Origin of the sequence: Microbispora sp. CA-102843 (assembly GCF_050936215.1) — a bacterium.
Lineage (GTDB): Bacteria > Actinomycetota > Actinomycetes > Streptosporangiales > Streptosporangiaceae > Microbispora.
On the sequence record NZ_JBNJNF010000001.1, the window covers coordinates 5,076,407 to 5,530,242 of the forward strand.

General features: G+C 71.1%; 403 protein-coding genes, 1 tRNA gene and 11 pseudogenes (2 of these 415 running past the window's edge). 175 read left to right on the plus strand and 240 right to left on the minus strand.

The window, feature by feature from the left end; translation table 11 throughout:
* A protein-coding gene (locus ACQEVJ_RS23655) for an SDR family NAD(P)-dependent oxidoreductase (RefSeq protein ID WP_433104435.1) crosses the window boundary here: on the plus strand, window positions 1–225 show its 3' end. 444 nt of this gene lie to the left of the window's left edge; 225 of the gene's 669 nt are visible here — the last part of the coding sequence; the start codon falls outside the window, past its left edge; the stop codon is at window positions 223–225.
* A 135-nt stretch (window positions 226–360) separates the two neighbouring features.
* On the opposite strand, the gene ACQEVJ_RS23660 is transcribed toward ACQEVJ_RS23655, so the two are convergent.
* The 4 genes from ACQEVJ_RS23660 to ACQEVJ_RS23675 all read right to left on the minus strand — a co-directional run bounded on the left by ACQEVJ_RS23660 (window position 361) and on the right by ACQEVJ_RS23675 (window position 5,507).
* Entirely contained in the window at window positions 361–1,143 is a 783-nt protein-coding gene (locus tag ACQEVJ_RS23660) for an ABC transporter permease (protein ID WP_433104437.1), read from the minus strand.
* Window positions 1,140–2,030 (minus strand): ABC transporter ATP-binding protein, encoded by an 891-nt coding sequence (locus ACQEVJ_RS23665; protein ID WP_433104439.1) that lies wholly within the window; start codon window positions 2,028–2,030, stop codon window positions 1,140–1,142. Before ACQEVJ_RS23665 ends, ACQEVJ_RS23660 begins: the two co-directional genes overlap by 4 nt.
* Window positions 2,031–2,110: 80 nt before the next feature.
* Window positions 2,111–3,289, minus strand: coding sequence for an amidohydrolase family protein (locus ACQEVJ_RS23670; protein WP_433104441.1), 1,179 nt, complete (start codon window positions 3,287–3,289; stop codon window positions 2,111–2,113).
* 82 nt (window positions 3,290–3,371) lie between these two features.
* A complete protein-coding gene (locus ACQEVJ_RS23675; protein WP_433104443.1) occupies window positions 3,372–5,507 on the minus strand; it encodes an anthranilate synthase component I in 2,136 nt (711 codons plus the stop codon).
* A 363-nt stretch (window positions 5,508–5,870) separates the two neighbouring features.
* On the opposite strand from ACQEVJ_RS23675, the gene ACQEVJ_RS23680 reads away from it, so the two are divergent.
* Window positions 5,871–7,421, plus strand: coding sequence for a CocE/NonD family hydrolase (locus ACQEVJ_RS23680; protein ID WP_433104445.1), 1,551 nt, complete (start codon window positions 5,871–5,873; stop codon window positions 7,419–7,421).
* A gap of 33 nt (window positions 7,422–7,454) precedes the next feature.
* Here ACQEVJ_RS23680 and ACQEVJ_RS23685 read toward each other — a convergent pair whose 3' ends face one another.
* Window positions 7,455–7,889, minus strand: coding sequence for a DUF3592 domain-containing protein (locus ACQEVJ_RS23685; RefSeq protein ID WP_433104447.1), 435 nt, complete (start codon window positions 7,887–7,889; stop codon window positions 7,455–7,457).
* A gap of 286 nt (window positions 7,890–8,175) precedes the next feature.
* Here ACQEVJ_RS23685 and ACQEVJ_RS23690 point away from each other — a divergent pair, with 286 nt between their 5' ends.
* The 3 genes from ACQEVJ_RS23690 to ACQEVJ_RS23700 all read left to right on the plus strand — a co-directional run bounded on the left by ACQEVJ_RS23690 (window position 8,176) and on the right by ACQEVJ_RS23700 (window position 10,476).
* Entirely contained in the window at window positions 8,176–8,397 is a 222-nt protein-coding gene (locus ACQEVJ_RS23690; RefSeq protein WP_363399532.1) for a DUF3311 domain-containing protein, read from the plus strand.
* Window positions 8,394–9,986, plus strand: coding sequence for a monocarboxylate uptake permease MctP (mctP, locus tag ACQEVJ_RS23695; RefSeq protein ID WP_433104449.1), 1,593 nt, complete (start codon window positions 8,394–8,396; stop codon window positions 9,984–9,986). The genes ACQEVJ_RS23690 and mctP overlap by 4 nt, the downstream gene beginning before the upstream one ends.
* Window positions 9,987–10,206: 220 nt before the next feature.
* On the plus strand, window positions 10,207–10,476 hold the full coding sequence (locus ACQEVJ_RS23700; protein ID WP_433104451.1) for a hypothetical protein: 270 nt from the start codon (window positions 10,207–10,209) through the stop codon (window positions 10,474–10,476).
* Window positions 10,477–10,638: 162 nt separating this feature from the next.
* Here ACQEVJ_RS23700 and ACQEVJ_RS23705 read toward each other — a convergent pair whose 3' ends face one another.
* Window positions 10,639–11,931 carry an alpha/beta fold hydrolase gene (locus ACQEVJ_RS23705; protein WP_433104453.1) on the minus strand — a complete coding sequence of 431 codons (1,293 nt, stop codon included), beginning with the start codon at window positions 11,929–11,931 and terminating at the stop codon, window positions 10,639–10,641.
* Window positions 11,932–12,295: 364 nt separating this feature from the next.
* On the opposite strand from ACQEVJ_RS23705, the gene ACQEVJ_RS23710 reads away from it, so the two are divergent.
* The 4 genes from ACQEVJ_RS23710 (at window position 12,296) to ACQEVJ_RS23725 (ending at window position 16,768) form a co-directional block, all read left to right on the plus strand.
* Complete coding sequence (locus tag ACQEVJ_RS23710) at window positions 12,296–15,433, plus strand: BTAD domain-containing putative transcriptional regulator (RefSeq protein WP_433104455.1); 3,138 nt, start codon at window positions 12,296–12,298, stop codon at window positions 15,431–15,433.
* On the plus strand, window positions 15,421–15,612 hold the full coding sequence (locus ACQEVJ_RS23715; protein ID WP_433104457.1) for a hypothetical protein: 192 nt from the start codon (window positions 15,421–15,423) through the stop codon (window positions 15,610–15,612). The genes ACQEVJ_RS23710 and ACQEVJ_RS23715 overlap by 13 nt, the downstream gene beginning before the upstream one ends.
* A gap of 91 nt (window positions 15,613–15,703) precedes the next feature.
* The gene (locus ACQEVJ_RS23720; protein WP_433104459.1) at window positions 15,704–16,333 is read left to right on the plus strand and encodes a hemerythrin domain-containing protein; all 630 of its coding nucleotides are present in this window, start codon (window positions 15,704–15,706) and stop codon (window positions 16,331–16,333) included.
* Between the two features lie 6 nt (window positions 16,334–16,339).
* Window positions 16,340–16,768 carry a nitroreductase/quinone reductase family protein gene (locus tag ACQEVJ_RS23725; RefSeq protein ID WP_433104461.1) on the plus strand — a complete coding sequence of 143 codons (429 nt, stop codon included), beginning with the start codon at window positions 16,340–16,342 and terminating at the stop codon, window positions 16,766–16,768.
* A gap of 27 nt (window positions 16,769–16,795) precedes the next feature.
* Here the strand turns inward: ACQEVJ_RS23725 and ACQEVJ_RS23730 are convergent, their stop codons facing one another.
* Window positions 16,796–18,625 carry an MFS transporter gene (locus ACQEVJ_RS23730; protein ID WP_433104463.1) on the minus strand — a complete coding sequence of 610 codons (1,830 nt, stop codon included), beginning with the start codon at window positions 18,623–18,625 and terminating at the stop codon, window positions 16,796–16,798.
* A 206-nt stretch (window positions 18,626–18,831) separates the two neighbouring features.
* Window positions 18,832–19,470 carry a TetR family transcriptional regulator gene (locus ACQEVJ_RS23735; RefSeq protein ID WP_433104465.1) on the minus strand — a complete coding sequence of 213 codons (639 nt, stop codon included), beginning with the start codon at window positions 19,468–19,470 and terminating at the stop codon, window positions 18,832–18,834.
* 157 nt (window positions 19,471–19,627) lie between these two features.
* On the opposite strand from ACQEVJ_RS23735, the gene ACQEVJ_RS23740 reads away from it, so the two are divergent.
* The gene (locus ACQEVJ_RS23740) at window positions 19,628–20,965 is read left to right on the plus strand and encodes a protein kinase domain-containing protein (protein ID WP_433104467.1); all 1,338 of its coding nucleotides are present in this window, start codon (window positions 19,628–19,630) and stop codon (window positions 20,963–20,965) included.
* Window positions 20,966–21,019: 54 nt separating this feature from the next.
* Here ACQEVJ_RS23740 and ACQEVJ_RS23745 read toward each other — a convergent pair whose 3' ends face one another.
* From ACQEVJ_RS23745 to ACQEVJ_RS23760, 4 genes are all read right to left on the minus strand, one after another.
* Complete coding sequence (locus ACQEVJ_RS23745) at window positions 21,020–22,639, minus strand: WS/DGAT/MGAT family O-acyltransferase (protein ID WP_433104469.1); 1,620 nt, start codon at window positions 22,637–22,639, stop codon at window positions 21,020–21,022.
* A 71-nt stretch (window positions 22,640–22,710) separates the two neighbouring features.
* Window positions 22,711–23,640 carry a peptidylprolyl isomerase gene (locus ACQEVJ_RS23750; RefSeq protein WP_433104471.1) on the minus strand — a complete coding sequence of 310 codons (930 nt, stop codon included), beginning with the start codon at window positions 23,638–23,640 and terminating at the stop codon, window positions 22,711–22,713.
* A complete protein-coding gene (locus ACQEVJ_RS23755; RefSeq protein ID WP_433104473.1) occupies window positions 23,637–27,929 on the minus strand; it encodes an NEW3 domain-containing protein in 4,293 nt (1,430 codons plus the stop codon). The genes ACQEVJ_RS23750 and ACQEVJ_RS23755 overlap by 4 nt, the downstream gene beginning before the upstream one ends.
* 202 nt (window positions 27,930–28,131) lie before the next feature.
* Window positions 28,132–28,848, minus strand: a complete 717-nt coding sequence (locus tag ACQEVJ_RS23760) for an MBL fold metallo-hydrolase (RefSeq protein ID WP_433104475.1) — start codon at window positions 28,846–28,848, stop codon at window positions 28,132–28,134.
* 351 nt (window positions 28,849–29,199) lie between these two features.
* Here ACQEVJ_RS23760 and ACQEVJ_RS23765 point away from each other — a divergent pair, with 351 nt between their 5' ends.
* Entirely contained in the window at window positions 29,200–31,485 is a 2,286-nt protein-coding gene (locus ACQEVJ_RS23765; protein ID WP_433104477.1) for a glycoside hydrolase family 3 N-terminal domain-containing protein, read from the plus strand.
* Window positions 31,486–31,579: 94 nt separating this feature from the next.
* Here ACQEVJ_RS23765 and ACQEVJ_RS23770 read toward each other — a convergent pair whose 3' ends face one another.
* The 4 genes from ACQEVJ_RS23770 to ACQEVJ_RS23785 form a co-directional block, all read right to left on the minus strand.
* On the minus strand, window positions 31,580–31,996 hold the full coding sequence (locus tag ACQEVJ_RS23770) for a DUF3592 domain-containing protein (protein ID WP_433104479.1): 417 nt from the start codon (window positions 31,994–31,996) through the stop codon (window positions 31,580–31,582).
* Between the two features lie 72 nt (window positions 31,997–32,068).
* Window positions 32,069–32,482, minus strand: a complete 414-nt coding sequence (locus ACQEVJ_RS23775; protein WP_433104481.1) for a PH domain-containing protein — start codon at window positions 32,480–32,482, stop codon at window positions 32,069–32,071.
* A 95-nt stretch (window positions 32,483–32,577) separates the two neighbouring features.
* Complete coding sequence (locus ACQEVJ_RS23780) at window positions 32,578–33,012, minus strand: DUF5709 domain-containing protein (protein ID WP_433104483.1); 435 nt, start codon at window positions 33,010–33,012, stop codon at window positions 32,578–32,580.
* A gap of 37 nt (window positions 33,013–33,049) precedes the next feature.
* The gene (locus tag ACQEVJ_RS23785) at window positions 33,050–33,541 is read right to left on the minus strand and encodes a metallophosphoesterase family protein (protein WP_433104485.1); all 492 of its coding nucleotides are present in this window, start codon (window positions 33,539–33,541) and stop codon (window positions 33,050–33,052) included.
* Window positions 33,542–33,672: 131 nt separating this feature from the next.
* On the opposite strand from ACQEVJ_RS23785, the gene ACQEVJ_RS23790 reads away from it, so the two are divergent.
* Window positions 33,673–33,813, plus strand: coding sequence for a hypothetical protein (locus ACQEVJ_RS23790; RefSeq protein ID WP_433104487.1), 141 nt, complete (start codon window positions 33,673–33,675; stop codon window positions 33,811–33,813).
* A 91-nt stretch (window positions 33,814–33,904) separates the two neighbouring features.
* On the opposite strand, the gene ACQEVJ_RS23795 is transcribed toward ACQEVJ_RS23790, so the two are convergent.
* Together ACQEVJ_RS23795 and ACQEVJ_RS23800 are read right to left on the minus strand one after the other, a co-directional pair.
* Window positions 33,905–34,255: a hypothetical protein gene (locus ACQEVJ_RS23795; protein WP_433104489.1), complete on the minus strand. Its 351-nt coding sequence runs from the start codon at window positions 34,253–34,255 to the stop codon at window positions 33,905–33,907.
* Between the two features lie 126 nt (window positions 34,256–34,381).
* Complete coding sequence (locus tag ACQEVJ_RS23800) at window positions 34,382–35,335, minus strand: Ppx/GppA family phosphatase (RefSeq protein WP_433104491.1); 954 nt, start codon at window positions 35,333–35,335, stop codon at window positions 34,382–34,384.
* Between the two features lie 180 nt (window positions 35,336–35,515).
* On the opposite strand from ACQEVJ_RS23800, the gene ACQEVJ_RS23805 reads away from it, so the two are divergent.
* From ACQEVJ_RS23805 to ACQEVJ_RS23815, 3 genes are all read left to right on the plus strand, one after another.
* A complete protein-coding gene (locus tag ACQEVJ_RS23805; RefSeq protein ID WP_433104493.1) occupies window positions 35,516–37,264 on the plus strand; it encodes a RecQ family ATP-dependent DNA helicase in 1,749 nt (582 codons plus the stop codon).
* Between the two features lie 125 nt (window positions 37,265–37,389).
* A complete protein-coding gene (locus ACQEVJ_RS23810) occupies window positions 37,390–37,770 on the plus strand; it encodes a hypothetical protein (protein WP_433104495.1) in 381 nt (126 codons plus the stop codon).
* 451 nt (window positions 37,771–38,221) lie between these two features.
* Window positions 38,222–40,651, plus strand: a complete 2,430-nt coding sequence (locus tag ACQEVJ_RS23815) for a Tex family protein (RefSeq protein WP_433104497.1) — start codon at window positions 38,222–38,224, stop codon at window positions 40,649–40,651.
* Between the two features lie 141 nt (window positions 40,652–40,792).
* Here the strand turns inward: ACQEVJ_RS23815 and ACQEVJ_RS23820 are convergent, their stop codons facing one another.
* The 4 genes from ACQEVJ_RS23820 to ACQEVJ_RS23835 all read right to left on the minus strand — a co-directional run bounded on the left by ACQEVJ_RS23820 (window position 40,793) and on the right by ACQEVJ_RS23835 (window position 45,664).
* On the minus strand, window positions 40,793–41,152 hold the full coding sequence (locus ACQEVJ_RS23820; RefSeq protein ID WP_433104498.1) for a hypothetical protein: 360 nt from the start codon (window positions 41,150–41,152) through the stop codon (window positions 40,793–40,795).
* 267 nt (window positions 41,153–41,419) lie between these two features.
* On the minus strand, window positions 41,420–42,667 hold the full coding sequence (locus tag ACQEVJ_RS23825; protein ID WP_433104500.1) for an allantoate amidohydrolase: 1,248 nt from the start codon (window positions 42,665–42,667) through the stop codon (window positions 41,420–41,422).
* Window positions 42,660–44,324 (minus strand): urocanate hydratase, encoded by a 1,665-nt coding sequence (gene hutU, locus ACQEVJ_RS23830; RefSeq protein WP_433112934.1) that lies wholly within the window; start codon window positions 44,322–44,324, stop codon window positions 42,660–42,662. Before hutU ends, ACQEVJ_RS23825 begins: the two co-directional genes overlap by 8 nt.
* Window positions 44,325–44,488: 164 nt before the next feature.
* Window positions 44,489–45,664 carry a MurR/RpiR family transcriptional regulator gene (locus tag ACQEVJ_RS23835; RefSeq protein ID WP_433104502.1) on the minus strand — a complete coding sequence of 392 codons (1,176 nt, stop codon included), beginning with the start codon at window positions 45,662–45,664 and terminating at the stop codon, window positions 44,489–44,491.
* A 177-nt stretch (window positions 45,665–45,841) separates the two neighbouring features.
* Here ACQEVJ_RS23835 and ACQEVJ_RS23840 point away from each other — a divergent pair, with 177 nt between their 5' ends.
* Window positions 45,842–46,948, plus strand: a complete 1,107-nt coding sequence (locus ACQEVJ_RS23840) for an MBL fold metallo-hydrolase (RefSeq protein WP_433104504.1) — start codon at window positions 45,842–45,844, stop codon at window positions 46,946–46,948.
* Window positions 46,949–46,971: 23 nt separating this feature from the next.
* On the opposite strand, the gene ACQEVJ_RS23845 is transcribed toward ACQEVJ_RS23840, so the two are convergent.
* Window positions 46,972–47,346, minus strand: coding sequence for an STAS domain-containing protein (locus ACQEVJ_RS23845; RefSeq protein ID WP_433104506.1), 375 nt, complete (start codon window positions 47,344–47,346; stop codon window positions 46,972–46,974).
* A gap of 144 nt (window positions 47,347–47,490) precedes the next feature.
* On the opposite strand from ACQEVJ_RS23845, the gene ACQEVJ_RS23850 reads away from it, so the two are divergent.
* The 3 genes from ACQEVJ_RS23850 (at window position 47,491) to ACQEVJ_RS23860 (ending at window position 49,943) form a co-directional block, all read left to right on the plus strand.
* Window positions 47,491–47,862 carry a hypothetical protein gene (locus tag ACQEVJ_RS23850; RefSeq protein ID WP_433104508.1) on the plus strand — a complete coding sequence of 124 codons (372 nt, stop codon included), beginning with the start codon at window positions 47,491–47,493 and terminating at the stop codon, window positions 47,860–47,862.
* A 95-nt stretch (window positions 47,863–47,957) separates the two neighbouring features.
* Window positions 47,958–48,632, plus strand: a complete 675-nt coding sequence (locus tag ACQEVJ_RS23855; protein ID WP_433104509.1) for a DUF6766 family protein — start codon at window positions 47,958–47,960, stop codon at window positions 48,630–48,632.
* A gap of 111 nt (window positions 48,633–48,743) precedes the next feature.
* Entirely contained in the window at window positions 48,744–49,943 is a 1,200-nt protein-coding gene (locus ACQEVJ_RS23860) for a hypothetical protein (protein WP_433104511.1), read from the plus strand.
* A gap of 59 nt (window positions 49,944–50,002) precedes the next feature.
* Here the strand turns inward: ACQEVJ_RS23860 and ACQEVJ_RS23865 are convergent, their stop codons facing one another.
* Together ACQEVJ_RS23865 and ACQEVJ_RS23870 are read right to left on the minus strand one after the other, a co-directional pair.
* Window positions 50,003–50,584, minus strand: a complete 582-nt coding sequence (locus ACQEVJ_RS23865) for a hemerythrin domain-containing protein (RefSeq protein ID WP_433104513.1) — start codon at window positions 50,582–50,584, stop codon at window positions 50,003–50,005.
* A 126-nt stretch (window positions 50,585–50,710) separates the two neighbouring features.
* Window positions 50,711–52,009 carry a cellulose-binding domain-containing protein gene (locus ACQEVJ_RS23870; RefSeq protein WP_433104515.1) on the minus strand — a complete coding sequence of 433 codons (1,299 nt, stop codon included), beginning with the start codon at window positions 52,007–52,009 and terminating at the stop codon, window positions 50,711–50,713.
* 454 nt (window positions 52,010–52,463) lie between these two features.
* Here ACQEVJ_RS23870 and ACQEVJ_RS23875 point away from each other — a divergent pair, with 454 nt between their 5' ends.
* Both ACQEVJ_RS23875 and ACQEVJ_RS23880 read left to right on the plus strand, forming a co-directional pair.
* Entirely contained in the window at window positions 52,464–53,492 is a 1,029-nt protein-coding gene (locus ACQEVJ_RS23875) for an ROK family protein (protein ID WP_433104517.1), read from the plus strand.
* A gap of 127 nt (window positions 53,493–53,619) precedes the next feature.
* A complete protein-coding gene (locus ACQEVJ_RS23880) occupies window positions 53,620–53,970 on the plus strand; it encodes a hypothetical protein (RefSeq protein WP_433104519.1) in 351 nt (116 codons plus the stop codon).
* 10 nt (window positions 53,971–53,980) lie between these two features.
* On the opposite strand, the gene ACQEVJ_RS23885 is transcribed toward ACQEVJ_RS23880, so the two are convergent.
* Window positions 53,981–54,640 (minus strand): Lrp/AsnC family transcriptional regulator, encoded by a 660-nt coding sequence (locus ACQEVJ_RS23885; protein ID WP_433112937.1) that lies wholly within the window; start codon window positions 54,638–54,640, stop codon window positions 53,981–53,983.
* Between the two features lie 139 nt (window positions 54,641–54,779).
* Between ACQEVJ_RS23885 and ACQEVJ_RS23890 the strand changes: the two genes are divergently transcribed.
* The 8 genes from ACQEVJ_RS23890 to ACQEVJ_RS23925 all read left to right on the plus strand — a co-directional run bounded on the left by ACQEVJ_RS23890 (window position 54,780) and on the right by ACQEVJ_RS23925 (window position 62,703).
* Window positions 54,780–56,375 carry an ABC transporter substrate-binding protein gene (locus ACQEVJ_RS23890; protein WP_433104521.1) on the plus strand — a complete coding sequence of 532 codons (1,596 nt, stop codon included), beginning with the start codon at window positions 54,780–54,782 and terminating at the stop codon, window positions 56,373–56,375.
* 22 nt (window positions 56,376–56,397) lie between these two features.
* A complete protein-coding gene (locus tag ACQEVJ_RS23895) occupies window positions 56,398–57,423 on the plus strand; it encodes an ABC transporter permease (RefSeq protein ID WP_433104523.1) in 1,026 nt (341 codons plus the stop codon).
* Window positions 57,420–58,295 carry an ABC transporter permease gene (locus ACQEVJ_RS23900; protein ID WP_433104525.1) on the plus strand — a complete coding sequence of 292 codons (876 nt, stop codon included), beginning with the start codon at window positions 57,420–57,422 and terminating at the stop codon, window positions 58,293–58,295. Before ACQEVJ_RS23895 ends, ACQEVJ_RS23900 begins: the two co-directional genes overlap by 4 nt.
* Window positions 58,292–59,095 (plus strand): ABC transporter ATP-binding protein, encoded by an 804-nt coding sequence (locus ACQEVJ_RS23905; protein ID WP_433104527.1) that lies wholly within the window; start codon window positions 58,292–58,294, stop codon window positions 59,093–59,095. Before ACQEVJ_RS23900 ends, ACQEVJ_RS23905 begins: the two co-directional genes overlap by 4 nt.
* Window positions 59,092–60,039 (plus strand): ABC transporter ATP-binding protein, encoded by a 948-nt coding sequence (locus ACQEVJ_RS23910; RefSeq protein WP_433104529.1) that lies wholly within the window; start codon window positions 59,092–59,094, stop codon window positions 60,037–60,039. The genes ACQEVJ_RS23905 and ACQEVJ_RS23910 overlap by 4 nt, the downstream gene beginning before the upstream one ends.
* Window positions 60,036–61,049, plus strand: coding sequence for a M24 family metallopeptidase (locus tag ACQEVJ_RS23915; RefSeq protein WP_433104531.1), 1,014 nt, complete (start codon window positions 60,036–60,038; stop codon window positions 61,047–61,049). The genes ACQEVJ_RS23910 and ACQEVJ_RS23915 overlap by 4 nt, the downstream gene beginning before the upstream one ends.
* A 266-nt stretch (window positions 61,050–61,315) precedes the next feature.
* A complete protein-coding gene (locus tag ACQEVJ_RS23920) occupies window positions 61,316–61,972 on the plus strand; it encodes a hypothetical protein (RefSeq protein WP_433104533.1) in 657 nt (218 codons plus the stop codon).
* A 605-nt stretch (window positions 61,973–62,577) separates the two neighbouring features.
* On the plus strand, window positions 62,578–62,703 hold the full coding sequence (locus tag ACQEVJ_RS23925; RefSeq protein ID WP_433104535.1) for a hypothetical protein: 126 nt from the start codon (window positions 62,578–62,580) through the stop codon (window positions 62,701–62,703).
* A 316-nt stretch (window positions 62,704–63,019) separates the two neighbouring features.
* Here the strand turns inward: ACQEVJ_RS23925 and ACQEVJ_RS23930 are convergent, their stop codons facing one another.
* Window positions 63,020–63,214 (minus strand): CsbD family protein, encoded by a 195-nt coding sequence (locus ACQEVJ_RS23930; RefSeq protein WP_433104537.1) that lies wholly within the window; start codon window positions 63,212–63,214, stop codon window positions 63,020–63,022.
* Between the two features lie 190 nt (window positions 63,215–63,404).
* On the opposite strand from ACQEVJ_RS23930, the gene ACQEVJ_RS23935 reads away from it, so the two are divergent.
* Both ACQEVJ_RS23935 and ACQEVJ_RS23940 read left to right on the plus strand, forming a co-directional pair.
* A complete protein-coding gene (locus tag ACQEVJ_RS23935) occupies window positions 63,405–63,881 on the plus strand; it encodes an SPW repeat protein (protein WP_433104539.1) in 477 nt (158 codons plus the stop codon).
* A gap of 158 nt (window positions 63,882–64,039) precedes the next feature.
* The gene (locus ACQEVJ_RS23940; RefSeq protein WP_433104541.1) at window positions 64,040–65,002 is read left to right on the plus strand and encodes a glutathione S-transferase family protein; all 963 of its coding nucleotides are present in this window, start codon (window positions 64,040–64,042) and stop codon (window positions 65,000–65,002) included.
* Here the strand turns inward: ACQEVJ_RS23940 and ACQEVJ_RS23945 are convergent, their stop codons facing one another.
* Window positions 65,003–66,175: an aminotransferase class V-fold PLP-dependent enzyme gene (locus tag ACQEVJ_RS23945; RefSeq protein ID WP_433104543.1), complete on the minus strand. Its 1,173-nt coding sequence runs from the start codon at window positions 66,173–66,175 to the stop codon at window positions 65,003–65,005.
* A 124-nt stretch (window positions 66,176–66,299) separates the two neighbouring features.
* On the opposite strand from ACQEVJ_RS23945, the gene ACQEVJ_RS23950 reads away from it, so the two are divergent.
* Window positions 66,300–66,608: a helix-turn-helix transcriptional regulator gene (locus ACQEVJ_RS23950; RefSeq protein WP_433104545.1), complete on the plus strand. Its 309-nt coding sequence runs from the start codon at window positions 66,300–66,302 to the stop codon at window positions 66,606–66,608.
* Between the two features lie 166 nt (window positions 66,609–66,774).
* Window positions 66,775–67,767 carry a TerC family protein gene (locus ACQEVJ_RS23955; protein ID WP_433104547.1) on the plus strand — a complete coding sequence of 331 codons (993 nt, stop codon included), beginning with the start codon at window positions 66,775–66,777 and terminating at the stop codon, window positions 67,765–67,767.
* Between the two features lie 7 nt (window positions 67,768–67,774).
* Here the strand turns inward: ACQEVJ_RS23955 and ACQEVJ_RS23960 are convergent, their stop codons facing one another.
* The 3 genes from ACQEVJ_RS23960 to ACQEVJ_RS23970 all read right to left on the minus strand — a co-directional run bounded on the left by ACQEVJ_RS23960 (window position 67,775) and on the right by ACQEVJ_RS23970 (window position 72,713).
* Entirely contained in the window at window positions 67,775–71,533 is a 3,759-nt protein-coding gene (locus ACQEVJ_RS23960; RefSeq protein ID WP_433104549.1) for an FHA domain-containing protein, read from the minus strand.
* A 49-nt stretch (window positions 71,534–71,582) separates the two neighbouring features.
* A complete protein-coding gene (locus ACQEVJ_RS23965; RefSeq protein WP_433104551.1) occupies window positions 71,583–72,026 on the minus strand; it encodes a CBS domain-containing protein in 444 nt (147 codons plus the stop codon).
* A 288-nt stretch (window positions 72,027–72,314) separates the two neighbouring features.
* Window positions 72,315–72,713, minus strand: a complete 399-nt coding sequence (locus ACQEVJ_RS23970; RefSeq protein ID WP_433104553.1) for a DUF4240 domain-containing protein — start codon at window positions 72,711–72,713, stop codon at window positions 72,315–72,317.
* A gap of 311 nt (window positions 72,714–73,024) precedes the next feature.
* Between ACQEVJ_RS23970 and ACQEVJ_RS23975 the strand changes: the two genes are divergently transcribed.
* Window positions 73,025–73,150 (plus strand): hypothetical protein, encoded by a 126-nt coding sequence (locus ACQEVJ_RS23975; protein WP_433104555.1) that lies wholly within the window; start codon window positions 73,025–73,027, stop codon window positions 73,148–73,150.
* The gene (locus tag ACQEVJ_RS23980; RefSeq protein ID WP_433104557.1) at window positions 73,147–73,794 is read left to right on the plus strand and encodes a 4'-phosphopantetheinyl transferase family protein; all 648 of its coding nucleotides are present in this window, start codon (window positions 73,147–73,149) and stop codon (window positions 73,792–73,794) included. Before ACQEVJ_RS23975 ends, ACQEVJ_RS23980 begins: the two co-directional genes overlap by 4 nt.
* Window positions 73,795–73,835: 41 nt before the next feature.
* Here ACQEVJ_RS23980 and ACQEVJ_RS23985 read toward each other — a convergent pair whose 3' ends face one another.
* Window positions 73,836–74,762: an SDR family oxidoreductase gene (locus tag ACQEVJ_RS23985; protein WP_433104559.1), complete on the minus strand. Its 927-nt coding sequence runs from the start codon at window positions 74,760–74,762 to the stop codon at window positions 73,836–73,838.
* Window positions 74,763–74,883: 121 nt separating this feature from the next.
* On the opposite strand from ACQEVJ_RS23985, the gene ACQEVJ_RS23990 reads away from it, so the two are divergent.
* A complete protein-coding gene (locus tag ACQEVJ_RS23990; RefSeq protein WP_433104561.1) occupies window positions 74,884–75,456 on the plus strand; it encodes a TetR/AcrR family transcriptional regulator in 573 nt (190 codons plus the stop codon).
* A gap of 49 nt (window positions 75,457–75,505) precedes the next feature.
* Here the strand turns inward: ACQEVJ_RS23990 and ACQEVJ_RS23995 are convergent, their stop codons facing one another.
* Entirely contained in the window at window positions 75,506–77,221 is a 1,716-nt protein-coding gene (locus ACQEVJ_RS23995) for an IlvD/Edd family dehydratase (protein WP_433104563.1), read from the minus strand.
* Window positions 77,222–77,426: 205 nt separating this feature from the next.
* Between ACQEVJ_RS23995 and ACQEVJ_RS24000 the strand changes: the two genes are divergently transcribed.
* The 6 genes from ACQEVJ_RS24000 to ACQEVJ_RS24025 all read left to right on the plus strand — a co-directional run bounded on the left by ACQEVJ_RS24000 (window position 77,427) and on the right by ACQEVJ_RS24025 (window position 85,410).
* Complete coding sequence (locus ACQEVJ_RS24000; RefSeq protein WP_433104565.1) at window positions 77,427–78,311, plus strand: SMP-30/gluconolactonase/LRE family protein; 885 nt, start codon at window positions 77,427–77,429, stop codon at window positions 78,309–78,311.
* Between the two features lie 79 nt (window positions 78,312–78,390).
* A complete protein-coding gene (locus ACQEVJ_RS24005) occupies window positions 78,391–79,404 on the plus strand; it encodes a zinc-dependent alcohol dehydrogenase (protein ID WP_433104567.1) in 1,014 nt (337 codons plus the stop codon).
* 37 nt (window positions 79,405–79,441) lie between these two features.
* Window positions 79,442–82,294 carry an FAD-binding and (Fe-S)-binding domain-containing protein gene (locus ACQEVJ_RS24010; protein WP_433104569.1) on the plus strand — a complete coding sequence of 951 codons (2,853 nt, stop codon included), beginning with the start codon at window positions 79,442–79,444 and terminating at the stop codon, window positions 82,292–82,294.
* Between the two features lie 173 nt (window positions 82,295–82,467).
* Complete coding sequence (ureA, locus tag ACQEVJ_RS24015; protein ID WP_433104572.1) at window positions 82,468–83,160, plus strand: urease subunit gamma; 693 nt, start codon at window positions 82,468–82,470, stop codon at window positions 83,158–83,160.
* Window positions 83,157–84,902, plus strand: coding sequence for an urease subunit alpha (locus tag ACQEVJ_RS24020; protein WP_433104574.1), 1,746 nt, complete (start codon window positions 83,157–83,159; stop codon window positions 84,900–84,902). Before ureA ends, ACQEVJ_RS24020 begins: the two co-directional genes overlap by 4 nt.
* 82 nt (window positions 84,903–84,984) lie before the next feature.
* Window positions 84,985–85,410, plus strand: a complete 426-nt coding sequence (locus ACQEVJ_RS24025) for a hypothetical protein (RefSeq protein WP_433104576.1) — start codon at window positions 84,985–84,987, stop codon at window positions 85,408–85,410.
* Between the two features lie 55 nt (window positions 85,411–85,465).
* On the opposite strand, the gene ACQEVJ_RS24030 is transcribed toward ACQEVJ_RS24025, so the two are convergent.
* Window positions 85,466–85,666 (minus strand): hypothetical protein, encoded by a 201-nt coding sequence (locus ACQEVJ_RS24030; RefSeq protein ID WP_433104578.1) that lies wholly within the window; start codon window positions 85,664–85,666, stop codon window positions 85,466–85,468.
* A 99-nt stretch (window positions 85,667–85,765) separates the two neighbouring features.
* Window positions 85,766–86,308, minus strand: a complete 543-nt coding sequence (locus tag ACQEVJ_RS24035) for a MarR family winged helix-turn-helix transcriptional regulator (protein ID WP_433104580.1) — start codon at window positions 86,306–86,308, stop codon at window positions 85,766–85,768.
* A gap of 78 nt (window positions 86,309–86,386) precedes the next feature.
* Here ACQEVJ_RS24035 and ACQEVJ_RS24040 point away from each other — a divergent pair, with 78 nt between their 5' ends.
* From ACQEVJ_RS24040 to ACQEVJ_RS24055, 4 genes are all read left to right on the plus strand, one after another.
* Window positions 86,387–87,568 (plus strand): flavin-dependent oxidoreductase, encoded by a 1,182-nt coding sequence (locus ACQEVJ_RS24040; RefSeq protein WP_433104582.1) that lies wholly within the window; start codon window positions 86,387–86,389, stop codon window positions 87,566–87,568.
* An 11-nt stretch (window positions 87,569–87,579) separates the two neighbouring features.
* The gene (locus ACQEVJ_RS24045) at window positions 87,580–88,044 is read left to right on the plus strand and encodes a DUF3237 domain-containing protein (RefSeq protein ID WP_433104584.1); all 465 of its coding nucleotides are present in this window, start codon (window positions 87,580–87,582) and stop codon (window positions 88,042–88,044) included.
* Window positions 88,045–88,053: 9 nt separating this feature from the next.
* Complete coding sequence (locus ACQEVJ_RS24050) at window positions 88,054–89,646, plus strand: CocE/NonD family hydrolase (RefSeq protein WP_433104586.1); 1,593 nt, start codon at window positions 88,054–88,056, stop codon at window positions 89,644–89,646.
* A gap of 207 nt (window positions 89,647–89,853) precedes the next feature.
* Entirely contained in the window at window positions 89,854–90,174 is a 321-nt protein-coding gene (locus ACQEVJ_RS24055; protein WP_433104588.1) for a hypothetical protein, read from the plus strand.
* 216 nt (window positions 90,175–90,390) lie between these two features.
* On the opposite strand, the gene ACQEVJ_RS24060 is transcribed toward ACQEVJ_RS24055, so the two are convergent.
* Both ACQEVJ_RS24060 and ACQEVJ_RS24065 read right to left on the minus strand, forming a co-directional pair.
* A complete protein-coding gene (locus ACQEVJ_RS24060) occupies window positions 90,391–90,834 on the minus strand; it encodes a hypothetical protein (RefSeq protein ID WP_433104590.1) in 444 nt (147 codons plus the stop codon).
* A 489-nt stretch (window positions 90,835–91,323) separates the two neighbouring features.
* Window positions 91,324–93,420, minus strand: coding sequence for a hypothetical protein (locus ACQEVJ_RS24065; protein ID WP_433104592.1), 2,097 nt, complete (start codon window positions 93,418–93,420; stop codon window positions 91,324–91,326).
* A 93-nt stretch (window positions 93,421–93,513) separates the two neighbouring features.
* Between ACQEVJ_RS24065 and ACQEVJ_RS24070 the strand changes: the two genes are divergently transcribed.
* From ACQEVJ_RS24070 to ACQEVJ_RS24080, 3 genes are all read left to right on the plus strand, one after another.
* Window positions 93,514–94,404 carry a phosphorothioated DNA-binding restriction endonuclease gene (locus ACQEVJ_RS24070; protein ID WP_433104594.1) on the plus strand — a complete coding sequence of 297 codons (891 nt, stop codon included), beginning with the start codon at window positions 93,514–93,516 and terminating at the stop codon, window positions 94,402–94,404.
* 19 nt (window positions 94,405–94,423) lie between these two features.
* Window positions 94,424–95,164, plus strand: coding sequence for a helix-turn-helix domain-containing protein (locus ACQEVJ_RS24075; protein WP_433104597.1), 741 nt, complete (start codon window positions 94,424–94,426; stop codon window positions 95,162–95,164).
* A gap of 74 nt (window positions 95,165–95,238) precedes the next feature.
* Window positions 95,239–96,027, plus strand: coding sequence for an IclR family transcriptional regulator (locus tag ACQEVJ_RS24080; RefSeq protein ID WP_433104599.1), 789 nt, complete (start codon window positions 95,239–95,241; stop codon window positions 96,025–96,027).
* A gap of 82 nt (window positions 96,028–96,109) precedes the next feature.
* Here ACQEVJ_RS24080 and ACQEVJ_RS24085 read toward each other — a convergent pair whose 3' ends face one another.
* From ACQEVJ_RS24085 to ACQEVJ_RS24100, 4 genes are read right to left on the minus strand one after another with little or no spacing between them, the layout of a single operon-like run.
* On the minus strand, window positions 96,110–96,706 hold the full coding sequence (locus ACQEVJ_RS24085) for a response regulator (RefSeq protein WP_433104601.1): 597 nt from the start codon (window positions 96,704–96,706) through the stop codon (window positions 96,110–96,112).
* A complete protein-coding gene (locus tag ACQEVJ_RS24090) occupies window positions 96,706–97,791 on the minus strand; it encodes a sensor histidine kinase (RefSeq protein ID WP_433104603.1) in 1,086 nt (361 codons plus the stop codon). Before ACQEVJ_RS24090 ends, ACQEVJ_RS24085 begins: the two co-directional genes overlap by 1 nt.
* A 4-nt stretch (window positions 97,792–97,795) precedes the next feature.
* Window positions 97,796–98,485, minus strand: a complete 690-nt coding sequence (locus tag ACQEVJ_RS24095; RefSeq protein ID WP_433104605.1) for an ABC transporter permease — start codon at window positions 98,483–98,485, stop codon at window positions 97,796–97,798.
* Window positions 98,482–99,195, minus strand: a complete 714-nt coding sequence (locus ACQEVJ_RS24100; protein ID WP_433104607.1) for an ABC transporter ATP-binding protein — start codon at window positions 99,193–99,195, stop codon at window positions 98,482–98,484. The genes ACQEVJ_RS24095 and ACQEVJ_RS24100 overlap by 4 nt, the downstream gene beginning before the upstream one ends.
* Before the next feature lie 204 nt (window positions 99,196–99,399).
* On the opposite strand from ACQEVJ_RS24100, the gene ACQEVJ_RS24105 reads away from it, so the two are divergent.
* From ACQEVJ_RS24105 to ACQEVJ_RS24145, 9 genes are all read left to right on the plus strand, one after another.
* Window positions 99,400–99,960: a quercetin 2,3-dioxygenase gene (locus tag ACQEVJ_RS24105; protein WP_433104609.1), complete on the plus strand. Its 561-nt coding sequence runs from the start codon at window positions 99,400–99,402 to the stop codon at window positions 99,958–99,960.
* Window positions 99,961–99,962: 2 nt separating this feature from the next.
* Window positions 99,963–100,886 carry an alpha/beta hydrolase fold domain-containing protein gene (locus ACQEVJ_RS24110; RefSeq protein ID WP_433104611.1) on the plus strand — a complete coding sequence of 308 codons (924 nt, stop codon included), beginning with the start codon at window positions 99,963–99,965 and terminating at the stop codon, window positions 100,884–100,886.
* A 54-nt stretch (window positions 100,887–100,940) separates the two neighbouring features.
* The gene (locus ACQEVJ_RS24115; RefSeq protein WP_433104613.1) at window positions 100,941–101,825 is read left to right on the plus strand and encodes a dioxygenase; all 885 of its coding nucleotides are present in this window, start codon (window positions 100,941–100,943) and stop codon (window positions 101,823–101,825) included.
* The gene (locus tag ACQEVJ_RS24120; RefSeq protein WP_433104615.1) at window positions 101,822–102,655 is read left to right on the plus strand and encodes a fumarylacetoacetate hydrolase family protein; all 834 of its coding nucleotides are present in this window, start codon (window positions 101,822–101,824) and stop codon (window positions 102,653–102,655) included. Before ACQEVJ_RS24115 ends, ACQEVJ_RS24120 begins: the two co-directional genes overlap by 4 nt.
* Window positions 102,652–104,253: an FAD-dependent monooxygenase gene (locus tag ACQEVJ_RS24125; protein WP_433104617.1), complete on the plus strand. Its 1,602-nt coding sequence runs from the start codon at window positions 102,652–102,654 to the stop codon at window positions 104,251–104,253. The genes ACQEVJ_RS24120 and ACQEVJ_RS24125 overlap by 4 nt, the downstream gene beginning before the upstream one ends.
* Before the next feature lie 119 nt (window positions 104,254–104,372).
* Entirely contained in the window at window positions 104,373–104,648 is a 276-nt protein-coding gene (locus ACQEVJ_RS24130; RefSeq protein ID WP_433104619.1) for a StsA-related sactipeptide RiPP, read from the plus strand.
* 87 nt (window positions 104,649–104,735) lie between these two features.
* Window positions 104,736–106,196: a StsB family radical SAM/SPASM domain sactipeptide maturase gene (gene stsB / locus ACQEVJ_RS24135; protein ID WP_433112940.1), complete on the plus strand. Its 1,461-nt coding sequence runs from the start codon at window positions 104,736–104,738 to the stop codon at window positions 106,194–106,196.
* A gap of 11 nt (window positions 106,197–106,207) precedes the next feature.
* On the plus strand, window positions 106,208–106,519 hold the full coding sequence (locus tag ACQEVJ_RS24140) for a PqqD family protein (RefSeq protein WP_433104621.1): 312 nt from the start codon (window positions 106,208–106,210) through the stop codon (window positions 106,517–106,519).
* 22 nt (window positions 106,520–106,541) lie between these two features.
* Complete coding sequence (locus tag ACQEVJ_RS24145; protein ID WP_433104623.1) at window positions 106,542–107,963, plus strand: NAD(P)/FAD-dependent oxidoreductase; 1,422 nt, start codon at window positions 106,542–106,544, stop codon at window positions 107,961–107,963.
* Between the two features lie 223 nt (window positions 107,964–108,186).
* On the opposite strand, the gene ACQEVJ_RS24150 is transcribed toward ACQEVJ_RS24145, so the two are convergent.
* The 8 genes and pseudogenes from ACQEVJ_RS24150 to ACQEVJ_RS24185 form a co-directional block, all read right to left on the minus strand.
* A complete protein-coding gene (locus ACQEVJ_RS24150) occupies window positions 108,187–108,699 on the minus strand; it encodes a methyltransferase (protein WP_433112943.1) in 513 nt (170 codons plus the stop codon).
* Window positions 108,581–108,931: pseudogene (locus ACQEVJ_RS24155) on the minus strand (methyltransferase); the annotation flags it as partial. The gene ACQEVJ_RS24150 and the pseudogene ACQEVJ_RS24155, both read right to left, overlap by 119 nt.
* Window positions 108,932–108,972: 41 nt before the next feature.
* The gene (locus tag ACQEVJ_RS24160) at window positions 108,973–109,221 is read right to left on the minus strand and encodes a methyltransferase family protein (RefSeq protein ID WP_433104625.1); all 249 of its coding nucleotides are present in this window, start codon (window positions 109,219–109,221) and stop codon (window positions 108,973–108,975) included.
* Window positions 109,214–110,479, minus strand: coding sequence for a cytochrome P450 family protein (locus ACQEVJ_RS24165; RefSeq protein WP_433104627.1), 1,266 nt, complete (start codon window positions 110,477–110,479; stop codon window positions 109,214–109,216). The genes ACQEVJ_RS24160 and ACQEVJ_RS24165 overlap by 8 nt, the downstream gene beginning before the upstream one ends.
* Before the next feature lie 162 nt (window positions 110,480–110,641).
* On the minus strand, window positions 110,642–111,973 hold the full coding sequence (locus ACQEVJ_RS24170; RefSeq protein WP_433104629.1) for a TfuA-like protein: 1,332 nt from the start codon (window positions 111,971–111,973) through the stop codon (window positions 110,642–110,644).
* A complete protein-coding gene (locus ACQEVJ_RS24175) occupies window positions 111,973–113,136 on the minus strand; it encodes a YcaO-like family protein (protein ID WP_433104631.1) in 1,164 nt (387 codons plus the stop codon). Before ACQEVJ_RS24175 ends, ACQEVJ_RS24170 begins: the two co-directional genes overlap by 1 nt.
* 88 nt (window positions 113,137–113,224) lie before the next feature.
* Window positions 113,225–114,037: an ABC transporter permease gene (locus tag ACQEVJ_RS24180; protein WP_433104633.1), complete on the minus strand. Its 813-nt coding sequence runs from the start codon at window positions 114,035–114,037 to the stop codon at window positions 113,225–113,227.
* A 2-nt stretch (window positions 114,038–114,039) separates the two neighbouring features.
* Window positions 114,040–114,957 carry an ABC transporter ATP-binding protein gene (locus ACQEVJ_RS24185; RefSeq protein WP_433104635.1) on the minus strand — a complete coding sequence of 306 codons (918 nt, stop codon included), beginning with the start codon at window positions 114,955–114,957 and terminating at the stop codon, window positions 114,040–114,042.
* A 306-nt stretch (window positions 114,958–115,263) separates the two neighbouring features.
* Between ACQEVJ_RS24185 and ACQEVJ_RS24190 the strand changes: the two genes are divergently transcribed.
* Window positions 115,264–115,515, plus strand: a complete 252-nt coding sequence (locus ACQEVJ_RS24190) for a LuxR C-terminal-related transcriptional regulator (RefSeq protein ID WP_433104637.1) — start codon at window positions 115,264–115,266, stop codon at window positions 115,513–115,515.
* A 140-nt stretch (window positions 115,516–115,655) separates the two neighbouring features.
* Window positions 115,656–116,051, plus strand: a complete 396-nt coding sequence (locus tag ACQEVJ_RS24195; RefSeq protein WP_433104639.1) for a hypothetical protein — start codon at window positions 115,656–115,658, stop codon at window positions 116,049–116,051.
* 26 nt (window positions 116,052–116,077) lie between these two features.
* Here ACQEVJ_RS24195 and ACQEVJ_RS24200 read toward each other — a convergent pair whose 3' ends face one another.
* Window positions 116,078–116,929, minus strand: coding sequence for a siderophore-interacting protein (locus tag ACQEVJ_RS24200; protein ID WP_433104641.1), 852 nt, complete (start codon window positions 116,927–116,929; stop codon window positions 116,078–116,080).
* 108 nt (window positions 116,930–117,037) lie between these two features.
* On the minus strand, window positions 117,038–118,120 hold the full coding sequence (locus tag ACQEVJ_RS24205) for a ricin-type beta-trefoil lectin domain protein (protein WP_433104643.1): 1,083 nt from the start codon (window positions 118,118–118,120) through the stop codon (window positions 117,038–117,040).
* 186 nt (window positions 118,121–118,306) lie between these two features.
* Here ACQEVJ_RS24205 and ACQEVJ_RS24210 point away from each other — a divergent pair, with 186 nt between their 5' ends.
* The 3 genes from ACQEVJ_RS24210 (at window position 118,307) to ACQEVJ_RS24220 (ending at window position 121,885) form a co-directional block, all read left to right on the plus strand.
* Window positions 118,307–118,972 carry a GntR family transcriptional regulator gene (locus tag ACQEVJ_RS24210; RefSeq protein ID WP_433104645.1) on the plus strand — a complete coding sequence of 222 codons (666 nt, stop codon included), beginning with the start codon at window positions 118,307–118,309 and terminating at the stop codon, window positions 118,970–118,972.
* A 45-nt stretch (window positions 118,973–119,017) separates the two neighbouring features.
* A complete protein-coding gene (locus tag ACQEVJ_RS24215; RefSeq protein WP_433104647.1) occupies window positions 119,018–120,316 on the plus strand; it encodes an MFS transporter in 1,299 nt (432 codons plus the stop codon).
* A 234-nt stretch (window positions 120,317–120,550) separates the two neighbouring features.
* Window positions 120,551–121,885, plus strand: coding sequence for a glycoside hydrolase family 6 protein (locus ACQEVJ_RS24220; RefSeq protein ID WP_433104649.1), 1,335 nt, complete (start codon window positions 120,551–120,553; stop codon window positions 121,883–121,885).
* A gap of 8 nt (window positions 121,886–121,893) precedes the next feature.
* Here the strand turns inward: ACQEVJ_RS24220 and ACQEVJ_RS24225 are convergent, their stop codons facing one another.
* From ACQEVJ_RS24225 to ACQEVJ_RS24250, 6 genes are all read right to left on the minus strand, one after another.
* Window positions 121,894–122,259: an MmcQ/YjbR family DNA-binding protein gene (locus ACQEVJ_RS24225; protein ID WP_433104651.1), complete on the minus strand. Its 366-nt coding sequence runs from the start codon at window positions 122,257–122,259 to the stop codon at window positions 121,894–121,896.
* Between the two features lie 24 nt (window positions 122,260–122,283).
* Window positions 122,284–123,699: an MFS transporter gene (locus ACQEVJ_RS24230; RefSeq protein WP_433104653.1), complete on the minus strand. Its 1,416-nt coding sequence runs from the start codon at window positions 123,697–123,699 to the stop codon at window positions 122,284–122,286.
* Window positions 123,700–123,795: 96 nt separating this feature from the next.
* Window positions 123,796–124,809, minus strand: coding sequence for a cytochrome d ubiquinol oxidase subunit II (locus tag ACQEVJ_RS24235; RefSeq protein ID WP_433104655.1), 1,014 nt, complete (start codon window positions 124,807–124,809; stop codon window positions 123,796–123,798).
* Window positions 124,809–126,176 (minus strand): cytochrome ubiquinol oxidase subunit I, encoded by a 1,368-nt coding sequence (locus ACQEVJ_RS24240; RefSeq protein WP_433104657.1) that lies wholly within the window; start codon window positions 126,174–126,176, stop codon window positions 124,809–124,811. Before ACQEVJ_RS24240 ends, ACQEVJ_RS24235 begins: the two co-directional genes overlap by 1 nt.
* 39 nt (window positions 126,177–126,215) lie before the next feature.
* Window positions 126,216–126,518 (minus strand): hypothetical protein, encoded by a 303-nt coding sequence (locus ACQEVJ_RS24245; protein ID WP_433104659.1) that lies wholly within the window; start codon window positions 126,516–126,518, stop codon window positions 126,216–126,218.
* Window positions 126,519–126,656: 138 nt separating this feature from the next.
* On the minus strand, window positions 126,657–127,127 hold the full coding sequence (locus ACQEVJ_RS24250; protein WP_433104661.1) for a hemerythrin domain-containing protein: 471 nt from the start codon (window positions 127,125–127,127) through the stop codon (window positions 126,657–126,659).
* A 225-nt stretch (window positions 127,128–127,352) separates the two neighbouring features.
* On the opposite strand from ACQEVJ_RS24250, the gene ACQEVJ_RS24255 reads away from it, so the two are divergent.
* Both ACQEVJ_RS24255 and katG read left to right on the plus strand, forming a co-directional pair.
* The gene (locus ACQEVJ_RS24255; protein ID WP_433104663.1) at window positions 127,353–127,790 is read left to right on the plus strand and encodes a Fur family transcriptional regulator; all 438 of its coding nucleotides are present in this window, start codon (window positions 127,353–127,355) and stop codon (window positions 127,788–127,790) included.
* Between the two features lie 32 nt (window positions 127,791–127,822).
* Window positions 127,823–130,054, plus strand: coding sequence for a catalase/peroxidase HPI (gene katG / locus ACQEVJ_RS24260; RefSeq protein ID WP_433104665.1), 2,232 nt, complete (start codon window positions 127,823–127,825; stop codon window positions 130,052–130,054).
* A gap of 80 nt (window positions 130,055–130,134) precedes the next feature.
* Here the strand turns inward: katG and ACQEVJ_RS24265 are convergent, their stop codons facing one another.
* Both ACQEVJ_RS24265 and ACQEVJ_RS24270 read right to left on the minus strand, forming a co-directional pair.
* Window positions 130,135–131,121 (minus strand): alpha/beta fold hydrolase, encoded by a 987-nt coding sequence (locus tag ACQEVJ_RS24265; protein WP_433104667.1) that lies wholly within the window; start codon window positions 131,119–131,121, stop codon window positions 130,135–130,137.
* Window positions 131,122–131,368: 247 nt separating this feature from the next.
* A complete protein-coding gene (locus tag ACQEVJ_RS24270) occupies window positions 131,369–132,184 on the minus strand; it encodes an SDR family NAD(P)-dependent oxidoreductase (protein ID WP_433104669.1) in 816 nt (271 codons plus the stop codon).
* A 113-nt stretch (window positions 132,185–132,297) separates the two neighbouring features.
* Here ACQEVJ_RS24270 and ACQEVJ_RS24275 point away from each other — a divergent pair, with 113 nt between their 5' ends.
* A complete protein-coding gene (locus ACQEVJ_RS24275; protein WP_433104671.1) occupies window positions 132,298–132,957 on the plus strand; it encodes a TetR/AcrR family transcriptional regulator in 660 nt (219 codons plus the stop codon).
* 228 nt (window positions 132,958–133,185) lie between these two features.
* Here the strand turns inward: ACQEVJ_RS24275 and ACQEVJ_RS24280 are convergent, their stop codons facing one another.
* The 7 genes from ACQEVJ_RS24280 to dnaK form a co-directional block, all read right to left on the minus strand.
* Window positions 133,186–135,186, minus strand: a complete 2,001-nt coding sequence (locus ACQEVJ_RS24280) for an erythromycin esterase family protein (RefSeq protein ID WP_433104673.1) — start codon at window positions 135,184–135,186, stop codon at window positions 133,186–133,188.
* Window positions 135,187–135,244: 58 nt separating this feature from the next.
* Complete coding sequence (locus ACQEVJ_RS24285) at window positions 135,245–137,212, minus strand: amino acid transporter (protein WP_433104675.1); 1,968 nt, start codon at window positions 137,210–137,212, stop codon at window positions 135,245–135,247.
* A gap of 63 nt (window positions 137,213–137,275) precedes the next feature.
* Window positions 137,276–139,894, minus strand: a complete 2,619-nt coding sequence (clpB, locus tag ACQEVJ_RS24290) for an ATP-dependent chaperone ClpB (protein ID WP_433104677.1) — start codon at window positions 139,892–139,894, stop codon at window positions 137,276–137,278.
* On the minus strand, window positions 139,885–140,196 hold the full coding sequence (locus ACQEVJ_RS24295) for a chaperone modulator CbpM (protein ID WP_433104679.1): 312 nt from the start codon (window positions 140,194–140,196) through the stop codon (window positions 139,885–139,887). Before ACQEVJ_RS24295 ends, clpB begins: the two co-directional genes overlap by 10 nt.
* Window positions 140,193–141,206: a DnaJ C-terminal domain-containing protein gene (locus ACQEVJ_RS24300; RefSeq protein WP_433104681.1), complete on the minus strand. Its 1,014-nt coding sequence runs from the start codon at window positions 141,204–141,206 to the stop codon at window positions 140,193–140,195. Before ACQEVJ_RS24300 ends, ACQEVJ_RS24295 begins: the two co-directional genes overlap by 4 nt.
* A 13-nt stretch (window positions 141,207–141,219) precedes the next feature.
* Window positions 141,220–141,714 (minus strand): nucleotide exchange factor GrpE, encoded by a 495-nt coding sequence (locus ACQEVJ_RS24305; protein ID WP_433104683.1) that lies wholly within the window; start codon window positions 141,712–141,714, stop codon window positions 141,220–141,222.
* 18 nt (window positions 141,715–141,732) lie between these two features.
* Window positions 141,733–143,637 carry a molecular chaperone DnaK gene (gene dnaK / locus ACQEVJ_RS24310; RefSeq protein ID WP_433104685.1) on the minus strand — a complete coding sequence of 635 codons (1,905 nt, stop codon included), beginning with the start codon at window positions 143,635–143,637 and terminating at the stop codon, window positions 141,733–141,735.
* Window positions 143,638–143,945: 308 nt separating this feature from the next.
* On the opposite strand from dnaK, the gene ACQEVJ_RS24315 reads away from it, so the two are divergent.
* Both ACQEVJ_RS24315 and ACQEVJ_RS24320 read left to right on the plus strand, forming a co-directional pair.
* Window positions 143,946–144,683, plus strand: a complete 738-nt coding sequence (locus ACQEVJ_RS24315) for an SRPBCC family protein (protein ID WP_433104687.1) — start codon at window positions 143,946–143,948, stop codon at window positions 144,681–144,683.
* Between the two features lie 9 nt (window positions 144,684–144,692).
* Window positions 144,693–145,862, plus strand: a complete 1,170-nt coding sequence (locus ACQEVJ_RS24320; RefSeq protein ID WP_433104689.1) for a zinc-dependent alcohol dehydrogenase — start codon at window positions 144,693–144,695, stop codon at window positions 145,860–145,862.
* A gap of 68 nt (window positions 145,863–145,930) precedes the next feature.
* Here the strand turns inward: ACQEVJ_RS24320 and ACQEVJ_RS24325 are convergent, their stop codons facing one another.
* Window positions 145,931–146,533 (minus strand): hypothetical protein, encoded by a 603-nt coding sequence (locus ACQEVJ_RS24325; protein WP_433104691.1) that lies wholly within the window; start codon window positions 146,531–146,533, stop codon window positions 145,931–145,933.
* A 62-nt stretch (window positions 146,534–146,595) separates the two neighbouring features.
* Complete coding sequence (locus ACQEVJ_RS24330; RefSeq protein WP_433104693.1) at window positions 146,596–148,152, minus strand: serine/threonine protein kinase; 1,557 nt, start codon at window positions 148,150–148,152, stop codon at window positions 146,596–146,598.
* Window positions 148,153–148,426: 274 nt separating this feature from the next.
* Here ACQEVJ_RS24330 and ACQEVJ_RS24335 point away from each other — a divergent pair, with 274 nt between their 5' ends.
* Window positions 148,427–149,572: an SRPBCC family protein gene (locus ACQEVJ_RS24335; RefSeq protein ID WP_433104695.1), complete on the plus strand. Its 1,146-nt coding sequence runs from the start codon at window positions 148,427–148,429 to the stop codon at window positions 149,570–149,572.
* A gap of 90 nt (window positions 149,573–149,662) precedes the next feature.
* Here ACQEVJ_RS24335 and ACQEVJ_RS24340 read toward each other — a convergent pair whose 3' ends face one another.
* Window positions 149,663–150,085, minus strand: coding sequence for a CBS domain-containing protein (locus tag ACQEVJ_RS24340; protein ID WP_433104697.1), 423 nt, complete (start codon window positions 150,083–150,085; stop codon window positions 149,663–149,665).
* 649 nt (window positions 150,086–150,734) lie between these two features.
* Between ACQEVJ_RS24340 and ACQEVJ_RS24345 the strand changes: the two genes are divergently transcribed.
* A complete protein-coding gene (locus tag ACQEVJ_RS24345) occupies window positions 150,735–152,255 on the plus strand; it encodes a ricin-type beta-trefoil lectin domain protein (protein WP_433104699.1) in 1,521 nt (506 codons plus the stop codon).
* Between the two features lie 5 nt (window positions 152,256–152,260).
* Window positions 152,261–155,026, plus strand: a complete 2,766-nt coding sequence (locus tag ACQEVJ_RS24350; RefSeq protein ID WP_433104701.1) for an AbfB domain-containing protein — start codon at window positions 152,261–152,263, stop codon at window positions 155,024–155,026.
* A gap of 84 nt (window positions 155,027–155,110) precedes the next feature.
* On the opposite strand, the gene ACQEVJ_RS24355 is transcribed toward ACQEVJ_RS24350, so the two are convergent.
* Window positions 155,111–155,911: a helix-turn-helix transcriptional regulator gene (locus ACQEVJ_RS24355; RefSeq protein WP_433104703.1), complete on the minus strand. Its 801-nt coding sequence runs from the start codon at window positions 155,909–155,911 to the stop codon at window positions 155,111–155,113.
* Between the two features lie 85 nt (window positions 155,912–155,996).
* Between ACQEVJ_RS24355 and ilvD the strand changes: the two genes are divergently transcribed.
* Window positions 155,997–157,838, plus strand: coding sequence for a dihydroxy-acid dehydratase (gene ilvD / locus ACQEVJ_RS24360; RefSeq protein ID WP_433104705.1), 1,842 nt, complete (start codon window positions 155,997–155,999; stop codon window positions 157,836–157,838).
* A gap of 211 nt (window positions 157,839–158,049) precedes the next feature.
* Window positions 158,050–158,844, plus strand: a complete 795-nt coding sequence (locus tag ACQEVJ_RS24365; RefSeq protein ID WP_433104707.1) for a Dyp-type peroxidase — start codon at window positions 158,050–158,052, stop codon at window positions 158,842–158,844.
* Between the two features lie 49 nt (window positions 158,845–158,893).
* Here the strand turns inward: ACQEVJ_RS24365 and ACQEVJ_RS24370 are convergent, their stop codons facing one another.
* On the minus strand, window positions 158,894–159,631 hold the full coding sequence (locus ACQEVJ_RS24370; protein ID WP_433104709.1) for an ABC transporter permease: 738 nt from the start codon (window positions 159,629–159,631) through the stop codon (window positions 158,894–158,896).
* 118 nt (window positions 159,632–159,749) lie between these two features.
* Complete coding sequence (locus ACQEVJ_RS24375) at window positions 159,750–162,122, minus strand: extracellular catalytic domain type 1 short-chain-length polyhydroxyalkanoate depolymerase (RefSeq protein WP_433104711.1); 2,373 nt, start codon at window positions 162,120–162,122, stop codon at window positions 159,750–159,752.
* A gap of 393 nt (window positions 162,123–162,515) precedes the next feature.
* On the opposite strand from ACQEVJ_RS24375, the gene ACQEVJ_RS24380 reads away from it, so the two are divergent.
* Together ACQEVJ_RS24380 and ACQEVJ_RS24385 are read left to right on the plus strand one after the other, a co-directional pair.
* Complete coding sequence (locus ACQEVJ_RS24380; protein ID WP_433104713.1) at window positions 162,516–163,223, plus strand: sulfotransferase family protein; 708 nt, start codon at window positions 162,516–162,518, stop codon at window positions 163,221–163,223.
* A gap of 133 nt (window positions 163,224–163,356) precedes the next feature.
* Window positions 163,357–164,748: a cytochrome gene (locus ACQEVJ_RS24385; protein WP_433104715.1), complete on the plus strand. Its 1,392-nt coding sequence runs from the start codon at window positions 163,357–163,359 to the stop codon at window positions 164,746–164,748.
* Window positions 164,749–164,795: 47 nt separating this feature from the next.
* Here the strand turns inward: ACQEVJ_RS24385 and ACQEVJ_RS24390 are convergent, their stop codons facing one another.
* The 3 genes from ACQEVJ_RS24390 to ACQEVJ_RS24400 form a co-directional block, all read right to left on the minus strand.
* Complete coding sequence (locus tag ACQEVJ_RS24390; RefSeq protein WP_433104717.1) at window positions 164,796–165,167, minus strand: cupin domain-containing protein; 372 nt, start codon at window positions 165,165–165,167, stop codon at window positions 164,796–164,798.
* A gap of 125 nt (window positions 165,168–165,292) precedes the next feature.
* On the minus strand, window positions 165,293–165,499 hold the full coding sequence (locus ACQEVJ_RS24395; protein ID WP_433104719.1) for a DUF4287 domain-containing protein: 207 nt from the start codon (window positions 165,497–165,499) through the stop codon (window positions 165,293–165,295).
* A 31-nt stretch (window positions 165,500–165,530) separates the two neighbouring features.
* Window positions 165,531–165,803, minus strand: coding sequence for a hypothetical protein (locus tag ACQEVJ_RS24400; protein ID WP_433104721.1), 273 nt, complete (start codon window positions 165,801–165,803; stop codon window positions 165,531–165,533).
* A 107-nt stretch (window positions 165,804–165,910) separates the two neighbouring features.
* On the opposite strand from ACQEVJ_RS24400, the gene ACQEVJ_RS24405 reads away from it, so the two are divergent.
* On the plus strand, window positions 165,911–166,135 hold the full coding sequence (locus ACQEVJ_RS24405) for an SCP2 sterol-binding domain-containing protein (protein ID WP_433104723.1): 225 nt from the start codon (window positions 165,911–165,913) through the stop codon (window positions 166,133–166,135).
* A gap of 26 nt (window positions 166,136–166,161) precedes the next feature.
* Here ACQEVJ_RS24405 and ACQEVJ_RS24410 read toward each other — a convergent pair whose 3' ends face one another.
* The 3 genes from ACQEVJ_RS24410 to ACQEVJ_RS24420 form a co-directional block, all read right to left on the minus strand.
* Window positions 166,162–166,998 (minus strand): ABC transporter permease subunit, encoded by an 837-nt coding sequence (locus ACQEVJ_RS24410; protein ID WP_433104725.1) that lies wholly within the window; start codon window positions 166,996–166,998, stop codon window positions 166,162–166,164.
* Entirely contained in the window at window positions 166,995–167,936 is a 942-nt protein-coding gene (locus tag ACQEVJ_RS24415) for an ATP-binding cassette domain-containing protein (RefSeq protein ID WP_433104727.1), read from the minus strand. Before ACQEVJ_RS24415 ends, ACQEVJ_RS24410 begins: the two co-directional genes overlap by 4 nt.
* A gap of 200 nt (window positions 167,937–168,136) precedes the next feature.
* On the minus strand, window positions 168,137–170,236 hold the full coding sequence (locus tag ACQEVJ_RS24420) for a S8 family peptidase (protein WP_433104729.1): 2,100 nt from the start codon (window positions 170,234–170,236) through the stop codon (window positions 168,137–168,139).
* A gap of 577 nt (window positions 170,237–170,813) precedes the next feature.
* Here ACQEVJ_RS24420 and ACQEVJ_RS24425 point away from each other — a divergent pair.
* A complete protein-coding gene (locus tag ACQEVJ_RS24425; protein WP_433104730.1) occupies window positions 170,814–171,101 on the plus strand; it encodes a hypothetical protein in 288 nt (95 codons plus the stop codon).
* Between the two features lie 119 nt (window positions 171,102–171,220).
* Here ACQEVJ_RS24425 and ACQEVJ_RS24430 read toward each other — a convergent pair whose 3' ends face one another.
* The 7 genes from ACQEVJ_RS24430 to ACQEVJ_RS24460 all read right to left on the minus strand — a co-directional run bounded on the left by ACQEVJ_RS24430 (window position 171,221) and on the right by ACQEVJ_RS24460 (window position 179,507).
* Window positions 171,221–173,299 (minus strand): bifunctional aldolase/short-chain dehydrogenase, encoded by a 2,079-nt coding sequence (locus tag ACQEVJ_RS24430; protein WP_433104732.1) that lies wholly within the window; start codon window positions 173,297–173,299, stop codon window positions 171,221–171,223.
* Window positions 173,300–173,506: 207 nt separating this feature from the next.
* The gene (gene rhaI, locus ACQEVJ_RS24435) at window positions 173,507–174,661 is read right to left on the minus strand and encodes an L-rhamnose isomerase (protein ID WP_433104734.1); all 1,155 of its coding nucleotides are present in this window, start codon (window positions 174,659–174,661) and stop codon (window positions 173,507–173,509) included.
* Window positions 174,662–174,673: 12 nt separating this feature from the next.
* Window positions 174,674–174,808, minus strand: coding sequence for an L-rhamnose mutarotase (locus ACQEVJ_RS24440; protein WP_433104736.1), 135 nt, complete (start codon window positions 174,806–174,808; stop codon window positions 174,674–174,676).
* Between the two features lie 24 nt (window positions 174,809–174,832).
* On the minus strand, window positions 174,833–175,939 hold the full coding sequence (gene rhaS / locus ACQEVJ_RS24445) for a rhamnose ABC transporter substrate-binding protein (protein ID WP_433104738.1): 1,107 nt from the start codon (window positions 175,937–175,939) through the stop codon (window positions 174,833–174,835).
* Window positions 175,940–175,950: 11 nt separating this feature from the next.
* The gene (locus ACQEVJ_RS24450; RefSeq protein ID WP_433104740.1) at window positions 175,951–176,988 is read right to left on the minus strand and encodes an ABC transporter permease; all 1,038 of its coding nucleotides are present in this window, start codon (window positions 176,986–176,988) and stop codon (window positions 175,951–175,953) included.
* On the minus strand, window positions 176,978–177,997 hold the full coding sequence (locus ACQEVJ_RS24455; RefSeq protein ID WP_433104742.1) for an ABC transporter permease: 1,020 nt from the start codon (window positions 177,995–177,997) through the stop codon (window positions 176,978–176,980). Before ACQEVJ_RS24455 ends, ACQEVJ_RS24450 begins: the two co-directional genes overlap by 11 nt.
* Before the next feature lie 37 nt (window positions 177,998–178,034).
* Complete coding sequence (locus tag ACQEVJ_RS24460; RefSeq protein WP_433112946.1) at window positions 178,035–179,507, minus strand: sugar ABC transporter ATP-binding protein; 1,473 nt, start codon at window positions 179,505–179,507, stop codon at window positions 178,035–178,037.
* Window positions 179,508–179,816: 309 nt separating this feature from the next.
* Here ACQEVJ_RS24460 and ACQEVJ_RS24465 point away from each other — a divergent pair, with 309 nt between their 5' ends.
* Together ACQEVJ_RS24465 and ACQEVJ_RS24470 are read left to right on the plus strand one after the other, a co-directional pair.
* Window positions 179,817–180,854 (plus strand): LacI family DNA-binding transcriptional regulator, encoded by a 1,038-nt coding sequence (locus ACQEVJ_RS24465; RefSeq protein WP_433104744.1) that lies wholly within the window; start codon window positions 179,817–179,819, stop codon window positions 180,852–180,854.
* Window positions 180,851–182,272, plus strand: coding sequence for a rhamnulokinase (locus tag ACQEVJ_RS24470; protein ID WP_433104746.1), 1,422 nt, complete (start codon window positions 180,851–180,853; stop codon window positions 182,270–182,272). Before ACQEVJ_RS24465 ends, ACQEVJ_RS24470 begins: the two co-directional genes overlap by 4 nt.
* A 22-nt stretch (window positions 182,273–182,294) precedes the next feature.
* On the opposite strand, the gene ACQEVJ_RS24475 is transcribed toward ACQEVJ_RS24470, so the two are convergent.
* Window positions 182,295–183,101, minus strand: a complete 807-nt coding sequence (locus tag ACQEVJ_RS24475; protein WP_433104748.1) for an SAM-dependent methyltransferase — start codon at window positions 183,099–183,101, stop codon at window positions 182,295–182,297.
* 808 nt (window positions 183,102–183,909) lie between these two features.
* On the opposite strand from ACQEVJ_RS24475, the gene ACQEVJ_RS24480 reads away from it, so the two are divergent.
* The 4 genes from ACQEVJ_RS24480 (at window position 183,910) to ACQEVJ_RS24495 (ending at window position 191,367) form a co-directional block, all read left to right on the plus strand.
* The gene (locus ACQEVJ_RS24480) at window positions 183,910–186,858 is read left to right on the plus strand and encodes a family 43 glycosylhydrolase (protein WP_433104750.1); all 2,949 of its coding nucleotides are present in this window, start codon (window positions 183,910–183,912) and stop codon (window positions 186,856–186,858) included.
* 248 nt (window positions 186,859–187,106) lie between these two features.
* Window positions 187,107–189,500, plus strand: a complete 2,394-nt coding sequence (locus ACQEVJ_RS24485; RefSeq protein WP_433104752.1) for a family 43 glycosylhydrolase — start codon at window positions 187,107–187,109, stop codon at window positions 189,498–189,500.
* Window positions 189,501–189,624: 124 nt separating this feature from the next.
* On the plus strand, window positions 189,625–190,260 hold the full coding sequence (locus tag ACQEVJ_RS24490; RefSeq protein WP_433104754.1) for a hypothetical protein: 636 nt from the start codon (window positions 189,625–189,627) through the stop codon (window positions 190,258–190,260).
* Window positions 190,261–190,812: 552 nt separating this feature from the next.
* Window positions 190,813–191,367 (plus strand): hypothetical protein, encoded by a 555-nt coding sequence (locus ACQEVJ_RS24495; protein ID WP_433104756.1) that lies wholly within the window; start codon window positions 190,813–190,815, stop codon window positions 191,365–191,367.
* On the opposite strand, the gene ACQEVJ_RS24500 is transcribed toward ACQEVJ_RS24495, so the two are convergent.
* On the minus strand, window positions 191,345–192,799 hold the full coding sequence (locus ACQEVJ_RS24500) for an arabinofuranosidase catalytic domain-containing protein (RefSeq protein WP_433104758.1): 1,455 nt from the start codon (window positions 192,797–192,799) through the stop codon (window positions 191,345–191,347). The two genes, ACQEVJ_RS24495 and ACQEVJ_RS24500, sit on opposite strands and share 23 nt — an antisense overlap.
* Window positions 192,800–193,676: 877 nt before the next feature.
* Between ACQEVJ_RS24500 and ACQEVJ_RS24505 the strand changes: the two genes are divergently transcribed.
* The 3 genes from ACQEVJ_RS24505 (at window position 193,677) to ACQEVJ_RS24515 (ending at window position 197,989) form a co-directional block, all read left to right on the plus strand.
* Window positions 193,677–195,746 carry a pectate lyase gene (locus ACQEVJ_RS24505; RefSeq protein ID WP_433104760.1) on the plus strand — a complete coding sequence of 690 codons (2,070 nt, stop codon included), beginning with the start codon at window positions 193,677–193,679 and terminating at the stop codon, window positions 195,744–195,746.
* 100 nt (window positions 195,747–195,846) lie between these two features.
* On the plus strand, window positions 195,847–197,268 hold the full coding sequence (locus ACQEVJ_RS24510; protein ID WP_433104762.1) for an arabinofuranosidase catalytic domain-containing protein: 1,422 nt from the start codon (window positions 195,847–195,849) through the stop codon (window positions 197,266–197,268).
* Window positions 197,269–197,836: 568 nt separating this feature from the next.
* On the plus strand, window positions 197,837–197,989 hold the full coding sequence (locus ACQEVJ_RS24515; RefSeq protein ID WP_433104764.1) for a hypothetical protein: 153 nt from the start codon (window positions 197,837–197,839) through the stop codon (window positions 197,987–197,989).
* Between the two features lie 18 nt (window positions 197,990–198,007).
* On the opposite strand, the gene ACQEVJ_RS24520 is transcribed toward ACQEVJ_RS24515, so the two are convergent.
* Window positions 198,008–200,752: a beta-L-arabinofuranosidase domain-containing protein gene (locus tag ACQEVJ_RS24520; protein ID WP_433104766.1), complete on the minus strand. Its 2,745-nt coding sequence runs from the start codon at window positions 200,750–200,752 to the stop codon at window positions 198,008–198,010.
* 563 nt (window positions 200,753–201,315) lie between these two features.
* Here ACQEVJ_RS24520 and ACQEVJ_RS24525 point away from each other — a divergent pair.
* From ACQEVJ_RS24525 to ACQEVJ_RS24535, 3 genes are all read left to right on the plus strand, one after another.
* Entirely contained in the window at window positions 201,316–202,914 is a 1,599-nt protein-coding gene (locus tag ACQEVJ_RS24525; protein ID WP_433104768.1) for a lectin, read from the plus strand.
* Window positions 202,915–203,230: 316 nt separating this feature from the next.
* Window positions 203,231–203,902 carry a FadR/GntR family transcriptional regulator gene (locus ACQEVJ_RS24530; protein WP_433104770.1) on the plus strand — a complete coding sequence of 224 codons (672 nt, stop codon included), beginning with the start codon at window positions 203,231–203,233 and terminating at the stop codon, window positions 203,900–203,902.
* Window positions 203,903–204,223: 321 nt separating this feature from the next.
* Complete coding sequence (locus tag ACQEVJ_RS24535; RefSeq protein ID WP_433104772.1) at window positions 204,224–207,868, plus strand: CARDB domain-containing protein; 3,645 nt, start codon at window positions 204,224–204,226, stop codon at window positions 207,866–207,868.
* 85 nt (window positions 207,869–207,953) lie between these two features.
* Here ACQEVJ_RS24535 and ACQEVJ_RS24540 read toward each other — a convergent pair whose 3' ends face one another.
* Genes ACQEVJ_RS24540 through ACQEVJ_RS24555 form a run of 4 tightly spaced genes read right to left on the minus strand, consistent with a single transcriptional unit; the run spans window position 207,954 to window position 212,895 of the window.
* A complete protein-coding gene (locus tag ACQEVJ_RS24540) occupies window positions 207,954–208,952 on the minus strand; it encodes an ABC transporter permease (RefSeq protein ID WP_433104774.1) in 999 nt (332 codons plus the stop codon).
* Complete coding sequence (locus ACQEVJ_RS24545) at window positions 208,949–210,436, minus strand: sugar ABC transporter ATP-binding protein (protein WP_433104776.1); 1,488 nt, start codon at window positions 210,434–210,436, stop codon at window positions 208,949–208,951. Before ACQEVJ_RS24545 ends, ACQEVJ_RS24540 begins: the two co-directional genes overlap by 4 nt.
* 25 nt (window positions 210,437–210,461) lie before the next feature.
* Complete coding sequence (locus ACQEVJ_RS24550) at window positions 210,462–211,526, minus strand: sugar ABC transporter substrate-binding protein (RefSeq protein ID WP_433104778.1); 1,065 nt, start codon at window positions 211,524–211,526, stop codon at window positions 210,462–210,464.
* 49 nt (window positions 211,527–211,575) lie between these two features.
* Window positions 211,576–212,895, minus strand: coding sequence for an L-fuconate dehydratase (locus ACQEVJ_RS24555; protein ID WP_433104780.1), 1,320 nt, complete (start codon window positions 212,893–212,895; stop codon window positions 211,576–211,578).
* A 326-nt stretch (window positions 212,896–213,221) separates the two neighbouring features.
* On the opposite strand from ACQEVJ_RS24555, the gene ACQEVJ_RS24560 reads away from it, so the two are divergent.
* Window positions 213,222–216,560: a glycosyl hydrolase family 95 catalytic domain-containing protein gene (locus ACQEVJ_RS24560; protein WP_433104782.1), complete on the plus strand. Its 3,339-nt coding sequence runs from the start codon at window positions 213,222–213,224 to the stop codon at window positions 216,558–216,560.
* 88 nt (window positions 216,561–216,648) lie between these two features.
* Here the strand turns inward: ACQEVJ_RS24560 and ACQEVJ_RS24565 are convergent, their stop codons facing one another.
* A complete protein-coding gene (locus tag ACQEVJ_RS24565) occupies window positions 216,649–217,644 on the minus strand; it encodes a galactose-binding domain-containing protein (RefSeq protein WP_433104784.1) in 996 nt (331 codons plus the stop codon).
* Window positions 217,645–218,014: 370 nt separating this feature from the next.
* Between ACQEVJ_RS24565 and ACQEVJ_RS24570 the strand changes: the two genes are divergently transcribed.
* The 3 genes from ACQEVJ_RS24570 (at window position 218,015) to ACQEVJ_RS24580 (ending at window position 220,411) form a co-directional block, all read left to right on the plus strand.
* Window positions 218,015–219,235: an FAD-dependent monooxygenase gene (locus ACQEVJ_RS24570; protein WP_433104786.1), complete on the plus strand. Its 1,221-nt coding sequence runs from the start codon at window positions 218,015–218,017 to the stop codon at window positions 219,233–219,235.
* A gap of 56 nt (window positions 219,236–219,291) precedes the next feature.
* Window positions 219,292–220,011 (plus strand): TetR/AcrR family transcriptional regulator, encoded by a 720-nt coding sequence (locus tag ACQEVJ_RS24575; protein ID WP_433104788.1) that lies wholly within the window; start codon window positions 219,292–219,294, stop codon window positions 220,009–220,011.
* Window positions 220,012–220,189: 178 nt separating this feature from the next.
* Window positions 220,190–220,411, plus strand: a complete 222-nt coding sequence (locus ACQEVJ_RS24580; RefSeq protein WP_433104790.1) for a hypothetical protein — start codon at window positions 220,190–220,192, stop codon at window positions 220,409–220,411.
* Between the two features lie 234 nt (window positions 220,412–220,645).
* On the opposite strand, the gene ACQEVJ_RS24585 is transcribed toward ACQEVJ_RS24580, so the two are convergent.
* The 6 genes from ACQEVJ_RS24585 to ACQEVJ_RS24610 all read right to left on the minus strand — a co-directional run bounded on the left by ACQEVJ_RS24585 (window position 220,646) and on the right by ACQEVJ_RS24610 (window position 226,704).
* Window positions 220,646–221,020 (minus strand): hypothetical protein, encoded by a 375-nt coding sequence (locus ACQEVJ_RS24585; RefSeq protein ID WP_433104792.1) that lies wholly within the window; start codon window positions 221,018–221,020, stop codon window positions 220,646–220,648.
* A gap of 17 nt (window positions 221,021–221,037) precedes the next feature.
* Window positions 221,038–222,351 (minus strand): hypothetical protein, encoded by a 1,314-nt coding sequence (locus ACQEVJ_RS24590; protein ID WP_433104794.1) that lies wholly within the window; start codon window positions 222,349–222,351, stop codon window positions 221,038–221,040.
* Window positions 222,348–223,478 carry a hypothetical protein gene (locus ACQEVJ_RS24595; RefSeq protein WP_433104796.1) on the minus strand — a complete coding sequence of 377 codons (1,131 nt, stop codon included), beginning with the start codon at window positions 223,476–223,478 and terminating at the stop codon, window positions 222,348–222,350. The genes ACQEVJ_RS24590 and ACQEVJ_RS24595 overlap by 4 nt, the downstream gene beginning before the upstream one ends.
* Window positions 223,479–223,637: 159 nt before the next feature.
* Window positions 223,638–225,428 carry an FtsX-like permease family protein gene (locus ACQEVJ_RS24600; RefSeq protein ID WP_433104798.1) on the minus strand — a complete coding sequence of 597 codons (1,791 nt, stop codon included), beginning with the start codon at window positions 225,426–225,428 and terminating at the stop codon, window positions 223,638–223,640.
* A 5-nt stretch (window positions 225,429–225,433) separates the two neighbouring features.
* Window positions 225,434–226,174 (minus strand): ABC transporter ATP-binding protein, encoded by a 741-nt coding sequence (locus tag ACQEVJ_RS24605; RefSeq protein WP_433104800.1) that lies wholly within the window; start codon window positions 226,172–226,174, stop codon window positions 225,434–225,436.
* Window positions 226,171–226,704, minus strand: coding sequence for a PadR family transcriptional regulator (locus ACQEVJ_RS24610; protein ID WP_433104802.1), 534 nt, complete (start codon window positions 226,702–226,704; stop codon window positions 226,171–226,173). The genes ACQEVJ_RS24605 and ACQEVJ_RS24610 overlap by 4 nt, the downstream gene beginning before the upstream one ends.
* 122 nt (window positions 226,705–226,826) lie before the next feature.
* Here ACQEVJ_RS24610 and ACQEVJ_RS24615 point away from each other — a divergent pair, with 122 nt between their 5' ends.
* Complete coding sequence (locus ACQEVJ_RS24615; protein ID WP_433104804.1) at window positions 226,827–227,021, plus strand: hypothetical protein; 195 nt, start codon at window positions 226,827–226,829, stop codon at window positions 227,019–227,021.
* A 17-nt stretch (window positions 227,022–227,038) separates the two neighbouring features.
* Here the strand turns inward: ACQEVJ_RS24615 and ACQEVJ_RS24620 are convergent, their stop codons facing one another.
* The 3 genes from ACQEVJ_RS24620 to ACQEVJ_RS24630 form a co-directional block, all read right to left on the minus strand.
* Window positions 227,039–227,548, minus strand: a complete 510-nt coding sequence (locus ACQEVJ_RS24620; protein ID WP_433104806.1) for a hypothetical protein — start codon at window positions 227,546–227,548, stop codon at window positions 227,039–227,041.
* Window positions 227,549–227,738: 190 nt separating this feature from the next.
* A complete protein-coding gene (locus ACQEVJ_RS24625) occupies window positions 227,739–228,164 on the minus strand; it encodes a hypothetical protein (RefSeq protein WP_433104808.1) in 426 nt (141 codons plus the stop codon).
* A 128-nt stretch (window positions 228,165–228,292) separates the two neighbouring features.
* Window positions 228,293–229,549, minus strand: a complete 1,257-nt coding sequence (locus tag ACQEVJ_RS24630) for a serine hydrolase domain-containing protein (RefSeq protein WP_433104810.1) — start codon at window positions 229,547–229,549, stop codon at window positions 228,293–228,295.
* 121 nt (window positions 229,550–229,670) lie between these two features.
* Between ACQEVJ_RS24630 and ACQEVJ_RS24635 the strand changes: the two genes are divergently transcribed.
* Window positions 229,671–229,835 carry a hypothetical protein gene (locus ACQEVJ_RS24635; RefSeq protein WP_433104812.1) on the plus strand — a complete coding sequence of 55 codons (165 nt, stop codon included), beginning with the start codon at window positions 229,671–229,673 and terminating at the stop codon, window positions 229,833–229,835.
* Window positions 229,836–229,884: 49 nt separating this feature from the next.
* Here ACQEVJ_RS24635 and ACQEVJ_RS24640 read toward each other — a convergent pair whose 3' ends face one another.
* Window positions 229,885–230,034 carry a hypothetical protein gene (locus ACQEVJ_RS24640; RefSeq protein ID WP_433104814.1) on the minus strand — a complete coding sequence of 50 codons (150 nt, stop codon included), beginning with the start codon at window positions 230,032–230,034 and terminating at the stop codon, window positions 229,885–229,887.
* 172 nt (window positions 230,035–230,206) lie between these two features.
* Between ACQEVJ_RS24640 and ACQEVJ_RS24645 the strand changes: the two genes are divergently transcribed.
* The gene (locus tag ACQEVJ_RS24645) at window positions 230,207–231,109 is read left to right on the plus strand and encodes an IS5 family transposase (RefSeq protein ID WP_433104816.1); all 903 of its coding nucleotides are present in this window, start codon (window positions 230,207–230,209) and stop codon (window positions 231,107–231,109) included.
* Between the two features lie 294 nt (window positions 231,110–231,403).
* Here ACQEVJ_RS24645 and ACQEVJ_RS24650 read toward each other — a convergent pair whose 3' ends face one another.
* From ACQEVJ_RS24650 to ACQEVJ_RS24685, 8 genes and pseudogenes are all read right to left on the minus strand, one after another.
* Entirely contained in the window at window positions 231,404–232,510 is a 1,107-nt protein-coding gene (locus ACQEVJ_RS24650) for a sensor histidine kinase (RefSeq protein ID WP_433104818.1), read from the minus strand.
* Entirely contained in the window at window positions 232,503–233,198 is a 696-nt protein-coding gene (locus tag ACQEVJ_RS24655) for a response regulator transcription factor (protein ID WP_433104820.1), read from the minus strand. The genes ACQEVJ_RS24650 and ACQEVJ_RS24655 overlap by 8 nt, the downstream gene beginning before the upstream one ends.
* Before the next feature lie 67 nt (window positions 233,199–233,265).
* The gene (locus tag ACQEVJ_RS24660; RefSeq protein WP_433104822.1) at window positions 233,266–233,565 is read right to left on the minus strand and encodes a hypothetical protein; all 300 of its coding nucleotides are present in this window, start codon (window positions 233,563–233,565) and stop codon (window positions 233,266–233,268) included.
* A gap of 256 nt (window positions 233,566–233,821) precedes the next feature.
* Window positions 233,822–234,010: pseudogene (locus ACQEVJ_RS24665) on the minus strand (integrase core domain-containing protein); the annotation flags it as partial.
* Window positions 234,011–234,155: 145 nt separating this feature from the next.
* Complete coding sequence (locus tag ACQEVJ_RS24670; RefSeq protein WP_433104824.1) at window positions 234,156–235,256, minus strand: hypothetical protein; 1,101 nt, start codon at window positions 235,254–235,256, stop codon at window positions 234,156–234,158.
* 41 nt (window positions 235,257–235,297) lie between these two features.
* Window positions 235,298–236,404: an SPFH domain-containing protein gene (locus tag ACQEVJ_RS24675; RefSeq protein WP_433104826.1), complete on the minus strand. Its 1,107-nt coding sequence runs from the start codon at window positions 236,402–236,404 to the stop codon at window positions 235,298–235,300.
* A gap of 432 nt (window positions 236,405–236,836) precedes the next feature.
* Window positions 236,837–236,998, minus strand: coding sequence for a hypothetical protein (locus ACQEVJ_RS24680; protein WP_433104828.1), 162 nt, complete (start codon window positions 236,996–236,998; stop codon window positions 236,837–236,839).
* Between the two features lie 384 nt (window positions 236,999–237,382).
* The gene (locus ACQEVJ_RS24685; protein ID WP_433104829.1) at window positions 237,383–237,820 is read right to left on the minus strand and encodes a hypothetical protein; all 438 of its coding nucleotides are present in this window, start codon (window positions 237,818–237,820) and stop codon (window positions 237,383–237,385) included.
* 695 nt (window positions 237,821–238,515) lie between these two features.
* On the opposite strand from ACQEVJ_RS24685, the gene ACQEVJ_RS24690 reads away from it, so the two are divergent.
* Window positions 238,516–238,851, plus strand: coding sequence for a hypothetical protein (locus ACQEVJ_RS24690; protein WP_433104831.1), 336 nt, complete (start codon window positions 238,516–238,518; stop codon window positions 238,849–238,851).
* Here ACQEVJ_RS24690 and ACQEVJ_RS24695 read toward each other — a convergent pair.
* Window positions 238,845–239,147 (minus strand): RyR domain-containing protein, encoded by a 303-nt coding sequence (locus ACQEVJ_RS24695; protein WP_433104833.1) that lies wholly within the window; start codon window positions 239,145–239,147, stop codon window positions 238,845–238,847. The genes ACQEVJ_RS24690 and ACQEVJ_RS24695 overlap by 7 nt on opposite strands.
* A gap of 424 nt (window positions 239,148–239,571) precedes the next feature.
* Here ACQEVJ_RS24695 and ACQEVJ_RS24700 point away from each other — a divergent pair, with 424 nt between their 5' ends.
* Window positions 239,572–240,096 carry a hypothetical protein gene (locus ACQEVJ_RS24700; protein ID WP_433104835.1) on the plus strand — a complete coding sequence of 175 codons (525 nt, stop codon included), beginning with the start codon at window positions 239,572–239,574 and terminating at the stop codon, window positions 240,094–240,096.
* Here ACQEVJ_RS24700 and ACQEVJ_RS24705 read toward each other — a convergent pair.
* Both ACQEVJ_RS24705 and ACQEVJ_RS24710 read right to left on the minus strand, forming a co-directional pair.
* Complete coding sequence (locus ACQEVJ_RS24705; RefSeq protein WP_433104837.1) at window positions 240,056–241,675, minus strand: TROVE domain-containing protein; 1,620 nt, start codon at window positions 241,673–241,675, stop codon at window positions 240,056–240,058. The genes ACQEVJ_RS24700 and ACQEVJ_RS24705 overlap by 41 nt on opposite strands.
* Window positions 241,676–241,782: 107 nt before the next feature.
* A tRNA-Ser gene (locus ACQEVJ_RS24710) sits at window positions 241,783–241,853 on the minus strand.
* 629 nt (window positions 241,854–242,482) lie between these two features.
* Here ACQEVJ_RS24710 and ACQEVJ_RS24715 point away from each other — a divergent pair.
* Complete coding sequence (locus ACQEVJ_RS24715; protein WP_433104839.1) at window positions 242,483–244,561, plus strand: glycoside hydrolase family 44 protein; 2,079 nt, start codon at window positions 242,483–242,485, stop codon at window positions 244,559–244,561.
* A gap of 46 nt (window positions 244,562–244,607) precedes the next feature.
* On the opposite strand, the gene ACQEVJ_RS24720 is transcribed toward ACQEVJ_RS24715, so the two are convergent.
* Window positions 244,608–245,096: a hypothetical protein gene (locus ACQEVJ_RS24720; protein WP_433104841.1), complete on the minus strand. Its 489-nt coding sequence runs from the start codon at window positions 245,094–245,096 to the stop codon at window positions 244,608–244,610.
* Window positions 245,097–245,315: 219 nt separating this feature from the next.
* On the opposite strand from ACQEVJ_RS24720, the gene ACQEVJ_RS24725 reads away from it, so the two are divergent.
* Together ACQEVJ_RS24725 and ACQEVJ_RS24730 are read left to right on the plus strand one after the other, a co-directional pair.
* Complete coding sequence (locus ACQEVJ_RS24725; RefSeq protein WP_433104843.1) at window positions 245,316–246,656, plus strand: M1 family metallopeptidase; 1,341 nt, start codon at window positions 245,316–245,318, stop codon at window positions 246,654–246,656.
* A 134-nt stretch (window positions 246,657–246,790) separates the two neighbouring features.
* Window positions 246,791–247,312: a YbhB/YbcL family Raf kinase inhibitor-like protein gene (locus ACQEVJ_RS24730; RefSeq protein ID WP_433104845.1), complete on the plus strand. Its 522-nt coding sequence runs from the start codon at window positions 246,791–246,793 to the stop codon at window positions 247,310–247,312.
* A gap of 116 nt (window positions 247,313–247,428) precedes the next feature.
* Here ACQEVJ_RS24730 and ACQEVJ_RS24735 read toward each other — a convergent pair whose 3' ends face one another.
* The 7 genes from ACQEVJ_RS24735 to ACQEVJ_RS24765 form a co-directional block, all read right to left on the minus strand.
* Window positions 247,429–247,872: a hypothetical protein gene (locus ACQEVJ_RS24735; RefSeq protein WP_433104847.1), complete on the minus strand. Its 444-nt coding sequence runs from the start codon at window positions 247,870–247,872 to the stop codon at window positions 247,429–247,431.
* Between the two features lie 146 nt (window positions 247,873–248,018).
* Window positions 248,019–250,481 (minus strand): ATP-binding protein, encoded by a 2,463-nt coding sequence (locus ACQEVJ_RS24740; RefSeq protein ID WP_433104849.1) that lies wholly within the window; start codon window positions 250,479–250,481, stop codon window positions 248,019–248,021.
* 49 nt (window positions 250,482–250,530) lie between these two features.
* Window positions 250,531–251,526, minus strand: a complete 996-nt coding sequence (locus ACQEVJ_RS24745; protein ID WP_433104851.1) for a PDR/VanB family oxidoreductase — start codon at window positions 251,524–251,526, stop codon at window positions 250,531–250,533.
* Window positions 251,527–251,561: 35 nt separating this feature from the next.
* The gene (locus ACQEVJ_RS24750; protein ID WP_433104853.1) at window positions 251,562–251,783 is read right to left on the minus strand and encodes a hypothetical protein; all 222 of its coding nucleotides are present in this window, start codon (window positions 251,781–251,783) and stop codon (window positions 251,562–251,564) included.
* A complete protein-coding gene (locus ACQEVJ_RS24755) occupies window positions 251,780–252,847 on the minus strand; it encodes a Rieske 2Fe-2S domain-containing protein (protein WP_433104855.1) in 1,068 nt (355 codons plus the stop codon). The genes ACQEVJ_RS24750 and ACQEVJ_RS24755 overlap by 4 nt, the downstream gene beginning before the upstream one ends.
* Window positions 252,848–252,850: 3 nt before the next feature.
* Window positions 252,851–254,395, minus strand: a complete 1,545-nt coding sequence (locus tag ACQEVJ_RS24760; RefSeq protein WP_433104857.1) for an acyl-CoA synthetase — start codon at window positions 254,393–254,395, stop codon at window positions 252,851–252,853.
* Between the two features lie 15 nt (window positions 254,396–254,410).
* Window positions 254,411–255,760, minus strand: coding sequence for an MFS transporter (locus ACQEVJ_RS24765; RefSeq protein WP_433104859.1), 1,350 nt, complete (start codon window positions 255,758–255,760; stop codon window positions 254,411–254,413).
* Between the two features lie 93 nt (window positions 255,761–255,853).
* On the opposite strand from ACQEVJ_RS24765, the pseudogene ACQEVJ_RS24770 reads away from it, so the two are divergent.
* A pseudogene (locus tag ACQEVJ_RS24770) lies at window positions 255,854–256,063 on the plus strand (SDR family NAD(P)-dependent oxidoreductase); the annotation flags it as partial.
* 126 nt (window positions 256,064–256,189) lie between these two features.
* On the opposite strand, the gene ACQEVJ_RS24775 reads toward ACQEVJ_RS24770, so the two are convergent.
* The 8 genes from ACQEVJ_RS24775 to ACQEVJ_RS24810 form a co-directional block, all read right to left on the minus strand.
* A complete protein-coding gene (locus tag ACQEVJ_RS24775; protein WP_433104861.1) occupies window positions 256,190–258,739 on the minus strand; it encodes a CehA/McbA family metallohydrolase in 2,550 nt (849 codons plus the stop codon).
* Complete coding sequence (locus tag ACQEVJ_RS24780; RefSeq protein ID WP_433104863.1) at window positions 258,732–260,222, minus strand: APC family permease; 1,491 nt, start codon at window positions 260,220–260,222, stop codon at window positions 258,732–258,734. Before ACQEVJ_RS24780 ends, ACQEVJ_RS24775 begins: the two co-directional genes overlap by 8 nt.
* A 73-nt stretch (window positions 260,223–260,295) precedes the next feature.
* The gene (locus ACQEVJ_RS24785; RefSeq protein ID WP_433104865.1) at window positions 260,296–260,676 is read right to left on the minus strand and encodes a cupin domain-containing protein; all 381 of its coding nucleotides are present in this window, start codon (window positions 260,674–260,676) and stop codon (window positions 260,296–260,298) included.
* A complete protein-coding gene (locus ACQEVJ_RS24790; protein ID WP_433104867.1) occupies window positions 260,673–262,328 on the minus strand; it encodes a N,N-dimethylformamidase beta subunit family domain-containing protein in 1,656 nt (551 codons plus the stop codon). Before ACQEVJ_RS24790 ends, ACQEVJ_RS24785 begins: the two co-directional genes overlap by 4 nt.
* Window positions 262,325–263,272 carry an agmatinase gene (speB, locus tag ACQEVJ_RS24795; protein ID WP_433104869.1) on the minus strand — a complete coding sequence of 316 codons (948 nt, stop codon included), beginning with the start codon at window positions 263,270–263,272 and terminating at the stop codon, window positions 262,325–262,327. Before speB ends, ACQEVJ_RS24790 begins: the two co-directional genes overlap by 4 nt.
* Before the next feature lie 183 nt (window positions 263,273–263,455).
* Complete coding sequence (locus ACQEVJ_RS24800) at window positions 263,456–263,914, minus strand: MaoC family dehydratase (RefSeq protein WP_433104871.1); 459 nt, start codon at window positions 263,912–263,914, stop codon at window positions 263,456–263,458.
* Window positions 263,911–264,795, minus strand: coding sequence for an amidohydrolase family protein (locus ACQEVJ_RS24805; protein WP_433104873.1), 885 nt, complete (start codon window positions 264,793–264,795; stop codon window positions 263,911–263,913). The genes ACQEVJ_RS24800 and ACQEVJ_RS24805 overlap by 4 nt, the downstream gene beginning before the upstream one ends.
* On the minus strand, window positions 264,792–265,730 hold the full coding sequence (locus tag ACQEVJ_RS24810; RefSeq protein ID WP_433104875.1) for an SDR family oxidoreductase: 939 nt from the start codon (window positions 265,728–265,730) through the stop codon (window positions 264,792–264,794). Before ACQEVJ_RS24810 ends, ACQEVJ_RS24805 begins: the two co-directional genes overlap by 4 nt.
* Before the next feature lie 103 nt (window positions 265,731–265,833).
* Between ACQEVJ_RS24810 and ACQEVJ_RS24815 the strand changes: the two genes are divergently transcribed.
* On the plus strand, window positions 265,834–266,667 hold the full coding sequence (locus tag ACQEVJ_RS24815; protein ID WP_433104877.1) for a PaaX family transcriptional regulator: 834 nt from the start codon (window positions 265,834–265,836) through the stop codon (window positions 266,665–266,667).
* Between the two features lie 76 nt (window positions 266,668–266,743).
* Here ACQEVJ_RS24815 and ACQEVJ_RS24820 read toward each other — a convergent pair whose 3' ends face one another.
* Entirely contained in the window at window positions 266,744–268,114 is a 1,371-nt protein-coding gene (locus ACQEVJ_RS24820; RefSeq protein WP_433104879.1) for an extracellular catalytic domain type 1 short-chain-length polyhydroxyalkanoate depolymerase, read from the minus strand.
* A 256-nt stretch (window positions 268,115–268,370) separates the two neighbouring features.
* Between ACQEVJ_RS24820 and ACQEVJ_RS24825 the strand changes: the two genes are divergently transcribed.
* Window positions 268,371–268,838, plus strand: coding sequence for a MarR family winged helix-turn-helix transcriptional regulator (locus ACQEVJ_RS24825; RefSeq protein WP_433104881.1), 468 nt, complete (start codon window positions 268,371–268,373; stop codon window positions 268,836–268,838).
* Window positions 268,839–268,846: 8 nt separating this feature from the next.
* Here the strand turns inward: ACQEVJ_RS24825 and ACQEVJ_RS24830 are convergent, their stop codons facing one another.
* The 8 genes from ACQEVJ_RS24830 to ACQEVJ_RS24865 form a co-directional block, all read right to left on the minus strand.
* Window positions 268,847–269,302: a GNAT family N-acetyltransferase gene (locus tag ACQEVJ_RS24830; RefSeq protein WP_433104883.1), complete on the minus strand. Its 456-nt coding sequence runs from the start codon at window positions 269,300–269,302 to the stop codon at window positions 268,847–268,849.
* Between the two features lie 96 nt (window positions 269,303–269,398).
* On the minus strand, window positions 269,399–270,637 hold the full coding sequence (locus ACQEVJ_RS24835; protein WP_433104885.1) for an SGNH/GDSL hydrolase family protein: 1,239 nt from the start codon (window positions 270,635–270,637) through the stop codon (window positions 269,399–269,401).
* A complete protein-coding gene (locus ACQEVJ_RS24840) occupies window positions 270,634–272,661 on the minus strand; it encodes an alpha-glucuronidase family glycosyl hydrolase (RefSeq protein ID WP_433104887.1) in 2,028 nt (675 codons plus the stop codon). Before ACQEVJ_RS24840 ends, ACQEVJ_RS24835 begins: the two co-directional genes overlap by 4 nt.
* Window positions 272,648–273,367, minus strand: a complete 720-nt coding sequence (locus ACQEVJ_RS24845) for a hypothetical protein (RefSeq protein WP_433104889.1) — start codon at window positions 273,365–273,367, stop codon at window positions 272,648–272,650. The genes ACQEVJ_RS24840 and ACQEVJ_RS24845 overlap by 14 nt, the downstream gene beginning before the upstream one ends.
* Complete coding sequence (locus tag ACQEVJ_RS24850) at window positions 273,364–274,911, minus strand: GH39 family glycosyl hydrolase (protein ID WP_433104891.1); 1,548 nt, start codon at window positions 274,909–274,911, stop codon at window positions 273,364–273,366. Before ACQEVJ_RS24850 ends, ACQEVJ_RS24845 begins: the two co-directional genes overlap by 4 nt.
* 67 nt (window positions 274,912–274,978) lie before the next feature.
* The gene (locus ACQEVJ_RS24855) at window positions 274,979–276,640 is read right to left on the minus strand and encodes an ABC transporter substrate-binding protein (protein ID WP_433104893.1); all 1,662 of its coding nucleotides are present in this window, start codon (window positions 276,638–276,640) and stop codon (window positions 274,979–274,981) included.
* Window positions 276,641–276,704: 64 nt separating this feature from the next.
* A complete protein-coding gene (locus ACQEVJ_RS24860; RefSeq protein WP_433104895.1) occupies window positions 276,705–277,577 on the minus strand; it encodes a carbohydrate ABC transporter permease in 873 nt (290 codons plus the stop codon).
* Window positions 277,574–278,566, minus strand: a complete 993-nt coding sequence (locus tag ACQEVJ_RS24865) for an ABC transporter permease (RefSeq protein ID WP_433104897.1) — start codon at window positions 278,564–278,566, stop codon at window positions 277,574–277,576. Before ACQEVJ_RS24865 ends, ACQEVJ_RS24860 begins: the two co-directional genes overlap by 4 nt.
* A gap of 279 nt (window positions 278,567–278,845) precedes the next feature.
* Here ACQEVJ_RS24865 and ACQEVJ_RS24870 point away from each other — a divergent pair, with 279 nt between their 5' ends.
* The gene (locus tag ACQEVJ_RS24870) at window positions 278,846–279,949 is read left to right on the plus strand and encodes a LacI family DNA-binding transcriptional regulator (RefSeq protein ID WP_433104899.1); all 1,104 of its coding nucleotides are present in this window, start codon (window positions 278,846–278,848) and stop codon (window positions 279,947–279,949) included.
* On the opposite strand, the gene ACQEVJ_RS24875 is transcribed toward ACQEVJ_RS24870, so the two are convergent.
* The 5 genes from ACQEVJ_RS24875 to ACQEVJ_RS24895 form a co-directional block, all read right to left on the minus strand.
* Complete coding sequence (locus ACQEVJ_RS24875; protein WP_433104901.1) at window positions 279,897–281,927, minus strand: beta-galactosidase; 2,031 nt, start codon at window positions 281,925–281,927, stop codon at window positions 279,897–279,899. The two genes, ACQEVJ_RS24870 and ACQEVJ_RS24875, sit on opposite strands and share 53 nt — an antisense overlap.
* A 56-nt stretch (window positions 281,928–281,983) precedes the next feature.
* Window positions 281,984–283,084 carry a cellulose binding domain-containing protein gene (locus ACQEVJ_RS24880; protein ID WP_433104903.1) on the minus strand — a complete coding sequence of 367 codons (1,101 nt, stop codon included), beginning with the start codon at window positions 283,082–283,084 and terminating at the stop codon, window positions 281,984–281,986.
* A gap of 273 nt (window positions 283,085–283,357) precedes the next feature.
* Entirely contained in the window at window positions 283,358–284,659 is a 1,302-nt protein-coding gene (locus tag ACQEVJ_RS24885; RefSeq protein WP_433104905.1) for an MFS transporter, read from the minus strand.
* Window positions 284,656–285,552, minus strand: coding sequence for a polysaccharide deacetylase family protein (locus ACQEVJ_RS24890; protein WP_433104907.1), 897 nt, complete (start codon window positions 285,550–285,552; stop codon window positions 284,656–284,658). Before ACQEVJ_RS24890 ends, ACQEVJ_RS24885 begins: the two co-directional genes overlap by 4 nt.
* Window positions 285,549–286,775 (minus strand): ROK family protein, encoded by a 1,227-nt coding sequence (locus tag ACQEVJ_RS24895; RefSeq protein ID WP_433104909.1) that lies wholly within the window; start codon window positions 286,773–286,775, stop codon window positions 285,549–285,551. The genes ACQEVJ_RS24890 and ACQEVJ_RS24895 overlap by 4 nt, the downstream gene beginning before the upstream one ends.
* A gap of 125 nt (window positions 286,776–286,900) precedes the next feature.
* On the opposite strand from ACQEVJ_RS24895, the gene ACQEVJ_RS24900 reads away from it, so the two are divergent.
* The 4 genes and pseudogenes from ACQEVJ_RS24900 to ACQEVJ_RS24915 all read left to right on the plus strand — a co-directional run bounded on the left by ACQEVJ_RS24900 (window position 286,901) and on the right by ACQEVJ_RS24915 (window position 290,022).
* Window positions 286,901–287,995: an ADP-ribosylglycohydrolase family protein gene (locus ACQEVJ_RS24900; protein ID WP_433104911.1), complete on the plus strand. Its 1,095-nt coding sequence runs from the start codon at window positions 286,901–286,903 to the stop codon at window positions 287,993–287,995.
* A gap of 112 nt (window positions 287,996–288,107) precedes the next feature.
* Window positions 288,108–288,341: pseudogene (locus ACQEVJ_RS24905) on the plus strand (DNA/RNA helicase domain-containing protein); the annotation flags it as partial.
* Window positions 288,342–288,515: 174 nt separating this feature from the next.
* Complete coding sequence (locus tag ACQEVJ_RS24910) at window positions 288,516–289,199, plus strand: hypothetical protein (protein WP_433104913.1); 684 nt, start codon at window positions 288,516–288,518, stop codon at window positions 289,197–289,199.
* A gap of 148 nt (window positions 289,200–289,347) precedes the next feature.
* On the plus strand, window positions 289,348–290,022 hold the full coding sequence (locus tag ACQEVJ_RS24915; RefSeq protein WP_433104915.1) for a phosphotransferase: 675 nt from the start codon (window positions 289,348–289,350) through the stop codon (window positions 290,020–290,022).
* 18 nt (window positions 290,023–290,040) lie between these two features.
* Here ACQEVJ_RS24915 and ACQEVJ_RS24920 read toward each other — a convergent pair whose 3' ends face one another.
* Window positions 290,041–290,460, minus strand: coding sequence for a MarR family winged helix-turn-helix transcriptional regulator (locus ACQEVJ_RS24920; protein ID WP_433104917.1), 420 nt, complete (start codon window positions 290,458–290,460; stop codon window positions 290,041–290,043).
* 106 nt (window positions 290,461–290,566) lie between these two features.
* On the opposite strand from ACQEVJ_RS24920, the gene ACQEVJ_RS24925 reads away from it, so the two are divergent.
* Window positions 290,567–292,012 (plus strand): MFS transporter, encoded by a 1,446-nt coding sequence (locus ACQEVJ_RS24925; protein ID WP_433104919.1) that lies wholly within the window; start codon window positions 290,567–290,569, stop codon window positions 292,010–292,012.
* A gap of 34 nt (window positions 292,013–292,046) precedes the next feature.
* Here ACQEVJ_RS24925 and ACQEVJ_RS24930 read toward each other — a convergent pair whose 3' ends face one another.
* The 3 genes from ACQEVJ_RS24930 to ACQEVJ_RS24940 all read right to left on the minus strand — a co-directional run bounded on the left by ACQEVJ_RS24930 (window position 292,047) and on the right by ACQEVJ_RS24940 (window position 293,795).
* Window positions 292,047–292,670, minus strand: a complete 624-nt coding sequence (locus tag ACQEVJ_RS24930; RefSeq protein ID WP_433104921.1) for an O-methyltransferase — start codon at window positions 292,668–292,670, stop codon at window positions 292,047–292,049.
* A 32-nt stretch (window positions 292,671–292,702) separates the two neighbouring features.
* A complete protein-coding gene (locus ACQEVJ_RS24935) occupies window positions 292,703–293,053 on the minus strand; it encodes a hypothetical protein (protein ID WP_433104923.1) in 351 nt (116 codons plus the stop codon).
* A gap of 202 nt (window positions 293,054–293,255) precedes the next feature.
* Window positions 293,256–293,795 carry a PadR family transcriptional regulator gene (locus ACQEVJ_RS24940; protein ID WP_433104925.1) on the minus strand — a complete coding sequence of 180 codons (540 nt, stop codon included), beginning with the start codon at window positions 293,793–293,795 and terminating at the stop codon, window positions 293,256–293,258.
* A gap of 113 nt (window positions 293,796–293,908) precedes the next feature.
* Here ACQEVJ_RS24940 and ACQEVJ_RS24945 point away from each other — a divergent pair, with 113 nt between their 5' ends.
* From ACQEVJ_RS24945 to ACQEVJ_RS24960, 4 genes are all read left to right on the plus strand, one after another.
* The gene (locus ACQEVJ_RS24945; protein WP_433104927.1) at window positions 293,909–294,673 is read left to right on the plus strand and encodes an alpha/beta fold hydrolase; all 765 of its coding nucleotides are present in this window, start codon (window positions 293,909–293,911) and stop codon (window positions 294,671–294,673) included.
* Between the two features lie 124 nt (window positions 294,674–294,797).
* Window positions 294,798–295,985 (plus strand): thiolase family protein, encoded by a 1,188-nt coding sequence (locus tag ACQEVJ_RS24950; RefSeq protein ID WP_433112949.1) that lies wholly within the window; start codon window positions 294,798–294,800, stop codon window positions 295,983–295,985.
* Window positions 295,982–296,659, plus strand: a complete 678-nt coding sequence (locus ACQEVJ_RS24955) for a 3-oxoacid CoA-transferase subunit A (protein WP_433104929.1) — start codon at window positions 295,982–295,984, stop codon at window positions 296,657–296,659. The genes ACQEVJ_RS24950 and ACQEVJ_RS24955 overlap by 4 nt, the downstream gene beginning before the upstream one ends.
* Complete coding sequence (locus tag ACQEVJ_RS24960) at window positions 296,656–297,330, plus strand: 3-oxoacid CoA-transferase subunit B (RefSeq protein WP_433104931.1); 675 nt, start codon at window positions 296,656–296,658, stop codon at window positions 297,328–297,330. Before ACQEVJ_RS24955 ends, ACQEVJ_RS24960 begins: the two co-directional genes overlap by 4 nt.
* Here the strand turns inward: ACQEVJ_RS24960 and ACQEVJ_RS24965 are convergent.
* A complete protein-coding gene (locus ACQEVJ_RS24965; RefSeq protein WP_433104933.1) occupies window positions 297,315–298,691 on the minus strand; it encodes a sensor histidine kinase in 1,377 nt (458 codons plus the stop codon). The two genes, ACQEVJ_RS24960 and ACQEVJ_RS24965, sit on opposite strands and share 16 nt — an antisense overlap.
* 341 nt (window positions 298,692–299,032) lie before the next feature.
* Between ACQEVJ_RS24965 and ACQEVJ_RS24970 the strand changes: the two genes are divergently transcribed.
* Window positions 299,033–299,779 (plus strand): SDR family NAD(P)-dependent oxidoreductase, encoded by a 747-nt coding sequence (locus tag ACQEVJ_RS24970; protein WP_433104935.1) that lies wholly within the window; start codon window positions 299,033–299,035, stop codon window positions 299,777–299,779.
* A 9-nt stretch (window positions 299,780–299,788) separates the two neighbouring features.
* On the opposite strand, the gene ACQEVJ_RS24975 is transcribed toward ACQEVJ_RS24970, so the two are convergent.
* Window positions 299,789–300,208 (minus strand): hypothetical protein, encoded by a 420-nt coding sequence (locus ACQEVJ_RS24975; RefSeq protein WP_433104937.1) that lies wholly within the window; start codon window positions 300,206–300,208, stop codon window positions 299,789–299,791.
* A gap of 109 nt (window positions 300,209–300,317) precedes the next feature.
* On the opposite strand from ACQEVJ_RS24975, the gene ACQEVJ_RS24980 reads away from it, so the two are divergent.
* The gene (locus tag ACQEVJ_RS24980; RefSeq protein ID WP_433104939.1) at window positions 300,318–300,881 is read left to right on the plus strand and encodes a hemerythrin domain-containing protein; all 564 of its coding nucleotides are present in this window, start codon (window positions 300,318–300,320) and stop codon (window positions 300,879–300,881) included.
* Window positions 300,882–301,056: 175 nt separating this feature from the next.
* Here the strand turns inward: ACQEVJ_RS24980 and ACQEVJ_RS24985 are convergent, their stop codons facing one another.
* The 4 genes from ACQEVJ_RS24985 to ACQEVJ_RS25000 all read right to left on the minus strand — a co-directional run bounded on the left by ACQEVJ_RS24985 (window position 301,057) and on the right by ACQEVJ_RS25000 (window position 306,005).
* Window positions 301,057–304,056: a M48 family metalloprotease gene (locus ACQEVJ_RS24985; RefSeq protein ID WP_433104941.1), complete on the minus strand. Its 3,000-nt coding sequence runs from the start codon at window positions 304,054–304,056 to the stop codon at window positions 301,057–301,059.
* Window positions 304,053–304,529 (minus strand): hypothetical protein, encoded by a 477-nt coding sequence (locus tag ACQEVJ_RS24990; RefSeq protein WP_433104943.1) that lies wholly within the window; start codon window positions 304,527–304,529, stop codon window positions 304,053–304,055. The genes ACQEVJ_RS24985 and ACQEVJ_RS24990 overlap by 4 nt, the downstream gene beginning before the upstream one ends.
* Window positions 304,530–304,717: 188 nt before the next feature.
* Entirely contained in the window at window positions 304,718–305,347 is a 630-nt protein-coding gene (locus tag ACQEVJ_RS24995; protein WP_433104945.1) for a DedA family protein, read from the minus strand.
* 103 nt (window positions 305,348–305,450) lie between these two features.
* On the minus strand, window positions 305,451–306,005 hold the full coding sequence (locus ACQEVJ_RS25000) for a TetR/AcrR family transcriptional regulator (RefSeq protein WP_433104947.1): 555 nt from the start codon (window positions 306,003–306,005) through the stop codon (window positions 305,451–305,453).
* Between the two features lie 213 nt (window positions 306,006–306,218).
* Between ACQEVJ_RS25000 and ACQEVJ_RS25005 the strand changes: the two genes are divergently transcribed.
* The 3 genes from ACQEVJ_RS25005 (at window position 306,219) to ACQEVJ_RS25015 (ending at window position 309,043) form a co-directional block, all read left to right on the plus strand.
* The gene (locus ACQEVJ_RS25005) at window positions 306,219–307,424 is read left to right on the plus strand and encodes an NAD(P)/FAD-dependent oxidoreductase (RefSeq protein ID WP_433104949.1); all 1,206 of its coding nucleotides are present in this window, start codon (window positions 306,219–306,221) and stop codon (window positions 307,422–307,424) included.
* A gap of 166 nt (window positions 307,425–307,590) precedes the next feature.
* Complete coding sequence (locus tag ACQEVJ_RS25010) at window positions 307,591–308,802, plus strand: cytochrome P450 (RefSeq protein ID WP_433104951.1); 1,212 nt, start codon at window positions 307,591–307,593, stop codon at window positions 308,800–308,802.
* A 40-nt stretch (window positions 308,803–308,842) separates the two neighbouring features.
* Window positions 308,843–309,043: a ferredoxin gene (locus ACQEVJ_RS25015; RefSeq protein ID WP_433112952.1), complete on the plus strand. Its 201-nt coding sequence runs from the start codon at window positions 308,843–308,845 to the stop codon at window positions 309,041–309,043.
* 731 nt (window positions 309,044–309,774) lie between these two features.
* Here ACQEVJ_RS25015 and ACQEVJ_RS25020 read toward each other — a convergent pair.
* On the minus strand, window positions 309,775–311,034 hold the full coding sequence (locus tag ACQEVJ_RS25020; RefSeq protein ID WP_433104953.1) for a YncE family protein: 1,260 nt from the start codon (window positions 311,032–311,034) through the stop codon (window positions 309,775–309,777).
* 81 nt (window positions 311,035–311,115) lie between these two features.
* Here ACQEVJ_RS25020 and ACQEVJ_RS25025 point away from each other — a divergent pair, with 81 nt between their 5' ends.
* The gene (locus ACQEVJ_RS25025) at window positions 311,116–311,805 is read left to right on the plus strand and encodes a TetR/AcrR family transcriptional regulator (RefSeq protein WP_433104955.1); all 690 of its coding nucleotides are present in this window, start codon (window positions 311,116–311,118) and stop codon (window positions 311,803–311,805) included.
* 92 nt (window positions 311,806–311,897) lie between these two features.
* The gene (locus ACQEVJ_RS25030) at window positions 311,898–312,701 is read left to right on the plus strand and encodes a tRNA(His) guanylyltransferase Thg1 family protein (protein WP_433104957.1); all 804 of its coding nucleotides are present in this window, start codon (window positions 311,898–311,900) and stop codon (window positions 312,699–312,701) included.
* Between the two features lie 54 nt (window positions 312,702–312,755).
* Here ACQEVJ_RS25030 and ACQEVJ_RS25035 read toward each other — a convergent pair whose 3' ends face one another.
* Window positions 312,756–313,853 carry a LacI family DNA-binding transcriptional regulator gene (locus ACQEVJ_RS25035; RefSeq protein WP_433104959.1) on the minus strand — a complete coding sequence of 366 codons (1,098 nt, stop codon included), beginning with the start codon at window positions 313,851–313,853 and terminating at the stop codon, window positions 312,756–312,758.
* A 277-nt stretch (window positions 313,854–314,130) separates the two neighbouring features.
* Between ACQEVJ_RS25035 and ACQEVJ_RS25040 the strand changes: the two genes are divergently transcribed.
* The 6 genes from ACQEVJ_RS25040 (at window position 314,131) to ACQEVJ_RS25065 (ending at window position 322,819) form a co-directional block, all read left to right on the plus strand.
* Window positions 314,131–315,039, plus strand: coding sequence for a carbohydrate ABC transporter permease (locus ACQEVJ_RS25040; protein ID WP_433104961.1), 909 nt, complete (start codon window positions 314,131–314,133; stop codon window positions 315,037–315,039).
* Window positions 315,040–315,042: 3 nt separating this feature from the next.
* Complete coding sequence (locus ACQEVJ_RS25045) at window positions 315,043–315,978, plus strand: carbohydrate ABC transporter permease (RefSeq protein ID WP_433104963.1); 936 nt, start codon at window positions 315,043–315,045, stop codon at window positions 315,976–315,978.
* 80 nt (window positions 315,979–316,058) lie between these two features.
* On the plus strand, window positions 316,059–317,420 hold the full coding sequence (locus tag ACQEVJ_RS25050) for an ABC transporter substrate-binding protein (protein ID WP_433104965.1): 1,362 nt from the start codon (window positions 316,059–316,061) through the stop codon (window positions 317,418–317,420).
* A 281-nt stretch (window positions 317,421–317,701) separates the two neighbouring features.
* Window positions 317,702–319,123 carry a ricin-type beta-trefoil lectin domain protein gene (locus tag ACQEVJ_RS25055; RefSeq protein WP_433104967.1) on the plus strand — a complete coding sequence of 474 codons (1,422 nt, stop codon included), beginning with the start codon at window positions 317,702–317,704 and terminating at the stop codon, window positions 319,121–319,123.
* A gap of 21 nt (window positions 319,124–319,144) precedes the next feature.
* Complete coding sequence (locus tag ACQEVJ_RS25060; protein ID WP_433104969.1) at window positions 319,145–321,184, plus strand: beta-galactosidase; 2,040 nt, start codon at window positions 319,145–319,147, stop codon at window positions 321,182–321,184.
* Window positions 321,185–321,199: 15 nt separating this feature from the next.
* Window positions 321,200–322,819: an FAD-dependent monooxygenase gene (locus tag ACQEVJ_RS25065; protein WP_433112960.1), complete on the plus strand. Its 1,620-nt coding sequence runs from the start codon at window positions 321,200–321,202 to the stop codon at window positions 322,817–322,819.
* Between the two features lie 152 nt (window positions 322,820–322,971).
* Here the strand turns inward: ACQEVJ_RS25065 and ACQEVJ_RS25070 are convergent, their stop codons facing one another.
* The 4 genes and pseudogenes from ACQEVJ_RS25070 to ACQEVJ_RS25085 form a co-directional block, all read right to left on the minus strand.
* A complete protein-coding gene (locus tag ACQEVJ_RS25070) occupies window positions 322,972–323,646 on the minus strand; it encodes a maltokinase N-terminal cap-like domain-containing protein (protein WP_433104971.1) in 675 nt (224 codons plus the stop codon).
* Between the two features lie 174 nt (window positions 323,647–323,820).
* On the minus strand, window positions 323,821–324,801 hold the full coding sequence (locus ACQEVJ_RS25075; RefSeq protein WP_433104973.1) for a threonine ammonia-lyase: 981 nt from the start codon (window positions 324,799–324,801) through the stop codon (window positions 323,821–323,823).
* 67 nt (window positions 324,802–324,868) lie between these two features.
* Entirely contained in the window at window positions 324,869–325,804 is a 936-nt protein-coding gene (locus tag ACQEVJ_RS25080) for a DUF2332 domain-containing protein (protein WP_433104975.1), read from the minus strand.
* Window positions 325,801–326,641, minus strand: a pseudogene (locus tag ACQEVJ_RS25085) (RNA polymerase sigma-70 factor). The gene ACQEVJ_RS25080 and the pseudogene ACQEVJ_RS25085 overlap by 4 nt, the downstream one beginning before the upstream one ends.
* Window positions 326,642–327,252: 611 nt before the next feature.
* Between ACQEVJ_RS25085 and ACQEVJ_RS25090 the strand changes: the two are divergent.
* Window positions 327,253–327,834, plus strand: a complete 582-nt coding sequence (locus ACQEVJ_RS25090) for a hypothetical protein (protein WP_433104977.1) — start codon at window positions 327,253–327,255, stop codon at window positions 327,832–327,834.
* A 230-nt stretch (window positions 327,835–328,064) separates the two neighbouring features.
* Here ACQEVJ_RS25090 and ACQEVJ_RS25095 read toward each other — a convergent pair whose 3' ends face one another.
* Both ACQEVJ_RS25095 and ACQEVJ_RS25100 read right to left on the minus strand, forming a co-directional pair.
* Window positions 328,065–328,946 carry a GNAT family N-acetyltransferase gene (locus ACQEVJ_RS25095; RefSeq protein ID WP_433104979.1) on the minus strand — a complete coding sequence of 294 codons (882 nt, stop codon included), beginning with the start codon at window positions 328,944–328,946 and terminating at the stop codon, window positions 328,065–328,067.
* Between the two features lie 83 nt (window positions 328,947–329,029).
* Window positions 329,030–329,584, minus strand: a complete 555-nt coding sequence (locus ACQEVJ_RS25100) for a TetR/AcrR family transcriptional regulator (RefSeq protein WP_433104981.1) — start codon at window positions 329,582–329,584, stop codon at window positions 329,030–329,032.
* A 71-nt stretch (window positions 329,585–329,655) separates the two neighbouring features.
* Between ACQEVJ_RS25100 and ACQEVJ_RS25105 the strand changes: the two genes are divergently transcribed.
* Window positions 329,656–330,465, plus strand: a complete 810-nt coding sequence (locus tag ACQEVJ_RS25105) for an SDR family NAD(P)-dependent oxidoreductase (protein WP_433104983.1) — start codon at window positions 329,656–329,658, stop codon at window positions 330,463–330,465.
* 382 nt (window positions 330,466–330,847) lie between these two features.
* Here the strand turns inward: ACQEVJ_RS25105 and ACQEVJ_RS25110 are convergent, their stop codons facing one another.
* Window positions 330,848–331,477 (minus strand): TetR/AcrR family transcriptional regulator, encoded by a 630-nt coding sequence (locus tag ACQEVJ_RS25110; protein WP_433104985.1) that lies wholly within the window; start codon window positions 331,475–331,477, stop codon window positions 330,848–330,850.
* 230 nt (window positions 331,478–331,707) lie between these two features.
* On the opposite strand from ACQEVJ_RS25110, the gene ACQEVJ_RS25115 reads away from it, so the two are divergent.
* Window positions 331,708–332,157, plus strand: coding sequence for a hypothetical protein (locus tag ACQEVJ_RS25115; RefSeq protein ID WP_433104987.1), 450 nt, complete (start codon window positions 331,708–331,710; stop codon window positions 332,155–332,157).
* A complete protein-coding gene (locus ACQEVJ_RS25120; protein ID WP_433104989.1) occupies window positions 332,154–332,690 on the plus strand; it encodes a nitroreductase/quinone reductase family protein in 537 nt (178 codons plus the stop codon). Before ACQEVJ_RS25115 ends, ACQEVJ_RS25120 begins: the two co-directional genes overlap by 4 nt.
* A gap of 131 nt (window positions 332,691–332,821) precedes the next feature.
* Here ACQEVJ_RS25120 and ACQEVJ_RS25125 read toward each other — a convergent pair whose 3' ends face one another.
* The 11 genes from ACQEVJ_RS25125 to ACQEVJ_RS25175 all read right to left on the minus strand — a co-directional run bounded on the left by ACQEVJ_RS25125 (window position 332,822) and on the right by ACQEVJ_RS25175 (window position 344,933).
* Window positions 332,822–334,192 (minus strand): hypothetical protein, encoded by a 1,371-nt coding sequence (locus ACQEVJ_RS25125; protein ID WP_433104991.1) that lies wholly within the window; start codon window positions 334,190–334,192, stop codon window positions 332,822–332,824.
* A 97-nt stretch (window positions 334,193–334,289) separates the two neighbouring features.
* Entirely contained in the window at window positions 334,290–334,919 is a 630-nt protein-coding gene (locus ACQEVJ_RS25130) for a TetR/AcrR family transcriptional regulator (RefSeq protein ID WP_433104993.1), read from the minus strand.
* Window positions 334,920–335,214: 295 nt separating this feature from the next.
* Entirely contained in the window at window positions 335,215–336,678 is a 1,464-nt protein-coding gene (locus ACQEVJ_RS25135; protein WP_433104995.1) for a benzaldehyde dehydrogenase, read from the minus strand.
* A 25-nt stretch (window positions 336,679–336,703) separates the two neighbouring features.
* Window positions 336,704–337,819 (minus strand): NAD(P)-dependent alcohol dehydrogenase, encoded by a 1,116-nt coding sequence (locus ACQEVJ_RS25140; protein WP_433104997.1) that lies wholly within the window; start codon window positions 337,817–337,819, stop codon window positions 336,704–336,706.
* Window positions 337,816–339,186, minus strand: a complete 1,371-nt coding sequence (locus ACQEVJ_RS25145; protein ID WP_433104999.1) for an amidase — start codon at window positions 339,184–339,186, stop codon at window positions 337,816–337,818. Before ACQEVJ_RS25145 ends, ACQEVJ_RS25140 begins: the two co-directional genes overlap by 4 nt.
* Window positions 339,170–340,210 carry a branched-chain amino acid ABC transporter permease gene (locus tag ACQEVJ_RS25150; RefSeq protein ID WP_433105001.1) on the minus strand — a complete coding sequence of 347 codons (1,041 nt, stop codon included), beginning with the start codon at window positions 340,208–340,210 and terminating at the stop codon, window positions 339,170–339,172. Before ACQEVJ_RS25150 ends, ACQEVJ_RS25145 begins: the two co-directional genes overlap by 17 nt.
* Window positions 340,207–341,073, minus strand: coding sequence for a branched-chain amino acid ABC transporter permease (locus ACQEVJ_RS25155; protein ID WP_433105003.1), 867 nt, complete (start codon window positions 341,071–341,073; stop codon window positions 340,207–340,209). The genes ACQEVJ_RS25150 and ACQEVJ_RS25155 overlap by 4 nt, the downstream gene beginning before the upstream one ends.
* 1 nt (window position 341,074) lies before the next feature.
* Entirely contained in the window at window positions 341,075–341,815 is a 741-nt protein-coding gene (locus ACQEVJ_RS25160; RefSeq protein WP_433105005.1) for an ABC transporter ATP-binding protein, read from the minus strand.
* Window positions 341,812–342,567 (minus strand): ABC transporter ATP-binding protein, encoded by a 756-nt coding sequence (locus tag ACQEVJ_RS25165; RefSeq protein WP_433105007.1) that lies wholly within the window; start codon window positions 342,565–342,567, stop codon window positions 341,812–341,814. Before ACQEVJ_RS25165 ends, ACQEVJ_RS25160 begins: the two co-directional genes overlap by 4 nt.
* Window positions 342,564–343,874 carry an ABC transporter substrate-binding protein gene (locus ACQEVJ_RS25170; RefSeq protein ID WP_433105009.1) on the minus strand — a complete coding sequence of 437 codons (1,311 nt, stop codon included), beginning with the start codon at window positions 343,872–343,874 and terminating at the stop codon, window positions 342,564–342,566. Before ACQEVJ_RS25170 ends, ACQEVJ_RS25165 begins: the two co-directional genes overlap by 4 nt.
* A 219-nt stretch (window positions 343,875–344,093) precedes the next feature.
* Window positions 344,094–344,933, minus strand: coding sequence for an IclR family transcriptional regulator (locus ACQEVJ_RS25175; protein ID WP_433105011.1), 840 nt, complete (start codon window positions 344,931–344,933; stop codon window positions 344,094–344,096).
* A 115-nt stretch (window positions 344,934–345,048) separates the two neighbouring features.
* On the opposite strand from ACQEVJ_RS25175, the gene ACQEVJ_RS25180 reads away from it, so the two are divergent.
* Window positions 345,049–346,539: an aldehyde dehydrogenase family protein gene (locus tag ACQEVJ_RS25180; RefSeq protein WP_433105013.1), complete on the plus strand. Its 1,491-nt coding sequence runs from the start codon at window positions 345,049–345,051 to the stop codon at window positions 346,537–346,539.
* Between the two features lie 321 nt (window positions 346,540–346,860).
* Here the strand turns inward: ACQEVJ_RS25180 and ACQEVJ_RS25185 are convergent, their stop codons facing one another.
* The 3 genes and pseudogenes from ACQEVJ_RS25185 to ACQEVJ_RS25195 all read right to left on the minus strand — a co-directional run bounded on the left by ACQEVJ_RS25185 (window position 346,861) and on the right by ACQEVJ_RS25195 (window position 348,098).
* A complete protein-coding gene (locus tag ACQEVJ_RS25185; RefSeq protein WP_433105015.1) occupies window positions 346,861–347,262 on the minus strand; it encodes an NUDIX hydrolase in 402 nt (133 codons plus the stop codon).
* Window positions 347,263–347,297: 35 nt separating this feature from the next.
* Window positions 347,298–347,447, minus strand: a pseudogene (locus tag ACQEVJ_RS25190) (IS256 family transposase); the annotation flags it as partial.
* 204 nt (window positions 347,448–347,651) lie between these two features.
* On the minus strand, window positions 347,652–348,098 hold the full coding sequence (locus ACQEVJ_RS25195; RefSeq protein WP_433105017.1) for a winged helix-turn-helix transcriptional regulator: 447 nt from the start codon (window positions 348,096–348,098) through the stop codon (window positions 347,652–347,654).
* An 84-nt stretch (window positions 348,099–348,182) separates the two neighbouring features.
* On the opposite strand from ACQEVJ_RS25195, the gene ACQEVJ_RS25200 reads away from it, so the two are divergent.
* Both ACQEVJ_RS25200 and ACQEVJ_RS25205 read left to right on the plus strand, forming a co-directional pair.
* Complete coding sequence (locus ACQEVJ_RS25200; RefSeq protein ID WP_433105019.1) at window positions 348,183–348,608, plus strand: hypothetical protein; 426 nt, start codon at window positions 348,183–348,185, stop codon at window positions 348,606–348,608.
* A complete protein-coding gene (locus ACQEVJ_RS25205; protein ID WP_433105021.1) occupies window positions 348,605–349,057 on the plus strand; it encodes a PPOX class F420-dependent oxidoreductase in 453 nt (150 codons plus the stop codon). Before ACQEVJ_RS25200 ends, ACQEVJ_RS25205 begins: the two co-directional genes overlap by 4 nt.
* Window positions 349,058–349,102: 45 nt before the next feature.
* Here the strand turns inward: ACQEVJ_RS25205 and ACQEVJ_RS25210 are convergent, their stop codons facing one another.
* Complete coding sequence (locus tag ACQEVJ_RS25210) at window positions 349,103–349,714, minus strand: YdeI/OmpD-associated family protein (protein WP_433105023.1); 612 nt, start codon at window positions 349,712–349,714, stop codon at window positions 349,103–349,105.
* Window positions 349,715–349,814: 100 nt separating this feature from the next.
* Here ACQEVJ_RS25210 and ACQEVJ_RS25215 point away from each other — a divergent pair, with 100 nt between their 5' ends.
* Window positions 349,815–350,765, plus strand: a complete 951-nt coding sequence (locus ACQEVJ_RS25215) for a helix-turn-helix transcriptional regulator (protein ID WP_433105025.1) — start codon at window positions 349,815–349,817, stop codon at window positions 350,763–350,765.
* A gap of 261 nt (window positions 350,766–351,026) precedes the next feature.
* A complete protein-coding gene (locus tag ACQEVJ_RS25220) occupies window positions 351,027–351,995 on the plus strand; it encodes a hypothetical protein (RefSeq protein WP_433105027.1) in 969 nt (322 codons plus the stop codon).
* A 125-nt stretch (window positions 351,996–352,120) separates the two neighbouring features.
* Here ACQEVJ_RS25220 and ACQEVJ_RS25225 read toward each other — a convergent pair whose 3' ends face one another.
* From ACQEVJ_RS25225 to ACQEVJ_RS25235, 3 genes are all read right to left on the minus strand, one after another.
* Window positions 352,121–352,957 carry an SDR family oxidoreductase gene (locus ACQEVJ_RS25225; protein WP_433105029.1) on the minus strand — a complete coding sequence of 279 codons (837 nt, stop codon included), beginning with the start codon at window positions 352,955–352,957 and terminating at the stop codon, window positions 352,121–352,123.
* 61 nt (window positions 352,958–353,018) lie between these two features.
* Window positions 353,019–353,267, minus strand: a complete 249-nt coding sequence (locus ACQEVJ_RS25230; RefSeq protein WP_433105031.1) for a hypothetical protein — start codon at window positions 353,265–353,267, stop codon at window positions 353,019–353,021.
* Window positions 353,240–354,172 carry an MFS transporter gene (locus ACQEVJ_RS25235; RefSeq protein ID WP_433105033.1) on the minus strand — a complete coding sequence of 311 codons (933 nt, stop codon included), beginning with the start codon at window positions 354,170–354,172 and terminating at the stop codon, window positions 353,240–353,242. Before ACQEVJ_RS25235 ends, ACQEVJ_RS25230 begins: the two co-directional genes overlap by 28 nt.
* A gap of 556 nt (window positions 354,173–354,728) precedes the next feature.
* Here ACQEVJ_RS25235 and ACQEVJ_RS25240 point away from each other — a divergent pair.
* The 8 genes from ACQEVJ_RS25240 to ACQEVJ_RS25275 all read left to right on the plus strand — a co-directional run bounded on the left by ACQEVJ_RS25240 (window position 354,729) and on the right by ACQEVJ_RS25275 (window position 369,437).
* The gene (locus tag ACQEVJ_RS25240; protein WP_433105035.1) at window positions 354,729–355,028 is read left to right on the plus strand and encodes a hypothetical protein; all 300 of its coding nucleotides are present in this window, start codon (window positions 354,729–354,731) and stop codon (window positions 355,026–355,028) included.
* Between the two features lie 367 nt (window positions 355,029–355,395).
* Window positions 355,396–359,097, plus strand: a complete 3,702-nt coding sequence (locus ACQEVJ_RS25245) for a LamG domain-containing protein (protein WP_433105037.1) — start codon at window positions 355,396–355,398, stop codon at window positions 359,095–359,097.
* A gap of 98 nt (window positions 359,098–359,195) precedes the next feature.
* The gene (locus ACQEVJ_RS25250) at window positions 359,196–365,567 is read left to right on the plus strand and encodes an RHS repeat-associated core domain-containing protein (RefSeq protein ID WP_433105039.1); all 6,372 of its coding nucleotides are present in this window, start codon (window positions 359,196–359,198) and stop codon (window positions 365,565–365,567) included.
* Between the two features lie 31 nt (window positions 365,568–365,598).
* Entirely contained in the window at window positions 365,599–366,123 is a 525-nt protein-coding gene (locus ACQEVJ_RS25255; RefSeq protein ID WP_433105041.1) for a hypothetical protein, read from the plus strand.
* A gap of 261 nt (window positions 366,124–366,384) precedes the next feature.
* Window positions 366,385–367,851 (plus strand): MFS transporter, encoded by a 1,467-nt coding sequence (locus tag ACQEVJ_RS25260; protein WP_433105043.1) that lies wholly within the window; start codon window positions 366,385–366,387, stop codon window positions 367,849–367,851.
* Window positions 367,848–368,000: a hypothetical protein gene (locus ACQEVJ_RS25265; protein ID WP_433105045.1), complete on the plus strand. Its 153-nt coding sequence runs from the start codon at window positions 367,848–367,850 to the stop codon at window positions 367,998–368,000. The genes ACQEVJ_RS25260 and ACQEVJ_RS25265 overlap by 4 nt, the downstream gene beginning before the upstream one ends.
* Before the next feature lie 90 nt (window positions 368,001–368,090).
* Window positions 368,091–368,561 carry a GbsR/MarR family transcriptional regulator gene (locus ACQEVJ_RS25270; RefSeq protein WP_433105047.1) on the plus strand — a complete coding sequence of 157 codons (471 nt, stop codon included), beginning with the start codon at window positions 368,091–368,093 and terminating at the stop codon, window positions 368,559–368,561.
* A gap of 3 nt (window positions 368,562–368,564) precedes the next feature.
* Window positions 368,565–369,437 (plus strand): SAM-dependent methyltransferase, encoded by an 873-nt coding sequence (locus tag ACQEVJ_RS25275; RefSeq protein WP_433105049.1) that lies wholly within the window; start codon window positions 368,565–368,567, stop codon window positions 369,435–369,437.
* A 25-nt stretch (window positions 369,438–369,462) separates the two neighbouring features.
* On the opposite strand, the pseudogene ACQEVJ_RS25280 reads toward ACQEVJ_RS25275, so the two are convergent.
* A pseudogene (locus tag ACQEVJ_RS25280) lies at window positions 369,463–369,840 on the minus strand (glutathione S-transferase C-terminal domain-containing protein); the annotation flags it as partial.
* A gap of 393 nt (window positions 369,841–370,233) precedes the next feature.
* On the opposite strand from ACQEVJ_RS25280, the pseudogene ACQEVJ_RS25285 reads away from it, so the two are divergent.
* Window positions 370,234–370,442, plus strand: a pseudogene (locus ACQEVJ_RS25285) (helix-turn-helix domain-containing protein).
* A gap of 9 nt (window positions 370,443–370,451) precedes the next feature.
* Here ACQEVJ_RS25285 and ACQEVJ_RS25290 read toward each other — a convergent pair.
* Window positions 370,452–370,715, minus strand: a complete 264-nt coding sequence (locus tag ACQEVJ_RS25290; RefSeq protein ID WP_433105051.1) for a hypothetical protein — start codon at window positions 370,713–370,715, stop codon at window positions 370,452–370,454.
* A gap of 180 nt (window positions 370,716–370,895) precedes the next feature.
* Here ACQEVJ_RS25290 and ACQEVJ_RS25295 point away from each other — a divergent pair, with 180 nt between their 5' ends.
* Window positions 370,896–372,062, plus strand: a complete 1,167-nt coding sequence (locus tag ACQEVJ_RS25295) for a helix-turn-helix domain-containing protein (protein WP_433105053.1) — start codon at window positions 370,896–370,898, stop codon at window positions 372,060–372,062.
* 115 nt (window positions 372,063–372,177) lie between these two features.
* On the opposite strand, the gene ACQEVJ_RS25300 is transcribed toward ACQEVJ_RS25295, so the two are convergent.
* Window positions 372,178–374,004 carry a DNRLRE domain-containing protein gene (locus ACQEVJ_RS25300; RefSeq protein ID WP_433105055.1) on the minus strand — a complete coding sequence of 609 codons (1,827 nt, stop codon included), beginning with the start codon at window positions 374,002–374,004 and terminating at the stop codon, window positions 372,178–372,180.
* A 211-nt stretch (window positions 374,005–374,215) separates the two neighbouring features.
* Here ACQEVJ_RS25300 and ACQEVJ_RS25305 point away from each other — a divergent pair, with 211 nt between their 5' ends.
* A complete protein-coding gene (locus tag ACQEVJ_RS25305) occupies window positions 374,216–374,758 on the plus strand; it encodes a hypothetical protein (protein ID WP_433105056.1) in 543 nt (180 codons plus the stop codon).
* Window positions 374,759–374,880: 122 nt separating this feature from the next.
* On the plus strand, window positions 374,881–375,168 hold the full coding sequence (locus tag ACQEVJ_RS25310; RefSeq protein ID WP_433105058.1) for a hypothetical protein: 288 nt from the start codon (window positions 374,881–374,883) through the stop codon (window positions 375,166–375,168).
* Window positions 375,169–375,724: 556 nt separating this feature from the next.
* Here the strand turns inward: ACQEVJ_RS25310 and ACQEVJ_RS25315 are convergent.
* On the minus strand, window positions 375,725–376,678 hold the full coding sequence (locus ACQEVJ_RS25315) for an NAD(P)-dependent alcohol dehydrogenase (RefSeq protein ID WP_433105060.1): 954 nt from the start codon (window positions 376,676–376,678) through the stop codon (window positions 375,725–375,727).
* 102 nt (window positions 376,679–376,780) lie between these two features.
* Between ACQEVJ_RS25315 and ACQEVJ_RS25320 the strand changes: the two genes are divergently transcribed.
* The 3 genes from ACQEVJ_RS25320 to ACQEVJ_RS25330 all read left to right on the plus strand — a co-directional run bounded on the left by ACQEVJ_RS25320 (window position 376,781) and on the right by ACQEVJ_RS25330 (window position 378,726).
* Window positions 376,781–377,365 carry a TetR/AcrR family transcriptional regulator gene (locus ACQEVJ_RS25320; RefSeq protein WP_433105062.1) on the plus strand — a complete coding sequence of 195 codons (585 nt, stop codon included), beginning with the start codon at window positions 376,781–376,783 and terminating at the stop codon, window positions 377,363–377,365.
* Window positions 377,366–377,486: 121 nt separating this feature from the next.
* Entirely contained in the window at window positions 377,487–377,837 is a 351-nt protein-coding gene (locus tag ACQEVJ_RS25325; protein WP_433105064.1) for a hypothetical protein, read from the plus strand.
* A gap of 214 nt (window positions 377,838–378,051) precedes the next feature.
* Complete coding sequence (locus tag ACQEVJ_RS25330) at window positions 378,052–378,726, plus strand: TetR/AcrR family transcriptional regulator (RefSeq protein WP_433105066.1); 675 nt, start codon at window positions 378,052–378,054, stop codon at window positions 378,724–378,726.
* Here ACQEVJ_RS25330 and ACQEVJ_RS25335 read toward each other — a convergent pair.
* Window positions 378,692–378,877, minus strand: a complete 186-nt coding sequence (locus tag ACQEVJ_RS25335) for a hypothetical protein (RefSeq protein ID WP_433105068.1) — start codon at window positions 378,875–378,877, stop codon at window positions 378,692–378,694. The genes ACQEVJ_RS25330 and ACQEVJ_RS25335 overlap by 35 nt on opposite strands.
* Before the next feature lie 3 nt (window positions 378,878–378,880).
* On the opposite strand from ACQEVJ_RS25335, the gene ACQEVJ_RS25340 reads away from it, so the two are divergent.
* Window positions 378,881–379,030 carry a hypothetical protein gene (locus ACQEVJ_RS25340; protein ID WP_433105070.1) on the plus strand — a complete coding sequence of 50 codons (150 nt, stop codon included), beginning with the start codon at window positions 378,881–378,883 and terminating at the stop codon, window positions 379,028–379,030.
* Window positions 379,031–379,250: 220 nt separating this feature from the next.
* On the opposite strand, the gene ACQEVJ_RS25345 is transcribed toward ACQEVJ_RS25340, so the two are convergent.
* Complete coding sequence (locus tag ACQEVJ_RS25345; protein WP_433105072.1) at window positions 379,251–379,958, minus strand: SDR family oxidoreductase; 708 nt, start codon at window positions 379,956–379,958, stop codon at window positions 379,251–379,253.
* Window positions 379,959–380,023: 65 nt separating this feature from the next.
* Here ACQEVJ_RS25345 and ACQEVJ_RS25350 point away from each other — a divergent pair, with 65 nt between their 5' ends.
* Window positions 380,024–380,830, plus strand: a complete 807-nt coding sequence (locus tag ACQEVJ_RS25350; protein ID WP_433105074.1) for a helix-turn-helix transcriptional regulator — start codon at window positions 380,024–380,026, stop codon at window positions 380,828–380,830.
* A gap of 490 nt (window positions 380,831–381,320) precedes the next feature.
* On the opposite strand, the gene ACQEVJ_RS25355 is transcribed toward ACQEVJ_RS25350, so the two are convergent.
* Window positions 381,321–382,028 (minus strand): SDR family oxidoreductase, encoded by a 708-nt coding sequence (locus ACQEVJ_RS25355; protein ID WP_433105076.1) that lies wholly within the window; start codon window positions 382,026–382,028, stop codon window positions 381,321–381,323.
* Between the two features lie 47 nt (window positions 382,029–382,075).
* Here ACQEVJ_RS25355 and ACQEVJ_RS25360 point away from each other — a divergent pair, with 47 nt between their 5' ends.
* Entirely contained in the window at window positions 382,076–382,216 is a 141-nt protein-coding gene (locus ACQEVJ_RS25360) for a MerR family DNA-binding transcriptional regulator (protein WP_433105078.1), read from the plus strand.
* Here the strand turns inward: ACQEVJ_RS25360 and ACQEVJ_RS25365 are convergent.
* Window positions 382,206–382,889, minus strand: a pseudogene (locus ACQEVJ_RS25365) (IS256 family transposase); the annotation flags it as partial. The gene ACQEVJ_RS25360 and the pseudogene ACQEVJ_RS25365 overlap by 11 nt on opposite strands.
* 46 nt (window positions 382,890–382,935) lie before the next feature.
* Here ACQEVJ_RS25365 and ACQEVJ_RS25370 point away from each other — a divergent pair.
* The 9 genes and pseudogenes from ACQEVJ_RS25370 (at window position 382,936) to ACQEVJ_RS25410 (ending at window position 390,110) form a co-directional block, all read left to right on the plus strand.
* On the plus strand, window positions 382,936–383,871 hold the full coding sequence (locus ACQEVJ_RS25370) for an aldo/keto reductase (protein ID WP_433105080.1): 936 nt from the start codon (window positions 382,936–382,938) through the stop codon (window positions 383,869–383,871).
* Window positions 383,853–384,089 carry a hypothetical protein gene (locus tag ACQEVJ_RS25375; protein ID WP_433105082.1) on the plus strand — a complete coding sequence of 79 codons (237 nt, stop codon included), beginning with the start codon at window positions 383,853–383,855 and terminating at the stop codon, window positions 384,087–384,089. The genes ACQEVJ_RS25370 and ACQEVJ_RS25375 overlap by 19 nt, the downstream gene beginning before the upstream one ends.
* A gap of 11 nt (window positions 384,090–384,100) precedes the next feature.
* Window positions 384,101–384,757 (plus strand): annotated as a pseudogene (locus tag ACQEVJ_RS25380) (Tn3 family transposase); the annotation flags it as partial.
* A gap of 31 nt (window positions 384,758–384,788) precedes the next feature.
* Window positions 384,789–385,367: a TetR/AcrR family transcriptional regulator gene (locus tag ACQEVJ_RS25385; RefSeq protein ID WP_433105084.1), complete on the plus strand. Its 579-nt coding sequence runs from the start codon at window positions 384,789–384,791 to the stop codon at window positions 385,365–385,367.
* Window positions 385,368–385,542: 175 nt separating this feature from the next.
* A complete protein-coding gene (locus ACQEVJ_RS25390) occupies window positions 385,543–386,424 on the plus strand; it encodes an alpha/beta fold hydrolase (RefSeq protein ID WP_433105086.1) in 882 nt (293 codons plus the stop codon).
* 99 nt (window positions 386,425–386,523) lie between these two features.
* Window positions 386,524–387,501 carry an MFS transporter gene (locus ACQEVJ_RS25395; protein WP_433105088.1) on the plus strand — a complete coding sequence of 326 codons (978 nt, stop codon included), beginning with the start codon at window positions 386,524–386,526 and terminating at the stop codon, window positions 387,499–387,501.
* A complete protein-coding gene (locus ACQEVJ_RS25400) occupies window positions 387,462–387,704 on the plus strand; it encodes a hypothetical protein (RefSeq protein ID WP_433105090.1) in 243 nt (80 codons plus the stop codon). Before ACQEVJ_RS25395 ends, ACQEVJ_RS25400 begins: the two co-directional genes overlap by 40 nt.
* Window positions 387,705–387,993: 289 nt before the next feature.
* Window positions 387,994–389,094: a transposase gene (locus ACQEVJ_RS25405; RefSeq protein WP_433112963.1), complete on the plus strand. Its 1,101-nt coding sequence runs from the start codon at window positions 387,994–387,996 to the stop codon at window positions 389,092–389,094.
* Between the two features lie 428 nt (window positions 389,095–389,522).
* Window positions 389,523–390,110: an isochorismatase family protein gene (locus ACQEVJ_RS25410; protein WP_433105092.1), complete on the plus strand. Its 588-nt coding sequence runs from the start codon at window positions 389,523–389,525 to the stop codon at window positions 390,108–390,110.
* A gap of 332 nt (window positions 390,111–390,442) precedes the next feature.
* Here the strand turns inward: ACQEVJ_RS25410 and ACQEVJ_RS25415 are convergent, their stop codons facing one another.
* From ACQEVJ_RS25415 to ACQEVJ_RS25435, 5 genes are all read right to left on the minus strand, one after another.
* A complete protein-coding gene (locus ACQEVJ_RS25415) occupies window positions 390,443–391,051 on the minus strand; it encodes a hypothetical protein (RefSeq protein WP_433105094.1) in 609 nt (202 codons plus the stop codon).
* Window positions 391,052–391,260: 209 nt separating this feature from the next.
* Window positions 391,261–391,353, minus strand: coding sequence for an RICIN domain-containing protein (locus tag ACQEVJ_RS25420; RefSeq protein ID WP_433112966.1), 93 nt, complete (start codon window positions 391,351–391,353; stop codon window positions 391,261–391,263).
* A 3-nt stretch (window positions 391,354–391,356) separates the two neighbouring features.
* The gene (locus ACQEVJ_RS25425; protein ID WP_433105096.1) at window positions 391,357–391,479 is read right to left on the minus strand and encodes a hypothetical protein; all 123 of its coding nucleotides are present in this window, start codon (window positions 391,477–391,479) and stop codon (window positions 391,357–391,359) included.
* Window positions 391,480–391,815: 336 nt separating this feature from the next.
* Entirely contained in the window at window positions 391,816–391,938 is a 123-nt protein-coding gene (locus tag ACQEVJ_RS25430; protein WP_433105098.1) for a hypothetical protein, read from the minus strand.
* Between the two features lie 79 nt (window positions 391,939–392,017).
* Window positions 392,018–392,515, minus strand: a complete 498-nt coding sequence (locus tag ACQEVJ_RS25435) for a hypothetical protein (RefSeq protein ID WP_433105099.1) — start codon at window positions 392,513–392,515, stop codon at window positions 392,018–392,020.
* A gap of 935 nt (window positions 392,516–393,450) precedes the next feature.
* On the opposite strand from ACQEVJ_RS25435, the gene ACQEVJ_RS25440 reads away from it, so the two are divergent.
* The 3 genes from ACQEVJ_RS25440 to ACQEVJ_RS25450 all read left to right on the plus strand — a co-directional run bounded on the left by ACQEVJ_RS25440 (window position 393,451) and on the right by ACQEVJ_RS25450 (window position 395,165).
* On the plus strand, window positions 393,451–393,735 hold the full coding sequence (locus ACQEVJ_RS25440) for a hypothetical protein (protein ID WP_433105101.1): 285 nt from the start codon (window positions 393,451–393,453) through the stop codon (window positions 393,733–393,735).
* 360 nt (window positions 393,736–394,095) lie between these two features.
* Window positions 394,096–394,863 (plus strand): IS110 family transposase, encoded by a 768-nt coding sequence (locus ACQEVJ_RS25445; protein ID WP_433105103.1) that lies wholly within the window; start codon window positions 394,096–394,098, stop codon window positions 394,861–394,863.
* Complete coding sequence (locus tag ACQEVJ_RS25450; RefSeq protein ID WP_433112969.1) at window positions 394,833–395,165, plus strand: transposase; 333 nt, start codon at window positions 394,833–394,835, stop codon at window positions 395,163–395,165. The genes ACQEVJ_RS25445 and ACQEVJ_RS25450 overlap by 31 nt, the downstream gene beginning before the upstream one ends.
* 259 nt (window positions 395,166–395,424) lie before the next feature.
* On the opposite strand, the gene ACQEVJ_RS25455 is transcribed toward ACQEVJ_RS25450, so the two are convergent.
* The 4 genes from ACQEVJ_RS25455 to ACQEVJ_RS25470 form a co-directional block, all read right to left on the minus strand.
* Complete coding sequence (locus tag ACQEVJ_RS25455; protein WP_433105105.1) at window positions 395,425–395,949, minus strand: NADPH-dependent FMN reductase; 525 nt, start codon at window positions 395,947–395,949, stop codon at window positions 395,425–395,427.
* A gap of 141 nt (window positions 395,950–396,090) precedes the next feature.
* Window positions 396,091–396,597 carry a flavin reductase family protein gene (locus tag ACQEVJ_RS25460; protein ID WP_433105107.1) on the minus strand — a complete coding sequence of 169 codons (507 nt, stop codon included), beginning with the start codon at window positions 396,595–396,597 and terminating at the stop codon, window positions 396,091–396,093.
* Between the two features lie 331 nt (window positions 396,598–396,928).
* A complete protein-coding gene (locus tag ACQEVJ_RS25465; protein WP_433105109.1) occupies window positions 396,929–398,065 on the minus strand; it encodes a sulfite oxidase in 1,137 nt (378 codons plus the stop codon).
* Between the two features lie 21 nt (window positions 398,066–398,086).
* A complete protein-coding gene (locus ACQEVJ_RS25470; RefSeq protein WP_433105111.1) occupies window positions 398,087–399,403 on the minus strand; it encodes a lanthionine synthetase LanC family protein in 1,317 nt (438 codons plus the stop codon).
* Window positions 399,404–399,546: 143 nt separating this feature from the next.
* Here ACQEVJ_RS25470 and ACQEVJ_RS25475 point away from each other — a divergent pair, with 143 nt between their 5' ends.
* Together ACQEVJ_RS25475 and ACQEVJ_RS25480 are read left to right on the plus strand one after the other, a co-directional pair.
* Window positions 399,547–399,684 carry a hypothetical protein gene (locus ACQEVJ_RS25475; RefSeq protein ID WP_433105113.1) on the plus strand — a complete coding sequence of 46 codons (138 nt, stop codon included), beginning with the start codon at window positions 399,547–399,549 and terminating at the stop codon, window positions 399,682–399,684.
* Window positions 399,684–400,790, plus strand: coding sequence for a YeiH family protein (locus ACQEVJ_RS25480; RefSeq protein ID WP_433105115.1), 1,107 nt, complete (start codon window positions 399,684–399,686; stop codon window positions 400,788–400,790). The genes ACQEVJ_RS25475 and ACQEVJ_RS25480 overlap by 1 nt, the downstream gene beginning before the upstream one ends.
* 12 nt (window positions 400,791–400,802) lie before the next feature.
* Here ACQEVJ_RS25480 and ACQEVJ_RS25485 read toward each other — a convergent pair whose 3' ends face one another.
* The 6 genes from ACQEVJ_RS25485 to ACQEVJ_RS25510 are packed head-to-tail and all read right to left on the minus strand — an operon-like array spanning window position 400,803 to window position 407,629.
* Window positions 400,803–403,595 carry a fumarate reductase/succinate dehydrogenase flavoprotein subunit gene (locus tag ACQEVJ_RS25485; RefSeq protein WP_433105117.1) on the minus strand — a complete coding sequence of 931 codons (2,793 nt, stop codon included), beginning with the start codon at window positions 403,593–403,595 and terminating at the stop codon, window positions 400,803–400,805.
* On the minus strand, window positions 403,596–404,339 hold the full coding sequence (locus tag ACQEVJ_RS25490) for an ABC transporter ATP-binding protein (protein WP_433105119.1): 744 nt from the start codon (window positions 404,337–404,339) through the stop codon (window positions 403,596–403,598).
* A complete protein-coding gene (locus ACQEVJ_RS25495; RefSeq protein ID WP_433105121.1) occupies window positions 404,336–405,247 on the minus strand; it encodes an ABC transporter permease in 912 nt (303 codons plus the stop codon). Before ACQEVJ_RS25495 ends, ACQEVJ_RS25490 begins: the two co-directional genes overlap by 4 nt.
* A complete protein-coding gene (locus ACQEVJ_RS25500) occupies window positions 405,244–406,656 on the minus strand; it encodes an ABC transporter substrate-binding protein (RefSeq protein WP_433105123.1) in 1,413 nt (470 codons plus the stop codon). The genes ACQEVJ_RS25495 and ACQEVJ_RS25500 overlap by 4 nt, the downstream gene beginning before the upstream one ends.
* A gap of 12 nt (window positions 406,657–406,668) precedes the next feature.
* A complete protein-coding gene (locus ACQEVJ_RS25505) occupies window positions 406,669–406,896 on the minus strand; it encodes an indolepyruvate ferredoxin oxidoreductase subunit alpha (RefSeq protein WP_433105125.1) in 228 nt (75 codons plus the stop codon).
* The gene (locus ACQEVJ_RS25510) at window positions 406,880–407,629 is read right to left on the minus strand and encodes a GntR family transcriptional regulator (protein ID WP_433105127.1); all 750 of its coding nucleotides are present in this window, start codon (window positions 407,627–407,629) and stop codon (window positions 406,880–406,882) included. Before ACQEVJ_RS25510 ends, ACQEVJ_RS25505 begins: the two co-directional genes overlap by 17 nt.
* Before the next feature lie 410 nt (window positions 407,630–408,039).
* Between ACQEVJ_RS25510 and ACQEVJ_RS25515 the strand changes: the two genes are divergently transcribed.
* Together ACQEVJ_RS25515 and ACQEVJ_RS25520 are read left to right on the plus strand one after the other, a co-directional pair.
* Window positions 408,040–409,590 (plus strand): cellulose binding domain-containing protein, encoded by a 1,551-nt coding sequence (locus ACQEVJ_RS25515; protein ID WP_433105129.1) that lies wholly within the window; start codon window positions 408,040–408,042, stop codon window positions 409,588–409,590.
* Window positions 409,591–409,660: 70 nt separating this feature from the next.
* On the plus strand, window positions 409,661–410,890 hold the full coding sequence (locus ACQEVJ_RS25520; protein WP_433105131.1) for a cellulose binding domain-containing protein: 1,230 nt from the start codon (window positions 409,661–409,663) through the stop codon (window positions 410,888–410,890).
* Window positions 410,891–411,013: 123 nt separating this feature from the next.
* On the opposite strand, the gene ACQEVJ_RS25525 is transcribed toward ACQEVJ_RS25520, so the two are convergent.
* Window positions 411,014–411,862, minus strand: a complete 849-nt coding sequence (locus ACQEVJ_RS25525) for a hypothetical protein (protein WP_433105133.1) — start codon at window positions 411,860–411,862, stop codon at window positions 411,014–411,016.
* Between the two features lie 216 nt (window positions 411,863–412,078).
* On the opposite strand from ACQEVJ_RS25525, the gene ACQEVJ_RS25530 reads away from it, so the two are divergent.
* Together ACQEVJ_RS25530 and ACQEVJ_RS25535 are read left to right on the plus strand one after the other, a co-directional pair.
* Window positions 412,079–412,636, plus strand: a complete 558-nt coding sequence (locus ACQEVJ_RS25530; protein WP_433105135.1) for a dihydrofolate reductase family protein — start codon at window positions 412,079–412,081, stop codon at window positions 412,634–412,636.
* A 37-nt stretch (window positions 412,637–412,673) separates the two neighbouring features.
* On the plus strand, window positions 412,674–412,952 hold the full coding sequence (locus tag ACQEVJ_RS25535; RefSeq protein ID WP_433105137.1) for a hypothetical protein: 279 nt from the start codon (window positions 412,674–412,676) through the stop codon (window positions 412,950–412,952).
* Window positions 412,953–413,022: 70 nt separating this feature from the next.
* Here the strand turns inward: ACQEVJ_RS25535 and ACQEVJ_RS25540 are convergent, their stop codons facing one another.
* From ACQEVJ_RS25540 to ACQEVJ_RS25590, 11 genes are all read right to left on the minus strand, one after another.
* A complete protein-coding gene (locus tag ACQEVJ_RS25540; protein WP_433105138.1) occupies window positions 413,023–414,375 on the minus strand; it encodes a family 43 glycosylhydrolase in 1,353 nt (450 codons plus the stop codon).
* A gap of 287 nt (window positions 414,376–414,662) precedes the next feature.
* Complete coding sequence (locus tag ACQEVJ_RS25545) at window positions 414,663–414,821, minus strand: hypothetical protein (RefSeq protein ID WP_433113367.1); 159 nt, start codon at window positions 414,819–414,821, stop codon at window positions 414,663–414,665.
* Window positions 414,818–415,168, minus strand: coding sequence for a cupin domain-containing protein (locus tag ACQEVJ_RS25550; RefSeq protein WP_433105140.1), 351 nt, complete (start codon window positions 415,166–415,168; stop codon window positions 414,818–414,820). Before ACQEVJ_RS25550 ends, ACQEVJ_RS25545 begins: the two co-directional genes overlap by 4 nt.
* A gap of 38 nt (window positions 415,169–415,206) precedes the next feature.
* Window positions 415,207–416,583 (minus strand): NAD(P)/FAD-dependent oxidoreductase, encoded by a 1,377-nt coding sequence (locus ACQEVJ_RS25555; RefSeq protein ID WP_433105142.1) that lies wholly within the window; start codon window positions 416,581–416,583, stop codon window positions 415,207–415,209.
* On the minus strand, window positions 416,580–417,713 hold the full coding sequence (locus tag ACQEVJ_RS25560; protein ID WP_433105144.1) for an ABC transporter ATP-binding protein: 1,134 nt from the start codon (window positions 417,711–417,713) through the stop codon (window positions 416,580–416,582). The genes ACQEVJ_RS25555 and ACQEVJ_RS25560 overlap by 4 nt, the downstream gene beginning before the upstream one ends.
* Window positions 417,703–418,497, minus strand: a complete 795-nt coding sequence (locus ACQEVJ_RS25565; protein ID WP_433105146.1) for an ABC transporter permease — start codon at window positions 418,495–418,497, stop codon at window positions 417,703–417,705. The genes ACQEVJ_RS25560 and ACQEVJ_RS25565 overlap by 11 nt, the downstream gene beginning before the upstream one ends.
* The gene (locus tag ACQEVJ_RS25570) at window positions 418,494–419,405 is read right to left on the minus strand and encodes an ABC transporter permease (RefSeq protein ID WP_433105148.1); all 912 of its coding nucleotides are present in this window, start codon (window positions 419,403–419,405) and stop codon (window positions 418,494–418,496) included. The genes ACQEVJ_RS25565 and ACQEVJ_RS25570 overlap by 4 nt, the downstream gene beginning before the upstream one ends.
* The gene (locus ACQEVJ_RS25575; protein WP_433105150.1) at window positions 419,390–420,481 is read right to left on the minus strand and encodes an ABC transporter substrate-binding protein; all 1,092 of its coding nucleotides are present in this window, start codon (window positions 420,479–420,481) and stop codon (window positions 419,390–419,392) included. Before ACQEVJ_RS25575 ends, ACQEVJ_RS25570 begins: the two co-directional genes overlap by 16 nt.
* Window positions 420,474–421,991 (minus strand): FAD-dependent oxidoreductase, encoded by a 1,518-nt coding sequence (locus ACQEVJ_RS25580; protein ID WP_433105152.1) that lies wholly within the window; start codon window positions 421,989–421,991, stop codon window positions 420,474–420,476. The genes ACQEVJ_RS25575 and ACQEVJ_RS25580 overlap by 8 nt, the downstream gene beginning before the upstream one ends.
* Window positions 421,988–423,184: an FAD-dependent oxidoreductase gene (locus tag ACQEVJ_RS25585; RefSeq protein WP_433105154.1), complete on the minus strand. Its 1,197-nt coding sequence runs from the start codon at window positions 423,182–423,184 to the stop codon at window positions 421,988–421,990. Before ACQEVJ_RS25585 ends, ACQEVJ_RS25580 begins: the two co-directional genes overlap by 4 nt.
* Window positions 423,185–423,186: 2 nt before the next feature.
* Window positions 423,187–423,513 carry a (2Fe-2S)-binding protein gene (locus tag ACQEVJ_RS25590; RefSeq protein ID WP_433105156.1) on the minus strand — a complete coding sequence of 109 codons (327 nt, stop codon included), beginning with the start codon at window positions 423,511–423,513 and terminating at the stop codon, window positions 423,187–423,189.
* A gap of 194 nt (window positions 423,514–423,707) precedes the next feature.
* Between ACQEVJ_RS25590 and ACQEVJ_RS25595 the strand changes: the two genes are divergently transcribed.
* Window positions 423,708–424,343 carry a TetR/AcrR family transcriptional regulator gene (locus ACQEVJ_RS25595; protein WP_433105158.1) on the plus strand — a complete coding sequence of 212 codons (636 nt, stop codon included), beginning with the start codon at window positions 423,708–423,710 and terminating at the stop codon, window positions 424,341–424,343.
* Between the two features lie 77 nt (window positions 424,344–424,420).
* Window positions 424,421–425,317 (plus strand): aminoglycoside phosphotransferase family protein, encoded by an 897-nt coding sequence (locus tag ACQEVJ_RS25600; protein ID WP_433112972.1) that lies wholly within the window; start codon window positions 424,421–424,423, stop codon window positions 425,315–425,317.
* 100 nt (window positions 425,318–425,417) lie between these two features.
* Here the strand turns inward: ACQEVJ_RS25600 and ACQEVJ_RS25605 are convergent, their stop codons facing one another.
* From ACQEVJ_RS25605 to ACQEVJ_RS25700, 20 genes are all read right to left on the minus strand, one after another.
* A complete protein-coding gene (locus ACQEVJ_RS25605) occupies window positions 425,418–425,768 on the minus strand; it encodes a hypothetical protein (protein ID WP_433105160.1) in 351 nt (116 codons plus the stop codon).
* A gap of 90 nt (window positions 425,769–425,858) precedes the next feature.
* Window positions 425,859–427,079, minus strand: coding sequence for a GNAT family N-acetyltransferase (locus ACQEVJ_RS25610; protein WP_433105162.1), 1,221 nt, complete (start codon window positions 427,077–427,079; stop codon window positions 425,859–425,861).
* A gap of 18 nt (window positions 427,080–427,097) precedes the next feature.
* On the minus strand, window positions 427,098–428,087 hold the full coding sequence (locus ACQEVJ_RS25615; RefSeq protein ID WP_433105164.1) for an ABC transporter permease: 990 nt from the start codon (window positions 428,085–428,087) through the stop codon (window positions 427,098–427,100).
* A 6-nt stretch (window positions 428,088–428,093) separates the two neighbouring features.
* Entirely contained in the window at window positions 428,094–429,026 is a 933-nt protein-coding gene (locus ACQEVJ_RS25620) for an ABC transporter permease (RefSeq protein ID WP_433105166.1), read from the minus strand.
* Complete coding sequence (locus ACQEVJ_RS25625; protein WP_433105168.1) at window positions 429,019–430,626, minus strand: dipeptide ABC transporter ATP-binding protein; 1,608 nt, start codon at window positions 430,624–430,626, stop codon at window positions 429,019–429,021. The genes ACQEVJ_RS25620 and ACQEVJ_RS25625 overlap by 8 nt, the downstream gene beginning before the upstream one ends.
* A gap of 9 nt (window positions 430,627–430,635) precedes the next feature.
* On the minus strand, window positions 430,636–432,456 hold the full coding sequence (locus tag ACQEVJ_RS25630) for an ABC transporter substrate-binding protein (RefSeq protein ID WP_433105170.1): 1,821 nt from the start codon (window positions 432,454–432,456) through the stop codon (window positions 430,636–430,638).
* 41 nt (window positions 432,457–432,497) lie between these two features.
* Entirely contained in the window at window positions 432,498–433,661 is a 1,164-nt protein-coding gene (locus ACQEVJ_RS25635; protein WP_433105172.1) for an LLM class flavin-dependent oxidoreductase, read from the minus strand.
* 26 nt (window positions 433,662–433,687) lie between these two features.
* On the minus strand, window positions 433,688–434,926 hold the full coding sequence (locus ACQEVJ_RS25640) for an acyl-CoA dehydrogenase family protein (RefSeq protein ID WP_433105174.1): 1,239 nt from the start codon (window positions 434,924–434,926) through the stop codon (window positions 433,688–433,690).
* A gap of 391 nt (window positions 434,927–435,317) precedes the next feature.
* Window positions 435,318–435,824 carry a flavin reductase family protein gene (locus tag ACQEVJ_RS25645; protein WP_433105176.1) on the minus strand — a complete coding sequence of 169 codons (507 nt, stop codon included), beginning with the start codon at window positions 435,822–435,824 and terminating at the stop codon, window positions 435,318–435,320.
* Window positions 435,821–437,587 (minus strand): dipeptide ABC transporter ATP-binding protein, encoded by a 1,767-nt coding sequence (locus ACQEVJ_RS25650; RefSeq protein WP_433105178.1) that lies wholly within the window; start codon window positions 437,585–437,587, stop codon window positions 435,821–435,823. Before ACQEVJ_RS25650 ends, ACQEVJ_RS25645 begins: the two co-directional genes overlap by 4 nt.
* A complete protein-coding gene (locus ACQEVJ_RS25655) occupies window positions 437,584–438,486 on the minus strand; it encodes an ABC transporter permease (RefSeq protein WP_433105180.1) in 903 nt (300 codons plus the stop codon). Before ACQEVJ_RS25655 ends, ACQEVJ_RS25650 begins: the two co-directional genes overlap by 4 nt.
* A 7-nt stretch (window positions 438,487–438,493) precedes the next feature.
* Window positions 438,494–439,444, minus strand: coding sequence for an ABC transporter permease (locus ACQEVJ_RS25660; protein WP_433105182.1), 951 nt, complete (start codon window positions 439,442–439,444; stop codon window positions 438,494–438,496).
* 15 nt (window positions 439,445–439,459) lie between these two features.
* The gene (locus ACQEVJ_RS25665; protein WP_433105184.1) at window positions 439,460–441,076 is read right to left on the minus strand and encodes an ABC transporter substrate-binding protein; all 1,617 of its coding nucleotides are present in this window, start codon (window positions 441,074–441,076) and stop codon (window positions 439,460–439,462) included.
* A 33-nt stretch (window positions 441,077–441,109) separates the two neighbouring features.
* Window positions 441,110–442,159, minus strand: coding sequence for an LLM class flavin-dependent oxidoreductase (locus ACQEVJ_RS25670; RefSeq protein WP_433105186.1), 1,050 nt, complete (start codon window positions 442,157–442,159; stop codon window positions 441,110–441,112).
* A gap of 49 nt (window positions 442,160–442,208) precedes the next feature.
* Window positions 442,209–443,486, minus strand: a complete 1,278-nt coding sequence (locus ACQEVJ_RS25675) for an NtaA/DmoA family FMN-dependent monooxygenase (protein WP_433105188.1) — start codon at window positions 443,484–443,486, stop codon at window positions 442,209–442,211.
* A 15-nt stretch (window positions 443,487–443,501) separates the two neighbouring features.
* Window positions 443,502–444,731 carry an acyl-CoA dehydrogenase family protein gene (locus ACQEVJ_RS25680; protein ID WP_433105190.1) on the minus strand — a complete coding sequence of 410 codons (1,230 nt, stop codon included), beginning with the start codon at window positions 444,729–444,731 and terminating at the stop codon, window positions 443,502–443,504.
* A 503-nt stretch (window positions 444,732–445,234) separates the two neighbouring features.
* On the minus strand, window positions 445,235–446,182 hold the full coding sequence (locus tag ACQEVJ_RS25685) for an LLM class flavin-dependent oxidoreductase (RefSeq protein ID WP_433105192.1): 948 nt from the start codon (window positions 446,180–446,182) through the stop codon (window positions 445,235–445,237).
* On the minus strand, window positions 446,179–447,051 hold the full coding sequence (locus tag ACQEVJ_RS25690; protein WP_433105194.1) for a sulfurtransferase: 873 nt from the start codon (window positions 447,049–447,051) through the stop codon (window positions 446,179–446,181). The genes ACQEVJ_RS25685 and ACQEVJ_RS25690 overlap by 4 nt, the downstream gene beginning before the upstream one ends.
* Window positions 447,052–447,054: 3 nt before the next feature.
* Window positions 447,055–447,441, minus strand: a complete 387-nt coding sequence (locus ACQEVJ_RS25695) for a TIGR03618 family F420-dependent PPOX class oxidoreductase (protein ID WP_433105196.1) — start codon at window positions 447,439–447,441, stop codon at window positions 447,055–447,057.
* Window positions 447,434–448,462: an LLM class flavin-dependent oxidoreductase gene (locus ACQEVJ_RS25700; RefSeq protein WP_433105198.1), complete on the minus strand. Its 1,029-nt coding sequence runs from the start codon at window positions 448,460–448,462 to the stop codon at window positions 447,434–447,436. The genes ACQEVJ_RS25695 and ACQEVJ_RS25700 overlap by 8 nt, the downstream gene beginning before the upstream one ends.
* Before the next feature lie 201 nt (window positions 448,463–448,663).
* Between ACQEVJ_RS25700 and ACQEVJ_RS25705 the strand changes: the two are divergent.
* Window positions 448,664–449,614: pseudogene (locus ACQEVJ_RS25705) on the plus strand (RNA-guided endonuclease InsQ/TnpB family protein); the annotation flags it as partial.
* A 32-nt stretch (window positions 449,615–449,646) separates the two neighbouring features.
* Here ACQEVJ_RS25705 and ACQEVJ_RS25710 read toward each other — a convergent pair.
* The 4 genes in view from ACQEVJ_RS25710 to ACQEVJ_RS25725 are tightly spaced (at most 34 nt apart) and all read right to left on the minus strand, a layout consistent with a single transcriptional unit that may run on beyond the window.
* Window positions 449,647–451,287: a dipeptide ABC transporter ATP-binding protein gene (locus ACQEVJ_RS25710; protein ID WP_433105200.1), complete on the minus strand. Its 1,641-nt coding sequence runs from the start codon at window positions 451,285–451,287 to the stop codon at window positions 449,647–449,649.
* The gene (locus ACQEVJ_RS25715) at window positions 451,284–452,105 is read right to left on the minus strand and encodes an ABC transporter permease (RefSeq protein ID WP_433105202.1); all 822 of its coding nucleotides are present in this window, start codon (window positions 452,103–452,105) and stop codon (window positions 451,284–451,286) included. The genes ACQEVJ_RS25710 and ACQEVJ_RS25715 overlap by 4 nt, the downstream gene beginning before the upstream one ends.
* Window positions 452,102–453,055, minus strand: coding sequence for an ABC transporter permease (locus ACQEVJ_RS25720; RefSeq protein WP_433105204.1), 954 nt, complete (start codon window positions 453,053–453,055; stop codon window positions 452,102–452,104). The genes ACQEVJ_RS25715 and ACQEVJ_RS25720 overlap by 4 nt, the downstream gene beginning before the upstream one ends.
* A 34-nt stretch (window positions 453,056–453,089) precedes the next feature.
* A protein-coding gene (locus tag ACQEVJ_RS25725; RefSeq protein WP_433105206.1) for an ABC transporter substrate-binding protein crosses the window boundary here: on the minus strand, window positions 453,090–453,836 show its final stretch. Its footprint extends 825 nt past the window's final position; the window shows 747 of its 1,572 coding nt (coding positions 826–1,572); its start codon lies beyond the right edge, outside the window — the gene reads right to left on this strand; it ends in the stop codon at window positions 453,090–453,092.

The window sequence follows — 453,836 nt, forward strand, 5'->3', positions numbered from 1 at the left end:
GCCACCATCAACATCGCCCAGGCCGGTCAGCGCAACTGGGCCCTCAACCTCCACAAGGCCCTCGCCGACCAGGGAATCTACGCCGCCAATGTCGCGATCAACCTCATGATCGCCGACGCCGGGCAGGCCCCCGAGGGTGTCCCGTACCGCGCCCCGGACCACATCGCGCAGGACTACTGGGAGCTGTACACCCGCCGCGAGGCGGCCGAGCACTTGATCGGCTGAGAGCAGCAGGGACGGGGTGACCGCCCCGGCTCCGTCCGCATCACCGCTCCGGTGGGAGGAGTGGGCGGCTCCGGCCCCCGGCGCCCGGGGCCAGGACATTGCGGGGGTTCGGGGGTCGTCGCCCGGTGTGGCCGGTCAGGTGATGTCGCGGCGGACCGTGGTGGCGGTGGCGACGGCCGCGAACAGCAGGCCGTAACCGACCAGGACGGCGGCGCCCGCCCAGGCGGGCAGCCATTCGGGCCTGCCCAGGCCGGTGTCCACGTCGATGCTCATCAGCGCCTGCGCGGCCCCGCCCGGCAGCCACTTGCCCACGGAGTGCAGGGCCGGGATCCCGGTGAAGATGTTCTCGATCACGTATGCCCAGACGACCGCCGCGACGATCCCGGCGATCTGGTTGCGGACGAGCGCCCCCAGCCCGATGCCGAACACCGCGTACAGCGCCAGCGTCACCAGGATGCCGAGGCTCATCTGCGGGACGCGCGAGGCGGACAGTGAGAACTCGCCCCCGGAGAGCGTCACGGCCGGGATGACCGTGACCGCCTGGAAGACCAGCACGGCCAGGCCGAACAACGCGCCCACGAGCAGCCCGGTCACCAGCTTGGCGACGATCACCAGGCCCCGCCGGGGAGTGGCGAGGAAGGTGCCGGTGATCGTCTGGTAGCGATACTCGGAGGTCATCATGACGACGCCGAGGATCATCGCGAAGATCGCGCCGCTGGACCCGCTCGACCAGGCGATCTCGGCCCACTCCGCGGTGTCCCGCGCGGGCAGCGCCGCGCTGCCGTTCTGCTCCACCCCCGCGAACCCGATGAGGAAGCCGAGGCCCACCCCGACCAGCACCAGCATGACCAGCAGCATGATCCACCACAGCCGGGTGGTGAACAGCTTGCGCAACTCCGCCCTGACGAGACCGGTCATCGCCCCTCCGTCAGATCGAGGAAGACCTTGTGCAGCCCGGATCGCTCCTGCGCCACCTCGGTGAGCACGATCCGCCGGTCCAGGGCGACCCGGCCGACGGCCTCCGCGTCCAGCCCGCGCACGCGCAGCAGGCCGTCCTCGACGCGTTCGACCACCCCGCCCGCCGCTTCGAGCGCGGGGGCGAGGTCGGCGGCCTGGGTGGCGCGCACCCGGACCGCGTCCGCGCCGTCGCTGGTGAGCTCGGCCAGGCTTCCCTGGCGCACCAGGCGGCCCCTGGCGATGATCACGACGTCGTCGACGGTCTGCTCGACCTCGGCCAGGACGTGGCTGGAGACGAGCACCGCCGCGCCCTGGTCATGGGCGAGGTGGCGCAGGAACCCGCGCAGCCACTCGATGCCCGACGGGTCGAGTCCGTTGGCCGGTTCGTCGAGGATGTACACCCGGGGCCGGCCGAGCAGGGCGGAGGCGAGCGCGAGCCGCTGCCGCATGCCCAGCGAGAAGCCCCCGACGCGCTTGCCGGCGGCGTCCGCGAGGCCGACCTGCTCCAGCGCCTCGTCGGCGCGGGCGTCGGGCAGCCCGGCGGCCGTGCACAGGACGCGCAGGTGGTTGCGGGCGGTGCGGCCGGGGTGGAAGCTCGTGGCCTCGAGCACGGCACCGATCTCGGCCGCCGGATTGGAGAGCGTGACATAACGCTCGCCGTTCACCAGCGCCTCACCCGAGTCTGGCGTGACGAGGCCGAGCAGGCAGCGGAGCGTGGTCGTCTTGCCGGCTCCGTTGGGGCCGAGATATCCGGTGACGGATCCGGCCTCCACGCTGAACGAGACGCCGTCCACGGCCTTCACCGGCCCGAACGACTTCATCAGATTGCGGATCTCAATAGCAGCCATCGGGCGCGATTATTCCGCGCGATAAATCGGAAATCATCCTCACAAAGGAGGATCGTTTCGGCTCGGACAAATCCAGAATTTCAGAGGCGGTAAACGCGGCGGGCGTTACCCGAGCCGATCATGTGAGCGATCCGGGCGGCGTCGGCCGGGCTCCACTCGCCCTCGGCGATCCGGTCGGCGAGCACGCGGGCCAGTCCGCGGCGATGGCAGAGTGCGGCCAGGAAACACAGCTCGGCGGCGCCGTGGCAGCCGGAGCCGTACATCTGTTTGTGGAACGGGACGAGTTCGAGCAGCTCGCGCAGGACGTGGGCGGAGCCTGCGGCGGTGTGGGCGACGGCGGGCCCGGCGTCCACGTACACGTGCGGGAAGACGCCCGCAAGGTAGGCCGCCTGGCGGTGGTAGGGGTAGCAGTGCAGCAGGACGACCGGCACCCCGAGCGGAGCGAGGGCCCGGACGAACCCGGTCAGCAGCGCGGGATCGCCTAGATGTCCGGCGACCCCGGTGTCACCCGGGCCCATACCGGACAGACCACAGTGGAACTGCAGCGGCAGGCCCCGTTCCCTGGCGACGTCGACCGCCGCCCAGAGCAGGTGCCGTACGAGGACGGGGTCGTCCAGGCGGGACTTGGGATCGGCGAGCCTGCGGCCGGCCGCCGCGATCACGCTGCCGCGCGAGGGCCTGGAGGGGTCGAAGCCGAGGCCACAGCGGTGCGCCGCGACCGACTTGAGCGCGGCGGCGCGGGCCGCGCGGACCGCCAGCTCGTCCCGCAGCGTCCCGGCGTAGTCGGCGGCGGGCAGCCCGGCCTCGGCGACGTCCTGCTCGACCTGCTCCAGCCGGACGATCTCGTCGGCGGCGGCCGCGCCGAGACGCCCCATCTCGGCGGGCGAGAGCACCATGGGGACGTCGAGCCCGGTGTCGACCAGGAAGGCCGACACCGCGGCGCCGCGCAGCAGCCGCCGGTTGACCTCGGCCGCGCCGAGTTCGGCGCGGCGCGACAGGTAGACGGTGGCCGAGGCGTGCGGCTCCAGGCTGAGGACCGGCGCGCACCAGCGGCGGATGGCGGCGCCCGCCGGGGTGTCGAAGTGCGTGGTGCCGGGCGGCGCGGGCGTGCCGCCTTCGCCGATGAGCTGCTCGAACCCCGATCTGGTGGTGTCGTCGCGGCGCACGCCGTGGCAGTGCTGGTCGACCATGGGCGCCAGCAGGGCCGCCCGCACCGTGTCGGGAAGGGTCACGGGCAACGGGTCTACGGGAAGCAGCATGTCGTCAGGTCTCGGCTCCGGCACGGCAGTGGACTCTACGGCTCCCCCACCGTGCCGGCGCCGCCTTGGACGGCCTCTTTACTCAGCCATGACGTGCGCAAAGCCGCAGGACGTTGGCGATGATCCGCGCCCCGGCTCCGCCCTGCGTGGTCAGGATCGACTCGGGGTGGAACTGGACGCCGAAGCGCAGGTTCTCGGCGTCCTCGATCGCCATGGCCGCGCCGTCCGGCGTGTACGCGGTGACCCGGAAGCCCTTGACTCCCTGCTCCTTGGCGTGCACCGAGTGGTAGCGGGCCGCGACGAACTCGCCGGGCAGCCCGTCGAGCAACGCGCTGTCGCCCTCGCGGCGGACCCGGCCGCGCTTGCCGTGCTCCGGGTAGGGCAGCAGTTCGAGCGTGCCGCCCGCCTGCTCGACCATGGCCTGCAGGCCCAGGCACACCCCGAACACCGGCAGCCTCCGGGCGTACAGCGCCTCGACCAGCGCCGAGCAGCCGAAGTCGGACGGCCAGCCGGGGCCGGGCGACAGCACGACGAGCGTGGGCGCGATCTCGTCCAGCTTCTCCAGCGGGAAGCCGTGGCGCAGCGTAACCACCGACGCGCCCTGCTGCCGGAAGTAGTCGGCGAGCGTGTTGACGAAGGAATCCTCGTGGTCCACGAGCAGCACGCGGTGGCCCTCGCCCGGCAGGTCGGCCCGGGGCTCCGCCCGCGCCTCCTCCCGGGGGCGGGCGGACGCGGCGAGCGCGCCGAGGAGGGCGCTGGCCTTGAGCTCGGTCTCCCGCTCCTCGGACTCGGGGTCGGAGTCGTACAGCAGCGTGGCCCCGGCGCGCACGGTGGCGACGCCGTCGCGGATCTGCGCGGTGCGCAGAGTCAGGCCGGTGTTCATGGAGCCGTCGAAGCCGATGAAGCCGACGGCGCCGCCGTACCAGCGCCGGGTGGTCTCCTCGTGGTCCTCGATGAACTGCATGGCCCACGCCTTGGGGGCGCCGGTGACGGTGACGGCCCACATGTGGGTGAGGAACGCGTCGAGGGCGTCGAACTCGGGGCGCAGGCGGCCCTCGATGTGGTCGACGGTGTGGATCAGCCGGGAGTACATCTCGATCTGGCGGCGGCCGATCACCCGCACGCTGCCCGGGACGCAGATCCGCGACTTGTCGTTGCGGTCCACGTCCGTGCACATGGTCAGCTCCGACTCCTCCTTCACGCTGGACAGGAGCGTGCGGATCGCCTCGGCGTCCTCGACCGGGTTGGCCCCGCGGGCGATGGTGCCGGAGATCGGGCAGGTCTCGACCCGGTCGCCGGCCACCCGGACGTACATCTCCGGCGAGGCGCCGACCAGATGCTCGCCGTCGCCGAGGTTGAGCAGGAACTCGTACGGCGCGGGGTTCTCGGTGCGCAGCGAGCGGTAGAAGGCGGAGGGGTCGGCGCAGGCGCCGTGGAAGACCTGGCCGGGGACGACCTCGAACAGGTCGCCGCGCTGGAACTTCTCCTTGGCCTTGGCGACGACCTCGGCGTAGGTCCCCCGCACCGGGTTCGGCGGGATCTCGCGGGGCGCGACCGCGGGGATCGTCTCTCCGGAGCGCTCCAGGCCGCTGGTGGAGACGCCGTCCACGGTGAACTCGTAACAGTGCTCGATGCTGGTCTCGCGGACCCGGTCGATCACGACGAGCCGGTCGGGCAGGTGCAGCACCAGGTCACGCTGGTCGCCGGGGCGGGTCAGGCGGTAGCGGATCGGCTCGAACTGGAAGGCCAGGTCGTAGCCGAAGGCGCCGTACAGGCCGAGGTGCGGGTCGTCGGACCGGAAGGCCGCGATGATCTCGCGGATCGCGGTGAAGACGGTGGGCCTGCGGCTGCGCATCTCCTCGGGCAGCAGGTCCTCGGACTCGGGGACGTGCACCTCGACGTAGCCGTGGGCCGGCTCGGACACCGGCTTGCCGGCCGCCAGCAGGCAGGAGGCGACGACGGGCAGCACGACCTGGCCCCGCTCGTTGAGCGCGCGGGCGGAGATGCGCCGTCCCCGCGCCACGATCTCCAGGCAGGGATCGACGTAGCCGAACGCCCACCTGCTGTAACGGCCCGGGTAGTCCATGCCGGACGAGAAGGCCCCGCCGCGCCGCTCCCCCAGCGACGTGACGATCTCCTCCAGCGCCTCCTCGGACACCTCGCGCACCCGGCGCTCGACCGCGATGCCGCCGGCCGTGGTATATCCGCTGATCTCCACTGTCCACGCCCCTTTTTTCGTATGCCCCTGGGGCGGACATACAGAAGGCCGCCACTCACGGGGCGGCCAGTCGATTCGACGCGAATGCGAAAACGCCGCCTGCTAGCGGCGCCACCACTGGGAGGGTGCATGAGTTCGCATGCGCCAAGGGTAGCGGCGGGAACCGCGATCATGCAACGCGGCACGACTGGAACGGCGAACAGCGGATAGATATTCTGTTACTGGTCGGGAAACCTCACTCTCGGCGCGGGCGATCGGCCCGAGGCCGGGGAAGGAGGGGGCATGGTCCGCGTGCCGGTGCATCACCGCCACCCAGTCGGACCGGGTGGCTCTCAAGGCCACCGAGTCCGGGTCCGCCGCGACATGCCCGTGCCGATGGCCGACGGCGTGACCCTCCTGGCCGATCACTACGCCCCCGTCGGCGCCGACCGGGCGCCGACGATCCTGATCCGCACGCCGTACGGCAGGGGCGGGGTGGTCGGCTGGATGTACGGCTGGACCTTCGCCCGGCACGGGTTCCAGGTGCTGCTGCAGAGCTGCCGGGGCGGCTTCGGCTCCGGCGGACGGCTCGATCCCCTGGTCCACGAGCAGGAGGACGGCCTGGCGACGGTCGAGTGGATGCGGGCGCAGTCGTGGTATGGCGGCAGCTTCGCCATGCACGGGCCCTCCTACCTCGGCTACACGCAGTGGGCGATCGCGGCGGAGACCCCCGACCTGCGGGCGATGGCCATCCAGGTGACCGCCTCGTGCTTCCGGGACGCGGCGTACGTCGGGGGGTCGTTCGCGCTGGAGTCGACGCTGATCTGGACGACGCTCACCGCGCACCTGGAGGGCAGGCTGGGCGGCGTGGCCGCGTTCACCGCGCCCCGGCGCACGCGGCGGGCCGTGCTGTCGGGCCGCCCGCTGTCCGAGCTCGACCTGCTGTCGGCGGGCAGGCAGCTGCCGTTCTTCCAGGAACTGCTGGCCCACCACGGCGAGGCCCTCTGCACGTACTGGGACAAGAGGGACTTCTCCGCGTCGGTGGGGCAGGTCGGCGCGGAGATCACGATGACCGGCGGCTGGTACGACGTGTTCCTGCCGTGGCAGCTCAAGGACTACGCGGCGCTGCGGGCGGCGGGGCGGCAGCCCTACCTGACGATCGGGCCGTGGTATCACGCCGACATCCGCCACGGGCGGGCCGCCAACGCCGACGCCCTGGCGTGGTTCCGCGCCCACCTGCTCGGCGACCCGTCGGGGCTGCGCCCCTCCCCCGTCCGGCTGTACATCACCGGCGCGGGCGAGTGGCGGGACGAGCCCGACTGGCCGCCGCCCGGGATGCGGCGCGAGCGCTGGCACCTGCAGCCGGGCCTCGCCCTGTCGCGGGACAACCCGGCGGGCGGCGAGCCGGACCGCTACCGGTACGACCCCGCGCATCCCACGCCGGTGCTCGGCGGGCCGGTGCTGATCGGCAACTCCGAACCGAGGGACAACCGGCGCCTGGAGGCCCGGCGCGACGTGCTCGTCTACACCTCGGACGCCCTCGACCGGGACACCGACATGATCGGCCCGGTGAGCGCCGAGCTGTTCGTGCGCACCGGCAGGGAGCACACCGACTTCGTCGTACGGGTGTGCGACGTGCATCCCGACGGCACGTCGATGAACGTCTGCGAGGGCGTGCGCCGCCTGACCCCGGCGGACCGCGGCGACGAGGACGGCGTGCGCCGGGTGGAGATCGACCTGTGGCCGATGGGCCACAGGTTCCGCCGCGGCCACCGCGTCCGCGTGCAGGTGGCGAGCGGGGCCTACCCGCGCATCGCTCGCAATCCGGGCACCGGCGCACCGCTGACGGCGGGCACCCCGATGGTCGCCTCCGACCAGGAGATCCTGCACGACCCCCGGCATCCCTCCGCCGTGATCCTCCCCACGCTGCCCTGACACGACTCCAGCCGGACGCCGCCCGCGGGACCCTCAGTACCCCCTGAAAAGGCCCCAGTGCAGGGCCAGGCCGTACAAGGGCACGAACGACAGGAGGCCCAACGGCACGCAGAACAGGAGCCGTACGTACACCGGCCCCCATGTGTCGGGGCCCGCGATGGTGGCCCGCTTGTGCGGGCGCGCGGGGTCGTAGCAGACCCGGACCGACGCGCCTTCCTCGTACCCGAAGGCGCCCGGCCGGTCCTTGAACTCGACCGACTCGCCGTCAGGGGTGCGGAAGGCGAAGGTGAACTCAGGGTGGCTGTAGCTCCTGCCGTCCCGGTGGTAGGTGCGCCGCGCGCACCACCCCTGGGTCCGCTCACCACGCAACACCAGCCGGATCACGACCAGCGCCCGGCTGACGCTCAGCACGCAGCCTGTCAGGCAGGCCAGGCCGAAGACCAGGAAGACGCCTTCGAGCGCCGTCACACCGCCACCCCTACTTCTTCTCGGTGCCCATAAGCGCGATGATCTCGACGATATCCGAGATATCCCGTTTGGAACGGCATACCCTCCCTGGAGACCTTCGGCCTCGTCGCCGCATCAACCGCCGATCGTCGCTGGGCGCGCCAACACGACCGTTCGGCGATCGGTGATCTCCCTGTTACCCGTGGGTCCTTACGCTGCCGCCGAGTAACCGTCCCGCTGGTCCGCGCGACGGCCCCGTCACGCGGATCTGCCGGGCACGCCTGGTCCGTGTCCGATTGGAGAACGTGTGACGACCCCCCGCGCCGACCGCGGCCGAAACCCCGACCGGAGCCCGCTGAACTGGCTGCTCCTGCTGCCGATCGCGATCCCGCTCATCCCGCCCCTGTTCAACGCCGACGAACCGCGACTGTTCGGCATTCCGATGTTCTACTGGCTGCAGCTCGCCTTCATCATCCTCGGCGTCACCTCGACCACCCTCGTCTACCGCGCGACGAGGAGGAGCCGGTGAAGACCACCGAGATCGTCATCTTCACGCTCCTGTTCCTGCTCGTCAGCGGCCTGGGATTCGTGGCCGCCCGCTGGCGCCGTCCCGGCGACCTCGCCACCCTCGACGAGTGGGGCCTCGGCGGGCGCAGCTTCGGCTCCTGGATCACCTGGTTCCTGGTGGGCGGCGACCTCTACACGGCCTACACGTTCGTGGCCGTGCCCGCCCTGATCTTCGGCGCCGGCGCCATGGGCTTCTACGCCGTGCCGTACACGGTGGTCGTCTACCCGATGGTGATGCTCGTGCTGGTCCGGCTGTGGTCGGTCTCGCACGTGCACAACCTCGTCACGCCGGCCGACTTCGTCCGCGTGCGCTTCGGCTCCCCCACGCTGGCGCTGCTCGTCGCGATCACCGGCATCGTCGCGACCATGCCGTACATCGCGCTGCAGCTCGTCGGCATCGAGGCGGTGCTGAAGACGATGGGGCTGACGGGCGACCTGCCGCTGATCATCGCGTTCGCGATCCTCGCGGCCTACACCTACCAGTCGGGGCTGCGCGCCCCGGCGCTGATCGCGTTCGTCAAGGACTCGCTGATCTACCTGGTGATCCTGGTCGCGATCATCTACATCCCGGCCAAGCTCGGCGGCTGGGGGTCGATCATCGACGCCGCGAAGGCGAAGTTCGACGCGACCCCCGCACCCGGCGACGGCATCACGCTGAACGCCAACAACCAGCTCCAGTACGTCACGCTCGCGTTCGGCTCGGCGCTGGCGCTGTTCCTCTACCCGCACAGCGTCACCGGCATCCTGGCCTCGCGGAACCGCAACGTGATCAAGCGGAACATGTCGGCCCTGCCGGCCTACAGCCTGCTGCTCGGCCTGATCGCGCTGCTCGGCTACATGGCGATCGCGGCCGGGGTCAAGCCGATCGGCAAGGACAGCAACACGATCGTGCCGCAGCTGTTCGACAGCGTGTTCCCCGACTGGTTCGCGGGGGTCGCCTTCGCCGCCGTCGGCATCGGCGCGCTGGTGCCGGCCGCGATCATGTCGATCGCGGCGGCCAACCTGTTCGCCCGCAACATCTACCGGGAGTACATCAAGCGGGACGCCACCGCCGCCCAGGAGGCCACGGTCAGCAAGATCGCGTCGCTGGTCGTGAAGATCGGCGCGGTGCTGGTCATCCTGCTCATCGACCCGCAGTTCTCGATCGACCTCCAGCTCATCGGCGGCGTGATCATCCTGCAGACGCTCCCGTCGGTGGGCCTCGGCCTCTACACCCGGTGGTTCCACCGGGGCGGCCTGATCGCGGGCTGGGCCGCGGGCATGGCGGCCGGAATGCTGCTGCTGTACAACATCGCCAACCCGGTCACCAACCACGCCCACTTCGGCGGCTCGGCCTTCCCGCTGTCGCAGCTCGGGTTCGACACCAAGATCACGGTGTACGCCGGGTTCCTCGCGCTGATCGTCAACCTGGTCGTCGCCGTGCTCGGGACCTTCGTGGCCCGTGCGCTCAAGAGCGCCGACGGCCCGGACAGCACCCGGCCGGAGGACTACTTCGCCGACCAGGGCGACCAGAGCGTCCACGAACTGGAGACCACAGCGCCCACCGCCTGATCGGGATCCGTACGGACTTGTGGCCGGCTTGACGCGGCGGCGCGCGCCGCGTGGAGTCGGCCACAAGCATGCGGTGGGACAAAGAGGCATCACCTCGAACAACGAAGGAGCGAAGGATGCCTCTCAGCAACGACCTGATCCTCACCGGCGGCCACGTGCTCAGCATGGACCCGACGGTGCCGACGGCCCGGCCGACGTCGTCGTCCGCGACGGCGTGATCGTGTCGGTCGGCCCCGCCGCCGAGGCGTCCCCGGGGGCGGACGTCGTGGACGCCTCGGGCTGCGTGGTGATGCCGGGACTGGTCGACACCCACCGCCACACCTGGCAGTCCGCGCTGCGCCACATCGGGCTGGTCCGCACGGTCGTCTGCGACGGCGTGGTCGTCAAGCGGGACGGCGTGCTCGCCGGGCCGGTCGGGCGGGCCATGGACGCCGCCGCGGCGAGCCTCGCCCACCTGCGCGAAGCCGTGCCCGGGGCGCTCTGCGCCTGAGAGCGGAGTGCTCTGCGCCTGAGAGCGGAGTGCTCTGCGCCTGAGAGCGGAGTGCTCTGTGCCTGAGGACTCAATCTCGCCCGATGATCGTGGCACAATCCCGGCATGGCGGTCATGTTGTCTCCGCCACGACGGTGCGGAGGCCGCGCCCGGGGAGCCCGGTCAGTCGCCGGGAAGGCACACGGTGCCGGGCGGGGGCGGCGTCAGGTCCGTGAGATACCGCGTGGCGTGCCCGATCGCGCACCGGTTGCCGGAGAGATAGAGGACGTGGCCCGGTCCCTCGTACTGAACCGTGGCCGAGCCGGGGACCCGCCGGACCAGGCTGTCGGTCCAGGCGAAGTCGCCCCAGGCGCCCGCGCCGAGCAGCGGCGGCAGGCCGCGGGCCGGCAGGGGGCGGGACGGGTTCGCGACCGGCAGCGGCCACCCGGCGCAGCCGAGCTGGTCGAACATCGCGCCGCCGAGGTTCGGGGAGATCCTGCGCGCCTCGCGGCGGACCCTGACGTACTCCTCGTAGCCGTCGTAGCCCCGGTCGTCGGCGCATGTCATGCCGAGTATGAGGGGCATCGTCCAGACGCGGGCGTTGCCCAGGGCGGCGTCGGTGAAACCCGAGCCGTCGCCGTGCCGGGCCTTGTCCACCGCCTCCGCGAAGGTCAGCCATCGGGAGTTCCCGGGCCCGGGGTCGGCGGCGAACCCGAACCACCGCAGGTAGGAGCCGGTCAGCTTCCCCCGGCCGAACTGCTCCGAGGTGACCGGTATCGGCGTCCTGTCGGCCCGTGCGGTGAGGTCGCGCCAGACCTTCCCGGCGTCCTCGCCGTGCAGGGCGCAGGCGGCGGTCTCCGCGCACCAGGCGGTGAAGCGGCCGAACATCCGCTCCAGATCCCGGTAGGCCAGCAGGTGCTGGTTCGCCCAGCCGGCGGGCTGGTTGATCACGCCGTCGAGGTACATCGCGCGGACGTGTTCCGGGAACAGCCGGAGGTAGGCCTCGGCCGGCACCCCTCCGGCGGACTCGGCCATGAAGCTGAGCCGCCGCTCGCCCAGGGCCACGCGGATCGCCTCCATGTCGCGGGCCACCGACACCGAGTCGAGCCTGCCGTACAGCCCGCTGCGGTCCTCGGCGCGGCACCTGCGGATGGCCGCGGCGATCGCCCCGGCCTGGGCGTCGTACTCGGCCCGGTCGCGGGGCTCGATCAGGGCCGGCACCGCCGGCTGTGCGCAGGACTCGGGCAGCTTGGCGGCGAGCCCGGTGTTGCGCGGATCGTAGGCGACGAGGTCGAAACGCTCCCTGATCCCGGCCAGGTCGCCCGCCGCCAGCTTGATGTCCTCGATCCCGCTGTTGCCGGGGCCGCCGGGGATGTGCAGCACGCTGCCGATCCGGTGGGCGGGATCGGTGGCCGGCAGCCGCGCGAGGCGCAGGGTCGTCGTCCTCCCATTCGGATGCGCCCAATCAAGCGGCACGTCGAGCGTGCCGCACCGCGTTCCCGCCGGGAACCCGTCCTCGGAGCAGGCCGTTCACTCGATCGCCGGCCGGTCCCCCGCGGCCCGGGCCTGCGACGGGACGAGCCCGGCCGTCATCGCCGCCGTCGCGAGCCCGGCGGCCACGAGTCGTGTTCTGCCACGCATGCGTCATGTCCTCCTTCGCGTTGTGCCGCTCTCTTTCACGCTCGTCGAGACGCACGCCGGGCGAAATCCGAAGGGCCCTCCGATCGGGCGTAGGGATATCCCCCCGCCGCGCCCGGTCCTGGGCCGGAGCAGGCCGCGAGTCGATCGGCGAGTGCGGATCTATGCCGGGCAGGGGAACGGTCCCTATGCTCTCCTCGAAATGGTGCGTTTATGGGTTCTCGGCCAGTTACGGGCCGAGGTCGGAGGGCGGCCGGTCGATCTGGGGCCGCCACTGCAGCGAGCGGTGATGGCGCGGCTGGTCTGCGCCGGCGGGCACGTGGTCTCCACCGACCGGTTCATCGACGACCTGTGGCAGGGCCAGCCCCCGCCGAAGGCGCTGGGCGCGCTGCAGGTCTACGTCTCCAACCTGCGCCGCCTACTCGAACCGGGCCGCGCGCCGCGGACCCCGGCGGAGATCCTGGTGACCGCCCCACCCGGATACGTGCTGCACCTCGACGCCGACGCCGTCGACGCGTGGCGCTTCCCCACGCTCATGAACACGGCGTCGGCCCTCCTCGCCGAGGGAGATCCGCCAGGGGCGCTGCGCGTGATCGACGAGGCCCTGGCGCTGTGGAAGGGACACGCCTTCGCCGAGTTCGGCGACGAGGACTGGGCGATCCCGGAGGCGGCGCGGCTGGAGGAGCTGCGCGTCCTGGCCGCCGAGTATCGCGCGGAGGCGAAACTCGCGCTCGCCCGGCATGCCGAGGTCGTGCCGGAGCTGGAGCGGCACGTCGCCGACCACCCGCTGCGCGAGGACGCCGTACGGCTCCTGGCCCTCGCCTACTACCGCTCCGGACGGCAGGCCGACGCCCTGGCGGCGCTGCACAGGACCCGGGCCAGGCTCGCGGAAGAGCTGGGCATGGACCCGGGCCCCGCCCTCCGGGCCCTCGAGGCCGGCATCCTCACGCACAGCGAGGCCCTCGACGCGCCGAAGACCGTCACGGTGCCCGCGCCTCTCGCCCCACCACCGGCCGCCCAATCACCGGCCACACAGCCACGGGGCGCACAGTCACCGGCCGCGCCGCCGCCCCGGATGATCGGCCGTACGGCGGAGCTCGCCCGCCTGGTCTCCGCCGCCGAGGAAGCCGGGCACGGGTTCCGTGTGGCCTGGGTCGGCGGGGATCCCGGCGCGGGCAAGAGCACGCTGGCCGACGCCCTGCTCCGCCGCCTCGGCGACGAGGGCTGGCGGGTCGCGGTCGGCCGCTGCCCCGAGACGCTCGGCGGGGTGCCGCCCGCGTGGGCGTGGAGCGAGGTCCTGCGGACCCTGTGCGCCGCCCATCCCCCGGACCCCGCGACGGAGGCGCGGCTCGCGCCCTTGCTGAGGGAGGACTCCCCAGGCGCCGGCCAGTTCTGGCTGGCCCAGGCGGTGGGCGACTACCTGGAGAGCGTGCCGGGGCCGCTGCTGCTCGTACTCGAGGACGTGCACCGCGCCGACGACGTGACCCTCGAGTTGCTCCGCCATCTGGCGGCCAGGCTGGCGGACACCCCGGTCCTGGTGGTCCCGACCCACCGGCCGTCCGAGGCGGGCGACGACCTGACGGCGGCCGGGGCCGCCCTGGCCGTGCAGACGGCCGAGAACGTGACCCTGCACGGGCTCGGCGAGGACGACGTCCGCCGCCTGCTGGTGGAACGGTCCGGCATGGAGGTGGACGCCGGCACGGCCCGGACCATCGCCGAGCGCACCGGAGGCAATCCGCTGTTCGTGGCCGAGACCGCCCGGTTGCTGGCGACCGAGGGCGCGTCGGCGGCGCACTCGCTGCCGCCCGGGGTCCGCGATCTCATCCGCAGGCGGATCGCCCGCCTCCCGGCGGCGGCTCAGACGACCCTGCGCAACGCCGCCGTCATGGGCAGGGACGCCGACGTCGACGTGCTGGTCGACGTCCAGGACGCCGACGAGGAGACCGTGCTCGACGGCCTGGAGGCGGGGGTGCTCGCCGGGCTGCTCACCGAGCCGGCCCCCGGCCGCGTCCGGTTCACGCACGTCCTGGTCCGCGAAACGCTTTACGAGGGCATCCCCCGGCTGCGCCGTACGCGGCTGCACGCGAGGGTGCTCACCGCGCTGGAGCGGGTGCACCCCGGCGACGTCGGCGCGCTCGGCTACCACGCGCTGGCCGCCGCCACGGCGGCCACGGCGCGCGCCGCAGCGGAGTACGCGCGGAGGGCGGCCGCGCAGGCGTCCGGCGTGTACGCCCACAGGGAGGCGGCGACCCTGCTCGAAGGCGCACTCGAGGCCCTGGATCTCGCGACCGAGCCCGCGGACGAGTTCCGGCTGGATCTGCTGTGCCGCCTGGTCTCCGCGCAGGCGAGCGCGGGCGATCTCGTACGGGCGACGGCCACGCGCAAGCGTGCCCTGGCGGTGGCGCGGCGGCTCGGCGACCCCCTCGCCGTCGCCCGCGCCGCGGTCGCCAACGACGCGCCCATGATCTGGAAGAACGACCCCACCGCCGACCCGGACCTCGTGGACGCCATCCGTGCCTGTCTGCCGGTCGCGACCGGCGAGCTGCGCTGCCGGCTGCTCGCCGCCCTGGCCTACGAGATAGGCGGCCATGACGAAGAGCTCCTCGAGGCCGCGAGCGCCGAGGCCGTCGAGATCGCCCGCGGCCTCGGCGATCCCCCGGTGCTGTGCCTGGCGCTCGGGGCGCGTTACTGGGCGACGTTCGTGCCCGGCCGCCGCGACGAGCTGGAGGCGCTTGGGCACGAGCTGCTGGAGATCTCCGCCCGGGGCGGGCTGCTCGGCTACCAGACCCTCGGCCACCACGCGCTGAGCATGGTCGCGCTGGGGCGCAACGACTGGGCCGCGGCCGAGCGGCACGCCGGGCGGGCGGTGGAATACTCCACCAGCGGCCAGCTGGGCCTCGTCCTGGCCATCATCGCGTTCCTCGACGCCCTTCGCCTCCTGGTGAAGGGAGAGTTCGAGCAGGCCGAGGCGGCCTACACGGTGCTGTCCGACCGGATGGGAGAGGCGGGGGCCAGAACGACGTGGTCTTCGGGAGCCTGGCCCGGTTCACGGTACGCCTCGCCTGCGGCCGTGCGCACGAGTCGGTGGCCGAACTCGCCGCCGCCCGCGAGGCCATCCCCGATGAGATCGACGAGTTCTACGTCAGCGCGCTGGTCTCGGCCGGGCGTCTTGAGGAGGCCAGGTCCGCCTGGCCGGGCGACCGCTGGCCGACCCGATGGGTCTATCACACCGTCAACGTGGGGCTCCGCGCCGGCACCGCGATGGCACTCGGCGCCCGGGAGGTGGCCGAGGAGTGCTACCGGCTTCTCCTCCCGTTCCGGGGAGAGATGGCCGGCCTGAACACCGGGGCGATCACGCTCGGCCCCGCCGCTCTCGTGCTCGGGCGGCTGGCGGAGTTCCTGGGCGACCGCGCCGCCGCGGCGGAGCACTACGCCACGGCCGCCGGTGTCGCCGGACAGCTCGGCTCGCCGCACTGGCGTGAGGAGGCGACGCGGGCGCTCGACACGCTGAAATCGTGAGGACAGCACCGCCAAGTGGCCGCCAAACAGGCGTTTAGCGGGCGGGGCCACCGTGGTTCCGAGACCGATTCGGACATCATGGAGGCTCACCTTGGACACGCCCGACCTCACCGGGATCCGCATCATCCACCGCGCCATGCGCGGCGACCTGCACCGGCTCCACGCGCTCGCCGAGAACCTCGACGCGGGACGCCTGCGGGCGGACTCCGCCCGCGCCGCCGCCATCGCCCGCTACGCGGAGGACGTCTGTGCGGCGATCCATCACCACCACAGCAGGGAGGACGAGGTCGTCTGGCCGGTGATCGAACGGCCGGCGGGCGCCGCCGTGGACCTCGCCGACCTCTCCGACGACCACTCCGAACTCGACCCCCTGCTCGACCGGGTCCGCGCGACGGCACGTGCCTTCGCGAGCGGCCGGGGCGTCCGCGACCTGGCGACCGCGCTGCGCACGCTGTCGGAGCTCATCGACGAGCACATCGAGGAGGAGGAGCGCAGGATCTTCCCGGTCATCGAGAAGTACGTGCCGGCGGCCGACTGGAAGGAGATGGAGAAATCGCTCAGGGGCGGCGACCCGCGTTTCGAGCTCGCCTGGGTCGACCGGTACGCGAGCCCGGACGAGATGGCGCACATCCGCAAGCTCGCCGGGCCGATCCTCAGCCTGCTGCTGATACTGCTCCGCCCCGGCCACCGCCGCCGCCAGCGGATCGTCTTCGGGAGCTGAGCGGACATGGCACGACGCTCCCGCCTGTTCAACCTGGCGATCAAGTGCATCTGCGACTGGCAGGTGCGCACCTACCGCAGGACCGGCGGGCGCAGGCCCGCCACCATGCGCGGCATCCCCGTCCTGCTCCTCACGACCCGGGGCCGCGGGACCGGCCTGCCCAGGACCCGGCCGGTCGGGTACGGCAGGGACGGCCGGCGCTTCGTCGTGATCGCCTCGAACGGAGGCGACGACGCCACTCCCGCCTGGTGGCTCAACCTCAGGACCCCGTCGCCGAGATCGAGGTGGGCGGCGCCGGCGGGCTCACCGTGCTCAAGGTGCGCGCCGTCGACGCCACGGGCGAGGAGTACGAGCGCCTGTGGCGGGCGGAACCCGCCTGCCGGTGCGCCAGGGCGACGGCCGGCCGAGGACCGGCACGACCCCGCCCCCTCCTGAGGACGGGGCGGGAACGCTGTGGAGCCGTCAGGGCGTGGTCGTGTCCGGCGCGGCGCGCCGGGCGTCGAACTCCTCGTCCGGGATGACCAGCTCGTTGCCGGCCAGGCCGGCCTCGCCGGAGACCGCGGCGAGCTCGGAGCCGAGCGACTCGTGGGCGGCGGCGCGGTGCCTGCGGCCGACGCGGTCGGTCAGCAGCGACGACAGGGCGGCCACCAGGCACGCGGCCACGGCGAACCAGAAGGCGATGACCAGGCCCTGGTGGAAGGGGCCCGCGATGAGGTGCGGGAAGAACTCCTTGCTCGTCAGATGGGCGCCGCCGTCGGGCAGCCGGTCCAGGATGCCGCCGAGGAGCTGCCGGAACGGGTTGTATCCGAGGAACGCCGCGAACAGCACGGCGATCGGCGGCAGCTGGGCGATGCCCTCGGCCTGCGCGGCGGGCACGCCCTGGGCCACCAGCTCGTCGTGCATCGTGTGCGGCAGCGACTGCGACAGGCCCGCGATCATCAGGCTGAAGAACACGCCGATGGACAGGACCATCGAGGAGTTCTGGAAGGTGGCGGTCATGCCCGCGCCGACGCCGCGGGACTCCGCCGGGACCGAGTTCATGATCTCCGCTCGGTTGGGCGAGGAGAACAGGCCGGACCCGACGCCGTTGATCAGGATGAGCAGCGCGAAGACGCCGTAGCCGAAGTCCGTCGGCAGGGTCATCAGGGCGTAGAAGCTCGCGGCGGTGACCAGGGCGCCGCCGACCGTGAACATCCGCGGCCCGAAGCGGTCCGACAGCCAGCCGGAGACCGGCGCCGACAGCAGGAAGCCCACGGTCAGCGGGATCATGTAGATGCCCGCCCACAGGGGCGTCTCCTCGAAGCTGTAGCCGTGCAGCGGCAGCCAGATGCCCTGCAGCCAGATGATCAGCATGAACTGCAGGCCGCCGCGTCCGAGGGCGGTCAGCAGGCTGGCGACGTTGCCGGCGAGGAACGCGCGGTTGCGGAACAGCGTGAGCCGGAACAGCGGCTCGTCCACCCTGGTCTCGATCCAGGCGAACAGCGCGAGCAGCAGGACGCCCCCGCCGAGCGCGGCGATCACCCAGGGGTTGCCCCAGCCCATCACGCCGGTCCCGTACGGCTGGATGCCGTAGGTGATGCCGACCAGCAGCGCGATGAGGCCGACGGCGAAGGTCGCGTTGCCCCACCAGTCCATCCGCGCCCGGCGCCGCACGCCGTTGTCCTTGAGCTTGACGTACGCCCAGATCGTGCCGAAGACGCCGAACGGCACGGAGACCAGGAAGATCGCCTTCCAGTCGACCGGGGCCAGGACCCCGCCGACGACCAGGCCGAGGAAGGAGCCGGCGATGGCGGCGATCGAGTTGATGCCGAGCGCGGTGCCGCGCTGGCGCACCGGGAAGGCGTCGGTCAGGATCGCGGTGGAGTTGGCGAACAGCAGCGCGCCGCCGATGCCCTGCACGATCCGCCAGCCGATCAGCCACATCGCCCCGGCGTCGCCGTCCATCCAGGTCAGCGACAGCATGATCGAGCACAGGCTGAAGACCGCGAACCCGAGGTTGTACATGCGAACCCGGCCGAACATGTCGCCCAGGCGGCCGAACATCACCACCAGCACGGCCGTGACGACCATGAAGCCCATCATCATCCACAGCAGGTAGCCCGTGTTGCCGGGATCCAGCGGGTTCAGGTGGATGCCGCGGAAGACGTCCGGAAGGGCGATCAGCACGATGGACTGGTTGATCGTCACCATCAGGACGCCGAGGGTGGTGTTGGACAGTGCGATCCATTTGTACCGCGAGGACGGCGCCGACTGCGGCGACGCCCCCGCCAGGGACTGGTTCGCTACGGCCACGGAGTGGTTCCCCTCCTCTTGGTCCGCACAGCGCACGGCCTGTTTCCGCGCAGCGCGCGACGGACGGACAGTTAGTTAGCGCAACTAAATTACCCGACCGGGCGACATCGATGTTTCACGGGCATGCGCAACGAAGGCCCCTATGGGGCCCTTAAACGGATTTGAGTGTTATCTGACCTGATTTAGGGCCACGGCGGGAGACGGCGTCAAGACGTGAGCGCCCCGGCGATCGCGTCGGCAAGGCTGTCCACCACCGTGTCGCGGTCGAGCCCGGGGTTCTCCAGCCACCAGTCGCCGATCGCCTGCACCATCCCGACGAACGCGTGGCCGAGCACCCGGGCGCGTACCGGGTCGGCGACGCCCTCCTCCGCGAGCACCGCGCCCAGTTCCTCGCCGACGCTGCGCACGATGGCGGCCATCTGCGTGCGGGTGCGGCTGTCCTCCGCGCTGGCCCGGTGGAACAGGAAGCGGTAGAGGTTGGGGTTGGCCGAGATGGTCTCCAGGTAGGCCTCGATGGCGCCCCGGGCGCGAACCCGGGGGTCGGCCATGGCCCTGGCGAACTCCGGGCGCAGCAGATCGATCACGACGCGCGTGTGGCGTTCCGCGAGCGCCTGGTAGAGGCCGCTCTTGTCGCCGAAGTGACGGTAGAGGATCGGCTTGGTGATCCCCGCCTCCGCCGCGATCGCGGCCATCGACGCCTGCGGGCCCTCCCTGCGGATCACCCGGTCGGCCGCGTCGAGCAGGTCCCTGCGCCGCTCGGGGCTCCGGCCGCGCTCCCCTGTGCCGCCCGTGGTGCCGCCCGTGGTGCCTCCCGTCGTGGCGCGTCCCGTCGTGAGCCCCGTCATGAGCACAGCATAGGTGCCGGTTCCGCGTCGCCTGGATCAAGACCGGGCCCTATGGGCGATCACTCCGGTAATGTGCCGGACGCGGGATTTCTGGTCCGGGATTTCTGGCCCGGGACTCTCTGGCGAACGGTTCCGCCGGGTCCTCTGGAGGTGCGGGGTGGGCGAGGCGGGCGGGCCGCTGGTGCCGGGCTACGAGGTGCTCGGGATCCTGGGCCAGGGAGGCTTCGGGGTCGTGTACCGGGCCAGGCAGCTCGCGGTGGGCCGTGAGGTCGCGCTCAAGGTCGACAACCGCGTGCTCGTCTCCGACCGCGACCGGCGCAGGTTCATGCGCGAGGTGACCTCCGCCGGCGCCCTGTCCGGCCACCCGCACGTGGCCGACGTCTACGACGCGGGCGTGCTGCCCGACGGCCGGCCGTACATGGTGCTGGAGCTGTGCCCGAACGGCTCGCTGGCCGACCGGCTGCGCGACGGCGGCCCGCTCGGCCCCCGCGAGGTGCGCGACATCGGCATCAAGATCGCCGACGCGCTGGCCGCCGCCCACGCCGTGGGGGTCCTCCACCGCGACGTCAAGCCCGCCAACATCCTGGTCAACTCGTACGGCATGGTCGCCCTGTCGGACTTCGGGCTGGCCACGATGCCGGGGCAGGGCGGCGCGGCGCCGGGCGAGGTGTCGGTCACGCGCGAGTCGCTCACGCCCGCCTACGCCCCGCCGGAGGCGTTCGACCTCACCGAGCCCACGGCCGCCGGGGACGTGTACGCGCTCTCGGCCACGTTGTACGCCCTGCTCCAGGGCAGGCCGCCGCGCTTCCCGGACAGCGGCGTGGTGAACATCGCGGCCATCATGGCGCTGCACCGGCTGCCGATCCCCGACATCCCCGGCGTGCCCGCCGCGCTCACCGCCGTCCTGCGCCACGGCATGGCGAGCGACCCGGCCCAGCGGATCCGGACGGCCGCCGGGCTGCGGGACGCGCTCGCCGCCCTGGCGCCCGACGGCTCCGCCTCCGGGGATCCCGCGCATTCGGGCGCGCCCGGGGGCCCGGGGTGGGGTGCTCCGTCCCCCTCCGGGCCCGACGCGGCGCCCAGCCGGCACCTCGGGGAGCGGCGGCCTGCCGGGACTCGCGCCCCCGCCGCGCCGGGGCACTCGCTCACCGGCCCGGCCGGAGGCGTTCCCGCGAGCGGCCAGGACCTGCGCCGCGCGGCGACCGCGCCGAACGCGGCGCCGAGCCCCCGGCCACCCGGTCACCGGCCGCAGAGCCCCCGGCAGGGGTCCGCTCCCCCGCCCCCGCCGCGCACCGGCATGTCCCGGCAGTCCATCGTGTTCGCCGTGATCGCCGCCGTCTTCGCGCTGCTGCTCACCGCCGGGATCGCGGCGCTCGCCTTCGGCGACGACCGGGGGACATGGCCTGGGACACGGCCGCCCTCCGTCCCCGGCTCCACGTCCGGCCTCGGCGCGGACCACACCGGACCGCACACCACGGGCGGCGCCCTCTCCTGACCGCCGTCCGGCGCGGCCCGGACGGCCGTGGTGTGAGCCGGCCCGGCGAAGGCGTCAGGCGGGCGGCTGCGGAGGCTTGCGCGTCCGCCTCGGCTTCGGCGCCGTGCCCTGCTCCTGCCGGGGCCCCTCGGCCGCCCGCGCGCCGCGTGCCGCCGCCACGCCCGCCTTCGCCGTCCTTCGCGGCTTCGCGCCCTTCGTCGGCTTCCCGGGCTCCGCCGTGCCCGGCTCGGGGGCCGCCAGAGCGCCGTACTCGTCCAGCGAGTCCCGCAGGTAGTCGATGAGGTCCCACACGTCGGGCACCATGTCGCGGTCGGTGACGATCCCGAACCCGAGCCTGCCCTCGTAGGAGAACACCGTGATGTTGATCCCCCCGCTGACGTCCGTGATCACCGACATCGGGTAGAGCGCGGTGACCCGTGCCCCGCACACGTAGAGCGGCGTCTGGGGTCCCGGCACATTGGAGACCAGCAGGTTCATGGCGGGAGCCGCGCGCGAGGCGATCCGGAAGGCGGACCTGGCCGCCAGCGCGCTCAGCGCGGCCGGCATCGCCTGGCTGAACTCCAGGAGCCAGGCCGCCGGCGCCGCGGCGAGCCGTTCCTTGAGCAGGCCCATCGAGCGGTTCACCGACACCAGCCGGTCGCGCGGGTCGGCCATGTCCGTCGGCAGGGTGGTCATGGTCAGCATGACCTCGTTGGCTGCCGTGCCGTTCGCGGCCTGTCCCCGGGTGGAGACCGGGATCCCCGCGACAAGCGGCTGACGGGGCAGCTCGTCGCGCTTGGCCAGCCAGCGCCGCAGCGCCGTGGCGCACATCGCCATGACGACGTCGTTCACGGTGACGCCGAAGGCGTTCTTGATCCGCTTGACCTCGTCCAGGGGCAACTGGCCGAACGCGAATCGGCGGTGCCGCGAGATCGGCCCGGAGAACGGCGTGCGCGGCACCACCGTGCGGGGCAACTCGGGCAGCGGCTCGGCGTCCCCGCCGCCGATGCCGCGGACGAACCGCGAGACCAGTCCCGCCCCCGGGAGCTGCGCCACGAACGGCACCTCGTCCAGCCGTGGCACCGCCTCGGCGATGAAGCGCAGCAGCGCGAGCGGATTGTCCAGCACCCGCGCGACACCCCTGATCACCATCTCCACGGCGTCGGGGGCACTCTGCGGCTCGGCCTCGGGGGCGGGAACGTCGGCGGGCTCGGGCTCGAAGTCCATCACGGCGGCCAGCACCTCGGCCCCGGTGACGCCGTCGACGGCGGCGTGGTGGACCTTCGTGTAGATCGCCACCCGGCCCCCGGCCAGCCCGTGGATCAGGTAGATCTCCCACAACGGCCGCCCCCGGTCGAGCCGTGCCGCGTGCAGCCGGGCGACCTGCTCGGCGAGCTTGTGGTCGTCGCCGGGAGGAGGCAGCGCCAGATCCCGTACGTGGTAGTCGAAGTCGACCTCGCGGTCCTCCGCCCAGTAGGGGTGGTCGAGCCCGAAGGGCACCTCGACCAGCCGCCTGCGCAGCGGCGGCGCGAGATGGAGCCGCCGCTTGAGCAGCGCGATCAGGTCCTCGCGGGTCAGCGCGCCGCCGGGCCTGCCGGAGGGGTCGAGAATCGTGAGCGCCGCGATGTGCGCGAGGTTGGTGCCCGTCTCGAAGTTGAGGAACTGCGCGTCGAAGGCGCTGACTTGCTGTGCCATGCCTACTCACGTGCCCCGAAACACCGGGGTCGGACCGCCCGCGCCGCCCCGGAACCGGGTATTCCGCATCGTCAGTGCCGGTGGTCCGCGTCGGGCTGGGCCGGGTCGGCCGGATGCTCGTGCCCCGGCATGAGCACCACCGCGTCGGCGTGCCGCGCGTCGAGCCACCGGGCGAAGGTCCGCTCCCCGCTCTCCTTCGCCAGCTCCTCGCGGATCCGCTCCCGCACTGCCGCGTACGGCTCCCGCCGCGCCGCCTCGATCCGCTCGACCACCAGGGTCCAGGGGCCGCCGGGGCCCTCCACGGGCCCGACCGTCTCACCTTCCCTGGCGGCGAAGACCGCGTCCTCGATCGGCCCGGCCATCTGCCCACGCCTGACCGGACCGAACGGACGGACCCAGCGCGTCTCCGGCGTGGTGAACCGGTCGAGGTTGCGCCGATAGTAGTCGCGCACCTCGTCCTCGGACGGCTCATGGCCCGCGGCGAGCGCCCGGCAAAGCGCTCGCGCCGCCGGTGACGCCGCCAGCACCGCCGCCGCGACTCCTCCGGTGCGCAGCGCGCCCGCCAGTGTGAGCACGGCCTCGGGCGCGGCGGCCGTCCCGCCAGACGCCCTGGCCGAGTCGTCCGCCGCGTCCGGCCGCGCCGGACGGCTGGACGGCGGGCAGGGCGGCGGGCAGGGCTCCGGCGGTGGGAGGGGCTTCTGCGGGCCGACGTGCTCGGGCGCCAGGCCGAGGCGGGCCGCCTCCTGCTCGGCCAGCGTCTCGGCCACCATGACCTGCACCAGCCAGCGGCGCAGGTTGCGGCCCTCGGCGGTCTCCGGGCGCGGCAGCCGGGCCGCGAGCGGGCCGCTGCGCATCAGGCGTAGCCGCCGGTCCACCTCGGCGACCGTGATCACCAGGTCCCCCACCGTCGCCGCGGCCCTCGGACCCGGGCGTGGGCGACCGTCCTGTTCGCGGGACGCCGGTGCGGCGTCGCCGGTCCGGGGAGCGTCTGGGCCGTTCACGCCTCGACCTCGACCTCGATCGTGTCGGTGTAGTGCAGCCACCCGGCGCAGGCGATCTTCACGAGCGCCCACCAGCGGCCCGGGCGAGCGCCCGGCGGCACGCGTACCGGGAAACGCACCTCCGCCTCCCCCTCGGGCGGCACGACGACCCCGGTGTTCCATTCGGGGAACATCTCGAACGTCTGCCACGGGCTGACGAGCTGCGCCTGCGCGGAGACCGGCGACCGCGCCTCGGACCGCAGCCGGACCACGATCTCCGCCCGGCCGCCGGGCGTCACCCGCAGGTGTGGCGGGTGGCCGAGACCCTCCAGCGACACCTCCAGCCCCGGCGACCGCCGCCCGCCCTCGCCCGGCCGGAACACGTGCAGCCGGGTCACGTCCTCGTACGCCTGGCCGCCGAACTCGGTGCGCGCGGTGAGCAGGTAGAGGCCGCCCTCGGCGCCGGGCGGCGGCGTGAGCCGCACCGGCACAGCGGCGTGGCCCCCCGGCGGCAGCACGTACGGCCGGACGGCGGGCGCCACCGACCAGCCGTCGGGGGCGGTCAGCGTGACCACGCCCTCCGCCCGGTCCTCCGTGAGGCCGGAGGCGATGGTCAGGGTCAGGTCCACCGGCCCCGCGACGTCCAGGTCGGGTGGGGACAGGTGCACGGCGACCGGCAGGTCGCCCATCGGCGCGGGCCCGGTGTTGTTCAGCCAGTAACGCGTGTGGACCGGCTGGTGCGGCTCGGTCTCCGGCACCGCGGGCGCACTCCCACAGGCCACCGTCCGGCCGCCCGCCGCCACGCCGTCCACCCCCGGGGGTCCGGAACGGAGCGGGGCGACCAGCGTGACGATCTCCATGCCGTCGAGCGCGCCGGGGGCGTCCCCTACGGCGTTCTCCAGGAGGTCGGCCCGCCCCCACGATCCCAGGGGCAGTGTCGTGGCGATCGACAGCGGGACGGTCCGGCCGCCGGCCTCGTACACGCGGGCGGTCAGCGCGGCCACCGCACCGGGCGTCCGGCCCGAGGCGATCGGGTTCCCCGCCGCCTTGAGCGCGGTGAGGACCAGGCCGGGCCCCGTCTCCAGGAACGACCGCGACCGGCCCGCCGGCCCGTCCTCTCCAACGGTCGCCGCCAGCGGGTGGTTGACGTCGTGGCCGAGCCGCACGAGGTCGGCCGCGCGCCAGTCGCCCGGGGCGGCCACCAGCGAGCACTCGAACGTGTGGGTCCAGTGCTGGAGCTGGAAGCCGGAGCCGTCGGGCGCGGTGCGGCGCGGCGGGTCGATCCATACGCCGGACGGCCAGCCGGTGCACGACCGCATCAGCGACACGTGCAACGCCCCCGACGGGTCGACCGCGAAGCCCGGAATGCCGCGGTTCACCAGCCCGATCGTGTAGTCGTCCGTGTCGTCGCGGATGACGGCCTCGGCCGGTTCGGCGTCCGTCACCACCTCCACGGCCGCGTCGGCGAGATCCGCGACCAGTTCCTCGACCGCGCCCTCGCCGCAGACCACGAGCACCGGAAGGTCGCGGGGGCCGGTGAGGTCCGCGCCCGGCACCCAGACCTTCTCCAGCGGCTCGTCGGCAGGCACCCACAGGCGGGCCCGGCCCTCGGCGTCGAGTCGCGCGCGTAGCTCCGCGACCTCCGCGTCGTCCAGCAGCGCCGCGACGAACGGGTTCTCCTCGGGCGTGCCGACCGCGATGCGCACGTCGGGCAGGTTGGAGTCCACGGCGAGGTTCCCGTACCGGGGGCCGGGCCCGGTGGAGCACGTCGAGGTCACGCCCTGGCGTACGAGCGCCACGGCGAGGTCTTTCAGCTCGCCGGCGGCCGCGTCCAGCGGCGCGATGATCTCGGCGACGCCGACCGCCCGCGCGCCGAGGGGGCGTCCCGCCGGCGAGCGCAGCACGACGCGGGCGGTGGACGACAGCGCGAACCAGTTGTGCGCCGGGTTGTCCAGCGTCCACGGGTGCTCCGCGGAGTCGACGTCGATCAGGCCGAACCCGCGGCCGACGACGGCGCCGGCGACCTCGCTGACCGGCAGCGCCCCCGGCACCCGCACCGGCCAGCGCAGCCGGAGCAGCACGTCGGAGCCGTGGAACTCGTCCACGTGGGTGGTGAGGTCCACCCGCGGCAGCCCGTCCCAGAGCGTGATCTCCTGCGTGTAGGCGACCGGGCCGACCCGGCCGCCGACGATGATCCGCCGCCCCACCGGACACTCGGCGACGGCGACCTCCGCGGGAGCCTCGGCCGAGCCGCTCACCCCGCCGCTCGGCACCAGGTGCCAGGGGCCCTCGCCGAAGCGGGGATGCGCCGGGTGCTCGTCGTAGACGAGCAGCTCGTTGCCCACCCGGTCCTGCTGCAGCAGCTCGCGGCCCTCGACCGTCAGGCTCGACACCGTCCCGCCGCGCTCGGGGTCGACCTCCACCGCGTGGGTGGCGTTCTCGATCCGGGTCCCCTCGCGCAGGGCCCAGCCGATCGGGGCGGGCGCGGCGGTGGGCACCAGCCGGAACGTCCGATATCCGAGCGCGGGCACGTCGCCGGCGACGAAGACCGCGTCCACGGCCGCGATGCTGCCGTCGGGGTGCCGCTCGGGATGCTCCAGCAGCAGCCCGCGCACGGGCGGGTCGAGCGCGACGCCGTACGCCCCCGGCTCGGGCAGCGTCAGCCGTACGCGGACGAGGTCGGTCCTGGGCCAGGAGGAGGGGTTCCAGACGGCGACTCCGGTCAGCCCCGCGCCGAGGCGGCGCAGCGACGCGTCGAGGACTCGCCCGCCCAGGTCGTACGCCTCCCGCCAGCCCGTCATCAGGTCCAGGTAGACCTGGTCGGACTCCGATCCGGTGATGCCGTCGTGGTGCGCGCCGTACGCGATCTGACGCCAGGCCTTGTCGAGGGCGGCGTGCGGGTAGGGCGCGCCAAGGGTCGCCGTGGCGACGGCGGCGAACTTCTCGGCGTCGGCGAGCCGCGTCTCGGCGTGCCGCTGCGCCTGCTTGGTGTCGATGTACGACACGTCCTTGCCGGTGTAGATCGGGTTCATGTCCCGCGTCTGCGGCGTCAGGCGGACGCCCTCGTCCCGCACGGCGGCGAAGAACTCCCTCGGCAGCCCGCAGACGAACCGGGGCGAGACGTAGCGCCGGTTCCAGTCGCGCTGGATCTCCATGACCCACTTGTTGGGCGGGGTGTAGTCGGTGCCGACGGGCAGCAGCACGTTGCGGGTCGCGGCGACCTTCTTGAGCAGCGTGAACAGCTCGTAGACGGCGGCCTCGGCCTGCTCCAGGGTCGGCGCGGAGTCCATCCACCACCCGGCGCTGTAGTGGGCCGGCATGTAGTGGGTCGTGACCCCGCGCCCCGACGGCGACAGCCACTCGAACTCCGACGGGAACTGCATGGCCGACGGGTCGCCCCAGCCGCCGTCGGCGAGCATCGGGCCCCACTGGTGGTAGGGCCCGCGCGCCCACGAACTGGAGGTCAGCCCGGCCTCGGCGATCAGCCCGGGAAACCGGGGGTCGTGCCCGAACGCGTCGAGCTGCCAGGCCGTCGCCGGATCGCCGCCGAGCACGTCGCGCTGGAAGCCGATCCCGTGGACGATGTTGCGGATCGTCGCCTCGGGGCCCGTCAGGTTGGTGTTCGGCTCGTTGTACGTGCCGCCCATGATCTCCAGCCGGCCCTCCGCGAGCAGGCGGCGCAGGTACGCCCGGTCCTCGGGGTGGGCGTTCCAGTACGGCTTGAGGTAGTCGACCTCGGCGAGCACGAACTTGTAGCCGGGCTCCCTCCTGGCGGTGTCCAGGTGGAGCCGGACGAGGTCGAACCCCGCGTGCTGGAACTCCTGCCGGTTCGCCTGCGCCAGGCCGCCCGCGTGGTCCCAGGTGGCCGTGTAGGCGGCCTGGGTGTTCCACCAGACCGGGTCGTAGTGGAAATGGGGGATCATCCAGACCGTCCACCCCGGCTCGGCCACGAGCAGTTCGCCCTCGGCCGTGCACCGTTCCCGGCCCGCGGCGGCCCGCACGGTGATCGGGACGCGCGCACCCGGGACCGCGGCGGGCGCGGCGGCCTCCACCGCCACCTCGACCACCACAGGCACCTCGACCACCACGGGCGCCTCCACCACCACCGGCACCACCCGCGCCTCGCTCGCCGCACCCGGGGGCCGCCCGTCCGACGGGTGCTCGCCCCGCACCCCGGGGCCGGTGACCTCGACCACCGGGGACGCGTCCTCCGGCACCTCGTCGAGGACGACCCGGACCACCTGGCGCGGGCTCTCGTCCACGGCCATGCGGACGAACAGCTCGGTGGATTCGACGGCGGTGATGCGCATGGCGCGCCCCTCTGGTCGCGGCCGGCATCCGGCACGGACGGTCAGGCTCGGACGGTCAGGCTCGGACGGTCAGGCTCGGACGGTCAGGCTCGGACGGTCAGGCTCGGGGACAGGCGGGCTTCGACGAGTCGGCTCTAAGAGCCGACTTCAGCGGGCGTGTGGGGACGGGACCGGCAAGGTTCATGCCCCTGCGGCGGCCCGTTCACTCGGGATCCGGTGACATCCTCCGGGCGGCGGCGCGAAGGAGGCCGGACGCCCCCTCAGTGACGGGTTCCCCGTGGCCGAAACAGGCGATCTCGACGTCGAGGGCCGCCTGCCGTACGAACGAGGCGACGGCCGCGGGCGGGTCGGCGTTGAACACGCCGAGGATGACCTGCCCGTCGGGGCCGCGCGCGATGGTGTCGCCGGTGAACAGCACGCCCGGCTCGGGCAGGTGCAGCGCGAGGCTGCCGGGGGTGTGGCCGGGCACGGCCAGCACCCGCGCCCCTCCGCCGAAGTCCAGGGCGTCGCCGTCGCCCAGTTCGCGGTCCACGCGTACGGGCGGCGCGGGCACCTGCGGCATCCCCGCGTGGACCCGGTCCCACAGCTCCCGCTCCCATCCGGACAGGACCGGCGGGGGTCCGGCCGCCTCGCCCCGGACGAAGGGCGCGTCGTCGCGGTGGGCGTACACGGTGACGTCACCCCAGGACGCGATGTCGGCGGCCGAGCCGGTGTGGTCCTCGTGGAAGTGCGTCAGCACGAGGCGCCGTACGTCGGACGGCGAGTGCCCGAGCGAGCGGACGGCGTCCTCGATGAGCGGCGCGGAGCCGGGGACCCCCGAGTCGATCAGCGTGAGCCCGTCCGGGTCGCGCCACAGGTAGACGTGCCCGACGGGAAACCGCAGGAAATACAGGCTGGGCAGAAGCTCGACGACGTCCATGCGGCGACGCTAGAACCGCCGGGACGGCCCTCGGCGGGATCTTCGCGCAGAGCGATTCCGCCCTGGGCCGAACCGTGCTCTCACATCCCTGCTCTCAAGTCCCTGCTCTCAAGTCCCTGCCCGCGAACCGGCACCCGGCGAGAAGCCGGGGACACGAGACCGCGACACGGCCCCTCCGGGCTGACGGTCCCCCGTCACGAGCCGCCGCGCCGTGCGCCCGACGACCGGCGGCCGGCCTGCGGGCGTGAAAGTTTCGTCCTGCGCGGCTGGTGGCGAGTGTCCGGGAGTCACATCGTTTGACCCGAAATTCCGGCGATTCCTACGGTCGGCGGGAACATCGAGGAGGACCTGATGACATCCCGGCTGAGGCCCGTCTGGGTCACCGCGCTCGTGGCGCTGCTCGCCGCGGCGCTGAGCGCCGTCTTCGCCGCCGACCACAGGGTCGCGCGGGCGGCGGACGCCCCCTACAAGGATCCGAGCCTTCCGGTGACGGCGCGGGTGGACGACCTGCTGTCCAGGATGTCGCTGGACGAGAAGGTCGGGCAGATGACCCAGGCCGACCGGTCGGTCCTGACGACGACCTCAGACGTGGCGACGTACCGGCTGGGCTCGATCCTGTCCGGCGGCGGCTCGGCGCCCTCGCCGAACACCCCGTCGTCCTGGGCCGACATGTACGACAACTTCCAGCGGCAGGCGCTGTCCACCCCGCTCGGCATCCCGATGATCTACGGGATCGACGCCGTGCACGGGAACAACAACGTCGTGGGAGCCACGATCTTCCCCCACAACATCGGGCTGGGGGCGACCCGCGACCCCGACCTGGTGGAGCGGGTCGGGCGGGCGACGGCCGAGGAGGTGTCGGGCACCGGCATCGACTGGACCTTCGCGCCCTGCCTGTGCGTGGCCCGCAACGACCGCTGGGGCCGCACGTACGAGTCCTTCAGTGAGGACCCGCAGCTCGTCACCCAGATGACGACGATCGTGGACGGCTTCCAGAAGGCCGGGAACGCCTCCATCCTCGCCACCGCCAAGCACTACGTCGGCGACGGCGGCACCACGGGCGGCAAGGACCAGGGCAACACCGAGCTCAGCGAGGCCGACCTGCGGGCCATCCACCTCGCGCCGTTCAAGGCCGCCGTGCAGCGTGGCGTGGGCTCCGTCATGGTGTCCTACAGCTCGTGGAACGGCGTCAAGATGCACGGCAACAAGTACCTGCTCACCGACGTGCTGAAGGGCGAGCTGGGCTTCACGGGCTTCGTGGTCACCGACTGGGCCGGCATCGACCAGCTCGACGGCCAGACCGGCTTCACCGCGAACGAGATCACCACGGCGGTCAACGCGGGCGTCGACATGGTGATGGTGCCCACCGACTACAAGAAGTTCGTCTCGCTGCTGAAGTCGGAGGTCCAGGCGGGCCGGATCGCGATGTCGCGGATCGACGACGCCAACCGGCGCATCCTGACCAAGAAGTTCGAGCTGGGGCTGTTCGAGAGGCCGCTGACCGACCGGTCCTACACGTCCACCGTGGGCGGCGCGGCACACCGCGCGATCGCCCGCGAGGCCGTGCGCAAGTCGCTGGTCCTGCTGAAGAACGCGGGCAACGTGCTCCCGCTCGGCAAGAGCGGTGGCAAGATCTTCGTGGCCGGCAAGAGCGCCGACGACATCGGCAACCAGAGCGGCGGCTGGACGATCAGCTGGCAGGGCTCGTCCGGCAACATCACGCAGGGCACCACGATCCTGCAGGGCATCCGCGACGCCGTCGGTTCCGGCACGCAGGTCACCTACAACCGCGACGGAAGCGGCATCGACTCCTCCTACCGCGCGGCGATCGCCGTCGTGGGCGAGACGCCGTACGCGGAGGGCCAGGGCGACCGCACCGGGTCGATGGGCCTCGACTCCACCGACCTGGCCACGCTGCAGCGGCTCAAGGCGGCCGGCGTGCCGCTGGTCGTGGTGCTCGTCTCCGGCCGACCGCTGGACATCGCCGGCCAGATCGACCAGTGGAACGCGCTGGTGGCGGCCTGGCTGCCGGGCACCGAGGGGCGCGGCGTGGCCGACGTGCTGTTCGGCGACTACGCCCCCACCGCGAAGCTGCCGATGACCTGGATGCGCAGCGCCGACCAGCAGCCGATCAACGCCGGGGACGGCAAGCAGGCGCTGTTCGAGTACGGCTTCGGGCTGACCTACACGGGCTCCAGCCCGTCCCCCTCCCCCTCCTCTTCACCGTCCCCGTCTCCCTCTCCCTCTCCCTCGCCGTCGCCTTCTCCGTCCCCCAGCCCCTCGCCCAGCGCCAGCCCGTCGCCGTCGTCGTCCCCCGGCGGGTGCGTGGTGACGTACAAGGTGAACGACTGGGGCAGCGGGTTCACCGCCGACGTGACGATCACCAACAGGTCGTCGAGCCCGGTCAACGGCTGGCGGCTCCAGTGGACCTACGCCGGCGACCAGAAGGTCACCGGTTACTGGAACTCGACGGTCACCCAGTCGGGCCGGCAGGTCACCGCGTCGAACGCCACCTGGAACGGAACCATCGGCGCGAGCGGCGGCACGGCGAACTTCGGCTTCCAGGGGTCCTACAGCGGCGCCAACCCCGCCCCCACCGCTTTCACTTTGAACGGGACGGCCTGCGCGACCGGATGACCATGCGCCGGAGGGGGCGGGGACGCCCAGAGGCTCAAGATGTCTGTGCTCACAACGGCTGTGCTCAGAATGTCTGGGCTCACAACGTCTGGGCTCAGAACGTCTGGGCCAGCGCCACCCCCGCCCCCGCGGTGAACAGGACGATGCCGACCGCGAGGAAGATGCCGCCGAGGAGCGTGCCGTTCCCCGCCGCGCTGTCGATGCGGATCCGCGTCGGCCTGGCCGGGTCGTACAGCACCGTGACCTCCTCACCCGGCCGGGCGGGCGGCGGGTTGCTCCCGTAGGTGGTCTCGGCCTCGACCTGCTGGCCGTACATCGTGGTGAAACGGATGGTCGGGTAGTACGAGGTCCCGTCGTCGGACCGGCTCGCCCGCAGTCCTACGACCAGGCCACGGGTGCGCTGGGCCCGGCGGCGGAACTCCCGGGCGTTCATGGTGATGCCGCCGCCGATGAGGCCGAAGACGAGTCCGAGACCCGCCAGGATCAGTGTGATGAGAGCGGTTTGTGACACGAGCGGACCTTAGGGCCCCGCGCTTGCGATCGGCTTGCACCGTTCCCGAAGCGCGGCGCGCGCGTACGGATATCAGGGGCGCAGCCGCATGAGCGTCTCGGCCACGTCGACGACCGGCTCGCCGAGGTCGAAACGGCTGAACAGGTGGATCTGCTCGCCGGCGTCGATCTCCAGCAGCTCGGTCGTCAGGCCGTAGCGGCGGTAGGCGTCCACCCGGATGCGGTCCACGTCGTTCCAGGAGATGCGTTCCCGGCCGGCGAGCCCGGTGACGACCAACCCGTCCTCCCCCGCCGCGAGCCGCACCGGCGCCACCAGGTCGCGGCCGGTCAGCAGGCCGAAGCCCAAGGCGGCCACGCCGGCGAGGAAGAGCTGCGCGCCGTCGCCGGCGACCGCCAGCACACCGCACAGCACCGTGCCGACGGCCTTCAGCGCAACGATCCCGCGCGGCACCCGCCATTCGTGCCGCAGCTCCTCAACTCCCGCCATCGAGGCAGCGTAACGAATGCGAGGTCCTCTCGCGGCTCCTTCCCGGCCCCTCACGCCACGCGGCGGCCCGGCCGACCGGCCGCCGCCCTGTCCCCCTACGGCGTCTCGTCCTCCACGCGCATCGCCTGCTCCTCCGGCGCGTAGCCGCCGAAGTCCGGCCCCACGTCCTCGGCGATCATGTCCTTCTCGGTGTCCACGCCCATGCCGCCGTCCGGATCGACGAGCCGGCCGGCCCGGCCGGTCTCATCGGCCTTCTCCTCAAGACGGCCACCCGTCGTATCAGGCTCCGTGCCGAACCGGACGTCCGCATCGGGGACCTCACGGGACAGGCGACGGCCGAGGGACTCGCCCTCGCGCATCTCGTTGGGCGTGGTGCCGTACTCATCGAGGCCCAGGGGCCGGTCGCCGGGCAGCGGCATCTCCTGCGGATCCTCGGCCCACTGCCGCTCGGGCGTGCCCTCCTGCAGGTCGGGAATGCCTTCGTCCTCGAACCGCGAACGCGGGTCGGGCTGTGGTCTGTTCTCTCTCATACCGGCCCCATGCCCCGGCGTACGGCCCTTAGGCAGGTCAGGTGACGGGGACGATCTCGGCCCGCCGCAGCACGCCGCCCTCGACGTCGAGCAATCCGATGGTGCCGTGCGGCTGCCGGCGGCGGTCGGTGGGCGAGCCGGGGTTGAACACCCGCACCCCGTCGCCGGTCAGGTCCATGGGGATGTGCGAGTGGCCGAAGACGACCAGGTCGGCCTCGGGGAACCGGCGCCGCATCCGTGCGGTCCGCCCGGCGGCCTGCCCGCTGTCGTGGATCATCGCCACCCGGAGCCCGCCGAGGTCGAGTTCGAGCGTCTCGGGGGCGCCCCACGCCGCGACGTCCGGGCCGTCGTTGTTGCCGAGCACCGCGTGAACCGGGGCGTACGCAGACAGCTCCACGAGGACGTCGGCGGTGCAGACGTCGCCCGCGTGCAGGATCAGGTCCGCCCCCCGCAGGTGCTCCGCGACCGTGGGCGGACAGGACTTCCAGCGCCGGGGAGCGTGGGTGTCCGCGAGCACGACGACCTTCACTGTTCCATCTTCCCCGCAAAGAAGAGGTGCCAAATCACATATTCGGGGAATAGGGACTCAGGACCCGCACGACCCTCATGCCCTGCACCCCTACACCGGTCTCCCCCGGCCGGTCCCGTTCGGGAGGAACGATGAGCAGGCAGATCGCCGACGGCTACCAGGCCCCCACCCTGTCCCAGCTCGAGGCACGCGTACGCGGGCTGGAGACCCAGGTCGCCCACCTCACCGAGCTGGTCAAGACGCTGTCCGGCCAGAGCCGGGAGAGCCGCTGACGACGGACCCGTCCGGGTGCGAGACGCGCCGGACGACGACGTCCCCGCCAGGGAAGCCCTGACGGGGACGCTGACGCCGGCCTGGGTCTCGCTATGCGCGACGCGCGGAGGCGGCGACGGCCCGGACCTGCCGGTCCGCGCCCCGGCCCGCGGCGCGTCCGTTCACGTGTCCGTTGCCGGACGCGTTCACGGGCGCTTTGCCGGACCCGTTCGCGGGTGCTTTGCCGGACCCGTTCACGAGCCCGATCGCGGGTGTCTTGCCGGACCCGTCCGTGCCCGTGCCCGCCGGGACGGGTGTCGCCCGTCCGTGGGGCTCGCGCCCGGTGCTCACCGCCATCGCACCCAGCCATACGAGGGTCGCGATCGCGATCACCACCACAGCGCCGAACACCAGCACCGCCACCGCCGCCAGGGAGACCACGGCTCCCAGCAGCTCCACCATTTAGATTCCTCCAGAGGTCGACCCCGATTACGGCACTCCGGTGGCCGGTGGAAGACCACCCGCCACGTAGAGGAACGGAAATTGCCGGTTATTGGTGCCTTGCCCCGTTTGGATGACCCTCATACCTTACTGATCGGCCAGCGGGGGGCGACCCATGGGCAGGCCGTCGAGCCTGCGCAGGATCACGCCCTCCCGCAGCGCCCACGGGCAGATCTCCAGCACCGGCAGCTCGAACAGGTCCATCGCGGCGTCCGCGACGACCGCGCCGGCGAGAAGCTGCGCGGCCCGCCCCGCGGACACGCCGGGAAGCTCCGCCCGGCGGCCCGCGGGCATCGTGGCCAGCCGGGCCGTCCACTCGACCAGGTCACCGTGCGTCAGCGTCCGCCTGACGTACGCGCCCTCCCCGGACGACGCCGCCCCCGCGATGCGCGCGAGCTGGCGGAAGGTCTTGGACGTGGCGACCGCGTGGTCCGGCCTGCCATACCTGGCGACCGTCCCGACCTTCCGCGCGATCTCGGTGCGTACGTGCCGCCGCAGCGCGCGGACCTCCTCGGGATCGGGCGGGTCGGCGGTGAACCAGTCGCGGGTGAGCCGTCCCGCGCCGAGCGGGAGGGAGACGGTGACGTCGGGCTCCTCGTCGATGCCGGAGGCGATCTCCAAGGAGCCGCCCCCGATGTCGGTCACGAGCAGCCGCCCGGAGGACCAGCCGAACCAGCGGCGCACGGCCAGGAACGTCAGCCTGGCCTCGTCGTCCCCCGACAGCACCCGGATGTCCACCCGGGTGTCGGCCTTGATCTGGGCCAGCACGTCCTCGCCGTTGACCGCGTCGCGGACCGCCGAGGTGGCGAAGGCGACCAGGTCCTCCACGCCCTTGTCCTCGGCGATGCGGGCCGCCTCGCGCACGAAGGCCCCAAGCCGCGCCGCGCCCTCCTCGCTGAGCCTGTCGCCGTCGATCAGGTGCTCGGCCAGCCGCAGCTCCTCCTTGTGGGAGAACGCGGGCAGGGGCCGGGCACCCTGATGCGCGTCCATCACCAGCAGGTGCACCGTGTTGGAACCGACGTCCAGGACTCCGAGTCGCATGCCCCGACGCTACCGCTCGCAGGGGAAAGATCCACCGTCTCTCCCGGCCCTCGTGCACCGGTCCCGGAACACACGATCGCTCTCAGACCGGCTCCAAGCCGCCGGGTCCACGGCGCTGTTCCGGTTCGGCCCTCGCCGCTCGGGTAGTTGCAGGCCGATCAGGCGAGGGGGTGCGGCGGAATGAGCGTCAGGCAGAGGTACGGAGGCCTGTCCGGCGGAAGGCCCGGCGACAGGCTCGGCGGCACGGGGGGCGGCTGGTCGAGGGACTGGTCGGGAAGCTGGGCCAGGGGCTGGGCGGGGGGCCGCTTCGGCCGGCATTTCGGACGCAGGGGCAGGCGCCTGCGGGCCACGGCCAGAGAGGCGTTCGGCTGGCAGCAGCTGCGCCCGGGCCAGCAGGAGGCGATGGAGCACCTGCTCGCCGGGCGCGACGTGCTGCTGGTGATGCCGACCGGCGGCGGCAAGTCGGCCGTCTACCAGGTGCCCGGGCTGCTCCTGGAAGGCCCGACGATCATCGTCTCGCCGCTCATCGCCCTGCAGCGCGACCAGGTCATGGGCCTGCTCAAGGCGGGGGCCGCGGGCGCGGTGGCGGTCAACTCGGCCGGCTCGGTCGAGGCGGGGCTCGACCAGGTCACGGCGGGCGACGCCGAATACGTGTTCCTGTCGCCGGAGCAGCTCGCCAAGCCCGAGGTGGTCGAGCGGCTGGCCCAGGCCCGGCCCTCGCTGATCGCCGTGGACGAGGCGCACTGCGTGTCCGCCTGGGGCCACGACTTCCGGCCGGAATACCTGCGGCTCGGCAAGGTCATCGAGCGTCTGGGCCATCCCCCGGTGATCGCCATGACGGCCACGGCCGCGCCGACCGTGCGCGAGGAGATCGTCGAGTCGCTCGGCCTGATCGGGGCGCAGCAGATCGTGCGGGGGTTCGACCGGCCCAACCTCCATCTCGAAGTCCACCGGTTCACGAGCGACGACGACAAGCGCAGGGCCCTGGCCGACCACGCCGCCGGGCTGGACGGCGTCGGGCTGGTCTATGTGGCGACGCGACGCCAGGCCGAGGAGTACGCGGAGGTGCTGAAGGAGCGGGGCCGCCGGGCCGAGGCGTACCACGCGGGGATGAAGACGAAGGAGCGCCGGACCATCCACGAGCGGTTCCAGGACGACGACCTCGACACCGTCGTGGCGACCTCGGCGTTCGGGATGGGCATCGACAAGCACGACGTGCGCTACGTGCTGCACGCCGCGCCCCCCGAGTCGCTCGACGCGTACTACCAGGAGATCGGCCGGGCGGGCCGGGACGGCAACCCGGCCGACGCCGTGCTGTTCTACCGCCCAGAGGACCTGGGGCTGCGCAGGTTCTTCGCCGCGGGCCGCGCGGACGAGGCCCTGATGCGACGCGTCGCGACGCTGGTCCACGAGCACGGCGGGGAGGTGGCCGCCGCCGACCTGCGCGAGCTCCTCGACATCGGGGCCGCCCGGCTGACCTCGCACGTCAACCTGCTGGAACGGGCGGGCGCGGTCGAGGTCACCCACGGCGGCGCCCTGCGCTACGCGCCGGACGGCCCGCCGCCGGACGAGGCCGCCGCACGCGCGGTGGAGATCGACGACCTCCGGCACCGGATGGAGGACTCCCGGCTGGAGATGATGCGCGGCTACGCGGAGACGACGGGCTGCCGGCGCCGCTTCCTGCTGGAGTACTTCGGCGAGCCGTACGAGCGGTCGTGCGGCGACTGCGACACCTGCCGCTCGGGGACGGCGACCCCGCCGGAGACCGGCGACGGGCGGTTCCCCATGCACGCGGACGTACGGCACGCCGAGTGGGGGCACGGGATCGTGATGAGCCGCGAGCAGGACCGGATCACGGTGCTGTTCGACTCCGTGGGCTACAAGACACTGGCGCTCGGCCTGGTCGACGAGCTGCTCGAAGTGGTCTGACGGATCACGAGAAGCAGCAGCCCGGCTGGGCAATCATTACCGATCGTGGCCTTGGCACCACTTGCAGTGGTTTCACCCTGTGTTGAGACTCGTAGGCGGAGGTCGTGAGTTCGGGGGTGGTACCGGTGCGGGAGGGAATCAGCACCAGGGAGGCATGGCCGTTCGAGTGCCTGCACTGCATGCTGGTCTGGGAGGAGGAGTACGTCGTCCTCCGCACGTGCGACGAACTCGGCGGCGACGTCGTGGTGTGGACCCGGGACGACGTGACCGTCGAGCCGCCCTGGTCGGGGATGACCTGCCCCGGATGCGGCTGCGGGACCGTGACCACGTTCCCCACCGGCTACCTGGCCCATCATCCGGAGTTCACACTGGGCCGGCCCGCGCTGGAGACCCCGGCCGGCGAGAGGCCCGCCCGGGGCGCGCCGTTCGCGTCGCACGGGCTGCTCACCCTCGCGCTCCTGCTGCTGACCGGCGCCGGCCTGTACGAGCGGCTCCACGCCCACTGAGTACGCGCCGGGGCCGCGGCGGTCTCCAATGGAGGTCGTCAGGTGTCCGGAAATCGGCGCGCGCAGAAGCCCATGGGCCTCTCAGCGATCCCACCTGGATATACGTGGGGCCGCCCGTCGGGGCCGGAGTCGCGCGATTCCCACTGCATCACGGGCCGGAATCGCCTCGGGTCCGCGTCGAGCGACGCGCCTGAATCCCTATGCACGACAAGGGCGATAGGCCCGTCGCCCTTTCCCTCCAATGGCCAGGTGAAGGATTTTCCGCGCGGCAATCGGTTTCCAGCGGGAACCGCCGCGGTCCGCGGTCTTCCGCCGCGTGGACGTCGTCACGGGGGCGGCCGACGTAGCGGCCCCGCACGGGTTGTCCACAGGTGGGGCGAGGGGGCCCGGCGGATCCGGCAGAATGAGAGCCGCCGGAGAGGGCCGACCCGGAAGAAGGCGGATAAGGATCGTGACGACGTCCATTCAGCAGCGGATCGCCGAAGAGCTCGGCGTGCGCGAGAGTCAGGTCACCGCGGCCGTCGACCTGCTCGACGGCGGGGCGACGGTGCCGTTCATCGCCCGCTACCGCAAGGAGGCCACGGGCACGCTCGACGACGCCCAGCTGCGCACACTGGAGGAGCGGCTGCGCTACCTGCGCGAGCTGGAGGAGCGGCGGGCCGCCATCCTCGACTCGATCCGCTCCCAGGGCAAGCTCGACGAGGCCCTGGAAGCCCGGATCATGGAGGCCGACTCGAAGGCCCGGCTGGAGGACATCTACCTGCCCTTCAAGCCCAAGCGCCGCACCAAGGCGCAGATCGCCAGGGAGCTGGGGCTGGAGCCGCTGGCCGACGCGCTGCTCGCCGACCCGTCGCTGGACCCCCAGGCGACCGCGGAGGAATACGTGCGCGAGGGCGTGGCCGACGCCGCCGCCGCGCTGGAGGGCGCCAGGGCCATCCTGGTCGAGCGCTTCGCCGAGGACGCCGACCTCATCGGCGACCTGCGGGAGCGGATGTGGTCCCGCGGCCGGCTGGTCTCCCAGGTGCGGGAGGACAAGCAGGAGGCCGGGGCCAAGTTCTCCGACTACTTCGACTTCTCCGAGCCCTTCACCCGGCTGCCCTCGCACCGCATCCTCGCGATGTTCCGGGGCGAGAAGGAGGAGGTGCTCACGCTCACCCTCGACCCGGAGGCCGAGGAGCCGAACGACTACGAGGCGCGGATCGCCCGGCGCTTCGGCATCGCCGGCCTCGGCCGTCCGGCCGACAAGTGGCTGCTCGACACCGTGCGCTGGGCCTGGCGGACCCGCGTCCTCGTGCACCTGGGCATCGACCTGCGCACCCGGCTGTGGCAGGCGGCCGAGGAGGAGGCCGTGCGCGTGTTCGCGGCCAACCTGCGCGATCTGCTGCTGGCCGCCCCCGCCGGGACGAGGCCGACCATGGGCCTCGACCCGGGGCTGCGCACCGGTGTGAAGGTCGCGGTCGTGGACGGCACCGGCAAGGTCGTGGCCACTGAGACGATCTACCCGCACGAGCCGAAGCGGCAGTGGGACCAGTCGCTCGCGGTGCTGGCCCGGCTGGCGACCGAGCACAAGGTGGAGCTGATCGCCATCGGCAACGGCACCGCGTCGCGGGAGACCGACAAGCTCGCCGGTGAGCTGGTCAAGCACATGCCGCAGCTCACCAAGATCGTGGTTTCGGAGGCCGGGGCCTCGGTGTATTCGGCCTCGGCCTACGCCTCGCAGGAGCTGCCCGGCCTGGACGTCTCGCTGCGCGGCGCGGTGTCGATCGCGCGGCGGCTACAGGACCCGCTGGCCGAGCTGGTCAAGATCGACCCCAAGTCCATCGGCGTCGGCCAGTATCAGCACGACGTGTCCGAGGTGCAGCTGTCGCGCTCGCTCGACGCGGTGGTGGAGGACTGCGTGAACGCGGTGGGCGTGGACGTCAACACCGCGTCCGCCCCGCTGCTGACCCGCGTCTCCGGCATCAGCTCCGGACTGGCGGAGAACATCGTCGCGCACCGGGACGCCAACGGGCCGTTCCGCTCGCGGACCGGGCTGAAGGATGTGTCGCGGCTCGGCCCGAAGGCGTTCGAGCAGTGCGCGGGCTTCCTGCGCATCCCGGGCGGCGACGACCCGCTCGACGTCTCCAGCGTGCACCCGGAGGCATACCCGGTGGTGCGCCGCATCCTCGACTTCAGCAAGAGCGACCTGCGCACGCTGATCGGCAACACCTCGGCGCTCCGCTCGCTGAAGCCGTCGGACTTCGTCGACGACACCTTCGGCCTGCCGACCGTCACCGACATCCTCAAGGAACTGGAGAAGCCGGGCCGCGACCCTCGCCCGGCGTTCAAGACCGCCACCTTCAAGGAGGGCGTCGAGAAGCCGTCCGACCTGTCCCCCGGCATGATCCTGGAGGGCGTCGTCACCAACGTCGCCGCGTTCGGGGCGTTCGTCGACATCGGCGTGCACCAGGACGGCCTGGTCCACGTGTCCGCGATGTCCAACTCGTTTGTGAAGGACCCGCGCGAGGTGGTCAAGCCCGGCGACATCGTCCGGGTCAAGGTGCTCGACGTGGACCTCCAGCGCAAGCGCATCTCGCTCACCCTGCGCCTGGAGGACGAGACGGCGGGCAACGGCCGCAGGGGCGGGCCGAACGGCGAGGCCCGCGACGACCGGCAGGGCGGCCGGCGCGGTCAGCAGCGCCAGAACCAGTCCCGCCAGAGCCAGTCCCCCCAGAACCAGGGCGGCCAGAACCAGGGCGGCCAGAACCAGGGCAGCAGGGGCGGGTCAGGCCGTGGCAACGGCCGGGGCTCGGGCGGCGCGCCGCTCGGCGGGGCCATGGCCGAGGCCCTGCGCCGGGCCGGTCTTGCCGACCCCGGCTCCGGCGACCGCCGCTCCCGCTGACGCGCCCCACCCGATCCGCCGGCCTCTCGCGCCCGGCGCCCGCCTTCGGTGCGCCGGGACCGCGTTCTGCGACGGAAAATGCCCCGCGAGGCAACGGACGCGGGGCACAGGGTTGATCAGGCACGATGGACGGTCATTCGGTCACTGCTGCTGTTGCTGCTGTTGCTGCTGCTGACCACCGCGGCCCTGCTGTTGCTGCTGCTGTTGCTGTTGCTGTTGCCGCGGTAGATGCTCCCGATGGTGGCGGTAGTGACGGTGGTGACGGTAGTGCCTGCCGCGGCATCTGCCTCCCGGGCAGTCCCCCGTGGTCGACGGCCGGATGACCTGTTCGGTCGTGCCGGCGGCGTTGGCGGGCTGCGTCTGCATCGTGACAGGGACGACGAGGGCCGAAGCCGTCACGACGGCAGCAGCCAATGCTTCTTTGAACATGGGTATCCCTTCGTCGACTCCGCGATGAGAAAGCGGACGACGTCCGAATTCACGGAGCTCGAATCGCTCCATCGAACCTTGGATCTGGACCCTGTTTCTCACGCTAGAGGCAGCAAACGCCTGAGTCGCCCATCTGGGAGCAAATAAGCATTTTTGGCATCAAAAAGCGCACAGGCGGGAAGCAACGGGATATCTGCCCAAACCCGAACGGGTCCGCGATTGCGGCTTTGCCAAGGTCCGGGGGGAATTCCCCCTGATTTGGGATTCCGATTGTTGCTTCCATGGCCTCGAAGGTCCTCACGACGGCCCCGGCATAGATCTGCCGGGGCCGTCCCGCGCTCAGCGAGCCGCGCCAGGACCGTCGGCGGGGGTCTGGAGCAGGTCCTCCAGAACGGTGGCGAGGGCGGCGACCCCGGCGAGGCAGTCGGCCTCCTCCGCGTGCTCGTACGGCGAGTGCGAGACCCCCGTGGGGTTGCGCACGAACAGCATGGCCGCCGGGACCTCGCCGGCGAGGATGCCCGCGTCGTGCCCCGCCCCCGTGGGCAGCACCGGCGCGCCGCCGAGGACACCCGCGACGCGGTCACGCAGGGGCACGTCGAAGTTCACGACCGCCGTGTAGGACTCCCGGGTCACCTCGGCCTCCTCGGCCGCCCGGGCCGTCTCCTCGACGATCCTGTCCAGCAGGGCGGCGTCCGGCGCCCGGCAGTCGAGCCAGGCGCTGACCAGCGACGCGATGGCGTTGGTGCCGTTGGGCTCGACCCTGATCCTGCCGAAGGTCGCCAGGGCCCCCAGACGCTCGGCGTTCGCCCGCGCGGCCAGCACCGCCGCCGCGTACGCCGGCATGGGATCGCGCCGGTCCTCCAGCCGGGTGGTCCCGGCGTGGTTGGCCTCCCCGCGGAAGTCGAAGCGCCAGCGGCCGTGCGGCCAGATCGCGGAGGCGACCCCGACCGGGTGCGGCGTGGCGGCGAGGTGGCGGCCCTGCTCCACGTGCAGTTCCACGAACGCGCCGATCCGCGCGAGGCGCTCGGCGTCACGCCCGGCGGCCCCCGGGTCGCGTCCCGCCCGTTCCATCGCCGCCGTCAGGGTGACGCCGTCCGCGTCGCGCAGCGCCCCTGCCGTCTCGGGACGGACGGCGCCGGTCATCAGCCGCGATCCCAGGCAGGCCAGGCCGAATCTGGCGCCCTCCTCCTCGGTGAAGTTCACCACCGCCAGCGGCCGCTCCGGCCGGAGCCCGCGCGCCCGCAGGGCGTCGAGCGCGGCGAACGCCCCCACCACGCCCAGCGGGCCGTCGTACGCCCCGCCGTCGGGCACCGAGTCCAGGTGGGAGCCGGTCACCACGGCGTCACCTGCCGTGGGATCGCCCAGCCAGGCCCACTGGTTGCCGTTGCGGTCGGTCTCGTACGTCAGGCCACGCTCCCGGGCCTGCCCGGCGAACCAGGCCCGGCATTCCGCGTCCGCCGCCGTCCAGGCGTGCCGGCGGTAACCGCCCGTCGCGTCGCACCGGCCCACCGGGAGCAGGTCGCGCCACATCCGCCGGAAGCCGTCCGACACCTCCTCCGGCAGGACCCGCGCCGCCCCCTCAGACATCGGCGTCGGAGCCGGCCGGCTCCGCCCCGGCCATCGGAACGCGTACGCCGCGCTCCCCGGCGACCTCGGCCGCCCTGTCGTATCCGGCGTCCACGTGCCGGATCACGCCCATGCCGGGGTCGTTGGTCAGCACCCGGCGGATCTTCTCCCCGGCCAGCGGCGTGCCGTCGGCGACCGTGACCTGTCCGGCGTGGATGGAACGGCCGATGCCGACCCCGCCGCCGTGGTGGATCGACACCCAGGACGCGCCGGAGGCGACGTTCACCATGGCGTTGAGCAGCGGCCAGTCGGCGATCGCGTCGGAGCCGTCCAGCATGCCCTCCGTCTCGCGGTAGGGCGAGGCGACCGAGCCGCAGTCGAGGTGGTCGCGCCCGATCACGACGGGCGCGGAGATCTCCCCTGAGGCCACGAGGTCGTTGAACCGCTCGCCCGCCCGGTCGCGCTCGCCGTACCCCAGCCAGCAGATCCGCGCGGGCAGGCCCTGGAACCGCACCCGCTCCCCCGCCATCCGGATCCACCGGGCCAGCGGCTCGTTGTCGGGGAAGAGATCGAGGATCGCGCGGTCGGTCGTCGCGATGTCGGCCGGGTCGCCGGACAGCGCCGCCCACCGGAACGGGCCCTTCCCCTCGCAGAACAGCGGCCGGATGTAGGCCGGCACGAACCCGGGGAAGTCGAACGCCCGCGCGTACCCGGCGAGGCTCGCCTCACCCCTGATCGAGTTGCCGTAGTCGAACACCTCCGCGCCCGCGTCCTGGAAGCCGACCATCGCCTCGACGTGGCGGGCCATCGACTCGCGGGCCCGTTGGGTGAACCCCTCGGGGTCCTTGCGCGCCAGCGCGGCCATGTCCTCGAACGCGACGCCGAGCGGCAGGTAGGCCAGCGGGTCGTGCGCGCTCGTCTGGTCGGTCACCACGTCGATCTCCGCGCCCCCGGCCAGCAGGGCGGGCACGGCCTCGGCCGCGTTGGCCACGACCCCGATCGACAGCGGCCGGCGCGCGTCCCTGGCCTCGTACGCCAGGCGCAGCGCCTCGTCCAGGTTCTCGGCGCGTACGTCGAGGTAGCGGTGGCCGATGCGGCGCTCGACGCTGCGCGGGTCGCAGTCGACGCAGATCGCCACGCCGCCGTTCATCGTGACCGCGAGCGGCTGCGCGCCGCCCATGCCGCCGAGCCCGGCGGTGAGCGTGATCGTCCCGGCGAGACTGCCGCCGAACCGCTTGGCCGCGACCGCCGCGAACGTCTCGTACGTCCCCTGCAGGATGCCCTGGGTGCCGATGTAGATCCACGAACCGGCCGTCATCTGGCCGTACATCGTGAGCCCGAGCCGCTCCAGCCGCCGGAACTCCGGCCACGTCGCCCAGTCGCCGACGAGGTTGGAGTTGGCGATGAGCACCCGGGGGGCCCACTCGTGGGTGGTCATCACGCCGACCGGCCGGCCCGACTGCACCAGCAGCGTCTCGTCGGCCCGCAGGGTGGTGAGCTCGCGCACGATGGCGTCGTACGACGGCCAGTCGCGGGCCGCCTTGCCGCTGCCGCCGTAGACGACGAGCCGCTCCGGGTGCTCGGCGACCTCGGGGTCGAGGTTGTTCATCAGCATGCGCAGGGCGGCCTCCTGCTGCCAGCCGCGCGTGTTCAGCGTGCCGCCGCGCGGAGCCCGGATGGGAGCCCGGTCGCCGGAAGCCCGGTCATGGGGAGCCCGGTCCGTGGGAGCCCGGTCCTTGGGAGCGCTGCCGCCGTCGTCAGCCACGAGTCCTCCTTCCACCCGCGCCCGCGGCGCATGGTCCCATTCAGTAGGTCCCACCTATCGTGGGTGAATGAATAGATTCAGTCAATGAGGAACACCCCACGGGCGGCGGCCGACGCCTCGAACGCCTCCAGACGGGCCTGCGCCCCGGGCAGTTCGTCGCACATCGCCTCGAGCAGCACCCGGCCGAGCATCATCGGCGCGCACGCCGTGTCGAACACCAGGTGGGTGCCCACGGCGGCGGTGAGCAGAACATGCGACAGGCCGGTGAGGGACGGCACCCGCCGGTCCGCGACCGTGACGACGGCCAGCCCGGCCGCGCGGGCCGCCCGGAGGGCGTCCACCAGTTCCGCCGGGTAGCGGGGCAGGGCGAAGCACAGCAGGGCCGTCGCCCCGGCCGCCGCCGCCTGCTCGATACGGTCGGCCAGGAGGGACCCCGCCTCGTGCAGGGGCCGTACGTCGGGGTGGACCTTCGCCGCGAAGTAGGCGAACCCGGCGGCCTGCGCCGCGGCGGCCCGCAGGCCCAGCACGGGCAGCGGCCGCGAGGCGGCCAGCAGGCGGGCGGCCGTGGCGACGGGTCCGGGGTCGTCCAGCGACCGGGCGAGGGCGCGCAGGTTCTCGATCTCCGCCAGCACGGCCCGCCGGTATTCGCCCCCGGGGCCCGTCGCCCGATCCAGGCCGGGACCGGGATCCGCTGGCGCGGGACTCTCGGGCACGGGACTCTCGGGCACGGGACTCTCGGGTGCACCGGGTCGCGACGACGGGCGATGCGAGCCCTCCGCCGTCTCATGAAGCGTCTCCGCATGCCCCCGCCCCCTGCCCCCGGCCCGTTCGGCCGCGCCGCCGCCGGAGAGCCGGGTGGCAACCGCGTGCCCGGAAGCGCCGGCATCCGGCCCGGTGTCTTCCCCGTTCCGGCCGCCGTCCCGTCCCCCGCCGGGCCGTGCGCCCAGCTCGCGGAACCTGCGCCGGAGGCCGGGGTATCCGGCGTAACCCAGCGCCATCGCGAAGCGGGTCACCGACGGCTGGCTGACCCCGGCCAGCTCGGCCACCTCGATGCTCGACAGGAACGGCGCCTCCGCGGCGTGCTGCGCGAGGCAGTGGGCGATCCTGCGCTGCACGGGCGTCAGCCGGTGCCCCTCGAACAGCCGCAGCAGGCGGGACGCGGCGTCGCCGTCGAAGTCACCGAGGACGTCGCGGTCGCCGAGATCGTCGCGGTGGCCGGCCGGGCTGTCGTCCGCGTCGTAGCCGGTGTTCATCGTCCCCCCCGCCTCGCCTGCCCGCGCAGGGCCGGTCGGTCTGCATGGTTTCATTCATCACGCAGTCTCCAGGGAAGGTTGTCCACAGGCAAGGCGCCTTCGGCGCGCACCTGCGCGGAGATTGCCTAGTCTGATCGGCAGAACCCAGCAAGGAGATTGCCGTTGAAGACCGGTGGATTGAGAAATGGTGACCTGGGCCGTCGCGTGGGGCTCGTCGCGGGAGCGGCCGCCCTGGCGGCGGCGGTGTGGGCGATACGGAACGTCCCCGCCGCGCTGGGGGCGCGGCCGTCGGGCGAGCGGGCGCTGCGGGTGCGGCGCTCCAGACAGTTCCGCGACGGCGCGTTCCGCAACACGACGCCGAGTCCCGTCCTCCCGCCGGGGACCGGGCGGCAGGTCGCCCGCGAGTTCCTCCGCCGGACGCAGCGCAAGCCCCGCCTGCCCGTGCCCCTGATGACTCCCGGCCCGTCCCGGGGCGGCGACCTCGACGCCGTCTGGTACGGCCACTCCTCGGCGCTGATCGAGATCGAGGGGCGGCGGGTGCTGCTCGACCCGGTGTGGAGCGAGCGTTGCTCCCCGGCGTCGTTCACCGGGCCGCGTCGTCTGCACCCTCCGCCGGTGCCGCTGTACGAGCTGCCCGAGCTCGACGCGATCGTCATCTCGCACGACCACTACGACCACCTCGACATGGACACGGTGCGTCTGCTGGCCCGCACGCAGTCCGCGCCGTTCCTGGTGCCGCTCGGGGTCGGCGCCCATCTCGAACGGTGGCGGGTGCCCGCGTCCAGGATCGTCGAGCTCGACTGGAACGAAGAGGCCACGGTGTCCGGTCTCCGGTTCGTGGCGACCCCCGGCCGTCACTTCTCCGGCCGCGGGTTCCGCCGGGACCAGACCCTCTGGGCCTCCTGGGTCGTCGCGGGTGAGCGCAGGCGGGTCTTCTACACCGGCGACTCGGGCTACTTCGATGGGTACGCGGCGATCGGCGAGGCGCACGGGCCGTTCGACCTGTCGGTGATCCAGATCGGTGCCTACAGCAAGGGCTGGCCGGACATCCACATGACGCCCGAGGAGGCGATCCTCACCCACCTCGACGTACGCGCCCGGGTGCTGCTGCCGGTGCACTGGGGCACGTTCTCGCTCGCCCCGCACGCTTGGAACGACCCGATCGACCAGCTGTGGCGGGAGGCCAAGGCACGCGACGTGCGCATCGTGGTGCCGCGACCGGGCGAGCGCGTCACGGTCGACGACCCGCCGCCGGTGGACGGCTGGTGGCAGACGATCTTGTGACGAGCCGGTTCCGCGCCGGCCGGTCAGTTCATCTGGGCCGTGTCAGGGGGCATGGCCTCCGGATGGCGCATCGCGTCGGCGCGGGTCGGATACACGGTGAGCCTCGAGATGAGGCCGAGCAGCGAGAACAGGTGGCGCATCTGCGGGCTCATCCCGCAGACGGCGCCGTCACCGTCCTTCGGCGGGGTGCGGACGCAGGCGTCGATGAGCACCCTCATGCCGGCGCTGTCGATGAACCGCAGCTTCTCCACGTCGAACAGGATGCGCGTCGCGGGACGGGCCAGGAGGGGGGCCACCCGCTCACGCAGCTTGGGGACCGTGATCACATCGAGTTCGCCGCTGAGGGTGACGAGAGTGAAGGGAGGCGACTGCGCCACCGACACCTGGAAGTCGTGCAAGGGTCCCACCTCCGCTGGTGAGACGACCCTATCCGGAACCACTTCCGGCCTCGCCTATATTACGCATGCCGGGTGATTAATCCCATATCACCGGGCGGAAACTCCGTTCAGGTTTCACTTTCGTCTCCCGGGTAGTCGCGGTCCATGGGCATACGAGCAACGGCGGTCGTCTGCCTCGCGCTGGTCGCCGCGGGGTGCGCCTCGGCGGACAACGCCTCGGTCACCGCGACGGCGCAGCGGTTCCTGTCCGCGGCCGGGGAGGGCCGGGGAGGACAGGCGTGCCTCCTCCTTGCCCCCAGGGCCGCACGGTCGCTGGACGACTGCGAGAAGCAGATCGTGTCGGCCGGCCTGCGGGCGGGCGCCGTACGCGGCGTGGAGGTGTGGGGCGACGAGGCACAGGTGCGGGTGGACGGCGACACGCTCTTCCTGCACCGCTTCCCCGACGGCTGGCGCGTGCGGGCCGCGGGCTGCGAACCCCGCACAGAGCAGCCGTACGAATGCGAGGTGGAGGCTTGAACGGTGCGCGCACGCTCTACGCGGTGCTGCTGGTCACGATCGCGCTGGTCCTCACGTACGTGATCGTCGTCGGCCTGGCGGGGAGGTAGCGGCAGGTGAGGCGTCTGGTCAGGGACAACGCGCTCGCGCTGTGCTTCCTGCTGCTGTTCCTGCTGAGCCTGGCCGGGCAGTCGGCGGCGGGCGCGGCGGCGTTCAACGAGGAGCAGGTGGCGAACGGCGGTTTCCCCGTCACGTGGGCCGAGTACGTCACCTCGTCGGCCTTCGCCGTCGACGTGGCCGAGAACTGGCAGTCGGAGTATCTGCAGTTCTTCCTCTACATCCTCGTCACCGTCTGGCTGGTCCAGCGCGGCTCGCCGGAGTCGAAGAAGAGCGGCGAGGAGGGCCTGCAGTCCGACGCCGAGCAGAAGGTCGGCCGGTATGCCGAGCCCGGCTCCCCCGCGTGGGCGGCGGCGGCAGGCTGGCGACGGGCGGTCTTCAGCCACTCGCTGGGCATCGCGATGGGCCTGCTCTTCGTGCTGTCCTGGCTGGCCCAGTCGGTGGCCGGTCTCGCGGCCTACAACCACGAGCAGCTCGCCCAGCTGGAGGACCCGGTCGGCTGGGGCGGCTACGTGACCTCCGCCGACTTCTGGAACCGCACGCTGCAGAACTGGCAGTCGGAGTTCCTGGCGGTCGCCTCGATGGTCCTGCTGGCGATCTTCCTGCGTGAGCGGGGCTCATCCCAGTCGAAGAAGGTCGGCGACCCACATTCCGCGACGGCGTCCAGCGGCTGACGGCCCCCATGCCACCGGATGACAATCCCGGCCAAAGGCTCCGAATGTCCACGTTTGTCGCATTCCACGGTTTGGGTACGCCCAGCGCCAATCGTGGGGAGGAGCACCGAGATGACGTTCAATCCGCTGAAGGAGCGAGGGATTCCGCTGGATCGGCAGCTGCGCAACTGGCGCGAGCTGAATGTGACGCCGATCGATCCCGACCGCGCCGATCCCTACACGCGGTGCCGGATCATCACGATGAACGGCATCGAGATCGAAGCGATCATGTTCAGCCATCATTTCGCCAGGCGCTGCCCTGACCTGGAGGTGCGGCAGCGCCTGGCGGAGGTGCGCTACATCGAGGCCCAGCAGCAGAAGGCGGTCAACTGGCTGCTGCCCGGGCTGGCCTCGGTGCTGGAGACGACCCTCGCCTACGAGCAGGTGGCGGTGGACCTGACCGCCTGGGTGGCCCGGATGGAGCCCGACCCCTACCTCAAGCAGGCCTACCAGTTCGGCGTGCTGGAGGACTTCGACCATCTGTACCGGTACGCCAACCTCTACGAGATGATCGAGCACCGCAAGGCCGAGAAGATCGTAGACCGGCTGACCGAGGTGATGCCCGGCCGGCCGACGAAGATGCATCACCGCCATCCGATCGACAACGTGCGCGAGCACTACGACCGGGAGAAGGCGAAGCCGATCTCGAAGCTGCACGCGTTGACCGTCATGTCCGCCGAGCAGCAGACGATGAACTTCTACATGAACGTCGGCCCGATGTACATGGAGCCGATCGCGCGGCAGCTCTACCAGGAGATCGGGCTGATCGAGGAAGAGCACGTCACGCATTACGAGTCGCTGCTCGATCCGGGTGAGACGTGGTGGGAGCAGTGGCTCAACCACGAGTACAACGAGTGCTACCTGTACCACTCGTTCATGGAGACCGAGTCGGACCCGAGGATCAAGGCGATCTGGGAGCTGCATCTGAACATGGAACTGGAGCACCTGCGGATCGCCGCCGACCTGTTCCGCAAGCACGACGGGCGCGATCCGGAGCAGCTGGTGGCTCCCGCGCTGCCCAAGCCGGTGACGTTCGAGCCCAACAAGGAGTACCTGCGCGAGCTGATCGCCACGCAGATCGACTACACGACTCTGGGCACCGGGTACGTCCAGGAGGCCCACGAGCGGTTCCAGCGCTGGCAGGAGCAGCTCATGGGCGGGGAGGAACCGCCCAGCGAGCGCGTCATCGACGAGAACCGCGCCAGGTCGGGCGACGAGTACCGCCTGGAGACCGAGGGCACCCACCCCCTCTACAGCCTGCGCGCCCACTGAGGGCGGGTCCCGGCCCGGCTCCGCACGTACGCGTACGGACCCGGGCCGGGGATCGGGCCCTACCTGCGCAGCGCCTGGCGGATCAGGTCGCGTGCGCGATCCATGATCGCTGCGGGCGGGCCCAGCAGCAGGTTCCTCGTCATCGACTCCACCCCCGGGTGCGGACGGGTCGGTGCCATCGCCTCGGCGGCCCGGACGCCGAGCGCCATCGCCCGCCGCTCGGCCGCCGTCGTCTCGGCCCGGAGCCTGGTGAACTCGTAACGCTCCTCGGCCCGCGCGTGCGCGAGCACGGCCATCCGCAGTTTGTTCAGCTCGGGCATGAAGCCGGGGTGCTCCGGGCCCATCTCGTCGAGCCTGCTGAGGATCTCCTTGGCCTCGCGCTCCTCCTTGAGCCGGTCGGCCACCACGCCCGCTCCCCCGTCCACCCGCAGCCGCGTGTAGGGGTGGACGATCTCCTCCTCCGCCGTCTCGTGGACGGCCAGCATGCGCACCAGCCGCCGGAACGGCTCGTGGCGCTCGCCTGGCGCGGCGTGCTCCACCTCGTCGAACATGTCCCTGATCAGCGAGTGCTGGTGGACGAGCAGGTCGACGACGTCGCCTTCCTTCATCAGTTCGGGCATCGGGTGCTGCACGTCGGTCATGTCCCTCTCCCCTCGGATGCGGCGCCCGGCCTCCCCCGGGAGGCCGGGCGCCGGACGAAACGGGACCACGGTCGAGCCTGACCGCACATGGCGGACACCCGGCTATCTACCCCTGCCGTGAGGTGATCAGCAGCCGATCGGGCTCGACCCCAGCGCCACGTCGTCGTACCAGAGGGTGTCCGCGTCGCCGCCGTAGCTCTCCCAGCCCAGGCGGAACGTCGTGGGCCGCGGCGCGGTGGAGCGGCGCAGCCACTGGGCGTCCACGTCCTGGGTGGGCGTGCCGTCCACCCGCAGGCCGGTGATCTCCTGGTCGTCCAGGTACGTACGCATGGCCTGCTGGGTGGTGTCGATCTGGAAGCGCAGGCAGACCCAGCGGTTGACCGGCAGCGGGCTGCTGAGCGCGACGCCGGAGGGGCTCTGCTCGGGGAGCGTGGCGTCGTCGGACTCCCGGTTCCACTGAAGGGCGCCGTTCTGGCCGCCGATCCGCAGGTCCTTGCCGCCGTCCCTGGAGTCCGACATCGTGATCATCGAGACGTGGGTCGCCGGGAGAGCGGTCGTGTGCCGCACCCACATGCGCCCGTACACCACGGGCGAGATGGCGGAGACGTTCTTGGTGGTGGCGGCGAAGACGTGGTTGCAGTAACCGCCGCCGCCGTTGATCCGCAGCGACCTGCCGCCGCTGTGCGCGGTCGTCGTGTCGATCGTGGCGGTGCCGGTCCCCTGGCAGTTGGGGGTGGTCACCTGCCACTCACCCGACGGCGTGCCCGACTGGTCCTCGAAGCCGGAGCAGACGACCAGGCCGGTCCCCGAGCAGCCGGACGGCGGGGGCGTCACCGACGGGCTGGGCGAGGGCGAAGGAGACGCCGAGGGGGACGGGGAGGCAGACGGCGAGGCGGACGGCGAGGGAAACCGCGACGGCGACGGCGACGCGTCCACGGTCGGGGACGGCGAAGGCGAAGGCGATGGCGAGGAGGTGCCGCCGCACGGCACGCCGTTCAGCGACCAGTCGGACGGCGGCGTGAGGCTGCCCGACCAGGTGCCCTGGAACCCGAAGTCGGCGGTGCCGCCCGTGGCCAGCGAGCCGTTCCAGTCGACGTTGACCGCGGTCACGGTCGCACCCGACTGGCTGACCTGGGCGTTCCAGGCGTTGGTGATCTGCTGGCCGGTGCCCGCCGTCCAGCGCAGCGTCCATCCGCTGATCGCCGAGCCGAGGTTGGTGAGCCGCACCGACGCGGTGAAGCCGCCCGGCCACTGGTTGGTCGTGTAGTCCACCTTGCAGACGGGAGCCGCGGAGGCGGCGCCGGGCACCAGCACGACCACGAGGCCGGCGACCAGCGCGGCCAGGGCCGCGACCAGGCGCGCCGCCGGAGAGCCCGGCAGGCCGCGGGCGGGGCGAAGCCCTCGGACGGGACGAAACTGCTTCATGCGTACCTCGATTTCTGCGCATCTGCACGTACGGCACGCCGCCCGGCTCGCGCGCCGCGCCCCCGGGACACGCACGGACGGGCGAGGGCAGGCGCTCCCGCTCGGGGCCGCGGCCACTGGGACAGATGGGTCGCGACGCTGCGGCCCCCGGACGCAGATGTTTTCTCCGCGTCGCGGAACCGGTCAACGGACGCCGCCGCTCCCGGACCGGGCCCGCCCGCGCCGCGACGACGCCCGCGCAGCTCACGGGCACGGCGGCGGCCGGAGACGACCTGGCGCGGGCGACGGCGCGAACTGAATCTTTCACCGTGCGCACCCGCGCGCCTTCGCGCCCCAACCCCCGCGCGCCCGCGTGCGGCACGCGCTCCGCCCGTTCCGCCCCGGCCGGTGCCCCCGAGCGCCCGACTCTCGTAGTCTTCGCACTGACACGCGCGAACGCAAAGGACAACCCCCAATGGCAGATGCAGGGTCCTGGGTCGTAGTCGGGCTCGACAACGGCGGCACAAGCAACAACGCGACCGTTCTCGACGCCTCCGGGCGGTTCCTCGTGGACCGGATGGTCGAGACCCCCAGCCTCGTACGGGAGGGTCCTGAGACAGCGGTCGAGCAGCTTCTGCTCGCCCTCGACAACGTGCTGGAGCTGACCGGCACGCCGCGCTCCACCGTACGCGCGGTGGGCCTGGACACCCCCGGCCCGGCCAGCGCCGACGGTGTGATCTCCTCGAAGGGCGCGACCAACTTCGTCGATCCCGGCTGGTTCGGCTTCGACTTCCGCGGGGCCCTGGAGGCCCGGCTGGGGCTGCCGGTCGTCTACAACAACGACGGCAACGCCGCGGCCCTCTACTCCCACCACGTGCGCTTCGGGCCGGACGCCTGGCAGCACTCGTCGGTCTCGGCGATCGTCGGCACCGGCCTCGGCGGCGGCGTCATCCAGTCGGGGCACGTGGTGAAGGGCGCGGCCGGGATGGCCGGCGAGCTCGGGCACGTCCACATCCCCCTGCAGGGCCTGCTGGAGGACGACCAGCCGCTGCCCGAGTGCAACTGCGGCTTCGTCGGGGACGCCGAGAGCGTCGCCTCGCTGACCGGCATCGAGAAGAACCTGCTGCCCTACTGGCTGACCCGCTTCCCCGGCCACGAGCTCCACGGGGTCGAGCCCGTCGGCAAGGCCGCCAAGCTGCTGCGCGCCTACGCCGAGAACGGCGACCCGCTCGCGCTCAAGGTCTTCGAGCAGCAGGCCATGGCCATCGGCAGGCTGTTCACCATCGCGGCCAACTTCACCGACCCGGACGCGTACTTCCTGGGCGGCGGGGTGGTCGAGGCGGCCCCGCACTTCCGCGAGTGGTTCCTGGAGAAGGTCCGCGAGCACACCCTGCTGCGCGAGGAGCAGCGGCGGGTGGCCACCGTGACGCTGGTCGAGGACCTCGACATGGCCGGCGCCCGGGGAGCGGCGCTCGCCGCCCTCGCCGAGATCGTCGGCCGCTGACACCTGTTCACGATCCGGCCCGGCCGGGGCGGGTGATCTGGACGGATCACCCGCCCGGCCGGGGTCCGGTGAACGGAACGTCCAGAGCGGGTTGCGAATCTCGTTCGGTTCGGCACGATGTGGAGTCGTGAACGACACAGACCTGCTCAACGGCCGCCGCTTCGTCATGATCAGCTCCACGGCCAGCGAGGTGGACGCCGACGCGCCCACCGAGTTCGCGTACGAGGAGTCGGGCGGCGTCATCTGGGGGCACTACACGGGCGACACCGTCGTCCACGGCCGGTTCGTCGGCACGCGGGACGCCGACCGCATCGAGCTGTCCTACGTCCACCTGCTGAAGACCGGCGACCGCGCGAGCGGCCGCAGCACCAGCCGCATCGAGATGGGCCAGGACGGCCGGCTGCGCCTGGTGGAGGAGTTCCAGTTCGAGGGCGACGACGCCACCCACGTCAGCGTCTGCGCCGAAGTGATCTCGTGATCCGTCTCCCCTAAGTCGCATCACGCAGCGCCGCGCGGCCCTCGGCCGCACCGACGAACCGCATCTTGCCGAGCGGCAGTCCCTGCCCCTGTCCCTGCTCGGGGTCCGACGAGGGCGAAGGGCCGGGCCGCCGCGGGGCGCCGCGGCCCCGGTCCCGCTCCCGGTCGCTCGGCAGCACGTACGGCCGCCTGAGCACCTCGTCGAGGATGAACACGGTCTCGGTGGCCTTGACGGCCGGGATGTTGGCCAGGCGTTCGGTGACCATCGCGTGCACCTCGGCCACGTCGGCCATCCTGACCTGGATCATGGCGTCGTGCTGCCCGGTGGTGATGGCGCAGTACTCCACCTCCGGCATCTGCGCGAGCTGGGCGCGGAACTGCCGCCACATCTGCTGGCGCACGGTCACGAAGATCAGCGCGACGATGCCGAGGCCGGCCCGCTGGTGGTCGATCTCGGCCGTGAAGCGCCTGATGACGCCGTCGGCGCGCAGCGCCTCGAAGCGCGTGTAGGCGTTGGCGCGGGAGATCCCCACCCGCTCGGCGAGGGCGGACACCGAGACGCGCCCGTTGTCCCTCAGCACCTCCAGGATCTTCAGATGGGTGGCGTCCAACTCCAGGCCGATGCCGATCCGTCCAGTAGGCCCGCCCCCGGACCCCGAGTTGCTTGACATTTCGGTCACTGGTTCATCCTCCACGGGAGATTCGTCTCGGCTTGGCCGCATGAGCTGGACTTTCTGCCGGACAATCCTGGACGATCGGCGACCAAACGTCCACACGGCCACGAGTTGGCCAATTTTCGGAGGACACATAATGACGACCCGTTCGTGGCAGGTGAGGGCCGGCCTGCTCCCGGTTGCACTCACCGGCGCCCTCGCCCTCGCGGCCTGCTCCGGCGGCGGCTCGTCCAGCAGCACCCAGAGCGGCGCCGCGGGCAAGACGCTCGTGATAGACACCTCGTTCGACCTCAAGACGGCGGACCCGGGGCGGACCTACGAGCCGACCGGCCTGATCGTCGACAAGGCGACCTACGACACGCTTCTCACGTTCGAAGGCGCCGACGTCACCAAGCCGGTGCCGTCGCTCGCCGAGTCGTACGAACTGTCGCCCGACGGCAAGGAGCTCACGCTCAAGCTGCGGCAGGGCGCCAAGTTCGCCGACGGCTCCCCGGTGACGGCCGACGACGTGGTGTTCTCCCTCACCCGCGTGCGCGACATGAAGGGCACGCCGTCGTTCCTGCTCGACGGCGTGGAGATCGCCAAGACCGACGACACGACCATCACCCTGACGTCGAAGACCCCCAACCCGGCGCTTCCGTACATCCTGCCGAACCCGGCCCTCGGCATCCTCAACTCGAAGGTGGCCAAGGAGCACGGCGCGACGAACGACCCGAACGACAAGGCCGAGCAGTACCTGAACTCCACCGCGGCCGGCTCGGGGCCGTACACGATCGAGTCGTTCAACGTGAGCAGCCAGGTCGTGCTGAAGGCGAACGCGCAGTACTGGGGCGCGAAGAAGCCGTACTACGACAAGGTCGTCATCCGCAACGTCGAGTCGGCCACGCAGAAGCTCAACGTGCAGCGCGGCGACAGCCAGGTGGCGCTGAACCTGTCCGGCGACCAGGTGACCGGCATCTCCGGCGGCCTGCAGGTCAAGCGGACCGCCTCGGCGTTGGTGTTCTACGTGCTCGCCAACCAGGACCCGGGCGTCAGCAAGGTCACCTCCAACCCCAAGTTCGTCGAGGCCGTGCGCAAGGGCATCGACTACCAGGGCCTGCTGGAGCTGGCCGGCGAGGGCTCGACGCAGGCGTCGGGCATCATCCCGTCGATGTTCCTCGGCGCGCTCCCGGCCGACCAGGCGGCCAAGCGCGACGTCGAGGGCGCCAAGGCGGCGCTGGCGGAGAGCGGCGTGTCCGACCCCACGGTCAAGCTGGAGTACCCCAGCGAGCTGACCGTGAACGGCCTGTCCTTCCAGCCGCTGGCCGAGCGCATCCAGGCCAACCTCAAGGAGGTCGGCATCACGGTCGAGCTGACCCCCGCTCCGGTCACCACCGCTCTGGACAACTACCGCAACGGCAAGGAGGAGCTGGGCCTGTGGTACTGGGGCCCCGACTTCCCCGACCCCAGCAACTACCTGTCGTTCGCCCCGGGCAAGCTGGTCGGCCTGCGGGCCGGATGGAAGACGGGCGCGGACAAGGACGTCGAGACCGCGGCCGACAAGGCTGGCGCCGCGGTGACCGACGACGACCGCAAGCAGGCGTACACCGACTTCCAGCAGAAGCTCAACGCGACCGGTCCGTTCATGCCGCTGATCCAGCCCGGCCAGAACATCGTGACGGCGGCGTCCGTCACCGGTGTGGAGTACCACCCCGTGTGGACGATCAATGTCGCCGACCTCGGCGCCAAGTAGCCGCCGTACGGGGAGCCGGGCGGTGCGCAGCCCGCTCGCCCGGTTCCTGGTCCGGCGGATCATCACGGCGCTGCTGCTGGCGGTGGGCATCACGCTGGTCACCTTCGTGCTGGCCAACCTGGTGCCGGGCGACCCGGTGGCGGCCAACCTCGGTCAGCGGGCGCTCGGCGACCCGGCGATCGTGGCCCAGTGGCGCGCCGACCACGGCCTCGACAGGCCGCTGCCGCAGCAATACCTGATGCACCTCGAAGGACTGCTGCACGGCGACCTCGGGACGAGCCAGCAGAGCCACCGCCCGGTGCTGGACGACCTCGCCGAGTCCGTGCCGGCCACCCTGGAGCTGGCCGGGGCCGCCATCCTCATCTCGCTGATCCTCGGCGTCGGATTCGGGGTGGTCGCGGCGCTGCGCCGGGACCGAATCTCCGACCATGTGCTGCGGGTGCTGAGCCTGGTCGGCATCTCGGTGCCGACGTTCTGGCTCGCGCTGGTGGCGTTCTACGTGTTCTTCTTCCGGCTGCAGATCACCCCGGGCAGCGGCCGCATCGATCCCGGGATGACCCCGCCGCCGCAGTTCACCGGCCTCTACACGGTCGACTCCCTGCTGTCGGGACGCTGGGACGTGTTCTCCTCCGCCGTCGGCCACCTGGCCGCTCCGGCGCTCGTGCTGGCCCTCTACACGATCGGCCTGCTGACGCGGTTCACCCGCTCGGCGGTGCTGGAGGTGCTCGGGCAGGACTACGTACGCGCCGCCCGCGCCAAGGGCCTGCCCGGCCGCGTGGTGCTCTTCCGGTACGTCCTGCGCCCGGCGCTGGTGCCCGTCATCACCGTGGCCGGCCTTGCGTTCGGCAGCCTGCTGTCCGGCACCGTGCTGGTGGAGGCCGTCTTCGCCTGGCCGGGTGTCGGCCAGTACGCCTACAAGAGCGCCACCACCCTCGACCTGCCCGCCGTCATGGGCGTCGGCCTCGTGGTGGGCGTGGTCTACCTCGTCATCAACCTGGTCGTCGACGTGCTGTACGGCGTCATCGACCCGAGAGTGAGGGTCTCGTGAAGCGCGCCGGCCTGTTCGCGCGCACCCGCGTGAGCCGGCTCCCGCAGGCGTGGCGGCGGCCGCTGGCTGTCGTCGGCACCGTCGTCGCAGTGGCCTGGATCGTGGTCGCGCTGGCCGCGCCGGTGCTCGCGCCGCACGACCCGCTGGCGCAGGAGCTGCCCCGGCTCGCGCCGCCCGGCCCCGGCCACTGGCTCGGCACCGACCAGCTCGGCCGCGACATCCTCAGCCGGATCATGTACGGCGCGCGGGTGTCCATCCCGCTCACGCTGCTGCTCGTGGCACTGTCGGTGCTGATCGGCGGCCTGCTCGGCGCCTGCGCCGGATACTTCGGCCGGTGGGTGGACGAGACGATCATGCGCCTGGCCGACCTCGTGTTCGCCTTCCCCACCGTCATCCTCGCGATGGTCGTCGCCGCCGCGCTCGGCGCGAGCCTCGGCAACGCGGTGCTCGCCGTGCTCGTCGTCGCCTGGCCGGCGTACGCGCGGGTGACCCGCGGCCTCGTGCTCGGCGTACGGGAGCGGGAGTTCGTGCTGAGCGGCCGGTTGCTGGGCTTTTCGGCCTGGCGCTCGCTGCGGGTGGACGTGCTGCCCAACGTCACCGGGCCCGTCCTGGTGCTCGCCACCCTCGACATCGGCACCGCGCTGCTGCTGCTGTCGGGCCTGTCGTTCCTCGGGCTCGGCGCCAAGCCGCCGTCGCCCGAGTGGGGCGCGATGGTCGCCGCCGGGGTGGACGTCTTCGACAGCTGGTGGGTCGCGACGTTCCCCGGCCTGGCCATCCTGACGGTCGTTCTCGCGTTCAACTTCCTCGGCGACACGCTGCGCGACGCGCTCGACCCGCGTACCGCCCGGGCGATCAAGGAGCGTGCGCTGTGACGGCGCAATCACGGGCGGCCGCGCTGACGATCGAGGGGCTGCGGGTGTCGATCGGCGGCCACGACGTGCTGCACGGCGTCGACCTGACCCTGGAGGCGGGGCGCGTGCACGGCCTCGCCGGGGAGAGCGGCTCGGGCAAGACCATGACCGGTCTCGCCGTGCTCGGCCTGCTCCCCCACGGCTCCCGCGCGTCGGGGCGGATCGATTTCGGCGGCCGGGACCTGCTGGAGATGCCGGCCCGTGAGCTCAACGAGGTGCGCGGCGCGAAGATCGCCATGGTCTTCCAGGACCCGGCGACCAGCCTGCACCCGATGCTGACGGTCGAGCGGCAGCTCACCGAGCACATGCGCCACCACCTGGGGATCGGCAGGAAGGAAGCGCGGGAGCGGGCCGCCGGCCTGCTCGCCAAGGTGCGCATCCCCGGCCCGCAGGAGGCGCTGAAGCGCTACCCGCACCAGTTCTCCGGCGGCATGCGGCAGCGGATCGCCATCGCCGTCGCGCTGGCCTGCGAGCCCGAGGTGCTCATCGCCGACGAGCCGACGACCGCGCTCGACGTGACCGTGCAGGCCGGGATCCTCCGCCTGCTGCGCGGCCTGTGCGACGACCTCGGCCTCGCCGTCCTCCTCGTCACCCACGACCTCGGCGTGATGTCGGCGGTCGCCGACGAGGTGAGCGTGATGAAGGACGGGCTGGTCGTGGAGACCGGCCCGCGCGCTCAGGTGCTGCGCGAGCCGCGCCACCCCTACACCCGCTCGCTGCTCGACGCCCTGCCCGTGCCTCCTGGGGAGAACTCGCCATGACCGTGCCTCTTACTGGGCCCCTGTTGTCCGTGGAGGACCTGGTCGTGGAGCACCGCACACCGGGCCGCCCGGTCGTGCGGGCCGTGGCCGGGGCCAGCCTGCACGTCGCCGCCGGCGAGGTGGTCGGCCTGGTCGGCGAGTCGGGGTGCGGCAAGTCCACCCTGGCCCGGGCGGTGTGCGGGCTGCACGGCGCGGCCTCCGGACGGATCCGCGTCGGCGGGCACCCGGTGAGCCCCCTCGGGCTGCGCCGCAGGGACCCGGCGCTGACCGGCGTGCAGATGGTGTTCCAGGATCCGTACTCCTCGCTGAACCCGCGCCGCCGCGTCGGCGCGCAGATCGCCGACGGGCTGCGCACGGCGGGGGACACCGCGACCGAACCCGCCGACTTGCTCGAACGGGTCGGGCTGCCACGCGCGTTCGCCGGCCGATACCCGCACGAGTTCTCCGGGGGGCAGCGGCAGCGCGTCGCGATCGCGCGGGCGCTCGCCGCCCGGCCCTCGCTGCTGATCGGGGACGAGCCGATCTCCGCTCTGGACGCCTCGGCACAGGCGCAGGTCGCCCGGCTGATGCGCGACCTCGCCGTGGAGTCCGGCGCGGGCCTGCTGTTCATCAGCCACGACCTGTCCGTCGTACGGCTGATCGCCGACCGGATCGCGGTCATGTACCTCGGAAAGGTCGTGGAGACCGGGCCGACCGCGGAGGTCTGGGCCGACCCCAGGCACCCGTACACGCGGGCGCTGCTCGCCGCGATCCCCTCCCCCGACGGCGCCGGGGTGCTGCCCGCCGAGCTGCCCGGGGACGTGCCCGACCCCGCCGATCCCCCGGCGGGCTGCCGGTTCCACCCCCGCTGCCCGTTCGTCATGGACGTGTGCCGGGAGCGGGAACCGGACTTCGGCCCTGTGGCCTGCTGGCTGCACGAGCCGGAGCCGTCCGCCTCGTCATGATCGACCCGCTCATACTGGAGGACGTACGCGCCGGGATGGCCGGAGCGGGCATCGACGCCCTCGTGCTGCGGCCCTCCCCCGACTTCCGGTATTTACGCGCACGCTCGGCGGGGCTCTCGGAGGCGGGCGTGTGGGAGGCGGGCTACCTCGTGGTGGCGCTCGACGGGCCGCCCGCCCCGGCCGACGACCCCCGGCAGGCGGCGGCTCTCGTGCCGCCGACGGCCCGCCGCGTGGCGGTGGACCCGCAGATGCACGCCGCCGAGCTGTTCGCGCTGCGTCTGGACGCGGAGCTCGTGCTCGCCTCGGCCGTGCTCGCGCCGCTCCGCCTGCGCAAGCGGTCCGACGAGGTGGCCGCGATGCGGCGCGCCGCCGCGGCGGCCGACGCCGTGCTGCTCGCCGCCCGCGAGTTCGCGTGGTTCGGCGCCACCGAACTGGCGATGGCCCGCAGGCTCCGGGCGATGCTCGCCGAGACGGGTTGCGAAGGGGCGCCCTCCGTGCTCGTCGCCGCGGGCGAGCACTCCGCCGACGCGCGGCACCAGCCATGTGAACGGGTGATCAACCCCGGCGACGCGCTGCTCGTCTCGCTCGGCGGACGCTGGAACGGCTACTGCGCCGAGATCGCCCGGGTCTTCGCGGTCGCCGAGCCGCCGGAGGACTTCGACGCCATGTACTCGGTCGTCCTCGCCGCCCAGCGGGCCGCCGTCGACCGCGTACGCCCCGGAGTGGCGTGCGCGGAGGCCGCGACGGCCGCCCGCGAGGTCATCGACGGCAGCGGCTACGGCGACTACGCCGCCGCCCGGGCCGGCCGGGGCATCGGGCTGAGCCCGGCGGAGGCGCCCTGGCTGGCGGCCGGGGAGAAATTCGCGGCCGGGATGACCGTCTGCCTGGAGCCCGCCATCTACCTGCCCGACCTCTTCGGCGCCCGGGTGGCCGACGTGGTCGTGTGCGGCGAGGATGGGCCGGAGTTGCTCAGCACCGGTTCCCGCGCGCTGCACGTCCTCGACCGTTAGGCCGGCGCTCACACGGGCAGTCCCGGACCCACCGCGTCGAGTTCCTCTACCCGGTCGAACAGCAAGATCCCTATGCGTGTCAGGCCCACCATCCTCGCGCAGGGGGCGTACGGAGACGAAACCACCGGCAAAAGTGGGCAAATAGTCGCTATCGGCACCAGCAACCACAGGAGGCTCGATAGAGGATAGAAAGGTCATTTTCCCGAAGCTTCCGTGGGTCGAGCAGAGATCCGCGATCGGGGGGATACGTCATCGGGGGAGGATCCATGACCACGACCGAGGCGACGCCGGGCACGACCACGGCAGGCACGACTGCCGGCACGGCCACGACCGGCACGACGACCGCCCGGGGCCGGACGACCCGTGCCCGGACGACCAGGCCACCCACACCCACGCCCACCCCGTCCACCGGCCCGGGCATGGAGATGAAGGAGGAGCACCGGCCTCAGCTGGACCTGAACCTGCCGTTCCTGCGGCTCCAGCTGCGGGCGCCCGAAATGCACCTGCCGCACGTGGACATGCCGCACATCAGCGGCCGTGACGTCGGGCACGCCATGGACGTCGCCCGGACGTTCCTTCCGCCGCCCGAGCGCATCATGTACTACGGCGGTCTCGGCGCGCTGGCCGTGCTCGGCATCCTCGAATGGCCGGTGGCGGCGGCGATCGGCGCGGGCACGTTGATCGCGCAGCGCGCCAGGTCCCGGGAGCAGCGCTGGTCCCCGCTCGGCGGCCCGCAGAGGGAGGCACGGGGGACGACCGCGCCCACACCGGGGACGGCCGCCGCCGGCGCCGGAGCCAAGCAGGAGCCGGCGGCGCCGGCGGCAGGGCGGACGGCGGGGAGGAGAACCACCACGGCCAAGGGCGAGGCGAAGACCCCCGCCACCGGCACCACCACCCGGCGCACCAGGGCCGGCGCCAAGTAACGCGGGGCGCCTCGCGCGGGTCCGCGAACCGGCGGCACCGCGCGATCGGCGCGCATCACATCACCGGAGCACGGAGGGCGACCGGCGCGCGTCCAGCGCCCGCAGCGCACCGTGTGACGAGCGCGCACCGCGTGACGAAGCGCACCAAGTGACCAGCGCACATCGGGTGACGAACGCGCACGTCGTGACGAAAGCGCACGTCGTGACGAACGCGTACGTCGTGGCGAACGCGCATGTCGTGACGAAAGCGCACCGCGTGACGGTGCAGCAGGCGATCGGGGCGCAACGGGCAACCGGCGCTCAGCAAGGGAAGCCGGCGCGCAGGGGGCGACCGGCGGACGATCGGCGCGCGGCGACCGGCATGGGTCGGTGCGGGGCCGGCGCACGCTCGGCGCCAGACCCGGGCACACTCGGCACGGGACCGGCGCACGCTCGGCCGCGCCGGGGGCAAGTCATGATCGGGGACCCGGCAGGGGACGCATGATCAGGACGCGTATCCGCAACGGTCATCGACCGTTCACCGAACGGTAACCTTAACTACGCCGTTCTGGGAGGTTTATGCGTCACTCTTCCCTAGAAGCCGATTTGTCCTACCGAGGTGTGAAGTGTCTGAGTTCCTCGCCGCCATACTCTCCCGTGCGGCCATCATGGTCCTGGAGGCGCTGCTCGTGCGTCTCATCCAGACTCTCGTGACGTCGACCTTCCGCGTCTCGCTGCCGCACGCGGCCTGACACGGCGAGCGTCCTTCATCTTCGCGGGCCGGCGCCGCCTGCCCGGAACCACCGGCTCTCTCCGCAGCGCCACGGATCCGGAGACGACCGTCCCCACGCGAGCCCGCGTCCAGTGAACAGCGTCCAGTGAACAGCCGGTGAACAGCCCGGTAAACAAGGAAGCCGGCTCCCCACGGAGCCGGCCACTCTCTCCATAACCTCACCGGGGGACGGGAGCGCCGGGAAGTCGTGCCCGGCTCGGCGGCCCCTCGTCCCCCGGCGACGGTCACCGACCCGATCGTCCGGGCCCCTGATGACCTGTCGCCTCCCGCGCGGGTCAGTCCTTGAAGGCGTCCTTCACCTTGTCTGCGGCGTCCTTGACCTTCTCGCCGGCCTGCTTCATGTGACTCTTCGACTGGTCGGCCCGGCCCTCGGCCTCCAGGCTCTCGTCGTCGGTGACCCTGCCGAGCCCCTCCTTGGCCTTGCCGGCGACCTCTTCCGACTTGTTGCGGAACTTGTCCTCGGTGCTCATCCGGACGCTCCTCTCGGTTCCAGAAGCTGACGAACACCCTCTTTCCGCTGGTGAAGGGGCTAAACGCCGCCCGGTGTGTCCCCGCTCACACCTCGCAAACACAATCCCACCAAAACGGGAAAAAGTGACGAATCCGGCGTACGCTAGGAATAAGGACTAAAGCACACACCTCTGAAGGGTGGTGTGACGTATGACACACGGTGCCGACATCGGGACGCATCCCGACATCATGCAGATGCGCGCTCGCTACGAGGCCGCCGCGGCGAATCCCGCGGCACAGCTCGCCGATGGCCTCACGCTCCTGAGCGGCCTGTATCTAGCGCTCTCGCCGTGGATCGTCGGATTCAGCGGCACGCGAACTCCGCTTGCCGTGAACAACCTGATCATCGGCCTCGCCGTGGCGCTCCTGGCGATGGGGTACAGCTCGGCGTTCGGGCGCACCTATGGAATCTCCTGGGTCGCCCCGCTGCTCGGTATCTGGACCATCATCGCCCCCTGGGTGATCCGCGGGGGCATGGCGACCACCTCGACGATCATCAGCAACGTGGTCGTCGGCGCGCTCATCCTGATCTTCGGCCTGGCGACCATGCAGTTCGGGATGATGGAGCGCGGGCGCCCCGGCGGCTTGCGCACCACGGGATCGGCGCACATGGGACCGGCCCACTGACCGGACCCGGCCAACGGCGGGCGGCGCCCCGCCCCGCGCCGGCCACGCGGCGCGCAGGCGCGGCACCGCCGTCCCGGGAATGCCGGCGCCGCCGATGCCACGGCGGTCATGTCACCGGCTCCCGTTACTCTCGTCGGAGACGAGAGGACGGTGGCGGCGTGACGACAACGGCCCCCGTCGCGAGTCCGGTGGACTTCGCGGCCTACGGTGACTACACGATCAAGGCGGCCACCCGGCCGGACGGGTCGTTCGAGCGGCCCCTGTACCGCTTCCGCGACCGCGTGACGGCCGACGGAAGCGGCGGATATCCCGCTGAGTCCGGCCGGTACCACCTGTACGTGTCATTGGCCTGCCCGTGGGCCCACCGTTCGGTCATCGTCCGGGCGCTCCTCGGGCTGGAGGACGTCGTGTCGATGTCCGTCGTCGATCCCGTGCGCGACGGGCGCGGGTGGGCGTTCCGCGAGGGCCCCGGCCACGGCCCCGACGAGCTCAACGGATTCACCCTGCTGCGGGAGGCGTACGAGGCGACCGAGCCCGGCTACGACGGCCACGTGTCGGTGCCCGTGCTGTGGGACCGGCGCACCCGCAGGATCGTCAGCAACAACTTCCCCGACATCAGCCTCGACCTCGGCCAGGCGTTCGGGCGGTGGGCCAGGCCGGAGATCGACCTCTACCCGGAGGACCTGCGGGGCGACATCGACGCGCTCAACGAGCGCGTGTACGCCGACGTCAACAACGGCGTGTACAAGTGCGGCTTCGCCGAGAGCCAGGAGGCGTACGACGCGGCCGTGACGACGCTGTTCGCGGCGCTCGACGAGCTCGAGGAGCGCCTGGCCGGCAACCGCTACCTGTTCGGCGACCGGCTCACCGAGGCCGACGTCCGCCTGTGGGTCACGCTGGCCCGGTTCGACATGGTGTACGTGACCCACTTCAAGGCGAACGTCCGCCGCCTGGCCGACTACCCCAGCCTCTGGCGCTACGCCCGGGACCTCTACGCGAACCCGGCCTTCGGCGGCACGACGAACTTCGACCACATCAAGCGGCACTACTACGGCACCCACCCGAAGATCAACCCGCTGCGCATCGTGCCCTCGGGGCCGGTCGTCGACTGGAGCCTGTAGTCATGCGGAGGGCAGCGCCTCGCACAGCCGGTCCAGTTCGTCCTCGGTGTTGTAGTAGTGCACCGAGGCCCGCACGAGCGAGGGCAGCGCGCGGGCCTCGAAGTCCCACCGGGCGGAGTACGCGGCGGACACCGAGACGTTGACCTTCGCGGCCGACAGCCGGGCGGCCACGTCCCGGCTGTCGTGCCCGTCCACGGCGAACGTCACGATGCCGCACCGCCGCGCGCCCCGGTCGTGCACGGCCACGCCGGGGAGCGCGGCCAGCCGCCCGCGCAGCGCCTCGGCGAGGCCGGTCACGCGCTCCTCGATGGCGTCGAGCCCGAGGCTCAGCGCGTAGTCGGCCGCCACGCCGAGACCGATCTTGCCGGCCACGTAGCCCTCCCAGTTCTCGAACCGCCGGGCGTCGCCGCGCACCTCGTAGGAGTCGGCGGAGGTCCACGTGGCGGCGTGGAGGTCGAGGAACGGCGGCTCCAGGCGGTCGAGCATCCGTCGTGAGCAGTAAAGAAAACCGGTGCCGCGCGGCCCGCGCAGGAACTTGCGGCCGGTCGCCGACAACAGGTCGCAGCCGATCTCACCGACGTCGACCCGCAGCTGCCCGACCGACTGGCAGGCGTCCAGCAGGAACGTCACCCCGGCCTCCCGCGCCACGGCGCCGATCTCGGCCGCCGGGTTGACCAGGCCGCCCTGGGTCGGCACGTGGGTGACGGCGATCAGTTTGACCCGCTCGTCGATCATGTCCCGCAGCGCCTCGACGGACAAGGCGCCCGTCTCGTCGTCGGGCACCACCTCGACCCGTACGTCGTACCGCCGGGCGGTCTGCAGGAAGGCGATCACGTTGCTGGCGTACTCGGCGCGGGACGTCAGGATGCGGTCGCCCGGCTTCCACGGCAGGGAGTAGAAGGCCATGTCCCAGGCGCGGGTGGCGTTCTCGACGAGGGCGATCTCGTCGCGGTCCGCGCCGACGAGCTCGGCCAGCGCGTCGTAGGTCCGCTCGGATCTGTCGAGGGCGGCGGCGGCCGCCTCGTAGCCGCCGACGCGCTCCTCCAGGCGCAGGTGGTCCACCACGGCGTCGGTCACCTGACGCGGCGGCAGCGACGAACCGGCGTTGTTGAGGTGGACGACGTGCTCGCATCCCGGCGTGTCCGCCCGCACCCGTCCGACGTCGATGGTCACCTGAAGCCTCCCAGAAGATCCCGAAAGCCCCATTCTGCCCGCACGGCCTGGGCGGGTCCCGCCGTGGCGGTGCGGCAGGGGTGGTCGACCCTGGTTTCGCGAATCGCCCATCGCATAATGAGGTATGAGCACCTCCTCCCCGGCGGGTGGCTGGGCGTTCCTGACCAACCACGCCCACGTCCTGCTCGCGCTGTCCCGCGATCCCGACGCGCGGCTGCGGGACGTCGCCGAGTCGGTCGGCATCACCGAGCGGGCGGCCCAGGCGATCGTCTCCGACCTGGAGGCGGCCGGCTACCTGCGCCGTGAGCGTGTGGGGCGGCGCAACCATTACACGATCAACCCACTGGCCCCGTTCCGCCACCCGATCGAGCGGCACCGGCACATCGGCGAGCTCCTCGAGCTGTTCGGGGCGCCGGTTGACGCACGAAGCTGATTTCGTGAATACTTGAACACAGTTCGAGGGGGAGTACCCGGCTTCCTCAGCGTCGTCATCACGGCCGCCGTCGTAGGGCGTCCCGGCGCGAGGGTCACCGCTGGCGGTGGCACGGGGAGACCGTCGACCTGCCGAGCCCGCCCATGCGGCGGTGAGGAGGTTGACGATGTCTGTGCCCCTGTGGGTCTGGGCCGCGGTTCTGGCGGTCATCCTTGCCATGCTCGCCGTGGACCTGTTCGCCCATCGCCGCGCCCACGTGGTGGGCGTCCGCGAGGCGCTGGCCTGGTCGGGGGTGTGGATCGCGCTGGGCCTCGGCTTCGGGGTCGTGGTCTGGCTGGCCTGGGGGCCGGGGGCGGGCGGGGAGTACCTGGCCGGTTACCTCATCGAGAAGTCCCTGGCCGTCGACAACGTCTTCGTGATCGCGCTGCTGTTCTCGTTCTTCGCGGTCCCCCGCGAGCTGCAGCATCGCGTGCTGTTCTTCGGCGTGCTCGGCGCGCTGGTCTTCCGCGCGGCGTTCATCGGCGCGGGCGCCGTCCTGCTCGACCGCTTCCACTGGATCCTGTACGTCTTCGGCGCGTTCCTGCTCTACACCGGCGTGAAGATGGCCAGGCATTCGGCGATCGAGGTGCACCCCGACCGCAACCCGGTGCTGCGCGCGATGCGCCGGCTCATCCCCGTCACCGACTCCTACCATGGCCAGAGGTTCCTCGTACGGCAGGACGCGGACCGGCGGGGCGGGCGGCCGGGCGGCGGGTGGGCCGCGACGCCGCTGCTGGCCGTCCTGGTCGCGGTGGAGACCAGCGACATCGTCTTCGCCGTCGACTCGATCCCGGCGATCTTCGCCGTCACCTCCGAGCCGTTCCTCGTCTTCACCTCGAACGCGTTCGCGATCCTGGGGCTGCGGGCGATGTACTTCCTGCTGGCCGGGGCCATGCACCGGTTCGGCTATCTGCGGTACGGCCTGGCGGCGATCCTCGTGTTCGTCGGCGCGAAGATGCTCCTGGCGGACGTGTACAAGATCCCCGTATGGCTGTCGCTCACGGTCATCTGCGCCTTCCTCGTGATCTCCGTCGGCGCGAGCCACTACAGGAACCGCCGCGAGGAGCGCGCGGCAGCCCTCCGGCAGGGGTCAACCGGCACCGCTGATCCCTTGCCGTGATCGAGGGTCAATCGGGAAGCGGTAGCGGACCACCGTGGCCGGGCATGCCCCGGTCGGCCGGGATCGGCTCCTCGACCGAACCGTCGGCGGTGATGCCCTGACCGCGGGTCTGCTCGGCGAGGCGCTGGTAGTAGGCCGAGACCGCGGCGAGCGCCTCCCGTGTCGCGTTCAGCAGCGTGGCTCCCGCCTGCTCGACGACGTCGGCCTCGTGGATCTCGAACGCCCGGATTCCTTCCAGCACGGCGGTTTTCAGGTCGCGCAGCAGTTGGACGTCGGCGTGGGCGTAGACGCGGCACAGCGCAGTGACCCGCCGGAAGTCGTCCCCGGCGAGCAGCAGATCCTTGACGGCGGATACGGAATGCCGGACCAGCCCCACATCCGGCCGCGCGGACATGACGGCGAGATCCGTGTCGAAGGACCGGATGTCCAGGTGCGGGTCGCAGAAGCCTGCGGTGAGTTGCCACAGGGTGCGCAGGTCCTCGTGCACCAGCCCGTCCAGATAACTGACCAGGAACCGCCGGTGCGCCTCGAGGACGTACTGCGCCTTGAAGGGCGTCAACTCCCGGGGATCTTCGCCCAGGGTGGTGACCGACGTGGTGAATCCGTAGTCGCCGGTCAACGCGTTTTCCATGCCGACCAGCAGGTACACGAACCGCACCCAGGTCCGGAACAGTTCTTCCAGCGGCAGCGCGCGCAGACCGTCCTCGGTGAGCACCACGCCCCACCGGGCGCCGAACCGCAGCCTGCGCAGATGGCCGATCTGGTACATCGCGAGTTGGGCGTCGATCTCGGCGTGCACGTGGTGCAGCACTTTCCGATACGCCACGGTCGCGTCGAGCCCGACGTGATTGCGGATGATGTGCGGCCCGCCGATGTGCAGGTGCAGGAATTCGCTGACGTCGTACACCGCGCCGCCGATCGCCATCCAGTAGCCCGCGTCGGGGGTGTTGCGCCGCGCCAGATCCGACACCTCGAAGCGGGGACCCTGCTGCGCGTGGCCCAGATAGGTGGTGAAGACGTCCTGGCCCAGACGTCCGTCGGCCACCAACCGGCGGAGGAATTCGCGGCCGTCGCCGGGCACGATGTCGGTCAACGCCTGGAGTACGGAGGCGGCGAACCGTGCGCTGCCGCACACGTAGACGAATGCGCCGCGGCCGCCGTCGTCGGTGGGCCGCAGCAGCTCCCAGAGTGCGTCCGCCTCGGCGCGGATCACGTCGTCCACCCGGCGGCGCTGTCCGGCTTGGACGACGTGGCGCCGGCCGTCGAATCCGATCGAGGCATCGGCGCGGGAGAACGCGACGGAGAGCTTCAGCCGGCCCGCGGCCGCCGCCGCGTCCAAGTCCGCGTGCTCGACGAACTCCTCCGGCGTCCGGATCCCCAGATAGAGCCGATTCTCGCCCGGCCCCATGTTCTCGCCCGGCCCCATGTTCTCCGCCGGCTCCATGTTCTCCGCCGGCTCCATGCGCGCGGCGACGAATCCCAGGAACGGGGCGATCCCGGAACCGGCCGCGAACATGACGACGGGCCGGGCAGGATCGGCCGGCAGCCGGAACCGGGGCGTGGGGACGATCTGCAGCGACAGCCGGTGCCGGCCCTCGGCGCTCACCCGGCGCAGGAAATGCGATGCCGTACCCTGTCGTTCCCGCGGGTACGACCACGGCGTCTGGGCGGAGGTGTAGCCGAGGCCGGCGACCACCAGCCGCAGCGTGGTGGCCGGTTGGCCGGGCGGCGGCGCCGAGGCGATCGAATACAGCCGGAACGGCTCGGGCGGAATCACCGCGCAGAACGCGTCGTCCTCCTGTGGATCGGCCTTCCACAGCCGGGTGACGTCATATCCGCCCGCGTACAACAGGTTCAGGACGTCCCACAGCTCCCACTGGTCCTCCATGCGGGCGTCCACCACTCGCTGCCACGAGCCCACGGCTGTCAGTTTCACCAGCCGTTTCGCCACCTCCCGTCCGATCGGCCGGAGCCTGGCGAAGCGCAGCAATGTCCGCAGCGGCAGCACGTCGACCTCGCCGTAGCCCGCCCGGCAGGCCACCGCCGCTCGCCACTTCGGGGTGAGCCGCACCAGCTCGTCTCCGGTCGCCTGCAGGGCGGCGACGGTGCGGCGCACCAGCTCGTCGTCGTTCTCGGCCAGTACGCCGACCCGGTCGCCGGGCAAGTGGTGCACGCCCTGCCCGGCGACGTCGACCTCCAGATGACAGGTCCATGCGCCGGACTCTCCGGTGACGACACGGCCCCGGCGGGCGGTCCCGAACACCACCGGCGGACCCACCGGTGGGCGGCGCTCGTCGCGGACGACGGCCAGCTGGTCGTCCACCTTGTCCCAGGTGCGGTCCTTGAACAGTCCGGTGAACCGGGCTCCGGTCGTCACCTGCCGGCCGACCTTGAACGCCACCTCCAGAAAGCCGTACGCCTTGATGCGGTGCAGGCCCATCCAGCCGCGGTCGCCCAGATAGGCGTCGAGCATGGCGTTGTAGACGCCGCGCAAGGTGCTGTTGCGGGTGTCCTCGATGTACTGGCGCACCGACACCTCGCGTAACGCGGCCACCAGTTCCTGCCAGTGCCGAGGGAAGAAACCGGCGAGGTAGACGCTCTGTCGCCCGACCAGCGAGCCGTAGTCTCGGCGCTCGAGAAAAGCGTCCAGCGCGTGGATCTGCGGTTGGGCGGTGCCGCTCGGGCTGGGTGCGCCGTCGAAGATCGGGATGCCCGCGGTGCCGACGGTCTTGGCCCACAGCACCTGATCGAGCGGATGCCGGGCGCGGGGGTTGGGATCGAGTTGCGGATAGATGGCCTGGGTGACGTGCTGCAGCCGGTCGAGGATCACCAGTAGCGCGCTCTCCAGGGCGGCCGGATCGTCCGCGACGACGGCCTCCTGGGCATCCAGCATGGCGCCCAGCACGGGCGTGAGCCCCATCGCGAATTCGGTGGTGACCAGGTAGAACACCTGCTCCGCCGAGTTGTTCCAGGTCGGCACGAGCAGGTCCATGTTGTCCAGCGCCCGTGGCCCGGCGGGATCGCGCAGCCGCCAGTTGTAGAAGAACAGATCGATGTAGGAGACGGCCGGGATCTTCTTGCCCAGTCGGCGCGAGACCGTGGTCCACGGCCGCAGCAGCGACTCGGGCAGAGCGGTCGGCGGATCGATCGCCATGTACTGATAAGCGTGGGCGAAAACGCCGAGCAGAGTCGAGGCGCGCAGCAGGTATCGGTCGGGCAACGCCTCGGGCCGGGCGTCGAGCACCGGCATCGCGTCGAACGCCCGGCGCAGCGACAGCCGGCGGAACAGCTCGGGGAGCTGGTCGGTCATCTCGTCCCAAGCTCGGTGCGATTCCGCGAAGGCCGACAGCGGCGGCTCGTACGGCAGAAATCCGTGCGCCAGCGACAGGAACCCGTCGAGTTCGTGCCCGACCCGCCGATTGTGCGCCTCGGCGGCCTCCACCACGCGCCGTGCGGGGATGCGCGGTGGCGCGACCGGCCGCAGCATGGTCATCTGGCTCGGATCGATGAGGCCCGTCGCTTCCGGGTCGAAGAACGTCCACGTCAGCTCGTATCGGCCGATGCGCATGCGATCCCCGGGGACGAGCACCCGGCGCGTCACCCGCGTGTCGTTCACGTAGGTTCCGTTGGAGCTGCCGAGATCGGTGAGCACCAGGTGGTCGTCGACGATCTCCAGCCGCGCGTGGCGCCGGGAGACCGTGCCGTCGTCCAGCACCACCGCGGCCGCACCGCCGTCCCGGCCGAGAATCGCCGGCAGCGCGCACACCCGCTCGCTGGTCTCTCGGGTGTGCCGATCGGTGAGGGTCAGCCGGAGTTCAGGAATGGTAGATCACCGCCCGGCACAGATCGGCCCGGGACAGCGTGCCCACAAGGGTCCCGTCGTCGACCACGGGAAGCCTTCGGATCCCGCGGTCGATCATCACGATCGCCGCCCGGGCGAGCTCGTCGATCGATCGGACCGTCGCCACGTCGCGCACGACGAGGGGGTCGATGACACGGTCGGCGAGTGCGCGGCCCCGCTCCAGGAAAATCCGGAACGCGTCGGCGAGCGTGCCGCCGGCGGCGGTCACGTCGTCGAAGCCGGGCAGCATGGCGCGCACCAGGTCCTCCTCGGACAGTGACCCGACGAACCGGCCGTCGTGATCCAGGACCATCAACTGGCCGACCTCCGACACGCTGATCATCTCAGCCGCCCGCCGGATGGTCGCGCCGAGCCGTATGTAGGCCGGGAACGCCGTCATGACGTCACTGACCAGCACGCCACCTCCCAGGTCCGCCCCTGCGGCCGTCCCGCACAATCGGTCGCCCTGGCCACTTATCCGAGACAATTATCGGCGAGTATAAATCCACACGAATGCGGTGTACATATACCCGGACGCGGTCTGTACGTACGTCAGGCCGGCCACCCCGACGCCGGTTCGGGGCCGGAGCGCTGAAGGCACCGAGCACGGCTCCGGACGGGGCAAACAGCGCTGGGCCGTCGAACAGGCCATCGCTCTGCTACACGACTCCCGCCGGCACCGCCTCACCTCATTGCGTCAGCAGCGTTACGCGAATGGAAATCCGCTGAATGCGCCGTTGTAGCAGTGCTGAGCGTGGTGACGCATTCGGGAACCGTAGTCCTGATGGGTGACCAGGGTGAGCTCGCAGGTCAGACCGCGCCGTCGGGAAAGCGTGCGGCGAGGCGCGGGTACCGGTCGAGCAGAGGCGTCGGCGGTGCCACCGGCGAGCAGGCAGGCCGCCGCCCACACCTCGGGCCGCCAGGCACGCTCCAGCGTCCGCTCGAAATGGACCGCGAAGTCGACGATCTCCCCCGAAGGCAGTCTGTCCAGATCGTCCCGCCATGCCTGCGCCACGGCGTCGCGAGGAAACTCGTCCTTGTAGTAACCGCATTCCAGCGCGGCGTACGCCTCCTCGATGACGTCCCAGAACCCGGCCTCATCCATGCCGGCCACCGTAACCGGTGGCACCCGCGCATACCGCCGCACTTACGTTCGCGCTGTCTCGGCGAGGTCAGCAGGCAACTCGTCTACAGGTTTACCGTTAGAGCCCGGCAGGCGTGCGCGTAGTACCGCCAATCCGAGCAAGGCCGGACTACCGCGAACCCGGTCATCGCGGTCGTTTCCAGTCACGGCACTAGTTATCGCAGAAAGTACGCAATTGTCTGCGATAACCTCGGTGTCCTCCTGGGAGAACACACCACCGCGGCGAAGGCGACTCCCACCGCTTTTTCCGCGATAGCGCTTCGGAGGGCATCATGGGGACGGTGCACCGGCTCAGCAGCCAGGCCGAGTCGCCCTCGCTCCGGACGAAGGCCATCGACTCTCCGCACATGGCCGCGGCGGTGCAAGGGATGTTCACGCCGCCCGGGACGGCCGCGTGATCGGCGAGATCCTGCCCCCGTGGGTGGCGTCGGCCGAGAAGTTCGGCGACGTGCCGGAGGAGACGCTGTTCCCGGAGGAGAGACCGCTCATCGCGCGGGCCATCGATCGGCGGCGGCGTGAGTTCGTCACCGGACGCCACTGCGCCCGGCTCGCGCTGGCCCGGATCGGCGTGGCGCCGGCGCCGATCCCGCGCGGCGAGCGAGGCGCGCCCGTCTGGCCCGGCGGCACGGTCGGCAGCATCACGCACTGCTCGGGATATCGCGCGGCGGCCGTCGCCTCCACGGACGACGCACGCGCGATCGGCATCGACGCGGAACCGCACGAACCCCTCCCGGAGGAGGTCCTCTCCATGATCGCCTCCCCCGAGGAGATCGCCGGCCTCCGGGCGCTGGGCGACGCGGACGGCGAGGTCTGCTGGGACAGGATCCTGTTCAGTGCCAAGGAGTCGATCTACAAGGTGTGGTTCCCGCTGACCGGCCGCTGGCTCGACTTCTCCGAGGCGGCCGTGGTCATCGAGCCCTCGGGCACGTTCCGCGCACGGCTCCTGGTCAGCGACCCGGCCATGGGCACGCGCGCCCTGTCGGGCCGGTGGCTGGCGAGCGACGGGCACATCGCGACCTCGATCGCCCTCCCCCGGCCCTGACAATCCCGCTCCAGCTCGTCGGCCGGCCGCCGGGTCGCCGGTCATCCTGCGCGGAAGTAGTGGCCCTTGCCGAGGTCGTCGATCAGCCCCGGCTGGGCCGGCTGCCAGCCCAGCAGTTCGCGGGTCAGCGCGCTCGACGCCGGGGCGTCGATCCCGATCATGCCGCCCAGCCAGGAGAAGTGCTCGCTCGCCTCCTCGCGGGGGATCGAGACCACCGGCAGGTCGAGGTGGCGGCCGATCACCTCGGCGACGGCGCGGATCGGCACGCCCTCGTCGGTGACCGCGTGCAGCACCGATCCCGCCGGGGCCTTCTCCAGCCCGAGGCGGAACAGGTGCGCGGCGTCGAGCCGGTGCACGCCCGGCCAGCGGTTGGACCCGTCGCCGACGTAGCCGGAGACACCCCTGTCACGGGCGATCCCGACCAGGCCCGCCATGAAGCCGTGGTCTCCCTCGCCGTACACCGTCGGGGGCAGGCGCAGCACCGACGAGCGGACGCCGTGGGAGGCGAGTGCGAGCGTCCTCAGCGCGGTGGCCTGCCGGGCCCGCGGTCCGTCGTCGTGCGCCGCGTCGGAGCCGGGACCGCGCCCGTCCCGTTCGGTCGCCACCCGCCCCGAGGTGAGCCCGAGGAGCCCGGAGGCGAGGACGAACGGCCGATCGGAGCCCGCGAGCGCCTCGCCGAACGTCTCGACGGCGCGGCGATCCGCCTCGGCGGCGCCCTGGAAGTCGCCGGTGAAGGCGATGTCGTGCTTGAACGCGAGGTGGATCACGCCGTCCGACGCCGCGGCCGCGCTCCGCAGAGTGTCGAGATCGTCGATGGTGCCCCGGCACACCTGCGCCCCGGCCCTGGTGAGGGCGGCGGCCGACGCGTCGGAACGCGCCAGGCCGACGACCTCGTGGCCCGCGCCGATGAGCTCGGGAACGACGGCGGAGCCGATCCAGCCGGACGCGCCGGTGACGAACACGCGCATGACGTACTCCAAGTGGTCGATTGCCCTCCGCTCCGGGGAACACCAGAGGGGAGGCGATGTCAGTTACTGTCATCAACGTAGCACTGATGTCAGCGACTGTCATCAGGGTAGGATCCGGGGCATGGGTCGATGGGAGCCGAACGCGCGCGGCCGTCTCGAGCAGGCGGCGCTCGAGCTCTACATCGAGCGCGGGTACGAGCAGACCACGGTGGCGGAGATCGCCAAGCGGGCGGGGCTGACGGAGCGCACGTTCTTCCGGCACTTCGCCGACAAGCGCGAGGTGCTGTTCTGGGGCTCGGGCGCACTGCGGGAGCACCTCGTGAGCGCCGTCGCCGGCGCGCCGGACTCCGCCACGCCGATCGACGCGGTAGCCGAAGCCCTCGAGGGCGTCGGCGTCGTGTTCCAGGAGCGCCGGGAGAGCGCCCTGCAGCGGCAGGCCGTCATCGTCGCGAACGCGGAACTCCGGGAACGCGAGCTGATCAAGCTCGCGTCGTTGTCCGCGGCGATCGCCGACGCGCTGCGGCGGCGCGGCGTCTCGGACCCGGCCGCGAGCCTGGCCGCAGAGGCGGGGATCGCCGTCTTCAAGATCGCGTTCGAACGCTGGATCGGGGAGCCCGGCGAGCCGGACATGACCCGGCTCGTCCGCGAGTCGTTCGACGAGCTGAAAGCCGTCACCGCGGGCAAGCCTTCGTGAGCCGGGTCACGGAGGATGCGCACGGCCTGCGGGAGGGCGGCCGGACCGGCTAGTGGGAGTCGCGGGACACCCGGTGGCCGCTGGAGCCGGTGAGGAAGCCCAGGTCGGCGCCGGTGTCCGCCTGGCCGACCGTCTCGACGTACAGGCGCTCCCAGCCGCGGCGCGGGGCGGCGAAGGCCCGCACCATGGCCGGTGACGGTTCGCGGGCGGCCAGTTCCTCGGCGGGAACCTCGACGTCGAGCCTGCGGTTTTCGACGTCGAGGATCACGATGTCGCCGGTGCGGACGAGGCCGAGCGGCCCGCCGGCTGCCGCTTCCGGCGCGACGTGCAGCACGACCGTGCCGTAGGCGGTGCCGCTCATCCGCCCGTCGCAGATGCGGACCATGTCCCGTACGCCCTGGGCGAGCAGCTTCGCGGGCAGCGGCATGTTGGCGACCTCCGGCATGCCGGGGTAGCCCTTGGGGCCGCAGCCGCGCAGGATGAGCACCGAGTCGGGGGTGACCTCCAGGTCCGGATCGTCGAGCCGGGCGTGCAGGTCCTCGACGCAGTCGAACACGACGGCGGGGCCGCGGTGACGCAGCAGCTCCGGGGAGGCGGCGGCCGGTTTGATCACCGCGCCGTCGGGGGCGAGGTTGCCGCGGAGCACCGCGATCCCGGCCTCCTCCAGCAGGGGCGTCTCGCGGGGGCGGATGACCTCGGGGTCGTGGATGCGGGCCTCGTCGAGGTAGTCCACCAGCGGACGGCCCGTCACGGTGATCGCCCGCGGGTCCAGCAGGTCGCGCACCTCGCGCAGCACGGCGTGCAGGCCGCCCGCCCGGTAGAGGTCGTCCATGAGGAACCGCCCGGCGGGCAGCAGGTCGACGAGCAGCGGCACGCCCGACCCCGTACGGTCGAAGTCGTCCTGCGTGAGCTCCACCCCCAGCCGCCCGGCGATGGCGAGCAGGTGGACGACGGCGTTCGTGGACCCGCCGAGCGCGGCGAGCGCGACGATGGCGTTGAGGAAGGAGCCGCGGCTGAGCACCCTGCTGGGGCGGCGGTCCGCGGCGACCATCTCGACGGCGAGCGACCCGGTGGCGTGCGCGGCCTCCAGCAGCCGGCTGTCGGCCGCCGGGGTGCCCGCGACGCCCGGCAGGGTCATGCCGAGGACCTCGGCGAGCAGTCCCATGGTGGACGCGGTGCCCATGGTGTTGCAGTGGCCCCTGCTGCGGATCATCGACGACTCCGAGCGCAGGAACTCCGCCTCGGTCAGCGTCCCGGCGCGGACCTCCTCGCTGAGCTTCCACACGTCGGTGCCGCAGCCGAGCGGGACGCCGCGGAAGTGCCCGGTGAGCATCGGCCCGCCCGGCACGACGACCGCGGGCAGGTCCACGGACGCGGCGGCCATCAGCAGCGCGGGGATCGTCTTGTCGCACCCGCCGAGCAGCACGACCCCGTCGATCGGGTTGGCCCGCAGCAGCTCCTCCGTGGCCATCGCGGCCATGTTGCGCCACAGCATGGCCGTGGGGCGCACCTGCGTCTCCCCCAGCGACACCACCGGCAGGTTCAGCGGAACGCCGCCAGCCTCCCAGACGCCGCGCTTGACGTGCTCGGCGACCTCGTCGAGGTGCATGTTGCACGGGGTCAGGTCCGACGCGGTGTTCGCGATCGCGATGTGCGGACGGCCGTCGAAGGCGTGGGAGGGCAGTCCGCGCCTCATCCATGCCCGGTGGATGTACGCGTTGCGGCCGGTCCCGGCGTACCACTCGGCGCTGCGGCTCGTCCCCATTCGGCACCCAATCTGCGGGGAGGCAGAGACTGTGCGAGGTTAACCCACCATTCACCTCGCCCGGAAGATCCGGGCGAGGGCCTTTTCTCCCGTCCGAAATCGGCTCTAGTATCCGGAACATGACCGCGCTTCCGCTCGCTCCGCCGCGGGCGGTTCCCGGCGGCCCGCCGTCCATCGGTGCGATCGCCGCCGGACAGGAGGTCCCATGACCAGGCAGTTCACCGCCGCCCAGGCCTCCGGCGAGGTGTACGTCCTCGGCGAGGGCCCCGTGTGGGATCCCGCCAGGCAGCGCCTGCTGTGGGTGGACATCGACGCGGGGGCGGTGCACGAGGGACGGCTCGATCCCGCGACCGGCGCCGTCACCGCCACCACGGCGCACACCTTCGGCGGCACGGTGGGGGCAGTCGCCGTCTCCGCCGGCGGAGAGTTCGTCGTCGCCGAGCGCGAGGTCCTCACCCGGGTCGACGCCGCCGGCCGTCGCACCGAGCTCGCCCGGGTGCTGCCTCCCGGCGTACGGAGCAGGCTCAACGACGGCGCCGTCGACCCCGCCGGGCGCTTCCTGATCGGCAGCATGGCGCTGGACGACCGGGAGGGCCAGGAGGTGCTGGCCCGCCTCGACGGCACGACCTGCGTCCGCCTCGACGACGACCTGACCCTGTCGAACGGCCTGGCCTGGAGCCCCGCGGGCGACCGCCTGTACAGCATCGACAGCACTCCGCACGTGGTGTGGGAGCGCGACTACGACCCGGCCACCGGGCGGACCGGATCGCGGCGGGAGCTGTTCAGGCTCGCCGACGGCATGCCCGACGGGATGTGCGCCGACGCTGAGGGCAATCTGTGGATCGCGGTCTTCGGCGGCGGCCGGGTGGAGTGCCGCGATGCCGGCGGGCGCCTGCTCGCCACGGTCGAGGTCGGCGCACCCAAGGTCACCTGTCCCGCCTTCGCCGGACCGGATCTCGACGTCCTCGTCATCACCACGTCCACCGAGGGCGTCGATCTGGCCGAACATCCCGGGTCGGGGCACCTGTTCACCGCCCGAGTGGGCGTACGCGGCCTGGCGACGCCCTACTGGGTGCCGCCTCGATCATGAACCCCGATCCCCGTCGAGGAGACACGACCTTGCCCCCCACCCGCATCGGCGCCGTCGCGCCCGTCCCCTTCTCCCGATAGTGCGGGCACTGGTCATCACCGGCCCCGGCACGGCCGAGGTCGTGGACGTCGAGCCACCGGTCGCCGCGCCCGGGCAGGTGGTCGTCGACGTCGAGCGGGTCGGGGTCTGCGGCACCGACGTGGAGTTGTTCACCGGTGGGATGAGCTACCTGCACAGCGGTCACGCACGGTATCCGCTGCGCCCCGGTCACGAGTGGTGCGGCGTCGTCACGGCGCTCGGCGAGGGCGTCGCCCCCGGCTGGCTGGGCCGCCGGGTCACTGCCGACACCATGCTGGGCTGCGGCCACTGCCCCCTGTGCCGCGACGGCCTGCACCACGTGTGCCCCGACCGGGCCGAGATCGGCATCCGCAAGGGCTTCCCGGGGGCGCTGGCGGAACGGCTCGCCGTACCGGCGACGGCACTGCACGCGCTGCCCGAGACGATCGACGCGACGCTGGGCGCGCTGGTCGAACCCGGCGGCAACGCCCTGCGCGCGGTGCGCTGCGCCGCCCTGGAGCCCGGCGGTCGGCTGCTGGTGCTGGGCACGGGCACGATCGGCCTGCTCGTGGCGCTGCTCGCGCGGACGCGGGGCGCGCAGGTGCATCTGATGGGCCGCGATGAACCCACGCTCCGGCTGGCCCGCGACCTCGGCTTCGCGGGCGTCTGGACCCGGGCGTCACTTCCGTCCCTCCCGTGGGACGCCGTGGTCGACGCGTCCACCGCGGCGGACCTTCCGGCGCTCGCGCTCGACCTGGTCAGGCCCGCGGGCCGGGTAGTCTATGTCGGTCTCGCGGGGTCCCCCAGCCGCATCGACACCCGCGACCTCGTGTTCAGGGACGTCACCGCCGTCGGCGTGCTCAGCGGGTCGGCCGGTCTGGCTGGGACCATCGAGGCGTACGCGGACGGATCGGTCGACGCCCGCCCGCTCGTGGCCGCCACCGTCGGCCTGGACGACGCCGCCGGCGTGCTGGCGGGGCGCCGCCCGGCCGGAGCGGGACCGGGCCCGAAGATCCACATCGACCCCCGGCGATAGAGGCGCACCGGTGCCTCTGGACGGAAGCGCTGAGATCATGAGCCTTACTGATGCCGAAGCCCAGGCCGGACCGCGACGGCCGGCGCCGCCGGATCCCGCCGTGCTGGCGGCGGTGGAGGCCGCCGTCCCCGGCATCACCCGGTCCCGGGTGAGTGATCGGCTCGGCATGGCGCACGACGCGTCGCACTATCTGCTGACGCCGCAGGCTGTGCTGGTGCCGGAAAGCGCCGTGCAGGTGGCGGCGCTGATGCGGGCCGGCCTGCCGTTGACGTTCAGGTCCGGCGGCACCAGCCTGTCCGGGCAGGGTGTGAGCGAGCACCTGCTGGTCGACACCCGCAGGCACTTCCGCGCGGTGGAGGTGCTCGACGGCGGGGCTCGGGTCCGGGTGCAGCCCGGGGCCGTGCTGCGGCAGGTCAACGCCCGGCTCGCCGCCTACGGCCGCAGGCTGGGCCCCGACCCGGCCAGTGAGTCGGCGTGCACGATCGGCGGGGTGGTGGCCAACAACTCCAGCGGCATGACGTGCGGCACCCACGCCAACACCTACCAGACGCTGGAGTCGATGACTCTGGTGCTGCCCAGCGGCACTGTGATCGACACCGGCGCGCCTGATGCCGACGCCCGGCTGCGCGCCCTCGAACCCGCCCTGGCCGAGGGCCTGGAACGGCTGCGCGAGCGGATCCGGGGCAACCCTGAATCGGTACGCCGGATCACCGCCCAGTTCGCCATCAAGAACACCATGGGCTACGGGCTCAACAGCTTCCTCGACCACGACACCCCGGCGCGGATCCTGGCCCACCTGGTCGTGGGCAGCGAGGGCACCCTCGGCTTCGTCGCCGAGGCCGTCCTGCTCACCGTGCCGGCGCACCGCCTCGCCGCGACCGGCCTGCTGGTCTTCCCGGCCCTGCGCGAGGCGATGGCGGCGGTGCCGCAGATCGTCGCAGCGGGACCCGCCGCCATCGAGCTGCTCGACGCCGAGTCGCTGCGGGTGGCCCAGCTCGATGCGCACGCCGACGACGTCCTGCGGACGCTTCAGGTGCGCGATCACGCGGCGCTGCTGGTGGAGTGGCAGGAGCCCGACCCGGAGGTGCTCGCCGCACACGAGCGGGAGGCCGGGCGGGTCTTCGCCGGAATGGACCTGGCCGCCCCGGCCCGGCTCAGCGGGGACAGCGCCGGCCGCGCGGCCCTGTGGCGCATCCGCAAGAACCTGTACGCCTCGGTCGCCGGGGCCCGGCCGTCCGGCACCACCGCGTTGCTGGAGGACGTAGCCGTCCCCGTCCCCGCGCTGGCCGACCTGTGCGACGAGTTGGCCGAGCTGTTCGCCAAGCACAGGTATGAGCGCAGCGTGATCTTCGGGCACGCCAAGGACGGCAACCTGCACTTCATGCTGAACGAGCGCTTCGGCACCGACCTGCACCGCTACGCCGACTTCACCGAGGAGATGGTCGAGGCGGTGCTGTCTCGTGGCGGTACGCTCAAGGCCGAGCACGGCACCGGCCGGGTCATGGCCCCCTTCGTCCGCCGCCAGTACGGCGATGAGCTGTATGAGGTGATGCGGGAGGTCAAGCGGCTGTGTGACCCGGCCGGCACGCTCAACCCCGGCGTGCTGCTCACCGACGACCCGCGGGCGCACCTGCGCGACCTCAAGCCGGTCGCCACCGTGGAGCCGGAAGTCGACCGGTGCGTGGAGTGCGGCTACTGCGAGCCGGTCTGCCCGAGCCGTGACCTCACCACCACCCCGCGCCAGCGCATCGTGCTGCGCCGCGAGATCGCCGCGGCCGAGGCGGCCGGTGATCACGCGCTCGCCCGGCAGCTGGAGGAGGAGTACGGCTACGACGCCGTCGACACCTGCGCGGTGGACGGCATGTGCGCCACCGCCTGCCCCGTCCTGATCAACACCGGAGACCTCACCAAGCGCCTGCGCGCCGACCGTCACGGACGCGCGGCGCGTGCGGGCTGGAAGTCCGCCGCGAAGCACTGGGGCGCGGTGACCCGTGCCATGGACCTCGCGATGGACGCGGCCGCCGCGGCCCCGGCCGGGCTCGCCGAGGGGGCCAGCCGGGCGGCCCGCGCCGTCGGCGACCCCGACACCGTTCCCCAGTGGAGCCGCGATCTGCCGCGCGGCGGCACGCCCCGGCGCGCCGCGCCGCGTCACGAGGCCGACGCGGTGTACGTGCCGTCGTGCCTGAACACCATGTTCGCCCCGGCCGACGGCGGTCCGGGCGTCATGGCCGCGGTGCAGCGGCTCGCGGAGCGGGCCGGCCTGCGGCTGCACGTGCCCGAGGACGTCGGGAGCCTGTGCTGCGGCACCCCGTGGTCCTCGAAGGGCTTCGGCGACGGCTACGAGGTGATGCGCCGCCGGGTGCGGGAGGCGCTCCTGACGGCGACCGACGGCGGCCGGCTCCCGGTGGTCAGCGACGCCGCCTCCTGCAGCGAGGGATTCGAACGGCTGACCGCCGCGGGGTCCGAACCGCCCACGGGCCCGGACTCCCCCGCCTTCCGGGTGGTCGATGCGGTGACCTTCGTGGCCGAGCACGTCCTGCCGCGGCTGCCGCAGCCGCAGGAGGACCGCAGGCCGGCCTCGCTCGCCCTGCACCCGACCTGCTCGTCCGTCCGGCTCGGCCTCGACGCCGCCATCGCCAAGATCGCCGCAGTGGTGGCGAAGGAGGTCGTCGTCCCGGAGGGGTGGCAGTGCTGTGCCTTCGCCGGCGACCGGGGGCTGCTGCACCCGGAACTGACCGCCTCCGCCACGCGCGCCGAGGCCGCCTCGGTGGCCGAGGGCGGTTTCGCCGCACACGCGTCGGTCAACCGCACGTGCGAGATCGGCATGACCCGCGCCACCGGAAAGACCTATCACCACCTGCTCGAACTGCTCGAGCAGGTGACCGCCTGAGAGACGCCGCCACCTTGCGTGCCGACCGGTGGAATGCCGGCGTACGCGGGGTGGCGACGGGAGGTGGACGGTCAGGGCGGGTCGGCGGTAGCTTGACCATCCATGCGGGGACATTTCGCCACGAGCCTGCCCAAAGGTGAGCAAATCACGACGCCGATGCCGGGCGGGACCGCGTGCGCCTGACCCCCTCCGAACGGGACCGGCTGCTGATCTTCACCACGGCCGAGCTTGCCCGCGCCCGCCGCGCCCGCGGGCTGCGGCTGAACGTCCCGGAGGCGACCGCGATCATCGCCGACACGGTCTGCGAGGCGGCACGTGACGGCAGGCGGCTGGCCGAGGCGATCCGGGCCGCTCGCGAGGTGCTCGGCCCAGCGGACGTGCTGCCCGGAGTGCCCGACGTGGTCACCGAGGTGCAGGTGGAGGCGGTCTTCGACGACGGCACCCGGCTCGCGGTGGTCACCGACCCCTTCGGCGGCGGAGGATCCCTCGGCGACGACGCCCCCGGAGCGGTCGTGCTCGGGCCCGGCGACGGCTACGACCCGCCCGCCTCCTCCGTACGGCTGCGCGTGCGCAACACCGCGCCCGTGCCGATCTCGGTGACGTCCCACTTCCACTTCTTCGAGGTCAACCCGCGTCTCGCCTTCGACCGGGCCGCGGCGTACGGCATGCGCCTGGCCGTACCCGCCGGGTCGTCCGTACGGTTCGACCCCGGGGCGACGCGGGAGGTCGAAGTGGTGCCGATCGGCGGCGCCCGGGTGGTGATCGGGTTCGCGGGACTGGTCGACGGCCCGCTGGACGCGCCCGGGGCGAAGGAGGCCGCCCTGGCGAAGGCGCGGGCGTGCGGCTACCTCATGGAGGCGACGTGAGCGAGCACGGTTATGGCGAGCACGCTTACAGCGAGCGCGGTTATGTCGCCGCGCACGGTCCGCGGGCGGGCGACCGTGTCCGGCTCGGCGACTCCGGCCTCGTGATCGAGGTCGAGGGCGACGCGCAGCGGCCCGGCGACGAGTTCCTCGCGGGCTTCGGCAAGACCGCGCGGGACGGCCTGCACCTGAAGGCCGCGGCGGTCCGCGATACCTGCGACGTGGTGATCAGCAACGTCGTCGTCATCGACGCGGTGCTGGGCGTGCGCAAGGTGTCGATCGGCATCCGGGCCGGACGGATCGCGGCCGTGGGCCGGGCCGGCAACCCCGACACCCTCGACGGCGTCGACGTCGTGGTCGGCACCGGGACCACCATCGTGTCCGGCGAGGGCCTGATCGCGACCGCCGGGGCCGTGGACACCCACGTCCACCTCCTCTCGCCGCGGATCATGGAGGCCTCGCTCGCCTCCGGCGTCACCACGATCATCGGCCAGGAGTTCGGTCCGGTGTGGGGCGTCGGCGTCAACTCCCCCTGGGCCCTGCGGCACGCCTTCAACGCGTTCGACGCCTGGCCCGTCAACATCGGCTTCCTCGCCCGCGGCTCCTCCTCGGGCGCCGCCCCGCTGACCGAGGCGCTGGCCGAGGGCGGAGCCTGCGGCTTCAAGGTGCACGAGGACATGGGCGCGCACGCCCGCGCGCTCGACACCGCGCTGCGGGTCGCGGAGGAGTACGACGTCCAGGTCGCCCTGCACACCGACGGCCTCAACGAGTGCCTGTCGGTGGAGGACACCCTCGCCGTGCTGGAGGGGCGTACCATCCACGCCTTCCACATCGAGGGCTGCGGCGGCGGCCACGTCCCGGACGTGCTGCGACTGGCGGGGGTGCCGAACGTGATCGGCTCCTCGACGAACCCCACCCTCCCCTTCGGCAGGGACGCCCTCGCCGAGCACTTCGACATGATCGTGTCCTGCCACGGCCTGAAGACGGACCTGCCCGGCGACGCCGCCCTGGCCCGCGACCGCATCCGCGCCGGCACGATGGGCGCCGAGGACGTGCTGCACGACCTTGGGCTCATCGGCATCACCTCGTCCGACGCCCAGGGGATGGGCCGGGCCGGGGAGACCGTGCGGCGGACGTTCGCGATGGCGGCCAAGATGAAGGCGGAGCGCGGCCCGCTGGACGGCGATCCGGCGGGGCACGACAACGCCCGGGTGCTGCGTTACATCGCCAAGCTCACGATCAACCCGGCGATCGCCCACGGCCTGGCGCACGAGATCGGCTCGATCGAGCCCGGCAAGCTCGCCGACATCGTCCTGTGGCGGCCGGAGTTCTTCGGCGCCAAGCCGCAGCTCGTGCTCAAGGCCGGATTCCCCGCGTACGGGGTGGTGGGCGACCCCAACGCCGCCACCGACGCGAGCGAGCCGCTGGTCCTCGGACCCCAGTTCGGGGCCCACGGCGGGACCGCCGCCGACCTGTCGGTGGCCTTCGTCTCCGGCGCGGCGGCGGCCACGGCCACCCCCACGTTCGCGGGGTCGGCGCACCGGCCCGGCGACGGCCTGCCCACCCGCCGGGCCCGGATCGGCGTACGCGGCACCCGGGGCATCGGCCCCGCCGCGATGGTGCGCAACGCCCGCCTCGGCGAGGTGCGCGTCGATCCGGGCACCGGGCAGGTGAGCCTCGACGGCGACCCGCTGAGCTCGCCTCCGGCTCAGTCCGTCTCGCTCAACCGTCTCTACTTCCTCTGAGGGCCCCGGACGTCGGTCGCGCCTGACGAGCGGGTATCCTCGCAGGCCGGACGGCACAGACCGACGTGGACAGGAGTCGCCGATGAAGTTCATGAGGGCACGCGAGGTGCCGGGCCGGGTCGCCACGGGCGCGTACATCCTGCACTCCGGCGTGGAGAAGTGGAACGGTGACGACGAGCGGGCCGCCGGCCTTCACGGCATGGCGGTCAGCGCCTTCCCGTTCCTGAAGTCCGTCCCGCCCCGCCGGTTCCTCAAGCTGCTGTCCGCGGCCGAGATCGCGACGGGCGTGGCGCTCCTGGCGCCGTTCGTGCCGGCCGCGATCGCCGGGGCCGCGCTCACCGGCTTCTCCGGCGGCCTGGTCGCGCTGTACCTGCGCACGCCCGCCCTGCACAAGCCCCGCAGTGTCTGGCCGAGCCCGGCGGGCATCGGTGTCAGCAAGGACGTGTGGATGCTGGGCATCGGGCTCGGGCTCCTCGCCGACGCCGCGACTCAGCGGCGCGACGGCTGACCGACCTCGGGCTGCCGCCCTCGTCCCCTTCACCGAGAGGGGCTTCAGTGCCGCCTCAGTGCCGCCTCAGGGCGCGCCGGAGGCGACTTCCCAGTGTGAGGGGCTCGTCCTCCTCCGGCGCGGCGTCGTCGTCCGGCAGGTCGTACCAGTGAGTGTCGCCCGGGAACGGGTCCGGCGCCGCGCCGCCGGGCCGGTCCTCGGCTGCGGCGTCGGCGTCCGGTGCCGCGAACGGCGGGAACTGCTCGGAAACGGCCACTGGTGCGGTCCTCACGGTGAAGCGGACGCGTCCCGCCGCAGGGACGCCTGCGAGAACTTTACGCGGAGCTTCGGGGCAACTACCCCGGTTTGTCCCGGGTTATGAAAGATCCGCCGGGCGGGCACGGAGGATCCGGGCCAGCAGGGCGGTCATCCGCTCGCGCTCGGCGGAGCCCAGGCAGGCGAACCACTCCCGCTCCCTGCGGGCCTGCTCGGCGAAGGCCTCCCGCACGGCCGCCTCGCCCGCCGCGGTCAGCGTGATCACCACCGCGCGGCCGTCCTCCGGCACCGGCCGGCGTTCGACCAGGCCGCCGCGTTCGAGGGTGTTGACGGCGTTGGTCACCGCGGACCGCGACATGGCGGAGATCTCGGCGAGCCGTACTGGCTGGGTGGGCCCGAGCAGCCAGAGCTTGAACATCAGCCGGAACCCGGGCAGCGTGAGGCCGCGCGGGCGGTGGATGCGGGTCTCCAGGTCGGTGACCAGCAGGTAGGCGAGCTGGAGCAGGTGGTAGGCCAGCGCGAACGCCTCGGCGTCGGCCGGCGGCGGCATGGCCGCCAGGCGCTCGCGCGCGAACGCGGCGTACCGCAGGTCCGGCGGCACGTCCACGCCGAGATCCGGCTCGATGTCGGGCTCGCTGTTCACCGGTCAAGTCTTGCGCAGCCGCAGAGATGTCGTGGATATTGTTATGGCCATAACAATATCTCGCCTCCGGAGGCGCCCGTGCGCATCGTCATCGCCGGAGCGGGCATCGGCGGGCTGACCGCCGCACTCAGCCTGCACGCGGCCGGGTTCGAGGACGTGACCGTGCACGAGGCCGCCCCCGAGATCCGGCCGCTGGGCGTCGGGATCAACCTCCTCCCCCACGCCGTACGGGAGCTGACCGAGCTGGGACTGGCCGACCGGCTGGCGAAGATCGGCGTGGCCACGGCCGAACTGGCCTACTTCAACCGTTACGGCACGCCGATCTGGTCCGAGCCCCGGGGACTGGACGCGGGCTACGCCTGGCCGCAGTACTCCGTCCATCGCGGGAGGCTGCAGACGCTCCTGCTGGAGGCGGTGGTCGAGCGGCTGGGCCCGGACGCCGTACGGACCGGCAGCCGGATCACCCGCCCGGGCACGGAGGACCTGCTGGTCGGCGCGGACGGGATCCACTCGGCCGTGCGCGCCCATCTGTACCCCGGCGAGAGCCCGCCGCCGTGGAACGGCCTGGTCCTGTGGCGGGGCGTCACCTACGGCGAGCCGTTCCTGACCGGCCGATCCATGATCATGGCCGGCGACGGCACGCAGAAGTTCGTCGCCTACCCGATCGAGACCGGCGAGCGCACGCTGATCAACTGGATCGCGGAGCGGCCTCTGGACGGCGACGCCCCGGACCGGGGGAACTGGAACCGCCCGGCCGACCTGGCCGAGATCGGCAGGCACTTCGCCGGCTGGCGCTTCGACTGGCTCGACGTGCCGGGGATCATCGCCGGGGCCGAGACCGCGTACGAGTATCCGATGGTGGACCGCGACCCGCTCCCCCGCTGGACCTTCGGCAACGTCACGCTGCTCGGCGACGCGGCGCACGCGATGTATCCGATCGGCTCCAACGGCGCCTCCCAGGCGATCATCGACGCCCGGGTGCTGGCGTACGCCCTCGCCCGGGGCGACCTGGCGGCGTACGAGGAGACGCGCCGCCCGGCCACGACGGCGCTGCAGCTGTCCAACCGCGAGATGGGCCCGGAGATCGTCATGAAGCTCGCCCACGAACGCGCGCCCGGCGGATTCGACGACATCGAGCAGGTCATCCCCCACACGGAGCGGGCGGAGATCGCCGCCTCCTACAAGCGCACGGCCGGGTTCGACCCCGCCTCGCTCAACGAACGCCCCTCGTGGAGCGTCGATCGGAGTGCGATCTCGTGAACCTGCAACCCGTGAACCTCGAACCCGTGAACCTCGAACCCCTCGCCACGTTCCAGGTGGATCTCGATCCCGTGCTCGACCTCGGCGACTCCCAGTGGGGTCACCGCCGGGTGGTCAACATCGTGGGCGGCACGTTCGACGGTCCCCGCCTGTCGGGCACCGTGCTGCCCGGCGGGGCCGACTGGCAGGTCGTGCACGCCGACGGCATGATCAGCATCGACACCCGCTACACGCTGCGCACGCACGACGACGCCTACGTCTACATCACCACCAGCGGAGTCCGGCACGGCTCCCCCGAGGTGCTCGGCCGGCTCGCGCGGGGCGAGGACGTGGACCCGTCGGAGTACTACTTCCGGCTGTTCTGCCGCTTCGAGACCGGCGACGATCGCTATCTGTGGCTCAACCGCATCCTGGCCGTGGCCTCGGCCGCCCGCGTGGCCACCGCCGTACGCTACGACGCCTATGCCCTGACCTGAGGAGTCCTCATGCCGAAGCTCGACCGCCCCCCGCTCCCGGTCACCGTCGAGCACGACGCCCCGATGCCGATGCGGGACGGCACCGTCCTGCGCGGCTCCGCCCATCGGCCGACCGACGGCGGTCCGTTCCCGGCGCTGCTCATGCGCACGCCGTACGGCGAGGACTCGTTCCGGATGGCGCCGGTGACGCCCGCGCTGCGGGCCGGGTTCGCGGTGGTGCTGCAGCACTGCCGGGGGCGCGGGAGCAGCGACGGCGAGTTCCGGCCGTGGATGGACGAGGGCACCGACGGCTACGACACGATCGCCTGGATCACCGCACAGCCCTGGTCGAACGGCGAGGTCGTGATGAGCGGCATGTCCTACCTCGCCGGATGCGCGCTGCAGGCGGCGGCGACGCGCCCGCCGGGGCTCAAAGCCGTGGTCGCCTCGATGACGCCGCACGACTTCCACGACGGCCTCAAGTATCACGGCGGGGCCTTCGCGCTGGGGTCGGCCCTCAACTGGGGCGCGATGCAGGCGCTGCTCGGGCTGCTGCACGCCGCGCAGGCGGGCGAGGACGTCGGCGCGGGGTTCGCCGCGGTTCTTCCCGTTCTGGGCGACCAGGATGCCGCTGTGCGAACCCTGCCGGTTGGCGACATCCCCGGCATCCCCTGGTGGCGCGACTGGACCTCGCATCCCGAGCGCGACGCCTACTGGGAGGAACTGGCCGAGACCCTGCGCCACGACCGCATCGAGGTGCCGGTCATGCACGTGGCGGGCTGGTTCGACCTGTTCCTCGGCGGCACGCTGGAGAACCACCGCCGGCTGGGCGGGCCCCTGGTGGTCGGCCCCTGGTCGCACCTCGCGCCGGGCGCCGCGGGCACGGGACGGCTGTTCTTCGGGACCGCCGCCTCGGGCCAGGCGATCCAGCTGGAGCAGCGGCAGCTCGCGTTCCTGAAGGGCGAGGACACCGGCCCCGCCGTGAAGATCTTCGTGATGGGCGACGACGTCTGGCGGGACGAGGAGACCTGGCCGCTGGAGCGGGCCGTCGAGACCCCCTACTACCTGCACGCGAACGGCCTGCTCTCTCCCGAGGCTCCCTCGGCGCACGAGCCGGCGACCTTCACCTTCGACCCGTGTGACCCGGTCCCGACGGTCGGCGGCCCGACCCTGCTGCCCGACCCCACCAACGTCGGCCCGCAGGACCAGCGCGACGTGGAGCTGCGGCCCGACGTGCTCTGCTACTCGACCGATGTGCTCACCGGCGATGTCGAGGTGACCGGCCCGGTGTCGGTGACGCTGCATGCGGAGACCTCGGCCGCCTCGACCGACTGGACGGCCAAACTCGTGGACGTGTATCCGGACGGCCGGGCGATGAGCGTGATCGACGGCATTGTCCGCGTTTTCGAGTCCTCCGGGACGTTCGCCATCGATCTGGTCGCCACCAGCCAGGTCTTCAAGGCCGGTCACCGCATCCGGGTGGATATCTCCAGCTCCAACTTCCCCCGCTTCGACCGCAATCCCGGCACCGGCCGGATCGGGGCGACCGAGGCGGACCTGGTCGTCCAGCACCAGAAGGTCTTCCCCGACTCGTACATCACGTTGCCGATCGTCCCCCGCTGAACGACCGTGGCGGCGGCGAGCACGACGGGTGCGCCCTGCACGTAAGCACGCCAGAGGAGTTCCAGGCGATCCGGCAGGTCGGCCGCTGCCTCGGTTCAGCCGATCAGCGGCCCCCGCCCCACGACACGCGAGTCGTGTACCGGTACGGCTCACACCATTCTCCTGTCTGACCAGCGCCCCCCTGAGTACGACGCTGACGGCCAGCCCATGGTCGTGTCCGCTCTGGCGATCACCTCGACGCTCATCGAGGCAAGCAGCGAGGAAGCCGTCGACGCCATGCATGGCCTGGCCACAATGGAACACGTCATGGTCGCGCCCATTTGGGACGCGGAACAGGCCGAGAACCTCGCCCTGGTGGCCGCCGCCACCGGCCTGGACGTCTGCGAGGCGCACACCGCGTCGATCGCCGACGTCTCGGCCTGCCCAATCCTGACGTTCGACGCCGCCCGGTGGAACGAGGCCTCACGGTCCCTGGACAACCACCTGTTCACGATCGAGATCGCCGATAAAGTTTTCCTCGGCGCGTAGGCCGTACGAGGTGGGCTCACATGTGAAGACCGACGTCGATGCGGAGCACCGCCGGAGACGACCTTCACCGCGAAGCCCTCTGCCCGGCGGACTCCGGCAGCGCCGGCAGCGCGGCCGGGGCATCACGAGCTGTCGCCATCGCCGCCGTCGTGATCAGAGGCCGTGCGGTCTCCCCCGGGGCGCCCGGCACGGCGGGGGCGATGTCACGGGGCGACGTCAGGAAATGTCGTTGAGCAGCGCGTCAGAAGAGTCGACCGTTGCGGCTGCTCGGAGCAAGGCAGCCAGCCGGTCGAGGTCGTGACATTTCCGGATCTTTTCGGAGATGTCCTCGGGCACCTCGATGCCCCGGGCCGACAGAACAGTCAGGATCGCCTCGGCCTGTCCCTCCGCCTTGCCCTTGGCGATGTTGTCGCCACGCTGGACTTCCACGATCACAGCCAGGACGGGTTCGGGCTCATCGTCGGGGCTCTTACGACGTAGGGCTACGACCGAGTCGGCGCGACGTTCTGTGGGCGTGACCTCGGTGAGATCGGCCGATTCGAGGCCCGCGTAGTCGTAGTCGGGCAGGTCGACTCTGAGGGACTGGGTGAGCAAGTCGGCGGCGAGGTCGGGTCGTTCGCCAAACAGGCGGACGAGGGCTTCGTGTTCGGCTAGTGCCACTGCGTGACCGTATCCGCGCTGACACAGGCGGCGAGGCTCCATGTCACTTACCGTCATAGATTCGTTACTCTAAGTTCGAGCAACCATGCACCCGCAGCCATTGAGGCCGACCAGGAATGCCGAATGCCGCTCCGCGTACAGCTCGCTCGGATGGTGCTCACCAGCTTCCGAGAGCGGATCGTCAGCCGCAGGCTCAGTTCGCGCAACCCGGTCATGCCGCAGCGGCCGAGGGACGGAATCGAAGACTGCTGCTGCGGGCCGGTTCGCCGACCGGACGGGTGAGGGGGGCTCGGAAGCTAGATATACCAGCAGGCCCATTACGGGCCTACCTGGAATCGAACCAGGTTAGAAGGAAGCCTCCGAATGGCCTCACCCGCCGGAGCGCAAGGAAAGCGGGAAAGCTAGAACCAGACCGGCGCCCGTACGGGCAGACCGGTTCCAAAAAAGGTGAGAAGGAAGCTCTCCCATGGCCTTGCGGTCAGCAAGATATCAGGCCGGGATCAACTCGTGCAGCGTGGCCGGCGTGTAGATCCGCGCCCCTTCCGGGAGGTCGGCAGGTGCCTCAAGCCCGATGTATGTGACGTGCCCGTCCGTGGAGGACTTGGCCCGTAGCAGGTCGGCCAGGTAGCCGACCCGGAGGTAGTCCCGCTCCACGATCGAGCGCACGAGCAGCGACGCGGTGACCCGATTGCCCTCCACCTGGTTGAACGCCGGATGGCCCGACAGGTAGAGATGCAACCACTTCACCCGCCAGCCATCGTCGTCCCCGCGAAGAAAGACGAGTGGGAGCGCGATGCGGCCGGACCCGCGCAGGTCGGACTTCATCCGAACGGTCCGCGGTTCGAACGGCCTGCCCTCCTGTGCGGCGTCCCTGGTCATGTAGCCGAAGAACGCCTCGGCGGCCTCGTCGAACCGCTCCCCGGCATAGATGTTGACCTGAGGGATGATGATGGGCTTGGTGGCGCGGGACAGACCCACGTCGATGAACTCCGAGGCGCCGTCGGGGGCCTCGATGAGGTCGCCCGAGTAGGTCGCGAACTCGTTGGCGTAGGACGTCCACGAGATGTTGGTCGGGTTGTCATAGGTCGGATCGAGCATGAGCGCGGACAGGTCGTAGTCGGTGCGCCGCTCGCGCTGTCGCCAGTGCACGAAGAATCGGAGCAGCTCACCGTCCACGGGCGACAGCGAGCCGCGGGGCAGCATCCCGAGCCCGGGCGCGACCGCCTTGCCCGACAGGGGCAGCGCCACGTCGAGTACGGCGGCATCGACGATCAACTCTCCGGGGTCGGGCAGGCGGCGGCGGATCTCCTCGTCCAGGATGGCGAGCGTCCGGGTGAGGGCCTCCTCGTCGAGTGGCGATCGGGTGTCGGGTGCCGTCCACGCTCTGCCCTGCCGATTGGTGAAGACCCGGTTCACCGGAGCGAGCCGGTTCTGGAGGTGCTCACGCAGGGACAGCAGCACGCGGCCGGAGGCGCGGGCGGCGGACATCTCCGCCGCCTCCAGCACGGCGGAGCCGCCACCCGCGCGCAGCAGGTGGTCGAGGCGGCGCAGCAGTGCGCCGGGCGTGTGCTCCAGCAGCGAGACGGCCTCGTCGGTACGGCCCGCGGCCAGCGCGGCCTCGACCCGGCCGCCGAAGCTCGCCGCCTTGCGCACACCCCTGGCCACGTCGAAGACCTGGGCCGCCCGGGCGAACTGCGGGTACTCGTGCGGGTGCAGCCGCTCGCCGAGCCGCTTCCACTGCTCTCGGTGACGCAACACGTCCCCGTGTTTGGCCGCCGGGATGGCGTCCAGGGCGGCCAGCAGGATGCGGCGTTCGGGCCGGCGGAAGGAGCGCAGGCGGGCGGGGGTGGCCAGGGTGACGTCGCCGCCGGAGCAGAGCGAGGCCAGCCGGAGCACGTCTGTCACGGTGTCGACGAGCAGAGGCTGCCCGGCGGCCAGTCGCACTTCGTTGATGACGGCCCGGTTCTCGCGTACCGGGACGTGCTCGGGCTGGTCATCGGAGCAGAAGGCGGCCAGCGCGCGCAGAGCGGCCAGGTCCTCGGCGGCGAGCGGGACCTCGGATCCGGCCAGCGAGAGGTAGAGCTCCCGCGCTTCGTCTCGCAGGCTTCCGCCCAGCTCCAGCACGGTCACCCGGTCTCGGGCCAGGGGGATCAGCTCGGCGTGCGCGGCCAGCAGGTCGGCGTAGGTGTGCTGGTAGCTGCCATATCGCGGCAGGTCCAGCAGGTTGAGGATGCCTGGCTGGAGCCGGGCGGCGGCGACCGGGTCGAGCATGGCCTCACGCAGCAGCCCCGCCCAGAACTCCAGGGTGTCCGGGACGTTTTCCGGGAAGTCGATGAAGTAGGCGTTGTGTTGGACGTGGTCGCCGACCAGGCGGCGGACCGCGGACAGGACGCGCACGCCGAGATCGATCACCTGCTCGCCGGGCAGCCCGGCCAGGCGGTCGAGCAGCGCCGGCGAGCACGTGAAGCCGACGCTGAGCAGCGCCGCGTCGAGCTGCCGGGCCGCCACCCCACCCCAACCGGACGTGTCGTCCCCCGCGTCGTCGACGGGAACACGCAGACGCCGGGCGATGATGAGATCTTCCACGCAGGAACGATATAGCGGCCATATGCGCGGATCGCCACTGCCGCCCTGCCGTTGAGCCGACCCGTAGCCGAAGATCATCGTATGGTGTCGGGCATGGACTGGGTCGAGCGCGTCGCGGGGATCCGCCGCTGGACGCGGCAGGGCGAACGGGCGCCGCACAAGCCGCTCCTGCTGCTCTACGCCCTCGGCCGCTTCCAGCGCGAGGGCGGCCGGCCGATCCCCTTCAGCTCCGCCGAGGCGGATCTCAAGGTCCTGCTCAAGGAGTTCGGCCCGCCGCGCGACACCAGCCCCGGCTACCCGTTCCACCACCTCACCGGCGACGGCCTCTGGCTCGTCGACACGGTGCACGGGCCGGGCAGTCCCGGCTCCGAACTCGGACGCCTGCGTGCGGCCCAGGCAACCGGCCGGCTTCACCCCGACCTGCTGCGCGCCCTGACCGACGACTCCCACCTCGTCGTACGGCTCGCGCGGCACCTGCTGGACGCCAACTTCGAGCCGTCCCTGCACCCCGACATCTGCCGCTTCGTCGGTCTCGATCTGGACGACCAGGTCGCTTCCACCGAGCAGGTCGCACCGTCCGCGACCCGCCGGGACCCGGCCTTCCGGCAGAACGTGCTCATGGCGTACGAGTACTGCTGCGCCTTCTGCGCCTACGACGGGTGGCTGGACGGCGTCGCGGTCGGACTGGACGCCGCGCACGTCCGCTGGTGGGCCTTCGAGGGACCGGACGACGTCACCAACGGGCTGTGCCTGTGCGCCATCCATCACAAACTGTTCGACAAGGGCGTCCTCGGGCTGACTCCCGACCGGTCGATCGCCGTCTCCCGGAAGTTCGTGGGCCGGAGCCGGGCGGCCGAGCGGATGGTCCTCGCGCTGGCCGGGCAGCCCGTACGCGATCCCCAGACCGGTCTCGACCCCGTTGACGTGAGACACATCGAATGGCACAGCCGCCAGGTCTTCCGCACCCCGGCCCGCCAGGGATAGCCGATAGGCTTCGGACCCTATGGACAGCTCGATCTTGGAGAAGGTCCGCGAGCTCCGCGGACAGGGCAACTCCCCCAAGCAGATCGCCCGCGCTCTCGGCATGTCACCGGCGGCGGTCGCGCCGTACGTCCGGGCGGTGGCCGAGCAGGCGAACAGCACGGAAGCCTCGGAGACCGAGCTCGCCGGGTGCTGGATCAACGTCGGCTGGAGCGAGGGACTGGGCGTCCCGGACACGACCGGCTGGGCGGACGACGTCCGTGGCGAGCAGGAGGCCGCGGGCACGGTCAGCGTGATGGTGGCGCGCAAGCACGGCTGGGACAAGCTCTCGATCTGCGCCTACCTCGTCGACGTCTACTGCCTGGGCGTCAAGCACGCCCTCGGCCCCGACGTGATGAGCGAGGTGGAGCTGCACCGCTTCCTGCCCAAGTACTTCAGGATCTACCCGCACGGCTGGCGGGAGGCGCCGCTCGATCTGGCCCGGCACCTCGTCTTCGGCGCGGTCGACTACGCCCGTGATCTCGGCTTCGAGCCGGTGGCGGACTTCGCCGGGGCGGCCGGTCACCTCGGCGCGTGGGAGGAGAAGTCGGCCGTCACCTTCGGCAAGGACGGCAGGCCGTTCTATCTCGCCGGACCGAACGACGACGTCAGGCACGTGGTGAAGACCCTGGAGCGGAGGGTCGGCCTGCCGCCCAACTTCGACTTCTTCGCCCCGATGCCCGAGTCGCAGATCTCCCTGGGCGGTCACAGGCTCACCCCCTGACGCCGGGGTACAGTGCCAGCAGGCCAGACGAGCGCGGAGACTCCGATGGGTTCGATGAGAGAGCACGCTCACCCATGAACGGTCCGGGGGCGCCGGCGCACCGGGTCAGGGGCAGCCGGCCGCCGCACGGCGAGCCGGTGGTCGACCGGGCGCTGTCCCTGCTCGCGGCCTTCGACTCCGGGCACCGCTCCCTGACGCTCGCCGAGCTGAGCAGGCGCAGCGGCATCCCCGCGAGCACGGCGCTGCGCCTGGCCTCCCGGCTGGTGGCGTGGGGCGCGCTGGAACGGGCGGACGACGGGCGCTTCTCCATCGGGTTGCGCCTGTGGGAGGTCGCCTCGCTCGCGCCGCGAGGCCAGGGGCTGCGGCAGGTCGCGATGCCCTACATGGGCGATCTGGCGGAGGTCACCCGCCAGCACGTGCTGCTCGCCGTACGCGAGGGCGACGAGGCGGTGCTGGTCGAGAGGCTCTCCGCGCACCAGGCGATGCCGGTGCTCTACCGCGTCGGCGGCCGGCTTCCGCTGCACTCCACGGGCGTGGGCCTCGTGCTGCTGGCCTTCGCCGAACCCGGCTTCCAGGAGGAGATCCTCGCCCGGCCGCTCGTGCACGAGCCGGAGCGGACCGCGGTCTCGCCCGCCGAGTTGCGGCGGGCGCTGGCCGAGGTGCGGCGGGAGGGGCTGGCCACGGTCCGCCGCCGCACTCCCGAGCCGCTGGTCACCGTGGCGGCGCCCGTCTTCGCCGCCGGGGGCCGGATCGCGGCCGCGTTGTCCGTGGTCGTGCCGGAGGAGCACGCCGAACCGCGGCTGCTCGGCCCGGCCGTGCGGACCGCGGCGCGCTCGATCTCCCGGGGTCTCGGCGCCCACTGACGGCTCCACTCGCCCCGGCGGATCAGAGCCGGCCGCGGTCGTCGCCGGGGGCACGCGCTTTCCCGCTTCCGGAGGCGCCGGGTCAAATGAGCCCTCGCTCCATGGCCACGACGACCGCCGCGGCCCTGCTGTCCACACCAAGCTTGGCGAAGACGTGCTTCAGATGCGTCTTCACCGTCGTCTCGCTGATCAGCAGGGCCCTGGCGATCTCCTTGTTCGCCGAGCCCCGCGCCACGAGGCGCAGCACCTCCAGCTCGCGCCGGCTCGGCTCCTGGGCCGCGGGCCTGCCGATCAGAGCGGACGCGATCGACGGGGCCAGGACCGCTCCCCCGGCGGCGGCCGTACGGACCGCCCTGTGCAGTTCCTCCCGTGGCGCGTCCTTCAGCAGGTAGCCCGCCACCCCGGCGGCCATGGCCCGCGTCACGTCCGCGTCCGTGTCGTACGTGGTCAGCACGATCACCTTGATCTCCGGGTGGTCCACGCGGAGTCGCTGGATCGCGCCGACGCCGTCCAGGCCGGGCATGCGCAGGTCCATCAGCACCACGTGCGGCCGCGCCCGTCTGGCCATGACCAACGCCTCCAACCCGTCGGACGCCTCTGCCACCACCTCGATGTCCGCCACGTGGTCGAACATGCCGCGCAGCCCGTCGCGGACCACCGGATGGTCATCGACGATCATCAGCTTGAGGGGATGCGCAGGCACAGCGCCGTCCCTTCTCCCGGCGCGGACTCCACCGTCAGCGTGCCCCCCACGCTGCCGGCCCGCTCACGCATGGCCGCCAGCCCGTAACCCGCGCTCCGCACGGCCGGGTCGAAGCCCATCCCGTCGTCGAACACGTCGAGCGTCACCTCGTCGTCCATATAGGTCAGTGTGATCGCCACCCTCCCCGCGCGAGCGTGCTTGGCCGCGTTCGACAGTCCTTCCTGCGCCGAACGCAACAGCGTCGTTCCCACCTCGCCGGACAGCGGCCGGGGCGTGCCCTCCACCGAGACGGTCGCCGTCATTCCCGACGTCCGCGACCACCGCCCGGCCACATCCGCGAGTGCCTCGTCGAGCCGCGCGCCGGCGAGAGGCCCAGGGCGCAGCGCGTCGACCGACCGCCGCGCCTCCTGCAGATTGTCGCGCGCCAGTTCCTTGGCCAGCGCGACCCTCTTCTGTACGGCGCGCAGATCGGGCATCGCCTGCTCGGCCGCCTCCAGTTGGGTGATGATCCCGCTCAGCCCCTGCGCGAGGGTGTCGTGGATCTCCCTGGCCAGCCTCGCCCGCTCTTCCAGGACCCCGACCATTCTGTTCTGCGCACTCTGCCTGGACACGTAGTCGACGAACAATCCGATCGCCACCACCAGGCCGGAACTCCCGATGAGCCGCCAGAAGGCGTTGGGCTCGTCCAGATAGCCTCTGGCGCCGAACGTGCTGAGCACCGTCGCCACCGCCCCCACGTAGGACCACGGGCTGGTCAGCATCAGGTACGGCTGGGGCATCAGCCCGAAGATCACCACGTCGAAGGATCGATTCGACGCCACCAGCGCGACGTAGAGCGCACAGATGACCGCGAGGTGGACCGCCATCGGGCTGAGCCGCCCGAGCAGATGCGGCCGTCGTACGACGAAGAAGCCGTGCCAGCCGGCCGTCAGCGCGGCGATCCCGAGCGTGAGCGGATCGGGGCCCGGGTCCTCGCCGAACGAAAGGACCAGTCCGAGCGCCAGGCAGGCGTAATAGAGCACGTGGAAGGCGCGCAGCCAGCGCGCCTCCCAGACGTTCACGTCCTCACTCCCAACGGAACAGCGCGGTGGCGACAGCCGTGGCCACCACGATTATCGCGGCCAGGATCAGCAGGGGGAAGACCGCGGCGGTGCCGGACCAGGCGTTGCCGAGGGCTTCCACGCCCGGGGTCAGGGGCAGGAAGTCGCCGATCCTGCGCAGCGAGCCGGGCAGTGCCTTCCTGGGCACGGCCGCCCCCGCCAGGAAGATCATCGGAAACATGACCAGCATGCCGACCAGGCTCGCGCCCCTGGTGTTGCGCACGACGGCGGCTATCACGAAGCCGAGCGAGCAGACCATCACCGAGCAGAGCAGGAAGGCCGCGGCCAGCATGAGGACGTTGCCGGGTGCCTGCGCGCCGAACACCGCGACCGCCGCGACCACCAGCAGCACCGAGCCGGCCAGGCCCGCGGCGACCTGCGCCACCAGTTGGGCGCCGAACAACAGGACGGGGGAGATCGGCGTTGTGGCCAGCCGCTTGAGCACCTTGCGCTCGCGGTAGGACGCCACGATGCCCGGCAACGCGCCCATCCCGCCAATGGTGACGATCATCGCGATGTACCCGGGGACCGCGTCGTCGTCGCCGCGCTTGAGCACCAGCAGCATGAGAGGGAAGGCCATCATGAAGAACAAAGAGGCGGGGTCGCGGAACAGCAGCCTGAGCTCGGTGGCCGTCAGAGCGGTGAACGCCTTCATCGGTCTGCTCCCTCCAGGGCGAAGTAGGCCTCTTCCAGCGAGGCGGTTCCGGTCTGGGCGATGATGCCGTCCGGGGTGCCCATCGCCACCACCCGGCCGTGGGCGAGGACGGCGACCCTGTCGCAGAGCGCCTCGGTCTCGTCGAAGTAGTGGCTGACCAGCACGACGGTGGTGCCCGCCGTCTTCAGGCCGTCGACCAGCCGCCAGGTCTCGCGGCGCGCGATCGGGTCCAGGCCCGTGGTCAGCTCGTCGAGCACGACCACCTCGGGGTCGCCGACCAGGGCGAGCGCGAGCATCAGGCGCTGCTTCTGCCCGCCGGACAGGTCTCCGTACGCCTTCCTCGCCAGAGGTTGGAGGCTCCAGCGCTCCATCACCTGCCGCCAGTCGGCCGCCTCGCGGTAGAAGGCGCCGAACATGCGCAGCGCTTCGGCGACCTTGATCCGCTCGGGCAGCGAGCTCTCCTGCAGCTGCGCCCCGATCCGCTGGGCCAGGGCCCGCCGCCTGCGTGCCGGGTCCTCGCCAAGCACCCGCACCGTGCCCGCGTCGGGTCGCCTGAGCCCGATGAGGCACTCGACGGTCGTCGTCTTGCCGGCGCCGTTGTGGCCGACGATGCCGAACGTTTCACCGGCGCGGACCGTGAACGTCACCCCGTCCACGGCGTTCGTGCCGCCGTACGTCTTGCGAAGGCCTGTGACCTCGATGGCTTCCATGGGTCAAGGTTCGTGCCGGGGCGAGTCGCACGGCATCGCCCATCACGCCGTCCGGCATCCCCCATTCGGAGGATGGACGGCCTGCTCTCACAGCACGCGGGAAGTAACGGTGAGAACGCCTGCCGTTCAATGGCAGGCGCCTGGCGACCGGCGGCCGGGGTGGCGCATCATCGGCCAGTCCGCCCACGCCGAGTTGGAGACGCGATGAGCTTCGAATATCTGGCCGACCCCGAGAGCGGCCCGCAGTGGAAGGGAATCCTGCCGGGCGCCCCCGAGGCGTTCTTCCTCCGGCGCGGCGAGGGCGAGCGCGCGATGGTGTTCACCGACCTGTTCACCGTGTTGCTCAGCGGCGACGAGACCGGGGGCCAGTTCGGGATCTTCACGATGGACGCGCCGAAGGGCCGGCTCATCCCGGCGCACACCCACCACGACACCCACGAGACCTTCTACGTCGTGGAGGGCAAGGTGCGCGTCCACGTCCAGGACCGCGACGGGACGAAGACGTCTCGGCTGCTGGCCCCCGGCGACTTCGGCTTCGTCCCGGCCGGGCTGGCGCACGCCTACCAGGTCGAGGAGCAGGCCCGCGTGCTCGGCGTGGCGACCGGCGGCTTCGAGCGGTTCTTCCAGCAGATGGGCACGCCCACCGACCATCCCACGGTGGGCCAGCCGCCGTTCGTGCCCGACTTCCCGCGCATGCAGGCGGCCGCGCGGGCGCACAACATGGACTTCCTGCCCGACCTCGCCTGGCCGGAGCCCGGGGAGTGACCGTGCGGCTTCCCCCGCCCGCCCACGACGCGCCGCTGCCGCCCGCCCGCCCGGGCGCGTACGGCACGCGCGTCCTGCCGGGCGTGCCGTACGCCGCGATCCCCGGGGTGCGGCCGCTCGAACTGGACCTGGTGCTGCCGCCCGAGACGGAGGGGCCCGTTCCCTGCGTCGTCTTCCTGCACGGCGGCGGCTGGCGGGCGGGCAGCCGCCGCTCGATGGGCCCGGCCTTCGAGGGCGCCGCTCCCACACCGTTCGAGCTGGTCGCGTGGGCGGGCGTCGCGGTGGCCGGCGCCGACTACCGGCTCTCGGGCGAGGCCCTGTGGCCCGCGCAGCTGCACGACGTCAAGGCCGCGGTGCGCTGGCTGCGCGCACGCGGCGGCGAGCTGGGGATCGACATCGGCCGGATCGCCGCCTGGGGCGAGTCGGCGGGCGGCCACCTGGCCGCGCTGCTCGGCCTCACCCCCGGCGACCCCACGCTGGAGGGCGGTGTCGGGGTGACGGGGCCGTCCAGCGCGGTGGCCGCCGTCGCCGCGTGGTATGCGCCGAGCGACCTGCGTACGGTCGCGGCCGGCATCGGTGCCGACCCGGCGGACCCCGCGTCGCGGGAGGCCCTGCTGCTCGGGGCCCCCGTGCCGTCCGTTCCGGACGCGGCGGCCCTGGCGAGCCCGGTCACCCACGTCTCCCCCGGCGCGCCGCCGTTCCTGCTGCTGCACGGCCGGTCCGACCGGATGATCGCCTGCGCGCAGAGCGAGCGGCTGCGCGACGAGTTGCGCGCCGCAGGCGCCGAGGTGGACCTGCACGTCTACGACGGCGCGGACCACATGTGGCTCGGCGCCCCCGAGGCGGCCCGCGAGACAGCCCGCGAGACGGCCCGCGACGCACTGGACCGCACGATCGCGTTCCTCCGCGAGCGGCTGCACATTTGAGCCGGGCCTGCCCGGAGCGCGACCTCTACCGCATCCTTTCGACAGGAGACCCGCATGACCGATGAGGACGGCGTCCGGGAGGACCGTCTCGACGCCCTGCTGTCCGCCGTGCTCGGCCAGATCGGCGGAGCCGACCCGCGACTGCGCGAGCTGACGACCTCGCTGGTCCGGCACCTGCACGCGTTCGTGCGGGAGACCCGGCCGACCGAGGACGAGTGGCTGACCGGGATCGACTTCCTCGTGCGCACCGGGCACACCTGCACCGACCTGCGCAACGAGTTCATCCTGCTGTCGGACATGCTCGGCCTCACCTCCGCGGTCGACGAGGTCAACCACGCCGGCCCGGCCGAGGCGACGCCGTCCTCGGTCGAGGGCCCCTTCCACGCCCCCGCTCCCCCACGCGAGAACGGCGCGTGGATCGCCGAGGGCCCCGAGCGCCGCCGGGGGCAGGTCATGGTGGTGCGCGGGCGGGTCACCGACACGGGCGGGACGCCGATCGCCGGGGCCACCGTCGACATCTGGCAGGCCGACGACGCCGGGCACTACGACAGCCAGGACCCGGCGCAGCAACCCGGCAACCTGCGCGGCCTGTTCACCACCGGGGCCGACGGCGCGTACTGGTTCCGCAGCGTTGTCCCGTCCAGCTACCCGGTGCCCACCGACGGCCCGGTCGGCGGGCTGCTGCGCGCGCTCGGCCGCCATCCGATGCGCCCGGCCCACATCCACTACCGCGTGGAGGCGCCGGGGCACCGGCCGGTGACGACGCACGTCTTCGTCGCCGGCGACGAGTACCTGGCTTCCGACGCCGCGTTCGCCGTCAAGGAGGAACTGATCGTGACGCCCGTCATGCGCCGGGAGGGCGAGTCCTACGGGCTGGACGGCCCGTTCGCCGATTTCGTGTTCGACGTGCGGCTCGTTCCGCTGGAGGTGGCTCGGTGAAGCTCGTCGGGATTCGCGAGGGACGGCGGGTGGACGTCGCCGTCCAGATCGGCGACCGGGTCACCCCGATCGCCGACGTCGGCGACTTCTACGCCGACCTCGATCACTGGCTGCCGCAGGCCCGCCGTACGGACACCGGGCTGCTTCCGGTCTCGCACGTCGATCTCGCCCCGCCGGTGCCGCCGTCGGCCCGGGTGGTCTGCATCGGGCTCAACTACCGGGCGCACGCGGCCGAGGGCGGCTTCACGCCGCCCGAGCATCCGACCGTCTTCGGGCGCTGGGCCGCGTCCCTCACGGCGGGCGGGACACCCGCTCCGGTGCCGGCCGGCGAGCCCGGACTGGACTGGGAGGGCGAGGTCGCCGCCGTCGTGGGGCGGCGGCTGACCGACGCCGACGAGACGAGCGCCGCGGCGGCCGTGCTCGGCTACGCCGCCTTCAACGACCTCACCGCCCGCACCGCGCAGAAGCTCACCGCGCAGTGGACGCTGGGCAAGAACGCCGACCGCAGCGGACCCATGGGCCCCCTGGTGACCGCCGACGAGGTCGGCGACCTGGCCGACGGGCTGCGCGTGCGCACCCGGGTCAACGGCGAGACCGTCCAGGACGGGAACACGCGCGACATGATCTTCAGCGTCGGCGAACTCCTGTCGCGGATCAGCCGTACGTTCACCCTCGAACCGGGCGACGTGCTCGCCACCGGCACGCCCGAGGGCGTGGGCTACGTGCGCAAGCCGCCGCGCTTCCTGGGGCCGGGGGACGTGGTCGAGGTGGAGATCGACCGGCTCGGGGTGCTGCGCACGCCCGTCGTCGGCCCCGATCAGCGGCCGTGAACGTCCCCGTCCTCGTCGCGGGCGGCGGGCCGAGCGGCCTGGCCGCCGCCGTCGAACTCGGGCGGCGCGGCGTCGAGGTGCTCGTCGTCGAGCCCCGGGCCACGCCGGACACGCTGCGACCGCGCGCGAAGACCACCAGCGTCCGCACGATGGAGCACCTGCGCCGCTGGGGCCTGGCCGACCGGCTGCGCGCCGCCTGCCCGCTGCCGGTCGCGTACGCGCAGGACGTCGTCTTCTGCACCGGCCTGTTCGGGCACGAGATCACGCGCTTCCGTGAGGCGTTCGGCCTGACCACGTCCCGCCGCGAGGAGTACGCCGAGGCGGGGCAGCAGGCGCCTCAGCCGCTCGTCGAGCGGGTGCTGCGCGAGGCCGCCGCCGAACTGCCGGCCGTACGGCTGCTCATCGGGTGGCGCGTCACCGGGATCGCCGACGGCGACGACGAGGTCAGGGCGGTGATCGAGGGCCCTGGAGGGGAGACCCGGCGCGTCACCGCCGGTTACCTGCTCGGCTGCGACGGCGGCGGCGGCGTCAGCCGCGCCGCGATCGGCGCGAGGTACGAGGGGTCCTCCGGCGCGCTGCCGAACCTGAGCGTCACCTTCCGCAGCCGGGCACTGCGGGAGCGGCCGTTGTGCGCGGTCGGCGTGCACTACTGGGTGATCGGCGCCGAGCGCGGCGGGCTCATGGGCCGCCTCGACCTCGACGGCACCTGGTGGGCGATCATCCAGGGCGTGGACCCGGCCGCCGAGCCGGCCGACCCGGCCCGGCTGGTGCGGGCCCTCGCGGGCGCCGACATCGACGTCGAGGTGCTGGCCACCGACCCCTGGTCGGCCCGCATGCTGCTGGCCGACCGTTATCGCGGGCGGCGGGTCTTCCTGGTCGGCGACGCCGCCCACCTCAACCCGCCGTGGGGCGGGCACGGCTTCAACACCTGCGTCGGGGACGCGGTGAACATCGGCTGGAAGCTCGCCGCCGTGCTGGGGGGCTGGGCGCCGGAGTCGCTGCTCGGCAGCTACGAGCCGGAGCGCCGCCCGGTGGCCGAGCGGACGATCGCGGCAGCCGGCGAGCAGGAGGCGTTCCTCGCGCCGTCGTTCGCCGCAGGGGACCTGCACGACCCGGTCGCGGGCAGGCCGCTGCGCGCCGAACTCGCCCGCCGTCTGGTCGTCAAGGACACCGAGTTCCACAGCCTGGGGCTGGTGCTGGGCTACGACTACCCGGACTCCCCCGTCGTGGTCCCGGACGGCCGGCCGGTGCCCGCGCCGGGGCTTGCGGCCTACACCCCGTCGGCGCATCCCGGCGCCCGGCTGCCGCACACCTGGCTGCCGGACGGCCGTTCGCTCTACGACGCGCTCGGCGACGGGTTCACCCTGCTCCGCCTGACCACGGGCGCGGACACCCGCCCGCTGGCGGACGCCGCCGCCCGGCGGCCGGCGCCGCTGGGGGTGCTCGACCTGTCCGCGCTGCCCGGGCTGGAAGAGCGGTACGGCGCCGCCCTGATGCTGGTGCGGCCCGACCAGCACGTCGCCTGGCGCGGCGACCGCGCCGAGGAGCCGGACACCCTGCTGGCCCGGGTGCTCGGGGACGGCGTCCCCACGGCCTGACGAGCCTCGCCGCCGCACCGGCATCGCGGCTAGCCCACGTTTGTGGGGTTGTCTCACCCACTTCCCACCAGCACATACTCGACATACACCGCATTCCCGTCAGACAGAGAGGTGAAGGCATGGCCTTCGATCCGAGGGAAGCTCTGCGTGAAGCCGGCATCCTGAACAGCCCGCTGGCCGCCGAAGTCGAGGAGGCGTTCGCCACCTTGACCCGCGAGGAAGTCGACCTGCTCATCTCGCTCAAGGACAAGCTTCCCGCCGCGCTGCCCAGCGTGCTGGCGCACGCCGGCGCCGGCGGCGAGTGGTCCCGGCCCGAGGTGGAGGCCCACACCGTGCCAGTCCAGGGCCAGTGCCTGTGCGGGGCCTGGTCGGGCTCCGGGTCCGGAGCGGACTAGTCAGAACGGTTCGCGGGTGCGGCTCCGGCCGCGCGTCGCCCACAGAGTCTGGGGCCGCACCTGCGGCTGAGAGCGTAAAGGGGAATGATGCCTGGGAAACTCGCCCGGAACCGCTCGTTGATCGACGTACCGGCAGACCTGACCTACTTCGTGCACGACGAGAAGTATCTGGTCCTCAACCCGCAGGTGGGCGGCCGGATCGTCCTCGACGCGCGCGAGTTCGCCGTCCTGGCGGCCCTGGCCCGTCCCCGGGCGGGCGCGGAGCCGGCCCCCCTCGGCGAGAACGACGAGACCGATCGGATTCTCGCCAAGCTCATCTTGAACTGCATCGTCTACTACAACGGGAACCGTCCGAAGCTCAGCATCATGGAGCCGGCGCTCCGCCAGGTGTATTACGCGATCACCGACGGCTGCAACCTCCGCTGCCCGTACTGCTACGCCTCCTCCGAGAAGTGCCTCCCCGGGGAGCTCACCACCGCCGAGTCGCTCGATCTGGTCTCCCAGGTCGCCGCCTTCGGCGCCAAGACCATGATCTTCACCGGCGGCGAGCCGATGCTCCGCAAGGACCTGTTCCAGATCGTGGAGCACGCCAACGACAGCGGGCTGAGGTCGAACATCATCACCAACGCCACGATGATCAGGAAGCCCGCGCAGGCCAAGCGGTTCGCCGAGCTGTTCGGCATGGTCACGGTGAGCGTCGACGGCGGCACGGCCGAGACCCACGACCGCACCCGCGGCGCCGGCTCCTTCGCCCGGACCTACCGCGCCCTGCAGCTGCTCAACGACGCCGGTGTGGTGCCGCGGATCAACCACATCGTCACCTCCGACAACGTCGAGGAGCTGGAGGACTTCGCGAGGTTCGCCGAGGGGCTCGAGGTCCACAGCATCCGGCTGATGTACCACAACGACCTGGGCCGGGGCGAGACCGACGAGTACGACTTCGGCTGGGAAGACCACATGCGGATCCAGCAGATCACGTGGACCTCCCCAGCCGCCGGCAAGCTGTTGCCGGACGGCCCGAGGCCGATCACGCCGTGTTCGGTGAAGGCCAACTGCGGGATGGGCGGCAACGAGATCTACATCAACTCGCTCGGCGACGTCTACCCGTGCAAGCTCGTCACCGGACGGTCGCACCACGCGGGCAACGTACGGCGGCAGCCGCTGTCGGAGATCTTCGCGGGACCGCTCCTGCGCGGGATGCGCACCAGCACCGTGCTCGGCGGCGACTACCACGCCGACTGCGCGAAGTGCTACATCAAGGCGTCCTGCGGCGGCGGATGCCGGGCCTCGCACATGGCCGAGTCGGGGGACCTGCGGCGCAACAGCCGCCACCAGTGCCGCATCCTGCGGCACGGCGTCGCCACGCAGCTGTGGATGGAGGCCGGTGTCAGCCGCTCGGAGCTCGCCGCCGACGAGCGCGAGATGACGACACCCCGCCTGGTCGTCAACGACGACGTCCATCCCGTCTTCGACGACTGGAAGACCTATGTTCCCCCCTCGCGCGGCACCGTCAGGGTCGGCGAGTTACTTCCCATCACGCCGGTATAGAGGAGGTCAACGTGTCACTGCGGATCAGCGAGGCCGTGATCTGGCAGGAGACCGGGGAGGGCGTCTCGCTCTACAACACCGAGACGGGCGACTTCCACAGCCTGAACGACACCGGCTCCAGGATATGGAGGCTGGTGGCGAGCGACGGCGAACGGGAGCCGGTCATGTTCAAGCTGTCCCGCGAGTTCGCCGGCAGCAACTCCGCGATGAGCAAGCGCATCGTGGCGGACGTCCAGGAGTTCATCGGCACCATGATCGAGCAGGGCCTCATCGAGGAGATCCCGGCCGAGGAGCCCGCGGTCAAGGAAGAGTCGCTGTCGTGACGCGTCCGCCGGCCGCCCTCCGATGAGCAGGGCGGTCGTCCTCGGCGGTGGCCTCGCGGGTGTGCTCGCCGCCACCGTGCTCGCCGGGCACGCGGACGAGGTGGTCCTGGTCGAAGGCGACCGTTATCCATCCGGTCCGCGCCCCCGGCGGGGGGTGCCGCAGTCGCACCACAGTCACGTGCTCGTGGCCGGCGGCGCGCGGGCGCTGGACGCGTTGCTGCCCGGGACGGTCGACGCCCTCCTCGCGAACGGCGCGCACCTGCGGGGCCTGCCCGGCGACGCCCTCATCTACTCCGCCGACGGCTGGTTCCGCCGTCTCCACACCGACGCCCACCTGATCTCCTGCACCCGCGGGCTGCTGGACCAGGTGGTGCGGCGGCGTGCGCTCGGCGGCGGCGACGTCGAGGTCTGGGAGGACGCGCGGGCGCTCGGGCTCACCGGAGACGCCGCCCGGATCACCGGCGTCTCGGTCAGCCGGCAGGGCGCCCCGCCCGAGACCGTACGCGCGGACCTCGTCGTCGACGCGACGGGACGCAGGTCGAAGTCGCCCCGCTGGCTCGCCGAGCTCGGTGCCGGAGCCATCGAGGAGGTGTCCGTCGCCACCGGGCTGGCCTACGCGACGCGCCTCTACCGGGCGCCCGGCGACCTGGCCGCCGCGATCCCGGCGATCATGCTGCACCCGGGGACGGCGAAGGGGCAGCCTGCTCGGGGGGCGACGTTGTTCCCCGTCGAGGACGGCCGGTGGATCGTCACGCTGACCGGCACCCGGGGCGGCGAGCCGCCGACGGACGAGCAGGGCTTCGCGGCCTTCGCGCGCTCGCTGCGCGACCCGATCGTGGCGGACCTCATGGCGGAGGCCACACCCCTCGGTGTCGTCCGGCCGTACCGCGACACGGTCAACAGGAGGCGCTTCTTCGAACGGGCGCGCCTGCCCGCCGGTTTCGCCGTCGTCGGCGACGCGGCCGTCGCGGTGAACCCCGTCCACTCGCACGGGATGTCGGTCGCCGCGCTCGGCGCGCTCAGGCTGCGCGAGGAGCTGGCACGGCACGGAATCGGGCCGTCCCTGTTCGGCGGGCTCCAGGCCGCTCTCGCGGCGGAGGCGGAGCGGTCCTGGCGGATGGCGATCGAGCAGGACAGTGAGCGGATCACAGAGCGGGCCGGGAAGCAGCCCGGCCGCGACGGTGCGCCGCGACGGGAGCAGAACGCGTTCGAACGCGAGATTCGCACCCGCCTGGCCCAGGCGAAGCTGAGCAGCCAGCGGCTCGCCGCCGAGTTCTTCGGCGTCCAGACGCTGATCTCCGGCGACACCGCGACGGACAGGTCGGAGGTCGCCCGGGTGCTGACCGGGCGGCCGGAGCCCCTCCTCACCAGCGAGGAGGCGATCGGGCAGTACCCGGCCCTGGCCGCGTGGCGGCGCTCGCGGTTCGCCGCCGCGACCAGCTGACCCCCGTGAATCCTGCACGCCCGCCGAAGCCCCGCGCCCGCTCGATGTTCCACAAACGCCGGGTCCCCCGCCGAACGCACCGAGGTCGGTTCGCCGGTGCTCGCGACGGCCGCGCACTCCGGCATGGCGGTCACAAACCTCCTCGGGGCATCTCGAGAACGAGCGGCGCGGACCCAGGTGAATGCGTCGCAGGGCGGCTGACAGCGTGGTCCGGGGGCGGAGCTCAGGCCGGCTTCGCGACGAGGACCCGGACCTCCGAGCCCCCCAGCGGCGGCGTGACCTCGGCCAGTTCGAAGCCGGCCGCGGCGAACAGGTCCCGGAACTCGGTCATGCCGCGTTCCCGGCCGCCGGTGTAGACGAGCATGGCGATGTCGCTCATGACGGCCCCGGCCGCCTCCGGCGTGCCGAGGCTGGACGGCATCACCGGCTCCAGCACGAGCAGACGGCCGTCCGCAGCGATCGACCTGCGGCAACTGCGCAGAAGAGCGGTGCAGCGCCGGTCGTCCCAGTCGTGCAGGACGCCCTTCACCAGCATGACGTCGCCCTCGGGCACGGCCTCGAAGAAGTCGCCGGCCTCGATGGAGCACCGGTCGGACAGTCCGGGCCCGCCGCAACTCCTCGGCGGCGCCCGCGACCCCCTCGGCGGTGTCGAACAGGATTCCCTTGAGGCCCGGGGTGGCGGCCAGCACCGCGGCCAGCAGCGTGCCGTTCCCGCCGCCGACGTCGACCACGGTATGGGCGCCACTGAAGTCGTAGGCCCTGGGGAGCGCGGGCGCGATCTGTTCTGTGCCCTCGCGCATCGCCCTGTTGAACACCGCCGACAGCTCCGGGTGGCGGGCGAGGTGGTCGAACAGCGGCCTGCCGTGCACGTGGTCCCACGCCGCCTCACCGGTCCGCACGCTGTCGGTCAGCGCCCCCCACGCCCGCCACGTGTCGGGGTCGCCGAGCAGCAGGAGGCTGGAGCGCATCGACCACGGGTGGTCGGCACGCAGCGGCTGCCCCTGCTCCGTCAGCGCGAAGCACCCGGGCTCCCCCTCTTCCGCCACGCCCAGCACCTCCAGTGCGCGCAGCAGCCGGCCCACGCGTACGGGTCCGACCCGGTGGACTCCGCGAGCCGCGTGACCGGCACGGCCCCCTCCGCCAGCAGATCCGGCAGGCCGAGCCGGACGGCCGCGTAGAGGATCTGCGAGGACTGGTACCCGAAGGCCATCCGGGACAGGTTCGCGTACCCCGCGAGGCCTCGCCGTCGGTCACTCATGGGCCGGCTCCTTTCTGCGTCTGACAGGTGTCTGGCGAGTGCGCAGCCGCAGGGGCAGGCGGCGTACGCCGTGCAGGAAAAGGTCGGGCGTCCACTCCAGGTCGGCGTGATCGACCGCCAGGGCGATCCCGGGGAAGCGGCGCACCAGCGCGCCGACGGCGGCCGCCGCCTGCATCCGCGCCAGCGCCGCGCCGAGGCAGAAGTGGACGCCGTGGCCGAAGCCCAGATGGCGGTTCGGGCTGCGGCCGATGTCGAAGACGTCCGGCCGGAGAAAGACCGCCGGGTCGCGGTTGGCCGCCAGCAGCACCGGCACCACGATGTCACCGCGAGGGATCACGGTGCCGCCGATCTCGACGTCGGCGAGGGCGTACAGCGGCCGGGAGTGCCCGACCGGGCCGTTGTACCGCAGCGTCTCCTCGACCATCGAGCCGATCAGCTCCGGTCGGGCGCGCAGCCGCTCCAGCTGGCGGGGGTGCCGCAACAGCTCCAGCACCCCGTTCCCGATCAGGTTGACCGTCGTCTCGTCCCCGGCGAGCAGCAGCTGGAACACGCTGGAGATCAGTTCCATGCGGCTGATCCCGCCGGCCCGCTCCGCCTCGGCGAGCCGGGACAGCAGGTCATCCCCCGGGTGCGCCCGCCGCTCGTCGATCCTCTCGTTGGCGTACGCCATGAACTCCACGCCGGCGCGGCGCACCCGGAACGGGTCCCCGCTGCCCACGATCTCGTCGCTCCACCCGCGCAGCAGGGCGCGGTCCTCGGAGGGCAGGCCGAGCAGCTCGGCGACGACCAGGATCGGCAGCGGCAGCGCCAGGTCCCGGTTCAGGTCGGCCTCGCCTCCGGCGGCCGCCATGCCGTCCACCAGTTCGCCGGCGACCCGGTGGACGTGCCGCTCCAGCACGGCCACCGTACGGGCGCCGAAGGCCGGCGCCATCAGTCTGCGTATGCGCGTGTGGTCGGGCGGATCGAGGTGGAACACGTTGCGCCGCAGCATGGCCAGCGGGTCGCGGCTCTCCGCCCGGCGGTGCGGCGCGGCGAGGTCGGGGGGCAGCCGGTCGAGCTGACGCCCGACGTCCGGGTCGAGCAGCGCACGCTGCACGTCGGCGTACCGCGTCAGATACCACAGCACCCGGCCGCTCGCCGGGCTCACGTACCGGTAGACCGGCGCGTGCTCGCGCATGCGGTGGAACAGCGGGTGGGGGTTCGGACGATGCCGCGCGGCCGCCGGGTCGAACGGCTGCTCGGACGTGGTCACGGTCATGACCCTCTCCTCACGGGGCGCTCCGGCGGCCCGGAAGGCGAACCACAGGCGCCGATTCGGCCCACCGCTCCGCTCACTCGTCGGCTCGCCGCTCGGCTCATGGTCGCGCTCTCCTCCTCATTCGCTACGCGGGCGGCCTCGTCCCTCGGCCCACCGCTCCGCTCACTCGTCGGCTCGCCGCTCGGCGGCACGCGCGTTCTGGACGTCGAGGGCGAAGAACCTCCTGACGGTGTGTCCCAGCTCCTGCATGCCGGTGAAGCCCCGCCGGGCCAACTCCACCTCCGCCGAGGTCCCCTTCCTGTGCCAGTGGCGCAGGAAGATCTTCGCGCAGATCTCCGGCGGCGGGATGGCGAGCCTGCCGCGGGTCCGCTCCGCGGTCTCGTCGGCGCGCTCGACGATCTCGGACCACTCCTGCCAGTGGCCCGACTCCCTGACCCGTTCCAGGACGACCGGCCTCCAGTCCTCCGACTGCCAGATCGGCCAGACCCGCACCATGACCAGCCGGAGCTGCTCGGCGACGGGGAGGGCGGCGAGCTCCGTCTCCGTGAGCCACGACGCGAGGACGGGCGGCAGGGCGGCGGGCTCGGCGACCCCGAGCCTGGCGCGGGCGTACGCCTCCAGGCCGAGGCTCCGCGCGCCGGCGAGGTCCGTCAGCAGGCCGGTCAGCGCCTCCTCGTGCAGGCGGGGGTAGTCGTCGCCGAACAGCCGCCCCGCGTTCACGACGTCGAGGTCGGTCATCCACCTGCCCGGCGCGTACTCGCGCCTCGACCGCCATTTGAGCGCCTCGTAGTGGGTGATCCCCGTCAGCGCCGTGTCGGCCGCCCAGGTCGCGGACCTCTCGCCGGGGCGCTCGCCGACCGCCCGCAGCGCCGCCATCGCGTCCAGCCGCTTGACGTCCCACTCGCCCGTGCCGATCAGCCGCTCCAGGGTCGCGAGGCAGGCGCGGTCGTCCCGGTCCACCGCCGCGTCCAGCTCGCGCCAGGTCCGCCGCATGAAGGGCAGCGCCTTCGCGGCCCGCACGATCCGCTCCCCGGCCGCCGCCGGGATCAGGCCCGTCCGCGCCCCTTCGCGACAGCCGTACCGGATGTTGACCAGCGCCACCGTCCCGGCGGGGTACCCCCGGTCGGCCGGTCCGTGCACCACGGCGACCTCGTCGTCCCCGTCGACCTCGCCCGTGGCGTACATGTCGAACACGGTCCCTGCGCCGTTCATGCCGTAGGGGCTCAGCTCCGCCGCGCGCAACGCGCCCATGCTGGCCGCCCCGATGACGTGCACGCCCTCGTCGAGCAGCCAGAGGATCTCCTTGTGGCCCACCGACAGCCGCTCGCGGTAGTAGCCGTCGATGATGACCGCGGTGTCGTCCGGGCTCCAGGTCTCGGAGAGGAGGTCGCCCCGGGCCACGGGCGGCCGTACCCGCGCGTGCGGCACGACGCTCAGGACCTCGTCAGGGGAGATCGTCGGGCCGGCGTAGACGACCACGTTCCGCGAGCTCATCAGAACACCTCCGGGCACACGCGGCTCCCCGGCGCCAGCACCCTGACGACCGGCACTCCGATGTCCTCCCTCGTCAGGTCGACGACGAGGGGCGCGTGGGAGAAGGCGACCGCGGCCCGTTTCACCACGTCCTCCAGGTCGTCGACCAGGCTCTCGTGCGCGTGCATCGGCGATATCGGCGCTCCGGCCTCCACCGCCGGCTCCGGCCTGCGCTTGGCGCTCAGATCGTCCTGGATGTCGGGCCGCAGGTCGTCACGCGCGCCCGAGACATAGCCCAGCCTGGCCTGCGCGGCCTCGGTGAGGGCGCGGCTGAGCGCGATCTCCGAGCTCAGGTGGCAGCCGAAGCCCATGAACGGCGGAGGATAGTCGTCGCAGGTGATCCGGGCGACGAAGCACGGCAGCCCGGTCGGCGAGGTCAGGGACCTCGCTTCCAGGCGGACCCCGGCCCGCTCCATCGTCACGCACAGGTCGTCGACGACCGGCGACCCGAGCGAGGCCGGGTCGATCCGGACGCCCCGGTCGCCGCCGGTGACGAAGGCCGTCACCGCGTCCCGCTCGATCACCTCGTACAACGCGTGCAGGATGGCCTCCGCCTGCGTGTTCCCGCTGGCCAGGCCGTTCGTCGAGGAGAAGAACGCCGGTGGGTTCCAGCCAGTCCTGCGGACGAGGGTGAACTCCACCACGTCCCTCGGGACGAGGGCCCGCGATCCGTCGGCCAGCGACTTGGCGGCGACCCAGTCCACCGGCAGGCCGTCGTGCAGCAGGGTCGGCGTGCACAGCGGGAGAGCGTGGACGTCGTAGCCCAGCTCCCCGGCCACCTCGCGGGGAGAGGCCGTCGTGAGCGGCCGCATGGGCTGTTCCGCGTGCCAGAGCTCGATGGCCTCCATCATGGCCGACAGCTTCGCCAGGTCGGGCGTGACGCCCTTCCCCTGGGAGACCGCGAGGGTCCGGGCCGTGGGCCTTACCGCCTGGAACGTCGGGATGCCGAGAGTGTCGAGCATCGTGATGTCCGCGACCCGGGAGATCCCGGCCCTGCGCGCCGCGTGGCCGGCCATCTCCAACGAGGCGGCGGGGTCCCGGGCGCGGTCCGTCCCCGGCAGCCGGACCTTCGACTGGTCGGAAAGGGAGAGGATCCATGAGTGGGAGGAGGTGTCTGTCCGCATCGTCCCCTTGCCCTGGTCGAGGTGAGGTGCCGAGGTCAGGTGTCGAGATGAGGTGCCGGATCGGGCCGGCCCGGTCGGATGGTGCTGCTCAGATGTTGCCGGCGCGCTTGAGCAGGGCCCGGCCGCCCACGGCGTAGCCGACGACCGCCATGACCGCCAGCACGAGCAGGTCCACCCACGCCTCGCCGACGCCGAAGACCGCGGCGTCCCGCATGCCGTTGATCGCGTACGTCAGCGGGTTGACCACGGAGATCCACTGCAGCACCGTGGGCATGCTCTCGGTGGTGTACATCGACGGGGCGCTGAAGACGAGCACGGGCATCGACACGTTCGACAGCACCATGAAGGCCTGGTAGTCGGTGATCGTGATCGCGGCCGCCAGGTAGAGCCCGTTGAGCGCCAGGGCCGACAGTATGAGCGCCGTCAGCAGCCCGAACCAGTTCTCCAGGCCGAACGGGAGGTCGAAGATGATCGCCGCCACGGCGAGGCCCAGCAGGGTCTGCCCCAGCACCAGGGACACCCCGGCGATCATCTTGCCGAGCAGGAAGCGCGACCTGCGCATGGGGTACGACCAGAGCTGCGTCGCAACCCCGCTCATCTCCTCCTGGAACACCGCCATGGCGGACGTGCCCGCCGCGCTGACGACCGACATCGCCAGCGTCATGGGGAGCAGGAAGACCGCGAACCCCACGTTGACGCCCTTGTAGTCGACGACCCTGACGAGGTTGCTCAGCGAGGTGTTCACCAGCAGCAGGTACACCAGCATCGGCGCCAGGCCGAGGATGAGGTAGACCCGGTTGCGGGCGAGCAGCGCGTACTCCCGGTAGAGCACCGCGGACAGGTCCGCCGTCCTCGCGGTCCTGGCGGGGGGCGCGTTGTGGAATTGCAGCCCGGCGGCCATGGTCACCCCTCGTTCCCGGTCATCCGGAGGAAGACCTCCTCGAGCGAGTCCACGGCGGTCGACACTCCGGTGATCGCGATCGCGTGGTCCTGGCAGTAGCGGGACAGCTCCGGCAGCACGTCCCGCGCCTTCGCGTCGTCGATGCGCACCTCGTTGTCCTCGGCCTTGGCCCGCAGCCCGGCGGACTCCGCCCAGGCGGCCACCAGGCCGCCGGAGGCGGGGTCCTCGACGGTCACCAGCAGGTGGGTGGTGCCGAACTCCTCCACGAGCTCGCGCGGTTTGGCGAAGCGCAGCACCTTCCCCCGGTCGACGACCAGGACGCGCTGGCTGTTGCGCTCCAGTTCGTCGATGTGGTGGCTGGTCCACAGCACGGTCACGCCGTGCTCCTCGCGCAGCCAGGTCACGAAGCGCTCGACCTGACGCCGCCCCGCGACGTCAAGGCCCGCCGAGGGCTCGTCGAGGATGAGCAGCTGCGGGATGGTGAGCAGCGCCCGCACCAGCTGCAACCGCTGCCGCTGACCGCCCGACATCTGGAAGACCAGGCGCTGCATCGCCCCGGTGAGACCGAGGAAGTCCGCCACCTCCAACGCCCACGGCCGCACGTCGCGCCACCGCAGCCCGCGGAACCGGGCGGCGATCCGCAGGTTGTCGAGCGCCGGCAGCATCATGTCGAACGGACCGGTCTGGTGCATCGCCCCGATGCCGCTCTTCGCGAGCACGGGCTGGCGCACCGGATCGGCGTCGAAGACCCGGATCTCACCGGAGGTTGGGGTGGTGACTCCGCAGATCATCTTGATCAGGGTCGTCTTGCCGGCGCCGTTGGGGCCCAGGAGCCCGACGGTCTCCCCCTGGGCGATCTCGAAGGAGACATCGTCCACCGCCGGGCTCTCGCTGCCCCTATAGCGTTTGGTGAGCCCCACGGCCGTCACGACATCTCTCAACACAGCCTGCCCTTCACTTCGCCCTCCCGCTGTCGGTGTGCTCCTGAGCGATGTGAGCGGCTCTCCGCTCGTACCCGGCCTGACCGGAACGCGTCGCAGGTCGAGTATGAACAGGGGACGAGCAGGTAACACAACCCCACAAACGTGGGCTACCGGCGTGGCCAGGAGGGCCGTAACCGGGGCCATGGTCAGGCCATACCGATCGTTAAGCTCCCCTTTCTAGGGTCGCCGCAAAGGGACCCCCACCAGGCTCCCTTCAGTCGAACGGCGATCCCGGGACTGCACATGGACCTTGTTTCCGACGGCCTGATCAATGATCGCGACAGGTGGCTGATCGTCATGCTGGCCAGGGGCTACACGACGACGAGGATCGCCCGCGAGATGCACCTCAGCCGGTACACGGTGGCGGAGCGGATCAGCAAGCTGCTCGTCCAGTTCGCCTGCAGCAACCGCAGTCAGCTCGTGGCCTACTTCTACGTGCACCGGCTCCTGAACGTCGACATCTGGCCGCCCAGCGTCTCCGGCGTCGTCGGGTAGGCCGGGTCGACCGTCCACGCGCGGACAGGAGCAGGCCGGCGCGGCGAACCCCGGCCCGGGCGCGGCGAACCGCGGCCTGTTCGCCCGGTCACCGCCCCGGACCTGGCGTCCGGCCGCGTCAACGGCTGGACGCCGTCGCCTTGGGTGACGCGCCGACGGACGGCGACACGGACGAGGCGGGCGCCGACGGCGGGGCCAAGCTCGTCGCCGCTCCCGTGACCGCTCCTGTGGCCGCTCCTGTGGCCGAGGAGGACGGATGCGGCGAGGCGTTCGCGACGGGCGTCGCCGTGTCCGGCACTCTGGCCGTGATGAAGACCAGCACTCCCGTCGCGACGGCCACCACCGCCACGACGGCGACGGCGGCGTACGTGATCCTTCGCGTCAGCCGCCTGCGCTCCTCGCGCCGCCTGGCCTCCTCGCGCCGCACGGCGGCGCGCACGCGCTTCACCTTCCGCTGTGACATGGGCACTCCCGAGACCGCTCCCCGAGACGTCGTCGGGCGTCACCATAGCCGCGGGCGCATAACGCGGATCTAAAACCGCCCGCGCGAATGGTCGGGGTCTCAGCCGCCGAGGGCCGCGGACTCCTCTTCCTCGATGCGGCTGTTCCACTCACGCTTGGAGGACTGCCAGCCGTCCTCGTCCCGACCCCGCCGCCAGTAGCCGGAGATCGACAACCGCTCCAGCGGCAGGCCGCGCTCCACGCGCAGGTATCGCCGCAGCTCCTTGACGAAGGTCGCCTCTCCGTGGACGAAGGCGTGCACGACGCCCTCGGGGAACTCCAGCTCCCGCACCGCCCGCACCAGGGCCTCGCCCACCGGCGCGCCGCGGCGGTGCAGCCACACGATCTCCGCGTCGCCCGACGTCGGCAGCTTCTGCTCCTCCTCCGAGTCCTCCACCTCCACGAACACCCGGGCGGGCGCCCCGGCGGGGAGCCGCTCCAGGGCCGCGCCGATCGCAGGGAGCGCGCTCTCGTCCCCGGCCAGCAGGTGCCAGTCCGCCTCAGCGCTCGGCGCGTACGCCCCCCCGGGGCCCAAGAAGCGGATCACGTCGCCCGGCCGGGCCCGCAGCGCCCAGGGACCGGCCAGTCCCTCGTCCCCGTGGTAGACGAAGTCGATGACCAGTTCCCGCGCCCTCGGGTCCCAGGACCGGACCGTGTACGTCCGCGTCTTCGGCCACTGGTCGCGCGGCAGCTCGGCACGGATCACCGCCATGTCGAACGGCTCCGGATAGGCCACTCCCGGCAGCGGGAACAGCAGCTTCACGTAGTGGTCGGTGAACTCGCCCGCGCCGAACCCGGCGAGTCCCTCACCACCGAGCACCACCCGGATCATGTGCGGGGTCAGCCGCTCGGTACGCTCCACCACGCCGGTGTTCACCTGGGGTGCGCGCCGGGCCGGTTCGGTCGTCGCCATAAGGGTTCCCTTCGTCAGATGCTTAGGTAAGCCTAACCTCCTCTCAAGGTCCCGCGGATCGTGCCGGGAGAGCACGACCCGCGAGACGAGGACGGACCGGGGAATCGGTCAGAAGCCGGCTGTGATGCGGGTGAAGTCCCAGTTGTTCTGGGACACCCCGCTGCAGGTCTCCTGCACGCCGCCGCCCGGGCACGGCCGGTCGCGGTTGACCGACCAGAACGCCAGGCGCGTGAGGCCCTTCGACAGGGCCCAGTCGCGGATCTGGGTCCAGGTGGCCACGGATGTCTGCTCCTGCTGGTCGGACAGGCCGTTCATGCCCGAGATGCCCATGTGGGCGTACGCCTGGGCGTCGGTCCAGCCCCAGGCGCTCTTGAGGGCGTTCTTCAGGCCCTCGGAGGCGTTCACGGTGCTCTGGTACATGTTCGCGCCGCCGCCGAAGTCGAACGGCATGATCGTGTAGTTGTCGACGTTCACACCCAGCGCCTTCGACTGGTTGATCAGGCGGATGCCGTCGGCGCCGGGGCCGCTCGTGCCGGTCCCGAAGGTGAGCACCACCTTGACGTTCGGGTTGTTCTGCTTGACGATCTTCAGTCCGCCGAGGATGCGGTCCTGCACCGTGTAGTTGGAGAACTCGTCGGTGTTCTCGATGTCGAAGTCGACGACGGCGGGCCCGACGGCGTTGACGACCTGCTGCACCGCGCCCGCGAAGGCGGAGGCCGACGAGCAGTTGGGGCCGAGCTTGTTGCCCGACCAGCCGCCGAAGGAGACCTGCACGCTGCCGCCCGCTGCCTTGACGGCCGAGATCGTCTGCGCGTCCACGCCGCCGGTCAGCGGGCGCGAGCCGTCCCACATCAGCGTGCATCCGCCCCCGGAGAGGATGAACGCCATCGTGAACGACTTGACCCCGGTCGCGCTCATCACCGAGGTGGCGCTGGGCGGGTTGCCCCAGCCCATGTAGAGGTACGGCGCGCCGGGCAGCCTGCCGGGGTTCGGCGGGGGCGTGGTGCCGCCGCCAGGCAGCGTCCACCGCTGGTTGGCGTCGGCGAAGCAGTCCCAGATCTGCAGCGGGGTGCCGTCGGCCGAACTCGGCCCGGTCGCGTCCAGGCACTTGCCCAGCGCCCGGATCGTCCCGTCCGAGCCCACCGTCCACTGCTGAGCGCCGGTCCCGTTACACGTGTACCGCAGGGACATGGCGGGTCTCCAACCGAGGGATGAGTGAAGAGCCGCCCGTACGGTCCTGCCCGACAGCGCACCGGCGTGAGGTAGTGGTAACACGCCCGCGGGTCCGCCGCAACAGGGACAACCGCGAGGTGGCATGGGCTCCTCCTCAACCACCCATAGATACAAGCTTGTATCTATAGCTGCTACGCTCCTCGCATGGCCGATCCCGCGAAGCGTCCGTCCGCCGCCCACACCGCGTACGCGGTGACCAAGGAGCTGATCCTCTCCGGCGAGCTGCCGGGTGGCAGCCTCATCAGCGAGGGTGAGATCGCCGAGCGGGTACGCGTGAGCAGGACGCCCGTCCGGGAGGCGTTCCTGCGCCTGGAGTCGGAGGAACTGCTGGCGCTCCACCCCAAGCGCGGCGCGGTGGTGGTGCCGGTGCCGCCGGGAGAGGCCGCGGACGTCCTGGAGCTGCGGCTGGCCCTCGAGCGGTCCGCCGCGGAGCGCATCGCGCGAACCGGCCTGCGCGGCGATCACCACGAGAAGATGCGGGAACTGCTGCGGCGTCAGCGGGCTCTCGCCGACGCCGCGGACGTCGGCCGGTTCGCCGACGCGGACGAGGCGTTCCACCGGTGCATCGTCGAGGCGTCGGGAAACCGGCTGGCCAGCCGGTTCTACGCCACCCTCGGCGACCGGCAGCGGCGGATGAGCATCTCCGCGCTGCGCCCGCGGCCGGAGCGGCTGTCCCTGCTGGCCGACGAGCACGAGGCCCTCCTCGGCCACCTCCTCGGCGGCGACAGCGCCGCCTTCGCCTCGGCCCTGCTCGGTCATCTCACCGCGACGCACGGCTCGCCGTACGCGACCGGCCGCGACGACCGCTGACCCGCGCCTTTTCACGCACACTCCTCGCGAAGGTCTGACCCTCCCATGCCCGAAACCCAGCGGATGCCGGAACCCCGGCAGGCCGCCCCCTCGCCTGCTGCCACCGCACTCAAGCCGGACTCCTGGCGGACCGTCGCCGCGGCGATGTTCGCCTGTGGCTGGGGCGGCAACCAGTTCACCCCGCTGCTGCTGATGTACCGCCGGCTGGGCGGCTACTCCACGCTCAGCGTCGACGCCTTCCTCGGCGCGTACGTCGTCGGGCTCGTGCCGGGGCTCCTGCTCGCCGGGCCGATCTCCGACCGGCGCGGGCGACGTCCCGTACTGGTGGCCGGCACCGTCGCCTCGGCCGTCGCGAGCCTGGTGCTCTGCTTCGGCGGCCAGAGCGCCTGGCCCATCTACGCGGGCCGGCTGATCACCGGTTTCGCCGTCGGCATCGCCATGTCGGTGGGCAGCAGCTGGGTGAAGGAGCTGTCGAGCGGGGCGGACGGCGGGCTCGCGGCACGCCGCGCCTCACTGTGCCAGACGGCGGGATTCGGCCTCGGCGCGGGTGTCGCGGGCGTGCTGGCCCAGTGGGGGCCGTGGCCCATGGTGACCCCGTACGCCGTCCACCTTCTTCTCACCGCGGCGATCCCCGTGCTGCTCCTGTGGGTGCCGGAGACGCGGCCGCCGCTCGCGCACGCGACGGGTTCGGTCCGGGAACTCCTCACGGCACTGGTGAACGACCTGCGTGTCCCCGCGCCGGCCCGCAGGCGGTTCAGGCTCGTGGTCCTGCCGATGGCGCCGTGGGTGTTCGGCGCGGCCGGACTGGCGTACGCGGTCATGCCCCAGCTGGTCGGCTTCCGCGTCGGGGACTGGGGACTGGCGTACGCGACCGGGCTGACCGTGCTGACCCTGGGCACGGGCGCGGCCGTGCAGCCCGTGGCCAGGTGGTTGCACGGTGATACGGGAAACGGCGAGGCGGGAACCCGTACGGGACGGGCACCGGTGGCGGCGATGGCGGTGATGCTCCTCGGCGCGGCGCTGTGCGCGGCGAACGCGGTGCTGCTGTCGCCGTGGCTCGCGGCCGTCACCGCGGCCGCCCTGGGCGCCGGATACGGCATCGCGGTGGTCTCCGGGCTGCTGGAGATACAGCGCATGGCAGGCCCCGACGACCTGGCCGGCCTGACCGGCGTCTACTACACGCTCGCCTACGCGGGCTTCCTGCTCCCCACCGTGCTGGCCACCCTGTCGTCGTGGCTCTCCTACCCCGTCATGCTGGCGGCGGTGGCGATCGCGGCCCTGGTCTGCCTGGGCCTCGTCATGACCGGCGCCCGCGTCACGGAGCCGGCGGCCCCGGCGCGATGACGACCTCCAAGGCGTCTCGCCTGAAGCTTCAAGGCGGCTGAAGCTTTCAGGGAACGCAGCGTGCGGCGGCATCGGGCGGCATCGGGCGGCGCGGCGTTCGCCGAGATGAGAGCGGGTGACCGCCCCCGGCGCGGCCACGCGTGTGACGCGCGGTGCGATCCGGCGCTGTACGCGCCCGCCAGGCCGGTGAATCGTGCGTGGTGACGAAGGTCCCACGCATCGAGGAGGCACGGCATGGCGGTGCGGCTGGGCACGCGTCTCATGGCGATGGTCGCGGCGGTGATCCTCCTGCCGGTCACGGCGCTCCTCACAAGCGCCCCGGCCGCCGCGGACACCCGCGTCGACAATCCCTACGTGGCCGCCGGGCGCTACGTCGATCCCTGGTGGTCGGCGTCGGCCGCGGCCGAGCCCGGCGGTGCGGCGGTGGCCAACCAGCCGACCGGGGTCTGGCTCGACCGCGTCTCCCTCATCGAGGGCACCGCCTCCTCCCCCGGGCTGCGCGCGCATCTGAACGAGGCCGTCCTGCAGGACGCCTTCGACCCGGCCCCCCTCACGATCCAGATCGTGCTGAACGACCTGCCCGACCGGAACTGCACCCACCTGGTCTCCAACGGGGACTTCAGCGTGACGTCCGACGGCCTGAACCGCTACCAGACCGAGTACGTCGATCCGATCGCCGGGATCCTGGCCGACCCGGCCTACCAGCGGTTGCGCATCGTGGCGATCGTCGAACCCGATTTCCTGCCCGGGCTGCTCCTGCCCGCCGCCACCTCCCGCTGCTCCGCCGTACAGGCGAGCGGCGCCTACCCCGCCGCGGTGCGGTACGCGGTGACCCGGCTGCACGCCATCCCCAACGTGTACGTCTACCTCGACGCCTCCCACCACGGCGTCGTCGGCCATCCGGACAACTTCGGCCGGGCCGCCGGCCTGCTCGCGAGCATCGTGGGCGCGACCGGAGGAGGACCGTCGCTCGTGCACGGCTTCACGGTGAACGTCGCCGGCTACGGCGCCCTCGTCGAGCCGTACTACAACACCCACATGGGCCTGCCGGTGAAGAGCTCGCGGTGGGTGGCCGGAAACGACTACGTGGACGAGCTGTCCTTCGCCCAGGCGTTCCGGCAGCGGCTCATCGCGGCCGGCTTCGGGTCCGACATCGGCATGGTGATCGACACCTCGCGCAGCGGCTGGGGCGGCCCGTATCGCCCGGCCCGCACGAGCACCTCCGGTGACGTGAACCGGTTCGTCGACGAATCCCGGACGGACCGCCGCTACAGCGTCGGCAACTGGTGCAACCAGGCCGGCGCCGGGCTCGGCGCGCGGCCCACGGCCATCCCCGCCGCCGGCATCGACGCGTACGCGTGGATCAAGCCGCCGGGCGTCTCCGACGGCTCGAGCGTGAACGTCACCGCTCCCGACGGCACCCGGCCCGACCCGATGTGCGATCCCACCTACTTCCAGGCGACCAACGGGTACGTGCCCAGCGGGGCACTGCCGTACGCCCCGCCGGCGGGGCAGTGGTTCGGCGCGCAGTTCCAGCAGCTCCTCGCCAACGCCTACCCGCCGCTGTGAGGTGCCGGCTAAGCGGTCGGCCGTTCGTCGAGAAGCCGGACCAGCCGTTTCGGCGCGATCAGCCGGTAGCTGTCCTCGATCAGCCCGGCGATCTCGTCCCAGTCCTGGTCGGCGTCCAGGCGTGCGCCCACCCAGCCGTTGCGGCCGACGTACGGCGGGACGAAGAAGCGCTCCGGGTCCGAGGCCACGAGGGCCTCCTGCGCCCCCGGCCCGGCCTTGAACGTCAGCGACCGCCCGTCCTCACTGGTCATCGCGAACAGCCTGTCGCCGACGCGGTACGAGGGCGCGGTGTGGCCCCCGAACGGCTTCTCCGCGGCCTCCGGCAGGCTCAGGCAGATCTCCCGGAGCCGGGCCGCCGCATTCTCATCGCCCACGTGACCCGCCCCTTCGCACGATCGTCATGACCGACCAGGGTAGGGGCCGTCCCCCGGCCGCACCACCCGGCCCGCAGCGGTGAGGGCGGCCAGCAGCGCCACCGCTGCCAGGACGGCCGGTGCGGCACGGGCGCCCGCCTCGTGGGAGGCCCCTGCGAGGTGCAGGGCCAGGGTCACCGCGGCGATGCCGAGCGCCGTGCCGATGCCGCGTGCCATGTTGACCATGCCGCCGACTGTGGCGGATACCCGTTCGGGGACGGCGGCCATGACGACGGTGTTGTTGGCGGGCACGAACAGGCCGAGACCGGCGCCCGTCAGCGCCAGGCAGGCCCCGGCCCAGCCCTCGCTGACGGGATCCACGACCAGCAGCGCGCAGCCGGCGGCCGCCGCCACCGCACCGGCGACGCACCTGCGCCGGTCGCCCCAGGCGCGGGGCAGCAGGTGGTCGCCCATCAGGGCGCTGGCCGCGAAGCCCCCGGGCAGCGCCGTCAGAACCAGGCCGGCGACCAGTTCGCCGGTCCCGCCGGCCACGAGGATCTGCGGGATCAGCACCAGCGGGCCGAACAGCACGAGGTAGCCGCCCAGCGCTCCGGCGAGGCCCGCCGTGACGACCCGGCTGCGGAGCAGGGCGGTGTCGATGAGCGCGGACGGCACCCGCGCCTCCCACCGCCAGAAGCCGATCGCGGCCCCGGCGGCGACGGCGAGCAGGACGGGGACCGACCAGGACGGCAGGTCCAGGCCGGAGATCACGGAGGCGGCGAGCAGCAGGGCGCTGGTGGAGGCCGCGAGCAGGACCAGTCCTTGCCAGTCGAAGCGGCCGCCCCTCCCCCGTTGCCGCGTGCGCGGCAGCAGGTAACGCCCGGCGATCACGGCCACGCAGCCGACCGGCATGTTGATCCAGAACACCCACCGCCATCCCCCCGTGGCGACCAGCACTCCGCCGAGGGCCGGCCCCAGGGCCAGGCCGAGCGCCTGGGCCGCCGCCTGCATGCCCAGCCCGGTCCGCATCCGCGCCCGGGGGAGGCTCGACACGACCAGGGCCACGCTGTTGGCCTGGAGCATCGCCGCACCCGCCGCCTGCACGAGCCGGCAGGCCACCAGCACCACCAGGGACGGCGCCAGCCCGCAGGCGGCCGAGGCGGCGGTGAACACGACGAAGCCGTAGAGGTAGACGAGCTTGCGGCCCGCCACGTCAGCGAGCCTCCCGGCCCCGGCCAGCAACGCGACCAGCACCAGCAGGTAGCCCAGGGACACCCACTGCACGGCCGCCAGCGAGGCGCCGAACTCCCGTTCCAGCGCAGGGAAGGCCAGGGTGACGATGCTCGCGTCCAGCTGTCCCATGAACGCGCCGATGCACACCGCGCCCACGGCGAACCAGGGGGCGTACGGGTGCTCGCGCACGCGGTGGGGGCGGCGCGACTCCCTCAGCAGATCACGCATCCTCCGACCCCTGCACCAGCCTATCCCCGCAGGTGGGGACGCCCCCATGGCGGCTCAGAGGGCATGACTCAGAGGGCATGACTCAGAGGGCACGGCTCAGCCGGGGGTGCCGCGCTCGAACGGCAGGCGGTGCTGGACGGCGAGCAGCCACGCGATCGACGGCAGCACCAGCAGCGCGCCCGCCCCGGCGACGGCGAGAACCGCCGTGATCACCGCCGGTTCCGCCGCCGCCTGCCGATAGGACATGGCCGGCGGCAGCATGAGCGGATACTGCGCCACCGCCCAGCCCCCCATCACCGCGGCCACGGCCAGGGCGGCGGTGCCGCGTACGAGCAGGTAGCGCCGCAGCCACAGCAGCGCGATGGAGGCGATGCCGAGCACGGCGCTCGCCAGGACGAGCGGCAGCGCGCGGTGGGTGAGGCCGGTGAACAGCCGGGGGGCGTCGGCGTACAGCACCCCGATGCCGCAGAGGGCGACCACACCGGTGACGGCGGCCGCGGACAGCGCCCTGCGCCGCAAGGTCTCCGCCATCCCCGGCAGGCGGGACCGCACAGCGTCGTCGCACAGGTAGACCGCGGCCAGGTAGGCGCAGACGGTCACCGCCAGGACGCCGCCCAGCATCGAGGTGGGGTTGACCCACGCGCCCACCAGGTTTCCCCTGGCCAGGCCGGGCGGCACCCGGCCGGACGCGATGGCCCCGGCCACCGTGCCGAGGAAGAACGGCGTGAGCACCGACGACAGCGCGAAGGCCCCGCCGAACAGGCGCTGCTGCCACAGCTCGGTGCTGCTCTTGCGGAACGCGAACGCGGCCCCCCGGCCGATGATCCCGAACGCGGCCAGCGTGAGCGGGATGTAGAGCGTGGACATCACCGCCGCGAAGACCGGTGGGAAGCCGGTCCACAGCACCACGAGCACGAAGATCAGCCACACGTGGTTGGCCTCCCAGACCGGACCGAGCGAGTGCTCGATGAGCCGCCGCTGGGGCATGCCCGCCCGGCTGCCCCCGGCCAGCAGGTCCCACAGGCCGCCGCCGAAGTCCGCCCCGCCGAGCAGCGCGTACAGGGTCAGGCCGGTCCACATGACCCCGAGCAGGACCTGCGCCGCCTCCATCAGGCCGTCTCCCGTTCCTGCGGCGCGGCCACCGGCCGGGCGCGGACCATGAGCCGCAGCACGTAGACGGTCGACACCGTGAGGACCGTGTAGACGGCGACCAGCAGCAGGAACCCCGCCCACAGATTGGGCGCGGGGTTGACCGCGTCGGCGGTGCGCAGCTTGCCGTACACGACCCACGGCTGACGGCCGAGCTCGGTCACGACCCAGCCCGCCTCGACGGCGAGGACGGCGAGCACGCCGGAGGCGGCCGCCGGCCACAGGAACAGGCGGGAGCGCGGGATCTCGCGCCGCCGCCACCAGTTGAAGGCGAGCCAGGCCGCCAGCAGCAGGAGCAGGACGCCGATGCCGACCATGACGTCGAAGCAGAGGTGGACCGGCGTGACGGGCGGCCAGTCGGCGCGCGGCGTGCGGTCCAGCCCCTGGACGACGGCGCCCGGGCTGTAGCCGACCAGCAGCGACAGTCCGTTGGGGATCTCCAGCGCGTAGCGCAGGCGGCCGTCCACGAAGATCCCGCCGACGCTCAACGGCGCGTGCGGCCCGGTCCTTGGCAGTCCTTCCATGGCGGCGAGCTTGGTGGGCTGGTAATCGGCGAGAAAACGCGCGGCGTAGTCGCCCACCAGGATCTGGATGGGCGCGAGCGCCCCCGCGACGGTGAAGGGCACCAGGAAGCCGAGGCGGTGGTAGCGGTCCCACCGTCCGCGCAGCAGGGCCACGGCATAGACGGAGGCGGTGACGAAGCCCGACACCATGAACGCCGCGATGATCATGTGGATGGTCTGCGGCGGGGTGGCGGGGTTGAACATGGCCGCCCAGGGCGACACGTGGGTGACGCGGCCGCCCTCCAGGCGGAAGCCGCGCGGCTGGTTCATCCACGCGTTGGCCGTGACGACGAAGAACGCCGAGGCCACCCCTGCGATCATCACCGGCACCCCGCTCAGCAGGTGGAGCCGGGGCGAAAGCCGGTCCCACGCGAAGAGGTAGATCCCGATGAAGATCGCCTCAAGGAAGAACGCGATGCCCTCCAGCGCGAACGGCAGCCCGATCACCTGGCCGTACACGCCCATCAGGCCCGGCCACAGCAGGCCCATCTCGAAGCTGAGGATCGTGCCGGAAACGGCCCCGACGGCGAAGAGGACGGCCACCGCCTTCGCCCAGCGCCGGGCGAGGCGAAGGTAGTCGTCGTCGCCCCGGCGCAGCCCCCGCCACTCGGTGAACAGCAGCAGGGCGGGCATGCCCACCCCCAGGCACGCGACGATGATGTGCCACCCGAGCGACAGGGCCATCTGCGTCCGCGCCGCCGCCAGGTCGACCCCGCCCGCCGGGTCGGCCGCGGCGATCAGCGGCGCCGCGAGCGCCGGTCGCATCGTCCGCTCCCCGCCGGGGAGTCCCGGCTGGGGCTGAGGTCAGTGGTCATCCCAGTGACCGTCGTGGTGGACGTGGCGGTGCCCGTCGTGGATGTAGTCGACGTGGTCGCCGTGCGGCACGGCCACGTGCCCGCACCCCGGCCCGTGCTCGTGGTCGTGCGCGTCGTGTACGGCGTGCCCGCCCGCTTCGCACTCGTCGACATGGTTCTCGTGAACCCGGTGCAGGTGGCCGTCGTGGACGTAGTCCACGTGGTCGCGGTGCGGCACCGCGACGTGGCCGCACCCGGCGCCGTGCCGGTGATCGTGCTCCGTGTGCTGATGGTGCTCAGTCATTGTGGTCATGGGGGGATTCCTCTCTCCGAGAACCGCGGACTGGTGCGTAGGTACCCCCGCGCGTACGCCGGAGGCCGCGCCTGGACCGGCTTTTGCGCAAGCCGATGAGAGGCTGTACCCGCGTTTGAGGCACACCGCCGTTCCCGATCACGGCATGACGCCTGGACGCGTGCCGACCCGGGCCCTGACCGCCTCGACGGCCTCCCACTCCTCGGTGCTCAGACCGGTCAACGCCGCCGGAAACACGCCGTCCTGCTCTTTGAGGATGTGGGCGCGCAGCAGGTTCAGGACGTCGAGCAGTCTGAGCGGCCAGCCGGGATCGGCAGGCGTGGCGCCCGCGGCCTCGCCGAGGACGGCCTCGACGCGCCGATGCTCCGCTTCCAGCCCTGCGATCTGCTCGGGGAACTCGTCCGCCAGGGCGGGGAACAGGCCGTGCTCCTCGACCTCGGTGTGCGGGCCGAGCACCTCGGCGATCCGTCTGGCGATCACGGCCATGGTCTCCGTGTCGCCGGCGGTGTGCGCCGTGCGCGCATCGCCGATCAGGTCGACCACCAGATCGTGCTCACGGGTCAGTTCGCCGATCACGGTCACGGCCTGGCAGCCGCAGTACTCGCACATGTGCTCTCGATCCCCGAATAGTGAGGTGACACCGCAGGACTCACCCAACGTTGCCCGGCCGCCGGACCGGCCGGGCAGGGACCTTGGACCTCTCCACAGGGGTCCCGGGTCACCTGCCGGCGCTCGGGCCGGTCCTCCGTGTCGCCGGCATCACCTGAGGCGGCCATATAATTGGGTTGTTCGTTCTCTTGAATTAGTCGTGTTTGGAGCGATAGGTTTAGCGCCATGATCGCGCCCAGGAACCCGACCACCGCCGAGGAACTGCGGGGGGCCGGCCTGCGGGTGACCGCCGCCCGCGTCGCATTGCTCGAGACCGTCCGCGGCGGTGACCACCTCGACGTGGAGGCGATCGCCTCCGGGGTGCGCGATCGCGTGGGTCACGTCTCCCTGCAAGCCGTGTACGAGGCTCTCCACGCGCTCACCGCGGCGGGACTCGTACGCCGCATCGAACCGGCCGGCAGCCCGGCCCGGTTCGAGGGCCGCGTCGGCGACAACCACCACCACATCGTGTGCCGATCGTGTGGTGTCGTCGCCGACGTCGACTGTGCGGTCGGAGAGGCGCCGTGCCTGACCGCGTCCGACAACCACGGCTTCACGATCGACGAGGCCGACGTCATCTACTGGGGACTGTGCCCCGGCTGTTCCACCGCCCGCACTGCCTGAGCCCCATGATCGCCTAGTTCAGAAGGATTGCCTTGACTGAGAACCACGACGCAATCGTTGTAGACCCGAAGACGGAGGGCGAAGGCGGCTGCCCGGTCGCGCACACGCGCGCCCCGCACCCGACCCAGGGCAGCGCCAACCACCAGTGGTGGCCGGAGCGCCTCAACCTGAAGATCCTCGCCAAGAACCCCGCCGTGGCCAACCCCCTCGGTGAGGACTTCGACTACGCCGAGGCGTTCTCGTCCCTCGACCTCGCAGCGGTCAAGCGGGACATCGCGGAGGTGCTGACGACCTCGCAGGACTGGTGGCCGGCCGACTTCGGCCACTACGGCCCGCTCATGATCCGGATGGCGTGGCACAGCGCGGGCACCTACCGGATCAGCGACGGCCGCGGCGGCGCCGGCTCGGGCCAGCAGCGCTTCGCCCCGCTCAACAGCTGGCCGGACAACGGGAACCTCGACAAGGCCCGTCGGCTGCTGTGGCCGGTCAAGAAGAAGTACGGCAAGAACATCTCCTGGGCCGACCTCCTGATCCTCACCGGCAACGTCGCCCTGGAGTCGATGGGCTTCAAGACCTTCGGCTTCGCCGGCGGCCGGGTGGACGCCTGGGAGCCCGACGACGACGTCTACTGGGGCCCGGAGACCACCTGGCTCGGCGACGAGCGCTACAGCGGCGACCGTGAGCTGGAGAACCCGCTCGCCGCGGTCCAGATGGGCCTCATCTACGTCAACCCGGAGGGCCCGAACGGCAACCCGGACCCGATCGCCGCGGCCCGCGACATCCGCGAGACGTTCCGCCGCATGGCGATGAACGACGAGGAGACCGTCGCCCTGATCGCGGGTGGTCACACCTTCGGCAAGACCCACGGCGCGGGCCCGGCCGACAACGTCGGCGCCGACCCCGAGGCCGCCCCCATCGAGCAGCAGGGCCTGGGCTGGAAGAACAGCTACGGCACCGGCAAGGGCGGCGACACGATCACCAGCGGTCTCGAGGTCATCTGGACGCCCACCCCGACCACGTGGGACAACAGCTTCTTCGAGGTCCTCTTCGCCTACGAGTGGGAGCTGTTCAAGAGCCCCGCCGGCGCCAACCAGTGGCGGCCGAAGGACGGCGCCGGGGCGGGCACCGTCCCCGACGCCCACGACCCGTCGAAGCGGCACGCCCCGACGATGCTGACGACCGACCTCTCGCTCCGGTTCGACCCGATCTACGAGCAGATCTCGCGGCGATTCCTGGAGAACCCCGACGAGTTCGCGGACGCCTTCGCCCGCGCGTGGTTCAAGCTGACCCACCGCGACATGGGCCCGGTCGCGCGCTACCTCGGCCCGGAGGTCCCGTCCGAGGTGCTCCTGTGGCAGGACCCGCTCCCGGAGCGGACGTACGAGCTCGTCGACGCCGGCGACATCGCCGCCCTCAAGGGCCAGATCCTCGCCTCGGGCCTGTCGGTCTCCCAGCTCGTGTCCACCGCGTGGGCGTCGGCCGCGTCCTTCCGCGGCAGCGACAAGCGGGGCGGCGCCAACGGCGCGCGCATCCGCCTGGAGCCGCAGAGCGGGTGGGAGGTCAACGACCCCGACCAGCTGGCCACCGTGCTGCGCACCCTGGAGGGCGTCCAGCAGTCCTTCAACGCCGCCCAGACCGGTGGCAAGCAGGTCTCGTTCGCCGACGTGATCGTGCTCGCCGGGTGCGCCGCCGTCGAGAAGGCCGCCAAGGACGCGGGCTTCGACGTGGAGGTCCCCTTCACGCCGGGTCGCGTTGACGCGTCGCAGGAGCAGACGGACGTCGAGTCGTTCGCCGCGCTCGAGCCGACGGTCGACGGCTTCCGCAACTACTACGGGAAGGGCAACCGCCTGCCGGCCGAGTACCTGCTGATCGACCGGGCGAACCTGCTGAACCTCAGCGCCCCCGAGCTGACGGTCCTCATCGGCGGCCTGCGCGTCCTGGGCGCCAACCACCAGCAGTCGAAGCTCGGCGTCTTCACCGAGACCCCCGAGGTCCTGACCAACGACTTCTTCGTCAACCTGCTCGACCTGGGCACGGAGTGGAAGTCGACGTCCGCGGACCAGGCCACGTTCGAGGGGCGCGACGCCGCCACGGGCGAGGTCAAGTGGACCGGCACCCGGGCCGACCTCGTCTTCGGGGCGAACTCCGAGCTGCGCGCGGTCGCGGAGGTCTACGCGAGCGACGACGCCAAGGAGAAGTTCGTGAAGGACTTCATCAGGGCGTGGGACAAGGTGATGAACCTCGACCGGTTCGACCTGGTCTGAGCATGACATGACGTCCGGGCCGGCCCGTGTGGGCCGGCCCGGACGTTCATGCGTTCAGGCGGGCGGTTCAGGTGGGCGGTTCAGGCGGGCAGGGAGGCGAGCCAGCCGGTGAGGATGTCGTTGACCTCGTCTCGGCGTTCCTGCTGGATCCAGTGGCCGCAGCCGTCGAGTACGCGCGAGGAGACCAGGCCCGGCAGGGTGACCGGGTAGGCCGCGACGGCGTCGGCCATCCAGGTGGTGGAGGCGTCCAGCGCGCCGCCGACGAACAGCGACGGCTGCGTGATGGGGGCACCGTCGAAGCCGGCGAGGTCCTCCCAGTCCCGGTCCATGTTCCGGTAGCGGTTCAGCGCCCCGGTCAGGCCGGTCCGTTCGAACTCCGCCGCATAGGCGTCGAGATCGTCCGTACCGAGCCAGGCGGGCAGCCGGCCGGCGGGGAAGCGGTCGCGCAACCTTCCGCCCCTGGACACGAAGTGCGGGTCCGGGGCGCCGGCGGGCGGCATGGTGTCGGCGGACAGGGCGGCGTAGAAGCCGGCGAGCCAGCCGCGGACGTCCGGCTCGATCTCCGCCTCGGCCCGGCCGGGCTCCTGGAAGTAGCCGACGTAGAACTCCTCCTCTCCGCCCATCCGCGCGAACACCTCGCTGGGACGCGGCCCGCCGCGCGGGGCGTACGGCACGCTCAGCAACCCGACCGCTCGGAAGACCTCGGGCCTCACGAGGGCGGAGTTCGCGGCGATGGTCGCGCCCCAGTCGTGGCCCACGATCACCGCGGTCCGCTCGCCCAGGGCGTGCACGACGGCGACGTTGTCCTCGACCAGCTCCAGCATCCGGTACGCGGCCACGTCCCCGGGCTTGGAGGAGCGGCCGTAGCCCCGGACGTCCAGGGCGACGGCCCGGTAGCCGGCCGCGGCCAGCACCGGCAGCTGGTGGCGCCAGGAGTACCAGGACTCGGGGAACCCGTGCACCAGCAGCACCAGCGGCCCTGAGCCCTGCTCCACCACGTGGATGCGACCGGCGGGAGACGAGACCAGACGATGTGTGACCGCCGCGGCGGGAGCGGGCTGCGCCATCGATCCTCCAAAACTCCTGGTGGTTCCTGCGTGGATCATCCACCGGACCGTGACACCGCCGCGAATCGTGTTGCCGGTCCGGCAAATCGCTCCGAGCCTCGGGTGCATGCCGCGCTGCCGGCCCGCTGCCAAGAGGAACGACCGAGCCCCCCACGCCCAAGGTCGATCTCGTAGCCGATCACGTGCGCGCCTGCCCTGGCCGGCGCCGGGTGACCCTCGCCGCCACGCCGTTCGTCCTGCGTGAACGTCATCCGGGCGCCTTGCGGCTGAGGTGCTCCCAGGCGCGATACTTCGCCACACGGTCCTGAAGGTCCTGCTGGACGATGTCGTAGGACGCGGCGCCGACGATGAGCCGCCGCGGCGGCTCCGGCAGGTCCACCAGCTCCATAATCACGGGAGCGGCGGTGTCCGGGGCGGGACCGGCGTCGTCGCCCCACATCTCGATCAACTTTGCGCGCAGCTCCTGGTAGTGCGGGTCGGGTGTCGTCATCGTGGTGCCCGTGGTGAACAGGCCGGTGTCGTAGCCGCCCATCTGGACGATGGTGAGCTTGACGCCGAACTGCTCGGCCTCCATCGCCACGGCCTCGCTCACCGAGTCGAGCGCCGACTTGCCGGCCGCGTACAGGCCGACCATCGGGAAACCCCCGCCGGTGCCCATCGTGGTGACCTGGAGGATGCGCCCGCCGCCCTGGGCCCGCAGGTACGGCAGCACGGCCTGGGTGACCCAGATCGCGCCGAACAGGTTGACGTCGAAGTGGGCTCTGATCCGCTCCTCCGTCGCCTCCTCCAGCATGCCCAGGAGCATGGCGCCGGCGTTGTTGACCACGATGTCGAGCCTGCCGAAGGCCGCGACCGCCCGCTCCGCGGCCGCGAACACGGCCGCGCGGTCGGTGACGTCGAGCGGCAGCCGTACCAGGTCGTCGGGATATTGCCGGGCCAGGTCGGCGAGCGGTTCGACGTTGCGCGCGGCCCCGACCACCCGGTCGCCCGCCTGCAGCGCCGCCTCTGCGAACGCCCGGCCCAGTCCTCGTGACGCGCCCGTGATGAACCACACCCGGGTCATGGGCTCCACCCCCTCTTGCTTGGTCCACTACAACGAGGCAAGACGGTACGTCTCGCTTCGCGGCAATGTCAAGACGGAACGTCTCGTCTTATAACCGTGATACGATCCGGGACATGGCCAAGCAGCCCAATCCCGCCCGCCGCAGTGAGCGCTCCCGGCAGGCCATCCTCACCGCGGCCCGCGAGCTGGTCTCCGAGGTGGGGTACGCCAAGCTGTCCATCGAGGCCATCGCGGCCCGGGCCGGCGTGGGGAAACAGACCATCTACCGCTGGTGGCCCTCGAAGGGCGCGGTGGTCTTGGACGCCTTCCTGGTGCTCAGCGAGGACGGGCCGGAGCGGAGCATGGCGCTGCCCGACACCGGCGATCTGGAGGCCGACCTCAAGATGGTGATGCGGGCGACGGTGGCCGAGTTCGCCGACCCTGCGTTCGAGGCCCCGATCCGCGCGCTCAACACCGAGATCATCAACGACCCCGCCCTGGCCGCCCAGTACCGCGCCAAGCTGGCCGGCCCGGTGGACGAGGCCAAGAAGGCCCGGCTGCGCAGCGCGCAGCGAGCCGGGCAGCTCGCCGCCGATGCCGACCTCGACCTGGCGCTCGAGCTGCTGTACGCGCCCCTCTACCAGCGCTGGCTGTTCCGCTCCGGCCCGCTCACCCCTGAGTATGCCGACGCCCTCGTCGAGTGCTTTCTCAAAGCCATGCGGCCGGACATCGACCAGTTCATGGACGGCAAGGGCTCCGGGGAACCGGATGAGCAGCAACCGAACGGCCGGTGACGTTAGCGAGCCGGGGCAGGGTTACTGCCAACTGGCAGTCGAAGCGAGCGGAGCCTTTGGTCGGGGTCGTGGGAGCCCTGCAGCTCACCGGTGAGGAACTCCAGGCCGATGCCGGCCGTGCGCAGCTGCTCGGCCAGGCTCGGGCCGGGTGGTGGCGCGGGCGTAGCCGATCCGCACGTGCCCGGCCGGTTCGGCGCCGGCCATGGCCGGGCGGGCGCCGTCCGGACCTCAGACCGCCACCGGGTAGGTCTCGGGGACCTCTCCGCGCTCCCAGCGGGCCGTGCGCTCCAGGGGCTCAAGCGCGCCGGTCTCGTCGATGTGGATCACCGCGTCGAACTGGTCGGGCAGGCGGGTCTGGAAGTAGTGGCTCTGCCGCTCGGTGGCCGGACGGTAGACGACGCCGATGGCCCGTTCGAGCAGCGCCCTGCGCAGCAGGTCCGCCGCGTCTGCCGAATGCGTGAAGTCGACCAGGAACTCCTTGTGCCCGACCTCGTGGAACAGCTCCTCGACCGAATCGGGCAGCGCCGGGCGCACGTTCTTCCGCTCGGCCGGGCCGCCCCAGCCGTCGGCCGCCGTGACGGTGCCGGTGTAGGTGGTGAAGCCGATGAGCCGGCAGTCCTCCGGGTTGTGCTCGCGCACCAGCCGGCCGAGGCTGAGCTCGCCGCGCGCGCCCATCTCCGTCGCCCACGCGTCGCCGAGGTGGGAGTTGTGCGCCCACACCACGATCCTCGCCGGCTCGCCGCGCTGCCAGCCGAGGTGCTCGGCCAGCGCGAACAGGGTGTCGGCCATGTGCCGGTCGCGCAGGTTCCACGACGACACCCGGCCGCCGAACATCGTGCGGTAGTACCGCTCCGCGGCCGCCACCACGGCGGCGTTCCGCTCGGCGTGGAAGAACTCGTCCTCACCGAGCAGTCCCTGTGCCCGCTGGTAGCGCAGCGCGTTGCGCTGGAGGTCGACGAGCTGGTCGATCACCCGCCGCTCGCACGACTCCCCCGCGCCGAAGGCGGCGGCGAAGCCGTACGCCTGCCCGTCGTCGCCTTCGCTGTGGTCGAAGCAGGAGTAGCGGTCGCGGGCCCGTTCCGCGGCGCCCGGGTCCACCCTCTCCAGGTACGCGACGACCTCGTCGGCGGACCGGTGCAGGCTATAGAGGTCGAGCCCGTAGAACCCGGCCCGCGCCCGCTCGTCGAGCCGCTCGTTGTGCTCGCGCAGCCACCCGGCGAACTCCAGCACGTCGGCGTTCCGCCACATCCACCCCGGGAAGCGCTGGAAGCCGCGGAGCGCCTCCTCGGCGGTCGCGTCGTCGCCGCGCCCCCGTACGTACCGGTTCACCCGGTACGCGTCGGGCCAGTCGGCCTCCACCGCCACGGCGACGAAGCCCTTCTCCTCGATGAGCCGCCGCGTCATGCGGGCGCGCGCGGCGTAGAACTCGTGGGTGCCGTGCGACGCCTCGCCGATCAGCACGAACCGCGCGTCGCCGACGATGTCGAACAGCACCTCGTCCGAGGGCACGCCGTCCTGTGCGGGCACGAGCTCCGAGCGCAGGATCGCGAGGTCGGTCCGGGCGGGCGGGGTCCAGGCCCGCGCCGAGGCCGCCGCGCGGAGGAGCCTGCGCACCTCCTCGTCGGCGGTCTGGGTGAAGTTCCAGTACGTCTCCCCCACGGAGAAGAAGGGCGTGGGCGTGGTCGCGCAGACGACCTCGTCCACCAGGGTGGACAGCTCCTGGCAGGTGGACTCCGGCGCGGCCGGCACGGCGACCACGATCCGGGCCGGCCCCCGCTGCCGGACGGCGCGTACGGCGGCGCGCATGCTCGCCCCGGTCGCCAGCCCGTCGTCCACCATGATCACGATCTTGCCGCTCAGATCCGTGGCGGGCGTGTCGCCCCGGTAGGCCCGCTCCCGCCTCGCCAGCTCGCGGGCCTCCCGCTCGGCGACCTGCCGGACCGTGTCGGACTGGATGCCGAGCCCCCGGACGACGTCCTCGTCGAGCACGATCACCCCGCCGCCGGCGATCGCCCCCATGGCGAGCTCCTCACGGCCGGGCGTGCCGAGCTTGCGGACCAGGAGCAGGTCGAGCGGGTGGCCCAGGCCGGTCGCCACCTCGTACGCCACCGGCACGCCCCCGCGCGGCAGGGCGAGGACGACGACGTCGGGCAGCCCGCGGTAGTGGCCGAGGAGCCCCGCGAGCACCCGGCCCGCGTCCCGGCGATCCGAAAACAGGCGATCAGTCATGAGCCTCGCCTCCCGGTCGCGCAGCCGAATACCCCTCTCCCAGCAGCGCAAACACGACCTATCCGACGTGGACCCTGGGACGGCGCTCGGGATCGGGCTCGGCCTCCCTGAGCACCTCCCGGGTGAACCACGGGACGTCCCCGACGCCGAACACCAGGTAACGCAGCATGGCGGCGACGGGATTCTCCTCGGCCCAGTGGAAGTAGATGTGCGGCATCCTGCCGAAGCGGTCGCGGATGTAGAGCAGCAGGACGGCCAGCGCGTTGGGGATCGTGGAGCTGTCCAGCCGCAGGACGCGGTGCCCGAACCGCTCCTCGCCCCGGACGTGGAGCTCGCTTTCGAACTCGGAGGCGTCCGGGACCGTGGCCTCGACGAACAGCACCGGTGTGGCGGGGGCCAGCCGGTGGTTGCGCCACTGCTCGCGCACCTTCCCTTCGTACTCGGCCCGGTCGCGCCGCTGCGGATCGTTGGCGATCAGGCGGATCTCGTCGCCGCGCGCCTCGCGAAGGAACCGCTCCGCGAGGGGGTCGAGGACCACGCGGGTGACCCGCAGCTCGGTGGACCTGGTCGCGCGGGAGATCAGCGAGGTGATCACGATGGCGGCGATGAACAACGACGCGATCTTGACACCGTCGGGGCGCTCGAACACGTTGGCCACCAGCGTGTACGCGAGGACGAGGGCGACGACCGCGAACGCCGCGGTCGCCGGGCGCCGGCGGCGCCGGTGGACCGTGAACGTGACCGCGACGGCCGCCGAGAGGATCAGCACGAGGACTCCGGTGGCGTACGCCCCGCCCTGTGCCGTCACGCTCGCGCGGAAGACGACGGTGATGGCGAACGCGACGGCGGTGAAGACCAGGACCAGCGGCCGGACGGCCCGCGTCCAGTCGGGGGCCATCCCGTATCGGGGCAGGTAACGGGGAACGAGATTGAGCAGGCCCGCCATGGCGGACGCGCCGGCGAACCACAGGATCGCGATCGTGCTCACGTCGTAGAGCGTGCCGAACCCGTTCCCCAGGTAGGCATGGGCCAGGTACGCCAGGGCCCGGCCGTTGGCCCTGCCGCCCTCCCGGAACTCCCGCAGCGGGATCAGCATGCTCGTGACGAAGCTGCTGGCGATCAGGAAGACGCTCATGACCAGGGCGACGGTCGTGAGCAGCCATCTGGCGCCACGGATCCGGCCCGGCAGCTCGCCCTTGATCAGCGGCATCACCGCCACACCGGTCTCGAACCCGGACAGGCCGAGGGCGAGCTTGGGCATGACGAGCAGGGACAGGGCGAGCACGGCCGCCGGTCCGCCGTGCATGGTGAGCATGGCCTGCGTCCAGCCGATCGCCGGGGCCGGGTGCCCGGCGAGGTGGAGCACGGCCACCACGACCACCACCGCGTTGAGCGCCAGGTAGGCGGCCACGAGGACGACGGCGAGGCCGATCGCCTCGCTGAACCCCAGCAGGAACACGCCGCCGAGCAGCGCCAGCAGGCCGATCGTCACGGCGATCTGGTGCCCCTGCAGGGCGCGGGGCACGAAGGGGTTCTCCAGGATGTGGGCCGTCGCGTCGGCCGCCGACAGCGTCATCGTGATCACGAAGTCGGTGGCCGCGAACCCGAGCAGGACGAGGACGAACAGCTTGCCCCACCACCTCGGGGCGAGCCGCTCCAGCATCGCGACCGACCCCTGGCCGTACGGGCTCTCGACCGCCACCCGCCTGTAGACGGGCAGCGCGCCGAACAGCGTCAGCAGGACGAGGAACAGGGTGGCGACGGGTGCCAGGAGGCCCGCCGCGAGCACGGCGATCCCGGGCTGATAACCGAGCGTGGAGAAGTAGTCGAGACCGGTGAGGCACATGACCCGCCACCACGGATGCCGCCGGTGCGGCACTTCCGCCGCGTGGGGCCCGGCGGGCAGCACGTCCTCGTGCCGCAGCCCCTCCAGGAGCCACGAGCGGACGCCGTACCCGGCCGCCGTGACGGGCCCCCCGCGTGTGCCTCTGTGCCCCCGGTCGTGCCGGCGCGTGTCCGCGTCCACCTCGGCTGATCAGCCGATCCCCGCCGGGCGCGGGACGATCTTGGACACCTGCGGCGGCACCGGTCAGCCCTCCGGGTTCTCGTACGCGACGACCAGGTCCCCGCCGGACAGTTCCACCCGGATGGTCGCGCCGTCCCTGACGTCGCCGGCGACCAGCGCCCGCGCGATCCGGGTCTCCACCTCGCGGGCGATGTAGCGGCGCAGCGGGCGGGCTCCGTAGATCGGGTCGAACCCGCGCTCGGCGACGCGGCGGACCGCCTCCGGGCTGATCTCCAGCGTCATCCGGCGCTCGGCGAGCCGCGCCCTGATGTCGTCGAACATCAGCTTGACGATCTGCTCGATCTCGACCTCGGTGAGCGGCTTGAACAGCACGATGTCGTCGATGCGGTTGAGGAACTCGGGACGGAACCGGGCGCGCAGCTCCGCCATGACCATCTCGCGCACCTCCGGGTCGATCTCGCCCGACGGCGCCGCCTTCTCGCTGAGGTACTGCGAGCCGATGTTGGACGTCATGATGATCACGGTGTTGCGGAAGTCGACCGTACGCCCCTGGGCGTCGGTGAGCCGCCCGTCGTCCAGCACCTGCAGCAGGGTGTTGAACACGTCCGTGTGCGCCTTCTCGATCTCGTCGAAGAGCACCACGGAGTAGGGCTTGCGCCGCACGGCCTCGGTGAGCTGACCGCCCTCCTCGTAGCCGACGTACCCGGGCGGGGCGCCGACGAGGCGGCTGACGGTGTGGCGCTCCTGGTATTCGCTCATGTCGACGCGGACGATGTTCTCCTCCGTGTCGAACAACGCCTCGGCCAGGGCCTTGGCCAGCTCGGTCTTGCCGACTCCGGTCGGCCCGAGGAAGATGAACGACCCGACAGGGCGGCGGGGGTCCTTGATCCCGGAGCGCGCCCGGATGATGGCGTCGGCCACCGCCCGCACGGCCTCGTCCTGGCCGATCACCCGCTGGTGCAGGATCTCGTCGAGCCGCAGCAGCTTCTCCCGCTCGCCTTCCTGCAGGCGGCTGACCGGGATCCCGGTCCACCGCGACACGATCCCGGCGATCTCCTCCTCGGTCACCACCTCGCGCAGCAGCCGGTGCCCGCCCTGCTTGCTCTCCAGCTGCTCCTCCGCCGCCCGCAGCCTGCGCAGCAGCTCCGGAAGCCTGCCGTGCCGCAGCTCGGCCGCGCGGTTCAGGTCGTACACGCGCTCGGCCTGCTCGGCCTCCCGGCGTACGCTCTCGATCTCCTCGCGCAGCTGCTGCACGCGGCGCAGGGCGTGCCGCTCGGCCTCCCACTGGGCCCGCATGGCGTCCGCCTCGGCCCGCAGGTCGGCCAGCTCCTTGCGCAGCGCCTCCAGCCGCCGCCCGCTCGCGGGGTCGTCCTCCTTGGCCAGCGCCGCCTCCTCGATCTCCAGCCGCGTCACCCGGCGGGTCAGCTCGTCCAGCTCGGCGGGCATCGAGTCGATCTCCGTACGCAGCATGGCGCACGCCTCGTCGACCAGGTCGATCGCCTTGTCGGGGAGGAATCGGTCGGAGATGTAGCGGTGGCTCAGCACCACCGCGGCGACGATCGCGCCGTCCTGGATCTTCACGCCGTGGAAGACCTCGAGCCGCTCGCGCAGCCCGCGCAGGATGGAGATGGAGTCCTCGACCGACGGCTCGTCGACGAAGACGGGCTGGAAGCGGCGCTCCAGCGCGGCGTCCTTCTCGATGTGCTTGCGGTATTCCCCCACGGTCGTCGCGCCGATCATGTGCAGCTCGCCGCGGGCCAGCATCGGCTTCAGCATGTTTCCGGCGTCCATCGCCCCCTCGGCGGCGCCCGCGCCGACCACCGTGTGCACCTCGTCGACGAACAGCAGGATGCGCCCCTCGGACGCCGTCACCTCGGTGAGCACGGCCTTCAGCCGCTCCTCGAACTCGCCGCGATACTTGGCCCCCGCGACGAGCGCGCCCATGTCCAGGCTGAAGATCGTCTTGTCCTTCAGGCCCTCCGGCACGTCGCCGCGCGCGATGCGCTGCGCGAGGCCCTCCACGATCGCCGTCTTGCCCACGCCCGGGTCGCCGATCAGGACCGGGTTGTTCTTGCTCTTGCGGGACAGGATCTGGACGACCCTGCGGATCTCGCCGTCCCGCCCGATGACCGGCTCGAGCTTGTCCGCCCGCGCCGCGGCGACGAGGTCGCGCCCGTACTTCTCCAGCGCCTCGTACGCGACCTCCGGGTTGGCGGAGGTCACCCGCTGGTTCCCGCGCACCTGCGTCAGGACCTGGAGGAAGCGCTCACGGGTCAGCCCGTGCCCCTTGAGCAGCCGGCCCGCCGCGCTCTCGACGCCTTCGTCCAGCAGCGCCGTCAGCAGGTGCTCGACCGACACGTACTCGTCCTTCAGCCGGCCGGCCTCCCGCTCGGCGGCGTCGAGCAGCCGGGACAGCCTCTGGGTGACGTAGACCTGGCCGGGGGCGGCGCCGGGGCCGGTGACGCGGGGCCGCCGCTCCAGCTCGTGCTCCAGTTCGAGCCGGAGCTTGTCCGGGTCGGCGCCCGTGGCGGACAGCAGGCGCGGGACGAGTCCCTCGGGCTGCCGGATCAGCGCCAGCAGCAGGTGCTCCCCGTCGACCTCGGTGTGCCCGAAGCGGGTCGCCGCGGTCTGGGCGTCGTGCAGGGCCTCCTGCGACTTCTGCGTCAGGCGGTTCAGGTCCACGATCTGTCTCCGGTCGTCCTCGTACGGCTGCGCAGAGCCGCCTCCAGCTCCGCGATGCGGTCCAGGAGGTCTGTCACGAGGCCGAGGGAGGCGTAGTTGACGGCGAGCCCCGCGTGCAGGCGCTGAAGGCGGCCCGCCGCGACGACCTGGGCGGGCGGGAAGCACAGACCGCCCGAGGAGTCGGTCCGGGCGTCGATCAGCCCGAGCGCCACCAGGCGGCGCACCAGCTCCGGGTGCAGCCCCGTGGCCCGGGAGAAGGACTCCAGATCGAGGTGGGCGGGCCGGACGAGCGGATACGTCATGACGGGCTCCTCGGGGTGGACGCCGAGATCCTGGCCAATTGCTCGTACAGGCGGCGCTCCTCGTCGCCGAGCGTGGGCGGCACCATGATCCGAACCTCGGCCAGCAGGTCTCCGGGCCTGCCGTGCGGGTTCGGCATGCCCTGTCCGCGCAGGCGCAGGCGGCGCCCGGACGAGGTGCCGGGCGGCACCTTGACCTTCGCCTCCCCGCCGGGCGTGTCGACCGCGACGGTCGCCCCCAGCGCGGCCTCCGACGGCGTCAGCGGGAGGCGGACGTGGATGTCGCGCCCCTCCAGCCGGTAGCGCGGGTGGTCGGCGATCCGCACGATCAGGTACAGGTCGCCCGCCCTGGCGCCGTCGTCGCCCGCGCCGCCCTGGCCCGCGAGCCGGATCCGCTGGCCATCTGTCACCCCCCGGGGGATGTTCACGTTGAGAGTCCGCCCGCCTCCCGGGCCGGGGATCGTGATGCTCCGCCGGCCGCCGCGGTAGGCATCCTCGACCGTGAGCGGCAGCTCGGCCTCCTGGTCGGCGCCGGGCACCGGGCCCCAGCCGCGGCCGGCGGCATGGCCCGCAGTGCGGCCGGCCGTGCGACCGGCCGTCCGGCGTCCCCGCCCGGCGAAGATGCCGCCGAGAAGGTCGTCGAGGTCGATGCCCTCGAAGCCCTCGCCGGTGGTGAAGCGGATCTCCTCCCCGCCGGGTCCGCGGGCCCAGCCGGGTCCGGGACCCGCCGGGCCCGGTCCTGCCCCGGCGTGGGCACGGGCGTACGCCGCCGGGTCCACACCCTCGGGCACGCGGCGGAAGTCCGGCCCGAACGCGTCGTACCGCCGCCGCGTCTCGGGGTCCGACAGCACCTCGTACGCCTCCGAGACCTCCTTGAAGCGGTCCTCGGCGTCCGGCGAGTGGTTGACGTCGGGATGGCAGGCACGGGCCAGCTTCCGGTAGGCCCGCTGGATCTCGTCCTGATCGGCCGTCCTCGGGACGCCCAGGATCTCGTAGAAGTCGCGCTCCGCCATCACTCGCCGGCCATCACTCGTCGGCTTTGGTGGAGACGACGACGGAGGCCGGGCGCAGTTGCAGCCCGCCCTCGCCGTAGCCGGGCCGTACGACCTCGACGACGGTGCCGGGGTCGGCGTCCGGGACGGCGACCGTGCTGACGGCCTCGTGCCTGGCGGGGTCGAACCGCGTGCCCACGTCGTCGCTGCGCGGGAAGCCGAGGCGCGCGAGCACGCCGACCGCCTGGTCGCGGACGGCCCGGACCCCCTCGATCACCGCGTCGGCGTCGGCGCCCGCGTGCTTGAGCGCGAGTTCGAGGTTGTCGATCACCGGCAGCCACTCCGCCGCGACGCGCGTGCGCTCGTCGATCCGCTGCCGGTCCATGTCGCGCGCGACCCGCTTGCGGAGGTTGTCGAGCTCGGCGACGGCGCGCAGCCACCGGTCCTCCAGCTCGGCGAGCTTGTCCACAGCGGACTCCTCGACGGCCTGCTCGGGCTCCGGAGGTGGTGTCTCGTTCGGCTCGGTCATGTCACGTCACGCCAAGGGCTATTCGGGGCTGGTGAACTCGGCGTCGATGACGTCCTCGTCCGAGGGGCCGGCGGCGGACTGCCCGGGCCGGGACCGCGCCTGGTCCTGTCCCTGGGAGTGGCCGGAAGCGGCGGACGCCGCCACGCCGAGGCCGTGGTAGACCTGCTGCAGCTCCGCGGTCAGGCCACGTAGCCGTTCTGCGGGCACCTCCTCCTTGACCGCCCCACGCGCCTCCATGATCAGCTGCTCGGCCCGCGCCTTCTCGTGCACCGGGACCGCCTCGCCCAGCTCGGACAGCCGGCGTTCCACCTGGTAGGCGACCGAGTCCAGCTCGTTGCGGGCGTCGATCGCGGCGCGCAACCGGGCGTCCTCGGTGCGGTGCCGCTCGGCGTCGGCGATCATCCGGTCGATCTCGCTCCTGTCCAGGTTGGAGCTCTCGCTGATCGTGATGCGCTGCTCGGCGCCGGTGTCCTTGTCCTTGGCGGAGACGTTCAGGATGCCGTTGGCGTCGATGTCGGTGGTGACCTCGATCTGCGGCACCCCGCGCGGCGCGGGCCGGATGTTCTCCAGCCGGAACCGGCCGAGCACCCGGTTGTCCGCGGCGCGCTCGCGCTCGCCCTGCAGGATGACGACGTCCACGGCCGACTGGTTGTCGTCCGCCGTGCTGAAGACCTCCGTACGGCGGGCCGGGATCGTGGTGTTCCGCTCGATGATCTTCGTCATCACACCGCCGAGCGTCTCGACGCCAAGCGACAGAGGAGTGACGTCGAGCAGCACGACGTCCTTCAGCTCGCCCTTGATGATGGCCGCCTGAACGGCCGCGCCGACGGCCACGACCTCGTCCGGGTTGACCGTCATGTTCGGTTCCTTGCCGGTCAGCCGCCGCACCAGTCGCTGCACGGCCGGCATACGGGTGGAGCCGCCGACGAGGATCACCTCGTCGAGGTCGTTGGTGGTCAGTTTCGCGTCGGCCATGGCCTGCTCGACGGGGCCCCGGCAGCGTTCGAGCAGGTCATGCGTGATCTGCTCGAACGTCGAGCGCATGAGCGCGGTGTTCAGGTGCTTGGGGCCGGTCGCGTCGGCCGTGATGAACGGCAGGTTGACCTGCGTCTGCGTGACCGCCGACAGCTCCACCTTGGCCTTCTCCGCGGCCTCGAACAGCCGTTGGAGGGCCTGCGGATCGCGCCGCAGGTCGATGCCCTGCTGGTTGTGGAACTCGTCGGCCAGGTGGTCGACGATGCGCCGGTCGAAGTCGTCGCCGCCCAGGTGGGTGTCGCCCGACGTGGCGCGGACCTCGATGACGCCCTCGCCGATGTCGAGGATGCTGACGTCGAACGTGCCCCCGCCCAGGTCGAACACGAGCACGGTCTCGTTGCCCTTCTTGTCCAGGCCGTACGCCAGGGCCGCCGCGGTCGGCTCGTTGATGATCCGCAGGACCTCCAGTCCGGCGATCTTGCCGGCGTCCTTGGTGGCCTGGCGCTGGGCGTCGTTGAAGTAGGCGGGCACCGTGATGACGGCCTCGTTGACCTTCTCCCCCAGGAACTTCCCGGCGTCCGAGGCCAGCTTGCGCAGCACGAAGGCGGCGATCTCCTCCGGCGCGTACGGCTTGTCGCGCACGTCGAACCGCACGGCGCCGTCCGGGCCCGGCACGACGTCGAACGAGACCGCCTTGATCTCGCTCTGCACCTCGTCGAACTTGCGCCCCATGAAGCGCTTGGCCGAATAGATCGTGCCCTTCGGGTTCAGGATCGCCTGGCGTCTGGCCATCTGGCCCACCAGCACCTCACCCTGGTCCGTGAACGCCACCACCGAGGGAGTCGTACGCGACCCCTCGGCGTTCGGGACGACCGTCGGATGCGCGTCCTCGGTGGCCGCGATGACCGAGTTCGTCGTACCGAGGTCGATGCCCACCGCCTTGGCCATGTCTTCATCCCCCTCCCGGCGGGAGGACGCCTGCCGGCCTCGCCACGTTCTCCGCAGGTCTTCTCGCCTGCCGATGGGGCCGGAGCAATCGGAACTCACGGCTCGTCCCCTCGTGCCACACCAATAAACCGGTGGCTACCTCGCCTGAGCCGTCTCAGACCAGGCCGTTGGAACGCCGGACGAGGAGCACCGGGCCGCCGCGCCCCTGGGGTGTCGGGCCGCGAATCGCGGGTACGGTATGACCGCTTCGTCACCGTATATCACTGATCATCACGTACGTTCCAAGCGGGGAGCGAGGCGAAGCCGACATGACCGGAAGACATCAGCGCGCGTCCGAGCGGCTTTCCCGGGCGCTGTCCGGCGCGATGGAGCGGGTGGGTCCCGCCCTCGAACGCGTACGGCTCGCCGCGCCGTCCGCCGTCAGGCGAATCGGCCGCCCGGCGGCGGTGGCGGGAGCGGCCGCCGCCACCGGAGCCGGTGCATACGCGGCGGCGCGGGCATGCGGCAGGCGTCCCGAGGCCGGACCAGGTGAGGGCATGGACCTGCACGCCGCGATCACAGTGAAATGCCCCCGCGACCAGGTGTACCGGTTCTGGCACCGGTTCGAGCAGTTGCCGAGATTCATGACACACGTGGAATCGGTGACGACGGTCGACGGCATCACCCACTGGACGGCCAGGGGCCCCGCCGGGATGGCGGTCGAGTGGGACGCGAAGATCGTCGAGGATCTCCGGGACGAGGTGATCTCCTGGCGCTCGACGAGCACCGCCCTGGTGCCGAACAGCGGAACCGTGCGGTTCTGCGAGGCGCCCGGCGGGCGCGGCACCGAGATTCGGGTCCACCTGCGGTACGACCCGCCCGGAGGCAAGGCCGGCCTCGTCGTCGCCAGGCTGCTGGGCGAGCACCCCGAACAGCAGGTGCGCGACGACCTGCGCCGGTTCAAGCAGGTCATGGAGACCGGCGAGGTCGTCCGGTCGGAGGGCAGCCCGGAAGGCACCCGGGCGCTGCGGCAGTTGAGACGGCGTCCGGCCCAGCCGGTGCGGTGAGGAGTCGCCATGAAGGCCAACTGCTGGATGGGCCGCGGCAACGTCGAGGTTCGCGAGGTGCCCGACCCGCGGATCCTGAACGGCCACGACGCCGTCGTGCGGGTCACCTCGACCGCCATCTGCGGCTCCGACCTGCACCTGTACGACGGGTTCGTCCCCACCATGAAGAAGGGCGACGTCCTCGGCCACGAGTTCATGGGCGAGGTCGTGGAGGTGGGCCCCGACGTGCGGAACCTCCACGTCGGCGACCGCGTGGTCGTCCCCTTCCCGATCGCCTGCGGCCGCTGCGCCGCCTGCGAACTCGGCCTCTACTCGGTGTGCGAGAACTCCAACCCGAACGCCGGCCTGGCGGAGAAGTTCCTGGGTCACTCCCCCGCCGGCGCCTTCGGCTTCTCCCATATGCTGGGCGGCTATCCCGGCGGCCAGGCGGAGTACGCCCGCGTGCCGTTCGCGGACGTCGGCCCGATCAAGATCGAGGACGGGCTGGCGGACGAGCAGGTGCTGTTCCTGTCCGACATCCTGCCCACCGGGTGGATGGGCGCCGAGATGTGCGACATCAAGCCCGGCGACGTCATCGCCGTGTGGGGAGCGGGACCGGTCGGCCAGTTCGCCGTCGCCGGCGCCTACCTCATGGGCGCGGAGCAGGTCGTCTGCATCGACCGCTTCGCCTACCGCCTGCGGATCGCCGAGCGCGCGGGCGCGACGACGCTCGACTACGAGGAGGTCGACGTCAGGGACGCCCTGCTCGACCTGACCGCGGGCCGCGGGCCCGACGCGTGCATCGACGCCGTCGGCATGGAGGCCCACTACGCCAACCCGGCGCTGTACGCCTACGACCGCACCAAGCAGGCGACGCACCTGGAGACCGACCGGCCGTACGCCCTGCGCGAGGCCGTCATGTCCTGCAGGAACGGCGGGATCGTGGCGGTGATCGGGCTCTACGCCGGCTTCGTCGACAAGTTCCCGATGGGCGCGGTCATGAACCGGTCGCTGACGCTGAAGGCCGGCCAGTGCCACGTGCAGCGCTACCTGAAGCCGCTGCTCGCGCGGATCCGCGAGGGCGACATCGACCCGAGTTTCGTGATCACCCACCGTCTGCCGCTCGCCGAGGCCCCGCGCGGCTACCAGATGTTCAGGGACAAGCAGGACGAGTGCAACAAGGTCGTCCTGACGCCGTGAGCCTGCCGGGGATCGCGAGGAGGGTGGCGCTCGCGGCAACCGTCGAGGGCCGGACCGCCATTCAGCGGCTACTCGTCGTCATCGCTCGGGTTCCGAAGCTCCTTGTACATGTCCCTGCACTGCTTCGTACGCATGTCGTCCGGGGCGCACAGCCGCAGGTCCAAGGCGAGGTCGACCGTGCGCTGACGGCCGGCGGAGGTGTAGAAGACGCGAACGCCCCCGGCTCGCGCGGTGGCGTCGCCGGTCTTCCCGTACTGCAGCCCGAGCTCCGTGCGGAGGATGTCGTCTCCGCTCCTTCCGCAGATCGTGGTGACGGCGGGGCTGCGGGCCGGGAAGCCGAGCTCGGTCAGAGGCTGCTCGGCTTCGCCGAGCATGGCACGCGTACGGCTCTGCAGCCGGGAGGAGAACGCCTGCAGGATGATGCCGCCACTCGGGTCGATCAAGTCGATCTTGTCGATGACGACAGAACCGGGCCGATCCAGGCACATCACCCAGCCCCCAAGGGAGTAGGGCCGATCGGCCACGGTGTCGGGCAGCACGACACCGATCGAGGCGGTCTCGCCCGTGTCGGGGTCCTCGTCGAGGAGCAGCCGCGGGCCCTCACCCGCACAGCCGGCCGTCATGACCGCGATGATGACGGCCGGCGCGATCAGGCGAATGAGGGCACGCATCAGCGGATCTCTCCACTTCGATTTCCTCGTCCTCTGCTGGGCGGAGGGGCACGACCCGGCGGTCAGCGGTACGTGTAGCAGTAGTTCGACTTGCCCTTGAACCGGTGGAAGGCCTTCGGGTCGTGGAAGCGCCAGCGGCAGCCCGCGTCGCGCTGACTCTGGGTGAGGTACATGGTGTCGCCCTTCCGCTTGACGCAGTAGGCGCCGGGCGTGGGCGTCTCCCGGTACTCGACCCACTCCCAGCCGAGGCTGACGCAGTACTCGGTGAAGTGCCCGGGGCCCAGCTCCACGAGCCGCCTGGCCGGCGTCGGCGAGGGCTTCGCCGGCTTGGAGGCCGGAGAATCGGCGGGGACCGGCGCGGTCGTCTTCGAGCGGCGGACGGTCGGCCGTGCCGTGACCGTCCTCGTCGGGGCCGGCCGGGTGACGTCCGGCCTGGCCGTGGACCGGCTCACCCGCGGCCGGGGTGAGGAGGCGGGTGACGCGGATGGCGAGGCGGCGGTGGGCGGCGAGGTCTCGGGCGGAGACGAGCCGCCGCCGGTGTCCGCCGAGGAGGCCGGGGCCGTGCCCGCCGCCGCCGCCCGCTCCGTCCCGGAGGCGCCGGTCCCCGCGGACGGCAGATGCAGAGACGGCAGCAGCGCGACGGCGGCGGCCACCGTGGCCGCCACGGCCACGACCACGGCCGCGATGGCGGCCCGGACCCGCCTGCGCCGGCCGCCGCCCGGTACGGTGACCGGCCCGGCGGCCGGCCCTGACGCCGCGGACGGCACAGCGAGCGCGGCGGATACGGCCGGTGGGACCGGTGCGGCCTGCGGGTCGTGGCGCGGGCGTACGAGGCGGTCGAGGATCTCCCGCGCGGTCGGCCGCTGTCCCGGGTCCTTGGCGAGGCAGGCCGCGAGCAGGTCGCGCAGCGGCGCCTCGATCCCCTCCAGGTCGGGCTCCTGGTTGAGGATCCTGTTGATGATGGCGGGGATGGCGTCGGCGCCGAACGGCGGACGGCCGGTGGCGGCGAACGCGATGGTGGACGCCCAGGCGAACACGTCGAGGGCGAAGCCGAGCTCACCGGCCGAGAGCTGCTCGGGCGCCATATAGGCGGGAGTTCCCACGACCTGGCTGGTCATCGTGCTCGTGTTGGCGAGGGCGCGGGCGATCCCGAAGTCGATGACCCGCGGCCCGTCCGGTCCGATCAGCACGTTGTGCGGTTTGAAGTCCCGGTGGACCACCCCGGCGTCGTGCAGGGCGACCAGAGCCGTCGCCGTGCCGATGGCAAGCCGTTCGAGCGCGCCGCCCGACAACGGCCCCCCCGCGGCCACCAGCTGGCTCAGGGGAGGCCCCTGGACGTACTCGCTCACGATGTACGGCCGGCTTCCGTCCATGCCGGACTCCAGCACCTGGGCCGTGCAGAACCTGGCGACCCTGCGGGCGAGCTCCGCCTCGCGGGTGAAGTCGGCGCGGGCCGCGGCGTCCTGGCCGAGCCGCGCGTGGAAGAGCTTGACGGCCACGAGATCGCCGGACTCCGCCTCGCCGAGGTAGACGACGCCCTGCCCTCCCTCGCCGATCCTGCCGGTGATGCGGTAGGAGCCCAGACGTGCGGGATCGCTCGGCTCCAGCGGCTGCGGCATGACTCTCCGGTGGGTCGGGGGCACGTACGGCACCCCAAGTATCCCGCCGAAGATCGCCGACAGGCCCCGGTTCGACGAAGATCAGGCGAGCGGGCCGCCGGGCCTATGCCGGAACGAGCCCGGTTTCCGCCTTTCTCCAGACCTGGTGAGCTTCGCCGTCGACTGGGTAGGGCGGCGGCGAACAGGCGAACAAGGGGGAATCGCCATGGTCGTCACCACTCGTCCAAGGCAGGACCGGTCCCAGAACATCATCGTGGTCCGGCAGGCGCCATCGATGTCCCGTACGATCTCCGCGGCAGGGCTCGGCGCCGTCGGCGGGATGATCACCGAGTATCTGTTCGATCCCGAGCTCGGCCGGACTCGCCGTACTCGGGTCCGCGACAAGGGTGTCCACCTGACGCACGAATTCAGAAACGCCACCAGAGCAGTCGTCTGCGACGGCTTCAACCGGAGCCGGGGCGTCGTCAAGAGCATCCGCTACCGCACCGGCGGGCGGAACGTCGACGACGAGGTTCTCCACGAGCGTGTGCGCGCCGAACTGGGCCGTTACGTCCGCCACCCGCACGCGGTGGAAGTCCGCGTCGAGAGCGGCCGGGTGACCCTCACCGGTGACCTGCTCGAGAAGGAGAGCCGGCGGGCGTGCCGGGCGGTGGCGTCCATACCCGGCGTCAAGACGGTGAACGCGAACTGGACCACCCACCGCGATGCCACGGGAGTGCCCCGGTTGCAGGGAGAAGGCGGGCCGCGGGGACCGGTGCCCGAACTCCTCCAGCAGCGGTGGTCGCCGGCCTCCAGGTTCCTTACCGGCCTGGCCGCCGCACTCGTCTGGTCGCTGTCCGGACGGCTGCCCCGGCCGCTCGGCTACCTGCTGCGCGCCGGTAGTGCCGTACTGGCGCTCCGCGCCGCGACGAACCTGCCGCTGACGCGTCTCACCGGGATCGGAGCAGGGCGTCGCGCGATCGACATCCAGGACGCGATTACGGTGAACGCGCCGGCCCAGGAGGTCTGGCCGCTGCTGAGCGACTACAGCCTTTTCACCCGTTTGATGCCCGACGTGCTGGAGGTACGGCGCTCCGCCGATGGCCTGCGATCCCACTGGTCGGTCGCCGGGCCCGCCGGGGTGCCCATCCGTTTCGAGGCCGTGGAGACGATGCGGGAAGAGGGCCGGAGGATCGCCTGGAAGACCGTCGAAGGGCAACTGATCGCCCATACCGGCACGCTCGACCTGACCCCGGAGAACACCGGCCGGAGCCGTATCCAGGTCCAGCTCACCTACAACCCGGTGTTCGGCGCGGTCGGTCACGCGATGGCGGTGCTCTTCGGCGCCGATCCCGCACACAAGCTGCAGGCGGACCTGCTGCGACTGAAGTCGGTCATCGAGGCGGGCAGGTCACCGGTCAGCGCCGGCCCGCGCGCGTGAGCACCGTGCCTGCAGCCGGCGGTATCCCGTCACGTGGTCGATCATCTCGACACCGCCGCACCGTTCGAGGGCCCGATGGTCATGATGGGCTCAGATGTTGGGCGGTGCGGCGCTGATATCCGAGAGCGCCGAGGATGGATCTCGCTCCAGTGCCAGGTCACCGAGCGAGACGACGCCCACGGGTCGCCCCTCCTCGACCACCGGGATCCGGCGAATCGCCTTGTGGCGCATGAGGTGCAGAGCCTGGGTGGCGTCCTGGTCAGGGGTTACGGTGGCCAGGTCGGAACTGCTGCAACACGCGCCCACGGGCGTTTCGGTCAGGTCGCGGGACTCCGCGACCGCGCGGACCACGATGTCCCGGTCGGTCATCACACCGTAAAGCCGGTCATCTTCTGTGACCAGCACATCCCCGATATTGTGCTCGCGCATGAGCCTGGCCGCTTGCACGACGCTGGCATCTCTGGGGACGGTGACCGGGGCAGGAGTCATGACTTCGCGTACCAGCTGTGACATCTTCCGCCCTCCTGCTCATCGCCTGCCTGCACGCATCGGCCGGTCCTAACCGCCCGACCCAGCCTCTTCAGCCCCTGTGGACCGCCCGGCAGGGCATGCGGCCTCCCCCACCGGTCTCTCACCGGTGAGCCAGGGCGCGGATCTCCTCGCGGCGCCGATCGAGGTCGACCTGGGCGAGTGCGCCGACCAGCCACGCGAAGCGCTCCGACTCCTCGGACTTGGCCAGTTCGGCCAAGTCTTCGACGGTGCGGGCCAGCCCGAGCTTGCGGGACGCGGTCAGCGCCCGCCGATCGGCGAACGGCCCCCCTCAGGCCACACCACCTGCGCCAGCACCTCGGCCCGCTGCCCGTACGGCGAGGCCGCTCTGTGCTACGCCTACCCCGCGCCCCCGCTTCGAACCCGTCACCCGGCCGGGCGGGGGGTTCTTCTGCGGCACGTCTCCTTCGGCCGTATGGAAACGCTCTCCCATTCAGGCCCGCAGCCCGCGATCGGGCGGCGGCCGACGTCCCGCGCCCTTCCACTCCCGTGCAGCGAAGATCAAAGACGGGATGTGTTGGGAAATGTTGGGTCTTGACGGACGGTCATACCACTGTAAAGGTTCTTTTCAGAGAGCGCTCTCACGCCTCGTCCACCCCCCAGAAGGACTGCCGTGAGACTCACCGTGCTGACCGGCGCGGCGGTGTTCGCCGTCGTGCTCGTCCTCCCCTCCGTGTCCGCGCACGCGTCCCCCTCCCCCGTCCCCCGGCCGGATCCCGCCGCCACGACGGCGACGATGCAGCAGGCGCTGCAGCGCGACCTGCACCTGACTCCCGAGCAGGCGCGGGTCCGCCAGACGCACGAAGCCGCGGCGGCGGCCGTCGAACGGCGCGTCCGCGCCGAGCTCGGCGACCGCTTCGCCGGCGCCTGGTACGACCCCGCGCAGCAGCGCCTGGCCGCCGGTGTCCTTGACGCGGGCGACGCCGAGCGCGTGCGCGCGGCGGGCGCCGTGCCCGTCTCCGTGAAGCGCGGCGACAGGCAGTTGAACGCCGTCAAGGCCACGCTCGACCGGGCCGCCGGCAGCGCCGGCACCGGCGTCTACGGCTGGTACGTCGACCCGGCCGCCAACGCGGTCGTCGTGTCGGCCACCGACCAGGCCACGGCGGCGGAATTCGTGCAGGCCGCGTCCGCGGACGCCGCGGCGACGCGGATCGCCGTCGCCCAGGCACCCCGCCTCGTCTACGACATCCGAGGCGGCGACCAGTACGTGATCAACGGCAACGTGCTGTGCTCCGTCGGATTCTCGGTGAACAACGGCGGCTTCGTCACCGCCGGGCACTGCGGGCGCGCCGGCAATCCCACGCTGGGATACAACAACGTCGCCCAGGGCACCTTCGCCGCCTCGTCGTTCCCCGACAACGACTACGCCTGGGTGCGCACCAACGGCGACTGGACCCCGCGCCCCTGGGTCAACAACTACGGCGGCGGCACCGTCTCGGTGGCCGGCTCCCAGGAGGCCCCCGTCGGGGCGTCGATCTGCCGCTCCGGGCGCACCACCGGCTGGCGCTGCGGGGTCGTCCAGGCCAAGAACGTGACCGTGAACTACTCCGGCTCACTGGTCTACGGGCTCACCCAGACCAGCGCCTGCGCCGAGGGGGGCGACTCGGGCGGCGCCTACATGTCCGGCGACCAGGCCCAGGGGGTCACCTCCGGCGCTGCCGGGAACTGCTCCACCGGTGGCACCACCTTCTTCCAGCCGGTCAACGAGATCCTCGGCGCGTACGGCCTGAGCCTGACCACCACGGGCGGCGCCACGAGCGCGCTGATCAGCAGCCTCAACAACAAGTGCATCGACGTGCCCAACTCCAACTTCAGCGACGGCGTCGCGCTGCAGATGTACACCTGCAACGGCACCAATGCCCAAAGGTGGACGTTCACCGGCGGCACGCTGCGCACGCAGAACAACCTGTGCATGGACGTGGCCTGGGGGTCAAGGGACAACGGCGCCGTGATCCAGATCGCCTGGTGCAGCGGCAACCCCGCTCAGCAGTTCGTGCTCAGCGCGGCCGGCGACCTGGTCAATCCGCAGTCCAACAAGTGCGTCGACATCGACGGCTGGAACCCGAACGACGGCGCCCGGCTGATCCAGTGGGAGTGCCACGGCGGCGCCAACCAGAAGTGGCGGCGGGGCTGATGCCGATGATCCGACTTCGCCGGATTCTCGCCGCGGCGACCGCCCTCCTGCTCACGGCGGCCTGCCTGATCCTGACCGCGCCCGCCGCGTCCGCCGCCGTCTGGCAGCCGAAGACGCCGCCCCTGTCCACGCCCTGGACCGCCCAGGTGTCCCCCGCCAACGCCCTGCCCGACTATCCGCGTCCCCAGCTCGTCCGGCCCGACTGGCTCAACCTCAACGGCGTGTGGGAGTTCGCCGGCGCGCCGAACCTCGACTCGCCCCCGATCGGCCGGACGCTGGCGGAGGGCGTGCTCGTGCCGTACCCGATCGAGTCCGCTCTGTCGGGGATCAAGCGCCACGAGGACACCATGTTCTACCGGCGCGCCTTCACCGTCCCGTCCGGCTGGACCGGACGCCGGGTGGTGCTCAACTTCGGGGCGGTCACCTGGGAGACGCGGGTGTGGGTGAACGGCACCCAGGTCGGCCGGCACACCGGCGGCTACGACGCCTTCTCCTTCGACATCACCTCCGCCCTGCGGTCCGGCGACAACGAGCTGATCGTCGGGGTGTCCTCGCCCATCGACGGCAGCACGTTCCCGATCGGCAAGCAGCGCCGCAATCCGAGCGGCATCTGGTACACCGCGTCGTCGGGCATCTGGCAGACGGTGTGGCTCGAACCGGTGAACGCCGCCCACGTCACCCGGCTCGACACCACGCCCGACGTGCCCGCCGGGGTCCTGGACCTCGTCGTGCAGGGCACCGGCGACCAGGCCAGGGCCGAGGTGCTGAGCGGCGGCACGGTCGTCGGGTCGGCCACCGGCGCGGTCGGGTCGCACATCCGCGTGCCCGTCCCCAACGCCCGCCTGTGGTCGCCGGACGACCCGTTCCTGTACGACCTGCGGGTGACGCTGACGGGCGCCGGCGGCGGCGACGTCGTGACCGGCTACTTCGGCATGCGGTCGATCGGCAAGGCGGTCGCGGGCGGTGGGCTGCGCCCGGTGCTGAACGGGAAGTTCGTGTTCCAGCTCGGCACCCTCGACCAGGGCTACTGGCCGGACGGGATCTACACCGCGCCGACGGACGAGGCGCTGCGCTTCGACCTGGAGCGGCAGAAGGCCCTGGGCTTCACGATGGTCCGCAAGCACATCAAGGTCGAACCCGCCCGCTGGTACTACTGGGCCGACAAGCTGGGACTGATGGTCTGGCAGGACATGCCCTCGCTCGACGCGGTGGACGCCACGCCGGAGCGCAGCCACGCCAACTACGAGTCCGAGCTGCGCAGGGTCGTCGAACAGCTCAAGGGCATCACGTCGATCGTGATGTGGATCCCGTTCAACGAGGGCTGGGGCGAGTACGACAACCAGCGCATCGTGGACCTGGTCCGCTCCGTCGACTCGACCAGGCTGATCAACCACGACTCCGGGTCGAACTGCTGCATCTCCGACCCTGAGCCGACCAACGGCGATGTGATCGACGACCACTGGTACCAGGTCCCCGGCGAGACCGACACCCGGCTTCCCTCGGCCACCCGGATCGCCGTGCTCGGCGAGTTCGGCGGCCTCGGCAGGCGCGTCCAGGGCCACGAGTACCAGCCAGGCGCCGGGTTCGCCTACGGCGACCTGTACCCCGACGAGGGGTCGCTGACCAACCGCTACGTCGAGGTCACCAGGCAGGTGGAGCGGCTCGTGCACACCCGCGGGCTGTCCGCCTCGGTCTACACCGAGCCGTACGACGTGGAGAACGAGGTCAACGGGTTCTACACCTACGACCGCCGGGTGCTGAAGATGACCGAGTCGCGCGTGCGGGAGGCCAACCGGCACCTGCTGGCGGTCGCGGCGGGCACCGACGTCCCCCGGGGCGAGCTGGTGTCGCTGCGGGTGACCACGCCCGGCTACACCGGCCGCTACCTGCGCCACCGGGACGGGCTCGCCCGCACCGACGTGATCGACGGCGGGAGCGCCGACCTGGCCAAGCAGGACGCGACGTTCTGGACGCGCCCGGGCCTGGCCGACTCCTCGTGCGTGTCGTTCGAGTCGCGCAACTTCCCGGGCGATTATCTGCGCCACTCGGACTACCGGCTGCGCAAGGACCGGCAGGACGGCACGGCCCTGTTCGCGGCCGACGCCACGTTCTGCCCGCGCGAGGGGCAGGGCGGTACCAGGCTGGAGTCCTACAACCTGCGCGGCTACTACATCCGCCACTACAACGAGCTCGTCTACATCGCGAAACAGGGCGGCGCCAACCCCTGGGACGCCGCGGCGGGCTTCGCCGCCGACACCACGTGGGCGGTGACCGTGCCCCTGTGGCGCAGCGGCGCCGACCTCCCCCTGGACCAGGCCCGCTCGTTCCGGGTCACCACGCCGGGGTTCACCGACCGCTACCTGCGGCACCAGAACAGCCTGGCCCGCACCGACGTGGTCACCAGCGGGAGCGACGCCCTGCTGAAGTCGGACGCCACCTTCGTCGTACGGCGCGGACTGGCCCAGCCGACCTGCTACTCGCTGGAGTCGCGCAACTATCCGGGCCGCTACCTGCGGCATGCCAACTTCCGGGTCCGCCTGGACGCCCCGGACGGCGGCGAACTGTTCCGCCGCGACGCCACCTTCTGCGCGCAGCCCGGCAGCACGCCGGGAAGCGTGCGCCTGGCGTCGCTCAACGAGCTGGGCGCCAACGTCCGGCACTACGCCGAGGAGGTCTGGGTCGCCTCAAGCGGCGGCGCGCATCCCTACGACAACCCCGCCTCGTACGCCGAAGACGTGAGCTGGGCCGCCACCGCCGCCTGGGCTCCATAACAGCAAGGCGAGCCGTCGTGCGGAGGACCCGCACGACGGCTCCCCCGCGGCCGGGCGTCTTCGGGAAAGCGGGTGCCCCGCTTCTCACCCGGCCACGGGGGTGTACACGACCAGGTGTAGATCGGGGTGGTCGGCGGGGGCCAGCCGGTGGTGCTCGAAGCGCACCATGCCCGCGACCGGATGCCTGAAGACCCGCTCGCGGGAGGTGAAGCCCTCGATGTGATGGCTCTGCCAGGCGTCGCGGAACGGTTCGCTGATCCGTAGCAGGCGCTGGATGACCGGCGAGTGGGCCAGGTCGCCGAGGCGCGGCCCGGCCTCGGCACGGAACTCGGCGAGGAACCGGCGGCTGGTGGTCTCCCAGTCGGGCAGCAGGTCGCGGACGTAAGGGTCGGTGAAGACCAGCCACAGCAGGTTGCGCTCGTCCGGTTCGGCCGCGGCCACGTTCGGATACAGCGTCGTGTAGGCGGCGTTCCACCCGCAGATCGTCCAGTCCGGGGCGATGGCGTAGGCCGGGAAGCCGACGAGCGCATCGAGGAGGCGCTGGACGTGAGCGGGAGCGGCGTGCTCGGACGGCCCCGCGGGCCGGCTGGGCTGCGGGGCGTATCCGGCCAGGGAGAGGACATAGGTGTGCTCGGCGGCGGTCAGGCGCAGGGTGCGGGCGAGCGCGTCCAGGACCTGGCGGGAGGGCTGGATGTCGCGGCCCTGCTCCAGCCAGGTGTACCAGGTGGCGCTGACCCCGGAGAGCGTGGCGACCTCCTCGCGGCGCAGGCCGCCCCGGCGACGGGGCCCGGCCGGGGGCAGGCCGACCGCGGTCGGGTCCAGACGCGTGCGCTTCGCGCGCAGGAAGCCGCCCAGTTCCATCCGCCGCTGTGGTGCCGTACCCATGGCAGTCAGGGTAGGTGCTGGTAGTGGAAGTACTAGCAGTGCGGGTGTCTTCGCCCCGCCCTCGTGCGCCGCGAGCATGGGGGGCATGCCACAACTGAGATCACGTACGGTCACCCACGGGCGGAACATGGCCGGAGCGCGTGCCCTGATGCGCGCCTCCGGCGTGCCGAGCCAGGACATCGGTGTCAAACCCGTTGTCGCGGTGGCCAACAGCTTCACCGAGTTCGTCCCCGGCCACACGCACCTGCAGCCGGTGGGCCGCATCGTGTGCGAGGCCGTCGCCGGCGCGGGCGGCATCGCGCGGGAGTTCAACACCATCGCGGTCGACGACGGCATCGCGATGGGACACGCCGGGATGCTGTACTCGCTGCCGTCCCGGGAGCTGATCGCCGACTCCATCGAGTACATGGTCCAGGCCCACTGCGCCGACGCCCTGGTGTGCATCTCGAACTGCGACAAGATAACGCCGGGGATGCTGATGGCCGCGCTGCGGCTGAACATCCCGACCGTGTTCGTCTCCGGCGGCCCCATGGAGGGCGGACGGGCGGTCCTGGCCGACGGCACGGTGCGCACCCGCCTGGATCTGATCACGGCGATGTCCGAGGCGGTCAACCCGGCCGTGTCCGACGCGGACATCGCCCGCATCGAAGAAACGGCGTGCCCCACCTGCGGCTCGTGCGCGGGCATGTTCACCGCCAACTCGATGAACTGCCTGGTGGAGGCGCTCGGCCTGGCCCTGCCCGGCAACGGCTCGACCCTGGCCACCCATACCGCCCGCCGGGCGCTGTACGAGCAGGCCGGACGTACGGTCGTGGAGCTGGCCGCACGCCACTACGGCAAGGACGACGCCTCCGTGCTGCCCCGGGCCATCGCCTCGCGGGCGGCCTTCGACAACGCCATGGCCCTGGATCTGGCCATGGGGGGCTCCACCAACACCGTTCTCCACCTGCTCGCCGCGGCCCAGGAGGCGGAACTCGACTACACCCTGCGCGATATCGAGGCCCGCTCGCGCACCGTGCCGTGCCTGTGCAAGGTCGCCCCCAACGGCCCCTATCTGATGGAGGACGTCCACCGGGCCGGTGGCGTCCCCGCGATTCTGGGCGAGTTGCACCGCGCCGGGCTTCTCCACGAGAACGTGCAGGCCGTCCACGCCGACTCGCTCACCCAATGGCTGGCCACCTGGGACATCCGTGGTTCGGCGCCCGCACGCGAGGCCCTCGATCTCTTCCACGCCGCCCCCGGCGGCGTCCGCTCCGCCACCGCCTTCTCCCAGTCGGCCCGGTGGGAGTCCCTGGACACGGACGCCGCGGGCGGCTGCGTCCGCGACACGGCCCACGCCTACACGCCCGACGGCGGGCTGGCGGTCCTGCGCGGCAACCTCGCCCCCGACGGCGCCGTGATCAAATCCGCCGGTGTCCCCGACGGCATGCACGTCCTCACCGGCCGCGCGGTGGTGACCGAATCACAGGAGGAAGCCGCCGAAGCGGTCCTGTCCGGGCGGGTGACGCCGGGCAGCGTGCTGGTCATCCGCTACGAGGGCCCGCGCGGCGGCCCCGGCATGCAGGAGATGCTCTACCCCACCGCCTACCTCAAGGGCCGCGGTCTCGCCGGCACGTGCGCCGTGGTCACCGACGGCCGCTTCTCCGGCGGCAGTTCCGGCCTGGCGATCGGCCATGTCTCACCCGAGGCCGCGGCGGGCGGTCCCATCGCGCTCGTCGAGGACGGCGACGTCATCACCATCGACGTCACCGCACGCACCCTCCACATCCGGGTGCCCGACTCGGAGCTCGCCGCCCGCCGTGCCCGGCTGGAGCGGAACACCGGCTATCGGCCCCGCGACCGTGAACGGCACGTCTCCGCGGCCCTGCGCGCCTACGCGGCACTGGCGCAGTCCGCCGACACCGGAGCGGTGCGACTGCCCGGGTGATCGGGCCCCATCACATCGAGCCCCGTCACATCGAGCCCCGTCACATCGAGCCCCGTCACATCGAGCGCGGTCAGCCGATGCCAGCACGCGTCCGCCGACAGAAGCAGAGGACTGACCTGCACTAACGCGATCACGTGTACCTGGTGGCAGCGGTCTTACCGACACCCCCGGTCGGCGCGACTATGGGAGGCGGTCTATCGGGTTGTCAGGTGTGGGAGCCGACGCGGTCGGCGATGCGGGCGACGGCGGTGGCGACGCCGTCCTCCGCTGCCACACGACCGGAGAAGGTGCGGGGCAAATCGGCGCCGGCAACGCGGACACCGTCCACCACGCGCTGCGGGACATCACCCGGCACACCCGCGGGGCCCTGCGACCGCGGTACCGCCTGTCCGGCTTCGTCAGCCCGCCCCGGCCCTCCGGGACACCGCGCAACCTCATGGGTTTCAAGGACGGCATCGCCAACCCGACCGAAGCCGACGGTCCCGGCCTCATCCGGGTCGGTGCCGGCCGGGGCGAGCCCGCCTGGACCGCCGGCGGCACCTACCAGGTGGTGCGCCTGATCCGCATGCTCATCGAGTTCTGGGACCGCATCTCGCTCACCGAACAGGAGGGCATCATCGGCCGGCGCCGCGACAGCGGCGCCCCGCTCGACGGCACTGTCGAGTCCGACATCCCCGACTACGGCCGCGACCCGGCCGGCGCGCTCATCCCGCTCGACGCGCACATCCGGCTGGCGAACCCCCGCACCTCGAAGAGCGCGCCCAGCCGGATCCTGCGGCGCGGCTACAACTACGACAGTGGCCTGCTGCCCAACGGCAACCTCGATGCCGGTCTCATCTTCTGCTGCTACCAGCAGGACATCGGCCGGCAGTTCGAGACGGTCCAGAAGAGACTCGCCGACGATCCGCTGAACGACTACATACGTCCGTTCGGCGGGGGGTACTTCTTCGCCCTGCCCGGCGTGACCACCTCCCAGGACTGGTACGGGCGAGCCCTGCTGACGTGATTGCGCGGCGGCGCCGCGAGCGTCGTGAGCACCGCGGTGCAATCACGGGTCAGCGCGAGAAACGACCGCGGGCGGCGAGTTCGATCGTGACCACGACGGCCGCCGACTCGGCGGCCAGCAGGGCGACGAGGACCGCGAGCTGCACGGCCCCCGCGTGCACGGGGTCGGAGCCGGCCAGCATCATGCCGACGAACGCGCCGGGCAGCGTGACCAGGCCCACCGTACGGGTCTGGTCCAGCGCGGGCACGAGCGCCCGCGCGGCGGCCGGGCGGCAGATCTCCAGTGCCGCGTCACGAGGGGACAACCCCAGCGCCAGCGCGGCCTCCACCTCTCCGCGCCGCTGACACAGCTCGTCGAGCGCGCGGCGGCCGGCCAGCGCCGTGGCGGTGAGGCATCCGCCCAGCAGGATGCCGGTCACCGGGATCAGGGTGATCCCGCGCGCCGGCAGGACGCCCGTGACCAGCATCAGGACCACCACCGGCGCCGTGCCCGCCGCGATCGGCACGGCGGCCCACCAGCCGGTCCGCCCCCGCGTGATCCGCCGCCCGGCGGTGCCGCTCGCCACGCCGTACATGACGAGCAGGAACAGCACCACGGCGGGCAGCAGCCCGATCGCCCACCCGATGAACAGGGACACCAGGGCGAGCTGAACGGCGGCCCGCCCCGCGGCGGCCAGGACGGCCACGGCGTGGCCGGACCGGCCCAGGGCGGCGACGGCGGCCCCGGCCAGCGCGAGCAGTGCCATCACGACGCCGAGCATCGGGGTCACCGGGAGCAGCGTGTTCACACTCCGATCGTGCCCCGGACCCATGAAGCGGGGCGCACAAAGCAGGGCACCCCCGCGCGTGGCGGGGGTGCCCCTGGCGCTCCTCCTGGTCAGGAGCGCGTCATCGCGGTTCCACCGGTCAGGAGGCGCTGCACGTCAGGGTCGGCGTGTCGGCGCTGCCGTTGGCGGTGAAGCCGAAGGTTGTCGTGCCGCCTGCGGGGAGGGAGCCGTTCCAGGACTCGTTGCGCACGGAGACCGAGGCACCGGAGCCCGAATTGACGCCGCTCCACAGCTGGGTGATGGACTGCGAGCCGGACCAGCTCCAGTTCACCGTCCAGCCCCTCACCGATGAGCTGCCGGCGCGGACCGTGACCTCGGACTGGAAGCCGCCGGGCCAGGAGTTCACCGTACGGATCGTCGCGCTGCACCCGCCGGGTTGCGGCGAGTCCCCGGGCGACGGGCTGACCGGCGGCGTGGGGCTGGGACTCACCGGCGGGGTCGGGCTGGGGCTGGGGCTCACCGGCGGGGTGGGGCTGGGCGAGGTGTTCGGAACGGCGGCGTTGAGTGCGTCGAGGACGGAGGTGTAGGCGGCCTTCTTGTTGCCGTTGCCGTCGAACAGCAGCGGCGTCTGGCTCGACCGCCAGGAGTCGCTGTCGCGCACGCCCCACACGGTGATGCCGACGCAGCGCGAGACCGCCAGGCAGTCGTTGACGATGTCGGCGTAGGTGCTGGCCGAGGCACCCTCGACGTCCAGCTCGGTGATCGCCACGTCGACGCCCAGAGCCGCGAAGCTCTGCAGCGTGGTGCGGTAGTTGGCGTTGTAGGCGCTGCCGCTGTTGAAGTGGCCCTGGAACCCGACACAGTCGATCGGCACGCCGCGGGACTTGAAGTCCTTGACCATGTTGTAGACGCCCTGCGTCTTGGCCCAGGTCCAGTTGTCGATGTTGTAGTCGTTGTAGCACAGCTTGGCGGCCGGGTCGGCGGCGCGCGCGGTCTTGAACGCGACCTCGATCCAGTCGTTGCCGGTGCGCTGGAGGTTGGAGTCGCGGCGGCCGCCGTTGCTGTCGTCGAAGGCCTCGTTGACCACGTCCCAGTAGGGGATCTTGCCCTTGTAGTGGGCCATCACCCCGTTGATGTGGTTGATCATGGCCTGGCGCAGCGCGGTGCCGCTGAGGGACTGCATCCAGCCGGGCTGCTGGGAGTGCCAGGCCAGCGTGTGCCCGCGCACCTGCTTGCCGTGCGAGGTCGCCCAGTCGAAGACCCGGTCGGCGTTGGTGAAGTTGAACTGGTTCTGGTTGGGCTCGGTCGCGTCGATCTTCATCTCGTTCTCGGCTGTCACCATGTTGAACTCACGGTTGGCGATCGTGGTGTACGCCGAGTCATTGAGCTTGCCCGCGTTGATCGCGGTGCCGAAGTAACGGCCGCTGCGGGCCGCGGCCGCCCCGAGGGTGGTGGCCGGCGGGCCGCCGGTCGGGCCGGACGACGGGCTCGGCGACGGGCTCGGAGACGGGCTGTTCGGCGGCGTCGGCGACGGGCTGGGCGACGGCGTCGGCGACGGGCTGGGCGACGGGGAGCTCGGCGTGGTGCTGTTGAGGCCGAGGAAGTTGATCGCGTAGGAGATCATGCCGTTCAGCGGCAGCGAGTGTCCCTGACCGGAGACGCTGACGCCCTCGACCGGCGGCTGGGTGCCGGTGTTGCCATACCGGGTGCGGGTCCACCCCGACGAGGGGCTGTCGGTGGACGCGGGCGTCTGGCTGACGCCGTTGAGGTTGGTCCACTGCTTGATCTCTTCGCCGAAGTTGTTGTAGTTCAGCGTCGTGTCGGTGGTGCCGTGCCATAGCTGCATGCGCGGGTACGAGCCGCCGTAGCCGGGGTACATCGACCGGGCCAGGTCACCCCACTGCTGGGCGGTCTTGATGCTCTGCCCGCCGGAGCACTGGCTGTTCCAGGTGGAGCCGTCGGTGGTGGCGAAGCAGCCCGCCGGGACGCCCATGAAGGCCGAGCCCGCCTTGAAGACGTCCGGATACTCGGCCGCCAGCACGTTGGTCATCATCGCGCCGGAGGAGACGCCGCTGACGTAGACGCGGCCGGGGTCCACGTTGTAGCGCGACTTGGCGTAGTCGACCATCGACATGATGCCGACCGGGTCGCTGCCGCCGCCCCGCTTCAGCGCCTGGGGCGAGTACACGTCGAAGCACTGCCCGCTACGCGTGGCCTCCGGGAACACGATGACGAACCCGTACTGGTCGGCCGCCGTGACGTAGTCGTGGAAGTACCCGCTGTACAGCGCCGACGCGGTGCCCGTGCAGTAGTGGACGGCGACGAGCAGCGCGGGCCGGGCGGCCACCCGGTCCGGCACGTAGATGTACATGTTCAGGTTGCTCGGGTTGTTGCCGAAGCTGGTCACCCGGGTCAGCGAGGCCGCGGCGGCCGGTTGGGTGGCCAGTAATGTGATCGCCGCGACCACGGGCATCAGCACGGCGGCCAGTAAGGCCACGATGCGTCGTCTCACGTGAGCTGTCCTTCCTCCGGTTGCGCCGACCGGGACGTGTGGCCGTGGCGCCCGGGACCGGGCTCCCCGTACTGCTCGGAGATCGCGGACATCGGCCACGCCCTCACCGGATCGGGCGACGTTAATGTTTCAGCAGCGTCCCTAAAACTTTCTGGCAACTCAAGTCCCAGATCATCGCGAGTTCCGTGCCGCCGGAGAGACGGACGTCAGGGGCACATCAGCCCATCCGAGCACCCGCGATACTTGGAAAGTTTCATGGAGTCTCCGAAATATTGTCAGATCGCGCAGACGGCACCATGCCGCGGGGAGGGCGTGGACGTGCCGTGAGAACGCCCCGCGGGCGGGCATGGTCTACCGCGTCAGCCGGCGAAGGGCGACGACGGGAGCCTGGACATGCTGGAGGTCATCGGCGCGGGACTTCCGCGCACCGGAACGACATCGACGAAGGCGGCCCTGGAGCGGCTCGGCTTCGGGCCCTGCTACCACACCTTCGAGGTCCTGCTCCGCCCGGAGCTCGCCGAGCGGTGGCTGCCGGTCTGCTCGGGCGGGCCGGCCGACTGGGAACGGATCTTCGAAGGCTTCCGGTCCTGCGTGGACTGGCCCGCCAGTTTCTTCTGGCGGGAGTTGGCGCGGGCCTATCCGGACGCCAAGGTCGTCCTCACGGTCCGCGATCCGGACAGCTGGTACGCCAGCTTCCGCGTGCTGGGCTCGCTCAGCCCGCGCGAACCGATGCGGGAGGACGAGGCGCCCGAGGCCGTCCGTCCCGTGGTCGCCGCGATGACGAGCCTCCGGCCGCTCTTCCAGCGGATCAGCGGGTCGGTCTTCGGCGAGGAGTGGCGGCCGGGTCACACACCGGACGAGGAGCGGGCCGTCGCGGCCTACCACCGGCACGTCGCAGCGGTGCGTGCCGCCCTCCCCGCCGAGCGGCTCCTGGTCTTCGACGTGCGCGAGGGATGGGGACCGCTGTGCGCCTTCCTCGGGGTCGCCGCTCCCCCGGGCGCCGCGTTCCCGCACCTCAACGACGCCGCGTCGATTCGCAGGACGTTCGAGCTCATGCGCACCGAGGGCCGCGTCCACGTCCCCTTCCAGCGCGGAGGCTGACGGCGGGCCGCCGCGCGCCCACTCGAGCGTCCCGGGGCCGCTGACAGACCCGGCCGGACACTCTAAGATCGCCGCCCATACCCGGGCGTATGGCTCGACGAACGGCTCGGGTACGAGAGAGGCGGCACTTCCCATGATCCCCGACGCATGGTCCGCGACGGCCGCGGACGACCTGTCATCGTCACCGCTGGAACCCCTGCTCACCCGGGAGTACGACGCCGATCCCGCGGTCGTGCGCGAACGCCTGCGCGGCAGGTACGGCCCGGTGGCCCCGGTCGATCTGCTCGGTGTGCCGGTCTGGTTCGTGCTCGGCTACGACGAGGTGCGATACGTCCTGCAGAACGTGGGCGGCAACTGGAGCAAGCGGCCGGGCAACTGGCGGGCGTACGCCGAAGGCCGGATCCCCGTCGACTGGCCGCTCACCACGCTCTTCCAGGCCGACAACTCGTCGTTCATGGACGGCGACGTTCACCAGGCGTACCGGGGGGCGTGGATCTCGGCACTGCGGCCATACCAGGACCACACCCAGCCGCAGGCCCAGACGCTGGACCGTGCCATGGAGAGGTACTGCGACGACCTGATCGGCCTGGTGACGGAGGGCGGCCCCACCGGCTTGGCCGACCTGGCCGCCCAGTACGCCCGGCCGCTGCCCCTGATGGTCGCCAACCACCTCCTCGGCGTCAGCAGCGCGCACGGCGACGACATGGTGATGGACATCTGGCGCGTGCTCGACGCCGGGCCGGACGCAGCGGCGCACCACCGGCTGCACGCGGCTTTCATGGAGCTGGCGGCCGCCAAGCGGCGCGATCCCGGGCAGGACATCCCCTCCTACCTGCTGCAGGCCAAGCCGGACCTGACCGACGACGAGCTGACCCGCGAGCTGTTCGTCCTGCCGGCCTTCCTCGACTTCACGGCCGGCCTGATCTGCAACGTCATCCTGGAGGTGATCACCGATCCGCGGACGCGGGCCACGCTGTCGATGGGCGCCGCCGAGGAGGCGGTCAACCGCGTCGCCATGGTCAATCCGGTGCTGACCAACCTGGCCTTCCGCTTCGCCAGGACCGACCTGAAGCTCGGCCGCTTCAGGATCGCGGCCGGCGACCCGGTGATGCTGTCCATCGCGGGCGCGCACGCCGACCCGCGGTTCGCCGCCGCGCTCCCCCAGGACGCCCTCCGCGGCACCCGCGCCCACCTGGCGTGGGGCGCGGGCGCCTACGGCTGCCCGAGCCAGCGGCTGGCCACCCGGATCGTCACGATCGCCGTACGCCGGTTGTTCGCCCGGTTCTCGGCGCTCACCCCGGCGCTCCCGCCCGACCAGCTTCCCTGGCGCCCCTCCCTGTTCGTCCGCGCGCTGCGCTCGCTGCCCGTGCGGTATGAGGCCGCCCCGAGCCTCACCCCCACGCCGGCCCCTACCCCCGCGGCGCCGCACGCGGCGCCGCGCCCGACGCCCGATGCCGACGGCGGCTGGCAGCCCTCGCGCTCCGGACTCTGGGCCTTCCTGCGGAAGCTGCGCCGCGGCCAGTGAGCCCCGGCGGTCACGGCCGGGGCCGGCGCCGAGACGTCGTGAGATGGTCAGGGCCGCACCGCGTACACCTTGCGGAGCGTCTCGTGCACCGTCCACACGGTGCGCGCGCCGCCGGGCATGAGGACGACGTCGCCCGGGCCGACGTCGAGCACCGGGCCGCCCTCGACCTCGATCGTCGCGCTGCCGCCGAGCACGACGAAGACCTCGTCCGCCTCGGTGTCCGTGCTCACGCCAGGCCCGTGCTGCCAGACGCCGACCGCCAGGTCCGTGCCCGACGCCAGCTCCAGGTGACGGACCTCAGGGGTTCCGGACACGACCTGGGCGGGGTCGAGCGGGTCGGGATCGAGGTCGGCGTCGGCCAGGGCCGCCGCGCGCACCACGCGCGGGGTGCCGGTGAACGATTTGTCGTGTCGGTTCATCGTCGATCAGGTCCCATCGTCGGAATTCGTACGGCCGGGCCTCGTCATTCTCACGGGGCCTCCGGCCGGGCCTCGCGTCCGCTCTGTCGGCGCGGGACGGGCCGGCGCCCATAGGGCGGACCGGCTCATTTCCTGCCGGCGAGGGTGTGGGCGACCAGTGCGTTGGCGTGGCCGTGCCCGAGACCGTGTTCGGACTTGAGCCAGCTGACGAGTTCCATGTGCTTGGTCAGGGGCGAGGAGTCGATGAGGTCGATCCACTCCTGGACGGGGCGGCCGTACTTCTTCTCGATCGCGGGGAAGTAGCTGGCGGGACCGTTTGCCGGTGTGGTCATGTCCGGGGTCCTTTCTGCTGGTGAAGGGGTGTCAGGCGACAGCCGCGTGGATGATATCGGCGCAGGCGGCGACGTCGAGAGCCAGCCCCTGATGGTCGCCGGGGAAGAGGAGCGGCTCGACGCCGAGCCGCTCGGCCGGCACCCGGGCGGACAGAGCCGGAACACCGTCGCCCGAATCCGCTCCGACGCCGACGGCGACCGGCACGGGACCGGAGCGCAGCGCGGCGATGTCGGGCTCGAAGAGCAGCACGGGCAGCAGCACATGGGCCAGGAAGTGGTCGAGGTTGCCCTGGATGCGGCCCATCGAGGCTGGTGGAGGCGACGAGCTCGCGGATGCCGTTGATCGCGTCGGCCATCTCGCCGGTCTGGTGCGGCCAGACGGCGGCGAACGCCTCGTAGGTGACGCGTCCCATGGGCGACTTCACCCTCCGCCTGCAGATCACCGACGGAGCCCTGACGGTCGGCATCGGCCCGCACCCCGCCCCGGACCTCGTCGTCGAGAGGCAGAACGATCAGGGGATCCACGCTCTGATGACCGGCGCCACGACCCCCGGCCAAGCACTCGCCGACGGCAGCGTGCGGGTGGAAGGCGATCCCGCGCTGCTCCACCGGTTCGTCGAGGCGTTCCGCTTCTGACCCACCAGCGGATCCTCAACCCCCGGTCACGCGTCGCGGCGCTTCAGCAGGACCGCCGCGACGGTGATCGTGGCCGCGGCGTAGCCACAGAAGACCGCGAACCCGGTCCACGGAGCCAGTTCGCCGGGCGCCGGGTGAACGGACATGATCACCTGACCGGCGTTGGACGGCAGGTACGGAACGACATGGCCGGCCCAGTCGGCCGGCAGCACCCCGCCGAGGGTCGGCAGCACCAGCAGCAGTCCGAACAGTGTGGCGACGGCGCCCGCGGTGTTGCGGAGGATGAAGCCGAGCCCCACCCCGAGCAGCCCCACGACGGTCAGGTACAGCCCGGCCCCGGCGACGGCGCGGGCGACGCCGTTCGCCGCGAGCCTGGTGCCCCGCTCGCCCAGGACCGCCTGGCCGCCGAAGAAGGCCGCGAACGACGCCGCGGTCGTCAGGACGGCCGCGACGACGGTGAACACCCCGGCCTTGGCCCACAGAACCGGGAGCCTGCGGGGCACCGCGGACAGCGTGGCGCGGATCATGCCGGTGGAGTACCCAGAGGTGACCAGCAGCACGCCGAGCACGCCGATGGCGAGCTGGGCCAGGGACACCCCGCGCAGGCTGGCGCCGGCCGGGTCGAACAGGGCCTGGTGGGGCAAGCCGGGCAGCGCCGCCTCGCCCGCGAGGAACGCGCAGAGCACGATTCCCGCCCCGACCGTCGTCACGACCGCCGCGACCAGGGTGTACACGGTCGAGCGCAGCGACCGCAGCTTGATCCACTCGGACCGCAGGACCCGGCCGCGCGTGACCCGGTGGCAGTCCACGGCCGCGCCCGGCCCGGCCGTACGGCTCAGCCCGGTGACGTTCGCGGTGCTCATGCCGCGCTCCTTTCCGCACCGGCCGTGCCCTGGCCGGTGACGCCGTGATACTCGACCGCGTCGCGGGTCAGCTCCATGAACGCCTCCTCCAGCGACACGTGCACCGGGGTCAGCTCGTACAGCGTCACGCCGTGCCGCGCGGCGATCCTCCCGACGGCCTCGCCGCCGAGGCCGTGCACCCGCAGGACGCCGGCCCCGTCGGCGGTGACCGTCACGTCCGGGCCGGCCAGCAGGTCGCGCAGCCGGTCGGCCTGCGGAGACCGGACGCGCGTGGTCAGGCGGGAGGAGTCGCGAACGAAGTCCGCCACCGGAACGTCGGCGATCAGCCGCCCGCGGCCGACGATGATCAGCTGCTCCGCGGTCAGGGCCATCTCGCTCATCAGGTGCGACGACACGAAGACCGTGCGTCCCTCGGCCGCGAGCCCCTCGAGCAGGGTGCGGATCCACAGGATGCCCTCAGGGTCGAGTCCGTTGACGGGCTCGTCGAGGATCAGCGTCGCGGGGTCGCCGAGCAGCGCGGACGCGATGCCCAGCCGCTGGCCCATGCCGAGCGAGAACCCGCCGACTCTTCTGCGCGCCACCTCGCCGAGGCCCACCAGATCGATCACCTCGTCGACGCGCCGCCGCGAGATGCCGGTGGTGGCGGCCAGGGCGAGCAGATGGTCGTAGCCCGACCTTCCGGGGTGGACCGCCCTGGCCTCCAGCAGCGCGCCGACCTCGTGGAGCGGTGCCGGGTGCCGGCTGTAGTGGCGGCCGTTGACGGTGACGTGCCCGGCGCCGGGGGCGTCCAGCCCGAGGATCATCCGCATCGTGGTCGACTTGCCGGCGCCGTTCGGGCCGAGGAAGCCGGTGACGACGCCGGGCCTGACGGTGAAACTCAGGTTGTCGACGGCGACCTTGCCGCCGTAGCGCTTGGTCAGCCCATGCGCTTCGATCATGAGGAACCTTCTCGCTGACGAGTGTGCCGGATGCCGCGGCCCCCGCGGGGCCGCCGACCCGACACTCGCGGCCGGCGCTGTCCCCTCGCTGCCCATCCGCCGCCCGTCCACTGACATCCGGCTGTCCGCCCGGCGCGACCCGGGCCCGTGACGCGCGAACGCCCTGCCGGCCACGGCCGGCAGGGCGCTGATGCGGGTGTTTAGAAGGTGGGGTAGATGTCGTAGGTCTGTCCGCCGACGCCGTAGTAGTTGGAGCCGGTCGACCAGAGGCTGTCGTTGACCAGGGGCTTGTAGAAGAACTGCTGCCCCACGGGGACGTTGACCCCGCACTCCCACAGGTCGGCCGCCTTGTTGACGCAGTCCTGGCCGCTGGACCAGCTCAGGGGTGTGTCACCGCGGAGGGCGATCCGGTTGCCCGCGCCCGCGTTGTAGTGGACGCGGACCGTGGTCGTGGTGGCGGCCGTCTCGATGCTCGCGCCGAGAGCGGTGCGCACCGAGACGCCACCGGTCGAGGTGGCGGTCAGCACGCCTCCGTACAGGCTGGTGCTGCTGTTCACCTGGTGCAGGGTGACGGTGACCTGCGCGGTGCCGTTGGCGGGCACCGTCACCTGGTTACCGCTCAGGGTGAACAGGCCGGACGGGGCGGGCGTGCCGCCGGTGGAGTCGGTGGCCGACGCGGCCAGGTTCAACGTGACCGGGGTCGCGGTGTCGTTGGTGTAGGTCACGGTCTGCGTGGCCGTGGGCTGGGCGGCGGTGACCGACAGGGCGGCGCTCGGCGGGTTCGCGGTGACCTGCTGGCTCACCGCGCGGGCCGCGTCGACCCGGCCGGTGCCGTACGTGTAGGGGCTGGACCCGGCTGCCGCCGCGGTGGTGCCCATCAGGACGTCCTTCAGGCGCTGCGCGCCCCAGGCGGGGTGGCGCTGCTTGACGAGCGCGGCCGTCCCGGCGACGTGCGGGGTGGCCATCGAGCAGCCGCTCATCGTGCCGTAGCCGCCGCCGGGCACCGCCGCGGTGATGTCCACGCCCGGCCCGGTCATGTCGGGCTTCAGCCCCTGGGTGCCCACCGGACCGCGGCTGGAGAAGCCCGCCACGGTGTCGGTCAGGTCCACCGCGCCCACGGTCAGCGCCTTGTCGGCGACGCCGATGGAGCTGATGGTGGACGTGCCGGGACCGTAGTTGCCCGAGCAGACCACGAACAGCGCGTCGTACTGCGAGGTCAGCGTGTCGATCGCGGAGGCGACGGGGTGGCCGGAGAAGCCCGGGTCGCTCTGGATGCTCATGCTGACGATCTTCGCGCCCTGCTCGCCGACCGCCCACTCCATCCCCGCGATGATCGCAGAGCTGGTGCCCCAGCTGTCGTCGCCGAGGACCTTGCCGACGACCAGGCTCGCGCCCGGGGCGACCCCCTTGTACAGCCCGCCCGAGGCGGCGCCGGACCCGGCGACGGTCGAGGCGACGTGGGTGCCGTGCGAATTGCCGTCCTCGACGCCGTTCGCGTTGCCGGTGAAGTCGGCGGAGGCGACCACCTTGCCCTGCAGGTCGGGGTGGTCGGTGTCGTATCCGGTGTCCAGCACCGCGACCTTGACGCCGGTTCCGTCGTACCCGCTGGCCCACGCGGTCGGCGCGCCGATGTGCGGGACGCTCTGGTCGAGGCCGGCCGACACCTTGCCGTCCAGCCACAGCTTGGTGACACCGCCGCGCAGGGTGCTCGGCGCGGCCGAGCCGCCGGTCAGGCCGCGCCAGCCGTCACGGGCGGACTTCTTGCCGACGGCGAACGCGCTGACACCCAGGCGGGGGAAGGCGTGCCGGCGCTTGGCCGCCGCACCGAGCGCGGCGTCGGCCCGCTCGGCGTTCTGGCTGGTGGCGCTCTTGGGGTAGGTGGTCATGACCGGGATGGACTGGCTGTGCTCGTCGTCGTAGCCGTCCGCGATCAGCGTGCCCACCTCGAAGAGCTGGGGGTCGAGGCGGTTGGCGCGGATGAGCGGGGCCGCGTCGGAGGGGACCACCGACACCTGGTCGCCGCGGTCGGTGACCGCGAAGGTGATGCCCGTACGTCCCTCACCCGGCTCGACCGACAGGACGCGCAGGTCGTGGTTCTCCAGGCGCGCCTTCACCGTGTCGCCGGTGACGAGGGTGACCGTGTGGTCGCCTTCCGCGGCGGCTCCCGACGCCGCGGAAGGACCGGAGGGAGCCGAGGGGGTAGAGGGGCTTGAGGGGCTGGTCTGCGCCGCGGCGGACACGGCGGGCAGACCGAGGAGAGCGGCCGTCGTGACGACGACGGCCAGGGATGATCTCCGCAAGGGTTGTCTCCCGAGTGGTGGAGTTGATCACTACGCCGACCACGTTAGGCTTTTGCGCGGAGTTCTGACTTTTGCGAGATTCTTTTGTCTGCGAGCTTCGTGATCATGGATCCGCAGCGCGCTTCGCAACAAGAAAGCGGTTTCAGTGGCAGCCGACCCGGTTCGTCCACGAGATCGGCAAATCGTCGCTCACCTGTGGCTTCAATCACATCTGTCGATATTGTTTTCTTCGTTGTCCCTGATGTACAGGGCAACCGGGTGTCATCACAAGGAAACGAAGCGCATTATCCACCGCGAAACAAGTACAGATTTCAACCTGCCGAACAATGCGTGAAAGCGATGTAACAGATTTTTATTTCATGAACTTTCTACTACTTCACGAGCCAGGCGACGAGCGGCGACGAAACGGCGCAACGCGGGTTCGCCGGAACTCCGGCCGGTCTCGCGGCCGGCCCCGCAGAGCGGCGCGCCTCCAGGCTGCGGGCCCCGGCCGTCTACCGGAACCCTGCGGGCGCCCGGGGAGTTCTCAGTGCAGGCACCTCGGAAAACTGCACCGCACGGTACGAGGGGATCGCGGATGTCGGACAGGGACAAGAGGGCCGTCCTGGCCTGGCGGGCCACCATACTCACCGGCTTAACGATCCTGAACGTGTTTCTGATCATCGAGAACACGGCCCTGTGGACCGAGCATCGCTTCGCGATCGTCGTCGTGGCCCTCGGCGCCGTCGTCCACTGGATCGCCGCCATGCGCACCAAGGAGGATCCGGACGAGGCCGCCGAGAGGATCTACCAGGAGACCCGGGTCCAGCGGCCCCTGTCGCCTTCCGACGTACGAGACGAGGTGCGGCTGCGATACCGGATGTGAACCCCGTCCCCGGTTCCGTCGGCGTCGTTCCGGCCGCCGAACTCCGCAAGCTGGACCTCTGCACCTGAACCCATGCGGCCGAACCGGCCGGCACGTCGTGCCGGCCGGGCACGAGCTCGTCAGCGCAGGAACGCGGCGGCCACTCCGGCGTCGACGGGGATGTGCAGGCCGGTGGTGAGGGACAGGTCGCCGCCGGTGACGGCGAAGACGGCGGCGGCGACGTGCTCGGGCAGCACCTCCCGCTTGAGCAGGGTGCGCTGGGCGTAGAACTCGCCCAGCTTCTCCTCCGGCACGCCGTAGACGGCGGCCCGGTTGGCGCCCCAGCCGGAGGCGAAGATGCCGGAGCCGCGGACCACACCGTCGGGGTTGATCCCGTTGACCCGGATGCCGTGCTCGCCGAGCTCGGCCGCGAGCAGGCGCACCTGGTGGGCCTGGTCGGCCTTGGCCGCGCCGTACGCCACGTTGTTCGGCCCGGCGAACACCGCGTTCTTGGAGGCGATGTAGACGATGTCGCCGCCCATGCCCTGCTCGATCATGATGCGGGCCGTCTCGCGGGAGACGAGGAACGAGCCGCGGGCCATCACGTCGTGCTGACGGTCCCAGTCGTCCACGCTGGTCTCCAGCAGGGAACGCGACAGCGACAGCCCGGCGTTGTTGACCACCAGGTCCACCCCGCCGAAGGCGAGAACCGCCTGCCGTACGGCCTCGATGACCTGGGTCTCGTCGGTGACGTCGGCCTGGACGGCCACGGCCGCATCCGCGGGGCGATACGCACGGGCCCCGATCTCGGCGGCCACCTTCTCGGCGGCGGCCAGGTCGCGGTCGGCGACCACCACGCACGCGCCCTCGGCGGCCAGGCGTCGGGCGGTGGCCGCGCCGATGCCCGAACCGCCTCCGGTGACCAGCGCGATCCGGGTGGCCAGCGGCTTGGGCGCCGGCAGGCGGCGTAGCTTGGCCTCCTCCAGCTCCCAGTATTCGATGCGGAACTTCTCCGACTCCTCGATCGGGGCGTAGACCGACAGCGCCTCGGCGCCGCGCATCACGTTGATCGTGTTGAGGAAGAACTCGCCCGCCACGCGAGCCGTCTGCTTGTCCTTGCCGAAGGAGAACATGCCGACGCCCGGCACGAGCACGATGGCCGGGTCGGCGCCGCGAAGCGGCGGCGAGGTGGGGGTGGCGTGCCGCTCGTAGTAGGCGCGGTAGTCCTCACGGTAGGCCGCGTGCAGCTCGCCGAGGCGGGAGACCACGTCCTCCAGGGGCGCGCCGGCGGGCAGGTCCAGCACCATCGGCGCGACCTTGGTGCGCAGGAAGTGGTCGGGGCACGACGTGCCGCGGGCGGCCAGCTCCGCGTGCCGCTCACGCGACAGGAAGTCGAGCACCTCGGGGGTGCCGGTGTAGTGGCCGACCTGCCGCACGTCGGTCGAGCACAGCCCGCGCAGCACCGGGAACAGCGCCGCCGCCCGCTCGTGCCTGGCCGCCTCCGGCAGCGGCTCGTAGCCCGGCTTCACCGGTCCGAACGGCTCGGGCCTGCCGTGCTCGGCGATGTACGCCTCGGCCGTACGGATGATCCACAGTGAGTTGTCCGCGCACTCGGCGGAGGTGTCGCCCCAGGCGGTGATGCCGTGCCCGCCCAGGACGCAGCCGACGGCCTGGGGGTTGGCGTCCTTGATCGCGGCGATGTCCAGGCCGAGCTGGAAGCCGGGCCGCCGCCAGGGCACCCAGACGACCCGGTCGCCGTAGATGCGCCGGGTCAGCTCCTCGCCGTCGGCGGCGGCCGCGATGGCGATCCCCGCGTCGGGGTGGAGGTGGTCGACGTGCGCCGCGTCGACCAGGCCGTGCATCGCGGTGTCGATCGACGGAGCCGCCCCGCGCCGCGTTTGTCCAGGCCCCGCCACCCCGCCCAGTCCGAAGGCGCAGTGGTCGAACGCCGCCACCATCTCGTCCTCGCGCTCGACGCCCGGGTAGACGCCGGTGAGCGCACGCAGCCGGTCGAGCCGGAGCACGGCCAGGCCGGCCTCGGTGAGCGTGCCGAGGTCGCCGCCCGACCCCTTCACCCACATCAGCTCCACGTCGGACCCGGTCACCGGATCCACCGCCGTTCCCTTGGCCGAGGCGTTGCCCCCGGCGAAGTTCGTGTTGCGGGGATCGGCTCCCAGCAGGTGCGCACGTTCGAGCAGCTGCTCAACCGGCGTGGTCATGAAATTTCCCCCTACGAGTGGTTCGGTGTGCGCGGACGAGATGGACTTATAGGACGAACTACGGCAAACCGGGCGACGTGGCCGCTCGGGCAGGCTACAGCGGCGGGCCGAGCAGCCGGAGACCGGCCCCCGGACCCGGCCCCCGGTCGGGGCCGGCGGTGAAGGGCTGTGCGCTGGAGGGAGCGCGGCGGGAGCGGGGGCTAGATGTCAGGCGCCCCAGCCGGCCTGGGTGCCGCCCACGCGTTCGGCCCGGATCTTCTCGAAGTAGCCCGACCGGGCGTAGGCCCGCATGGGATCGGGATCGAGGCCCATCTCCTCGCGGAGCGAGGCCAGCAGCGGCCGCACGTCGGTGTTGTAGGCGTCCATCAGCACGGCGTTCGCGCCGAGCACGTCGCCCGACGCCTGCGCGGCGGCCAGGGCCTCGCCGTCCACGAGCAGCGCCTTGGCGGTGGCCTCCTGCACGTTCATCACCGAGCGGATCTGGCCGGCGATCTTCGGCTCGATGTTGTGGCACTGGTCGAGCATGAACGCGATCTCGGGCCGCAGCCCGCCGCCGCGCACCACCTCGTACATGATCCGGAACAGCTGGAACGGATCGGCCGCGCCCACCATGAGGTCGTCGTCGGCGTAGAAGCGGGAGTTGAAGTCGAAGCCGCCGAGCCTGCCCTCGCGCAGCAGGAACGCCACGATGAACTCGATGTTCGTGCCCGGCGCGTGGTGCCCGGTGTCCACGACGACCTGCGCCTTCGGGCCGAGCTTGACGCAGTGGGCGTAGGCGGTGCCCCAGTCCGGCACGTCGGTCATGTAGAAGGCCGGCTCGAACAGCTTGTACTCCAGCAGGAACCGCTGCCCCTCCCCCAGCCGGTCGTACACGGCGGCCAGCGCCTCGGCGAGCCGGTCCTGGCGGGCGCGGATGTCGTCCTGCCCCGGATAGTTCGTCCCGTCGGAGAACCACAGCTTGAGCGTGTCCGACCCCGTGGCGTCCATGATGTCGACGCACTCCAGCAGGTGGCCGAGCGCCTTGCGCCGCACCGCCGGGTCGGGGTTGGTCACGCTGCCCAGCTTGTAGTCGTCGTCCTGGAACACGTTGGAGTTGACGGCCCCGATGCCGACCCCGAGATCGGCGGCGTGCCGGGCGAGGTCGCCGTAGTCGCCGACCCTGTCCCACGGGATGTGCAGGGCCACCGTCGGCGCGACCCCGGTGAACGCGTGCACCTGCGCGGCGTCGGCGATCTTCTCGTACGGGTCGCGCGGCACGCCCTCCTGGGCGAACACCTTGAACCTGGTGCCGCTGTTGCCATACGCCCACGACGGCGTCTCGATGCGCTGCGCGCGCAACGCCGCCCTGATGTCGTCTCTCATCGCATCCCCGATTCAGTCAAGGTGGAAGACTTCGCGGAGGGCGACCACGCCCTCGTCCGGCATCTCCGGCCACGCCTCGCGGTGCCGCTCCCGGTGCTCCTCCAGCCGGTCCGGCCGGACCCGCGGCACGAAGCAGACACGGCGCATGGTCGCCCTCCTCCCGATACGGCGCTAGAAGTCGAACTCGTCGACGTTGCTTGAGTCGAAGGTGAAGGGCGGGCCGAGGATGACCTCGCCGTCCTTGCCGATGGTGTACTCGCCGAGCCTGCCGGCCGTGAACTTCTCGCCCTCCGCGCCGGTGATCTGGCCGGAGACCAGCGCGGCGGCGGCGTAACCGGCCAGGTAGCCGAGGTCCTTCGGGTTCCACAGCGCGAACTTCTCGACCGTGCCGTTCTTCACGAACTCGCGCATCTGGTTCGGCGTGCCGAGGCCCGTCACCACGACCTTGCCCTTGTACTTCGAGCCGGAGATGTAGCGCGCCGCCGCCGAGATGCCGACCGTGGTGGGCGCGATGATGCCCTTGAGGTCCGGGTACGCCTGCAGCAGGCCCTGCGTCTCCTGGAACGACTTCTGGTCGTCGTCGTCCCCGTACGCGACCTTGACGAGCTTCATGTCCTTGTACTCGGGCTTGGTCAGCTCGTCCTTCATGAACTCGATCCAGGTGTTCTGGTTGGTCGCGTTCGCGGTGGCGGACAGGATCGCGAACTCGCCCTTGCCGCCGATCAGCTCGGACAGCATCTTCACCTGGCTGCGGCCGACCTCCTCCGAGCTCGCCTGGTTGATGAACAGGTCACGGCAGTCCTTGGAGGCGTCGGAGTCGTACGCGACGACCTTGATGCCCTTCGACCTGGCCTGCTGGAGCGGGCCGCAGACCGCGTTGGCGTCGTTGGCCGCGATGAGGATCGCGTCCTGCCGCTGCTGGGTGAGGGTGTTGATGTAGGAGACCTGCGAGGACGCCGAGGCGTCGGAAGGACCGACCTCCTTGGCCTCGCCCTTGTACTCCGCCGCCGCCTCGATGCCCGCCTTGTCGACGATGGTCTCGTACGGGTTGTTGATCTGCTTGGGCAGGAAGGCGATCTTGAGGCCCTCCTTGATCGGCGCATTCGGGTTCGCCGAGGCGGGCGCGGCCGCCGACGCCGGGGCGGCGGCGCTCTGCGAGGCGGCGGTGGAGTCCTTCGTGGTCCCGCCGCAGGCCGTAAGGCCGATCGCGACCAGCCCAATCAAGACCGGGCCGATCAGAGCGGCCGCCGAGGTTGACCTTCGCGAAGAGATGAGCATGCGTGTTTCCCTCAGGAGTTCGGAGGTGGGGGTGCCGGCGACAGGGAGGGGCGCCGTCGTCGCCGGGCCGCGGCGACCAGGCGCGGGGTGATCACGGAGATCACCAGGAGCAGCCCGGTGACGATCGACTGGATCTCGGTCGAGACGTCGTTGAGCATGAGCAGGTTGCGGAGCAGGCCGATCAGCAGGACGCCCGCGATGACGCCCCCGAGCGTCCCCTTGCCGCCGCCGAAGTCCACTCCGCCGAGCAGGACGGCCGCGATGACGGCCAGCTCCAGCCCGGTTCCGTTGTCGGCGCGGGCGCTGCCGTACCGCAGCGTGTAGACGACCCCGGCGAAGGCCGCCACGGTGCCGGAGACCACGAAGAGGATCAGCTTGATCCGCTTCACCCGGATCCCGGCGAAGTGGGCCGCCTCCACCTGGGCCCCGATGGCGAACAGGGACCGGCCGAAGCCGGTCGCGTGCAGCGCCACCCCGGTCACCGCCGCGAGCAGCGCGAACAGCATCACCGGATAGGGGATCGGGGTGCCGGGCACGTCGCCCACCGCCAGCGAGGTGTAGCCGGGCGGGAACTCGGCGACGGCCCGGTCACCCAGCACGACGTACGCGAGCCCGCGGTAGAGGGCCAGCGTGCCGATCGTGACGGCGAGCGAGGGCAGCCCGAGCCGGGTCACCAGGAGGCCGTTGACCAGCCCGCACGCCGCGCCGATCACCACGACGAGCGGGATGATGGTCTCGATCGCCCAGCCGCCGTCCCACATCGCGCCGACGAGCGCGCTGGACAGGCCGAGCACCGAGGCGACCGACAGGTCCACCTCCGCGGCGACCACGAGCAGGGTCATCGCCAGGGCGATCATCGCGATCTCGCCGAGGTCGCCCAGCGCGAACGACAGGTTGTCGACGGTCGCGAACTCCGGCGAGCCCACCGCGCCGCCGATGAAGACGACCACGAGCAGCAGGCCGACCAGCACGTCCCAGCGCAGGAACCGGCCGGGGTTCGCGGCGGTGGCGGGCGCGGCCGCCGTGGCCGCCGTCACGTCAGGAGCCATGCCGGGCGTTCCTCCTCCGCAGGATGCGCGCGACCCGCAGGGCGAGCAGGCGGTCCACGCTGATCGCGAGCAGCAGCAGCGCTCCGGTGATCGCCTGCTGCCAGAACGGGTCGACCCTGAGCACGACCAGCGCGCTGGTGATCGTGGTGAGCAGCAGCGCGCCGAGCGCCGCGCCGTACACCGTGCCGACGCCGCCGGTGATCGCGACCCCGCCGACCACGACGGCGCTGACAACCTGGAGTTCCCACCCGTTCGCGGCGTCGGCGACGACCGTGCCGAACCTGGCCAGCCACAGCACCCCGGCGAGCCCGGCGAGCGCCCCGCTGAGCAGGTAGGCCGCCATCACCCGGCGGCGCACCGGCACCCCGGCCAGCCCCGCCGCCTCGGGGCTCGACCCGATGGCGTAGAAGTCGCGCCCGGAGGGATAGGAGCGCAGGTAGAAGCCGACGGCGAGCATGACCACGACCGCGATCAGCGGCAGGTAGGGCACGCCCAGCACCGAGCCGTTGCCGAGCGACAGCAGCGCGGGCGGCAGGTCGACGGCGTTGATCTGCCGCCCGTGCGCGATGTAGTGGTCGACGCCCTGGATCACGTACAGCGTGCCGAGGGTCACCACGAGAGCGGGCACCCGGCCGAAGCTGACCAGCAGGCCGTTCACGATCCCGCACAGCGCGCCGATCGCGACGCCGAGACCGGCCGCGAGAAGGACGCCGCGCCCGTGGTCGGCGGCGAGGAAGTCGCCGACGGTGAACGCGACCAGCCCGACGACCGAGCCGACCGACAGGTCGATGTTCCGCGTGATGATCACGAAGGTCTGGCCCACGGCGAGCAGCACGAGGATCGCGGCATTGAGGAAGATGTCCTTCAGGCCCTGCGCGGACAGGAAGTTGCCGTTGGCTCCGGCCGTGACCGCGACGAGGACGGCCAGCGCGGCGACGATGCTCGCCTCGCGCGCCCGGAACACCAGGTCGACCACGCCGCGCGTGCTTCTCGCCGTGACGGCGGTCATCGCGCCTCCCCCTGCCGCCGGGGCGCGGCGGGCGGGGTCATGCCGCCCTGCCGGTGGCCGCGGCCATCACGCTCTCCTCGGTGGCCCGGTCGCGGGGGATCTCGGCGGCGAGCCTGCCCTCCTGCATCACGAGCACCCTGTCCGCCATGCCGAGCACCTCCGGGAGGTCCGACGAGATCATCAGTACGGCCATGCCTTCGGCGGCGAGCTCGGACAGCAGGCGGTGCACCTCGGCCTTGGTCCCCACGTCGATGCCGCGGGTGGGCTCGTCCACGATGAGCACCTGCGGGCGGGTGGACAGCCACTTGCCGAGCACGACCTTCTGCTGGTTGCCGCCCGACAGCACGCTCACCGCGTCGGACAGGCGGTTGTACTTGAGCCGCAGCCGGATCGCCCAGTCGCGGGCGCGGTCGCGCTCGGCGGCCCGGGAGATCACCGGGCCCAGCGACGACCGGCGTAGTGACCGCAGGCCGGTCAGGCCGATGTTGCGCTCGATCGACTGGTCCATGACCAGGCCCTGCTGCCGCCGGTCCTCCGGCACCAGGGCGAGCCCGGCCGACATCGCGGCGGTCGGGGAGGCGGGCGGGAGTCGCCTGCCGTCGACCTCGACCCATCCGGCGTCCCAGCGGTCCACCCCGAAGATCGCCCGGGCCACCTCGCTGCGCCCGGCTCCCACGAGCCCGGCGAGCGCCACGATCTCGCCACGCCGCACCTCGAAGGAGACGTCGGTGAATACCCCCTCGCGGGTGAGCCGGTGCACCCTGAGCGCAACCTCGCCGGGGACGGTGTCCAGCTTGGGATACAGGGCGTCGAGGTCCCGCCCGACCATCCGGCGGATGAGGTCGTCGTGGGTGAGCCCGGCGACCGGCTCGCTCGCCACCCAGGCGCCGTCACGCAGCGTCGTCACCCGCTGGCACAGCTCGAAGATCTCGTCGAGGCGGTGGGAGATGAACAGGACGGCGCAGCCCTGCTCCCGCAGCGCCTTGACGACCGCGAACAACCGGGACACCTCCGCGCCGGACAGCGCGGCGGTCGGCTCGTCCATGATCAGTACGCGCGCCTCCCGCGACAGCGCCTTGGCGATCTCGACGAGCTGCTGGTCGGCGATGGACAGGCCGCGCGCCGGCTGCCGCGGATCGAGCGGGACGCCCAGCCGGGCGAACAGTTCGGCGGTGCTCGCGTGCATCCGGTCCCGGTCGATCCGGCCGAGCCGGGCCCTGGGGTGGCGGCCGATGAAGATGTTCTCGGCGACCGACAGGTCGGGGAACAGCGTGGGCTCCTGGTAGATCACGGCCACCCCCGCCGCCTGCGCATCGGCTGGGCTGTGGAACTCCACCGGCCGCCCGTCGAGCAGCACCTGACCGGTGTCCGGCCGGTGGACCCCGGAGAGGGTCTTCACCAGTGTGGACTTGCCCGCGCCGTTCTCTCCGGCCAGCGCGTGCGCCTCGCCGGCGTACAGCTCCAGGGTGACGCCGCGCAACGCCCGGACGGCCCCGAAGGACTTGCTCACGCCGGTCAGCGCCAGCACCGGCACCGCCGCGCCGGTCCGGTCGTCAGGTCCGGTCACCTGCTCACTCCTTCCGTGGGGAGAAAAACGTTTTAGAGCGAGTTGCCCGGGACGGTATGCCGGGGTTCGCGGGGCTGTCAATGGGTCATGAAGAGGCCGTTTCCGAGGCGTTACGGAGCCGCGCGGCGGCCCGCGGACCCATTGCCCGCCGACCCGCCTGCGGTAAGGTCTGGCCATCGGCCGTACAACGTTTTAATTTGATCCGAATCCTTGGATCCGCATCCGAGCAGGTCCGAGGAGCCGAGGAGGACAGTGGGCACCGTCAGCATCCGGGAGGTCGCCGCCCGCGCCGGTGTGTCGCCCGGGACCATCTCGAACGTGCTCAACCGCCCGGAGCGGGTGGCCCCGGAGACCCGTGAGCGCGTCCTGCGCGCCATCCGCGAACTGGGCTTCGTACGGCACGGGTCGGCCTCGACGCTGCGCGCCGGGCACAGCAGGACGATCGGCCTGTCGGTCATCGACATCGGCAACCCGTTCTTCACCGACGTCGCCGCCGGGGTGGAGGAGGCGGCCAGCGAGCTCGGCTACGCGGTGATCCTCGGCAACTCGGCGGGCTCACGGGACAAGGAGGAGCGCAACCTGCTCGTGCTCGCCGAGCAGCGCGTGCGCGGCGTGCTGATCACGCCGTCGGACGAGGACCCCGCGCGGCTCGACGCGCTGCGCGAGCGCGGCATCAGCGTGGTCCTGGTGGACCATCCCGCGCACCGGCCCGACCAGTGCTCGGTGGCCGTCAACGACCTGGCGGGCGGTCAGATGGCCGCATCCCACCTGCTGGCGCTGGGCGCGCGGCGGATCGGCTACGTCACCGGCCCGCGCTCGATCCGGCAGTGCGTGGAGCGGGGGCGGGGCGCCGGGCAGGCCGCCTCCGCCGCCGGGCTCGACCCCGAGACCGCGATCGTGACCGTGGAGGTGCCGGCGATGACGGCGCGCGAGGGGCAGCGGGCCGCCGCGTCGCTGCTGGCCTCCGGCCTGCCCGACGCGGTGTTCTGCGCGAACGACCTGCTCGCCGTGGGGTTCCTGCGCGAGCTGCTGCGGGCGGGCGTACGCGTCCCGCGCGACGTGGCGCTCATCGGGTATGACGACATCGACTTCGCCGCCGCGTCGGCCGTGTCGCTCAGCTCGATCCGCCAGCCCACGCACCGGCTCGGCCGGATCGCCACCGAACTGCTCCTGGACGAATGCGACCACCCGGACACGCACGTGCACCAGCAGGTGATGTTCCAGCCCGAGCTCGTCGTACGCGAGTCCACCGCGGGCCGCGCCCGGGCGGCGGGTCAGGAGACTCCGTGAGCGTCCACGCGGCCGTGGACCTCGGCGCGTCCAGCGGCAGGGTCATGACCGTGCACGTCGACGGCGGCCGGGCGCGCCTGACGGAGGCGCACCGCTTCCCCAACCGCCCGGTGCGGGTGAACGGGACGCTCCACTGGGACGTGCTCGCCCTCTACCAGGGTGTTCTCGACGGGCTGCGGGCCGCGGGGCCGGTCGACTCGGCCGGCGTCGACTCCTGGGCGGTCGACTACGGCCTGCTCGACGGCGACGGGCGGCTGCTCGGCAACCCGATCCACTACCGCGACGGCCGGACGGACGGGATCATGGAGGCCGTCTCCGCCAGGCTCGGCGCCGCCGCGCTCTACCAGGTCGGCGGCCTGCAGTTCCTGCCGTTCAACACCGTCTACCAGCTGCTCGCCGAGCCCGCCCTCGACCGGGCGCACACCATGCTGCTGATCCCCGACCTGCTGGCGTACTGGCTGACCGGCGCGGTCGGGGCCGAGGCCACCAACGCCTCCACCACCGGCCTGTACGACGTCCGCGCGCGGGGCTGGTCGCACGACCTGGCGCGCGAGCTGGACCTGCCGCCGGGCATCCTGCCACCGCTGCGCGAGCCCGGGACGCCCGTGGGGACGCTGCGGCCCGAACTGGCCGCCGAACTCGGGCTGCCCGGCGGCGTCGAGGTGACGGCGGTCGCCTCGCACGACACGGCCTCCGCCGTGGCGGCCGTCCCCGCCTCGACCGAGAGTTTCGCCTACATCTCCTCCGGGACCTGGTCGCTGGTGGGCCTGGAACTGCCCGCACCCGTGCTCACCGAGGACAGCCGCCTGGCGAACTTCACCAACGAGGGCGGGCTCGACGGCACCATCCGCTATCTGCGCAACGTGATGGGCCTGTGGATCCTGCAGGAATGCGTGCGCGCCTGGGGCGATGCCGACCTCGCCGGGCTGCTGGCCGGCGCGGCGCGGGAACGGCCGTTCGCCGCCCTGATCGACCCGGACGATCCCGTGTTCCTGCCGCCGGGCGACATGCCCGCAAGGATCGCCGCGTACTGCGCACGCACCGGGCAGCGCCCGCCGGACGGGCGGGCGGCGACCGTGCGGTGCGTGCTGGAGAGCCTGGCACTCGCCTACCGCCGCACGCTGCGCGAGGCCGTACGGCTCAGCGGCCGGGACGTGGAGGTCGTCCACGTGGTCGGCGGCGGCGCGCGCAACGCCCTGGTGTGCCAGATGACCGCCGACGCCACCGGACTGCCGGTGGTCGCCGGACCGGTCGAGGCCGCCGCCCTGGGCAACGGCCTGGTGCAGGCCCGCGCCCGCGGTGAGGTGGACGACATCCGCGACCTGGTGCGCCGCAGCGAGCCGCTCCTGACCTACCACCCGCTGGACGGGGAGGCCGCCTGGGATCACGCCGAGGCCCGGCTGCCCGCTTCCCCGTGAGCCGGAATATCCCGCTTCAGCCTCAGCGGACGCGGCCCACTCCGCCGAGCGCGCCGGCCTTGCCCTCCCGTACGAAGGGGTAGTCGGTGTCGGGCTGCCACTCGTGCAGCGGCACCACGCCCGGCTCGACCAGGTCGAGGCCGTCGAAGAACGCAAGGATCTGGTCGTACGACCGGGAGGTGGTGCCGGGGGCGGAGGTCCGGCTGAAGACCTTGCGGCCCTCCTCCTCCTGGTCCTCGCTCAGCTCGCCGAGGGAGCCGTGCGAGACGACCAGGTAGCCACCCGGCACGAGCGGGTCCCGGAGCGCCGTGACGATCTTCATGGCCTGGTCGTCGTCTGGAATGAAGTGCAGCACGCCGAGCAGGAGGACGGCGAGCGGCTGGGAGAAGTCGATGTGCTCCCGGACCTCCGGATGCCGCAGCAGCGCCTCGGGGTCGCGCATGTCCGCCTCGACCGTGCGCACCCGCTCGTTCTCGGTGAGGATGGCCCGCGCGTGGACGAGGACGATGGGGTCGTTGTCCACGTAGACGATCCGGGACTCCGGGGCCAGTTCCTGGGCGACCTGGTGGACGTTGCGCTGCGTCGGGAGCCCGGCGCCGACGTCGAGGAACTGCCGGATGCCCTGCCGCGTGAGGTAGGTGACGGTCCGGATCAGGAACTCGCGGTTCTCCCGGGCGATGTCGGGAAGGTTGGGAAGAATCTCGATGATCTTCTCGGCGGCCTCGCGATCCGCCGCGAAATTGTCCTTGCCGCCCAGGTAGTAGTCGTACATCCGGGCGACGCTGGGCGTAAACGGGTCGACGCCCGCCGGCGCCTTACGCTCGTCCACAACACTCCCCTCGTCGTACATCAAGGATGGTACGGCCTTGATCACGACCGGGAGGACACGTCACCAGATTGTCATCAAACCCCAGAAACCAGCATGAAGGGGCCATTGAGGCGGCGCATGAGGGACGGGTCCGCAGCGGCAACGGACACCACCGGTTCGCACTCCTGACACGCCGGACCGCACCGGGCGAACGTCCCGCGAAATCTTTCGTCCGGCACCGGCGTCCGGAATCGCGGGGCGCCCCGAGAACCCCCGTCGCCGGGCCCTCCTCCGCCGCGTCGGCGCCAGCGAAGGCGTAACCGGCTGACCTGCGTGCATTCGCTCTCCACGGCACTCCTCGCGGAAGCGCGTCGATCTGTTATCAGCCCCTGGGGACCACTCCCTGACGTGCCGAGACGGTAATTATCGGGCTTACGGACAGTACGTTACCCACCTCGATGGACGTCCGACAGTCTTGACAGTGCGCGCCGCCCCGCCTACGGTCACGAAACACCGCCGTCATCCACAGTTAAATGTTAGCGCTAACAGCATGAGGAGCCCCCCACTCATGAGAGCGGCCCCCGCCACAGCTCGCCCCGTCCCCCGTGGGAACGTTCCGCGCCTACCCGTCCGTGCGGACCGGGCCCCTCATGAGCGATCGCCTCGTGGACGTATCGCCCGCACCCCCGAGGTGAACGCCTCGCTCTTCGCGCGGCATCACCGGTAGGACTTCGCCTTCACCCCGACCGCTCACGCCCCGACCCCTCACTCGTATTCCACGCCCCCCGTGTCAGGCATTGCCTGACGTCGCCCATCAGAGGAGTTCCGCGTGCCCAGAAATCGCCGACGCACGGCGATCACCCCACTGACCCCCCGGCAGTCGCGGGGGGTCTCGCTCGCGACGGTCGCCGTGCTCGTGTGCACCGGTCTCGTGTCCACGGGTGGCGTGGCAAACGCCGCCGCCGGGTGGTCCCCGAAACCCTCGTACACGTCCACGGACAAGGGCGACGGCACCTACTCCGTGCCGATTCTTCGCTCCGACGTGCCGGACATCAGTGTGGAGCGCGTCCCGGCCGCCGAGATCAAGGAGCACCGGGACGTCTACTACATGATCAGCACGACGATGCACCTGAGCCCAGGCGCGCCGATCATGAAGTCCTACGACCTCGTCAACTGGGAGACCGTCAACTACGTGTTCGACCGGGCGGACATCGGCGACGCGTTCTCCCTCCGCAACGGGCAGAACTCCTACGGCCAGGGCCAGTGGGCGTCGTCCTTGCGCTACCACGACGGCAAGTTCTACGTCGTCTTCAACACCAACAACCTCGGCGGCGCCTACCTCTACAGCACCGACGACGTCGAGAACGGGACGTGGAAGCGCACGCCGCTCGGCCGCGCCCTGCACGACCCGTCGCTCTTCTTCGACGACGACGGCACGCCGTACATCTTCTACGGCTCCGGCGGGACGAGCGCCGTGCGCCTCAACAGCGACATGACGGCCATCGCGCAGGACTACCCGAACATCTTCACGGCGGCGAACTACGCCGGCCAGCCGTTCATCGGTGGCCTGTTCGAGGGCGCCCAGGTCTTCCACATCAACGGCTACTACTACGTGGTCGTCATCACCTGGCCGTCCGGGCAGGGACGCCAGGTCGCCATGTTCCGCTCGAAGGACCTGCTCGGGCGCTACACGTCGGCGGACGGCTCGAACACCTACGAGGCGCGCGGGGTGCTCAACTCCAACGGCTTCGCCCAGGGCAGCCTCGTGCCGATCTCGCGCGAGGGCGGCGGCACCGACTGGTACGGCATGTTCTTCCGCGACAACTTCCCGATCGGGCGCACCCCCGCGCTCATCCCCGCCACCTGGCAGGACGGCTGGCCGACGTTCGGCAACAACGGGGTCGTGCCGGTGGAGGGCACGTTCGCCAAGCCGATCAAGCTCAGCCCCGAGGAGGAGACGTTCGAGCAGCAGAAGGGTCTGGTCGCCTCCGACGACTTCGCCAACGACGCCCCGCACAAGGCGTACACGGACGAGCAGTGGACGATCCCTGACCCGCCCAAGTACGACGACTCGCTCATCGGCGTCGAACTCCTACAGAACCCCGGGTTCGAGTCCGACGCGGTCTCGCCGTGGGCCGGGCAGTACAGCGCGACACTCAGCCGGGACACGACCGACCCGGCCGCGGGGTCCGCGGCGCTGAAGGTGAGCAACCGCACGCTCAACGGTTCGGGGCCGAACCAGTACCTGAACGGGAAGATTCAGCGCGGCGTGACCTATACCGTGTCGGCGAAGATCAAGTACGCCTCGGGCCCGAGCAGCATCCGGTTCAACCTCGTGGCGGACTGGGGCGCGGGCGTCCAGACGATGGCGTCCGGGAACGTTCCGGCCGGGCAGTGGACGACGGTGACGGGCCAGTACACCGTCCCTGCGTCGGCGAACGTGGACAGCTTCAAGTTCGCCGTCGAGACCCCGTGGGGCAACCCGCAGCCGGCGTCGTCGAGCGTGGACTACCTGATCGACGACGTCTCGATCGTCGGCCAGCCGGTGACGACCGAGAGCCCGAGCGAGGCGGAGATCGCCCCCAACGGGTCGCGGCTCGACCCCGTGTGGGAGTGGAACCACGCCCCCGACAACCGCTACTGGTCGCTCACGGACCGGGACGGATGGCTGCGGCTGACGACCGGCAAGGTGGTCACGGGCAAGTACGTCTACACCAAGCTCTCCGGCCGGGACGAGCTGACCTGGTTCGAGGAGGCGCGGAACACGCTCTCGCAGCGTACGTTCGGGCCCCGGCAGTCCGTCGAGACCAAGATGGACATCTCCGGCATGAAGAACGGTGACGTCGCCGGCCTCGCCGCCTACAACCGCGGGTTCTCGTACGTCGCGGTCAAGCGCGTCGACGGCCAGAACACGCTGGGCGTCGTCAACCGGGGACAGCCGTTCGCGGTCGACATCGACCAGTCGGCGATCGAGAACTTCGTGCCGGGCACCACGGTGTCGCTGGGAGACGCGACCCAGGTGTACGTGAAGGCGGACCTCGACTTCAGCTCGCCGGTCGGGCAGCTGTGGACGACGTTCTACTACAGCCTCGACGGGCTGAAGTGGACCCAGCTGGGCAGCCGCGTCGGCCCGCAGACGCTGGACGGCAGCCTCTCGCACTTCATGGGGCACCGCGTCGGCCTGTTCGACTACGCGACGAAGGAGAAGGGCGGGCACGTCGACTTCGACTACTACAAGCTCAGCGACACGCTGACCGCGCAGAACAAGCCGCTGGACACCAGTGCCCTCGACGCGACCATCGCGTACGCCGGCACGCTCGACAAGCGCGACTACCCGGCGGACGCCTGGGCCGGGACGCAGGCCGCGCTCGACGGCGCGAAGGCGGCGCGGGCCGGTGAGTTCGGCACCCAGAACCAGATCGACGCGCCGGAGCGGGCGCTCAGCTACCAGCTGGCCCGGCTCGGCACGCTCAAGTCCGTCACGCCGGAGGTCAAGCTGACCGTCACCGCCTCCTCCCGCTGCATCGGCACCTCGGCGTACCTGGCGGTCACGGCCGTCAACGACTCCGACGTGCCCGCGACGGTGACGCTGACGACCCCGTTCGGTTCCAAGACCGTGGCCGACGTGACTCCGGGCAAGCAGGCCTACCAGTCCTTCAACACCCGGGCCGGGCAGATCGACGCGGGCACGGTGACCGTGAAGGGGACCGCGACGATCGGCGGCAAGCAGGTCACCTCGTCCTACGACGCCGCCTACACCGCGGCCGGCTGCCGCTGAGCTGCTCACACCGCGGTCAGCTGCCGCTGACCGCACCGGCGGTGACCACGGTCCACGCGACGAGGACCCGCCGTAGCACAACCGGGGCCGGCCGGCCGACCAGCCGACCGGCCCCGCCCCATAACACGTCGCGCACATCTGCGCGGTTCGCCAGGGCGGGCGGCTGCCCATCCCTATCCGCGTTGAGCCGACCCGCCCCGGCGCGTCCGTGTCCCCCCGGAAAAGTCTGAGGTCAAGGAGGATATTTCGTGTTGAAGCGTGTTCGAAGGACGGCCCGGCGACGGGTCGCCGCCATGGCGGTGGCCGGCGCCCTGCTGGGCGCGGCGGTCACCGTGACGGCGGGGCCGGTCCAGGCCGCCGCCCCGAACATCATCGTGAACGGCGGGTTCGAGGACGGCCTCGCCGGCTGGTTCACCAACAACGGGAACGCGACCGACGGCGCAACGCTGTCGCCCACCACGGACGCGTACGCGGGCGCGAGCGCCGTGCTCGTCACCGACCGCAAGACGACCGGATCCGGTCCGATGCAGGACCTGTCCGGCAAGGTGCAGGCCGGCAAGACGTACGCGATCACGGCGCGGGTGAAGTACGAGAACCCCAACAGCCCGGCGACCAAGCAGTTCTTCGCCACCATGCACTACGGCGGCTCGACCTACACGAACGTCGGCACGGTGACCGTGGCGCGCGGGCAGTGGGGGCTCATCCAGGGCACCTTCACGATTCCCGCCGGGCAGAGCGTCTCCACCGCGAGGTTGTTCTTCGAGACGCCGTGGACGTCGAACCCCGCGTCCGCGCCGGACACGCACCTCATGGACTTCAAGGTCGACGACGTGTCCGTCTCTGAGTTCGTGCCGTCGACGACCATCGAGGCGCTCGGCAAGAACCCTGGCGAGGGCAACCCGCTCATCTCGCACAAGTTCGGCGCGGACGGCAACGCGTTCGTCCACGACGGCCGCGTGTACATCTACATGACCAACGACACGCAGGAGTACAAGCCCGGTCCCACCGGGGTCTCCCCCACCAACACCTACGGCGGGATCAACACGATCACGGTCATCTCGTCCGACGACCTCATGAACTGGGTCGACCACGGTGAGATCCCCGTCGCGGGCCCGAGCGGGATCGCCCGCTACGCGAACAACTCGTGGGCCCCCGCCATGGAGAGCAAGGTCGTCGACGGCAAGGAGAAGTTCTTCCTCTACTTCGCCAACAGCGGCGGCGGCTCGGGCGTCATCGTCGGCGACACGCCGGTCGGCCCGTGGCACGACGAGCGCGGCAACCTGCTCATCACCAGTGCCACTCCGGGCGCGTCCGACGGCAAGAACTGGCTCTTTGACCCCGGCGTGTTCATCGACGACGACGGCCAGGGTTACCTCGTCTTCGGTGGCGGCGGCGACGACGGGTCGCGCAGTGCCGAGAACACGAACCACCCGAAGTCCACGCGCGTGATCAAGCTCGGTGACGACATGATCAGCACGAAGGGCTCGGCGGAGGTCATCGACGCGCCGCTTGTGTTCGAGGCGGGCCACCTGTTCAAGCGCGACGGCAAGTACTACTACTCGTACTCGTCGAACTTCGGGTTCGGCGGCGCGGTCGACCCGAACGGCCCGCCGACCGGGGCCATCGCCTACCTCATGGCCGACAGCCCGATGGGCCCCTGGACGCCCGACACGTACAAGGGGATCATCTTCCGCAACCCCGGCACCTACTTCGGCGCCGGCGGCAACAACCACCAGTCGGTGTTCAAGCTCGACGGGCAGTACTACTTCACCTACCACGCCCAGACGCTCAACAGCCGCATCACGGGCGGCGCCACCCAGGGCTTCCGCAGCCCGCACCTCGCCAAGCTCGACTTCAACCCGGATGGCACGATCAAGGAGGTGAAGGGCGACTACAAGGGCGTCGAGCAGATCCGCAACCTCGACCCCTACCGGGTGATCGAGGCCGAGACGATCGCCTGGCAGCAGGGCATCGCGACGAAGAAGATCGACGGCGGGTCGGAGGAGTTCGGCGCGCAGGCGCCCAACCTCGTGGTGTACGACATCGACAACGGCGACTGGACGTCGCTCGCGAAGGTCGACTTCGGCAATGACGGCGCCACCGGCGTCACCGCCAAGGTGCGCCCGCTGGCGGCCGGCGGGAAGATCGAGATTCGTCTCGACGGCCGAACTTCGCCCGTGGTCGCGACCATCCCCGTCGACGCGCCGCTCGGCGAGTGGACGAAGCTGACCGCCAAGCTCGACGGCGTCAAGGGTGTGCACGACGTGTACTTCACCTACGCCGGGCCCCAGGGGGCGGACCTCTTCGAGATCGACTCCTGGTCCTTCGACGCGAACCCGTCGTCCTCGCCGGAGGTCAAGCTGGCCGTCACCGCCTCCTCCCGCTGCATCGGCACCTCGGCGTACCTGGCGGTCACGGCCGTCAACGACTCCGACGTGCCCGCGACGGTGACGCTGACGACCCCGTTCGGTTCCAAGACCGTGGCCGACGTGACTCCGGGCAAGCAGGCCTACCAGTCCTTCAACACCCGGGCCGGGCAGATCGACGCGGGCACGGTGACCGTGAAGGGGACCGCGACGATCGGCGGCAAGCAGGTCACCTCGTCCTACGACGCGGCCTACACCGCGACCGGCTGCCGCTGAGCTGCTCACACCGCGGTCAGCTGCCGCTGACCGCACCGGCGGTGACCACGGTCCACACGACGAGGACACCGCCACAGCACAACCGGGGCCGGCCGGCCCCGCCCCCCACAGATGGAGTAATCGCATGAAAACCAAGAGAGCTGCCCAGATACTCGCCGTGTCGGTGCTCGGTGTCGCGCTCGCCGGTGTCGGCGTGGCCGGTCCCGCGGCGGCGGATGACGACCCGGGCAACGGCATCGACGTGTCGGTGAACATCGAGCCCACCACCACTCCCGGTCAGCTGTCGATGACCGTGGCCGACAACAACGGAGTGGCCCTCACGGAGAACGGCTCGGATGCCGCCGCCCGCCAGTTCACCGGCACCCTTCCGACGGTCACGGTGACCGACACCCGCCTGCCCGAGGAGATCCCCGCGGGCGAGTTCTGGGCGGTGGTCGGCCAGTCCAGCCAGTTCACCGCGACCGGAGACTCCGCCAAGACCATCGGCCCGGAGTACCTGGGATGGAAGCCGCGCCTGCTGAGCGACTCCTCCACCGGGGCGGTGTCGGCCGGTGAGCCGGTCTCCAGCGTCATCTCCGACGGCACCGGAGCCCCCACCGTGGGTCTGGAGGGCCAGGAGCTGCTCGCCTCGATCGCGAACTCCGCCGACGAGATCGGCACCTCCCAGGTCAACGCCGACCTCGCCCTGCGCACCCCGGTCGACGTCGCCGCCGGCGAGTACCACTCCACCCTGACCCTTTCACTGTTCAACCAGTCCTGAACCGCAGGCGGGACGCCACCGCCCGCTGTGAGCGTCCGGGACCTGTGCGAACTCGGCACACGTCCCGGACGCTCACGAGCAGACACGAGACACCTTCGTCGACCAAGAGCCGTTCGCGGGGCGCCCTCGCCCTCCTCGCCGTCCTGCACACTGTCGGCGCGACCGTCTTGGTCGCCCTGGTGGCATTCGCCACCCCGTCGAACGCCGACACCACCTGGTCGGTCGTGCCGGCCGACGCCAACGGCCCCGACGGCCGCAGCGTCATCGACATCGATCTCGCCAGCGGGCAGCAGGTGACCGAGCACATCGCGGTCGTCAACCGCTCCACCCAGCCGGTCGACTTCGCGATCGACGCCAACGACGGCTACCTGACCTCCAAGGGCTACTTCGACATGCGGCCCTCGGACGCCAAACCGACCGACGGCGGCTCCTGGGTCGAAGTCCCCGACAAGGTGACCATCGCCGGCGGAGCCACCGCCGTCGTACCCGTCAAGGTGTCGATCCCGCAGAACGCGACGCCCGGAGGCCACCCCGCGGGGACGGGCGACGTCCGTGCTCGCGCCGCCCGAGGACTGGGAGCTCGTCAAGGGCTGCATCACCCACGACACGATGAACACCACCTACGCCGAGGCGCCGATGGTGGTCAAGGCGAACCCCGGCGACGTGCGCGGGAAGGGCTACTACCTGTGGGCGGACCAGAAGTGGGCCGGCGCACCCGCGGGGAGCTACATGGAGCAGCAGCTCAGCCCCTACTGGGGCAAGGACCTCGCGTCGGGCGAGTGGACCCCCATCACCTGGCAGACGCCGGGCTACGACCTGGCGAACGGTGTCATCCGCCACGGGCACGTCTTCGCGCTGACCCAGGCGGAGCACGCCGCCCTGCGCGGCGCGGACCTGTCGTCGGTCTCGGTCGAGACGCCCCCGGCCACGACAGGTCAACGTCTTGGATGTGTCCGGCTCGAAACCCTCGGCTACCGCGTCGTCCTCGAACCGGTTTATCTGACCACAAACAGCCGCGGACCCCGGCCGGTCGTGACCGGCCGGGGTCCGCTGCCGCCTGCCCACGCATCGTCCGATTCTCGGATCAGCGGTAGCCGGCGGAGGTGACGTTGGCCTGCACCGCGTTCTCGGTCGCGTCGGAAGGGTAGCCCGAGACGATGGCTCCCTCGTAGAAGGTGCCCTGGCTCAGGTTGGTGTTGGTGGCGCAGCAGTCGCCGCCGCTGCCCAGGATGATCGCGCCCTGCTTCTTCATCGGGCTGTAGCCGGGGGGAAGCGCGCCGTCCCACAGCGTGGTCACGCCGCCGGACTGCGCGTTGCCGCCCTTGATGGCGAAGCGCGACGTCCCGTTGTTCTTCAGCATCGCGGTGACGAACTTGCTGGTGAACGCCCGCTGGTTCGGGTTCCAGGACGAGCTGCCGCCGGGATAGAGCCCCCATTCGAGGTCGGCCTGCACCCACGGGCCGGAGCCGGAGCAGCCGCCGAACCAGCAGCTCGTGCCGAAGTAGATGGCGTCCATCGCGCCGGCTCCGTCGGCCTTCCTGGTCGTCTCGCTGTTGCCGTAGTCGAAGCAGCAGCCGCTGTTGACGTGGGTGCCGCTGGTCACCATGTACATGCCTTCAGGCGCGCTGCCGGTCGGCACGCCGGTCAGGTGACCGTCCCGCCAGTAGCTGTTGCCGGGCTTGATGTAGAGCGAGTACGCCTTGCCGCCGCCGACGGTCAGCGACTCGGATGTGGCGGTCGCGGGGGTGTCCTTGCCGCCGGCGCCACCGGGTCCCTGGTAGGCGACGTCGTTACCGTGCCCGGACTGGTCGTAGATCACGGTGATGACGCAGGTGGTGCCGGCGCAGAAGGAGTCCTGCGCCGCCGCGTTGGCGGTGCCGCCCGCGGCCAGGACGCCGATGTCCCGGGTCGCGTTGTCGGAGGAGCGCCTGACCTGGTACAGGTTGCCGCTGTAGGAGCGGTAGAGCGCCCGCGTCGTGCTGTGCGCGGCCACACAGGGCGTACCGCCCGCAGCGTAGATGTCACACGGCTTGCTCGCCACCGGTGTGGATGACGGGCTGGCCGAAGGACTCGGAGAAGGGCTCGCGGAGGGGCTCGCGGACGCGCTGGGGCTGGGTGAACCGGTGACGCCACCTGTGCAGGCCGCGCCGTTGAGCGTGAAGCTCGCCGGCGCCGGGTTGGTGCCGTTCCAGGAGCCGTTGAAGCCGAAGGACGTGCTCGCGCCGGTGGCCAGTGTCCCGTTGTAGCCGGCGTCGGCGACCGTGACCTGCGCGCCAGACTGCGTCATCGAGCCGTTCCACAGCTGCGTGACCGTCTGCCCTGCGGAGAACGACCAGTTCAACCGCCACCCGTTGATCGGGTCACCGAGGTTGGTGATGCTCACGTTCGCGCCGAAGCCGCCCGGCCATTGGTTCGTGACCGAGTAGTCCACGCGGCAGCCTGTGGCCGCGTGCGCGGCGGGCGCGGTCAGCGCACCGACCCCGCCGGCCACGGCGACGAGCCCGGTGGCAAGCCAGAGCCGCAGTCGAGGGACCTTCATCCGTACTCCCGAGGGTTCGTTTCACGTCTTCATAGCGGTCAGCGGACAGCACAGACGGCTCGGAGTTCTCGTGAGCCGACAGAGATGGCGGATCGTGCTGTTAACGCTAACAATTCATCTGCGAGACCGGTCCTTGTCTGTAGGAGCATGTGATGGTGGTGGTGCGGCGGAGCAAATACGACGCGAGGGAGCCTCGTCAAGGTCCGGTCTTCTCCGCGCCGGCCCTCGGTCCGCCCGGGGGCCTGTCCCACCTGCTCGCATCAGGGCGGAGGTCCGGCCAGTCGCGAGGCGGGGGTGGTGAAAGTTTCACCGCAGTACCGGCGTAACGTTCTGAGCGCTAGCGGCCAGCTGCGGGGCCGAGAAGCCGTTCCAGGGTGGAGCTGCGGAAACTTTCACCGACCACGCCGCTCACCAGCACAGGCCAGCGGGGATAAGGTCCCCTGCGCCGCAACGAAGCAATTTCAAGATTTCCTTGACAGGTTTCGTCGTGGTTTCCACACTGAGTCCCGAAGCGGCCTCCTGCCGGGGTCGGTGGTGAGCGGCAGGGGTCCCCGGTCACGACGCCGTGAGTGTCGCATCCGCAGACGGATCGGGCCGCGAATTCGCCGGGTCCGGCTTTCGCTCGCTCTCCTGAACGCCGATGGAGCGCCGGCCGGCCTGAGTTCCCCGCAGCCGGAATCACCGCGTACGGCGGCATAGTCGCCGTCTCCCCCTGGAGTGTGAATGAACACGTCCGCAGGATTCCGCACCGCGTTGTTCGCCGCCTCTGCGGCCGGGATGGTTCTCGCGGCCCCGGCCGGCAGCGTGTCCGCGGGCACCGTCCCGGGCGCGGCCCCGGCGGTCTCACTGCGCCTGGCCGCCTGGCGCCAACGGCGCGGTGCTGAAGAACGTCATCATCGGCGCGCCCGCGGCCGACGGCGTCCACTGCATAGGCACCTGCACCCTGCAGAACGTGTGGTGGGATGACGTCGGCGAGGACGCGGCCACGTTCAAGGGCACCTCGTCGTCGCAGACGATGACCATCGACGGCGGCGGCGCCAAGGCGGCCAGCGACAAGGTCTTCCAGCACAACGGCCCCGGCACCATGTACATCAAGAACTTCCAGGTGCAGGACTTCGGCAAGCTCTACCGCTCCTGCGGCAACTGCTCGACCCAGTACAAGCGCAACGTCGTCATCCAGAACGTCACGGCGACCACGCCTGGCAAAGTCCTGGCCGGCATCAACACCAACTACGGCGACACCGCTCGCTTCTCCCAGATCACGATCGTGAACGACCCGAGCAGGAAGGTCGTCGTCTGTGAGAAGTACAAGGGCGTGACCACTCAAGGAGGATCCTTGCGGAAGGTGCGAGCTCTACTCGCCGCCGGCATTCTCGCGGGCGCCCCGATCGCCCTGCAGGACCCGGCCGGCGCCCTGGAGAACGGCGTGGCCCGCACGCCGCCCATGGGCTGGAACAGCTGGAACACGTTCGGCTGCGACATCAACGAGACGCTGATCAAGCAGATGGCCGACACGATCGTCAACTCCGGCCTGCGCGACCTGGGCTACAAGTACGTCGTGGTCGACGACTGCTGGTTCAACCCCACCCGCGACTCCGCGGGGAACCTGCAGGGCAATCCCTCGCGATTCCCCAGTGGGATGAAGGCGCTCGGCGACTACCTGCACGCCAGAGGGCTGAAGTTCGGCATCTACCAGGTGCCGGTGGACAAGACCTGCGCGCAGTACTTCGGCGGTTATCCGGGCGCGACAGGGAGCCAGGGGCACGAGGTCCAGGACGCCAAGCAGTTCGCCGCCTGGGGCGTGGACTACCTGAAGTACGACTGGTGCTCGCCCAACGGCACCATCGACGACCAGGTGCGTACGTTCGCGAAGATGCGTGACGCGCTGGCGGCGACCGGGCGGCCGATCGTCTACAGCATCAACCCCAACAGCATCCACGCGAAGACAGGGCCGCAGCGAAACTGGGGCGACGTCGCCAACATGTGGCGGACGACCGAGGACATCACCAACAAGTGGGACACCGGTCAGACCAACGGATACCCGATGGGCATCCAGAACATCGTCAACGTCACCGTCCCGCTCGCGTCGTACGCGAAACCGGGAGCGTTCAACGACCCGGACATGATGGAGGTCGGCCGGGGCGGCATGACCGACACCGAGATGCGCAGCCACTTCGCCCTCTGGACGATGATGGCCTCACCCCTGATCGCCGGAAACGACCTGCGCAGCATGGACTCGGCGACGCAGGCCATCCTGAAGAACCAGAACCTGATCGCCATCGACCAGGACCCGCTCGGCCTGCAGGCACGCGAGATCAGCAACGACGGGACCCGGCGCGTGCTGGCCAGGAAGCTGGGCAACGGCGATGTCGCGGTCGCCCTGTTCAACCAGGGCGGCAGCACCACCACGATCAGCACCACCGCGTCCGCGATCGGGCTGTCCGGCGGTTCGTTCACCCTGCGCGACGCGTGGACGAACGCCGTCAGCGGCAGCACCGGCACCATCTCGGCCGGCGTGCCGTCACACGGCACCGTCGTCTACCGCGTCAGCGGCGGCACGACCCCGTCGCCGACTCCCACGCCCTCGCCGTCCCCCACCGCGTCCCCCATCGCGTCTCCCACTGTGTCACCGAGTGCGCGACCGGGCGGATGCACGGCGACGTACTGGCTGGTCAACAACTGGGGCAGCGGCTTCCAGAGTGAGGTGACCGTCGGCAACACCGGGTCGGCCGCGCTCAACGGCTGGACCGTGAAGATGACCCTGGCCGGCGGACAGACCGTCACGAGCCTGTGGAACGGCGTGAACACCGGCACCAGCGGCGCGATCACCGTCAAGAACGCCCCCTACAACGGAACCGTCGGCGGCAACGGGTCGACGACGTTCGGATTCACCGCCGAGGGCGACGGCTCGATCGCCCCCACCAGCGTGACCTGCACGAGCCCGTAGCCGAACGGAGCCGAGCAGGAAGTCGGGGGCTCACGGCCAACCATCACCCTCAGAGATTGGGAAAACACCTGTGCGACATGTCAGCTCTTCTCGCCGCCGGTTGAGGCTGTCGGCCGCCGCCGTCGCCGCGCTGTTGACGGCCGGCGCCGGTGTGGCCGGCACGCACGCCGCCTCGGCGGCCGCGGCCGGATGCCAGGTCACCTATACGGTGACGAACCAGTGGCCGGGCGGCTTCGGCGCCAATGTGAGCGTTAACAACCTCGGGGACCCGGTCAGCGGCTGGAAGCTGACCTGGTCGTTCTCCGCCGGGCAGACCATCACGCAGCTGTGGAACGGCACCTACACCCAGTCCGGCTCCCAGGTCACGGTGACCAACGTGGACTACAACGGCAGCATCCCCAGCGGCGGCAGCACGAGCTTCGGATTCAACGGAACGTTCAACGGCTCCAACCCGGTGCCGTCGAGCTTCGCGCTGAACGGCGTGACCTGCACCGGCGGCGTCACCTCCCCGTCCCCCACCGTCTCGCCCACCGTTTCGCCTTCCACGTCTCCCTCGCCGCCGTCGTCCAGGCAGCCGTGTGACATCTACGCCTCGGGCGGCACGCCGTGCGTCGCGGCGCACAGCACCACCCGTGCCCTGTACGCGAACTACAACGGCGCGCTCTACCAGGTGCGCCGCTCTTCGGACAACACCACCCGCGACGTCGGCGTGCTGAGCGCGGGCGGGGCCGCCAACGCCGCCACCCAGGACTCGTTCTGCTCCGGCACCAGCTGCGTCATCACCAAGATCTACGACCAGTCCGGCCGGGGCAACCACCTCACCCAGGCGCCTCCCGGCGGGTTCTCCGGCCCGGCCGCGGGCGGCTACGACAACCTGGCGACCGCGACCAAGGCACCGACCACGGTCTACGGCCACAAGGCCTACGGCGTCTATGTCGATCCCGGGGTCGGATACCGCAACAACGCCACCAACGGCGTGGCCAAGGGCGACCAGCCGGAGGGGATCTACGCGGTCTTCGACGGCACGCACTACAACGGCGGCTGCTGCTTCGACTACGGCAACGCCGAGACCAACAGCCGCGACAACGGCAACGGCACGATGGAGGCCATCTACTTCGGCAACATCAAGGTCTGGGGCTACGGCACCGGCAACGGCCCCTGGATCATGGCCGACCTGGAGAACGGCCTGTTCTCCGGCGTGAACCCCGGCTACAACGCCAACGACCCGAGCGTGAACTACCGATACCTCACCGCCATCGTCAAGGGTGAGCCCAACCACTGGGCCATCCGGGCCGGCAACGCCCAGTCGGGCGGCCTGTCGACCTTCTACGACGGCAAGCGGCCCAACGCCTCGGGCTACAACCCGATGAAGAAGGAGGGGGCCATCATCCTCGGCATCGGCGGCGACAACAGCCACGGTTCCGCCGGCACCTTCTACGAAGGCGTGATGACCTCCGGCTACCCGACCGCGGCCACCGAGAACGAGGTGCAGACGAACATCGTCGCCGCCGGTTACAAGTAGACCGGCGAAACCCACGACGGATCGGGCCGTCCCCGGGCACAGCTCCGGGGGCGGCCCGGCGAGTTCCCGGTGGCGCAGCACGTTGGTGTACGCGTACCCCTTCAGCCGCAACGCGCGATGGAGGACCGGGAAAAGGGCGCACGCTCCGGGAGACGGGTGCGTGCACGGCAGCGCCGGGCCCGGCCGGACAGTTGGGCCGCGGCCTGGAGGACGCGGTCGGGGAGCTGTTCGATCAATGCGGCCCAGACCGAGAACGGCATCGGCGCGCGCCGCGGCCAGGCGAAGGAAATCACGCGCACCGCGATCACCACCGATGGTGGTCATCATCGGCGTCTGCTCCCGATAACCGTGGCGCCAGGCGACCGCCCGGGCGATCAGCCTGCCGCCAGCCATGCCGGGCGCCCCGTGACGCCGGGGTCGTGCTTCCCTCGTCGCAGGTGTGGGTCGCCGAGTTGGGCGGCCAGATTGTGGGATTCGCCGCCCTGCACGGCGACCGGCTGGACCACCTGTACCTCGCGCCCGCCGCGCAGAACGGCGGCGGAGCGCGCTGCTCGACCACGCCAAGAAGGTGCGCCCCCACGGACTCGACCTGTACGTGTTCCAGCGGAACACGGGCGCCCGGCGCTTCTACGAGCGGAACGGCTTCACCCTCGTCGCGGAGGGCGACGGCAGCGGCAACGAGGAGAACCTGCCCGACGCCCGCTGCCGCTGGCGGCCCTGACCACCCGCTCACCTCCGGCTAGAGGAACCGCCACAGGTGGTCGTTCGCTCCGTTGTCGTCGGCGAGCACAACCTGGGCGCCCTGGGCGGTGGAGCCGCCGCTGACGCCGAGGACCCGGCCCCCGTTGGCGCACTGGATGCGGAAGCACCCGTTGGATCCGTACCGCAGCCGCCACCGGTGGTCGGCGGTGCCGTTGTCGGCCCACTGGAGCACGCGCGCACCGGCGGCCGTGCTCGCGTTCTCCACGCCGAGCACCTTGCCGCTGTTGGAGTTGCGCAGGCGCAGGTAGCCGCCGGCGTCGACGACGGCGGTCCACAGGTGGTCGGCGGTGCCGGTGTCGCCCCACTGGAGCACGAGGCCGCCGTCGGCCGTGGACATGTTCTGCACGCCCAGCACCAGCCCGCTGGCCAGGTTCTGGATGCGCCGGGCCCCGTTCGGCACGAACCGCCACTGGTTGTCCGCGCTGCCGTTGTCGGGGTCCTGAACGACCTGGGCTCCGCTCGCGGTCGAGCCGCTCTGGATGGCGAGCAGCTTGCCGCTGTTGACGTTGCGGATCTTGTGGGAGCCGTCGCCGGCTTCGGCGACGGTCCAGCGGTGATCGGCGGTGCCGTTGTCGGTCCACTGCAGGACGCGGGCGTTGTCGGCGGTGGACATGTTCTCCACCCCGAGCACCTTGCCGCTGTTGACGTTGCGGAGCCGTACGGCGGTGCCGTCTACGACCATCTCCCAGTCGTGGTCGGCGGTGCCGCTGTCGGCCCACTGCAGGGCGAGACCGCCGTCGGCGGTGGACATGTTCTGGATGCCCAGGACGAGTCCGCTGGCTGCGTTGACCAGCCGGTAGCTCGCGGTCCCGCCCGCGCCGCTCTGGCCGCCGGTGTTCCAGTAGACGGTGTAGTTGTACCCGTGGGCGTCGTAGAACGGTCCGAGGTTGACCGACGACCCGTTGGCGGTGGCCGTGAACGCCAGCGTCGTGGTGCTGGTCCGGGTGATCGACCCGGTGTTCAGGGCGGGCAGCGCCGACAGAGTGGTGTTGCCGTAGTTCCCGGACAGGACCACCGGGCCGTACGTGATCGCCGCGACGTTCGGGTTGTCGTTGGCGGCCTTCATGACCACGCGCATGGGCAGGCTCAGGGTGACGGTGTCGCCGGAGGTCCACGAGCGGGTGATGACGGCGTACGTGCCGGGGGTGGTGTCCACGTCCTGCTGGACGCCGTTGACACTGATCGTCGCTCCGGTGGCCCAGCCGGGGATGCGGACGCGCATCGACCACGACCCACCGGCGTTGCCGGTGACCTGCAGGGTGACCGTGTCGCTCGCCGGATAGGACGTCGTCTGGGTGACCGTGATCCCCCGCTGGGTCCAGTTCAGGACCGACGGCGTGAACAGGTTCACGATCAGGGTGGTGCCGTTGTAGAAGTAGACGGAGTCCATCAGCGCCGTGTTGACCTCCAGGCCCGTGCCCTGGCAGCACCAGAAGGAGTCGTAGTCGGTGCTGTAGGTGCCGCCGCCCCAGGCCGGGCCCACGCCACGGCGGCCACCTGGTTTGAGCGGCGTGAAGTAGGTGACGTGCCCGTGGCCGTCCGCCGGGTTCTGCGCGCCGATGACGTGGTTGGTCAGCGCCTGCTCGTAGAAGTCGAAGTACGCCGCCCGGTTCGGGTCGAGCAGCCACAGCTCGCGGGTCAGCTTGAGCATGTTGTAGCTGTTGCAGTGCTCGCAGGTGTCGTTGGTGAGGTAACCGGCGATGGCGTTGGGAGCCCGGAAGTGCTCGGCCTGGCTGTTGCCGCCGATCGCGTAGGTGTGCGCGCCGACGGTGATGTTCCAGGCGTTGGCGGCGATGTCCCGGTAGCGGGTGGTGCCGGTCGCCTTGTACTCGCGGGCCGCGCCGATCCACTTGGGCACCTGGGTGTTGGCGTGCAGGCCGTTGAGCTGGTCCTGGTTGGCCGCGAGAGGGTTGAAAACCGCCGCGTGGTCGAACCGCTGGGCCGCGGTCAGCCAGCGGACGTCGCCGGTCTGCTGGTACAGGTCGGTCAGCACGGCGTTCATGCCGCCGAACTCGGTGCCCAGCATGGCCTGCATCTGGCTGCCGCTCAGCCTGCCGGTCCGCCAGTCCACCCAGCCGGCCAGTGCCAGGAGCACGTCGCGGGCCTGGGTGCTGCCGATGTGACGCCACGCGTCGAGCAGCCCGGCCAGGGTCTTGTGAAGGCAGTAGTACGGCACGTTGCCGTTACTCAGCGTGCGGGCTTCGAGTGCGGTGAAGTCGGACTCGGGGAAGCCGGACAGGTAGCCGGCGTTGAACCCGGCGGCGCCGTTGTTGGCCTGGCACTTGGCCAGCTCGGCCACCATCTGGTTCGCCTTGTCCCGGCACGTGGTGTCGCCGAGCACGGCATAGGCCTGGGCCCACGCGGTGAGGAAGTGCCCCTGCACGTGAGTGCGGAACGGGAACGTCGGTGCATCCCATCCGCCGCCCGCCGCCGCCCCCTGCGTGGACAGCCGGTGATTGGCCCGGAAGTTGTACAGCAGCCGGTCGACGTCGACGAACCGCAGATACGACAGCGTCCGGTTCTGGTTGTCCAGCCAGCGGCCCCCCGTCAGCCGCACCTGCCCGAGCTCGAAGGCGTACGTGGACACGCCGATGTCGGCCCGGGCCGGCGCGACCGCGGCTCCGGCCGCCGGAGCACCGGCGACCTCCCCGACGGCGGAAGCCACGACGGCGGCCCCGGCGGCCTGGAGCAGCCGGCGTCGGCTGAAGGATGAGGGCGACACGTGACCTCCTGAACGACCTTCTGTTAGCGCTAACAATCGCGTGCGCCCGCCGTCCGGCATCGGATGACGTCGAACGAGGTGCGGGACAGCCGCGGAATCGGCGGCGCGGCCCCGTCGCGGGAGCGTGCGGTGGGCGGCGTTTCCACCGCCCACCACCGCTCCGACAGGAGACCACCCGGGCTCAGTGTGGAAACCGTCACGAAAAGTGTCAAGACTGAGCCGGAAACTTTCGCATGACCGCTCATCGGCCACACACGTCTGCCTGGGACGACGTGAAACGCCGTCGCGGCAACGTTCCGAGAATGCCCCCAGCGGCGGCCGCGGCTGAAATTTTCACCGCAGCCGTTCCCCGATGCGGCGACCGAACCCCGTAAGCGCAGGCGGCGCGGCGTCCGGCGAAGCACAAGCGCCGAGACCTCTTGACGGGATCGGCGGGGTCGTATTTGCTCCGCCGCACACCACCGACCACCCGACGGGAGGGCCGACTCGGCACGAAATGTTATCGATAACAGATCCTGATCCGCCCCCAATGGCGGCGGGCCCGGCCAGAGGTAAGGAGTCAGATGCACAGGATCGTTCGATGGACGCTGGCGGCGGTGCTGGCCGCCGGGTCCCTGGTCGCGGCCGGCGGCATGACGTCGCCGGCCGCCGCGCTGGACAACGGGCTCGCCCGTACGCCCCAGATGGGGTGGAACGACTGGAACAGTTTCGGCTGCAACGTCAACGAGAACCTCGTGCGGCAGACCGCGGACGCCATGGTCTCCAGCGGCATGGCGGCGGCGGGCTACACGTACGTGAACATCGACGACTGCTGGTCGACCAAGAGCCGCAACGCCAACGGCGACCTGGTGGCGGACCCGCAGAAGTTTCCCAGCGGGATCAAGGCCCTGGCCGACTACGTCCACTCCAAGGGACTGAAACTCGGCATCTACTCCTCGGCGGGCACCACGACCTGCGCGGGCTATCCGGCCAGCCTGGGTTACGAGCAGCGGGACGCCGCCCTGTGGGCCTCATGGGGGATCGACTACCTGAAGTACGACAACTGCGGCGACCACCAGGGCAAGAGCGGGCAGCAGCGGTACGTCGCGATGCGCGACGCGCTCGCCGCCACCGGGCGTCCGATCCTGTTCAGCCTGTGCAACTGGGGCCAGGAGAGCGTCTGGACCTGGGGCATGCCGACCGGCAACTCCTGGCGTACGACCGGCGACATCCAGGCGAACTGGAACTCCGTCATGGGCATCCTGGACCAGCAGGTCGGGCTGGAGGCGTACTCGGGGCCGGGCGGCTGGAACGACCCCGACATGCTGGAGGTGGGCAACGGCTCGCTGACGGCCACGGAGGCCCGGGCGCACTTCAGCCTCTGGGCGCTGCTGAACGCGCCGCTCATCGCGGGCAACGACATCCGCTCGATGAGCGCCGAGACCCGCGCGATCCTCACCAACACCGAGGTCGTCGCCGTCGACCAGGACTGGGGCGGCAGGCAGGGCCACAAGATCAGCGACAACGGAAACCTGGAGGTGTGGCGCAAGCCGATGTCCAACGGCTCGGTCGCCGTCGTGCTGCTCAACCGGGGCAGCGGCACGGCGACGGTGTCCACCACCGCCTCCGCCCTCGGCCTCGGCGCCGCGGCCTCCTACTCCGTACGCGATCTGTGGGCGCACACGACAGGCTCCTCGTCCGGGACGATCACCGCGTCGGTGCCCGCGCACGGGGCCGCCATGTACGTCGTGAGCGGAGGGGGCCTGGTCACGCCGTCTCCCACGCCCACTCCCACCGGAGCGAGCGCGATCAAGGGTGCGGGGTCGGGCCGGTGCCTGGACGTCACCGGCGCCTCCCAGACCAACGGCACGCAGGTGCAGATCTGGGACTGCAACGGCCAGTCCAACCAGCAGTGGACGCCGACCGGCTCGGGTGAGCTGCGGGTCTACGGCAACAAGTGCCTGGACGTCTACAACCGTGGCACCGCGGACGGCACCAACGTGATCATCTGGGACTGCAACGGCCAGAGCAACCAGCAGTGGCGATTCAACGCCGACGGCAGCATCACCGCGGTCGGCGCGAACAAGTGCCTGGACGCCTACAACCAAGGCACCGCCAACGGCACCAAGGTCATCATCTGGACCTGCAACGGTCAGGCCAATCAGCGCTGGACCCGCGTCTGACCACACGTACCGGCGCCGGGGACCTCACCGCCCCGGCGCCGGACCTGCCTTCGCTCCCTCGCCCTCGGAGATCTCCTGTGACCTGGCGATGGCCGGACGGCTCTTCGAGAGCGTCTACCCGTCCACCGTGATCGGCCGTAGGGCGGGGAGGAGGAGATCGGAGGTGCCGGGTGATGGCGTTCCTCCTCCCCGGTGCCGTGAAGTGGCGCTGCCCCCGGGAGGGTGGGCCCGGCGCGGGTGCGATCCCCACTCCTTTACACTGCTAGACATCCGATGTATGCGGCCTCGTTCGGGCGGAAACAGTGGAGGTGGCTTCGTGGCGGTCACGGACGCGGCGATCGACAAGATCAAGCAGATGATCACGTCGGGCGAGCTCGCTCCGGGTGACCGGCTGCCGAAGGAGGCCGATCTGGCCGAACGGCTCGGCCTGTCCCGCAACTCCCTGCGAGAGGCCGTCCGCGCCCTCGCCCTGATCAACGTACTCGACGTGCGGCAGGGCGACGGCACCTACGTCACCAGCCTCCAGCCCCATCTGCTCCTTGAGGCGATGTCGTTCGTCGTGGACTTCCACCGCGACGACACCGTGCTGCAGTTCCTGGAGGTGCGGCGCGTCCTGGAACCCGCCGCCACCGCGATAGCCGCGATCAAGATGTCGGACGCGGACGTCAAGGAGCTCCGCGCCATCCTCGACGCGCTGCCCGCCGACCCGAGCGTGGAGGAGCTGGTCGCCAACGACCTGCGGTTCCACCAGCACATCGCGGCGGGGTCGGGCAATCCGGTGCTGTGCTCGCTGATCGACAGCCTCTCCGGGCCGACGACGCGGGCCCGGGTGTGGCGCGGCCTCACCCAGGAGGGGGCACTCGACGACACCCGGGAGCAGCACGTGATGATCTGCGACGCGATCGCCGCCCGGAGGCCGGAGGTGGCCAGGGCGTGGGCCACGGTCCACGTGGCCGGCGTCGAGGAGTGGCTCCGCCGCACGCTCTGAAACGGCGCAGGCCCGGGTCACGCCCCGGCCCGCCGTCCCGGCGGTGCGCCCGCTGAAGCCAGGCCGGCCGGCGCCGAATGCCGCAGCCGCCACTGCGCCTTTACCTCCGCCTTTTCCGGGCGTTGACGGCGCATTAGCGCCTATGTAACATCTGGCCAAAGCACTGCAATAACCGTGCAAGCAGCATCAAATCTCTTGCTGTTTACCGCAACACCCTGAGTGCATCGCGTCCGTGCATTCGCCGCCCATCCGGTTGCCGTGGAGGCCGCACGTCCTCCCGCACCGGCCTGCCGTCCCCGTACGAGAGATGGAAGAGCGCGAATGAGGACATCGCACGGTCCGTTACGGCTGCTCGCGACCCTGGTCGTCGCGGGCATGCTCACCCTCCTGGCGTGGGTCGTCCCGGCCGCCGCCGCGGCAGGGCCCAACCTGTCGCCGGGCAAGGCGACTCAGGTCAGCAGCTCCACGGCCGGGTATCCCCCGCCGGCCCTCAACGACGGCAACCAGGACACCTACTGGGAGAGCGCCAACAACAGCTTCCCGCAGTGGGCGCAGGTCGACCTCGGCACCGCCAGGAGCGTGGACCGGATCGTCCTCAAGGTGCCCGCGCCGAGCGTCTGGCAGACCCGCACCCAGACGCTCTCGGTGCAGGGCAGCGCGGACGGCTCCGCCTTCGGCACGGTCGTGGCCTCAACCGGCTACACCTTCGACCCGGCGACCGGTAACAAGGTCACCATCGACTTCACCGCCGCGACGTACCGGTTCTGGCGGGTCAACGTCACCGCGAACACCGGCTGGCCCGCCGCGCAGATCTCCGAGTTCGAGATCTACGCGGCGAGCGGCACCGAGGCCGACACCCAGGCGCCGAGCGCCCCCACCAACCTCGCCTACACCCAGCCGGCCCCCGGCCAGATCAAGCTCACCTGGAACGCCTCCAGCGACGACGTGGGCGTGACCGGCTACGACGTCTACGCCAACGGGCGGCTCCGGGCCGACGTCGCGGGCACCGTGCTCACCTACACCGACACCCAGCCGGCGTCGGCGACCGTGACGTACGTCGTCCGGGCCAGGGACGCGGCGGGCAACCAGTCGGCCGACAGCAACGCGGTGACCCGCAACGGCACGGACGACCCCGGATCGAACCTGGCCATCGGCAAGGAGATGGTCGAGTCGGGCCATGTGTACACGTTCGTCGCCTCCAACGCCAACGACAACAACCCGGTCACCTACTGGGAGGCCAACCCGGGGGCGTTCCCCAACACGCTGACCGTCAAGCTCGGCGCCAACGCCACCGTCAGTTCGGTCGTGCTGAAGCTCAACCCCGACCCGATCTGGGCGACCCGCACGCAGAACATCCAGATCCTGGGCCGCGAGCAGAGCGCGACGACATACCAGACCCTCAAGCCGGCGGCCAACTACACCTTCAACCCGGCCTCCGGCAACTCGGTGACGATCGATCTGTCCGCGACCGTCGCCGACGTCCAGCTGAGGTTCGCGAGCAACACCGGCGCGCCGGGCGGCCAGATCGCCGAGTTCCAGGTGATCGGCGTCCCGGCGCCGAACCCCGACCTCACCGTCACGAACCTGTCGTGGGCCCCGGCCTCCCCGACCGAGACGGACACGATCACGCTGTCGGCCACGGTCAAGAACGTGGGCACCGCCGCTTCGCCCGCCGACAGCGTCAACCTCTACGTCGGCGGCGCGCTGGCCGGCGCCCCGGCCATCCCGGCCCTGCCGCCGGGCGGCACCGCGACCGTCACCCATGCCATCGGCACGCGCGCCGAGGGGACGTACACGGTCAGCGCCAGGGTGGACGCCGACAACACGGTCTTCGAGCAGAACGAGAACAACAACCTGCTGAACGCCTCGTCGCCGCTGGTCGTCGCGCAGGCTCCCGGTCCCGACCTGCAGGTTCTCGGCGTCACCCCCAACCCGCAGAACCCCGCGGCCGGGACGCCGGTGACGTTCACGGTGTCGGTGAAGAACCGCGGGACCACCGCGACGGGGGCGACCACGGTCACCCGCGTGGTGGTGGGCGGCACGACGCTCAACGGCTCGACCCCCTCGATCGCCGCCGGGGCGACGGTCTCCGTCGCCGTCAGCGGAAGCTGGACCGCCGCCGACGGCGGCGCGACGATCATCGCCACCGCCGACGCGACCGGCGTCGTCGCCGAGACCAACGAGAACAACAACACGTTCTCGCAGGCCATCGTGGTCGGGCGCGGTGCCGCCGTGCCGTGGGTCGAGTACGAGGCCGAGGCCGCCCGCTACCAGGGCACCCTGCTGGAGGCCGACCCGTTGCGGACGTTCGGGCACACCAACTTCGCCACCGAGTCGTCGGGCAGGAAGTCGGTGCGGCTGAACGGCACCGGCCAGTTCGTGGAGTTCACCTCGACGAACCAGGCCAACTCGATCGTGGTGCGCAACTCCATCCCCGACGCGCCGAACGGCGGCGGCATCGACGCCACGATCAGCCTGTATGTCAACGACACCTTCGTCCAGAAACTGGCGCTCTCGTCCCGGCACAGCTGGCTGTACGGCAACACCGACGACCCCGAGGGGCTGACGAACACCCCGCAGACCGACGCGCGGCGGCTGTTCGACGAGGCGCACGCCCTGCTGCCGGAGACCTACCCGGCGGGCACCAAGTTCCGGCTGCAGCGCGACGCGAGCGACACGGCGGCCTTCTACATCATCGACTTCATCGACCTGGAGCAGGTCGCACCGCCGGCGAGCCAGCCGGCCGGCTGCACCTCGATCACGGCGTACGGCGCGGTGCCGGGCGACGGGGTCGACGACACGGCCGCCATCCAGCGGGCGGTGACCGACGACCAGAACGGCGTGATCGACTGCGTCTGGATCCCGCCGGGCCAGTGGCGGCAGGAGCAGAAGATCCTCACCGACGACCCGCTGAACCGCGGCCAGTACAACCAGGTGGGCATCAGGGACGTCACCATCCGCGGCGCCGGCATGTGGCACTCCCAGCTGTACACCCTGACCGAGCCGCACCTGGCGGGCGGCATCAACCACCCGCACGAGGGCAACTTCGGCTTCGACATCGACGACAACGTCCAGATCTCCGATATCGCCATCTTCGGCTCCGGCCGCATCCGCGGCGGCCCGGGCGGCGCGGAGGGCGGCGTCGGGCTGAACGGCCGGTTCGGCAAGAACACGAAGATCACCAACGTGTGGATCGAACACGCCAACGTCGGGGTCTGGGTCGGCCGCGACTACGACAACATCCCCGCCCTGTGGGGCCCGGCGGACGGGCTGCAGTTCAGCGGCATGCGCATCCGCGACACCTACGCCGACGGCATCAACTTCACCAACGGCACGCGGAACTCGCGGGTGTTCAACTCCTCGTTCCGTACGACGGGCGACGACTCGCTGGCGGTCTGGGCCAACCGGTACGTCAAGGACCCCTCGGTCGACATCGCCCACGACAACAGCTTCGTCAACAACACCGTCCAGCTGCCCTGGCGCGCGAACGGCATCGCGATCTACGGCGGCTACGGCAACACGATCGAGAACAACCTCGTCTACGACACCATGAACTACCCGGGCATCATGCTGGCGACCGACCACGACCCGCTGCCCTTCTCCGGGCAGACGCTGATCGCCAATAACGCCCTCTACCGCACCGGCGGCGCCTTCTGGGGGGAGAACCAGAAGTTCGGGGCCATCACGCTGTTCGCGGCGACCAGGGACATCCCCGGCGTCACGATCAGGGACACCGAGATCCACGACTCGACCTACGACGGCATCCAGTTCAAGTCGGGCGGCGGCGCGACGCCGGGTGTGGCGATCACCAACGTGAAGATCGACAAGTCCGATAACGGCGCCGGCGTCCTGGCCCAGAACGGCGCCCGCGGCAGCGCGACGCTGACCGGCGTCACGATCACCAATTCGGCCAAGGGCGACATCGTCCGCGAGCAGGGCACGAGCTTCGTGATCAACGGCGGCTAGCGCGGCACGACGGCGGCCCGGAGGTCACCTCCGGGCCGCCTTTCCGTGCGGGGCGCGGGGCCGGGGCCACGCGGGCGGCGTACGGTCAGTCCTGCGCCTTGCCGCTGGTGAGCCGGGCCATGATGAGGGCGAGCAGGATGATCGCGCCGTAGATGGCCTGGATCCACTGGGCGGACACACCGGCCAGGGTCAGGATGTTGTTGATCAGGCCGAGCACGAGCACGCCGCACAGGGCGCCGAACAGCGTGCCCTTGCCGCCGTCCATGCTCACCCCGCCGATGACCGCGGCGGCGAACACGGTGAAGATCATGCCGTTGCCCTGGTCGGCCGCCACCGAGCCGAGCCGTCCCGTCATCAGCAGGCCGGCCAGGGCGGCGAGCAGGCCACCGAGCACGAACACCGTCCACACCACCTGGTCGGCTCTGATGCCGGCGGCGCGGGCCGCGTCCGCGTTGCCGCCGATGGCGTAGACCGACCGTCCGTGCCGGAAGTAGCCCAGCACGACGATGCCGACCGCGAACAGCACGCCGCAGATCCAGACGGAGGCGGGCAGGCCGAGCCAGCGGGCGTTGCCGAGGTAGAGGAACGACTCGGGCAGCTCGAACAGGTTCTGCCCGCCGGTGAAGCCGATCTGCAGCCCGCGCAGCACGATGAGCATGCCGAGCGTCACGATGAACGCCGACAGCTTGAACCGCACGATGAGCAGGCCGTTGAACGCGCCCACCAGCGCGCCGACCAGCAGGCAGAGCGGGATCGCCGTCCAGGTGGGCAGCTCGGCGCCCAAGCCGTTGGAGGCCGCGGGGATCACCAGCCCGACCGCGAGGGCCGGGGCGAGGCCGACGGTCGACTCCAGGGACAGGTCGAACTTGCCGGCGATCAGAATGATCGCCTCGGCGAGCACCAGCAGCGACAGCTCGGTCTGCTGCTGGAGCACGTTGACGATGTTGTCCCCGCTGAGGAAGGCCGAGTCGATCAAGGCCCCCACCAGCACCAGCACCGCGATCGCCGGCAGCAGCGCCAGGTCGCGGAATCTGGCCAGCCGGAGCATCGGCGCGGACGTCACAACACTCGTCGAGGGGGTCATCGGTTGCCGACACCTTCCATCACGGCCACCAGCTCGGCCTCGGCCCAGCCCTGTGGCATCTCCTTCACGACCCGGCCGTGGAACATCACCAGCACCCGGTCACAGATCCGCAGATCCTCCAGCTCGTCGGAGACGAGGACGGCGCCGGCGCCCCGGGTGACGGCGTCCTCCACCGCCGTCAGCAGGGCCTGCTTCGACTTCACGTCCACCCCGACGGTCGGGTTGATCACCACCAGGGCCTTCGGGTCGTCGGCGAGCGCCCGGGCCATGACCACCTTCTGCGCGTTGCCTCCGGACAGCTCCCCGACCGCCTGCTCGGGCCCGGACGTCTTGATCGCCAGGTCCTCGATCATCCGTTCCGCCTTCGCCCGCCGAATGGCCGGGGAGACGACGCCGAACCTGCCGAGCCTGTGCGCGATCGGGAAGGTCGCGTTCTCGGCGATCGACAGCAGCGGCACGAAGCCCTCGTGGTGACGGTCGCGCGGCACGAACCCCAGACCGGCGCGCAGCGCGGCGGTCACGTCGCCGGGCCGGGGCACGGTGCCGTTCACGGTCACCGTCCCGGTGTCGGCCCTGCGCAGTCCGACGAGCGTCTCGGCCAGGCCGACCTTCCCGCTGCCGCCCGACCCGGCGAGGCCCACGATCTCGCCGGCCCGCACCGACAGGTTCACCTCCCGGTATCGCCCCTCCAGGCCCAGCCCGGCCGCCTCCAGCACGACCGGCGCGGCCGGGTCCGGCGTACGGCCGCGCGTCTGGTAGGCCGCGGCGGCCTCGCCGGTCATCGCGGCGACCAGCTCGTCGTGCGGCAGGTCGGCGACGGGGGCGGACATCACGTGCCGAGCGTCGCGGTAGACCGTGACGGCCTGGCAGATCTCGTACACCTCGTCGAGGTGGTGGGAGATGAACAGCATCGTGACGCCCTGCTCGCGCAGCGCCCGCATCCGCTCGAACAGCCGCTGGATGGCTGGGCCGTCGAGCTGCGCGGTGGGCTCGTCGAGGATGATGAACCGGGCCCCGAACGACAGCGCCCTGGCGATCTCCACGAGCTGCCGCTGCTCGACCGACAACTCTCCCGCCACCACCCGGGCGTCCACGTCGAGGCCGTACTGCGCGAGCAGCTCGGTCGCGCGGTCGCGCAGGGCCTTCCACCGGATCGGTCCCCGGCCCGACTGGCGGTTGAGGAAGAGGTTCTCCGCCACGGTCAGGGTGGGGATGATCGTGGACTTCTGGTAGACGCAGGCGACCCTGCGGCGCCACGCGTCCCGGTCCGCGATCGGCGGGGCGGGCTCCCCGCCGAAGCGCACCTCGCCCTCGTCCGGGCGTTGCAGGCCGGTGAGGATCGACACCAGCGTCGACTTGCCGGCCCCGTTCCTGCCGACGAGCGCGTGCGTCTCCCCCTCGGCGACGGAGATGCCGACGCCGTCGAGCGCGACCGTGGGGCCGAACCGTTTGGTGACGTCCCTGGCCTCTACCGCGATGCTCATGTCCTCACTCCGCGCGGCGAGCCCGTCACTTGCCGACCTGGTTGCCCCAGAGCTTGGGGTCGTCGACGTTGTCCTTGGTCACGAGCGGGGCCTTGAGCTGGTCCTCCAGGCGTCCGCCACCCACGTCCACGATCGTGCTGTCGTGGTCGGTCGGGCCGGGCGCGAAGGTCTTGCCCTCGATCGCGGCCTTGGCGTAGTAGACGCCGTACTTCGCGTACAGGTCGGCGGGCTGCGAGAGGGTCGCGTCGATCTGGCCGGCGCGGATGGCCTGCAGCTCCTGCGGGATGCCGTCGTTGGACACGATGAAGATGTGCTTGGGGTCGTCCGGGCCCACCAGCAGGTTCTTGCTCTTGAGCACCTGCAGGGTCGGGGCGAGGAAGACGCCGCCCGCCTGCATGTAGACGCCCTTGATGTCGGGGTGCTGGGTCAGCCGGGTCTGCAGCGCGGCCGCCGCCTTCGGTCCCTCCCACTCGGTGGGCTCGGCGAACACCTGGATGCCGGGGTAGTTCGCCTTCATGCACTCGCCGAACGCCTCCGACCGGTCACGGCCGTTGACCGACGACAGCGAGCCCTGGAACTCGATGACCTTGCCCTTGCCGCCGAGCTTGTCCCCGAGGAACTTGCACGCCTCGCTGCCGTAGAGCCGGTTGTCGGTGCGGACCACCATGAACGTCTCGCCCTTGTCCGGCCGCGTGTCCACCGTCACCACCGGGATCTTCTTGCCGGCGAGCTGCTGCAGCGTGCTCGCGACGGCGCCGGTGTCCTGCGGCGCCATGACCACGGCCTTCGCCCCCTGGCTCACCAGCGCCTGGACGTTGGCCACCAGCTTGGCCACGTCGTTCTGCGAGTTGGTCGGGGGCATCAGGTCGACCCCGAGCTGCTTGGCCTGCTGCGGCACGTACTTCGCGTAGGAGTTCCAGAAGTCGGAGTCGGCGCGGGGCAGATCGACCGCGATCTTCCCTCCGGCCGCCGCTGCACCGCCTCCCGCCGAACCGCCGCCTCCCGCCGCCTTGTCGCCGGAACCGCAGGCCGCGAGCGAGAGCGCGAGGGCGAGCGCGGCCGCGCCCGGGCCGGCCGTACGGATTTTCATGGTGTACCTCGATTCGCCACTGTGGGGGGTTGAAGAAAGATCACGAGTGTCAGGGCGACGCGCCGCTCCAGGCGGGGCCGTCCGGGAAGGAGTACTCGGCGATCGACTCGGCGCGCATCTCGGCGCTGAAGCCGGGGGCGGCCGGCGCCCGGTAGGCGCCGTTCTCGACCACGACGGGATGGGTGAAGTGCTCGTGCAGGTGGTCGACGTACTCGATCACGCGATCCTCGAGCGTGCCGCTGACCGCGACGTAGTCGAACATCGACAGGTGCTGCACCAGCTCGCACAGGCCGACGCCGCCGGCGTGCGGGCAGACGGGCACACCGAACTTGGCGGCGAGCAGCAGGATCGCGATGTTCTCGTTGACCCCGCCGACGCGGGCGGAGTCGAGCTGGAGGATCGACATCGAGCGGGCCTGCAGCATCTGCTTGAAGACCACCCGGTTCTGCACGTGCTCGCCGGTGGCCACCTTGATCGGCGCGAGCGCGCGGGCGATCACCGAATGGCCGAGCACGTCGTCGGGGCTGGTCGGCTCCTCCACCCAGTAGGGGTCGAACTCGGCCAGCGCGCTCACCCACTCGATGGCGCTCCGCACGTCCCACCGCTGGTTGGCGTCGATCGCGATGCGGAAGCCGTCGCCGCAGACCTCGCGGGCGATGCGCATCCGCCGGATGTCGTCGTCGAGGTCGGCGCCGACCTTGAGCTTGATCTGGGTGAAGCCCTCGGCGAGCGCCTCCTTGCACAGCCTGCGCAGCTTCTCGTCGCCGTACCCCAGCCAGCCGGGCGAGGTCGTGTAGGCCGGGTAGCCGCGCTCCCGCAGCAGGGCGACGCGCTCGGCCCGTCCCGGCTCGGCCCGGCGCAGGATAGCGAGCGCCTCGTCCGGGGTGAGCGCGTCGCTGAGGTAGCGGAAGTCGACCAGGGACACGATCTCCTCGGGCGCCATCTCGCCCAGCAGCAGCCACAACGGCTTGCCCGCCCGCTTGGCCGCCATGTCCCACAGCGCGTTGGTGACCGCGGAGACCGCCATGTGCATGACGCCCTTCTCCGGCCCGAGCCAGCGCAGCTGCGAGTCGTGCGTCATCTCGTGGTGCAGCCCGGCGAGGTCGGCGGGGTCGCGGCCCACGACGTACGGCTCCAGCGCCCTGATCGCGGCGGCCTGCACATCGTTGCCCCGCCCGATGGTGAAGGCGAAGCCGTGCCCTTCGAGACCGTCGTCGGCCCTGAGCACCACGTAGGCGGCCGAGTAGTCCGGGTCCGGGTTCATCGCGTCGGAGCCGTCTAGTTCCCTGGATGTGGGAAAGCGGATGTCGTGGGTCTCCAGCGCCACGATCACGCTGCGCTCACCGGTTCGCTCGCTCCGCTCGCTCATGCCACCCCCTCGCCTGGCGGCCCGGGCCGTCCGTCTCCGGTTCCGAGGCCGCGTGCCCGGAAGGTCTCACTCGCAGCAGCTTCACACCGCATCCCTTGGTCATACATCCGATGTGTCGTTCTCGGATGCTGTCCCTGCGACGCCGACCATGTCAATACCCTCACTGCGGATACATCCGATCTGTTATCCGGTCGATCTCTCGGATATCGAGCAGTGCTGCCTAACAGCCACTCATGGGCAGCAGAGACATCGGATCGATGTCTTGTTACACCGGAGTTTCAGTGCTATCTCCTTGTCTCAAGGTCACCCTGTGATCGGAGGAATCCGTGACCCACCCCCCGTTACGACTTCCAGCCGTCCTCGCGGCCGTCCTCGCGCTGGCCGCGGGTCTCGCCCCGCCCGCCCAGGCGCGCGCCGAACCCGCCCAACCGGCGAACGCGCCCGACAACCTGACCCTCTGGTACGACAGGCCCGCCACCGACTGGGAGACCCAGGCCCTGCCGATCGGCAACGGCCCGCTGGGAGCCAAGATCTTCGGCGGCGTGGCCACCGAGCAGCTCCAGTTCAACGAGAAGACCCTGTGGACCGGTGGTCCCGGCTCACCGAACTACGACTTCGGCAACTGGAAGACGCCGCGGCCGAACGCCATCGCCGAGGTGCAGGAGCAGATCGACCGCGACGGCAGGATGACGCCGAACGCCGTGGCCGCCAAGCTGGGCCAGCCCAAGACGGGCTTCGGCGCGTACCAGACCTTCGGCGACCTGTATCTCGACTTCGCCGGCGCGCCCCAGAACCCCACCGCGTACCGGCGGGAGCTGAGCCTGCGTGAGGCCGTGGCCCGGGTGACCTACGCGTCCGACGGTGTGACGTACTCCCGCGAGTACTTCGCCAGCCACCCCGGCAACGTGATCGTCGGCCGGCTCTCCGCCGACCAGGGAGGCAAGGTCTCCTTCACGCTGCGGCACACCTCTCCGCGCAACGACAAGACGGTCACCGCCACGGGCGGGCGGCTCACCATCCGCGGCGCCCTCTCGAACAACAAAATGAAGTTCGAGGCCCAGGTGCAGGTGATCAACCAGGGCGGCGTCCGCACCGACGACGGGGACAAGGTCACCGTCACCGGCGCCGACAGCGCGGTCTTCGTGCTGTCGGCCCGGACCGACTACGCGGGCGACTACCCCGCCTACCGGGGCGCCGACCCGCACGCCGCGGTCACCACCGCCGTGGACGCCGCGGCCGGCAAGAGCTACGACCAGCTCAAGCAGGCGCATCTGGCGGACTACCGCGGCCTGTTCGACCGGGTGAAGCTGGACGTCGGCCAGGGCACCCCCGCCGTCCCGACCGACCAGCTGCGCGGCGCGTACACGGGCGAGGACTCGGCCGACGACCGGGCGCTGGAGGCGCTCATGTTCGCCTACGGCCGCTACCTGCTGATCTCCTCCTCCCGGGAGAACGACCTGCTGCCCGCCAACCTGCAGGGCGTGTGGAACAACTCCACCAGCCCGCCCTGGTCGGCCGACTACCACGTCAACATCAACCTGCAGATGAACTACTGGCTGGCCGAGCAGACGAACCTGGACGAGACCACCCGGCCGTACGACCGGTACATCTCGGCGATGGTCGCTCCCGGCACCAAGACCGCGCAGGAGATGTACGGCGCCCGGGGCTGGGTGGTCAACAACGAGACCAACCCGTTCGGCTTCACCGGCGTGCACGACTACGCCAGCTCGTTCTGGTTCCCCGAGGCCGCCGCCTGGACCACCCAGCACCTGTACGACAGGTACCGGTTCACCGGCGACGTCACCTATCTGCGGGACACCGCCTATCCGGTGATCAAGGGGGCGGCCGAGTTCTGGCTCGACTTCCTGCACACCGATCCGCGCGACGGCACGCTGGTCGTGTCGCCGAGCTACTCGCCCGAGCACGGCGACTTCTCCGCCGGCGCCTCGATGTCCCAGCAGATCGTGCGCGAGGTCCTCACCAACGCGCTCGCCGCGGCGAAGAAGCTCGGGGTGGACTCGGACTTCCAGGCCGAGGTGAAGGCGAAGCTCGCCAAGCTCGACCCGGGCATCCGCGTCGGCTCCTGGGGTCAGCTCCAGGAGTGGAAGAGCGACTGGGATTCCAAGACCGACGACCACCGGCACGTCTCGCACCTGTACGCGCTGCACCCCGGCAACCAGATCACCGCGGGGACGCCCGAGGCCGAGGCCGCGAAGGTGTCGCTCACGGCCCGCGGCGACGGCGGCACCGGCTGGAGCAAGGCCTGGAAGATCAACTTCTGGGCCCGGCTGCTCGACGGCGACCACGCGCTGAAGATGCTCAGCGAGCAGATCAAGACCTCCACCCTCGACAACCTCTGGGACACCCACCCGCCGTTCCAGATCGACGGCAACTTCGGCGCCACATCGGGCGTGGCGGAGATGCTGGTGCAGAGCCAGCACGACTACGTGCATGTGCTGCCGGCGCTCCCGTCGGCGTGGAAGAACGGCTCGTTCTCCGGCCTGCGCGCCCGCGGCGACGTCACCGTGGACGCGACCTGGAAGGACGGCGCCGCCGACACGATCACCGTGCACCCGGGCAGGACCGGGCCGCTCACGGTGAAGTCCGGCTTCATCGCCGGCCGCTACCGCGTCTACGACGAGAAGGGTCACGAGGTCGGCCCGCACCGCGACGGCGACACGCTGACGTGGAACGCCACCGCCGGCAAGGCGTACACCATCCAGAACGAGGCCGCGATCACCGTCACCGCGCCCTCCGCGACGGGGCCGGACACCTCCTTCCCTGTGAAGGTCACCGTGACCGCCACCCGCAGGCGGGCGGTGCCCGCGTCCGACGTGACGCTGACCCTGCCCAAGGGCTGGACGGCGACCCCCGCCACGGTCCACCTGCCGGCGTCCCCGCCGGGCGGGACGCGGACCGCTACGTTCACGGTCACCAGCGGGCCCGCCGACGGCACCAGAAGCGCGCGGATCACCGCCACGGCGACCGGGGACAGCTGGACCGGGGACGCCTCGGCCACCGTGGCGCTGAACCCCTGTGCCACCCCCTCCACAGACCGGCCGCTGGTGGCCTGGGACCCATCCTCCGGCGACACCGTGACCGACGTCTCGGGCAACGGGCGCGACGCGCGGATCGTGGGCGGCGCGGCCTACGACGCCACCGCGCCGAGCGGCAGCGGGCTGGTCCTGTCCGGCTCGACCTACCTGACCACGGGGAACACCACCCTGGGCTACCTGCCCGATGCCACCTTCGCCGCCGAGGTCAAGGTGGCGGGCACCGGTTATCGGCGGCTGTTCGACTCCCAGCCCTCCGGCAACCCCGGCACGGACGGCATCATCGTCGATCTGACGCCGTCGAACACGCTGCGGTTCATCGGAGCCGGCCTGAACGTGGGGATCAACACGACGATTCCCACCGGCCGCTGGATCGACCTGGTCGTCACCCTGGCCAAGGGCGGGGCCATCGACGTCTACGTCGACGGCGTACGGGTGGCCGGCGGCCAGGCGACCGGCGACGGCATCACCGGCTGCACGTCCCGCCCGCTGCGCTTCGCGGCGGACCAGGGCGGCGGTCAGCGACTGTCGGGCGCGGTGGACCGAATGGCGATCTTCGCCAGGAGGCTGTCGCCGGAGCAGGTCAAGACCTGGCGAGACCTCGCTTTCTGACACCTGGCCTTCCGACACCTCCGTACGGCCGAGGACGCGGGCTCCGGGGCGCGCCGCCCCGGAGCCCGTTCCGCGCGCCGACCTTCCGTCAGCGGCCGTACACCTCCAGTTCGTACACGCGGGCGGCCCGGTCGCCGTCGCCGGTCGGGGTCAGGACGTCGAGCCGGACGTACTGCGCCGTCACCGGCGTGATCGCGTGGGTGGTCACGTCGGCGGTGTTGCCACGGACCGACGCCACGGTCGTCCAGGTGGTGCCGTCGGTGCTCGTCCGCAGGTCGAAGTCGCGGGTGTTCCAGCTCGCCTTCTCCCCGCCCGCGCCGGAGTGCCGGACGACGAGGCGGCCGACGGTCACGGCGGAGCCCAGGTCGACGCGCAGCCACTTGGCGGCGCCGAGCGAACACCACTTGTCACCGATGCCGCCGGTCCAGCTTCCGTTGACCGCCTTCGCGGGGCCCTCGGACGGCGCGCAGGCGCTGTCCGCCGTGACGGGCCGGTTGAGCGCGAGGTCGGCCGGCGACCCGGCCCGCCGGTTCTCGAATTCCGTCGTCCAGTACTTCGTCCGGTCGAGGTAGGCCGTCTCGGCCGCCGCGCCGGTCCTGTCGTACGCGCCCTCGTAGGTCTGGTAGCCGTACCCGGCCGGCGGCGTGCCGGACGCCGGCTCGATCACGCTGCCCTCGTGCCACTCGTTGAACGAGGTGATGGAGACCCACGTCGGCAGCCCGCCCGTCGCGGGGTCGAGCGCGTTCGCCCATTCCTTGTCGTACGTCGCGCCGTTCGCCCGGCCGAGCGTGGGCGTGGTGTTGCCGGGGACGGCCCGGTCGTCGACGTACCCGGGGCCGATCGACGGCGCCCAGACGAGCCCGTGCTGCTTGGCGTAGTCGGAGGCGTTCTTCCAGCCGGGGGCCGTGGCGCCCGCGACTTGATGCGGCCGCTGGAGCGCAGGCTGGTCGGCCAGCCTCTGCGGCGGCGAGTGCGGCGTTGCCGAGTCGGCGCTGTCCTGTTCCCAGGGTGCCAGGGTGGACTGCCGGAGGGGCCAAACCGGCCCGGCCGGCCGGTCAGCCCTTGCCCGACGTCGCCTCGCCATCCACCAGGGCCTGGTAGACGCCGGCCACCGAAGGGTGAGCGCCCCTGTTTTTGCCCGTGGGAATGACCAGCTTGCGGGCGATCTCGGGCACGGGGGTTGACGAACATCGGAACGGAAAGTCCCGCTAAGGATCCTCGCTCGTGACACTTGGATCTTCAGGCGGACCCAGACGGCACCTACTCCTTCAGCCGACCCGACCTCGGCCCCACCCGGCGTCCGACCATACGCGACCCCGACCAGACCGATCGGGGCGAATAACCCCACCTGAGCGGGCGTCCCGGCAGGAGCGGGATCTTCGACTGACCAAAAGGACCAATTTGGTCAGTTCGTCTCGTAGCATGGGCTGGAACCCCAATGAGAGGGAGTCGTCATGTCAAACGTCGGCAAGCCTGGCGGACGGGCGCTGGTGGTCGGACTGGGGATCGCCGGCATCGCCACCGCGTTACGGCTGCGCCAGGTCGGGTGGGAGCCGGTGGTGGTGGAACGGGCGCCCGTGCGCCGCTCCGGCGGATACTTCATCATGTTGTTCGGCGCCGGCATCGCCTCGGCCCGGCGGCTGGGCGTGCTGGAGGCCATCGGTGACCGTAGCGGCCCCCATGTCACCAGCTATGAGGTGGACCGCGCGGGGCGCCGCCGTCCCGGCCTGAACCCCTTCGCCATGGCCGGGGGCCCCCGGCCGTTGCTGCGCGGCGATGTGGAGCGGGGCTTGTTCACGGCGTTGCCGGACGATGTGGAGATCCGCTACTCCACCGTGCCCACCCGCATCGCCCAGGACGACGCCGCGGTGGAGGTGACGCTGCACGACACGGCCGCGGACACCGTCGTCACCGAGCGCTTCGACCTGGTGATCGGCACCGACGGCATGCGCTCGACGGTACGCAGGCTCGTCTTCGGTCCCGAGGAGTACCTCCACCCGCTGAACTACATGGTCGGCGCCACCGTGCTGGATTGCCCGGTCGACGGCTTCGGCCTGCATGAGGGCCTGGTTCTCGCCGAGCCGGGCCGTTCGGTGTGGGCCTTCCCGTTCGCCGACCACGCCCCGAGCCTGCTGTTCTCCTACCGCACCGACGACATCGACGCCGAGTTCCGCCGCCCGCCCATCCAATCCATCCGCGCCGCCTACGGCCCCGAACCAACCGGACCCCTGCTGGAATGGCTGCTGACGCGCTACGAGCAGGCACCCGATGCGCTGTTCGACTCAGTGCAGCAGGTCAAAATGCCCCGCTGGCACCGCGGCCGGGTCGTCCTGATAGGCGACTCCGCCTGGTGCGTCACCCTGTACGCGGGCATGGGCGCCTCCAGCGGCATGGCCGGCGGCGAACTGCTGGGCACCATGTTGCACCGCCATCCCGGTGACGTGCCCGGGGCGTTGCGGGCCTGGGAGGCGCGGATGAGGCCGTTCATCCACCTGCAGCAGGAAAGCGCCTTGCCCGGACGGCGCATCTTCACCCCGCATGACCGCAAGGAGCAGCTCCTGCGAACTGGGATGATGCGCCTGATGCGGATGCCGGGCGTCGGAAAGGCCATGGGCAGGAAAATGTTCAACAACAAGGACATGCGGGCCAAGAACATCGACGTCGCGCTCCCCTGACCGGTACCGAATCTGACAGCAGCAACCCCAACAGCACGACCATGGAGGACAGCACGGTGAGCCAGCTGGTCGAACACCACTCGCACAAAGCCGCCCACATCCTGGACAGCGCGCGCCAGCTGGTGGCCGATCACGGCGTGCGCAAGGTCACCGTCAGCGAGATCGCCGCAGCGGCCGGGGTCGGCAAGGGCACCGTCTACCTGTACTGGCCCACCAAGGAAGACCTCATCCTCGGATTGTTCGCCCGCGAACTGCTGGCCTTCCTGGAGCAGGTCATCGCCCGCATCACCGCCGACCCCGCCGCCGTCCTGCCGCGCCACCTGGCCCCACTGCTGATCCGCACCGGGCTGCGATCCCCGCTGGCACGCCGCCTCACCACCAAGGACGCCGACCTGCTGCGGCTGCTCACCCAGCAGGCAGGCGACCGCGACCTGTTCGACCGCACCCAGCCCAGTGCCATGTGTGAGGCGGTCATGCCGATCCTGCGCCAGCACGGACTACTCCGTCAGGACCGCCCGCTGGCCGACCAGTCCTACGCCATGCACGCCCTACTCGTCGGCTTCAGAGTCGCCATGTCCGACCCGGATTCCGCCCCGCCCAGCGCCGGCGACCCCGGCGACGTCCTCGCCGACACTGCGGCTCTGCTTCTCGAACCCGCGGCCGTACCCGCCGAGCAGGCCGTCACCGCGGCCGCCGACGACACCGTCACCGTCTTCTGCCAGATCAGGGACGCCGTTCTGCACATCATCGATCGCAGCCAGACCACCCAGCAATGAACTCGTAAGGCAAGGCCGACCGTACCGGGGCGCGGCGCTTACCCCCGCATCATCCACCCCCTGGGCGGGATCAACTGAACAGCCTGTGACCTGCACTCATGAGCGGTCGAGCATCACTCGAACGAAAAGTCGCGCTAGGCAGCTCTGGGAACCGGGGTTGGCGGGACTTTTCGTTCCGATGTTCGTCGACCCCAGAGAGCACGCGATACAAGAGGGCGATCCAAGCGTTCTGGCCGGTTTTCGCGCCATGCTCGATAGTCTCGACCCGGAGGATTACCGGGGCAAACGAAGTGCGGCATTCGCCTTCATCGAGGCATCCACCGGCATGGGCCTCGAGAGCGAATGGCTGGATGTGGAAGCTGCGCCCGTCGTCGTCCTCGACAACTGGAGTGCGATGTGAATCGCAACGGTCCAACCTAGCGACGCCTCCGGCGGGGGCACTCCGGCTCAGGTGATCGCCAAGGGCCTGCTCGCCGTGGCCAGCCGTACGTGGCTGAGGTAGGGGGCCTGATCACCCCGCCCGCCATCGAGCCGGGACAAGCCGAGCAGACCAAGGCCGCCGGGTCCAGGTCGTTCGTCCAGTTGAGTGCCTGCCGGTTCTGCAGTTGCTTTGTCTCGATCGTCCTGCCGTCGTCTATTCTGTGATCAGCGTTTTGACGGCGAGTTGCTCCTCGCCCATGGGGCCGTCGAGGCGGATCGACAGTTCCCAGACGCCGCTCATCGGGAACAGCTCGCCTACGGCCACGAAGTGGCCGGGCTCGCGCTCGGTGGCGGAGATCTCGGGTGTGGAGTGTCCCATCTCGGCCATGACCGCTGACAGGGCCACGGTGTCGGCGTCGCCCTTGCTCACCTTGATCTCCACGGTGATCTGGCCGGGAGCCGGGTCCGCGATGAGGATGGTGGCGGCGTAGCGGGTGCCCATGGTGGTCAGGTTGACCGGTTCGGCGGCCGTGCTCCGGCCCACGACGAACAGCGCCACTGCCGCGGTCACGAGTGTGGCTGCGGCCACCGCGGGCCACCTGTAGATCACTGGGTCTCCGATGCGGTCACGTTCACGGTGAAGGGTACGGTCACGATGCGGCCGGCGGTGGCGTACTGGATCCAGGCGAGGTAGCGGCCCGGTTCGGGGAAGCTGAAGGTGAAGCGCACCCGGGATCCCGGGGCGGCCATCTCGTGCACGTGGCCGAAGAATTCGCCGTCCTGGCTGCGTATGAGCAGGTGGCCGGACATGCCGAGCCAGGTCCGGACGCCGGCGGGGGTGTCCAGTTCGACGGTAGTGGGGCGGCCCGCGACGGGCACGGCGGGTTGTAGTCGCGGCGTGACGGTCGTGCCGGCCTGCGTGGCGGGCGCGCCGGTTTGACCGGACCGCGTGACCGTGTCGGCCTTTTGCGATGCTTTGGCTGTCCCACCGACGGTGAAGTCCGCAGCGAGGAGTTGCCCGCCTGAGTTCTCCCGTTCGATCTCGGCTTGCGCCAGGTACCGGCCGGGGCGGTCGGCGGTCAGTTTGACCTCCAGGCGCCCGGGTGCCGTGCGCAGGGGGTGCACGTGGCGGAAGTAGTGTCCGTCCTCGCTGGTGACGATCACGTGCGCGAGCGCCTCGTGGTGTGCGGTGAGGTCGTCGACGGGCCGCCCGGTGGAACCGTCGATGAGATCGACTCGTAGGGTGAACTCCTCTCCCGCGGACGGCTGGGCTGGGACCGTCTCCATGCGGACCTGCGCGTACGGCCGCCCTTGTGCGGTCGATGTTGTGGGGGTGGGGGCGGCTCCGTCAGGAGGGGAGGCGGGCATCTGGGGCTCGAACACGATGACCATGGCGGCGACCGTCACCCCGGCGGCGGCGCCCGCGGCCAGCGCCATCGCCGTGCCGTGCCGGGCGAGTGCCCCAGTGAGCAGGCCGCCCACCAGCAGGAGCGCGGCCACGAACAGGCCGCCGTAGATGAGGAAGTCCCCGGCCGACTCGCGTTCGACGAGGACGCGGAACGGGATGATGGCGGTCTCGTTCCCGGCGCTCAGTTTCAGCTCATGCGGCCCGGTCCGCTCCACCCGGAGCTGCGCGTACTGCGGTTCGGCCGCCGCCCGGGCGGTGCCGGTCACCGTGTGGCCGTCCTCGAGCGAGTGGACCTCGAGGCCGATGGGCAGCCCGGACACCGGCTGGTAGGCGATGACGCCGATCCGCAGCGGCCCCGGCACCCGGGTTGTTCCTTTGATCACCACGGTCACCTCGGCGCCGGCGATTGTCTGGGCGATGCGCAGGTCCGCTCCCGCCGTGACGTTGTGCGCCGCGGCGGGGGCGGCCATCACCAGCACGAGGGCGGCGGCGAGGCACAGGACTCGGATCATGCCCGCCCGGCACCGGGCGCGACCGGCTCGGCAGCGGCTGCGTTGGGCAGGAACAACGCCCCGAGTGCCAGTCCGATCAGCCCGGCGACGACCGGCGCGCCGGTCCACAGCTCGGGCACGGCGGGCAGGCCTCCGCCGATGGCCGAGGCGATCCCGATGTACAGCGACCAGGTGACGAAGGCGGACAGCCCGGCGAAGGCCCAGTAGGCGGCGCGCCGCTCACCCGACGGCCGCAGCCGGCGGATCAGCAGATCGCTCACGAACCCGGCGGCCACGAACGACAGCAGGATCGGCAGGTTGCGGAACGCCGTCTGAGCGCCCGGCATGAACGCCATGATCGTGTACATGACGGTCACAGAACCGAACGGCAACAGCCAGCGGCGAACCAGGAGCAGCACCGGGCTGAGCATGATGACGTTGGTGACGACCATCGCGACGGCCACCTGATTGGCGCCCAGGGCGACAGGTCTGGGGCCGGCGCCCCGTGGCGCGGCACCCGCGTCCTGCGCCATGGAGAACGCCTGGACGATTGCCTGAGGCCGGTACTGCAAGGCGTCGCCGTATGACAGGAACAGCGACACCAGTGTGGTGGCGAACGCGAGCCCGAGCAGCGCGGGCAGCAGGCGGCCGAGCGAGGGCCGGGCGCCGACATGGGGGGCGTTCCACGCCGAGCGCAGCGGTGTCGTGATGATGAGCATCATCGTCACAACGAGGCCGAGGTGTGACGGGCTGAAGAAGATGTTAATGGTCGTCTCGATGCCGAGAATGGTGTGCCACATCATGTCGGCGAGCCCGGAGGCGGCGAACGCGGGAATCGCCACCAGCCCGGCGAGATACCCGGTGGGGACGGCCGCCAGCCCCTGCCGTCCGGCGCGTACATTCCGCCACACCTGCCAGATGATCCAGCCGGAGACCACGGCGAAGCCGGAATAGAACACCGCGTGCCATGGGGTGAAGAACGTCTCCAGTGCCGTCAGGTTGCTGTGCGCCCAGGCGTCGATCATCAGTCCGACCCCGAACCAGATGCCGAGCAGCGCCGTCACCAGGTCGGTCCTGGGGGACACCCATCCGCGGGGCTCCCCGGTGCCCGCCATGAATCGCCGAGTGCCGGCGGCGTCAGATGCCACTTCGGGGTTCCTTTCCGTCGATCGAATCGATTCGTCTAGACGCCGGTGGGCCGGGCGCCCGTCGGCGAACGCTGGTGAGGCGGATGAGATGTCTGCGGGATTGTGCGGGCCTCGGTCCGCTGGGCGCCGCTGCTGCCGACGCCTGCCGAGCGGGGCCGGTCACGCTGTTTCGGCGCTGAGGGTCTGTGCCACGGGTCGGCGGGCCGCCAGGCGTGCGGGCAGGGCGGTGAGCGCCGCCGTCGCCAGGAGAGTCGCGAGTGCGGCGCCGAGCAGCCAGGAGGAGGGGGCTTCCGCCGGATTCCCGGCGGCGAAGAGCGAGAGCAGGCCGACGCCCAGCCGGACGCCGATGACGGCGCCGGGCAGCGCGGGCAGGAGCTGGGCGACGGACAGCCCCGCGGAGATCTGTCCTGGGGTGGCGCCGAGCGTACGTGCGATGGCCATGTTCGCCCGGGCCTCTATGGCAGTGGTCCAGGTGAGCGTGATGGTGTTCACGACGGCGAGTGCGATCAGCAGGACGGTGACCGCAAGCAGCAGCCGGCGGTCGTGAACGTCTCGCAGGTTGGGCAGGGCGGAGGAGCCATCCAGGCCGTAGCCCCTGTCCGGCTGGGCGTAGAGGGTCAGCAGGGCGACGATCGCGATCACCGTGGTGGCGGTGGAGCATGCCTGCAGCACGGCGCGGCCCGGCCGGCGGGCGGTCAGCCGCAGCCCGAGCAGCAACGGCGTGGGCAGCAGCGCGGACAGCGTGGTGAGCCAGGGCCGGTGACGGGGCTGGTGCGCGGTGGCGGTCAGCGCCGTGACGGCCGCCGTGCGCATGGCCCGCAGCGTGGGACGCAGCGTGGACAGCACCGCCACCGCCACGGCGAGGACGGTCGCCGTGGCGACGGTGGCACCGCCGGGGCTGGCCGCGTCGCCGATCCGGCTGGCTGTGGGGCTGGCGATGGTGGGCGCGGTCAGGCGGGCGATCACCAGCCCCAGCGCGTCGCCGGCCAGTGCCAGCGCCAGGTACTCGGTGAGCAGGACGGTGGCGATCAGCCCCGGGGCGGTGCCGACGGCCTTGAGCAGTCCGGCCCGTCGCGTCTGCTCGACGGCGCGTCCCGCGGCCAGCGCCGCCACTCCGGTGATGGCCAGGAAGCTGAGCAGCCAGCTACCGACGACCAGGATGGGCTGGGTGTCCTTGAGGATGACCATGTCCTGCTCGGCGGTGAACTGCCAGGTGTGGAAGTTGATCACGATGGTGGAGACGCGGTGGGCGTCGCGGAAGGCCTCGGTCGCGGCGGGGTCGCGCAGCTTGAGGTCCAGGGCCATGGTCACCGGGAGATCTTGGGACGACGCCAGGGCCTGGGCATCTGATCGGGTCATCCAGGCAAGGCCGCTGTAGTCGCTGGGACCACCGCCCGGGCCGATCTGCGCCGCCCAGGGGTAGATGGAGGTGGCCGCGGTGACAGCGATCCCGACGACGGGGTACGACCGGCCGGCGATGGTGACGCGGTCGCCGACGCCGACGCCCAGCGCGGTGGCGAAACCGCGTTCGAGGACCGTGCCGCCGGAGCGTACCCACTGACCCGAGGTCACCAGCGGCCGGTTGACCGCGCCGGGCGTGTCGGCGAAGCCCTGCACCACCACTGGGGACGAGGTGGAATCGCGCGTGGTGAGGTTGGCGTAGACGATGCGATAGGGGCCATGGTGGGCGATTACTTCGGGAGAGTCCGCCAGCGAGGCCAGAGCCGAGGTCACGGCGGGGCCTGTGTCGCCGGAGAGTGCCACCACATCCGGCCCGGCGGTGGCCGCGCGGGTCTGCTCGTACAGCGCGTCGCTCACGCCGCGCAGGGACAGGCCCAGGGCCATCGTGGCGGTGGCCACGGTCACCGCGAGCAGGAGCATCACGGCCTGGACCTTGTGCCGGCGCACGTCAGCCAGCACCAGACGCACGACGAGCACGATGGAGCCCATGATGTTCAGTCCTCCAGCCCGATCAGCCCGCCGAGCCCGCGCGTGTCGGTGCCGGCCAGCCGGGTGTCGTCGACGAACATCCCGTCGCGCATCGAGACCAGCCGATCCGCCGTGGCCGCCACCCGCTCGTCATGCGTGACGATCATGAAGGTCTGCCCCGCGGAACGCAGCTCCTCGAAGATCCTCAGCACATCGAGGGTCGCCGCGGTGTCGAGGTTGCCGGTCGGCTCGTCGGCCAGGACGACCAACGGATCGTTGACCAGCGCGCGGGCGATCGCGACCCGCTGACGCTGCCCGCCGGACAGTTGCGACGGCAGGCGCCGGGCGCGGTCGGCGAGCCCGACCCGTTCCAGCAGCAGGCTCGCGCGCCGCCTGGCCTGGCGGCGCGAACGCCCGGCCAGCAGCGCGGGCAGCTCCACGTTCTCGGCCGCCGACAGTTCCTCCATCAGATGGAAGGCCTGGAAGACGAATCCCACCGACCGTCGCCGCAGCCGCGCCAGAGCCCGCTCGCTCAGCGTGTCGATCCGCTTACCAGCCAGCCACACCTCCCCCTCGCTGGGCCGCTCCAGGCCGCCCAGCAGGTGCAGCAGGGTGGATTTCCCGCAGCCGCTGGGCCCCATCACCGCCAGCATCTGGCCCTCGGGCACCTCCAGGTCGACCTCGTCCACCGCGCGGACTCGACTCTGCCCCTGACCATGCGTCTTCACCAGGCCGCAGGCCCGGACCGCGGCACTTGACACGTTCATGCACCCTCGGATTCGTCATCGGCTTTGGACCAGGCTCGCTCGCAGGCCTCCAGCCAGCGCAGGTCCGCCTGCAACCGCAGCACGACCCCTTCCAGCAGCAGGCCGGCGCCCGATCCCGCCGGCTCGGCCAGCGCCGCCTGCTGCGCCTCACGCAAGCGGCGCAGCAACTCACGGCGCTGCGCCGCCACCAGCTCCACCGGGTCGGCCAGCCGGGCCGCGGCGGCAGCAGCGAGCTTGAGATGAAACTCCGCCAGGTCAGGTTTCGGCCAGCCCACCTCGGCCAGCCAGGCGGCCACCCGCTCCTGCCCGGCCGGCGTCAGCGCGTAGACCTTGCGCTCCGGCCGCTCAGGAAGCCCGTTCGCCCGTTCACAGACGACGAGGCCCGCTTTCTCGAGCCGGGCCAAGGTCACGTAGATCTGTCCGGGGTTCATCGACTCGCCCAGCGGGCCGAGACTCTGCCGCAGCCGAGCGCGCAGGTCGTACCCGTGCGACGGTTCTTTGGCGAGCATCGCCAGCACTGCGTCCTGCATGCCACCCCCTAACGGTTGGCCAATAGATAGCGGTTATCCGTACGAGGTGTCAAAACGCTACACCTGGCGATCTCCTGGACTGGCCCGCCGCCAACTGAGGGATAGAGGGAAAGGCAGAGGTAATGGGGTGGGCCGGTGGGTGGCAGCAGGCCCGCCAGGCGGTGGTCGCGCTGTGGCGGCGGGCGCGTCCCGAACGGGCACTGGCGATTGAAGCCGAGCTGGAGGAGACCCGCGCCGAGGTGGTGGCCGCCCAAGCGGGCGACCGGCTGATCGAGGCGGCCTGGGAGTGGCCCCCAACGAACTTCGAAGGCTCATGACTGCTCGTCGGCGTGCCCTAAGCCTGGCGATGCTCGGCCCAGGTGGTGTAGCCCAGACCGTCGGAGCACCGCTGCGCGAGCGTGAGCGGCCGAGTGTAGGCCGCCAGCAGACCCAGGATGCTATCGGCGAACGCCGAGCCGTCGCCGTGGCGGGCCTTGTCCACGGCTTTGGCGAAGACGCCGGGGTCCGCCTCTGCGAGGCCGGCTGCGACCTGCAGGTGGAAACCGGTCAGTTTTCCCTCGCCGAACTGCGCCGACGTGACCGGGATCGGAGAGCGGTCGGCGTCCTTGAGCAGCTTGCGCCAGACCTTCGCTGCGTCCTCCCCATGCAGCGCGCATGCGGACGTGCGCGCGCACCAGTCGACGAACCCGCGGAACTGCTTCTCGCCGTACTCACGAAGCATCCGGTCCCACAGCAGCTTTCCACCGGGCTGGTTGTACACCCCGCCCAGGTACATGGCGCGGATGCGCTGCGGAAACAGCCGGGCGTAGGCGGTCGCCGGTGACCCCCCGGCCGACCACGCCATGAACTCAGCCGTTCCTCCCCCAGCGCTGCACGGATGGCCTCCACATCTCTGGCCATCGAGAGCCCGTCCAGACGGGTGAACAGCCCGCTGCGGTCCTCCTTCCGGCATGTGGCCACCGCCCGGGCCAGCACCTTAGCCTGCGCCTCGTATTCCCTGCGGTTGCCCGGCTCCGACACCCCCGGCCCGAGCTTCAGGCATGACGCCGGCAGCGTATTCGCCGCGTGCTGTTGCGAGGGGTAGAGGTGACCACGTCGAACCGTTGGCGCAACGCCGTGTATCTGTCCGCGAGCTGCTTCATGCTCGCGATCCCGTCCTCGCCCGGCCCGCCGGGGATGGTGAATACGCTGCCGATGCGGTGGGCGGGATCGGTGGCTGGCAGCCGGGCCAGATCCAGCGTGAGCTTGGTTTCGCTTGGGTGTGCCCAATCGATCGGCACCTGGATCGTGGTGCACTCCATGCCCGCCGGGACGTCCTCCCCCGCGCACGCCCCCCATGTGAGTGATGCGGCACGTTGCTCAGCCGAGGCTGGCGGAGCCGGCAATAGCACCAGCCCGGCCGCCGCCACCAGCCCTGCGGCGAGTGCTTTTCCTCTGCTTCCCTGGAAGGTCAAGTTCATAGGTCTAGGCTCGCCCTGCCAGCAGGCGCTGTTCCTCGTCCGTAGGGACGCTTTCGCGCCTGGGATCGGGGTACCGGCCCGATGCCCTGGCTGGGAGCCAGGGCCCGGAGTCAGGGGTCCCCAGGGGTTCAGCCACCACCCCCGCCGCCGGCCGAAGCCCCGGTGATGGCCTGCGTCTCCTGCCCGATCATCTCCTGCAGCGGCACCCCGTCGCAGTTGCCGAGGATGACACCGACCCAGCCGGTGTACGGGTAGATGTCCCAGTTGGCGCTGACACCGGGGTTGCCACCGGCGCGCTGGTACTTCCACTGGCCGTTGACGATGGAGACCGGGATCCCGTACGCCCCGAACGACGCTGGTCCGTGGGGGATCTTGGCCCCGGTGAGCACGTCGGCCCAGGGGCGGTCCAGCACCGTGCCGTCGTCCAGCGCGTGCGCGAACCGGACCAGATCCGGCGCGGTGGCGAAGCCGCCGTCGCCGGGGGCATCGATGAAGCTGCGGCCCGGGTTCTTGCCTAGTTCGTACGGGTACGGGCTGCCCTTATCCAGATTGCGGACCGCGTCCACCACGCTGCCGTCCGCCAGCGTCATGTACGGGTGCGCGATGTGCTCGTCGGTGAGCCACTGCGGCCGGGTGTAGAACGCCGAGCCGGTCATGCCGCAGCGCTTGAAGATGTTCTCCTGGACGTAGTCCCAGTACGTCGTGCCGGCCACGGCCTCCACGATCAGCGCGGAGATGGTGACCTCCGCCTCCGCGTGGGCGGTGTCGGGAACGCCTGGGACGCCCACCAGTTTCGCCTGCCGGGCCCGCTGCTTGTAATACTTGTGCACCTCCTTCCGGCTCTGGAAGACGCGTTGCACGTTCTCATCCGGGCTGTCCAGCCCTGAGGTGCCGGACAACAGGTGGTGGATGGTCACCTGCTCGGCGATGTTCTTGGCGAAGCCCTTCAGGTGGGTGCCCACCGTGTCCGACAGCTTCAGCTTGCCCTGCTGCGCCAGTTGCAAGATGGCCACCGCGTAGAACGGCTTGCCCGCCGAGCTGAGGCTGAACGCGATGCCTTCGTGATTGCGGATCCCCTTCTCCTTGTCGGCCATGCCGTAGCTGCGCGACAGCACCGTCCGGCCCTTGTGCGACAACAGCACCACGCCGGAGAACTTGCCCTCGGCGGCCAGCTTCGCCACGTACCGGTCGTAGGCTCCGCCGGGACGGGTGTCCGGTGGGATGTCGGGGCCGGTTGGGGCCGGAAGGTGCTGTCCCGCAGCTACGGCATGCCCGGATCGGGAGCCCACCAGCGGCTCGCCGGCCGCCACCACGCCGGCGGCCGCCAACCCGCCCAACCCGAGCAGCCGCCGCCGATTGATACCACGTACAGAATCCAAGTCCATGATCACGGTCCTTTCCTGATCGACAAATCGACCGTTGCAGGTCTACCGGCGACCGCTATCGGCAACCGATCACCCACCCATGTGGTCCCGGTGCCTCCACTGAAGACGGAAGACTGTTGCGGTGGCGTATGCGATTTTCGATACGCCCGCGATACACCGAATCCCGGGCATCAAGGAACTGGCGCAGGCCGGCAGTGCGATGGTCCTGCCGCTGGTGATCGCGACAGCCCGGTTACTGCAGGTGCTGGACGACTCGTCGGTGAACATCCGGGTCCAGAACTGGTGAAGTCTCGTAACCGTCTGGCGTTTATTCCTTGGGTAGAGGGTGTATTCGCTCACCGTGTGTGGTCGCCGGAGGTGTAGCGGCTCCAGGGGTCGGCGGCTTGAGCGGCGATGCCGGCGACGCTCTCGTTGTGGTAGCCGAGCATGCGGGCGACGACGGGTGCCGGGGCTTGGACGAGTTCGCCGTCACGCCCGGCGAGCAACCGCGGTCAACTCTCACGAACAAAACCACGCGGCGGCGGGACGCGCATCCACCGGAAGGTCTAGGACCTGTTTCGAAGTCCGCTGACTGACGGCGTGTCGTGCCCGGACAAGCAGTGAGGTCTCCGGTAGAGGGTTCATCGACCAAGAAGAACCTGAACACCGGAGACCTCGTTGGCCACCTTAGCGGTGACGAGGCGGTTCGACCTGACCGATGCGCAGTGGGCCCGGCTGGAGCCGCTGCTACCTGCGCCGAGCAGACCAGGGCGGCCGTCGAAGTGGACCAAGCGGCAGCTCATCGACGGGATCCGGTGGCGGGTACGGGTCGGGGCTCCCTGGCGGGACGTGCCGGAGTGCTACGGCTCCTGGCAGGCGGTGTACGCCCTGTTTCGACGCTGGCAGCGGGCCGGTGTCTGGCAGAAGATCCTCACCCGGCTGCAGGCCCTGGCCGATGCCGCCGAACTGATCGGCTGGCAGGTCGGGGTGGACTCCACCATCGTGCGGGCCCATCAGCACGCGGCAGGCGCGCGGCGCGATCCGCGTCTGCAGGCCGAACCGCCGGGTGGGGTGAGCACTGAGCCGGTCGACCACGCGCTGGGACGCTCACGCGGTGGCTTGTCGACCAAGCTGCACCTGGCCTGTGAGCAGGGCCAACGGCTGCTGTCGCTGGTGCTGACCGCCGGCCAGCGGGGCGATGCACCACAGTTCCAGGTGGTCATGGCCGGCATCCGCGTCCCCCGGCTCGGACCCGGCCGGCCCCGTACCCGGCCTGAGGTCGTCCGCGCCGACAAGGCCTACTCCTCCCGGGCGATCCGCGCCTACCTGCGCAACCGCGGGATCAGATGCACCATCCCCGAACCAGCCGATCGCATCGCCGCTCGCCTGCGGCGCGGCAGCCGCGGCGGTCGTCCTTACAAGTTCGACGCCCGCGACTACCGCGCCCGTCATGCTGTGGAATGTGGCATCAACCGGCTCAAACGCCACCGCGCCATCGCGACCAGGTACGACAAACTCGCCGTCCGCTACCAAGCCGCCATTCTCATAACCGCGATAGACGACTGGCTCACCAGGCTTTGAGACAGGCCCTAGACGGGTCCGCCTAAGTGGATGGCGGAGCTGGCCACAGAACAGCTGCCGCTGGAGTCCCTGAAGGAGTCGACGGGCCGTTCGGCCGCCTATTCCTGCGTACCCTGGCCATGGTCGCTTTGAGTTCGAGGCCAACCTGGGGCACCTGCGCATCCGCGAGGGCATGGCCCTGGCCAAGCGCCAGGACAAGCTCAAGCAAGGAGGCCAAACTCCCCGAATCCGCGCAGCGGACCATCCGCCGCCGTTACGCCACCGGCGAAGTCTCCCTCGGAGCCGATCAACGATCTAGTGGGCCCCGCTCGGGGACGATGCCTGCGGCGTGCCGGGAAGTCGAATCGTGACGACGAGACCGCCGGTGGGGCGGGGTACGAGGTCAAGGGTTCCGTCGTGTGCTCGGACGATGCTGTGCACGATGGCCAGCCCGAGGCCGGCCCCGGCATGTTCGTCGGTGCGTGTGCGTTCTGTTCCGCGTTGGAAGGGTTCGGTGAGGGTCGGTAGGAGTTCCGATGGCAGCGGATGGCCGGTGTTCTCGACCCGCAGCACGCTCGCGTCGTGCTGCGATTCGGTGTGGACCGTTACGGTGCCGCCGGCGGGGAGGTTGTGGACGATGGCGTTCTGGACGAGGTTCGTCACCATCCGCAGAATGAGCGCCGCAGAGCCGACGGTCTGTGTTGCCTGGCCGGTGACGTCGAGCGTGATCTGGCGTTGTTCGGCGAGAGGAAGCAGCGTTTCGGTGGCTTCTTCGGCGACGAGAGACAGGTCGACCACCTCGCGGGTGAAGCTCTTGCGGTCGCTGCGACTGAGCAGCAGAAGGGCCTCGGTGAGGTCGATCGCCCGCGTGTTGACGGTGTGGAGGCGTTCGATGAGTTCACCCTGGTTCCCCGTGAGGTCGTTGCGGGCGACGTCGAGGAGTGTCTTCGAGATCGCCAGCGGGGTACGCAGTTCGTGGGAGGCGTTCGCGGCGAACCTCTGCTGTTCGCCGACGTGGGATTCGAGCTGTCCGAGCATGGTGTCGAACACGTCGGCGAGTTCGCGGAATTCGTCTTTGGGGCCCTCCAAGCGGATCCGGTGGGACAGTGATCCGTTCGCGGCCATCCGTGCCGCGCCTGCGATCCGTGTGAGTGGTGCGAGCATCCGGCCGGCCAGGATCCATCCTCCGAGGAGGCCGAACACCAGTAGGAAGGCCAGTGCCGCGGCCGCGGCGGGGGCGAAGACTTGCAGGAGGACGTAGCGGTTGGGTGCGACCCGGAGAAGTCCCTTGGGACTGTCGGGTACGTAGCGCAGCAGGAATACCCATACCACGGCCAGCAGGAGAGCGCCGGCGAGGAGGAGGAATCCAGCGTAGCTGATGGTGAGTTTCAGTCGGGCGCTGAGGCCTGGTCGTCTATTCATGAGTGCTGCCAGAGTCGGCGGGGGCGATGCCGGTGTCGATTCGGTAGCCGACGCCGGGCACCGTGGCGATGAGCCATGGTTCGCCGAGTCGTTTACGCAGGGCGGAGACGGTGATGCGGACGGCGTTGGTGAAGGGGTCGGCGTTGGCGTCCCAGGCCCGCTCCAGTAGCTCTTCGGCGCTGACGACACCGCCTTCGGCGGCGACGAGGACTTCGAGGACGGCGAACTGCTTGCGGGTGAGCGCGACGTAGCGTCCGTCGCGGAAGACCTCCCGGCGGAAAGGGTCCAGCCGCAGGCCCGCGATCTCGCTGACCGGGGGCCGGGCGTGCGCGCGCCTGCGGTCGAGCGCCCGCAGCCGCATGACGAGCTCTCGAAGCTCGAACGGTTTGGTGAGGTAGTCATCGGCGCCGAGCCCGAACCCGGAAACCTTGTCGTCGATCCGGTCGGCGGCGGTGAGCATGAGGATCGGGATGCCGCTGCCGGAGGCGACGATGCGCCGGGCGATCTCGTCGCCGGAGGGGCCGGGGATGTCGCGGTCGAGGACCGCAAGGTCGTAGGAGTTGACGCCGAGCAGTTCTAGGGCGGAGTCGCCGTCGCCGGCGATGTCGGCGGCGATCGCTTCCAGCCGGAGACCGTCACGGACGGCTTCGGCCAGGTAGGGCTCGTCCTCCACGATCAACACGCGCATACCTGGAGCCTAAGCAGCACGGCATATCGCCGGCATATGCAACATGCCTAAACGGCCTGCAAGGCGCTCACCAGATAGAACGCTTGACACCCCAGATAACCGACGCGGCGGCAGCACCTCCACGATCCGGCGGGCCAGCCGGATCTTCACGCCGTAGTAGCCGGCCGGCGGCCGCATCACCGCGCGCTTCGGCACCAACCTGCTGCGCTCCGGCGTCGACATCGTCGTGGTCGCCCAGTTGATGGGCCACCGCCGCCTCGACACCACGCGCCTGTACACCTTGCCCAACCACACCGACCTCGAGACCGCGGTCACCAAACTCCCCACCGACCAGCCACGAATTGGCGCACCAGCCGAAGCCGAACACCAAGGCCGCCCGTCACGCGCTGCGCGGCTACAAGCGGCGGCTCCTGGCTTGCACAAGAAGGGCCGCGAACGGCTGGAGGAACTGCGTGAGGCACACCGTGCGGAGTCCGAGCGGCTGATCGGCGTGTTCGGCGAGGTCTTGGCCGGCGCGCGGGAAGTCACCGCTCCGGCCGAGGCCAGTCAGAGTGCGGCGCCAGCTGCGGGTGACCCGGGTGTGGGTGTGTCCGGAGTTCCCCCCGAAGTGTGGACACCGGCTGTTATGCGGCAGCCAGCACCTTATCGGGCTGCTGCTCGTAGTCGATCGGGCTGAGGTAGCCCAGGCTCGAGTGCCTCCTTCGGGTGTTGTAGCGGGTGATCCAGGCGAAGATGGCCAGGCGGGCGGCTCGGGCGGAGGGCCAGCACTTGGCGCCCTGAAGGGTTTCCCGCTTGAGAGTGGCGTTGAGAGATCTCATCCTCGGTCATGATCTGCACTCCGCGTACGGGGACCGCTGGAGGGTCCTGCCCCCACCCGCGCTTGTACGGCAGGCAGGACCCGGCGCCCCGGGCGGGCCGGTCGCCGGCGGCGGCGCAGCGACCCGGGACCGCCGTACCTCATCTGGTCCTGGAGACGATCAGCGCGATCGCGGCGACGACCAGCAGGGCAGCGAGGACGGCGGCTGCGATCTTGCCCGCGCTGTACGGCCGCTCCCCGGTTATCTCGCCGGTCCGGGCGTTGAGCATCACCTGCCAGCTCCTGCCGGCGTGCAGGTAGCTGAGGAACCACACCGGGAGCAGCACCAGCTTGTAGGTGAGGTCGGAGTACTGGGTGCTGACGGATTGGACGCGCTGCTCATCCCCGCCGATGTCGTGGCGGCAGTCGTCCTCGATCACCTTGGCCATCTCCTGCTTGGCCAGGTCGAGGCCGTCCTCCGGCTCGATGTCGTAGCGCATGGTCTGGAACCCCGCCAGGTACTCCGCCTGGTACGGCAGCGCCTGCTCCAGCGGCCAGGGCGTGAGCTTGGCCAGCTGAGGGGAGCCGAGCCTGGTCGTCGCGGCGACCAGCACGTCGTCGAAGACCCGGGAGACCGTGCCGCGGGCCCGTGACCAGCGGGTCTTCCTGACCTGGCGGGTTTCGGTGCGAGACTGGCCGTTCTCGGTGACGGTGTAACTCTCGGTCACGTAGTAGTAGTCGCCGCGCTGGCCGCTGTAGTCCGAGACCGTGCGGGCGTCGTACGTCCAGTACGGCAGGTAGGTTCCCTTGAGGGTCTCCGCCGCGGTCACCTTCTTCAGACTGGAGGGGGCGAACCAGCGGGAGGACGTCCACGTGCGTAGCGCCTGCCGGGCGCCGTCGCCGTCGAGGCCGAACGGGAGGAGCGCCTCGGGGACGACCCGCTCGGTCGCCTCCACGTCGGCGATCAGAGGCGTGGTGCAGAACTGGCAGCGCTCGGACAGCGTGTCGCTCTCGGTCCGCGCCCCGCAGCCCGGGCAGACGAACGCGTTCACGCCGCCGGCCGTCCCCGATCGGACCGGCAGCCGGGTCAGCTCGGCGAAGGCGTGCTCGTGCACCAACCGCGCCTCGGAGACGATCTGCTCCTCGTGGTGGCAGTACGGGCAGCGCATGGCGCTGGTGCCGGGGGCGTATTCCAGGGTGGCCCCGCAGGCGTGGCAGGGATAGGAGTGAACAGCCGCGCCTACGGCGTTCGGGTCGGACACGACCGCTCCTCAATACGGGGTGGGCGGGGCACTCGGCGGCGCTACGCCTGCGGCGGCAGCGGCGGCGGGACGCTGGACATCAGCCCCGCCAGCTCGGGCACCTGCTCGGCCGGGAGCCAGGCGGACATGCCCGTCCGCCAGACCAGCGTGGCCCGGGTCAGCCCGCCGCCGCCCACGAGACCGGACAGCGCCGCCAGGTCGTACGGACCCTGCTGCCGGCCGTCGGCGCCGACGTACCACTCCGCCGGGGACGGCAGCGGCGGAGGCGCGCTCACGGCGGCGGCCTGGGGAACGGCACCGGCCTGCGGGGCCGCCCCGGCGGCCACCCGCTGCCCGAGGGCCATGCCGAGGCCGAGGCCGAGGCCCTCGCCCGGTCCACCGGGGTTGCGCGCCGCGTCGCCGATCGCGTTCGCGGTCTGGAATTTGGTGTACTGGTCGAGGTCGCCCGCGATCGCCATGCGGCTGCGGGTGTCGATCGCCGCCTCGACCTCCGGGGGCAGGGAGATGTTCTCGATGACGAACGTGGGCACCGAGACTCCGACCGGGGCCAGTTCCTCGGTGAGGATGCCGGCGAGCCGCGCGCCCAGAGCGTCCTGCCGGCCGGCCAGGTCGAGCACGGGGACGTTCGCGGTGGCGATCGCGTTCGACAGCCGCCCCACGATCAGCTGCCGCAGGAAGTCTTGCACCTCCTCGGTGCGAAACTGCGGGTCGGTCCCGGCCAGGTCGCGCAGTAGTGCGGCGGCGTCGGTGATCCGCACGGTGAAAGCTCCGAACGCCCGCAGCCGCACCATCCCGAACTCGGCGTCCCGGATGATGACGGGGTTCTGCGTGCCCCACTTCATGTTGGTGAACTGGCGGGTGTTGACGAAGTAGACCTCGGCCTTGAACGGCGAGTGGAAGCCGTACTTCCAGCCCTTCAACGTCGACAGCACCGGCAGGTTCTGCGTCTCGAGGACGTACGTGCCGGGGGTGAACACGTCGGCGATCACGCCTTCGTTGACGAAGACGGCCGTCTGAGACTCCCGGACCACCAGCCGGGCGCCCATCTTGATCTCGTTCTCGTATCGCGGGAAGCGCCAGACGATGGTGTCCCTGCTGTCGTCCGTCCACTCGACGATGTCGATGAACTCACCGCGGATACGGTCCATCAAGCCCACGCTGCCACCGCGTCCCAGTCTGGCCGGTCGTGCCTGTTGCGCCGGCATCGGCGATAGACGATAACAAGCGAGATCACGAACAACCAGACCTGCCGGGACATCCGTCGCGAAGAAGACGCTGAACTGGTCAGCCCACGACCACGAGGCAGAGTCACCGCCTGGCACTCCCGGTCGAGGTTGTCCGGCAGCATCGGCAACCAGAAGGGGCTGGACTCCTCGTCAGAGTCCCAGTCGTCGTAGCTGACCCGGTTGGCGAGCTGGAGATCGGCGACAACAACGACTGCGTCATCGCCCCTCCACCACAGGCCTTGGGAACCGGCGGAACCGTCACCGTCAACTACCCGGGCACGGAGCCGACGACCCCGCCGCCCTCGCCGCCGTGTGTCTTGTACGGGGGCTGCCGTGCCTGGACCGTCCTGCGGCTCACCCTCGCGGGCCGTCCACCCATCGTCTGATCAGCAGCGGCCGTCCCGGCGCCGCCCATGTCCCGGGAGCGCCGACAGATATGCCCACGGTCTTCAGGCCCACGTTCGCGGGCAGGCACGCGGTCACCGCGGCCAGCAGCGGCCCGTCGAGCTGCAGCATCGAGTTGATACGGTCCGGTTCGATCGTGAGGCGACAGGCGGCCGATCACGTACCCGCCAGCGCAGTCGTAGCCGCGATCGCCACGCGCTGCCCATGCGTCGGGCGCGGGGCTGAGGACTTTGATGCCTCGGGCGGGGGCCTCGGCTCCGGGGCGATCCCCGAGCGTGAGCCGCAGACCGTAGCTGGCTAGGGTGGGAGCCTGATCGCCTCACCTGCCGCGACCTAGGCAGAGCCCAGCAGACCGTCTCCTACGGCTCAAGCCCGTCTGTGACCGTTGACATCCAGTGATCGAGAGGCGGTCGGTTGACGTACACACGAAGACGGGCCTGCCCCTCCGCCGCCGGCCCGCTGCCGCTTCTCGGTGGGCCGAGGCAGACGGGACGATCAGTCAGGGGCAGGCGTGCGCGGTCGCGCGGGGATATGCAGATCCACCGCATCGCAGCACACGGTGAAGCCGCTGTGTCGAGGACACTCCACCTCCTGTGAGGTCGGGCAGAAGTAGATATCGGGGCAGCCGCAATCGAAGAAATCTGGAAGCAGGCTGGGGAGGCCTTGGGCGGACATGCAGCCCAGCATGCCTGAGTTGAAGCGCAATGGCTGCATAGGCACGAACGACGGACGGAACGAGCACCTTGGGGCTTCGCTCAAGACCGAGGCTTGAGTCCCTGACCCTAGCCAGACCAGCCAGCGCAAGACGAGGACGCCCGCGAGCCAAAAGGCTGCCGCAATCATGGCACGGATAACGACACGCTGAGCTGTGATCATCTGGGGGCCGTCAATGAAGTAGTCCCCAACCAGATCCCAGACGTACCCGCCGGTCATGAAGCACGTCCAGCCGAGCAAGATCTTGCGGGCCTCGCTGTCCCACTTCTTGTGAGAGATTGCTACGCGACCCACCATCCCAATCCCGTGCACCAGCCCGACCCTTCCCGGTCACGCGTAGCCTTCGGCGGGGCGGTGCCGGCTCCGAACCAAGGCCGTCGCGGGCTGCCGGACTCGAACCGGCTCATCCCGTTACTGGGAGTTAGCGCGAGCGCTAATACGATCTTTCCCATTCACCTTTACCCGCTGGTCGCGGGCGAACCCCGCCTCGCCCGCCTTCAGCGGGAGTCGCCTGTTGTGTCGACCTCACGGCACACCTGCGGACGGCGGACGACCGGGCCCTCGGGTCGCTGCTGCGGGAGCTGACGACGGCGATGCGCCACGCGGGCCCGATCCCCGTGACCGTCGAGCGTTTCTCCTGACCGGGTGGGCCGGCCGCTGACCGTACGGCCCGGCGCGGGCTCGCACGAGCCACTCACTGCTGTCTGGTCCGCCTGCGGCGGGTCAGGCCAATGGGAGCGGCGGCGAGAACATCGCGTCGTTCCTGTGGCACGTCCTTGTGCAGGTCGAGTCGAGCCGGAAGTGAGCATGTACGGCACTCGCCGTCATGATCGGGAAAGTTCCATGTGCCAGTTACGGCGGGACGTGCCTTGCTACGCTCCGAAGATCGTTAGTTGAGGCACCGGAGAACCGACATGGGCCAGCCCCCCTACCCGCCCAATCAGCCGCCGTACGGGCATCCGCAGCAGCCCTACCACCAGCAGCAGCCGCCGCACCATGGGCAGCCGTATTACCAGCAGCAGCCCCCCTACCAGGGGCAGCCCTACCAGCAGCCGATGCCGTACCCGCCGCAGCAGCCGATGCCGCACAGGAGCGTGACCAAGCACCGCGGGCTGTCCGCAAAGTCCCACACGTTCCACCTGCTCGCGACGATCTTCACGTGCGGGCTGTGGGGACTGTTCGTGTGGCTCCCGCTGTGGATCTTCCGGCTGTTCGTCCGCCGCAAGAAGGTCACCAAGCACTACTACTGATCAGGAAGGCCCTCGCACTGCGGGGGCTTTCGCTTGTCCGGCGCCACCAGCGCCCGGACGATTGCGTGGAACAAGTAGTCCTTGACCCGCTGCTGCTCAGGCAGGTCCTCGTACAGCACGAGGCACGGGTGCGCGGCCGGGTCCTTCACCGGGCCGTACACCCAGCCGGCCGACAGCTTCTCCGCGCGCCACGACTCGTGCAGCTCGGCCGGGGTCGCCCCCGACAGCGCCCGCAGCACACCGTTCGTCATCGTGTCGCGCTGCCACTCCGGGGCCTCGTCCCAGTGCGGCGACACTGCAGGGTCGCCGTAGGCGATCTTGCAGCACGCGGTTCGCCTCGTGGCGCGCGGGCGACCCGCTCAACCGGGAGCTTCACGAGCTGGACGATTAAGACGCCGCTGCACCCACGTGCCGAAACGCTTCGTGTGCAGGTACACCGACAGCAACCTGCCGAGCCGAAGATGCGCCTCCAGCATGTGCTCACTGGCGCAGTTGCCCACCTCGAACCCGACCGAGAACCCCGTCAGCAGGCTTCCGCCGACGACGATCTCCCCGCCGATGCCGCCCGTGGGGTGATCCGGCCACGCGGCGGGCGGACCGTACAGCCGTTCCTCGGTGCCGTACCGCAGCTCGGGGACCAGCGGCGCCTTTTCCCCTGGAGGCAGAGCTGGAAGTCCGGGCCCAACTACTCGCGGTGCCGTGCGGCTCGGTGGGCCAGGGTTGACCGCGTACGACCTCACCATCAAGACCAAGCAACTCGGGGGGCAGATGCGGTTACTTGCCGCGGGTGGGTACACGTACCAGTCGGGAGGGCCGCTACAGCAAGAGTTGCCGGACGGGAAGATTTGGTGGAGGGCGCGGTTCACGGCCAGTGACCGTAACCCGTTCTACTCGGTTCCGCCGATTTTCGAGTCGGCCACATACAAGGCGCTGCTGGCCACCACGACCAAGCGGACCGGTGGGGTTTATCAGGGTGCCATCACCCTGGGGACGCTGTACAAGGTCTCGCCGTCCCTGCGTGCGCAGCCTGAGATGAAGCCCACCCAGCGAGAGGCCAAACTGAAGGTCCACTGGTGGTTGTGGATGGACCGGAGGAGCCTGCCGACTCGGCTCTACACGACCTTCGCCGATCCGGGCTACCCGACGGGAGCAATGAGCAGCCGCACCGACATGCGTTTCTCGTCGTGGGGAACCAAGGTCCAGCTCACCCTTCCGGACAAAGAGAACACCTACCAGCCGAGCTGATCAGCCAGCCGGCCGAGCGACCCGCCTCCAGCAGCGGGATCAGCCGGAAGCACGCGTCGGAGAACCCGCCGAACTCGTGGCGGTTGCCGGAGCCGGTCGGCATCGCCGCCGCCTTGTAGCCGGCGAGGTTGAACCCGTACAGCGGCACATGCGCCGGGACCGCGGTCGTGACCCCGCTCGCGTAGTGGCCGGTCATGGTCTGCATGTCCGAGAGGATCATCGCTCGGTCGTGCCCCTTCCAGGACCTGCGCAGCGCGTCGGCAATCTGCGTGCCGTGGCCGACCTCGCCGATCCGTCCGCAGAAGCGCTCGACCTCGCGCAGCACGGACGCTCCCGGCCGGATCTCGTGCCGGAACGTGCCATCTGCGAAGCCCACGAGGTCCACCTGGTCGCCGCGCGCGGCCAGGGTGACGCCGAACAGCGCGGCGGCCTGGACCGGCGTGACCGCCGACCGCGCGGAGACCGCGCCGGACGACATGGACGCCGACGTGTCGACGAGCACGAGCGTGCGCCCCGGGAATGAGGGCACGTTCCGGGTGGCCAGGGTCAGCGCCGTGTCCAGCGCGTGGCCCCAGCGCAGAGACGGCGCGGTCCGGTACGCCGAGTAGAAGCGGAACGGCAGCTGCCGCGACCGCGCGACCTCCTCCGGGCCGGTCAGCTTGGCGATGATCTGACCCGCGAGCTCGTCGCTGATGCCGGCCTCGTCGAAGTTCCGCAGGTTCCGCAGCAGCGCCATGTAGCCCATGGAGGGGATGACCGCCGACCAGGCCTGCGCGTCCATCGGGCCCTGCAGCCAGCCGGCGAGCGCCTCCCAGGTGATACCCGCGGCGGCAAGCCGATCGGGGGTGGCCAGCACGGAGCGCCGCTCACCGACCGGGAGGGCGAGCAGCTCGGCCCGGTCGCGCAGCATGCGCAGCGACTGCGGGACCGGCTTGTCCCGGCCGTGACGCCGGTCGAGCGCGTGCGCGTACAGGTCGCCCTGCCACAGCCGCTTGTCGTCTGCCGGGGTGGGGTGGACGAGGTCGATGACGTCGCCGAAGCGGAAGCCGCGGGCGTCGCTGTCGTACTTCGCCAGGGACCGCTCGGTGTAGAGCCGCTGGACGGCGTCGGCGATGCCGCGCTTGATCGGCTTGGGAATCGCGCGGCCGTACCGGGAGGTCCAGTAGGCCAGGGCCTCCCCCGGCTCGTCCGCGCGCTGGAGCACGGACGCGACCAGCTCGCGGTTGCCGCCCTGGATCCCGGCGGCGAGGCGAGCCCGGACGGCCTCCAGCGCGGCCACGACCGGTGCGGAGCGCATGTTGGCCTCGCCGCGCAGCCACGGCAGGAAGCGGGCCATCCACTCGCCGTCCTCGACCGCGACCTCGTGGACGAGGGCGCGGAAGCGCCCGTCGCGGTCGCCGGCCTTCTCGTAGAAGCTGTCCTCGCCGACCATGTTGGACACGGCGAGCAGGAACAGCTCGGACTTGGCGTCACGGGTGTACCCGGCGGCGCCCTCGTACGTGCGGCCGGTCGGCGTGGCCTCGGTGGTGACCGGGCTGAAGGCCGCGGCCTGGGTGGTGCCCCGGTTGAACTTGGACATGAGAACGGGCCCCTTCCGTGCTGGGAGGAGCCCGCGTCCAGAGACCGTGCCCGAGATCAAATCGGTGAAGCCACGTGGTGCTCTGCCGACTGAGCTACGGAGACCGAAGCCCCCGGCTGGACTCGAACCAGCGACAACCCCATTAACAGTGGAAGTAGGCCTCGCCTGCGCACCGGGCACGCTCTGAAGTTGTGTTCCCCCCGAGATCAAGGTGACGGCGGACACGCCCACCAGATGGGCGACAGCCCCATGGGTGGAGCTGCAAGGAATCGAACCTCGAAGTAACCGCTGTCGGCGCACCGGGAGGCGCATATCAAGTTGTGCGTTCCAGAGGTCGGAGGACGGCACCGGCATAGTTTCACCTGAAGAAGTAGCCGGGGCCTTCGCACCTGGAACGCCAGGAGCCTAACCCGCAGGAGCATTAGACCGCGCGCCATTTTTCGCCCCCAAAAAAACGACAGGAATGCGGGCGACGAGCGAGAACACCTCGATACGCCGGAGCCGCGGGCGTCGTTTCGCATCGCGGTTACCGTGCGAGCGAAGCCATAGGAGCCGGGATCCGAGTGGAGCGGGCCCGCCGCGTCCCGGGGAGCGCGCTCGCCGGGTGTCCTCGTGAAACTTCCACCGGCGGATGAGGAGGCGTGGCTGCTCAACGCGTACCCTCGGCGCTCCGGCGAACCGCGTTCTTGTTCCTCGCCCGGGTCTTGGCCAGCGTGATGGCCTGGCCGCTCAACGGGATGCTCCCCCGCGTCCTGCGGCCCCAGAACCCCGGAATCCCAGGACCCTCAGGGAATCGAGAGGAGACCCGTGCGAACGCGAACGCTCCCGATCGCCCTCACCGCGGCGATCGCTCTGTCGATCGGCGCGGCCGGACAGGCGCCCGCCCTCGCGGCCGCCGACGGCCCGGCACTGACGGTGGACACCACCACCGGGCGGCATCCCATCAGCCCGTACATCTACGGCATGAACTTCGCCGACGAGGCGCTGGCCAAGGAACTGCGCCTCCCGGTACGCCGATGGGGCGGCAACGCGACGACCCGTTACAACTACCTGTACGACACCAGCAACCGCGCCTCCGACTGGTACTTCGAGAACATCGCCGAGGACAACCCCGACCCGTCGAAACTGCCGGACGGCTCGACGACCGACCGGTTCGTCGAGCAGGACCGGCGCACCGGCACCGACACGATCCTCACCGTCCCGCTGATCGGCTGGGTCCCCAAGGGTCGCGACGCCTCCTGCGGGTTCTCCGTCGCCGCGTACGGACCGCAGCAGCAGACCGACCAGTGGCGTCCCGACTGCGGCAACGGCGTGAAGCCCGACGGCACGAAGATCACCGGCAACGACCCCCACGACACGAGCGTCGAGGCCGGCGCGGCGTACGTGAAGGACTGGATCGGCCACCTCACCGGCAGGTACGGCACCGCCTCGGGCGGCGGCGTGAAGTTCTACAACCTCGACAACGAGCCCGACATCTGGCACAGCACGCACCGGGACGTCCACCCCGAGGGCGCGAGCTCGGTCGAACTGCGCGACAAGGCCTACCTCATCGGCGCCGCCGTGAAGGCCGCCGACCCCGGCGCGAAGACCCTCGGCCCGGTCGGCTGGGGCTGGTCCTCCTGGGACTACTCCGGCCTCGACCAGGAGACCTGCGGCCGGACCAACTGCTGGTCGAACCCGCCGGACAAGGAGGTCCGCGGTGGCCTTCCGTTCACCACGTGGTATCTCCGGCAGATGAAGAAGTACGAGGACGAGCACGGCCTGCGCGTCCTCGACTACTTCGACGAGCACTTCTACCCGCAGGCGTCCGGCGTCGCCTTCGGCTCCGGCGGCGACCCGGCCACCGACGCCCTGCGGCTGCGCTCCACCCGGGCGCTGTGGGACCCGTCGTACACGGACGAGAGCTGGATCAACACCCAGGTCCGGCTGATCCCGCGGATGAAGGAACTGGTGGCCGCCGAGTATCCCGGCACCAAGACCGCGATCACCGAGTACAACTGGGGCGCCCTCGACCACGTCAACGGGGCCCTGGCGCAGGCCGACATCCTCGGCGTCTTCGGGCGGGAGGGCCTCGACCTCGCCACCTTGTGGGGGCCGCCCACGGCCTCCCAGCCGGGAGCGTACGCCTTCCGGATGTACCTCAACTACGACGGCAAGGGCGGCCGGTTCGGCGAGACGGCGGTCGGCGCGAGCAGCGCCGACCAGGGCAAGCTGGCGGTGTACGCCGCCGAGCGGGCCTCCGACGAGGCGCTCACGCTCGTCGTGGTGAACAAGACCGGCGACGACCTGACCAGCGAGGTCGCCGTCAAGGGACGCGACGGCGGCGCGACCGCCCAGGTCTACCGATATGGGGCGGCCGACACGTCGGCCATCAGTCGCGACGCCGACGTGCGGGTCGGGGCGGGCGGCTTCACCGGCACGTTCCCGGCCAACTCGATCAGTACCGTCGTGATCCCCGCAGGCGCCGGCCCGTCGCCCTCCCCCTCGCCCTCCCCCTCGCCGTCCCCGAGCCCCAGCCCGTCGCCGTCGCCGTCGCCGAGTCCCTCGCCGACGCCGGCCTCCCTCTGCACGGTGACGTACGCGGTCACCAGCCAGTGGCCCGGCGGCTTCCAGGCCGGGGTCCGGATCGTCAACCGGGGGGCCTCGGCCGTGAAGGGCTGGCGGCTCGGCTGGACGTACGGCAACGGGCAGGCCGTGACCCAGCTGTGGGACGGCTCGTACACCCAGAGCGGGTCGAAGGTGACGGTGACCAACGCCGGCTACAACGCCACGATCGCGGCGAACGGCGGCAGCGTGACCTTCGGCTTCCTCGGCCGCTGGGACAACGGCGCCAACCCCGCGCCCAAGCAGTTCACACTCAACGGCTCGCCCTGCGGGACGAGCTGACCTACCTGTCCCGGTGCCGGCCCTCCCCGGCCGGCACCGCCGGGAGTCATTCCACCATCGCGCCCTTGTCTCGTCCGCACGCGCTGACGTCGTCGTGCCTGCCGCACGCTCTCACGAGGGTGAAATCACGCCAGACGGCCATCGGAGAGGAGACCGCCTGACCGTCGAGGCCCACAGGGAAGGGTCCGCACCGATGCCACGGGCCGCCACCCGGCGGCCAGACGTCGAGCCACACCGCGTCACCCGGGCGGGTGCGGCCGGTGAGGGTCGCCCAGTAGTGCCACTCCCCGCGCGGGCCCGCGTCGCCGCGCCAGAGCGTGACCTCCACCTCGCCGCCCCACTTCTCGCTCGTCAGCGAGTACACGGGCCCGGCGTTCTTCACGTCGCGGGGGTTCGGCCACGACCAGCCGCGGCAGTCGATCGGCCGATCACCGGCGGGGCCGGCGGAGGTCGCGCGGGACGAGGAAGGCAGGGCCAGGAGCACGGTCGCGGCGACGATCGCCGTGGCGGTCCCGCCACGCCTGGTTCGAATCACCCCGGACCTCCCCGAGTGCGGCTGCCACCCGGACGAGTATCGATGACAATGGGTGCCGACGCAAACGCAATCTGTAAACAAACAAACAGCGCCAGTCGGGGCAAACCTTGTCGATACAGGCACTAGAACGGCCAAAAAACAATCATTGACCGGCATTTGACAAAAAGTTACATTACGTCGGCAGATCGGGGGCCGGGCGCTCGAAGGGAGACCCTTCTCATGGTGCGACGATTCCTGATCACCACGGCGGCGGCCGTGCTCGTCCTCGTCTGGGGCGTTCCGCCGGCCGCCCACGCGGTGGACGGCATCAGGACGCCCGGATCGCCCTCCTACACGGTCACCTTGACCAGCGACACCGCGGGCAGCACGTGGACGGGACACGAGAGCGTCACCTTCGCCAACCCGTCGGCGGACCCCCTGACGGAGGTCTACCTCCGCCTGTGGGACAACTATCACGGGACCTGCCCCTCCACGCCGGTCACCGTGACCAACGTGACCGGGGGCACGCCGTCCCCGCTGTCGGTCTCCTGTACCGCGATGAAGATCACTCTGCCTGCCCCGCTCGCCCAGAACCAGAGCGCCTCGATCGGGTTCGACCTCAGCATCGTCGTGCCCAGCGGCGCCGACCGGTTCGGGCGCGACGGGTCCTACAACTTCATCGGCAACGCGCTGCCGGTCCTGGCGGTCCGCGACGCGAGCGGCTGGCACCTCGATCCGTACAGCAACAACGGCGAGTCCTTCTACGCGCTGACCAGCGACTACTCGGTGACACTCGACCACCCGACGTCGCTGCTTGTGCCCGCGACCGGCACCTCCGTCGACACGCCGGGAACGTCCGGCCGTACGATCACCAAGGCGACCGCGAAGAACGTCCGCGAGTTCGCCTGGGCGGCCGGGCCGTTCGTCAAGACCACGAGCACCACCACGACGGGCGTCGTCGTGAACGTCTACCGGGTCAGCTCGATCACCTCCGGCAGCGCGAGCTCGATGATGACCACCGCGAAGAACGCGCTCGTCGCCCACGCGGGACGGTTCGGCGCCTACCCGTACGGCGAGGCGGACGTGGTGCTGGACAACAACTTCTGGTTCGGCGGCATGGAGTATCCGGGCTTCGTGCTCGACGTGGTCAGCTCCACGGCGCTCGCCCACGAACTGGCCCACCAGTGGTGGTATGGGATCGTCGGCGACGACGAGTACGCCAGCCCGTGGCTGGACGAGTCGTTCACCGACTACGCCACCGACCTCTACAACGGCGTCTCGGGCACCAACTGCTGGAACAGCGTCTCCTGGCAGTCGTCGGCCGAGAAGATCAGCAACTCGATGGCTTACTGGGACGCCCATTCGAGCCGGTACGGCACCGTCGTCTACACCTACGGCAAGTGCGCGCTGCACGACCTGCGGCGCACGATCGGCACGACGGCGATGGAGAACCTGCTGAAGAACTACGCCACCGCCCACTGGTACGGGATCTCGACCACCGCGGACTTCAAGGCCGCCGCGCAGGCCGCCACCTCCGTCAACCTGTCGTCGTTCTGGACCACCCACCGCATCGACGGCTGAGTTCCCCGAGTGTCCCGCTCCCGGCCGGGCCGGGAGCGGGACCGCTCGCATCGCTCCGATTTCCGGCGGCCCGATGTCACACACGCCGGCGCGATGACCGGGGTTGACGCGCTCCGGCCACCTATCCTGGCCGAATGAAGATCGGCAAGCTGGTCTGCGGTGTCCTCCTGGCGGTCGTCCTCCCGGGGTGCTCGGCCGAGGGCGCCCCGGCCGCGGACGCTCTGAAGGTGAGCACCCCGGCCTTCGCCGAGGGCGCCGAGATCCCCAGCAAATACGTGTGCGCCCGGCAGGGCGGTCAGGACGTCTCGCCCCCGCTGGCCTGGAGCGGCGTTCCCGGGTCCGCTCGCGAGCTGGCGATCGTGGTGAATGACCCGGACGCTCCCGGCGGGACGTACATCCACTGGATCGTGACCGGCATCCCCGTCTCCGAGACGAGCGCGCCCGAGGGCCGGGCCCCGGGGAAGGTCCTGCCGGGCAGCGACGGCAAGGCCGCCTACGCCGGCCCCTGCCCGCCGAGCGGGGTGCATCACTACCACTTCATCGTGTACGCGCTGCGCGGCCCGATCGCGCCCGGTGGCGACGCGACGGCGGTGCACCAGCGGATCAAGGACGCGGCGATCGCCTCGGGCGAGACCGTCGGCACCCGGAAAGGCTGACAGGGAACCGCGGCCACCCTCACCGGATGGCCGCGTTCCGGGCTGTCAGCGGAGGTTGAACGCGCGGAGCGTGGTCTGCTTGACGCGGTTGCCGGCCGCGTCCCACGCTTCCACCTTCATACTGACCGCGCCCTTCGTGGCGCGATAGGCGGGATACCTGGCGCGGTGAACGTCCACTCGACCTCCTGCAGGTCGTTCCTGGCCGTCAGCCGGTAGGTGCCCTCCTCCTTCGGCAGCGGGTAGCGCGGCAGCGTGGCGAACGGCTCGACCGGCGCGTTCGGGATCTCCTTTCCGTCGCGGTACAGGTGGAGGTCATAACGTGGCGCGATGTCGCCGAACGCGACGCCGTCGTCACGCCGCTCCTTGACCCCGCTGACCATGGACGAGGTCACCCAGAGGTTGCCGTCGTGCACGCAGATCGCGCACGGCACCCCGATCACGAGCTTCGCCAGCGGAGCGGCGTCCGGGTCGCCGAGCTTGTACACCTTGTCCGGGCCGACAGCGCGTGGTCGTTCCCACTCCGCGCGGGCCCGTTCTGGGCGGGCGGGCGGACCCCCCACTTGCGGCCCAGCCCCGTCGCGCGGTCCAGGTCCCAGCGCGCGCCGAGGTCCCCGTACGAGGAGACGGCACGGCCGAGCCGCACGGCGGCGGCGGGGTCGCCCAGGACGAAGAGACAGGCGGCCGCGTGCTCGTTCGCCTGCGCGGCCTAGTACAGCGCCGGGACCTGCTCGAACGCGTCCGCGGCCGCGGCGAACTCCCCCGCTGCCTCCTCCCAGCGCGTCCCGGCCGCGGCCAGCAGGCCGCGGGCGTGCCCGAGAGCCGGTGTGGCCAGCGGAGCGTCGAGCCCGGCCAGCCGGGCGGAGTACTGCGCGACCATGTCCGCGGCGTCCGCGGGACGGCCCGCGGCCAGCAGCGCCCCGGTCAGCGCGGGCAGCGCCCGGACGGCCACCGGCCACAGGCCGCTCGCCTCCCAGTGGACCGCCGCCTCGGCGGCCGCCACGATGGCCGGCTCCGGCTCGCCCCGGGCGGCGGCCAGCCTGAGCAGCGTGGCGAGGGGAAGGACGAGATCGTCGAATTGCCCGCGCGTCCGGGCCGTCGCGATCGCGTCGAGCAGGGGTGACGGCGCTGCCTCCTGGCGGCCTTGCACGGCGGCCAGGCAGGCGGTCACGATGTCCACGAGGATCCGCTCGTGCGGTTCGTCCTCGAAGTGGTCGCGCAACTCCTCCAGCTTCGGCGCCAGCCCGTCCCACGAGCCCTCGACGTAGTCGGCCGCGGCCAGGTTCACCAGGCAGCGGAGCTCGAGCCGCCCCCGCAGGTCGGGCTCGGCCCCGTCCTCGATCACCGCGGTCAGCAGGCGGCGGGCCGTGCGGTGGTGGCCGCTGAACAGCGCCGCGCCTCCGATGGACCGGTAGGCGTTGACCTCGCGGCGCAGCAGTCTCCGCCCGCCGGTCTCCCGCAGCAGATCACTCACCAGCCCGGCCCAGCGCGAGTCGCCGATCACCACGAAGATCATCGAGATCTTGCCGAGCACCAGCATCCGCATGGCGGGATCGTCGACGGCGGGCAGGGTCGCGAGCGCCCTCTCCAGCCAGGCCTTGCTCTCGTCGAACGGCAGGCCGCTGGGCGGGCGGCCCACTCCGACCATGGCCCAGGCGGCCAGTCCCGGCTGACCGGCCAGATCCTCGGCGGCCCGGGCGAAGGCTTCCCCGATGCGGGCGCCGTCGGTCCGCGTACGCTCCAGGTGGAGCGCGAGCAGCAGGCGGAGCGTCCCGTGGAGCGGGCGCGGCACGTCCTGCTCCAGCGCGCCCGTGATGAGGTCGGCGACGGGCGGAGGGCGCAGCAGTTCCAGGGCGGCCCAGCCGAGCTTCACCGTCAGCTCCGCCCGCCGTACCGCCGGCAGGTCGGTGTCCCGCAGCACGTCCTCCAGCAGACGGGTGGCCTCGGCGTCGTCGCCCAGTCTCGACGCCTGGTCGGCCGCCTCGATGGCGGTCTCCACCCACTGCCCGGCTCGACCGGCGTGGCGCAGGTGGTGCGCCAGCCGCCCCAGCGGCACCGGCCGCAGCCCGCGTACGGTGTCCGCGGCGGCGGCGTGCAGCGCCCGGCGGCGGCCGAGCGGGATCGCCTCGTAGACCGCCTGGACCGCCAGCACGTGGCGGAATCCCACCTTGCCGTCCGTGTCCGCGAAAAGCCCGGAGCCGAGCACCTCGTCGATCACTTCGGTGTGGCGGGCGGCGAGCGACTCGATGGGCACCGGCGACTGCAGGACGGCGGCCCGTTCCGCCACCTCCTTGGCCCCGGCGGACAGCCGGGCGACACGTTCCTGCACCGTGACACGCACACCGCTCGGCACGTCCAGTTCGTCGAGCGCCCGCCGCGCCCAGCCGCCCTCCCACCTGATGAGCGTCCCGCGGGCGCGCAGCAGGGCGAGCAGTTCCTGCACGGCGAGCGGCAGCCCGGACGCCCTGACGCACAGATGCTCGGCGAACTCGGCCGTCACCTCATCGGCCCCGAGGATCGCCGAGGCCATGACCCGTGTCTGGGCGGCGTCGAGCGGCGGCAGCACCAGATGCTCGCTTCTGATCGCGTCCGAGGTGCGCGCGGTGATCGCCCGCACCGCGGCCGGCGCCTCCTCGCCCCGATACGTCAGGACCACGCGCAGCGTGCCGGGCAGCACGGACATCAGATAGGTCAGGAACTCGATCGTCTGCCCGTCCGCCCAGTGCAGGTCTTCCACGGCCAAGACGGCGGGGCCGAGTGCGATGAGCACCTCCGCGAGCCCCCGGAAGACCCGGTGCCGCTCGGCCGCCCGGTCGTCCAGCGGGGGCGGTGTCTCCGGCAGCGCCGCGGCGAGCTCGGGCAGCAGCTCGCGCAGGGCTCCCGCGACCGGCGACAGGGCCGCCTCCGCCAGGTCGGGCCTGCATCCCCGCAGCGCCTCGACGATCGGCCCCAGCGGGAACGGCTCCCGGATCTGCACGCAGGCCCCGCTGAGCACCCGCATGCCGGCCACGGCGGAGCCGCCGAGCAACTCGGCCGCCAAGCGCGACTTGCCGATGCCGGCCTCGCCCTCGATGACGGCCACGGCGGGCGCGGCGGCGACGAGCGCGACGAGCCGGGCGAGCTCCTCCTCCCGCCCCACCAGAACCGGGGAGATCACCCGCCCAGCACGCACCCGATCATTCAACTGCACGTGAAGTGATAGATCAATGTGCGGCCCCGGGTCACAGTTCGAGGACGAGGCGGGCGGACCTGGCCCGCGACACGCAGATGAACATGACGTCCCCGGCCTCGCGCTCCTCCTCCGTGAGCAGGTGATCGCGGTGGTCGGGGACGCCGCCGAGCACCGCCGTCTCGCAGGTGCCGCAGGTGCCCTCGCGGCAGGACGACAGCACCGCGACCCCCGCCTCCTCGACCACCTCCAGGATCGAGCGGCCGGTCGGCACGGTCAGCGTCGTGCCGGTCAGGGCCAGCTCCACCTCGAAGGCGCCCTCCGCCGTACTCTCCGCCTCGCCCTGCACCGTGCCCTCTGCTGTGCTCGCGCCGTTCCGGGTCGCAGGCACGAAGCGTTCCACTCGCAGCGCTCCCTTCGGCCAGGAGGCGCACCGCTGCTGCGCCGCCGCCAGCAGCGGCTCGGGTCCGCAGCAGTAGACGAGGGTGTCCATGCGCGGGACGCCGAGCAGCGCGTCGAGCTCGAGCAGGCCCGTCTCGTCCTGCGGGCACAGCTCCACCCGGCCCGGATGCCTGCGCACGAGCCGGTCGGCGAACGCCATCGAGGCCCGGGTGCGCCCGCCGTACACCAGCCGCCAGTCGGATCCGCGCCGCGCCGCCTCCTCGATCATGGGCAGGATCGGAGTGATGCCGATGCCGCCGGCGACGAACAGATAGCGCGATGATTCGGCGAGGCCGAAGCGGTTGCGGGGACCGCGCACCCGGATCGTGTCGCCCTCGGCGAGCCGGTCGTGCACGTACGCGGAGCCGCCCCGCCCGCCGGGCTCCCGGAGCACCGCCACCTGGAAGACCGAGGGATCGCCGGGGTCGCCGCACAGTGAGTACTGCCTCACCAGTCCCGGGCCGAGCAGCAGGTCGACGTGGGCGCCCGGCGTCCAGGCGGGCAGCGGGCCGCCGTCGGGACGGACGAGGCTCAGGAGGACGACGCCCTCGGCGACGGGCGCCCTGCCCGCCACCTTCACGTCGAACTCCGGTTCGGTGACGGGCATGGTCGCCGAGGCTTCCTTTCTGATGGATGTCCGTCTCAGACGAGCGCGGCGGCCGGGGCCGGGAAGTCGTGTGCCTCCACGGGGCGGGGCCGGTGGCCCTCGGGGTGGCCGAGCAGCCAGTCCCACAAGGCCACCGGGTCCTCGAACTCGCGCTCCGCCCCGCAGAAGCAGGAGGCGTGCAGCCGGTCCGTCCCCGGCAGCCAGCGGATGCGGTAGACGGTGCGACCGGCCCGCGCGCCGGCGTCGTCCGCGCTCATCGGGCGGCGGCCTCCGGTCGTACGGCGCCGGCCTCGGCCATCCGGGCGAGGAGGCGGCGGGCGGCCAGCCCGCCGGTGTCGATGTTCACCGACAGCTCCTGGTATCGGTCCGGCTCCGCGGCGAGGACCTGCTCCAGCGTGTTGAGCGCGGCCACGTCCTGAAGGACGACGGTGCGGTTGCTGTCCCGCAGGAAGTCCGAGACCTTCTCATCGTCGAGCGCGAAGTCGCGCGCCACGGCCCAGAAGTCGTACGTGGTGTTCTCCGTGGACGGGGTGATCGCGTACACGACCTCGACGTGGAAGGCGTGCGGGTCCGTGCCGTCGGCGGCGGGCGGAGGCGACCCGACCGGGGCGACGCGGCTGTGCAGCAGATACAGGCACGGCGGGTGATACTCGATGTCCTGCCAGCGGGTGATCCGGCCCTTGATGCCGGTCGACTCGGCGTAGAACGGCGGGCAGGCCGCGTCGTCCATGTGGCGGCTGACGTAGACGACGCCCGCGTCCTCGTCCACCTCCGTCGTGATCGGGGTCTCGGCCACCTCCGGGGTGCCGATGTACCCGCCGTGCAGGTAGGTCTCGTGGGACAGGTCGAGGAGGTTGTCCACGAGCAGGCCGTACCGCGCGTTCAGCGGCTCCATCCCGCACACCGTGGCGTAGTCGGGCGAGACCAGCCAGGGCGCGCGCGGCGGCAGCGTGCCGCCCGGCTCGCGGTCGCCGATCCACACCCAGACGAACGAGTCCTGCTCGACCACGGGGTAGGTGCGCAGCCGCGCGGTGCGCGGGATGCGCCGCTGCGCGGGCACGGCGACGCAGACGCCGTCCGGGCCGTAGGTGAAGCCGTGGTAGCCGCAGACCACGCGGTCGCCGACCAGGTGGCTGGGCGATTCCGACAGGGGGAACCGGCGGTGCACGCAGCGGTCGGCCATCGCCACCGCCCGCCCGTCCTCGGTGCGGTAGAGCAGGATCGGCTCGTTCAGGACGGTGCGGCCGAGCTGACGGCGCCCCACCTCGCGGCCGTAGGCGGCCACGTACCACTGGTTGCGCGCGAACTCGGTGACGATCACAGGTCACTCCTCGGGGTCGGCGGGCAGGGGCCGCCTGCGCAGGTCGGGTTTGCGGATCTTGCCGGAACCGGTCTTCGGCAGCGCGTCGACCACGTCGACGTAGACCGGGATCTTGTACTTCGCGAGCCGGGGGTGGAGGAAGTCGCGCAGCTCGCCGGGGGTGACGGCGACGCCGGGGCGCGGCACGACGAAGGCGCGGCCGACCTCGCCCCATTTGTCGTCGGGCACCCCGACCACGGCGGCCTCCGCCACCGCCGGGTGCTCGAAGAGCGCGCCCTCGATCTCCGCCGGGTAGACGTTCTCGCCGCCGGAGATGTACATGTCCTTCACCCGGTCGACGACGTGCAGGTGGCCCTCGTCGTCCAGGGTGGCGATGTCGCCGGAGTGGAACCAGCCGCCCTCGGCCAGCGCGGCGGCGGTCGCCTCCGGATCGCGCCAGTAGCCGGGGGTGACGTTCGGCCCCTGCACGAGCACCTCGCCCGGCTCGCCGGGCGCCACGGGGGTGAGGTCGGGCCTGACGACGCGCACGTTCGCGAAGAACACCGGGACCCCGGCGGAGCCCACCTTGCGCACGCTCTCGCCCGCTTCCAGGAAGGTCGCGCCCGGGGAGGTCTCGGTCATCCCGTAGCCCTGGCAGAAGACCAGGCCCCGTTCCTGGTAGGCGCGGATCAACGCGACCGGGATGGCCGCGCCTCCGGACATGAGGGTGCGCAGCGAGGACAGGTCGGCGCCGGGCCACCGGGGCGACCGCGCGAACGCGGCGAACATCGCGGTGACCCCGAACATCCACGTGACCCGGTGCTTCTCGATGAGCTCGTAACACCGCTCGACGTCCCACGACGGCATGATGACCGAGGTTCCGCCCTTGAGGAAGGTCGGCAGCAGGGTCTGGTTCAGGGCCGCCACGTGGAACAGCGGCGCGCTGATCAGTGTGACCTCGGTGCTCGCCACGTCCACGCCGATCAGGACGTGGAAGCAGTTCCACGCCAGATTGGCATGGCTGAGCATGGCGCCCTTGGGTCGCCCGGTGGTGCCGGAGGTGTAGAGGATGAGGGCGATGTCGTCGAGCGCCACCGGGGTGTCGATCGGCGTGGGGTCGCCCTGCGACAGCCAGGTCTCGTAGTGCCGCTCCCCCTCCGCCGGGGATTCGAGCGCCACGACCGTGCGCAGGCCCGGAAGCCCGGGGAGATCGCGGACCGCCGCACACTGTGCCGCGCATTCCGGCGCGTAGACGAGGACCGACGCGCCCGAGTGCTCGAGCATGTACGCGATCTCGGGCGCGGCCAGCCGGAAGTTCAGTGGCACGAAGATCCCGCCGAGCACGTGGGTGGCGAACATCGTCTCGGCGAAGGCGACGTGGTTGGGACCGAGGTAGGCGACCCGGTCCCCCGCCCGCACCCCCGCGTCACGCAGCCGCGACGCGAGCCTCGTCGTCCGCTCGTGGACCTCCGCGTAACTGAGCGGCCGGTCCTCGTAGACGAACGCGGTGCGGTCCGGGCTCATCTGGGCCCGGCGGGCCGGCCAGCCTCCCAGTCCGGCGTTGCGCATCGATGGCACCCCTCGTCAGGCGGAGGACGGTTTCGCCGTGTCCGCGACGCGACCGGACGCGGGCACGGCGGAGGTGACCGAGGTCAGGTCGTGGCGGCTGGTCTCGCGCAGCGCCAGGACGCAGACCACGGTCAGCAGGCAGCAGGCGGCGATGATCACCGAGATCGTCGTCGTCCCGCCGCCGGTCGACGCGTCGAGCTGGGCGAACAGCAGCGGCGCGAGACCGGCGCCGAGCCCGGCGATCTGGTAGCCGAGCGAGGCTCCCGTGTAGCGGCTCCCGGTGGCGAACAGCTCGGTGTACAGCGCCGCGAGCGGGCCGTACATCAGCGGGTGGACGAGCGACTGGCCGAGCACGAGCGCGAGGGCGAGCACGGCAGTGCTGCCGGAGTCCACCATCGGGAAGAGCGCGAAGCCGTACGCCGCCATGAGCACCGCGCCTGCGAGCACCACCGGCCGGCGCCCGACCCGGTCGGACAGCGCCGACCAGCCGACGATGCCCAGCACGGCCAGCGCGGACGAGAGCGTGAGCGCGTTCAGCACCGCCTGCCGGGCGAAGCCGGCGCGCACGCCGTACGCGATGAGATAGGTGGTGAGGGTGCCCTGGGCCACGAACGCGGACAGTCCGACGCCGACCCCGAGCAGGAGGGCCTTCGGGTGGTCGCGGAACACGTCCAGCAGCGGCATCCGGGACACCCGCTCCCTGGCGGCCTCGAACACCGGGGTCTCCTCGACCCGCAGCCGGACGAACAGGCCGACCGCCAGCAGCACGATGCTGATCAGGAACGGCACCCGCCAGCCCCAGCTCAGGAACGCCTGCTCGCCCATGACGGCGGCCGTGCCGCTGAGCACCGCCGTGGACAGCACCATGCCGAAGGGGGCTCCGGCGTTGGTGAAGCTCGCCCACAGGCCGCGCCTGCCGGTCGCGTGCTCGGCGGACATCAGCACCGCGCCGCCCCACTCGCCGCCGACGGCGACGCCCTGCAGGACCCGGAGCACGACGAGCGCGATGGGCGCGAGGCTGCCGATCTGGGCGTAGGTGGGGAGCAGGCCGATAAGGAAGCTGGCGACGCCCATCAGGGTCATGGTCAGCACCAGCATGCGCTTGCGTCCCAGCCGGTCGCCGTAGTGGCCGAAGACGACGCCGCCGAGCGGCCTCGCCAGGTAGCCGGTGGCGAACGTGCCGAAACTGGCGACCGTCGCCGTGAGCGAGTCGAGGGAGGAGAAGAAGACCTTGTTGAAGACCACGGCCGAGGCCGTGGCGTACAGCAGGAAGTCGTAGTACTCGATGACGCTGCCCAGGAAGCTGGAGGCCACCGCGCGGCGGAGCTGAATCGGGCTGGGGGGTGCGACTGACAGGTTCGGCATGACCGAGCTCCTCGTCCGGGAGCGAGCTGAGACTCTCGCCTTCTCGTCCGGAGGTTAGGCAGATTCCTAACGGAGGTCAAGACTTTGCCCAATATGGGTGCCCTCAGGCCGGTCCGGACGCACGAACCTCGGCCTCCATCACCCGTCGTACCCTGCCCGGCCGCGGCGCCCCACGCCGCGCTGCCCTACCTGCGCGAGCAGGGCGCAGGACACGTCATCCAGCTGTCCTCGGCCGCGGGGCTCATCGCGATGCCGCTCGGCGGCGCCTACCAGGCCTCCAAGTGGGCCCTGGAGGCCCTGAACGAGACCCTCGCCCACGAGGTCGCGGACTTCGGCATCAAGGTGACCGTGAGTGGACCAGGACGGCTGCCGCCCGCCCGTCGAGGGGATGGGGCGGCAGCCGTACCGGATCGCGCCGGCGGCGCGGCCTCAGACGGCCGGCTTGCGCTCGCGCAGCAGTTCGCGCGCCTGCAGGAACGGCGCCCGCAGGAAGGCCAGGTGGTCCTCCTGCCCGTGCCGGTGGCAGACCTGGCCGGGCCACAGACGCCGGCTGCGCTCGTCGATGTACGCGAGGGAGCCGTCGATGAGGTTCAGCATGTGGTCGACCGTGGCCGCGTCGAAGCGGGCGTACTCCTCGCCCGTGCGCAGGTAGACCGGAGACGTGTGCGCCATGATCGGCCTGGCCCACACGTCGTGGTGCCGGGCGACGTCGGCGCCCGGCCCGTAGCAGCGCGCGGCGATCCAGCTGTCCTCGGTCACGGGCACGTCCGCGGTCAGTTCGAGCACGCGGCCGGGGGTGTCGATCCGGCGCTCGGCGACGACGTGGCCGTTGACCACGATCTCGAGCCGGTCGACGTCGAAGATCGACTGAACGCGGGCCTCGACGCGTACGGTTCCGCTCGCGGGCACGCGGGCGTCCTGGCCCGGCCGACGGCCGTCCACGTCGAGCCACAGGAGCGGGCCGCTGGTGACGAAGGTCGCGCCCGCCCGGACGGCCCGGCACCAGGACCAGTAGTCGAACTCCTCGTCCGCCGGCACGTGCGCGTAGGTGCGGATGAGGCCGATCGGCACCTCGCTGCTCATCTTGTCGGTGCCGCCCACCAGGGTGATCCGGTAACCGGCGTTGAGGTAGCGGTAGTACTCCTGGATGTTGTACTGGTCGTAGGCGATCATCTCGACGGCGACGAGCCTGCCGGTGGCGAGCAGGGCCGCGGCCTCGCCGTTGGGCACGGGGAAGTGCGCCAGCACGACGGTGCCACCCTGTTCGTGGCATTCGTCGGCCCAGTGGGACAGCGTGGTCTCCAGGCCGCCGCCGAGCTCCGACTCCTCGGCGCCGCCGGTGCACCACGGCATGATCGGACGGCGCAGGCCGAGCAGGTTGATGTGGCCGAGCATGCCGCTGCGGTTCTCCTGCCCCGCGAACACGTGCGTGTGCCCGTCGTGGGAGGTGTGCGGGCGCCCGGTGAACTCCTCGGTGTTGGTGAACAGGTGCCCCCACTGGCTGAGCAGCAGGTTGGTGACCCGGACGTCCTCGCCACGGGCCTCCAGCTCGGCGCCGAGGGTCGAGACGAAGTGCACGTGGGTGTCGCCGCTGTACCAGCCCTCGGCGGCCATGTCCGTCACCCTGGCCAGGGTCAGCTCGAGCTCGGTCTGGCCCGGCCGGATGGTGACGGTGGTGTGCAGCGGCTCGTACTCGAACCCGCGAGCGGCCTCGACCGTGACCTCGCCCAGCGGCAGCCAGCCCTCGCAGGTGCCGTCGACGTAGGAGTAGGTCGTGGTGCCGAGGCGGACGTCGCCGCCGATGTCGAGGTTCCAGGTGTTGCCGTCGGAGTTGATGTGCCCGTGATGGCCGTGCGGCGGGTAGGGCACGCCGTCGGCGGAACGGAAGTGGATCCGGCACGGGACCGGCTCACCGGTGGCCGCGTCCCTGACCGTGGTGCGCACCCAGGCCCGCCCGGCGTCGGGGACGTGCCAGGTGACCCCTCCGTCGCTGTGCCGCCCGGCGGTGAGCAGCTCCTCCCATCCGCAGGCGCTGATCACCGTCTCTCCGCGGGTGAGCGTCAGCCGCGCCGACGGGGTGGCGGTGACGCGTACGTAGCCCTGGTGGTGCTCCCCCATCGGCGTCCCCCAGGCCGGCGTGTCCCCGGCGGCCGCTTCGCCGGAGCCGACCGTGCGGTAGACGTAGGTCGCCGATCCCCGGTCGACCGTCACCGCCAGGTCCTCCGAGATCGGCCCCGCCGACGGGTCGAGATCGAGCAGGACGTCGCGCCAGACGGTACGCCCGAAGGGGTCCTCGTCGAGCTCGCTGGTGGTCAGCGCGCCGACGAGGAGGGCCGGGCCCGCCGAATGGATCTCCAGGGCGCGAACCGTCTTCTCCGGCCGGGGGTTGCGGCAGGGCCACAGGTAGAACCGGTAGGGCAGGACGTACGGCGACCGGGCCTGCGGGTCGTCGATGTCCACGAACCGCGCCCCGGCGGCGTCGAACCGCCCATGAGAGCGCGGCATCAGCCGGTGCTGGGCGTCGGGGACGGCCAGGAACGGGGTCTGCCCCCAGTCGAGCGGGATGGCGCGGTCGCTCCACAGCCGGGGGGTGGGCCCGATCTCCAGGCGCTGGCGCACCGGGAGCCGCTCGGTGGTCCCGTCGTCGTAGACGAGGGTGTAGTGCCCGCAGAGCTGACCGACCATCTGCCCGTCGAACAGCTCCGGGGACTCCAGGGCGTGGGCGACCACCATCCACGTGAACGCGCGGTCCACCGGTACGGTCACGGTCGCCGGGTCAGGCCCGCCCACGCGCAGCAGCGCCGCGCCCGTGTTCCGTTCGTCGCCGAACAGGAACGGCAGGCCGTAGAGCGTACGCGGCCCGAGCGGATAGGAGTCGCCGTCGTCGAGGACCGAACGGGATGCGTTGAGCACACCGGCCAGGTCGAGCGGCAGGTAGCCCCGGCAGCCGCCGGGCGATGAGTGGTCGTGATCAGGCATTTCCGATGGCCGGCTCTCTCCGCCCGGCGGGCGGCTCGTCGACGGACGTCTGGGCCAGTCCGGCGTAGAGCCGGGGTGCGCGGGCCCGCAGGTACAGCGCCCTGGTCACGCCGGCGACGACGGCTGCCACGCCGAGACCGACGATCAGGATGTTGGTGGCGGTGCCGGCACCGGTCAGCAGCGGCAGGTTGCTCAGGACGAGGAAGAGCACCACGGCCAGGGCGGCGAAGCTGAGCCCAGGGGCGATCGTGGTCCGGAAGATCCCGGCCTCGGGCGCCTGCCGGCGCAGGAAGCGGATGATCGCCAGGGAGCAGAACGCCCACAGGCAGATGATCCCGAGGAACCCGAGCGCGCTGCCCCACAGCAGCAGCCCCAGGTAGGGGTCGATCCCGCAGATCGCGAACGTCACGACGGCCACGGCCGCCAGCACGGTCTGCACGAGGCCCGCCGTCAAGGGGGCCTTGGTCCGCGGGTGGGTGCGGCCGAGCGCGCGGGGCAGCAGACCCTCGCGGCCCATCGCGTAGAAGTAGCGGTTGGCCGCGTTGTGCAGCGCGAGCAGCGCGGCGAACGCGCTGGTCAGCAGCAGGATGTGCATCACCTCGGTGATCGGGGCGGGCACGTACCTGTCGAAGACGGCGACGACGAGGTTGACCGGGTCGGCCTCGGCCGCGGGCCCGATCTTGTCGACGCCGTAGGCCATGACGATGACCCAGGTGATGAAGGCGTAGAAGACCGCGATGAACCCGACCGCGGTGTAGGTCGCCCGGCGGACCGTCCGGATGCCGCCCCGCGCCTCCTCGCTGAAGATCGCGGTGGCTTCGAAGCCCATGAACGCCCCGGCGACCAGGGCGAACATCGCACCGTTGCCCGGGTCGAAGACCCTGCTGGGCGCGAACGACTCGGCGGACCAGTCACCGGCGCCGCCCTTCAGCAGGACGTAGGCCGCCAGCACGACGAGCACGGCCGTCTCCAGCACCAGCAGGGTCCCGAGGATCCGGGCGCTGGTGTGGATGCCCCGATATCCGAGCCACCCCACGAAGATCAGGCCGACGAGCGCGAACACCCACCACGGCACGTCGCGGTGGAAGTAGTTCTTGAACGTCTCGTTGGCGTACACGCCGAGGGCGCCGTACGTGCTGATCTGCAGGGCGTTGTAGGCGACCACGGCCAGCATCGCCGCACCCGAGCCCGCCGGCTTGCCCAGGCCGCGCGAGATGGTGGCGTAGAAGGCGCCGGCGTTGCGGACGTAGCGGCTCATGGTCATGAAACCGACGGCGAACAGCGCCATGACCACCCCGGCGACCAGGTAGCCGCCGGGGACGGCGGCGCCGCCCTTGAGGAAGTGCAGGGGGGCGACCGCGACGATGAGCGTCAGCGGGGCGAGCGCGGCCAGGACCGTGAAGACGAGGTCCTTGGTCCCCATGGCGTTGCTGGCCAGTGAGTCGGGCGCGTTCGCGGAGCCCCCGGGGGGATGACCTGGCATGGTGTGTGTGCTCCTTACTGCGGGTCGGCTCGGGGCTGAAGGCAGGAGGGGCCCGAAGGCGGGAAAGGGGAGCTCAGCGGCTCACCGCGACGAAGACCTTCTCGCTCGGCTCCAGGGTGATCCAGTCACCGCGGAAGCCCTGCGGGATGTGAAACGACTCTCCCGGGCCGAACTCCTTGCGCCGCCCGGAGTCGTCCTGCACGGCGACACGGCCCTTGAGGATGAAGCAGATCTCGTCGTAGGGCCAGGAGTCGAACCGTACGGCGCCGGGCTCGCCTCTCCAGAAGCCACCGGTGAACGAGCTCGCGCCGCCGCCGAAGACGCGGAACTCCTCCTCCGTCCACTCGGCGGACAGCAGATGATAGTCGCTCAGCGGGGGCACGAAGCGCTCGCCGTTCTCGGCGGAGACGACGCGGACGGCGTCGACGCCCGTCTGAATCTGCCGGTCGTTCACGATGCGGCTCCCCCGTGGTGGTTCTCGAAGCGGCTGGTCATGCCGAAGCGGCGCAGAACGTTGTGGGTGATGCGCTCGACGAAGGGGTCGCCGAGGCTGAGCACGTGGGACCACTCGGTGGTGCCGCCGTTGAAGACCTCGCCGTCGCCGCGGGTGAACGCCGCGATCATCCCGGCGCCCCGCATCTCGCCCTCGTGCACGTAGTCGGGCAGGTCGTCGCCGAGGTCCTTGTTGTAGTTGTAGACCTCTTCCTCCGGCCCGCCGATCGGCACTCGGCCGCCGAAGCGGTCCTCCTCACCGCGTACGGCCGGCGCGAGAGCCAGGATCTCCAGCGTCTCCGGGGCGCCGTCCTCGAACGTCGGGTACGGCAGGCCGCGCCGGAAGGTGTACTCGACCGAGTCGAGCTCGAAGGCCGCCAGGAAATACGGGGGCCCGCCGAGCAGGTCGCCGTAGTAGAGGTCGGTCCCCTCGAACGCCCAGTGGTGCGGCCGATAGACCGTGAAGCCTCCCGACGAGCGGGGAGTGGCGACGCCGTAGCGGTTGTAGATCCCGCCGAGGCCGTTGAGCCCGATGGTGGTGGCGCCAGGACGGCCGACCGACTTCGCCTCCCACACCGTGGTGGCCAGGTGCGGCGTCGTGGCCGCCTCGGGGTCCAGCGACGGCAGCCGGTAGCAGTACTGCGTGGTTCCGTCCTCGCTGAGCCGCACCTGCCACTGGTAGTTGCCGCCCAACCTGGCCAGGTTGCCGCCGGCGTCGACGAACGCGTCGACCGTGTCGCGCATCCGCCACGACCAGTACTCGTCGTGCCCGACGACGAGGGCGCAGGAGTAGCCGTCCAGCGCGTGGGGGTCGAAGTGCAGGTCGTGCTGGGTCAGATAGTCGATCTCGTATCCGTTGCGCTCGGCCCACACCACGAAGTGCCGCTCGTAGGTCGCCCAGAACGCGTCGGCGTGGTGGCGGCTGTACCCGAACAGGCGCGCCCACTCGTACGAGGGGTAGCGGGGGGCGCCGTTGATCGGCAGCGTGCCGGGGTTGGCCTCCCGCGGCGCGCTCAGCGGTTTGCGGATCATGCCCCGGGCGATCGGGCGCTGCGTCGAGGCCAGCGGCGATCCGTTGTCGGAACGCGGGTCGTCGCCCAGGCCGCGGTAGTGGTTGGCGCCGCCCCAGTCGTTGTAGGCCAGCATCGTGCCGGTGGTCAGCACGAGCGCGGCGGGGGCACGTCGCCCGGCCGGCGCCTTGACGACGAAGAAGTGCTCGCGCTCCCACAGTTCGCCCGACGGCGTGACCGCGCGCACGGTGACGATGTAGAAGCCGCTCCGCCAGTCGTCCGGAATCTCCAGCTCCAGCCCGACCGGCCAGCCGCAGCCGACGGCGTGGGCGTCGGCCGGTGCCTCGAACCGGCCCGCCGACAGCCCCTCGCGCGACCAGACGACGCGCGGCTCCAGCCCGTCGCGGACCACCTCCAGGTCGAAGGAGGGGACACTCGCGCTGAGATGGAAGCGGACGGTCTCCCCCGGGAAGTACGAGAACCGGTCGGTGTAGCACCACACCTCGGCCGCGTCCGGCGTGCTGAAGGCACGCTCCGAGGGCCAGCCCTTCGGGGACCATGCGAAGGCGGCGGGGAGCCCCTTCGTCGCGTTCGTGTCGCTCACTTCTCCTCCTTGAGTGCGAGCAGGCTGATCAGGTCGTAGGCCACATGGGAGGCCGCGACGGAGGTGATCTCGGCGTGGTCGTAGGCGGGCGCGACCTCCACGACGTCGGCGCCGACCAGGTCGGCGCCCGCGAGGCCGCGCAGGATCTCCAGCAGTTCCCTGCTGGTCAGCCCCCCGGCCTCGGGGGTGCCGGTGCCGGGCGCGTGCGCCGGGTCGAGCACGTCGATGTCGATCGAGAGGTAGAGCGGGCGGCCCCCAATGCGCTGCCGTAGCGCGTCGACGACCTCGTCCACACCCCGGCGCATCACGTCGGCGCTGGTCACGATGCCGAAACCCAGCCGGCGGTCGTCGTCGAGGTCCTTCTTGCCGTACAGCGGACCGCGGGTGCCGACGTGGCACACCGCCTCGGTGTCGAGGATGCCCTCCTCGACCGCCCGGCGAAACGGCGTGCCGTGCGTGTATTCGGCCCCGAAGTAGGTGTCCCAGGTGTCGAGGTGGGCGTCGAAGTGCAGCAGCGCGACCGGGCCGTGCCGCCGGGCGGCCGCCCGCAGCAGCGGCAGCGCGATCGTGTGATCCCCGCCGATCGTGACCAGCCGGGTGCCGCCCTCCATCAGCCCGGAGGCGGCCTCCTCGAGGGTCTCGACCGCCTCGCGGATGTCGAACGGGTTGCACGCGATGTCGCCCGCGTCCGCCACCTGCATCGCCGCGAACGGCGAGACGTCCAGGCCCGGGTGGTACGGCCGGAGCAGGCGGCTGGCCTCGCGGACGGCCGAGGGGCCGAACCGGGCGCCGGGGCGGTAGGAGACGCCGCTGTCGAACGGTACGCCCACCACCGCCACTTCGGCGTGCCCGACCTCGTCCAGCCGCGGCAGCCGCGCGAAGGTGGCCGGTCCGGCGAAGCGCGGCACCTGGGAGGAGTCGACGGGCCCCCGGGGCACGGTCATACCTGATCCTTTCTCTCCGGCGCGAAGCCCCAGGTCAGGGGCTTATGGATGGGCAAGTCTGCATGCAATCGGACTAAACCGGCAATTGGTGCAACAACGGAGAGTCGGGGGCAGGTTTGTGGATGAGAACAAATGCCGACGACCCGGCGGCCGGGATGGCCGCCGGGTCGAAGGCGTCAGGCGTCAGGCGTAGTGCCGGTAGATCACCCGCGCCACGCAGGCGGGCTTGGCGGAGCCGTCGGTCTCGACGGTGAAGTCGAGCAGCATCTGGACGCCGTCGCGGGGGACGTCCTCGACGGAGACGACGACGGCGGCGAGGCGGATCTTGCCGCCGACCTTCACGGGGCTGGGGAAGCGGACCTTCTCCAGGCCGTAGTTGATGCTCATCTTCACGCCCCGGACGTCCAGCAGTTCGTTGAAGAGCGGGATGACCATGGACAACGTCAGGTAGCCGTGGGCGATCGGGCCGCCGAACGGCCCGTCCCCGGCCCGCACGGGGTCGACGTGGATCCACTGATGGTCGTCGGTGGCGTCGGCGAAGGTGTTCACCCGGTCCTGGGTGATCTGCAGCCAGCCGCTGTGGCCGAGATCCTTGCCGGCCAGCGCCTTGATCTCGTCGAGCCCGTGGGCCGTGGTGGTCATGCGTCTGTCGTCCTCTCCTTCGTGCCGAGCCCGAGCAGGCGTACGGCGTTGTCCTTGAGGATCCTGGGCCGGACCTCGGGCTTGACGTCGAGCCTGTCGAAGTCGGCGAGCCACCGGTCGGGGCTGATCACCGGGTAGTCGGAACCGAACAGCACCTTGTCCTTGAGCAGCGTGTTGGCGTACCGGACGAGCTGCGGCGGGAAGTACTTGGGCGACCACCCCGACAGGTCGATGTAGACGTACGGCTTGTGCGTGGCGACGGCCAGCGCCTCGTCCTGCCAGGGGAACGACGGGTGGGCCAGGATGATCCGCAGGTCGGGGAAGTCCACGGCGACGTCGTCCACCAGCATCGGGTTGGAGTACTTCAGCCGGATCCCGCCCCCGCCGGGGACCCCCGCGCCGATGCCCGTCTGGCCGGTGTGGAACAGGGCGACCGCCCCGAGCTCCTGGATCGCCTCGTAGAGGGGGTAGGCCATCCGGTCGTCGGGGGCGAAGCCCTGGATGCTGGGATGGAACTTGAAGCCGCGCACGCCGTACTCCTCGACGAGCCTGCGCACCTCGCGGACCCCCGCCCGGCCCTTCCAGGGATCCACGCTGCCGAACGGGATCAGCACGTCCGGGTGCTCCGCGCAGCTTTCGGCCACCTCCTCGTTGGAGATGCGAGGGTGCCCCGTGGCGTGCTCCGCGTCGACGGTGAACACCACCGCCGCCATCCTCCGCTCGCGGTAGTAGGCGGCCATCTCGGGGATGGTCGGCCTCGGGTGCTCCTTGAAGTACTTCTCCGAGGCGCCGAACAGCTCGGCGCTCAGCGAGGCGTGCCCGCCGGCGGAGACCTCGGCGTGCGTGTGCACGTCGATCGCGACCAGGTCCTCGACGTTCACCGGGTCTCCGTTGTCTTCGGCGCCTCCGGCACGGGATTCCTGGGTGCGGGGATGCCGTACGTCTCGGGGCCGGCGCCGACGCCCGTACGCCAGGAGGCCGCGATGGCGTCGGCCGTCCAGCCGCCCTCGGCGTACGCCACGGCCTTCTCCGCCGGGTGCGACCACAGCGCGAGCCGGTCTCCGCCGATGCCAATGGCCTGGCCCGTCACCCCGGCCGAGGCGTCCGACGCGAGGAAGACGACGAGCGGGGCGACGTCCTCGACCGTGCCCAGCCCTTCGTCCTTGCGCAGCCAGTCGGGGAACGGCTTTCCGATCCGCTCGGCCTCCTCGATAACCGGGGCGAACGCGGGAATGGTCTTGGTCATCTCCGTGGCCGCCACCGGGACGACCGCGTTCACCGTGATGTTCGCCCTGGCCAGCTCCATCGCCCAGGTCCTGGCCATGGCGACCACGCCCGCCTTGGCGGCGGCGTAGTTCGTCTGGCCGAAGTTCCCGCGCTGGCCCGCGGGTGAGGAGACGAGGATCAGCCGTCCTCCGCTCCCCTGGTCGCGCATGCGCACCGCCGCCGCCCGGGCGCAGGTGAACGTGCCGCGCAGGTGCACGCCGATCACCGCGTCGAAGTCGTCGTCCGTCATCTTCCACAGCACCCGGTCGCGCAGGATTCCCGCGTTCGTGACCATCACGTCGAGCCGGCCGAACTCCTTGACGGCCGTGTCGACCAGCCGCTCGGCGACCTCGGCGGACCCAACCGGGGCCACGACGGCCGCGGCCCTGCCTCCCTTCGCGGCGATCCCGCCGGCGACCCCCGTGGCCGCGTCGCCGTCCACGTCGTTCACGACGACCGCCGCCCCCGCCGCCGCCAGCGCCTCGGCGTACGCGCGCCCGAGGCCGCGGCCCGCGCCGGTGACGACGGCCACCTTGCCGGAAAGATCCATAGTGTCGCCCTTCGCTCGGCAGCGTGACTTCGTCGAATGTATGGCAACTATGTGACGGTCGTCAAAGATTTGCATGACGTTGGGTTCGGTCTACCCTTCTCCTGTGACCCTCGGCGGCGAAGACGACCAGACGGCGCCATCCTTGCGCCCGCAGTCCCTGATGTTCAGCTTCCTCGGCATCTACGTGCTGCACCGCGACATCGCCGTCTACTCCGGGAGCGTCATCGACGTCTTCGCTCGCCTCGGCGTCTCCGAGGAGGCCGTACGGTCGACACTCGCGCGGATGGTGAAGCGGAACCTGCTGGCGCGGCACCGGCAGGGGCGGAAGGTGTATTTCGGGCTCACCCCGCGTGCCGTCGAGGTCCTGGAAGACGGGCGCAGGCGGGTGTGGGAGACCGGCGCGGTGAACCGCGACTGGGACGGCACCTGGACGCTCGTCGGCTTCTCCATTCCGGACAGCCGCCGCAGCACCCGGCACGACCTGCGGTCCCGGCTCATCTGGCACGGGTTCGGCCTGCTGCAGAGCGGGCTGTGGATCGCGCCGGGCGTCAAGGACGTCAGCGACATCCTCGCCTCTCTCGATCTGGGCGACCACGTCACCGTGTTGACCGCCAGGGCGTTCAAGCCGACCGAGGCGGCCGACCTCGTCGGGAAGGCGTTCGACATCGAGCAGATCGCCGCGCGCTACCGGGCGTTCCTCGCCCAGTGGGACGTCTCCCGGCCGCTCCCCGGCGCGCCCGACGACCTCGCGAGGCAGTTGCTGTTGCACACCGACTGGCTGCAGCTCGTTCGCCAGGATCCGCACCTGCCGGCCGAGCACCTGCCCCGGGACTCGCCGGCGATCCAGGCCGAGCAGACCTTCCAGACGCTCGCCCAGCGGTACGAGCCGCCCGCCGCCGAGCTGGCCGCCACCGTCCTGGACACGCTGGCCCTCTGACGCCCGGCCGCGCCGCCCCCTGACGGCTCGCGGTGCGGCAGGGGACGGCAGGGGGCAGGGTGCGGGCCGGGGCCGGTCAGGCGACGGTGCAGGCCGCGCCGTTGAGGGCGAAACCGGCCGGTGCGGTGTTGCTGCCGCTGTAGGAGGCCTGGAAGCCGAAGCTCGTGCTGCCTCCGGCGGGGATGGCGGGGTTGTAGGAGACGTTGCGCGCGGTGACCTGGGCGCCGGACTGGGTCACGCCGGCGTTCCACGCGTTGGTGATCTGCTGGTTGCCCGGCCACGTCCAGGTGACGGTCCAGCCGTTGACGGGAGCGGTGCCAGTGTTGGTGATCGTGACGTCCGCCGTGAAGCCGTTGTTCCAGGAATTGGCCCTGTAGGTGATCCGGCAGGAACCGCCCTGCTGCGGATTCGACGGGCTCGCGGACGGCGAGGGACTTGCCGACGGCGACGGGCTCGCGGACGGACTGACGGACGGGCTGACAGTGGCGCTCGGGCTCGGGCTCGGACTCGGACTGCTACCGGTGAGGCCGAAGAACTGGACGGCGACGGCAGCCATGCCGCTCATGGGGAGACTGTGGCCCGCGCCCTGGATGGTGTAGGCCTCGACCCGCACCGTGCCCGAGGAGTCGGCGTAGCGGCGGCGGCTCCACCCGGACTGCGGCGTGTCCGTGGCGGTCGGCGTCTGGCTTAGGCCGTGCACGTTCGTCCACTGCTTGATCTCCTCCTCCAACTCGGCATAGGAGACCACCGTGTCGCTGGTGCCGTGCCACAGCTGCATCCGCGGCCACGGCCCCCGGTAGCCGGGGTTCGCGTTGCGGACCGCGTCGCCCCACTGCTGCGCGGTCTTGCCCACGCACGGGGAGGAGTTGCCCCCCGGGCTGTAGGCCGCCTCGTTGGGGAAGCACGTGAACGGCACGCCCATGAACGCCGCGCCCGCCTTGAACACCTCGGGATACAGGGCGAGCATGGCGTTGGTCATCATGGCGCCCGAGGAGGCGCCGGTCGCGAACACCCGGTTCGGGTCGCCGTGATACTGCTGCTCGACGTAGGTCACCATCGACATGAGCGACACCGGGTCGGTCTGACCGCCGCGCACCTTGGACGCGTCCGACCAGTTGTCGAAGCAGTTCATCTTCTTCGACGCCGACGGATAGATCACGATGAAGCCGTACCGGTCGGCCAGCGACGCGAACTCGGTGGACGAGTAGAAGCCCGGCCCCGAGCCGCCGCACGTGTGCATGGCCAGCACGATCGCCGGGTTCTGCTGGGCGCTGTTCGGGACGTACACGTACATACGCAGGTTGCCGGGGTTGGCGCCGAAGTTGGTCACCTCGGTCAGCGTCGCCGCGGCGGCGGGGTGCGCGGACACCAGCGCCGACACCAGGACCGCGGCGGCGCACAGCACCGCGGTGACGGCGCCGGCGAGTGCCGTGAGTAATCGCTTCATCCGCTCCTCCTTTGTCGATCAGCGGCGGTTCCCTTTTTCTCGTGCCTTTTCCACGCACGTTGCCGAACCGCCGCTCAGTCGCAAGTAGTGACGTCAGCCGGTATAGGAGCGGAGGCGCCCGGCGGTCAAGACATGACCCCGAGGACTCCGGCGATCGAATACGCGTTTCCACTGCTTATCAAGGTACTTGCTATCAAGTCACTTGATAGCTATCCGCGAAACTTACATTCTGGAGATCGCGCGGTATGGTCGTCCGGTGACCGCCCGCCGTCCCCCTCCCGCCGCCCAGCCGCCCGCGCCCGCGGCACGCCTGAGCTACCTGGTGTTCCGCCTGGAGCGCCGCATCCGCGCCCGCCTGGACGACGCGCTCGCCCGGCACGGCGTCACCACGACCGAATACATGGCGCTCAGCGAACTGCGCACGCGCGACGGGGTGTCGTCGGCGGAACTGGCGCGCATCGCCTTCGTCACGCCGCAGGCGATGAACCTCGTCATCCGCGACCTGGAACGGCGCGGCCTGATCCGCCGCGACCCGCACCCGGACGGCGGCCGCACGCTGTGCGCCCGCCTCACTCCCGAGGGGGTGGCCGTGCTGCGGCGGTGCGACGATTCGCTCGACGACATCGAAGCGGTCATGCTCGAGAAGGTCGACGACGCGACGCATGAGACCCTCAGGGAGGGCCTCACCGTGTGCGCCCGGGCCCTACGTCCCGACGCGTACTGACGAAGTCGTCAGAGCAGCCTGGTCATGAACACACTGTGGGGATCGGGCCGGTAGTCGGCGAAGGGTTCGCAGTAGTCGAAGCCGAACTTCTCGTACAGCCTCCTGGCGGCCAGGAAGAAGTCGGCCGAGCCGGTCTCCAGGCTCAGCCGGGTGAAGCCCATCCGCCCGGCCTCGGTGATGATGTGCCCCAGCAGCAGGGACGCGATCCCGCTGCGTTTGCGTGCCCCCGCGGTGCGCATCGACTTCAGCTCGGCGTGCGCGGAGTCGAGCCTCTTGATCGCACCGCAGCCCACGATGGCGTCGCCGTCCATCACCGACCAGAACGTGACCTCGGGCGTGCGCAGGCCGTCGAGATCGAGGGCGTGCTTGCTCTCCAGCGGCGTGATGGACCGCATCTCCCGCACGTGCTCCCACAGGAACTCGGCGATCTGCGGGCCGGACAGGTCGTCCTCGACGATTCTCATCGCGCTCGCTCATCCATCGGTGCTCAATGACATCAGTGCTCGGAGGCATCGGTGCTCACGGAACCGCGGCCGGACGCCACTCTAGCCGCCGTCGCGTCAGTTGAAGCCGAAGCCGGGGGGCAGCGGTTCCTGACGGAACAGGTGGGCGGGTACGGCGTCGGCGAGGGCCTGGTAGCCGGTCGGGTTCAGGTGCAGGTGGTCGCCCACGTCGTAGGCCGCGAGCAGTTGGCGGGGGTTGGCCGGGTCGCGGGCGGCGCGGTCGAAGTCGATCACGGCGTCGAAGCGGCGGCTGGTGCGGATCCACTGGTTGACCGCCTGCCGGGCCGCCTCCCGGTAGCCCTGCGGGTCGTCGTAGGAGGTGTTGCCGCCGAACGGCGTCAGCGTGGCGCCGTAGACGCGGATGCCGCGTGCGTGCGCCCGGGTGATGATCTGGTCGTAGGCGTCGACGAGGTCGTCGGTCACCTGCTTTTGGGCGGTCGGGCTCGCCTCGGCGGCGCCGATGTCGTTGACGCCTTCGAACAGGATCTGCCAGGTCACGCCGCTGTGGGCGAGCACGTCGCGGTCCAGCCTGGCCAAGACGCTGGGGCCCAGGCCGTCGTTGAGCACCCGGTTGCCGCCGGCCGCCTGGTTGACCACCGCCACGCCGGAGGTGGCGTGCTGGGCCTGCAGGCGGTCGAGCAACCGGTCGGGCCAGCGGTTGTTGCCGTTGGTGGTCGAGCCCCGGCCGTCGGTGAGCGAGTCGCCCACCACCGCGACCGCGGCGACCGAGGGTTTGGACCACACCTCGAGGCCGCTGAGGAAGTACCAGTGGTCGACGGAGGTCGCCCCGGGCAGGTCCGCGGCGTCGGCGTGGTCGCCGGCCAGCAGGTAGGAGGTGGTCCGCGAGCCCGGGTGCGAGGTGATGCCGGTGGAGCGCTGCCCGTCGGCCAGGTAGACCGTCACCGTCAGGTTCGACCGGGGAGCGACCGCGAAGTTCAGCGGATCGGAGACCGCCTGCGCCCCGGCCGGGATCGTCGTCGACGACCGCCCGTGGAAGGTCACCGCCCGCACGCTCCCCGGCTGGATCGCGCTCACCCCGGCCTGACCGCCGCCGGGAAGCGCGACGGTCACCTTCGTGATGGGCAGCGCCGCACCTCCGAAGGCGTTCGAGAAGCGCAACCGCATCTGCCGCCCGCCCACCGAGACCCGGACCGTCTGCCGCAGCGTCGCGTCGGCGAGAACGACATCGTGCCCGGTAAACGGCGCGGGCGGCATGTTGTCGGGCTCGGCGGCCTGCGGCATCGCCGTCCAGGTGGCGACCCAGTGCCCGTCCTCATCCGGAGCCGCTTCCGTCATGGGATTCGGCGGCCGTGGGCGTCGGGGATCCCGGACTTGCGGAAGAAGTAGGCGTTGATCTGGTCGCGCCACTCCTCCGCGCAGCGGACCTGCTCGTCGAGAAGATCTTTGACACGGGCGTGCAGGGACGGGTCGAACAGCCCGGCGGCCTCCTCCCATCGCCTTCTGGCCTCGATCGCCTGCTCGGCACCCGCGAAATGGGTGTCGTAGATGTGCTGGACGACGGTCGGACCGCCCCGCAGCACGTGCCCGTACGGGACGTGATGGAAGAACAGCAGCAGTTCGTCGGGGCACTCGGCGAGCGACTCGTACACCTCCGACCACGGCGGCGGATACTGGCCGGTGAAGCCGGTCCCGGTGGCGCGGGTGCGGTCCACGCCGACGCCGTCCCGGTCGGCGAAGTGATAGGTGCCCCATGGGGTGTACTCGTATCCGTCCACGTCGGGCCCGTAATGTTGCCCGGGACGGACCATGAATCCGACGCCCATCGGCGCGGTGTACCGCTCGTAGGTGCGCCAGGAGTCGTCCATGATCGCATGGAGGGTCCGCCGTAGCCGCTCGGCATCCCCACTCGCCGCAGGGGCGAAGGTGAGGTCGATCCACTCGTCGAGGATCGTCTCCGGGTCCGTCCAGGGCGCCCAGGCGAGCCGGCCGAAGGCGTACAGGTTGGCCTGGGCGAGCGGGTGGCCGGTCCAGTAGGGGTCGTCGCCGACGTTGGAGACCCCCACCAGATCGCCGCCGTCGACGGCGTCCGCCACGGCGGCCCCGTCAGGTCCCCAGGGGCGGAAGCCGAGCACCTCGCGCCACATCGGGGCGAGGTAGCAGACGTGCCGTTGCTGGCCGGTGTACTCCTGCGTCACCTGCATTTCCACGGCCAGGCGGGTGGCGGGCATGGCCGCGATCACCGGCGACACCGGCTCACGCACCTGGAAGTCCATCGGGCCGTGCTTCACCTGCAGGATCACGTTGTCGCGGAACCGCCCGTCGAGCGGGGCGAAGTGGTCGTACGCGGCGCGGGCCCGGTCGGTGGACCGGTCGCGCCAGTCCTGCCGGTGGTTGTACACGAAGGCGCGCCAGTGGACGACCCCGCCGAACGGCTCCAGCGCCTCGGCCAGCAGGTTCGCGCCGTCGGCGTGGTCGCGCCCGTACGCGAACGGGCCGGGTTGCCCCTCGGAGTCGGCCTTCACGACGTAGCCGCCGAAGTCGGGGATCGTGCCGTACACCCGCTCGGTGACACCCGCCCACCACTTCCGCACGTCCTCGTCCAGCGGGTCGGCGGACGGCAGCCCCCCGAGGACGACGGGCGAGGCGAAGCTCACCGACAGGTGGACCCTGATCCCGTACGGCCGCAGCACGTCCGCGATCGCGGCGACGTCGCCGAGCCGGTCCGTCAGCAGGTGAGCCTCGGTCGCGTGCACGTTCACGTTGTTCACGGAGATCGCGTTCACGCCGCACGCGGCCAGCAGCCGGGCGTAGGCCCGCACCCGGGCCAGGTCGCCGCGCGGCGCGCCGTCGTGCCAGAAGATCGACCCGCCCGCGTAGCCGCGTTCGACCTGGCCCATCACCGGGTGGACGTCCACGTTGTCCCAGTGGTCGAGCATGCGCCGCCGCGTCGCGGGCCGATGACGCTCGACCTGCCGCTCGCCGGCGAACGCCCGCTCACCGAGCCGTACGACGTGGAACAGGCCGTAGAGCAGCCCGGCGGGATCGTCGGCGAGCACCGCCGTGACGCCGTCGCGCCGTGCGACCAGGTATCCCTCGGCGCCGATCGCGGAATCGGGCCGGACCTCGCCCGCGACCCCCGGCAGGGCCTCCACCGTCGTGAGCGCGAGCACCAGGTCGTGCGGTCCGTCTTCGGCGCGACGGCGCACGCGTCCGCCATACCGGGCACAGGCCCGCGCCACCTCGTCGTGGACGGTTTCGGCGAGGAGCCCGTCGCCGAGCACGAGCGTGCGGCGCGCGCCGATCGCCCGGAACGCCTCCGGCGGCAGCCATGCCGGATGGACGGGATCAGGAGTCGTCACGAGGCCCCTCCGGGGGATCGGCCTGCACGGTGAACCTCTTCGTGACCTCGGCGACCAGCGGCCGGCTGTTCAGCAGCAGCACCGCCGCGAACACCGAGGCCAACAGCGTCAGCGCGGCCTCGGAGGCGACCAGCGTGACACCGGCCGCGACGACGAGCAGGCAGGCGTTGGCCAGCGCGACCCGAGGCGAGGAGAAGAGGAAGTACGCGGCCAGCCGGGCTACGTCCCTCGCCCGGAACGCGAACAGCGATGTGATCACGAGGGCGTTCGCGCCCCACAGCGCCGCCGCCAGCGCGATGAGGACCAGCAGGATCGCCCACCACCCCGGGACGCCGGCGGCGCCGAAGTTCGCCAGCGTCGATCCGACGACGGTCAGCCACGCCAGCCACGGGATCCAGAGCTTCACCACCCCGCGGACGTTCATTTTGTAGCCGCGCCAGAACGCCGTCGCCGGGTGGAGATCCGTCAGGTCCAGCCGGCGGTGGTGCAACGCGTACAGCGCGGCGGACAGCGCCGGGCCGGCGGGCAGCAGGCAGGCGGCGGCCAGCGGGACGTTGGCGGCGTCGTGACCGAGCAGGACGAGCCCGATCAGGCCGGGCACGGTGGTGGTCAGGAACATGAGCTCGACCACGAGCAGGGTGTAGACCAGCGCGGAGGCGCGCGAGAGCGGTCCCTCGCCGAATCGCCGCATCGTCGTCTCGGTCACAGCGCGGCTCCCCCGTCCGAGCCACGCTGATCCAGGCCGAGCAGGCGGCCGTCGTCCCACCAGGGCGGGGTCTCGTCCACCACGGGCGTGATCTCCAGCAGGGTGACCTCGTGGCGGTCGAGGGTGATGTCCAGACCGACGTGTCCGTCCTCGATCGGCAGGCCGCGATGGCTCCGGACCGGCTCGGCCGCCTCCCGCAGCGCGTCGAGCTGCCGGGGCCGGGGAGACGCCGGGCGGCCCATCTCGCACCACGCCCTCCAGACGTTGCCCTTCTCCTCGCTCACCGACGAGCGCAGCACGAAGGCCGAGGCCGCCCGGGGGGCGACCGGGATCGACAGCCGCACGGTGTGCCCGTCGACGGGCGGGCCGCCGGTGACGTCCACCGGCGCCCAGGCCAGCACGGTGACCCGGCCCGCGCCGTCCCGCGTGACGAGGTGGTCCGGTCCGCGCGCCAGGATCTCCTCGCCCATGCGGGCCATGAAGGCGTACAGGTGATAGGTCGGCTTCTTGATCTGGCGGTGGGTCAGCAGGCCGAAGCCGCCGTGGAACAGCGAGGCCGGCACCCCTGCCTCCTCGAACACGTCGCTGAAGGTCCAGTAGGAGAAGGAGTCGGCCAGGTCTCCCCCGGCCGCAAGCACAGGCGCGAGGTACGCGGCGTGGAAGGCCGTGTCGTGGATCGGGTTGTCGGGCCGGTAGGAGGAGTTGAACTCGGTGATGTGCACGGGCAGGTCCGCCAGCGGACCGCCCCGGAGCTGCCGCCGGGGTGTGGCGAACTGCTCCAGCAACCACGACGGCGGGGCCAGCGTCTGGTGCACGCCGAACGGCACGTGCTGGGCCGGGCCCGAGGTGTAGGCGTGCCGGCTCACGAAGTCGATCGGCAGGGACCGTTCGACGACGAAGTCGGCGAAGCGCACCAGCCACTCGTCGGAGCCGGGAGAGATGGCCGGCCCGCCCACCTGGAGTGAGGCGTCCACGTCCTTGACGGTGTTCGCGGTCACCTCGTACAGGCGGTGGTAGGCGTCCTGGTCCGCGCCGAGCCAGAAGGCCTCCAGGTTGGGTTCGTTCCACACCTCGATCGGCCAGGTGCGCACCTGGTCGATCCCGTACCGGTCGACCAGGTGCGCCACGGTGGCCCGCACCAGCGCGGCCCACTCCTGCCACGACCGGGGCGGTGTGATGTTGCCGCGCCACCAGAACACGGTCTGCTCGCCGGACGCGAGCCCGGAGGGCATGAAGCCCAGCTCCAGGAACGGCTTGATCCCGAGGTCGAGGTAGGCGTCGATCACCTGGTCCACGTAGGTGAACACGTGCCGCACGTGCCGGGTCCCCCGGTGCTCGTACGGCCGGTGGACGCCCACCCCGTCGCTCAGCAGTCCGTGCCCCCGGATGTGCCGGAAGCCGATCTCCCGCTGCACCAGCGCCAGGGACTCCTGGTAGTCGCGCCGCAGGGCCAGGTCGAAGCGGCCCGTGCCCACGCAGAACCGCCAGGCGTCCGTCAGCCGGCTCGGGGTCTCTTGGACATCGGGGGCGGAGCTGGGCATCATCGTCCTTCACTCACCGTCAGATGAGGCTCGTGTCGGCCACGGGACAGGCGCGGCCGGCCCGGGCCGGTCAGCCGTGCTGCTGCTTGTACCGGTCGTACGCGCCGTTCACGAGGTTCATGTAGGACGACAGGTTCTTCGCCTCGAGCTCCTTGACGTACGCGTCCCACTCGTCGAAGCTCCGCTTGCCCAGGATGAAGTTGAGCATGTTCTGACTGACGTGGTCCTTGAGCGGCGTCTCGTACAGCGAGGCCTGCTCGCGTTCCTCGTCGCTGAGCGGATGGGGAGGCGCCACCGGCAACGCCTTCCTGGCGTTCATCGTCTTCTGGAACTCGATCTCCTCGTCGGAGAAGGTCGACTGGAGCAGTTCGGTGCTGCCGCCGTAGGCGAACACGCCGTTGGAGAAGCCGAAGTCCTTCTGCAGGTGCTTGGGCGCGCCGGGGTTGAGGCCGACGAAGTCGACGTCCTTCGCCAGCTGGAACTTGCCGGAGCCGTCCTTGGTGTACGTCGTCCCCTCGACTCCCCACTTGGCGAACACCTGGCCCTCGTCGGAGTACCAGAGCCAGTCGATGAACTGCATCATCGCGACGAAGTTCTTGCTGTCCCGGGCCTTCTTGGAAATCATGATGCCGTTCTCCAGGCGGGTGGTGTTGGACCCCGCCTTGATCGGGCCGAGCGGCCCGACGGGCACCGGAATCTTGACCAGCCTGGCTTTCGGGTCCGCCTTCTTCAGCGGCGGACGGTACTCGTTGACCAGTGTCTGCGCATTGGTGCTGATGGCGAAGGACTTGCCGGACACCAGCTTCTGGATCGCCTGGTCGTCCTGCTGCGTGAAGCTCTCCGGGTCGAGCAGCTTCTCCGTCACCAGTGTGTTGAGGAACTGCAGCGCCTGCTTGAACTGATCCATGACGCCCACGTAGGCGAACTTCTGCGCGGTGGAGTCCCAGATGAGACCGCCGCTCGTGTAGCCCCACCCCCAGGGGGCGCCGTAGCCCGTGCCGAGGTAGTTCATCAGGGCGCCGCCCGTCGTGGAGATGGTCCCCCACCGGTCGGAGAAGGGGTAAGAGTCCGGGTGCTCCTCCTTGATCGACTTGAGCACGGCGTGCACGTCGTCCCAGGTCTGTGGAATCTCCAGGCCGAGCTTGTCGAGGACGTCGGCGCGCATCGCCATGGTGTAGTCCACCCAGTAGTCCTCGTGGAGGCCGGGGAGCACGTAGAAGCGACCGTCGGACTGCCGGAGTGTGTCAAGGTCGGGCTGCAGGTTCCACTTGGCGACCTTCTCCTTGAAGTTCGGCATCAGGTCGAGGTAGTCGCTGACCGGCAGGACAGCGCCGGAGGCGACGAAGGGGGTCTCCTGGCCGGGGTAGGTCTTCGGGATGATCATCGGCGCGTCGCCGGCACCGATCAGCAGGCTTCGCTTGCTCTCGTAGTCGCTCAAAGGCACCACGTTCGGCTGCAGCGTCACGTTGGTCCGCTTCGTCAGCTCCGACCAGAACAGCCAGTCGTCCTTGATCGGATAGAACGGGTGGTTGTTGTAGAGGACGCTGAACGAAAGCGGGGCGGCGGCCTTGAACTGCTTGCCGGCGGCGTAGTCCGCCATCGCGCCGTCCCGGTTCGCCGCGAAGTCGTCACCGCTCTTCTTGCCGCCGGAATCGCCCTCGCTGCTGCAGGCGGCGAGCGCGAGGAAGGCTCCCGCGGCGACCAACGCCTGACGCCGGTTGATCTCATACATGAAAGGGGGGTCCTTTCCCTGGGGAAACGGGCTGGGGTGAAAGCGGAATGAGAGGTCCGGCGTGTTATCCCTTCACCGCGCCGAGCATGACGCCCTTGACGAAGTACCGCTGGACGAAGGGGTAGACCACCAGGATCGGGACGACGGTGAGCACCATCGTCACCGACTTGATGTTGGTGGCCACCGTCATGTCGGTGGCGTCGGCGCCGACGGACGTGCCCGTGGTGGCGCCGGCGATGAGGTTGCGCAGGTAGACGGTCACCGGGAACAGGTCGTTCTGGGTCATGTAGAGGAAGGCCGCGAACCACGAGTTCCAGAACGACACGGCGTAGAACAGCACCATCGTCGCGAGGACCGCCTTCGACAGCGGCAGCACGATCCGGAGCAGGATGCCGTAGGTGCTCATGCCGTCGATCGCCGCGGCCTCCTCCAGCTCGGCCGGCAGGCCCTCGAAGAACGCCTTCATCACCAGGAGGTTGAAGACGCTGACCGCGTTGGGCAGCACGATGGCCCAGATGCCGTCCTTCAGCCCGAGGCTGGAGATGAGGATGTAGTTGGGGATGAGCCCGCCGGAGAAGAACATCGTGAAGACCGCGATCCCGATCAGGAACGTGCGGCCCTTCAGGTGCTTCTTCGACAGGACGTACGCGTAGCACGTGGTCATCACCATCGCGATGGCCGTGGCGACGACCGTGTAGACCACCGTGTTGCGGTAGTTGATCCAGAACGTCGGGTCGGAGGCCACGAACTCGTACGTACGGAAGGTGAACCCGACGGGGACGAGGTTGACCTTGCCGGCGCGGATGGCGAACTCGTCGCTGAGCGACCGGGCCACGATGTTGACGAAGGGGTACAGGGTAACGACCACGACGCCGGCCAGGATGATCGCGTTGACCACCCGGAACACCCGGTAGCCCCGGGTCCTGTCGACGGTCACCACAGGCTCGCCCCCACCGTGCGCCGGGAGATCAGGTTCGCCGACATGACCAGGGCCAGCCCGATCACGGCCTCGAACAGGCCGATCGCCGCGGCGTAACTGAAGCTGTTGGAGACGATGCCCATCCGGTACAGGTACGTGGAGATCACGTCGGCGGTGGGATACGTCAGCGGGTTGTACAGCAGCAGGATCTTCTCGAAGCCGACCGCCATGAACGTGCCGATGTTGAGGATCAGCAGGGTGACCGCGGTCGGCCGGATGCCGGGCAAGGTCACGTGCCAGACCTGCCGCCACCGGCTCGCGCCGTCGATCCGGGCCGCCTCGTACAACTGCTCGTCGATGGTCGTGAGCGCGGCGAGGTAGATGATCGTCCCCCAGCCGACCGTCTGCCACATCTCCGAGGAGACGTAGATCGTCCGGAACCATCCCGCTTCCTGCAGGAACGCGATGGGCTCGTTGCCGGCCGCGCGCAGGAGCTGGTTGACCGGCCCGTCCACCGACAGCATCTCCATGACCAGCCCGGCCACGACCACCATCGACAGGAAGTGCGGCAGGTAGGACACCGACTGGACGAACCGCTTGATCCTCCGGCCGCGCAGCTCGTTGATCAGCAGGGCGAGCACGATCGGCGTCGGGAAGCAGAACAGCAGGGTCAGCGCGCCGATGACCACGGTGTTGGTGAACACCTGCCAGAACGACGGGTCGTTCAGGAACATCTTCACGTAACGCAGGCCGACCCATTCCTCGCCCAGCACGCTGCCGCCGGGCTCGAACTTCCGGAAGGCGATGACGTTCCCGATCATCGGCAGATACCGGAAGATCACGAAGAACAGCAGCGGAAGGATCGCCAGCGAGTAGAGCTGCCAGTCACGGCGCAGCGCCTGCCGCCAGGTGCGGCGCGGCGGGCGCTTCGCACGGGCGGGATCCGGCCTCGCCCGCCGGGGACCCCCGGTGTCCGGCGACGCGCCGATCGTCCTGGTGGTGCTCATCCCGTGCCTCCGGTGCCATCCGAACGGATCCACGGCGGCGCGTGCGGCCGCCGGAAGGGGGCGACTTCGCGCACTCCGCGCCCCGGAAAACGGCACGACAGCGCGAACCGAAAGTTTCGAAGATTCCCGTTAATATTGCGGAAATATAGGACCCGGGCAGAGGTGCGTCAAGAGGGCAGTCAATCGCCGTTGCTCCCTCTCCGCCGAGCCGAACACACGCTGGATCTCGGCATATCTCAGGGCCGTCCAATGGTAGAGTTTCGCGAAACTTTCGGAAAAATGACGAGCGGACAGATGACCGGCCCCTCCCCCGCCTCCGATCCACGCCCCGCGACGATCGCGTCCATCGCCGAAGAGCTCGGCGTCTCGGTGACCACGGTCTCCAAGGTCCTCAACGGCCGCCCCGACGTCGCGCCCGGCACCCGGGAACGCGTCGAGGCCGGACTCGCGCGGCACCAGTACCGCCGCCGCCCGAAGCGGCGCACGCTCAAGGGGCAGATCGACCTCGTCTTCCACCAGCTGAACTCCGCGTGGTCCATGGAGATCATCCGCGGCGTCGACTCCGTCGCCTCCGCCGCGCGGATCGAGGTCGTCCTCTCTCAGCTGGGAGGAGCGCACCGGCCCTCCGACGAATGGCTCGACGGCATGCTCGACCGGCGGCCTCTCGGCGTGCTGTTCGTCCTGTGCGGCCTGTCGCAGGCCCAGCAGCAGAGGCTGCGGCGGCAGCGGGTCCCGTTCGTCGTCGTCGACACCGACGGCGAGACCTCGGCGTCCGTGCCCGTCGTCGGCTCGAACAACTGGGACGGCGGCCTGCTCGCCACGCGTCACCTCCTGGAGCTGGGCCATCGCCGTATCGCGGTCGTCTCCGGCCCCCGCGACGTGCTGTGCAGCAGAGCACGAGTCGCCGGTTTCCGGGTCGCCCACGACGAGGCCGGACTCCCCGTCGATCCCGACCTGGTCCGGTACGGCACCTTCTACGTCGACGCCGGCTACGAGCACGGCATGGATCTCCTGAGGCGTACGGACCGGCCGACGGCGATCTTCGCCGGGTCGGACCTGCAGGCCCTCGGCGTCATCCGGGCGGCCCGGCGGCTCGGCCTCGACATCCCGGGAGACCTGTCGGTCGTCGGATACGACAACGTGCCGGCCGCCGCGTGGATCGACCCCGCCCTCACCACGGTGAACCAGCCGCTGTGCGACATGGCGGCGGTCGCGACCCAGACGCTGCTCGACCTGGCCCGCGGCGTGGACGTCGCGGTGAACCGCATCGACCTCGCGAACGAACTCGTGGTCCGAGAGAGCACCGCGCCGCCGGGGGGCCGGGCCACGGTCACACCTGCCGCGCCCGGCGGACGACCGCCGCTCCGAGGGGAGGCACGGTGATCTCCCCTGACACCGGCAGGCCGGTGAGGAGGTCCGTACCGCCGCCCTCCACCGGGACGGCGACGGGCGTCTCGGGGTCGTGGTTGAGGAGGAAGAGGTATTCGTGCCGCTCGTCCTCGCGGACGGCGCACTCCAGGTGGGCGGGGAGGCCCTCGAAGCGGTTCTCCACGCCCGCCGCCCTCAGCTCGCCGAGCAGCACCCGATCGAAGGCGTCCTGGTCGAGGAGGGTGGCGAAGTAGACGACCCGGCCGGTTCCGAAGTCGTTGGCGACGACCGCCGCGCGTCCCTGGAGCAGTCCGTCCGCGTAGGTCGCCAGTGCCGTCCCGGTTTCGAGGTGGATGTCCTCGCGCCACCAGTCCGCCGTCGCCGTGCGCCCGTCGGCGAACTCGACGGTGAACCGCTCGCCGGGACGCGCCGGCCAGTATTCGTCGATCTTCGCGCCGATGAGGTCGCGGAACGCGCCCGGGTAGCCGTCCGGCCGGACACGGTTGCACGCGTCCACCACGCCCGAGAAGAAGGACATGACGACCGTCCCACCACTGCTGGCGAACTCGGTGACGGCGCCCACGCCCTCGTCGTCCATCAGGTACGCGTTGGGCACGACCAGCACCTTGTAGGGCGACAGGTCGCTCCGGGTGGACACGACGTCGACCGCGTGGTGGTGCTCCCACAGCGGCCGGTAGTGCCGCATGACGGTGTCCACGTAGCTGAAGTCGTTGCGGGGCAGGCCCCACAGTTCCTCCAGCCCCCACCAGCCGTTCCAGTCGAACAGGACGGCGACCTCGGCCCGCGTGGTCGTTCCCGCCACGGGTGAGAGCAGCCCGACCTCGCGGCCGAGTTCGGCGACCTCTCGGAAGGTGCGCGTGTCCGGGCCGGAGTGCGGCAGCATCGCGGAGTGGAAGCGCTCGTGCCCGCCCCTGCCGGCCCGCCACTGGAAGAACATCACCGAGCCGGCCCCGCGGGAGACCGCCTGGAGCGAGCCGAGCCGCATCCGGCCCGGCTCCTTGACCACGTTGAGCCTCCACTGGCTGACCGCGCTCGCCGCCTGCTCCATCAGCAGCCACGGCCGCCCGCCCTTGAGCGACCGGAACAGGTCGAACTGGAAGGCCGACGACACGTGCGAGTCCGGCTCGGCGGGGTCGGGGTAGATGTCCAGGGCCGCCGCGTCCTCCTCCGGAGCCCAGCGCCAGTAGTCGGCGTTCCGGTAGAAGCGCATGAAGTTGGTGACGACCGGGATGTCGTCGCGGAAGGAGCGGACGATGTCGCGCTCGGCGATGAAGCACTCCAGCAGGGCGTCCGAGGTGAAGCGCTTGAAGTCCAGGATGCGGCTGGGGTTCATCCAGGTGCGGGGCACGCTCGGCGCCTCTACCTGGTCCCAGTCGGTGTAGACCTGCCCCCAGAAGCGGGTGGTCCACGCCTCGTTGAGGGTCTCCAGGTCGCCATACCTGCGCTCGAGCCAGCGCCGGAAGCCGGCCGAGGCGGCCTCGTTGTACGCCGTGGGGCCGTACTCGTTGCTGATGTGCCACATGGCCAGGGCGGGGTGGAAGGAGTACCGCTCCGCGAGCCGCCTGGTGATGTCCGCCGCGTGCTCCCGGTAGATCGGCGACGAGGGGTCGTAGTGCAGGCGGTTGCCGAAGCCGAACCGCTCGCCGTCGGCCATGACCGGGAGGACCTCGGGATGCCGGTGGGTCAGCCAGGCGGGCGGCGCGGCGGTGGGGGTGGCCAGGTTGACCGCGACGCCGTTCTCGTGGAGCAGGTCCATGACCTCGTCGAGCCAGCCGAACTCGTATTTCCCGGGCTCCGGTTCGAGCGAGGCCCACGCGAAGACGCCGAGCGACACGAGGTTCACCCCCGCCTCGCGCATGAGCCGGACGTCCTCCCGCCACACGGCCGGGTCCCACTGCTCAGGGTTGTAGTCCCCGCCGTACGCCAGGCCGCCGACGCGGTCTCTGAAGGCGCGCATGCGAGGGTCTGTCATTCAGGAGCTCCTGAGGTCCGTGGGCGTGGCGGAGGACGTCGGTCTCGTCGGCGGGATCAGGGGCTGGAGCAGCTCACGCCGCCGGGCGCGGCCGCGCCGTCGCCGTTGGCGACGAACCCGAACGTCGTCGTGCCGCCGGCCGCGACGGTGCCGTTGTAGGGAGCGTTGCGGACGCTGACGGCGCCGCCGGTGCCCGTGTTCACCCCGCCCCACAGGTTCGTGATGCTCTGGCCGGCGGCCAGCGTCATCCGGGTCGTCCACCCGTTGAGCGCGGACGAGCCGGTGTTGCGCACCGTCACCTCACCCTGGAAGCCGCCCGGCCAGCTGTTGACCGTGCTGTACGTCGCGGTGCAGCCGCGGTCGCCGGTGGGCGAAGGCGTGGGCGACGGACTCGGGCTGGGCGTCGGAGTGGGGGTCGGAGTGCGGGTCGGGGTAGGGCTCGGGCTGGGAGTGGGGTTGGCGTCGCCCAGGCTGCCGGGGACCGAGCGGAGGGCGTTGTACCAGACCGTGGCCATCTTGCCGTAGCCGCCCGCGTTGGGATGCACGCCGTCGGCCAGGTCGGCGGTGGTCAGGGCGGGGTACATGTCGACCAGATGGACGTGGCGCCCGGCGGCCGCCCTGGTCTGCACGATGCCGGGGATCGCCGCGTTGAAGGAGCGGACGGTCGCGTCGGCGCCGGACAGCGGGATGATCGTGGCTACGAACACCTCGGCGTCCGGCGAGGTGGCGGTGATGTGGTCGATCAGGGTCGCCAGGCGGGAGGACGCGCCGTTCGGGTTCTGGTACATGTCGTTGGTGCCGATGTGCAGCAGGATCGTGCGCGGGGTGTAGGTGCGCAGCCAGGTCACGATGTTGGCGTCGATCTGGTCGATGCGCCAGCCGGAGTGGCCCTCGTGGTCGTGGTCGCCCAGGCTCGACGGCCCGTTGGACAGCGAGCCGACGAAGTCGGCCTTGTAACCGCCGGCGACCAGCTTCTGCCACAGGTCGATCCGGTAGCCGCCGGGCACGGTGAGACCGTCGGTGATCGAGTCACCGAGCGGCATAACCCGCACTCCCCCGTTCGACTCGGCGGCCGCCTCACCGGTGGCGGACACCGTCCCCGCGACCAGCGCCAGCACGGCCACCAGGCCGCCCAGCAGGCGCGTCATCCTCACCATGGGCATCTCCGTTACGTGTCGAAGTGGAGAGCGTCAGAAGCCGTTGCCGGGACGGTTCGAGTCGGGAGAGGCGAGTCAGGGCCCTACCGGGCGCCCATTGTCAGAGGACCTAACCGGATGTGTAGGGATAAGTCAATGAATCCGGGTATGCGGCAGCCGCCGTGGCGTCCGCTCCGTTCCTCCTTGTGGCATCCCTCACCTGGCGCCGAACTCCCGCGGGGGCCGCCCAGGTGTGCGGCGAGGCGTGCTGAAACTTACACGGCGGCCGCAGGGTCAGTTGGCGGCCGGCACGGGGGCGCTCTCGTCGCGTGGGCCGGCGCCCGCGCGCAGCGGGTAGAGGAGGAAGCAGCCGAAGGCCAGCGCCAGCACGACCAGGGGCAGCACGCCCATCATCAGCCGGACGCCGGTCACGACGGAGTCCGGCTGGACCGCGGCCCCGTTGTGGTAGCCCGATCGGGACAGCACGACGGTGATGATCACGGCTTGCAGGGACACCGCCCAGCGGACGATGAACCCGTTCATCCCGAAGTACATCCCCTCGCGGCGGGTGCCCGTCCTGTGCTCGTCGTCGTCGATCACCTCGGCGAGCAGGATCTCCAGGAGCACCAGCATGCCCGCGATCCCGACGCCGACCGCGGCCCCCGTGACCGCCGCGAGGGCGAGGTTCCCGACGAGCAGGAACGGCGCGAGCGCCGCGCCGTACACGACGATCGCGACGAGGACGGCGCGGCGCGGGCCGATGCGGGTGGTGACCCGGCTCCACACGTAGACCATCGGGATCGCGGTGACGAACACCGCGCCCAGGATGACGGTGTTGGCGGAGTCGGCCTCGCCCAGGGCGTACTTGGTGAAGAACGGGATCCCCGCCTGCAGCAGGGCGAAGGTGAGCTGCAGCAGGAAGCTGCCGGTGACGTACGTGACGAAGGCCCGGTTGGCGAGCGTATAACGGAGCGCGGCGAGGAACCCGAAGCTCTCGCGCTCCGCGCGGGCCCGCTCGGCCGAGCCGCGCAGCGACAGCGCGAAGAAGGCCAGCGCCACGACGCCGAAGGACACACCCATGGCGGCCCATCCGATGGCGCCGTACAGCAGGGGCGCCGCGGCGACGCCGACGATCATGCCGACGATGGCGAACATCTGCCGCCACGACGCGGCGGCGGCCCGCTCGGCGATGGTGGTGAACATCTCGGGGAACAGCGCCACGTAGTTCAGGACCACGACGACGAACAGCACGTCGTAGACGAGGACCACGATCAGGAAGTACCAGAACCTCGCGGTCGCGCCGTCCACGAGCGGGATCCAGATCATGGTGAACGCCGCCGCCAGCGGCGCCATGCCGATCGCGATGTACGGCACCCGCCTGCCCCAGCGCGTGCGGGTCCGGTCGGAGACGTGTCCCACGAGCGGGTTGAGCACCGCGTTGACGATGCCGTGGATCACCATGGCGACGCCGATGAGCGACGGGTCGACGCCCAGGTGGTCGACGTAGTAGAAGGTGCCGAAGGTCGCGAACGCCTGGCTGAGCAGGTTGACCGACAGGTTGCCCGACCCGTAGGCCAGCACCTGCCCGCGCCTCATCGGGCCCTCTGGGCCGTGCGCAGGTCGGACCAGCCGATGAGCCGGACGCCCTCCTCCGCGATGGCGCGGCGGACCTCCGGATCGGTGAACAGCCGCAGCTCCATGCCGCGTTTCGCGTGATGCGGCATGATCTGCCGGAGTTCGCCGGTGTCCTCGAACGGGTGGATGTAGATCTCGGTGACGCCGGGGCGCAGCGCCCGGATCAGCCCGATCATGTCACGGCGGACGCTCTCGTACGTCTCCCCCTCGGCCAGTTCGAAGGGCAGCGTCCACAGCCGGTCGAGGATCGCCACACCCGCCGCGTCCGCGGCCTCGGCTCGCGCCTGCGCGAACGGCTCCAGCTCCTCCGGCAGGCCCATGCCGTCGAGAGTCCGGGGCAGCCGGAACGGCAGGCCGTGCTCCGCGCACGCCTTGAATACGACGTCGAGGAAGTCCCTGCCGGTGGCCAGGCCGTACAGGCTGCCCATGTGGTTGTCGGCGTGCGACGGGTCGAGGCCGAGGGCGACGGCCCTGCGGATCTGCGCGTCGATCTCCGCGTGGACCTCCTCGGGGTCGGCCCGCTCCTCCACCGTCTGGCAGTCGGCCGGGAAGTAACCGGCGTCGTCCACGAGCGAGGACACCGCCCGGTCGCGGGTCACAGGGCCCCACCGGTATCCCTCCCACTCGCTGGTGAACGTGAGGTGGACGCCCACGTCGTAGCCGCCCGCGACAGCCGTACGGACCGCGTCGGGAGCCCACGGACACGGCGTCATGACGGTCGCCGAGCTGATGGCGCGGGCGGCGAGCAGGGAGGTGATGCCGGTGTTGGCCGCCCGGCACATGCCGTAGTCGTCGGCGTTCACGATCAGCAGCCGGTCGTCCGGCCCGGCGCCGAGCCGTTGCGCGAGGTTCACGTGATGTCCCCTTTCCCTGACCCGGTGAGGTCCGTGTCGTACGGCCTCCCGGTCGTCATGTCGTACGGCCGCCCGCCCATGACGGCGGCGACGGCGCGTTCCCGCGCCCGATGGCGGGCGAGCCAGGCCGCGCCGCGCAGCACCGCGTCCCCGGGGACGCCGCTCGCGATGATCCTGATGGGCAGCGGCGCGGCGTCCCTGGCCAGGTGGCGGCGGATGCGGCCGAGCAACAGGTCGGCGCTGGCGCCGAACGCGCCGCCGAGCACGAACAGCTCCGGCTCGATCACCAGGGCGACGGAGGCCGCGACGTGGGCGATCCTGCGGGCGGTCGCGTCGACGACGGCGAGCGCCCGCTCGTCGCCGCCCCTGGCTTGTTCGAAGATCTCGCGCGGGGACGGGCTGCCCTCGATGCCGGCCTGCCTGGCCTGCTCGGCGATGCGGCGGGCGCCGAGCACCTCCGTGCCGAGCTCGGTCGCCGGGTGGGGCAGGAACCCGACCTCGCCCGCTCCCCCGGCGAAGCCCCGGTGCAGACGGCCGCCGAGCACGATCCCGGCGCCGAGGCCGACCCCGACGCCGAGCAGGACGAAGTCGGCGACGTCGGCGCACACGCCGAATCGCTGCTCTGCGACGGCGGCGAGGTTGACGTCGTTCTCCAGCAGCACGGGCACGGGCAGATCGCGCTCGATCGCCTCGAGCAGGCCGCGGCCTCCCTGCGGCAGCCCGTAGGCCCGCCTGACGGTGCGGCCGTCGCGCGCCACGACCGCGGGAACGCCGACGACGGCCTGGCCGATGGCGCCCGGCTCTGTCCCGGCGCGTTCGGCGCATTCGGCGGCGAGCGCGGTCACCGCCGCCGCCGTGTCGGCCGCCCTGCGGCGCGGCGCCCTGGTCTCCGCCTGGGCGAGCGTCTCCCCCACCGCGTCGACCAGGACGGCGCGGACGCGCAGGTGGCCGATGTCGACGCCGAGCCCGAGCGCGCAGCGGGGGGCGACCCGGTAGAGGGTCGCGGCGGGCCCGCGACGGGTGGTGTCTGCGCCCGCCTCCTCGACCACCCCGCGTGCGACGAGCTCGCGCAGCGCCTGGGCGACCGTGGTCTTGGACAGGCCCGTGGCCCTGGTGATCTCCGGCCGGCCCAGCGGCCCCTCGCGGTCGATGACGTCGAACACGGCGCGGGCGTTGATCGACCAGAGCAGGCCCTGCGGCCCGGCCAGGTAGTTCCCGCTCACGCTCACCTCGCGTTCCGGCCTGAGTAGGTCGGAAAGTTTCCTACTCGAGGTGAGCCGTTTCTATCCCATCGGCGGCCCCACGACAAGACCGCTACGGTTCATTCGAGGGCAGAAAGGGGATCATCGTGATTCATGCCGAAACGGGTGACATTTCGTTCGGGGCGCGGGTACGCGGCTGCCTGCTCGGCGGAGCCGTCGGCGACGCCCTCGGCGCGCCCGTGGAGTTCGACTCGATCGCCGCCATCCGCCGTGACCGCGGCAAGGCGGGGCTGACCGACCTCGCGCCCGACTGGCGCGGCGAGACCGGCCTGGTCACCGATGACACCCAGATGACGCTGTTCACCGTCGAGGGGCTGATCCGCGCCGACGTACGCGTCAGGGAGAGGGGCATCGGCGGCGGTGAGGTGCAGGTCGTCCGCCACGCCTACCTGCGCTGGCTCGACACGCAGGAGCACCGCGTGCCGCCGCCCCCGGACGACCTCGTCCGCACCGGCCGGCTCCGCGAGCAGACCTGGCTGTACTCCCGTCGCGCACCCGGCAACGCCTGCCTGTCCGGGCTGCGCGCCGACCCCGGCCCGCTCTCCGCCCCCGGCCTGCCCGGGCCGGTCAACCCCGGTTCCAAGGGCTGCGGCACGGTCATGCGCTCCGCCCCGTTCGGACTGGCCACCCGCGACCCGCGCGCGGCCTTCACGCTCGCGGCCGGCTGCGCGCAGATCACGCACGGGCACCCCACCGGTTATCTGGCGGCCGGGGCCTTCGCCGCGCTGGCCTGCTTCCTGGCCCAAGGCGCGCCGCTCGCGAAGGCCGTACATGACACTCTCGGCCTGCTCGCCGAGCGGCCCGCACACGAGGAGACCACCGCCGCGATCGAGGCTGCGGTCGCCCTGGCCGATGCGGCGGAGCCGTCGCCCGAGACGGTGGAGACGCTCGGCGGCGGGTGGGTGGCCGAGGAGGCGCTGGCCATCGCGGTCTACTGCGCGCTGGTGAGCGGCGACGACATCGAGCGGGCACTGCTGCTGGCGGTCAACCACTCCGGCGACAGCGACTCAACCGGCTCCCTCTGCGGCAACCTCCTCGGCACCGTGTACGGCGACGCGGCCCTCCCCGCGCATTGGGTGTCCCGGCTGGAGGGCAGGGACACCGTCGTCGAGCTCGCCGACGACTTCACCACCCAGTTCACCGGCGGCCGCCTCGCCTGGGACAAATACCCCGGCTGCTGACCGCCACGGGCCCGAACGGCGCGGGACGCCAAAGCCACGCAGCGGACGTAGCGGTCCCAGCTCGCCAAGCTGATGAGCGCCGCCCGCGTCCCCGTCTTCCTCCTGGACGAGCATGAGGTGGTGCGGCCGGGCGAGACCGGGACCGTCGCCGACATGGACCAGCGACCCCCACTTCGAGGTCACCCTCGCCGACTCGCCGTACGAACTGGAGGGACTGCTGCGTGCGAAGCTGAACGACGGTTACTCGGCACGGATGACGGCCGGCTTCTGCTGGCGTTGGAGCGACCCGGACGGCGACCGCCTCGTCTCCGACGTGCGGATCGACGGCTGGTCCAAGCTGTGGAACGTCAAGGGCGACCGCGCAGTCGGCGACGGCCCTCCCAGTGAACACCTACAAGGTGCTACTCACCCGCGGCATGATCGGCACGGCTGTCCACTCCGTCGGCGTCAAGACGCAGGCCTTCCTCGCCACCCTGCTTGATCGATAGGGTGTCCCGGCGCGCATGTTCACCTGCGCGGCTTGACGGTCCAGACGCTGCACGCTGAGAACGAGCTCATGACCCTCATCACCCTGAGGCAGGCCGCGATCCGCTTCGGCATCCCGCTCGCCGCCCTGCGCAAAATCGCGGACGCCGGTCTGCTTCCGGCGATCAGCCGGCACGGCGACAAGCCGGTCGTCCCTTCGGACGTGGCGCGGCGAATCGCGGCTCGCTCCGCTGTCGCGCCGCACCACCTCATGCCCATGACACCGGGCACCGCCAGAATGGCCGTGTTGCGTGTCGACGTGGCGAAGCCGGTCCCGGACGACGACCGGCCCTTCATCGGCTTCCACGCCGATCTAACATCCGCGGAGCTACTGGAAGCACTGCGTGGGTGGTGGGTGGGGAATCCGTCGAGAATCGCGGAGGCCGGCGTCCTCCCCGTGACGCTCGGCGGGTTCGTCGTCGCGGTACTGACAGGCCTGAACGGTTGGGACAGCAGAGTGACCGTCGACGGTGTGACGCGTCACCGCTCCGACGCACGACTGGCCGGCTACATCAGGGACCTCGATGCTCCCGCCAACATGGTCGGGAGCGGCACGCCTGACGACCTGCGAATCGCCGAACTCCTTCTTGGCAAGCGCCTCACATCCACATCGGGCGGCCCCATCGCCTACGTGAACCTGCCGGCTCACGAACCGCATTCTGGGCTCAGCGGGCGCTGATCTCGGCTACCGAATCCCTCGGGTGCGGCGCCGGCAGGCCATCATTGGACGCGTGATCGAGGAGCGACGACTTCCAGGCGGGAACACGAATGGAGCGGTCCGGGTCGGCGACACGGTCCGCCGTGTCCCCGGGCCGTGGACGCCTGGCGTGCACGCACTGCTCCGGCATCTGGAGGACGCCGGGTTCGACGGGGCCCCGCGCGCCCTGGGGTTCGACGACCAGGGCCGGGAGGTCCTCTCGTACCTTCCGGGAGAGGTGGTCGGGACCGCGCGGCCGTGGCCCGCGTGGGTGCACGGTGACGACGCGCTCCGTCAGGTGGCCGGTTGGCTGCGCGACTTCCACTCCGCGGTGGCGGGTTTCGTCCCTCCGCCGGACGCGGTCTGGCGCGAGGGAGGGACGTGGCGGCCCGGCCTAATCGTCGGCCACAACGACGCGGCCCCGTACAACGCGGCGTGGGCCGGCGGGCGCCTCACCGGGTTCTTCGACTGGGACTTCGCCGGTCCGGTCACACCGGAGTGGGACCTCGCCTTCACCGCCTTCTCCTGGGTGCCGCTCCACGCCCGCCATGTCGTGGCGGCGGAGGGGTTCACCGCGTTCGCCGACCGGCCCCGGAGGCTGCGGCTGTTCCTCGGCGCCTACGGCTGGGACGGCCCGGCCGGGCGGGTCATCGAGATCGTCCGCCAACGGGTCAGCGCCTCCGCCGACGGCATCCGGCGTCACGCGGCAGCGGGTGACCCGGTGTACCGGAAGCTGGTCGACGACGGCGTCGACAGGTCATTGGACACGGCGGTCGAGGAATTGACCGGCTTCCCCGGCGAGTGAGACCGCCGCCTCCGCTGCTCAGGGACGAGGCCAGGGCCGTCCGGCAAGACGTTCGATGTCGGTGTTGAAGCGTCTCAGGGAGGCGGCGAAGGCCGCGACGTCCTCGGCCGTCCAGTCGGCCAGCACCTTCTCCAGGCCGAGGATGTTCTTCTCCCGCTCCTCGTCGAGCCGCCGCTCGCCCTCCTCGGTCAGGCGGAACTTGCGGGCGATGCCGCCGTCGGGGTCGGGGATGCGTTCGACCAGCCCGGCGCGCAGCAGGGCCGAGGTGTGCCGGTTGAGGGTGGACACGTCCAGCCCGAGGGCCTCGCTGAGCTGTCCGATGGACATCGGGCCCGTCATGCGGATGCGACTGAGGAGCAGGTAGGCGCTGCGGTCGAGGTGCCGGTGCCGCCCGAGCAGCATGGTCTCGAACTCGATGAGATGCGTGGGCTTGTCCATGCCGGTTCCTTCTCGTACAGGTATGTGCACCCTACACGAATTGTGCGTGTAACACGTGATGTGTAGGGTGCACATCGTTTTGACCATCGATTTGAGGGAGACCCACGTGGGAGGCTCCACGTCCGCCGCTCGCCCCGGCGGCATCGTCAGCGTGATGGCGGTGGCCGGCATCGTCGCGTCGCTCATGCAGACCCTGGTGGTGCCGCTGATCGGCGAGCTGCCGAACCTGCTGCACACCACCGCGTCGAACGCCTCATGGGTGATCACCGTGACACTGCTCGCGGGAGCGGTCACCACTCCGGTCACCGGCCGGCTCGGCGACCTGTACGGCAAGCGCCGCATGATGCTGGTCTGCTCGGTGCCGTTGATCGCGGGCTGCGCCGTCTGCGCGATGGCGGGCTCCCTGACGCCGATGATCATCGGAAGGGGCCTGCAGGGCATGGGCATGGGCATGATCCCGCTGGGCATCAGCGCCCTGCGCGACCTGCTGCCGCCCGAGCGGCTCGGCCCCTCCATCGCGCTGCTGAGCTCGTCCATGGGGATCGGCGGCGCGCTCGGCCTGCCGATCGCGGCGGCGGTCGCCGAGTACGCGAGCTGGCGGGTGCTGTTCTGGGGCTCGGCGGTGCTGAGCGTGCTGGTCGCGGTGCTGATCTGGCTGCTGGTCCCGGCCACCCCCACCCGGGCTTCCGGCCGGATCGACGTCGCCGGCGTGCTCGGCCTGGGCGCCGGGCTGGTGTGCCTGCTGATAGGCGTCTCCAAGGGCGCCGACTGGGGCTGGGCGAGCGGCACCACGCTCGGCCTGCTCGCCGCCGCACTGGTCGTACTGCTGCTGTGGGGCTGGTGGGAGCTGCGCGTCAAGGACCCGCTGGTCGACCTGCGCGTCACTGCGCGGCGGCAGGTGCTGCTGACCAACCTGGCCTCGATCGTGGTCGGTTTCTCGATGTACGCCCAGGCGCTGATCGTGATGCAGATCCTGCAGCTCCCCACGGCCACCGGCTACGGCCTGGGCCAGTCGATGCTGGCGGCCGGCCTGTGGATGGCCCCTTCCGGCCTGATGATGATGGCCGTCTCGCCGCTGGGCGCCCGCCTGTCGGCCGCCCGCGGCCCCAAGGTCACCCTGATCGCCGGCAGCCTGGTCATGGCGCTCGGGTACGGCTCCTCGACGGCCCTGCTGGGCTCCACCTGGGGCCTGCTGGTCGTCACCTGCGTCTGCAACATCGGCGTCGGCCTGGCCTACGGGGCGATGCCCGCCCTGATCATGGGCGCGGTCCCCCGATCCGAGACCGCCGCCGCCAACAGCTTCAACACGCTGATGCGCTCCATCGGCACCACGGTCTCGGCCGCGGTGGTCGGCGTCGTCCTGTCGCAGATGACCATCCGGCTGGGCGGGCACGTCCTGCCGTCGGAGGGCGGCTTCCGCGCCGGGATGCTGATCGGCTGCGCCGCCGCCCTCGTCGCCGCCGCCGTGACCATGGCGCTCCCCGCACGCCCGGCGGGCCGTACGGCCGGCCACGACGTCCCCGCCGAGCCCGTCACCGCCACGAAGCCCTGAGCCGGGGGCAAGGGGTCGCGCTGCACGACCCGGTTCAGTGATCCGCCGGGCCGGACGTCTCGGCGAAACGACGAGTGGCCACGAGCGCGGCCAGATCCGGCGCGAGCCGGAGTTCGGCCGCGTCCAGGTCTGGGTGGTCGAGCCAGTGCATCCGCGCCTGGTCGACGGCGCCGTCGAACCGCGGCGGCCAGTGCCGGGCCGGGGTCAGGTCGTCGATGACCAGCGTGCCTCCCGGCCTGAGCAGCCGGTGCGGATCAGCCGGCTGCTCGCCGCTCTTGCCCTGGCCGCCACCATCGAGCACGAGCAGGTCATACGGCCCGTCCCGATAGATCTCCCGCCAGTCGCCACAGATCACCGAGACCTGCGGATGGTCGAGGAAGACCTGGGCGGCCAGGGACGCTCGACGTGCGTCCCGTTCGACACTGACCAGCCGGGCCCCGGGCCGGGCGCCCGAGACCAGCCATGCCAGGCCCACACCGCACCCGGTTCCGGTCTCCCCGATCAGCTCGGCCCCGGCCGCCATGGCGTACAGCAGCCGTCCTTGCTCAGGCCGGCAGGAAGGAGCGAAGCCCGCCTGCCGGGCCACCTGGAGCGCACGCTCGACCAGTGGAGGCAATCCCGCGAGATCGGCATATGCCGCCGTACCGCCAACCGACATCGCCCCAGATTAGGCCGGCCGTCGTCGTTTCCCTAGTAGAAGCAGGCACGGCGGGGAAGCTTGCCGGACGCCTCGATGACGACCGTCTTGTGGCGTGAGCTGTTCGGATCGTTGATCCACATGGTGAGGCGCGGGTATTCGTGGGCGCACACCCGCTTCTCGCTCTTCTTCAGGTGCTTGAACTGGTAGATCACCCGCTTCCAGTTCTTCTGAGGGGTCTCGATCATCCATCCCTCGCCACTCTGCATCTCTCCCATGCAGTTGCGGATCCCCTGACACGGGCTGCTGTAGGTCGTCGCGGCGTCGGCGGGCCGGGCGGCCGACGGCTGCGCGATCAGCGCGGTCAGGGCGACGGCCACGCGCGCGGCGAACTTCCTGGTCACGTTTGCTGTCCTCACGATGGGTCTTTCAAGGGTCGTCATCACATCGACCGCGCCAGCTTGACGCGTCGCCCTTGTGATCCGCTTGAGGATCGTTGCAGCCCCGCACCCCCGCCTCGCGCGGGCCTTGGAGCGGCGGGTCCGCCTTACGCCGGCAGCGCGGACGGCCTGCAGAGCACCGCGCTCCAACTCGGCGGCGCGGGTCCTAGCCCTGGTCCTGGTCCTTCAGGAGATGGTCGATCGTCGCCCGCAGCCAGCGGATCTCCTCACGGCTGGTGGCGGTGGCGATGGTGAGCAGGCCCTGGCGGAACGGGTCGTCGAAGTCCGCGGCACGCAGCGGCCGCCCGCCCTCCCAGAAGAAACTGGCCGGCTGCGTCAGGAACGTGAGCCTGCGCCGAAGAACCGCCGCCTGTTGGGCGGGATCGCCGAGATGGCGGAGAAACGCCAGCACCGTGAACCAGCGGTTCTCGTCGGTGATGAAGAGCTCGCCGGGTTCCCGCAGGCGGCGCAGGAGTTCGGCCCGGCCGCCCGGCGTCAGGATGAGCACGTGCCGCGGAGCCGCGGCGGACCCCGGCCGGGTCTCCCGGATGAGCAGGCCGGCTCGTTCCAGCCGCTTGATGGCGGGATACAGGGTGCCGTCGGCGATCGGGCGCACGTGGCCGGTCAGGGCGGCCACGCGGGTGCGCAACTCGTAGCCGTGGAGTTCCTCCTCGTAGAGGAAGCCGAGGATGGCGAGCTCCAGCATGTCCGTCCTCTTGTCGCGCCTGCCGTCTTACGAACGCTGCCGTCGCGGAAACATACCAAACCCGACTGCTACCATCCTGTCGATATACCTCGATGTCTAGGTAAGGAGTTGCCATGCGCGCGGCACGGGTGCGTCCGGACGGCACGACCATCCGCTGGGTGGAGCTGCCGGGTGCCGAACCGCCACGGGTGTACGTACACGGGCTGGGCTCCTCCTCCGCGCCCTACTACGCCGAAGCCGCCGCCCATCCGGCGCTCGCCGGGTTCCGCAGCCTGCTGGTGGACCTTCTCGGGTTCGGCATCAGCGACCGGCCGGACGACGCCGCCTACACCCTCGAAGAGCACGCCGATCTGCTGGCGGAGGCGCTGACCCAGGCGAAGGCCGTCCCGGCCGACGTCGTCGCGCACAGCATGGGCGGAGGGGTCGCCATCCTCCTCGCGGCCCGGCACCCGCACCTGGTGGAGCGGCTCGTCCTGGTCGACAGTCACCTCGACCGCCACACGTACGATCCGGCGTCGGCTTCATGGAAGATGGCCGGCTACGGCGAGGAGGAGTTCGTCGCCGAGGGGTGGGAGCCGGTTTCGGAGCTGGCCGGGCCGCACTGGACGGCGACGATGCGGCTGGCCGGCAGGCGGGCGCTCTACCGTTCGGCCGTGGACATGCTGAACGACACGCGGCCCACCATGCGTCAGACCCTGCTGGGCCTCCGGATCCCCCGGACGGTGCTGTATCCGGCCGCCGGGGGCCCGTTGCCCGGAGAGGCCGAACTCGTCGGCGACGGTGTACGGGCCGTGCCCATCCCCGACTGCGGCCACAACATCATGATCGACAACGTCGACGGCTTCGCCCGCGCCGTCTCGGACGCGCTGGCGCGCTGATCACGCCGCCGCCGGCGCGGGTCCGCGCCCGTCGGCGCACCGGCGGCGCGTCGACCCCATGGACTATGCTCGTGGTGTTCGCAACATGAACCTACGTTCGCATCGCGAACAAGAAGGGAACGTCATGGGCTCGGCCTTCGTCTACGCCGCGGCGCGTACGCCGTTCGGCAGGTTCAACGGCGCGCTCGCGGATGTCCGGCCGGACGACCTCGCGGCCACCGCGTTACGCGGCGTGCTGGCAAAGCTCCCGCGGCTGGATCCGGCGGAGATCGGCGACGTCGTGTGGGGCAACGCCAACGGCGCGGGTGAGGACAACCGCCACGTGGGCCGGATGGCCGTGCTGCTGGCCGGGCTGCCGGTGACCGTGCCGGCCACGACGGTGAACCGGCTGTGCGGGTCGAGCCTGGACGCCGCCATGATCGGCTCGCGGACCGTCGAGAGTGGTGACGCCGACGTCGTCGTCACCGGTGGCGTGGAGTCGATGACGCGGGCCCCGTGGGTGCTGCCCAAACCCTCCCGGGCCTTCCCCGCCGGCGATGTGACCGCGGTCTCCACCACGCTCGGCTGGCGGCTGGTGAACTCGCGGATGCCGAAGGAGTGGACGGTGTCCCTCGGCGAGGCCAACGAGCAACTCGGCGAGAGGTTCGGCGTCTCGCGCGAACGGCAGGACGCCTTCGCCGCGCGGTCCCACGTGCTGGCCGACGCGGCCTGGAACGACGGCTTCTACGACGACCTGGTCGTCCCGGTCGACGGTGTCGACCTCGCCCGGGACGAGGGCATCAGGCCGAGCTCGACGCCGGAGATCCTCGCCGGATTGAAGCCGGCCTTCCGCCCCGGCGGCACCATCACGGCCGGCAACGCCTCCCCGCTGAACGACGGCGCCTCCGCGGTCGTGCTCGGCTCGGAGGCCGCCGCGGACCGAGTCGGCGCCGACCCGATCGCCCGCGTCGCCGGTCGCGGGGCCTGCGCGCTCGAACCCCAGATGTTCGGGTACGCGCCGGTCGAGGCCGCCAACCAGGCGCTGCGCCGCGCCGGCATCGGATGGGACGACGTCGGCGCCGTCGAGCTGAACGAGGCGTTCGCCGTCCAGTCGCTGGTGTGCCTGGACGCCTGGAAGGTCGATCCGGGGATCGTCAACACCAGGGGCGGCGCCATCGCCGTCGGCCACCCCCTGGGCGCCTCCGGCGGCCGCGTGCTCGGCACGCTCGCCCACGTGCTGCGCGAACGGCGCGAGCGGTGGGGCCTGGCCGCCATCTGCATCGGCGTCGGCCAGGGCCTGGCCGTCGTGCTCGAGAACGTGAGCGCGTCATGACCGCCGTGTTCACCGACCCCCACGAGGCGGTCGCGGGCATCGCGGACGGCTCCACCGTGCTGATCGGCGGCTTCGGCATGGCCGGCATGCCCGTACGGCTCATCGACGCGCTGATCCGGCAGGGCGCCACGGACCTGACGGTGGTCAGCAACAACGCGGGCAACGGCGACACCGGCCTGGCGGCGCTGCTGGCCGCCGGGCGGGTGCGCAAGATGATCTGCTCGTTCCCACGCCAGAGCGACTCGTGGGTCTTCGACGGCCTCTACCTCGCCGGGAAGATCGAGCTGGAGGTCGTCCCGCAGGGCACCCTCGCCGAGCGCATGCGCGCGGCCGGGGCCGGGATCGGCGCCTTCTACTGCCCGACCGGGGTCGGCACGCCGCTGGCCGAGGGCAAGGAGACCCGCACCATCGACGGCCGCGACCACGTGCTGGAATACCCGATCAAGGGGGACGTCGCCCTCATCAGCGCCCACGTCGGCGACCGGATGGGCAACCTCGTCTACCGCAAGACCGCGCGCAACTTCGGGCCCGTCATGGCGACCGCCGCGACGCTGACGATCGCGCAGGTGCACCACGTGGTCGAGACCGGCGGGCTGGACCCCGAGGCCGTGGTCACCCCCTCCATCTACGTCGACCGGATCCTCGACCTGAGCGCGACGGAGGCCACCCAGTGAAGACCCTCGAACACCTCGACCGTGGCCCGCTCGGCCGCGACGAACTCGCCGCCCTCGTCGCCCGGGACATCCCGCCCGGCTCCTTCGTGAACCTCGGCATCGGCCAGCCGACGACGGTCGCCGACCATCTCCCGGCGGACTCCGGCGTCGTCCTGCACACCGAGAACGGCATGCTCGGCATGGGGCCCGCCGCCCACGGCGACGAGATCGACCCCGACCTCCTCAACGCCGGCAAGATCCCCGTCACCGAACTGCCTGGCGCCTCCTACTTCCACCACGCCGACTCCTTCGCGATGATGCGCGGCGGCCACCTCGACGTGTGCGTGCTCGGCGCCTTCCAGGTCTCCGAACGCGGCGACCTGGCCAACTGGCACACCGGCGCCCCCGACGCCATCCCCGCCGTCGGCGGCGCCATGGATCTGGCCACCGGCGCCAAGCAGGTGTTCGTCATGATGACGCTGTTCGCCAAGGACGGCACGCCCAAGCTCGTGCCCCGGTGCACCTATCCGCTCACCGGGCTCGCCTGCGTGAACCGCCTCTACACCGACCTGGCCGTCTTCCACATCGGCCCCGAGGGCGTCACCGTGGTCGAGACGTACGGCACGAGCGTGGCCGAGCTCGCCTCCCGGCTGAAGGTCACCGTACGCACCCTCGATCATGTGGGGACGTGAGTCCTGGGGCCATCCTGAGTGGCGGCCACGCCCGTCCTCGCGTCCGGGGTCCGCGGCAGCATGGGGACGCGGAGCACGAATCGGGTCCCGCGCGGGGCGTCCTCGATCGTGAGGGATCCGTTGTGGGTTTTGGCGGTCTCGCGGCAGATGGCGAGACCCAGCCCACTGCCGCCGGGGTCGCGGCGCCGCCCGTCCGCGAGGCGGACGAAGGGTTCGAAGACCCGCTCGCGGTCCTGCGGGGCGATGCCGTCGCCGTCGTCCTGAACGGCCAGCACGGCATGATCCCCCGCCCGTTCCACCGTGACCTCGACGCGGGAGTGGGCATGCCGCTGCGCGTTGGTCAGGAGGTTGTTCACGACGCCGATCAGGTGCAGCCGCACACCCTCGACGAGCAGCGGATCGCCCGTGCTGTGCAGCGTCACCGGTGTGCCGTGCGACCGGGCGGCGACCTCGTCACGCACCAGCGCGGTGAGGTCGAGCGGCTGGGGGCGCGACGTGGCGGCGTTCGTGAGCCGGGTGTAGGCCAGCAGCTCGTCGATGATCGCCTGGAACCGCTCCGTCGTGCGCATCGCGGTGCGGATGGTCTCACGGGGGTCCACGTCGTCGGGGTAGGTGAGCGCCTCGTCGAGCTGGATGCGCAGAGCGGCGACCGGGGACCTGAGCTCGTGGCTGGCCAGGGAGGCGAAGCGGCGCTGATAGGTGACCGCTTCCTCCAGCCGTTCCAGGTACTGGTTGGAGGTGCGGGCGAGCTGGGCGATCTCGTCGTCGCCGGGCGATTCGGGGACCCTCAGCCGCAGGTCGCTGCGGGTCGCCTCGCGCACTCTCTCGCGGATGGCCGTCACGGGCCGCAACGTCCGGCCCACCACCAGCCAGGTGGTCCAGGCGGCGACGGCGGAGACCAGTAAGACCGCGGCGAGGATGCCGAACTCCAGCCTGTGCCCTGCCAGGATCCACGGCTGCACGGTCGCGGCGTACAGGAAGTGCGGCTCCCCCGCCCACAGCACGTCCGCCGCCTGCGGCAGGATCCGCATGGCCGTGACCAGAAGGCAGTGCCCCTCGGACGGGCACTCGGTGAGATACCGGACGCGATCGCGGATCGAAGGCCGGATGTCACTCAGAGGCGGCCTGTTCGCCGCGGCGCGGGTGGCCGCCTCCACCCGCCCCTTGGAGTCGACGAGCTGGAGGAACTCGACATGATCGACCGGGTAGGGCTGGGGTATCCCGCCGGGCCGCATCGACGAGACCCAGGCGATGCCGACGCGCTGCGTCTCACCGAACGCGCGATCTTCGACCCGGCCGCGCGCGCCGAGGTCCAGGCTGATACCGATCACTGTGAGGACGATCAGGGACAGGACCCCCACGGTGAGGGTGTATCGAGTGCGGATGGAGTGGGGACGCAGTCTCAGTCGTCCGGATCTCACAGCCCTCCCTCCCGGTCGACGCGGAGCTGCAGGGGCAAAGCACCACGATAAGTCGGCAAAATTCACACAACAGGTACATATGACGCTGTCTTTGCCGAGAAACACCCATCGCTTTCCTTCGAACCGCCGCATCGCCAAGCCGTGCGCTCGATCACCCGTCCTGTTCCATGACCCGGCAAACAACGCGGCTCTCTCCTCCAAGGGGAACCAGCGGCTGCCCGACGTCCGCGGAACGGCACTCGCCTCGATGATCGGGACAGAAGGGACGCTAGTCTCCCCCTGTGAGTAAGCGAGCAGTCCTCGTCACCGGCGCGTCGCGCGGAATCGGACGGGCGATCGCGGTGGCCTTCGCCGCCGCCGGCGACCGCGTGGCGATCCATCACCGCGGCTCCCCCGAGCTGGCCGAACGGGTCCGTGCCGAGCTGCCGGGAGAGGGCCACGCCGTCGTCCAGGCCGACGTCGCCGACCCCGCCGACGCGCGGCGCGTGGTCGAGGAGGCGGCTGCCGCACTCGGCGGCATCGACGTCCTGGTCAACAACGCGGGGGTCTTCGTGCACCACCCGATCGCGGAGACCTCCTACGAGGAGTGGCAGGCGGTGTGGCGCGAGACGCTGGCCGTCAATCTCGTCGGACCGGCCAACGTCATCTGGAACGCCGTACGGCACATGGCTCCGGGCGGCAGGATCGTGAACGTCTCGTCGCGCGGCGCGTTCCGCGGGGAACCGGAAAGTCCCGCCTACGGCGCGAGCAAGGCGGGACTCAACGCGCTGGGCCAGTCGCTCGCCATCGCCCTGGCGCCCCTCGGCATCGCCGTGGCGACCGTGGCGCCCGGCTTCGTCGAGACCGACATGACCAACGAGCATCTCAAGGCGCCGCGGGGCGACGAGATCCGCGCGCAGAGCCCGTTCGGGAGAGTGGCCAGGCCCGAGGAGATCGCGGCCGCCGTCCTGTATCTGGCGTCACCTGACGCCGAGTGGGCCAGCGGCACGATCGTCGATCTGAACGGCGCCTCCTACCTGCGAAGCTGAGCCGGACGGTCAGTTGGGCGACCAGTATTTGACCAGGACCTTCTCCAGCCTGCTCACGACCGGTTGCCAGGTCGGGGGCAGGGCGTACCGGGTGGCCCGGTGCCCCTTGTAGGCCAACCGGTAGGCGATGAAGTCGGCCCCCGGCGGCCGGGACTCGGAGCGCCCGAGCCGCAGATGCTTCAGTGAGCCGCGCAGGGCGCGCCACTCGGCTGTGGTCAGGCATTTGCGGACGGTGGGCCCGGTGCGGCGGCTCAGCACCGCGCAGCCGTCCGTGTAGACGGCCACCCGGTTGCGCAGCCCGGCGAAGCCGCCCTCCTCCCGCAACTCCACGACGAGCTTCCTGTGCGCCGTGGCCGCCTCGGCGGGAGCGGTGACGGCCAGCACGGGCAGGGCCGCCAACGGCAGCAACGCGATACGCGAAATCCTCATGCTCTCTATGACGCATCACGGCGCCCTTCGGCTCAAGGAAGACGTCAAGGTGTAGGGCAGCCGATGCCGGGCAGGCGGGTCCGAGTCTCCGAGTCGAAAGGTGACGACAGTGACCACTGCTACAGAAAAGGACGTCATCGACCTGCTGCTGGCGCAGCACAACCAGATCAAGACCATGTTCGCTGAGGTCGCCGCCGCGCGGGGCGAGCGCAAGCGCGAGCTGTTCAACGACCTCGTACGGCTGCTGGCGGTGCACGAGAGCGCGGAGGAGCAGGTCGTGCACCCGTCGGCGCGGTCGAAGGCGGGAGACGAGGTCGTCGAGGCCCGGCTGCACGAGGAGGACGAGGCGAAGCACGCCCTGTCCGACCTGTACGGCCTCGGCGTCGACCACCCCGAGTTCGACTCCCGGCTGGCCGCTCTGGAGAAGGCGGTTGCCGACCACGCCACGCACGAGGAGCGGGAGGAGTTCCCCCGGCTGCGTCAGGAGACGTCCCCGGAGCGGTTGCGCCGCATGGCCGGCGCGGTCCGGGCCGCCGAGGCGATCTCGCCGACGAGGCCCCACCCGGGTGCCGGCGAGTCCGCGACCGCGAACCTGCTGGTCGGCCCGCCGATGGCCGTGTTCGACAAGATTCGCGACGCCGTGCGGGACTGGCGGCAGTCGAACAAGGACTGACCCCACCCGGCTCGGTCCGGCACGAGAGCGGCACGAGAGCGGCACGAGAGCGGCTCGGCAAAGGGGCCGCTCCGGCCTGACCTCGAGGTGACCCGGACTGGCGTCCTGATGCTGATCGAAAGCCTCTTCGGCGGCGGCAGACCCGTGGCGGTCCTGCGGAGTGTCGACCTGCGCCTCAGAGACGGGGCTGAGGCGGCTCCGCCGGCTCGCCCTTGTAGACGGGGTCGGATGGGTCGTCGATGATCGCCTCGATCCGTTTGGAGACGTCGGTGGCCTTCTCTGCCGCGGCCAGGAGTCCGAGCATGGACCTGCGGAACGCGTCGACGTCCGTGTGGTCGGCGGCCTGTGTGCACTTCGGACCCGCGCTCCGGGCGTCCAGTCCGAACTGGTGCCAGGATGCCTGCGCGCCCGGGTCGGGGACCTGGAAGTAGACGGGTTCCCAGGCGGCCACGTTCATCATGTTCTGGCACGCTGGTCGCACCTTGGCCATGAGATCGGCGGTGATCTCCAACTGGTGGTCGCGCACCGCCGAGCGTAGCTGGGTCGCCATCCAACTGCCGTTGCGGGCGGCGTTGACGAGGAGGTATCGGCCGCCGAGCCGATACCAGGCGTGGACCTGCCGCCGGCGCATGTCCTGCGATACCGGCAGGACCGGCAGCCCCGCCGTCTGCTGGAAGGTGGTCTGCGCGGCGACTGTCACCAGCTGCGCCTTGCTCGCGAGCTGCGTCTCGGCGTCGCCTGCTATCAGCGCGGCCGCGGTCGCAAGAGCTGCGCACGGTATGCCGACCGCTGACAGCATCGCGCCGGCGTACCGTCTTCCGGTGCTGCCGTGCGAGGTGGTCGCGACCTGCTGAGGCGCCGGTGTGCCGCCCTTCGCGCGGATCGACCGCCGGGCAAGGCGGAACAGGGCAGCCGCTGCCGTGGCCGCCACCGCGGTGACCGGGGCTACGAGCAGCGTGCTGCGCGCGACGAGGTCGAACGTGCCACCGCCCTGCAGTTGCCGCCAGGCGGGACGCCAGGCGCAGCTGTCGTTGAGGACGCTCAGTGGTTGGATGCATCCGTCGACGGAGATCAGCGCGGTCGCGGCGCCCAGGCCGAGCAGCGCGCCGATTCCCGTGGCGATGAGCGCGGCCGGGAGCCGGAACCGGGCCGAGGCCGCCGCGGCCAGGGCGGCGACGAGTGTGCCGGCGGCGATCGCCCACAGTGACCAGATCGCGTAGCTGAAGGCGTACATGCCGCCGCGTTGTCCCGGTCCGGCGTGCAGGGTGTGCAGCCATGCCTGGACTCCGGCGACACCGACGGTGGCGACGACCGCTCCCATCAGCGCGGGCGCGGTGGCCTGCCGCAGCGTGGGCGCCTGCCATACGACGGGAGCAGTGGTGTCCGCCGCCGCGCGGTCGCCGCCGGCGGCGTCCCGTGAGCGGAGCCAGCCGGGGCCGCGTCCGGTGGTGCGCGCGGCCCACAGAGCGAAAGGCGTGACCCAGGCCGCGACGGCGGCGGCCGGGGCCACCGGCTGATACGCCGCGTATCGCAGCACGACGATCGTCTGGGCCATGACGGCGGTCGTGTCCGGGTGGGCGGTGCCCACACCGGGAAACCAGTGCACGATTATCGACCGCAGGCCCTCAGGGTCGAACCAGAATCCGGTGGCGTACGTCGCCCCGTAGTAGTTCCACCAGGCGAACCATGCCGAGAGGATCAGCCAACCCGCGATCAGACAGAGCGCCAGCGGCCATCGCAGCGACCGGCCCGGCCAGGACGCGGCGGCGAGGCGAGCGCACTGAGAGGTCCAGCACGTCAAGGCGACCGCGAAGGCCACGACCAGCACCAGCACCCACCATCTGCCGGGCAGCCACAGGCTCCAGGTGGTCTGGCCGCTGATCAGCGATCCGGCGATCAGCCCCAGGCCCAGCCACAGCCCGGCCCGCACACCCGCGGGAGCCGGGCAGCCCAGCACGGCGGCGCGGACCACCGCCCGCCACAGCACTGCTGTGGCGACCGCTGCGACCACGGCAGCCGGAACGGCGGCGAGGCCCTGCCCGAGCCAGTCGCTCAGGATGGCGACGTGAGGCGCGATATGCCCCATCAGGTGGAAGTTCATCAGCGTGGCGCTGGCGCCGGTCAGAAACATCAACAGTGGACTCACCGCGAAGAGCGGCGCCGGATCGTCGAGGGTGTCACGGCGGATCTCCCACCTCGGGTGGGTGCGCACCTGGTCCAGCAGGAGGCTCGCCAACCGGTGCAGGCGCGGGTGCCCGGCCGGCGTGGGCATCGCGGCCCACACGTGCTCCAGCGGCGCGCCCCACCGGCTGGCCGTCAGGTCGGCATACAGCTCCCTGCTGCGCAGCACGTCCGCACGGGCGAAGCGCATCACTATGGCGATGACCACGGGAACGGCCAGATAGCGCATGCTCACCGCGGTGAGCGCCGGGCCGGCGCCGGCCGCGATGCCGAACACCCCAAGCCCCGACCACCACAGCAGGAACGGGGTGATGACCAGCGCGATGAACGTCCGCCACAGGGCGACGGTGGCGTGCGTGATCGTGAGATCCCGGTTGGCGACATGGCCGAGCTCGTGCAGGACAACGGCGTCGAACGTCCGCGGGTCGGTGGTGCGGCAGGCGACCAGTCCGCCGTTCAGAAGCAGCCGGGGGCGGCCGTTGGTACCGAATACCGCGGCGCTCCTGGTAGCCGCGGCCGGCGCCATGAACAGTTCCGGCACCTGCGCGACGCGGCCCGCGGCCAGTTCCTCGACGCGCGCGGCGATCTCAGAGCCGCCGGGAACGAGGTTCAGGCGAACGCAGCGGCCGCGACGCTGCTTCGACAGCGGCAGCAGGACGGTGACTGCGGCTGCGGCGGCGACGACCACCGCCGGCCCGGCCAGGATCTGCCACATCGGTGGAGGCGGTGCATACCGGGCCACGCATGGCAGAAACGCCAGCGCCTGCCCGACCATGCGCGTCGCCGCCGCCACCGCATGAGCGGCGTCGAAGTCGATGCCGGCCGCCAGCTCACACCCCAGGTAGTCGCCAGGGCGGAGGGCGGACAATACCGGCACCAGCAGGTAACCGCTGGCGGCCACGAGCAGGAGCAGCAGCAGAGCGAAGCGGGAGTTCGTGCCGGCGCCGAGCATCCGTTCGTCGAGCCTGGCCCGGCCAGGCTCGACGGTGGTCACCGCGTCTCCCTCACATCGGCTTCACCATGGGACTCGCCCGGCTCGGCCAGCGCCAGGGCGGCGACGACGCCGTCGGCGATCCGCTTGGCCCGGCTCGGCGACAGCCCCGCCTCGGCGGCCGCGTCGAGGACCGTCCGCCTGACCATCGCCTGCTGCTCGCGCGTAAGGGGAGGGATGACTTCGGGCTTCGCCTTCCGGCGCCGAATGCGCCGCCACAGTGACGCCGAGCCGCGCGCCGCCTTCTCCACGGCTGCGTCGGTCAGCTTCTGGCGGGCGCTTTCCAGCGCCAGCCACAGCAGCGGAGCCACCAGCGGAACGACGTCGGCGAGTCCGAAGCCGAGCGGGTCACGCCCGTGCCTGCGCCGCCGCAGCCGGGCCAGCACCTCGGCATCGCTGTAGCGCAGCAGCCCCTCGACCACGACCGCTTCCTCCGGCGCGCAGTCGGCCACGACCCTCCGTACGACATCACGCACCAGAACCTCAGCAGAGCATTCGGGCTGTGTGTTCAACGTCCCATCCCTGTGGAAGTTCGCTGACTTCGGAATCGGCCCCCTGGGCGTGATGCTACAAGCGCTGATCGACCCGCATGCCGTGATCCGGGAACCCCTTCATACGATCTCGGCCGAGCGGCTGTCGCTGCTATAGGCGCGGCGCGAGGGGCTCAGCGGCCGGACTTCCCGCGCTCGCACGAGCCTCTGCGGTGCCGCCGGACGCGCCACACGACCAGAGCGGTCACGACGACCGCGGCGAGAACGGCCGCGACCACACCGCCGACGGCCGACTGCACCTGCTCGTACGCCTCTCCGGCGAAGAAGCCCAGGAGGGTGTAACCGACTCCCCAGAGCACCCCGCCCAGGACGTTGAACAGGAAGAACCGCCGGTAGTGCATGCGCGACACCCCGGCCAGGGTCGGCATCATGGCGCGGAGGAACGCGACGAACCGAGCGATGAGCACCGCCTGGGGACCCCATCGGCGGATCAGCGCCTGGGCCCTCTCCACGCGGTCGCGACGGCGGCGCAGGACCCCTACGTCCAGGATGCTGGGGCCGAGGCGGCGGCCGATGAGGTAACCCGCGCTGTCGCCGGCTATGGCGGCCAGCGTCACCACGAGCCCCAGCCAGTACACCGACAGCCTGCCCTGGCTGGCGAGCACGCCGCCCAGCACGGCGGCCGTCTCCCCCGGCACGACGAACCCCACGAACAGCGCGTCCTCGGCGAAGACCAGCGCGGCCACGACCGCGTAGAGCACCGTGCCCGACAGGCCCCAAAGCCAGTTGATGATCGCGTCCACCCGTCCTCCATGCGGCCCCTCCGTTGTCGTCTCCCCCAGGAGGTGCGCTTACGCGCGCCGCACGGCCGAGCGTGGTTCGCTCAGTTGCCGCGGGATCGCCCGGTTAGGCGTCCATGCCCTTGCGCAGCAGGGCCCACGCCCGTGCGGCGGCGACGCGCCGGGCCGGCGCCGGTCTCATGGTGAGGACCGCGGCGAACATGCTGACGGCCAGGATCAGGTCCTCGGTGGTGAGGTCCGCGCGGACGTGCCCCGCGCGCCGGGCCGCGGCGAGCTTGCCGTCCAGCAGCTTGGCCACGCGGTCGCGTACGGCGATGGTCCGCAGGTCGTCGCCGGACGCGCTGACCATCTCGATGAACGCGGTCGATGCGATGGTCTGCTCGGTGATCAGACTAAGCAGGTCGTCGAGCGTCGAGCAGGGCTCGGCGGCCAGCGCCTCCAGTTCGGCGACGCCGTCCTCGAACACGGCCAGGGCGAGGCTGGTGCGGTCGGGGAAGTGCCGATAGAGGCTGCCCTGGCCGACCCCGGCGGCGCGGGCGACCGCGCTGAGCGGTGCGTCGTAGCCCGCGGCGGCGAACACCTCCCGGGCCGCGGCGATCAGCGCCGCCCGGTTCCCCGCCGCGGCGCTGGGTCCCCTGTTCGTCCGGCGCGCTACAGCCATGTGGCCAGGATAGCAACCGGACATCAATGTCCGATTCCTCGACATCTCACCAACCTTTACTCGACATATCACTGTCAAGCGGGCTACGGTGTTCCGGACAAAGTTGTCCGGTTGAACCCGGTCGTGGGCGTCCCCCCGAGCCCCTGGCCGGCGCCACCGCCGCCGGTCTCATCAGCGAATCGGAGGGAACGCGATGAACACGCTGGGGCAGTCGTGAACCGGGTCGTGATCGTCGGAGCCTCGGCGGGCGGGCTGGTCACCGCCGAGGCGCTGCGCAGGTCCGGCTACCGAGGCGTCCTCACGCTCGTCGGCGACGAGCCGCATCCGCCGTACGACCGGCCGCCGCTGTCGAAGCAGATCCTGACCGGGGAATGGGAGCCCGGCCGGCTGCCGCTGCGGCGGGAGGACGACATCGAGGCGCTGGACCTCGACCTGCGCCTGGGAGTGGCCGCGACCGGGCTGGACGTGGCCTGGCGGGCGCTGGAACTGGCCGACGGCGCCCGCGTGCCGTACGACGGGCTGGTCGTCGCGACCGGTGTCCGCTCCCGTCGGCTGCCGGGAAGCGAGGGGGTGGCCGGGATGCACACGCTGCGCACCCTGGACGACGCTCTCGCGCTGAAGGCCCGTCTGCGTCCGGGACGGCGGCTGGTGATCGTCGGCGCCGGGTTCGTGGGAGCCGAGGTCGCCGCCGTCGCCCGCACCCTGGGGGTGGAGGTGACGATGCTGGAGGCGGGCCCGGTACCGATGGCGCAGGCCGTCGGCGAGCAGGCGGGACGGTTCCTGGCCGGGGTCCATCGCGACCACGGGGTCGACCTGCGCACCGACGCCGCCGTCCGCGAGGCCGTCAGCACCGGCGGCGCGGTCAGCGGTGTGCGGCTGGACGACGGGACGGTCCTGCCGGCCGACGACGTGCTTGTGGCCATCGGCTCCGTGCCCAACACCGGCTGGCTGGAGGGCAGCGGGCTCCCCCTGGCCGACGGGCTGGTGTGCGACGAGTTCAGCGCCGCCGCACCCGGCGTGTACGGCGCGGGGGACGTCGCCCGCTGGCACAACCCCCTGTTCGGCACGGCCATGCGGGTCGAGCACCGCACCAACGCCGCCGAGCAGGGCATGGCCGTGGCCCGCAACCTGCTCTCCCCCGAGGCCCGGCGGCCGTTCGCCCCGGTGCCGTACTTCTGGTCCGACCAGTACGGCATGAAGGTCCAGGCGTACGGGCACCTGCGCGGCCACGACGAGGCGGTCGTCGTGGACGGCGACATCGCGCAGCGGCGTTTCCTGCTCGCCTACCGCACCGGCACGCGGCTGACCGGAGTGCTCGCCGTCGGCATGCCGCCGAAGACCCTGCGCACCTGGCGGGCCATGATCGCGGCCGGCGCCGCCTGGGCGGCCGCCGTGAGCACGGTCGCCGCCCGCCCCTGAGACGCCCCGCCCCTGAGACACCCGCCTCTGAGACACCCGGGAGTTTGCATGCAGACGGGCACCGGCAAGACCGGCCTTCACGCTTCCCCGGGCATACGTGAGGGGCGCCGTCCTTCCGATCCGGAGGGTGCACGGCGACCGACCATCCATACACAGGAGATGCCGAATGAGTGTCAACGACCAGGTCCTGAGCTACCCGATCCCCAACGACGCGGCGCTTGACCCGCCCGCGGAGTGGGCCGAGTTGCGCACCCAATGCCCGGTGGCCCACGTCACGCTGCCCAGCGGCGACCGGGCGACGCTGCTGACCCGCTACGAGGACGTCAAGCAGGTGCTGGCCGACCCGCGCTTCACCCGCCAGCTCAACGCGCCAGACGCGGCCCGCCTGTCGGCGGACGGCGGCGGGGTGTTCAGCAGCGAGATGGCGACGATCATCCCCGACAGCGGCGAGGAGCACCAGCACTGGCGGCGCCTGGTCGGCAAGTGGTTCACCGCCAAGCGCATGAACGCCATGCGGCCGGCGATGATCCGGATCGCCGAGGATCTCATCGACGACATGGTCAAGCGCGGTGCGCCGGGCGACCTCAGGGCGAGCCTCGGTTTCCCGCTGCCGGTCTACGTCATCTGCGACATGCTCGGCGTGCCCGCCGCCGACCGGGACCGGTTCTCCTACTGGTCGGACACGCTGCTCAACCTCACCCGCTACGGCAAGGCCGAGATCGAGGCCGCCCAGGGCGAGTTCTTCCAGTACATGTCCGACCTCGTCGCCGCCAAGCGCGCCGAGCCCGGCGACGACCTGCTGAGCGAGCTGATCACGGCCGGAGGCCCAGAAGACGGCGGGCTGTCCGACATCCAGATCCTGGTCACCGGCATGGCGCTGCTGGTCGCCGGGCACGAGACCACCGCCAACATGATCGGCAAGATGGTCTCCATGCTGCTGGCCGACCGCTCCCGGTGGGAGCGGCTGCTGGCCGACCCGTCGCATATCCGGACCACGGTGGAGGAGTCGCTGCGCTTCGACGCCAACTCCGGCTTCGGCCTGCCCCGCTACCTGAACGCGGAGACCGAGGTCAGCGGGACGGTCCTGCCCCGCGGCACGACCGTGGTGTGCAGCATGGCCGCCGCCAACCGCGACGAGACCGCCTTCGACGACGCCGCCGAGATGGACCTGACCCGAAGCCCGAACCCCCACCTGGCCTTCGGCTCCGGCGCCCACTCGTGTCTGGGGCAGGCGCTGGCCCGCACCGAGCTGCAGGTCGTCCTGGAGGTGCTGCTGCGCAGGCTCCCGACGCTGGAGCTGGCCGTGCCCGTGGAGGAGCTGGAACGCGTGGAGGGACTGGCCGTCGGCGGCCTGCGCGAGGTCCCGGTCCGCTGGTGACCCCTGACCACAAAGACTCGATGGCAAGGAGGACATGGACATGAAGGTCATCGTCGACGAGGAGAAGTGCTGCGGCGCCGGCCAGTGCGTGTTGATCGCACCGGAGGTGTTCGACCAGCGCGACGAGGACGGCATCGTCGTCCTGCTGGAGCCCGAGCCCGCCGAGGACCAGCACACCGCGGTCCGCGAGGCCGCCGCCGTCTGCCCCGCCGCCGCCATCCAACTGGACGAGGACGCCTGAGTCCCCCCGCACCCGTGAGTCGGGAGCGTGCCCGCGTCTGCTGAGGCAGGCGCGCTCCCGCGGGGGCACCCGAACGGCCGTCGCCGAACCAGCAGGATCGCCCCCGCACTGGACAGCTCGTGATCAAGACCGCATTGTCGTCACATGACCATGGATGCGGATCCGGCATCGCCCGGCTCGCCCAAACCGTCGGTGCTCGTGACATTGCGGGTAGCGCAGATCGCGGGCGCGTGGATCGTCGGATCGTTGCTGCTCGCGTGTGTGGTCCCCGTCGTGATCCTCGGCACGCTCATGGTGGGGATGGTGGGTTTCGTACTGTCCGCCCTTCTGCTCGCGGCCGTGGCGGCCTGGGTGCTGGCCGGGGTGGCCCGGTTGACCGCGGGCGCGTCGCCGATGACCGCTACGCCCGGCCGGTGTGTCGGCTGGGGCGTCCTCGTCGTCACCGGAGGCGGCGTCTGCTGGATCGCCTTGGGAGGGATGTACTCCACCCACGTGGGCCCGCTGCACCTCCCCAGCGCGGTCACCGCGGTCGTCACCGGGGTCCCCTTCGCACTGGCCGCAGCGCTGCTCGCCGGCGGCCGGACTGCGCTGGTCTCTCTCGTGGTCGCGATCGCGCTCGTGGTGGCCGCCGTGGTCGCCGTCCGGCTGTCGGACGGGCACGGATCGGGGAGCCGGGCGAGCGCGACCGGTGGTGCCGGGACGGGGCGGCCCGTCCCGGCACTCACGGGGGTTCAGCCGGCGGCCGGAGGGGTCCAGCCGGCCGGGATGCGGGCGATGCGGACGCGCTGCGGGTGGTCGCCGACCGGCACCGAGGTGATCTTCTGCCCGGTCGCGAAGTCGATGGCGGTGACCCGGTCGGCGCCGCTCTCGGAGATGACGCAGGCCCGTCCGTCGCCGCTGACGGTGGCCCAGTAGGGCTTGGACGCGCTCACCAGCGGGCCCTCCTGCAGCGTGGCCCGGTCGACGACGGTGGCGTAGTCGTCCATCGTCCCGGCGACGCAGAGCTTGTCACCGGCGGGGTTGATCGACAGCCCGTGGTGACGGGAGTCGTTGACCCAGGTGGTGCGGTCCTCGCTGGTGGCCGGGTTCTTCGGCAGGGTCTTGATCCGCGTGATCTTGTCGGTGGCCGTGTCGTACTCGGCGAAGCCGTTGAAGAACGAGACCTGGAAGTACAGCTTCGACTCGTCGGGCGTGAAGATGGCGGGCCGCACCGCGTCCGACAGGTCCTTGCGGCCGAAGGCGTCCAGCCGGCTCCGCATGTCGACGGTCCTGACGACCTTGTACGTCGAGGCGTCCGCGATCGTGATGTGGCGGTCGCCCTTCAGCCAGTCCTGGGACGGGCTGTCGAAGTCGTTGTCGACCTCGCCGATCGACATGTTCCAGATGTATCTGCCGCCGCCGGTGAAGATGTTCTCGTGCGGCTTGTCTCCGGTGCCGAACGAGCCGAGCTGCCTGCCGGTGTTGATATCCAGGACGTGCACGGTGTTGGAGGTGGAGGCCGACACCGCGACCCGGGTGCCGTCGGGCGACACGGCCATGTGGTCGGCGCGGAAGCCGGAGACCGGGAACCGCCATCTGACCGCGCCGGTGGCCAGGTCGATCGACACCACGTCGGCGAAGCTCGGGCGTGAGACGACCATGGCCGTGCCGTCCGGGGTGGCGTACATGTCGTCGACGAACTGGTCGTGGCCCTCGCCGGGCCCCTGCCGGATGCCCAGGAAAAAGGCCAGCTTGACGGGATTGAGGTAGATCTCGGCCAGCCGCCGGGCCTTGTCGGGGATGACGTTGATCCGGCCGATCCTGGCGAAGCTCCCGCTCGACTCGATGACGTCCGCGGTGCCGTCCCAGTTGTTGCCGACGAACATCACCTCGCGCAGTCCGTCGGCGGCGCTCGCGGGACCGGCGGGAACGCCGCAGACGACGACGCCGGCGACCGTCACGGCGGCGGCGAGCAGGGATCTGCGCCAACGTGCGAGGGCCGGAGCGTGCATGTTCTTCCTCCGGGGGGTGGGAGGTGGGCGGAGATGGAGCATGGCCGGCCCAAAATTCATGCAAACGGAGCGGAGGACGCGGTGGCGGGCAGGATCACCCCGGCGGCGGGCTGGTACGGCGGCAGGTCGGCGGCCGAACGGCAGGCCAAGCGCCGCAGGCGCTTCCTGGAGGCGGGCCTGGACCTGTTCGGCGCCGGCCCCGGCTACCGCGCGACCAGGATCACGGACGTGTGCCGGGCCGCGGGCCTGTCCAGCCGTCAGTTCTACGAGGAGTTCCACACCCTGGAGGACCTGCTGGCCGAGCTGCACCTGTACGTCAACGACGTCGCCCAGCGGGCCGTCCTCGACGTCCTCCCCCAGGTGCGGCACCTGGAGCCCATCGACCGCTGCACCCGGCTGTTTCGCGCGTACGCCGCCGGGGCCACCGCCGACCCCCGCCATACCCGCATCGCGTCCGTGGAGATCATCGGCGTCAGCCCCCGGCTCGACCGCCAGCGCCTGGACCGCCGCGCCCGCTGGATCGACTTCCTGTGCGAGCAGCTGGACGACGCCGCCAGCCGCGGCGAGATCCCCTCGCGCGACTTCCGCGTCACGGCCGCCGCGTTCATCGGAGCGATCAACGGGCTCATGCACGACTGGGCCGTGGGCTGGGTCGACGCCACCCTCGACCAGATCGTCGACGAGCTCCTGCTGATGCTCCTGGGCAGGCTCCAGGTCACCGATGAACAGGGCGACGGCGAGGCCGGCCCTGCCTCACACGGGTCGCGATAAGCAGTGGCGGCCCCTCCCCCGCGGCGTGAGATCCTGCATCACCCACCCCACCCCGAGACCGGCCAGGCGGCGAAGGCCAAGGAGACACCGGCATGAGCGACAAGACCGCGCTCGGCGACCGCATGAAGGCCTACGAGCGCGCCACCAGGAGTGTGCTGCCGCGCCGGGCGTACACGATCCTCCGCGTCGACGGGCGGGCGTTCCACACCTTCCTCCGCGACGCCCACCGGCCGTTCGACCATGCGGTCATGGACGCCATGAACGAGGTCGGCAGGGCGCTGTGCGAGGAGATCACCGGCAGCGTGTTCGCCTACGTCCAGTCCGACGAGTGCAGCGTCCTCATGACCGACTTCGCCGCCCCGTCCTCGCAGCCGTGGTTCGGCGGCGTGACTCAAAAGATCGTCAGCGTGGCCGCGAGCATCGCGACGATCGCGTTCAACGAGGCGTACGCCACCGGCGGCGCCGACGGCCGGCATGCCACGTTCGACGCCCGCGCGTTCACACTCGCCGACCCGTTCGAAGTCGCGAACTACTTCCTGTGGCGGCAGAACGACTGCGTGCGCAACAGCATCACCATGGCCGCACAGGCGAAGTTCTCCCACCGGGAGCTCCACGGCAGGTCCACCGGGCAGATGCAGGAGATGCTGTGGTCCGGCCACGGCGTCAACTGGAACGACTACGACGCCGGCGCGAAGCGGGGCCGCGTCGTCGTCCGGGAGACCGGCCAACGCGAGGTCGGCTACCGGGACGGCCGGACGGGGAAGGCGGAGACGATCCTCGCCGTACGGTCGTGGTGGGAGGCGCAGGCGGCACCGCGCTTCTCCGCTGACCCCGCCGGATGGCTCGCCGGCGTGATCCCCGCCATGCCGTCGCTGAGCGCCGGGAGGACCACATGACCCCCGTGCCGGCCGCTTGCCGACCGGCACGCCCGGCCTCCTCGGGAGGCTGCCTCAGGTCCGGGTGCGCGGCGGCGCGGTGCTGTCGCGGACGACCAGGCGGGTGGGGACGAGGTCGGTGCCGGGCTGCGAGGTGCCGCCCTCACGGATCTGCCGCAGGGCGCCCTGGACGCAGCGCCGGCCGACCTCGGCGAAGTCCTGGTGGACGGTCGTCAGCGGAGGGACGAAGCAGGAGGCGTCGGGGATGTCGTCGAAGCCGACCACGCTGACGTCGGCGGGGACCGCCCTCCCCCGCTCGTGGAAGGCGCGCAGCAGGCCGAGTGCCATCTGGTCGTTGGAGGCGAACACCGCCGTGCAGCCGGGTTCGCCGGCCAGCGCCAGCCCGGCGGCGTAGCCCGACTCGGCGGACCAGTCGCCGTGCAGCGGCGGGGGCACAGGACGCCCTGCCTCCTCCAGGGCCAGGCGCCACGCCTGCGCGCGGCGCTGACTGGCGAAGGACGTCTTCGGGCCGGTGACGTGCCAGACCGTGTGATGGCCCAGGTCGAGAAGGTGGCGTACGGCGAGCCGGGCGCCCTCGGCCTGGTCGGTGTCGACGACGCTGTAGCGGTCTCCGGCGTCGGAGTCCACGACGACCACGTGGACGCCCGGAGGAAGCGTCACCGTGCCGGCGTCGAGGAGGTGGATCTCGATGATCACGATGACGGCGTCGACGGCCAGCTCGCCCATCCGGGTGAAGGCGCCCAGCACGTTGTCCTGGGTGGGGATGCCGATGGGGATCAACGTGATCGCGTAGCCCTCGGCCGCGGCGTGGGTGGCGATCGCCTCCACGGTGCGGCTGTTGCCGGTCGACGCCAGCCCGAAGAGGATCACGCCGATCGTGTTGAACTGCCCGTACCGCAGCGCCCGGGCGGCGCTGTTGGGGCGGTAGCCCAGCTCCCGCATCGCCGCGAGCACCTGTTCGCGGGTCGCGCCGACGACGCCCGGATGGCCGTTGGCGACCCTGGAGACCGTCTGCGACGAGACACCCGCGAGCCTGGCCACGTCGGCCATGGAGACCCGCTGCTTGCGGCGCCCGCCCGGGATGCCCGAGCCGCCCCGCTGCGCGCCGCCGATCGGCGCCGGGACCTGCCGGGCCCGGCCGTCCGGATCCATTCCTGTGTCGCTCCCGCCTGCTCGCCCCCGTCGCCGGAGATCGTACGCCGCGATCCGACCGGCTGTGACGTGGGGAGCCCTTGACCTCTCGTAGGACGGGTGCCACCATACCGCAGCAGAAGTTTACGTAAACATAACCTCGGCGACTCGAGAAATCACCCTCCGCAACGACTGAGCCGTGCTCGTTCGCTCGCGATGTTCACGTAAACATGCTCGCGATGTTCACGTAAACAGGAGAGTCACGGCCGGTAACCACGCCGCGGAGAGGAGCGAGCCGGTGGTCTCGGAAGGGTATTCGAACGGTCGGGGGGTCTGGGCCGCCAGACGCCGGTCATGGGTCGGCTGGCAGTTCGTCGGGCCGTTCATGGCGGTCTTCGCGCTGGTCTTCCTGGCCCCGATCGCGTACTCGGTCTACCTGAGCCTGTTCCGCACCCGGCTGATCGGCGGGACGTCCTTCGTCGGCGCGGACAACTACCTGAAGGTCCTGCAGGACCCGCAGTTCTGGTCGGCGTTCGGGCGCGTCGCGCTCTTCCTGGTCGTCCAGGTGCCGATCATGTTGTTCCTCGCGCTGCTGATCGCGCTCGCGATCGACAGCGGCAGGCTGTACGGGTCGGCGTTCTTCCGGATCTCGGTGTTCCTGCCGTACGCGGTGCCCGCGGTCGTCGCCACGCTGATGTGGGGCTTCATGTACGGGACCAGGTTCGGCCTGATCGGCAACATCGACGAGGCGTTCGGGATCTCGCTGCCCGACCCGCTGTCGCCCGACCTGGTCCTCGCCTCCATCGGCAACATCGTGACCTGGGAGTTCGTGGGCTACAACATGCTGATCCTCTACTCGGCGCTGAAGGTGGTGAACCCCTCGCTGTACGAGGCCGCCGCGCTCGACGGGGCCGGCCAGCTCCGGATCATCTGGGCGATCAAGCTCCCCGCCCTGCGCGGCGCGCTGCTGATCGCCACGATCTTCTCGATCATCGGCAGCTTCCAGCTGTTCAACGAGCCGAGCATCCTCAAGACGATCGCGCCGAACTCGGTCACCACCTACTTCACGCCGAACTACTACGCCTACTCGCTGTCCTTCGCGGGCCAGCAGTTCAACTACTCGGCGACGGTCGCCATCGTCATGGGGATCATCACGATGATCGTCGCCTACCTCGTCCAGCTGCGCGGCATGCGGAAGGCGGTCTGAGCCATGGCGACCTCCACCCCCACCGCCGACCGGGCGCCTCGCCCGAAGACCGCCCCGGCCCGGGGCCCTCTGGTCGTCCGGCGGCGCCGGTCCCCGCAGGACCGCCGCAGCGCGACGCTCACCGTGCTGACCGCGCTCATGCTCGTCTACACGCTGCTCCCCCTGGTGTGGCTGGTGATCAACGCCACCAAGACCCAGGAGGGGCTGCTCGGCTCCTTCGGCCTGTGGTTCGACGGCGACTTCGCCCTGTTCGACAACATCGGCACGGCCTTCACGTACAACGACGGGATCTTCGTCCGCTGGCTGCTCAACACCCTGCTGTACGTGGTCGTCGGGGCGGGCGGCGCGACCCTGCTGGCGACGCTCGCCGGCTACGGGCTGGCGAAGTTCGACTTCCCCGGCAAGAAGGCGGTGTTCGCCGTGGTGATCGGGGCGGTGGCGGTGCCCGGCACGGCACTGGCCGTCCCCACGTTCCTGATGTTCGCCAACATGGGCCTGACCGACACCCCGTGGGCGATCATCATCCCGTCGCTGGTCTCGCCGTTCGGCCTCTACCTGATGTGGACCTTCGCCACCGACGCCGTGCCCAAGGAGATCCTGGAGTCGGCGCGGGTGGACGGCTCGGGCGAGTTCCGCACCTTCTTCCGCATCAGCCTGCCGCTGCTGGCCCCCGGCCTGGTCACGGTGCTGCTGTTCAACGTGGTCGCGACCTGGAACAACTACTTCCTGCCGCTGATCATGCTGAAGGACCCCGACTGGTATCCGCTCACCGTCGGCCTCAAGGAATGGAACCAGCAGGCCCTCACGGCGGGCGGCGAGGCCGTCTTCAACCTCGTGATCACCGGATCGCTGCTCACCATCGTCCCGCTGATCGTGGCGTTCCTGCTGCTCCAGCGCTACTGGCAGTCGGGCCTGGCCGCCGGAAGCGTCAAGGAATGACCGGCCAAGGAATGGCCGGCCAAGGAATGACCGCCCCCACCGACGTCTGTCTCCCCGGATAACTCAGAAAGGCACATCCCATGGCGATAACCCGCCGTCGCGCCCTCCTGCTGAGCGCGGCCCTGACCGTGTCGCTCACCGCCGGCGCCTGCGGCTCCGGCGACGACGCCTCCTCCTCGGGCGGCGACGCGGCCGCCCCCGCCGCGTCCGTCGGCGTCTCCGACGCCGACATCCAGAAGGCGCTCGACACCGGCGGCTCGATCACCGTCTGGGCCTGGGAGCCGACGCTCAAGCAGGTCGTCGCGGACTTTCAGACCAAGTATCCGAAGGTCAAGGTCAACCTCGTCAACGCCGGCACCGGCAACGACCAGTACACCGCCCTGCAGAACGCGATCAAGGCCGGGTCCGGGGTTCCGGACGTCGCACAGGTGGAGTACTACGCCCTGCCGCAGTTCGCCCTCGCCAAGTCGGTCGCCGACCTCAACGCGTTCGGCGCGGGCACGCTGGACGGCACCTTCACCCCCGGCCCGTGGAACTCCGTCCACATGGGCAACGGCATCTACGGCCTGCCCATGGACTCCGGCCCGATGGCCCTGTTCTACAACAAGGAGGTCTTCGACAAGTACGACCTCAAGGTGCCCACCACCTGGGACGAGTTCGCGGCCGACGCCGAGAAGCTGCACAAGGCGAACCCCAAGGCGTACATCACCAACGACACCGGTGACGCGGGCTTCACCACCAGCATGATCTGGCAGGCGGGCGGCAAGCCGTACACCGTCGACGGCACCACCGTCGGGGTCGACTTCGCCGAACCGGGCACGCAGAAGTTCACCGGCCTCTGGCAGAAGCTGATCGACGGCAAGCTGCTCGCGCCGGCCACCAGCTGGAGCGACGCCTGGTACAAGGGCCTGGGCGACGGCACCATCGCCACCCTGGTCATCGGCGCCTGGATGCCCGCCAACCTCGAGTCCGGGGTCAAGGCCGGAGAGGGCAAGTGGCAGGTCGCGCCCATGCCGCAGTGGGAGGCCGGCGGCAGGGCCACCGCCGAGAACGGCGGCAGCTCGCTGGCGATCCCCGAGGCCGGCGCCAACAAGAACCTCGCCTACGCCTTCCTGAAGTACGCGAACGTCGACGAAGGGGTGCAGACCCGGGTCGACGGCGGCGCCTTCCCCGCCACCACCGCCCAGCTGCAGGACCCGAAGTTCCAGGACAAGGAGTTCCCCTACTTCGGCGGCCAGAAGGTCAACCAGGTGCTCGCCGAGTCCGCCTCCCAGGTCGTCACCGGCTGGTCCTACCTGCCCTTCCAGGTCTACGCCAACAGCATCTTCAACGACACGGTCGGCAAGGCGTACACCTCCTCCACCACTCTGCAGGACGGCCTGAAGGCCTGGCAGGACGCCTCCCTGAAGTACGGCGAGGAGCAGGGCTTCACCGTCAAGTAGCAGCCACCGCCAGTAGTCACCGGGCGCCATCGCTGCCGCCGCTCCGCGGGGAGCGCGGCGGCAGGACGGGCCGGGCGCCGAGACCACCCGGCCCGCGCGTTCCCGGCCCCATGTCCCGATTTCACCGCGCCGCACCACCGCATACGTACTTCCGCGGCGCCGCCGACCGGCGGCGCCGTCCCGGCCACCGACAGCCGATCCCCTATCTGACAGACGGATCCAACGGACAGGTCCACTGGACCTCGGCCCGGCTGCCGGTCCTCCCCCCGAAAGGAAGCACCATGCACTCCCTGCCCCGCAACCACCCCGGAATGCGTTCACACCGCCGTTCACTGGCCTGCGCGCTCGCGGCGCTGGCCGTCGGCTCCGCCGGCGTACTGGCCGGCGCGACGCCGGCGGCGGCCGACACCAGCCAGTTCAAGGGCGTCAACTGGGCCGACCCCCGCGACAACTACGCCGACGACCCCGTCGTCCCCTCCGGACTGTCCGCCTCCGACAGCTACGCCACCGTGAAGGCGAAGGCCGACGCCATCCTCACCGGCTTCCAGAACAATCTGGGCGCCAACACCGTGCGGCTGCCGGTCAACCCCTACTCCGTCGGAACCGGCTGGTGGAACTCGTACACGGGCGCGATCGACGCGGCGACCGCCAAGGGCTTCAAGGTCGTTCTCGGCTACTGGGAGGGCACCTCCGCCAAGGACGGCAAGATCGACGACGTCGCGGCGTGGACCTCGATGTGGAACACCATCACCGCCAAGTACGGCGGCGACAGCCTGGTCTACTTCGAGCCGATGAACGAGCCGTTCGGCTACGGCCAGTCGGCGTGGGCGGACGTCGCCGCCGGCTGGATCAGCGCCCACCCCTCGATCCCGAAGAACCGGATCTTCGTCAGCGGCACCGGCTACAACGACAACGTCACCTCCGTGTGCGCCGACAGCCGGCTGAACGGCACCTACCTGTCGCTGCACCACTACGGCTTCTGGGGCACCCACACCTACGCCGACTGGATCACCGACTTCAGGAACCGGATCGGCTCGTGCGCGTCCCGCACGGTCGTCGACGAGATGGGCGCGCCGATGACGACGGGCCTGAACTACAACGACGCGAGCAGCACCGACAACTTCGTGCGCTACCTGCGCGCGGACACCGACACGATCCGCTCCCTCGGCATGGGCGCGATCTACTGGCCGGGCCTGCGCAACGGCGACCCCTACACCCTGCAGACGCTGCAGGGCAGCGGCGTCAACCTCACGCTGAGCACCCCCAACAGCAGCGGTGTCGACCGGGTCAGGTACGCCTGGGGCTCCGGCTCCGGGGGCGCCTCCGTGCTGCGCGGCGTGGCCTCCAACCGGTGCCTGGACGTCCCCGGCTCCTCCCAGACCAACGGGACCCAGGTGACGATCTACGACTGCAACGGCGGCGCCAACCAGCAGTGGACCGCCACCGCCTCCGGTGAGCTGCGCGTCTACGGAAACAAGTGCCTGGACGCGTACGGCCAGGGCACCGCCACGGGCACCGTCGTGGACATCTGGGACTGCAACGGCGGCGCCAACCAGCAGTGGACCCTCAACTCCAACGGCACCGTCACCGGCCGCCAGTCCGGCCTGTGCCTGGACGTCAACCAGGCCCGCACCGCCAACGGCACGCCGGTCATCCTGTGGACCTGCAACGGCGGCGCCAACCAGCAATGGAAGACCACGTAATCATCACTTGAAGGAGTCGTTGTGAACGCTGACCGACACCGTTGGGTGCGCTGGCCGTCCGACCCCGGACGGGCCCGCCTGGGGTTCGGGGCCGACTACAACCCCGAGCAGTGGCCCCGGGAGGTCTGGGACGAGGACATGCGCGAGATGCGGGCGGCCGGGGTGAACATCGTCTCCTTGGCGATCTTCTCGTGGGCGCGGATCCAGCCGAGCGAGGACGTCTGGGACTTCGACTGGCTCGACGAGGCGATGGACCTGCTGCACACCCACGGCATCGCGGTCGATCTGGCCACGGCGACGGCCTCGCCGCCGCCGTGGCTGACCGCGGAGCACCCGGAGATCCTCCCCGTGGACCAGCACGGCCACACGGTGTGGCCGGGGGCTCGGCAGCACTGGCGGCCGACCTCGCCCGTCTTCCGCGAGCACGCGCTGCGGCTGACCCGGGCCCTCGCCGAGCGGTACGGCGGCCACCCCGCCCTCGCCGCCTGGCACGTCAACAACGAACTCGGCTGCCACAACGTCTACGACTTCTCCGACGACGCCGCGGCCGCCTTCCGTGAGTGGCTGCGCGCACGATACGGCACGCTGGACGAGCTGAACCGCGCCTGGGCGACCTCGTTCTGGTCCCAGCGCTACAGCGACTGGTCGCAGATCCTGCCGCCGCGCCTGGCCGCCTCCTACCCCAACCCGACCCAGCAACTGGACTTCAAGCGGTTCTCCTCCGACGCGCTGAAGGACTACCTGCGCGCGGAACGGGACGTCCTGCGCGGGCTGACACCGGACATCCCCGTGACCACGAACTTCATGGTCATGGGCGAGACCAAGGGCATGGACTACGCCGACTGGGCCGGCGAGGTCGACTTCGTCTCCAACGACCACTACCTGCTGACCGGTCCCCAGGCCCAGGACGAGCTGTCCTTCTCGGCGAACCTCACCGGCTCGCTCGCCGGCGGCCGGCCGTGGTATCTGATGGAGCACTCCACCAGCGCGGTCAACTGGCAGCCGGTCAACCTCGCCAAGAAGCCCGGCGGCCTGGCCCACGACTCCCTCACCCACGTCGCCTACGGCGCCGACGCGGTCTGCTTCTTCCAGTGGCGGCAGTCGGCGGGCGGAGCCGAGAAGTACCACTCGTCGATGGTCCCCCACGCGGGCACCGACAGCGACGTGTTCCGGTCGGTCGCCGACCTGGGCGCCACACTGGCCGCCCTCGCGCCGGTCGCGGGCACCCGGCGGCTGCGCGCCCCGGTGGCGATCGTGTTCGACTGGGACTCCTGGTGGACCAGCGAGCTCGACTCCCACCCCACCTCCCTGCTGCGCTACCGCCAGGAGGCCCTCGACTGGTACACCGCGCTCCTCGACGCGGGCGTCCGGGTGGACGTGATCGACGTGGGCGACGACCTCACCGGCTACCGGCTGCTCGTGGCGCCGATCCTGCACGTCGTGCCCGGCACACTCGCCCGCAGGCTGGAGGACTACGTCGCCTCCGGCGGGCACCTCGTCGCCACCTACTTCTCCGGCATCGTCGACGAGAACGACCACGTCTGGCTCGGCGGCTACCCCGGGGCCCTGCGCGACCTGCTCGGCATCCGCATCGAGGAGTTCGGCCCCCTGCTGGACGGCGACGCCGTCGACCTCGACCTCGGCGTGTCCGGCACCCTGTGGACCGACCGGATCGACCTCGCCGACCCGGCGACCGAGGTGCTGGCGACGTACAAGTCCGGCGACCACGCGGGCCGTCCCGCCGTCACCACGCGCCGTACGGGAGCGGGATCGGCGTCGTACGTCTCCACCCGCCTCGGCCCGGACGGTCTCGGGGTCGTCCTTCCCCACCTGCTGGACGTCGCCGAGCTCTCCTCGGAGCTGCCCCTCGAAGCCCGCGGCCTGGTCGACGTCGCCGTACGCACCGACGGAACGGACGACTACTGGTTCCTGATCAACCGTACGGACCGGCACGTCGACCTGTCCGGGATCCCCGGCGACCCCCTGCACGGCCCCGCCCTGGCCCCGGACACCACCCTGGCTCCCCGGCAGGTCCGCGTCCTGCGGCGCCCCCACCGATAGCGGGGGCCTCGCCGGCTGGCGCCGTCCCCTCGGCCGGGAGAGGATGACGACGCGACGAGGGGCGGGCGCTGCACGCGCGGTCCACCGTCCTCGCACCGAAGACCACGGTCGGCGGATCGTTCTCGGGAGAGGCACATGGGAGAAGTCGTCATCGTCGGAGGCGGCCCCACCGGGCTGTGGCTCGCGGCGGAGTTACGTCTCGCGGGGGTCGAGGTCACGGTCCTGGAGAGGCGGGCGGAACGCGACCCGCACTCCAAGGGCTTCACGATCCACCCCCGCACCATGGAGTTGTGGGCGTCGCGCGGCGTCGGCGAGTCGTTCGTCGCACAGGGCACGCGGGTGCCCGACTCGCATTTCGGTCTCCTCGACCATCGGATGGACTACGGGACGCTCGACACCCCCTTCCCGTACGTCCTCCTGCTCGCGCAGCCGAAGGTCGAGGAGCTGACCGAGGGCTACGCCCGCGACCTGGGGGTGGACATCCGGCGCGGGCACGCATTCACCGCACTGACCCAGGAGGCGGACCGGGTCGTGGTGCGCGCCGAGGGCCCCGGAGGGCCCTGCACCGTGGAGACGGGCTTCCTCGTCGGCTGTGACGGGGTGGGCAGCCCGGTCCGCTCGGCCGCCGGGATCGGCTTCCCGGGCACCGACTCCACCGCGTACGCCTGGGTCGCCGACGTGACGCTCGACGAGCCTCCGGCTGTGCCGTACTTCCAGAGGACCGGCGAGGCCGGTCAGGTGCTGGTCGTGCCCATCGGACCCGGTCTCCACCGGGTGGCCGGCGTCGCTCGGGTCGCGTTCGGGGGCCACCCGACGGAGAAGGACCTGCGCGCCTGGCTCGTGGCCGTCGCCGGCACCGACTTCGGCCTGCGCGACCCGGTCTGGGCGTCCGGCACGGGATCCACCTCGTGCCTGGCCGACCGGTATCGCAGCGGCCGCGTCCTCCTGGCCGGAGACGCCGCGCACCGCCTGTTCCCCGCCGGGGGCATGGGCCTGAACCTCGGCGTGCAGGACGCGTGGAACCTCGGCTGGAAGCTGGCCGCCACGGTGCGGGGATGGGCACCCGACGGGCTGCTGGACAGCTACCACGCGGAAAGACACGCGGTCGGCGCCGCCACACTGCGCCTGACCCGGGGGCAGACCTCGCTCATGACGTCGTTCACGCCCGAGACTCTCGCCCTGCGGTCGGTCCTGGACGACGCCATCGCGCGGGTGCCGGAGTTCTCCCGCTTCCTGGCGGAGCAGGTCTCCGGCATCGGCGTGTCGTACGGACGGGACGCCGATGATCACCCGCTCGTGGGGACACGGGCCCCGGACCTGCGGATGTCAGACGGGCCGGGGCTGTTCGCGCTGCTAGCCCCCGGGCACTACGTGCTGCTCGACCTCACGGGAGCGGGCCGCGCCCTCCCCGGCCGGGCGACCGCGTCCCCGGCGCTGCCCATGCCCCCGGGACTGACCGTACGTGTGGACGGGCCGGCCGAGTCCCGGGCCGGATGGCGGCGGGTCCGAGCCGCGCTGATCCGTCCCGACGGGCACGTCGCCTGGGCCTCGGAGGAGGACGACGACGCGGCGCTGCGGTCCGCGGCGGCCACGGCTCTCGCCGCCACGACGTGCGTCAGGACGCCGGGTTCCTGACCGCCTCCCCCGCGGCGTCTCCTGAGGCGTCTCCTGGGGCGTCTCCTGGGGCGTCTCCTGGGGCGAGGACGAGGCGGTCGATCACCGCGACGGCGACGACGCCCGCGCGCAAGAGCTCACCCGGCGGTCGGACGGCTCTTCGCGAGTCACGATCAGCGGGGCGCGTCCGCGATGACGGCGAACACGCCGCGGACCTCGGCCCCGTCCGGCAGCCGCCAACCGGCCGTGACGTGCCCCCGGGTCCCCGCGACGTCCCCGTCGCCTGGCCGCAGGACTCGGGCCACCCGCATGGTCAGCCGTCCGTCCCGGCCGCCGTCGGCTGTGGCGGCGTCCACGACGATGTCGGTGGCGTGCGGCGCGTCGGCCACGGCCGTCAACCGGACCGGGTTCGGCGCGGCGGCTCCCGTGAAGCTCCTGGCGACCGAGGGGTCGGGGGTGTTGCTCACGCTCTGGGCCTGCGGCTCGGCGTCACCCTGGAACAGGGCGTGGAGTTGCGCGGCGAGGACCGGATCGTGGGTCCCGTCATAGATCCACCGCCGTCCAAGGACGCCGTGCTCCCCCGTCCCGACGAGAGCGTGATCGGCTCCCTCCAGCGGCGCCCCTCGGTAGGTGAGCGGCACATGATAGGAGACCGGCCGTTCGCCGGACACGTCGGTGACCACCATGAACTCGATCCCGACCTCGCCCTGCGGGTCGTCGAGCCGGAAGCCTCCGGCCTTGGTCAGCTCCGGCCGCCCCCCGCCTTCGTACCAGGCTTGGGCAGGAAGCCACGACGTGAGCAGCTCCATTTTGCTGGGCGTCAAGGTGGTGCGATGAATGACAGCCATACCGCGAAGCCCCTCCGTCGGTGTCCCGTCACCGTGCATCCCGGCGCCACCGTCCGGGGCCGATCATCGTCTCACACGTCCTGCGGCGGCGATGATCGGGGGCCGCGCTCAGCCGACGGGTGGGACGACGGCGACGGAAGATCAGCAGGGAGGAGCTGCGTGCACGGGCGATTGTCAGGACCTGTGGATGGGAGCCGCACCGACCCAGCGGTGATAGGCGTCCACGTCGACGTTGCTGCCGCACACGATGGTGACGACGTGCCGGCCGGCGAAGCGGTCGCGGTCTTCGAGGATCGCCGCGACGCCGAGCGCGGCCGACGGTTCGACGACGAGGCCGGCGTGGTGGAGGAGCATCCGCATACCGGCGATGATCGACGCCTCCTGGACCAGGACGGCGTCGTCGGCGACCAGGAGGAGGTCGTCCAGCACGGCCGGGATGGGACACCGGCCGGCGACGCCGTCGGCGATGGTGTCGGTCGTGTCGGTGGTGACGACGCGCCGTTGGCGCCACGAGTGTGTCATCGCCGGCGCGCCCAGCGGCTGGACGCAGATCACCTCGACTTCGGGCGCCACGGCCTTCACCACATGCCCCACACCGGTGGCCAGCGCCCCACCGCCGAGGGCGATCAGGACCGCGTCGAACGACGGCACGCTGTCCACCAGTTCCAGGCCGATGGTCGCCGCGCCCTCGCAGGTCTCGATGTCCAGGCTGTCTTCGACCAGCCGGATGCCGTCGTAGCGCGCGATAGCCGCCGCCCGCTCGCGAGCCATGTCGAAGTCGCCGTCCACCAGCTCCAGCCTGGCGCCCAATGCGCGGATGCGATCAAGCTTGGCAGCAGGCGCGAAGCGGGATGCCACGACGGTGACGTCGAGCCCCCGGCCGCGACCGGACCAGGCGAGGGCCTGGCCAAGGTTGCCCGCGCTGGCGCACACCACGGCTCCCGAGCCGTTGCCGGCGAGCAGGCTCGCGACCACCTCGGTGCCACGTGCCTTGAAACTGCGGACCGGGTTCGCCGTTTCGAGCTTGATGCTCACCGTGCACCCGAGGTCGGGCTCCAGCGCCTCGCAGCGGTACAGCGGAGTGTCGAGAAAAATCGGGTCGATCATCCGGCGAGCCGCCCGGATGCGAACAGTGTCGAGGCGCGTCTCCTGCACGGCACAGCAGCATAGCGCCGTCGGCGCTGTGCGATCTGTCCGACCTGCCACCGTGGTGGCCGCAGCCTTACGCGAACCAGATGATCGCCTGCCCGTGCGACCGAGTCCAGGCGAGCGGCGTGCCGTCCAGCACGAGCACATTGTGCAGCGCCGCGCCGGGCGGGTCCGGCAGTGCGTCGTACGGCAGCACGTCTGGGGCTTCGTTCGCGATCCAGTGCCCGGGCAGCCCGCGTACCACCTCGGCGAACGCCTCCCGCCGCGGCTTCGGGACCTGGTACAGCACGGAGGTGTGGAACACCACCAGCGTCGCGCCGGTCGGCGCCTGCGCGGCCAGCGCCGGCAAGTCGTCCACCAGGTCACCGCGCATGAGCAGCGGCGGCTCGGCCGCGGCGATGGCCGCCGCAGCCCGAAGCCGGGCACGGCGGTGCTCGTGCTCCGGCCAGATGAGGGCGGCGAGCCACGCGACGTCCGCGGAATCCGTCACGTCGAGCGGGCTCAGATCCAGGCCCGCCCGCCACACCACATCGGGTACGGAGGCCGGCGGCGCCACTCCGGTCGCCTCGCACTCAAGGACCGGTTCGCCGGAGCCGATCCTGTGGTCGCCGTAGCAGTAGGCGTATCTGTCGGGGTAGAGGCACAGCCCGGCGGCCGCGCCGACCTCCAGCAGCGCGAGCGGCTGCGGCAGCGCGGCGAGCACTGGAAGCAGTACGGCGCACCGACCGGCCTCGTTCGTCTGCGTGGCCCTGGTGCGCATCTCCGCCTCGATCGCCGACCAGTTCCCCACCGTGTAGTCGTGGAACGCGGCCGGATCCTCGACCGGGCCGCCGAGGAACCGTACGACGCCGAACAGCAGGTTCGGCTGCCGCTTGACGGGCGGGAGCGTGCCGAGCAGTGCGAGCACCTCCTCGTCGCGGGAGACCGCGCGGGCCAGACGCTCGTATGTCGGCGACACTTCGTGCGCCTCTCGCGCGGCGAACTCGGCGTACTTCTCGGCAGTCGTCATACCCCCATGGTCGCGCCGCATCGTCGGCTCACGGCGGTCTCCCGCTCCACCCGCGACAGCTTCTCGGGATTGCGCACGTGATACGCGCCGGTGACGTAGCCGTTCTCGAGCCGCACCGCCACCACGCCGTCGATCTCCCCGTTGACTCGGACGAGCAGCCCCGGGGCGCCATTGATCTGTACCAGCTCGACCGACCTTTCGGCGTCGCGCTTCCACCAGCCGACGGCCAGCAGGCGAGCCACAGCGCCGACCCCCACGATCGGCCGAAGCAGGGCGTGTTTGATTCCACCGCCGTCGCTCAGGGCGACGACGTCGGGTGCGAGGATGTCGAGCAGGCTCTGCAGGTCGCCGGTTTCGACCGCTCGTTGAAAGGCCCCGAGTGCGGCTCGGGTCTCGGCCGGGGAGGCGATGCCGCGGGGCCGGCGGGCGGCGACGTGGGCCCGTGCGCGGTGGGCGATCTGGCGGACCGCGGACTGGCTCTTGCCGACGGCCTCGGCGATCTCGTCGTAGTCGAGGTCGAACACCTCGCGCAGCACGAACACGGCCCGCTCGGTCGGCAGCAAGCGTCTCCAGCACCAGCAGCATCGCCATCGAGACGCTGTCGGCCAGCTCGACGTCCTCGGCCACATCCGGCGCGGTCAGCAACGGCTCGGGCAACCACGGCCCGACGTAGGACTTCCTGCGCCGGCCGAGCGTACGCAACCGGTCCAGCGCCTGCCGGGTGACGATCCGAATCAGGTACGCACGCTGCTCCCGCACGGTGGCCAGATCGACGTCCACCCAGCGCAGCCAGGCCTCCTGCAGGACGTCCTCGGCGTCGGCGGCCGAGCCGAGCATCTCGTAGGCGACGGTGAACAGCAGGTTGCGGTGGGCGACGAACGCCTCGGTGGCCGAGTTCACGCGGTCGGCACGGTCGAGCGGCTCGGCCGCGTCCGTCGTTCGCTGCGCTGGCTCATGCCTGGCTCCTGCCTGTTCTCTCCGGGTCCTGCCACACGCAGTAGACGCCGGTCCCCACCGCTTTGTGACAGCCCAGGATCGGTGGCCCATGTCACAGGACCGCGGCTGTCACAGGGGCCGGGTCGCCGGCGTCTGGTGTTCGTCCAGGGACGCCGCGCGAACGATCCGTACGACACGCGACACCACGAGTTGATCTTGAGAAGGGAAGACCTCACCATGTCCACACCCACGACGACCCACCCGACGACCAAGCGGAAGGGCCTGCGGTCGCGATACCCAACCCCCAGCCCAAGAAAGGCATGGAACATGAGCGCCGAAAAGTTCGCAGTGGCAGGAGCAACCGGCCGGCTGGGACTCCACGTCGTCGAGGTCCTCGCCGAACGAGGACACCAGGTCGTGCCGATGTCCCGAGCCACCGGCGTGGACATCATCACCGGTGAGGGCCTGGTCGAGGCCCTCACCGGGGTCGATGTCGTCGTCGACGTCGCGTCGTGGCACGCCTCCGACCAGGAGTCAGCCACGGAGTTCTTCCGCACCGCGACCGCAATCTGCACGAGTTCGGCCAGAAGGCAGGAGCCGGCCAGATCGTCGCCGTATCCATCATCGGCTCAGACAAGGCCACCGCCGGTTTCATCGCCGCCCAGCAGGTGCACGAGGAGGCCAACCTGTCCGGCCCGCTGCCCGCTCGCATTCTGCGGGCCGCGCAGTTCCACGAATTCGTCGGTCAGCTCCTGGACTGGCAGCAGGGCGACGTCGCCTACATCCCGGCCTTGCCCGCCCAGCTCGTGGCCTGCCGCACCGTGGCCGAGGAAGTGGTCGACCTGGCCACCGACCCCGGCGCGCCCGCCCAGCCCGCTCCCGGAACGCCGATCCCCGAAATCGCCGGGCCCCGCAAGGAGATCATGGCCGAGGCGGCCGGACTTCTCGGCGCCCGCCGAGGCATCAAGGTCGTCGGCGTCGACGGCTCCGGCATGCCCGATGCCGAGATCGCCGCCAGCGGCGGGTTCCTGCCCAGCGCTCACGCCAAGCTCGCCGGCCCCACCTTCCAGCAGTGGCTCGACGCCCAACCCTGACACGGTCGTACGCCGGTGATGCCGCCGCCATCGGCATCACCGGCCGCGACCGGTACACCCGAGCCGGCACCGCCTCCCCCACCGCCGGGCAGCGCATCGCCGCCCTGGCCGACGGCAGCCGCCGTCGGCGATCCGTGAGGAGACGCGCAACGTCAGCGCCTTCTCCGACTGGTCCGGCGCCGAGCCGGCGATCCGCTGCACCCGCTGCTTGGACGGCGGCCTCTCGGTGCTCAGCCGAGCGCCGACATGAACGACGCGACGAGACGAGACCGGTCGCCGGGGAGCGCCCGCCCACCGTGGACCATGAACGACGTCGTGGAGGCCTGCGCCACGCCGCGCCCGGCGATCCACGAGGTCAACTCCTGGTGGTGGTGGTGGTGAAGGTCAATCCTGATCCGTACGTCCGCGCCCCCGGCCAGGTCCGTGACGAGGGCGCGGGCGGTCTCGTCGTCCTCCGCGACGACCGGCCCGACGAACAGTTTGTCGCCGCTCCGCCAGGCCGCCCCGTAGCCGGTGATCTCGCCGTCCCGCTCGACGACCCGGACCTGCTCGGCGAAGGCGAACAGACGGGCCAGCAGGCGCGACCGATCGGCCCCGAAGACCTCGATGTCGAGGGCGCACAGCGCGGCCAGGTCCCGCCCGGGCTCGGCGAGCCGTGAGTGCTTCCGCTGGGGACTCGACCCGCCGTGCGGGCCGTCGCCGGCGTCGAAGCGGCCGACCCAGGCCTCGACCACGCCGACCGTCTCGAAGCCCAGCTTCTCGTAGAGGGGCCGGCCGTATTCCGTCGCGCACAGGAACAGGGTCGCGTCGCCAACCTCCGCCAGGACATGGTTCATGAGACGGCGTCCCAGCCCCTGCCCGTTGTAGCGGGAGGCCACGAGCATCATGCCGACCGCGGCCGCCGTCCTGCCGTACCGGGTGAGGACGACGGTCCCCGCCAGGCCGCCGCCGTCCGGGGCGTCGATGCCGAAACCCTCGCCGTTCTCCAGCAGGAGCCGCCACTTGCGCTCCTCCCTTGGCCAGGAGCGGTCCTGCGCCAGGTCGAGGCAGTGGGGCACGTCGCCGAGGCCGAGGCGGCGGACAGGCGGGGAGGATGGGTCTGCGGGCTTCATGGGCACCTTTCCCTTGACGGCCCTCCGACGTTAGCGCCCCCGGCATCTCGGCCTGCGGCGGTGGTCGATAACCGCCAGAACCGTCAGGTGCGCCCTGAGACGCCGTGCATGACGGTGTCGATCACCTTCGTGGCCAGCGCGTCGGGATCGGAGTCCGGGAGCGCGGCGCGCGCGGCCTCCCCCAGCAGCGCAAGATAGACCTGCCTGGCCCACACGATGTCGGCGTCGGGGCCCAGCAGCTTGTCGAAGACGGCCTCGCACACCTTCATCACCTCGGCCTGCACAGCCTGGGCCTCTTGGCTGAGCGGCAGCTCGCGGGCCAGGGTGAAGCGCCAGCCGAGCTTGATCTGCACGATGTTGGCGGTGGCCTGGTGCAGCGCCACCAATGCAGGAGCGGTGTGCGGGCGGGCGGCGAGCACCGCCTCCTGGATTTCCCGCCACGCGGCCACCTCCATGGCCTCGATCAACGCCTCGCGGCTGGCGAACCTGCGGTGCACGGTGGCCCTGGCCACGCCCGCCGCCTCGGCGACCTGCTCCATCGTGGCCAGCGGGTTACCGCTCAGCACCTCTTCCGCCGCCGCCATGATCGCTCGCATGCTGCGTTCGGCGTCCGCCCTCAGCGGCCTGTTGTGTCCCACACAGGAGACAGTACCGGCAATAGCTGAGACTATTTGTTGCAGATATATGAGGATCTGCTACCTTTCCTCTCATGACTTCTCAGGGAACCGCCCTCGTCACCGGAGCTTCCTCCGGCATCGGCGCCGAGTTCGCGCGCCGGCTCGCCGCCCGCGGCCACGACGTCGTCCTGGTCGCCAGGTCCGCGCCGGCGCTTGAAGCGCTCGCGGCCGAGGTGCGCCGCGACCATGGCGTGCGGGCCGAGGTGCTCGTCCAGGACCTGTCCGCCCCCGACGCGGCCACGCGGGTCGCCGAGGAGGTCGCCGCCCGCGAACTCACCGTGGATCTGCTCGTCAACAACGCGGGCTTCGGCACGGCCGGCCACTTCGCCCAGATCGCCCCCGAACGCGAGCACCAGGAGCTCATGGTCAACGTCGTCGCGCTGGTGGGACTGACCCACGCGTTCGTGCCCGGGATGCTCGGGCGGGGCGCCGGCGGGGTGATCAACGTGGGATCCACGGCCGGCTTCAACATCACCCCGTATTTCGCCACCTACGGCTCGTCCAAGACCTTCGTGCTCAACTTCAGCCTCGCGCTGTGGAGCGAACTGCGCGGCAGCGGCGTGAAGGTGCTCGCCGTCACGCCCGGGCCGGTCGAGACGGCGTTCTTCGACCGGATCGGCACCAGGAAGGCCGCCATCGGGGCCAAGATGACCACACCTGACCAGGTCGTCACCTCGGCCCTGCGGGCATTCGACCGTGACCGCGGCTACGTGGCACCGGGCCGGGGCACGCTGATGATGGCTCACCTCATGCCGCGCCGGCCGCGCAAGCTCATGGCGCTGATCGGCCGGAAGGTCACCCGGCCGGTGGCCGACGAGCTCACGCCCGGCCTGGCGCGCTGACGCCCCGGCGGACCCGACACGAGACGCTTGGCATACCCACCGTGGCGGGCCGGCGCGCCCGTGGTGCCCGGCCCCAACTGCCGGCAGACCCGCGTCGCGGCCCCTTGCCCGTCGAAACGCACGGCGGGAACAGCCGCTCCGCCGCCGCAGCGCCCCGACCGCGACCGCGCCTCGCCCACGGCGCCTCGCTCCCCCACCCGCTTGCAAGGTCATGCCGGAAGGTCCCCGGTGGGTGTCGGTTCCCTTCCGGAGGTGACTGCGGGTGCGTCGGCCCGGATGGGGTCACCGAGTGGCAGAACTGTGACGAGTCACGCCGCGAGCGGGCGACCGCCTCCGACAGTCGGGGTGGCGCCGGGCGCAGCTCGCGCACCGGCAGAGACGATCACTGAGAGGACGGGTGTGGTGCGCTCCAGATGCCGCGTAGTGGTCGCATGCCTTCCTCGACGTAGTCGGCGATAGGGCGGTTGCCGCCGTCGAGGTACCACTGCTCGAGTGCGGCGAAGTAGCCGAAGGCGAGGGCGTTCGCGATCACGCGAGCCTGCGTTTCACTCACCTCTCCGCTCGCCGCGATCAGCGGTGCGATCCGCTGGCCGGCGCGGTCGAGCGTGGCGCAGACGGCCATGCGCACCGATGGTTCGGCGAAGAAGTAACGGACCCTGCGCCACGGGCTCCTGTCGGCCTGAGGTCCTTCGCCCTCGTTGCGGGAACCGGATGTGCCTTCTGGCGGGGATTCGTAGGCGCGGACGGCTCCGAGCAGGCTCCCAATGGGATCAGCGGGGTCCAGGATGCTCTCGAGCGCCTCCGGGCTCATGTTGTCGAACTCGACGTCGGCGACGACGATCCCTTCCTTCGTACCGAAGATGCGGTACACCGACGACGGCGAGACCTCGGCCGCCGCCGCGATCTCCTCGATCGTGACGGCGCCGAACCCTCTCTCGTCGAACAAGTCGAGGGCGCGTTCCTGGATGGCGCGCATGGCCTTGAGTCGCCAGCGCTCACGAAGCCCGCTCATGCGCTCACCGTATCAGAAAGCCACTTTCTCAAGCCCGCGACTGCCATAGAGACATTGACTGTCCGAACGAGACACCCCTAGAGTCACTTGCTGAAGACAGTGACTGTCTCGTTCGAGTACGGCAAACGGACGACCTTGATCGCAGCCGTGCACGCACGCACGCGGGCCCGATGACGCGCTGACGCCTCCCGCCTGCCACCGGCCCGAACTCACCAGGAAGGACCCATGCCATGACGAGGCTGCAGCAGAGATCGCACAACCGGACCGCGCTGCCGATGATGTACATCGGGGCAGGACTCACCGCGATCGCCGCCCTCTTTCCGTTCGTCGACCGAGCCACCACGACCGTCTTGGCGGACCACATCAAGGCGAGCTATCCGGCCTACGAGCCAGGTGCGATCGACACCGCTGTCACCGCGTATCTGGTCATCCTGTCCACGGTCGGGGTGCTGGGACTCCTCGGCTGGGTTGGCACGATCTGGGCGGCCCGCGCCGGCAAGCGCTGGACTTCCTGGCTGGCGATCGGGCTGCTCTCGATCGCGCTCTGCATCGCGATCGCCGCATTGACCGTCCAGGACACCTCGGGTGATGTCGGTCTGGCGCCGCTGCTGGGCTGGCTGCTGATCCTTCCGTGTGTTCCCGGTCTCGCCACGGTCGCGCTGTGGAGAAGGGCGGGATGACCAAAGGCCCCACGGTGGCGCGGAGCGTCGGCCGTGCTGTGGCACGCGGAGCCGCGGCACTCAAGCGGGCGATGTATCGAGGAGGGCGGCCGAACGCGCTCATGCGGCTCATGAACCGGCTTGATGTCCTGGTGTATGGGGCTCGGTGGCTGTCACCGCGCCATGCCGCAGTCTTGAAGGTGGTGGGGCGCCGCAGCGGGAACATCACGTCGGTTCCGGTCGCGGTCACCCACTACCGCGGCGCCGACTTCCTCGTCTCGATGCTCGGGCCGGACGCGAGCTGGGTGCTCAACGTCCAGGCCGCTGGCGGCAAGGCCACGCTCCGCCGTCAGGGGCGCGAGTGTCAGATCCTGCTCGAGGAGATCCCGTCCGAGCATCGCGCCGAGATCCTGCGCCGCTACCTTGCCGGCGCATCTGGTGCGCGCCCTCACCTGGGACTGGGACCGACGGCGCCGTTGTCGGACTTTCACCGGATCGCGCCTCGGCACCCCGTCTTCCGCATCCACGAGCGCCCCGTTCACGTCCACACGTGAGAGCTTTAGGCCGGACTGGCATCCTCAGTGAAGTGCGGCAGAACCATCTCGGCCAGGTTCCGCCTCCTCCGGCGACGCCATTCCATGGCCGTCGCCGGGGGTACGGCCGCATGCGGACCGTGTCGTCTCGTTCAGGGTCTTTGCAGGGGAACGACCCTGCGGAATTTGCCGCCGGGCGACTGCTCGGGTGGCTCCTCGGCGCGTTCGAGCGTGATGTGGCCGGCCTTGTGCTCGGTCAGCAGCCGGCCGATCTCGTCGCGCACCGTCTGCCACACGCGCTCGGGGTCGGCGCCGTACGCGAGCTTCAGGCGTACGCGCAGTGTGGTGGACGCGGTCTGGACGAGCTGGAACTGCTCGATGCCGGGAAGACGGTCCAGCAGGGTGCCGAAGAGCATCGGGGAGATGCCGACGTGCTCGCCGCGGCTGGGGAAGACGAGCATTTCGGCCGCGCGACCCTGCACCTGGACGGCGGGCAGGGGGCTGCCGCACGGGCAGGGGTCGGGACGCAGCAGGACGTTGTCGCCCAGGTCGTAGCGCAGGATCGGCTGGACCTGGTTGGCGAGGTTGGTCAGCAGGACCGTGTGCGACGGCTGACCTGGCGGGACGGGCCGGTAGCCGGCGTCGACCGGCTCCAGCACGGCCCAGTCGCTGTTGACGTGGAGCCAGTTGTGCGCGCAGCCGTACGCGAGGAAGCCGCACTCGGTGGCGGCGTAGGCGGAGCGGACCTGGGCGTGGAACGCGCGGGCGATCCGGGCGCGGTTGTCCGCCGTCAGTGCCTCACCGCCCGCGATGACCATCCCCGGGTGGATGCGCAGGCGGCCGGCCTCCTGTTCCCCGGCCAGCAGCCCGAGCATCCCGGAGAAGCCGGTGAGTGAGCTGGGGTTGTACCGGTTGAGCTCGGCGGCCAGGTCCGCGAGCGGCTGGTGTATCGAGAACTCTCGCAGCATCCAGCCGAGTCGCGGGTGGTCCCGGCGGAACCGCGCCGCCGAGGCGACGGTGGCGAAGTGGCCGCCGGGTGCGGAGACGATGGCCGTACGGCCGACGCCGCGCAGGAGGCGGAGGACGTCTCCGGCCCCCAGCCCGGCGCGGGCCCGCCGTCCGACGGAGTTGCCCACGGCCACGCTCCGCTCGTCCTGCAGGAAGATGCCCCGCAGGCCGCTGGTGCCGGAGGTGGTGGCCACGAGGTAGCGCCCCTGGAACCGCTCACCCACGAGAGCCGGGTCGGCCACGAACGCCTGGGCCTTCTCGAGCGTCACGTTCCGGTCGGTGACCCACTCGTCGAAGCGGGCCATGAGCGTCTTCTTGTCGGTGACCGGAAGAAGCGCCGGGTCGGCGACCTCTTCCGGCAGCGCCCGGTACAAGTCGCGGAAGTACGGCGAGCGGGCGCGAGCAAAGGCCACGATCTCGGCCAGACGGGCGCGTTGCCGCTGCCTGATCGCCGTAGGACCCTGCCTCAGGACGCGTCGTGCGTCGTGCGCGAGTCGCCCCACGCTTTCCGTCATGGTGGGCTGTTCCTTCCTCATGAGGGGCCCGGCGCGGATCAGCGGACGCCAGTCGCGCCTGATGGATGACTCGTCCGGATGACTCGCCGGAAGCGCGTCACGGATCGCCGGTCTCCGGCCGCACCGAGAGCAGGCCGTGCAGAGCGATGCCGAGGCCATGCCGCGCGGCCTCCCACAGCTCGTCCTGGGATCGGCCGAGCTCGACGCTCGCCAGACTCGCCTGCTGGATGGCGCCGATCAGGGATCCGGTCATCGCCGCCGCGGTGATCGGATCCAACCGGCCCGGGAACGCCTTCATCAGCTCGCCGGCGATCCGCCGCTGAAGATCCATCATCAGGTACAGGCCCTTGGCCTGGAGCGCCGGCGTCGTCAGCACCAGGCGGGTCGCCGCCGACAACTCCTCGGGCTCCTTACGTGGCACGGCGGGCCGGCGGCGGGCGGCGTACTCCTGGACCATCCTCGCCAGCAACTCGCCGGGACCCTCCTGCGGCCGTCGTTCCGCGAGTGTCCCGAGCAGCAGGTCGAAGATGTGCTCGTTGTCGGCGAGCACCACCTCGTCCTTGCTGCGGAAGTAGTTGAAGAACGTTTTGGGATCGACGTCCGCCGCCACGGCGATCTGCGCGACCGTGGTCTGCTCATACCCCTGCTCGTCGAACAGCTTCATGGCTGCGGCGACGATCCGCTGCCTGGTCAGCCGCTTCTTGCGTTCGCGACGCGACTCCTGCACGATCCGAACATACATCACATGGAATCTTCCAGTTACTAGAAATATGGAAGCCGCAGGCCACCTTTGGCCGGAGGGGTGGATTCGCGGGCACGGATGGGCCCCGGCAGTTCCGGAGCCGGCTGCCGACGAGCCCCAGGTCGAGCCGATCCCATTCCCACGCCTTCGTCGACGCCGGGGCCGATGCCGGAGTGGGTCACTTGGTGTTCCGGTGCCCGAGCGCCGACTCGTCAACCATCAGGCGATGGCGTGGGAAGCGGCCGGCTGGGGTCCAGCCGGCCGCGTGGCGGGGAGGCTGTCAGAAGGGATAGCGCGCGGGCTCGCCGCGCATGGTGATCCAGCGGGTCTCGGTGAACGCCTCGATGTTCGCCGCGGCGCCCCCGAACCGGGATCCTGTGCCGGATGCCCGCACGCCGCCGAATGGCGCGTTGGCCTCGTCGTTCACGGTCTGGTCGTTGATGTGCACGATGCCGGTCGGGATGCGTTCCGCGACGGCGAGCCCGTGCATCACGTCGCGTGTCACGATGCCCAGCGAGAGCCCGTACTCGCTCGCCGCGGCCAGTTCGGCGGCCTCCTCGGCCGAGGACACACGGGTGACCGGCGCGACGGGACCGAACACCTCATCGGCGAAGGCGGGCGCGGTGAGGGGGGCGTCGGCCAGCACGGTCGGCCGGTAGAAGAGGTCGTCGTACGTTCCGCCGGACGCCAGTGTCGCGCCCTGCTCCACGCTGGCCGTGACCATGCTGTGGATCTTGTCGCGCTGGCCCGCGTCGATGACCGGTCCCAGCGCGACCTCCCCGGACTTCGGGTCGCCGATCGGGAGTGCCCCGGCCTTCGCCGCGAGCCGTTCCACGAAGTCGTCATACAGCCGGGCGGAGACCAGGTGGCGGCCGGTCGTCATGCAGATCTGGCCCTGGTGGAAGAACGACCCCCAGGCGGCCAGGTTCACCGCGGCGTCCACGTCGGCGTCGTCGAGCACGAGCAGCGCGGAGTTGCCGCCAAGTTCGAGATGGGCGCGCTTGAGGTGCCGGCCCGCCAGCTCGCCGATACGGCGGCCCACGGGGGTCGAGCCGGTGAACGAGATGACCCGGACGTTCGGGTCGGTGACCAGGGCCTCGCCGACGCCGGCTCCGCCGGGCAGCATCTGCAGGACGCCGGGAGGCAGGCCGGCCTCCTCGAAGACGCGCGCCATCAGCGTGCCGCCGGTGACGGCGGTGCGGGGGTCCGGCTTGAGGATGACGGCGTTGCCGAGGGCGAGCGCCGGGGCGACCGAGCGGATGCCGAGAATGATCGGCACGTTGAACGGTGAGATCACCGCGACCACGCCCGCCGGCATCCGCCGCGCCATGGACAACCGCGGCTGCTCCGACGGCAGGACCTCGCCGATCGCCCGGCCCGGCAGGGAGGCCGCCTCGTAACACTCCTCCGCCGCCACGTGCAGCGCGAATCCGGCCATCCCCGGGACCGCGCCGACCTCACGGATGTTCCAGTCTCTGATCTCCTCGGCGTGGCGCTGCCACAGGTCTCCGGCTCTGCGCAGGACGGCCGCGCGCGCGGTGTGCGGCATCGCCGCCCACTCCCGCTGGGCCCTGGTGGCCGTCTCCCCCGCCTCGGTGACATCCTCGGGGGTCGCCAGCCCCATCCGGCCGAGTTTCTCACCGGTGGCCGGTTCGACGACCGCGTAGTCGCCTCCCCGTCCGGCGGTCCACTCGCCGTTCTTGAAGACGTTTCCCTGCCAGTCGACGCTGTCGAGAAGTCCCACAGCGGGTGTCCTTTCCTCGTTGTCCTCAGTGGCTCATGCGCAGGACGGGCTTGAGCACGTCGCCCTGTCGGCTGTCCTGCAGTGCCGTGTCGATGTCGGCCAGGTCGTAGAACCGCACCAGCCGGTCGAATGGGAAGCGTCCCTGGCGGTGCAGTTCGACGAGGGTGCCGATGAGCGTCTCGCTGCGGCCGCTGCCGCCGAGGGCGCCGACGATGCGCTTGCCCCACAGCGTCGACAGGTGGTCGAGGCCGAACTCCGCGCCCGCCGGCGCACCGCCGATGAGGACACAGGTCCCGAGCATCCCCACGCTGTCGGCCGCCTGGCGTACTACGGAGATGACGCCGGTGCACTCCAGGGCGTAGTCGGCCGGCCCACTGCAGATCCGGTGCACCTCCGCCACGGCGTCGGCCTCGGAGACGTCGACGGTGTGGGTGGCGCCGAACTCCTCGGCCAGGGCGAGGCGGGCCGGATGCCGGTCGACCGCGATGATCGTCGTGGCCGGGGAGAGCCGGGCGGCCATCACGGCGGCCAGCCCGACCGCGCCCACCCCGTACACCACGAGGCTCGACCCCGGGCCGGGCTTCAGCGTGTTGAACACCGCCCCCGCTCCTGTCGAGATGCCGCAGGCGAGCGGGCCGAGCAAGTCCAGCGGCGCGTCCCGGGGAACCACGACCAGGGCGTCGGCCCAGGTGAGCGAGTAGGTGGAGAACGACGACTGCCCGAAGAAGTGGCTGTGCACCGGTGAGCCGTCAAGGCGGCGCAGGGCCGTCTGCCCGGCGCGCGGACCGAGCAGCCGGCCGCCTCCACACAGGGCCTCTCCGAGGCGGGCGCAGTAGCGCGGCTCGCCGTCCCGGCAGTTGCGGCAGGCCCCGCACGACGGCCAGCCGATCACCACGTGGTCGCCCGGCCGCACGCGGGTGACGCCCTCGCCCACGGCCACGACCTCCCCGGCTCCCTCGTGGCCGAGCACGCCGGGGAACGGCATCGGCAGGTCCCCGTGCCGAGTGATCTCGTCGGTGTGGCAGATCCCCGCAGCGACGATCTTCACCAGCGCCTCGCCCTGCCCGGGCTCGTCGAGGTGGAGTTCTTCGATGCGAAACGGCCCGTGGAGTTCGTCGACGACAGCGGCGGTCACCTTCATGACGTTCTTTCCTCGGGGCTCATAGGGACGGCGGGAGGAGACAGCGGCGGGGTCAGCCGCTCGACCATGCGGGCCGCGTGCAGGACGACCTCGTCGCGCATGGCGGCGCCGGCGAGTTGCAGGCCGACCGGCAGTCCGCCGGCCAGCGCCACCGGCACCGAGACGGCAGGCAGTCCCGTAGCGTTGAAAGGTGAGGTGAGCCGGGTCAGCACGAACTCGACGGGCCACTCCTGGCTCCCGGCCGTCAGCGTCATCGTGCCGATGGGCGGAGCCACGACGGGCACGGTGGCGCAGGCCAGCACGTCGCAGGAGGCGAGCGCCTGGCTCAGGGCGCCGGTCAACCGGCGTATGGCCGCCTCGTGGGCCTCGACCTGCTCGGCGGTGGGCGGAGCCATCCGCATCAGTTCGGCGATGTCCGGCCCGAACAGCTCGGGGCTCCGCTCGAACGCACGCCGGTGGAAGGCGCCGGCCTCGCGGGCGATCCTGGCGAGCAGGGCCTGCGGCATGAGCGGCTCGCCGGGGATGTCGACGTCATCCACGCGCAGCCCGTGCTCCTCCAGCCGGCTGCGGGTGGCGGCCAGCGCCTCGCGGACCTCCGGAGCGAGCACCGCGTCGAACCAGCCACCCAGCCAGCCCACACGCGGCTTCGCCGGAAGATCGGCCGCCGCCGGTGCCGCGAGCCCGGTCGTCAGCAGCGCGGCGTCGTCGACCGTGCGTGCCAGGACGCCGAGGTGGTCGAGCGACGGGGCCAGCGGCAGCACGCCGTCGAGCGGAATGCGGCCCCGGCTCGGCTTGAAGCCGACGCAGCCGCTGAGCGCGGCCGGAATGCGCACGCTGCCGGCCGTGTCGGAGCCGAGCGCGCCCAGGCAGCTGCCCGCGGCGACGGAAGCCGCCGAGCCGCCGGAGGAGCCGCCGGGGATGCGCCCCCGGCGGTACGGGTTGTGGGTGGGGCCGAAGAACGGGCTGTCGGTGCGCCCGCCCCACGCCAGCTCATGGGTGGTGTGTTTGCCGAGGATCACCACCCCCGCCTCGCGCAGGCTCCGCACCGCGCTCGCGTCCCGCTCCGGGACGTGGCCGGTGAAGAGAGGCGATCCGTAGCCGGTGGGGACTCCCGCCGTGTCGATCAAGTCCTTGATCCCGATGGGGAGGCCGTGCAGCGGACCACGGGCCGGTTGCCCGGCGAGCGCCGCCGCCCGGGCCCGCGCCTGGTCGGCCGTCACCGTCGCGTACGCGTTGAGGTGCGGCTCGGTGGCCTCGATCCTGGCCAGCATGTGTTCGGTCAGCTCGGCGGGCGACAGTTCACCGCGGGCGACGGCGGCCGAGGCGGCGGTCGCCGTAAGGGCGGCCGTCTCAGCCGGAGACGACATCGGTGTCCCGCTTCCGGACGAAGTAGCCGACCGGGAACAGGCTCAGCCCGGTGCGGTCGCGGGCCAGGCCCCACAGGCCGCGCGGCAGCCACAGCGCGGCTGCCATGCCGACGGCGCCCAGGAGCACCAGGTACCACGAGCCATAGTCGGACAGCAGCTGCTGCAGCGCGAAGAAGATCACCGCGCCGAGCAGCGGGCCCTCGATGTAGCCGATGCCGCCGATCACGACGATGAAGATCATGTACGCCGACCACTGCACGTTGAAGATGGCGTCGGGGTTGACGCTGAGCGAGCTGACCGTGATCACCCCGCCCGCCGCGCCGCACCCGGCGGCCGACACGAGGTAGACCACCCGCTTGGCCCGCGGTACGTCGATGCCGGCCGAGCTGGCGGCGGTCTCCTCGTCGCGCACCGCCATCAGCGACAGCCCGAGCCGGCCGCGCAGCAGCAGGTAGCACGCGGCGACGGTGGCCAGCGCCAGCCCGAGCGCCACCCAGTAGGTCAGCGCGCCGCGCATGGTCTGGTCGATGCCGGACAGCCCGGTCAGGCCCTTGCCGCTGCCGCCGCCGAGGCTGTCGATCCGTACGACCAGCAACCGGTAGACTTCGGCGATCACCCAGGTCCCGACGGCGAAGTAGTCGCCGCGCAGCCGGAACGCCAGCCACGACGTCGGCACCGCGAAGAGCACACAGGTGAGCGCGGCGAGCGGCACCGCGAGGTACGGCTGGACGCCCAGGTCGGCCAGGGCGATCACGCTGTAGGCGCCGATGCCGATGTAGGCCTGCTGGCCCACCGACACCAGGCCGCCGAACCCGGCGAGCAGGTTCCACATGCTCGCCAGCGCGACCAGCACGAACAGGTTGACCAGCGTGTCGGTGACGTCGCTGAACACCATGAACGGCAGCGCGGCGAGCACCACGACGGCGACCGCCATGACGGCGGCCGACGCCTTCGACGACCGGGCCGCCCGGCTCACGTCGAGTGCGGCGGCGGCCCGGGAGGTCAGCATCTCGGAGATGGTCATGCGGTCCGTCCCGCGATCAGGCCCTGCGGCCGGAAGGCCAGCACGGCGAGGAAGACGAGGTGGCCGGCGAGCAGGGTCAGCGCCGGGTCGATCTGCGCGCCCAGCGACTGGGTGACGCCGAGGACGATCCCGCCGAGCAGCGTCCCCCACAGGGATCCGAGCCCGCCGATGACGACCGCCTCGAAGGCGAAGATGAGCCGCGAGGGGCCGGTCGCGGGGTCGAACGACGAGCGCATCGCGAACATCAGACCGGCCAGCGCCACGGTCGCGAACGCGATTGCGGTCGCGATGCCGTACACGTGCCGGCTGTCGGCGCCGACGAGGTTCGCGGTCTCGCGGTCGTCGGACGACGCGCGCAGCATCCGGCCGAGGCCGGTGCGGGACAGGAACAGCTGGATGCCGACCAGTACGGCACAGGCCAGCAGGAACGTCGCCAGCGACAGGTGGCCGACGGAGATCGACTCGGTGAGCTCGAAGGAGCCCGTGGCGAACGATCCCCCGTCGAGGGTGCGGGTGTCCGCCGAGAAGACCTCCAGCAGCACGTTCTGCAACACGATCGACAGGCCGAAGGTGACAAGCAGGGTGGCCAGCGGTCCCGAGGACAGGCTGCGCTGGAGCAGCACCCGCTGGGTCAGGTAGCCGAGCACCGCGAACAGCGGCACGGTCACCACCAGCACGACCCACAGCGGCAGCCCGGTCCCGCTGACCAGGGCCAGCGCCAGGAAGGAGGCCACCACCGCGAGGTCGCCGTGCGCGAGGTTGACGATCCGCATGACGCCGAACATCAGCGACAACCCGGTCGCGAACAGCGCGTAGAGGCCGCCGAGCAACAGCCCTTGGATGACGGCGTTGAGCCAGCCCATGTCAGTCGTGTCCCCCTCGCGTGTCCCCGGTGGGGAGCGTGTTGCCGATGCCGAAGTACGCGTGCTCGACCTGCTCGGCGGTCAGGTCCCGCGGCCGCCCTTCGAGCACGGACCGGCCTTCCAGCAGGCAGTGCACGCGGTCGGCCACCCGCATCGCCTGCGAGACGTCCTGCTCGACGATCAGGGCGGTGGTGCCCGCACCGACGATGCCGGGAAGGACCTCGTAGATGCGGCGTACGATCACCGGCGCCAGGCCGAGGGACAGCTCGTCGATGAGCAGCAGGTCGGGGTTGGACAGCAGCGCCCTGCCGATCGCCACCGACTGCTGCTCGCCGCCCGACAGCTGCGAGGCGTTCTGCCTGCGCCGGTCGGCCATCCACGGGAACAGCTCGTAGACCCGGACGACCGTCCACGGGCCGGGGCGCTTCCGGTAGGCGCCGGTCAGCAGGTTCTCCTCGACCGTCAGGGACCGGAACAGCCGCCGTCCCTCCGGCACGAGGGCGATCCCCTCCGACACCCGCCGGTGTGCGGGGAGGCGGGTGATGTCGCGACCGCCGAGGTGGACGGACCCCGACGTCGGGGTGTTCAGCCCGGCCAGGGTACGCAGCAGCGTGGACTTGCCCGCGCCGTTGGCGCCGATGATGGCGAGCACCTCGCCCTTCTCCAGCTCCAGGCTGAGGCCGTCCACGGCGCACAGCTGTCCGTGGTGCACGGTGAGGTCACGGACCGAGAGCAGCGTCACGAGCCCTCCTCGTCGGTCAGGCCGGTCTCCGGGCCGCCGCCCAGGTAGAGCTCGCGCACCCGGGGGTCGGCGAGCACCCGCATCGGCTCGTCGTCCGCGATCACGTCGCCGCCGGCCAGGCAGACCATCCGGCCGACGGTCTTGAGCAGGGCGTGTACGACATGCTCGATCCAGACGATGCCGAGACCCTCGGCGTGCAGCTGCTTCACGACCTCGACGAGCTCGAGCACCTCCGGCTCGGTCAGCCCGCCGGCGACCTCGTCCAGGAGCAGCAGCCGGGGGCCCGTGCCCAGGGCCCGGGCCACCTCCAGGCGCTTGCGCTGGAGCAGCGCGAGCCGTCCGGCGGGGGTGTTGGCCAGGTCGGCCAGGCCCGTACGCTCCAGCACCTCCATGGCGTGCGTCCAGGCCTCCCGGCCCTTGAGCGCGGCGCCCTGATAACCGCACACCAGCACGTTCTCGAACACCGTCAGGTGCTCGAAGGGCCGCGGCACCTGGTAGGTGCGGCCGATGCCGGCGCGGGTGCGGGCGTGCGGCGGTACGGCGGTGACCTCGCGTCCCTCGAACCACACGGCACCGCTGTCGGGGCGCAGGTCGCCGGAGATCATGGCGAACAGGCTGGACTTGCCGGCTCCGTTCGGCCCCACGATCCCGAGCGCCTCGCCCGGCTGTACCGAGAGCGTCATCTCCCTGGCGACGGTCACCTTGCCGAAGCTCTTGGTGACGCCGTCGAGGTGCAGCAGTGTCGACGTCATCGGGCGTCGGTGGGCTTGAGGTCGCCGCCGACGGGGACGTCCTTGTTCGGCGTGTTGTCGACGATGACGACGTCCCAGGGGAAGCGTTCGCCCTTGCGCCACTGACCGCCGACCGGGTGCTGGATGGCGATGCCGGGCTGCGGGCCCGTGGTGAAGTCGAGGTTCCCGCTCATGCAGTTGATCTTCATGCCGCGCAGCTTGGAGGCCACCTCGTCGCGGTCCTTGGGGTCGCTCGCGTCCTTGAACGCCTGGATCGCGATCTCGAACAGTGAGTAGACCGAGCCGAGGGCCTGGGTCCACTGCTTGCCGGTGGCCGCGGCGAAGTCGTCGGCGAGCTGCTTGGCGCTCTTACCGTCGAGGGCGGAGGTGTAGGGGTGGGCGGGGCTCCACCAGAAGTCGGTGGCGATGTTGCTCGCGAGCTGTCCGAGGGCCTCGGCCTCCGAGGGGAACAGCATGACCTTCGCGACGGTGGCCAGCTTCGGCCGGAAGCCCTGCTGCTGGGCCTGCTTCCAGAAGGTCTGGAAGTCCGGGGGGATCGGAGTGCAGGTGAACAGCTCGGCGTCCGACTCCTTGAACTTCGCGATCTGCGCGGTGAAGTCGGTCGCGCCGTCCTGGTAGGCGCCGCCGTCGATGACGGTATAGCCGGACTTCTCCATCATCGGGCCGAGTCCCTGGCGGAACGCGTTGGCGTCGGTGTCGTTGGGCCACAGGGCGGCGACGTTCTTGTTGGAGACGTCCATGCGCTCCCACATGGGGAAGAAGCAGTCGGCGAACTCCTGCATGCCGAAGAAGAACAGCGTCGTGTATTTGAAGCCCTCGCCCGGCTTGCCGCCCCGGCCGTGGAACCACGCCTCCCACGGAGCGATCGTGGTGACGTTCGGAATGCCGTTGGCCTCGCACTGGTCGGCCACGGGGTTGGTGGTGTCGGGCGTGGAGGAACCGACGATGAGGTCGACCTTGTCGCTGTTGATCAACTGCCGGGTGACCTCGGTGGCGCGGTTGGGGTTCGACTGCGTGTCCTTGACGACGATCTCGAGCGTGCGCTTCTTGCCGCCCGAGGTGAACCCGTTCCGCAACGCCTCCTGGATCTGCTTGACCACGAAGTTATCGGCGGTGGCGAAGCCGGCCAGCGGGCCCGTCTGAGGGCTGACGTAGCCGATCTTGAGCACGTCGGACGACGAGGTGCCCGTGCCTTTCAGCCCGCCGCAGGCGCTCAGCAGCGGGGCGCCGCCGATCGCGGCGGCGCCGAGGCCCACCGCGCTGAGGAAGGAACGGCGGTTCATGCCGCCTACGGAAGCGTCGCTCACGCGAGGACTCCTTGCGTCGTACGGGGCCCGCGGGCATGGGGAAGCCCTGCCGGGACACCAGGGGGTGCTCTTGAAGGCTGGGTCGGTGGGGTCGCGCGGTCGATGACCGCGGCGCCGACCCTGGGGAAGCCGGAAAGGTGACCCGACCGTACGGTCCCGTTAACACAGGAGCAACAGGGCGTCCCGGATGTTCGAACGCGAATTCCTTCGCTGGAACGGCTACGCCTGCGGCCGGTATCCGAGTCGCCGGGAGATCTCGGCGGCGGTGCGCCGCAGCGGCGCCTCCAGCCGCCCCGCCAGGGCGTCCACGGTGGTCGGCGCGAGGGTCAGGTACACCGCGACGTTGATCGCCGCCACAACGTCGCCGGACCGGTCGCGCACGGGCGCGGAGAACGACCTCAGGCCGGGGGCCAGTTCCTCGTCGTTGACCGCCATCCCGCTCTGGCGCACCTTGGCCAGCGCCGCCAGCAGCTGCTCCCGGTTGGTGATCGTCTTGGGCCCGCGGCGGGCCATGTCGGTGTGGTCGAGGATCTGCCGCAGCGCCGCCGGGTCCTTGTACGCCAGCAGCACCTTGCCCATCGAGGTGCAGTACGCCGGCAGGCGGGAGCCCACGTGCAGGTTGAGGTCCATGGCCAGGGCGCTGCGCCGGCCGCTGCGCCGGCGGTCCACGTAGACGACGTCCGGCCCGTCGCACAGCCCCAGGCTGACCGTGAACCCGGTCTCGTCGGCGAGCGCCTGCAGCAGCGGCCCGGTGACCCGGGTGAGCTCCATCGAGTCGATCGCCGCGAACCCGAGGTCGACGGCACGCGGGCCGAGGAAGTATTTCTTGGTCTCCGGGTCCTGCTGGAGGTACTCCAGCACCGTCAGCGTGGCCACGTACCGGTGCGTCGTGCTCTTGTTCAGGCCGACCACGCGCGCCAGGTCGGCGATCCCCAGCACCGATCGGTTCCCGGTGAAGGCCGACAGGATGCGCAGGCCGCGCTCCAGGGAGACGGAGTGCGAGGCGGAGGGATCGGCCGTTACACGGCCGGGCCGGCGGGGAGAGTCCTCTTCGATCACGGCGGTCAGCATATTGCCACCGAGTTCCAGCCATCCGAACGCATTTGACTGCCGGCCCGATTGCGTGAACGCTTTCTCGACCGTGCGGACGACGTGGGGAAGAGGATCGAGCCATATGACCGGAGCGGGGCGCGCCGGGAACGGGTGGCGCACGGCGCGACTCGGCCACTTCATCGGCGGCGACTGGGTGGCCGCCGGCTCCGGCCGCACCTACCTCGACCACTCCCCGTGGTCCGGGGCGGTGCTCTGCGAGGTCGCCGCCGGCGACGCCGAGGACGCGCACCGGGCGATCGAGGCCGCCCATGCGGCGTTCGGCGGCTGGGCCGGGGAGTCGCCCTGGCGACGCCAGCAGATCTTCCTGCGGGCCGCCGACATCCTGGAGGGCCGCCGTGCGGAGGTCCTCGACGCCCTCGCCGACGAGACCGGGTGCGGCCGTCACTTCGGCGACGTCCAGTTCGATTTCACACTCAGGCTCCTGCGCCAGGCCGCCCATCTGGCCTATCGGCCCGTGGGGGAACTACTGCCGTCGGACGTCGAGGGCACCCAGGCCATGGCCGTACGGCGCCCGGTCGGCGTGGTCGCGGCGATCGCGCCGTGGAACGCCTCGCTCACCCTGGCGGGACGGGCGATCGTCGGCCCGCTCGCCCTCGGCAACACGGTCGTGCTGAAACCCTCGGAGGAAGCCCCCTACACCGGAGGCGCGCTCTGGGCCGAGATCCTCCACGAGGCCGGCCTGCCCGCCGGCGTGCTGAACGTCGTCACCCACGCCCCGGGCGAAGCCGGCGACATCGGCGACGCGATGCTCGCGAACCCCCTGGTCAAGCGGATTAACTTCACCGGGTCGACGCCGACGGGACGGCGTCTCGCCGAGAAGGCCGGGCGGCACCTCAAGCGCGTCGTGCTCCAGCTCAGCGGCCAGAACCCGCTCATCGTCGCGCGTGACGCCGAGGTCGGGTACGCGGTGGACGCCGCGGCCTACGGCGCCTTCGTCCACCAGGGACAGGTGTGCATGTGCGCCCGGCGCGTCTACGTCGAACGCCCGCTGGCAGAGGAGTTCGCCGAGCGGTTCGCGGCCAAGGTGGCGGCCCTGCCGACGGGCGACCCGCACGACCCGGAGACGGTCGTCGGCCCGGTCATCAACGAGTGGGCCCTGGCTCTCCTCGACCGCCGCGTCAACGAAGCCGTCGAACTCGGCGCCCGTGTCCTGGCCGGAGGGGTGCCCCGGCCGCCGTGCTATCCGGCCACCGTTCTCACCGACGTCCCAGACAAGGCCGAGATCGCTCACGGCGAGACCTTCGGGCCGGTCGTGATCCTGGAGGCCGTCGACTCGGCCGAGGAGGCGGTCGCCCGGGCCAACCGGTCGGATCTGGGCCTGGCCGCCTCGATCATCACGGGTGACAGCCGCCGCGGCCTGCGCCTGGCGGCGAAACTGGACGTCGGCATCGTCCACGTGAACGACCAGCCCGTCAACGACGAGCCGCACATGCCGTTCGGCGGCGTCAAGGACAGCGGCTGGGGCCGTTTCGGGCTCGGTTTCGCCGCCGAGGAGTTCTGCGAGCTCCAGTGGGTCACCGTACGCGACCAGGACCGGACCTTCCCCTTCTGACCTACACCGCCGGCGGCGGGACTGGATTCCGGCTCAGGCGCGGACGCTCTCACGGCGAGTGAGCGCGCAGAGCGCCTGCCGGCTGGAAAAACCCGCGACGCACCTGCCTCTGGTACCAAGCCCCCAATCCACGTGACGGTGGCTGTCGTGGCCGCCGCGAGGGCCTGGGCGGGCTCCCCAAGAGTTCAGTGGCCGTCGGCGGAGGTGGACACTTGGCCGACGGGGAGATCTGCCGGTGTTTCGATCAGTACGAGGTACGTCCACCGCACGTGGTGCACGAGCAATGGTCAATACCTGCGGATCGGTTTGGGTGTTGCTGAGTCAGCGAAGTTGTCCGGCCTGGTGTAGGTCATCGAAGATGATCTGGTCGACCGGGGACACGCGGTCGCGGTCGGCGTAGCTCAGCCAGGTGATTTCTTCGATCTCGCTGCTGGGCGTCGGTACGCCGTGATGGTCGGCGGTGTAGCAGGTCATCTGCACGGTGATGCCCTCGGCGTGGCCGTGCGCTTTGGCCTGGTAGGTGCCCACGTGGGTGGCGGTGGCGGGGATGATCGTGATGGAGAGTTCCTCGTCGATCTCGCGGACGAGGGTGTCGATGTCGCTTTCGCCGGGCTCGCGCTTGCCGCCGGGGATGTAGTAGGCGTTCTTGCCTCGTGATCGGGTGCTGAGGATCTTGCCGTTGTCCAGGTGGATCCAGGCGATCTTGTCGATGATGCTGTTCACCGTGGTGCTCCTGTGGTCGGGGACAGAGGGATGGGTCAGGCGGCCAGGTCGTCAGGGCGTTCGAGGAGTTTCCCATTGGTGAAGACCGCTCCGGCGCGGACGAGGGCGACCAGGTGGGGTGCGTTGACCGCGCGCCAGCGGGCTTGGGCGGATTTGATCAGCTTGAAGGCCATGGCCGGCCCGGCAGGAGGAATAGTCACGACCTGTGGATCGGCGTGTCGCGTGGCTTGCTGATCACCTCCTGATTCGTCGGGTCGTTCGACGAGCTGGCGTTCTCGAACCTTGGCTCTGTGAACGGCATGTCGCGCTGCAAGGCGAGTGTTTCGTCGAGCCGGGCCTCACCATCGAGGGGGTCAGCGAGCGGCCCATTGCGCTGATTGCAACCTATGTCACGCGCCCGGACCCGGCATGAGGTCGACGTCGCCGGCGTGCATCGACTCGCCGCAGTGGGCGCAGCGCAGGTCGACACCGCTGACCTCACCGCACGCGTGGTGGCGGTAAAGCACCGGCGGGCCGGCCTCGCCCGCGAGCCACTTGTCGCCCCAGTTGGTCATGACCATGAGCAGGTCGACCAGCTCGGTGCCCTTCTGCGTCAGGTGGTACTCGTGCCGCGGACGCTGGTCGTAGGGACGGCGTTCCAGCACACCCTGGTCGACGAGGTGGGTCAGCCGCTCGGTCAGCACCTTGCGTGAGATCCCGAGGTCGGCCTGGATCTGTTCGAACCGGCGGAGCCCGACCCACACGTCACGCAGGATCAGCGGCGACCAGGGCTCCCCGATGACGTCGAGTGTGCGCGCGATCGAGCATGCCATTCCGCCGAAGTTCGTGCGCTGCATGAGACCAGTCTAACAATTGGGGGTTCCCTTAGGGAACTCGATGGTATTAAAGTCTCTTAAAGGAACTCAAGGAGGATCACCGAGATGAGCAAGGTCTTCAGCGCCCACGCCATGTCGGTCGACGGATACATCACCGGTCGCGATCCCGGTGCCGGGCACGGACTCGGCGACGGGACGATGCTCTTCGACCGGTACTTCGACGGCGACACGCCCAGCCAGGTGTTCGACGGATTCCGGCTGAGCGAGCCCAGCGCCCGGGCCTTCGACGCCCTCGCCGGACGCGTGGGCGCCACCGTGGTGGGACGGAACACCTACGAGGACTCCGACGGCTTTGGAGGCGGCAGCCCCCACCCGACGGCCCGGCTGTTCGTCCTCAGCCATCGGCCGGTCCCGGAGATGAGCGAGCGGCAGTCCCTCGTCACCACCGGCATGCAGGACGCGATCGCGGCGGCCCGCGAGGCCATCCCGGTGCCCGGTGTCACCCACCTCCACTACGAGGTCGAACGATGACCTCGTCACTCACCGACGATCACCACCAGAAGCCCGCCGACAACCCACACCAGGAGATGACCATGATGCTCGACCCCACCGTGCGCCGCGTGCTCGACGGCACCCCGCTCGCCCACCTCGCCAGCGTCCTGCCCGATGGCGCCCCCCACACCGTCCCGGTCTGGATCGGGACGTACGGCGACCACATCGTGTTCCTCACCGGCCCTGAGTCGCGAAAGGCCCGCAACCTGCGCCGCGACCCGCGGGTCGCGCTCTCCCTGACCCCGCCCGACAACCCGTTCCAGCCGGTCATCGTCCGCGGCCGCGTCGTCGAGTGGCTCGAAGGCGACGCCGCCTGGACGATCGTCGACCAGCTGGCCACCAAGTACATCGGCCGGCCGTACTCGCGAGACGAAGAGCGCGTCGTCGCGGTCATCGAACCCGAGCGGCAGACGGTAGGCCTCGCATGAGCGGCAGCGGCAGCCGCCTGGCCGGCGTGCAGCGATCCGATCACATCATTGACGATCTTCATCTGTGAGACCGCGCTTTTGTGGGTGGATCGTCTCGCCGCGGGCGAGCATCTCAACCAACTGGGTGATGCGGCGGGCTCGGGTGTCGGCGCGTTTGGCGTTCGCGATCCGATAGAGGACGGCGTAGCGGTTTTGGGAGGTAAGGATGTCGAACATCGCTTGTGCCTGGGGGTTTGCGGCCAATGCGGCGGCCAGGTCGGCTGGTATCTCGATGTCGGCTTGTCCCGCGTAGGCCGTGTCCCAGCGGCCGTCGGCCTTGGCGCGTTCGACCTCGGTCATTCCGGCCGGATGCATCCGGCCCTCGCCGATCAGACGCGTGACGATGGAAACGTTCCGCGCCGACCAAGGGCTTTGCCTTCCGCGAGGGGTGAAGCGCCGAAGGAAGGTGATCTCATCCCGCCGTCGCAGCTGACCATCGATCCAGCCGTAGGACAGTGCTTCGTCGAGCGCCTGGTCATAGGTCAGGCTGGTGGGCCGGGTCGTGTTCTGCTTGGCGAGGACCAACCACACCCCTGCCGAGCTGTCGTGGTGCTTGCCGAGCCACTCCCGCCAGGCTCGGGCATCGGTAACGGTCAGTTCCAGTAGTTCGTCGCTCACCGTTATGCGCCTCTCGTGATCATCCGTTGGGGGTCGGTCGACAGAGGCTACGACATGACCCGGTCGGAAACGGTCCTGGTTATCGAACAGACTGGTGTCCGTGCTCAACACCTCGGCGCGGCTGCTGCGGCTGCTGTCCTTGCTGTCCACACGGCAGTCCTGGACATGCGCTGATCTGGCGGCCCAACTGGAGATCGCCGAACGGACGGTTCGCCGCGACATCGCCCGGCTACGTGAACTCGGCTACGGCATCGAATCGGAGATGGGCCCATGGGGCGGCTACCACCTCGGGCCCGGGACCAACATTCCGCCACTGATCCTCGACGAGGAGGAGGCGCTCGCGGTCGCCGTCGGGCTGCGCGTCGCCGCCTTCAGCGGAGTCTCCGGCAGCGACCAGGCAGCCCTGTCGGCTCTGCTGAAACTACGCCAGGTGTTACCGGCCAGGATCGCCGACCGGCTCGGCGAGTTGGACGCCGCGTTCACCCACACCACCCGACCCGACGACAGCCAGATCTCCCCCGCGCTGCTGCTCGACCTGGCCACCGCGTGCCGACAAGGCGAACGCACCCAGCTGACCTATCGCGACAGGGCCGGATCGACGTCCACCCGCCGGGTGGATCCTTACCGTCTGGTCTACACAGGCCGCCGCTGGTATCTCCTTGCCTACGACCTGATGCGGCAGGACTGGCGCACCTTCCGTGCCGATCACATCATCGATGCCACAACCACCGGGCAGTCCACCGCCCTGCCCGACCCGCCAGATCCAGCACAGATGGTCAGCACGGGCATCGCGCTGAGGCCCTACCCGGTGCGGGTGACCATCCGCCTGGCCGTACCGGCCGATGAGGCCCGCAGGCTGGTGCCACCAACGGTCGGTGTCCACCGCCCCGACGGCGATGACACCACGATCATCGAGATCGGCGGGCCAGACGCCGACGGCCTGGCCCGCTACCTGCTCAGCCTCGGCCGGCGACTCCAGATACTGCACCCAGAGGAGGTCCGCCAGGCATTCCTCGCCCGCACACAACAGCTCCTCAAGGACAACCGGTAACACAAACGCCCGGCGATCGCTGGCACGGCTACCTGCCGTGACGGTGCCGGCCTCGCCCCGGGGACCTCTGGCACCCCGGCTTCGCCCGTCACGCCCTGGGATCCAGCAGTCGCGCGCTCAGGGCTGCCCGAGCCCCGGCTCCGGCCGCTTGATCCAGAGCGCGCTCCCCCGTGCGGGGGAGGCGAGTGGTTCCCGTGGGGGAAGTGGACGCCGGGCGCTCGCCGAAAGGATCTCGACCATGGACACGGGTTGGAAGCATCGGTGAGCGGCACCACGACACCGGTCGAGACGGACCAGGTCGGTGCCAGATGGACCGCGGCGCGCGTAGTGGCCGGCTATGGCGCCGCCCTGTCGCTGTCGCTCTATCTCGCGGTGAAGGTCGTCTGGGTGGTCGCCGCGCTGCTCGGGCACACGCCGTCCACCTTCACCGACGGCGACTGGGTCTTGTTGAACGCGGTCACCATCGCCATGGCGGTCGTCGGCATCGTCCTGGGGCTGGTCCTCGCGCAACGATGGGGACGTCGCGTCCCGGCGTCACCGCTGGTCTTCTTCGCCTGGGCGGGAGCCGGATTCCTCATACCGATGATCCCGTACATGCCGTTCAGTGCGGTCCTCGGAGGAAGCGCGGGAGCCGGCGACTCCGGCGGCGGGGATGCGGCCCCGTCCTGGGAGCTGGTCTTCATCGGCATCGGATTCGCGGGCATGGCCCTGGGACTGGCCATAGCGCTCCCCATCTACATGCGGGAAAGGTGGCCGACCGCGTTCGTCGGACGCGTCGGCGACCACCCCGTGCCCCTCGGCCGATTCCACCTGCGAGCGCTGTACATCCTGGTCGCGGCGCTGGCCCTCCTATGGACGCATTGGGCGGCGGGCGGAACGCTCGGCCTCGCCCCCGCACACCGCGACCTGATGGACGTCAACGGACGGCTGCTCGCCGGCAACTCCGCGCTCTGGGCCGTCTTGGGTGCCGCTGCGATCCGTACGGTCGCCACAGGACGGCCGAGGATGCCCTGGTGGATCCCCATGGCGTTGGCCTTCGCGTCGTCGGGCTCGCTGTTCGCGTGGGCGGTGTGGAAGCTCCCGTGGGCTCTCATCCGGCCGGGCGGCTACGCGACCGCCGAATATACGGCCGTTTCCGTCGTCCAGCACGGGCTGAGCGTCACCGCCGGAATCGTGATGCTCGCCGCGCTGCTCAAAGCCGCGCGGCCACGCCAGAGCGGGGTCCGGTGACTCGCGCCCCGGCGGCCCGCCTGGCCGCCGGGGCGCCGGTCGGCTCGAACAGCCGGCCGGCCGGGTGGATGGGCACGCCGGTGAGGACGTGCCCGATCCGGACCTACTGCGCCCGTTGCGGGGTGCTACTCGATGAAGGCCGTCGCGTGGTCGCGGGCCCAGGTGGCAAAGGTTCGAGGAGCGTGGCCGGTGACCTGTTCGACGGTGCCGGTCAGGGGCACGGGGCGGCCGTCATTGGCCCGCCAGTAGTCGAGCAGGGCGTCGGCGTAAGGACCGGGGATGTAATCGGCCATCTCCTGTTTCCATTCCTCCGGGGTGACGTGGTCGACGGTGATCGGCCGGCCGATGATCTCGGCGAGTCGCTCGATCTGTTCGCTGAACGTGAGGCTCTCCGGGCCGGTCAGGTGGAGGGACCGGCCCTGGTGGCGTGGGTCGGTGAGCACGGTGAAGGCCACGTCGGCGAGGTCCCGTTCGTGGACGGGGTCGGTGTGGGAGCCCGGGTAGGGCAGGCTCACCGGACGCCCGGCCTTGATGGGCCACGCCCAGGCGCCCGCGTTGCCGGCGAAGGAGCCGGGGCGCAGGATCGTGGTGGTGAGCGGTGAGGCGAGCAGTGCGGTCTCGACGTCGAGATGGGACTTGGCCAGCAGATTACTGGCCGCGTCGGGATCCAGCACGCTGGCGGAGGACAGCAGGACGACGTGCTTGACCCCGGCCGTGACGGCGGCGTCGACGAACTCGGCGATGTGCGAAGCCTCGGCGTACAGGAAGACCTCGGTGACGCCGGCGAGAGCCGCGGGGAAGGTGGCGGGATTCGTGAGGTCGCAGGTGACGGCCGTGACGCCGGCGGGGACCTGTAGCTGTCCGGGATTGCTGGAGGCCACGCGTACGGGGCGATCGGCCTGGAGCAGCAGGGTCAGCAGGTGGGTGGCGACCGCGCCGCGGCCTCCGGTGACGAGAATCATGGAAATACTCCCGTGATCGGTACGGATATGGATGCGGGTGCCTTCCGGAAGCGCGGAAGGCTCAGTGGGCGTGCGCTCCCCGGCGGGGAAGCAGCGGGATGCTCATCGCGCATGCCGCGGTGATGGCCAGGGTGAGGAGCAGGCAGGGCAGAACGCCGCTGGAAGGAACGCTCGGCGTGACGGTGGCCAGGTAGACCGTCGACACGATGGCGGAGCCGGCCGCGTTGACGATCTGCTGCACCGCGTTGAGCACGCCGCTGGCGCTGCCCGCCTGGGCGGCGTTCACATCGCCGAGGGCGACCGCGAACACGGCGCCGAAGCAACAGCGGCGATGCGGCTGCGCACCGTGAACGAGGCGGCGATGATGCCGACGAACACCGGCGCGGTGACCACGGCCGCGTGGAACGGACTCAGGCCCAGACGCTGCTGCAAGTAGAGCGCCGTCACGTACATGACGCCCGTGACGGTGCTGAAGAACAGCGCGCCGAAGACCAGACCGGCCACGAAGCCGCGATTGCCGAACAGCGACCGTTCCAGCAACGGGCGACTGGTGCGTGCCTGCTGCCATCCGAACGCGGCCAGCGCGACGGCGCCGGCGGCCGTGCCGACGAGGGCCCGGGCCGTCCACTCGCTCGTGCCGCCGTCGACCAGTCCGGCCAGGAGCAGTCCGAGACCCGCCATCAAGGTCATGGCGGCACCCGGCCGGACGCTGACAGACCCGTCCCCGCCGAAGGGCGGGATGACCCTCAGACCTGCCGCGAGCATCAGGACTCCGAACAGGACGTTGAGGAGGAACACCGAGCGCCAGGACAGGCCGAACATCATGCCCATCGACTCACGAGGGATGACCCGCACCAGCAGGACGAACCCCTGAGGGATGAGCAGGCCGCCGAACGCCCCCTGTCCGATACGGAAGGCCACGAGTTCGAACGGCGTGGCGGCCAAGGCGTCCGCGAGCGAGCAGAGGGTGAACCCCGCCAGCCCGATGAGGAACAGTCGCCGGCAACCGAACCGATCCCCCAGGCGGCCGCCGACGATCATGAGGGAGCCCATCGCGAGCGTGTAGCTCGCGCCGAGCCAGGGAGCCAGTGACCAGGAGGCGCCGAGGTCCCGCACGATGGTGGGGGCGGCCACGTTGGTCACCGTGGTGCTCAGCAGGTCGATCACATCGGCGGCGACCACGAGCAGGAAGACTGCCCATGCGCGTGGAGACAAGGTTGAGGACATGGCTGGGCGAACTCTCCGCTGAGAGATCCAGACAACCTGCTCTGAGGCTGTCGTGCCGGCCGGATGTCCCGACACGCTCGCGTACGAGCGCTGCACCTTACGATCAAGAAGGTACCAGGAATCTCACGCGACCGGAGAACCCGCTCGAAAGGCCCGGCCCGGCCTGCGCCGACGATTGTCGCCCAGGACGGCGGGCGGCCAGGTGGTAGCCGATCGGGGTACGCCAGTCGCGCCCTATCACGCATGGGCACGGGTCACATCTCGCCCGCACCGGTCGTGACCCCGTGCATGGGCAGGGCACCGATCTGGCCGTACTCGTGGGTCGGCTCCACCGCCGGCCATCCTCTGCCGTCGAAGGAATTCAGGGCGGTCCAGTGTCCAAAATCAAATGACGGCACGTCCAATACCGGCTTTATGCTCGTCGCCGTGGTCGGCGCGCGGCATCCGCTGGCCGATCGCTCAGCGGTGCGGCTGCGCGACCTGCGTGGCGAAACGTTCTGCTTCCTCAGGCGCGCCCTGGTGCCCGCCTACCTACGACCTGGTCATGTCGGCGCTACGGGAGGCCGGCGAGGACTTCGAGGTCTGGGAACACCCCATGCCCGGCCTCCGCGTCTCCCCGCTGCGCGACGACGGCACCGGCTTCACCCTGGTCTCCGAGTCGGCCGGCACCCGATTGGGGGCCTCCCTGATCGCCCTGCCACTCCTGGACCAACTGCCCGCCATCGAACTGCGGATCCTCTGGCGGACCTCCGAAGTGCCGGCACGCGCCCAGGCCGTCCTCCGGGCCGCGTACGAGCTGGCCGGAAGCGAGAGCTGGAGCAGCTCCCCCGCCGGACAGGCGTGATCGCAGCCGCACCGGCTTCTTGAGCGCCGCGTTCCGCGACCGTGGGCCCGGCCTGCCGTCACTCGCCGTGAGTGCCCGGTCTCCGCGGCACGACATGCACGCCGGAGGTCTGGCATGCCGACGTACGCCCTGTGCATCGCACTGTCAACTTGTCTGACTTACCGACCTAATATCACTTTATTTGCCCTTTATGTTAACAACATGACTTGGATCCTTTATGGGCGAAAAGAATTCATTGACAGGTGGTGACAGTAAACGTTTAATGTGTGCGATCTTGCGGATTTCGTACGGGAGATAACCCATGTTTAGGTTTCCCGGACTGCGGCGTTGGCGTGCGCTCACTGCCGTGGTCGTGGCGGGTGTACTGGTGGGAACCGGGGCACCCCCGGCCGCGAACGCGGCGGAGGAAGGTCGGACGGCGTCCGACGCGGGCCGGCTCAGCGGCTGGCAGCGGGCGCTGGCGCGCGCCGCGGAGATCCGGGAACCGGTCGAGGTGACCGAGGCCCGGACCGAGTTCACCACCACATACGCCAATCCGGACGGCGAGTCCTTCCGGCTGGAGCAGTCGACCACCCCCGTCCGGGTCAAGGGACAGGACGGGGCGTGGGTGTCACCCGACGCGACGCTGCTGCGGCGCGCCGACGGAAGCGTGGGGCCGGTCGCCGCCGCCGTGGGCATCTCCTTCTCCGGGGGCGGTGACGGCGGGAACCTCGTCACGATGAACCGGGACGGCCGGACCCTCGCGCTGGGCTGGCCGGGTACCCTGCCCGCACCGGTGCTGGACGGTCCGAACGCCACCTACCAGAACGTGCTGCCGGACGTGGACCTGAGGATGACCGCGACGACCGAGGGCTTCCGCCAGGTCCTGATCGTCAAGACTCCGCAGGCCGCGGACAACCCGGCGCTCGCCCGGATCCGGTACGCCGTCAGGTCGTCCGGACTCACGGTGGAGGAGACCGCGGACGGCGGCATGTCCGCGACCGACGGCAACGCCACCGAGGTCTTCACCTCGCCTCCCGCCGCGATGTGGGACTCCACCGGGAACCCCGCCGCCGGGCAGATCGGGGCGGCCGACGCGCCCGCGGCGCCGTCCTCCTCGACCCCTTCCGCCGCCTCCACCCCGGCCTCGAAGGGCGGCGCTCCCCAGGGCGCGCCCGCAGCGGGCGACTCACCGGCCCCGAAGACGACACCGGAGACGAGCGTGCCTTCCGGCGAGGGGCAGGCCGCCGACGGTCCCGCCCCCGGAGCGGGGCACGCCGAGCTCCCGATCGAGGTCGGCAAGGACACGCTCACGCTCGTCCCCGACGCCGGCCTGCTGCGGCAGAAGGACGAGTCGGCCTACCCCGTCTACATCGACCCGACCGTCACGTGGGGCGAGACCGACAGGACGCTGCTGCGCTCGGACGGCTACAAGTCGTACAACTGGGGCAACGGCAGCAACAACCAGGGTGAGGGCGTCGGCCACTGCGGCACCTGGAACGGCTACTACTGCGGGCCCGGATACACCCAGCGGCTGTACTTCCAGTTCTCCCCCGCCAGCCTCAAGGGCAAGCAGGTGCTGAGCGCGGCGTTCCGCGTCACCGAGCCCTGGGCGTTCCAGTGCAGCCCCCGGTGGGTCGACCTCGTCCGTACGAACAACTTCACGTCGTCCACCACCTGGTCGGGCCGTCCCAAGGAGCTCGACTGGATGGTGGACCGCAACGTGTCGGCGGGCCGCGGCTCGGCGTGCGACCCCGACCAGCCGACCGCGCCGATCGAGTTCAAGGACAACCCCGCCGAGCCGAACGAGAACCTGACCCCGACCGTGAAGGACTTCGCGGCGGGCAAGTTCTCCAAGCTCACGCTGGAGCTGCGGGCGCACGACGAGAGCGACACCTCCGCCTGGAAGCGGTTCAGGAACGACGCCGTGCTCGTCGTCGACTACGTGGGAGTGCCGGCGCTGCCGACCGGCATCGGCATCGTCACCGGGTCCGGCACCGTCTGCGAGACCAAGGAGTCGGCGCCCGCGATCGTCTCCAGCCCCACCCCCACCCTGGCGTCCACTCCGCAGACCGCCGCGGGCGGCGAGTCGGGCGCGATGCTGCGGGCGGCGATGGCCGTCGACAAGAAGAACGCCGACGGCACCTGGACCGAGGCGTTCACCACGATGGAACGGCCGACGACGGGGCACGTCGGCGACAACGTGAAGGTCACCGCCTCCACGCCGACGCTGTCGGAAGGGGTGCTGTACCGCTACCGCTCGTGGACACGCTCGTACTACAGCAACTACACCAAGCAGTTGCCCGGGCCGTCCAACGCCTCGACCACCGGATGGTGCTACTTCAAGGTCGATCCGACCGCGCCGAAGGCGCCGGTGGTCACGCTCGGCGCGCCGTACACGGCCTGCACCGCCACGAGCTGCGCGCCCGCCGGCGGGCCTGGCCAGAGCACGACCGTCACCTTCGGCCCGGCGTCCGGTGACTCCAACAACGTCGCCTACCAGTACCGCGCGTCCAGCAGCTCGACCTGGTCGTCCGACATCGCGGGCGCCACGGCCAAGGCCGTGATCACCCCGCCGGCCGCCGGGACGTACAGCCTCTACGTCCGGGCCAAGGACATCGTCGGCAGGTACGGCGCGACCACGGTCGTCGACTTCCTGGTCGCCGCGGGCGCCGGCCCGGTCGGCAGGTGGCACTTCGACGAGGACTCCGGCGCCGCCGTCGACCGGGGCACCGGACACCACGACGCCACACTGTCCGGCGGCGCCGCACGGGACACCCGGGGACGCCGCGGCGAGGTCTGGTACGACGACGCCGGCACGGCGCTCACCACCCCGAAGGTCGACAAGGGGTTGAGCCTGAACGGCACGTCGGCGTACGCGGCGACGTCCGCGCCCGTGCTGGAGACCCGGTCGGCCTACACGGTCGCCGCCTGGGTGCGGCTGGACAAGGTGAGCGACGACGGCATCGTGCTCTCGCAGGACGGCTCCGGCGGCTACAGCCCCTTCCTCCTCTGGCACGAGAAGGACTACGGCGCCTTCTGCTTCGGCGTCAAGGAGAAGGACGAGGCGACGGGCAAGGCGTACTACGGGGTCTGCGGCAAGAACAACACGTCCAGGACGAACGTCTGGACCCACCTGGCCGGCACCTACGACCCGGCGACGCAGAAGCTGAGCTTCTACGTCAACGGCGTGCCGCAGGGCACCGCCACCGTGTCCGGCGTGTGGTCGGCCACGGGCCCGTTCGAGATCGGCCGCTACAAGTGGGCCAACATCTTCCAGTTCTACTTCCCCGGCTCGATCGACGAGGTCGCCGCCTGGCAGCGCGTCCTGACCCCGGAGGAGGTCGCGACGGAGGCGCGGTCGGAGTCCCCGGCGTCCGGGCGCAACGACGTGGAGCTGGTGGCCGACTGGGACCCGGCGGGCGCCGCCGGGACGCAGGTGCCCGACTCGCTGTCGGGGTACGGCCGGGCGCTGGCGCTGGCCGGCGGGGCGTCGCTGGACGGCGAGGGCCTGGTGCTCGACGGCGTGGACGACGCCGCCACCACCGCGGGCCCGGTCGTGGACGACACCGGCTCGTTCACGGTGACGGTGAAGGTCGAGCTCGACCGGGACAAGGTCCTCGCGAAGCCGATCGGAACCGTCGGCCAGGTGGCCGGGCAGCGTACGGCCGACGGGTCGTCGTGGGGCCTGTGGTTCGAGCTGACCGGCAAGGAGACGCAGCTCGACGACGACGGCAACGAGGTCAGCGTCCCGGTCGGCTTCTGGCGCTTCGGCCGCGTCAACAAGGACGGCACGAAGACCTGGGTGAGCTCCGACACCTCGGCCAGCCTGGACAGCCCGGTCCGCCTCACCGGCGTGTACGACGCCCTGGCGGCGAACGGGCGGGTGGCGCGGCTCTACGTCGGCCACGAGCAGAACGACCTCGACATGGCCTACACCGCCCTGCCCGGGTCGGGCGACTTCGCGGCCGGCAAGGGCTTCAGCGCGACCTCCTGGGGTCACTTCCTCCCCGCGAGGATCACCGATCTGCGGCTGTGGGCGGGAGCCATGGCCGACTCCGACCAGATGGACGCCGTCATCGGCGACTGACGGAGGGTGCGGGGACCGGCGGCGCCGGTCCCCGCACCGCCTCGCTTCACCCCGGTTTACCTGCGGGTTCTCTTTCGTCCTCTTGAGGAGGTTGGGTCATGCGACGGCCCGGAATTCGTGCTGCCCTGGTGGCCGCGCTGGCGGTGGTGATCTCGTTACCCGTCGGGGTGACGGCGGCCTCGGCCGCCGTTGTCTCTACGGCACAGAGCCCGCCCGGCGCCCCTCCCGTACAGAAACAACGGTCCAGCAAGGTCAAGGCCATGGACGTGAGCGGGGCGAAGGAGGCCAGGGAGCGGGTCGCCGCGTCCAGGGCGCGCAACGACGCCGCCGCCGACCGGGCCGCGAAGGAGCGCGAGGCCTCCCGGTGGCCGGACGCCGGCGAGGCCGACGTGCCGATCGGCGGCGAGCGGAGCGTCAGCGTGGGCGGGCTCCCGGTGAGCCTGAAGCCCGCCGCCGCGGCCTCCGGCACCTCCACAGAGCAGGCGGCGGGGACGGCCCGCGTGCGGGTGCTCGACCGCGCCGCCGCCGAGGCGGCCGGGGTGGACGGGGTGCTGCTGACCGCGTCGGCGCAGGCCCCGGGCACCGCGACGCTGAGCGTCGGCTACGCCGCCTTCGCCTCCGCGTACGGCGGCGGGTGGAGCGGCCGGCTGCGCCTCGTGCGCCTGCCCGCCTGTGCCGCGACCACCCCGGAGCGGGAGGAATGCCGCACGTGGACCCCGCTGGACACCGACAACGCCGCCGCGGCGCAGACCCTCTCGGCACCGGTCGCGTTCGACGCCGCCCCGGCGGTGCTGGCCGTGACCGCCGCCACCCCCGGTGAGGGAGGCGAGGCGGCGGACGGCAGCGGCAACTACGCGGCCACCCCGCTCGCCTCGTCGTCCACCTGGGAGGCGGGCGGCAACTCCGGCTCCTTCTCCTGGTCCTACCCGATCGCCCCGGTGGAGCCGGCGGCGGGACCGGCGCCCGCGCTCGACCTGTCGTACGACTCGGGCAGCGTGGACGGGCGCACCTCCACCAGCAACAACCAGGGCACCTCGATCGGCGAGGGCTTCGAGACCGCAGCCACCTCCTACATCGACCGCCAGTTCGGCACCTGCCGCGAGGACGGCCACGACAAGCAGTACGACCTGTGCTGGAAGTACGACAACGCCTCGCTCGTCCTCAACGGCAAGGCCACCGAGCTCGTCAAGGACGACACCAGCGGCAAGTGGCGGCTGAAGAACGACGACGCCTCCACGGTCACCCACTCCACCGGCGCCGACAACGGCGACGACGACGGCGAGTACTGGACCGTCATCACCGGCGACGGCACCAAGTACGTCTTCGGCCTGAACAAGCTGAGCGGCGCGGGCAGCCAGCGCACCAACTCGGTGTTCACGGTCCCGGTGTACGGCGACGACTCCGGCGAGCCCGGCTACGACAAGGGCGGCGCCTTCGCCGACCGCTCCGTCACCCAGGCGTGGCGGTGGAACCTCGACTACGCCGAGGACACCCACGGCAACGCCATGACGTACTGGTACACGGCGGAGACCAACTACTACCGCAAGAACAAGTCCGCCACCGCGGCCACCTCCTACGTCCGCGGCGGCTACCTCGACAAGATCCTCTATGGGCAGCGGTCCGACACGCTGTTCACCGTGGACGCGCCCTACAAGGTGGACTTCTCCTACGCCGAGCGCTGCACGGCCTCCGACTGCGGCAGCCTCACCAAGGACACCGCGGAGAACTGGCCCGACGTCCCCTTCGACGCCATCTGCAAGAAGGACGCGAACAAGGACGACTGCCACGCCGAGAGCCCGGCCTTCTTCAGCCGCAAGCGCCTGGTGAAGATCGAGACGAGCGTCCTGTCCGGCACCGCGTACAAGGCGGTCGACTCGTGGGCGTTCACCCAGAAGTACCTGGACGGCGGCGACATCGGCAGCTCCGCCGACCAGACGCTGTCGCTGACGTCGATCGTGCGGACGGGCTCGGCCGGTGACACGCCGCTGACGCTCGACCCCGTCTCGTTCACCTACGCCATGCGACCCAACCGGGTGGCCGGCGGCACCCAGCCGGGAGGCGGCAACATCCTGCCGCTGACCAGGCCGCGCGTCGAGACGGTCACCTCGGAGACCGGCGCGATCACCACGGTCAGCTACAACGAGCCCGAGTGCGTGCGCGGCTCGAAGATGCCGAAGGCCGAGGACGACAACGCGCTGTCCTGCTATCCGCAGTTCTGGCACATCAACGGCGCCACCGACGCCTCCATCGACTGGTTCAACAAATACCGCGTGCTCGCGGTGAACCTCGCCGACCCCGCCGGGCACAACCCGCTCGTCGAGTACGCCTACGAGTACGCCGCGCCCGGCTGGCGCTACAACGACAGCCCGTTCACCCCGGCCGACGAGCGCACCTGGTCGCTGTGGCGCGGCTACCAGAAGGTCACGACGTACGTCGGCGACGCCGACGGCACCCGCACCAAGTCGGTCGAGGTGTATCTGCAGGGCATGAACGGCGACCGGCTGCTCAAGTCGGCAGACCCGCGGACGGTCGACCCCGACAAGAGGCGCGCCGCCACCGTGCCCGGCCTCGACGTCGCCGGTCTCGACGTGCCCGACCTCACCGACTCCGAACAGTACGCCGGCTTCACCCGGGAGGAGATCACCTACGACGGGGCCGACCCTGTCGACGTGACGGTCAACGACCCCTGGTCGGCGAAGACCGCCACCCAGCACAAGTCGTACGCCGACACCGAGGCCTACTACGTGCGCATGGGGAAGACGTCGGAGCACACCTACCTGACCGTCCCCAAGACCTGGCGCACCGTCACCACGTCCACGACGTACGACTCGTACGGCATGGCGGTCAAGGAGGACAGCACTGGCGACACCGCCAAGAGCGGCGACGAGACCTGCACCCGCACCTGGTATGCCCGCGACGACGCCAAGGGCCTGAACTCGCTCGTCTCCCGCACCCGCGTGGTCGGCCGCGCCTGCTCGGTGAAGGAGGCCGACCTGTCGCTGCCCGCGGGCTCCGACACCTCGGGCGACGTGCTGTCCGACACGGCCACCGTGTACGACAACGCCGCCGCGACCGGCTGGGCGGCGAGCCAGAAGCCGGTGAAGGGCGACGCCACCTGGACGGGGCGGGCCACCGGCTACCCGTCGGCCGTCACCGGCGACGACCGCCCGCCGACCGGCTGGCAGCGCACCGAGTCGACCACCTACGACACGCTGGGCAGGCCGCTGACCGTGACCGACGCGGGCGGCAACCCCGCCACCACGGCGTACACGCCGACGGGGGCCGGGGTCCTCACGAAGAAGGTGGACACCAACGTCAAGCAGCAGAAGGTGACGACGTTCCTCGACGGGACGCGCGGCCTTCCGGTGCGCACCTACGACCCGAACAACGGCAAGACCGAGCAGACCTACGACGCCCTCGGCAGGCTGACCGGCGTGTGGCTGCCCGACCGCAGCAAGGACGGCGGGCAGACCCCCACCTACGCCTACTCCTACGTGTACGAGCGGGGCAAGGCGCCCGCGATCGGCACCTCGACCGTCAAGTCGTCCACCACGGCGAGCTGGTCGTATGAGATCTTCGACTCGCTGCTGCGGCCGATGCAGACGCAGAAGCCGACCCCGAACGGCGGCCGGCTCCTGACCGACACCCGCTACGACTCGCGCGGCCTCGCCTACGAGACCTACGCCGACATCTTCGACTCCAAGCAGACGCCGAACGCCACCTACACCAGGGAGGAGTACGGCGAGGCGCCCAAGCAGGCGAACATCGTCTTCGACGGCGCCGGCCGGCAGATCCGCAGCACGTTCCTGACGTACGGCGTGGAGAAGTGGACGACCACCACGACCTACACCGGTGACTCCACCGCCGTCAGCGCGCTGACCGGCGGCACGGCGACCCGGACCGTCACCGACGCGCTCGACCGCACGGTCGAACGGCGCGAGTACAACTCGCCCTCCCCCGCCGACACCCAGTGGGGCGCGCTGACCTCCAGCGGGTACACCTCCACGTCCTTCACCTACCGGACCGACGGCAAGCAGCTGACCGTCACCGCTCCCGACGGCGCGAAGTGGTCCTACGCCTACGACCTGTTCGCGCGGCAGACCGGCATCAGCGACCCCGACAAGGGCGCGAGCACCGTCCGCTACACCGCGCTCGACCAGACCGACACGGTCACCGGCGCGAACGGCACGGTCCTGCTGTACGGCTACGACGAGCTCGGCCGCAAGACCGGGCTGTGGTCGGGGTCGCGGACCGACGCGAACAAGCTCGCCGCCTGGACCTACGACACCGTGGTCAAGGGCCAGCTCGCCTCGTCCACCAGTTACGACGGCGGCGTCTCCGGCAAGGCGTACACGAAGAAGATCCTCGCGTACGACGGCCAGTACCGCGCGACCAGCACGGAGATCGACATCGACCCGAACGACCCGATGGTCCTGTCCGGGGCGGCGAAGGCCAGCTACACCTTCGGCAGCGACTACAACCTCGACGGCACGCTGAAGAGCTCCACCGAGCCCGCGGCCGCCGGATTGGCCGAGGAGAAGATCAGCCTGACCTACACCCCGACCGGGCAGGTGACCGGGCTGACCGGCACGACCGACTACCTCCAGAAGGCCGACTACAACGCGCTGGGCAAGCCCCTGCAGTTCACCCTCGGGCTGTCGGGAGCCACCGAGGCCAAGAAGACCTTCCTCAACAACACCTACGAGGAGGGGACCGACCGGCTGAAGCGGTCCTTCGTCACCACCCAGTCCACGCCGGTCAAGCCGCAGGACCTGGCCTACCGCTACGACGACGCGGGCAACGTCACCGCGATCGCCGACACCCCCACCCAGGACGGCGCCGGACAGAGCGACATCCAGTGCTTCGCCTACGACGGTCAGCGGCGGCTGACCGAGGCGTGGACGCCGGCCACCGACGACTGCGCGAACAAGACCTTGGGTGGCGCGGCTCCGTACCGGACCTCCTACACCTACAACACCTCCGGGCTGCGGGCGACGGAGACCCGCTACACCGGCTCCACCGCGACCACCTCGACGTACTGCTACGGCGACACGTCCAAGCGGCACGCCCTGACCTCGGTCGTGACCGGTTCCTGCACGGGCGCGACCGCCACCTACTCCTACGACAAGTCCGGCAACACGACCGGGCGCAACGGCCAAGTGCTGACCTGGGACGCGCAGGGCCGCATCGCGACCCTGACCCAGAGCACGCAGAAGACGGCCTACCTGTACGACGCCGACGGTGGGCTGCTGATCCGCCGCGCGGTGAGCGACGGGGAGAGCGTGCTCTACCTCGGCGCCACCGAAATCCACTCGAAGAAGACCGGAAGCACCGTCACGACCTGGGGCAGCCGCTTCTACGCCGCCGACACGCAGGTGATCGCGGTGCGCACCACGCAGGGCGGGAAGAACGCGGTCTCCTTCCTCGCCGGCGACCAGCACGGCACCTCCTCGCTGTCGGTCGACGCGGCCGGTCAGGCGATCAGCAAGCGCTTCACGACCCCGTTCGGCGCGCCGCGCGGGAGCACGGTCGGCGGCGCGTGGCCCGACGACAAGGGGTTCCTCGGCAAGCCCGCCGACGCCGCCACCGGGCTCACCTACGTGGGGGCCCGCATGTACGACCCGGCCGTCGGCAGGTTCCTGAGCGTGGACCCGGTGCTGTCCACCGACCAGGCCCAGTCGCTCAACGGGTACTCGTACGGCAACAACAACCCCGTCACGTTCAGCGACCCGACGGGTGAGGAGATCGGGTCGCGGCCCAACTCCTGCCAGTACGACCTGAAGTACTGCTCGAAGAAGGAGCAGGGGAAGGTCGGGTACGACCCCAAGACCGGCAAGGTCGACCCGTACAAGAACAAGAAGAAGCCCAAGAAGAGCTCCCCCACGCCGAAGCCGTCCCCGGGCCCGTCGCCCAAGCCTCCGGCGGGCGGCTGCTACTGCAAGCCGGTCCACCGCGGCAACGGCGTCAACCTGCTCAAGGCGCTGCTCATCCACCCGTTCCACTGGCAGAACAACCTGAACGGCGCGAACACGCTGGCGGTGACGTACGAGATCTTCGCCAGCGAGGGGTGTGAACGGCGGGCCCTGCAGTACGTCTGCTACGGCGGCTCTCCGGGCGGCGACCAGCCCATGACGGTCGGCGACGTCCACTTCTACCCGCACTCGAAGAAGGAGTTCGAGAGCCGGCTGCGGGACGAGAAGCAGGCCAGGGACGACATCGCCAAGATCGCTGGGCGTGCGACCGCGGACAAGTACGGGCCCAACCTCGAAAAGCACGAGGCGGTGCACTCCGAGCAGTGGTCGCATTACTACAGCGCCACCGACTACATAGTCGACTACGGTTTGGCCACCGCGAAATCGCACTTGGAGACGGGCAGCAACGTGGCCACCAACCGCTTCGAGGTGGGGGCCAACCTGTGGTGGGGCGGCTACGTCGAATGGCAGCCGCTGCACTGGGGCCCGGTCAGCTAGGAATTCAGGGCGACAGGAGGAAAGGACGACGATGACGCGCAGAAGAAGGCCGGGGTCCGGGTACGCGGCCGCCGCCCTGACCGCCCTGGCCTTCTTCGCCGCGGCGTGCGACAGCACGCCCACGCCCAAGGGCGTCCTCGCCGTCGAACGCGCCGAGGACGGCGGCGTCAGGCTGCTGCTCGCCGGCTGCCCCGGCTACGTCGCCCGGGACTTGTCGGTCCTGGAGGACACCGAGGGCGGCGAGACGGTGGCCTGGAGCGTGCACAACGGCGGCGCCGGCGCGGCGGTGCGGGACATCCGGGCGTTCCAGGCGCCGCCCGAGGGCTGGCGGTCCACCGACGACAGCCTCACCGCGCTGCGGGAGGGCGTGCCCTACGTCGCGACCGTCAACGGCTTCGTGGACGGCCGGAACCTGCGGGGCAGGGTGCCGTTCACGGCGGCGGATCTGGCGGGTCTCGGCGGCGGGCAGGTGCTGGCCTGGGCGGGAGGCGACGAGACCGTGAAGACGGGCCGGGACGCCTTCCTGCGCGCCGACCCGGACCGCTGCCGTCCGTGACCCGCGCCTCCGCCCGGCGGGACCGGGCGGAGGCGCGGGAGGCCCCCGTCAGCTCATGCGGAAGACCGGGCCGCGCTGCGGGCCGGTCTCCTCATATGGGGACCGTGTACCCGGGTTCCTCGATGCCGCTCCAAAATGTCGGCAAAGGTGGTGACCAGAGTTTCCCGCACTGGTGCGACGCCTCGTCCAGGCCGGGGAGTGGACGAAGAGATTGACCTGCCTGCGACTGTCCGCGTTCCTGCAGCCCGGTAAGGGAGCAGCATGTCCGCGAAACCAAGAGGTTTGGTGCGTGCGGCGGTCGACTGGGCCGTGCGGTGGGTGATCGGTGCCGTGGGAGGCCCGGCGCGCTTCCAGATCATCGCCGTCCTCGCCTGCGTGCTGGCGCTCGACGCGGCGGACAAGGGAACCGTGGGAGCGGTGGCGGTGGAACTGAAGGAGAGCCTGGGCATCACCAATACCGAACTCGGTTCCTTGACCGCGGTGTCGTCGGCCTCGGCCGCCTTGGCTGTGATACCCGTGGGTGTCCTGACCGATCGGGTACGGCGGGTCAGGCTCTTGGCCGCCAGCGTCGTGCTGTGGGTGCTGGCGATGCTGGCCAGCGGCTTGGCGGATTCGTACCAGTGGCTCCTGCTGTCGAGGCTGGCGCTCGGCGCCGTGTCGGCCACGGCAGGGCCCACGCTCAGCTCCCTCATCGGCGACTTCTTCCCGCCGGGTGAACGAGCCCGTGTCTACGGGTTCATCCTCAGCGGAGAGATGCTCGGCGTCGGACTCGGCCTGCTGGTGGGTGGCAATCTGGCGCACCTGCTGTCATGGCGTGCCGCGTTCCACCTGCTCGCGCTGTTGGGGATCCTCCTCGTGATCGTGATCGTGCGTAAGCTTCCCGAGCCGGCGCGCGGCGGCCAGAGTCAGCTGCGTCCGGCGGAGCACCTCCCGGCCGCGGAGCGGGGCGCCGGCACGTCACCGAGCCGGAGCGATGCGGTGCACTTCGCCTTACGGGGCCGCGGCGTCGAACCCGATCCTGTGCTGATACTGCGGCGAGACCCCACGCGGATGTCGATGTGGGAAGCGGCGCTCTACGTCCTGCGGATACGCACGAACGTCGTGCTGATCATCGCGTCCGCGGTCGGCTACTTCTTCTTCGCCGGCCTGCGAAGCTTCGGCGTGCTCTTCGTCAACCGGCAATACGGTCTCACCATGGCGGCGGTCACGGGCCCGGCCCTGCTCGTCGGATTCGGCGCCCTGGCGGGCGTTCTCAGCGGTGGGCGGATCGCCGACCACCTGATTCGCCGTGGTCGTCTCAGCGCACGCATGATCGTTCCCGCGGTCGCCTACCTGACCACCGCCGTGTTCTTCGTCCCGGCTCTGCTGACGACGTCGACCGTGACGGCGTTGCCGTTCTTCCTCGTCGCCGCCGGGTGCCTTGCCGCCGCCAATCCCCCGCTGGACGCCGCACGTCTCGACGTCGTCCACTTCCGGCTCTGGGGACGCGCGGAAAGCATACGTACGTTCCTTCGAATGGGTGCGGAGGCAGTCGCCCCGGTGACCTTCGGATTCCTGGCCGACGTCCTCGGCTCGGGCGGCGCCAAGAGCGCGCGGGGCCTGCAGATCACTTTTCTGATCATGCTCGCGCCCCTGGTGGCGAACGCGATCATCCTTCTCCACGGCAGGCACTCCTATCCCCGCGACGTCGCGACAGCGGCCGCCTCCGGGAAGCCTCGCGTCCGGTGACCCGTCCCGCCGCGCCCTTGCCGGCGATCGGCAGCACCAGGACGGCCAGCGCGCCACCGATCCACAGCACGTTCGTCGCCCCGGCGGCCTCGGTGGCGGTGGGGGCGGCGTTGAGGATCCAGGTCTGGAAGGTGACCGGGACGGCGTAATTCCTCACTGAGCTCTTCGACGACCCGCTCTTGATCTTACATGGATTTTAGTTAATACTGAAATGACTGTAAGAGGGAGGTGGGCCGGGCGTGACCGAACAGGAACCGCTGCTGGAGTGGGTGGAACGGATCGCCATGTACCTGGCTCGCGACGGGGTGCCGCCCATCGCCGGGCGGGTGCTGGGCTGGCTGATGATCTGCGATCCGCCCGAGCAGTCCGCCGGGCAGATCAGCGACGCCATCGGCGCCAGCCGCGCGTCGCTGACCTCGAACCTGCGGCTGCTGACCGGCATGGGCTTCCTCACCTCGCGGACGCGGCGGGGCGAGCGCACCGTCTACTACCGGATGGCCGAGGACGCCTGGGCGATCGTGGTGCGCCGGCAGGTCGCCGGGATCACCGCGTTCTTGGACATCACCCGGGACGGGCTGGCGCTGACCGGCCACGACGAGGACCGTTCCGGGCGGGTGCGTCAGGCGCACGCCACGTTCGAGTGGATGGCCAAGGTGTTCGACGACGCCCCGCCGCCACCATCGCAAGCACGGCCCCGATCGGAGGGATGAGGCATGAAGGGACGGCCCGCGGCGGCACAGACCGCGCTCGGCCCCGTGGTGATCGCCGCCACCGAACAGTACGAGCCACCCGGCCGGCGCCTGATCGATGACGGGCTGGCGATCGGCCTGCTGCCCGTGACCATGCGCGGTGTCGTCCGGGCATGCCGGTGGCCTGCCGTACGCCGATGGATGATCAGGGCGTCGGAGCAGCGCGCACGCGGCATCTGGGGCGGCGTGCTGTGCCGCAAGCGTTACGCCGACGACAAGGTGGCAGAGGCCCTCCATGCCGGGATCACGCAGGTGGTCGTGCTCGGGGCCGGCCTGGACACCCGTGCGTGCCGTCTGACGCCGCCCGGCGGGTATGCCTACGAGCTGGACCTGCCGGCGAACGTCGAGGACAAGCGGCAGCGGCTGCGAACACTGCGCGGCGGTGTACCGGAGCACGTGCGGCTGATCGGTGTCGACTTCGAGACCGCCGATCTGGGCGGGGTGCTGGCCGAGCACGGGTTCCAGGCCGACAGGCCGGCGGTGTTCGTGTGGGAGGCGGTCACGCAGTATCTGACCGAGGAGGCGGTTCGCGGCACGTTGGCGTTCTTGTCCCAGGCCGCGGCGGGCAGCCGACTGCTGTTCACCTATGTGCTGCGGGACTTCCTGGACGGCGGCGGCCACGGAGCGACGGCGATGTATGAGGAGTTCGTGGTCAAGCGGCGCCTGTGGCGGTTCGGTCTGGCTCCGGGCGAGGTCGCCGGCCTGCTGGCGGACTACGGCTGGGCGGAGCGTGAGCAGGTCGGCCCCGCCGAATACCAGGCCCGCTACCTGGAGCCGGCGGGACGTGAGCTGCCGGTGTCCGACCTCGAACGCTTCGTCTACGCCGAGAAGCAGTAGACGCACTCAGCCTGCGGCGAGGAAATCACGAATCCCCGCGGCGACGCGGGGACGGTCGGGGCGGCTCCTCCCAGTCGGCCTCCCGGGGCTCGACCGCGATCCGCACCGGCCCGTCGCCGAGGTAGGCGGGCCGGCCGGTGAGCCGGAAGGCGGCGAGGTCGGTCGTCTCCCGGAACGCAGGGAGACGGTAGAGGTCCCGCGCGTACGGCCAGAGGTGGGGATAGTCCGTCAGCGGCCGTTCACCGATCCCGGCGAGCGGATTGTGCAGCAGGTCCCACCTGACCAGGACCACCCAGAGCTGCACGTCGGACTCGGTGAGGCGATCCTCGAACAGGTATCGCCCGTCGGCCAGGCGGGCGTCGAGGCGATCCAGCGCTGCGAGCACTCCGCCGCGCCGCCGCTCGTACTCCTCCTGCGTGGCGGCCCGTGGGAGGAAAGGCTCAGAGACGGCTCCGCGCCAGCCGTAGCACGGACTCTACACCAGACCTGCATCACTCGAAACGATCAGTGTGATAACCCCCGTACCCGGCCTGCTCGCTCTGGGGCGCTGCGTCGGGCGCGGGCACGCCATCTTCCCCGAGTACCCGCCAGCCGAGACCGAGGAATGCGACCGTTACGACCGGGCGGGCGGACGGCGGACGACGACCCGGCCGTGAGGTCGTGTAAGACTTCGACGATCTGGCGACGATCGAGGGCTGCATCTGGCGGGGCGAGCAGGTGCCTGTGACGCGGGAGGCGCCGGATGCGTTGCGTGCTCGATTGGCGGCGGCCGCGTGAACTGATCGGGGTGGAGATCATGGAGCCTCGGAAGCATCAGCGGGTGACGGGCCCGGCGCGCGAGGCGTTGAAGGCGGACCTCAAATGGAGGTACACCGCGGGGAGTCGATTCGTGAGCCGGCGTCCTCGACGGGCCGTTCGTACGGGTTCGTTCACCAGCTCCTGACGGAGTCGGGCGCGCTGCTGCGTCCTCGCGGGCGGGGTCGGAAGCCGGCCGCCGCGGCGTGAGGCGTCCGGTCAGGTCACCTCGATGTGGAACCGCTGGTTGAGTTGCCCGATCGCCTGGTCGAGGTGGTTCAGCGAGTGGCGGAGCATCAGGACGGCGCCGATGAGCTGGAGTTCGTTCTCCCCGGCGCCGCTGGCGATGACCTGGTGGAGCGGCGGGGTGACGACGGCGGCTTGGAAGCGCTGCGCGGCCGCGTGGACCTCGTGGAGCGCGCAGACTTCAAGGGCGGCGTGGAGCTGCTCGCGGGCGGCGGGGTAGTCGTCGGCGACGGTCATCTGCGCGGGGTCGGCGTGTTCGTACAGGTTCTGGTAGGTCTCCTTCGGCAGCCCCCCAGCCCCCGCCGCTCGAACAGGTCCGCCGCCTCGTCCCAGGTGAGGTAACTGTTTCGCATGGCGGCGACCGTAGCAGTCACTCCCGACAACAGATCACCGCGCCGTTCTAAGGGGCGTTGTCGCATGTCACGGGTGCGCCACGCCGTACGCGATGAATCTGGGAACCTCGGCACCTCGCCCGGTTCGCCGAATATCCGGGGGCTTTGTCCGCCCTGTGGCGAAGTGCTTGACCTGTGCGCGGTTCGTTCGAAAGATGACGTCTTGGGAATGCGGGGAGGATTCATGGCGGTGATTCGCTTCCGGACGAGCGACCTACCCGTGGCCGAGCGGTTCGCGAGCTGGTGCGAGATGGCGAACAAAACTCTGATTCCCAATGCTGTCAGCAGTGACCACGCGGCTGACTTCCATGCGGAGCTGTGCCTTCAGGATCTCGGCGTGGTGCGGCTCAACGCGCTGAGCTATCCGCCATTGGAGACCTACCGGCCCGCCAGGCTGATCCGGCGTTCGGACCCCGAGGAACTCCAGATCATGATCGCCTCGCAGGGAAGTCACAGGATCATCCAGGGCGGCCGGGACGTGACGAGTTCCCCGGGCGAGCTGCTGCTGTACGACACCTCGCGCCCCTGGCACGGTTGGTGCGTCGCGAAGAGCGGCATGGTCCGGGGCACTCTTGTGCAGTTTCCCCGGGCCATCCTGCCTCTCCCGGAGAACCGGCTCCGGGACCTCATCCTCCGGCCGTTACCGGGGCGTGAGGGCATCGGCGCCCTCCTGGCCGGTTGCCTCAGGCGGATGACCGCCCAGGCCGGCTCCTACACCGCGGCGGACGGCCAACGACTGGCCTCGATCGTCATCGACCTGGTCACCGCGGTGTGCGCCCACCACCTCGAACGGGACCACGCCGTTCCGCCCGAGACGCACCGTCGAACCCTTCTGCTGAAAGTCCGCACCCACATCGAGCAACAGCTCGGCGACCCCCGCCTGTCGCCGGAGACCATCTCCGCCGCCTGTCGGATCTCCGTTCGCCACCTGCATCGGCTCTTCGAAGGCGAGGAGCTGACGCTGTCCGCCTGGATACGCCACCGCCGGCTCGAACGCTGCCGCCGTGATCTCGGCGACCCCGCTCTTCTCCATCGCCCCGTCCACGCCGTCGCCGCGCACTGGGGACTCACCGAACCCGCCCACTTCAGCCGCGTCTTCCGCGCGGCGTACGGGGTCTCTCCCAGTGAGTACCGCGACCGAGCCCGCGTGAAGGCAGGGTCAGGGAATCAGAGCACTGGGAGCAGGGGATGACGCGTCGCGAATCGCCGCGGCCCTTTTCGACTCGGCCGGCGCGATGTCTCCACAGCGCCCTTTCTTCTTCGCTGGAAGGCGCGTACGGCTCGGATTCGATGGCGACGGGAAAACGTCAGGAGGTGGATTCCGGGTTGACCAGGTAGAAATAGCTTCCGGTCCACAGGGTGGTTCCGTCTGCGCTGACCGCCTCGACGTCCAGCAGCCAGTAGTCCAGGCCGCTCGGCGTGAGCGTCACGGTCGTCGATCCGCCGGCGGCGGCCTGAACCTCTCTCCACTCGCCTTCGAACGAGTACCGGTAGAGGGCGATGTCACTCGCGAGGGCGTTTCCGGAGAAGACGAAATCTCCGGGCACGCCGATCCCGCCGCCGTACTCGAACTGCGGATACGTGTCCGATGATATGGTCGGCGCGCCTTTGACCAGGAACGGATACGCGCCCCTCCAGATGGCGTCGCCGTCCTTGTCGATCGCCACGACCGTAAGGGTGTTGTCGTCGAATCGCGTGGGGGTGATCGAGACGACCGTCGGCCGGTTCTTCACGGCCGGTACCTCGACGGCGCCCTCGCCATTGAGCGTGTATCGATATCTGGTGACGAGGGAGGCCAGATCATTGGGGGTGAACGTGAACTCGCTCGCCCTGCCGACCCAGCCTCCGTACTCCCCCGGCGGATAGTCGGTCGAGGAGATCTCGGGCAGGCGCGTCGGATTGACGTCGAATCTGTACTCTCGCGGCGGGCTCGCGTTTCCGGCCCGGTCAATGGAGTGGACCGTGAGCACGTTGGACCTGTCGCGTAGCGGCTTGATCCTTACTTTCGCCGATCCGTCTCCACGGGCCGGGACCTTTTGGGGTGGCTGGTCGTTCAGCCAGTATCGGTAGGCCGCCACGTCCGGCTCTCCGGCGGCGGTGAAAACGACGTCGCCAGGTGTGCCGACGCCGCCGGAAGGCGTGTCCGAAGGGTAGTCCGAGGACGAGACCACAGGGGCCTGCCGGGGAGGGGTGAGGTCGACCGTGAACTCACACCAGTCGCTCCACGGTCCGACGTCCCGGGAATCGGGCCCGTACTGGTTCTCCGCCCGCACCCGCCACTTGTAGGAGCCCTCTCCGGGAAGCTTCCCGTCGGGAATGAGGACATAGGTTCGCCCGGGTTGGTTCAGGAGACCGCTCCGGATGCTCCCGAGGATCTGTCCATCGGACCCGGCCCATTCGAAGCTCCCGTACGTCGTCTCCTTGTTTCCGTCGCCGCCGTCGATGTACGCGGCGAGGAGCGGCCGCGCGGTGCGCACGTAGATCGGCCGCTGCCCCTTGCCGCAGGGAATCTCCGCGGACGGCCCCCATTCCTCGGCTATGGTGAGTGCGGCCGGTTCGGCCGGGATGGTGTTGTACTCGATCACAAGCACCGGGTTGTTCTCCAGCATGGTGGGCGCGGCGGCCGCTTCCTCGTCCGCCGCGCGCACTCCCAGGGTGAGGATTCCGCTGCGGGCGGCCGCTTCCGCTACCGCTTCTGTCAGTTCGAGGTCGTATACGGTCGCTTCCCAGCAGGGGGGAGGGTCGGTGACGGCGAGCAGCGTCTTCCAGCGTGGTTGGCTGGTCCATGTCGTCTGCCGGCTGATCGGACCGGTCCGCCAGAACTCCAGGGTGGATCCGCCGCAGTCGCCTACCCGGCGGGCGTTCAGAGAGGCCCGTATTATGTGGCGTCCTGCCACCTTGGAGAGGTCGAATCGGAAGTAGGCCCGGGTCACCTCTCCGGTGCCCGGGTCGCGGCCGACGGGCATCGGACCGGCGGTGTCCGAATAGGTCGAGCCGGGATGCCGGGACGATACGTACGTCCAGCTCAGGGGGTGTTCGCCGAGCACAGGAGGATCTGCCCGGGCGGACGACGTCAATGCCAGCGCGGCAGTGGTCGAGACAAAGGCGAATGTCGTGGCGAGAAGCGCACGCATAGCGTTCTTCACTGCATCGTCCAATATGCGAGATGTCGACCTGAACGATCGACAGTCAACACCGCTGAGCCGGGGACGCCTTTGCCGCCGGGTGCCAACCCCTTGACGATGTGCGCCATGCTGCCGGTCCCCGAGGCCCGGGGGGAGTTAGTCGGCGAACCTGTTCCGCTGGGACCCGAACAAGGGGAAGGTGTTCGGCTATCACCGGGACGTGGTGAACCTGCACCTGGAACTGGCACAGGACGCGATCGGAACCTGGCTCGCCTGCCAGCGGCCCGGCGGGCTGGAAGCCCTCGTAGAGCCCGAGATCACGCACGACCGACTCGCTGAGCTTCAGAAGAAGAACAACGGCTGGCCCGCCTCGCTAGACGAGCTGCAAAAGAGCCTGATCGAGGTCCGCATCCAGGACCTGGAGGCCGTCATCAGCGGCGCCCTCAGCCGATTCAGCGTGGGCATCGGCGACCTGTCCGACCGCACGCCCACCGTCTACTCCATGGCGTTCCTGCAGCTCTACAACCACATGGTCGAGAACGCGCAGGTTCGCCAGTGCGCGAACGAACGCTGCCCCCATCTGTTCGTGCGCCAGCGCGGCCGCGCCGAGTACGGACAGCACCGGACGCAGGGCGTGAAGTACTGCTCCCGGGAGTGCGCTCGCGCCCAGGCGCAGCGTGAGCTGCGTCGGCGGCGGAATGCTGACCAGTCCGGCACTTCACCGCAAGCCGTGCCGGATGCCGCCGAGTCACCCGAAGCGTGAGCTTCTCTCCCGAATGTCAGAGCGGTTGTCCACAGAGCGTCGTTCGCCGCCGTGATTTCAAGCATCGGCTGTGGTGCGGCTAGATCACAGCAGGTAAGCCTCCCTACGAGTAAGGCAGCCCCATGTCCGAGGTCTTCATGTACGCCGACGAGACCGGCAACCTCGACTACAACATCGCCGGCGGCGGCTCGAAGTACTTCGGCATCGGGACGGCGACGTTCGAGGGGTTGATCTTTACGGCGGTCCACTCCGCGATGTACCTGCACCAGGCGCTCTCGGATGGGGGCAGCCACTCGGCCGGGTCCTTGTCGGCCTTGGAGCGGTTGGCGCGGGCGGTCACCGCCACCAGGTGGTACGGCTGGTCGAGGTCGTTGGCGTACGCCTCGCGCTGCGCCGGCGTCCAGGCGTAGGCGCCCGAGTCCCACGCTTCGGCGAGCGGCAGAGGTGGTCGACGTCCAGGCTGGAGGCTTGATCGACGGTGGTGTCGTCGTAGTAGGAGTACCACTGCCCGCCGGTGAGGGTGCAGCCTGGCCCGACCTGCGGGGGCGTGACGGCCTCGGCGAGGAGGACTTCGGCCCGGGTGTTGCATCCGTCGTGGTCGGCGTCGATCCAGTGCTTGAACGAGGTGCGCTTGTACCCGGTGCGGTAGGACTGTGCACCCGCAGCGGAGGTGGACCAGCATCTCGACGCTGGTCCAGGCCAGCGTCGACGTCATCACGGTCCTTCCGGCGGCTGCTGACGGGTTCGTCGGCCTTCAGGGAAGCTCAGGCGGTTCCTTCAGCATCACGACCGTCGACATGGTGGCGCGGGTGCCGCTCTGGCTGACCGTCACGTTGTCATCGGCCTGCGGCGGCGGGCTGCCAGGCGGGTCTTAGGTCACCTCTCTGCCACGCTTGCGATGCATTTGGCCGCCGGAAGCAACCCTTGGCTTCATTCGCCGAAGTGCCGGCCCGCTTCGCGCACAGGTCAGCGCTGCATGTCGATGATGAGCTTCCCACGGACTCCGCCGGCTTCGAGTCGTCGGTGAGCCTCTGTGACGTCGCCGATCGGGTAGACGGCGTCGATCACAGGGCGGATGCTGCCCGCCTCGGCGGAGGCGGTGAGCTCGGCTATCCGCGCGGGGGAAGGGTTGTTGCTGAAGAGTTTCATGCGCCGGGGCGAGAGGGCGGCTCGCAGTCCCGTGGTGGCCATGGAGGTCAGGATTCGGTCCTGGTCGAAGGCCAGCGCGACCATGCGGCCACGACGATCGAGCCGGGCCTGGTAGGCCCCGAGATCGGTGCCCACGACGTCGAGGATCACATCGTAATGACCGAGGTCCTGCGGCCGGGTCGTGCGGTAGTCCAGGGCCGCGTCGGCGCCGAGTTCGGTGACCCAGCCGAGATTGCGTGCGCCGGCGAGCGCGGTGACGTGGGCGCCGAGCGCCTTGCCCAGTTGCACGGCGATGCTGCCGACGCCGCCTGTGGCGCCGCGGACCAGGAGCCGTTCACCGCTGGTGAGGCCGGCCTTGTCGGTCAGGGCGGTCAGGGCTGTGGTGCCCGACGAGGGCAGGGCGGCGGCGTCCAGCAGGCTCAGGTTCTTGGGGGCCCGGGCGAGCCGCTGTTCGGGGACGGTGACGTAGTCGGCGATGGCACCGAAGGCGAAGTGCGGCATCAACCCCCACACCTCCTCTCCCTCGCTCCAGGCGTGTACGCCGGAGCCCAGGGCCGCGATGCGGCCGGTGAAGTCGCCCCCCAGGCCGCGGGGGAAGCGGGCTCGGGCGATGCCGCGCAGTCTGCCTGCGCGGAAGGCGAGTTCTCCGGCATCCACGCTCGCGGCGCGGACCTCGACGAGCACCTCTCCCGGCCCAGGCTGAGGCGTGGGCACGTCGTTGATGCGCAGCACCTCGGGAGGGCCGAATCGGGTGTATTGGACAGCGCGCATGATCTCTCCCAATCGTCGGACCATAAGTGGGCTCGCAGCCCACTTACGGTTCGGCTACTCTAACCGGAGCGCCAGCCCACTTGTCAAAACCTGGAGGAGGCCATGCCCCACGCCGCCCGGCGACGGCCCCTGCGTGCCGACGCCCAGCGCAACTACGACCGCATCGTCAGCGCGGCCCGGGACGTCTTCGCGCGTGACGGCGCCGGCGCCGCCCTGAAGGAGATCGCCCGTCAAGCCGGGACGGGATCGGCGACGCTGCACCGCCTCTTCCCCTCCCGCCGGACCCTGCTCGAAGCCGTCTTCCACGACCGCGTCGAGGACCTTTGCGCCATGGCGGCACAACGCGCCGAGGAGAACGAGCCGGGCCCCGCGCTCCTGGCCTGGCTTCGCGACCTCAACACCTACGCGTGCGCCAGTCGCGGCCTGGCCGCCTCACTGCTGCAAGACAGCCGGGATGCCGACCTGTTGGAGCAGAACGCAGGCTGCCAGGCGATGATCACCGATGCGGCGCGCAACCTCCTGCGGCGAGCACAACAGACAGGCGCCGTACGCCCCGGGATCCGCGCCGAGGACCTGCTCGCGCTCGTCAACGCCATCTCACTGGCCGCCGAGCAGCACGATGACGACGAGCAGGCGGACCGGCTGCTGGAGATCGCGATCGAGGGCATCCGAGGCCAGGCCGCATGACGGATCAGGTGGAGACGCCCTTGGCCGGCGCAACCCTGCCGGGGTGCGCTCGCGGAGCCGCATCGATCAGGGCCAGCTGGGGCGTAGGGGGATGTCAGTGACGCATGGCACTGTGACGTCCATGAATTTGAGCGTGCGTGAAGCCGTCCTCGACGCTGGACGGGCCCTTGCCGTACCCGATCCGGTGACCGAAGCGTTCATCCGCCTCCTGCGCCCCTGCATCTACCTCTGCCCCTACGACGAACTGCCGCAAGAGCTGAAGAAGGATGCCCGGCCGGCCGCTCGGGCCCTTGGGTTTCCCCATCTGCCCGAGGACGTGGAAGTGCCCTCGTACCGGTCGCACGTGGTGACCATCGACTGCGCCGCCCTACCTGCCGATGTCCTCGACATCGACTTTCCCGCCGACGGCCACCTGGTCATCCTCGCCGAGATCGCGGACGACCACGGTCGCCTTCCTCCAGTGCGGCAGTGACGATAGCGCGCCCCAGACCGCGCGAACTGCCGGTAACGAACCAGCCTTGGACATGAGAACGCTCATTTCGTGTCGCGACAAGAGGGCCGGCACTCCCCGGGCGGCGGGCGCGAACAGCACTCCTCGTTTTCAGACCGGCGGTCTGTTGTGTCGGATCGACTATAAGAGACCATCGGTCTGATGTCAAAGGACCGGTGGTCTGTAATATGTGAGGATGACCGCCTTCCAGCGCGCACGCAGTGAGGAGCAGCGGGAGATCCGGCGTCAGGCCGTCCTCGATACCGCTGACGCCATGCTCAACGAGATGTCCGTCGCTGACATCAGCCTGAACGAGCTGAGCCGCCGCACCGGACTGGCCAAATCCAACGTGCTGCGGTACTTCGAGTCCCGCGAGGCGATCCTGCTGGAACTACTGGACCGCGCCTGCCGCCGGTGGACGGCCGACCTGCCGGCGCAACTGGATGCCGGCATCGACCCAGCCGAGCCGGCGAGCAGGCGCGGCGACCAGTTCGCCGCCGCCATCACCGCATCCCTCGCCGAACGCCCGGTCCTGTGCGACCTGCTGAGCTCGCAGGCGGGAGTCCTCGAACACAACGTTTCCGCACAGATCGCCGCCCGCTACAAGCGGGCATCGGTGGCCAACGTCAGCGCCATGGCCGCCCTCGCCCGCCACTACCTTCCCGAGCTGGGCGACGGCGCCCCCCAATTGGCCGCAGCGGTAATCATGGCGGTCGGTGCCGTATGGACGCACGCGCGGCCATCGGAGGCGATGCTCGCCGCCTACGAGGCCGACCCCTCTCTCGCGATCTACAAGATGGACTTCGCGGCCAACCTGCGTGACATGCTGGCCACGCTCACCGCTGGCGCCCTTGCGCGCGCCTCATCCTGACCCCGCCCACCTCCTCGCCGTCGTCGGAACAGAAGGTGGTGTAGCCGCCGAGAAAGCCGACGCCGAGGATGTCGTGCCAGCCGGCGGTGACCGCGCCGGCCATCCACAGGCCGGTCAGCAGCCCGAGCAGGAGCGCCCCGGAGATGTTCACGCGATGCTGTGCACCGGCGGCGAAGAACTGTCCGGCAACGGCTACGCCGTGCAGTTCGTACGCGAGGCGTTCAAGCACGGCAAGACCATCGGCGCACTGCCGGACGGGGAGCCGCTGCTGCATCCGCCGCCCTGCCCGGCCGCCAAGGCGTGATCGACTCCGCCCCGGGCGACGACTTCACCGGCCGTTTCATCGCCGCCATCGTCAGACACCGCCACCACGACCGGGAGGTGGCCGCCTTCCCCGCCTGAGACCCTCGCTTCCTGTGGGCTTCTGTGCGGGTATCGGCTGGCCCTGCACATGCGTGCCCGGTTCCGGGGTGCTCGGCGTCCACGCTCCATGATCCCGCCCTCGCGCCTTTCCGGTCACGCCCTCACCACGGCACCGGCGTACCGTCCCAGGACAGGAACTGCCCGGTAGGCCCGTCGTCGGCCAGCAGCGCCAGTCGTACCGCGCCCGCCGCGGCCTCGGTCGGATCGCCGCCGCCCGCCGCCGCCGTGGCGTTGAGGTCGGTACGCCGCAGGCCGGGCGCCAGCGCGTTCACCTTGACGCCGTCGCCGGCCAGGGCGTGGGCGTAGAACACGGTCAGCGCGTTCAGCGCGGACTTGGACGAGCGGTAGGCGGCGTAGGCGCCCTGGTGCGGGAACTGCGGCCCGGTGGCCCAGGTCAGCGAGCCCGTACCGGAGGAGATGTTCACGATCCGGGGGTGCGCGGAGTGGCGCAGCGTCGGCAGGAAGGCGTTGGTGACCGCGACGACCCCGAAGACGTTCGTCTCGTAGATGCGGCGGAAGGTGGCGATATCCTCCAGGTCGGGTGTCCTGTCCTCGCCGGAGATTCCGGCGTTGTTGACCAGGATGTCCAGCGTGTCCACCTGGCTCGCGGCGTCGGCGATGCTCGCGGGGTCCGTCACGTCGAGGACGAGCGGGCGGGCGTCGCCGCCGATCTCCTCCACGGTGCGCTCTCCGCGCGCGGCGTCGCGCGAGCCGACGTAAACGGTGAGACCTGCGCCCGCGAGCAGGCGCGCGATCTCCTTGCCGATGCCCTTGTTGGCGCCGGTGACCAGTGCGATCGAGTTGTTCATGTCATCGAGGGTGCCCGCGGGCGGGCCGGTCGATCCAGGCACAATCGATACCAGGGAGGTACAGAATGGCAAGAGGCGAACTGGCCCGGTTCCTGCGCGACCGGCGAGAGGGGCTGCGCCCGGACGGCGTCGGCCTGCCCGCCGGACCCGGCCGCCGCACGCCGGGCCTGCGCCGCGAGGAGGTCGCCGACCTGGCCGGCATGTCGGTCGACTACTACGTACGGCTGGAGCAGGCCCGCGGGCCACGCCCGTCGCCGCGCATCCTGGAGTCCCTGGCGGACGCGCTCCGGCTCGCGCCCGCCGAGCGGACACACCTGTTCCGCCTGGCCGGCGTGGCCCCGCAGCCGCCCGCCGTACCGCCGCGCACGGTCCGCCCGTACGTGGCCGGCCTGCTGCACCGCCTCCCGCAGACCGGCGTCGTCGTCACCGCGGCGACCTACGACGTGATCGCCTGGAACCCGCTCGCGGAAGCGCTGCTCGGCAACCTCCACTACCAGCCCAACCTGGCCCGGCGGCGCTTCCTGCTCCGCGAGGAGGTGCTGACCACGGGCCACGAGGAGTTCGGCGAGTACGCGGTGGCCCGACTGCGCGCTGCCGCCGACCGCTACCCCCGCGACCGCGCCCTCGCCGCCCTGCTGGCCGAGCTCAGGGCGGGCAGCGCCGAGTTCAACCAGATCTGGGCCACCAATCCGGTACGCGCCCCCGGCCACCGCACGAAGACCATGACCCACCCCGAACTCGGCCCCCTCCACATCAACTGCGACATCCTCACCGTCCCCGACGACGACCAGCAAGTCGTCTTCCTGACCGCCGACCCGGACACCCCGACCGCCCGCGCCCTGCACCACCTGTCCGCCCTGCTCCCGACATGAGGTCACCGTGCACGTTCCGGCCCCAGGAGGCGATGGAGGTCGCCGGTGCCGGCCTGGATTGACGGCCTCGGCGAGGCGGGCGGTGCTTGTTCCCTGAGTGTGAAATAGCCCCTGTGTTCGTTGAGCGGTTGAGCGTGGCCATAGCCGCAGGACCTCGGCTGACTTCCTGGGATCGGTGGTTCTTTCGAGCTTGATGAGATTTCCGAAATTCTGAAGGTCTATCGTCCTCGTCGCTCGTCTTGCATGAGCGAAGACGAGGAGGCCGAGGCGGCCTGAGCCGTCCGGCCCCGGCCGGTGGCCTGCCGAATGGGCCGATCCCCAGATGGGGATGAGATTCGTCATCGGGCCGGCCTTCGCCGGCAACGATGCGGCGGCGTCAGCGCGCCTCGCTCTGGTCCCGCTGCCTCACCCTGCTGGCGAGTGCGGCTCAACGTATGGGCGCGCTTGAAAAGTCACGGCCGCGAGTGCGGTGACCTACAGGGGCAGCAGGTCAGGCCGTGAGGGCGGCCGCCGCTTCCCGGTAGATGACATTCGGGTCCTCGGACAGCCATGCCTTCACCTGGCGGCTCCAGTCGTCGGCGAGCACCTCGGGCCGGTGCGCCTCGATACCGTCGAGGGCCGCCGCGACGATCACCTCGGGGGCGCTCTTGTCGCCGTTGTACCAGGCCATCATGTCGGTGTCCGCAGCGCCCAGGTGCAGGCCCGTCACCAGAGTGCGCTGGTGGGCCAGCTCCAACCGTACGCTGTTGGTGAGCGCCCACTCGGCGGCCTTCGCCGCGTGGTATGCGCCTGCGCCGTCGTAGGCGAGCCACGAGATCGCGGACAGAACGTTGAGGATCGCGCCGTCGGCCAGCTGGGGCGCAAAGGCACGGATCACGTTGAGGGTGCCATAGAAGTGGGTGTCCATCTCGCGGCGAATCGTGTCCAGGTCCCCGGTGACCAGATTCGCCCCGGTCGAGATTCCCGCATTGTTGATGACGATCTTGACACCAGGTGCCGCTGCCGCCGCGGCGGCGACCGATGCCGGATCCGTGATGTCGAGCCGCAGCGGGACGACCCCCGGTACGTCGATGAGCTCCGGGCGGCGGGCAGTGGCGTACACCTTGCCTGCGCCGCGGTCGAGGAGAGACAAGATGAATTGCCGTCCGAGGCCGCGGTTGGCCCCGGTCACCAGCACATGTGCTCCGTTGATCTGCATGCCGGATAAGCTAAAACCTGACGTTGACGTCAGAGGCAAGTCTTGTGATGGAGGTCACGGTGCGCATCGGCGAGTTGGCGGCAAGGTCGGGCGTCAGCGTGCGGGCCCTGCGCTACTACGAGGTCACGTCCAGGGAAGTGGTGTACGAGCTGCCACCGCGTAATCCGTTTCTGCAGGTTAAGCGGTGAGGCTGTCCGGGAGCTGTTCCTGGTCCGGTGTGTCGCCCGGGATCACGCGTAGGCGGGCTTTGGCCAGGACATCCAAGGCCATATAGCGGCGGGCTTCGGTCCACTCGTCGGTCTGCTCGGCCAGCACGGCGCCGACGAGCCGGATGATGGCGGCGCGGTCGGGGAAGATGCCCACGACGTCGGTGCGGCGGCGGATTTCCTTGTTCAGCCGCTCTTGGGGGTTGTTTGACCAGATCTGCTTCCAGATCTCGCGGGGGAATTGGGCGAAGGCGAGCAGGTCGTCGCGGGCGGCGTCGAGGTGGTCGGCGGCGGCTGGGTACTTGGCCGCCAGGGCGTCGATGACCCAGTTGTGCTGGGTGCGCACCTGCTCGGCGGTGGGCTGGTCGAAGATGGTCCGCACCAGGGTGGCCACCCACGGCTGGGCCGACTTGGGCACGGTGGTGAGCAGGTTGCGCAGGTAGTGGGTGCGGCAGCAGGACGCGCCGGGGAGGGTGGCGCCGATCGCCTCCACCAGCCCAATGTGGGCATCGGAGATGACCATCTGCACCCCGAATAGGCCGCGGGCTACCAGGCCGCGCAGGAATGCCAGCCAGCCGGCGCCGTCTTCGCGTGAGGTGACCTCCAGCCCGAGGATCTCTCGCTGGCCGTTGGCGTTGACCGCGGTGGCGACCAGGGCCAGCCTCCGACGGCTGCAGACCGACCACATCGACTTGTACCAGATGCACCACATCGACCGCTCCACGCCGTGGGACGAGATCTGGCAGGCCATGGAACAACTTGTCCGCGAGGGCAAGGTCACCTACGTCGGCAGCAGCAACTTCGCCGGTTGGCACATCGCCACCGCCCAGCAGGAAGCGGGCAAGCGGCACTTCCTGGGTCTCGTGTCCGAGCAGAGCCTGTACAACCTGGGCGCCCGCACCATCGAACTCGAACTGATCCCCGCCCTGCGCCACTACGGTCTCGGCCTGATCCCTTGGAGTCCGCTGGGCGGCGGCCTGCTCGGCGGCGCCCTGCGCAAGGCCGACAGCGGTCGGCGTTCGTCCCCCGACTTCCTGGCCACCGTCGAGCAGCACCGGCCGCAGCTCGAACGCTACGAAGCCTTGTGCGCGGACCTCGGCGAGCGGCCCGCGGACGTCGCCCTCGCGTGGCTGCTGCACAACCCGGCGGTCGCCACCACCATCGTCGGACCGCGCACCCCCGAGCAGCTGACCGAATCGCTGCGCGCCCCGCACCTGTCCCTGTCGCCCGAGGCTCTCCGGGCGCTCGACGAGATCTGGCCGGGCCCCGGCGGCGAGGCCCCCCAAGGCGTACGCCTGGTAGCCCGGCGAGCAAGGCGACAAGACGGCCGCCCGCCGGTCAGCGCTCGCCGGGGACGACGCGGCCGCCTTACAACTGCGCACCCCGTCACTGCAGTGGCAGTGCCGAAGGAGGACACCATGCACCAGCGCACACTGGGCCGCGACCTGCGGGTCTCTGCCATCGGCCTCGGTGCCATGGGCATGTCCCACGGCTATGGCCCGAACCCCGGTGACCGCGCCGACATGATCGCCGTGCTTCGTGGCGCCGTCGACCGCGGTCTCACCTTTTTCGACACCGCAGAGGTCTACGCCCCCTACGCCAACAGGCCCTTGCCCCGGTGCGTGAGCAGGTGGTGATCGCCACCAAGTTCGGATTCCGTATCGAGAATGGCTCCTCCATCGGCCTCAACAGCCGGCCCGAGCACATCCGTGCCGTCGCCGAGGGCAGCCTCAAAAGGCTCGGAGTCGAGAGGGGCCCTGGAGTCGCCGCCGACGACTGGTCAGAACGGCGGCTCGGCGTCCTCGTCGGCCCCGCCGGGCCACCCGCCGCCGGTCGAGCTGGTCGCGGCGCCTGAAGATCGCGGAAGCGCTGGAGGAGATCGCCCGCAACAAGGTCAGCCTCAAGCGGATCGAGACCCACTGGCCGGACATGCTCCGGGTAGCCGGATCGCTGATCACCAACCAGGTCCGCGCCTACGACCTGCTGCGGATGTTCGGCCGCGAGGGTCAACCCACCCCGCTGGGCGCGGCGTTCGCCGAGTACGGCCGCATCGACAAGACCATGCACCTGCTCGCCCTGGTCGACCCTGTCGACGACACCTACCGCCGGCTGATGAACCGGCAGCTCACCGCCCAGGAGTCCCGCCACCGGCTCGCCCGCGCGATCTGCCACGGCGGCCGCGGCCAGATCCGCCAGGCGTACCGCGAGGGTCAGGAGGACCAGCTCGCCGCCCTCGGTCTGGTCCTCAACGCCGTGGTCCTGTGGAACACCCGCTACCTCGACGCGGCCGTCACCCAACTGCGCGCGGAGGGCCACGACATCAAGGACGAGGATGTCGCCCGGCTCTCCCCGCTCAAGGACCGGCACATCAACTTCCTGGGCCGCTACCTGTTCAACATCAGATCCAGCGGCATGGCCCGCGCCCGCTGCGCGACGCGGACACCGCCGAGGACGCCGGCGGCGAGTAGGCGTGAGGCCGGCCTGCGAGTCAGCGCATGGTCAGGCCGCAGCCTCTTTTCTTGAGCGATCGATCCAGATAGGTTACGGTGGGGTCATGGCAAGGACCCGGGAGTTCGACACTGAGGCGGCGGTGAGCCGCGCCATGGAACTGTTCTGGACGCGCGGCTACGAGGCGACCTCGGTGCGCGATCTGGCCCAGCACCTGGGGATCGGGCAGGGGTCCCTGTACGCCGCGTTCGGTGACAAGGATGGCTTGTACCGGGCCGCGCTGGAGCACTACCGCACCACCCTCGCGGCGGCCGCCCTGTGCAGTCTGGAGGAGGGGGCGGACGCCCGGGCGGCGATCCGTACGCTGCTGACGGAGCGGATCCGCATCGCCGTCAGGAGCGGCGGCCAGGGCTGCCTGGCCGTCAACGCCGTCTGCGAGCGGCTGCCTCAGGACGCGGCGACCCGGCGCACCGTGCGCGACATGCAGGACGCGAGCCGGGAGGCGTTGACCGAGGTGCTGCGGGCCGCGATGGAGCGGGGCGAGATCGCGGCGCGGCACGACCCGCACACGGTCGCCGCGTTCCTCGTCACCTTCCTCAACGGGCTGCTGGTCTCCTCGAAGGTCACACCGGACGCGTCCGCCCTCGAACCCCTCGTGGAGGTCGCGCTGACCGCTCTCGACTGAGGGGCCCCGCGGCCTCGGCTGGACGTTTCTCATGCCCCGAATCTGTAACGCTCGATCAAGAAAATGAGCACCCGTCCCGGCCGCAACGACAGCGCCCCCAGCAGCGGCGACGGTCCGAGCCGCCTGCTGACCTCATTGACCCACCGCACCCACCCAATACAGGAAGCACCACGTCATGATGTACGACCACACCACAACACCCCTGCGCACCGGCCGTGCCGCCGTCAACGGAACGAGTGTGCACTACCGGACGGCCGGGTCCGGCCCCGCCGTGGTGCTGCTGCACGGCGTGCCCAAGACCGGCTACCACTGGCGTCACCTCGTCCCGAAGCTGACGCCCCACCACACCGTCGTCGTGCCCGACCTGCGCGGTCTCGGCGACTCCGCCCGCCCCGCGGACGGCTACGACTCCGCAACGATGAGCGACGACATCGCCGAGCTGATGGCCCGCCTCGGACACCAGACCTACGCCGTGATCGGCGAGGACTGGGGCGCGGTGATCGGCTACCAGCTCGCCGCCCGCCACCGCTCCCACGCCACCTCCCTCGTCTTCGCCGAGGCCCTGTTCCCCGGCTTCGGCTTCGAGGACCACACGGCCCTCACCCCCGAGAACGTCTCCAGTGGCATGCACCTATGGCACCTCGGCTTCTACTTCCAGCCCGACGTCCCCGAGATGCTGATCGCCGGACACGAACGCGAACTGATCACCTACATGATCAAGAACGAGCGCAGCCACCCCGACACCGCCACCCCCGACGCGATCGAGGAGTACGTGCGCTGCTACTCCATGCCCGGCGGCATCCGCGCGATGCTCGCCGTCTACCGGGCGATGCTCACCGACGCGGAACAGAACCGACAGGCTGCACGGCAGAAGCTGGACATCCCGGTCCTGGCGCTCGGCGGCTCCGCCTTCATCGGCCAACGCAACGAGTCCCAGGCACGGCTCGTGGCCCACCACGTCACCGGACACGTCTTCGACGCGGGCCACGACCTCGCGGAGGAAGTACCCGACGAGATGGCCGACGTCGTCCTGCCGTTCCTGGCCGCACACCGGTAGCCGACGTCCGTCCGCCGGGGCCGGAAGGCTCCGGCGGACGGAACCGGTCACCACACGTAGCCTCATCGACCTGGGAACATCACCGTGATATATCGTCCGATGCTGACCACCGGCGTGCTCTTCTCCGCGACGTTCACGGCAGGAGTCGCCGAATACGTCCTGACCGGACAGCTCGACCTCGTCGCCCAAGGGCTCGGAGTCAGTGAGGCGGCCACAGGCCAGCTCGTCACCGTCTTCGCTCTCGCGTACGGGCTGATCACTCCCGCGCTCGTCGTGCTGACGGCGCGCGTGGAACGGCGCCGCCTCATATCAGCGGCTCTGCTCGTCTTCGCGGCCACAAACCTCGCGTCCTGGCAGAGCCCCGCCCTCCTGACGATCATGACACTGCGGGTCGTCATGGCGGCCAGTACCGGGCTCGTCGTCGTCACAGCGCTGAGTCTCGCGGTACGCCTCGCGGCTCCGGAACGCCGCGCTCGCGCGGTCTCCACCGTGGTGATGGGGGTGACGGCATCCCTCGTCCTCGGGGTGCCGGCCGGGCGCACCATCGCGGAGCACTGGGACTGGACGACCATTTTCCCGCTCAACGCCGCGTTCGCGGTGCTCGTGGCGGGCCTGGTGCGGACGCTCCTTCCCCGTACCGCTCCCCATGCCCCTGTGCCGCTCCGCCGCCAACTGGGCCTGCTCTCCGACGCGCCCGTGCTCCTCGGTCTGACGGTCACCTTTCTCTGGCTCGGCGGCTATGCGGTACTGAACACCTACCTCACGCCCTACCTGCTCGGCGTCAGCGGCCTCGACGGCGATGCCATGGGTCTGGTCCTGCTGCTTTTCGGCATCGCGAGCATCGTGGGCATACAGGTCGGCGGGTCCCTGACGGACCGGGTCGGACCTCACCGGACGCTGACCGTCACCAAGGCTCTGCACGTGCTCGTACTCATCGCCCTCTCGGCGCTCGGAGCCGCGGCCGGGGCTGCGGGGGTCGTGTTGGCGGTGCTGTGGGGCGCCGCGGCGTGGGCCAGTACGTCCGACAGCAGATCCGCGTGGCCTCGCTGGCGCCCGATGCGTCCGACGTGCTGCTGAGTCTGAACCAGTCGGTCATGCAGATCGCCATCGCCGCGGGGGCGGGAGCAGGTGGTCTGGTCGCAGCCCGCACCCTGACCGTGCTGCCGTTGATGGCGGCCGCAGGTGTCGCCGCATCACTCGTCCTTCTGCTTCTCACGCGCTGCCATGGCCGAAGCGCTCACAACTCATCAGCGGCGCTCACCGAGTGTCCGAAGCCATGAGCGATGACCCGTGGTGTGGCATACATCGGGTCCTGCTGGACTCCTGGAGGGAGGCTAGAAGGCCACTGAAGATCTTGCGTTCTGGCCTCGTTCTTTCTGGGGTGAGGCCACAGTGGTTGCTGTGCAGGGTGAGTGGGCTGGGGAACTGGTCGGGCCGGATGTGTGGCAGACCTGCCGGGAGTTGATCCCGGCAGGCAGCGTGTTCGCGTTCTTGGCCGAGCATCGCCAGGCGCTGTTTCCCGCAGGGCTGTTCGCGGACATGTATCCCTCACGCAACGGGCGTCCGAGCATGCCGCCGCAGGTCCTGGCGGCTGCGGTGGTGCTGCAGACGCTGCACGGGCTGTCGGACGCCGACACCGTGCAAGCGTTGCGGTGTGACCTGCGCTGGAAGGCGGCCTGCGGACTGGGACTGTATGACACCGCCTGCGATCCGTCGCTGCTGACCTACTTCCGGCGGCGGCTGGCCCGCTCTCGCAGGCCGAACCGGATCTTTGAGGCTGTCGGTGAGGTGGTCGCGGCGACCGGGGTGCTTAAGGGCAGGCAGCGGCGGGCGCTGGATTCGGCGGTGCTGGACGATGCGGTGGCCACCCAGGACACCGTCACCCAGTTGATCGCCGCGATCCGGGCCACGATCCGCCACGTGCCCGGTGCCGCGCAGGTCGCCGCCGACTGCTGCACCGCTCATGACTACGGCGATCCGGCCCACGTGGCGGTCGAACCCGACACCGGCCTGTTCACCGCCGTGGCGTTACGGCCCGGATCCGGTGCCGCCCATCACGAGGCTGCCCTGGCCGTCGACCTGCTCGCCGAGGAGACCAGCCCTGTGGAGGTCTTCGGCGATGCCGCCTACTCCAGTGGGGCCTGCCGCCAGGCGCTCACCGGCGCCGGGCATCGCGTGGTGATCAAACCCGCACCGCTGCGCCCGGCCGTGCCCGGCGGGTTCGACCTGGACGACTTCGCCGTCGACACCGCAGGCAGCACCGTGACCTTCCCCGCCGGGCACCAGGTTGCGTTGTCGGCGCCCTCAGGCCGCAACCAGCAGCGCAAGGCGTTCTTCACCGGCCAGTGCGCCGGCTGCCCACTGCGCTCGCGCTGCACCAAAGCCAAAGCCGGGCGCATCCTCACCATTCGCCCGCACCACGACGAACTTGCCGCTGCCCGCCGGCAGGCTGCCACCGATCCGGTCTGGCAGGACGACTACCGGCGCTGGCGGCCTCCCGTTGAACGCGCCATCGCCTGGATCGTCGCACGGGGCAACCGGCGATTACGGTACATCGGCACCATCAAGAACAACGCCTGGCTCCACACCCGCGCCGCCCTCAACCTGCGAACCCTGATCAATCTCGGACTCACCCGGACCGGCAACGCCTGGACACTGGTTCCAAACTGACCTGAGTGAACCCACAGGCCGACCACAAGCACCGGCCGTCATTGAGACAAGATCTTCAGTGGCCTTCTAGGCGCCGTTGATCCTTGTGTCTTTCACTGGACAGACCCCCGCACCGCATTGGCCAAGCTCACGCCAAGCACGGCGGACCGCCCGCTCCGAACCTCACTGACCTGGACCTTCTTGCTTGGCAGAAGTTTCCGGCCGGATATGACCGGGACCCCGTCCCCCTTCTGTCCCTCCAGGACGAGCGCATATAGTGATGATTCATGCGCGGATCGTCACCTTCGGGCAGTTGTGGCCTCGATCCGGAGCGGTGAGCCGCGCTGCCGTGCGTGCGTGCCGCCGGTCGGCGGGCATCCGGCGAGTGGTGTACCCGCCCGCCGGAAGGGTGTCCGCAGGAGAGCTCCACCCGAGAAAGGGGATTGTCCGTGAGTCGTGCACTGATCATCGTCGATGTGCAGAAGGACTTCTGCGAGGGCGGCAGTGTTCCGGTGAAGGGTGGCGCGGATCGGGCCGCCGCTATCGCCGAGCTGGTCCGGCGCGCCGATGGGCAGTACGCCTTCGTCGTCGCCACCCGTGACCACCACATCGATCCGGGCGCTCACTTCTCCGACAACCCCGATTTCCAGGACTCGTTCCCCGTGCATTGCGTCGTCGGTAGTGAGGGAGGCGAGTTCCATCCGGATTTCGCGCCCGCCGTCGCCTCCGGGCACGTCGACGAGGTCTTCTACAAGGGCGCTCACTCCGCCTCCAAGAGCGGGTTCGAGGGCTTGACCCAGGAAGGCCAGACGCTGTCCGCCTGGCTGAAGGCCCGTGACGTCACCGACCTCGATGTCGTGGGCATCGCGACCGACCACTGCGTGAAGGCCACCGCGCTGGACGGAGCGCGCGCGGGCTTCACGGTGCGGGTCCTGCTCGACTACACCGCCGGGGTCGCCGCCGACACCACGCGCACCGCGTTGGATGAACTGCGCCGGGCCGGTATCGCGTTGAGTGGCGAACCCGTCGTCGCCTGAGCAGGCCTGCCCGGCCTGCTCACAGGAGGGTTGGCGGGTCCAGTCCACCTAGGAGTTGGGGCGACGGGAGCGCGCCTCCGTTCGCTGAGCGGCCCATCTCGAGATGGGGGCGCGCCCAGCTCTGCCGCTGGTGTACTGGTCTGCCCGCCGACCAGGCCGGTAGGGGCCGGGCGGGGCACTCGTCCAGGTCAGAGCGAATCTGAGGGTTCCGATGCCTCGCCCAACTCTCTCAGGTTCCCCGTTCCTCCCGGAGCCGGTTGCGAATGGCGGACCAGGCCAGGTGCGCGGGGTCGGCTCGGTGGTTGGCCGGGCCGGCCCCGCGGGCGCGGGGGTTAGAGTCCGCCGCGTATGGAGGGGAAGGCGGTCAGTCGTGCCACGACGGTGTCAGGGGCCTCCGCGTTGACCAGGTCGACTGGCTTGGCCAGCTGGAAGCGGTCGCCCCTGGCTGGGTACTGGGTGAGTGTCGCGATGAGGATCATGGGGTCCTTGGTGGTCAGCGTGACCGGCTCACTGTCTTGCTGCGTGATGGTGGCGCAGAAGGGCAGGACGTCTCGTTCCTCATACCGTGGCGGGAATTTCTGCGTGAGCCGCAAGGTGCTGGCCGCTTCGACATCGACGTCGCACTGCTCGAAGACGACTGAGGTGTCGGAGCCGACTTGGCCGGTGACCTGGAACCCGACGGTGCGCAGCCGCACACTGTTGATCGGGTCGTCGGGGTTGGGCTCAACGCGCTGTTTGATGCCGCCTCTGAAGTCGAGGGCGTAGGTGGTGTTGTGAAATTCCAGCGCGCTGTTGAGCGCGAGCATCGAAGAGGGGATCTCCGCGCCTATGGGCGGCAGCCCTGTTTGGGCCGTCGCAGGTGGTGCGGCGGCCATCGCGGTCGCTGCGGCGGACAGGGAAACGACACCGGTGGCGAGAGCACGGCGTAGGGGGACGAGCATCGGATTCCTCCGTGGAGTTGCGATCGGGGGTGCGGCTGCTTGACCCGGGGGTCAGTTCTCGGCACGGCTCGGGCGGCCAGAGCGACGCCGTCCCCGCCGGTGCGAGGCGGCTGGGGGCGGCGGCGTGCCCGGAGAGCGGGTGCTAACACTCATCGACGCCGACCGAGGAACACCGGCCGGGTGTCAGTGCGCCGTCACGCTTCCGGCGGTCAGGCGAGCCGCCATTCCTGGTTGGTGGCGCCGTTGCAGGCCCACTGCACGACGTTGGCCCCGTCGGCGGTGCTTCGGCCGTAGACGTCCAGGCACTACTTCGCTTTGAGCCGGGTCCCCCCGTCGGCGCTGGCGGCGGTGGCCGATGCCAGGGTGAGCGAGCTGGTGAGCAGACAGGCGGCCACCGCCAGTGTCCGACCGGTCAGTGCGAGTGCCATCGAGCCTCCTGAACTGGTAGAAGATCCAGTAAGCCTTTATCTACCACGGCTGATTACTTACCGTGACGATAGTTTCTACTTACGGTAGTTATCCCTGCACACTGAAGGCTGCACCTCTGTGCCGCCGCCCTCGGCGACCGTGCTGCGGCTCTGGGTATACGAACGCCCCGCTCCTTCAGAAGGGCGGGGCGGTTCACTGGTTGCCGGTCAGTAGGCGCGCTTCCAGTGCCAGCGGTCGTCGCTGGCACTGGAAGCGCGCGCCTACTGACCCAAGCCGACTCCAGCGGAATCGCCGTTGGTGGCCGCTCCCGCGCACGGGAGCGGCCACCACGGGCTTCAGAGCGTGTCTTCGACCTTGATCTGGCCGCGCTGGATCACGAATTTCTGGTCGGTGTTGGTGGCGCCGCGCGCATCACCGTGGAGCACGATCCTGCGGCCCGCCGACGCCAGCGCCGACACCTGGCGCCGGGCACCGCTGGATGTGTTTCTGGCGCACTCCGGCCGAACCGGCGCGAAGGGCGGGTGCTGCCGCTGACGCTTACTTGACGGGCGAGTGGTCGTCTGAGTACTCCCACCGCTTCTCCACGCTGTTCCACTGGGTACGCCTGGTGCGGTCATAGGTGGAAATGGTGACGGTCAGGTGCCCGTCGTTGTCACTCAGGCCGTTGTCGTCGTCGTTCATCCTCAGCCACAGGGTGCGCCCGTCGGCACTACCGAGCCGTTCGAGGTTGGCGTGCGTGCCGACGACGAACGGCTGTCCGTCCTTGCCCCAGCGTCCGATCAGCTGCCCCACCTGGCCCCCCTCCCCGTGGTAGGGGTACTCGGCGCGGCCCTGCGTGCTGCCGTCAAAGAAGGCGCCGCTGTTCGGTTTGCGGGCGTCGGCGTTGCGAGTGGCGAAGTCCCGCGCGGCGGTGTTGAAGCACCACACTCCCTCCGCCCTCAGGATCCAGCCGGTGTTCTCCTGGTGCGCCGGCAGCGCGAATCCGGTGTCCTGCCAGCCCTTGCTCGCGTGAATGTCGATGACGCGTCCGCCCATGAGAGGTCCTTCCTGTGACAGAGGTCATTCCTGTGCCGCCATTCCCGGCCCGGAACATGACCGGTGATAGCTCAACGCAAACAGGTGCTTACTCCACGGAATGCCTAGAGTGGCCCCGCCTGCCTCCATGGGCACCCTCGCTCAAGACGCACCGCGAGACAGACTCGCCCCTGCAGGTGCGGCGGCCTTGGCGCTGCCAGCGGACTGACGGCGGTTTCGTGTCCCGGCCCGAACAACTCGCCCCCCGCCCCGTCCTTCAGGGAGATAAGCCTGTCGAGTAGGACGTTGCGGGGCACTCGGTTATATTCTGTCCGGTTAGATTTCTGAGCGTCCTCCCCTGCCGAATTGCGCTCCTAGGGGATCAAGGGCGGCGCTTCGCGCCGCCTCGCGGCCCTACGCCCGCTCGGCGGCCGGGCATGCGGCCTGGGGGCCGGTCCCGGCCGCCAGCAGCTCGGGCCACACTGTCACAAGCGTCCCTTGCTCACGAACTTCGATGTCTGCCAGGAGCGGCAGCGCCCCGCCTACGCCGAGGACGTTCGGGTAGCTCCGCCCACCTATGCGCGACAGGCATACCGAGAATGGCAAGAACGAGCAGGAGCCAGACAGCCAGCTTCCACCGCCCAAGGACATCACCCCACCGGATGAGCACCCCGATCAGCACCATGCCGACCGAGACACTCAGACCAAGGAATCTGTACGCGCGGATCCTCCACGACAGCGTGACGCAGGCGCCCAGGAACGTTAGCCCAACGAGCCAGTCCCACAGGAAGCTTCCGAGAATGGGAGTCGGCTCGTCCTGGCGGAGGAATGCGCTTCCTAATACGAACCATGGCCAAGGCGACCCGAAGAAAACGCGCACCCATCGCACGTTCCGACCATAGCTGATCGCTTAGCTAGTCATTAGCTCCGGCCACTTCGCTCGATACAATCCCAATGTGGCAGTCCCCCCAGTCCTCGCCAAAGTCTTCTGGCGGATCGCCCCGCTCATCGCAGGTGCCTACGTGGCCGACCTCCTCTTCAAGCTGATCGACCGAAGAATGCCATTGTCGGAAGCCCTCCTGGACGCGCTGCCCATCGTCTTCAAGATGCTGGCTGTGTCCTGCGTGTTCCTCCCTGTCATCATCTGGCAGGAACACCGGGAGGCGAAGAAGAGCGCCTCCGGCGGGGGCCTCGGCTCCGGGATGATCGCCCGCGCCTGGGCCAAGGCCGTAGCTGGCTGAGGTGGAAGCCTGATCATCCCGCCCGCCACGACCCAGGCAAGCCCAGCAGACCGGCTCCTCCGGCTCCTCCGGCTCAAGCCCGTCTGTGCCCCTTGGCGTCCGATTGCCGAGGAACGGCGACCGGCTGACGTACACAGTGAGAATGGGTTCGGGCGTCACCGAGTGAGACCTGACCCACATGTACACAGACCCCGGTGTCCTTTTCGCGATTTGTCGGTCTCGCTCGGGGGCGTCTGCAGTGCACGCAGCCGGACGAGCGGCGTGACTTAATAGGAGCCTGCCAGCTGCCCATCACTGTGCTGTCCGTCCGCCTGGCCGGCGCGTGCCGTCTCGTCTCGACGACAGAGCGGCGGTTCCAGCATGGCACGCAACCGCAAGATGCGGATCATCGGCGGCGTTGACACCCACGGCAGTACCCACCACGCGGCGGTCATCCTCATGAGCGGCCGGCGCCTGGCCGACCAGGAGTTCCCCGCCACCCCCGACGGCTACGCCGCCCTGCTGCAGTGGATGCGCAGCTACGGCCGCCTGGCCATGGTGGGGGTCGAGGGCACCGGCGCTTACGGCGCCGGACTGTCCCGTTACCTCCATCGGGCCCAGGTGAAGGTCGTCGACGTCGACCGGACCGACCGCAAGACACGCCGCCACAAGGGCGAGTCCGATCCCATCGACGCCTACGCCGCTGCCGAGGCCACCCTGGCCGGCCGCGCCAGCACCGTGCCCAAGACCCGTGACGGCCTGGTTGAAGTCATCCGTGTGCTGCACGTCACCCGCGCCAGCGCTATCAAGGCCCGGGCGGCGACGATCAACCAGCTCAAGACGCTCCTGGTGACCGCGCCAGCCGATCTACGCGAGCAACTGCGCGGCCGACCCTCTCGAGCGCTTGTGGAAACCTGCCTCAAGCTCCGCCCCGGCGACGGCCCCGCTGACCCCACCACCGCCGCCAAATACGCCCTACGCAGCCTGGCCCGCCGGTACCGGCAGCTCTCCGACGAGATCAACGACCTGGACGCGCAGCTCCGGCCGCTGGTCGCCCGGGTGCTCCCCGTCTGCTCGACCGCCGGGGGATCGGCTTCGAAACAGCCGCCCAACTGCTCATCACCGTCGGAGACAACCCCGACCGGCTGACCAGTGAGGCCGCCTTCGCCCACCTGGTCGGCGTTGCACCCATCCCCGCCTCCACCGGGCAGATCCGCCGCCACAGGTTGAACCGCGGCGGCGATCGTGACGCCAACCGCGCCCTGCACGTCATCGTCATCAGCCGCATGGCCCACTGCCCCACCACCAACGCCTACGTACAGCGCCGTACCGGGGATGGGCTGTCCAAGAAAGAGATCATCCGCTGCCTGAAACGCTACGTCGCACGAGAGATCTACAAGGACCTCACCACCCCAGACGCCGCCTCAGCACGCGCAGATCAGGCCGCTTGACAGTCATAGGAGCATCAGTGAGACGACGTCCTTCAGCCCGGCCAGGTCGCGCACGATGGCCACGCGCTGGGCCCAGGGGCACACGTACGAGACGTACAGGTGGTAGCGGCCGGGTTCGGCGGGGTCGCCGCCGGAACCGCCGGCGGTGATCCGGCCCCGGAACGGGTAGAGGGGTCCCGGCCGGTCGGTCCTGCCCGGCCCGTACGGGCCGAAGGCGGCGACGTCGGCCGGGCTCGCGTACGCGGAGCGTGGGTGGTCATCAGGCGGTCGCCCTCCTCTCCAGTGCCGCGGTCACCTGCGCGGCGACGCGATCCGTCCAGTCGGTGAGGATCCGGCCGAGGTCGGGGATCTCGGCCTCGAGCAGCGCCAGGCCGGGGGTGGGCACGAGCGCGCCCAACTCGACCAGCACGGGACGCAGGTGCAGCTCGACGGCCAGCGCGTGCCGGGGAGAGCCCATGACCAGCAGCGGCAGCGCCACCGTTCCGGTCAGCGCGCCGCCGGGGAGGCGGTCGAGGAACGCCTTGAGCAGGCCGGTGTAGGTGGCCTTGTAGGTGGGGCTGGCCACCACGAGCACCTGCGCCCCTGCGACCAGTTCGAGCGCCACCTCGACGGTCGGCGAAGGACCGGGGGTGAACAGGTGCGGCCCGATCGCGGACAGGTCCACAACCTCGGGCGGCGTCTCGTGCCCGATCCGGCGTCCCACCGCCTCGGCCGCCGCCACGGCCGCGAGGTGGGTCCGTGAACCGCCGCGCGGATTGCCGACCAGCACCACGAGAGAGCTCACGAGGCCACCGCCTCGTGCCGTTCACCGGCCGGTCCGGTGCGGGGAGCCGCGGGACGTCCTGTGCCCGTGGCGAAGAGGGTGTGAGTGGTCAACAGACGGTCCTCCAGATCGGAACGGGCGTTCGCGGGAAGCGGGAGCGGGTCACGGGTGGGCGATGAACCGGCCGAAGCGGCCCTGGTGGTACAGCAGCGGACGTCCCGGCCCGCGCACCTGGGCCTGGGTGACCAGCCCCACGACGAGGACGTGGTCGCCCACGCCGACCCGCTCGTACGGCAGGCAGATCAGGTGCGCGGAGACGTCGTCAAGCAGCGGCGCCCCGTGCGGTCCCGGACGCCACCGGGTGGGCTCGGCGAACCGGTCGGCGCCCTTGCGGGCGAACCGGGCGGCGAGATCGGCCTGGTCGCTGGCCAGGACGTTGACGGCGAAGTGGTCCGCCGCGCGCAGCGACGGCCAGGTGGTGGACGACTGGTCCACATAGAAGGAGACGAGGGGCGGGTCCAGGCTGACCGAGGAGAACGAGGTCGCGGTCAGCCCCACCGGCACTCCCCCGGTCCGCGCGGTGATCACGACGACTCCCGCCGCGTGCACCGCGAGGGCTCGCTTGTAGTCGTCGGCGTCGAGGGCGGGGCCGAGCAGGGTCTCCGTCATGGCAAACCTCCGGAAGGTCGCAGCTGCTCTCAAGGGCGATCCCGCCCGCCGCAGGCACCACGACACGCGGGATCAGGGATTCGGATGGAGGCGGGACCGGGCGTGACACGGTCACGCACGGCTCGCGAAGGGGGCCGACGCTCTCGGCCGGCCCCTCATCGGCACGAAGACGACGGGAGATTCACAATCAACGACACTGCGCGCTGGCGACGTGGCCGTAGTCCACGCTCGAACGCCGGGTCAGACGAACGCCCTGGCTCATACCACCGAACGTACGATCACAGGAGGAGAAAGTCAATATTTCCTACTAGCTTTGCAGGAAAAGTCTTTCTCAGGTCGCGACCACCGGGTGGCGCACCACCGCGTCGTAGGCGTAGCCGAGGGCGTTGTACGCCGCACGATCGGGCTGCCCGGCGCCCGTCTCGTCGGCGGCCCGGGCGAGCAGCCGGAGGTTCCCCGCCTCGCGCGGGGTCCAGGGGAAGGTCCAGCGGACCCATCCGCGCGGGTGCCGGTCGTCGCGCAGGCGGGCCGGCCGCCACGACACGCCCTCGTCGTCGCTGACCTCGACCCGCACCACGCGTCCGCCACCCGACCACGAACGGCCGCGCAGCAGATGCTCGCGCCCCGCCTCGAGACGCGCCGGCCAGGGCAGTTCGAAGGCGCTCTTCACCCCCACCCGGGTCAGCGGCGGGCCGCCCCCGGGCGGGTGACCGGGGCCGTGCATCCGGTACAGCCGCGTGCTCCACGGCGACTCCAGCGGCTCCGCCGACACCTCGATGTCCCCCAGCCACTTGATCGAGGCCGCGCCCACCCAGCCCGGCACCACCAGCCGCGCCGGATGGCCGTGGTCGGGCGGCAGCGGCCGGCCGTTCATCTCGTAGGCCACCAGCACGTCGTCCAGCGCCTTGGCCACGGGAAGCGGGCGCCGCACCCTGCCCAGGTTCTCCCCCGCCTCCACGTAGTCGGCGTCGAGCCCGCGCGGCATCAGCGCGACGGCCCTGTCGCTCATCCCCGCCCTCTCCAGGAGCGTCGCGAGCCGCACGCCCCGCCAGCGCGCCACCCCCACCGCGCCCAGCCGCCAGGGGGTGCCCTGCACCTCCTGGTTCTGCTGCTCGCCGTACAGGCGGCGTCCGTTGCCCGCGCACTCGATGAACGCGGTCACGGTCTCGGCCGGCATGCCGAGGAGGTCCCGGTAGGTGAACGCGACCGGCCCGCCGCGCAGGGCGTCGCCCCACAGCGTGAGCCGCCAGGTGGCCGCGTCGATCAGCGGCGTCGCGGTGTGGTTGCGGACGAAGAAGAGGTCGTCCGGCGTCAGATAGTCCTCGCCGCGCAGCGCCTCCCAGCGGGTCTCCGCGTTCGTGCCGTGCACGGCGAACAGGCGGGGCGGCAGCGGCTTGCGGATGCCGGGCGGGGGTCCCGCCTCCGGCGCCGTACGCCGTCCTTCAAGGCCGTCCTTCATGGAAGTCATGCGCCTCCTCACCTGCCGCTGTCAGCCGGCCGGCCTCCGCAGGGCGACGGCCGGCATGGGGATGGGCGGGAAGGGGTTGTCGGGCAGCAGGATCACGCGGCGCGGCCGGTCCGCCTGTCCCGCCGCGTCCAGGTGCAGCAGGGCCGCCCCTATCCCCGCCGCCCCGGTCAGGTAGCCGGTGTCGGCCGACACCTCTTCGGGGCGCTGCCGCCGGTACGCCTGATACCAGCGGTATCCCCTGTCGTCGTAGCCGGTCGCCCGGCCGATCAGGTGGTCGGCGAGCCTGCGGGCGAACTCCAGGTGCTCCTGCTCCCCGGTCGCCGCCCAGAGCCCCACGTACAGCTCGATCAGCCCGGCGGTGCCGCAGCACTGGCAGGCGACGTTCCACAGCCCCGCGGTCTGCCGGAAGGGCGCGCCCGACTCCCTGACGCCACTGGCCAGCCGCCTCACCCACTCCAGGTCGCCGCTGTCGCCGGTCACCCGATACAGCTCGTAGAACATGCGCGCGATCCCGGCGGAGCCCGAGCAGTAGCCCAGGTGGTCGGTGACCGTCGCGCTCCGGCCGGTCAGGACGCCGGCGGCCCGGACGAGACCCGCGCCGCGGCGTGCCGCGTCGAGGAACGCCTCCTCGCCCGTCGCGCCGTACAGGCGGGCGAGGAGGAAGGCCGTCCCGGCCGTCCCGGCCAGGAAGCCGGGCGGGGCCGCCTCCCCGGACATGGCCGGGCACGCCGCGGGCCGCTCCCGGGGCGCGGTCAGCCGCGCGATCCGCCGTCCCGCCTCGACGGCCATCTCCTCGTAGGCCGGAACGCCCAGCGCCGCCGCGGCGCGCAGCAGCCCCAGCACCACGCCGCCGTCACCGCGCAGCGTCGGATCTCCCGACCAGCCGATGCCGCCGTCGTCGAACGCGCGGGCGCTCCTGACGATCCTGTCGGCGACCGCGACCGCCACGGCCTCGAAACGCTCCTCGCCGAGCGCCCAGCCGGCCTCGGTCAGCGCGAGGACGACACCCGCGAGGCCGTGGTGAAGCGACACGTCGGCCTGCCGCCGCCACGCCGACGTGAGGTAGCGGGCGCCCGCGCGGGCGTCCTCCAGGTAGGCGTCGTGCCCGGTCCCGGCGGCGAGCTCCAGGAAGAACAGCACGATCCCGGCCGCCCCGGAGTGGAGGGACGCGGGCCCGCCGGGCGTCGCCGGCCTGCCGCGCGGGTCGGGGTTGGCCCGCCATCGCCTCCCGCTCTCGTCGTCGACGGCGGCCGTACGTATCCACCGTCCCGCCATGATGGCGGCCGTCAGCGGGGTCTCTGCGCGCTCACCGGATGAGCGGAACGGGTCCGGGCCCATGGGTCCTACTATCCCACAAACTTGGTAGGTAATAGCAACTATCGCTCCGAGAGGCTGGCTTTCCTGTATTCCCTATTGACTTGATGGGTATTTCCGTCCCACAGTCGAGCCGAGCACTCGCACTCCCGAGAAAGGCCTCCGGCGTGAGCAACGAACACCCCCCGACCGTCGCCGAGCACACCCGTGCCGCGATCAACGAGGACTGGGCCGCCACCATCGTCGGCCTCGCCCTCCTCGTGCTGGTCATCACCGGCGTGATCCCGACGGGGCTGGTGCCGTGATGAGCGGCGAAGCGGCCGTCCCCACCGCGACGAGGGCCACGGCGTGGCAGTGGCCCGCCCTGGGCGTCCTCACCGTCCTCGTCCTCGCCGCCGGGACGAGAGCCCTGGAGAAGGGCGTGCCCGAGTGGTTCGCGGGTTCCGGCCTGGCCAAGGCGATCGAGTACCCCGTCTACGCGATCGCCCTCGGCCTGCTGGGCAACGCGGTGCTCACCGCGACCGGGCTGCGCGACCGCCTGGCCGCCGGCTTCCGCACCGAGTTCTTCATCAAGACCGGCCTCGTGCTCCTCGGGGCGTCGATCAACCTGAAGGTGATCGTCACGGCGGCCGGTCCCGCGATCGTCCAGGGCATCGTGCTGATCAGCGCGGTGTTCCTGTTCACCTGGTGGCTCGGCGGCCGCCTCGGGCTGGACGACAGGCTGCGGGCGCTGCTGTCGGCCGCGGTGTCCATCTGCGGCGTCAGCGCCGCCATCGCGGCGGCGGGAGCCGTACAGGCCAGGCGCGAGCAGCTCGCCTACAGCGCGAGCCTGGTGATCGCGTTCGCCCTGCCGTCCATCTTCGTCCTCCCGGCGCTGGCCTCGGCCCTGGGGCTGAGCCCGGAGGTGGCGGGCGCCTGGATCGGCGGCAACATCGACACGACGGCGGCGGTGACCGCGGCCGGCACCCTCGCGGGCGAGAACGCGCTGGCCGTCGCCACCATCGTCAAGGTCACGCAGAACGCCCTGATCGGCGTCGTGGTGGTCGCGCTGACCGCCTGGTTCGCCTTCCGGATCGAGCGCCGCCCCGGCGCCGAGCGGCCGGGCGCGGGCGAGCTGTGGCGGCGGTTCCCGAAGTTCGTGCTCGGCTTCGTGGCGGCCTCGGTGCTGACCACGTGGTACCTCACCACGGTCGGCGCGGCCGAGGGCAAGGCGGTCGTCGGCGTGGCCAACGACCTGCGCACCTGGTTCCTCATCCTGGCCTTCGTCAGCATCGGCCTGGAGTTCCGGGTGGCCTCGCTCCGCGAGGCGGGCTGGCGTCCGGTCGCCGTCTTCGCCGCCGCCACCGTGGCCAACGTGCTGCTGGCCCTGGGGCTCGCCACGCTGCTGTTCAGCGGCTTCACCGTCGCCTGAGCCCCCGCTCGCTCATGCCCGGGCCCCTGCCGGGACCGTGCTCGGGCCTTCGGCCGTCCCGGCCCGCACGGCGTCCAGCGCCCTGCGGGCGTAGGCCCGGACGTCGGCGTCGGAGTCGCCGAGAGCGGCGTGCAGGGCCGCGGCGACCTCCGGCCGCGCCGCCCATCCGGACAGCGTGAGCACCGCGGCCTTGCGCACGTCGAGGTGTGCGTCGGCCAGCGCCGCCACCAGCGGTTCCACCGCCAGGGCCGGGTCGGCGGCGGCCAGTCCGCGTGCCGCGCCCACCCTCACCTGCCAGGCCGGATCCGCCAGGGCCCGTACGGCCGTCTCCGCGAGGCCGGGCTCCCGGTGGGAAGCCCGGCCGAGCCCGGCGAACGCCTCCAGGGCCGCCGCCCGGACGAGCGGGTCGTGGTCGGCGGCGAGCCGAGCGACGGCGGGGGCGCCGTCCGGCAGGCCGATGACACCGAGCCCTCTGGCCGCCCAGACGCGTACCTCGCGGTCCCGGTCGCCGGCGGCGAGCGCCACCCGCTCCGCGTCGTCGAGCGCGACCAGCCCCCTGACCGCCTCGATTCGCACCCGGGTGTCGGCGTCGGCGAGCGCCGCCTCGAACAACGCGGCGTCACCCAGGCGCAGCGCCCGCAGGACGTCGAGTACGGCCGCACGGACGACCGGGTCCCCCGCTCCGCCCTGGCCCCCTCCACCCTGGCCCCCTCCGCCCTGGCCCGCCTCCGCGTAGCCCGCGACCGCGCGGAGCGACGCGCCGAACTCGGCGGTCGCGGGCAGCACCTCGACGAGCTCGCGCAGGCCGGTGGCGGCCGCGCGCCGCACCGTGCCGTGCGGGTCGGCGAGGGCCCGGGTCAGCGCGGTCTCCACACCGGGGGGCGCGGTCTCGGTCAGCGTCGCGACGGCCGCCCTGCGGACCTTGGGGTCGGCCTCCGCCAGGTAGGGGGTGATCTGGTCCAGCGCGGGCTCGCCGTCGGCGAGCCGCAGGAGTTCGAGGATGCGGGGCGAGCGCCCGATCGCCTCCACCACGAGCCGCCCGCCCGCCCCGCGCCGCGCGGGGCCCGCCGTGCCGTACGCGCCGAGCAGGACGGGCTCGGCCGGGCGGGGGGCGAAGCCCTCGACGGGCACGAGGTAGGGCGCGACCGGGCGCTTGACGAACTCCATCGCGCCGGCGGCGTTCTTGCGCAGGTCGAGGTGGTAGAGCCACTCGTCGTCGTCCCGGCGGGGCAGGTCGGCACGCTCGTGGTAGAGACCCCACCTGCTCTCGGTGCGGATCAGCGATGACCTGGCGGCCATCTCGGCGCAGTCCCTGATGAACGTCACCTCGGCGCAGCGCATCAGCTCGTGCGGGGTCCTCGCGCCCATGTCCGCGATCTCGTCGCGCATCCGCTCGAACGTCTCCAGCGCGATGTCCAGCTTCCTGGCGGTCTTCGGCGGGGCGACGTAGTCGTTGACGAACCGGCGCAGCTTGTACTCGACCTGCTGCTGGGGCGGGCCGTCGGGGTTGCGCAGCGGGCGGTAGATCAGCTCGTGCGCGTCGGCGATCTGGTCCTCCGGCAGGCCGCCCGGCGTGCGGTGATGCTCGGCGGCGTGGGCGCCTGCGAGGTCGCCGAACACGAACGCCCCGATCATGTAGTTGTGCGGCACGCAGGCCAGGTCGCCCGCGGCGTACAGGCCGGGGACCGTGGTGGCGCCGTTCTCGTCCACCCGGACGCCGGAGGCCGAGTGGCCGCCGCACAGGCCGATCTCCGAGATGTGCATCTCGACGTCGTGGGTGCGGTAGTCGTGCCCGCGTCCCGCGTGGAAGGTGCCCCGAGTGGGGCGCTCGGTGGTGTGCAGGATGCCCTCGAGCGCGGTGAGCGTCTCGTCCGGCAGGTGGCTGACCTTGAGGTAGATCGGGCCGCGGGCCGAGGCGATCTCCCCGGCCACCTCGGCCATCATCTGACCCGACCAGTAGTCGCAGTCGACGAACCGCTCCCCCTCGGCGTTGACCTGGTAGCCCCCGAACGGGTTGGCGACGTACGCGCAGGCCGGGCCGTTGTAGTCCTTGATCAGCGGGTTGATCTGGAAGCACTCGATGCCGCTGAGCTCCGCGCCCGCGTGGTAGGCCATCGCGTACCCGTCCCCGGCGTTGGCCGGGTTCTCGTACGTGCCGTAGAGGTAGCCGCTGGCGGGCAGGCCGAGCCGCCCGCACGCGCCGGTGGCGAGGATCACGGCCCCGGCGGCGACCGTGACGAACCGGCCCGAGCGGGTGTCGAACCCGGCGACGCCGACGGCCCGGCCCTCGCTCGTCAGCACGCGGACCGGCATCACCCGGTTCTCGATGCGCACCCTCTCGCGGATGTCGCGGCGGCGCAGCACGCGGTAGAGCACCTTCTTGACGTCCTTGCCCTCCGGCATGGGCAGGACGTAGCTGCCCGAGCGGTGGACCCGGCGCACCGCGTACTCGCCGTGCTCGTCCTTCTCGAACTTCACGCCGTAGCGCTCAAGCCGGCGCACCATGTCGTAGCCGCGCGTGGCCGTCTGGTAGACCGTGCGCTGGTCGACCACCCCGTCGTTGGCCCTGGTGATCTCGGCGACGTAGTCCTCGGGGGTGGCCTTGCCGGGGATGACCGCGTTGTTCACGCCGTCCATGCCCATCGCCAGCGCGCCGCTGTGCCGTACGTGCGCCTTCTCCAGCAGGATCACGTCGGCGCCGCGCTCGGCGGCGGTGATCGCGGCCATGGTCCCGGCGGTGCCGCCGCCGACCACCAGGACCTGGCATTCCAGACGCGTACGGTCCGCCGGGGCAGGGATGTCCATTCACAGCTCCTCGATGATGTGGGCGCGCAGCCCGGCGCGGTCGATGTCGGGGGTGCGCGGGTCCGGCACGCGCAGGAGGCGTCCGATGCCGCCGCGTCCGAGCACGACGACCCGGTCGGCGAGCAGCAGCGCCTCGTCCACGTCGTGGGTGACGAAGACGACCGTGGCGAGGGTGTCGCGGAGCACGTCAAGCAGCAGGCGCTGCATCCCGGCCCGGGTCTGCGCGTCCAGCGCGCCGAAGGGCTCGTCCATGAGCACGGCGCGCGGCGCGCCCGCCAGGGACCTGGCGAGCTGCACCCGCTGCCGCATGCCGCCGGACAGCTCCCGGGGCAGCCGGTCCTCGCAGCCGGTGAGGCCCACCCGGGCGATCCAGCTCTCGGCGGCCGTCCTGCGCTCCCGCCTCGGCACGCCGCGGATGCGCAGCGGCAGCTCGACGTTGCGCAGGACCGTGCGCCAGGGCAGCAGCGCGTCTTCCTGGAAGACCATCGCGCGGTCGGGCGAGGGCCCGGTGACCGGGACCCCCTGGGCCAGGACCCGGCCGGCGCGCGGCGCCAGCAGTCCCGCGATCGCCCGCAGGACGGTGGACTTGCCCGATCCGGACGGCCCCACGATCACCAGGACCTCGCCGGGAGCGATGTCGAGGCGCAGGTCCTCCAGCACGGCGTGCCGCCCGTAGCCGAGGGACACGCCCTCCAGCCGGATGGCGAGCCCTGCATCCAGGGCAGGCGCGACCGGGGCGCTCATCGGCTGCCCCCTTGGGCACCCTCATCAGCACGGGGCAGAGCCCCCTCATCGGCACCGGGCAGCCATCGGGTGAGGCGCCGGCCGAGCAGCTCGATGGAGGCCGAGGCGACCCAGCCGAGCACGCCGATCGACGCCATGCCGACGAGCACCGCCGGGTAGTCGACCACCGTGTAGGCGTGCCAGGTGCGGTAGCCGACGCCGAACTCACCGGAGATCATCTCGGCGGAGATCACGCAGATCCACGCGACGCCCATGCCGACGGACAGCCCGCCGAAGACGCCCGGCAGCGTGCCCGGGAGGACGACGTTCCACAGCACGTGCGCGCGCCCGCCGCCCATCGTGCGGACCGCGTCCTCCCACAGCGTCGGCAGCGCTCGTACGGCGTGGCGCGTGCTCACCATGATCGGGAAGAACGCCGCGGCGAACGTGATGAACACGATGCCCTGCTCGTCGGTGGGGAACACCAGGATCGCGATCGGGACGAGGGCGATCGCCGGGATCGGCCGGACGACCTCGATGGGAGGCAGCAGCACGTCGCCGGCCCACCGGGACCGCGCGACCAGGACGCCCAGGGCGATGCCGGCCACGGCCGCCAGCGCGAACCCGGTGAGGATGCGGATCATGCTCTGGGCCAGGTCGAGGTAGTAGATCCGGGTGCCGAGCTGCCGGCCGAACTCCGCCGCGACCTCGGCGGGCGAGGGCAGCCGGTCGAACCGCAGTCCGACGCGGGCGTCCGCGGTCGTGAGCCACTGCCACAGCGCGACGACGGCCGCCAGGGAGCCGAGCCTGACCGCCCACCTCCGCAGGCCGGCCGCCGTTCTCGTGCGGCCTCTTCCCGCCGCGGCGTCCGCGCTCGCGGCGGCGGGGGCATTGGGAGCGAGGGCCGCGTCCAACGCCGGAGTGCTCATCGCGACGCACCTTCCGCCGCGGCCTTCAGCGCCTCGTCGTAGCCGACGATCCGCGCCCGGGGGTGCTCCTTCACGTACGCCTGCGCGCCGTCCCCGGTGGTGAAGGGCTTGAACCGCTCCTTCTCGTCACCCGAGGGGTCGCGCACCCAGACGGACCTGTCCGCGAACCAGTGCGTCCCGGTGTCCGCGTCGGGCACGTAGGCGGCCCTTACGGTCCCGCCGCCCGAGGTGGCGGCGGCGATCTGGCGCAGCAGGCAGGTGGGGGTGGTCGCGGGGCGGAGCCGGTCCTCCCCGGCGAGCCAGAGCTCGCCCGCCTTCGCCGGGTCGCCCACGGCGGTCCCGCAGGCCTCGTCGGTCCCGGTGATCCTCGCCGCGTTGACGGTGCTCGCGACGCCGGCGTCGTAGGAGGCGCCGTACGCCTTCCTGATGTAGGAGTCGTTCGCGAACCTCGTCACGTCGACGTCGGTGAAGTCGGCGCCGATGATCTTCAGGTACTTCTCGTCGTGCTGCAGGGCGTCCAGCAGTCGCGGCTTCACGGTCACGTCGAACGAGGCGATGCCGTCGCGGCCGTTGTAGAGGTAGACCACCTCGGGCGGCAGGCCGGTGGCCTCGGCGACCGCCTCGGCGGCCTCCACGGGATGCTCGTGGAGGTAGTTCGTCGCGTCGATCTGCGCCTGGAGGAACGCCTGGAGCACGTCGGGGTGCTCCTTCGCGTACGCCTGCCGTACGACGACGCCGTGGAACGTCGGCACGCCGAGCGCCGACCCGTCGTAGACGAGCCTGGCCTGGTTCTTGAAGACGAGCAGTCCCGGCCAGGCCACGAACTGGGCGTATCCCTGCACGTTGCCCGACTGCAGCGCGGACGCGCCGACCGGCGGCTGCTGGTTCACGACCTCCACGTCCGTCGCGGGGTCGAGCCCGGCCCGCTCCAGGGCCTGGATCAGCGTGCCGTGCCCGGCCGACCCCGAGCTGGCGGAGACCTTCTTCCCCTTCAGATCGGCCAGCGTCTCCACGTCCGACGACGGGGGCACGACGACCGAGTTCAGCCCGCCGCGCAGGTTGTAGCCGGTCACCGAGACGAGCTCGGTCCGCGCGGAGGGCACGCCCTGGGTGCGCGAGGCGTTGATGAGGAGCGGGTAGTCGCCCATCGACCCGATGTCGATCTTCCCGGCCACCATCTTGGCGGTGATCGGGGCGCCGGTGTCGTAGTCCTGCCACTCGACCCGGTATCTGCCGCCGAGGCGCTTTTCGAGGTAGCCGAGGCCGCGCAGCAGCGTCCCTGCCGTCACCGTGTTGATGGTCTTCGACTGGTATCCGACGACGACCGTCTGCCTGCCGTCGTCGGCGCCGGCGGACACCGAGCACCCGGCCGCGGCCAGCAGCGCCACGGCGGCGAAGAGCTTACGCATGGGGGTGTCCTTCTATCGGAGCAGGTAGGGGATGTTCACCGTGACCGCGTCCGCGGGGCACCGGTCGGCGCAGGGGCCGCAATACCAGCACTCGTCCACGTGCATGTACGCCTTGCCGCTGACCTCGTGGATGGCCAGCGAGTCGAGCGGGCACACGTCGACGCACAGCGTGCAGCCCTCGATGCACAGCGACTCGTCGATCGTGACGGGCACGTCGATACGGCTATTGACCAGGGTCATCGGTGTTCCTCCAGAGATGGCCACGCATGGTGAGGCGGTCGCCGCGGAACCTGACGAACTCCAGGTCGACCGGGCGGCCGTCGGACAGGTGGGTGAGGCGCTCGACCATCAGCAGCGCCGCGCCGCGCGGCGCGTCGAGGACGGCCGCGGTGTGGGCGTCGGCGCTCACGGCCTCGATCGTCAGCTCCGCCACGCCGAGCGGCTGCCCGGCGACCCGTTCCAGCAGTACGAACACGTCGTTGTGCACGAGATCGGCGTCGAAGAGCGGCTCCCCCACCTCGCGTACGAGGTAGGTCAGGTCGAGCGAGAGCGGCAGCCCGTTGAGCCTGCGCAGCCGCTCCACGTAGACGACGGACTCGCCCGGCGGCAGGCCGAGCCGTCCCCGGACGGCGGCCGGAGGCGGGATCAGCCCCATCGCGCGGACCTCGTTCGTGACCTCGCCGTGCTCTCGAAGGGTCTCGGCGAGGCCGAGCAGCCGGTGCAGGCCGTGCGGGTACTTCTCCGCGGCGACCGTGGTGCCGACACCCGGGCACCGCTCGATGAGGCCCTCGTCGCGCAGCAGGTCCAGGGCGTCCCTGATCGTGTTGCGTGAGGTCCCGAACTCCCGCGCGAGGGCGGACTCCAGCGGCAGGTGACCACCGTAGAAACCGCCGTGCACGACCTCCCGCCGCAGCAGGTCGGCGACCTGGCGGGCCCTGTCCGCCCGGCGCCGTCTCGCGTCCGCCAACTCCATGAGGCATAAGCCTATTCTTCAGGTAGGAATATGTGGATAACGGCGGAGTTACGCCACTCCGGCAGGTCGCCTCACGTCTTTGACCTGTGACTTCATGCGGACACGGCGCACAACCGCCACCCCTGCCGCGTTCGGCACGCAGCAGTGTTCGCACGGCCCGCGCAGGAGGCGCGATCGGCTCGCCGGCGTCAGACCCTTGCTCGAACTCGTCCCGAAAGTTTCATCGGCGGCGCGCACGTCCCCCCATCGGGCAGCAGATGGGGGCCCGGCGGACCTGAGGGGCGGCCGGAGAGAGGCGGGGGCCCTTGACGCGGATCGACGCGTCTTATTTGCTCCAGCTCACCCCTCTGTCCGCTTTCTATGTGAGCGCTAACAACACAGGGCTTTTCCGCGCACACCTCGGAGTACCGATGAAGATCGCATTCCTCCGACGCCTGCCGAGCGCCGGAGTGACCTGGTCGAGTGGATGGCCGAAGAAACGGATCACCATGAAGCTCATGCGCCTGGCCGTCGCCGCCGGCACCGTCATCGCCGCGGTCGCGACCGCGCTCGCGACGCCACCCGGAGCCCAGGCCGCCGCCGGAGACGGGACACCCACCGATCCCAACATCCGCTTCGTCGGCCGCTGGGACACCCGTGACAGCGGCGCCTACGTCCCCGGCTGGGCCGGGGCCTACCTCACCACCGGGTTCACCGGGACCACCGTCAAGCTCAAGCAGCGCGACACCATCGACCTCTACTACAGCATCGACGGCCGCCCCGACGTCTACCTGCAGAACGTGCGGGGCGCGGTCAACCTCACCGCCACCCCGCTTTCGGCGGGCAACCACACCCTGCGCGTGTCCTACCGGGTGGTGGCCGGCTCCTACCACGGCGACGCGGTGTTCCAAGGGCTGGTGCTCGACCCGGGGGCGCGCACCCTGCCCGCCCAGCCGGCCCGCGGCATGGTCGAGTTCGTCGGCGACTCCATCACCGTCGGCACCACCACCTCGAAGAACGCCCTCACCGCCTACGGCTGGCTGGTCGGCGAGCAGCTCGGGCTGGACCACATGCAGGTCGCCCAGGGAGGCGCCTGCCTGGTCAGCACCGCCGACGGCTGCGTCGGACTGGACCGCCGCTTCGTGAAGGCCGGCGCCGCGGACGGGGCCGTCGACCACGACTTCACCCGATACCAGGCGGACGTCGTCGTGATCAACCTCGGCACCAACGACGCCGGCCACGGCGTGTCCACGACACAGTTCCAGAACGCCTACGTCGAGCTCCTGCGCACGATCCGGGGCAAGTACCCGAAGGCCGCGATCCTGGCCCTGCAGACCTTCCGCGGGCGGTTCGTCCCGCAGACTCAGGCCGCGGTGCAGACCGTCGACAACGCCGGCGACCACAACGTCTTCTTCGTCGCCACCGACGGATGGGTGCCGCCCGACGGCCTGTCCGACAGCGTCCACCCCAACGACGCCGGACACCGCGCGATCGCGGCCAAGCTCGCGCCGATCGTGGCCGCCCACCTCACGCCGCGCTCCACACCTACCCCGACACCGAGCCCGTCCCGGACACCGACCCCGACGCCCTCCGTGTCGCCCAGCCGCACCCCCACCCCCACGCCCTCGGCGTCGCCCAGCGTCACGCCGAGCGGCCCAGCCGCCGGCTGCGAAGTGCGCTACGCCGTGACCAACCAGTGGCCCGGCGGCTTCCAGGGCGAGGTGCAGCTCACCAACACCGGTACCGGCACGCTCAACGGGTGGACGCTGCGCTGGACGTTCGCCGACGGCCAGCAGGTCGGCCAGGGCTGGAACGGCACGTTCACCCAGACCGGTGCCGCGGTCACCGTCACCAGCCCTTCCTGGAACCCGGTCCTCGCCCCCGGCGCCTCCACGACGCTGGGCTTCACCGGCACCTGGAACGGCGCCAACACCGCCCCGGCCTCCTTCGCCCTCAACGGCGCCGGGTGCGCGCTCACCTGACCCGGTCGTGACCGCGGCAGTGGCGGCCGCGATCCCACCCCGCCCGAGAAAGAGAGAACCGTAGATGAAGATGTTCCGACGACGCGCCGCCACGGCGATCGCATCGGCCGTGGCCGTGCTGAGCGGGGCGCTGACCGTCGCCGCGGCGCCGGCGCTCGGCGCCGCCCCCGCGTGTGCCGTGCGCTACACGATCACCAGTCAGTGGGCCGGTGGTTTCGGCGCGGACGTCACCGTGACCGACCTCGGCGACACGATCGACGGCTGGACGCTGACCTGGACCTTCACCGGCGGGCAGAGCGTCACACAGGCGTGGAACGCGGCGGTCACCCAGGCCGGGGCGAACGTCACCGCCAAGAACGTCGACTACAACCGCACCATCCCGGGCAACGGGTCGGTGAGCTTCGGATTCAACGGCGCATGGAGCGGCGGCAACCCGGCGCCCGCCTCCTTCGCGCTCAACGGCACTCCCTGCACCGGAGCAGGCCCGGCCTCGCCGTCACCGAGCCCCTCCGCCAAGACGCCCAGCCCGAGCGCGTCCCCCAGCAGGAGCCCGAGCCCGGCGCCGAGTCCCACTCCGGTCCCAGACAAGATCACCGTCTGGCTGGCCGGTGACTCCACCGTCGCCAACAGCTCCGGCGCCCCCATCGTCGGCTGGGGCCGGGAGCTCGGCCAGTACCTCACCGCCAACGCCACCGTGGTCAACAACGCCGTCGGCGGCCGCAGCATCCAGACCTGGCTGTATGAGTCAGCCGTCACCAGCAGCAAGAACTCCGCCGGCGAATGCGTCCTCAGCTCGACCACCTACTCCGCCCGCTGGCAGTCCATGCTCAACGCCTCCACCGGGATGAAGGCCGGCGACTACCTGTTCATCCAATTCGGCATCAACGACGGTGACACCACCTGCCCACGCCACGTCGGCGCCGCCCGGTACCGCGAACTCCTCACCACCATGGTCCGCGCCGCCCAGCAGCGGGGCGCCCACCCCGTGCTGGTGACCCCCGTGGCCGCCCTGATCTGCAGCGGAAGCACAGCCATCCCCAACCGCGGATACCTCACCGACACCTTCGACGTCGGCACCGCCACCGGCGCCCCGGTCATCGACCTGCACCAGCTGAGCTACACCCTCTACAACAGCCTGCACTTCTGCCCGTTCAACGGCGACTACACCTCCGGCCCCGTGGGCGCGTTCTTCGCCGACGACCACACCCACTTCGAGGCGGCCGGCGCCCGGCAGATCGCCGGCCTCGTCGCCGGGGCCGTGCGTGACCAGCGGCTCGGCCTCACGGCCTACCTCCGGTGACAACCGTCACGGCCGCTGCAGCCCGGCGCCGCCCCACGGCGGCGCCGGGGCGACGGCGTCGCGTGGCCGGTGCGGCCGCCCGCGCGATGCCCGTCGATCGCGTACGCGGAGGGCGGACCTGGGCTAGCGGGCCGGCTCGGGCTTGGGGACGTAGCCCGTCAGGTCGTCCTGCTCGATGACCTCGTCGGCGGGCGGGGCGGTGACGACGACACGGCATCCCCAGTCGGTGTAGCGCGTGTCCGTCCGCGCGAACACCGAGGTTTTCGCCTCTCCCAGGGTGTCGGTGGTGACCAGGCGCGTGACCAGGCCGTCGTGGCCGGTCCAGAGCCGCCAGGAGATCTTCCCCTTGCTCTTCTTGGCGGACAGTCCCGAGAACGGGTCGACGTAGTGGCCCTTCGAGACCCTGCCCATCTCCTTGTGACTCATGGTGCCCTGGTAGAGGCGGCCGCCGGAGACGGGCGTGCTCCTCGACCGCTTCAGCACGGCCCTCAGGATGGACGGGTCGTAGACGTTGACCGGCTGCAGGCTGGCGGCCGGGGCGAGGTAACGGGTCATGCCCGCGGCGTGGTTTCTCCGGATCCACTTCTTGCCGTCGGGGACCGGCCCCGGATACTGCGCGACGTCGTAGTACACGTCCTTGCCGACCCGGATGACCCGATAGGACGGCGGCTTCTCGGACGGTGTCCCGCCCGTGCCGGTGCCCGGTTCGGGCACGTCCCGCCAGGTCAGGTCGACCGCCACCGCGCCCGAAGGGCCGAACTGCACCCTGCCGTTGATCCGGAACGCGTTCCTCGACTTCGCGCCGAAGTACACGCGTGCGGTCTCCGACGTACGGACGCCGTGCTCCTTGCGGAACTGCCGCTTGAGCGCGTCCACCGGGCCGGGCGGACCTCCCTGCGCGGCGGCGGGGCCGACGGCGACGGACGCGGACGTGATCAGTACGGCGACTGCCAGGGCAGCCCATCGTCTCATGGGGGGTTCATCCTTGTTGTCGAGCTATTGCGGCATTTCACGGCACACGTGGTCTATGCGGGAAGTCGTCATCTTCCCAGACGGAAGCGACCCAACCCATGCTTCAGCCTGCCGTCGGCCCTCGCACTACCCGCCGAACCGATTGCGAGCCGCAACCGGATGGCCTAGCGTTGACTCACCGATTGCAAAACGCAACCAGCCAGCAGGAGGCGACGAATGAGCGACACCGAGCCGCAGACCGCGACCGGGAAGGTGCTCTGGCACTTCACGATGTCGCTGGACGGTTTCGTGGCGGGGCCGAACCACGAGATGGACTGGATGATGACCGGGATATCGGCCCGTCCGGGCCTCGTCGACGAGTACGTCCGGACCACGGGCGCCGTGCTGGGCGGCCGGGACGGCTGGGACTCCGCCGGCGGCCACCGCCCGTACGGCGGCTCCTGGGACGGACCGATCTTCGTGCTCACCCACCACCCCGAGGACGCGACGCCCGCCGACGGCGTCACGTTCCTGGACTGCGACCCGGCCGAGGCGGTGCGGATCGGGCTGGAGGCGGCCGGCGGCAAGAACCTCGAAGTGTTCTCGCCCACCATCGGACGGCAGCTTCTCGAACTGGGGCTGATCGACGAGATCGACCTTCACATCGCGCCGGTCCTGCTCGGCGAGGGCATCCGGCTTTACGACAACCCCGGCGGTGCGCCGGTCCGCCTCCACCGGCTCGGCGAAGGCGACCCCACGTCGGTCGTGAACGTACGCTACCGGCCGGCCACGTGACCGGGCGGCAGCGGCATCGATCGCCGCGCACCGCCGGGTGGGGCCCTTCGACCTGACGGGACTGTCGCTTCCGCACTACGTGCCCAACGCGGGCATCCGCCTGATGACCGACGGGATCGTCCTGGCCTACACCGGGGACACCGGCCCGACCCCCGTGCTGGCCGAACTCGGCCGCGACGCCGACCGTTCATCGTCGAGGCCACCGACCGCGACGGGAGATCGGGGACGCCACATCGGTGCAGGCGCGATCGTGAAAGACGTCCCGAGCGGTAGCGCGGAGCGCCGGATGACGCACCGCCGGCGCCTGGCGCGCTGATCGAGCCCGCTCAGGCCGCCGGCGTACGGTCGAGACCCCTATCGGGTGGCGCGAGTCCGCGCCGGGGTGGTCAGTCCTTGCTGTGCCCCGGGTTCCGGCGCGCGACGTACAGGCGGTTGCCCTCGGGGCCGGTCCACTCCAGCCGTACGACGCCGGGCACGGCGGCGTCGCCGATGCGCGACGGGTCGGCCCAGTAGCCGAAGTTGGGGTTGCGGAAGAACGTCGCCCACAGCTGGCCGCTGCGATCCGCGAAGATGTTGTTGTGGCCCGCGCCGACGCCCAGGGTCCACCGCTTGGAGTAGGGCCCCTCGAACTTGTCCGCGACGGCGATGATCGCGTCGTACTGGTACTGCACGCGACCGGCGGCGGCCGTGTCGTAGGCGTACCGCGTGCTGCCGTCCGCGTTGGCCGACGACCGGTCCCATGCGGCGTGGACGAGGTAGTACTTGCCGCCGTACTTGAACACGTACGCGCCTTCGAGATACGGCTCGGGCGCGTAGGGCGTCTGCTGGAACTGCGGCAGGTTCGTCGTCGGGATGATGTCCTCCATGTCATCCCGGAACTTCGCGTACAGGTTGTTGTGCAGCACGAGCCACGCGTCGTCGCCCTCGCTGTAGAGGCCGCCGTCGATGTGGTGGTAGGCGCCGGGCTTGATGAAGGCGGGCCCGCCGATGAAGGAGTCACCGAACGGCTTGTCGTAGTTGCCCTGGACGAGCCGGTAGGGGCCCTCGACCCCGCCCTCGCTCACGAGCATGAACGAGCCGACCTTCTGGGAGTGGTCGCCCATGCACGCCACGATGTACCACTTGCCGCGGAAGTAGTGCACCTCCGGCGCCCAGGCGTTGCCGCGCTTGCCGAACTGGTCGTCGTACCAGTACTCCTGCCACGGGGCGACGACCGTGCGCCCGGGCCGGTTCTCGCCGACGAACTCGGGCGACCACACCTTGCCCTTCTCGGCGTCCGGCCGGATGCCGGTGGTGTCGGCCAGCCGCCACGGCCCGTGCAGGGACGTGGCCGTCCACACGAAGATGCCGTCGTTCCACGGACCGGCCGCTTCGAGCCCGGGCACGCGAGTGGTGCCCGTGGCGACGTAGATCGGACGACCGCCGAGGTCGAAGCAGTTGACGTAGGTGTCCCGCATCCAGACCCGGCCGAGCTGCTCGTCGCGGGGGCGCAGCTCCAGCGGGAGGATGAAGGAGTTGTCGTCACGCGGCCACAGATCCGGCCGCGTGTCGGCCAGGCCGTAGGGCGCGAGCTCGGGCCAGTTCGACGGGTACCGCCCCTTCGGCGCGCCCCCGTTCGGCAACTCCTTCGGGTCCGCGTGCGCGGCGGCCGCGGGCAGCGCCGCCGCTCCCAGCAAGCCCGCCACACCGGCCAGCACGGACCGCCGGCCCACGTACAACCCGTTATCGGAACCAGTCATCAGCAGCGTCCTCCTTTCTCACGCAGGACGCGGGCGCCCTGCCGGGAGGACACGGTAGTAAGACTTATTTCGACAGTGAACAGACGACAGAAAGGTTCTCGACACGCTTGCGTCGGCTTGGGGACGGACGCCGCCTCCCACCGGCCACGGAAGTCTCCCTCCGTTGTTTCCGGGCAGGGCGTAGAAAGCACCCGCCGCCGAATCCTTGTGCGGCGTCGGCGGGACACGAAATAGCCGGCGCGTTCAATACAGAATCGCTCTCCATATCAATCGTGAATTCGAAATGCTCACAGGTCGATGTTGCTCATGACGTGCTTGATCCGGGTGTAGTCCTCGAATTCGTACATCGACAGGTCCTTGCCGTATCCGGAGTGCTCGAACCCGCCGTGCGCTTTATTCGGCCGACGCGGCCGGACAGACCAGGGGAACGCGTACGGAAGGGTCACAGACGGGTGGTCACGTACGTCTTCCGCACGGTCTCGTGGACGTGCCACTCACCCCGCCAGCCGGCCGGCATGACCAGGGTGCTGCCGGGGCCGGCCTCCTGCTCCGTGCCGTCGGCGGAGACCACGGTCACCCGCCCGGAGAGGATCTGGCAGATCTCGTGGTAACCGTCCCGTACGGCGGTGAACCTGCCGGGCGTGCACTCCCACACACCGGCGTTGGTCCTGCCGTCCTCAGAGGTCCACACCGCGAGGGTCGCCTCGCGCTGGTCGCCCTCGACCGAGGTCGGCTTGGGCGCGGCCGGGCCGAGGACGGCCGTGCTCGCGTCGGGTACGACGATGCTGGTCAATTGATCTCCTCCGGGGGGTGTTCGTACGAGTGCGTCGCTCAGTGGCGGCGGGCCACGGCGTCGGCGATCCTGGCGATGGGCGACGTCGTCGTCCGGCCGCCCACGATCTCGGCCCGGTCGGCCGCGCGGTAGGCGGCGTACATCCCGCGCACGCCGATCCAGCGCAGCGGTTCGGGCTCCCACCTGCGCACCTTCCTGCCGACCCAGGGCAGCCGGGTCAGTTCGGTGTCGGCGCCGAGCACGAGGTCGCGCAGGGTCCTCCCGGCGAGGTTGGTGGTGGCCACGCCGTGGCCGACGTAGCCGCCGGCCCAGCCGAGCCCGGTCCGCCGGTCCAGCGTGGCGGTCGAGCACCAGTCCCTCGGCACGCCGAGGACGCCGCACCAGGCGTGGTCGATCGCGGCGTCCCGTACGGCGGGGAAGAGCCGCACCAGTGCGTCACGAAGGGCGCGCACCGTCGTGGCGTGCGTGCGCCCGTCGTCGTCCGTGCGGGAACCGAACAGGTAGGGCACCCCGCGCCCGCCGATGGCGATGCGGTCGTCGGCCGTCCGCTGCGCGTAGATGTAGGCGTGGGACATGTCGCCGAGCAGTTCGCGGCCCTCCCAGCCGATCCGCTCCCACACCCGGTCGGGCAGCCGCTCGGTGACGATGAGCGAGGAGTTCATCGGCAGCCAGGTCCGGCGCTCGCCGGCCAGCCCGGCGGTGAACCCCTCCGTGGCGCGCAGCACGAAGTCCGCCCGCACGGCGCCGTACGGCGTGCGCGCCTCGTGCGGCACGATCTCCGTCACCGGGGTGGACTCGTAGATCCGCACCCCGAGCCCCTCGACGACCCTCGCGAGCCCCTGCACGAGCTTGGCCGGCTGCACCCTGGCGCAGTGGGGGCTGAACGAGGCGCCGAGCGCGCCGTCCACCCGGATCCTGGCCGTGGTCTGCTCGGCGTCGAGCTGCTCCACATCGGTGTCGCCCCAGGCGCGGGCCGCCCGCACCTGGGCGGTCAGGCGCGGCAGGTGGGACGGGGCGTGCGCCACCCTGAGGATGCCGCCCTTGACGATGTCGGCGTCGATGCCCTCGGCGCGCGCCACCGCGATCACCTCGTCGACGGTCGCGTTCATCGCCCGCTGGAGGGCCTGCACGCCTTCGCCGCCGTGGGTGCGGGCGAACCTGCGAGGCGACCCCGCCAGCGCGGCGGTCAGCCAGCCGCCGTTGCGGCCGGAGGCGCCGTAGCCCGCGAACTTGCGCTCGAGGACGACGACGTCCAGGCTCGGCTGCGCCTTCTTCAAGTAGTAGGCGGTCCACAGGCCGGTGTAGCCGGCCCCGACGATGCAGACGTCCGCGTCGACAGGCCGCTCCAGAGGCGGGCGTCGCGCGGGCAAGCCCGTCTCGCGGTACCAGAACGACACTCCGCCGTTGGCGGTCATGTGAGGATCCTTTCGGTGGTGGGGTCGTCGGGCAGCAGGACGCCGTCGTCGGGATGCCAGCAGAGGCAGGCGCGGTCGCCCACTCTCAGGTCGCTCGACGCGCCCGCCTGCTCGCGTACGAGGCCCCGCGCGCCGCCGGGCAGCAGCACCTCCAGCTTGCGGGCCGCCCCGAGGTAGATCTCCTCCACCACGGTGACCGGGACCGCGTTCCCGCCGCCGGCGTCGGTGCCGTCGGCCTCCAGGCGGAGCCGTTCCGGCCGTACGACGAGCGCCGCCGGACCGCTTCGCACCCCGCCCGGAGCCCGTACGGCGATGCCCTCCAGATCGAGGCGGCACCGGTTCCCGTCCGGTGTCGTGGTGCCCCGCAGGATCGTGGACTCGCCGAGGAACCGGGCCACGAACAGCGTGGCGGGCCGCTCGTACAGGTCCCGGGCGGTGCCGACCTGCTCGATCCTGGCGTTGTTGAACACGGCGATGCGGTCCGAGAGGACCAGCGCCTCCTCCTGGTCGTGGGTCACGAACACGAAGGTGGACCCGACCTCCCGGTGGATGCGCTTGATCTCCAGTTGCAGGAACTCGCGGAGCTTGCGATCGAGCGCGCCCAGCGGCTCGTCCATGAGCAGGACGCGCGGGCTGAACACGATGGCCCGGGCGAGCGCGACCCGCTGCTGCTGGCCGCCGGACAGCTCGCGGGGGTAGCGGGAGGCGTGGCCCGGCAGTTGCACGGTCTCCAGGGCGGCGGCGACGAGGCGGTCGCGCTCGGCCCTGGGCACCCTGCGCTGCCGCAGCGGGAAGGCGATGTTCTGGGCGACCGTCATGTGCGGGAAGAGCGCGTAGTGCTGGAACACCACGCCGATGTCCCGTTTGTGCGCGGGCACGTCGCCCACGGGCCGGTCGTCGATCCGGAGGGTCCCGGACGTGATGTCGGTGAAGCCGGCGATCATGTTGAGGGTCGTCGTCTTCCCGGAGCCGGAGGGCCCCAGGAATGTCATGAACTCCCCCGGCTCCACGGTGAGCGTGACGTCGTCGGCGGCGACGGAGCCGCCGTAGCGCTTGGTCATGCCGCTCAGGTCGATGCGGGCGCCCTTGCCTGCGGGCAGGGCCGCCGCCTCGGGCCGGTCAACGGGCACGGTTCCTCCTTGCGGCCAGCGTGAGCCCTCCGCCGACCAGGACCGTGGTGAGGGCCAGGATCATGGTCGCCGCGGCGGCGAGCGTGGGATCGGTCTCGCGGGTGACGCTCGAGTACATCTGGACGGGCAGGGTGACGAGGGTGGGGCTCTGGATGAACAGGGAGACGACGACCTCGTCGAACGAGGTCACGAACGCGAACAGGGCGCCCGAGACCACGCCCGGCATGATCAGCGGCAGGGTGACCTGCCGGAACGTCGCCCACCGCCCGGCGCCCAGGCTCGCGGCCGCGGTCTCCAGCCGGACGTCGAACGTGCGCAGGGAGGCCGTCACGGAGACGACGACGAAGGGCATGGCCAGGACGGTGTGCGCGGCGACGAAGCCGACAAGAGTCCCGGCGAGGCCGAGCTTCAGGAAGACGGCGTAGATCCCGATGGCCAGGATGATGCCCGGGACGATCATCGGGGCGAGCAGCAGCACGCTCGCGGCGGCCGCGCCCCTCCCGTTCGTCCAGCGGCCGAGCCCGAACGCCGCCGCCGTGCCGAGAGTGGTCGCGACGACGGCGACGAGAACGCCGACCAGCAGCGAGTTGGCCAGTGCGGCGGTCCACGCCGGATCGCCGAAGAAGTTGGCGTACCACCTGGTCGACCAGCCGGTCGGCGGGAACGTCAGCGACACCTTGTCGGTGAAGCTGAGCGGGATCACCACCAGGGTGGGCGCCACCAGCCAGGCGGCGACCAGCACGCCGGTGGTCCACAGGGCCGCGCGGGCGAGCCGGGCGCTCATCGGGCACCCGCCCTGCTCCGGCGGCCGGCCCGCATGGCCAGGCCGAGCAGTCCGATCAGCAGCAGTGTGGCGGCGAACAGCACGACCGCCATGGCGCCGCCCCTGCCCCACATCAGCATGCCGCTGACCTGGGTGTACATGAACTGCGAGATCAGCGCCTCACCGGGCGAGCCGAGCAGGGCCGGTGTGACGTAGAAGCCCAGCGAGGTGATGAAGACCATCGTCGCCCCGGCGGCGACTCCCGGCAGGGACAGCGGCACGAAGACGCGCAGCAGCGCGACCAGTGGGCGGGCGCCGAGGCTCTGGGCGGCGGTGAGCAGCCGCCGGTCGATGCCGCTCATCACCGAGTACAGCGGCAGCACCATGAACGGCATGAGGATCTGGACCATCCCGATGAGGACTCCGGTCTGCGTGCGGACCAGGCTCACCGGTCCGAGGCCGAGCAGCCCGAGGAACCCGTTGACGACGCCGGTGTCCTGGAGCAGCACAAGCCAGGCGAAGGTGCGGACCATGAGGCTGGTCCAGAACGGGAGCATGACGATCAGCAGCAACGCCGCCCTGGCCCGGGGGGAGGCCACCGTCATCAGGTACGCGTAGGGATAGGCGAGGCACAGGCAGATCACGGTCGCCCACAGGGCCGTCGAGAACGTCCTGGTCAGCACGGCGACGTTGGCCGGAGAGCCGAAGAACCAGGCGAAGTTGCCGGTTCCCGGCGAGGGCGTCGTGAACGCGCTGACGAACGTCTGCCCGACCGGGTAGGCGAAGACCGCGAGCAGCACCAGCAGGGCGGGGACGATCAGCAGGAACGGCCAGTTCCGCGCCCCGCGGCGGGAGCCGGCGCCCTTCCCGGCGGGCGCGGCGGCCGCCGCCGGGCCGCTCGGGGACAGCGGGCTCAGGAGAGCAGCCACTGCTGGAACCTGTCGTTGACGGAGTCCCGGTTCTTGCCCCACCACTCGTCGTCCACCTTGACCTGGGTGTCGAGGTGCGTGGTCGGGAGGTTCTCCTTCGCCGAGGGGTCGACCTTGTCCTGCGCCGCCTTGCTCACCGGTCCGTACGGCTGGTACTTCGTGAACTCGGCGGTGGGGCCGGCCGAGGTCATGTAGGCGATGAGCTTCATCGCCTCGGCCTTGTTCTTGCTGCCCTTGACCACGACCCAGTACGCCTCCTGCGACAGCCAGGAGTCCCAGGCGATCTTGATGGGGGCGTTGGCCGCCGACAGCACGGCGCGGGCGATCCACACCATGCCCATGACCGCCTCCCCGCTCTCGAGGTACTGCTGGGCCTGGGCGCCGGTCTCCCACCAGATGAGCTGGTCCTTGATGGTGGACAGCTTCTTCAGCGCCCGGTCGACGTCGATCGGGTAGAGGTCGGCCGGGGCGACGCCGTCGGCGAGCAGCGCGATCTCGAAGATGCCGCCGCCCACCGACTTCCACGCGGTGCGCTTGCCCGGGTACTTCTTCAGGTCGAAGAAGTCGGCCCAGGGGGTGGGCGCGGCGTCACCGGTCTTGTCGGAGCGGTACGCGAGGACGGTGCCCTCGATGTCGGCGGCGACGCGGTACGTCTGCGCGTAGCCGTCGACGATGGACGACTTGTCGACGACCGCGTAGTCGATCGGCTCCAGCCACTGGGCGTCCGACTCGCTGCCGAAGTCGTTCCCGACGACCACGATGTCCCAGGACGGGTTGCCCGACTCGGCCTGCGCCTTGATCTTGGCGTTGTCGGTGGGGCCGTCCTCCTTCACGGTGATCCCGTTCTTGGCGGCGTACGGCGCCCACATGGTCTTGGCCTGCGCCTTCTGGTAGTCGCCGCCGAAGCTCACGACCGTCAGGGTCGTGCCGCCACCGCCACCGCTCGACGACGAGGCGGAGAAGCCGCCGCCGCAGGCGCTGAGCACGCCGGAGGCCGCGAGCAGGCCGAGCCCTTGGCCACCGCGGATGAACAACGTTCGGCGGGAGAGCATCCCGTGCGCGCCGGTGTCAGTCACTGGTTCCTCCTGAAGGAGACGGCCGCCCGGCCGCGCCGGGCGAGAGAGGGGTGGGGGGAAGGTCGCTTCCCTGCTTCCATCGGGACAGGCGGCGGCCCGCCTCGGCGCCGTGGGCGAGGGCGGTGGCGGGGTCGGTCGTCCCCGCCGCGCCGCCCGCGACCGCCACGCCGCCCGGCAGGCAGTAAGGTCCGTCCGCCTCGTCACGGGGGACGTCGAGCGTGACGTCGCCGTGGTAGAGCCGCTGCAGGAGCAGTTCCTCGGCCGGTCGCCGTCCCGCGGCCACCACCACCGTGTCGCAGGCCAGCCGCATGACCGGGCCGCCGGCGTCGTGCGGGCCCGGCGGGGCGACCACCAGGCGGCGCACGCCCCTGCGCCCCACGGCCTCCCGTACGGCGTGGCCCGGCAGGTGCGGCACCCGCGCGGCGGCGAGCGCCTCCGGGAACGCCCCGGCCGGGATCTCCCCTCGCGGCCGGGGGTCGACGACGGCCGCGAGCGCGACGCCGACGGCGTGGAGCTGCTCGGCGAGGCCGTAGCCGTAGGGCTCGGCGGCCACCACGACGGCGCGCTCGCCGGGGCGGACGTGATCGACGTTGACCAGACGCTGGACCGGGCCGGCCAGCATCACGCCGGGGAGGTCGCTGCCGGGGAACGGCATCGGGACGTCGTAGTCGCCGGTCGCGACCAGCAGCCGGTCGGGGCGCAGCGCCAGCAGGCCGTCCGGGGTGTCCACCGGCAGCACGCCGCCCTCGTACCAGCCGAGCGCGGTCGACGCGGTGAGCACCGTGATCGAGGCGTGCGCCCGCGCCCGGGCCGCGAGGCCGTCCGCCAGCCGGTGTCCCGGGACCTCCACGCCGTCGAGGCCGCGCACGTGACGGGTCTCCGCCCGGAGCGCGCCGCCCGGCTCGTCGCCCTGGTCCACCAGGATCACCTCCAGCCCGCCCTCGGCGGCGGCCAGGGCGCCGGCCAGCCCGGCCACGCCTCCGCCGACGACGGCGAGCGGGGTCCGCCGCTCCCCCAGGCCGGGCCGGAGCGCCCGCGCGGCGACCTCGGGCGCCGCCGTGCGTCCGCCGCCCGCGATCACGCCCATGAGGCGTTCCGCCAGATGGGCCAGCCGGGGTGAGCCGCGGAACAGCCGGAACTGGAAACCCGCGGGGACGAGCGCGGAGAACCGGTCGATCGCCCCGAGCAGATCCCAGTCGGCGCCGGGCCAGGCACGCTCCCGGCGCACCGACTCACCCCCGCGCAGCGGAGTCGCGCATCCCGGCACGCCGTACTGGCCGTCGATGGTGAGCTGACAGCCGGGGCACGAGGGGGTGCCGCAGGTCAGCCCGATGCCGCGGGGGCGGTGGTACTTGAAGCTGCGCGAGAGCACCCGCACCCCGGCGGCGTGCAGCGCCGTGGCGACCGGCTCGCCCTCGTACCCGTGCAGGGTCCGGCCCTCGAACGTGAACGCGACCCGCCTGGTCCTGCCGGGCGAGGCCGACGGATGGGTGGTGATGCGCAGGTTCACGCGGCGTTCCCCTCCTCCGCGGCGACCACGAGGGTGCCTTCCTGGATGAGCCGTCCCTCGTGCAGGCGGGTGACCGAGAAGGGGCGGAGCAGCTCCGGCATGACGCCCTCGTGGATCCCCCTGGCGAGCAGCGCGCCGGTCGCGGGGGCGCCCATGAAGCCGTAGACCCACCCGCAGGTCAGGTGGAACCCGCCGACCTCGGGCACCGGGCCGATCACCGGGGACAGGTCGTCCGCCTGGTCGACCAGCCCCGCCCAGTGGCGGAGCAGCCGGACCCCGGCCAGCCGGGGCAGCAGCCGGACGAACTTCGCGGCCATGTCGGCGAGCAGCGTGTAGGTGCCGTTGAGGCTGTCGCTGACGTCGGGGTACGGCAGCTCGGTGCCGCCCACGAACTCGCCTCTGGCCGTCTGGTGGCAGTAGCCGAGCAGTTCCAGGCTGGCGAGCGCGGGACGCAGGAACGGCGCCACCGACTCGGTGACGATCATCTCCAGGCGGCAGGTGCGGGTCGGCAGCCGCACCCCGGCCATCTCGGCGATCGCCCTGGCCCCGCCGCCCGCCGCGTTCACCACGACCGGCGTGGAGACGTCCCCGCGGTCGGTGCGCACTCCGCGTACGGCTCCGCCGGCGACCTCGACGCCGGTCACCGTGACCCCGGTGTGGATCTCGACGCCGAGGCGGGCGGCGGCCCGGGCGTACCCCCACACGACGGCGTCGTGGTGGGCGAACCCGGCGTGGTCCTGGTAGACGCCGCCGAGCGCGAGATCGGGGTTGACCTCGGGCACGATCCGGCGCGCCTCCTCGGCCGTGACGAACTGCGAGCGCACGCCCAGCGCGGCCTGCCGTACGGCGTCGGCCCGGCACCGCTCGACCTGCTCGGGCGTGGAGGCCAGCACCAGGTAGCCGGTGCCGGAGAACAGCACGTTGAAGTCCAGCTCGGCGGAGAGCGTGCGCCAGCGGCGCAGCGACTCGTCGAACAGGCCCGTCCACTCGCGGGAGCCGAACGCGGAGCGGATCATCTCGCCGTTGCGCCCGCTGCCGCCGCCTCCGGGGTAGCTCCGGTCGAGCACCGCGACGTCCCGGACGCCGAGCTTGGCCAGCTCGTACGCCAGGGCGAGGCCCTGCACGCCCGCGCCGACGATCACGACGTCGTACGCGCGGCGGAGCGGGGAGCGGCAGGCTCCGGGGACCGCCATGGTCAGGCACCCCCCGTCGTGCCGCTCTCAGCACTTGTCCCGGGGCCCGTCTCGGCGGACGGCCCGGCGGCGCCGGCGAGCACGCCGAGGAGGACGGGACGCAGCGGCGGCCGGGCCGTGGGGCGCCGGGAGACCCGTGCCTCGTCGCCGCCCGCCAGCTCCCGCAGCAGTTCCATGACCGGGCCCGCGCAGTGCTTGCCCTGGCAGGGGCCCATGAAGACGGCCGTCGCCCGCTTCAGCGTCTCGGGGTGGGTGTAGCCCGCGGCGTACATCGCCCGGATGTCCTCGACGGTCACGTCATGGCACGGACAGATGATCGTCTTGCCCACCGCCCCCTCCAGTCCATGGCTCTGCGGGGCGCTCCGACCTGCGTCAAGCGACCCGGCTCCGTTAGTACCGCATTATTAGAAGAGCGGGTTCATTCCCTTGTCAATAGGGCTTTTCGGGTTCCTTTTGCGCGTCAGGGATGGCTATAGTGCGACCCGGAGGCGACAGGACAGGACCGTCCGAGAAAGGGCAACGGGTGGACGCCGCACTGGAGGTACGGACCGACGGTCAGCGAGGGCGGATCCTCGCCTCGGTCATCGAACTGGTCGCCGGGATGGGCTACGAGCGGGTCCGGTTGCGGGACGTCGCCAAGCACGCGGGGGTGTCGATCGGCACCCTGCAGCACTACTACGAGACCCGCGACGGGTTGATGCTGGCCGCCTTCGCACACCACACGGGGAAGATCGTCAAAGGGCTCGAGGAGATCGCGGCACGCCATCGCGACCCCTGGGACCGGATCCGCGACCTGGTGGAGTACATCACCCACCCGCGAGGCTTCCGCAACCGCTGCCTCGCCTTCATGGAGTTCGCCGCCGCGTCCGCGAGGGACAAGGAGCTCAGACACCTCTTCGAGCTGCAGTACGACGGCTGGCGGGCGCCGGTGCAGGCGGCCGTGGAGGAGGGCCTGGCGGCGGGGGCCTTCCGGGTGGTCTCCACCGTCGAGGAGACCGTCGACCTGATCCTCACCCAGATCGACGGCCTGGAGATCGCCGTGGCGACGCAGATATCCGGCCTGACCAGGGCTCGGATGCACGACTCGCTGCTGCGCAGCATCTCGGTGCATCTCGGCCTGCCGCCGTGGGCGCCCGATCAGGTGACCGCGGACACCTGACGGGCGGCGAAGCCGCCTCAGGGGCCGAAAACAGGTTGCGAGACAGGGGCGGAACGCGGAACGCTCCCGGCGTGAAGATGCACGCCGACCAGCTGACGGTGTCACAGGAGACAGTGCGCGCCGTGGTCGACGAGCAGTTCCCGCAGTGGCGGGGCCTGCCCGTCACCGGCATCGCCGCCCATGGGACGGTCAACGCCATCTTCCGCGTCGGCGACCACCTCACGGCCCGGTTCCCCCTGCAGCCCGGACCGGTCGACGCGACGCGGCGCTGGCTGGAGTCCGAAGCGGAGGCGGCCCGCGAACTGGCGGGCAGCACCCGCATTCCCACGCCCGAGCCGGTCGCGCTCGGTGAGCCCGGGGCGGGATATCCGCTTCCGTGGTCGGTGCAGACGTGGCTGCCGGGCGCCGTGGCGACCGACGAGGACCCGGGCGAGTCGGTCGCGTTCGCCCAGGACCTCGCCGGCCTCATCACCGACCTGCGCGCGGTCGGCACGCGTGGCCGTACGTTCGCCGGCAAGGGCCGCGGAGGCGACCTCCGGTCCCACGACGCGTGGATGAAGACCTGCTTCGAGCGCAGTGAACGGCTCCTGGACGTTCCCCGGCTGCGCCGGATGTGGGAGAGGTTCCGGGGCCTGCCGCGCGAGGCGGCCGACGCGATGAACCACGGTGATCTCATTCCCGGCAACGTGCTCGTGTCCGCCGGCCGGCTCGCCGGGATTCTCGACGTCGGCGGCTTCGGGCCGGCCGATCCCGCTCTCGATCTCGTGAGCGCCTGGCATCTGCTCGAGGCGGGGCCACGCCAGGTGCTCCGCCTCGACCTGGGGTGCGACGACCTGGAGTGGGAACGGGGCAAGGCGTGGGCCTTCGTGCAGGCGATGGGGGTCGTCTGGTACTACCTCGAAACCAACCCGGCCATGAGCCGGATGGGCCGGCGCACGCTGGAACGCATCCTGGCAGCCGACGGGCCCGCCTGAGCCCGGGTCCGATCGCCCCACCCGCGACCGGGCGCCCCACAGCCGGAAGCCCCGCAGCCGAAAGCCCCGCAGCCGAAAGCCCCCCAGCCGAAAGCAGGGCTCAGCCGCGGGTGACGCTGACGCCGCCGAACAGGCCGTAGTTGCGAACCCGGATGACACGGCCGGAAGGGTCCGGCGTTCCCGGCTCCACACGGCGGCCGCCGAACAGGTTGAAGCCCTCGACCTCCACCGTGATGTCGGCGGGCACCCGCAGCCGCACGCCGCCCGCGATCGAGATCTTCGTCACCGTGGTGACCTGCCCGATCTCGGCCTCGCTCAGGTCGAGGTCGGCTCCGCCGACGGGAGTGAGGACGACCGTGTCCGCGGGCATCCGCCCCCGCTCCCGGCGCTTCAGTCCGCCGAGCAGGGAGATGTGCCAGTCCGTGCGCTGCGATGAGGGGGTGTTCGTCATGACCTTCACGGTACGGATCGGCAGATGGGGCGATAAGTGCCGCGCGTCGTGTCCTCACCCGTGACACCCGTCATATCCGCAGCTCAGCCGTCAGAAGAGCGTCCCGGAGAAGGGCGACGCGTCCGTGTGGAACAACTCCTCGGCCGTCTCCAGGGCGCCGTCGCTGTGGACGGTCACCCGTCCGGCCCTGGCGTGCTGCCACCAGCGGGAACCGCCCAGATAGAGGGCGGCCAGGGTCGCGACGTCCACGGAGAGATCGGCCGCAGGGAGATCCGGTCCCTTCGTCCTGGCGGCCCCGCGTGCGCTGATCAGGTAGGTCCCGGTGTTGCCGGGCAGCAGGTCGTCGGTGACGGCCAGGACGATCGAGCCGGGGCCCCGATAGTCGCGCCGCGCCAGTGCGGCGGGCACGTCGACGAGGCGCAGCCACGTTTCGTCGCGGACGGAGACCGTGCGGACGGCGCGGTCGTCGGTCAGCAGCAGCGGCAGCGGGTCGTCCGTGGCGGTGAACGACAGGATGATCCGGTCGATGAGGTCGAGGCCGAGCAGCCACCGGATCAGCCCGGCGTACGCGTCCGGTGTGGCGGCGACGAGGTCGTCGACGACGATCGTCCGGTCCCGGCTGGTGAACCATTCCGCCGTGCCGACGGGGTGGTAACGGACGAACCCGTCCTCCGAACCGTCCTGTCCGTGCACGGCGACGTAGGCGGGGCCGGGGTCCGCGGCCTGCCGCTGCTCCTGCTGCCGCCACCAGGAGACGGGCCGGCCGATCGCCCCGGTCCAGGCCGCGGCGGACTCGTAGATCTGGGCGAGCGTCTTCCAGGAGGACGCGGGGTCGGCCAGCCGGACCCGGCCCCCGGGCGGCACGGTCGCGCGCAGCACGGCCTGCCTGCGGGACACCTCCCGGTGGGCGGCCGACCCCGCGATGCCGTAGCCGAAGCGCTCGTAGATGACCGCCTCTGAGGCCCGCAGCGTGGCTGCGATCTCTCCCCTCGCGGCGGCGTCCGCGAGCTGGCGGCGCATCAGCGCCGTCACGATGCCCCTGCGGGTGTGCGTGGGCAACACGCCCACGTGCGTGACCGCGGCGTGCGGGACCCGCGCGCCCCCCGGCACGACCAGCGTGCTCGCGTAGGAGTCCGCGGTGCCGACGAGCTCGGTCCCGTCGAAGGCGCCGAGGGTGCGGCCGGGTTCGAAGAACTGGGTGACGTCGGTTCCCGCCGGCACGGGCGGCAGGCCGAGGAGGGCGGTGCGGAACGTCGCCGACGCCGCGAGCAGGTCGTCCTCCCCGCTCAGCACGCGCACGTCGAAAGTCATGTCTTCTCCTTCACAGGGTCAGCGGGCGGCGGGGTCGCGCAGGCGGGTGACGACGTCGACGGCGAACGTCGAAACCACAAAGATAGCGGCGGCGAGGATCGTGGTGCCGATGACGACGGGGAAGTCCCCTCCGACGGCCGCCTCGACGGCGAGCCGTCCGACGCCGTCGAGGCCGAAGATCTGCTCGGTCACGATCGCTCCGCCCATCAGCGCGGCCAGCTCCAGCCCGCCGAGCGTGATGATCGGGTTCAGTGCCGCGCTGAGCGCGTGGCCGAAATGTACCCTCCGCTCGGTGACGCCCTTGGCCCGCGCCGTACGGATGTAGTCGGCGCCGAGCACGTCGAGCATGTTCGCCCGCACGACACGCTGGAAGATCCCGATCTCGGCGACGGCGATCGTCAGCCAGGGCAGTGCGAGATGCCTGGCCCACTCGAAGGGATTCTCGGTGATGCCGGCGTAGCCGCTGCTCGGAAACCACCTGATGCCGTACGTCGAGAGCGTGAAGTACAGGAAGTAGGACAGCAGGATCCCGGTCAGGAACGTCGGAACGGACAGGCCCGCGTAGGACAACGCGGACAGGATCCTGTCCACCCAGGAGTCCGGTCTCCTGGCCGCCGCCACGCCGAAGAGGATCGACAGCGTCATCCAGATGACGAGCGCGCCCAGCGCCAGCGAGAGCGTCACCGGGATCTTCGAAAGGATCAGCTCGGTCACCGGCCGCTGCTGCCTGAACGAGTACCCCAGGGCGGGCGGCCAGTTGAACAGGCCCATCGGGGCACCCTGGATGTCGGGCCCCCGGTAGAGGTAGTGCCATAGCTGCAGATACCACGGCTCGTCGAGGCGCAGCGCCCGGGTGATGCCGTCCAGTGTCTCCTGGGTGGCGTTGCGGGGAGCGAGCACCGCGGCGGGGTTGCGGTAGGCGACCCGGGTCATCGCGAACGTGATGACCAGCACGGCCAGCAGGGTCGCGAGGGCGCGGGCCGCATGACCCGCGATGTGCCTTCTCATCGCCGGTCACCCCTGGGGATCGAGGACGTTGCGGATGCCGGAGCCGATCGCGTTGAACCCCAGCACGGTGACGAACATGGCGATGCCGGGCCCGAGCAGGAACCACGGCTGCACCTGATAGAGGGACGACCGCTGCGCCTCCGCGATCATGTTGCCCCAGCTCGCCGTGGGCGCCTGGACGCCGACCCCGAGGAACGACAGGGTCGCCTCGGCGAGGATGTTCACGGGGAGCTGGACGGCCCAGTAGACCGCGACCACCGGGAGCACGTTGGGCAGGATCTCCCGCACGATCAGGCGGCGGCGGGTCACGCCGATCGAGAGCGCGGCCTCCACGAACGGCCGGTTGCGCAGCACGACGACGAGCCCGCGGGTGAGCCGGGCGAAGTAGGTCCAGGCGAACAGCGAGATCACCAGCACGACGAGCAGCACCGGGTTGACGACGGGCTCTCCGTCGCCGCCCCGGTTGAGCGCGACCAGGCTGAGCGCGGTCACGACGAACGGGAACGACAGCGCGACGTCGGTGCCCAGGGACAGCAACCGGTCGGTCCTGCCCGGGAAGAACCCGGCGACCAGGCCGACGGCCGTGCCGGCGACGAGGGCGAGGGTGGTCGCCGGGATCCCCACCAGCAGGGAGATGCGCGCGCCGTACAGTGTCCGGATCAGCACGTCGCGGCCGTTCCCGTCCGCGCCGAGCAGGAAGCGGGCGTCCGGGCCGATCGGCAGTCCGTTCTCGGCCAGGGCCTCCGACCGGAACTGCTGGTCCGGGCCGTGCCCGGTGAGCGCCGCCGCGACCGGGGCGAGCAGCGCCGCAAGCACGACCACGCCGACCAGGATCAGCCCGGTCCTGGCGGAACGCTCGGCGAGGATCGCCCGCAGCACCGGGAACCGGCGTACGGCCTCCTCCTCGCCGTACGCCTCGGCGACAAGAACCTCAGACATGCGCCACCCGTCCCGGGATCGAGTCGAGCAGCTCCCGGGTGTACGGATCCCGGGGGGCGTCGAACACCCGGTGGACCGGGCCCTGCTCCACCACCCGGCCCTGGTTGAGCACGACGACCCGCTCGCACAGGTCGGCGACCACCCCCAGGTCGTGGGAGATGAACAGGAACGACGTCCCGAGCTCCGCGCGCAGCCGCCGGATGAGGGCCAGGATCTGCGTCTGCGTGGTGATGTCGAGCGCGGAGACGGGCTCGTCCGCCACGACGACCGAGGGCTCCAGGGCGACGGCGCGGGCGATGGCCACACGCTGCCGCTGCCCGCCCGACAGCTGCGCCGGGAGTCGGTGCAGCACGGACGGGGGCAGTTCCACCCGTGCCACCAGCGCCTCGACTCTGGCGCGGATCTCGGCGGCCGCCAGATCGGTGTTGACGACGAAGGGCTCGGCGAGCGTGGCGGCGACGGTGCGCCGCGGGTTGAGGCTTCCGTAGGGGTCCTGGAACACGACCTGGATGGCCGGACGCAGGCTCTTCGGGAGCTTCACGTCGCCGGGCGCGTTGTACACCTCGCCGCGCAGTGACACCGATCCGGCGGTCGGCCGGGCCAGGCCCGCCACGATCCTGCCGATCGTGGACTTCCCCGACCCCGACTCCCCCACCAGCCCGACGATCTCGCGTTGCCTCAGGTCGAACGACACGTCGGTGAGCGCCGTCAACGACTCCTCGCGGCCGGGCCTGCGGTAGCTCATGTGCAGCGCGCTCGCCCGCAGCAGCGGCACGCTCTCCGCCGGGAACTCGGGGGGCTCCGGTGACCGTACGAGAGCCCGCCCGTGCCGGGCCGCGCCGAGCAGCGCGCGCGTGTACGCGTGCCGGGGGGCGGCGTACAGCTCCGCCGCCGGCGCCGACTCGACCACCTCGCCGTCGCGCATGACGACGACGTCGTCGGCAACGTCGGACACCACGGCCAGATCGTGGCTGACGAAGATCAACGCGGTGCCGTGCGCCTCCTGCAGCCGCCGCAGCAGTCTCAGGATCGACGCCTGCACGGTCACGTCGAGCGCCGTGGTCGGCTCGTCGGCGATGATCAGCTCCGGGTTCAGCGCGATCGCCATGGCGATCATGACGCGCTGGCGCATGCCCCCGGAGAACTGGTGGGGGTGGTCGTCGATCCGGCGTTCGGGGTCCTTGATGCCCACCTCGCCCAGCAGGTCGAGCACGCGCCGTCGCAGCGCGGTCCGCCCCACTCGCTCGTGGGCCGTGACGGCCTCGCCGATCTGGACGCCGACGGTCTTGAGCGGGTGCAGGTTGCTCAGCGGATCCTGGAAGACGAACCCGATGTGCCTGCCTCTGATCGCCCGCAACCGGGCCGGGGTCAGCCGGGTGAGGTCCGCACCGCGGAACAGGGCGCTTCCCCGCACCTCGGCCCGGCTCGGCAGCAGCCCGGTCGCGCCCAGCAGCGAGACGCTCTTGCCCGAGCCCGACTCGCCGACGAGCGCCAGCGTCCTGCCGGGCTCCACGGCGAACGACACGCCGCGGACCGCGGTGGTCGTCCGTCCGCGCCGCCCGAACGTGACGTTCAGATCCTCCACGGAGAACAGGGCCATGAGGACTCCCTAGCGGGCCGGGCCGACGGCGATGTTGGTGATGTCGGCCTGGGTCGCCAGCGACGACCAGGTCCAGTTGCGCACCCGGTCGGAGGTGATCGCGACCTTGCGCTTCTCGAACAGCGGGATCCACGGGAGGTCGGCGGAGACCAGCTTGTCGGCCTCCGCCCAGACGGGTCCGGGGTCGTCGGAGGGGAACGCCTTCGCCGCCAGCTTGTTCAGCTCCGGGTTGTCGTAGCAGATGGCGTGGACGTTGCCGGTGCCGCAGGGCGCGGCGTCGGAGTCGAGCCAGCCCCCGAGCAGCATCCGCGTGCTCGGCCCCTGCCAGTCGGGCGCGAAGGACGCGCTCAGGAACACGTCCCAGCGGCTCTTCGGGTCCTGCAGGTACGCGCTGGACTGGGCGGGTGGGACGGGGATGAGGTTCAGCTCGATCCCGGCCTTCGCGAGGTCGGCCTTGAGCGTGACGGCGACCGTCTCGAACTGCGCGTTGACGCGGTAGACGGCGTCGAGCTTGAGTCCATCCGGGTATCCGGCCTCGGCGAGCAACTGCTTGGCCTTCGCGGGGTCGCCGGCGTTGCCCGGCGTCGGGTACGGGTCGAAGTCCTGGTGGCCCAGGATCGTCGAGGTGATGATCTGCCCCAGCGGCCTGGCCGCGATCTTGCCACCCTGCGCCTGCACGAGGTTGGCCTTGTTCACCGCGTACGCCAGGGCCTGCCGCACCTTGAGCTTGCGCAGCGCCTGGGCGCCCGGAGAGGTCACGCTCGGGCGGGCGTTGATCGTGATGAAGTTGGCCGCCCCGCTGTCGGAGGAGTGCAGGTAGGGGCTGTTCTGCGCCTGGTACTGCTGGATCGTGGACAGCGGCGGCACGTCGAGGTACAGCGACAGGTCCGCGTCGCCGGACTGGATCTTCTGCACCACCGCGTCCTCACTGTTGGTGGTGAAGTCCACGACGATCTCGTCGACGTACGCCTTGCGTGCCGGGTCGCCCGCGTGGTCGTAGCCGGGGACCTTCTTCAGCACCAGGCTGCGTCCCGGCTCGTACGAGGCGATCTGGTATGGCCCGCTGGAGGGGTAGTTCTTGCGGAACTCCAGCGAGTCGCCGACGTACTTGGAGGCGACCTCCTCCGGCAGCGGCGACACGAAGTTCATCGACAGGATGCTGAGGAAGTCGTAGTTCTTCGTGTCCGAGCGCAGCACCAGCGTCTTGTCGTCGGGCGCGGAGACGCCCGCGATGTCGTGGCTGTCGATGAACGCCTTCGACGTGGCCGGGTCTCCCGAGGGCACCTTGGCGAACTTCTCGCAGTAGTCGCGGAAACCGGAGAAGGCGAGCTGGAAGTAGTTGATCGCGGCGACCTGCTTGTTCGGGTCGCAGAACCGCTTGATCGCGTAGACGAAGTCGCCCGCCACGATCTCGCGGGTGGACGAGCCCGAATATCTGATGTCGTCGCGCAGGTGGAAGGTGTAGGTCTTGCCGTCCTTGCTCACGTCCCACGACTCGGCCAGGTCGGGCACGAGCGTGGTGTCGTCCTTGATGTCCTTGACGCTGCCCGAATAGGTGACGAGCTGGCGGGTGAGCGCCCGGATGATCTCCCAGGAGTCGGTGCTGTACCCGGTGAGGGGGTCGAGCGCGTCGAGGTCGGACTGCAGCGACGCGATGCGCAGCGTGCCGCCGGCGGCGGGGGCCCCACCGCTCGCTCCGTCACCCGCGCCGCCGCCCGTGCCGCCGCTTCCTGGCGCGACCGGGCCGGCGCAGGCGGCCAGCAGGGCGGCGCACGCGGACGCGGCGAGCAGGGAGAGGAGCGGCCGGCGTTCGCGGGGCGTCTTGTTCACGGTGCTTGTCTTTCGCACGTTCTCGGCTTTCGCAGGGGTTCTCACAGGGTCGGGCCGGCGGGATCGTCCGCCTTCGGGGACGCCAGCAGTCCGCGGGACCGGAGCACGGCGCCGGCTCCCTCGGCGAACCAGTAGGCCTCCTCCAGGTGGGGCTGGCCGGAGAGGATGAAGTGGTCCAGGCCGAGCGCGTGGTACTCCTCGATGCGGTCGGCGACCTCCTCGTGGCTGCCGACCAGGGCGGTGCCCGCGCCGCCGCGCACCAGGCCGTAGCCGGCCCACAGGTTCGGGTAGACCTCGAGCCTGCCCGGGTCGCCGCCGTGGAGTTCGTACATGCGCCGCTGGCCCACCGACTCGCTGCCGGCGAAGTCCTTCCGCAGCGCGGCGATCCGCTCGGGGGTGATCCTGCCCAGCAGCCGCTCGGCCTCCGCCCACGCCTGCGCGGAGGTGTCCCTGCTGATGACGTGCAGCCGGATGCCGAAGCGCAGCTCGCGCCCCTCGGCCGTGGCGAGTTTCCGCATCCGCTCGAGACGCTCGGCGATCTGGTCGGGCCGTTCGCCCCAGGCGAGGTAGACGTCGGCCTGCCGGGCCGCCACCCGCTCCGCGGCCGGGCTCGCGCCGCCGAAGAAGATTTCCGGGCGTCCCCAGGGCCCGGCGTCGACGCGCGCGTCCTCGATCTGGAAGTGCTCCCCGGCGAAGCTGAACGTCTCGCCCGGCGGCAGGCCGGTGACCCCGCGCAGCACCGCGAGGAACTCGTCGGTGCGGGCGTAGCGCTGGTCGTGGTCCAGGTGGTCGCCGAAACGCCGCTGCTCGGCGGAGTCCCCGCCGGTCACGACGTTGAGCAGCAGGCGGCCGCCGGAGACGCGCTGGAACGTGGCGGCCTGGTGCGCGGCGAGGGTGGGCGAGACCAGCCCGGGCCGGAACGCGACCAGGAACTTCAGCCGTCTCGTCACCTGGGTCAGCGCGGCCGTGGTGATCCACGCGTCCTCGCACCACAGACCGGTGGGGGTGAGCACGGCCTCGTAGCCGAGTTGCTCCGCCGACCGGGCGATCTGGCCGAGGTAGTCGACGCTCGGCGCCCGGAAGCCGCCGGCGACGGCGCCGAGCGTCTTCTCCGAGCGGTCGCCCGAGCCGACGATGTCGCGGTTGTCGCCGTTGGTGGGCAGATACCAGTGGATCCGGATGGGGCGCTTGAGGTCGTGGCTCATTTTCTCCGTCGTTCCGTTCCGCGCCGTCACGAGTAGTAGGTCGGCTCGGGCGACCGCCCGTTGAGGGCGAAGTGGCCGATTTCCAGCAGCTTGTAGTGGGCCGGGTCGTGCAGCGTGTGCGTCCGGACGTTGCGCCAGTGGCGGTCCAGCCCGTACGCGCGGGCGGTCGATCGGGCGCCGGTCAGCTCGAAGATCCGCGAGGTGACCTCGAGCGCCACCTCGGTCGAGTGGACCTTGGACTGGTAGGCGGCCACGGCCGCCCGGCCGCGCTCCTCCTCGGTGAGGTCGCCGCCGCGGTCGATCGCCGCCTGGAGCAACTCCCCCGCCTTGTCGGCGAGCGCCACCGCAGACTCGGCCAGGACCCACAGCCGGCCGTACCGCTCGACGACGAGGGGGTCCTCGCTCGCCGAGGCGGCGCCGGAGGTGAGCCACGGCCGGGACCTGGTCCGGGTGTACTCCAGCGCCTCGTGCAGGGCGCCGAGGGCCGCGCCCAGGTAGAGGTTGCCGTAGGCGAGCTGGCCCTGCGGGACCTGGAGCGTCTCCTGGGGCGTCGGAGGGGTGTCCGGGTGCGTGTAGCCGAGCAGGTCGTCGGCCGTCACGCGGACGTCGCGGAGGGTCGTGCCGCCGCTGACCGTCAGCCGCTGGCCGATGTTGTCCCAGTCGCCGTGGAACTCGATGCCCTCGGCCGGCGAGCGGACCCCGAACTGGCCGACGAGCCCCGACACGTCCACGCCGCCGACTTCCGCGCCCTCGCCGAAGCGCACCCATACGATCAGCGTGTCCGCCACGGCCGCGCCGCTGGTGAACGGCTTGGAACCGGTCAGCAGGAAGCCGTCGCCGTCCGGCGTGGCCACGACCAGCGGCTCGTAGGCGGCCTGGGCGACGGCCGCCACGAACCGGCCCTCCTCGACGACGCCCTTCGCCCAGCGCTCGGCGAGCGCCCGCCCGCCGCCGAGCCCGGCCCGGCTGCCCAGGAAGTGGAAGGCCGCGAGCTGGGCGATCGAGGTGTCGGCCGCGGCCAGGACGCGCACGATCCTGAGGACCTCCTCGTAGGTCGCGCCGCCCCCGCCCAGCTCCTCGGGGATGTGGATGGCGAGCAGGCCGGACCGGCGCAGCAGGTCGACCTCGGCGACGGGGTCGGCGCCGGCGATGTCGCGCTCGGCGGCGTCGGCGCGCAACCGGTCGGCCGCCTTGAGGGCCGCCTCGTGCCATTCCGCGAAGCGGCCGGAGCCGGAACGCGGGCGTATCTGATCGATGAGACTCATGGGATTCCTTGCGGTCGTGCGTGGGGAGGTACGGGCGGCCGTGCCGTACGCGGAGAGCCGGCGCGCTTCGGGGCGCGGGGCCGGATCAGGGGCCGGATCAGGGGGCGGTCACGGCGCTCGCGGGGGACGAGCGGCCGAATGGGATCGCACCGCGACAAGAGATAGGAGCAAGAGAAGCGGGCAGCCGTCGAGGACGGGCGGTGCCGCGAGGGGCCGTAGGGAACGCGCCGCCGGGCGCCGTCGCCCGGCGGGGCCGGGAGAGGTCAGGACTGGCGACAGAGGCCGGCGGCGAGCCGAGCGAGGTCGACGTAGCGCCGCACAATCAGTACTTTCCCTACAGACATAGTAGGAAATTAGCAGAATCCAACATTCGGCGCAAGAGCGCTTGCGGTCAGCCGTGCGGGACGAAACTGCCGAACCGGCCCTGGTGGTAGAGCAGCGGACCGTCGGCGCCGTGCACCGTCGCCTCGATGACCAGGCCCACCACCAGCACGTGGTCGCCGATGCCGGTCGCCGAGTGGGGCCGGCAGATCAGGTGCGCCGACGCGTCCGCGAGCAGGGGCGCCCCGAACGCTCCGGGACGCCACCGGGTGGGCGGGGCGAACCGGTCGGCGCCCTTGCGGGCGAACCTGGCCGCCAGCTCGCCCTGGTCGCCTGCCAGCACGTTCACGGCGAAGTGGTCGGCCGACCGCATCGACGGCCAGGTGCTGGAGCCCTGGTCCACGTAGAAGGAGACCAGCGGCGGCGCGAGGCTGACCGAGGAGAACGACGTCGCCGTCAGCCCCGCCGGGATCCCCTCGTTCTGCGCCGTGATGATTACCACCCCGGCCGCGTGCGCCGCCAGCGCCCGCCGGAACAGCCCGCCGTCCACCGCCGGGCCCCGCAACGTCTCGGTCATGGGTCTGCCTTTCCCGCGGCCGCGTGGCCGCGTGTGCTGTGAATCTCGCGATGGATCTCGCCATGGATCGGGAGCACCGCGTCGAGCAGCGCCGTGGTCACCGGATGGCGGCCGGCGGCGGACAGCTCCCCGGCGCGGAAGGTCTCGAGGAGGACCCCCCGCCCCAGGACCCCGACGCGGTCGCACAGGAACTCGACGATCGCGAGGTTGTGGCCGATGAACAGGTAGGTGAGATCGAGCTCTTCCCTCAGGTCCAGCAGCAGGTTGAGGATGTTCGCCTGGGTGGACACGTCCAGCGCCGACGTCGGCTCGTCGAGGATCAGCAGGTCGGGCTCCAGCGCGAGCGCGCGGGCGATGCCGATCCGCTGCCGCTGCCCGCCGGACAGCTCGTGCGGATATCGGTGGAGGTAGGAGGACGGAAGCCCGACGAGGTCGAGCGCCTCGGCGGCCCGTGCCCTGCCCGCGGCACGTGAGGCGGCCTTGCCGAAACGCAGGAGCGGACGGCTGATCTGCTCGCCGACGGGCACCCGGGGGTTCAGGGAGCTCGTCGCGTCCTGGAACACGAACTGGAACCGCGGCCGCAGCCGCCGCAGGTCCGCCTTCGGCAGCCGCGCGATGTCCCGGCCGTCGAAGACGATCTCACCCGCGTCCGCCCGCAGCAGGCCGCCGATCAGTCGCGACAGCGTCGACTTGCCGGAGCCGGACTCTCCGATGAGACCGAAGATCTCGCCCCGCTCGATGCGCAGCGACACGTCGCCGACCGCCCTGAAGCGCCGCTTGCGCTGCCCGGTCCCCAGGCCGCCGACCACGAACTCCTTGCTCACGTTCCGCAGGGTCACCAGCGGGGGCCGGGTGGTGCCGGCGTCCGGGCCCTCACGCCGGGGCTCGGCCGCCGCGCCGGCCGGGCGGCGGTCGCCGCCGGCCGGGCCGAGGCGACGGGGCAGGCCGCGTTCGGCCAGCCGGAACCGTGCCCCGATCTCCGGGACCGCCTGGATCAGCGACCGGGTGTAGGCGTCGGCCGGCGCGGTGAGCACGCGGTCACGCCGGTCCTGCTCGACGATCCGGCCGTCCTTCATCACCGCGACCCGGCCGGCGGCGTACGAGACCACCCCGAAGTCGTGGGTGATGAGCAGCAGCGAGCCGCCCGTCCCTCCGGTCACGCTCGTGAGCAGGTCGAGGATCTGCTTCTGCACGACCGCGTCGAGCGCGGTGGTCGGCTCGTCGGCGATCAGCAGGGCCGGGCCGGACAGGCTCGCGAGCGCGATCATCACCCGCTGCCGCATCCCCCCGCTGAGCTCGTGGGGGTAGGCGGACAGCACCCGGGCCGCGTCGTCGATCCCCACGTTGCGCAGCCACGTCTCGGCGATCTCGTGCCGCTCCCGCTTCCCCGCGGCCGGGCGGTGCAGCGCGATGATCTCTTTCAGCTGGTTGCCGATCCGGAACGACGGATCGAGGGAGGCGAGGGGGTTCTGGAAGATCATGCCGATCGTGGAACCGCGGAACCTGGTGACCGACGACCGGGCGGCGGTGAGCACCTCCTCGCCGTTCAGGGAGATCGACCCCGACGTCACCACCGCGTCGTCGGGCAGCAGGCCCAGGATCGCCGAGGCCGTCAGGCTCTTCCCCGCGCCGGACTCTCCGACGATCGCGAACGTCTCGCCGGGCCGGACGTCGAAGGTGACTCCGTCCACCACGCGCTCGGCCGTGGGTCCGCGGCCGAACTCGACCGACAGATCCCGCACGCTCAGCAGTGCGCCGGTCATCGTCCTGCTCTCCTTCTGTGGGGGTCGAAGACGTCACGCAGGCCGTCCCCGAGCCAGTTGAAGGCCAGGGCCACGACGAGGACCACAAGCCCGGGCAGCAGCGCGGGATACACGTTCCCGCTGATGATGACCTTGGCGCCCTCGGAGATCATCCGGCCCCAGTCCGCCGTCGGCGGCTGCACGCCGATACCCAGCGCGCTGAGGCTGGAGGAGAAGACGATCATCCCGCCGACGAGGCCGGTGCCGTACACCACGATCTGGGCGAGAACGTTCGGCAGCACCTCGCGGAACAGGATCGAGAAGAACCCCGCGCCGAGCGACCTCGCGGCCTCGACGTACTCGCGGCCGCGCTGGAGCTTCACCTCCGCGAAGACCACCCGGGTGACGTACGGGACGGCGGAGAACACGATCGACAGGACGACCACGGGCGTGCCGGGGCCGAGGATCACCGCGAGGACCAGCGCGATGATGATCACCGGGAAGGCGAACATGACGTCCACCGTCCGCATGATCAGGCCGGCGGCCCGGTCGCCCGAGAAGCCGGCGACGAGCGCGAGCACGCCGCCGGCGACGGTCGACGACAGCGACGCCGCGAGCGCGACGACCAGCGAGGTGCGCCCTCCCCAGATCAGCCGGCTGAGGATGTCCCGGCCCAGCTCGTCGGTGCCCAGGAGATGCCCCGGCGCTCCGACCCCCAGGTATTTGACGCCGCCGTCCGCCAGGTCGGGGTCGTACGGCGCCAGCACCGGGGCGAGCAGGCTGACGAGGACGAAGCCGGCGATGACGAGCAGCGCGACCGCCACCTGCGCGTTCACGCGCAGCCGGGAGCGACGCCGGCGCGGCGGCGGCCCCTTGAGCGGGTTCGGCGACCGCGTGTTGGGAATTGCCGTGAGAACCATCGCCGGCCTACCTCCTCAGCCGTGGGTTGAGAGCGTCCACCGTGATGTCGGTGAGCAGGTTGACCAGGAGATAGCAGAGCGCCACGAGGATCACGCCGCCCTGGATGACCGGGTAGTCCTTCCCGTTGACCGCGTTCACGAGCTGCGTGCCGATGCCGGGCCAGTTGAACACGCTCTCCACGAAGATCACGCCCGTGATCAGGGTGCCGATCTCCAGGCCGATGATGTTCACCACGGCCGGGAGGATGTTGCGCCCGATGTGCTTGCCGACGAGCCGCCGGCGCGGCACCCCCTGGGAGGTGAACGTGCGGACGTAGTCGCTGTGCGACTCCTGGACGATGCCGAGCCGGGTGAACCTGGCGAGCACGAGCGTCGAGATCAACGCGGCCGACAGGCCCGGCAGCACCAGATGGGCCAGCAGGTCGCCGAAGCCGCCGCCGTTCCTCGACTCCATGCCGCTCGTCGGGAGCCAGCCCAGCCGCAGGGAGAAGATCCAGATGAGGATCAGCCCGAACCAGTAGACCGACAGGTTGCTGCCGGTCTGGACGAACAGCATCGCGAAGCGGTCCAGGAACCCGCGGTGGTTGGTCCCGGCGACCACGCCGATGACGACGCCCAGGACGGCGCAGATCACGACGCCCGCCGCGGTCAGGATCAGGGTGTTGGCGAAGTTCGGCAGGAGGATGTCGAAGACCGGCTGGTTCTGCGCGATCGACATCCCGCCGCCCGCCGTGAACAGGTCCTTCACCCACTTCACGTACTGCTGCCACAGTGGGAGGGTGAGGCCGTACGACGCCCGGATGGCCTCGACCTGCTCCGGCGTGTGGTCGCGCGCGAACTGCGCCTCGATGGGGTCCCCGGGTGTCAGCCGGCCGACCAGGAAGGTCAGGGCCGACACCACGAGGAGCACCGGGACGATGTTCAGCGATCGCCACAGGATGTGCTTGACGGTTCCCATCGCCGTGATCGGGCCTCAGCCCGCCAGCCAGACCTTGGTCAGGTCATACCAGTTGGTGGCCGCGTACACGAACCCCCGCACGTTCGGGCCCAGGGCGTAGTACCTGGTCAGCGACACCGCCGGAATGGCGATCGCGGCCTCGCGGGCCTTCTTGTCGGCCTCCTTCCACAGCTCGATCCGCTTGTCCTGGTCCGTGGCGTAGCGCGCCTTGTCCAGGGCCTTGGTGATCTCGGGGAAGTCCGCCGGGACGAGGCCCTTGACCGCGATGTTCGTGTAGTAGACCTGGTAGAGCCATTCGGCGTAGCTGCCGCCGTACTCGTCGATGCTCAGGCCGTCGTCCGGCTCGGGCTTGCCGAATGCGCGGGCGACGTAGCTCGGGCGGTCGAGGGTGACGACCTTGACGTTCACCCCGATGCCCTTGAGCCGGCTCTGCAGCCACTCGGCCAGGTTCTGGTTGGCGACGTCGGCGACGATGGTGAAGCCCAGCCCGCCCTCGCCGTAGCCGGCCTCCTTGAGCAGGGCCTTGGCCGCCTCGGGGTCGTAGTCGAAGTCACGCGCGTCCGGGTCGTAGGCCTCGTTGCCCGGCGGCTGCAGGGAGTGCAGCGGGATCGCGTCGCCGTTGTAGACCTCCTTCGCGAGCTTGTCGCGGTCGATGCCCTGGATGACCGCCTGCCGTACGCGCTTGTCCTGGAAGGCCTTGTTCTTGAAGTTGAACGTGAAGTAGAGGAAGGCCGCGCCGTGCCCCTCCGGCACCTGGAATCCCCGGGACTCCAGCGTGCTGACGTCCTCGGGCTGGACGTAGCTGACGATGTCGGCCTCCCCGCTGAGCAGCGTCGCCAGCCGCGTCTGGTTGTTCGGGATGACGCGGAAGACGAGCTCGTCCAGGTAGGGCTTGGCACCCCAGTAGTCCGGGTTCCTCTTCAGCACGATCCGGTCACCGATCGTCCGGGAGACGAACGTGTACGGCCCGGTGCCACCGGGGTGGTCGGCGAACCCGTCGTTGCCGTACTTCTCCCAGGTCGCCGGATTGCCGATGGTGAGGGTGCTCATCGACTGGGCGAGGATCCTCGGCAACCCGAGGAAGGGCTTGGAGAACTCGAACTCGTAGGTGTGGTCGTCGACGACCCGGCCCTTCACGAGGTCGCCGAACCAGGCCGCGAGCCTGGCCGCGCTCGTCTTGTCGTAGAACTTGTACGTGGGATCGGAGATCCGGCGGACGTTCTTGTCCACGGACTCCGCCGTGAAGTCGGTGCCGTCGTGGAACTTGACCCCGCCGCGCAGGGTGAAGGTCCACTTCTTGCCGCCGTCGGACGCCTTCCAGTCCGTGGCGAGGGCCGGGAGGAGCTTCGTTGGCCCCTTCGCGTCGGACAGGTCCTCCTTGACCAGGCCCTCGAAGATGTTGCTCGTTACGCGGTAGGTCTCCCAGTAGCCCTGCCGGTGCGGGTCGAGGGCGAGGGGTTCGAGATAGAGGCCGCTCACGAGCGTGCCGCCCGCCTTGGGCGTCTCGCTCCCCTGCGCCCCTCCGGCGGCGGTACCGCCGTTCGCGCCGCCGCCGCAGGCGGCCAGAGCCAGGGCGGTCAGGAGTGCGACCGCTCCGATCACGGCCGACCGGGCGTGCCTGACGAATTTCATGAAGTTTTTCAAGACGTTCCTTTCGAGCGCCGCCTAGAGCGCGGGCTGGGGCTCCGGGGCCGGGAAGACCGGGCGGGCGCCGGCGAGAAGACGGGCGGGCTTCGGCAGGGCCAGGCGGTCGCGCAGCGTCGCCCCCTCCGATGCGCGCACGACACCCAGACCGGCGAGGCGCGGGACGACGTCGCCGACGGCCAAGGCGTCCACGTCCGCGTCCGGCCGCAGGAGGATCCCGTCCACTCCCGGACGGGCGGCCACCGACTCGGCCTCCGCGACGAGGTCGGCGGCGTCGCGGCCGCGGCTTGCCGCCACCTGGACGAACAGCAGCGGACGACGCCCGTCCCCGGCGAACCGGGACGACGGGGCCGCGTCGAGCGCGTCCACGGCCCCTCCGAGCAGGGCCGGATCGGCGCCGGCGAGCACGACCAGGTCGGCCACCTCCCCCGCCGCCGCCACCGCGGGAACGGAGTCGGCGTACCAGGCCAGGACGGGAGAGCCCTGCGCGGTGGACGGCACGGTTAGCGGCCCGGCGATGTCGAACACCCCGCGGTGGTCGACGTGCACGATCTGCTCGGCGCGCGCGAAGATGCGGCTCTCGCGGTCGGCCACGATCGACTCCTGCGGCCAGCTCTGCCAGAGCTTCTGGACGGCGACCGCCACGTCGCGGGTGGTGCCGACGCCCAGGGGCGCGCCGTCTGTGAGCCCGGCGCCTCCCCACGCCGTGTCCCCCGGCGCGTACCCGTCGCGGACGCCGAGGATCAGGCCGGACCTGCCCCCGGACAGGTGGTCGAGGGAGGCGATCCGGCGCGCCAGGTTGTACGGATGGTCCCGGTGCGGGGCGGCCGCCGCCAGGAACGCCGTTCCCGGCGCGTGCGCGGCGAGGAACGCGGCGGCGACCGTGGGCTCCACGGTCACGCCGCCGGGCGCCGAACCGTCGATCCCGTCGATGCCGGCGACGACGAACGCCGCCCCCGTGCCGTCGAGCCGGGAGACCTGCCGGGGGTCCGCGATCAACGCGGCAAGGTGGTCTCCCCCGAGCCCGATGGCCAGGTATGTGGATGTTTCGGTGGTGGTGCTGTCACCCATGTGCGGGTCTCTCTGGTGATGTGCCGATGTGGTCGAGTGCCGGCGGGGCTCAGGCCGAGGCGGCCCGGAAGTGCCCGCGGAGAGTGTCGGTCGTGTATTCGTGCCGGAAGAGGCCGCGCTTGCGCAGGAGCGGGACGACCTCGTCGGCGATCACTTCGAGGCCGTCGGCGAGGAGGTCGGGCTGGAGGTTGAACCCGTCGACCGCGCCGGACCGGTACCAGTCCTCGATGTGGTCCACGAGCTGCTCGGGCGTGCCGACGAACCCGCTGTGCCCCGAGCCGGTGTACCTGGTCTGCCGCAGGTACTCGCGTACGGTCGGATCGGTCGCGCGGATCTGCTCGTGGATGGACTGCCGGAAGCCGATGCTGCCTCCGGAGGAGGCGGGATCGACGATCGCGGCGAGCACCTCTTCGGGGAACTTCGCGTCGAGGTCGAGCCGCGAGACGTCGTATCCGATCGCCTGTGAGAGCCACTGGACCGAGTAGGACGCCGGGCCGAGGTCGTGGAGCTCGTCGCTGCGGCGCCTGGCCTCCTCCTCGGTGCTGCCGAGGCTCAGCAGGAGCCCGGGAAGGATCTTGACGGAGTCGGGCGAGCGGCCCGCGCCGGCCGCGAGCCGCTTCACCTCTCGGTAGTGCGTGATCGCCCCCTCCTTGGTGAGCTCGGCCGCGAACACCCCTTCGGCCCGCCTGCCGGCGAGCGCCCGCCCCTTCGGCGAGCCGCCGGCCTGGAGCAGCACCGGATGTCCCTGCTTCGACGGGGGAACGCGCAACCTCCCGTCGAGGTCGAAGAACTCGCCGTGGTGGTGCACCTCCTCGCCGGTCCGCGCCGACTCCCACAGAGCGAGGACGAGATCGACGAACTCCGCCGCCCGGTCGTACCTGTCGTCCCGCGCGGGGATCTCCGGGAGGCCGAAGTTGCGGGCGGCCGACGCGTCGCGCGTCGTGACGATGTTCCATCCGGCCCGCCCGCCGGACAGGTAGTCGAGGGACAGCAGCCGCTGGGCCAGGTCGAAGGGATCGTTCAAGGTGGTCGAGGCGGTGGCGACCAGGCCGACCCGCTCGGTCGCCGCGGCGACGTGGCTCCAGTTGACCGTCGGCTCCAGGCGGCCGGCGTTGGCGTCGTAGGACGGGTTCCCGAGCGCCGGCGCGTCGGCCAGGAAGACGGCGTCCAGGGTGGCCCGCTCGGCCACCCGGCCGATCGTCTTCCAATAGTCGCCGTCGATGAAGGAATCCTTGTGGAGGAGGTCTGACTGCCACGCGGCCGGCAGGTAGCCCAGCACCAGGACGTTGACCCCGAGGATGACGTGACCCGTGCGTACGTCGGACATCGATGGACCTCTCGCCTACTCGCTCTGACCGGCGGAGATCGCGTAGACCTTGGCCGGGTCGGCGTCGTTCACGTGCCAGTCGCCCAGGATGCGTTCCTTGTAGACACGCGGGTTGTGCGAGGCGAGGGTGCGGGCGTTGCGCCAGTGCCGGTCGAGCAGCAGGTCCTCGGAGACGCCGGAGGAGCCGAGCGCGTCGAACACGACGGTCGTGGCCCGCAGCGCCGCCTCGATGATCACCAGTTGGGCGCGCGTGGTGGCGACGTGCCCGTCGAGAAGCGCCCGCTTCACCGCCTCCTCGTCACCGGCGATGCGAGCGTGCGCGATCTCGTCCAGCGTGACGGTCGAGGCCGACAGCGCGGCCTGCGCGCCGAACGCGTCGGCGGACACCTTGCCGATGACCTGCAGCAACTGGGGGTCCTCGCCGGCGCTCCGCGCGAGACCGTGCCCGTAGTTGCGCTTGCGGCCCTTGAGCGCCGTGATCCCGTCGCGCAGCGTCGCCTGGGTGATGCCGGCGAGAATCGCCAGCAGCGCGGTCTGGTAGAAGAGTCCCTGGTAGGCGAAGCGGTCGGTGGCGGGGAAGAGGTGGTCGCTCTCCACCAGGGCCCGCGAGTAGTTCGCGCTGCCGCTCGCCGTGGTCTTCTGGCCGAATCCCCTCCAGTCGTCCACCAGGCTCACACCCGGCTGGTCCGCCCTCACCAGCGCCGTCGTGGGCACCCCCTCGGGGTTGACGGCGAGCACGTCCAGCCAGTCGGCGTACAGGCTGCCCGTGGCGTAGTACTTCGCCCCGGTCAGGAGCCAGTGGTCGCCCTCGGGAACGAGCTTCGTCTGGATGTCGGCGTACGTGCCGTTGTTGGCCTCGGTCCACCCGCCGCCGACGAACTCGCCGTTGAGGAATCTCTCGATCCAGGCGTCCGTCGCGGCCGAACGCGGGGCGTTCAGCCGGTCCTCGACGAAGGCCAGGTGGTTGCGCCACACATGGGCGACGTTCGGGTCGGCGGCGCCGAGCTCACGCAGGAGGTCGAAGGTCTGCCGCAGCGACGCGCCGAACCCGCCGAGCTCGCGGGGGATGCGGACGGCGCCGAAGCGCGCGTCGATCAGCCACCTGACCTGCTCGTAGGGGAAGACCCGCCCCTTCTCGCGTTCCAGGTTGCCCTCGGCGATCTTCTCGAAGACCGGGCGGAACCGCTCGCGCAGCTCCTCGATGTCCGCGGTCGCGTGCCGAAGCGAAGACGTAGAACCAGACATGTGCCATCTTTCGTGTCGGAGGCCGGGCAGCCGTGTACGACCCGGGCCTCTCCGGTGTCACGGAGTAGTGGTCGCCCCGGGCAGCTCGAAGCCACGGGACGGGAAGGAAACCGAACGAGATCAGGCCGGCGGCGTCCGGACGACGACGTCCGGACGTGTCAGCGGGCGCGAGTCTCGTTCGGGGTGGGGAAGGGTGCCGGGAGCCGGTAGAGACCGATCCGGCCGGGACATGCGGCTGCCGCGCGCCGCGGTTGTGCGGTGGTGCGACGGCCGTCAGCGACAGCGGTTGCTGGTCACGCGCATGTAGTCGACCACGCGGCGGACAGTCAGGGCGACAGATCCGGACATATCCTTAATTTCCTACATGCATTGTCGGTTTAGCAACCATGTCTCGCGTATCGAGACGATCTCGACGGCGGAGACCTCGGTGCCGCCGGTATGCGAAAGGCCGGCGTGCCCCGCACGGGCACGCCGGCCGCTTCCGCTCACGCGGGCACGATCTCCTACCTCGTGCGGCCCTCCCCGGGCGCCGTCTCGGAGCCGGGGAGGCCGGAGTCGACGGGTCCGGGGCCGAGTTCCGCGGCCCGCTCGCGCACCTGCGGGATGACCTCCCGGGCGAAGAACTCCTGCTCGCGCACGGTCGGCAGGGCGAGCAGCAGCGAGGTGAAGCCTGCCGCGACGATGGCGGTGAGCTGGTCCACCACCGCGGAGACGCCGCCGGTGACGAACTCCGGGGTCGGCGGCCTGGAGGGATCGACGAGGACCCGGACGTTGCAGGCGCACGTGATCGAGTCGGGGTCGCGCCCGGCGTCCCGCGCCGCCCGGCGTACGGCACGGCGCATGGCAGCGGCCTGGGCCAGGGAGATCCGCCCGAGCGAGGGGAGCCATCCGTCGGCCATCTCCCCGGTGAGCGCCAGCGAGCGCGGGCCGTAGGAGCCGAGCCAGATCGGGATGGGTCGCCGGGGAGCCGGCGCGATGACCGCGTCCCGGACCGTGTAGTGGTCGCCGTGGAACGAGACCGGCTCCCCCGTCCACAGCCCGCGGATGATCCCGATCGCCTCCCGCAATGCCGCGACCTTCTGTCCCGGGCTGCGCCCGGCGAGCCCGAACGCGGCGAACTCGTGGTCGAAGCCGCCGCCCCCGAGGCCGAGGACAAGCCGCCCGCCCGACAGCCGGTCGACCGTCTCGGCGGTCTTGGCCACGACGGGGGGCTCGCGGTAGGGCAGCCCGAGCACGTTGGTGCCGACCTCGATGGTCCTGGTGCGGGCGGCGATCCAGGACAGCGCGGTCAGCGGCTCCAGGCTGGGGCGCTCGCCGTGCAGGTGGTCGCTGAGCGTGAACAGGTCGTAGCCCAGCTCGTCGGCGCTCTGCGCGAGGTCGAGCGTCTGGCCGGCCGACAGGCCGCCGACGGCCCCTCCCGCGCCGAAGCGCAGCCGGTTGTGCGCACTCATGCCCGTGCCCCCTCCTGGTCGTGCGGCCAGGGCCGGTCCCCCCGCGCGACGGGTCGCCCGGGATCCGCGGACCAGGCGGACCAGGAGCCCGGGTAGAGGGCGGCTCCGCCGATGCCGATGAGCTCGAGCGCCAGCAGGTCATGGCACGCGGTCACGCCGCTGCCGCAGTAGACGGCCACCTCGGTGTCACCGTCCACGCCGAGCTCCCGGTAGCGCAGCCGAAGGCGCTCCGGCGGCAGGAAGACGCCGTCCACCGTCAGGTTCCCCGTCCAGGGAGCGCTGACCGCGCCGGGCACGTGGCCCGCGCGGGGCTCGCCGGGCAGCACGTCGACGCCCGCGTAGCGGCCCGGCGCGCGGGCGTCGAGTGCCACCCCGGATCCGGAGGAGGCCATGCGCTCCACCTGGTCGGCCGACAGGAACATCCCGTCCGGCCACGGCACGGCCCGCCGGGAGACCGGGGGCCGGATCACCTCGCCGCGCTCCAGCGGGGTCCATCCGGTCAGGCCGCCGTCGAGCAGGGCCGCCGGGAAGCCGAGGCGGCGCAGCAGCCACACCAGCCGCGCGGCGTAGGCGCCGCCGTTGTCGTCGTAGGCGACGACGACGTCGTCCTCGCCGATGCCGAGATCGCCGAGCGCGCGGGCGAAGTCCTCGGCGGACGGGATGGGATGCCGGCCCCCGGCCCGGGTGGGCGGGCCGGACAGCACTGTGTCCACGTCGACCCAGACGGCCTCCGGGAGGTGACCCCGGAGGTATGCCTCGCGGCCGCTGCGGCCGTCCAAGTACCAGCGCACGTCCGCAGGCACGACCTCCGGGTGGCTCCGGACCCACGCGGCGTCGACCAGGGGTGGGAGGGAGACGGGTGTGGGCAACACTCAGTCCTTCCTGTGAATGTGGTTCGGTCGCAGCCGCAGCAGCACGCGCTCTCCTTCGGCGGCCCTCGGCGTGGGATCGCCCGTCCACTTCTCGAACGTGGTGCGCGCCAGGCGCAGGGCGCTCTCGCCGTTCTCGACGGCGACGACGACGGCGCGCACCTCGATGTAGCGGCGCGGGTTGGCGGAGTCGAGCAGCAGCAGGCCGACACGCGGGTCCGCGACGACGTTGCGGTACTTCTGCCGCGTGGTGTTGGTGCCGACCAGCAGATGGTCCCGGTCGGCGTGCGGCCAGACCAGGCTGCTCTGCGGCTCCCCGCCCGGCATGAGCGTGGTGAACAGCGCGAGCGTGCGGGCCATGGCCAGCTCCCGTACGTCGTCGTCAAGCACGCGCGGCCTCCGGCGCCTCCGCCATCTGCGGGAGGACCTCAGAGGCGATCAACTCCGTGGCCCGCTGCACCTCGGCGTGGGGGATGCCGCCCAGGTCGACGGCCAGCAGGTGCAGGTCGTGCCCCCACGCCTCGCGCAGCCGCCCCAGCTTGTCGACCACCTCCGCCGGGCTGCCGCACAGCGCGGGCCCGTCCTCGCCCACGTACTCGTCGAACTCCAGGCGCCGGTGTGCGTGCGGCGCGCTGAGATAGTTGGCGATGTGGTCGCGCCAGAGCGCCCGCGCCTGCTGGGAGGTCCTGGCGACGAAGGCGTGGCTGGCGGCGCCGAGCCGGCCGGGCGCCTCCGTACGGCCCCGCTCGCGCCACAGCGCGCGGTAGGCGTCGAACACGGGCACGAAGTCGGCGGGCGGACGGGCGGTGGTGCCGATCACCATCGGCAGCCCGTTGTCCACCGCGAGATGCACGGACTCCAGCCCGGTCCCGCCGCTGATCCACAGTGGCGGCCGCTCCTGCAGCAGGCGGGGCTGCAGGCGGACCTCGTGCAGCGGAGGCCGGAACCGGCCCGTCCAGCTCACCCGATCCTCGGCCCACAGCCGCAGGAGCAGCTCGACGTTCTCCCGCTTGCGCGCGGCCTTGCTCTCCGGCTCCTGGCCGAAGACCGCGTACGGCTCGGGAAAGAACGAGCCCCCGGCGATGAGTTCCAGACGGCCGTCGGAGAGCAGGTCGAGCAGGGCGTAGTCCTCGGCGACGAGCACCGGATCCCGGTTGGCCACCAGGGTGGTTCCGGTCGCGAGCCGGATGGAGGAGGTGCGCTCGGCGATCGCGGCCAGGACCACGACGGGCGAAGGGATCACGTCCCGCTCGCCGAAGTGGTGCTCCCCCACCGTGTACCAGGCGAAGCCGAGCTCCTCGGCGGCGACCGCGGCCCGTACGACGTCGCGCAGCCGTTCCCGCTGGGACAGCCGTGCGCCCGTGTGCGGGTCCGGCAGCAGGCTGCCGAAGGTGATGAGACCTAACTCCATCAGAACCTCCGCAGGGGACCGTCGCCTTCAGGCGACGGGGGAATGCCGTCCCTGACTGGTTTTGTGTCTGGGCTCATTGCGAGTTCCTTTCGCTGGTGGATGAGATGGGCGGTGCTTTCATGGTGATCGTGTGACTCGTCAGGTGCGCCTCCCCCAGACGCCGCCGGTCAGGGCCGGTGGTCGTTCTCCTCGCAGCAGGCCACGTTGCGGCGGTTGGACAAGGCGTTCGCCGCGTTCTTCCGCCGTGTGAAGGCCGGGCGCACGCCCGGGTTCCCCCGGTTCAAGGGGCGCGGCTGGTTCGACACCGTGACCTGGCCCAAGGACGGCGACGGCTGCCGGTGGGACTCCCAGCCCGAGCACCCCACGGCGACGTTCGTCCGCCTTCAGGGCATCGGGCACGTCCGGGTACACCAGCACCGCCCGGTCCAGGGCCGGGTGAAGACGCTCAGCATCACGCGGGAAGGCACCCGCTGGTATGTGATCCTGTCGTGCGATGACGTCCCCGCCGAGACCTTGCCCGCGGCGGGCGCGGCCGTGGGCTTGGACATGGGCGTGGCATCGCTGGTCACCACCAGCGACGGGGACCCCCTGGACAACCCGCGCCACCTCAAAGCGTCCGCCGGGCGCCTGGCCTCTGCTCAGCGGGACCTCGCCCGCAAGAGGCGGGGGTCCAAGCGGCGCCGTGAGGCGGTGGCCAGGGTGGCGGCGCTGCACGCGAAGGTCCGCCGCCAACGCTTGGACAGCGCGCACAAGGCCGCGCTGACCCTGGTCCGGGCGTATGACGTGATCGTGCATGAGGACCTGCGGATCGCGAACGTGACCCGCTCGGCTTCGGGCACGATCGAACAACCCGGGCGGAACGTCGCGGCCAAGTCCGGGCTGAACCGGAGCATCCTGGACGCGGGTTGGGGGGTGTTCCTGTGTGTGCTCGCGCACAAGGCTGAAAGCGCCGGTCGCGAGCTGATCGCAGTTGATCCCCGCAACACCTCCCGCACCTGCTCGCGTTGCGGGCACTGCGCGAAGGACAACCGCGTCACCCAGGCCACGTTCTGCTGTATGGCGTGCGGGTATACCGCGCACGCCGACGTGAACGCGGCCACCAACATTCTCAGGGCAGGGCTTGCCCTTCGCGACGCTGCGCAAGCGGCTTAGCGAGAAGCCGCTCCCTTCAGGGAGCGGAGGAGTCACTGGGGTTCCTCCGTCTGTGTCCGGAAACCGGGAATCGCGGCGAGCAGCTCCCTCGTGTAGGGGTGCCGCGGGCTGGTGAAGACCTGCTCCGTGTCGCCCTGCTCCACGATCCGGCCGCCGCGCATGACCGCGATGCTGTGGCTGACCTGGCGCACGACGGCCAGGTCGTGGGAGATGAACAGATAGCTCAGGCCGCGCTCACGCTGCAGCCTGGCCAGCAGCTCCAGGATCTGGGCCTGCACGGTCACGTCGAGGGCGGAGACCGGTTCGTCGCACACCAGCAGGTCCGGGTTCAGTGAGAGGGCGCGGGCGATGGCGACGCGCTGCCGCTGGCCTCCGGACAGCTCGCTCGCCCGGCGCCGGGCGAGCGAGGCGGGCAAGGCCACGTCGTCCAGCAGTGCGCGCACGGCCGCCGCCCGGCGGGCCGGGTCGCCCACCCGGTAATTACGCATCGGCTCGGTCAGCAGGTCCTCGACCGTGAAGCGGGGGTGCAGCGAGGCGTAGGGGTTCTGGTAGACGAGCTGGACCCGGCGCCGGAGCCGCCGCAGCGCCTCGCTCCGGACGGCGGTGACGTCCTCGCCCGCGAAACGCACGCTGCCCGCCGTCGGCCGTTCCAGGCCCAGGACCATCCTGGCCGTGGTCGTCTTGCCCGACCCGGATTCCCCGACCAGGCCGAGCGTCGACCCCTTGGGGATGTCGAAGTCCACGCCGTCCACCGTGTTCCTGGTGCCTCGCCGCCGGAGCGGGCCGCTGCGTACGGGGAAGGTCTTGCCGAGGCCGCGGACGCTGAGCAGCACGGACGCCTCCCGCGGGGCCGACGCGAGGCGCCTGCCCGTCAGCGCGGGAACGTCGGCCAGCAACCGCCTGGTGTAGGGATCGCGGGGATCGGTCCTGATCCGCCCGGCCTGGCCGGCCTCGACCGTCCTGCCTCTCGACATCACCACGACGTGCCGGGCACGGTCGGCGACGACGCCCAGGTCGTGGGTGATGAGCAGCATCGCGGCTCCCGTCGCGGCCACGACGCCGTCGAGGTGGTCGAGGATGCGCCGCTGGACCGTGACGTCGAGGGCGGAGGTCGGCTCGTCGGCGATCAGCAGGCGCGGCCGCGCCGCCATGGCGATCGCGATGAGCACCCGCTGCCGCATGCCTCCCGACAGCTCGTGCGGATACTGGCGGGCCATGGTCGCGGCGTCGGGCAGCCCGGCCTCGGCGAGCAGTTCCACCGCCCGCACCCGCGCCTGCGCCCGGGTGGCCAGCCGGTGCACCCGCAGAACCGCCGCCACCTGCCTGCCCACGGGCTGGACGGGATCGAGCGCGGTGGCCGGATCCTGCGGAATGAGCGCGATGCGGCTCCCCCTGATGTCCCGCCAGCCCTTCTCCGGGAGCCCGGTCAGCTCCTCGCCCTGGAAGCGGACGCTGCCCGACTCGATCGCGCCGCCTTCCGGCAGCAGCCCGACGAGCGCGTGCGCGACGGTGGTCTTGCCCGAGCCGGACTCCCCGACCACGGCGGTGATCTGGCCGGGGTGGACCTCCAGGTCGAGCCCGTCGAGCGCGGCGGCACGCCCCGCGGGCGTACGGTAGGACACGCGCAGGTCCCTGACGACCAGCAACGGGTCCTGCCGGGGCGGTTCGGTCATGGCGTACTCCTGTCGGTCTCCAGGAGGCGGGACAGCCGGTTGGCGGCCAGCACGACCGCGGCGACGGTGAAGCCGGGCAGTGTGGTCAGCCACCACGCGGACGCGAGGTAGTCGCGCCCGCCCGCGATCAGCGCCCCCCACTCCGGAGCGGGCGGAGGCTGGCCGTAGCCGAGGAAGCTCAGGGATGAGACGGCGAGCACGACCAGCCCGAAGTCCAGCGCGGCCAGCGCGAGCACCGGCCCCGCGGCCGACGGCAGCACGTACCGCAGCAGGATCCGCCACCAGCGGGCGCCGCACAGCACGGCCGCCTCCACGTAGGCGGCCGTACGCACGCGCAGGACCTCGGCGCGCATCACCCGCGCGAACGCGGCGACGCTCACCACTCCGACCGCGATCGCGATGTTGAGCGTGCCGAACCCCAGCGCGCTGATGATCAGCAGGGACAGCAGCACGGGCGGGATGGACAGCGCCACCTCCACGACGCGCATGATCGCGGTCTCCGCCCAGCCGCCGAAGAACCCGGCGAGCAGGCCGAGGGCGCCTCCCGCCAGCAGGGCGACGCCGATCGCGGAGACCGCCGCGCGCAGCGACGGAGACGCGCCGTGGACGACCCGCGCGTACACGTCGCGGCCGAGCTGGTCGGTGCCGAAGAGGTGGTCGGCGGTCGGCGGCAGCAGCCGCTGCGCGGTGATCCCCTCGATGGGGCTGCGCCCGGTGAACAGGCCGGGCGCCAGCGTCCAGCCCAGCACGACCAGCAGCACCAGGATCGACAGCACCGCTCCCGGACGCGCGGCGGAGTAACGGGCCACGCGGGTCATGCCGCCGCCCGCCTTCCCGTGACGCGGATCCGCGGGTCGAGCGCCGGGTAGAGGAGGTCGACCGCCAGGTTGACGGCGGCGAACGCGACCGAGGCGACCACCACGACGCCCTGCACCACGGGGAGGTCCTGGGTCGCGACCGCGAACTGGGTGACCCGCCCGACGCCCGGGCGGGAGAAGACGGTCTCGACCACGACCGCGCCGCCGATCAGGTTGCCGGCGAGCAGGCCGACCACGGTCACCGCGGGGAGGGCGGCGTTGCGCAGCCCGTGGCCGAGCAGCAGCCTGGTGCGGCCCGCGCCGGTGGCCCGGATCGTGTCCGCGTACGGCTCGCGCAGCGTGGCGTGCAGGCTCTTGCCCAGCATCTGGGCCACCATCGCGGTGCCGGGGACGGCCAGGGTGCAGGCGGGCAGCACGGCGGAGGCGAGCCCGGAGCCGCCGAGCGACGGGAACAGCGGCCAGCGCAGGGACAGCAGTTGGATGAGCGCCAGACCGACCCAGAACGACGGCAGCGAGATGCTCAGCGAGGGCACCGAGCGCAGCGCCTGCCGCGCGAACCGCGACCGGGGGAGGTTGGCGAGGACGCCGAGCGCCGTCCCCGCCGAGAGCGACAAGGCCAGGGCGATGGCGCCGATCTGCAGCGTCGGGGGCAGTGCCTCGGCGATCATCTCGGATACCGGGCGGCCCGTCTGGATCGACCGGCCGAAGTCGCCGCGCAGGGCGGCGCCCAGCGCGGACAGGTACTGCTCCCACGCGGGGCGGTCGAGGCCGAGCTCGGCCCGCACTCGGGCGACCTCCTCGGCGGAGACGGCCTCGAAGCCGTTGCGCCCGCTCAGCATCAGCGCGACCGGGTCTCCGGGGAGCAGCCGCAGCACGACGAAGGCGACGGTGAACGCGGCCCAGACGACCAGCGGCGCCTGCAGCGACCGCCCGGCCAGATAGCGGATCACCGCGCGCCGCCTTCCGGCGTGGCGAGCGCGCCGGTCACGGCGCGAGCCGGGCGTCGTGCAGGTCGAGCCGGGTCGACGCGTCGGTCTCCAGGTCCTTCACCGCGTCCGAGACGCCGTGGACCAGGGCGTTCTCGTACAGCGGGACGGTGTCTGCGTGGTCGAGGATCCACTCGGCCGCCTTGACGACGGCCTCGCGGCGCTTCCCCTCGTCCGTGGCCGCCGCCTGCTGCTCCAGATAGTCGTCCAGCTTGCTCGGCGGCAGGTGCCAGAGGTTGGAGCCTTTCGAGTAGAAGATGTTGCGCAGCACGTCGGGATCGGCGCGGGTGACGGCGACCGCGGTGATGTCGAACTTCCCGGCCTGCTGCTGCTCGACGTACTTGGTGGGCGGCACCGCGTTCAGCTTCACGTCCACGCCGACCTTGCGCAGTTGCTGCTGGACGTACTCGTCCACCGGTGGCATCGGAGCGGGGATCAGCCAGTTCAGGGTCAGCGGCTTGCCGTCCTTCACCCTGATCCCGTCCGGGCCCGGCCGCCAGCCGGCCTCGTCGAGCAGTTCGGCCGCCCGGACCGGGTCGTAGCGCAGCTTGTCGCTCTGGTCGACGTACAGGGGCGTGGTGCCGGCCAGCACACCGGTGGCCGGCGTGAACCTCGGGCCGAGGACGGTGTCGACGAGGTCCGCGCGGTCGACGGCGAGCAGCAACGCCTGCCGTACCCGCTGGTCGGCCAGGACTCCGGCATGGTTGAGCGACAGCGGCGGCACCAGGCCGGGAACCCGCGTGAC

What these genes read in the sequence shown, in the direction of transcription:
- ACQEVJ_RS24430 (WP_433104732.1), bottom strand. Translation starts at nt 173,299, where the DNA reads ATGACCACGCCGGTTGAGCAGCTGCTCGAACGTGCGCACCTGCTGGGA.
- ACQEVJ_RS25415 (WP_433105094.1), bottom strand. Translation starts at nt 391,051, where the DNA reads ATGCTCGTCCCCCTACGCCGTGCTCTCGCCACCGGTGTCGTTTCCCTG.
- ACQEVJ_RS24405 (WP_433104723.1), top strand. Translation starts at nt 165,911, where the DNA reads ATGGGCGACTTCACCCTCCGCCTGCAGATCACCGACGGAGCCCTGACG.
- ACQEVJ_RS25610 (WP_433105162.1), bottom strand. Translation starts at nt 427,079, where the DNA reads ATGACTTTCGACGTGCGCGTGCTGAGCGGGGAGGACGACCTGCTCGCG.
- ACQEVJ_RS24570 (WP_433104786.1), top strand. Translation starts at nt 218,015, where the DNA reads ATGTCAAACGTCGGCAAGCCTGGCGGACGGGCGCTGGTGGTCGGACTG.
- ACQEVJ_RS24725 (WP_433104843.1), top strand. Translation starts at nt 245,316, where the DNA reads ATGGTGCGACGATTCCTGATCACCACGGCGGCGGCCGTGCTCGTCCTC.
- ACQEVJ_RS25150 (WP_433105001.1), bottom strand. Translation starts at nt 340,210, where the DNA reads ATGACCATCTCCGAGATGCTGACCTCCCGGGCCGCCGCCGCACTCGAC.
- ACQEVJ_RS24975 (WP_433104937.1), bottom strand. Translation starts at nt 300,208, where the DNA reads ATGAGGATTTCGCGTATCGCGTTGCTGCCGTTGGCGGCCCTGCCCGTG.
- ACQEVJ_RS23860 (WP_433104511.1), top strand. Translation starts at nt 48,744, where the DNA reads ATGACGTTCAATCCGCTGAAGGAGCGAGGGATTCCGCTGGATCGGCAG.
- ACQEVJ_RS24450 (WP_433104740.1), bottom strand. Translation starts at nt 176,988, where the DNA reads ATGGCTCCTGACGTGACGGCGGCCACGGCGGCCGCGCCCGCCACCGCC.
- ACQEVJ_RS25300 (WP_433105055.1), bottom strand. Translation starts at nt 374,004, where the DNA reads ATGCGTGCGCTTCTCGCCACGACATTCGCCTTTGTCTCGACCACTGCC.
- ACQEVJ_RS25645 (WP_433105176.1), bottom strand. Translation starts at nt 435,824, where the DNA reads ATGACCGAGACGTTGCGGGGCCCGGCGGTGGACGGCGGGCTGTTCCGG.
- ACQEVJ_RS24620 (WP_433104806.1), bottom strand. Translation starts at nt 227,548, where the DNA reads ATGGCGTGGTCGGCCGGGGGGTCACCGGCGACCGCCTACGCCCGGCTG.
- ACQEVJ_RS25020 (WP_433104953.1), bottom strand. Translation starts at nt 311,034, where the DNA reads ATGCACGCTCCGGCCCTCGCACGTTGGCGCAGATCCCTGCTCGCCGCC.
- ACQEVJ_RS24605 (WP_433104800.1), bottom strand. Translation starts at nt 226,174, where the DNA reads ATGAACGTGTCAAGTGCCGCGGTCCGGGCCTGCGGCCTGGTGAAGACG.
- ACQEVJ_RS24800 (WP_433104871.1), bottom strand. Translation starts at nt 263,914, where the DNA reads ATGACCACCACGGCCCACGGGCTCGACGAGATCAAGGCGCTGGCCGGC.
- ACQEVJ_RS25105 (WP_433104983.1), top strand. Translation starts at nt 329,656, where the DNA reads ATGACTTCTCAGGGAACCGCCCTCGTCACCGGAGCTTCCTCCGGCATC.
- ACQEVJ_RS25120 (WP_433104989.1), top strand. Translation starts at nt 332,154, where the DNA reads ATGACCAAAGGCCCCACGGTGGCGCGGAGCGTCGGCCGTGCTGTGGCA.
- ACQEVJ_RS24685 (WP_433104829.1), bottom strand. Translation starts at nt 237,820, where the DNA reads ATGACCGGCGGGTACGTCTGGGATCTGGTTGGGGACTACTTCATTGAC.
- ACQEVJ_RS25275 (WP_433105049.1), top strand. Translation starts at nt 368,565, where the DNA reads ATGAAGGGACGGCCCGCGGCGGCACAGACCGCGCTCGGCCCCGTGGTG.
- ACQEVJ_RS23745 (WP_433104469.1), bottom strand. Translation starts at nt 22,639, where the DNA reads ATGGCACAGCAAGTCAGCGCCTTCGACGCGCAGTTCCTCAACTTCGAG.
- ACQEVJ_RS24210 (WP_433104645.1), top strand. Translation starts at nt 118,307, where the DNA reads ATGGCCGATCCCGCGAAGCGTCCGTCCGCCGCCCACACCGCGTACGCG.
- ACQEVJ_RS24175 (WP_433104631.1), bottom strand. Translation starts at nt 113,136, where the DNA reads ATGCGGACAGACACCTCCTCCCACTCATGGATCCTCTCCCTTTCCGAC.
- ACQEVJ_RS24760 (WP_433104857.1), bottom strand. Translation starts at nt 254,395, where the DNA reads ATGCGCAACGCCGGACTGGGAGGCTGGCCGGCCCGCCGGGCCCAGATG.
- ACQEVJ_RS24945 (WP_433104927.1), top strand. Translation starts at nt 293,909, where the DNA reads ATGCGCGCGGCACGGGTGCGTCCGGACGGCACGACCATCCGCTGGGTG.
- ACQEVJ_RS24330 (WP_433104693.1), bottom strand. Translation starts at nt 148,152, where the DNA reads ATGCCGCAGCCGCTGGAGCCGAGCGATCCCGCACGTCTGGGCTCCTAC.
- ACQEVJ_RS24025 (WP_433104576.1), top strand. Translation starts at nt 84,985, where the DNA reads ATGAAGTTCATGAGGGCACGCGAGGTGCCGGGCCGGGTCGCCACGGGC.
- ACQEVJ_RS25530 (WP_433105135.1), top strand. Translation starts at nt 412,079, where the DNA reads ATGAGCGACACCGAGCCGCAGACCGCGACCGGGAAGGTGCTCTGGCAC.
- ACQEVJ_RS25350 (WP_433105074.1), top strand. Translation starts at nt 380,024, where the DNA reads ATGGCAAGAGGCGAACTGGCCCGGTTCCTGCGCGACCGGCGAGAGGGG.
- ACQEVJ_RS25325 (WP_433105064.1), top strand. Translation starts at nt 377,487, where the DNA reads ATGAATTTGAGCGTGCGTGAAGCCGTCCTCGACGCTGGACGGGCCCTT.
- ACQEVJ_RS24325 (WP_433104691.1), bottom strand. Translation starts at nt 146,533, where the DNA reads ATGCGTGCCCTCATTCGCCTGATCGCGCCGGCCGTCATCATCGCGGTC.
- ACQEVJ_RS25555 (WP_433105142.1), bottom strand. Translation starts at nt 416,583, where the DNA reads ATGACCGCCAACGGCGGAGTGTCGTTCTGGTACCGCGAGACGGGCTTG.
- ACQEVJ_RS23995 (WP_433104563.1), bottom strand. Translation starts at nt 77,221, where the DNA reads ATGGGGACGAGCCGCAGCGCCGAGTGGTACGCCGGGACCGGCCGCAAC.
- ACQEVJ_RS24070 (WP_433104594.1), top strand. Translation starts at nt 93,514, where the DNA reads ATGGACTGGGTCGAGCGCGTCGCGGGGATCCGCCGCTGGACGCGGCAG.
- ACQEVJ_RS24525 (WP_433104768.1), top strand. Translation starts at nt 201,316, where the DNA reads ATGCACAGGATCGTTCGATGGACGCTGGCGGCGGTGCTGGCCGCCGGG.
- ACQEVJ_RS24250 (WP_433104661.1), bottom strand. Translation starts at nt 127,127, where the DNA reads ATGTGCGAGTACTGCGGCTGCCAGGCCGTGACCGTGATCGGCGAACTG.
- ACQEVJ_RS25200 (WP_433105019.1), top strand. Translation starts at nt 348,183, where the DNA reads ATGAGCAAGGTCTTCAGCGCCCACGCCATGTCGGTCGACGGATACATC.
- ACQEVJ_RS24630 (WP_433104810.1), bottom strand. Translation starts at nt 229,549, where the DNA reads ATGGACTTGGATTCTGTACGTGGTATCAATCGGCGGCGGCTGCTCGGG.
- ACQEVJ_RS25445 (WP_433105103.1), top strand. Translation starts at nt 394,096, where the DNA reads ATGGCACGCAACCGCAAGATGCGGATCATCGGCGGCGTTGACACCCAC.
- ACQEVJ_RS25030 (WP_433104957.1), top strand. Translation starts at nt 311,898, where the DNA reads ATGAGCGACAAGACCGCGCTCGGCGACCGCATGAAGGCCTACGAGCGC.
- ACQEVJ_RS25565 (WP_433105146.1), bottom strand. Translation starts at nt 418,497, where the DNA reads ATGAGCGCCCGGCTCGCCCGCGCGGCCCTGTGGACCACCGGCGTGCTG.
- ACQEVJ_RS25370 (WP_433105080.1), top strand. Translation starts at nt 382,936, where the DNA reads ATGCACCACATCGACCGCTCCACGCCGTGGGACGAGATCTGGCAGGCC.
- ACQEVJ_RS24385 (WP_433104715.1), top strand. Translation starts at nt 163,357, where the DNA reads ATGATCCCCGACGCATGGTCCGCGACGGCCGCGGACGACCTGTCATCG.
- ACQEVJ_RS23755 (WP_433104473.1), bottom strand. Translation starts at nt 27,929, where the DNA reads ATGCGCATCACCGCCGTCGAATCCACCGAGCTGTTCGTCCGCATGGCC.
- ACQEVJ_RS24085 (WP_433104601.1), bottom strand. Translation starts at nt 96,706, where the DNA reads ATGATCGTCGATGACCATCCGGTGGTCCGCGACGGGCTGCGCGGCATG.
- ACQEVJ_RS23970 (WP_433104553.1), bottom strand. Translation starts at nt 72,713, where the DNA reads ATGGATGAGGCCGGGTTCTGGGACGTCATCGAGGAGGCGTACGCCGCG.
- ACQEVJ_RS25675 (WP_433105188.1), bottom strand. Translation starts at nt 443,486, where the DNA reads ATGTCCGACGTACGCACGGGTCACGTCATCCTCGGGGTCAACGTCCTG.
- ACQEVJ_RS24145 (WP_433104623.1), top strand. Translation starts at nt 106,542, where the DNA reads ATGAGCAGGGCGGTCGTCCTCGGCGGTGGCCTCGCGGGTGTGCTCGCC.
- ACQEVJ_RS23870 (WP_433104515.1), bottom strand. Translation starts at nt 52,009, where the DNA reads ATGAAGCAGTTTCGTCCCGTCCGAGGGCTTCGCCCCGCCCGCGGCCTG.
- ACQEVJ_RS23765 (WP_433104477.1), top strand. Translation starts at nt 29,200, where the DNA reads ATGACATCCCGGCTGAGGCCCGTCTGGGTCACCGCGCTCGTGGCGCTG.
- ACQEVJ_RS23665 (WP_433104439.1), bottom strand. Translation starts at nt 2,030, where the DNA reads ATGGCTGCTATTGAGATCCGCAATCTGATGAAGTCGTTCGGGCCGGTG.
- ACQEVJ_RS23915 (WP_433104531.1), top strand. Translation starts at nt 60,036, where the DNA reads ATGATCGACCCGCTCATACTGGAGGACGTACGCGCCGGGATGGCCGGA.
- ACQEVJ_RS23775 (WP_433104481.1), bottom strand. Translation starts at nt 32,482, where the DNA reads ATGGCGGGAGTTGAGGAGCTGCGGCACGAATGGCGGGTGCCGCGCGGG.
- ACQEVJ_RS24320 (WP_433104689.1), top strand. Translation starts at nt 144,693, where the DNA reads ATGAAGGCCAACTGCTGGATGGGCCGCGGCAACGTCGAGGTTCGCGAG.
- ACQEVJ_RS25385 (WP_433105084.1), top strand. Translation starts at nt 384,789, where the DNA reads ATGGCAAGGACCCGGGAGTTCGACACTGAGGCGGCGGTGAGCCGCGCC.
- ACQEVJ_RS24940 (WP_433104925.1), bottom strand. Translation starts at nt 293,795, where the DNA reads ATGCTGGAGCTCGCCATCCTCGGCTTCCTCTACGAGGAGGAACTCCAC.
- ACQEVJ_RS25045 (WP_433104963.1), top strand. Translation starts at nt 315,043, where the DNA reads ATGGCGACCTCCACCCCCACCGCCGACCGGGCGCCTCGCCCGAAGACC.
- ACQEVJ_RS24590 (WP_433104794.1), bottom strand. Translation starts at nt 222,351, where the DNA reads ATGATCCGAGTCCTGTGCCTCGCCGCCGCCCTCGTGCTGGTGATGGCC.
- ACQEVJ_RS23795 (WP_433104489.1), bottom strand. Translation starts at nt 34,255, where the DNA reads ATGGTGGAGCTGCTGGGAGCCGTGGTCTCCCTGGCGGCGGTGGCGGTG.
- ACQEVJ_RS24615 (WP_433104804.1), top strand. Translation starts at nt 226,827, where the DNA reads ATGGGGTGGGCCGGTGGGTGGCAGCAGGCCCGCCAGGCGGTGGTCGCG.
- ACQEVJ_RS25055 (WP_433104967.1), top strand. Translation starts at nt 317,702, where the DNA reads ATGCACTCCCTGCCCCGCAACCACCCCGGAATGCGTTCACACCGCCGT.
- ACQEVJ_RS25110 (WP_433104985.1), bottom strand. Translation starts at nt 331,477, where the DNA reads ATGAGCGGGCTTCGTGAGCGCTGGCGACTCAAGGCCATGCGCGCCATC.
- ACQEVJ_RS24275 (WP_433104671.1), top strand. Translation starts at nt 132,298, where the DNA reads ATGGCCAAGCAGCCCAATCCCGCCCGCCGCAGTGAGCGCTCCCGGCAG.
- ACQEVJ_RS24565 (WP_433104784.1), bottom strand. Translation starts at nt 217,644, where the DNA reads ATGGCGAGGCGACGTCGGGCAAGGGCTGACCGGCCGGCCGGGCCGGTT.
- ACQEVJ_RS24295 (WP_433104679.1), bottom strand. Translation starts at nt 140,196, where the DNA reads ATGACGTATCCGCTCGTCCGGCCCGCCCACCTCGATCTGGAGTCCTTC.
- ACQEVJ_RS24265 (WP_433104667.1), bottom strand. Translation starts at nt 131,121, where the DNA reads ATGGCGCAGCCCGCTCCCGCCGCGGCGGTCACACATCGTCTGGTCTCG.
- rhaI (WP_433104734.1), bottom strand. Translation starts at nt 174,661, where the DNA reads ATGAGAGACGACATCAGGGCGGCGTTGCGCGCGCAGCGCATCGAGACG.
- ACQEVJ_RS24270 (WP_433104669.1), bottom strand. Translation starts at nt 132,184, where the DNA reads ATGACCCGGGTGTGGTTCATCACGGGCGCGTCACGAGGACTGGGCCGG.
- ACQEVJ_RS23990 (WP_433104561.1), top strand. Translation starts at nt 74,884, where the DNA reads ATGGGTCGATGGGAGCCGAACGCGCGCGGCCGTCTCGAGCAGGCGGCG.
- ACQEVJ_RS23660 (WP_433104437.1), bottom strand. Translation starts at nt 1,143, where the DNA reads ATGACCGGTCTCGTCAGGGCGGAGTTGCGCAAGCTGTTCACCACCCGG.
- ACQEVJ_RS24080 (WP_433104599.1), top strand. Translation starts at nt 95,239, where the DNA reads ATGAACGGTCCGGGGGCGCCGGCGCACCGGGTCAGGGGCAGCCGGCCG.
- ACQEVJ_RS24220 (WP_433104649.1), top strand. Translation starts at nt 120,551, where the DNA reads ATGGCGGTGCGGCTGGGCACGCGTCTCATGGCGATGGTCGCGGCGGTG.
- ACQEVJ_RS25620 (WP_433105166.1), bottom strand. Translation starts at nt 429,026, where the DNA reads ATGTCTGAGGTTCTTGTCGCCGAGGCGTACGGCGAGGAGGAGGCCGTA.
- ACQEVJ_RS23760 (WP_433104475.1), bottom strand. Translation starts at nt 28,848, where the DNA reads ATGGACGTCGTCGAGCTTCTGCCCAGCCTGTATTTCCTGCGGTTTCCC.
- ACQEVJ_RS24395 (WP_433104719.1), bottom strand. Translation starts at nt 165,499, where the DNA reads ATGACCACACCGGCAAACGGTCCCGCCAGCTACTTCCCCGCGATCGAG.
- ACQEVJ_RS24535 (WP_433104772.1), top strand. Translation starts at nt 204,224, where the DNA reads ATGAGGACATCGCACGGTCCGTTACGGCTGCTCGCGACCCTGGTCGTC.
- ACQEVJ_RS24835 (WP_433104885.1), bottom strand. Translation starts at nt 270,637, where the DNA reads ATGACGGAAGCGGCTCCGGATGAGGACGGGCACTGGGTCGCCACCTGG.
- ACQEVJ_RS25625 (WP_433105168.1), bottom strand. Translation starts at nt 430,626, where the DNA reads ATGGCCCTGTTCTCCGTGGAGGATCTGAACGTCACGTTCGGGCGGCGC.
- ACQEVJ_RS24745 (WP_433104851.1), bottom strand. Translation starts at nt 251,526, where the DNA reads ATGCCCGTCACCGAACCGGAGTTCGACGTGAAGGTGGCGGGCAGGGCG.
- ACQEVJ_RS24215 (WP_433104647.1), top strand. Translation starts at nt 119,018, where the DNA reads ATGCCCGAAACCCAGCGGATGCCGGAACCCCGGCAGGCCGCCCCCTCG.
- ACQEVJ_RS24675 (WP_433104826.1), bottom strand. Translation starts at nt 236,404, where the DNA reads ATGGACCGTATCCGCGGTGAGTTCATCGACATCGTCGAGTGGACGGAC.
- ACQEVJ_RS25345 (WP_433105072.1), bottom strand. Translation starts at nt 379,958, where the DNA reads ATGAACAACTCGATCGCACTGGTCACCGGCGCCAACAAGGGCATCGGC.
- ACQEVJ_RS23935 (WP_433104539.1), top strand. Translation starts at nt 63,405, where the DNA reads ATGACACACGGTGCCGACATCGGGACGCATCCCGACATCATGCAGATG.
- ACQEVJ_RS25425 (WP_433105096.1), bottom strand. Translation starts at nt 391,479, where the DNA reads ATGGCACTCGCACTGACCGGTCGGACACTGGCGGTGGCCGCCTGTCTG.
- ACQEVJ_RS25540 (WP_433105138.1), bottom strand. Translation starts at nt 414,375, where the DNA reads ATGACTGGTTCCGATAACGGGTTGTACGTGGGCCGGCGGTCCGTGCTG.
- ACQEVJ_RS23835 (WP_433104502.1), bottom strand. Translation starts at nt 45,664, where the DNA reads ATGAACACCGGCTACGACGCGGACGACAGCCCGGCCGGCCACCGCGAC.
- ACQEVJ_RS23950 (WP_433104545.1), top strand. Translation starts at nt 66,300, where the DNA reads ATGAGCACCTCCTCCCCGGCGGGTGGCTGGGCGTTCCTGACCAACCAC.
- ACQEVJ_RS23875 (WP_433104517.1), top strand. Translation starts at nt 52,464, where the DNA reads ATGGCAGATGCAGGGTCCTGGGTCGTAGTCGGGCTCGACAACGGCGGC.
- ACQEVJ_RS25680 (WP_433105190.1), bottom strand. Translation starts at nt 444,731, where the DNA reads ATGTCTGGTTCTACGTCTTCGCTTCGGCACGCGACCGCGGACATCGAG.
- ACQEVJ_RS24190 (WP_433104637.1), top strand. Translation starts at nt 115,264, where the DNA reads ATGGACCTTGTTTCCGACGGCCTGATCAATGATCGCGACAGGTGGCTG.
- ACQEVJ_RS24500 (WP_433104758.1), bottom strand. Translation starts at nt 192,799, where the DNA reads ATGAAGGTCCCTCGACTGCGGCTCTGGCTTGCCACCGGGCTCGTCGCC.
- ACQEVJ_RS24885 (WP_433104905.1), bottom strand. Translation starts at nt 284,659, where the DNA reads ATGAGGCGCGGGCAGGTGCTGGCCTACGGGTCGGGCAACCTGTCGGTC.
- ACQEVJ_RS24340 (WP_433104697.1), bottom strand. Translation starts at nt 150,085, where the DNA reads ATGTCACAGCTGGTACGCGAAGTCATGACTCCTGCCCCGGTCACCGTC.
- ACQEVJ_RS23670 (WP_433104441.1), bottom strand. Translation starts at nt 3,289, where the DNA reads ATGCTGCTTCCCGTAGACCCGTTGCCCGTGACCCTTCCCGACACGGTG.
- ACQEVJ_RS23865 (WP_433104513.1), bottom strand. Translation starts at nt 50,584, where the DNA reads ATGACCGACGTGCAGCACCCGATGCCCGAACTGATGAAGGAAGGCGAC.
- ACQEVJ_RS25460 (WP_433105107.1), bottom strand. Translation starts at nt 396,597, where the DNA reads ATGACGGAGACCCTGCTCGGCCCCGCCCTCGACGCCGACGACTACAAG.
- ACQEVJ_RS23930 (WP_433104537.1), bottom strand. Translation starts at nt 63,214, where the DNA reads ATGAGCACCGAGGACAAGTTCCGCAACAAGTCGGAAGAGGTCGCCGGC.
- ACQEVJ_RS24625 (WP_433104808.1), bottom strand. Translation starts at nt 228,164, where the DNA reads ATGAACTTGACCTTCCAGGGAAGCAGAGGAAAAGCACTCGCCGCAGGG.
- ACQEVJ_RS24095 (WP_433104605.1), bottom strand. Translation starts at nt 98,485, where the DNA reads ATGAAGGCGTTCACCGCTCTGACGGCCACCGAGCTCAGGCTGCTGTTC.
- ACQEVJ_RS24305 (WP_433104683.1), bottom strand. Translation starts at nt 141,714, where the DNA reads ATGACCGAGCCGAACGAGACACCACCTCCGGAGCCCGAGCAGGCCGTC.
- ilvD (WP_433104705.1), top strand. Translation starts at nt 155,997, where the DNA reads ATGCCACAACTGAGATCACGTACGGTCACCCACGGGCGGAACATGGCC.
- ACQEVJ_RS24240 (WP_433104657.1), bottom strand. Translation starts at nt 126,176, where the DNA reads ATGCGACCGGCGCTCGCGGCGCCGCTGATCGCCGCGGCCGACCCGGCG.
- ACQEVJ_RS24245 (WP_433104659.1), bottom strand. Translation starts at nt 126,518, where the DNA reads ATGACCACAATGACTGAGCACCATCAGCACACGGAGCACGATCACCGG.
- ACQEVJ_RS25155 (WP_433105003.1), bottom strand. Translation starts at nt 341,073, where the DNA reads ATGGGCTGGCTCAACGCCGTCATCCAAGGGCTGTTGCTCGGCGGCCTC.
- ACQEVJ_RS24000 (WP_433104565.1), top strand. Translation starts at nt 77,427, where the DNA reads ATGACCAGGCAGTTCACCGCCGCCCAGGCCTCCGGCGAGGTGTACGTC.
- ACQEVJ_RS25505 (WP_433105125.1), bottom strand. Translation starts at nt 406,896, where the DNA reads ATGACCCTGGTCAATAGCCGTATCGACGTGCCCGTCACGATCGACGAG.
- ACQEVJ_RS25585 (WP_433105154.1), bottom strand. Translation starts at nt 423,184, where the DNA reads ATGGCGGTCCCCGGAGCCTGCCGCTCCCCGCTCCGCCGCGCGTACGAC.
- ACQEVJ_RS25250 (WP_433105039.1), top strand. Translation starts at nt 359,196, where the DNA reads ATGCGACGGCCCGGAATTCGTGCTGCCCTGGTGGCCGCGCTGGCGGTG.
- ACQEVJ_RS24390 (WP_433104717.1), bottom strand. Translation starts at nt 165,167, where the DNA reads ATGAACCGACACGACAAATCGTTCACCGGCACCCCGCGCGTGGTGCGC.
- ACQEVJ_RS24850 (WP_433104891.1), bottom strand. Translation starts at nt 274,911, where the DNA reads ATGATGCCCAGCTCCGCCCCCGATGTCCAAGAGACCCCGAGCCGGCTG.
- ACQEVJ_RS24335 (WP_433104695.1), top strand. Translation starts at nt 148,427, where the DNA reads ATGTCCCGTACGATCTCCGCGGCAGGGCTCGGCGCCGTCGGCGGGATG.
- ACQEVJ_RS24130 (WP_433104619.1), top strand. Translation starts at nt 104,373, where the DNA reads ATGGCCTTCGATCCGAGGGAAGCTCTGCGTGAAGCCGGCATCCTGAAC.
- ACQEVJ_RS25140 (WP_433104997.1), bottom strand. Translation starts at nt 337,819, where the DNA reads ATGAAGGTGACCGCCGCTGTCGTCGACGAACTCCACGGGCCGTTTCGC.
- ACQEVJ_RS24490 (WP_433104754.1), top strand. Translation starts at nt 189,625, where the DNA reads ATGAAAACCAAGAGAGCTGCCCAGATACTCGCCGTGTCGGTGCTCGGT.
- ACQEVJ_RS25070 (WP_433104971.1), bottom strand. Translation starts at nt 323,646, where the DNA reads ATGGCTGTCATTCATCGCACCACCTTGACGCCCAGCAAAATGGAGCTG.
- ACQEVJ_RS25650 (WP_433105178.1), bottom strand. Translation starts at nt 437,587, where the DNA reads ATGACCGGCGCACTGCTGAGCGTGCGGGATCTGTCGGTCGAGTTCGGC.
- ACQEVJ_RS24545 (WP_433104776.1), bottom strand. Translation starts at nt 210,436, where the DNA reads ATGAGCATCGCGGTAGAGGCCAGGGACGTCACCAAACGGTTCGGCCCC.
- ACQEVJ_RS25390 (WP_433105086.1), top strand. Translation starts at nt 385,543, where the DNA reads ATGATGTACGACCACACCACAACACCCCTGCGCACCGGCCGTGCCGCC.
- ACQEVJ_RS24780 (WP_433104863.1), bottom strand. Translation starts at nt 260,222, where the DNA reads ATGCCAGGTCATCCCCCCGGGGGCTCCGCGAACGCGCCCGACTCACTG.
- ACQEVJ_RS24580 (WP_433104790.1), top strand. Translation starts at nt 220,190, where the DNA reads ATGTTCGTCGACCCCAGAGAGCACGCGATACAAGAGGGCGATCCAAGC.
- ACQEVJ_RS24810 (WP_433104875.1), bottom strand. Translation starts at nt 265,730, where the DNA reads ATGGATCTTTCCGGCAAGGTGGCCGTCGTCACCGGCGCGGGCCGCGGC.
- stsB (WP_433112940.1), top strand. Translation starts at nt 104,736, where the DNA reads ATGCCTGGGAAACTCGCCCGGAACCGCTCGTTGATCGACGTACCGGCA.
- ACQEVJ_RS25485 (WP_433105117.1), bottom strand. Translation starts at nt 403,595, where the DNA reads ATGGACATCCCTGCCCCGGCGGACCGTACGCGTCTGGAATGCCAGGTC.
- ACQEVJ_RS25435 (WP_433105099.1), bottom strand. Translation starts at nt 392,515, where the DNA reads ATGGGCGGACGCGTCATCGACATTCACGCGAGCAAGGGCTGGCAGGAC.
- ACQEVJ_RS25600 (WP_433112972.1), top strand. Translation starts at nt 424,421, where the DNA reads ATGCACGCCGACCAGCTGACGGTGTCACAGGAGACAGTGCGCGCCGTG.
- ACQEVJ_RS24705 (WP_433104837.1), bottom strand. Translation starts at nt 241,675, where the DNA reads ATGTCCAAGTTCAACCGGGGCACCACCCAGGCCGCGGCCTTCAGCCCG.
- ACQEVJ_RS25710 (WP_433105200.1), bottom strand. Translation starts at nt 451,287, where the DNA reads ATGACCGAACCGCCCCGGCAGGACCCGTTGCTGGTCGTCAGGGACCTG.
- ACQEVJ_RS25255 (WP_433105041.1), top strand. Translation starts at nt 365,599, where the DNA reads ATGACGCGCAGAAGAAGGCCGGGGTCCGGGTACGCGGCCGCCGCCCTG.
- ACQEVJ_RS25355 (WP_433105076.1), bottom strand. Translation starts at nt 382,028, where the DNA reads ATGCAGATCAACGGAGCACATGTGCTGGTGACCGGGGCCAACCGCGGC.
- ACQEVJ_RS23715 (WP_433104457.1), top strand. Translation starts at nt 15,421, where the DNA reads ATGGCCGGCCTGAACACCGGGGCGATCACGCTCGGCCCCGCCGCTCTC.
- ACQEVJ_RS24105 (WP_433104609.1), top strand. Translation starts at nt 99,400, where the DNA reads ATGAGCTTCGAATATCTGGCCGACCCCGAGAGCGGCCCGCAGTGGAAG.
- ACQEVJ_RS23955 (WP_433104547.1), top strand. Translation starts at nt 66,775, where the DNA reads ATGTCTGTGCCCCTGTGGGTCTGGGCCGCGGTTCTGGCGGTCATCCTT.
- ACQEVJ_RS24165 (WP_433104627.1), bottom strand. Translation starts at nt 110,479, where the DNA reads ATGACCGTGACCACGTCCGAGCAGCCGTTCGACCCGGCGGCCGCGCGG.
- ACQEVJ_RS24855 (WP_433104893.1), bottom strand. Translation starts at nt 276,640, where the DNA reads ATGTATGAGATCAACCGGCGTCAGGCGTTGGTCGCCGCGGGAGCCTTC.
- ACQEVJ_RS24315 (WP_433104687.1), top strand. Translation starts at nt 143,946, where the DNA reads ATGACCGGAAGACATCAGCGCGCGTCCGAGCGGCTTTCCCGGGCGCTG.
- ACQEVJ_RS24410 (WP_433104725.1), bottom strand. Translation starts at nt 166,998, where the DNA reads ATGAGCACCGCGAACGTCACCGGGCTGAGCCGTACGGCCGGGCCGGGC.
- rhaS (WP_433104738.1), bottom strand. Translation starts at nt 175,939, where the DNA reads ATGCTCATCTCTTCGCGAAGGTCAACCTCGGCGGCCGCTCTGATCGGC.
- ACQEVJ_RS25310 (WP_433105058.1), top strand. Translation starts at nt 374,881, where the DNA reads ATGTCCGAGGTCTTCATGTACGCCGACGAGACCGGCAACCTCGACTAC.
- ACQEVJ_RS23735 (WP_433104465.1), bottom strand. Translation starts at nt 19,470, where the DNA reads ATGACGGGGCTCACGACGGGACGCGCCACGACGGGAGGCACCACGGGC.
- ACQEVJ_RS24440 (WP_433104736.1), bottom strand. Translation starts at nt 174,808, where the DNA reads ATGCGCCGTGTCTGCTTCGTGCCGCGGGTCCGGCCGGACCGGCTGGAG.
- ACQEVJ_RS25095 (WP_433104979.1), bottom strand. Translation starts at nt 328,946, where the DNA reads ATGAAGCCCGCAGACCCATCCTCCCCGCCTGTCCGCCGCCTCGGCCTC.
- ACQEVJ_RS25015 (WP_433112952.1), top strand. Translation starts at nt 308,843, where the DNA reads ATGAAGGTCATCGTCGACGAGGAGAAGTGCTGCGGCGCCGGCCAGTGC.
- ACQEVJ_RS24920 (WP_433104917.1), bottom strand. Translation starts at nt 290,460, where the DNA reads ATGGACAAGCCCACGCATCTCATCGAGTTCGAGACCATGCTGCTCGGG.
- ACQEVJ_RS23850 (WP_433104508.1), top strand. Translation starts at nt 47,491, where the DNA reads ATGGGCATACGAGCAACGGCGGTCGTCTGCCTCGCGCTGGTCGCCGCG.
- ACQEVJ_RS25205 (WP_433105021.1), top strand. Translation starts at nt 348,605, where the DNA reads ATGACCTCGTCACTCACCGACGATCACCACCAGAAGCCCGCCGACAAC.
- ACQEVJ_RS25330 (WP_433105066.1), top strand. Translation starts at nt 378,052, where the DNA reads ATGACCGCCTTCCAGCGCGCACGCAGTGAGGAGCAGCGGGAGATCCGG.
- ACQEVJ_RS24950 (WP_433112949.1), top strand. Translation starts at nt 294,798, where the DNA reads ATGGGCTCGGCCTTCGTCTACGCCGCGGCGCGTACGCCGTTCGGCAGG.
- ACQEVJ_RS25315 (WP_433105060.1), bottom strand. Translation starts at nt 376,678, where the DNA reads ATGCGCGCTGTCCAATACACCCGATTCGGCCCTCCCGAGGTGCTGCGC.
- ACQEVJ_RS25180 (WP_433105013.1), top strand. Translation starts at nt 345,049, where the DNA reads ATGACCGGAGCGGGGCGCGCCGGGAACGGGTGGCGCACGGCGCGACTC.
- ACQEVJ_RS25145 (WP_433104999.1), bottom strand. Translation starts at nt 339,186, where the DNA reads ATGTCGTCTCCGGCTGAGACGGCCGCCCTTACGGCGACCGCCGCCTCG.
- ACQEVJ_RS24355 (WP_433104703.1), bottom strand. Translation starts at nt 155,911, where the DNA reads ATGGGTACGGCACCACAGCGGCGGATGGAACTGGGCGGCTTCCTGCGC.
- ACQEVJ_RS25615 (WP_433105164.1), bottom strand. Translation starts at nt 428,087, where the DNA reads ATGAGAAGGCACATCGCGGGTCATGCGGCCCGCGCCCTCGCGACCCTG.
- ACQEVJ_RS24400 (WP_433104721.1), bottom strand. Translation starts at nt 165,803, where the DNA reads ATGGGCCGCATCCAGGGCAACCTCGACCACTTCCTGGCCCATGTGCTG.
- ACQEVJ_RS24820 (WP_433104879.1), bottom strand. Translation starts at nt 268,114, where the DNA reads ATGAAGCGATTACTCACGGCACTCGCCGGCGCCGTCACCGCGGTGCTG.
- ACQEVJ_RS24230 (WP_433104653.1), bottom strand. Translation starts at nt 123,699, where the DNA reads ATGCGTGATCTGCTGAGGGAGTCGCGCCGCCCCCACCGCGTGCGCGAG.
- ACQEVJ_RS25490 (WP_433105119.1), bottom strand. Translation starts at nt 404,339, where the DNA reads ATGAGCGCCCCGGTCGCGCCTGCCCTGGATGCAGGGCTCGCCATCCGG.
- ACQEVJ_RS23800 (WP_433104491.1), bottom strand. Translation starts at nt 35,335, where the DNA reads ATGCGACTCGGAGTCCTGGACGTCGGTTCCAACACGGTGCACCTGCTG.
- ACQEVJ_RS25480 (WP_433105115.1), top strand. Translation starts at nt 399,684, where the DNA reads ATGAGCGGCGAAGCGGCCGTCCCCACCGCGACGAGGGCCACGGCGTGG.
- ACQEVJ_RS24875 (WP_433104901.1), bottom strand. Translation starts at nt 281,927, where the DNA reads ATGACAGACCCTCGCATGCGCGCCTTCAGAGACCGCGTCGGCGGCCTG.
- ACQEVJ_RS24160 (WP_433104625.1), bottom strand. Translation starts at nt 109,221, where the DNA reads ATGAGTGACCGACGGCGAGGCCTCGCGGGGTACGCGAACCTGTCCCGG.
- ACQEVJ_RS25050 (WP_433104965.1), top strand. Translation starts at nt 316,059, where the DNA reads ATGGCGATAACCCGCCGTCGCGCCCTCCTGCTGAGCGCGGCCCTGACC.
- ACQEVJ_RS24180 (WP_433104633.1), bottom strand. Translation starts at nt 114,037, where the DNA reads ATGGCCGCCGGGCTGCAATTCCACAACGCGCCCCCCGCCAGGACCGCG.
- ACQEVJ_RS25340 (WP_433105070.1), top strand. Translation starts at nt 378,881, where the DNA reads ATGCTGTGCACCGGCGGCGAAGAACTGTCCGGCAACGGCTACGCCGTG.
- ACQEVJ_RS24100 (WP_433104607.1), bottom strand. Translation starts at nt 99,195, where the DNA reads ATGGAAGCCATCGAGGTCACAGGCCTTCGCAAGACGTACGGCGGCACG.
- ACQEVJ_RS25010 (WP_433104951.1), top strand. Translation starts at nt 307,591, where the DNA reads ATGAGTGTCAACGACCAGGTCCTGAGCTACCCGATCCCCAACGACGCG.
- ACQEVJ_RS25260 (WP_433105043.1), top strand. Translation starts at nt 366,385, where the DNA reads ATGTCCGCGAAACCAAGAGGTTTGGTGCGTGCGGCGGTCGACTGGGCC.
- ACQEVJ_RS24550 (WP_433104778.1), bottom strand. Translation starts at nt 211,526, where the DNA reads ATGAAAATCCGTACGGCCGGCCCGGGCGCGGCCGCGCTCGCCCTCGCG.
- ACQEVJ_RS24610 (WP_433104802.1), bottom strand. Translation starts at nt 226,704, where the DNA reads ATGCAGGACGCAGTGCTGGCGATGCTCGCCAAAGAACCGTCGCACGGG.
- ACQEVJ_RS24200 (WP_433104641.1), bottom strand. Translation starts at nt 116,929, where the DNA reads ATGGCGACGACCGAACCGGCCCGGCGCGCACCCCAGGTGAACACCGGC.
- ACQEVJ_RS24775 (WP_433104861.1), bottom strand. Translation starts at nt 258,739, where the DNA reads ATGCCTGATCACGACCACTCATCGCCCGGCGGCTGCCGGGGCTACCTG.
- ACQEVJ_RS23920 (WP_433104533.1), top strand. Translation starts at nt 61,316, where the DNA reads ATGACCACGACCGAGGCGACGCCGGGCACGACCACGGCAGGCACGACT.
- ACQEVJ_RS24540 (WP_433104774.1), bottom strand. Translation starts at nt 208,952, where the DNA reads ATGACCCCCTCGACGAGTGTTGTGACGTCCGCGCCGATGCTCCGGCTG.
- ACQEVJ_RS24680 (WP_433104828.1), bottom strand. Translation starts at nt 236,998, where the DNA reads ATGCTGCAGCTCGACGGGCCGCTGCTGGCCGCGGTGACCGCGTGCCTG.
- ACQEVJ_RS24690 (WP_433104831.1), top strand. Translation starts at nt 238,516, where the DNA reads ATGGGCCAGCCCCCCTACCCGCCCAATCAGCCGCCGTACGGGCATCCG.
- ACQEVJ_RS24455 (WP_433104742.1), bottom strand. Translation starts at nt 177,997, where the DNA reads ATGACCGCCGTCACGGCGAGAAGCACGCGCGGCGTGGTCGACCTGGTG.
- ACQEVJ_RS25240 (WP_433105035.1), top strand. Translation starts at nt 354,729, where the DNA reads ATGTCGGCGCTACGGGAGGCCGGCGAGGACTTCGAGGTCTGGGAACAC.
- ACQEVJ_RS25470 (WP_433105111.1), bottom strand. Translation starts at nt 399,403, where the DNA reads ATGGGCCCGGACCCGTTCCGCTCATCCGGTGAGCGCGCAGAGACCCCG.
- ACQEVJ_RS24930 (WP_433104921.1), bottom strand. Translation starts at nt 292,670, where the DNA reads ATGTCGGTTGGCGGTACGGCGGCATATGCCGATCTCGCGGGATTGCCT.
- ACQEVJ_RS24300 (WP_433104681.1), bottom strand. Translation starts at nt 141,206, where the DNA reads ATGGCGGAGCGCGACTTCTACGAGATCCTGGGCGTCCCGAGGACGGCC.
- ACQEVJ_RS23790 (WP_433104487.1), top strand. Translation starts at nt 33,673, where the DNA reads ATGAGCAGGCAGATCGCCGACGGCTACCAGGCCCCCACCCTGTCCCAG.
- ACQEVJ_RS24350 (WP_433104701.1), top strand. Translation starts at nt 152,261, where the DNA reads ATGATCCGACTTCGCCGGATTCTCGCCGCGGCGACCGCCCTCCTGCTC.
- ACQEVJ_RS24555 (WP_433104780.1), bottom strand. Translation starts at nt 212,895, where the DNA reads ATGAGCGAGCGGAGCGAGCGAACCGGTGAGCGCAGCGTGATCGTGGCG.
- ACQEVJ_RS25655 (WP_433105180.1), bottom strand. Translation starts at nt 438,486, where the DNA reads ATGGTTCTCACGGCAATTCCCAACACGCGGTCGCCGAACCCGCTCAAG.
- ACQEVJ_RS23975 (WP_433104555.1), top strand. Translation starts at nt 73,025, where the DNA reads ATGGGGACGGTGCACCGGCTCAGCAGCCAGGCCGAGTCGCCCTCGCTC.
- ACQEVJ_RS25320 (WP_433105062.1), top strand. Translation starts at nt 376,781, where the DNA reads ATGCCCCACGCCGCCCGGCGACGGCCCCTGCGTGCCGACGCCCAGCGC.
- ACQEVJ_RS24730 (WP_433104845.1), top strand. Translation starts at nt 246,791, where the DNA reads ATGAAGATCGGCAAGCTGGTCTGCGGTGTCCTCCTGGCGGTCGTCCTC.
- ACQEVJ_RS23910 (WP_433104529.1), top strand. Translation starts at nt 59,092, where the DNA reads ATGACCGTGCCTCTTACTGGGCCCCTGTTGTCCGTGGAGGACCTGGTC.
- ACQEVJ_RS23780 (WP_433104483.1), bottom strand. Translation starts at nt 33,012, where the DNA reads ATGAGAGAGAACAGACCACAGCCCGACCCGCGTTCGCGGTTCGAGGAC.
- ACQEVJ_RS23890 (WP_433104521.1), top strand. Translation starts at nt 54,780, where the DNA reads ATGACGACCCGTTCGTGGCAGGTGAGGGCCGGCCTGCTCCCGGTTGCA.
- ACQEVJ_RS24050 (WP_433104586.1), top strand. Translation starts at nt 88,054, where the DNA reads ATGCCGAAGCTCGACCGCCCCCCGCTCCCGGTCACCGTCGAGCACGAC.
- ACQEVJ_RS24115 (WP_433104613.1), top strand. Translation starts at nt 100,941, where the DNA reads ATGACCGATGAGGACGGCGTCCGGGAGGACCGTCTCGACGCCCTGCTG.
- dnaK (WP_433104685.1), bottom strand. Translation starts at nt 143,637, where the DNA reads ATGGCCAAGGCGGTGGGCATCGACCTCGGTACGACGAACTCGGTCATC.
- ACQEVJ_RS25685 (WP_433105192.1), bottom strand. Translation starts at nt 446,182, where the DNA reads ATGAGTGCGCACAACCGGCTGCGCTTCGGCGCGGGAGGGGCCGTCGGC.
- ACQEVJ_RS25395 (WP_433105088.1), top strand. Translation starts at nt 386,524, where the DNA reads ATGCTGACCACCGGCGTGCTCTTCTCCGCGACGTTCACGGCAGGAGTC.
- ACQEVJ_RS25715 (WP_433105202.1), bottom strand. Translation starts at nt 452,105, where the DNA reads ATGACCCGCGTGGCCCGTTACTCCGCCGCGCGTCCGGGAGCGGTGCTG.
- ACQEVJ_RS24955 (WP_433104929.1), top strand. Translation starts at nt 295,982, where the DNA reads ATGACCGCCGTGTTCACCGACCCCCACGAGGCGGTCGCGGGCATCGCG.
- ACQEVJ_RS25290 (WP_433105051.1), bottom strand. Translation starts at nt 370,715, where the DNA reads ATGACCGTCGCCGACGACTACCCCGCCGCCCGCGAGCAGCTCCACGCC.
- ACQEVJ_RS25295 (WP_433105053.1), top strand. Translation starts at nt 370,896, where the DNA reads ATGTCACGGGTGCGCCACGCCGTACGCGATGAATCTGGGAACCTCGGC.
- ACQEVJ_RS25360 (WP_433105078.1), top strand. Translation starts at nt 382,076, where the DNA reads ATGGAGGTCACGGTGCGCATCGGCGAGTTGGCGGCAAGGTCGGGCGTC.
- ACQEVJ_RS25605 (WP_433105160.1), bottom strand. Translation starts at nt 425,768, where the DNA reads ATGACGAACACCCCCTCATCGCAGCGCACGGACTGGCACATCTCCCTG.
- ACQEVJ_RS24170 (WP_433104629.1), bottom strand. Translation starts at nt 111,973, where the DNA reads ATGAGCTCGCGGAACGTGGTCGTCTACGCCGGCCCGACGATCTCCCCT.
- ACQEVJ_RS25225 (WP_433105029.1), bottom strand. Translation starts at nt 352,957, where the DNA reads ATGATTCTCGTCACCGGAGGCCGCGGCGCGGTCGCCACCCACCTGCTG.
- ACQEVJ_RS25405 (WP_433112963.1), top strand. Translation starts at nt 387,994, where the DNA reads ATGCCGCCGCAGGTCCTGGCGGCTGCGGTGGTGCTGCAGACGCTGCAC.
- ACQEVJ_RS24280 (WP_433104673.1), bottom strand. Translation starts at nt 135,186, where the DNA reads ATGACTGATCGCCTGTTTTCGGATCGCCGGGACGCGGGCCGGGTGCTC.
- ACQEVJ_RS25525 (WP_433105133.1), bottom strand. Translation starts at nt 411,862, where the DNA reads ATGAGACGATGGGCTGCCCTGGCAGTCGCCGTACTGATCACGTCCGCG.
- ACQEVJ_RS24255 (WP_433104663.1), top strand. Translation starts at nt 127,353, where the DNA reads ATGATCGCGCCCAGGAACCCGACCACCGCCGAGGAACTGCGGGGGGCC.
- ACQEVJ_RS23710 (WP_433104455.1), top strand. Translation starts at nt 12,296, where the DNA reads ATGGTGCGTTTATGGGTTCTCGGCCAGTTACGGGCCGAGGTCGGAGGG.
- ACQEVJ_RS24055 (WP_433104588.1), top strand. Translation starts at nt 89,854, where the DNA reads ATGGTCGTGTCCGCTCTGGCGATCACCTCGACGCTCATCGAGGCAAGC.
- ACQEVJ_RS24655 (WP_433104820.1), bottom strand. Translation starts at nt 233,198, where the DNA reads ATGCGCGTGTTGATCGTGGAGGACGAGCCCTACCTGGCCGAAGCCGTC.
- ACQEVJ_RS25195 (WP_433105017.1), bottom strand. Translation starts at nt 348,098, where the DNA reads ATGCAGCGCACGAACTTCGGCGGAATGGCATGCTCGATCGCGCGCACA.
- ACQEVJ_RS25510 (WP_433105127.1), bottom strand. Translation starts at nt 407,629, where the DNA reads ATGGAGTTGGCGGACGCGAGACGGCGCCGGGCGGACAGGGCCCGCCAG.
- ACQEVJ_RS25640 (WP_433105174.1), bottom strand. Translation starts at nt 434,926, where the DNA reads ATGAGTCTCATCGATCAGATACGCCCGCGTTCCGGCTCCGGCCGCTTC.
- ACQEVJ_RS24205 (WP_433104643.1), bottom strand. Translation starts at nt 118,120, where the DNA reads ATGTCCCTGCGGTACACGTGTAACGGGACCGGCGCTCAGCAGTGGACG.
- ACQEVJ_RS24830 (WP_433104883.1), bottom strand. Translation starts at nt 269,302, where the DNA reads ATGAGAATCGTCGAGGACGACCTGTCCGGCCCGCAGATCGCCGAGTTC.
- ACQEVJ_RS25635 (WP_433105172.1), bottom strand. Translation starts at nt 433,661, where the DNA reads ATGAGCCACGACCTCAAGCGCCCCATCCGGATCCACTGGTATCTGCCC.
- ACQEVJ_RS25665 (WP_433105184.1), bottom strand. Translation starts at nt 441,076, where the DNA reads ATGAAATTCGTCAGGCACGCCCGGTCGGCCGTGATCGGAGCGGTCGCA.
- ACQEVJ_RS24765 (WP_433104859.1), bottom strand. Translation starts at nt 255,760, where the DNA reads ATGCCGAACCTGTCAGTCGCACCCCCCAGCCCGATTCAGCTCCGCCGC.
- ACQEVJ_RS25670 (WP_433105186.1), bottom strand. Translation starts at nt 442,159, where the DNA reads ATGGGTGACAGCACCACCACCGAAACATCCACATACCTGGCCATCGGG.
- ACQEVJ_RS25035 (WP_433104959.1), bottom strand. Translation starts at nt 313,853, where the DNA reads ATGGATCCGGACGGCCGGGCCCGGCAGGTCCCGGCGCCGATCGGCGGC.
- ACQEVJ_RS23985 (WP_433104559.1), bottom strand. Translation starts at nt 74,762, where the DNA reads ATGCGCGTGTTCGTCACCGGCGCGTCCGGCTGGATCGGCTCCGCCGTC.
- ACQEVJ_RS25080 (WP_433104975.1), bottom strand. Translation starts at nt 325,804, where the DNA reads ATGACGACTGCCGAGAAGTACGCCGAGTTCGCCGCGCGAGAGGCGCAC.
- ACQEVJ_RS24865 (WP_433104897.1), bottom strand. Translation starts at nt 278,566, where the DNA reads ATGAGCACCACCAGGACGATCGGCGCGTCGCCGGACACCGGGGGTCCC.
- ACQEVJ_RS24750 (WP_433104853.1), bottom strand. Translation starts at nt 251,783, where the DNA reads ATGAGCGCGGACGACGCCGGCGCGCGGGCCGGTCGCACCGTCTACCGC.
- ACQEVJ_RS23825 (WP_433104500.1), bottom strand. Translation starts at nt 42,667, where the DNA reads ATGTCTGAGGGGGCGGCGCGGGTCCTGCCGGAGGAGGTGTCGGACGGC.
- speB (WP_433104869.1), bottom strand. Translation starts at nt 263,272, where the DNA reads ATGACCGTGCCCCGGGGGCCCGTCGACTCCTCCCAGGTGCCGCGCTTC.
- ACQEVJ_RS25125 (WP_433104991.1), bottom strand. Translation starts at nt 334,192, where the DNA reads ATGACGGAAAGCGTGGGGCGACTCGCGCACGACGCACGACGCGTCCTG.
- ACQEVJ_RS23885 (WP_433112937.1), bottom strand. Translation starts at nt 54,640, where the DNA reads ATGTCAAGCAACTCGGGGTCCGGGGGCGGGCCTACTGGACGGATCGGC.
- ACQEVJ_RS25515 (WP_433105129.1), top strand. Translation starts at nt 408,040, where the DNA reads ATGAAGATCGCATTCCTCCGACGCCTGCCGAGCGCCGGAGTGACCTGG.
- ACQEVJ_RS24650 (WP_433104818.1), bottom strand. Translation starts at nt 232,510, where the DNA reads ATGAATAGACGACCAGGCCTCAGCGCCCGACTGAAACTCACCATCAGC.
- ACQEVJ_RS24010 (WP_433104569.1), top strand. Translation starts at nt 79,442, where the DNA reads ATGAGCCTTACTGATGCCGAAGCCCAGGCCGGACCGCGACGGCCGGCG.
- ACQEVJ_RS25660 (WP_433105182.1), bottom strand. Translation starts at nt 439,444, where the DNA reads ATGGGAACCGTCAAGCACATCCTGTGGCGATCGCTGAACATCGTCCCG.
- ACQEVJ_RS24380 (WP_433104713.1), top strand. Translation starts at nt 162,516, where the DNA reads ATGCTGGAGGTCATCGGCGCGGGACTTCCGCGCACCGGAACGACATCG.
- ACQEVJ_RS24600 (WP_433104798.1), bottom strand. Translation starts at nt 225,428, where the DNA reads ATGGGCTCCATCGTGCTCGTCGTGCGTCTGGTGCTGGCTGACGTGCGC.
- ACQEVJ_RS24075 (WP_433104597.1), top strand. Translation starts at nt 94,424, where the DNA reads ATGGACAGCTCGATCTTGGAGAAGGTCCGCGAGCTCCGCGGACAGGGC.
- ACQEVJ_RS25520 (WP_433105131.1), top strand. Translation starts at nt 409,661, where the DNA reads ATGTTCCGACGACGCGCCGCCACGGCGATCGCATCGGCCGTGGCCGTG.
- ACQEVJ_RS23820 (WP_433104498.1), bottom strand. Translation starts at nt 41,152, where the DNA reads ATGGAGCGATTCGAGCTCCGTGAATTCGGACGTCGTCCGCTTTCTCAT.
- ACQEVJ_RS25700 (WP_433105198.1), bottom strand. Translation starts at nt 448,462, where the DNA reads ATGGAGTTAGGTCTCATCACCTTCGGCAGCCTGCTGCCGGACCCGCAC.
- ACQEVJ_RS25500 (WP_433105123.1), bottom strand. Translation starts at nt 406,656, where the DNA reads ATGCGTAAGCTCTTCGCCGCCGTGGCGCTGCTGGCCGCGGCCGGGTGC.
- ACQEVJ_RS25000 (WP_433104947.1), bottom strand. Translation starts at nt 306,005, where the DNA reads ATGGCTGTAGCGCGCCGGACGAACAGGGGACCCAGCGCCGCGGCGGGG.
- ACQEVJ_RS24415 (WP_433104727.1), bottom strand. Translation starts at nt 167,936, where the DNA reads ATGATCGAAGCGCATGGGCTGACCAAGCGCTACGGCGGCAAGGTCGCC.
- ACQEVJ_RS24425 (WP_433104730.1), top strand. Translation starts at nt 170,814, where the DNA reads ATGTCGGACAGGGACAAGAGGGCCGTCCTGGCCTGGCGGGCCACCATA.
- ACQEVJ_RS25465 (WP_433105109.1), bottom strand. Translation starts at nt 398,065, where the DNA reads ATGACTTCCATGAAGGACGGCCTTGAAGGACGGCGTACGGCGCCGGAG.
- ACQEVJ_RS23680 (WP_433104445.1), top strand. Translation starts at nt 5,871, where the DNA reads ATGCCCGTGCCGATGGCCGACGGCGTGACCCTCCTGGCCGATCACTAC.
- ACQEVJ_RS24235 (WP_433104655.1), bottom strand. Translation starts at nt 124,809, where the DNA reads ATGGAGGCGGCGCAGGTCCTGCTCGGGGTCATGTGGACCGGCCTGACC.
- ACQEVJ_RS25165 (WP_433105007.1), bottom strand. Translation starts at nt 342,567, where the DNA reads ATGACGTCGACACTGCTGCACCTCGACGGCGTCACCAAGAGCTTCGGC.
- ACQEVJ_RS23725 (WP_433104461.1), top strand. Translation starts at nt 16,340, where the DNA reads ATGGCACGACGCTCCCGCCTGTTCAACCTGGCGATCAAGTGCATCTGC.
- ACQEVJ_RS25495 (WP_433105121.1), bottom strand. Translation starts at nt 405,247, where the DNA reads ATGAGCACTCCGGCGTTGGACGCGGCCCTCGCTCCCAATGCCCCCGCC.
- ACQEVJ_RS25115 (WP_433104987.1), top strand. Translation starts at nt 331,708, where the DNA reads ATGACGAGGCTGCAGCAGAGATCGCACAACCGGACCGCGCTGCCGATG.
- ACQEVJ_RS24880 (WP_433104903.1), bottom strand. Translation starts at nt 283,084, where the DNA reads ATGGTGAGGATGACGCGCCTGCTGGGCGGCCTGGTGGCCGTGCTGGCG.
- ACQEVJ_RS24870 (WP_433104899.1), top strand. Translation starts at nt 278,846, where the DNA reads ATGACGAGCGGACAGATGACCGGCCCCTCCCCCGCCTCCGATCCACGC.
- ACQEVJ_RS23805 (WP_433104493.1), top strand. Translation starts at nt 35,516, where the DNA reads ATGAGCGTCAGGCAGAGGTACGGAGGCCTGTCCGGCGGAAGGCCCGGC.